Here is a 448,146-nt window from a genome sequence, read left to right as displayed (position 1 = left end):
ACACTGGTACGCCCTGCTGGGTGAGATCGCCCTGGAGCTGGCCATCGGCGCGGCCATGGGGATCGCGGTGGGCTGGGTCGGCTCCTGGGGACTCAAGCACGTCGCACTGCCCGCCTCCGGCCTCTACCCGATCGCCGTGATGGCCATCGCCGTCACGGCGTACGCCGCCGGCGCCCTGGGACACGGCAGCGGCTTCCTGGCCGTCTACCTGGCCTCGGTGGTGCTCGGCAACGCGAAACTCCCCCACTGGCCCGCCACGCGCGGCTTCGCCGAGGGGCTCGGCTGGATCGCCCAGATCGGCATGTTCGTCGTGCTCGGCCTGCTGGTCACCCCGCACGAGCTGGGCGACGACGTCTGGCCCGCCCTGGTCATCGGGCTGGTGCTGACCATGGTGGCCCGGCCGCTGAGCGTGGTGCTCAGCCTGGCACCGTTCCGGGTGCCGTGGCGCGAGCAGGCCCTCATGTCGTGGGCGGGGCTGCGCGGCGCCGTGCCCATCATCCTGGCGACCATCCCCATGGTGAGCGGCGTCGACGGCAACCGCCGGATCTTCAACATCGTCTTCGTCCTGGTCGTCGTCTACACCCTCGTCCAGGGGCCGACCCTGCCCTGGCTGGCCCGCACCCTGCACCTGGGCGAGCAGGGCGAGGCCTCCGACCTCGGCATCGAGTCGGCGCCCCTGGAGCGGCTGCGCGGACACCTGCTGTCCGTCTCCGTCCCCGAAGGCTCCCGGATGCACGGCGTCGAGGTCAGCGAGCTGCGGCTGCCGCCCGGTGCTGCCGTCACCCTCGTCGTACGCGAAGGAAAATCGTTCGTGCCGCTGCCGTCCACGGTGCTGCGGCGAGGCGACGAGCTGCTGGTCGTGGCCACCGATCCGGTCCGCGACGCGGCCGAACGGCGCCTGCGCGCGGTCGCCCACGGCGGCAAGCTGGCGGGCTGGCTGGGCACCGACGAGGCGGGCAACACGCGTTAAGAGGGCGTTTCGTAACGTTCACACCCCTCGAATTCCCAGGTGGCCCAGCTCACCGTGCTCGTTTTCACAGCCGTGCCGGCGATGATCCCTGTACGATTAAGGCGCACCCTGATCGAACCAACTCTGCCTGACGCAGAGCTGGCGCGACCGTATGGCGGCCGGGTCGCCCCCACACCCGCAGTGGGCGCCGGCATCTACCGCAGTCCGCGCAAGAGGACAGCTCTCGGCGCCCGGGCCCACACGGGGCCCCCGCGCTACCAGGCGGCAGAAAGGCACGGCCGTGGGATCCACGGTCACCACCACCACACCGGAGAAGACCTCACCGGCATCCTCCCGCCCGGGATACGGACAGCTGCTGCGCACCCGCGGCGCCTGGACCTTCCTGCTCCCCGGCTTCGCGGCGCGTCAGCCGTTCGCGATGCTCACGCTCTCCATCGTGCTGCTCGTCCAGCACACCACCGGCTCGTACGGCGCCGCAGGCGCCGCCGCGGCCGCCACCGGTGTCTCGATGGCGCTGTTCGCGCCGTACAGCGGCCGCCTCGCCGACCGCTACGGCCAGCGTGCCGTGCTGATCCCCGGCGTCCTGGTGCACACGCTCTCCGGCCTGTCCCTGACGGCGCTCGCGCTGGCGCACGCACCGCTGTGGGCGCTGTTCGTGGCGGCCGTCCCGACCGGCGCCTCGGTGCCGCAGGTCGGTCCGATGGTGCGGGCGCGCTGGGGTGTGAAGCTTCAGGGCTCGCCCCTGATGACCACCGCGGCGGCGTTCGAGTCGGTCACGGACGAGCTGACCTTCGTCGTCGGCCCCCTGCTGGCGACCGCCCTGTGCACCACCGTGACGCCGTCGGCGGGCCTGGTCACCGAGGCTGCGCTGACCCTCGTCGGCGGTCTGCTGTTCGCCGCGCAGAAGAGCACCCAGCCGCCGGTGACCGGTGCGAGCGGGCACGCGCGCGTGCAGCAGACCTCCGCGCTGCGCGTCCCGGGCGTGCGCGTGCTGATCGTGACCTTCCTGGGCATCGGTTCCGTCTTCGGCGGCATGCAGGTGTCGCTCGCGGCGTTCACGGAGTCGATCGGCGAGCCCGGTCTGAACGGCGTCCTGTACGGCGTCTTCGCCGCCGGGAACATGCTGTCCGGCGTCGCCTGCGGCGCCATCGCCTGGAAGGTGGCGCCCCAGAAGCGCCTGCTCGTCGGTTACACGGCGCTCGCGCTGGCCGCGTCCGCCCTCTGGACGGCGCACTCGGTGCTGCTGCTCGCCGCGCTCGGCCTGCTGGTCGGCATGTGCATCGCACCCGCGCTGATCACGGGCTACACGCTGGTGGAGAGCCTGGTCCCGGCCGGCGCCCGCACCGAGGCCTTCACCTGGCTGACCGGCGCCGTCGCGCTCGGCCAGGCCGCCGCCGTCACGGTCGCCGGACAACTGGAGGACCGGCTGTGGGACGGCGCGGGCTTCCTGGTGCCGATGGCCGGCACCGTGCTCGCCCTGGTGACCCTGGTGGCACTGCGCTCACTGCTGGTCGCACGCCAGCCGAACCGCACGGTCGCGCGTGGCGTCGGTCACCGCGTGCCGGTGACGGTGGACTGATCCCCGGGAATACGTCACTATGGATCGTCGTTAGCACTCATTGAGTGAGAGTGCCAGGAGGAAGACAGTGCCGACCTACCAGTACCAGTGCACCGAGTGCGGCGAGGGCCTCGAGGCGGTGCAGAAGTTCACCGATGACGCCCTGACCGAGTGCCCCAGCTGCCAGGGCCGCCTGAAGAAGGTGTTCTCGGCGGTCGGGATCGTCTTCAAGGGCTCCGGCTTCTACCGCAACGACTCCCGCGGCTCCACGTCGAGCAGCAGCCCGGCGTCGAAGTCGTCCGGCTCGTCGTCCGACTCGAAGTCGTCCTCGTCGACGTCCTCGACGTCCTCGTCGTCCTCGTCGGCGTCCAGCTCCACCAGCAGCCCCGCAGCCTGACATTCCTCACCCGGCCCCTGCCGTCGTGCGACGGCAGGGGCTTCGGCGTTCTCCGGCACCGGCTCCCCGGCCGTTTCACGGCCCGCTAGTGTGCTGGTCATGGCGAACGCAGAGATCGGCGTAATCGGCGGCTCGGGTTTCTACTCCTTCCTCGAGGACGTGACCGAGGTCCAGGTGGACACCCCCTACGGGGCGCCCAGCGACTCCCTCTTCCTCGGCGAGATCGCCGGCCGGCGGGTCGCCTTCCTGCCCCGGCACGGGCGCGGCCACCACCTGCCGCCGCACCGCATCAACTACCGCGCCAATCTGTGGGCCCTGCGCTCGGTCGGCGTCCGCCAGGTTCTCGGTCCCTGCGCGGTGGGCGGGCTGCGTCCCGAGTACGGCCCGGGCACCCTGCTCGTGCCGGACCAGTTCGTGGACCGTACGAAGACCAGGGCGCAGACGTACTTCGACGGGCTGCCGCTGCCCGACGGCACCGTGCCGAACGTCGTGCACGTGTCCATGGCCGACCCCTACTGCCCCACCGGGCGGGCCGCGGCGCTGAAGGCGGCCCACGGACGGGACTGGGAACCGGTGGACGGCGGCACGCTGGTCGTGGTCGAAGGGCCGCGCTTCTCGACGCGTGCGGAATCGTTGTGGCACCAGGCGCAGGGCTGGTCGGTGGTGGGCATGACCGGCCATCCCGAGGCGGCGCTCGCCCGCGAGCTGGAGCTCTGCTACACGTCTCTGACCCTGGTCACCGACCTCGACGCGGGCGCCGAGACCGGCGAGGGCGTCTCGCACGAGGAGGTGCTGCGGGTGTTCGCGGCCAACGTGGACCGGCTGCGGGGTGTGCTGTTCGACGCGGTGGCGGCACTGCCGGAGACCGGCGCGCGGGACTGCCTGTGCGTGAACGCCCTCGGCGGGATGGATCCGGGGTTCGAGCTGCCGTAGCGGGGGCGGGGAGAGCGGGGAGCGGAGAGAACAGGGAGCGAAGAGAACGGGGACAGCGGGCGGAGCCGCTCGTTCGGGGCGGGGGTGCCGCTCGGAGCTGCCGTTCGAGGCGGAGCTGCTCGTCGGGGGGTAGAGCTGCTCGCCGGGGAACGGAGCTGCTTGCCCGGGGAGCGGAGGTGCTCCTCGGGGGGCGGAGGTGCTCGTTCAGGTGAGCGAGTTGTCCACAATCCGTCGGTGATCCACCGGCCCCGGCGGGACTCGGCGCGAGGCCCCATCGTGGCATCGCACGCCGAAATTCCTCGTCGCAGGCGGTGATCCCCATGCCTTCGTCCCCGTCGTCCCTGTCGTTCCCGAGCTCCCCGACTCCGCTCTCGCTCTCTCCCCCGGGCCGCCCGCCCACTCGCTCCCCGTTCCCGCCGCCCCTCCGGCTTCCGCGCCCGCTGGGCACGGACGCCCCGCCGACCTGCGAGGTGCCCTCGTTCGATCCGGTGCGGGTGCGCGGCGGGCGGTATCGGCTGGAACGGCTCGTACGGCACCGCCGGCGGGCCATCGCGGCCGGCCTCGCGGTGACCGCGGTGGCGCTCGTGGCCGCCGGTCCCCGCACCGGCCCGGAACCGCACGGCGCGGAGCGGCCCCGCGGGCACCGGACCACGGAGCCCGTACCACGGCACGCGCCGGGGGACGCGGTGACGGCGCCGGTGGACGTGGTGACGGCGCCGGTGCGGATCGCCGACGCCGCCACGGTGCGGCTCCTGCGGCCCGGCGACCGCGTCGACGTCATCGCCGCACAGGACCCGTCGGCCGGGGGCGGTGCCCGGGTGCTCGCCCGCGGTGTACGGGTGACGAAGGTGCCGGAGCCGCTGGACGGAGCGGCCGAGAGCGGGGCGCTGGTCGTGCTGTCGGTGCCGCGGGCCTCGGCGGCACGGCTCGTCGGCGCGAGCGTCACCGCCCGCCTGGCGGTGACGCTGTGCTGAACCGAAGGGGACGTGTGCGCGGCGGCTCGCCGGCGAGCACCGCGATCGAGCCAGGGAACTGGACAGGACGGCCGCACCGTGCCGTAGGTTGCGGAGCGTTTCGTTCCACACCCTGTGCATGCGAGGAGAGTCCCCGAGGTGAGCGCGAAGAAGGAAGCGAGCGTCTGGCAGGGCTTCAAGGCCTTCCTGATGCGCGGCAACGTCATCGATCTGGCGGTCGCGGTGGTCATCGGCGCCGCCTTCACGAACATCGTCAACGCGGTGGTGAAGGGGCTCATCAACCCGCTGGTCGGAGCGATCGGCACGCAGAGTCTCGACAGCTACAGCTCCTGCCTGAAGGACCCCTGCCAGGTGACCGCGGACGGCACGATCAAGAGCGGTGTGCCGATCCTGTGGGGCTCCGTTCTGGGGGCCACGCTCACCTTCGTGATCACCGCGGCGGTGGTGTACTTCCTGATGGTGCTGCCCATGTCGAAGTACCTGGCCCGGCAGGCGGCCCGCAAGGCGGCGCGGGAAGGCACGAAGGAGGTCATGGAGGTGACCGAGCTGGAGGTGCTCAAGGAGATCCGCGACGCGCTGGTCGCGCAGCGCACGTCCGGGCACGACGAGCGCTAGCGGCGCTCCCCGCGGGCGGCTCAGAGGTGGTGGGGCGGCTTCTCGTCGAGGAAGCGCCTCAGGTCGGCGGCGCTGTCGCGGTCCGAGCGATCGCCCCACCCGCGGTCGGTGTCGTCCGAGGACTGCTGGTCCAGCGGGTCGTCGAAGACCAGCGCGGGCTTCGGGTCGCGCGACTCGGGCTCGGGGGCGGTGCTCATGCCCCAAGGGTACGGCTCTCGCCCCAGCGGCCCGTCCGGGAGCCGGGTGGCGCGTTCGGTAAACCCCGGCCGGGGCTCGTGAAGCCCCTGCCGAGCTGGGCGTTTCGCCGGAGCGACGGCCCGCCCAGCGCTTGTGAACCTGTTCACAAGATTTTGCGCCGGTTTTCTGCTGTGCTGGGAACCATGACGTCGAGTTCCGCTCCGGCGCCCGCCCCCTCGGGCGCACCGCAGCCCTCCGGCCCGCTGCGACGGCTCACCGCGCGCGGGCGCGACGAGGCGCATCGCGTCGCCTCCCCGCTGGAGCTCTTCTTCGACCTGTGCTTCGTCGTGGCGATCGCGCAGGCCGGCGTGCAACTGGTGCACTCCGTCGCCGAGGGGCACACCGGCGACGGGATCCTCAACTACGCGATGGCCTTCTTCGCCATCTGGTGGGCCTGGATGAACTTCAGCTGGTTCGCCTCGGCGTACGACAACGACGACGCGCTCTACCGGGTCGTCACCCTGGTGCAGATCGCCGGCGTCCTGGTCCTGGCCGCCGGCATCTCGCGGGCCTTCACCCACCATGACTTCCTGCTGGTCTGGCTCGGCTATGTGATCATGCGGCTGGCGATGGCCGCGCAGTGGCTGAGAGCCGCGAGATCGGCCACGGGCGCCGAGCGCACCACGGCGCTGCGGTACGCGGGCGGCGTGCTGCTGTGCCAGATCGGCTGGCTCGGCCTGGTGGTGCTGCCCGGGCCGGCCCGGCCCTGGGTGTTCCTGGTGATGGCGATCGCGGAACTGTGCGTGCCGCTGTATGCCGAGAAGGACCACGAGACGGCCTGGCATCCGCACCACATCGCCGAGCGGTACGGCCTGTTCACGATCATCGTGCTCGGCGAGACGATCGCCGCGGCCACGGTCGCCGTGAAGTCGGCCGTGGACGAGCACAGCGCGCTGACCGAGCTGCTGCCCATCGCGGCGGGCGGGCTGCTGATCGTCTTCTCCGCGTGGTGGATCTACTTCGTGGTGCCCATCCACGGTCACCTGCGCTCCAGCAGCCGGGCGTTCGTCTGGGGCTACGGCCACTACCTGGTGTTCGCCTCGGCGGCGGCCATCGGCGCGGGTCTGGAGGTGGCCGTGGAACAGGCGGTCGGCACGGCACACATCTCCACCCTGTCCGCCTCGGCGGCCGTCACCCTGCCGACGGCGCTGTACCTGCTGACCGTGTGGGCGCTGCACTCGCGTCACTTCAAGGTGGGCCTGGCCCAGCAGCTGGTGCTGCCGGTCACGGCGCTGCTGGTCATCTGCTGCACCTTCCTGGGCGACTGGGCGGTGCTCGCGGCGGGGCTCGTGTCCTCGGCCGCGGTGGCCACCGGGGTGACCCTGACACACCGCACGGCCGGCCGGCAGCGCGTAGCGGACGCCACCGCGGCGGCCGACTGAGTCCTGCCGAGCGGCGTGTCCGGCTGGGCCAGACTGGCGTCCATGACAGCTGACTCATTGACGGATGTCGCCGGGCTCCGGGTGGGGCACGCCACCCGCGCCGGCGAGGGCTGGCTCACCGGCACCACGGTCGTCCTCGCGCCCGAGGGCGGCGCCGTCGCCGCCGTGGACGTGCGCGGCGGCGGCCCCGGCACCAAGGAGACCGACGCGCTCGACCCGCGCAATGTGGTGCAGAAGGTCGACGCGGTCGTGCTGACCGGGGGCAGCGCCTACGGGCTCGATGCGGCGTCCGGGGTGATGGCCTGGCTCGAGGAGCAGAGTCGTGGCGTGCCGGTGGGGGTGGATCCGGCGCAGGTCGTGCCGGTGGTGCCCGCCGCGTGCGTCTTCGATCTGGGGCGCGGCGGCGACTTCCGCGCGCGGCCGGACGCGGCGACAGGACGCGCGGCGGTTGAGGCCGCGGCGGCGAGTGCACCGGGCGCGCCGGTGCCGGAGGGGTGTGTCGGCGCCGGCACGGGCGCCGTCGCCGGACGGCTCAAGGGCGGGGTGGGCACCGCGAGCACGGTGCTGGAGTCGGGGATCACCGTGGCGGCGCTGGTGGTCGCGAACGCGGCGGGATCGGTGATGGATCCGGAAACGGGGGTGCTGTACGGGGAGTTGTTCCAGGGGCGGGTGGAGTACCCGGAGGGGCGCGTGCACGAGGCCGCGCGGCGGCGCCTGGACGAGGCCGCCGCCGGGAACGCACCGGCACCGCTCAACACGACGCTGGCGGTGGTCGCGACGGACGCGGACCTCACCAAGGCACAGGCGCAGAAGCTGGCCGGTACCGCGCACGACGGCATCGCGCGCGCCGTGCGGCCGGTGCACCTCCTGCACGACGGGGACACGGTGTTCGCCCTGGCGACCGGCGCGCGCCCGCTGCGGGCGCACCCCTTGGCGCTCAACGACGTCCTGGAAGCCGGCGCGGATCTCGTGACCCGCGCGATCGTACGGGCCGTGCGCGCCGCCGAGTCGGTCGGCGGGCCGGGAGGGGTGTGGCCGTCGTACGGGGAGTTGTACGGGAGGGTGTAGGGGGCCGAGGGCAACCAGGGGCCGGGCGCGGGGTCTTGTGCGTGGGGATTGTCGCGGTTCTGTCACGTGATGGCGTTCACGGGAGCCGGAGGGAACCTTCCCCGGCGTCGGCGCCCTCTTTCTTCACGCACTGGAACGGATCACGCACATCACACCACCCTGGAGCAGCCCGTGACAACGCCGGACATTACAGCGCGGCGCGCACTCGGGGCCTGTGCCGCCCTGATGGTCGGCGCCCTCACCCTGACCGCCTGCGGCGGCAGCGCCAACGCGAACAACGACGACGGCAAGGGCGGCAAGGACTCCCCGAAGACGTCGACGGCGAAGATCGCGATATCGGCGAAGGACGGGTCGACCGGAGCGTCCATCAACGCCACCGGCGTGAAGGTCAGCAGCGGGAAGCTGACCGACGTGAAGATGACCGTGGCGGGGTCGGGTCAGGCCGTGCCAGGGGCGATATCGGCGGACGGCGGCAGCTGGAAGCCGAAGCAGCAGCTGGAGCGCGGGACGAAGTACGAGATAAACGCGACCGCCAAGGACTCCGAGGGGCGTACGGCGGCGGCCAACTCCATCTTCACCACCGTCACCTCATCCGACAGCTTCATCGGCACCTACACGCCGGACAACGGCGCGACGGTCGGGGTGGGCATGCCGGTGTCGTTCACCTTCGACAAGTCGATCACCGACAAGAAGGCCGTGCAGTCGCACATCACGGTCAACTCCAGCAGCGGCCAGCAGGTGGTCGGGCACTGGTTCGGGGACCGGCGGCTCGACTTCCGGCCGCAGGAGTACTGGAAGGCCGGATCCAAGGTCACGATGAACATCGCCCTGGACGGCGTCCAGGGCGCGAAGGGCGTCTACGGGGTGCAGAAGAAGACCGTCTCCTTCACCATCGGGCGGTCGCAGGTCTCCACGGTCGACGTCAACACGCAGACGATGACGGTCGTGCGGGACGGCAAGACCCTCAAGGCGGTGCCGATCTCGGCGGGCAGCGCGCAGCACACCACCTACAACGGGCAGATGGTGATCGCCGAGAAGTTCGTGCAGACTCGTATGAACGGCTCGACCGTCGGCTTCGGCGGGGAGTACGACATCCCGGACGTGCCGCACGCGATGCGGCTGACGACGTCGGGGACGTTCATCCACGGCAACTACTGGTACAACAAGGGCAACCCGCCCTTCGGCCGGGAGGGCACCAGCCACGGCTGTGTCGGGCTCGCGGACGCGCAGGGGGCGCAGGGCGCCACGTCGGCCAAGTGGTTCTACGACAACTCGCTCATCGGGGACGTCGTGATCGTGAAGAACTCCCCGGACACGACGGTCGCCCCGGACAACGGGCTCAACGGCTGGAACATGTCCTGGAGCGCCTGGACCGCGGGAAGTGCCGCCTGAGCGGCCGGTTTTGACGGTACGGCGGGCCGCGCGGGAACTTTTCGCGCGGCCCCCGTGTTTTCCCGGCGTACGTTTTCTCGGTTCCCGGACATGATGTCCGACCGAGGGGCTACGGTATGCACCCACAAGGTGACATGCAGCAACGCCGGGAGATGTCTTGAGCGTTCCGTACGAGACCGCAGCGTACGAACCAGCCGAGTCGCCCGAGTCTCCGGAGGAGCATCTCGCGCGACTCCTCGGCCGTGCCCTGAACTCCTTCGAGCTGCCCGACGAGGTGATAAGGCGGCTCGACTGCGCGCTGGCGGCCGACAGTTCGCTGCACTGCGCGTATCACAGCGCGGGGCTGCACCGTGAGACGTACCGGCACACCTGGCTGCTCGTCGACGGCTCGGCGGTCACGCTGTGGGAGCTCGTGCACAACCCCACGCCCGGCAGCGCCCCGGAGCACGAGGTGTACGCCGACGAGGAGGAGCTGCACGCCGCCACGGCACGGCTCGGGCTGCCGCCGGACACGCGGGAGTTCGAGCTGCCCGCGCTGATGCGGCTGTGGGCGGTGCCCGAGCCCCGGCACGTGTTCGCCTCCGAGGACTCGGCGGACCACGCGCGCCGGCTTCTGCGCCGTGCAGAGAACCCCGACCGGCCCGACGCGGAGACGGCCGCGCTGCTGGCGACGGCGACCGCGCACGAGATCACTCAGGCGTTCGGCCGGCCCGGGCGGGCCGGCCGGATGCGGCTGAGCTACGCGCTGTACGAGCACGCCTTCCTGCTGCCGGACGGCACCGAGGTCTCCCTGTGGGAGGTCGAGCACACGGCGACGCCCGACGGGCGGCACATGTGCGAGGTCTACATGTCGGAGAACGCCGCCCGGGACGCCATGGAGCGGCGCGCGGCACGACAGGGGTAGCAGGGGCAGCGGCGAAGGCGCGCCCAGGGGTGTACCTTCCGCCCGCACATCCGCCGTGTGCGGGCGGGGCGGGACGGGGTGACGCGGAGCGCACCTCCGGTCAGCGGCCGCCGAGCCGCCGTACCAGTCCGGCGAAGGCGTCCTGCTCCGCGGGGGTCAGTTCGACTCTCTCCAGCGCGGGTCCGGCCTGCGGCTGGGACGGAAACGCCGGGAGATGAGCAGCCGGGAGCTCTCGGAGGGACTGCGCGCGGAAGCGGCGCAGCAGGCGCAGGACGCCGATCGCCCAGGCCGCACCGGCCAGGGTGAGGACGACCGCACCGGCCCACTGGAGAGTCGAGACATGTCCAGGCATACACCCCAGTACACACCACGGTCCGGGACTTTGACCCCGGACCGTGATGTATCTCGCAGGTGCCGTGAACAACTCACAGCGAACTAAAGGGACAAGGCGCCGGCCCGCCCGAGTCGCGGCGGTCAGGCCGCTATCGGCTGCCTGGTCTCCTTCGGTGCGGTGGCCGGGTCCGTGGCGGGGGCCGTGGGCTCGGGGGTCTGCTTGCGCATGCCCTTGAGCAGGACCACCAGGGCGGTGGTGACGCAGACACCGGCCGCGATGGCCACCAGGTACAGGAACGGGTTGCCGATCAGCGGGACCACGAAGATGCCGCCGTGCGGGGCGCGCAGGGTGGCGCCGAAGCCCATCGACAGGGCGCCGGTGAGCGCGCCGCCCACCATGGAGGACGGGATGACCCGCAGCGGGTCGGCCGCCGCGAACGGGATCGCGCCCTCGGAGATGAAGGACGCGCCGAGAACCCAGGCGGCCTTGCCGTTCTCGCGCTCGGTCGGGGTGAAGAGCTTGCCGCGCACGGCGGTGGCCAGGGCCATCGCCAGCGGCGGGACCATGCCGGCCGCCATCACCGCGGCCATGATCTTCATTGCGGAGTCGCCGGGGTTGGCGACGGCGATGCCGGCGGTGGCGAAGGTGTAGGCGACCTTGTTGACCGGGCCGCCGAGGTCGAAGCACATCATCAGGCCGAGCAGGCCGCCGAGCAGGAGGGCGTTGGTGCCGGTGAGACCGTTCAGCCAGTCGGTCAGCCCCTTCTGGGCGGTGGCGATGGGCTTGCCGATCACGACGAACATCAGGAATCCGACGATCGCCGCGGAGATCAGCGGGATCACCACCACGGGCATGATGCCGCGCAAGGCCCCCGGGATGTCGACCTTCTGGATCGCCAACACCACGCCACCGGCGATCAGACCGGCCGCCAGACCGCCGAGGAAGCCGGCGTTGATGGTCACCGAGATCGCGCCGCCGACGAAGCCGGGGACGAGACCGGGCCGGTCGGCCATGCCGTAGGCGATGTAGCCGGCCAGGACCGGGACCAGGAAGCCGAAGGACACCACGCCGATCTGGAACAGCAGCGCGCCCCAACTGTCGGCCTGGGTCCACATGAAGTGGTCCATCACCGACGGCGCCTTGTTGATCTTGTAGCCCCCGATCGCGAAGCCCAGGGCGATGAGGAGACCGCCCGCGGCGACGAACGGGACCATGTAGCTGACGCCGGACATCAGCCACTTGCGGAGCTTGGTGCCGTAGCCCTCGGTGGAGTCGCCCGCGCGCTCGACCGGCGTGCCGTCCGAGGCGCGCGCCGGGGCGCTCGCCTCGCCGCGCGCCGCCTTCTCGCGGACTTCCGCGATGAGTTCGGCGGGGCGGTTGATGCCCGCCTTCACGCCCACGTCGACGGTCGGCTTGCCCGCGAAGCGGTCCTTGTCGCGTACGGCGATGTCGTGCGCGAAGATCACGCCGTCCGCCGCCGCGATCACCGCCGGGTCCAGCCGGGTGAAGCCGGCCGAGCCCTGCGTCTCGACGACCAGCTCGACGCCCGCGTCACGACCGGCGTTCTCCAGGGACTCGGCCGCCATGTAGGTGTGGGCGATGCCGGTCGGGCAGGAGGTGACGGCGACGATCCGGAAGGGGCGCTCACCGGAGTCGGGTGTGGCACCCGGCGCCGGGGCGGATCCGTCCGTGACGGTCGCGCCCGGGGCCGGGGCCGTGCTGCCCGCTGCGGCGCCGGCGGAGGCCGCCACCGGCGTCGCAGCGGTGTCGTCGGAGGCGCCCATGGCGCCCGAGTCGGTGCTCCCGGTACCCTGCGCGCCCCCGGCGCTCGGCGCACCGCCGGCGCCCGCACCGGAGCCCGCACCGCCGGCGCTCACGGAGCCATCGGCGCCCCGGGCGTCCGATGCGCCACCGGCGCCCGCGCCCGCGCCGGCACTCCCGTTTCCCGCACTCCCGACAGCCCCCCGCGCTTCCTCGCCGGACGGCGCCTCGTCGCCCCGGATCAGTGCCGCGGCCGTCTCCGCGTGGCTCACCGCCCGCAGGGCGGAGGTGAAGTCGGCGTTCATCAGCTGGCGGGCGAGAGAGGACAGGATCGTCAGGTGGGCGTCGTCGGCGCCGGCGGGGGCCGCGATCAGGAAGATCAGGTCGGCCGGACCGTCCGCCGCGCCGAAGTCGATGCCGGCGGCGCTGCGGCCGAAGGCGAGGGTCGGCTCGGTCACATGGGCGCTGCGACAGTGCGGAATGCCGATGCCGCCGTCGAGCCCGGTCGGCATCTGGGCCTCGCGGGCGGCCACGTCGGCCAGGAAGCCCTCCAGGTCGGTCACCCGGCCCTGGGCCACCATGCGCGCGGCGAGGGCACGGGCCGCCGCTTCCTTGGTGTCGGCGGACAGGTCGAGGTCGACCAGGTTCGCGGTGATCATGTCGCTCATCGCGGGCTCCTATGCACGCGTATCGCCCGGGGAGAGGGGTGGGCGGGGGTGGGGACGGGGGTGCGGTGGGGAGGGGAGCGGTGGGGGCGGGAGGCGGGGCCGGGGAAACCCCGCATCCCGGGGCGGTACGGCGGTTCAGCCGGCCGTGCCGCCGCTGGTCGCGGCGAGTAACGGGGAGCCTTGCCGCTTGGGGGCCGGTGGGATGGGTACGCCCGGGCGTGCGGGTACGGGCCGTGCGCCCAGATGTCGGGTTCCCGGGCGGGTGCCACGGAGTGCGAAAGAGTTCATGACACCGGCTCCGTCAGTTCGTGGTCGAGGGGGATGTCGTCCGTCACCGTCACCGCCGCCGGATCGAGGTCGGCGGGGGTCGGCATCAGGCTGCCGGGAAGCTGGACGGCGGCGGCGCCGTGGGCGACGGCGGAGGCCAGGGCCTCGGGGCCGGTGCCACCGGCGATGAGGAAGCCGGCGAGGGAGGCGTCGCCGGCGCCGACGTTGCTGCGGACGGCGGACACCCGCGCCCTGCCGAACCAGGCGCCGGTGTCCGACACCAGCAGCTGGCCGTCGGCGCCCAGGCTGGCGAGGACGGCGCGTGCGCCCATCGCGCGTACCTCCTCGGCCGCCTTGAGCGCGTCGCCCACGGTCGCCAGGGGGCGCGCGACGGCTTCCGCGAGTTCCTCGGCGTTCGGCTTCACCACGTCGGGTCGTGCGCGCAGCGCCTCCTGGAGCGCCCGCCCCGAGGTGTCCAGCGCGATGCGCGCGCCTCCGGCGTGCGCCCGCGTGACGACGTCGGCGTACCAGGACGGTGCGAGCCCCCGGGGCAGGCTGCCGCAGCACGCGATCCAGTCGGCCTCACGCGACTGTTCGCGGACCGTCTCCAGAAGCAGTTCCTGTTCCTCCGCGGACAGGTCCGGCCCCGGCGCGTTGATCTTGGTGAGCACCCCGTCGGACTCCGCGAGCGCGATGTTGGACCGGGTGGCGCCGGCCACCGGGACCGGCGCGACCTCGATGCCCTGCGCGTCGAGCAGTTCGGCGACGAGCGCCCCCGGCGCACCACCGAGGGGCAGGACCGCGACCGTGCGCCGGCCGGCGGCCGCCACGGCGCGCGAGACGTTCACGCCCTTGCCGCCGGGGTCCATGCGCTCGCCGGTGGCGCGGATGACCTCGCCGCGCTCCAGGGCGGGGACCTCGTAGGTGCGGTCGAGGGACGGGTTGGGGGTGACGGTGAGGATCATGCGCGCACCACTTCCGTGCCGCCGCGCTCGATGGCGGCGGCGTCTTCGGGGCTCAGCCCGCTGTCGGTGATCAGCAGGTCCACATCGCCCAGGTCGCCGAAGCGGGCGAAGTGCTCCTGGCCGTGCTTGGCGGAGTCGGCGAGGAGGATCACGCGGCGGGCGGCGGCGACGGCCGCGCGCTTGACCGCGGCCTCGGCGAGGTCGGGGGTGGTCAGCCCGTGCTCGGCGGAGAAGCCGTTGGCGGCGACGAACAGGACGTCGGCCCGGATCTCGCCGTACGCGCGGAGCGCCCAGGCGTCCACGGCGGCGCGCGTGCGGTGCCGTACGCGGCCGCCGACCAGGTGGAGCTGGATGCCCGGATGGTCGGCGAGACGGGCGGCTATGGGCAGGCTGTGCGTGACGACGGTGAGGGAGGTCTCCAGCGGGATCGCCGCCGCCACCCGCGCCACGGTCGTACCGGCGTCGAGGATCATCGTGCCCTCGGCCGGCAGCTCGGCGAGGGCGGCCTTGGCGATGCGGTCCTTCTCGTCGGCGGCGGTCGACTCGCGCTCGGCGAGGTCGGGTTCGAAATCGAGGCGGCCGACCGGGATGGCACCGCCGTGCACCCGCCGGACCAGGCCGGCGCGGTCGAGGGCCTTCAGATCACGGCGGATCGTCTCCGCGGTGACCTGGAACTCCTCGGCCAGCGACAGCACGTCCACCCGGCCGCCGTCACGCGCGAGCCGGAGGATCTCCTGCTGCCGCTCCGGTGCGTACATTCCGTTCGCCTCCGCCTCGATGTCCGACCGTTTCCGATGCCATGCCCGAACGTGTGGTTTCACAACGAGAGTACGTCCGGTTTTCCGGAAAGTAAACAGGTTCGGGCCGAGATCGGGCATGAACGGACTTCCGCCGCTGCCAGGACAACGGCCGCGCCCCGCTGCCGCCCGGACAACGGACCGGATGCCGCTGCCGCTGCCGCCAGGACATCGGCCGGCCCCCGCTGCCGTCCGGACAGCGACGAGGGCCCGGTACCAGGTCGGTACCGGGCCCTCGTCGTGCCTGGTCAGAGCGCCAGCTCGGGTTCCTTCCCCACCACCGTGGGCTCCGCTCCGGCCGCTCCCTCCACATGCTGCGCCGGCCGCTTCGGCAGCGCGGTCATCAGTAGGAGGATCACGCCCATGATCCCGGCGACCCACCACAGCGCGTGCTGAAAGGCGTGCACGAAGGCCGGGCCGACCTGCGCCGGGGTCAGCCGGTCACCGATCTCCCCGTAGAACACGACCGACACGAGGCCCAGTCCGAGCGCGTTGCCCATCTGCTGCACGGTGTTGATCAGTCCCGACGCGGAACCGGCGTGCTCGCGCGGCACCTCCGAGAGCACCGCGTCGGTCAGCGGGGCGACGATCAGCCCCATGCCGACGCCCATCACGACCAGCGGCAGGGCCATCTGCCAGGAGGCGATTCCGAGGCCGTAGCGGTGGGCCGCCCACAGGTAGAGCAGCACGCCGACGCCCATCACCAGCGCGCCCGCCTGGAGCACCTTCCGGCCGAACCGCGGGACCAGCTGCTGCACCGACAGTCCGGCCGCCGTGGACACCGCGATCGAGAACGGCACCCCGGTCAGCCCCGCCCGCAGCGGGCTCCAGCCCAGGCCGATCTGCATGTACAGCGTCCAGACCAGGAAGAAGATGCCGAGCGCGATGCCGAAGACGGTCTGTACGGCGATACCGGCGGCGAAACTCTTCACGCGGAACAGCGACAGCTCGACCAGCGGGGAGCCGTCCCGGGCCGCCTTGCGCCGCTCGTACGCCACCAGCGCCGCGAAGACGACGAGGGCGCCGCCCATCGAGACGTACCCCCACAGCGGCCAGCCCAGCTCGCGTCCGCGGGTGAGCGGGTAGAGCAGCATCAGCAGGCCGAGCGAGACCAGGGTGACGCCGACGAGGTCCAGCTTCAGCGCCTTGGGGGCCTTGGACTCGGTGATGAAGCGGTTGCCGAGCAGCCAGGCCGCGATCCCGACCGGCAGGTTGATGAGGAAGATCGGGCGCCATCCGAGGCCGAACAGGTTCCACTCCGTCAGCAGCGCGCCCAGCAGCGGGCCGGAGACCGCGCCGAGACCGACGATCGCGCCGAACAGGCCGAACACCTTGCCGCGTTCGTTCGCCGGGAAGGTGGCGTGCACGATCGACAGCACCTGCGGCACCATCAGCGCGGCCATGCCGCCCTGGAGGATGCGGGAGGCGACCAGCATCTCCGGGTTCACGGCGAAGCCGCACAGCGCGGAGGCGAGGGTGAAGCCGCCGATGCCGATGAGGAACAGCCGCTTACGGCCGTGGATGTCGCCGAGCCGGCCACCGGTGATCAGGCCGGCGGCGAAGGCGAGGGCGTAGCCGGCGGTTATCCACTGGATCTGGCTGACCGAGGCGTGCTCGCTCCGCTCGATGGACGGGATGGCGATGTTGACGATGGTCACGTCCACCAGGTCCATGAAGGCGGCGGCCATGACGATGGCCAGGGCCAGCCAGCGGGTCCGGTCGGCCGCCGGATCGGGGTTGCTGTCGTTCGGGGTCATGGAAGGACCGTAGAGCCCGATTAGGTCAGATCGTGTCCTATTGGTGCGGCATTCTCGTACGCATGACGACGGACACACCGGCTCGGCTGCTTCAGCTGCTCTCCCTGCTCCAGACCCCGCGCGAGTGGCCCGGCGGTGAGCTGGCCGGACGGCTCGGGGTCTCCCGGCGCACAGTGCGGCGGGACATCGACCGGCTGCGCGAGCTGGGCTATCCCGTGCAGGCCACGAAGGGTGCCGACGGCGGCTACCGGCTGGTGGCGGGCAAGGCGATGCCGCCGCTGGTCCTGGACGACGAGGAGGCGGTGGCGATCGCGGTCGGGCTGCGCGCCGGGGCCGGGCACGCGGTCGAAGGGGTGGAGGAGGCCTCCGTACGGGCCCTCGCGAAGCTGGAGCAGGTACTGCCGGCCCGGCTGCGCCACCGCGTCTCCGCTCTCCAGGCCGCGACGACCCCTCTGACCAGCGGGGACGGGCCGAGCATCGCGCCGGAGACGCTGACCGTGATGGCGTCGACGGTGGCCGGGCAGGAGCGGCTGCGGTTCGCCTACCGGGACAAGGAGGGCGGCGAGTCCCGGCGGCTGACCGAGCCGCACCGGCTGGTGTCCACCGGGCGACGCTGGTACCTGGTCGCGTACGACCTCGACCGGGCGGACTGGCGCACCTTCCGGGTGGACCGGGTGAGCGAGCCGTTCGCGACCGGAGTGCGGTTCACCCCGCGGGAGTTGCCGACGGGCAGCGCGGCGGAGTATCTGCGCCGGTCGATCCAACGGCGTCAGGAGACCTACGCGTTCGCGGTGCGCTTCACCGCGCCGGCAGCATCGGTGGCCGCGCGCATCCCGGCGTGGCTCGCGACGCCCGAGGACGACGGCGAGGGCGGCTGTGTGCTGCGCGGGACCACCGGGGATCCCATGGAGTGGCTGGCGGCGCGGCTGGCGATGGTGGGGTACGACTTCGCGGTGCACGAGCCGGATGAGCTGGCAGCGTGCGTACGGGAGTTGGGGGCGCGCTTGAGCCGGGCGGGCGACAGCGCCTGAGCGGTCGGTCGAGGCCGACGGAGCGCGGGAAGCCGTATGCCGGTCGGCGTCCTGAAGGGTGCGCCTGCGGACGGCCGGTTAGCGCCTTTCCCCCCAGTCGAAGCCGCGCAATGCCTCCAGGTTGCGCAGGGCCAGGGCCGCCGGCCCCTCCGCACCGGCGGGCGGGGAGGCCGTGGACGCCCAGGACTCCACGGCCACGCGGACGGCGGCACCGGCCACGGCGGCGGCGAAGCGGAGCCGAGGGGTGATCGGCGCCGCGACCGTGCCGTCGGCCGTCGGCTCGGGGCCGGCCAGTCGCCCCGCCAGGATCTCCCCGAGCGCCCCCTCCGACGCCTGGCACACCTCCGCCCAGACCTTGCGCAGGGCCGGGCTGCTGTCGGCCAGGCGGATGAGGGTGCGCAGCCATTCCCAGGACGCGGCCGAGACGCCCATGCCGGGCGTGAGGGTGTGCTGGACGGCGTGCTCCAGGGCCTGCGGGAGGGACAGCTCGGCCGGGGCCGTGCGGACCGCCTCGGTCCAGCGTTGGGCACCGGCCGCGTAGAGGGGGGCCACCGCCTCCTCCTTGGTGGCGAAGTAGCGGTAGAAGGTGCGGGGGGCGATGCCCGCGGCCTGGGCGATGTCCTCGGCGCGTGTCGCCCGCAGGCCCTGCTGGACGAAGAGGGCCGCCGCCGCCCGGGCGATCTCCATCCGGGTCTCGGCCTTGCGGCGCTCGGTGAGGGAGACCGGCGCGGAGGCGGAAAACGGCTGGTGGGCGGGGCCGGGGGTGGTGCTCATCCCGGCAGGCTATGCCCGTATGGCAGAATCTGCCATCCGGCGGTCCACCCCGGGGTTCAGGTACGGGGTGGGCCGCCGCTCCAGCATGTTCCGCCACTGGCGCCCACCGCCGGGCCCGACGTGCACGGCTCCGGAAACGCGCAAGAACCGGCCCGGCGTGCATGCCGCGGGAAACGCACAAGAAGAGGCCGGGCTCCGGCGCCCGGGGGGGGTAGGCGCCGAAGCCCGGCTCGGAAGGTCCCGGCGCCGGGGGGGGATTGCGTCGGGACGTGGCTCGCGTGGGGTCGGCCCGCGTGGGCCGGGGTGCGGTGGGGGTGGGGAGTGCGGTCCGGAGTGCGGTTCGCGGGGCCCTTTCCCGGGCCCGCAAGGGTTTTTCCCGCGGGCCTCGGGGTTGAAGCGACGGGACCACGCCATCTTTGCGCCGTCTTTCGCCACCGGGCGTGCGCGCCGCGCGGGGGGCGCCGTAGACCCGGCACGCCGTGGCACCGCGAGCGCGGCACCCACCGCAGCGCACACCCTCACTTCACCCTGCCGTAGCAGGGCCGCCCTTCCGGCCGTACACCCGGCACCCGGCGCCGCCGCAGGAGCGGGCGGCCGCCTGCCGTACGGCCGCTACGGCACTCCGCCGTGCCCGTTACGCCGCCGCGTCGAAGCCGGTGTCGCGGGCCAGCTTCTTCAGTTCGAGCAGGGCGTGCTTCTCGATCTGGCGGATGCGCTCGCGGGTCAGACCGTGCTCCTTGCCCACCTCGGTCAGGGTGCGCTCGCGGCCGTCGTCGATGCCGTAGCGCATCTTGATGATGGAGGCCGTGCGCTGGTCCAGGCGGCCGATCAGGTCGTCCAGTTCCTCGCTGCGCAGCAGGGTGAGCACGGACTGCTCGGGGGAGACCGCCGAGGTGTCCTCCAGCAGGTCGCCGAACTGCGTCTCGCCCTCGTCGTCCACCGACATGTTCAGCGAGACCGGGTCGCGGGCCCAGTCGAGGACGTCGATGACGCGCTCCGGCGTGGAGCCCAGCTCCGCGGCGATCTCCGCGGGCTCCGGGTCCCGGCCGTTCTCGCGGTTGAACTCGCGCTGGACGCGGCGGATACGGCCCAGCTCCTCCACCAGGTGGACGGGGAGCCGGATCGTGCGGGACTGGTCGGCGATGGAGCGGGTGATGGCCTGCCGGATCCACCAGGTGGCGTACGTCGAGAACTTGAAGCCCTTGCGGTAGTCGAACTTCTCGACGGCGCGCACCAGGCCGGCGTTGCCCTCCTGGATCAGGTCGAGCAGCGGCAGGCCGCTGCGCGGGTAGCGCCGGGCGACCGCGACGACCAGGCGGAGATTGGAGCGGATGAAGACGTCCTTGGCCCGCTCCCCCTCGGCGACCAGCGCTTCGAGTTCCTCACGGGTGGCGTCCGCGTGAGTCTCCTCGTAGCCGTCGAGGACCTGCCTCGCGAACACACCCGCCTCGATGGTCTGGGACAGCTCGACCTCCTTTGCGGCGTCGAGCAGCGGCGTACGCGCGATCTCGTCGAGGTACATGCCGACCAGGTCGCGGTCTGCGATCTCGCCGCCATGAGCGCGAACACTGCTTGCCGAGTCGGCCGTCTCGCCGGTGGCGGACTGACGACGGGCGACGGCACGGGTTGCCATGCGTGCTCCCTTGCGATGGTGGGCTGGCGGGTGGTCCTGGCGAACGCTCGGCACTGAGGGGACCTGTCACTGGGACTCTCTCCGAGTGCCCTGCATCCGTGGGGAACAACGACTGGAATCCGGACAGAATTCCCACCCACCCCCCGAATTTTCTGATCATGCAGTACCCTGTTCCGCCACGCGGGGAGGCGAGATGCTGCCGGAACGTAATGAGGTGCAGGTCAGGCCGGGAATCGAGGGGGACCTCGAAGCCCTCACCGCGATCTACAACCACTATGTACGTGAGACGGCCATCACATTCGATACCGCGATCTTCTCTCCGGAAGAGCGCCGCCCTTGGCTGCTCTCCCACCCGGAAGACGGCCCGCACCGGCTGATGGTTGCCACGGACGCGGAGTCACAGGAGATTCTCGGGTACGCCACATCCAGCCCTTACCGGCCGAAGCCCGCGTACGTGACGTCCGTGGAGACCTCGGTGTACGTCGCCCCGGACGCCGGCCGGCGCGGGATCGGCACACTGCTCTACGGCGCCCTGTTCGACGCCTTGACCGAGGAGGACGTACACCGCGCCTACGCGGGCATCGCCCAGCCCAACGAGGCGTCCGAGCGGCTGCACGCGCGCTTCGGCTTCCGTCACGTCGGCACGTACCGCGAAGTGGGCCGCAAGTTCGGCCGCTACTGGGACGTGGCCTGGTACGAGAAGCGGCTCTAGCTCAGCCGAACTGCACCGACCGCTTCGCCATCCCCATCCAGAACCCGTCGATCACCGACTTCTGCGCATCCAGCTCACCGCCGGCCTCCGCCGCGCCCATGGTGACGAAGAGCGGGGCGAAGTGTTCGGTGCGCGGGTGGGCGTAGCGGCCGGCCGGGGCCTTGTCCAGGAAGTCGAGGAGGGCGTCCCAGTCGCGGGCCTCCAGGGCCCGCCGGCCCCAGTCGTCGAACTCGGACGACCAGCTCGGCACCCCCCGGCCGGCGTACCGCAGTGCGGCGAGGTTGTGGGTGAAGAAACCGGAGCCGACGATCAGCACGCCCTCGTCGCGCAAGGGGGCGAGCTTGCGGCCGACGTCCATCAGGCGGACCGGGTCCAGGGTGGGCAGGGAGATCTGGAGGACGGGGATGTCGGCGGCCGGGTACATCTCGACCAGGGGGACGTAGGCGCCGTGATCGAGGCCCCGGACGGGGATGTCCTGGACCGGGATGCCGGGGGCGCGCAGCAGCTTGCGCACGGAGTCGGCGAGCGCCGGGGCGCCGGGGGCGGCGTACCGGACCCGGTAGTAGTGCTCCGGGAAGCCCCAGAAGTCGTACACGAGAGGCACGGTCTCGACCGCGCCGAGGGCGAGCGGAGCCTCCTCCCAGTGGGCGGAGACCATGAGGACCGCCCGGGGGCGGGGCAGCTGGGCGGACCAGGCGGCGAGCTGACCGGGCCAGACCGGGTCGTCGGCGAGCGGCGGGGCGCCGTGGCTGAGATACAGGGCGGGCATGCGCTCCTGGGAGGTGGCGGACATCGCGGCGGCTCCGGTTGATCGAGCAGATCCTTTAACTCTCAAGCTCTATCCGACACCCTACGCCATAGCGCCACATTTGTTCAAGTTTCAAGAAGGTGCCTCGTACAGTGGACACATGAACACGGCACCGGATTCCGCCGCACGGCACCGCTGGCTCACCGACGAGGAACAGCGCATCTGGCGCGCCTATCTGCACGCCACCACCCTGCTGGAGGACCACCTCGACCGGCAGCTTCAGCGCGACGCGGGCATGCCGCACATCTACTACGGCCTCCTGGTCGGCCTCGCCGAGGCGCCGCGCCGCCGGCTGCGGATGACCGAGCTGGCGATGCAGGCGAAGATCACCCGCTCCCGGCTCTCGCACGCGATCGCCCGGCTGGAGAAGAACGGCTGGGTGCGCCGGGAGGACTGCCCCTCCGACAAGCGCGGCCAGTTCGCCGTGCTCACCGATGAGGGCCACGAGGTGCTGCGGCGCACCGCGCCCGGTCATGTGACCGCCGTGCGGCAGGCGCTGTTCGAGCGGCTGAGTCCGGAACAGCAGAAGGCCCTCGGCGAGATCATGGAGATCGTCACCGAGGGCCTCCAGCCCAACGAAGCGGGTGCGGACCTGCCTTGGCTCCGCTAACGGCTCACGGTCAGTGGGCCACCACCGGCACCGGCACCTCGTCCTCGATGCCCTCACCGGAGATCACCGCGGTGGAATCGGGACGGCCGGCGTTGACGAAGGTGAAGGCGATCAGGGCGGCGGCCGTCAGAATGCCGACGGCGAACCAGATCGCGATGCTGTAGCCGTGCACCATGCCCTGGAGCTTCACCAGCTCCTGCTGCGGCTTGGCAGCGGCGGAGGCGATGTGGTCCTTGACGTACGAGGTGGTCGCCGAGGCGGCGATGGTGTTCAGCAGGGCGGTGCCGATCGCGCCACCCACCTGCTGGGAGGTGTTGACCATGGCGGAGGCGACACCGGCGTCCCGGGGCTCGACGCCCTGAGTGGCCAGCGACATCGCCGGCATGAACGCCGTACCCATGCCGAGGCCGAGCAGCACCATCGCGGGCAGCAGCAGGGCGAGGTACGAGGAGTCGATCTCCAGCTGGGTCAGCAGCAGCATGCCGACGGCTGCGGCCAGGAAGCCGGGGCCCATCAGCAGGCGGGCCGGGACGCGGTTCATCAGCCGGGTGCCGATCTGGGTGGAGCCGGTGATCATGCCGGCCACCATCGGCAGGAACGCGAAGCCGGTCTTGACCGGCGAGTAGCCCTTGACGATCTGCAGGTAGTAGGTCAGGAAGAGGAACAGGCCGAACATGCCGATGATCGCGAGACCCAGCGAGAGGTAGATGCCGCCGCGGTTGCGGTCGGTCACCACGCGCAGCGGCAGCAGCGGGGCCTTGACATTCGCCTCCACGACCACGAACGCGACCAGCAGCACCACGGACGCGACGAACATCGACACGGTCACCGTGTCGCCCCAGCCGTCGGACTCGGCGCGGGTGAAGCCGTACACGAGGGCGACGAGGCCGAGGGTGGACAGCAGGACGCCCGGGATGTCGAGCGGGTTGCGGTTGCGGCCGCCCTCCGGCTCGCGGATGACGAAGTAGGCGCCGGCCGCGGCGACCACGGCGAACGGGACGTTCACGAAGAAGGTCCAGCGCCAGTCCAGGTACTCGGTGAGGAAACCGCCGAGGATCAGGCCGACGGCACCGCCGCCGCCCGCGATCGCGCCGTAGATGCCGAACGCCTTGGCACGCTCCTTGGCGTCGGTGAACATCACCGCGAGCAGGGACAGGGCGGCCGGGGCGAGCAGCGCGCCGAACACGCCCTGGAGGGCGCGGGCGCCGAACATCATCGCGCCGGTGGTGGCGGCACCGCCGAGCGCGGAAGCGGCGGCGAAGCCGGCCAGACCGAGCACGAAGGTGCGCTTGCGGCCCCACAGGTCGGCGATCCGGCCGCCGAAGAGGAGCAGACCGCCGAAGGCGAGGGCGTAGGCCGTGATCACCCACTGCTTGTTGCCGTCGGATATGCCCAGGTCCTGCTGGGCGGCGGGCAGGGCGATGTTCACGATGGTGGCGTCGAGGACGACCATCAGCTGGGCGAGCGCGATGAAGACGAGCGCCTTCCAGCGGTTGGCGTCACCGCTCGGGGCGGCGGCGCCGGGAGCCTTGAGGGCTGTTTCGGACATGGGGATACCCACTTCGGGACTTCGTGACGGAAAAATGGCGAGAAAGCGGTGTTAAGGCGTTAAGGCGGTGCCAAGCGAGAAAGCGGTACTGCTGAGCGCGAAGCGGCGACCGGGAGGGCTGCCGTGCTGGCGGTGGACTTGCCGGTGACGGTCTGGCTGGTGGTGGTCTGGCTGGTGGTGGACTGAGGTCGGGGGCCGAACTAATCGGTGGGCCGAACGGATCGGTGGGCCGAACTGCTACGGCTCGGCGGAGCCTGGGTACCGGCGGGGGCGGAGAGCCGGCGGGGCCGGCTACTCGGTCAGGAGTCGCGCAGTTCCTCCATGCTCATGGCCTGGCCGGGCAGGACGGAGCGGGCCGGGGCCCGCAGGCCGTCGAGGAACAGCTGAAGGTGGCGGTGGACGAAACGGTCGCCGTGCAGGCAGTCCGTGCCGGCCGGGGGCCGGCTCAACTGGGCCACGACGATGAGCAGATCACCGACGCCGATGTCCGGCCGGAGCTGCCCGGCCGCCTTGGCCCGGCCCATGACCTCCTCCACCAGCTGCTCGACGCGCTCGCGGGAGGCCACCAGGTCGGGGTGGTTCTTGTCGAAGGTGCTGGACACCATGGGGCACAGCGCGCTGATCCGCTCGTCGGCAGCGGTGTGCGCGAAGCGCTCCAGGGCGGCGAAGGCGTCCCCGGTCTCCGCGAGAGCCAGCTCGGCCGCCTCGGCCGTGCGGTCCATGACGGAGCAGACGACCTCACGGACGAGGGCGTCGCGGTCGGGGAAGTTGCGGTACACCGTGGCGTTGCCGACGCCGGCCCGGCGGGCGATCTCGTCCAGCGGCACGTCCGGGCCGTGCTCGACGAACATCTCCCGGGCGGCGGTGACGATCCGCTCCCGGTTGCGCACGGCGTCGGCGCGTGGCCGGGGCACCTTGCGCGCTGCGGGGGCGGTCGTGGTCGGCACGGCGTACTCCTTGAGATGAGGGAGGGCGATCCGGGGACCCAGTCCCCGTTTCGCTCGGACACAGGGCTAAACGGGGAAAGCATCCCCGGTTATTTCCCGCCCTCCGAAAGAACCGCTGTGACCTGAGACACAATCAGCACCCGCCGGAATTCACCCCTGCGCTGACCCGCTTTCCCACGATCGGTCTCCCCAGCGCGCGCCCGCCGCCCCGCCGACACAGGGTGAGCGCAAGGGTGCAGCCGGAGACGGCGGCTGCCGTGGCGCGAAAGGTCCCTGCATGCAGCCGCAGCCGCAGCCCCGCCGCCGCATACGCCCGCGCCGGGTGGCCGCTCTCGCCGTGGTGACCGCACTGACCCTCGCGGTCAGCACCTCGGCCGGGACCGGACATCTGACGGCGCCCACCACCGCCGGGCCCATCAACCTGGCCCGCTCCTCCGCACTCGTACCCTGCATGATCCGTGGCGGCCTGGACGTGCAGATGACCGAGGGCCTGCCCACCCCGCCCGGCTACTCCCGCTCCACGGGCACGGTCCGGGCCCTGACCCTGATGGTCGACTTCCCCGACGCGCCCGGCAAGGGCGACGCGATGGACCGCTTCCACGAGTTCTTCCCGCAGACCCAGGAGTGGTTCCGCACCGCGTCGTACGGCCGTCTCGACTACCGCCCCGAGACCCCCGTCCCCCACTGGCTGCGCATGCCGAAACCCTTCCGGGCCTACGGCATAGAGCGCGGTGCCCCCTTCGATCCCGGCTACCGGCACCTGGTGCAGGACATCGTGGCCGCCGCCGACCCGACGGTGGACTTCCGCGACTACGACCTGCTGAACGTGCTCATCACCCCGAACGCCGGCCCCTCCGCCCTGGACACCGTGCTGTCCGTGACCTTCGCCGGCAACGACGACGCCCCGGTCGCCGACGGCATCCGCATCGCCAACGCGTCCTTCGTCTACTCCCGCCAGGACGACGGCTCCGGGTCGTACTCCCGCACCGGCTACCGGGTGCTGCCGCACGAGAACGGCCACACCTTCGGTCTGCCCGACCTCTACACGCAGGAGGGCGGGGGTGCGGTCGGGCACTGGGACATCATGAGCGAGGACTGGGGCGCCAACAACGACCTGCTCGGCTGGCACAAGTGGAAGCTGGGCTGGCTGGACGGCGGCCAGGTCGGCTGCGCGGCGGCACCGGGCAGCGTCGAGTACACCCTGTCGCCGCTGTACAAGGAGGGCGGCGGGAAGCTGATCCTGGTGCCGGTCGCCGCGCGCACCGCCTACGCGCTGGAGGTGCGCGCGCAGGGCGGCAACGACGAGGCGGTGTGCCGGCCGGGCCTGCTCATCTACAAGATCGACGCCATGGTGGACACCGGCCGCGGCCCGGTCACCGTCTACGACAGTCACCGCGGCAGCGGCGGCTGCACCCGCACCCCCAACGTCCACGCGGAACTCTCCGACGCCCCCTTCTCCCCCGGCGAGACCTTCAAGGACCCCGGGCACGGCATCAGCGTGCGGGTGATGAGCACGGACGAGGACGGGAATTACCGGATACGGATTACGCGGAAGTGAGGTGCGGGGGTGGGGGCCGGGGTGGGGTGCCGGCGTGGGGAAGGCCCCCGCGCACCGAGCCCCATCTGCGGGCCCTGGCGGACCGGTTGGACGAGCCGGCGGCGCCGGCGGTGCTGATGCCGGGTGCATATCCGGAGAGCCGGTACACGGCCCGGGCGGGCGCGCGGCGGGTGCTGGCCGCGGGCATCGCCGTGGGCGCACGGCTGCCCGCGGAGGCGACGTCCTGCCGGCCCTGCGCGAAACGGCCGATCGCATCCAGGCGGACCTGCACACCGCCTCCCGCTTCACCCGGGTGCCACCGTCCTGACCAGGACCCACCCCCGCCGGAATCCTGATCCGGTACCCTGTGGACCGAGCGCTCCGGTCCTCACCACCGGATCACTCAGGGCTCGACCGAGCCCCGCCTTCGTAGCTCAGGGGATAGAGCACCGCTCTCCTAAAGCGGGTGTCGCAGGTTCGAATCCTGCCGGGGGCACCAGGCAAAAGGCCACCTAGGAACGTTCCTAGGTGGCCTTTGACGGCAGCAATTGACGGCACTCCTCTCAGGCCGCGGGCCGTTGGCGCTTGAGCAGCCGGTCCATGTGACTGATCGCCTCACGTTGAGTGTCGTGCACGACGTGCGTGTACACGTCCATCGTGATGCTGATCTGGCTGTGCCCGAGGATCTCCATGATGACCCGCGGAGCGACGCCGGCAGCAGTCAGAAGGGTCGCGCAGCCGTGCCGGGCGTCATGCAGTCGGACCACTCTCAGCCCGGCGCTGGTCGCGACGCGCGTGAAGGACCGGTAGACGTTGCGCGGCTCCACCGGCCGGCCGTTCCTCGTCGCGAAGACGTAGCCAGACTCGGACCACTCGATGCCCGAGCCCGCGAACATATCCCGCTGCCGTAGCCGGTGCCAGCGCAACGGTGCGATGCACAGGGCGGGCATGGGGACGACCCTGCGACGTCGGCTCTTGGGGTCATCGTCGTAGAGCGTGCCCCGGCGGCGCTGGGTCTGTTGACGGACGTGCAGCACCCGGTTCTCCAGGTCAAGATCCGACCAGCGCAGTCCCACCAGTTCACCGCGCCGCAGACCCATGGCGACGGCGAGCACGAACGCCGCGTACAGGGGATCCCGGCGTGCGGCCTCCAGGAACGAGAGCGTCTCGTTCAGGGTCCACGGGTTGATCTCGCGCTGTTTCACGCGCGGCGGCTCGACTAGAGACGCGACGTTCCGGGTGATCAGTTCCTCGCGCACGGCCGCCGTGAGCGCGGTACGCAGCACCCGGTGCGCTTCCTTCGCAGTCGCTGCCGTGTGGTCGTTCTGCACGCGTGTGATGAACCGGCGCACGTCGGCGACGCTCAGCGACTCCAAACGCTTGGTGCCGAGCAGAGGGACCAGGTAGAGCCGCACGTGCGCCTCGTACTTGTCGTACGTGCTGAGCTTGCGGCGCGGCTCGACGTGCTGCTCCAGCCAGTACGGCAGCCACTCGGAAAGCTTGGCGGAACGAGTCGGCGTCGGGATGCCCTGGCGGTCGCGGCGCACCAATTCCTGACGCTTGGTGTCGCACTCCTCCCATGTGCTGCCGTAGACGGTTTTGCGTTTGCGGGTCCCATCGGGCTGGGGGACGTACACACGGGCCTCGTACCGGCCGTCCTTGCGGCGCCAGATGCTCCCGGCGCCGTTCGGGTTCCTCTTCTTGGGTGCCATCAGGCGGCTTCCTCCAGCTTGGCTTCCATAAAGGCGCGAAGAGACTCGGCGGGTACGCGGCGGCACCGGCCGATCTTGATGCTCTTGAGCTGCCGAGAGCGGATGAGGTCGTAGACCATGAAGCGGCTCAACTGCAACGCCTCCATGACCTCGGGGACGGTGAGCGCGGTGTGGGTTGTGGGCAGGGCGGAACTCACTGCGGCCTCCATAGCGGGCGCGTCGCTTCACCTGAGGGATCCGCCACGTCCGCCACGCCGCCACATCCCAGGTCAGGCCTTGATCGTGTGGCGGATAGCGTTTTTGTGGCGGATAGGTGCCGCCACACCCGCGGGTGCGGCGGCACGAGGGGGCCGGTTTGGTCAGCCGGCGAAGGTGGGCTGTGTGGCGGTTTCCGCGGACGTGTGGCGGATGACCGTGGCGGTATCCGCCACGGATTCACCCCTGCTGACCTGCGGTGTGGCGGACGTGGCGGACGTGGCGGATTCTCCGGGGTGCGGAGGGCAGTACCGGGTCCAGGCGTCCGCGAGGTCGTCCGCGTAGTACCCCTTGGGGAAGCCCGACGCAGTGCGGATGCCGCGCGGTTTGATCGGCTTATTGTTTGGGGTGACGTACTGCCCGAGCAGTCGGGCGAGGGTGCGGGAGTTGATCGGCTTGTCGTCCAGGTCGCCCCACGGTGCGTCGTCCATGCGCAGCAGACACTCGATGATGGCGGCGGTGGGCATGCGATCGGATCCGCAGAACACCTTGTCGCGCAGGTCAGTGAGCAGCCGGACCCCGAGGGAGGCTTCGTCGTTGTCGTGGGCTGCGCTGATCAGTTCCACGCACGCGGCGCGGGCCCGTGTGGGCCAGTCGCCGCCGGCCGCGTCCGCTACGGCCAGCAGCGGTTCCCACACGTCGGCGGGCCGGTCCGTGATGCCCTCAGGCATCTCCGGCCAAGCACCTTCGACCCGCTCGCGCACGGTGTCGGCCCACTTGGCAAGCCGCTCGCGCAGGGCGTGCCCATGCTTCTCGTGGCTCCGCTGCCGGTAGGGCTCCACCTTTTCGTTTGGGGCACGCTTGCGCATGCGGATGATGACCGAGCGGGTCAGCACGGTGTCGGGCAAAGAGCCCAGACCGGCCATGGCAACGGCGCAGTAGGAGCCGAACACCTGCGCGTTCTGGTTAGATCCCTCGCCCACACACCGCAGGGCACCTCCGCTGCGCCGGTACCCGGCGTTCAGGAAGCCCCGCAGCGCCTCATCGGCGCCGGCTTTGGGCCCGAAGATGGTGTCCACCTCGTCGAACAGGACGGTGGGCAGCCCTTCTGCGGACTCCACCAGCCGATACAGGGCGTTCGCGGATGCCGAGACGGTGGTGACGGGGCGGGGGGTGAGGAGTTCCACGATCTCCAGCGCGCGGGACTTGCCCGATCCCGGCTCCGGGGACAGGAACGCGATCCGGGGCGTGGTCTCGAAGCAGTCGATGAGGTGGGCGTGCGCGTCCCACAAGGTCACAGCGACGTAGGCGGCTTCGGTGGGGAAGACGTTGAAGCGTCGGTGGAAGGCTTCCACCTTGTCGAGCAGCGCGGCCCCGTCGATGGTGGGGGTCATGCGGCGTTCCTCTCTTCGGAGAGTGCTGCGGGAGTTCCGGAACAGGCGGCTTGGTGGGCGGCGTACTCGGCTGCCAGGGCGGCCACCTTCGATACTCCGGTGGCGGTGCCGGTCTGCCCGCAGGCGCAGGCGTAGGCCGCGTTGGGGGTGTCGCCGGGGCGTTTGGACCAGCGGGCGCCGTCCCAGTGGTGCCGGTAGAGCGGTGGGGCGTAGATGCGGATACCGGGCTGATCCGGCGTCGGGTCGGGTGTGCCGTGGCGGGCCTGGTCGCTGCGGAACTTCTCAGGGCGAAGAGCAGAAGGGACGCCCTTACGGGCGGCGACCTTCGGCCCGCCCACGACCGACTCAGGTGTGGCCTGTTCTGCGTCCAGCGGGCCCGATGTGGCTGTCTGTTGGCCTTCCAAAGGGGGAGGGGGTGGGATGCTCATGCCGCATCCCGGGGTCGGGCTTTGCGGATGGAGCTGTCCAGGGCGCTGCGGATCGTGGCGCGGCACTCGGCAGCGGTGAGTCCCCGCTGCTCTCCCGCCGCTTGGAAGGCTTCCTCCACCACGTGCCGGGGGAGGTCGCCCCATGCGACGAAGCGCCCCACCTTGAAGGCGGACCGGTTGAGGGTGATGTTGCCGACCCCTTCCGGGGCTGCCATCACGGTCCGGCATTCGCGCTCCAGAGCGGCGGTGGCTGCACGGCTGCCGCTGATCATGGGCCACGCGAACGGCACGATCGGTCGCGGTTCTGGCTCCTCCAGCAGGCGCACAATCCACGCGGGCAGCTCCGCGGGAGCCAAGTCGTCGATGACGGCGTACGAGCCGGCCAGGGTGGTGCTGCCGGCGCCGACGACGTAGCCGCCCCAGCCGCGGGTGTCCACCAGCGGGGCGAGACTGCCCGCCGTGTTGGTCAGCCGGATGCCGGCCGGGGCGGCGAAGTACAGATGCCCTCCTCCGCTCGCAGTCCGGGTCCGATGGGTGGCAGGGATGGGCTGGCCGGTGCGCTCGCAGAGCGCTCCAAAGGTCGCCGCGCCGCAAGGCGCGTCCGAACTGCCCTTGTGCTTCGGCAAGTCAAGGTCAACGACCAGCAGACCGGAGGGACCGGTAGCGATTCCGACGTTGAACGGCGCCCGTGCCCACGTGCCGCGGATCAGGTCCGGGTCGGTAGTGGCGCGCTGCTCCCACTTCCGGTGCCCGGCCGCACACACCCCGGTACGCGTGCAGGCGGCTTCTCCGTGCAGCGCGGGCCGCTTCGTTCCGGGGAACAGGGGGAAAACGTGCCAGCCGCGCTCAGCGGCCGAGAGGGCAGCAGGGAGTAGGACCTCTCGCCTGTCATGGGTCGGATGGGTCATTCTGGAGGTCTCCAGTTCCTTCGATGGATGCTGGCTGGCAGGGGCGGCCCCGCTTCTTTGGCGAGAGTGGGGGGCCGCCCTTGGCGTAGCTATCGGTCTGCGCTGCGGTGCCAGGGCTCGCGCTGGCGAGAGCCGACGGTGAGGCCTGCCGCGTGTAGCTCCTCGTAGTCGAGGCCGGTGCAGGGGCGCCGCTGCTCGCTGCCGTCGGGTAGCAGCCACAGCGCCATGCCGTCTTCGAGGCAGGCGGTGCATTCGTCGTGGCTGCCGCGCTGTTCGGCAGTGATGTACAGGCGCGTCTTGGCACGGTCGCGGGTGAGGAAGCGACGCACGGACACAGCGTCAATGGAGCCGAGGACGGCTTGGGCGACGCGCGGCAGTTCCTGGTTGTCGCAGATGATGCGGATCTCGAACACAGTTGCTCCTTCTCTGGGGTCAGCCCTTGGAGCGGGCGAGCTTCAACGTGATGCCGCCAACTCCGATGGGTCCGGCGGCGCCGCCGATGACGGTTGCGGTGTGGGCTGCGACGTCCAGTAGCCAGCACAGCGCCGCGACCACTCCCCACGTGCCGAGCGCGGCAGCGCCGGCGATCGCGAACGGGATCAGTAACCGCTGCCACGGGAAGGCGGGCGGGGTGTCGTTGACGACGAACACGACCGGCTGGCCGGTCGCCTGAGCGCGCTGGAAGACGTCGGCGGGGATGTGCGGGGCCATCTGGCCGGGCGGCGGGTGCTGGCTCATTTCAGGCTCCCTCGGGGTGTGCCGCGGGCCCGCGCCAACAGGTGGCGTGGGCCCGTGCGGGGTGGGTGTGTGCTTGTCGCGTTGCTTGTCGTCTCTCCTGTCGTGCGGCTTGTCGTCTGGCTTGTCGCTTGTCTTGTCTTGTCGCTTGTCGCCTCCCAGGTCACAAGCCGTTTCCGGGACTCACGGCCCCGGCAGACGTCATGCGGTGAGGCGGGGTCGACAAGCGACAAGTGATCAGTCGTCGGATGCGTGGGAACGGTGGATGTAGCGGGCTTTGGTGCCCTCACCGACGCGGACGGCGGTGCCGTCCTGCACCCACGTTTTCAGCCAGCCGACGACTGTCTGCCGGGTCGTGCCGTACGTGTCTGCGAGCGCGCGGGCGATCGCGGACGCCCCGGTTCCGGCGGGGCCGGCGGCGAGCAGCGCGGCGAGCGCGGCCTGTTGCGCGGGGCTGTCCTGCTCGCCCCGCAGCGCTGACAGGTTGAGTCCGGCCGCATGGTCCGGCCCGTCGCTCTCAGCGGTGGTGTGCGGGTCGGGTGCGGTGCCGAACTGCGCGTCGATCTCCTCCCGGAACCGCCGCGCCAACTCCTCCTCCGGCGACTCCGACTGCTGGTTCAGCGCGGACAGGCGCAGCGTCGCCCCCGGAACGCTCCGCACCGAGTCGCCGGCATCGTCGTCCGTCACGACCTGGTCGCGCATCCACGCGGTGCGGTCGGTATCCCAGCGGCGCGCGTAGGCGGGCCCGGCGGCCCTGGCCGACACGTCATCCAGCGTGGGGTGACGGTCGGAGGTGGCGGCGATGATCTCCCGGATCTGGTTCGGGAGGATCCGCCACGCCTTGAACAGCGCAGCCGGCGATTCCGGGGTGCCCATGAATCCGGCGCCCTTGTAGGGGGCTTGGTCCACGCGCAGGCCGCGGCTGCCGGGGAACATCTTGCTCAGGTCCATGCCCTCCGTCTCGCCACCCGTGAGAGCGACGCGGACCTTGGCTTCGCGGCGGATCATGAGGTTGCTGAGCACGCTGCCGGTCGCTCCGAGCGCGGTGAGGACGGTGCGCACGCCCATGGCGCGGGCGATCCGGATGACTTCGAGGATCTTTTCCCCGAGCTTGCGTACCTGCCGGTCGGGGCTGGCCAGGATCTCCGCGCCCTCATCGATGACGAGCATGATCTGAGGAATTCGCGGGCTGATCGGCAACAGGTCCGTGTTGGCCTTGGACAGCAGGTTCTGGTAGCCCATCTTGCGCTGCTTGGCCACGCGCACGGCCGTGTCCAGCATCGTCATGGCCTCGTCGAACGTGCCGGCGAGCCAGTCGATACCAGGCCGCACGGGCTTGCCGTCTTCCCGCACGATCTGTCCGTTCAGGGCGGGCAGCACCCAGGGCAGGCCGGCCGACCCGGCGTTCAGGTCGATCACCCACGTCAGGACGTCTTCGGCGCGGGCGAACCCGGCGAGGATCGCGTGCACCATGTTGGTCTTGCCCGATCCGGTCGGACCGACGATCAGGGCGCACTGCTCGCGCAGGTAGGCGAGGATCTGCGACGCGTTCGTGCGATACCCCCACGGGATGCCCGTGTGCAGAGACAGCGTGCTGTAGTCGGTGGGGTAGGTGCGCTCCTGCTCCAGGACGTTGACCGTGGTCACGTCGATGATGACCCGCCCCTGATCGATGCCGGGCGATGCGGTGGCGGTGCAGCCGTGCGGCAGACGCGCATCCGCCGACAGCCGCGCGGACTCACCCGCGATCTTGTTCCAGGTGGCGCCGCCGGGCGGGAGTTCCGCGTCGATGGAGTAGCCGGCGCCGGTCTCCCACATCTCCACCCCGAGCACGCGCACGGTGATGGAGCACACGCGCTGGATGCGGTCCACCCATTCCGCGGCGATCGCGCGGCGCTCCGCGGACAACTCGCGGGCGATCTGCCGCTGCTCCGCGGCGATGGTCTCCTCTTCCCGCGCTTCCTCGTACAGGGCGGATGAGCGGGCGGCGGCGCCGATCCCGACACCGATGGTGGCGAGGGATCCGAGGGCGGCCCAGGTCAGCGGCCCGCTGGTCATGGCCCATGTGGTCCACCCGGCACCGACCACCCAGGAGGCGGCGCGGGTGGCCAGGGTGCGGCCGGCGTTGCGCACGCGCAGCCCGACGACGGTGTGGCCGAGGGCGCCGGCCGCGCCGACGGCGAGCGCCCAGCCGGGCGGCATGGCGGTTGCGGCGCCGGTGGCGGCGACGGCGAAGGCTCCGGTGGTGGCGGACAGGGCGCCGGTCACGGGTCCGTGACCGGCCGCCCAGTCCAGCACCGGGCCACTGCTCTGCTGTTTGGCGGTGGCGGTGCTCATCTCAGACGTTCCAGCCCTTCTCGGCCTCGGGGCCGTTGCGGGGGTCCTCGTGGCGGGCGATGTCCTGCTCGTGCTGCTGGCGGAAGATCGGGCCCATTTCCTCGGCCACGGAGACGGCGGCCATGACCGCGCCGAAGCAGTCCCGGAAGGTCTCCGCTACGGCCTTCTCCAGCGGGAACTCGTTGTCGGAGCGCTCGCCGAGGATCTTCATCACGTTCGCCACGCTGGTCAGCGCCTCCGGGAGGCCCTCGATCATGGCGAGGATCTCCATGGCGTTCTCGGGGTCGTAGGAGTTGGCGGCCTGCTCCATCTCGGCGGCGGCCTCTTCGAACCGGAAACCAGACACGTGCTCTCCTTCGCTTACCTCGGGTGTGGTGTGGGTGGGGATCGTGGCCGCGGGCCGTTGCACGCTGTCCGCGATGCCGTCCGTGCCGTCCTGCTTGGCCTGCTCGTCTGCGGCGGCTTCCTGCTCGCGCAGGGTCTTGCGGGTCGTTTCGTCCCGCCCCGCGCGCTGCTCGCCTGCGGTGAGGACGATCCGCCGGTACAGGCGCCGACCCGGATACATCAGTGACGGGATACCGAACTTGCGTCCGATTGGTGTGGTCAGGCAGCCCAGCAGCCCGACAGGCAAGGCGAGCAGGGCAGCCAGCAGGCGACGGCCCTGGAAGCGGGCCGCGGACCTGCGCAGCGCCTGGCGGGCCGTCTTCCGGGCCGGGGCCTTACGGACCGCGGCACGCTGTGCTGCGACCGTGCCGCCTGCCTTGGCGTCGCGCTTGGCGCGGTTCTTGGCGATCGCCGCATCCCGCACGGCGCGGGCCTTGCGGACGGTGCCACCCAGCAGGCGGCCCCCGCCGTTGCCGTGCTTGCCCGATGCGGCCTTGCCGGCGGCGGCTTTGGCGTTGCGGCGGGCATCGGCGACCGCGCGGCGGGCCGCGGTGGTCTGCGCCCGCCTGTCCGCGCGGGATCCGCCGGCGGACTTCTGTGAGGCTCGCAGGGCTTTGACCTGCCCCACCCGCCCGGCGGCCTGCTTGGTGGCGCTGGCCGCGTGCTTGGCTGCACCGCTACCGGCCTTGCTGTGTGCCTTCTGGCCGGTGGCGCTGCCGGTGCGGTGGGTGGCTGTGCTCGTGCCGCGGCGGTGCTGGCCGGGGACGCTGCCCGACCGGCCACCGGAGCGACCGGCGCGCGAGGTGGCCGAACGGTTCCCGCCCTTGCCTGTGCCGGCGCCTGCCCCTGTCTTCCCGGCACGGCGCAGGCTCGCGCTGCGGGCAGCACTCCGTCCGGCGGTGCGGGCTGCAGCGCGGCGGGTGTCGCGGCGCGGGTTGGGCTTGCGGGAACGAGTGGCGGCGACCGTGCCCAGCACGACCATCCCGGTAGCGGCAACGGCCGCGGCGATCGGACCACCCGCCAGGGAAGCGGCGGCGACCGTGCCCACCGTGCTGTTCGCGGCCGACAGGGCGAGCGGGACGACGGGCCACCCGCCGGGCGTGTGCTCCACCTCGGCAGCAGCCGGGGCCGTCTCGGGCGGCACAGGGGCAGGCGGGGGCGGTGCGGGCGGGGCAGCCTCGACGGCTACCGGCTCAGTGCTGAGTTCCGTCATGCTGTGAGCACTCCTTCACGGGAGTAGGGCCCGGCCGGTTGCTGTAGGAGGCGGGTGGCCGGGCCCGCCGGATTTGCGGAACGGTGCAGCTCAGTGGCTGCGATGGGGTGTTCAGGCGGCGCGCTGTTCGTCGTCGGGGTAGGCGCAGGGCACGCACATGCCGAGTGAGGTGGGGATGACGTAGCCCGCGTCCGTGCGGCACTGCGGGCAGACGCGTCGGGTGGCATTCGCCTTGGCCAGCGCCGCCCATTTGGCCGGTGTCATGGGCCGGACGGGCTTGGCGGCGTCGACGCGGTAGAGGTAGGCGACCAGCGGCGGGCGCTGGTAACGGGGCCGCTCGATCTGCGCGACCACGTCCTGACCACCCGGGCGCAACCCTGCGGCTCGCAACTGCCTGCGCGTGGCCAGACCTTCCGGAGCCAGGCGCCAGGGGTAGACCGGTAGGGAGCCCATCACCGGCTCGCGATGGCCAGCTCAGCCCCGCCCGTGCCGGGGTCGCGGTGCTCGGCATAGCGGGCGGACACCCACCCGACCGACCAACCACACAGCTCCGCCGCGGCACGCACCGGGAGCTCCGCGCCGTAGGCGGCGGACACGATCGCGCGGGCTTCGTCCTCGGGCAGCTTGCCCGCGGCCGGCCCCCGCTCCAACAGCGCGTGGCGTTCACGCGCGGCCCGCTCCTGACGCTCACGCTGTTCACGCGCGAGGTCTTCCTCACGCTCGCGGCGCTCGCGTGCGGCCCGCTCGGCTGCCTCCCGTTCAGCGCGTTCACGCTCCCGCTCACGCTGTTCACGCGCGCGTTCACGGCGTTCACGCTCCTCGCGTTCGACCGCCTCCCGGGCGGCCTGCGCCGCGCGCTCTTCAGCGCGGCGGCGCTCCTCCCGCTCGGCTGCCTCGCGCGCCAGGCGGGCTTCGTGCTCACGCTGTTCACGCGCCAACATCGCGGCGTGCTCGCGCTCCTCACGCGCCGCCCGCCGGGCCGCTTCCTCCCGCTCCCGGGCAGCTTGCTCGGCTGCCTCGTGCTCCGCACGCTGCCGCTCCTCCAGCGCCGTTACGGCGGCGGTGATGGCGCGGCGGTAGGCCAGCCCGGTTTCCGCGGTGACGATCAACAGCAGTGGCGCGACCGCATGCACAGCCACGCCCACCAGGTCTTTCGCCAGCGCGGAATCCGCAGTGTTCAGCGCGAGCGTCATCGCGCCGGTCATCCACCGCAGCGTGATCGGCCACCGGCCGCCGTGCCCGCCCAAGCGAGCAAGTACGGAGTCCAGACGGACGACGATGACCACCGCAGCATCGACGACCAGCGGCAGGATGGGCGCCGTCCACGCCCACTCGTCGGGGGTGTGCGCCGCCATGAGCGGCGTGACGGTGAGGATCGAGTACAGCATGGCGCCGGACACGATCAGCCACGTACCGACTGACAATGCGCGCTCCGCTGAACGGATTTGAACGGCGTTCATGCCGCGCCTCCCGTCCATGAACGCACCCGCGTAGCGGCGATCAGGCACACCGGTGAGGCAGGGTCGTCGGGGTCGTCGCTGTCCTCGGTCCACGTCCACTCAGCGCCTGGCGCCGGCTCGAAGCCGAGCACGCTGAGCGCTTCCACGCGCTCCGTGAACGTCGGCACGGGAGCGGGCCGGTCGAAGCTGTGCTCCGGCCACCGCTCCGTGGTGTTCAGCAGCACCACGTACAAGCGCCAACGGCCCCTGTGCATGGACATCTGCGCCGTGAACTCCCGCACTATCAGGCCGCCTCCCCCGAGGCGACACGGTTGGCCAGCGCCGCCCGCTCAGCGAGCACCCGGCGCCGGCCGCGGCGCGCGCGCCGCTGGTCCAGCTCGGTCGGCGTCCGCTCCAAAAGAGTGATGCGAGCGTCCAGGTCCTCGATGTCGGCCAGGATGAGCGGCATCTCCGCCTCGATGGCGTCCAGCTCCGCGTCCGTCGGCTCTATCCAGTCGGCAAACGCGGTAACAGCGTCCTGAACAGTGACGATGTGGTCCATTGGGTCGTGGTCCTCTCACGGGTGGAACGGCCCGAACAGCGGCCCCGGAGTTGCACCTCCGGGGCCGCGCGCCGTTGAAGTCGGAACATCCGGCTCCCCGCACCCCCGCCCGTACGTCCTCACGCAGCGCGCGGAACGGACGGGCGGGAGAGGCAGCCGACCGCGGCATCAGCGCCGCGAACCAGTACGGACCGAACTACCGATGGCGCCGCCGGCCGGTCCGTACGGGCGGCGCCTTGATATGTCGTCGGTACACACCGACCTCCCGCGTTGGCAGGGACATGGGGGCGCGGCTTCCTGCCGCGCGGTCCGCCTTTTCGACTCGGGGAGACGGGGCCCACCTATGCAGTTCTCAAGCGACCACCAGCGCGGGGCCCCAACTGCACGAGCCATCCCGATCCGGAACCGCTCCTCGCAGAGGAGGAACGGCGTCGCATCTAACAGACTGGACCGGTGGACCGGTCCAGTCAACCGATGAAATCAGAGTTGGATGACACTAGTCAGGGTTTTTGCAGGTCAGAGACCATGACGATGCATCAAAAAAGCTGGACCGGCGGACCGGTCCAGCTCCGTTCGAGTGGCTTCGCTACATGGCGTAGGTGTCCACCTGCTCGAAAAGTGAGGACGGCGTGACGCCTTCCTCGCAGACCAACGGACGACCGTCCTCGTCGTATGCCGTGTGGAGTAGCACGGCGACCGCAGTAGCCGGCGCTACCTGCAAGCGGTCCGCTTCCGTGTCCGTAGCTAGGCGGACTGTGGTGATGTCCACTCCCTCGACCGGGAACCGGCCGGTCTGCCGACGCACGTAGCGTGTCGTGCCCTCGGCGATGGGGGCAGTGTCGGCGAGGCGAGGTGCTGCCTCCGCAATTTCTGGGGGGAACCACGCCTCCACGCAGCTGTTCGGGGTTCCGTCCGGGAGCTGGAGGACGCGGATGCGTCGCAGCGCCTGCACTCCGGAGGAGATCCCAAGCGCATTGGCGACGCGGGTAGGAGGTTCCGCCCAGTCGGGCGTACCGATCCGCAGGAACGGCATTCCGCCCAAGATGCGAGCCGACCCGGCTCGGCGGGCGCCGGCGGGGCGGGCTACGGGTGTCTCCGTGACGACGAAACCGGTGCCCTGCTTGGCCACCACCACGCCATCGTTGCGGAGCACGTCCACGGCCTTGATGGCGGTGGCCCGTGACACGCCCCACTGCTCAGCCAGGTCACGGCCGGACGGGATGGTGGCGCCAGGGGCGTACTCGCCAGCGGCGATACGCGCGCGCAGTGACTCGGCGATCTCTTCGTACTTCAGAACGGCCATGGCTTCCCCTACTCCGCGCGCTGGACTGGTCCACCGGTACACAGGATACTTCGACCATGTCGAATCTCGAATTGGCTCCCTCCGTGATGCGGTTCTACGGCGAGACAGTGAACGAGGACAGCCGTCTGCGCAGCTCGGCAGACGGACGTATGGAGTTGCTCAGGACTCAAGAGCTTCTCCGACGCTTCTTGCCCCCCGCGCCGGCGCGCGTGCTCGACGTGGGAGGGGGAACCGGGATTCACGCTGAATGGCTTGTGAAGGACGGCTATGACGTCACGCTCGTGGACCCCGTGCCCCGTCATGTCGAGAGCGCGGCGGCCGTGTGCTCGGCGATCGTGGGAGACGCTCGCGATCTGCGTGAGTCGGACGACAGCTTCGACGTTGTGCAACTTCTTGGCCCGCTGTACCACTTGCCCGACCCCGCTGATAGGCGCAGGGCACTGGCGGAAGCCCGCCGCGTGGTGAAGCCGGGCGGACTAGTCGCTGCGGCTGCCATCAACCGTTACGCGTCGCTCTTTGAGCACGTCACGTATGCCCACCTGCACACCGAACGTATTCGCGACTCTGTCTCCAAGATCCTTGAGACGGCCGTCTATGACGGTGTACGAGGGTTCACGTTGTCCTACTTTCACCGTGCTGAAGAGCTTGTGGCGGAGTTGGTAGCCTCCGGGCTGACGGACGTGCAGGTCTTCGGCATCGAGGGGCCGGCATGGTCGCTCGTAAAGGCGGCCGAGCAGCAGCCCGGCGAGGGGCCCACAGACGAGCTGATTGCCTCCGCAATGGAAGCGGCGCGCATGGCAGAGGCGTACCCGGAATTGCTTGCTGCCAGTTCACACCTCCTGGCCGTGGGCAAGGCCCCATGAGCAATCTGCGGGACTGAGCCCCGATGATGACGTCTCGACGGCGCTACCGCGCAGCTCAGAAGGGGATTCGGATCTGATGCCGTATCGGTCTTGAGAACCGTCGCGACGTAGGCGCGGCATAACTTTCCCTACTCTCGTCAAGTGCCCGCGCACGGCGCGGGCGCGCGCCGCCTCTGCGGCGCGGCCTGCCTCCTGTCTGCGCCCCGGCTGGCCGCGCCCGGCGGCGCGCTCGGCGGCTGCGGGCATGAAGTGGGAGACACCCTCTGTGGCTGGGACGGTCAGCTCCACGGCTTTAGGCAGCCACTTTGGGGCGAGCCTCTAAGATCATGGCCCCAACGTCGTGCTTTAACGGGCAGGTCCACAGACTGCCCGACTCGCCGGAAGCTTACGGGGCCATGATCACTCGCCCCAAAGCAGCTCCAGCCCAAAGCCGCTCCACCGACCTCGTCTCGAATGGCGCAACGGCACAAGTGGGAGACCTTACAATTCCGACGCGCAACTCTGACCCCCTGTACTGTGATGTTGCCCAGTCCGTCCGCGAGTAGATGCGATACACCGAACCAACGCATCTTGGCCGGACCGCCACCTTCCAGGAAATCATCATCAAGAGGTGAAGAATGGGATCTTCCGTCGGGTTCTTGAGCACCATTTTCGGCGGAGTCGTGGTAGTGCTGACTACTTATTTGACCACAAGACAAAAAGCGCACGCAGAGGTTCGTAAGCTCGATGCGGAGGCCGAAAGGACACGGGCCGAAACCTCTCGCATCCTGGCAGAGGCTGGCGTGGACAGAACACCGCCCCGGCCGCCCGACAACCTACCAAAAGGCTGGATCGCCGACGGCTCTGCTGTCGAAGACTACGATTTCGGTGTTGACGTCGAGGTGTTCCATTCAGGTCATGCAAGCAGCTTCATCAGATCGCATCCAAACCCTAAAGGCTTTGCCACGCTTGCTCAGAGCTTCAGAGCGGACGACTACCGTGGGACACGCCTAAGGGTGTCCGCGATGATCAGAGCGAAAGACGTTCTTGGCTGGTCCGGCCTCTGGATGCGAGTTGATGGCGAGAGTGACAGAACCCTGACCTTTGACAATATGTACGACCGCAGAATTACGGGAACCATCGGATGGAACTGGTACAGCGTCGTTCTAAACGTTCCTCCGCAAAGCGAAAATATCACGTTCGGTGTACTTCTTGATGGGGTTGGTCGAGTTTGGATCGATAGCATTAAGTTCGATGTTGTTAGCGATGAGGTGGAAGTGACCGAACGGCAACTTCCCCTTAATCCAGTGAATCTCGACTTCTCAGAAGGCGTTGAGTAATTCGCAATCCATTCCTTTCGATCCTGACTCAGGTACCGTACGGGTCAGGTACCACAACCTCCCGTCCACACGCGCTGAGTGTGCTTCGGACCAAGATTTCAGGACAGGTGTCCCTCAGCACGAGCGCCCTCCCGGGCCGTCCTCGGGCCGTGGAAGGGCGCTCAATGGTGACCAACGTCGACAACTGCCGACAGCTCAACAGCAGGTCAAACGGTTGATCGATAAGGCGGCCGCAGGTCACGGCCGCCAGTGATCAGTTGTGGCTGTACAGCAACGGCGAGCGCTGCTCCTACGCTTCCTTCTGAGCCAGGCCGGCGTTGACGGCCTCCGGCGATCCAGCCCAGCCTTTCTCGGTAGGCCAGACGGACGCGATGCCTTGATGACTGAGCAGGCGCACGTACACGTCGCCGATGGCTTCTGTGAACAGCGCCATCCGGCGCGGCTGAGTCTTCACGGGGTAGAGCAGGAAAGCGTAGGTGGCGAGCTGACCGATTGCCTCACGGACGGCGTGGCTGACGTTGCCACGTCGAACTACCTTGGCCTCGATAAGCCAGTCATCACCATCACGCCTGGCGACAAGGTCCCGAGGGTGAACGTTCGTCCCGGCGGTGAACCCGGCATCAGCTAGGAACGCTCCGTATCGCTTAACCAGCGTCTCGTGCTTGCGGCTCTTCTTGATCTCGCGGGCTGTGATCTTTTGGACGTACTCGGCATCGTTCTTCGGAGCGAAGTAGAGGAGTGGGTCCTGTTCGCCAGTGCCCTTCGGCTTTATCGTGGTGATCAATTCTCTCGTCGTGCTTCGCAGGTCCTCACGCAAGACCAATGCGTCCTGGTAGAGCTGGAGCATCCGGCGCAGATCAGCCTTCAGGGCATCCTCGGTAGGTAGAGAGTCGATGGCGTACACGCGGGCAAGGATGTTCCCCGCCTCGTAGGCCCGTGGGAGGCCAGACCTCCCGCCAAGGTCGATGACTTCATTGAGTCCCACCGCCATGTCCTCCGGGAACGCGTCTCGGATGGCCGCGGCCTCGCCTCGAAGCCGCTTCTCTGCCTCCCGGGCTCCGAATGTCTCACGTAGCTCCGTTACTCCTTGGTTCAAGCTGAGTGAGACTGTCTTCATGTCCTCCGCGAAGAGGTAGACGAGGTACATGCCGCGCGTTGCAGTGGTCGTCTCGTCAGGGTCGAAGAACGACACCCAAGGGCAGAACGCCCCCGCACCGTTTCCAGCGCTGCCCTTGATGATGTAACTCGCGGGGATGTAAGGCTCAAAGACCGTGGGGGCCGACCTCAGCAGCTTGCCGGCCGGGGAGCCGGTGCCGGCCTTCCGATCGTAAGTAGAGGCGACCGTCTGCAAGTACTCCCGAAGCGTCATGGCGAGGATGGTAGGCGGCCGCACTGACACTGGGGCCAGTGCCAGGGAGCGGTGACGAGGTGGATCCGGCCCGGCCGGGCGTGGGTTAAGCGGGGAGGGGCCACGTCGAGCAGGTTTCTTGCCCGGTCAGCTCGCATCAAGCGTGAGGACATGCCAGTAACTGACATGACTGCGAAACGGTTCTGGCGCGTGAGCGCTCGAACGAGGGCCATGGCCATCCTCTGGCCAACAAGTTGTCTCCGGCGTAGCCGCGTTGGCCTGCCGTGCAGGTCAGAGACCCTTTCGCTGTGAGGCACGGGATGGTCTTGAAAACCGTTGTGGGAGCGTCGGTGCCTCGTGCCAGGCAATGATCCGTGACGTCCCCAACGTTGAAGCGGGCCAGGGGAAGCAGTGGAGTGACGGCAGTCTTTGACGGCAACACCAACGCACGTTGCCGCACTGGGAGGACCGACCGCACACCACTCACAGGAGACGGGCAAGCCTCAGCGCTGACCAGCGGAACGCCCGGATGATCTCCTAAAGCGGGTGTCGCAGGTTCGAATCCTGCCGGGGGCACAGAGAGAAGGGCCAGCTCAGGAGGGATTCCTTCCCGGGCTGGCCTTTCGTCGTTCCGGGCGCCGTGCCACAGACGTGCCACTACGGGCCCGCAGGGTCCTTCTCGGAAGGCTCGGAGGCCACTCCCCCACCGCCCCGGATCATGGCACCGAGCCGGTTCGCGATGGCGCGGTCCCGGTCGCTGGTCATGTGCTGGTAGATCAGCGCGGCGCGAGAGCTGCTGTGGCCCATGCGGGTCATCAGCTCTCGGGTGCTGGCCCCCGCCGTGGAGGCGAGCGTGTTGCCCGTGTGTCGAAGGTCGTGAAAGTGCAGCTCTGCGGTGACGCCAGCAGCCTTCCGGGCCTTGACCCTGTCGTCGCGGAAGTTGCTCCGCCGCAGCTGCCCACCCTGTGGACCGACGAAGACGTGCCCGTCGCGGCCGGGAGCGGCGAGCCTACTCGGCGCCACAGGCCGACCGATGGGTGGCGGTCGCACTCCGCACGATCTCACCGGCGTTGGACCCGGACGCCTCGGACGAGGCATGGGCGTGGCTGCACGACGGCCGTGCGGAGACCAGACGAGCCCTACTGCGGGCGGAGCCCTGCACGGTGTCAGTCACACACGCCGGTACCCGCGTCACTTGGACCATCCGACCCGTGACCTACCTACCCCTAGGGGGTTTCGTTTGGATCAGGTCGGATCAGGCCGCGGCGCATGGTGCGGTGCATCGCAAGGCGGAGGATCACCCGCGTACTGGGCGTACTCGGGTGGTCCGACAACGCGGCGAGGTGCCGTGCCGGGCGTCGCGGACCCGGGCTGATCCAAACGAAGCCCCCTAGCTCACCGGACAGAGCTCCCGTCCTGCGCCTATGAGTTCAGCCCCAGACCCAGGGTGTCCCCTCTTATCTGACGCCGAAGGCCCGGCCTCGTACCTGAGTACGCGTGCGCGAAGCAATCGCACGGCACGGCGGGCGAGTTGAAGAAGGCGGGCTCGGGCGCGTACAACAACGACAACAGGGCCTCCGGGAACCGCTCGGAAATGGGGTCGCACCCCCGAGCTACCAGGAGGCCCTGCCTTCATGCGCGTACGGCCGGAAGATCACCCGACCAGGTACTCCGTCCGACTTGCAGGTTCCAAGATCGGTTGAGACACGGCTTCTAACGTCCGACGGTGATTGCCCACCGGATGTTCGAGGGTGCGGTCACACTCACCGTTCCCTGCTGACGCGTGCGCTTCAGATCCAGTTGGTTATAGGTGCTGCTGACTTCCCCGGCAACGCATTCGAGCGGGAAGCTCAATCCGACCGGTTTGACCTCGACAGTCAGCTTACCGTTGCCCTTGCAATTCACAAGGACTGCCAGTGGGCCGCCCTTGAGGCCGCCCTTGACGTCCATCTCCCGGTTGCCGCTGGCGTTCACCGCCTGAGCGACAACATCTCCGTCCGGTAGGGCAGGTGCCTTGGTCACGGATTCACCGGGGATGTGTTCGGCGCGATCAGGCGTTGGTGTCCGCGTCGAAGAGGACGACGAGTGAGGCGAGGCTTTCGGGCCAGCGTCCGACGCCTTGCCATCGTCGCTGCTGCAGCCGACGGCAAGAACCGTGACAGCGGTCAACGTGGCTGCGGTTACCAGAGGGCTCAGCTTTCCCACAGGTACCACCCTATGCGGAAGGGCGAGTAACTGACGGCGGTGCGCTCCGGTGTGGTGGTGCAGTTCTGGTGCAGCCAGTAGCTCTTGCCGGTGTGCTTGAGTCGCCAGACACCGTACGTCGCGTGGGTGGTCTTGTGGGACGGTGTGTCCACCGCGATGGAGTCCCCCAGTTTGGCCGTCAGCTTGGCGGACACGGTTACCTGGTATTTGGCCTTGACCTTGGCAAGCAGCGTGCCCACCGATGTCTCCAGCTCGCCGGTGACGGCCACGCCTACCTCGCCGGTGACCTCCGACGTGAAGGTCGACTTGGCGGTCCTTGACGTTCCGTTGTAGTTCGAGTTGGTGGGGCCTACCGCCCGGTGGTACTTGCGGCCCTGCTTGGTGGGAATGTAGACGCCGTGAGCCGGGGCGCAGTCGGCAGCAGCCGGCACATCCCCGGGAAGTGGCGGCTTGGCCTCAGACGCAGGTACTTCGGGCTGCATGTCTACCTCATCGGCAGGGACCTCGCTGACATCTTCCGCAGGCTGATCGGGCGGGGACGTGTTGATGAGGGAGTCATCGGCTTGTGTAGATGTCGAAGACGCAGTCGATGGCGCCTCATCCTCGGCCAGCGCAGGCCCAGCCACGGCCGTGCACAACAGGAGCGCGGTCGCGGGAACAAGATGGTGCGACGTGCTGAGATTTTTCACAGGAACGCCCATCCGGCGGGGACCGCTCTGGAGGCGATCGGATGGCCTGACCGTATGGCAGGGACATGCCGGAGGCGAAGGCTCCGTGGATCTTCTGAGGAAGAGCTGAGGTCGACGGGCGGGGGTTTCCTCGTTGGGAGTCAGGCATGCTCAGCTACATGAGCGCCTACAGCAGCGACCTGGACCTGAAGGTCACCGACGCCACCGGCAACGGCGTCGAGGTGGACGTGGCAACGAACCTGTTGAACGGCACTGTGCGCCTGTCGGTGCTGTGGACCCAGGAGATCTACCTTCACCCCGACGACGCTGAACGGGTGGCCCAGTCACTGCTACAAGCTGCTGAACACGGCCGCCACATCGCGGAAGCCCGCAGGCCGGAGATCAATCCAACCACCAGCTCCAGCAACTGAACTACGCGGTCACCGCGTTCGGCGAGCGCCTGGACCGACACGGCACCGAGCCGGGGGTCACGGCCGTCCTCGCGTATGCGGACGGGTATCCGGTCGGCTACGCCTACGGCGACACCATCGAGCACGGCGACCGCTACTGGCAGCGCACCAGCCCGACGCCGGCCGAGACGTACACCGCGCGTCCGGCCGTGGCCTTGAAGGAGATCGGCGTGCGGCCGACTTGGCGGAAAACTGGCACCGCCCGGCGTATCCATGACGCCCTCCTCGCCACACGCGATGAGCCCTTCGTCACCCTCGTGGTCAACACTGCCGTCGGCGACGGAAAGGTCTACGAGCTCTACAAGGCGTGGGGATACGAGGACATCGGGCAGAGCCAGCCGTCACCGGCCTCGCCGGTTCTCACCGTGATGGTTCCGCGCCATCCACTGACCGCCACCGAGCAGCGCGGGCGATCCGATCCCGCCACCGAATCGAGCCGCCCGGTGCGCGCTTCCCGGATCTTGCCGTGGTGACCCAACACTTCCTTGGCCGCGGCCGCGTCACCCACCAACGCTGCGATCGCCTTGGAGGAAGGCTGAGATCACCTGCTCAGCCCAACATGCGCTCGGTTCTCGCGGCTCCTACCGTGGATGAGTGAACGGCCGACGCGTGAGGGTCCCGTGGTCATTGCGGTGGCCCGTGTCGGCTCCGCACAGCACCGGAAGGGACCGGACATGGCCACACGGTCAGACACCCCCGTTCTCGACACGCTCGCCGCCATGACGGTCGACTCGATCGAGCGCTGCGGCCTGGACGAAAGAACGTTCATTCTCACCCGCCTGGCCGCGCTCGCGGCCATGGACGCACCGGCGATCTCCTACCTCGCGCATGTCGATCCTGCCATCAGGGCCGACCTGACTGCCGAGCAACTGCAGGACGTTCTCGTCGCCATCGCCCCGGTTGTCGGCACGGCACGCGTCATGTCGGCCGCAACTCACATCACCGAGGCACTCGGCATCACCATCGCATTGGCCGAGGCCGAGGCCGAGGCAATGGTCGAGGCGGAAGCCCAGAGCCGGAGCAAACCCTGAGCGAGCTGTCTCGCCCTGTCTCGGGTCGGTACCCAACCGCAGTGACGGCGAGCGGACTTCATGAACGGTCACCAGCCGCCTGCCCAGGTTCGCGGACCTCCGCGACAACACGGCTCTCGGTACCTCCCCATACAAGAAACGGGGGACCAAGATGTGCCGCTGGATCGCCTACTCGGGTACGCCCGTCCTTCTCAGCCAGGTCCTGTTCCAGCCGCAACACTCCTTGATCGACCAGAGCCTGCACTCCCGCATGGGGGTGGAGACGACCAACGGCGACGGTTTCGGTGTCGGCTGGTACACGCAGGACGCGGACTCTCCGGCGGTGCTGCGGGATGTCGGTCCTGCCTGGAACAACCGCAATCTGCTGGAGGTCGCTCACCACGTTCGCTCGGGTCTGTTCTTTGCGCACATCAGGGCCTCGACCGGGACTGCCGTGCAGCAGACCAACTGTCACCCCTTCGTGCGCGGTCGCTGGATGTGGATGCACAATGGGGCGATCAGCGGGTTCCACCGGCTCCGTCGGGACCTCGCACTGGCCGTCGATCCGGCCCTGTATCCCGACATCGAGGGTTCCACCGACTCCGAGCTCATGTTCTTCCTGGCCCTTACGTTCGGCTTGTCGGACGATCCTCCAAGTGCCGTGGCGCGCATGGCCGGCCTGGTTGAGAAAGCGGGGCACGCGCACGACATCCCCCACCCGCTGCAGATGACCCTCGCGGTTGCCGACGGCGCACGCGTATGGGCCTTCCGCTACTCCAGCGAGGGCCGCTCACGGTCGTTGTACTTCAGCACCAAGGTGGACACCCTGCGCGCGCTCCACCCGGACGCCGCTTTCCTGCGGGACATCTCCGACGAGACCCGCCTCGTCGTGTCCGAACCGCTGGGCACCCTCCCCGGCGCATGGAACGAGGTGCCGGAGAGCAGTTACGGCATCATCCAGCCGGGCCATGACGCGCTCCACGCCTTCCGGCCCGACCTCCAAGAAGGCCCAAAGCTGACCAGCGCGCACAAGGCTGGTAAATAGGCCGATGGCTCGGTGTGGCGCGCGCCGGGGCAGGAAGACTGGGATGCTGGGTGAGGGCGTGCCGCCCATGACATGACCCCGACGGACAGGGGTGGTGAGTGCCGTGGCCGAGACCTACGAGGACCCTGAAGGACCGGCCGTTCCTTGCGCCATCCCCCCGGGAGACCCGTTTCTGCGCACCAGGTTCGCCCTCCCCGCGAGACCCGCCACGTTCATGCGGCGGCAACGGCTCGTCGATCACCTCGACCAGGCTCAGCGGACACCGTTGACGCTGCTCAACGGCGCGGCCGGGGCCGGCAAGACGCTGCTGGCCGCCGACTGGGCCGCCAGCCTGCAGCAGCCGGTCGCCTGGCTCAGCGTTGAAGTGGGGGACCGGCGCCCAGGGGTCTTCTGGGCGTACGTCATTCAGGCCCTGCATGCCTGCGGTGCGCTGGCGCCCGGCCCGGTCAGGTTCCCGGCGGACGCGACGCGGGTGGATGACCGACTCCTGGCAGCACTCGCGGCCGAACTGAACGATCATGGCCGGCCCGTTGTCGTCGTGCTCGACGAGTACGACCGCGTGACCGCTCCGGAAGTCGCGGAGCAGCTCGAGTTCGTCCTGCACCACGCCGGGCGGGGGCTGCACCTGGTCCTCGTCACCCGCACCGAACCGCTGCTTCCGCTGCACCGTTATCGGGCGGCCGGCGAGCTGACGGAGGTCCGCGCCGCCGAGCTGGCCTTCACCACGGAGGAGGCCGTCGCACTGCTGGAGCTGCACGGTCTGAGCCTTCCGGTCCACGCCGCACACGCGCTGGTGGCCCGTACCCGGGGCTGGGCCGCCGGCTTGCGCCTGTCCGCCCTGGCCGCTCGGGAGAGCGCCGACCCGGAGCGCTATCTGAAGGAGTTCGAGGCGGACCGGAGTACGATCGCGGATTTTTTGCTGGCCGAAGTCCTCAAGGGGCAGACGGAGGAGACACAGGACCTCCTGCTGCGTGTCAGCGTCCTGGAGCGTTTCAGTCCTGATCTGGCCGACGCGCTGACCGGCCGGACCGATGCCGAGCCCCTTCTCGTCGGGCTGCACCGCGCGAACGCGTTCGTCGAGCACCTCGGGCGCTCGTGGTACCGGCTCCACCCGCTGTTCGGGGAGATACTCCGGGCGCATCAGCGCGTGCGCCTGCCCGGGCTGGAGCCGGAACTCCACCGGCGGGCCGCGTGGTGGCTGCGTCGGCACGGATTCCTGCCGGAGACACTCGCCCACGGCGCCGCCGCGGGCGAATGGGACTTCGCCGCCGGAGCCCTCATAGACGACCTGGCGATCGGCCAGCTCTTCACCGGCCTGCGCTCGGGCGACCTGATCCAATTGTTCTCCCACATGGGACCCGAGGCCAGGAGCCCCGCGACGGACCTCGTGCGTGCGGCCCGCGACCTGGCCCAGTGCGACCTGGGCCGTGGTATGGCGCGCCTGCGCCACGCCGAGGAGCGGCTGGCTCCCGAGACATCAGAACCGGCGCCTGACGTGGTGACCGACCGAGCGGCCGCGCAGCTGAGCTGTGCGCTGCTGGAGGCGCTGGCCGCCCGGCTGACCGGATGTCCCCCGCAGGCCGAGAAGGCCGCCCGGACGGCCGATGAGCTGCGGCGGGAAGTCCCGGCGCACCTCCTGGAGGAACATCCCGAACTTCCCGCTCTGCTGCTGACCCATCTGGGATCGGCCCGCCTGTGGGCGGGGCGTTTCGAGGAGGCGCGCGCTGCCCTGACCGCCGTGGCCGGCACTCCCGGCGGGGTCTCCACCGTGCTGCCCCGGGAGGAGTCGATGGGGCACCTTGCCCTGCTCGACTATCTGAACGGCTGGCCCGGCCGGGCGGAGCGCAGGGCCCTGGCGGCGGTGGCCGAGGCGGAGCGGGCCGGCCTGCCCCAGCCGTCCGGCTCCGGCCTCGGACGGCTGGTCTCGGCCGCCGTGGCCGTCGACCGTCATGAACTGAGCCGGGCCCAAGCCCTCCTCGACGAGGTGGCCCTCCCCTCGGGAGCGCGTGACCCTGTGATGGCGGCGGGTCGAGCCCTCGCCACAGCCCGCCTCCTGCTGGTCAGGGGCAATGCACGAGCCGCCGTCGAGGCGGCGGACCCGGCCGTCGCCACCGCCGTGGCCTCACCCTGGGCGGCAGGCCATGAAGCGCTCGTCGTCTCCGCCGCATGCATGGCCGAAGGACGGCCCGACGAAGCCACCGAGATACTCCAGTGCGTGTCCGGCGACCAGCCCACGTGTGCCGTGGAGGCCGCAGCGATCCAGGTCGCCGCAGGCCGTACCGGGGCGGCCATCGACCTGCTGGACAGTATCCGCACCGAGGGCCGGGCCGGGCCCGGGGTGACCGTGAGGGCAGCGCTGGTGAGGGCTCAGGCCGCTCAGAGGGCAGGAGACACCGCCACCGCCCGCAGGCTCGTGGCGCATGCGCTCCTCGATGCCAGGCGGGAGCGGCTGCGACGTCCGTTCCTCGATGCGGGAGCCTGGATCCGGCCTCTCCTGGCCATGACTCCGCTCCACGAGCTGGCAGCGGGCTGGCTCAGGCCCGGCCCACCGCGACACGGTGAGCAGCCCAGGGCGGGGCCGCCGCCCTCGCCGCTCGTCGCGGTGGAGCTGAGCGGGCGCGAACGCGACGTCCTGGAGCGGGTGGCCCGGATGATGTCGACGGAGGAGGTCGCCGCTGACCTCTACGTGTCCGTGAACACGGTGAAGACGCACCTCAAGAGCGTCTATCGAAAGCTGGCGGTGAACCGGCGAGGCGACGCGGTGCGCCGCGCACGCGACCTCCGGCTGCTGTGAACGCAGTCGGTGAGAGCGTCCGGCGCACGCGCCCCACCGGCGGGACATACAGGGGAGATGCCCTTCCCCTCGGCAGCTCGGGCTGGTCGTACCGTCGCAGGGTCAGTGGCTGCCGGTGTTCGCCTTCGCCCACACGACCTGATATCCCAAGGTCGCCGTCCACTGCTGGAGGACAGTCAAAGGCGCCGGTGGCGGCGCCGGTACCAGAGCGCGCCGACCCCGGCGGACCCCGTGGCCAGGGTGATGCCGAGGACCGGCCAGCGGCTCTCGGCGATGCGCAGGCCGGTCAGGAAAATCACGGCGGTCAGGACGAGCGGTACGAGGAGGGAGAGGAGCGCACGGAGTACGGCCGCCATTACTTCCGGTTCGAGGCGGGAGGTCCGACGGCGCGGGGCGGGTGCGGTGTCGGCGAAGTAGTAGGCGAGGACACGGTCCGCCAGGCGGGCGTCGGCACGCCGGTAGACCACCGCCATGTACGGGAGCCAGACGAGGGGCGCGACCAGTCCGACCAGGAAGACCACGCCGAGGAGCAGCCACCGCCAAGCCTGGACGGCGACCCGGCGTACACGCCGGCCCGCGTCCTGGCTCTCGTCGGCCGGCGCGAGAATGCCGAGGAGGTGGGCCATGCGCAGGGTGACGTTCCACAGGATCACCCATCGCTTCCAGCGGGCGGGTGCGTCGGCTGCGCGTCCGGTGCGGGTAAGCGCGTCCTGGGCCTGTCGGGTGTCCTCGTACACGCCTTGGAGGACGAGGAGTTCGCCGGCGCGGGCGCTCGCCGTGGGGTCGCGGCCGTCGAGAGCGGCCAGCTCCAGGACCGTACGTGCCTGGCGGAGCAGCGCCGCGCAGAACGCGAGGGGAGTGAGCACGAGGAACGGGCCGCCCACGATGGATCCCTCCGATACGACGGTCCGTCGGCCGCGAGCGACCACCCGGGCCCGGAGCTCGGCGTCGGTGGCGTCGGGGTGCCTCCGCCGAAGCGAGGCGATTGCTTCGGGCACGGCCGGCCCGACGCGGCGGACGGCGAAGTCGGCGAGGAGTTCGGGGAGGTGCCCGGGATCGGTGACGACCGACGCCAGCAGCGAGCGTTGAGGTGAGGGCTCCTTGCGGGAGCCCTCAGTTGTCGGATTCTCCCGGTGCGGCACATGTCGTATTTACCACGAATGACCTTGATCACCGCCTGGCTCACCGTCGAAGTCGGCGCCCGCTCTCCCCACCAGCACGCACCACTGGGGCGCGGCCCTTCCCCCGTGACGGGTGAGGTACGGCGCCCGTGCCTGGGATGCGATGGGAGGAGCAGCGGAGGCGTGCGCCGGCCTGCTGCCCCGCCTGCTCCGGCGGCGTACCCGAGCTGGACGACTCTGCGAGGTGGACAGTGTGAAGCACTGGCGGGCTCTGATCGTCCTCGGTACGGCCCAGTTCCTGATGGTCCTGGACACCTCCGTCATGAACGTGTCCATCAGTCAGCTGGTCGAGGACTTCGACACGGAGGTCACCGCCATCCAGGCCGTCATCACGCTGTACGCGCTCGTCATGGCCGCTTTCATGATCATCGGCGGCAGGTTCGGGGACATCCTGGGGCGTCGCCGTATGTTCCTTCTGGGGCTGGTCGTCTACGGCGTGGGGTCCGCCCTGACCGCTGTGGCACCCACGCTGGGGGTCCTCACGCTGGGCTGGTCCGTCATCGAGGGGCTCGGGGCCGCCATGGTGCTGCCGGCCATGGCCGCCCTCGTCGCGGAGTCGTACCGCGGGAAGGACCGGGCCATCGCCTACGCGGTCATCGGCGGGCTCGCCGGCGCCGGGATCGCGGTCGGCCCGCTGCTGGGCGGCTGGGTGACGACGTACCTCACCTGGCGGCTGGTCTTCGCCGGCGAGGTCGTGGTCGTCGCGGCCGTCCTGCTGTGCCGTCGCGTGATCGCGACGCCCGCCCCGACCGGCCCGCGCCCCCGGCTGGACGGGGTCGGCGCGGTGCTCTCGGCGGCCGGACTGGGGCTGGGCGTGCTCGGGGTGCTGCAGAGCAGCACCTGGGGATGGGTGCAGCCCCGCAACCCCCCTTTCACCGTCTTCGGCTTCGCCCCGACGCTGTTCGTCGTCGGCGCAGGGGTGGCCGTCCTGGCCGGCTTCCGGTGGTGGGAGCGGCGGCGGGACCACAAGGGGGCCGACCCACTCGTACACCTGTCCCTGCTGGGCAGGCCCGTGCTGCGGTCCGGCCTGATGACGCTGCTGAGCCAGAACCTCATCCTGCTGGGGCTGTTCTTCACCATCCCGCTGTACTTGCAGGTGGTTCAGGGCTTCGACGCCTTCGAGACGGGGCTGCGCCTGCTCCCGGTGTCCGTCGCCATGCTCGTGACCTCCCTGTGCGGGACCCTGCTGGGCCGGGTGATGGCGCCGCGCCGGGTGGTCCGGCTGGCCCTGCTGACCCTGACGGCGGCCATCGTGTGGCTGCTGGCCACCATCGACCCGGTCATCGACGACGCGCAGTTCGCCGGAGCCATGGCCCTGCTGGGCGTGGGTGTCGGCCTGCTCGCCTCGCAGCTGGGCAACGTCGTCCAGTCCAGCGTCGGCGAGGAGGAACGCAGTGAGGCCGGAGGGCTCCAGTTCACGTCACAGAACCTGGGCTCCGCGCTGGGCACCGCGCTCATCGGGTCCATTCTGATCGGTGCGCTGGCCCACGCCTTCACCACGCAGGTGGACGACAATCCGCAGCTGTCCGAACAGATCCGCGAACAGGTCGGTGTCGCTCTCCAGGCCGGGATCACCTTCGTCCCCACCGATCAGGTGCGCTCGGCGGCCGAGCGTGCCGGGCTGCCGCCGTCCGAGGTCGACGCTGTCGCGGACTCCTACGCCTCCGCGCAGCTGGCCGGCCTGAAAGCGGCGATCCTGGCCACCGGCGGCATCGCCCTCGCCAGCTTCCTGGTCACGCCGCACCTGCCGACCGCCCGGGAAGGCCGTCGCCGGCGGCCGGACGCCGAGGCTCCGGCCGGGGTGACGGGATCGAAGCGCTGAGCTCGGGGGAGTCACCGGTGCCCAGAACCAGAACCAGAGCCACGACCGGCCCGGCCGCGGCCCGCGCGGAGCGCCGAGCCGAGCGCCGGGCCCACGCGGACTACACGGGCGGCGTCTACGGATCCATGCTCGCGGCCTCCGTGGTGATCGGCGCGGGCTCCCTGGGCTCGTTCCCCCGCACCGAGCTGGTGCTGCTGCTGTTGCTCACCGGCGTGGTCTTCTGGGTCGCGCACGTGCACGCCCAGCTGTTCGGGGCGCGCCTGGCGCAACAGGCTCCGGACCGCCCGGTCGTGCTGCACGTGTGCCGCGACGAGTGGCCGATCGTCGAGGCCGCCGTTCCGCCGGCCGCCGCGGTGGCCGTCAGCCCGCTCCTGGGCCTGGACGTGCGAGGCGCTCTCTGGCTGGCTCTCTGCGTCGCCGTGGCCGGCCAGGTGGGCTGGTCCGTGGCCGCGGCCCGCCGCGCCGGTGCTTCGCCGCGGCTCATGGCCGCCACCGCATCGGTCAACCTGGTGCTCGGGCTGCTGATCATCTCCTTCAAGATCGTTCTGAAGCACTGATCCTCGGCGTCCGGTCGCCGGGCGGCGGTCACCTGTACCGGGTGAGGTCCGACGGGGCACGGAGGTGGACGATCGCGGGTAAGGGCGCCGTCCGCCGGACCGAAGCAGTCCATGGAGGGACAGCTCGTGCGCTACGAGATCCGCATCGAGGGACACCTGTCGGAAACGCTGGCCAAGGCGTTTCCGGAGCTGGGCCACGTGGTGATGTCCGGCCAGACCATCCTGTTCGGCCCTGTCGTGGACGAAGCGCACTTCTATGGGCTGCTGGCACGCTGCCAGTCACTGGGACTTCGGGTCGTGGAGATGCGCCAGCTGCCGGACTGACGGGAGCCTGGTGAGGGTGCCCCTGTCCGGCCCCCTTGTGCGGCAGTGTCACTCAGAGCCGCTCCGCCCTGATCCGGCCGGAGCGGCAGGCGTCCTCCAACGCCGCGAAGTCCCGTTCGTTCTGGTCGGCGTACGACTGGGCGAACTCCGTGAGCACGCGGTCGAAGCGGTCGCCGGCGCCCAGATAGGCGGCGAGGGCGATGGGATCGCCCGAGCGGGCGTGGGCCCGCGCCAGGGACGCCCCGCACAGCCGGCCGAAGAGGGCGAGCAGGCCCGGCCCCATGGTCTCCGGCTGTGCGATGCCCTTCCAGTCCCACAGCTGGCGCACGTAGAAGTCCCGGTCCTGCCCGTCGAGGCCCACGACGTGCGTCCAGCCCAGGAAGATGTCACTGGTCGTCTGCATCAGGCGCTGTCCGGTCACCACCCGGCGCCCCTGGTTGTCGTAGCGGTCGCCACCCGTGTGGGCGGACAGCACGGACTCCTGGGCTTCCTTGGCCTGAAGCAGAAGCGGATCGTCGTCGTCCCTGCCGAGCAGGAGCAGGATCCAGCAGCGCGTACCGACACTGCCGACGCCCACCACCTTCCGGGCCATGTCCACCAGACGGTAGTGGCGCAACAGGTGGCGGCATTCGGACGGCAGGGTCCGCGCGTACCCGTCCACCAGGATCCGAAGCTCCCTCTCGCGCCCCTCTTCGGAGGGGTCGTCGAGCAGGTGGTCGATCGGAGTGATCAGTGGCGGGTCGGGAGTGATACGACGGCCCTGGGCCGTGACCCTGGTGAGCTTGGCGAAGGCCCGCAGATGGGTGCGCGTGCGGGCCCGCTCCGCCGCCCGGGCGGTACGGCGTGCTGCCTCCTCGTCCCTCGACGAGGTCATCAGCTCCCGCATCCGGTCGGCGTCGTCCTGGGCGTACCAGACGTCCAGGGTGCGCATGCCGGCGAACTCGTGCATCCGCTCCCGGTACGCCTTCACACAGGCTCGCACGGTGCTGTTCTGCTCCTTGAGCGAGAAGCCGTTCGCCCGGGCCGCCGTCACGAAACCGGCCGCCAGCCGTTTGACGTCCCACTCGAACGGTCCGGGCAGGGTCTCGTCGAAGTCGTTGATGTCGAAGACCAGGCGGCGCTCCGGCGAGGCGAGCAGCCGGAAGTTCAGGGGGTGGGCGTCCCCGCAGAGCTGCACCTGGAGCCCGGTGCTGGGGAGGGGTGCCAGGTCGGCTGCCATGATCGCGGCAGCGCCGCGGTAGAAGCGGAACGGCGACTCCAGCATGCGGCCGTAGCGGATCGGCACCAACTCCGCCACCCGCTCGGCCGACTGCCGCTCCACCACCTCGATGGGATCGGGTCGCTGCTGTGCGGTCTCGTACCAGCCGTGCGACGAACGCGGCGCCCGCCGGCGTGCGTTCCTGCCGTACGCCGCTCGCTCGTCCGGGGACAGGGAGGCGGTGAAAGCGCTCGGCACGGTCATGGTTCCGCCTCCTCGTCCAGCGTCCCGGCGTCGGCGCCGGGACGCGCTTTTGCCGACGGCGCGCGGCGCTGCCGGCGCAGCCCGGCCTGGACCGCGCTCGCCAGCACCCGGGCGGCGACGCCGACGAGCAGCAGCCCTCCCGCCATCTGCAGCATCGTCAGCACGCGTCCGGTCTGGGTGTGGGCGGTGATGTCCCCGTAGCCGACCGTGCTGAAGGTGGTCAGGGTGAAGTACAAGGCGTCCGTCCTGGTCAGCGGCTCGCTGAAGGAGTCCGGGGCGGAGCGGTCCAGCAGGTAGTAGGCGCCGGCGAAGAGGACCAGGAACAGCACCAGCGTGGCGGCCAGGGCCTCGACGGCTCTCAGTCGCGGGTGCGGCGAGCGCGCGATGACCCGCACCTCCCATCCGAACACCAGCAGCACCGCCAGCAGGCCGCACACGAGCAGGGCCGAAGCACCGGCCGTACCGCGCTCGTCCAGGGGCAGCAGGTAGTAGGCAGTGACGAGGCCGACCGTGATGAGCACGGTGCGGGCGCCGGCGACGACCGTCGCCCACCGGCGGGGGCGGCGCCGCCGACGCGGCCGGTCCGCGTCCGGCCCTGGCCGGGCCCGGTCCGTCCGGGCGGTGTTCGGATCGCTCATCTCGTGTCTTCTCGCTCCGTCCGACCCCGGAAGGTCGCTCCGTCCGACCCCGGAAGGCGGGTGGGCCGGGCGCCGGGAGACTTCCAGCTCACCGCCACGGCGGAGCCGATGGATCACCCGTGGTGGGTGAGCCGGTCACCGAGCGGCAGGCATGACCCTGGAGCGGTCAGGTGCTCGCGCACCGCCCCCTCACCCCACCCCGTCGGCTTCCGGAGGCGACGGCTGATCACGCGAGGAGGAGACATGACCATGTCGCGTGGTCCGGCATCGCGTCCCGGGCAGGACCCCGAACCCGGCGGGGTGGCCCCGGCTCCGATGGGAGACTCCGCAGACGTGCTCGCGCGGCTCGGCCGTTCATGGACCTGGCTCCTGGGATCCGCCGTCATGACGCTGGTGCCGGGCGTCCTGGTGCTGGTGTGGCCAGAGGCGACCCTGCACGTCCTGGCGGTCCTCATCGGCCTGTACCTGCTGGTGAGCGGGGGGTTCCGATCCGTGGCCGTCTTCGCGCGGGAGGGGCACGAGCGGCTGCCGGGGCTGCTCCTGGCCGTGCTGTACGTCCTGGCCGGGGTGCTGTGCCTGAGGAACCCGCTGCAGACGATCGCCGCGCTCTCGCTGATCACCGGGGTCGTGTGGCTCGTGTCCGGCATCCTCACCCTCTACACGGCCATCTCCGTCGAGGACCTGCCGCACCGCGGCGTCGTCACGGTCGCCGCCGTACTCGGCATCGTCGCGGGGATCGTGGTGCTCGCCCTGCCTGCCGAGTCGGCCCGTGCCCTGACCAGGCTGCTCGGCCTGTGGCTCGTCCTGCTCGGCCTGGCCGAGGCGGTGGTCGCCCTCGCTTGGCGGGCCGCGCTCCGAAAGACGCACCCCCCGGAGCCGGACGCCCCCGCCGCGACGGCCTGACACCGCACGAGAGCTTCGTTTCGGCTGCCTCCCCGACCGTCATCCCGATCAGCGACCGTCGCCACCGGCGCGGCGCACGCGGAAAGGAGCCCCATGAACCCCGCCGCGCCCCCGGATCCGCCGGACTCCGGCGGAGACGCCACCCGGCACCACGTCATGACCGCCGAGGAACGGGCGGAATACGAGCGACTGCGCCGTCACGCGTCGGTGAGCCACCGGCGGCTGCGCCGGGCCGGCTCCTCGGTCCTCCTCCTGCTGGCCCTGCTGCTCGCGCCCCTGGCCGTCGTCGCGGCCTGGGTCCAGGACACGGTCTCCGACACCGACCGGTACGTGGAGACCGTCGCGCCGCTGGCGTCCGAGCCTGCCGTGCAGGAGGTCGTGATCAACCGGCTCACGGACCGGGTGGTGGACAACGTCGACGTCTCGGCGGTGACGGACTCGCTCGTCAAGGCTCTCCAGGACGCCGGGGCTCCACCCCGCGTCGTGGCGGGGGCCGAGTCCCTCGAGGGTCCGCTGCGCAACGCGGTCAGGACCGTCGTGGACCGCACCGTCACCCGCGTGATCACCAGCGACGCCTTCCAGCAGGTGTGGGAGGGCGCCAACCGGCGCTCGCACGCCGCGGTGGTGAACATGCTCACCGGAGAGCGCGAGGGTGCCGTACGCGCCGAGGGCGACACCGTCCAACTGGACGTCGGAGCGGTCGTCGACCAGGTACGGGAGCGGCTCGTCGACGCGGGTTTCGACAAGGCCGCCGCCATCCCGGACACCGACCGGACGATCACCCTGTTCCAGACGGAGGAACTGGGCAAGGCGCAGGACGCGATGCGGCTGCTGGACATCCTCGGCACCTGGCTGCCCGTCCTGACCGTCGTACTCGCCGCGCTCGCCGTGTGGACCAATCCGGCACACCGGGTGATGCTGATGATCACCGCGACGGGTGTCGGCCTGATGATGGTGGTGTTGCTCGTCGCGCTGGCCGTCGCCAGACGGGTATATCTGGACTCGGTCCCGCCTGACGTGCTGCCCACCGACGCCGCCACCGCCATCTACGACACGTTCGTCCGCTTCCTGCGCGACAGCACGCGCACCCTGCTGGTCGTGGCGGTGATCACGGCACTGGTCGCCTATCTGTACGGTCCCGGACGCCCCGCCCGCGCCGTCCGCACGGCGGCGGACCGGGGCACGACGGCCGCCGGCCGAGGGCTGCACCGCGCCGGACTGCGCACCGGGGCCACCGGACGCTGGCTGACGGACCACCGGGCATGGATCACCGGTGGCGTCATCGCGGCGGGAGCGCTGGCGCTGGTCCTCTGGAACCACCCCACGGTCGGAGCGGTGGCCCTCGTTGTCGGCATCGCCGTGGCCGTGCTGATCATCCTGGCGATCCTCGCGGCGGCAGCCGGACCGGCCGACCGGGCTGCGGACCCGGCGACGGAAGGGGCGGCCCCATGAGGCGTGGTGGAGAACCCGGCCTCGGGCACGCGCCCTGGCCGCCGGAGCGGCGCGTCAACCCGGGCTACTCGGCTGCCGCACGCTCACCCGCATCGGGTGAGGCCGCCCGGCCCTTAACGTGCCCACGCTGAGAACAGCACACGACGGCGGCCGTTCGGGCGCCTGGGACGGAGGAGAGACATGAGCGAGACCTACCTGGCCTACGACTATCCCCTGCTGAGCGTCTTCTGGAGCATGCTCCTGTTCTTCCTGTGGATCACGTGGTTGATCCTGCTCTTCCGCGTCGTCGTCGACATCTTCCGCGACGACGAGATGAGCGGGTGGGCGAAAGCCGGCTGGCTGGCGTTCACCGTCCTGCTGCCCTTCCTGGGCGTGTTCGTCTACGTGATCGCCCGCGGCAAGAACATGGGCCGCCGGGAAATAGCGCAGGCACGGGCACAGCAGGAAGCGTTCGACGCCCACATCAGGGAGGCCGCGAGCGGCGTAGGCCGGACCAGCAGCGTCGACGAACTCGCCAGGCTGTCCGAGATCCGCTCCCGCGGCGACATCACGGACGAGGAGTTCCGCAGGGCGAAGGACCTGGTCCTGACCGGCCATGGTCCGGCGGGGGACCCGGGATCCACCTTCCACACCTCTGGTCGCTGACCAGCCGGATCACATGAAACGAGGCCCAAGATGACCACGACACACACCCAGCCGGCACACACGGCCAAGGGAGAGTGGGCAACCGGCCTGACGGCCTTCGCGGCGGTGATGCTCTTCCTTGTCGGCCTGCTCGACACCTTCCGGGGCATCATGGCCATCGCCGAGGACGACATCTTCGTCACGACGCGCAACTACGTGTTCGAGTTCGACCTGACCAGCTGGGGCTGGATCCACCTCGCTCTGGGTGTGGTCGCCATGATCGTCAGCTTCGGGCTGCTCAAGACCGCGACCTGGGCACGCGTCGCCGGCGTGGCCATCGCCGGACTCGTCATCATCGCCAACTTCCTCTCTCTGCCGTACTACCCGGTGTGGTCGGTCGTGATGATCACTATCTCGGGCTTCATCATCTGGGCCCTGTGCGTGGTCCAGCGTGGCAACCTCTTCGACCTGTCCGAGGAACGTCCCATGTCCGAGGCGCGCCCGCCGGACAGGACCTCGTATCCGCACGGGCCCGCCTGAGTACACAGCGGTCAGGGCGTGAGGCGGAGGAGAAGGGCCGACAGGGTGCAACCCGACGGTGGCACGAGGAGATCGAGGAAGACAGGACCCTCGACCGGAGTCGAGGGCCGTGCCGCACGGGCCCGCCTCGCCGTACTCGCCCTGCTGGGCAGCATTCTGGTGGCGCTCGTCGCCGCTGGTCTGCGGAGCGTGCTGTGGGCGCTGGCGGGCGTCGCCGGACTGGCGCTGGCCGCCGTGGGGGTGTGGTGGGCCCTGGCGCACACCGGAGCGCTCCGTGCTCTCGGCGCGGTCCTGTCGGTGGTGGCGCCGGTCGCTGTCCTGGCCCTCTATGCCACGTTCGGCATGCTGGGGCCGGCCTTGCTGTCCCTGGCTCTGTGGGTCCTGGCCGTCACGGCGGCGCGTACGGCCCTGAGCCCCGGGCACACCACCTCCGAGCAGTCCGGGCAGGCGGTCGCCAAGGCGCCCCACAGCCCCTGGATCCTCATGAATCCGCGCTCCGGCGGCGGCAAGGTAGGCCGCTTCCACCTGGTCGACAAGGCCCGGGCGGCTGGCTGCCGGGTGGTCCTGCTCGAACGCGGCCAGGATGTCGCCGAACTGGCCCGGCAGGCCGTCGCCGAGGGGGCCGATCTGCTGGCGGTGGCGGGCGGCGACGGCACCCAGGCGCTGGTGGCCGAGGTCGCGGCGGGTCACGACCTGCCGTTCGTGGTGATTCCCGCCGGCACCCGCAACCACTTCGCCCTGGACCTCGGCCTCGACCGCGACGATCCGGCGGCGGCCCTGGACGCCCTGACCGACGGCGTCGAACTCCGCATCGACCTCGGGTACGCTGCGGACCGGGTCTTCGTCAACAACGCCTCGTTCGGCACGTACGCGTCCGTCGTCACCGACCCCGCGTACCGGGACGCCAAGGCCCGCACGACCCTGCGCACCCTCCCCGGCCTCCTCACGGGCGAGGACGCGCCCACACTGCGGTCGCGGGCCGACGCCACGTACGTCGACGGACTTCAGGCGCTCCTCGTCAGCAACAACCCCTACGGACGTGCCGTCGACGCGGCCCATCCGGGGCGCAGGGAACGGCTGGACTCGGGCCTGCTCGGTGTGGTGTGCGTGCGGGTCGGCAACACCGCTCAGGCGGCCCGACTGGTGCGCGGCCCGCGCTCGGGGGGACTTGTCCGGCTGAGCGCCGGGGAAGTCGTCGTCGAAGCCGGCACGGACACCCTCCCGGTCGGCATCGACGGAGAGCACGTCCTTCTGCCCTCACCCGTCGTGTGCCGCAGCGCGCCCGGGGCGCTCCGGGTGCGTGTGCCGCACCGTCGCCCCCACGCACCGCGTGTCAGCGGCGGGGCGGCCGACTGGCCGCGCGTGGCACGGTTGGCGCTGGGGCGCCTTCCCCTTGGCCGGGGACAGAACGAGCCTTGAAAGAGCGGCCCAGTAAGTGCCACGCGTGAGCGATGCGTGAGCGGACGGCCGAGGACAGGCCACCACAGTCCGGTCCGCCGATCACGCCGAGGTGCTGCTGACCTGCAAGAACAGCACCAGTTGGCACGAATGAGCACCCCCCGGCAAGGATTCGATCCCACTCCCAAAGCGGGTGTCGCAGGTTCGAAACCTGCCGGGCACCAGGGAAAACGGCCCGGACCGATCATGGTCCGGGCCGTTTTGGCACTCGCTTCGACGGCCTCAGGTACAAAGCCGTGGGATCAGTCGGTGTCGAGTCCGTCGATCAAGCGGTTGAGGAACCGGATGAAGGTGGCTTCAGGGGTGAGGGTGCGTCCGGGGGCGGAAAGGGCTTCGGCGAGTTCGGGGTGGCAGCCGTCGGCGGCGACAGCGGCGAGGTAGCGGGCTTCGGCTGCGGCCCGGTCCGGGGATCGTGAGGCTGCTGCCTGCGCGATCTCGTGGGCGACGTGTCCGGCCACGAATGCGGTGAGCTGGGCGAAGACCTCCAGTTTCGCCGCACCGTCCAGTCCGGTGGGCCGCAGGACGGCGAGCGCGTGTTCCAGGAAGGCCAGCGTGTTGGGGCCCGGTACGCGACGGGTGGACAAGGCGGCGGGCAGCCAGGGGTGGCGAAGCATGTGGGCGCGCTGCAGGTGGGCAATGGTCTTCAGATCGGCCCGCCAGTCGCCACTGGGCGGGTCGGTGACCGTCAGTTCGCCGCTGACGTGATCGACCATCAGTTCAAGCAGTGTCTCCTTGTCGGGGGCGTAGCTGTAGAGCGACATGACGCCGGCTCCGACCTGGGCGGCCACCCGCCGCATGGTGACCGCTTCGAGTCCTTCGGCGTCCGCCAGGGTGACGGCCGCCACGGTGATCGCCTCCCGGCTGAAGGAAGGCCTGCGGCCCCTGCGGGGCTCGGTGGGGCGCAGCCAGAGCTGTTCGGGGTCGACGCCCGCGGCGCCGGACCCTCCGTCACGGGACACGGTCTCGTGCTCCTTCCCCTGATTCCTGAGGCGGCTCTTGCGAAGGTCATCCAAGCATCCTCTATTCTCGTACACCGTACGAAATCAAGGAGGGGAACGATGCCACGTCGCACGCCCGACGCCGTGACCGGACCGGCATGGGTGCCACCTACCGGGAAGCCGCCACTGTCCTCGCGGTTGATGAGGGCGACCTGGCGAGGCCTGCCGGCGAAACGGCACGAGGTCGGATGGGAACCGGGGCTGAGGGTGCCGGCCGCCGACGGAAGCCTGCTGATCACGGACCATTACTTTCCGCGTACGGATGGTGACTTCCCGACCCTCCTGGTCCGCTCCCCTTATGGCCGCGGCCTGCCATGGTCTCCCCAGTACGGTCTGCTCTTCGCCGAACAGGGCTTTCACGTGGTCCTGCAGAGCTGCCGCGGCACCGGCGGTTCGACAGGCGCGTTCGACCTGTGGCGCAACGAGGCCGCCGATGGCCAGGCCACCGTGTCCTGGCTGCGCGAACAACCCTGGTTCAGCGGAACACTGGGGACCGTAGGCCCCAGTTACCTGGGCTACGTGCAATGGGCCCTCGCTCTGGACCCGCCGCCAGAACTCAAGGCAATGGTGGTGCAAGTAGGACTGCACGATCCCTACGCCCTCTTCCACACGGACGGTGCGCTGCGCCTGGAGAACGCCCTCGCCGTCGGCGCGGGCATGACCTATCAGCACCAGGGCATGGCACCGTTCCTGAAGGCGACGCTGCGCCTCCAGCGTCACCTGCGCGCCGTCACCACCGCGCAGCCCCTGCGTGGTGCGTACGTGTCCGCCCTCGGGGGCGAAGTGCCTTGGCTGGACGACGTGATGACACACCCGGATGCCAAGGACGCCTACTGGCGAGGCGCGTCGTTGGCGGAGTCGGCGGAGCGGCTCCGCGTGCCCACAGCTCTGATCACCGGATGGCACGACGCACTGGTCGACCAGACCTTCGAGCAGTACGACCGGCTGCGTCAGGCAGGATGCGAGACCGCCCTGCTCGTCGGTCCCTGGACCCACACCTCCGCCCTGCAGCAGGGATGGCCCGAGGTGTTCGCCGAAAGCCTCGCCTGGCTGCGCGCCCACCTGTACGCCGATCCCTCCGGCCTGCGCCCCACCGCGGTGCGCGTGCACATCGGCGGCGAGAACGCCTGGCGGGACCTCGCCGACTGGCCGCCGGCCCCCACGGCCACCTCGTGGTACCCGGCTCCGGGCGGGCATCTCATCCAGCAGACCCCCACGGACTCCGCGCCACTGACGACGTTCCTCTACGACCCGGCCGACCCCACCCCGTCCCTCGGTGGCCCGCTGCTCTCCCGCACCGCCGGCCCACGCGACAACAACACCCTGGAAGCCCGAGACGACGTCCTGACGTTCACCAGCCCACCACTGACCGAGCCCGTGGACATCCTGGGCCCGGTCTCCGCACGGCTGAGCATCTCCACAGACACCGGGCACGCCGACGTCTTCACCCGCTTGTGCGACGTGGACGCACAAGGCCGCTCCATCAACGTCTGTGACGGGCTGAGCCGACTTCGGACAACTGGAGCTGCGCCCTCGCAGGTCACCGTGCCGATGAGCTCCACCGCCCATCGCTTCGCCGTCGGGCACCGCATACGCTGGCAGATCAGCGGAGGCGCCCATCCGCGCTACGCCCGCAACCCCGGCACCGGTGACTCGTCGGTGGAGGCCACCGCCTTCGCACCGGTGCGCATCACACTCCACACGAACTCGGCATTGACGCTCCCCCGCAGCCCTGGGCCCGGGTGATTCCCCAGCCCTCCGGGGAACGGCCGACGAGCCGGGCCGTGCGGCCCGGCTCGCTCCTCCACGCCGCCGGAAGCTGCAGCCGCGCGCTCGAGCCGGGCAGCGCGAGGCCGCACGGTCGTCGGTCCTCACCGTGGTGATCCGCGGCGCGGCCAAGGCGATGACGTCGGGGAATGGAAAAGGAAGATAAGCGCTCGACGTGCGGGTAAGCGGCACGTGGAGATCACCCGCTGCGTTTTCCACAGGGTCATCAGCCGCGCGGCCGGCTGGCTACGCTGTGCCCCATGGCAGCAGAGGCAACGGCAGCGGCGGCGGATCTTGTGGCCCGGACGGAAGCGCGGAGGCAGGAGTCGTCTTCGGCTCTCGATCCGAAGGAGCGCGCGAAGCGCGGCCAGTATTTCACTCCGGCTCCCGCTGCTGATTTCATCGCCTCGCTTGCTCGGCTGGAGGGTGAGGAGCCGATCCGTGTGCTGGACCCCGGGGCCGGGGCCGGCTCGCTGACGGCCTCCTTCGTCTCGCGGATTCTCCGAGAGCGGCCCGGCGCCCGCGTCAGCGTCACGGCCTGCGAGAACGACCCGCGACTCCATGCCACTCTGTCCGCGACGCTGGAGGACTGCGCGCGTACGGTCCGTGCTGCTGGTGGGCATCTTGAGGCGACTCTGGTGAAAGAGGATTTCATCAGCTGGGCGACCCAGGGCCAGGACTTGTTCGGTGAGGACCGTGGACCGTTCGACGTCGTGGTCATGAACCCGCCGTACAAGAAGCTGGCCGCCACCTCGCGGGAGCGGAGGGCAGTTGCGGAAACCTGCACGGAGACCTCGAATCTGTACTCGGCGTTCATGGCCCTCGGGGTTCATCTCCTCGCCCCCGGCGGCCAGCTCGTTGCCATCACCCCGCGCAGCTTCGCGAACGGCCCGTACTTCCGGCCCTTCCGAAAGTACTTGCTGGATCGGGTGCATATCGATCGCGTGCACGTCTTCGAGGCGAGAAACAAAGTGTTCGCCGACACGGACGTCCTCCAGGAGAACGTGATCTTCTCGGCAACGCGCACCGATTCACCGAACAGGGGCAAGGTGATCATTTCTTCCAGTCACAGCTACGGTGGAGACATCCGGAGCCGTACGGTGGAATACCGGGAGATGGTGCAGCCGGAAGACAGCGAGCATTTCATCCACATCAGCGCGGACGAGGAAGACGCCCAACTCGCCGCCGCGCACGCGAACCTGGCCGCCACCCTCCAGGAGATCGACTGCCAGGTCTCGACAGGCCGTGTGGTGGACTTCCGCTCCAAGGAAAATCTCAGGCCGAATCCGGAAGCAGGAGCGGTTCCGCTCATCTATCCGCTTCACATGCGGGACGGCGGAATCTCCTGGCCTGTTCCCGGTGCCAAAAAGAACAACGCCATCATGCTCAACGGCGAGACCGAGAAGATGACCTTCCCTGCCGGGTATTACGTCGTGGTGAAGCGCTTGTCCTCCAAGGAGGAGAAGCGTCGCGTGGTTGCGGTGGTGTTCGATCCCGAGGTGACGCCGTGCAGCCGTATCGGCTTCGAGAACCACGTGAACGTCTTCCACCACGCCGGCGAAGGACTCCCGAAGGACGTCGCACGGGGGCTGTGTCTCTGGCTGAACTCCACGCTGCTGGACCGATTCGTTCGACGCTTCAGTGGCCACACCCAGGTCAACGCCACCGACCTGAGGAATCTCCGCTACCCCAGCAGGGAGCAGCTCCGGGCCATCGGCCGCGAGTGGATAGAAGGCGGATGGCCCGATCAGGAGAAGCTCGACGACCTGGTCGAACGCCACCTGGAGCCGGCCGAGCCCAGCGCACTCGGCGAGGCGTCACTCGGCGAGGCGTAGCAGCACACCGGTTCCAGGAAAAGCGAGGGCCGCCTCGCGAAGCGAAGCGGCCCTCAATAAGAGATCGGCGACGACCTACTCTCCCACGAGGTCCCCCTCGCAGTACCATCGGCGCTGGTCGGCTTAGCTTCCGGGTTCGGAATGTTGCCGGGCGTTTCCCCACCGCTATGGTCACCGAAAAACTTGGCGCAAACCCTGAGGCCCACGCCTTTATGTGATGAGTATACAGGGGAACAAGAGCGCGACCTCGCCGCGAGAGGCTGCCGTACCGCTCCGTCCGCTGCCACAGCAGTGCGGGCCATCCCCTGGAGATGGTCGCCGGCCGGGTACGTCGAGCACCGGGAGCTGTGGGGTGAGGACGTCACCGTACAGGGAGCCCCACGCCGTCGAACGGATCAGGCCGGCAGCCACTTCACCACCGCGTCACCGCTCTCGGCCGTCCGCGCGTAGAACGCCCTCAGTTCCTGGTGCACCGCGGCGAAGGCGCCCCAGGTCTCGGGCTCCGCGGTCACGCCGCCGTAGCGCGGCAGCAGTGCGTCGCGGGCGAAGACCCACAGCGCGTCGAAGTCCGCTGCAGCCAGGAATCCGGCCACCCGGCGGGTCTGGGCCGCCGTCAGCACCCGCAGCTGCGGCCTGTCCCGGCCGGGGCGCAGCAGCGGCCGGCCGCCCAGCACCACCTGGGTCTGGGGCCGGTCCTCGGCCCGGTGGGGGAAGGTGCCGGCGTAGATCCGCGCCTGGTCCGGATACCGCTCGTCCAGCACCTCCTCGCGGTGCGGACCACCCCGGTACCGGGCGGCCTCTCCGTTGTCCTCGAACTGTCGTTCCAGCCAGGTCGCGCTGTTCCGCAGTGCCGGGGGCGGCACCGCTCGCAGCCGAAGGTAGGCGCTCATGCCAGAAGGAGCGCACGGCGGCGGTGAAGCATTACGCGGCCGGAAACCCGTGCAGTGGACGGGTTTCCGGCCGCGCTGCCCGCTCCGCGCCGCTCACGGGGGGAGTGGGCGGCGGCGCGGAGGGGTGTGGCGGTGCCAGTCTCCGGCGGGCGTTCGCACCCGTCCGGTCACCGACCCCGGTACTCAGCCAGCGCACGACCGGCGGGAAACGTCACCGAGGCGGGGCCGCACCGGCCGGACACCCGCAGAGACGCACCCGGTTTCGCCCGCTTCCGCGGCCGGATCACCGGGGGCTGCATGAAGGACCGCTGATGCGTTGTGACACTTCTGTGACGGCCGACGCTGTTCATCACAGGGCCGTCGCTGCGACCGGAGCACGGCGGACGACATGGACTCCCTATGAACCCGGTACAAACGAGGACGGTCTTGGGCCAGGTACGGCAACCCCGGCGCGTGCAGGCGCGCGACGGGGAATTGGGCGCTGCGGTCAGGCGGGCCCAGGACGGTGACGAGGCCGCTTTCTCGGTGGCCTACCGGATCGTGCAGCCCGGCCTGCTCGGCTATCTGCACGGGCTGGTCGGCGAGGACGCGGAGGACGTGGCCTCCGACGCCTGGCTGGAGATAGCCCGTGACCTCGGACGCTTCAAGGGGGACGGCGCCGGGTTCCGCGGCTGGACCGCGACCATCGCCCGGCACCGGGCGCTGGACCATCTGCGCCGCCAGCGCGTCCGGCCCCGGGCCGGCGGGACCGAACAGGACCTCCTGCACCTGCCCGCCCCGCACAACACCCATGACCAGGCCCTGGAGTCCCTCTCCACCGAGCAGGCCCTGGAACTGGTCCGCGGACTGCCCCCCGACCAGGCCGAGGCCGTGTTGCTGCGGGTCGTCGTAGGCCTGGACGGCCCCGCCGCCGCACGCGTCCTCGGCAAGCGCCCGGGAGCGGTACGCACAGCCGCCCACCGCGGCCTGAAACGCCTCGCCCGCCAGCTGGGCGTCGGCAGCGAGGCGGACGAGGGTGTGACGGATGAGGCTTCCGGAACGCTGGGGAAGTCGAAGTGAACGACGAGGGCGACAGGAACGGCCAGACAGCGCCAGGCCCCCCACCTCGAACGAAGCAAAGCGGTCGGACAGGAACGGAAGCGAACATGGGTGAACGACTGAGCGGCGACGGAATTCCGGTCCGTCACCGCCATGGGCACCCTGACGGCCCCTTGTCCGGCCCCCGGGACGCGCAGGACGCGGTCACGCTGGAGACGGCGCTGGCCGCCGCGATACGCGCGGACCGCCTCGACCCCGAGGCCGAGCAGCGGGCCCTGGCGGCCTTCCGGGCCGCCGCCCACGGCGCGGGCGCACGCCTGCCGCGCACCCGGCGCCGGGACGACTGGCGCACGTCCGGGGAACGGCGGGTCCGGCGTCCGGTGCGGATGACGTTCGGCGTGGTGTTCGCCAGCCTCACCCTCGGCGGTGTCGCCGTCGCGGCCATCGGCTCCGTCGGCTCCTCGACGGACGATGCCGGTACCGGCCGGCAGACCGCGAGCCCTTCGGCGGACCGGCCCGGCGGTACGACCTCGTCGGCGCCCTCCGACCGCCACGGACCGACGGACCGCCCCTCCTCCGCCCAGGACACCGAGGCGCAGTGCCGGGCCTACGAGCAGACCGACAACCGCGGCAAGGCACTCGACGCGACGGCCTGGCAGCGGCTCGTGGCGGCCGCAGGCGGCAAGGACAAGGTCGCCGGGTACTGCTCCGCGCAGCTGACGCGGACGACGGACACGCCGGGCAAACCGGGCGGCACGGGCCGGCCCGGCAAGCCCGCCGCGGATTCCGGCAACGGCACGGCGGCGAACACCGGCGCACCGGTCAACGGCGGAACCGGCACGTCCGGCGCGAACCCCGGCAGCACGCACGACGCGGACGGCAACGGCCAGGGAAGCGGCGGGGACGGCCAGGGAAGCGGCGGGGACGGGGCGAGCGGCGGGGACGGCCAGGCGGGCGGCGGGGACGGCCAGGCGGGCGGCGGCGGGAAGCACCCGTAACTCCCGTAGCCCCGCGCCGCGCCCGATGGGTGCCCAGGTGCTCGGGCGGCCGGAGGCCGGAACGGGTCGGGCACATCCGGCGCGGGGAAAGACGGGAGATCGCCGGTCTGGGGCGAAGATCCGCGGCCCGGTGGTTCAGTCGGGCGGGGGGACCGTGATGGCCGCGGTCAGTACGGCGCGTTCCAGCTGCCAGTGACCGTGGAGGGTCTGGAGGCGGGTCGGGCCCAGGAGGGGGCCGGGGAGCTGGAGTGCGACGGTGAACGTGGGGGTCGCGGGGTCGAAGGTGACCAGGGCGTCCTCGAAGCCCAGCCAGGTGCCGGCCAGCGGGTACCAGGTCTTGTACACCGCCTCCTTGACGCAGAACAGCAGGCGGTCCCAGTGGACGGCGGGGTGCGCGGCGTGCAGGCCGGGCAGTTGCTCCCGCTCCGGGGGGAGGCCGATGACGTCCAGGACGCCGGGGGCCAGAGGCTCGTTGGGCTCGGCGTCCAGGCCGAGGCCCGCCACCTCGGTGCGGCGGGCCAGCGCGGCGGCCCGGTATCCCGCGCAGTGGGTCATCGTCCCGACCAGCCCTGCCGGCCACAGGGGTTCGCGTCGCGGGCCGGGCAGGACGGGGGCCTCCGGGCAGCCGAGGTCGCGCATGGCCGCCCGGGCGAGATGGCGTACCGTGCCGAACTCCCGGCGGCGGCCCTCGGACGACGTCTCGACCAGCGCCTGCTCGGCGGGGAACAACCGGACGTCGCCGATGTCGCCGAAGCATTCGTGCGCCGCCACCGGGGCGGGGAGCAGCCGGTCGATCAACCTCGTCGTCCTCGTCGTTCTCGTCGTCCGCGTCGTCCGCGTCGTCTCAGCGCCGTCCGCGTCGTCTCAGCGCCGGTGCCGGCCGCTCACGGGCAGCGGACGACCTGGCCGGCGTACGCCAGTCCGCCGCCGAAGCCGAACAGGAGCGCGAAGTCGCCGCTGTTCAGCTCGCCCCGGTCGAGGAGCTTGGCGAAGCCCAGGGCCACGCTCGCCGCCCCGGTGTTGCCCGACTCCACCACGTCACGGCTCACCACCCTGTCGGTGAAGCCGAGTTGCCGGGCCAGCGGCTCGACGATGCGCAGGTTCGCCTGGTGCGGCACGAAGCCCGCGATCCGGTCGAGCTCCACGCCGGCCACGGCGCACGTCTCCCGGGCGCACTCGGCCAGCTGGGTCGTGGCCCAGCGGTAGACGGCCTGGCCCTCCTGGCTGAAGCGCAGCGGAGCGCCCTCGATGAGCACGGCCCCCGACTTCTCCGGCACCGAGCCCCAGTGCACCGGCCCGACGCCCCACTCCTCGTCGGGGCAGGCCTCAAGCACCACCGCTCCGGCACCGTCCCCGACCAGGACGCAGATGCTGCGGTCGGTCCAGTCGGCGATCTGGGACATGGCGTCGGCGGCCACCACCAGCGCGCGGCGCGCCCGGTGGGTGCGGATCGCCTGGTCGGCCACGGCAAGGGCGTGGTTGAAGCCGGAACAGGCCGTGCTGACCTCCAGCGCGGCCGGCCGGTTGCCGAGGCCCAGTTCACGGGCCACCCGGTTGGCGAGGTTGGGGCTGCGGTCGGGCACGGTCGAGGTCGCCGCCACCACGAGGTCGATGCCGTCGGGGCCGGTGCCCGCGGACGCCAGTGCCTTGCCGGCGGCGGTCACCGCCAGGTCGGGCACGGTCTCGTTCTCGATGATGTGGCGCGTCTCGATGCCGACCCGGCTGCGGATCCAGTCGACGGAGGTGTCGACCATGGTCTCCAGCTCCTCGTTGGTCAGCAGCTTCGGCGGCTGGTGGAAACCGGTCGCGATGATCCGGGAGGCGGTCATGATGCACCTTTCTCGCTGTACGCAGGTGCCACGGCCCCGCGGCACCTGTCGATCTCCCGTACGATCTGGCCGATCACCTGCGCCGGCCGTTGCCTGAGGTAGAAGTGGCCCCCGTCGTGCAGGTGGAAGCCGGTGAAGGTACCGCTGTGCCGCTGCCAGTCCGCCAGCTCCCGCGGCGCCACCAGCACATCGCCGGTGCCGCCGAACACCGTCAGCGCGGCGTCCAGCGCAGGCCGGCCGGCCGCCGGCCGCCAGGACTCGATCACCCGCAGGTCGCCGCGGAGCGCCGGCTCGAGCATCCGCCACACCAGCGGATGCCGGGCCACGTCCGGGTCCGTCCCGCCCGCCGTGACCAGCCAGTCCTGAAGCTGCTCGGCGGTGTAGCGGGACCGGGCCTCGGGCACGTGGCCGGGGCGCGGCGCGGCGCACGCGGACAGCCCGAGCCAGAACGGCGCCGGCTCGCCGGCCCGCTCCAGCCGGAGGGCCAGTTCATAGGCGACGAACGCGCCCATGCTGTGCCCGAAGAAGGCGAACGGCACGTCCGTCACCGGCGCCAGCTCCTCGTGGAAGTGGGCGACCAGTGCCTCGACGTCGTCCCGCGGCGGCACCCGGAGCTTGCCCCCGCGGCCCGGGGCATCGCAGCGCACGATGTCCCAGTCCGCGGGAAGGCGTTCCGCCCAGCCGTCGTACAGGGCGGCCGACCCCCCGGCGTGGTGGAAGAGGAACAGCCGCAGCGCGGGCCGGTCGGCCGCGGCCGTCGTTCCGTTCACCGGCCGGGCTCCTACTGGGCCGTGTTGGCCACGTCGGTGGACCGGCGGATCCGCAGCCTCGGCTCGAGCTCCAGGTAGAGGCCGCCCACGGCGCTGCGCGCGTCGGTGGGCATCGAGTTCAGGGCCTCGTTGTGCCCGGCGGTCATCTTCTGCTGGGTGGCCAGGTTCTCCTGGACCTCCTCGAGGGCTTCCTCGCCGCTGGTGGAGTCCTCGATGTCCTCCATGCCCGTGACGATGTGCAGGAAGGACTCGTACAGGTGCAGCATGTGCCGCTCGCGGCGGGTGAGCTTGTTCGCCTCGAAGAACTGCGACTGGCGGTTGTAGCTCTTGTAGAAGAACGAGACGACGACGAGAAGGCGCTCGTAGGCCTGGTGGTAGGCCTTCTCGTAGAAGTTCATGGCCTCGTCCTCGGACAGCTCGCCGTCGATGATCGCGGAGATCGCGGCGGCGCCGAGCAGCGCGGAGAACGTGGACAGGTGGACACCGGTGGACAGCAGCGGGTCGAGGAACGCGGCCGCGTCGCCGACCATGACGTACCCGGGGCCGCACTTGCGCTCCGAGATGTAGGAGTAGTCCTGCTCGGTCTTGAAGTCGGTGAGCCGGGTGGCGCCCTTGGTCATCTCGGCGATCCGCGGGGCCTGCGTCATCGCGTCCTCGTAGACCTCCTGGATGCCGCCGAGCCGCTCGCGCTCCTCGTTGAACGTCGAGCGCTTGGCGACCAGGCCGACCGAGTAGGTCCCGTCGTGCAGCGGGATCGCCCACCACCAGCCGTAGGGCACCGAGCAGACGGCGATGGCGCCCTTCGGGCCCACCTCCAGCGGCTTGATGTCCTTCCAGTACGCCCAGGTGGCGACGTTCTTGAACGCCTCGTGGTAGCGGCGGTTCTTGAGGTACTTGGTCGCCATCACGCCGGCCCGGCCGGAGGCGTCGACGAGGAAGTCGAAGTCGATACGGCCTTCCGCGTCGTCCGTGGCCCACTGCGCGCCGACCGGACGCTCGCCGTCGAAGAAGATCTCCTTGACCTTGGTGCCCTCGAAGACCTGGACACCCTTGTCCTTGGCGTTCTCCAGCAGCAGTTGGTCGAACTCGGACCGGATCACCTGGTAGCTGTGCCGGTTGGCGCCGCTGAGGTGGTCGAAGTTCAGGTCCCAGTTCTCCGGGCCCCACTCGAAGTAGGCACCGTCCTTGCGGACGAATCCGTACTCCTCCACCTTCTCGCGGATGCCGAGCAGGTCCAGGACCGGCAGTACGGACGGGAGGATGGATTCCCCGATGTGGTAGCGCGGGAAGACCGCGCTCTCCAGCAGCGTCACCTCGACGCCCTGCTGGGCGAGCAGGGTGGCGGCGGTGGAGCCGCCGGGGCCGCCGCCGATGACCAGCACCCGCGTCCGGGACGGAGGAGCTTCAGACATGTTTCGGGCCTTTCCTTGTGGTTGCCGTGCGGCCGTGATTGCGGTGCGGCGCCGCCGGGCGGCGCCGAGGAGGTCACCAGTCGGCTGCGGCCCGGATCCGCTCGGGCAGATCGGGGGCGTCGCCGAAGCGGTCGTGCAGGGCGTGCAGCCAGCGCTCCAGGCCGAAGGCGAAACAGCCGGTGAAGGCCGGGCTGCCGTCGGGCAGTTGGATGTCGCAGCGCTCGCCGAAGAAGTTCCGGTGGAAGTTGGAGGACCCGATCGCGAGGCCGTCGCCGTAGATGAACTCCTCCTTGACCGGGAAGAGCTGCTGCATGAGGGTGCGGGCCGCGTCCTTCTGGAAGAAGGGGTCGGTCGCCGGCTCGAAGCTCAGCGGCAGGTCGAGGCGCTCGGCGAACGTGCGCAGCCGGTCCTTGTAGCTGGTGAGGTGCTCCAGTACGGAGTCACGGTCGCCGATGCAGACGATCTCCCGCATGGAGAAGCCCATCAGGCGGCGCAGGCCGTCGTAGTGGTCCTCGCGCCGGAAGCAGGTGCCGACCGCGGTGATGCGCGCCGGGGTCTGAAGCCTGCTGCCCGCCAGGTGCAGATAGATGGCGTAGCAGGTCGCGGACGGCAGCGCGAAGCGGGCCGGGGCGAGCAGGTCGGTGGCGATCTCCTCGTACGGCCCCTTGGACAGGTCCTCGGCGCGCTCCGGGCGGGCACCGGTGGCCACCAGACCCAGGTGCGGGAAGTTCGTCCAGTAGTCGAACTTGGCCAGGTCGTCGGTGTTCAGCAGGGGCGGGAAGGACATCTTGTCCGCGCCGCCCGAGACCCCCCAGCCGCTGAAGACGGCGTCGAGGGTCTCGCGCAGTGCCAGGTCGGCCGGGCCGAGGGTGGCGAGACCCCCGGCCGGGCGGGCGGCCGGCTCAGTCGGCATCGAAGAACCTCTCCCGGATCCGTCGCAGCGTCCGAAAGTCCTCGGGCGACACGGTGTCGAGGGTGATCTCGCGGCCGGTCTGCTCCTCCAGGACGTAGAGGAAGTTGACGAAGCCCAGTGAGTCGAGCACCCGGTTGTCGATCAGGTCGTAGTCCGGGTCGATGGTTCCGAGTTCCGGCCGGCGCGCCAGCAGGAAGTCGAGCACCAGGTCGCCGGTCCCACCCGGAGCGGCCGCGGCCGATTCGGTCGTCATAGCGGGGGGATCCTTCCGTTGGAGAATATGTTTTCGCTGGTCATGAAGGTGAGGGAACGCTTGAGGGTGCGGTGCACGAAGTCGTCGAAGGCGGGGTCGGCGACCACGGACCGGCGCAGCGCGTACGGCTCCGGCAGGCCCGCGTCACGGAACGCCGACGGGTTGCACAGCTTTTCGACGGAGGCGCGCATGTACCGCTTGACGTAGGCCTCCAGGTCGGCGAGCTGACCGCTGTCGAGGCGCTCGCGCAGGTCCCGGTGGAGCAGGGCGACGATCTGCCGTCCGAAGGCGATGTGCCGGGACTCGTCCTGGTGGTGGACCTTGTTGATCTGCCGGATGGTGGGGTCGAGCCGCTCGTCGTCACCCATCTTCTGGTTGAAGACGTCGACGAGCTCCTCGAAGATCAGCAGGCGGGCGAAGAGCAGGAAGGTGTCGGCCTCCGGAACGCCCGGCGCGGCGAACACCATGCCGCGGTCGGGGTAGAGCCGGCCCGCGTAGTTGAGGCAGAACTTGGCGAAGAACCACATGTGGTCGTTCTCTTCGCCGATGATGTGGTGGAAGTACTCCGACGCCACCTCGTAGCCGGGCATGTGGATGCGGGCCACGATCGAGGTCAGCAGCTCGCGGATGCCGTGCACGTTGAGGCTGTAGAAGTTGACGGACTCCCACTTGCTCAGGGCGCGCAGCTGGGCGTCGTCCAGCTTGGCCCCGACCTCGGTGCCGTGGACGGTCATGAGCTCGGGGCTCATCCAGTACCCGTCCTCGTTGATCGACTCCGGCCACTGGAAGAGCTTGTACGGGTCGTAGTAGTCCCGCTCCGACATCGCGGTGAGCCGGCCCAGGATGTCGATGAAACGCTGGTCACTGCCGAGGATGTCCGGCAGCTCGGCCAGATAGCCGGCGGCGCGCGCGGCGGTGTCCGCCGTTGCCTGGGTCATACCGCTCCTTTCTGGGTTGAGCTGGTTCTGCGGATGATCGTCGCGCGCTTGGGTTCGCTGTCCCGGTGCCCGCAACGGTGGGTGGCCATCAGCCCGTCGGCCGCGAGCGCGGCGGGGAGCTGACGGTTGAGCCAGGAGCCGATGGCCGCCTTCGCGAACTCCGGATCCGGTCGGTCGGCGTACTCGGAGAGCCACCCGGCGATCGGGTCGACGGGCTTGACGACGCCGTCGTCGTCCTCCACCTCGACCCAGGAGTGGGCGAGGTCGAGGATGCCGAGCAGCCAGCCGCGCCGGGCGAATGCCTTGTAGCCGGCCTTCTCGAACTCGTCGGCCAGGAACAGGCTGGCCGAGATGCACGGGGCGACTCCGGCCGTCAGCATCCGCTTGTGGTCCCACTGGAGCCGTTCGGGCACCCGCACCCAGCGGTATCCGGCGGCGAGGAAGTCGTCCACGATGCGGCGCAGCGCGGGCGACTTCAGTTCGGACACCCGGCCGCGGGTGGCGAGCTGCGCGGAGAAGCTCATCGGCCCCGGCCCGTCCAGGGTCAGCCGGCCGTCGACGTCACGGACGCCGTCCGGTTCGACGCTCCAGGACAGCAGCTCGCCGCCGACGAGGTCGGGCAGCATGCGGGCGTGGCTGAAGGACGGATCCGCGCCGCACTCGTCGTGCGGGCATTCCATGCTGACCGAGAAGGTCCACTCCAGGGGGGACGTCCAGGACGCGGGGCCCTGGTTCATCCAGCGCAGCGCGTAGCCGATGGCCTTCTCGGGCACGGAGGCCTTCGAGCCGGAGGCGAGCGCCAGGTTGAACAGGTCGTACCTGTCGTAGCGTTCCTCGCCCGGCTCGCCGGTGTGCCGCAGGCCGGCCGCGACGAGTTCGTCGAAGACGTCCTCGCCGCAGCGCAGCAGGTCCACGGCGCCCGCCCGGTCGAAGTAGCCGACGCGGAAGTCGTCGGGCACCTGGTACAGCCCCTCCAGCGCGGCGAGCCAGCGCTGGGCGGTCGCCGTGGTTGCCGTCATGCGATCACTGCTCCTTGGCGGCGGCCGTGGCCTGGGTCGGCTGTCCCTGGACGGCGGCCGCCGGCTTGGGCGCGAAGTGCACCGCCAGTCCGGTCAGCGCCGCCACGACCGCGGTCGCGGCACAGAAGCCGAAGACCGTCAGCATCGGGTCCAGCGGGTCGTCGCGGTGGATGCTCAGCAGGATGGCCATGGCCGCGACGCCGATGGAGCCGCCGAGCTGGCGCGCGGTCATCGTCAGGGCCGTGCCGGAGGAGAACCGCAGCGGCGGTACGGCCGCCGCCGACAGCGCGGTCAGACCGGTCAGCGCGGCGCCGACACCGAGGCCACCGAAGATGGAGACCCACAGCCAGATCTTGACGAACTCCGGCTCGGTGCCCAGCGTGAACGCCATGGCCGCACACACGGCGGCGAAGATCAGGGCGCCGATGAGCACGGCCATGCCCTGGTGCTGCGGCTTGACCTTGCGGCCGACCACGATGGAGCTGATCGCCGAGGTGAGGGCACCCGGGGTGACCGCGAGACCGACCTCCAGGACGTCGTAGTGCCAGAACGCCGCCAGGAAGATCGGGCCGGACAGCAGCCAGGTGTACAGCGAGGCGCCGAGGAACGCCGAGCCGAGGCCGGACAGGGCGTACCGCGAGTTGCGGTACAGGTCCAGCTCCAGAGCGGGCGGGCGCTTGCGGTTCTCGCCGGCTCTGGCCGAGCTGGCGATCGCGAACACGGTGAGCACACCGCCGCCGATCAGCAGGGCGAGGATACGGCCGCTGTCCCAGCCCCAGGTCTCGCCCTCGGACAGGCCGAGGACGACGGACGCGATGCCCACGGTGAAGGCAGCCGTGCCCAGCGGGTCCGGCAGCGGACGGCCGGACGGCTCGTCCGCGTTCACCGAACGCACCGTTCCGACCAGCATGAGGATGCCGAACGGGATGTTGATCGCGAAGATCGCGCGCCAGCCCGTCGCCTCGATCAGCCCGGCACCGAGCGACGGGGCGACCGCCGCGGCCAGTGAGCCCGCGGCGCCCCAGGTGCCGATCGCGGCGGCACGCCGCTCGGCGGGCGTGTTGAACAGGATGAGCCCGAGCGCCGCGGGGATCATGCCCGCCGCCGCCGTGCCCTGGATGGCACGCGCGGCGATCAGGGTCGCGAAGTTCGGCGCCGCCGCCGCGAGGGCGGAGGACACCGTGAACATCCCCACCGACAGCAGGAACAGCTTCCGGCGCCCGATGACGTCGGCGAGCCGTCCCGCCATCGTGAGCAGCGCCGCGAAGAACACCCCGTACGCCGTCACCAACCAGGTCATGTTGGCGATCGACTCACTGGGGAAGCTGCTCTGGATCTCGTTGAACCCGACGTTGACGACGGTCGTGTCGAGAAATGCGACGAAGGTCGCACCCGAGGCGATCAGCAGGATCGCCCCGGGGTTCACCGGCCGGGCGGTGCCCGCCGCTGAGGTAGTCATGACTCTCCCTATTCAGCCTGAGCGGGCTTGACCGCCACGCCGCCGAGGTAGTGCACGGGGCCGAGGAGGTGGGCGTAGCGGCTGCTGAACGGGGACGGGTCCGGCCGCCACTCCGGCAGCTTCACCACGCCCGGCTCGACGAGCTCGAAGTCACCGAACAGCTCGGTGAGCTCCTGCTCGTTGCGCATGGTCGCGAAGCCGAAGGCGCGGGCGTAGACCTCGTAGGCCTCGCCGGCGCTGGCGTCCGAACCGGCGCCGTGGCTGACGCCGATCATGCTGCCGGGGGCGAGCGCGTCGCGGTAGACACGCATCGCGGGCAGCAGCACGTCCGACGGGATGAAGTGCAGCACGCCGAGGAACATCATGGCGATCGGCTTGGTGAAGTCCAGCTGCTGCACCTCGGGAGTGGCGAGCAGCTCCTCCGGCTTGGTCAGGTCGGCCTTGACCACCCAGGCGTTCGGGACGTCCTCGAGCATCTCCTGGTACCGCGCGATGGCGACGTCGTTGATGTCGGCGTAGACGACCTTGATGTCCGGGTTGATCGCGTGGGCGAGCTCGTGCACGCGGCCCCGGGACGGGATGCCGGCGCCGATGTCCAGGATCTGGGTGATGCCCTGGCGGGCGTAGAACCGGACCAGCCGCTTGATGAACTTGCGGTCCTCCCAGACCAGCACCTTGATGCCGGGCACGGAGGCCAGGGCGCGCTCGGCGACCTTCCGCTCGTCCTCGGAGTGGTCCTTGCCGCCGAGGAGGTAGTCGTACACGCCGGAGATGGCCGACTCGTCGCCGAGCGCCTCGGGCTCCGCCGCGGCCTCGCCCCAGTTCTCGGGCAGGGCGGCCTCGTTGCCGAGGTGCCGGCCGAGCGCGGCGAGCGTCTCGGAGGCGATGATCGCGTGGCCGCGTGCCGACATGTGCAGCATGTCGGAGCTGTAGGCGTTGCGGTCGCGGGCGGCGGGGTGCTCCCAGCACGGCACCCAGATGGCGCCGTACTTCTCGGCGACGGCCTGGGTGGCGGCGTTGAGCTGCTCCATCCGCGGGCGCATCTTGGTCAGCTCGGGGATCGCCCGGGTGATGTCGATCAGGCTGTACAGGAAGACCGTCGTGCCCGCCTCCGCCAGGGGGGCGACGATGGCCTCCAGGTTGTCCTGGTAGACGGTGACGTCGAACTCCGGGGCGAGGAAGTCGTTGCCGCCGCAGATGACGCCCGCGAGGTCGGGCTTGAAATCGAGGGCCTTGGGCAGCTGGTCAGCACGCACCTGGGCGGAGACGACTCCGCGCCAGCCGGTGTTGAGGAACTCCAGCTCGGGGTTGGCCCGCTTGAGCGCCGCGTGGACCCGCTCGGCCCAGGGGGCGTTCTCGTAGCCGGAGGTGGCCTCCATGATGCCCTCGGCCATGGAGTCACCGAGGACGGCGAACCGGCTCCACGTCGCTCCGCGCAGCAGCTCGTCGGCCTGCTGCGCGGTCAGGACGTGCTGGTCGGCCAGTTCCGCCTCGTAGGGGGGTGGCGTCGTCATAGTGTGATCGCCCCTCAGGCCGTGGTGGCCAGCGTGGCGATGGCGTTCTCGATGTCGCCAACGGTCACCAGGTCGACGGTGTCGCCGCCGGCGATGTCCTGGAGGTCGAACTCGACCTCCAGCACCAGGGCGAGCTCGATCATGGTGACCGAGTTGTAGCCGAGGTCCTCGATCAGACGGTCGGTGGAGCTCACCTCCCGGGCACCTGCGGGGACCATCTCTCCGACCAGCTGACGGACGCGGCTTGCCACATCGTTAGTCATGGTGTTCTCCAGCTCCTTAAGCGGTTTCGGCAACGAGGGCAACGGGGTGCTTGACACCCCAGTTGTTGGCGTATTCGTCCATGGCTCGGTCGATGGCCTCTTCCCAGGCGACGGCGATGGCGTCGTGCCGGTCGGGGAGGCCGATGAGGCGCAGCTGGCGCAGCGCGCGGTCCTTGGAGGCGTTCCACTGGCCGCGCACCAGGGCGGCGCGCTGGACCAGGGCCGCCCGCAGCGCGGGGGCGACGGCCTTGTGGGTCGGGTTCACCAGCACCTTGGCGGCGAGGCGGATGCCGTCGAGGTACACGTCGTAGACGGCCTCGGCGTGGCCCTCGTCGACGAAGCGGCGGATGGCGGCGAGCCCGTAGGTCAGGTGGCGCGACTCGTCGCGGGCCACGTTCCCGAGGCCCTCTTCGAGGGCGGCGAGTTCGAAGCGGCGGGCCAGCTGGCGGGTGCTGTGCAGCGCGGCCGCGGCGAGCACGCCCTCGGTGACGAGGTGGTACTCGATGACGGCGGTGCACCAGGCGAGGCGGTCGCCGCCGAGGTCGTAGACCTTGTCGATGCTGGCGCGCAGCCGGGGCTCGAAGAACTGGCCGTAGGCCGACTCGGAGTCCTGCTGCTCGGCCTCGGTGATGGTCTGCTCCTCGCCGACGGCGAAGTGCAGGTAGTCCTGGAAGAACTGGACGTGCCGGGCCTCGTCCGCGACCTGGGTGCTCAGGTAGATGCGGTCCTCGTCGGAGGGCGCGTGCGTCACCAGTCCGCTCAGCGTGCGGGAGACGCAGACCTCACCGACCTCCAGCTCGGCCAGCGCCTCGAAGAGCTGACCGCGGGCGTAGGGCCGCATGGTCTCCCACTTCTCGCGGTCGCGCTCCACCTTGACGTCCGCGATGGCCCACTGCTGCTTCTCCCAGCGGTCGTAGAGCCGCCGGGGGGTGGGCAGGCGGCCGGCCCGGGCGGGCTCCGCGGTGTACGACTCCTCCTCGAGGATGTCGACTATGTGCTCGGCTGTCACGGTCATGCTGCGTCTCCCTTACCGGTCCTGGCATCTGCGTGCGGCGCGTCGGCCGTTGACGTGCTCGGCGGCGTCCCGTGCACCGGCGTCCAGCCGGTGGCGTCGCCGCGCAGCAGGCGCTGCCACAGGACGCGGCGGCGCGGCTTGCCGCTGGAGGTGCGTTCGATCGCCCCGCGGCGGCCGAGCAGGACGGTCAGGCTGATCTCCGGGCCGGTCGCGGCGCGCAGCGTGTTGACCGCCGGCTCCAGCCAGTCGTCCGCGGACGACGCTTCCACCAGCAGGACCGCGTGATCGGTGCCGTCGACGCTGCCCAGCAGCGTCACCAGGCGGCCGCCGTCCAGGCCGTCCAGGCGCGCGAGTTCGGCCTCCAGGTCCTCGGCGAACAGCGCGGCGCCGCGGACCTTGAGAGAGTCGGCGACCCGGCCGATCACATAGAGCTGGCCCTCCCAGAGGAAGCCGCCGTCGCCGGTGTGCAGTCCGGCCGGGTCGAACGTGGTGAGCTGCCCGTCGCTGAGCAGGTAGCCGTCGGCCAGGGAGGAGCCGGTCACCGAGATCTGGCCGAAGTGGCCCTCGGGAAGCGGGTTTCCGTCGTCGTCCACGATCTCCACGTGCAGGTCGCCGACCGGACGGCCGCAGCCGACCAGCCAGTTGGCCGCTACCCGGTCCCGGCCGAGCACGCCCTGCTCGGCCGCCTCGACCGGGGTGCCGAACTCGGACGCGGCGTTGGATATCCGCAGCAGCGGCGAGCCGTCGCCCGGGTTCACGCCGGTGACCGCGAGCGTGGATTCGGCCAGGCCGTAGGCGCCGATCAGCGAGCGGTCGTCGAAGCCGTGCGGCTTGACCAGCGTGGTGAAGTCGGCGACGCCCTGCGGGTCGATGCGCTCGGCACCGAGGATGGCCACGCGCCAGGCGGAGAAGTCGGTGCCCTCGAGCTGGGCCGGCTTCACGCGGCGGGCGCAGTAGGAGTAGCCGAAGCTGGGGGCGGTGGTCACGGTGGCGCCGTGCCGGCCGAAGCAGTCGAGCCAGCGCTCGGGCGAGCGGATGAACTGCTCCGGGGTCATCAGCCACAGGTCGATGCCGCTGGTCACCGGCATGATCATGGCGCCGACCAGGCCCATGTCGTGGAAGAGCGGGAGCCAGCTGGCGAAAATGTCCTCCGGGACCATGCGCAGCCAGCTGCGGATGGCGCTGACGTTGGCGGTGAGCGCGCCCCAGCTGACCCGGACGCCCTTGGGGTTGCCGCTCGATCCGGAGGTGAACTGGAGCAGCGCCAGGTCCTCGGCGGCGCGCTCGACGGGCGCCGGGCCGGGTTCGGCGAGCCGCTGCGGCGCGTCGGCCGTGGGCGCCGGAACCAGGACGGCCTTGGCGCCGATCTCCTGGCAGACGGTCTCGGCGGCGGCGTGCGTGTCCTCCTGCGTGACCACGATGGACGGGCGGGCCGCGTCGATGATCCGGGCGAGGTGGGCGCGGTAGCGCTCGGTCGTCCGGTACGAACGGGGCGGAGCGACCGGGGACGGGGTCAGGCCGGCGGCCAGGGTGCCCATGAACGCCACGACGAAGCTCTTGACCTCGGTGGCGAGGAGCGTGACCACGGCGCCCGGCGCGGCATCGGTCGCGCGCAGTGTCGCCGCGAAGTGGCGTACCTCTTCGGCCAGGTCGGAGTAGGGCGTGTAGGACCAGCCGCCGCCCGGCTCGGCAACATGCAATCCCTTTTCCGTGCTCGGTGATTGCAGCCAGGACAGAAGACGGAAATTCTCTGCTGCGGATACGTCGCTCACTGAACCGGTTGTCCGTTCTCTTGCTGGCCGTGCTTGCGGCGTTCGAAACGGATTCCAGACGTTACGCGGCAGTAGCCCTCCGAGCGACCACAACCATGTTTTCTCATGACGGGATCGAAGTTGCTCATACACATTGACAAGGAGAACATCGCTGCTCAGGCTGGTTGTTCGCTAGCGCCGGAAAGGCAGACAGGGGTGGGGAATCACATGAAAGCCGCGGTCGTCAGGACACCGGACGGCGAATGCGAGATCACCGATATCAGCATTCCTGATCCTGCCCCGGATCAGGTAAGGGTACGCATTTCCGCGGCCGGTGTGTGCCGTTCGGATCTTTCGATCGCCAATGGCACGATTCCGCACCGGCTGCCGGCCGTGCTCGGACACGAGGGCGCGGGGACGGTGGTCGCGGCCGGTTCCGAGGTGACCGGCGTGAGCGTCGGTGACACCGTGGTCCTGAACTGGATGCCGGCGTGCGGCACCTGCGGCTACTGCGTGCGGCAGCAGCCGTACCTGTGCACTGTCGCCTCGGCCGCGGGCAACGCCGACTACGCCCGGACCGGCGACGGCACGGTGCTCGCGGCGGCCCTGGGCACCGGCGCGTTCGCCGAGGAGGTCGTGCTTCCGGCGCGGGCCGTGGTGCCCGTCGGGGCCGGCATTCCGCCCGAGCAGGCCGCGCTGCTCGGCTGCACGGTGCTGACCGGGTACGGGGCCGTCCAGCACACGGCGGCGGTCCGGCCCGGCGAGTCCGTGGTGGTGCTGGGCACCGGCGGCGTCGGCCAGGCCGTCCTCCAGGCGGCCCGACTGGCCGGGGCCGGCGCGGTGTTCGCCGTCGACACCGACCCCGCCAAGGAGGAGTCGGCGCTGGCGCACGGCGCCACCCACTTCCACGCCGACCGCACCGGGGCGCTGCGCACGGTGCTGAAGGAGACCGGCGGCATGGGCGCCGACCACGTCCTCGACTGCGTCGGCGCGCCCGAAACCCTGCGTCTTGCCTGGAAGTTCACCCGTCGCGGCGGCGTCACCACGGTCGTGGGCATCGGCAGCCGGTCGCAGAGCGTGGAGTTCAACGTCCAGGACCTGTGCACCTCCGGCCGGACCCTGCGCGGCTGTGTGTACGGCAACAGCGACCCGGCCCGGGACATCCCGCTGCTGGCCGAGCACGTGCGCGCCGGCCGGCTGGACCTGGGCTCCCTGGTCGGAGCGCGCATTCAACTGGACGACCTGCCGGACGTGTTCCGCGCGGGAGGTTTCGCGGGCCCCGGGCGCGCGGTGGTGACGATGGAGGCGGCGGCATGATCCAGTCGACGGAACAGCAGACGGCGACCGTGGCACCGGACGCGGAGGGGGTCGACCCGTACGGCCCGGAGGAGGTGGCACCCGCCGAGGTCTTCACGCGGATCAAGCAGCACTTCTCCCCGCGCACCTCGGTGAGCCTGCGGCTGTTCGGCCGCAACGCGGTGGAGACCTCCGCCAGCGGCTGCCGGGTCGAACTGTCCGACGGGCGCACCCCGCTGGACTTCGGCGCCTACGCGGTGGGCCTGCTCGGGCACCGGCCGCCGGAGGTCGTCGAGGCGGTACGCCGTCAGCTCGACGTGATGACCATCAGCACCCGTGTCCTGGGCAACCCGGTCACCGCGCGCGCCGCCTCCACCCTCACCGGATTCTTCGGCGGCCTGCCGGGCGGTGCCGACCTGCACCGCGTCTACTTCGGCCTCAACGGCTGCGACGCCGTGGAGGCGGCGGTGAAGCTGGCCAGGCTGGTCACCGGCCGGCCGCGCGTGCTGGCCGTGACCGGCGCCTACCACGGCAAGTCCCTGGGCGCGTTGGCCCTGACACACCACACCGGGTTCCGGGCCGGGCTGGACGAGAGTCTGGCCCCCACGACCCATGTCTCCCCGGCGGATGCCGATGTAGTGGCGCGGGAGTGCCGCCGGGGAGACGTGGCAGCTCTGATCTTCGAGCCCGTGCAGGGCGAGAACGGTGTCCGGCCACTGCCCGCCGACGTCCTCGCCGCCTGGTGCGAGGCCGCGCGCGACAGCGGGGCCATGGTCATCGCGGACGAGATCCAGACCGGTCTGCGGCGCTGCGGCGAACCGTCGGTCGCGCTCGCCCAGGGCCTGCCCATCGACGCCCTGCTGCTGGGCAAGGCGCTCGGCGGCGGTGTCATGCCGATGTCGGCCATGCTCTGCACCGAGGCCCTCTACGAGCCGATCGCCGAGAACCCCTCGGTGCACACCGCCACCTTCAGCGGCCACCCCCTGTCCTGTGCCACCGTGCCGGCGACGCTCGGCCTGGTGGACCGGTACGCCGAGCGCGGCCGGGTCATCTCGGCCACCGTGGAGCGCGGGCTGACCGAACTCGCCGAACGGCACAGCGCGCTGGTGAGCGAGGTGCGCGGCCGCGGACTGCTGTGGGCGCTCGAACTGCGCTCCGAGTCACTGCTCGGCCCGGTCACGACCGGACTGGCCCGCCAGGGCCTGCTGGTCTCGCCGTGCGTGAGCAACCCCACGACGCTGCGGCTGCTGCCGCCGATCGTGGCCACGGACGACGAGGTCGCCGAGGCGCTCTCCGTCGTCGACACGGTGCTCGGCGCGACGAAGCCCGCCGCCTGAGCAGAGATCCACCCGAGCAACTGGAAGGCCCCGTCCCGTGTCGAAGGTGTTCCCGGAGATATCCGACGAACTGCGCCGTTTCATCGAGGCCCAGCCGATGTTCTTCGTGGGCACGGCACCGTCCGGCGACGACGGACGGGTCAACGTCTCCCCCAAGGGTTACAAAGACACGTTCGCCGTGGTGGACGAGCACACCGTCGCCTACCTCGATCTGCACGGGTCTGGGGCGGAGACGATCGCCCACCTGCGGCAGAACGGGCGGATCGTGGTGATGTTCTGCTCCTTCGACCGCCGGTCGCGCATCCTGCGCCTGCACGGCCACGGCAGGGTGCTGCGCCCGGACGCGCCGGAGTACGCCGAGTACGCCGTCCGTTTCGGGTCCGGCCACCCCGGGGAGCGGGCCGTCATCGTGATCGACGTGTCCCGGATCTCCGACTCCTGCGGCTGGTCGGTCCCCTACATGGAGCTGAAGGGCGAACGGCCGGTGCTCGACAAGGTGCAGGCCACCCATTCCGTCGACGACTGGGAGCACCGGGTGGCCGAGGTGAACGCCGCGAGCATCGACGGTCTGCCCGCCCTCGACCCCGACCACCCGCGGCCGGAGCCGGCCGAGGCGTACGGACCGATGGCAGCCCTGCTGCGCCGCGGGCACAAGAGCTGAGGCCGCGGGGATGGCGGGGGACACACGCGGGCGCGGACGCGTGACCGAGGGCGCGTCATGCGGGTGACCGAGGTCACCGTGGCCGACGGCGAGCCGCCGGTGCTGCTCGCCGTGGAACCGGCCGGTGCCCGCGACCCGGACGACGACCGGGCGCAGCTGTCCGAGACCGAGCGGGCGGCGACGGCGGCGATGGACGCCGTGCGCACCGAGGAGTTCGTGCGCGGCCGGTCGCTGCTGCGCCGGCTGGCCGGGTCCGTGCTGGACCTGCCGGGCCCCCGGGTGCCCCTCGCGCTCGAACCGGGCGGGCGGCCGTACCTGGCGGGGCTTCGGGCCGGTGTCTCCCTGTCGCACACCGAGGGGTGCACCGCCGCGGCCGTACGGCTGTCCGGTGCCGTCGGCGTCGATGTCCAGGCGCCGCCGCAGAGCGTCGACGACCGGCTCGTGCGGCGCTGTTGCGGTGACTGGGCCGAGCAGGTGCTGAGCCTGCCCGGCCCTTCGCGCGCCGCCGCCTTCGCGCGTGTCTGGGCGGTCCAGGAAGCCTGCGTGAAATCACTCGGCCAGGGCATCTTCGCCGAGCCCTGGCGTATCGCCGTAGCGCCCGACGCCGGGCGCGGACGCTGGGGCGAGGTGTCCTGGCGGTCCCTCCCCGAGGTGGCCTCCGCGGCCGTGGCCGTCGCGGCACCCTGCCCGATCTCGCCGATTCCCCACACATCCCCTGGAGTTGACGATGTCCGCACCTGATCCGTTGCCCGACGTGCTGCTGGCCATACCCGCGGTGATCCTCGCCTGTGGCGCGGGCGCGCGGCTGGCGCGCCGGGTGGGACAGCCGCCCGTCGTCGGTGAGATCGCGGCCGGTATCGCGCTCGGGCCGTCGCTGCTCGGCTGGCTCGCGCCGGACGCCCAGCACTGGCTGTTCCCCGCCTCGGCGATGCCGTACCTGTCGGTCCTGGGCAATCTGGGCCTGCTGGCCTTCATGTTCCTGATCGGCCTGGAGCTCGACCTCGGCACGCTGCGCCGGGCCCGGGGCGTGGCCGTCGCGGTGAGCGTGTCCAGCCTGGTCGTGCCCTTCGTCCTCGGCTCGCTGACCGCACTCGCCATGTACGAACGGCTCGCCGACGCACACCAGGACCGGCTCGCCTTCCTGCTGTTCATCGCGATCGCCATGAGCATCACGGCGTTCCCGGTGCTGGCCCGCATCCTGATCGACCGCGGCATGTACACGACTCCGCTCGGGACGGTCGCGATGGCCTCCGCGGCGGTCAACGACGTGTGCGCGTGGTGCCTGCTCGCGGTGGTGGCCGCCGTCAGCACCAGCAGCTCCCCGGACCAGGCGCTGACGACGGTGGCCGAGGCCGTGGGCTTCGCCCTGGCGATGGCCTACGTCGTCCGGCCGGTGCTGACGCGGCTGGCCGCCCGGGCCGGCCGGATCTCGGAGTCCATGGTGCTGGTGCTGGTGTTCAGCGGCGTGCTGCTGTCCGCGCTGGCGACCGACCGCATCGGCGTGCACGCCGTGTTCGGCGCGTTCCTGTTCGGCGCCATCACCCCGCGCGGCTCCGTGCCGATCGAGCGGGCCGCCGGCCGTATGCAGACCTTCGCGGTGCCCGTGCTGCTGCCGCTGTTCTTCGTCGGCACCGGCATGAACACCGACCTCACCCGGCTCGCCGGGAACGCGGAACTGTGGGGCTGGACCGCGCTGCTGCTCGCCGTGGCGATGCTCGGCAAGTGGGGCGGCAGCACCGGTGCCGCACGGCTCGCCGGACAGTCCTGGCGCAACGCGATGTCCATCGGCGCGCTGATGAACTGCCGGGGTCTGACCGAGCTGGTCGTCCTCAACGTCGGGCTCCAGCTGAAGGTGATCAGCATCGAGGTGTTCTCGATGCTCGTCGTCGTGGCCCTGGTCACCACGGCCGCCACCACGCCGGCCCTGGAGTGGTTCCGCGGGGACGGGCACGACGGGGAGAGCGCCGCGCCCGAGGCCGGCGGGAAGTCCGCCGAAAGCACCGAGGCGGACGGCGAACCCGCGGAGAGCACCGCGCAGGGCCGCCGGCTGCCGTGACACCCGCGGCACCGGCCCGCGGCAGACTCCCGGACAGCACCCGCCGGCTCCCGCCGGCCCCGCGGCCGTACCGCCGGGGTGCTGCGGGAACGACACGACGGCGGTGAACTCCCCCCGGGCGCAGGGCGGCGGCAGCCGGCGTGCATGCTGTCCACACTGTGGCAGGGGGCGTTCCCGTGGTCGCGGGCGGAGGTTTCACCCGTCGTCCGCCGGCACGCCGTGGACGGCGTGCCGTCCCTTGTCGCGGCGACGGCTTCCGGCCGTCCCGCCCTGCCGTGACGGCGGGCGATGCGGCAGGATCGATCAGGGGGCGGCCGGCCGGCCGCCCGACCCATCACCAGGGGAGACGAATCAGTGGCGGAGATCCCAGACCACACACCGATGATCCAGCTGCTCACCCCCGAGGGTGAGCGCGTCTCGCACCCCGACTACCCACTGGACATAACGGCCGAGGAACTGCGCGGCCTGTACCGCGACATGGCGCTCACAAGGCGCTTCGACGCGGAGGCCACGGCGCTACAGCGCCAGGGCGAACTGGGTCTGTGGGCCTCGTGCCTCGGCCAGGAGGCGGCACAGATCGGCTCGGGCCGGGCGACCCGGCCCGAGGACTACGTCTTTCCCTGCTACCGGGAACACGGCACGGCCTGGACGCGCGGGGTCGACCCGCTGCGGCTGATGGGCCTGTACCGCGGGGTGAACAACGGCGGCTGGGACCCGAACGAGAACAACTTCCACCTGTACACGCTGGTGATCGGCCCGCCGCTGCTGCACGCGGTCGGCTACGCGATGGGCGTGCTGCGGGACGGCGCCGACATGGCGGTGCTCTCCTACTTCGGCGACGGCGCCTCCAGCCAGGGCGACGTCGCGGAGGCGTTCACCTTCGCCACGGTCAACAACGCGCCGGTGGTGTTCTTCTGCCAGAACAACCAGTGGGCGATCTCCACGCCCACCTCGGTGCAGACCAGGCACCCGATCTACCGCCGCTCGGCCGGCTGGGGCTTCCCCGGGGTGCGGGTGGACGGCAACGACGTGCTGGCCTGTCTGGCGGTGACCCGGCACGCGCTCGACCGGGCGCGCGGCGGCGAGGGCCCCATGCTGATCGAGGCCTTCACCTACCGCATGGCCCCGCACGCCACGTCCGACGACCCGACGCGCTACCGCACCGACGCCGAACGGGCCGAGTGGGAGCGCCGGGACCCGATCGAGCGGCTGCGGCTGTACCTGGTCGAGTCGGGTCAGGCCGACGCGTCGTTCTTCGACGAGGTCGCCGAGGAGGGTGAGAAGCTCGCCCGCCGCGTCCGCGAGGGCGTCCGCTCCATGCCGGACCCGGCCCCGACGGATCTCTTCGACCACGTCTACGCCGAGGAGCACGCCGTGGTGGCGGAGGAGCGGGCCGAGTTCCTGGCCTTCCAGGAGTCCCTGGCGGCGGAGAACTGAGTCCCCCGGCCGCCGGCGCCCGTCACATCCGGCTCTTGACCGTGTCCGCGTACGTGTCGACGTACTCCTGACCGGACTGGGCCGCGATCGCGTCCGTGATCTCCCGGGTCACGGCGCGGCGGGCGCGGCGGTCGTCCTCCTGGCCGCGCCGGTCCGGGAACGAGAGCGGGGCGCCGAAGCGGGCGTCGAACGAGGCGACGTAGAGCCGCTTGGCGCCGACCGGGTGCACCCGCTCCGTGCCGGTCAGGCCGCACGGGATCACCGGCACCCCACTGCGCATCGCCAGCCATGCCGTGCCGGTGGTGCCCTTGTAGAGGCGGCCGTCCGGCGAGCGGGTGCCCTCGATGTGCACACCGACCCCCTTGCCCTCCGCCAGCAGCTTCAGGGACAGCTCCAGCCCGGCCATGGTGCCGGTGCCGCTGGTCTTGTCCACCGAGATCATGCCGACGCTGCGGAAGAACAGCCGCTGGAGCCGTCCCTTGAGGCCGGGCGACTCCAGCCAGCCCTGCTTGCCGATGAAATACAGAGGGCGCGGCACCAGCAGCGCGATGAAGATGGAGTCGAAGAAGGAGAGGTGATTGGCCGCCACGATGAACGGCCCACTCCGCGGTATGTTGCGCAGGCCCGTCACCCGGGGGCGGAGGATGAGTTTCAAGGGGACCAGGAGGACACGCCTCACCAGCATCCGAAACATGCACATGTCCTGTCTGCGTCAGGGCCATTCAGCGGTTTCCGATTTTAACCCGGCCCGCTTAAGGAATACTTAGCGACCGCTTTCGGGGCCGGGACCTCGACGCTTTCTCCAGTTTTCCGGCTAAACTCCGCTCATTCTCTGGCAGTTCTTTCTTACCCGACGTGAGAGACGAGGAAAGCCGTGTCCGAGGTCGTGACCCCTGATTCCGTACGTGCCTTCATAGAGCAGGAACTCGTCGATATCGGCGCCGAGCCGGAGGCCGTTTCGGACGACGTCTCGCTGGACGAGCTCGACATCGACTCACTGGCCGTCGTCGAGCTCGTCGCCTCGGTCAAGCGGCGGTTCGCCGTGGACATCCCCTTCGAGGACATCCCGCGCTCCAGCACGGTGGCGGAGGTGTGCGACCTGATCCGCGCCCGGGCCGCGGCGGCCTGAGCCCGGCGGTGCGCACCGCCGCCGTCCGTCACGGGCGTGCGTCGGGCGGCGCCGGCGCGCAGCGGCGGCGCTCCCACGGATACGCGGGCAACGCGAGGACGCGGCGCGGCAGTTCGGGGAAGCCGGGCGGCGCCGCCGCGTCCACGGCGGTGACCTCCGGACAGTCCCGGTCCTCGGCGAGGGCCAGCAGCGCCGCCCGCGCCTCGGCCCGGTCGGCGGCCGCGACCCGCACCCGGGTGGCCAGCGCCGCCCGCGCGTGGGTGAGGGTGTAGGCGAAGGCCGGGTAGTCCTCGTCCCCGACCGTGGCCAGCCGGTCCGCGAGCAGGGCCGCGTAGGCGCGCAGCGCGGCCGGCGTCCGGGCGGACACCTCGAACCCGGCGACCGTGACCGCCTCCGGGACGGCAGCGGCGTCGGCGGGGCCCAGGATCACATGGGTGTTGGTGCCGCTCATCCCGAACGAGCTCACCCCGGCGTACGCGCCCGCCCCGGCCGGCCAGGGCTCCAGCTTCTCCGGGATCCGGAAACCGGTGCCGCCGAAGTCGATCCGCGGATTGAGCGTGGTGAAGTGCGCCACGGGCGGTACGGCCCGGTGCCTGAGGCTCAGCACCGCCTTGAGCAGGCCGAGCACACCGGCGGCCGACTCGGCGTGGCCGAGGTTGGCCTTGGCCGAGCCGAGCAGCACGGGGGCCGCGCCCGCCGGCCGGCCCAGCGCCTCGGCGAGCGCCTCCACCTCGATGGGGTCGCCGAGCGAGGTGCCGGTGCCGTGTGCCTCCACGTACCCGATGTCCCCCGGGGACAGCGCGGCGTCGGCGAGCGCCCGCTCGATCAGCCGGGTCTGCGCCAGCACGTTGGGGGCGGTGAACCCGGAGGCGGCACCATCGTGGTTGACGGCCGATCCGTGGATCACCGCGAGCACCCGGTCGCCGTCGCGCACCGCGTCGGCCAGCCGCTTCAGGACGACGACACCGCAGCCCTCGGCGCGGGTGAACCCGTTGGCCGCCGCGTCGAAGGGGCGGCACACCCCGTCCGGGGAGAGCGCCCCGGTGCGGGCCACGAACTCGGTGCCCCGCGGGGACAGCATCAGGTTGACACCGCCGGCCAGCGCGATGTCGCACTCCCCCGCGGCCAGCGCCTGCCGGGCCATGTGCACCGCCAGCAGCGACGACGAGCACGACGTGTCGAGCGCGGCCACCGGCCCGGTCAGTCCGAGGGTGTGCGCGAGCCGGCCGGCCGCGAAGCAGTGGCCGTTGCCGGTGGCCCAGTACGCGTCGGGCTCGCCGGGCATCCACTCGCGGTAGTCCTGCCCGGTGACGCCCACGTACAGCCCGCAGGTCTGCTCCGCCGCGCGGGCCGCGGGGATGCCCGCGTCCTCCAGCGCCTCCCAGGCCACCTCCAGCAGCAGCCGGTGCTGCGGGTCGAGGGAGCGGGCCTCGCGCGGTGCGATGCCGAAGAACGGGGCGTCGAACTCCAGCACCTCGTCCAGGAACCCGCCCCGGTGCGGCACCTCGTCCCAGGCCGCGCCGAAGGGGTGCCGGCGCTGCTCGGGGATGGGCCGTACCGCGTCCGTCCCGTCGGCCAGCAGCCGCCAGTAGCCGTCCAGGTCAGCGACGCCGCCCGGGGCGCGCAGGCCCGCCCCGACCACCGCCACGGTCCGCCCGCCGCGCAGCGCGGCCAGTTCCTCGCGCAGCCCGCGGATGGTCTCCATGGCCCGGCTGATCGGCGTCGCCCGGCGTCCGGTGTCCCCGGCCGCGGCGGCGGTGTCCGGCACGGTCATCGCTCTTCTCCTTCCGCGGCTTGTGCGAGCCGCTCCGTGAGCACCTGGGCCAGGGGCCGCAGGCTGGCGTACGTCCACAGCAGCGTCGGCGACAGCCTCAGCCCGAACTCGGCCTCGAGGCGGTTGCGCAGTTCCAGGCTCATCAGCGAGTCCAGGCCCAGGGACTTGAAGGGGGTCTCCCGGTCCATGGAGTCCGCCGCGATGCGCAGCACCCGGCCGGCCAGTTCCCGTACCCGCTGTTCGACGAGTTCGGCGCGGTTGTCGGGCGGGCAGGCGGCGAACCGTTCCCGGAAGCCGCCGCCGGTGACACCGGTGTGCCGGCCGGTCGTCAGCAGCCCGCTCCAGCTGGGCAGGCCCGCCACCGCCGGGTAGGTCTCGACCCACCGCCGGGCGTCGAGCGACAGATGGCCCACGACCGTCTCCCCGTCCCGCAGGAAGCCCTCCAGGGCCTGCCAGGCGTCCGCCGCGGAGAAGGCGGCCATGCCGCGGTCCGCGAGGCGCGCGCCCCGGGCCTCGCTGCGGGCGGCCAGGCCGATCGCGTCGAAGGTGCCCCACTGCACGCTCAGCGCCGGGCGGCCCGCGTGCCGGCGGGCGGCCGCGAGGGCGTCGAGGTAGGTGTTGGCCGCCGCGTAGGCCGCCTGGCCGACGTTGCCGACCAGGCCGGCGGCCGAGGAGAACAGCACGAACAGGTCCAGCGGATCGTCCGCCGTCAGCCGGTCCAGGTGCCGGGCGCCGTCCGCCTTGGGCGCCAGCACCCGTTCGACCTGTGCGGCCGTCAGGTTCTCCACCACACCGTCGTCGAGGAGCCCGGCCGCGTGGAACACCCCGCGCAGCGGCGGGAGTTCGGCGCGCACCCGGTCCAGGGCGCGCTCCAGCGCGGCCGCGTCGGACACGTCCGCCCGCTGCACGCACACCGTGGTTCCGGCCGCGCGCAGCGCCTCGATGCGCGCGGCGGCGTCCGGGCCCGGCTCCGAACGGCCCAGCAGGGCGAGGGCGGTGGCCCCGCGCCCGGCCAGGTGCTCGGCGAGCGAGAGACCGAGGTCGCCCAGGCCGCCGGTGATCAGGTAGCCGCCGTCGGCGCGGAACCGGCCGTCCGGCAGTGGGTCCGCGACCACGCGGCGCACCCGGTGCGGCTCGTGCAGCACGAACTTGCCGATGTGGTCGCCGTGCGACATGGCGCGCAGCGCCTCGGCCGCCCGGTCGAAGCCGTACGACGTGACGGGCAGCGGCCGGATGCGGCCCGCGGCGACCTCGTCCCACACGGCGTGGAAGATCCGCGCGAACCGCTCCGGGCGGCGCATGACCAGTCCCTCCAGGTCGACGGCTGCGAAGCCGATGCCCTTGCGGAAGGTGCCCAGCTCCAGCCGGCGGCCGCTGTGGATGTCCTTCTTGCCGACCTCCACGAACCGGCCGTCCTCGGCGAGGACGTCGAGGCCGCGGGTCAGGGCGGCGCCGGTCAGGGAGTTGAGGACGACGTCGACGCCCCGGCCACCGGTGACCTCCAGTACGGCGTCGGCCCAGGCCAGGTCGCGGGAGTCGAAGACATGCTGCACACCGAGGTCGCGCAGGTGGGCGCGCTTCTCGGGGCTGCCCGCGGTGGCGATGACCTCGGCGCCGAGCAGCCGGGCGACCTGGACGGCGGCGAGGCCGAGGCCGCCGGCCGCCGAGTGGATCAGGACGTGTTCGCCGCGCTCCACCCGGGCCAGGTCGTGCAGTGCGTACCAGGCGGTGGCGGCGACCAGCGGCAGGGCGGCCGCGTCCGGCTCGGCCATCCCGTCGGGGATGTGCCGGGCGTGCGCCGCGCTGACGGTCAGGTGCGAGACCATCGCGCCGAACTTGCACGCCACGACCCGGTCGCCGACGCGGAAGCCGTCGGTGTCCGGGCCGACGGCGACGACCCGGCCGGCGCAGTCCCCGCCCAGCAGCTCCTTGCCGCCGGAGTCGTCGGGGTAGGTGCCCATCGCCTTCATCACGTCGATGAAGTTGAGGGAGGCGGCGTCCACCTCGATCTCGATCTCGCCGAGGCCGGGCGTGCGGCGCACGAGCGGCAGGAAGCGCAGCGAATCCCACTGGCCCGGCCGGGGGCCGGGGTGGAGCCGGAACGGCTGGCCGGCCGTGTACGCCACCGGGCCGCCGGCCTCGGCGGCCGGGGCCGCGACGCGCTCCAGCCGGCCCGCGAGCCGTCGGCCGCCGCGCAGCAGGACCTGGTCCTCGCGGCGTTCCAGGCGCAGTTCGCCGGCCACGGACGACGCCCAGCCGTCCTCCTCCGTCCGGTCGACGAGGGTGGCGGCGAGGCCGGGGTGCTCGCTGCGCAGGACCCGGGTGAAGCCCCAGTACAGGGCGGCGCCGGGGTCGGACGGCTCGTCGGTGTCCGCCGCCTGGGCCCGGGTGGTCAGCACGGTCAGGCGCGGTGCCGCCGGCCGGTCCAGGCTCGCGCCGACCAGCGCGGACAGCGCCGTCAGCCCGGCCCGCTGCGCGGGCTCGCCCGCGGCGGCCTCGGGGACGGCGAACACCACGTCGGTGACGGCTTTGGCCCGGCGCAGCACCTCGGCCCAGGCCCGGCGCTCGGCGGCGTCCGCGGCCGGCAGGGTGACCGCGTCGGCGCCCAGCGCCTCGGCGAGTTCGGTGACCAGGGCGGCGGCGGGCTCGGTCCCGCACACCAGCCACTGTCCCGGGGTGCCGGCCGGCTCGACCGGCCCGGTCTCGTGGAAGCTGAACCGGTGCACCCGCTCCAGGGCGGGGTCGGCTTCGCCGTCCAGGACCAGCGGGCGCAGCCGCAGCCCGGTCACCCGGACCAGCGGGCGCCGCTCGATGTCGTACAGCCACAGGTCGTAGCGGCCGTCGGGGCGGCGGCGGGCGTGCGCCCACAGCTCGGTGACCGCCTCCGGCAGGCCGGGCAGCAGGTCCACCCGGTCGACGGCGACCGGGACGACCGTGCCGGTGTCGCCGCACAGCGGGAGCGTCAGCTGAAGCGCGCCGTCCCACAGCGCCGGGTGGAGCGTGTAGCGACGGGCGCCGGGCCGGCTGCGCTCGTCGAGCCGGAGCAGACCGAGGACCTCGTCGCCGGTGGTGTACAGCTCCCGCACGGTCTGGAACGCGGGCCCGTAGTGCAGGTTCCGGCCGGCGCAGGCGGCGTAGAAGGCGTCCGGGTCCGAGGCGGCGGCGTCCAGCAAGGGCTCCGGGAACCCGGCGGCGGCCGGGGCCTCGTGCGCGTACGAGACGCGGACCGCGCTGTGCCGGGTCCAGGTGTCGGCGCCGGACGGCAGCGACAGCAGGTCGAGGCCGGCGCCGTCGGCGGCGTCCTCGCGCCAGACGGCGCCGAGGCGCAGCGCGTCGTCGGCGAGCGTCATGTCCCGCTCCAGGGCGAGACCGCGCAGCGCGGCCGGCAGGCCGCCGGTGCGTCCGGCGGCGGTGCCCAGGCAGAGTTCGATGGCGGCCGCGGCGGGCACGACGACGGCGTCGTGCACCCGGTGGTCGGTGAGCCAGGGGTGGGCGACGGTGTCCAGGTCGAGCGTGCCGTGCCAGGTGTCGGCCTCGGCCGGCGCCGGCGCGAGCGGGAAGGCGAAGGCCGCCGTGCGGCCCGTGGGGCGGCGGGCGGAGTCCACCCAGTGCCGCTGCCGCTGCCACGGATACGGCGGTACGTCCGCCTCCCGGTCCCGGGGCGGCTGACCGAAGGGGGCGAGCCCCGACACGTAGGCCCGGGCGAACGACTCGGCGAGGTCGGCGGGGGCGCCCCGGTCGCGGTGCAGGGTGCCCTGGACGGCGGGCGGTTCGGGGCGCGCGGCGACGAGCTGCTCCAGCGCCGGCACCAGCACCGGGTGGGCGCTGATCTCCACGACGTGGGTGACGCCCTGGTCGAGCAGCGTGCCGATGGCGTCGGCGAACAGCACCGGCCGGCACAGGTTCTCCACCCAGTACGCGGCGTCCATCTCCGGTCCGCGCAGCAGCTGGGTGCGCACCGTCGACATCAGCGGCGTCTCGGCCCGGTGCGGGCGGACGGGGGCCAGGACGCGGTGGAGTTCGCCGGTCAGGTCGGCCATGAGCGGGCTGTGGGAGGCGTAGTCCACGTCGACCAGGCGGCAGAACGTGCCGTCGGCCTCCAGGAGTTCCTTCAGCAGCAGCACCGAGTCGGTGTCGCCGGACAGCACGCAGGAGCGGGGCCCGTTGTGCACGGCCAGCGCCACGCTGTCCTCGAAGCCCTCCAGCGCGGCCCGCGCCGCCTCGGCGTCCAGGTCGACGGCGAGCATGCGGCCGGTGCCCGCGCTGGTGCGCAGCAGGACGGCGCTGCGCAGGGCCACGACGAGCGCGGCGTCCTCCAGGGAGAGGATCCCGGCGACGGTCGCGGCGGCGATCTCGCCCTGGCTGTGGCCGACGACGACGTCCGGTTCGACGCCCGCGGCCCGCCAGGTCGCGGCGAGCGCCACGGAGACGGCCCACAGGACCGGCTGCACGATGTCGACGCGCTTCATCCACGCGTCTCCGGCGCCCCCGGCGACGACATCGGTCAGATCCCAGTCGACGTGCGGGGCCAGCGCCGCGGCGCAGCGGTCCAGGGTGGCGGCGAAGACCGCGTCGGCGGCGTACAGCCGGCGGCCCATCGCCGCCCACTGCGAGCCCTGTCCGGGGAAGACGAACGCGGTACGGCCGTGCGCCCGGGCCCGGCCGGTGACGACACCGGGCACGTCGCCGTCGGGGTCGGCGGCGAACTTCTCCAGCAGGGCTGCCAGCTCACCGGCGTCGGTGGCCACCGCGCCGGCCCGGAACGGGAAGTGGTCACGCTGGTGGCCGAGGGCCCCGGCCAGGCGGCGCGGGTCGGCGCCGGGCCGCTGGAGCACCTCGCCCAGCTCGCGGGCCCGCTGCACGAGCGCGGCCTGGGTGTGGCCGCTGAGCGGCAGGACGAACGGCGCCGCCGGGTCCACGGACGGCTCCGGGCCGGCGGCCCGGGCGGGCGGTGGGCCGGTGATCACGGCATGGGCGTTGGTGCCGCCCCAGCCGAAGGAGCTGACGCCCAGGTAGACCGGGCCGTCCTCGGGCAGCGGCAGGGGTTCCCGGACGACGTGCAGGCCGAGTTCGTCGAAGGGGATGTCCGGGTTGAGCTCGGCGGAGTGCAGTCCGGGCGGGATCACGCCGTGCCGCAGGGCGAGGACCGCCTTGAACAGTCCGGCGAGCGCGGCGACGGGCTCCAGGTGGCCGATGTTGGACTTCACGGAGCCGACGGCGAGCGGGCGGCCGGCGCGCTCCGGGGCCTGTCCGAGCACCTTGCCGAGGGCCGCCGCCTCGGTCGGGTCGCCGCGCCGGGTGCCGGTGCCGTGGGCCTCGACGTAGGCGACGCGGTCCAGCGGGATGCCGGAGCCCTCCTCGTAGACCCGGCGCAGCAGGTCCTCCTGGCCCTGCGGGCTGGGCGTCACCAGGCTCTCGCCGCCGCCGTCGTTGTTGGCGGCGGTGCGGACGATGACGGCGTGCACCCGGTCGCCGTCCCGCCGGGCCTGGTCGAGCCGCTTGAGGTAGACGGCGGCCACGCCCTCGCCGCGGACGAACCCGTCGGCGGTGGCGCCGAAGGCGCTGCACCGGCCGTTCGCGCCCAGCCCGCCGAAGTGGGTCAGCCCGATCGTCACGTCCGGGGTGAGCATGAGGTTGGCGGCGCCGACCAGGGCGCCGTCCACGTCACCGGACCGGATCGCCTGGCAGGCCAGGTGCAGCGCGACCAGCGAGGAGGAGCAGCCGGTCTCCAGGGTGAGGCTGGGGCCGGTCAGGCCGAGGAAGTAGGAGATGCGGGCCGAGAGCATGTCCAGGGCGTTGCCGGCCGTGGAGTGCTGGGTGGGGGCCGCGCCGCGCTGGGTGCGCAGCAGCTCGTAGTCGTGCCAGAGTCCGCCGAAGTAGACGCCGGTGCGGGAGCCGCGCAGCGCCGAGGCCGGGATGCCCGCGTCCTCCAGGGTGCGCCAGGTGGTCTCCAGCATCAGCCGCTGCTGGGGGTCCATCACCTCGGCCTCGCGCGGCGAGATGCCGAAGAACGCGGGGTCGAACTGGTCGACGTCCTCCAGGAATCCGCCGACGTCCTGGATCTTCTTCTCCGGGTCCAGGACGTCCTGGGCGTTCCAGCGGTCGGCCGGGACGGGGCGTATCGCGTCGACGCCGTCCATCAGCAGACGCCAGAACCGGTCCACGTCCGGGGCTTCGGGGAAACGCCCGGCCATCCCCACGATGGCGATCGGCTCTGCCGGATCCTGCTTCATTTCCTACCTCTCGTCACCCGGCGGCCGGTGCCCGGTCCGGGACGTTCGTCAGTTCCCCGCGGCCGCGGCACGGGTGTCGGGCCGGCGCAGCAGCACGGCGGCCGCGGCGGGCCGCCGGTCCGTGGTCAGGACCAGGGCGGCCGTGGTGCCGGGGCGCCGCTCGGGTACGGCGGTCACCGCGAGCCGGGGCAGCGCTGGGTCCCGGTCGGCGGCCCCCGGGGTGGGCGGTGTCAGGTCGGCGTCCAGCGCCCGTGCGGTCAGGGCGACCTGGAGCAGTGTGGTGGCGCCGGCGCAGTCGCCCAGGGCGCCGCCGGCCGCGAAGGCGGGGGTGTCCGCGCCGAACACCTGGTGCAGGGCGTGCGCCTCGACCCGGTCGACATCCGCGCAGCCGACCGCCGAGGAGCTGAGGAGCCCGATGTCACCCGGGGTGAGACCGGCCTCGGCCAGGACGGTGTCGACGGCGCGGACCGCCGCCCGGCCGTCCGTGTCGTCCGGGTGGCCGAGCCCGGTGCGCACGGCGGCGACCTCGGCGTGGACGCGGGCACCGCGCGCGCGGGCCCGTCCGGCGTCCTCCAGGACGAGGACCACGACGGCCTCGCCGGGCAGCGGACCGGTGCGGCCGGCGGCGAACGGGGCCGCCGCGTCGGCGCTCCGGCCGGCCTGGGCGTCCAGGGCGAGCGGATCCAGTACGTCCACCACCGCGGCCAGCACCGCCTCGGCCTGGCCGGTGCGCAGCAGGTCGGCCGCCACCGTCAGGGCCTCCGCGCCGGAACACCGGCCGGCCGTGACGGTGACGACGGGGCCCTGGGCGTCCGCGGCGATGGCGAGGTCGGAGACGGCGGCGTTCAGGCTGCCCTGCGGGCCGGCGTAGGGGCTGACCAGGTCCACGCCGAGGGTGAGTCCGTCGTGCAGGACCTGGAGATAGCCGGTCAGGCCGGCGCCCGCGGTGCCGAGGACGACGCCCACGTCCTCGGGGGCGGGTCCGTCGCCCGCCGTCCGGGCGGCGTCGAGGCCCGCGTCCCGCCAGGCCAGCAGGCCCGCCCGGGACACCAGCAGCGACTCGCGGCTGAGCGCGCGCAGCCGCCGCCGGGCGAAGGCGGGCACGTCGGACAGGTCGTCCTCGAGCGCGGCGGCCGGCGCCGGCTCCGGCCCGGGGTACAGCCCGGCCGCCGGGACCGCGGTGGTGCGGGCCGTACGGCCCGCCAGCAGCGCCTCCCAGGTGGCGTCCAGGCCCGCGCCGAGCGCGCTCGCCAGCCCGATGCCGGTGATGGCGACCGGTGTGCTCATGCCGTGCTCCTTCCGGTGCCCGGACGGGTGAACACGGTGCAGGCCGTGTTGCCCCCGAAGCCGAAGGCGTTGTTGACGACGACGTCCAGTGCCGCTTCCCGGGCCGATCCGTGGACGAGGTCGACGGCGCACTCGGGGTCCGGCTCGACGAGGTTGGCGGTGGGCGGGACGACGCCGTCGCGCAGCGCCAGCACACAGGCCACCGCCTCGATCGCGCTGGCCGCGCCCTGGGTGTGGCCGAGCGCCCCCTTCAGGGAGGAGACGGCGGGGCCGTGCTCCCCGAAGACGCTGCGTACGGCCGCCGCCTCGACGCTGTCGTTGGAGGGGGTGCCGGTGCCGTGCGCGCTGATGTAGCCGACCCGGTCGAGCGGGGTGCCGGCCAGGGCCAGGGCCCGTTCCATGGAGCGGCGGGCGCCGCGGCCGTCCGGGTGCGGGGCCGTCATGTGGTGGGCGTCGCAGGCGGACGCCCACCCGGCGAGTTCCGCGTAGATGCGGGCCCCGCGCCGGCGGGCGTGCGCGTAGGACTCCAGGACCAGCGCGGCGGAGCCCTCGGAGACGATCAGTCCGGACCGGTTGCGGTCGAACGGCCGCAGGGCGTCGTCGGTGAGGGAGCGGAGGCTGGCGAACATCATCATGATGCCGGCGGACAGCTCGTCCGCGCCGCCCGCGATCATCACGTCGGCCCGGCCGGCGCGGATCGCCTCGGCGCCGTAGGCGAGGGCGCTGTTGCCCGACGCGCAGGCGGTCGCCACGACCGCGCTCGGCCCGAGGAAGCCGTGCTGCCGGGCCACGGCGTCTGCGAGCCCCACGACCGGCCGGGGCCGTGCGGCCCGGGGGCCGGTCGTGCCGGGGCCGGCCGGTGCCGCGCCGCGGTGGAACCGCGTGACGTCCGGCTCCAGTCCGGCGCGGTTGCCGAGGAGCGTGCCGAAGCAGACGCCGGAGCGGGCCGGGTCGGACGGGAACGGGTCGAGTCCGGCGTCGGTGGCCGCCGCCGAGGCGGCGGCCATGGCCAGCCGGGTGACGCGGTCGCCGTCGCCGCGCGGGGCGACGACGTCCCGTACCTCGCCGGCCAGCCGGCCGGGGAAGTCGGCGGCGTCCGGCCGCGTCAGCGCAAGGGTGCCCACGTCGCCCCGTACCGCGGCGTCCCAGAAACCCTCCAGCGTCGACCCGATCGGGGTGAGAACGCCGAGGCCGGTCACCACCACGCGGGTGGGGCGGTCCACCACTGCCATCACCTGTGCTCCGTACTTCCTCAGATGCCGATTCCGCCGTCGATCCGGATGACCTGGCCGGTGATGTAGGCGGCGCGGTCCGAGGCGAGGAAGGCGACCGCGTCGGCCACCTCCTCGGCCGTGCCGGTCCGGCGCAGCGGGATGTCGGCGAGGACCTTCCGGCGTGTCTTGTCGTCCAGTCCGGCGGTCATGTCCGTCTCGATCAGGCCCGGCGCGACCACGTTGACGCGGATGCCGAACCGGGCCACCTCCTTCGCCAGCGACTTGGCGAAGCCGACGATCCCGGCCTTGGAGGCGGCGTAGTTGGTCTGCGAGGCGTTGCCCCGCAGGCCGGCCACGGAGGACACGTTGACGATCGAGCCGCCGCGGTTGCGCATCAGGGACATGATCGCCGCCTGGCACACGGTGTACGTCCCCGTCAGGTTGGTGCCGACGACCGCGTCCCAGTGCTCCTGGCCCATCACGGCCAGCGGCATGTCCCGGACGATGCCGGCGTTGGTGACCAGCGTGTCGATGCCGCCGAGGAGTTCCTCGGTCCGCTCCAGCCACGCGCGCACCGCCGCGCCGTCCGTCACGTCCACCGCGGCGCCGTGCACTCGCACGCCGTGCTTCTCCGCGAGCCGCTCCAGGTCGGCTGCGTCGGCGGGCTCGGTGCGGCAGCAGTAGCCGACGTCGTATCCGTCGGTCAGGAGACGCTCGACCACCGCGCGGCCGATGCCGCGCGAGCCGCCGGTGACCAGGGCCGTGCGAGTGCCGGCGGACATCAGGCGGCCTCGAGCTGCTCGGCGAGCAGGTCGTAGGTCTCCTTGAGCGAGCGCACCTTCTGGAGGTTCGACTCGGCCAGCTTCACCTGGTACTTGCGCTCCAGGCGGACCAGGATCTCCAGCGCCAGCAGCGAGTCGACGTCGAGGTCCTCCTTGAAGTCCGCGGTGTCGGTGACCTCCTCGACGTCGACGTCCACGATCTCGGCGATGGTGGCGCGCAGGTCTTCCAGGTCCAGGGTGGTGGGCTCGGGCATGGTGGTTCCTCCGTCGTGCTGATAAGGCGGGGTGGTGCGAGGCCGGGGGCCGGCCGGTCAGACGAGGCCTTCGCCGCCGTCGACGTCGATGACGTTGCCGGTGATCCAGGAGGAGTCACTGGCGGAGAACATGACGACGGCCTCGGCGACGTCCTCGGGGGTGGTGATCCGGCCGTGCGGGTTGGCCTCCCGGGCCCGCTGGGCGAGCGCGTCGCTGCCGGGGATGCGGATCAGGGCCGGGGTCATGGTGAGTCCGGCGCGCAGCGCGTTGACCGCGATGCCGGACGGCGCCAGCTCGACGGCCAGCTGCCGGACGTGGGAGGCGAGCGCGGACTTGGCCGCGGACACGGCGCCGTAGCTGGGCATGACCCGGCCGTCGCCGCGGCTGGTCAGCGCGAACACCTTGGCGCCGCGGCCCAGCAGGCCCGCGGTGTACAGGTCGCGCACCCAGTAGACGAGGCTGTGGCCCATGACGTCGACCGTCATGTCCATCTGCCGGGGCGTGATGACGTCCGGCTGTCCCTCGGTGGGGATGAACGGGAGCAGGCTGCCGAAGGCGAGCGAGTGCAGCACCACGCGCACCCCGTCCGGCCCGGTCAGCTCGGCGAGCCGCGCGGTCACCTCGGCGCGGGACTCGGCCTTCGCGGCGTTGACGTTGTGGAACGACGCCTGGACGCCGAGGGCGCGCACCTCCTCGGCGAGCGCGTCGGCCTCCTCCTGCTGGGCGGCGGTGCCGAAGTAGACGCCGCAGACGTGGGCGCCCTCACGGGCCATGGCGAGCGCGGTGGCCCGGCCCATGCCGCTGGAGGCGCCGAGTATCAGGCACCACGAACCCTTGACGGATGACAGCATGCTCTTCCTCTTGCTCTGGGTTGCTCTGTGGGTGGTTCGGTACGGCTCAGCGGGCGTCGACGGCGGCGAAGGCGAGGTTGCCCTCCCCGGAGGCGACCACCACCGCCTCGGGTGCCGGCCGGTCCGGGCGCAGCGCGTGTGCCAGCAGCCGCAGGGGGGCCAGCGCGCCCGCGTGCACCGCGGTGACCGCGTCCGTGACCCGGGTCGTACCGCCGCACCAGTCCCGCACCGCGTCCGCGGCCGTGCGGGCCGTGGGCGAGCCGTCGGTGACGAGGTGGACGGCCGCCGGGGGCGCCGGGCACACCCCGTCCAGCGCGGCCCGCACCATGCGTCCGGCCCGGTCCCGGCCGGCCGGGGTGCCGGCGGCGCGGGGCGGCAGGAAGCGCAGCGCGGTCCTGACCACCGTGTCGCCCGCGGCGCCGGCGGGCCGCAGGAGCAGCAGCACGGCGCCGGTCTCGGGCACGGCGTCGCCGGCCCGCGGGTCGGGTGCCTCGGCGCCGCCCGCGAGGACCACGTCGCCCCGTCCGGCGGACAGTGCGCGGGCGGCCAGGTGCACGGCCTCCAGACCGGCCACCCGCGGTGACGTCACGGTCAGGTTGAAGCCCTTGAAACGGTGCTCGGTGGACAGCTTCGCCGCGACGAGGTTCACCGAGAAGAACGGCACGGTCATGGGGCTGAGCCCGTCGATGCCGTCGCCGCCCACGGCGCGCACGATGTCGTCGTGCAGACCGGCCACGGCGCTGTTGGTGCCGACCACGACCCCGCGCCGCTCCTCGGCGTGCCGCTCCGGCTCGTCGCCGGACGCGGCCAGCGCGTCCCGGGCGGCCGCCAGCAGGTAGTGGCAGGACTCGGGCAGATACCGGTAGCCGCGCCGCCCGAGCCGGACCTTGGGGTCGAACCACCGTCCGTCCGGCGGAAGCGGGTCGGGCGGTACGACGATCCCGGCGGCGGCGACGACCGCCTCGGCCACCGTGTCACGAGCCGTCACGGTTCTCACCCCCGAACACCAGCGACACGTTGCTGCCGCCGAAGGCATAGGCGTTGACCAGCACCTGAGGCTGTTCGAGGGGCACGGGCGCGGCGGTGGGCAGCCACACCGGGCACTCCGGGTCCTGCCGGTCGGGTGCGATGTTCGCGGGGACGACGCCGTGCCGGGTCATGAGCGCGGCGGCGACGACGGCGAACGCGGCGGCGGCGCCCGCGGTGTGCCCGATGAACGCCTTCAGGCTGAACAGCGGCACCCGGTCCAGGTGGGCGCCGAGCACCTCCCGCAGCACCCGGGTCTCCACGACGTCGTTGTGTGCGGTCCCGGTCCCGTGCGGCACCACGCAGCCGACGGCCGCGGGATCGGCCGCGGCCTCCGCGAGGGCCTCGCGGGCGGCGCGGACCAGCTGGCCGCCCTCCGGGTCCGGGGCGGTGAGGTGGTGGGCGTCACAGCTCCACGCCGTGCCGCGCAGCCGGCCGTACGACGCCCGGCCCGCGGCCGCCCGCGCCGACTGCACCACGAGCATCGCGGCGCCCTCCCCGAACACGGTGCCCCGGCGCTCGGCGTCGAACGGCCGGCACCGCTCGGGGTCGTTGGCCCCGAGCCGGCTGAAGCTCGCCAGCGGTGCCCAGGCCAGTGCCTCGGCGCCGCCGACCAGCACGGTGTCGGCCTCGCCCCGGCTCACCAGGTCCATGGCGACCGACAGGGCGTAGCCGCTGGCGGCGCAGGCGTTGCCGATGGTCATGTTGGTGCCGAAGGCGCCGAGTTCCCCGCCGACCGCGGAGGCGAGGCGGAACACCGGCGTCCAGTGGCCGGCCCGTTCGGTCAGCGCGTCGCGTTCCCCGCTCTCGCCGGCCGCGGTGCCGATCACCACCGCCATGTCCGCGATCTCGTCGTCGGTCAGTCCGGCGTCGGCCACGGCCTGCCGGGCCGCGTGCAGCGCGAACCGGCTCGCGCGGCCGTCCGGTTCACCGGACCGCGCGGACCACTGCGGCCCGTCCGGCACCTGGTAGGCGAGGACGTCGGGGACCAGCTCGGTCAGTCCGGCCACCGGTGCCGGGCGCGGGACGGCCGAGGTCAGGCCGTGCCAGAACGCGTCGACGCCGGTGCCGAGGCAGCTGACCGCGCCGAGCCCGGTGACCAGCACCTCGGGCGTGCGAGTGGCCGTCATGCTCCGCTCACCTCCGTGGTCGTGGCGGGCCGCGGGAGGCAGTCGGCGGCGAATCCGTCGACGGCGTCGGCGAAGGGACGCGGCTGTTCGGTCATCGGGAAGTGGCCGCAGTCGTCGAACAGGCGCAGCCGTCCCTGCGGCAGGGCGCCGGCCAGGGCGACGGCGTCCTCGGGCGGCGCGAACCGGTCGGCCCGGCCGGCCGTCACCAGGACGGGCAGGTCCAGCGCCGCCGTGTCGAGGAACGGGCTGCGCAGATAGCTGTCGTAGAAGCGGAGCCAGCCGTAGGGGCCGACCTGGTCGCGGATCAGCAGTGCCATGTCACGGCGCAGTTCCGCGTCCAGCGGCCGGGTCGAGCCGAGGCTCAGCGCCTCGTCGAAGACGTCCTGGAAAATGCCCAGATAATGCTGGGCGGTGTCCCAGTGGAAGTGTGCGGGATCGCGCCGGTGGAAGGGCGAGACCACGACGAGCGCGCCGGGGCGTGCGTCGCGGGGAGCGGCGGCCAGGTGTTCCAGCGCCAGGAGCGCGGAATAGGAGTGGGCGATCAGCAGGTCGACACCGCCGGGCACCTGCTCCAGGGCGGTGCCGATCCAGTCGGCCGGATTCCCCCGCCGGCTCCACTCCGGCCCGCCGGCCTGCCCCCAGGGGAGGTCCGCGGTCCACACCTCGGTGCCGCAGGCGGCGAGTTGCGCATAGGCGCGCCAGGTCGTCGCGGTGGCCGCCAGCCCGTGCAGGGCCAGGGCGCGCACGGGGCGGCCGGAGGCCGCGTCCCGGGCCTTCCGGACGACGACATGACTGGCGCTCATGGGTACCCCGCTCACGATTCATAGGCGAGCCGGGGCCTTTGTCGTACGACCGCTGAGCGCCCGGCCGTTGGAGCATAAGGAATTACGGTTAACCCTCACTTAACGACGGATTGGGATGGCCCGGCGCGGCCTTGCGGGCAAGTCTCCGTTGCCCTCGAAAGGAATTCGTAAGCCAGTCTTAAGAGCCCCGAATTACGGTTCCGGAAGAACCGAGGAGGAGCCCCGATGCTCGACAGAGTGATAGACCGGCTACACGATCCCGCGGTGTACGCGCTCCCAGCCATGGCACTGCTGATCGTCATCGAACTGCTGGCGATCAAGTACGGCGACGACCCGGACGACCGGCAGGGCTACGATCTGCGCGACCACCGGGCGAGCATCCTCACCGGCATCGGGGCGCTGGTCTCGTCCACGCTCCTGCGGACCGTGGCGCTCGCGCTGTACCTGCTGGTCTACGAGTACGTGGCGCCCTGGCACCTGTCGTCGACGGCGTGGACGACCTGGTTCGTCGTCTTCTGGGGCGTGGAGTTCCTGCTGTACTGGTACCACCGCGCCGCCCACGCGATCCGGCTCATCTGGGCCGGTCACCAGGTGCACCACTCCAGCCAGTACCTGAACCTGTCGACGGCGCTGCGCCGCAAGTGGGCGCAGTGGTTCGAGAAGATGGTCTGGCTGCCGCTGCCGCTGCTCGGCGTCCACCCCGCCCTGGTGTTCACGATGCACTCCGTGCACCTGCTGTGGGGCCTGTTCGCGCACACCGAGAAGATCGGCAAGCTGCCCCGCCCCATCGAGTACGTCTTCGTGACGCCCTCGCACCACCGGGTGCACCACGGCAGCGACCCGGAGTACCTGGACAAGAACTTCGGCAGCATCCTGATCATCTGGGACCGCATCTTCGGTACCTTCCAGCCCGAGCTGCACCGGCCGACGTATGGCCTGACCAAGCAGATCAACACGTACAGCATCTGGAAGATCCAGCTGCACGAGTTCGCGAACATGGTGCGCGACGTGCGCGGCGCCAGGACGTTCCGGCACAAGCTCGGCTACGTCTTCGGTCCGCCCGGCTGGCAGCCGGCCGAGGACACCGGTTCCGCCCCGAGCGGACGCACCGAGCCGAACGCCGCCCCGATGGAAGTGCCCGGAGTCGCCACGTGACAGGCTCACCCGCCGCGCCGGACGCTCCGGCCGGGCCGGCGACGGCGCCGGCCGTCCGGCGCGGCCTGCGCGGCCACCCCTGGCTGACCGTGGTCACGCTGTCGGTGGGCGCGATGATGGTCTCGCTGGACGGGACCATCGTCACGGTCGCGCAGCCGGCCATGCAGGCGGACCTGCACACGGACCTCACCGGGGTCCAGTGGGTCACCGACGGCTATCTGCTGGCCGTCGCCGCCCTGCTGATCGCCGCGGGCCGGCTCGGCGACCGCTTCGGGCACCGCACGGTGTTCCTGGCGGGCGCCGCCGGTTTCACCGCGTCGTCGGTGGCCATCGGCATGGCCTCGGACCTCGGCTGGGTGGTCGGACTGCGGGTGGTGCAGGGCGTCTTCGGGGCGCTGATGCAGCCCGCCACGCTGGGGCTGCTGCGCAGCGCGTTCCCGCCCGACCGGCTCAACCTGCCGATCGCGGTGCGCAGCGCCGTCATCGCCGCGTCCACCGCGGCCGGCCCGGTGGTCGGCGGCCTGCTCGTCGAACACGCCCACTGGGGCTGGGTGTTCTTCCTCAACGTCCCGCTGGGCGCCGTCGCCCTGGTGCTGGGCGTCACCGTCCTCGGCGACGTGCGCGACGAGGCCGCGGGCGGCCGCCTGGATGTGGCCGGCATGCTGCTGGTGGCCGGTGCCCTCGGCTCCCTGGTGTGGGGCCTGGCCGTGGTGGCCGACGCCGGCGGTACGGCCCCCCGGGCGCTGCCGTTCCTCGCGGTGGGCGCCCTGCTGGGCGGCGGCTTCGTCTGGTGGGAGCGGCGCGCCGGGGATCCCCTGGTGCCGCCGCGGATGTTCCGCTCGGCGCCGTTCACCTCGGGTGTCGTCACGATGGCCGTGATGGGCTTCGTGATGGTCGGCGCGCCGTTCGTACTGGTCTTCTACCTCCAGCACGTGCTCGGCCTGTCCCCCGCCGACTCCGGGATCCGTGTCCTCGCCCTGACCCTGCTGATGATCGTGGGCGCGCCGCCCGCGGCGATCTGGATCGGCAAGGCGGGCCCGCGGATCCCGGTGGCACTGGGTCTGGCCGTGATCACCGCGGCCATGTGCGCGCTGGCCGGACTCGACGCGGATTCCGGCACGCTGCACACGACCCTGTGCTTCCTGCTGCTGGGTGCCGGCTTCAGCCCGGTCATGGTGGGCGGCACCAAGCTGGTCATGGCCAACGCCCCGAAGGAGCTGTCGGGGGTGGCCGGCGGACTCCAGCAGACGGCCATGCAGATCGGCGGCAGCCTCGGCATCGCGGTCGTGAGCGCCGTCGTCATGACGGTCACGGCGGACCGGCTGCCGTCCCGGCTGTCGGCCGCGGGGTTCCCGCTGCCGGCCGGCCGGACCGACGAGGCCGTGCGGTCCGTGGCCGTCGGGCTGTCGCCCGACCTCGGCACCGGCTCGGCAGCCGGCACGGCCGTGGAGCGCGTCGCGCAGTCGGTCTTCCTCGACGGAATGCACTACGCGCTCTGGGCCACAGCCGTGGTGGCGGCGCTCGGGGCCGTCGTCGTGATGCGGGCCAGGCGGGACTGAGTCCGCGTTCCACACCCTGTTCCGGACGGCATTCCCGTTCGGAATTCCCTTTCGCCAACCACTGTATTCAGGGCTGCCCCAATGGTGCTGCGCCGCCCTGTCCCCCGCTAGGAGAATTCGGCATGGGTGCCGCTACGACAGAAAACCATCGGGCGCCGGAGGTCTCGGCCGCGCGCCGGCTCCGCGAGCTGTTCGCCCGGCCCGGGGCGGTCCGGCTGGCCGGCGCCCACAATCCGCTGGGCGCCCGGCTCGCCGAGCGCGCCGGATTCGACGGCGTCTGGTCGAGCGGCCTGGAGGTCTCGGCCTCGCAGGGCGTGCCCGACACCGACATCCTGACGATGAGCGAACTGCTCGGCGTGGCCTCCTCACTGGCCGCCGCGGTGAACGTCCCGGTGGTGGCCGACTGCGACGCCGGGTACGGCAACGCGCACAACGTGATGCACATGATCCGGCGCTACGAGGCGGCCGGCATCGCCGCGGTCTCCATCGAGGACAAGCGGTTCCCGAAGGTCAACAGCTTCATCCCGGGCCGTCAGGAGCTGGCCCCGGTCGGCGAGTTCTGCGGCAAGCTGGCCGCGGCCAAGGAGGCGCAGCGCACCGAGGACCTCGTGGTCATCGCCCGGATCGAGGCACTGATCGCGGGCTGGGGCATGGACGAGGCGCTCTCCCGCGGCGAGGCGTACGTCCGCGCGGGCGCCGACGCCGTGCTGATCCACGCCAAGGGCTCCTCGCCGGAGCCGATCCTGGAGTTCCTCTCCCACTGGAGCCTGCCGGTCCCGGTGGTCGTGGTCCCGACGACCTACCACACCATCACGGCCACCGAACTCGCCGAGGCGGGCGCCAAGATGGTCATCTACGCCAACCACGGGCTGCGGGCCGGCATCACGGCCATGACCGACACGTTCGCGCAGATCCTGCGGGACGACCGGACCACCGGCCTGGAGGACCGCATCGCGCCTCTGGCCACCGTCTTCGACCTCCAGGGCATGGCCGTGCAGAAGCGGCACGAGGCGGAGTTCATCACCTCCTACGAGAGCCGCCCGCGCGCCGTCGTGCTGTCCGGCCCCGCCGAGACCGCCGTGCCGTCACTGCGCGAGCACCAGGCCGCGGCGCTGCGCCGGTGCGGCGCCGAGGACGTCACCGTGGCGGGCGCGCCGGACGGGCCGTCCGCCGTGGAGGCCCTCCTCACCCTGCCCGAGATCCACCACGGGCCCACCCTGGTCGTCTCCGGTGACGTGCTCGTGGAGAGCGAGCCGCTGCGGCTGCTGGCGGCGTCCGGCGCCGACGTCGCCGTCCTCGCGGACGTGTCCGCGGCGCCCCGGCGCGCGGACGCGGTGCCGCTGACGCTGGGCTCGGTCGCGCACGGCGGCCGCCGGCTCGTCGGCGGCGGGTCCGGCGACGTCGTGGCGGTCGGGGGTGCGCAGGCGGACGCGGAGTTCGCGGGTGCGGCCGTCTTTTCCGCGCGGGGTCTGGCCGCCCTGCGCGAGGCGGCCGAGAAGCGGCGTGCCGACGCCGCGCCGGCCACCCTGGGCGAGCTGATCGCCGACCTGCTCGACGCCGGGGTGCGGGTCCGCGCGGTCGAGATCGCCAGCGGCTGGCTGGAGCTGCGCACCGCGGACGACGTGCGCCACGCCACCGCGCTGCTGCCGGAGACGGAGGCGGGACGGTGAGCTCTTCCGCCCCGGGTCCCCTCCCGGCGCACGGTGTCGTCGCCCTGCTCAAGGAGCGCGGCCTCGGACCGTTCACCGGTGTGCCCTGTTCCTTCCTCGGCCCGGTCATCAGCTGCCTGGAACAGCAGCATCCGCAGGACTACGTCATCTGCGCCAACGAGGGCGAGGCGGTGGCCATCGCGGCCGGCGCGCGGCTGGCCGGCCGTACCCCGGTGGTCATCCTCCAGAACTCCGGGCTCGGCAACGCTGTCAACCCGCTGACCTCGCTGTGCCACACCCTGCGGGTGCCGGTCCTGCTGCTGGTCACCTGGCGCGGCCGCCCCGGGCAGCCGGACGAGCCGCAGCACGAGCTGATGGGCTCGATCACCCCGGAGATGCTCACGTCGATGGGCATCCGCAACGAGGTGCTGCCCGGGACCCTCCCGGAGCTGGCGGACCGGCTGGACGCGGCGCTCGCGCACATGGCCGACACCCGGCTGCCGTTCGCCTTCGTCGTGCCCAAGGGCGCCATCGCCCCCCACCCGGCCGCCGCGCCCGCCGGGCCGGACCCGCGCGCCGACCTCATGCTGCGCGCCGAGGCCATCGCCCAGGTGGTCGAGGCCATGGACCCGGCGACCCTGCTGATCGCCACCACCGGCAAGACCGCGCGCGAGCTCGAGCGCGACTTCGACCGGCCGGAGAACCTGTACGTCGTCGGGTCCATGGGCTGCGCCTCCAGCGTGGCCCTGGGCGTGGCGCTGCACACGCAGGACCGGCCGGTCGCGGTCCTCGACGGCGACGGGGCCGCACTGATGCGCCTGGAGGCCATGGCGGCGATCGGCCGCGAGACCCGGACCGCTCTCGCCCACATCCTCCTCGACAACGAGGCGTACGAATCCACCGGCGGCCAGCCCACCGCCTCGGCGGGCGTGGACTTCTGCGCCGTCGCCGCCGCGAGCGGCTACCGCGCCACCCACGACGTGGCGGACGCGGAGCAGCTGCGTGCCGCGGTACGCCGCGCCCAGGCGGAGGGCGGCGCCCAGCTCATCCGGGTGCGGATCAGGCCGGGTTCGGACCCCGGTCTGGGCCGGCCCGCGCTCCGGCCGCCGCAGTCGGCGGCCCGTTTCATGGAGGTACTCGCGTCATGACCGCTTCCGTACCCCCGCTCGCGGCCACGGCCGCCGGGCAGCCGGTGCTGATGAACCCCGGTCCCGTCGTCCTGGACGACCGGGTCCGCGCCGCGCTCGCCGGGCCCGACCTGTGCCACCGGGAGCCGGAGTTCTCCGACCTGCTCACCCGCATCCGGCACAAGACGACCCTGGTGGCGGGCGGCACTTCCGCGCACACCTCGGTGCTGTTGACCGGGTCGGGCACCTCGGCCGTGGAGGCCGCGATCAGCTCGGCCGTCCCCGAGGGTGGCGGGCTGCTCGTCCTCGACAACGGCCACTACGGCGAGCGGTTCGCGCACATCGCCGCCGCGCACGGCATCCGCGCCCACCGGCTGGAGCTGGGCTGGGGCACGCCGCTGGACCCGGAGCCGATCGAGCGGGCGCTGGCCGCGGACCCCGGGCTCACGCACATCGGCGTGGTCCACCACGAGACCAGCACCGGCATGCTCAACGACGTCGCCGCGGTGGCCCGGATCGCCCACGCCCACGGTTGTGAGGTGATCGTCGACGCGGTCAGCAGCGTCGGAGCCGAGCGGATCTCGCTGGCCGAGGACGGCGTCGACTGGCTGGCCGGTTCGGCGAACAAGTGCCTGGAGGGCGCCCCGGGTCTGGCGTTCGTCAGCGCCACGAGGGCGGCGTTCGAGGCGCTGGCCGGCCGGCCGCGCCGCACCTACTACCTGGACCTGCACCGGCACTACGCGGCCCAGGAGAACGGTCTGCCGGCGTTCACGCCCGGCATCCCGGCCTGCTACGCCTTCGAGGCGGCGCTCGACCTCGCGCTCGCCGAAGGGCGGGAGGCCCGGCACGCCCGGTACGCGGCGCTCGCCGAGCAGCTGCGTGCGGGCCTGCAGGCGCTCGGTCTGGAGCTGCTGCTGCCGCCCGGGCAGCGGGCGGTGGGGCTGACCGCGCTGCGGCTGCCCGCCACGACCGGCTACGAGGAGCTGCACCGGCGGCTGCGCGCCGCCGGGTTCGTCATCTATCGCGCGCAGGAGCGGCTGGCCGCGGACCACTGGCGGCTGTCGACCATGGGCCGGATGACCTCGGCCGACATCGACCGCTTCCTGGCCGCGCTGGCGGACATCCTGCGAGACAGCTGAAAAGGGGTATGAGGTGACCACCGCACAGGCCGGCCCGACGCACCCGACCACGGCCGGGGCGCGCCCCTACCGGCTCGCCCTGATCGGCGGCGGCCCCCGGGCGACGTACGCCGTCGAACGGCTGTCGGCGACGCTCGAGCGGCTCGGGGGACGTGGGCTCGAGGTGCATGTCTTCGAACGCACCGGGGACTTCGGTGCGGGCCAGGCGCACAGCCCCGGGCAGACCCGCACCAGTTACCTCAACCGCATCGGCTGTCAGGTCAGCTTCGCCGCCGACGAGACCGTGTCGGGCGCGGGGCCGCTGCGCCCGCGGGAGGAGCGGCCGACCCTGCACGAGTGGTGCCGCCGCCGGTTCGCCGAGACCGGGGACCCGGACTTCGACCTCAGGCCGGAGGACTGGCCGCGCCGGTACGTGCACGGCCTGGCGCTGAGCGACATGTTCCGGGCCTTCGCGGAGGATTTGCGCCGGCACCCCGGTGCGGAGCTGCATCTGCACCGGGAGGAGGTCGTGGACATCGAGCCCTGCGGTGACGGGCTGCGGGTGGTCACGGCACAGGGCACCGGTTGTCCGGTCGACGAGGTGCTGCTGCTCACCGGGCACTCGCACCACGATCCGCGGCTGTCACCGGAGGGAGCCCGGCTGGCCGAGGCGGCGGCCCTGGGCGGCGCCGTGCACCTGCCGCACCCGTACCCGCTGGACCAGGTGCTCGGTGCGGACGTGGCCGGACCGGGGACCGTGGTGGGGCTGGCCGGCATGGGGCTGACCGCGATGGACGCCGTCCTGCATCTGACGGAGGGCCGGGGCGGCTCGTTCCACGAGGTGCCCGGGCGGGGCCTTCAGTACCGGGCGAGCGGCACCGAGCCCGCCGCGATCGTCGCCTTCAGCGGCTCCGGCCTGTTCACCTTCGCGCGGCCCGACAACCGCAAGCCGGGCGACGGTTCCGGCGACCACCCCGGCACCTTCCTCACGAAGGAGGCGGTGGACCTCCTCCGGGCGACCGGCGGCCGGCCGTACCCCACCGCGGACCGGGTCCGGGCGCAGCTCGACTTCGACCGGGACGTACTGCCGCTGGTGGTGCTGGAGATGGCCCACCTGCACTACACGACGCTGTTCGGGCCGGGTGCCGCACTGCTGCTGACCCAGCGGGCGATGCCCTCGTACGTGGCCTTCCTGGCCGGTGCGCGGCCCGGCGGCGAGGACGGTCTGCTGCCCGCGCTGGAGGCCGCGGTGGCGGAGCTGGCGCGCACTCTGGGGCCGGTGCTGCGGGGCGAACAGGCCCTGTTCGAGGCCCAGAAGACGGTCGTGTGGCCGGTGCGCGAGGTGCTGCTGCACTGGGTGCGGACGGTGTACGGGGCGCCGGCGCAGTACGAGGTGCGCAGCTGCCTGGACCGCTCGCTGCCGCCGGTCTGCGTCCTGGACGGGCGTACCTCTCCGTGGTCCCTGGACACCTCCCTGGAGGGGAACCAGTTCGACTGGCACACGGCCGTGCGCCCGGTCGGCCCGGCGGGCTCCCCCGAGAAGTACCGGGAGGAACTGCTGCGGTTCATGGCCCGCGACCAGGCCTGGGCCCGGCAGGGCAATCTGGACAACCCACACAAGGCGGCGTCCGACGGGGTCTGGCGCGACCTGCGGTCGGTGATCTCGTACGCGGTGGACGACGCCGGGGTGACCGCGGATTCACAGCGGACGTTCCTGCGCCGGCACACCGGCCACCACAACCGGCTGGCCAACGGGGCGGCGCCGGAGGTGATGGCGAAGATCGTCGCGCTGATCGAGCACGGCCTGCTGGACGCGGGGACCGGCCCGGACGCCCGGGTGCGCTACGACGCGAGCAGCGGCCGTACGGTCGTGGAGGGGCCGCACACCGGTGCGTGCCGCGCCCTGGACGTGGTGGTCGAGGCGCGGATGCACGCCTTCGATCCGCGTGCCGACGTCCGGCCCCTGTACCGCAATCTGCTGGACCGCGGGCTGGTGCGGATGTGGCGCAATCACGCCGCCGGGGACGCCGCCGACTTCGTGCCCGGCGGCCTGGAGCTGACCGCGGACTTCTCCCCGCTGCGCGCCGACGGCACGGTCGAGTCCCGCCTCACGGTCCTGGGGGCCCCGGCCGAGGGGGCGCGCTCGTTCCTGCTGTCGGCGCTGCGCCCGGACGCCGACCACTACGTCATGCGGGATGTGCTGGTGTGGCTCGAAGGATTTTGGGCGAGACTTGCGTGTGGCGGTGAAATTGGCCGATTCCACCCTTCCCTCTCTGAAAGTCCTGTCATAGAATCCGCACAGGTTGAATCATGAAGTACGAGTGAGACAAAGCCGTGCACGCCCCCCGTTGTCTCGACTTGTCGCGCTTACTCTCCGGTAACATCAAGTCATGCTCAAGTGCCTTGACGTCCAGGCACCGTTTCGTTGATCATGAAACGGTCACGGCGCTTCAGTATGCAGTTTTCACCGCGACAAACCAAAATGGGGGGAAACCATGGGCATGCTTTTTCGTATTCTAGGTCCACTCGAAATAGAGAAGACCAGCGGGGAAAGCGTGAGCCCCTGGGCGCCGAAAATCCGGGCTCTACTGAGCTATCTGTGCTGTCACAACACCGCGGTGGTCTCCCCGGAAAGGCTCATCAACGCCATCTGGGCGGGCACGCCACCGCAGAGCGCGTCCACCGCACTCCACGTCTATATCTGCAACCTGCGCAGCCGCTTTCGCGAACTCGGCCTGGACGCCGCCGTCCTGACCACCCGGCCGACCGGTTACGAACTGCGGCTCGACCACTCCAGCCTCGACCTCAACCTCTTCGAGGCGCACCTCGCCAACGCCTGTGACCTGCAAAAGCGTGGCGAACTCGAAGCAGCCTCCGACGCACTGAGCGCCGCCGTGAGTCTCTGGCGCGGACCGGCGCTGGAAGGCTTCCGCGACCTGCCCGCCTTCGAGGGCATCGGCCGCCTGCTCGACGAGAAGCGCGTCTACGCGCACGAGCGCCGCCTCCAGCTCGAACTGGACCTGGGCCGTCACCAGGCGCTGATCAGCGAGCTCTACTCGCTGATCGAATCCCACCCCACCTGGGAATCGCTCTACGGCTACCTCATGATCGCGCTCTACCGCAGCGGCCGCACGGCCGACGCCCTGCGGGCGTTCGACCAGATTCGCACCCTTCTGGTCGAGGAGCTGGGGATCGAGCCGGCCCGGCGCCTTCAGCAGATTCAGCGGTCCATTCTCGTGCGTGACTCCTGGCTGGAACCGCAGGCCGACAAGGCTGTCGCCTACGCCTTTTAATTCTGCACAACCACGACCGTCCCTCGCAGTGCCTCCAAGCAAGACACTAAGAGTCCGTCTCAGTGACGGATGCGACGCATGAGGCGCACAGCCCAGTAGCGCCGGAGTGGAAAACACAGAATGAAACTCTCCCAATGCCGAGCTTTCGTGTCGGTGGCCGACGCCGGCACGTTCACCGGCGCCGCAAAGCTCATCGGCGTCAGCCAGTCCGCCGTCAGTCACGCCATCGCTGCCCTGGAGAAGGAGCTCGGGACCGAGCTCCTCAACCGTGAGCATGGCCGGATCACCCTCACCCCGGCCGGCCGCCGTGTCCTGCAGAGTGCCCGGATCATGCTCAAACATGCGCAGGAGATCGCCTCGGTCAGCGCCCGCGTGGTGAGCATCGCCAAGCCTCGGCTGCGCGTCGGTGTCGGCCGCAGCTTCGGCAAACGCGCGCTGCCCCGGCTGCTGAGCGATCTGCGCATCCGCTACCCCGACATGGCCCTGGACGTCCGCGTGGGCCCCTGCACCGACGTCGAGGACTGGCTGCGGCGCGGCCTCGTGGACGTCGGCATCGGCACGCTCGCCGGCAGCGGGCTCCCCGCGGAAACGATCTTGCGCGACACCATGCACGTCATCCTGCCCGCCGGCCATCCGCTGAACGCCGGCACGACCGTCCATGTACGGCAACTGGCGGGCGAGTCGCTGCTGATGCCGGGCGAGGCACCGGAGCGCGAGCTGGTCTCCTTCCTGCAAAGCCACGGGGTGACCGCGCGCATCGGTTTCCGCGTGGACGACCTGGGGACCTTGATGACGCTGTCGGCCAACGGCCACGGCCTGACCGTGCTGCCCGGCATCGCCATGCCGGTCAAGGCCCCCCGGCTGCGCGCGCTTCCCCTGATCCCGGTCATGCCCGCCGACCAGCTCGTGTCGGTGAGCAAGGCGGGCGAGGCCAACCCGTACGCGGAGGAGTTCATCGAACTGCTCAAGAGCTCCCTCCATCAGTGCGAATGGCAGGCCCCGGTGCCCCGGCCCTCGGCGGTGCCCCTCACCGTCATGCCGGGCGGGCTGGCGGCGCCATCGCGCCGGCCACCGCGGCCTGCGGTTCTGGCCGAGGCCGAGTGAGCGGCAGCCGCCCCCGGCGGCGCCGCTCGTAGGCGGCGATCTCGTCCTCGTAGCGCAGGGTCGCGGCGATGGGGTCCAGGCCGAGCAGCAGCCGGGTGCGGATGTCGTCGTCCAGGTCGAACGGTGCCACCAGGCCGGCGCACCGGACTTCCTTGCGTTCCAGGTCCACCACGACGGGGACGGCCGGGTCGCTCTCGGTCGCCTCCCACAGCTGCGTCACCACCGACGCGGGCAGGGTGATGGTCAGCAGGCCGTTCATCAGGGAGTTGCCACGGAAGATGTCGCCGAACCGCGGGGCGATCACCACCCGGAACCCGTAGTCCTGCAGCGCCCAGACCGCGTACTCCCGGGACGAGCCGGTCCCGAAGTCGTTCCCCGCGATCAGCACCGTCGCGCCCGCCCGCTCCGGCTGGTTGAGGACGAAACCGGGGTCGTCGCGCCAGTCGGCGAAGAGCGCGTCGGCGTGGCCGTCCCGGGTGGTGCTGGCGCAGAAGCGGACCGGGATGATCTGGTCGGTGTCGACGTCGGTACGGCGCAGGGGTACGGCCGTACCGGTGTGGACGGTGAACTTCCTTGTGTCGGTCACGTCGGGTACCTCACAGATCGGCGGGGGCGGCGAGGCGGCCGGCCACGGCGGTGGCCGCGGCGACGGGCGGGGAGACGATGTGCGTCCTGGATCCCTTGCCCTGGCGTCCCTCGAAGTTGCGGTTGTTGGTGGACGCGGCGCGCTGCCCCGGCCGCAGCCGGTCCTCGTTGAGCGCGGCGCACATCGAGCAGCCCGCCCCGGCCCGGAAGTCGGCGCCGGCCGCGGCGAACACCGCGTCCAGCCCCTCCTCGACCGCCTGCCGGCGCACCGCGGCCGACCCCGGCACGATGATCATGTGGACGCCGTCGGCGACGCGCCGCCCGGCCAGCACCTCGGCCGCCGCGCGCAGGTCCTCGATGCGGCTGTTGGTGCAGGAACCGAGGAACACCGTGTCGACGGCGATGTCGCGCATCGCCGTACCGGGCTTGAGGTCCATGTAGTCCAGCGCCCGGGTCGCCGCGGCGCGTTCCTCGGCGGTGTCGAAGTCGGCGGCGGCGGGCACGTGCTGGTCGAGCGCGACGCTCTGCGCCGGGTTCGTGCCCCAGGAGACGTACGGGGTCAGCGCGCTGCCGTCGAGGGTCACCTCCTTGTCGAACACCGCGTCCGCGTCCGTGCGCAGCGAGGTCCAGTACGCGACCTCCTCGTCCCAGTCGGCGCCGGTGGGCATGCCGGGACGGTCGCGCAGGTAGGCGAAGGTGGTGGCGTCCGGGGCGACGAGCCCGGCACGCGATCCCGCCTCCACCGACATGTTGCACAGCGTCATCCGGGCTTCCATGGACAGGGCCTCGACGGCCTCGCCCCGGTACTCGATGGCGTGCCCCTGGCCGCCGGAGGTCCCGATCCGCGCGATGAGCGCCAGCACCAGGTCCTTGGCGGTCACGCCGGCGGGCAGCGTCCCGCGCACCGTGACGGACAGGTCCTTCAGCGGGCGCATCGGCAGCGTCTGGGTGGCCAGGACGTGCTCGACCTGGCTGGCCCCGATACCGAAGGCCAGGGCCCCGAAGGCGCCCAGCGTGGTGGTGTGGGAGTCGCAGCACACGACGGTCATGCCGGGCCGCACCAGGCCCTGTTCCGGCGCGATCACATGGACGATGCCCTGCCCGGGGTCGCCGAGGCGGTGCAGCGGAATGCCGAACTCGCCGCAGTTGGCGCGCATCAGCTCGGACTGGCGGCGGCCGGACGGGTCCGCGATCCGGCGCCGGATGTCGATCGTCGGGGTGTTGTGGTCCTCCGTGCCCAGCGTCAGCTCCGGCCTGCGGACCGTACGGCCGGCCGCTCGCAGCCGGTCGAAGGCCTGCGGGGTGTTGACCTCGTGCAGCAGCTGGAGGTCGACGTAGAGGAGGTCCTCGCCCGAACTGCTGGTGCGCACGGTGTGCTCGCGCCAGATCTTGCGGGCCATGGTCGAGGGCATGTGGGTGTCTTTCACGAGGGGCGGGATCAGGCCGAGGCGGCGGCCGGCAGGAGGGCGGCGCGGGTGGCCTCGGCCACCGGCTCCAGCGCGTCCCCGGCGATCGCGTCGGCGTCCCGGATGAAGTCGGTCCAGAATCCGGGGCGGCTGCTGCCGCCCTGCATGAACCAGCGGGTGTGCTCGGTCGGGATGCCCAGCACGTACAGCCCGTCGTCCGGCCGGCCGGTGCTGCCCACGGGGTGGTAGGGGCTGTGCGTCACGGCGACACCGCCGGTGTCGAAGGCGTCCGGGCCGCTGTCGTTGACGTAACTGGTCAGCACGCCGCGCGCGATGAGCGCACGGGTCAGCGGAGCGGGGTCGCGGTGCAGCGCCGGGGTCGGGATGCGGGCGTCGACCACCGCGGTGGCGGCCGTCTTCGAACCCCGCACCCACGGCGAGGAGACGGCGAACGTGCCCTGCTCCGGATCGATCTCGTAGCGGGTCTCCGGGCCCGCCAGCCGGAGCACGCCGGCCTCGATCAGCGCGATCACCTGGCGCAGCCTGATCCGCGGCGGCCCCGCGGCCAGGAACGAGGTGCGCGGCACGAACCACTCGAGGAACTCGCCCCGGTGGGAGTCCGGGGCGAGCCCGCCGAAGTCGACCAGATCGCGGATGACGGCGCGGGTGTCGCGCAGCACGTCCAGGGCCGCCTTGAGCGGCGAGTCGACGTTGCCCTCCTCCGCGTGCTCCAGGTCGGCGCGGACGGCGTCGAGGACCTCGGCCGTGAAGGCCGCCGGGTCGGGGTAGTCACGGCCGGCGAACGGCCGGGCCAGGGCGTCGATGTCCAGCGGCGGCAGGGTGTCGCCGCCGTGCCGCGCGGCCAGGGCGCGCACGTCCGGCACGCCGGCCTCCGCGGCGGCGACGACGTCCGCGGTGAACGCCTCGGCCGCGGCCTCGCCCGCGTCACGGCGCAACCCGGTCGCGTAGTAGACCAGATCCATCTCGGCGCGCAGCCAGGGCCACGCCTCGGTCTTGAAGCGCACCGGAGCGCCGGAGCGGCGTATTCGCTCGGTCGTGAACAGCCGGGTGATGTAACGGAAGTTGATGTCCTTCTGGTGGCGGCCGCGACCGGGCAGCGGCATGGAGCTGCGCGAGCCCGCCACCAGCAGCGGTTCGCGTCCGCTCGGCACGTACCGCAGCGCGCCGTCCGGGCCGGGCTCGTAGCGTCCGCCGCGGCCTTCCGTCAGCGCCGCCATCACGTCGTAGAAGGACAGGCCGAGGCCCAGGATCCCCACCGTGGAGCCGGCCGGGATGTCGTCCAGCGCCATGTCGGCGGCGGAGTCGCCGCGGTAGTAGCGCAGGCCCGGGTGGGCGGCGGCGAAGTCGGCGAGGCGCTGCTGGTCCGGGGAGAGCTCCGGCCGGGTGTGGCCGGTGGTGATGACCACCCGGTCGGCGGTCAGCGTGCGGCCGTCGGCGAAGGTGAGGCGGTAGCCGTCGGAGCCGGGCTCCAGGTCCGTCACCTCGGCCTGCGTGCGGTGCAGCCGCACCCGCTCGGGCAGATGGGCCTCGACCGTGCTCAGGACGTACTGCATGTAGTGGCCGTACACGGCACGCGGCGCGTAGCCGAGCGGGTCCGCCCGCTCGGGGTCGACCGTCTGCCACCACTCGGCGAGCGACGGTCCGGCACCGGGCCGCATCGGGCCGCCGTCCGGCCGGCCGGAGAAAGCGGACACCTCACCGGCGATCGTGTTCATCAGGAACCACATCGGCTGATCGGTGCGCCACACACGGCCGGTGCCGACCTCCACCGGGTCGATGAGGTGGATGTCCACCGGCACCACCGGCGGGTCGTCCAGCAGGCGAGCGGCGAGACGTTCGACGACGCTCAGGCCGCGTGGCCCGCTGCCGATCACGGCGATGCGGTGAGGGAACCGGCCGGAAGGCCTGCGGTCGTGCACCTGGCGTCCGTCCTTTCGGAAGTGCCGACGTACCGGATGTGCGGCAATCGCGGTCAATTTATGGGCACGGAGCCGAAAAAGCGGCAGTCGAACAAAAGCGCTCATGGCGAGATGAACAGCTCTCATCGCGGTTGACCGGCCCTTCGGCGCCATGGTCGGGTGAATTGGCCGTCTGGGTGCGGCACATGGAGCCAAGGAGCTGAGGAGCTGTGGTGGGAAAGCCGGCACTGCTGATGCTGGATCTCATTAACGACATTGTTCACCCCGACGGCAGATACGGCCGTGAGGGCTATGCCCGTCAGGTCGCCGAGCGCGGCGTCCTGGAACGCGCGGCAGTCGCGCTGGAGACGGCGCGGGCCCGAGACATTCCGGTGATTCACGTCGTCGTGGGATTCAGCGCGGGATACCCGGAGTGGCCGGCCTCGTCCGATGTCTTCCGCAGCGCCAAGGAGGACGGCCGGATCCTGCTCGGCACCTGGGCCACCGAGCCGCACGACGCGGTCAAGCCGGTCGACGGCGAGCCCGTCATCGCCAAGCACCGCATCAGCCCCTTCTACGGCACCGGTCTCGACCTGACGCTGCGCGCGCTCGGCGTCGACACACTGCTGCTCACCGGCGTCTCCACCGACATGGTGATCCTCGCGACCGCGCGTGACGGCCACGACCGGGACTACACGGTCGAGGTGCTGGAGGACGCCACCGCGGCCGACGGCGACGAGATGCACGCGGCGGCGCTGAAGGTGATCGGCCGCACCGCCCGGATCACCTCGGTCACCGAGGCGTTCGGACTGGAGAGCACCGGATGAGGACGCGCGCCGCGAGCCGTTTCTCCCGCATTCAGCCGTCCGCCACCTTCGCCGTTCTGGAACGCGTGCACGCGATGCGCGCCGAGGGAATCGACGTTCTCGATCTCGGCGGCGGCGAACCGGACTTCGACACCCCGGCCCATGTCGTCGAGGCCGCGTCCGACGCGCTGCGTGAAGGGCACACCCACTACGCGCCCAGCCGGGGCCTTCCCGAACTGCTCACCGCCATTTCGGAGAAGCTGGAGCGGGAGAACGGGATCGTCGCCCGGCGGGACAAGGAAATCATCGTCACGCCGTCGGCGAAGCACGCCCTGTTCATTTCGCTGATGGCGCTGCTCGAACCGGGTGACGAAGTCATCATTCCCACTCCGAGCTGGGTCAGCTACGCCTCCATGGCCCATCTGATCGGTGCCGAGCCCGTCTCCGCACCGCTCGATCCGGGCACCGGCTTCCGCATCACCCGCGAGGCGCTGGAGCGGCACGTCACACCGCGTTCCAGGGTGCTGCTCCTCAACACGCCCAACAACCCGACCGGGCGCGCGCTGAGCCACGAGGAGGCCGAGGCCGTCTCCGCCTTCGTGCAGGAGCACGACCTGCTGGTGATCGCGGACGAGATCTACGAGAAGATCATCTACGACGGTGCCCGGCACGTCAGCCTGGCCTCGCTCCCGGGCTGCGCCGAGCGGACGCTGACGGTCAACGGGTTCTCCAAGGCCCACGCCATGACGGGCTGGCGGCTCGGCTACGTCGCCGGGCCCGACGACCTCGTCCGCGAGGTCCTCAAGGCGCAGCAGCACTCGGTGGGCTGCGCGGGCACCTTCATCCAGCACGGCGGCCTCGCGGCCCTGACCGGTCCGCAGGACGAGGTCGCGGCGATGACGCGCGAGTACGCCGCCCGCCGGGATCTCATCGTGGCCGGCCTGAACCGACTGCCCGGCGTGGAGTGCGCCCGGCCCGAGGGCAGTTTCTACGTCTTCCCCGACATCCGCGGCACCGGCTTCGCCACCTCGGCGGAGTTCGCCGCATGGCTGCTGGACGAGGCCCGCGTCGCGGTGACCCCGGGCAGCGCGTTCGGTCCCGGCGGCGAGGGGCATGTCCGGCTCTCCTATGCCACGTCCCGGGACGTCATCGACCAGGCGCTCGACAGGATGGGTGACGCGCTCGCCCGGCGTGCCAACGGGTACGCCGGCGCGGCAGTCACGGCCACCGCCGAACCGGTCGCCCCATTCATCACCTGCTGCCGTAGAAAGCCGAGCTGACATGCGCCGTGTTTCCTTCTTCGACACCTCGCTCCGCGACGGTGAACAGGCCCCGGCCAACGCCATGGGCCCCAAGGACAAACTCGAACTCGCGCTGGGTATCGAGTCCCTGGGCGTGGACCGTATCGAGACCGGGTTCCCGGCCTCCTCGCCCAGCGACTTCGAGGCGACCCGGCTGATCTCCCAGCACCTCACCACGGCCGGCTTCACCACGTTCTGCCGGGCCGTCCCGAAGGACATCGAGACGGCCGTGGAGGCCGGCGGCACCGCCCGTCACCAGGTGCAGATCGCCGCGACCGGCAGCGACATCCACCTGGAGCACAAGCGGCGCATCACCCGCGCCCAGGGTCTGGCCGAGGTACTGGAGGCGATCGCCTTCGCCCGCTCGCTCGGCGTCGAGGACGTCTCCGTCGGCATCGAGGACGCCAGCCGCGGCGAGGAGGACCTGCTGCGCGAGCTGACGGAGCGCTCCGTCGAGGCCGGCGCGAACTGCTTCGTGGTCGCCGACACCTCCGGCGCGCTGACCCCGGAGGAGTACGCCGGTCTCATCACCAAGTTCCGCGCCTGGGCCCCGTCCCCGGTGCGCATCGCCACCCACTGCCACGAGGACTTCGGCCTGTCCACCGCGAACGCGCTGGCCGGGCTCGTGGCCGGCGCCGACGAGGTGCAGGCCACGCTCGGCGGCATCGGCGAACGCGCCGGGAACACGGCGCTGGAGGAGATCGCCGCGCTGCTGGCGTACAAGCAGGACGTCACCGGCCTGTACAGCGAGATCCGTCTGGACCGCATGTACGAGGTCTACACCGGCCTGCGCCGGATCATCCGGCTGGAGGAGCCGCGCAACAAGGCGATCTTCGGCACGTACGCCTTCGGCACGGCCGCCGGCATCCACCAGCAGGGCATCCTGCGCAACCCCGCCACCTACGAGTACGTCGAGCCCGCGCGGTTCGGCCGGGAGCGCAGCGTGCTCGTCGGCCGCCACTCGGGGCGCACCGTCCTGCGCCATCTGCTGGACGAGCTGGGCGTCACCGTCACCGACGCCGAGCTGAACGAGCTGTACCGCGTACACATCGCGGAGCGGACCGGCGGCGACTGCGAAGACCTCGCGGTCGTCAAGGCCCGGCTCGCCGCCGAACTCGTCCCCGGGTCCGCCGTCGCCGCGGCCTGAGGGCCCGACCGAAGCACCAGATTGAGGACCACCACCGTGGAACCTGTTTACACCTTCACCGACACCGAGCGGGACGCGCTGCGCGAGCTGCTGCGCGGCGTCACGAAGAACCCTTACGAGGACCACTCCGCGTTCAGCGCCGCGATAGCCGACCTGGCCGACAGCGGCGAGGTGCCCGCGTACTTCGTGGAGCTGTGCCGGCGCATCCGCGACGAGCGCGCGGCGGGCGGCGTTCAGGCCCACGTGCTGCGCAACTGCCCGCTGGACGAGGACATCCCGCTGCTCGACCTGGACGACCCGATCGCGGACAAGCACGCCAAGAAGCACACCTTCATCGGTGAGGCGTTCCTGGCCCTGTTCGGCCGGCTCGTCGAGACCCCGCTGCTGTCCTACGGCACCCGGTTCAACGGGGCGTTCTTCGTGGACGTCATCGCGATCAACAAGTACAGCGGGATGCAGACCGGCTTCAGCGACAGCGAGCTGGTCTACCACAACGACCGGACGGCGCACCCGGTGCGGGCCGACTTCATCTGCCTGCTCGGCATGCGGTGCCCCGACGGCGCCGACTACATCTACACCGGTTTCGTGGACGGCCGGGACCTGCTGGCGCACCTCACCGAGGAGCAGCAGGCGGTGCTGCGCAAGCCGTACTTCATCACGCCGTACGACGTGTTCTCCCGCGACAACAACGGCGCGCTCAGCGTCTCCGAGGACCACGCGATCCTGGAGAACGAGCACAGCTTCCGCTACCTCGACACCACCACCACGGTGACCGAGACGGCCCCGCCCGAGGCCAAGGACGCGCTGCTCGCCCTGAAGAACGCGCTGGTGCGGGCCAACAAGACCCGGCACCGGATCCAGACCGGCGACCTGTTCACCTTCGCCAACCAGGACGGTCTGCACAGCCGGGACAAGATGGAGATCAACGACCCGGAGCGGGCCCGGCAGCGCTGGCTGCTGAAGACCTACGCCTTCCGGGACCAGGCCGCCGCCGACCGGTACGCGGACCGGTGGATCAACGGCGTGCCGGGCCGGGTCGGCGACGGCACCTGACGCTCCGCCCGCCTTCCCCCCCACTCTTCCTCAGTCACCCCTGCCTCCGGCTGCGGCCGGACCCCTGAGAGGCGCCGACATGTCTGCTGTCCAGTCCGAAAACCTGCCCCTGCTCTTCGCCAAGCTGGCGTCCGGTGAGTTCGGGGTTGCGGACCTCGACTTCCAGCCGCTGACCGCGGACGGGCGTACCAACGCCGAGATCCACCGGCTCTACGGCCCGGAGCAGACCGGCGAGGGCGGTCCGGCCGCCGCCGTGGTCCGCTACCTGCCCGGGGCCGCGGCCAAGACGCACCGCCACCCCGGCTACGAGCTCATCTACGTGCTCGACGGCGAACTGGAGACGGAGGCCGGGGTGCACCCGGCCGGCAGCCTGCTGAGCATGGAGCCGGACAGCGTGCACACCCCGCGCAGCCCCAAGGGCTGCCTGGCGCTGGTCGTCTGGGAGCAGCCGGTCCAGCCGATCTGACCCACGCCTGCGTTCCCCCTTCTTCCCCCCAACGCTTCGTAGGAACACCTGTGTCGACCTCGCCCTCGTCCACTCTCCCCCCTCAACAGGCGGTCCGTTCGTACGGCCCGCGTCACCGGTGGACCATCCTGGGGATCGGGGTGGCCGCGCAGGCCAGCTTCTCCGCTGCCTTCGCCGGCATCCCGGTCACCGGTACGGTCATGCGCTCCGAGTACCACCTGAGCACGAGTGAACTCGGTTTCGTGCTCGGCGCGGTGCTGCTGGGCGTCGCGATGTCCGAGATCGTCTGGGGTCTGCTGACGGACCGGTACGGAGACCGCAAGATCCTCCTGACCGGGCTGCTGTCGACCGGCTCGGTCCTGGCCCTGATGGCTGCGCTCGTCGTGCCGTCCGGGGGCACGGTGCCGTCGGCCGTCCTGCTCGCCGTCTGCATGCTGTTCGTCGGCCTGCTGGGCGGCAGCGTGAACGGCTCGTCGGGCCGGGCCGTGATGCTGTGGTTCCACGACCGGGAACGCGGTTTCGCCATGAGCATCCGGCAGACCGCGATCCCGGCGGGCGGCGCCATCGGCGCGGCCCTGCTGCCCTGGCTGGCCACCTCGGTGGGCTTCCGCGCGGTGTTCGCCACGCTCACCGCGTTCTGCTTCGTGACGGCCGCCGCGGCCTGGCGCTGGCTGCACGAGCCGGAGGCCACGGTGAAGCCGGCCGCCGCCGGGGCGGCGAGCGCGGACGCGGCTCAGACCGTCTCGCCGCTGAAGCGGTGGGACTGCTGGCGGCTGGCGCTGGCCAGCGCGCTGCTGACCATGCCGCAGATCGCGGTGCTCTCCTTCGCGGGCATCTTCTTGCACGACGCGAAGGACGCGGGCCTGGTCGTCGGCAGTGTGACGATCCTGGCGGTCCAGATCGGCGGCGCGGCCATCCGTGTCTGGTCCGGCCGCTACACCGACCGCAACGGCAACCGCCGTGCCTACGTCCGCGCGGTCGGCGCCGTCTCCGGTGTCGCCATGGCCGGTGCGGCCGCGCTCAGCCACGGGCCCGTCTTCCTGGTGGCCGCGGCCCTCGCGGTCGGCGGCATGCTCGCGAACGCCTGGCACGGGGTCGCGTACACGGAGATCGCCTCGATGGCCGGGGCGCAGCGCGCCGGTGCCGCGCTCGGCATGGAGAACACGACCGCCTTCGCCGGCGCGTTCGTCACGCCGCTGATCATCCCCGCCGTCCTCTCGGCCACCTCCTGGACCGTGGTGTGGTCCCTGGTCGCCGCGGCGTCGCTGCTCGCGGTGCCCCTCGCCCCGGGCGGTGGCAAGCCGAACCGGGCGTCCTGACCGAGGCGGAGAGGAGACGGCATGGAGCGCGAGGACACCTGGCTTCTGCACACGCTGGAAGACGCCGTCACCGCGGAGATCAACCGCCATCTGGCAACGGCACAGGAATGGATGCCGCACGAGTACGTGCCCTGGGGCCGGGGCCGCGACTTCAACGGCGTACTCGGCGGCGAGGAATGGGCACCGGAGCAGTCGCAGCTCTCGGAGATCGCCCGCACCTCGCTGGTCGTCAACCTGCTGACCGAGGACAACCTGCCCAGCTACCACCACTCCCGGGCCGAGCTGTTCGGTCTGGAGGGCACCTGGGGCGAGTGGCTGCACCGGTGGACCGCCGAGGAGGGCCGGCACTCCATCGCCATCCGCGACTACCTGCTCACCAGCCGGGCGGTGGACCCGGTCGAGCTGGAACGCCTGCGGATGACGCAGGTGTCCAAGGGGCACGTCACCGACGCGAGCGCGAGCATCCTGCACTCCATGGTCTTCCTGACCGTGCAGGAGCTGGCCACGCGGATCTCGCACCGCAACACCGGCAAGCTCGCCGGTGACCCGGTGTGCGAACAGATGATGGCGCGCATCGCCAAGGACGAGAACCTGCACATGCTCTTCTACCGGAACCTGCTGGGCGCCTCGCTGGAGGTGTCCGCGGACCGGACCGTGGTGGCGTTCAGGGACGTCGTCACCTCCTTCCGGATGCCGGGCCACACCATTCCCGGCTTCGCCCAGGCGTCCCGGAAGATGGCGCTGGCGGGTGTCTACAACCCGCGGATCCATCGTGACGACGTTGTCATGCCGGTCCTGCGCACGCTGGGCGTTCTCGACGTCGGCGGGCTGGGCCCCGAGGGCGCCGAGGCCCAGGACGAGCTGGGCCGTCACCTGGCGGAACTGGACGCCGCCGCCTCCCGCTTCGACGAGGTCGCGGCCGCCTGGCAGGCCCGGAGGCGGGCCGGCGGGCAACCGGTTCCCTAGGGCGGTTCCCCAGGACGGCGACGACACGGCGACACGAGCGGACCCCGGCCGTCGGCCGGGGTCCGCTCGTGTGTGCGCCGGGTTCCGTCAGGACGGTGCCGGTCCGAGCAGCCGCTGCAGGGCCCGGCGGGTGCGCTGGGGCGCTCCGGGCGCGGCGAAGAGCTGGATCTCCTGGTTCAGGGCCATGTAGAGACCGACGAGTTCGTAGGCCACCTGCTCCGGTTCCGTGTCGGCCGGCAGCTCGCCCGCGGCCACGGCGATGCTCACGTCACGGGCGAGCCGGCGCCGCCACACCCGGAAGAGCTGGGCCACCCGGTCGTGCAGGAGGCCGCCGCGGGCGTCGAACTCGACGGAGGCGGTCGTGAAGAGGCAGCCGCCGGGGAACGTGTCGCGTTCCGTGACGAGATAGGCGATCCAGGCTTCGCAGACGGCCCACAGCCGGGGCAGGCCCGGCTTCTCGCTCTGTGCGGGCTCCCACACCGCCCGGGAGAAGACCTCCGAGGCGCGCTCCAGGGTGGCCAGCTGAAGCCCCTCCTTGGTGCCGAAGTGACCGAGCACCCCGGCCTTGCTCATCCCCAGGTCAGTGGCGAGACGCCCGATGCTCAGCCCTTGGAGGCCGTCGACCGAAGCGATCACCATGCCGCGTTCCACGATGCGGTGGCGGGTCCTGCGGGCTTCGGCGACGGAGTTGCGTGGGCTCATGGCGCCATCCTAGCGAGCCACCCGCGCATTTAACTTCCGATCGGTCGGTTGCTATATTCCGGGCACTGCTGCCAAGCCAAGGAGATCAGCCGTGCAGGGAAGCCACATCGCAGCCCTGGGCCACTACCAGCCGGCCCGGATCCTCACCAATGACGACCTGGCCTCCATGGTCGAGACCAGCGACGAGTGGATCCGCCGCCGCACCGGAATCGCCACGCGCCACATCGCCGCCGACGACGAGTCGGTGACCGACATGGCGGCGACCGCCGCGAGCAAGGCCCTGGCCTCCTCCGGCCTCGAGCCCGCCGACATCGGCCTGGTCACCGTGGCGACCTGCACCTCGATCGACCGCAGCCCCTCGACGGCGGCCCAGGTCGCGGCCCGGCTCGGCATCCCCTCCCCGGTCGCCTTCGACCTGAACAACGCCTGCGCCGGCTTCTGCACCGCCCTCGCCTGCGCGGACCACGCGCTGCGCGCCGGGGCTGCCCGCCACGCGCTGGTCATCGGCGCCGAGAAGATGTCCGACGTCACCGACTGGAGCGACCGCAGCACCTGCGTCCTGCTCGGCGACGGCGCCGGCGCCGCCGTGCTCAGCGCGTCCGACGGCGAGGGCATCGGGCCGGTCGCCTGGGGTTCCGACCCGACCCGCAGCGACGCCGTCCGGCTGGTCGACGACTGGCACCCGCACTTCGAGCAGGAGGGCCAGGCCGTCTTCCGCTGGGCGACGAGCCAGCTCCCCGCCATCGCCAGGGAAGCCTGCGAGCGCGCCGGCCTGACCCCGGCCGATCTCGCCGCCGTCGTCACGCACCAGGCCAACCTGCGCATCATCGAGGCCGTGATCCGCCAGCTCGAACTGCGCGAGGACGTCGTGATCGCCCAGGACGTCACCGACTCCGGCAACACCTCCGCCGCCTCCGTCCCGCTCGCCCTGTCCAAGCTGACCGAGCGGAACGCCATCCCCTCGGGCGCGCCGGTCCTCCTCCTCGCCTTCGGCGGCGGCCTGTCCTGGGCCGGCCAGGTCGTCACCTGCCCCTGACCCCGGCCGACCCCGGCGTTTTCTTTACGCTTCCCTGACGCCGGGGCCGGATCCGCCGGGCCTGCGCGCGGTGTCCTCCCCGTTGTCCGGAACGCGTCGGAGAGGGGAGTGCCATGGAAGGCACCGTCGTCGCAGTGGTGGCTGTGATCGTTCTTCTGCTGCTCGTGCTGAAGAGCGGTATGCGGGTCGTCAACCAGGTGGAGCGCGGGGTCGTCTTCCGGTGGGGGAAGGCGCTGCCCAGCTACCGGCAGCCGGGCATCACCTTCCTCATCCCGTTCGCCGACCGGATGCGCAAGGTGAACGTGCAGGTCGTGACCATGCCGGTGCCCACCCAGGAGGGCATCACCCGGGACAACGTGTCGGTGAAGGTCGACGCCGTCGTCTACTTCCGGGTCACCGACCCGGTGCGCGCGGCCATCGAGGTGCAGGACTACGTCTTCGCCGTCGGCCAGGTCGCCCAGTCCTCCCTGCGCTCCATCATCGGCAAGAGCGACCTGGACGACCTGCTGAGCGACCGGGAGCGGCTGCACGAGGGGCTCGCGCTGATGATCGACAGCCCGGCCGCCGGCTGGGGCGTCCACATCGACCGGGTCGAGATCAAGGACGTACAGCTCCCCGAGTCGCTGAAGCGGTCCATGTCGCGCCAGGCCGAGGCCGAGCGGGAGCGGCGGGCCCGGGTCATCACCGCCGACGGCGAGTTCCAGGCCGCCCAGCAGCTCGCCAACGCGTCGCGGATCATGTCCGACACCCCGGAAGCCATGCAGCTCCGCCTCCTCCAGACCGTCGTGGAGGTGGCCGCCGAGAAGAACTCGACCCTGGTGATGCCGTTCCCCGTCGAGCTGCTCCGCTACTTCGACCGGGCCGCGCAGAAGATCGGCGCCGACCTGGACGTGCCTCGGCAGACCCCGGCTCCCGCACCCGAGAGCGAAGACCGGAGCGCATAGCATCCGCTCATGACCAACGTGCTGAATGTCGAGATCAACGCCCTCACCGGCGGCCCCGCCGACCTGGCCCGGTACGCCGGCAAGGCGGTCCTCATCGTGAACGTGGCCTCCAAGTGCGGCCTGACCCCGCAGTACTCGGGGCTCGAAAAGCTCCAGGAGCGGTACGCCGAGCAGGGCTTCACCGTGCTCGGCGTGCCCTGCAACCAGTTCCTCGGGCAGGAGCCCGGCACCGCCGAGGAGATCGCCGAGTTCTGCTCGGCGACGTACGGCGTGACCTTCCCGCTCACCGAGAAGGTGGAGGTGAACGGCGCGGGACGGCACCCGCTGTACGAGCGGCTGGTCGGCTTCGCCGATGCCGAGGGGCACACCGGGGACATCCGCTGGAACTTCGAGAAGTTCCTGATCGGCCGGGACGGGCGGATCGTCGCGCGGTTCTCGCCGCAGACCGAGCCGGAGTCGGCCGAGGTCGTCGCCGCGATCGAGGCCCAGCTCGGCTGAGCCCGGCTTGACCTTGCCCCTGGGGCAGGCAGGAGCGTCCTTCGTGCCGGGCGGGACGGACCGCCCGGTGACGGAGGGGCGAGTGAGCCGGAGGCGAGCCGCCGTTGAAAGGGGCCGGCATCGTGAACGAGGAGTTGCTCACCATCGGCGCCTTCGCCGCGCGGTGCCGGCTGTCGGCCAAGGCCCTGCGGCTGTACGACCGGCTCGGCCTGCTGACACCGGCCCGTGTCGACGCGCCCAGCGGCTACCGCTACTACCGCGTCGACCAGGTCGAACGGGCCCGGCTTGTGGCCATGCTGCGGCAGTTGGACATGCCGCTCGCCCGGATCGCCGAGGTGGTGGAGGCCGACGGGGCCGAGGCCGCCGACCGGCTCGACGCCTACTGGGCGGACGTGGAGGCCCGGGTTGCCGGGCAGCGCACCCTCGCCGAGTACCTCCGTGGACGACTGTCGGGGAGGAGCTCCGAGATGTACGAGAAGTTCGTGGTCGAGACCGTGGAGGTGCCGGCGCAGGTGGTGATCACCGAGTCGCGGCACACACTGGCGGACGAACTGCCCACCTGGATCGGCGCGTCCCTGGACCGTCTCGAGGCGGCCGCCCGGGAGTGCGGGGGCATCACGGGCGCGCCGTTCGTGGTGTACCACTCCGAGGTCTCGACGGAGAGCGACGGGCCCGCCGAGTCGTGCGTGCCGGTCGCGGACGAGGCGGCGGCGCGGGCCTGGGCCCAGGAGCACGGGCGGGCCCGGGAGACCCGGGTACGGGTGGAGCCGGCGACCCGGCTGGCCCGTACCCGGATCACCAAGGCGCAGGTGGCGCACCCGCAGATCCTGGCCGCGTTCGAGGCGGTGGAGCAGTGGCTGGCCCGCGAGGGGCTGGAGCCGGCGGGGCCCTGCCGGGAGATCTACTTCGCGGACTGGGACGCGGCGGGAGCCGAGGACCCGGTGTGCGATGTGGCGTTCCCGGTGCGGTAGCCGGACACGGGCGAGCCCTCTCGGCAAGGACGGCGACTGGACGAGAGGGCTCTCCTGGTGGTGCTGTGCAGTTGTGCGGTCAGCGTCAGGGAGAACCCCTCACGCCTTGACCGAGGCCACGAAGGCGTTCCACGCGTCGGCGGGGAAGGCCAGGATCGGGCCCTCGACGACCTTGGAGTCGCGGACGGCGAGTTCGGCGGCGGTGGGCGACTTGACCTCGACGCAGGCGCCGTTGCCAGCGGAATAGGAGGACTTCATCCACGTCTCCGAAGCGCCCTGAATCAGTGCCATGTCCACTCCTGTTGCGAGTTGCAGTAGTGCGGTTCACGCCAACCATGTCGTCTGATTGGCGTGATCGACGCTACCGGGCAACTGCGCTTGCTGGAGTAGTCGTTCACTCAACCGGATGGCATATTCCAGGTGAGCCTTCCACGGAAGCGGACCGACGGTGTACGATCCCGCGCCCTCTGTGGGTCCGCCTCAGTCGGCGTACCTTTTCGCCGCATCGGCGATGAATTGCCGGGATGCTTCCACATTGAGGGACTGTGCCCGCAGATGCTCGTACATCACGGCGTACTTCTGCACGTCCTGCGCCTTCTCCAGGTACAGGTCGCTGGTGACGCCCTCCAGGTACACCACGCTGGAGTCGGCCGCGTCGGCGAACTCCAGGATCGCGTACTGGCCGTTGAGCCCCGGATGCGCGCCCACCTCGAAGGGCAGCACCTGCACGGTGACATGCGGCAGCTGGGACATCTCGATCAGATGCTCCAGCTGCTCGCGCATCACCAGCTTGCTGCCGACCACCCGGCGCAGGGCGGCCTCGTCCAGCACCACCCACAGCCGGAGCGGGTTGTGCTCGGCGGTGATACGTTCCTGTCGGCGCAGCCGCACCTGGACGCGCTTCTCGATCTCGGCCGTCGACGTCTCCGGCAGCGCGCCCTGCACCAGGGCCTCGGCGTACGCGCGGGTCTGCAACAGGCCGGTCACCAGCTGGGGTTCGTACACCCGCAGCGACTCGGCGTCGGTCTCCAGCCCGATGTAGACGCTGTACGGGATGTCCCCGAAGGTGTGCCACCACCCCTGCTGCCGGGAATCCCGGGCCATCTCCATCAACGAGTCGACGATCCGCTGGTCCTCGACCTCGTACACCCCGCACAGGTCACGCACATCGCGCTGGCTGATGCTTCTGCGGCCGTTCTCCAGCCGGCTGATCTTCGACTGCGACACGAGCAGCCGCTCCGCCACCTCTTCGGCCGTCATGCCCTTGAGCTCGCGGAGCCTGCGCAGCTCCTGGCCGAGCCGGCGCCGCCTGACGGTGGGATTGACATTGGACGCCACGGGACGTGCACCTCCGGCTGCCTGCCTGTTACTTGACACTTTCCGTATCTGCTGTTGAGCAGACTGCCACCAAGGTGCTTTCTACCGCTGGGAAACGAGGGATATGCGGCGCCCCCTTGAACTGTTGTTCCCTGGATTTGCCGCCCTGTGGACGCAGTCGAGCGGGGCGGCGAGACACAGGGTCTCACCGCCCCGCTCGGACCGGCGGCTCCCGAACCGGTTCTGTGGGGACCGGGCTTGCTCAGTGGGCCACGACGCGTGCCATGGAGCCGCGGTGCGGCTGCATCGGAACCCCGCGTGCGGGTTCCGCCGCGGGCCTGGCTCCGGCCGCGCCCTGCCGGCCGGCTGCGGCCGGTCCGCGGCGCGGCTGGGCGACGGCACCGTTCTGCACGTCCATCACGGCGTGCGCGACGAGCCCGCCCATCGGGTCATGCCGGATCAGATCCCGCAACCGGGACCGCGAGGACCGGCCCTCGTTCCCCGGGTACAGGTGCTTGCCGAGCCCGACGGCGTGCGCCAGGGCGGCGAGCGCCGCGGTCCGCGGGTCCGGCGGCACGCCGGTGCGGATCGCGGAATCCAGCCGGGCACGGATCTCCCGGCTGATCTCGTTGTCCGTCGCCTGATAGCGCGTCGTCGGCAACACCCCGCACATCTGACCGGCCACGGCATGCACCATGCCGCACCGCTCCAGATGCGAGAGGTACGTCTGACGGAGCCCCAGCCGGGGTCCGCCGATCCAGTGGACGGCACGCACGGGAGCGCCACGCCTTCGCAGCAACTCCAACGCGCAGTCCAGAGTCGGATCTCCTGTCGGCCGTGGTACCACCACGGCGATACGATCCCCGTCTGGGGCTATCCGTCCGGCCAGCGCCAGCTCTACTAGCTGTGCACCGGCCAGACCGAGGTCGAGCGACTGCGGCTGTGCAGTGGTACCCGTGGCCGGGTCCAATGCCAGCAGCAGAAGCTCCTCCGGAAGTGTTCTGCGGCTCCTGCCCATCCATGCCTCCCCGCGTGGATGAATGACAGGGTGACCCCTCTCACATTGGTCTGTCGAGGGTGCGTGACCGGTTCGTGAGGGAACCGGCAGGTATGTCGTTCTCGTCTACCGCAGGGGCCAAGCCCTCACACAGGACACTGGTACATGGTTCGGACAGGGCGCACACGTGAGCGTGCGACGCATGAGGAGGCATCGGTGGCGGGCGAGTCCCCCGACAGGTCGAAGCAGCGCGAGTCGTCGGCGGAACCGACGTCGGGGAGCGCGGGTTCGGTTCCCGAGGCGCGCGATCCGCGTCTCGCCGTGGCCCGCGAAAAGGATTCCTCGGACGGCGGCGCCACGGACACGGCGACGAAGGTCCTGACGGTACGACCGGCCGACTCCCACTCCGAGGACACCGCCCTGCGCGCGGCGGTCTCGGCATGGGTGCGCGACCCACACCCCGACACAACCGCAAACCCTTCGGAAGAGCCGAAGCCCGAGAACACCGAGGACGACGGCAAAGCCCCCGAAGCAACGACGCCTCCCAGCACCGAGGCCCGGCCGAAGGCCCCCTCGAAGGCCGACGCCGACGCCGAGGACAGCGCTGAGGACAAGGCCGACGCGAAGTCCGAGACCGACACGAACGCAAAGGCGAACGTGGAGTCCGAGACCGACGCGAAGGCAGAGGCTGACGCGAAGGCGAACGCGGAGTCTGTGGCCGACGCGAGCACGAAGGCGGACGCGGACGTGAAGGCGGACGCGGGCGTGAAGGCGGGCGCGGAGTCCGAGACCGACGCAGACGCGGACGCGAACGCGGAGGCCAAGTCGCAGGCGGACGCGAAGGCGGACGCGGAGTCCGAGACCGACGCGGACACGAAGGCTGACACCAAGTCCGAGGCGGACGCGGACGCGACGGCGGGCGCGGAGTCCGAGACCGACGCAGACGCGAAGGCGGACACGAGCACGAAGGCTGACGCGAAGTCCGAAACCGGCTCGAAGGCGAAGGCCGGCGCGGACGCGAAGGCGGATGCGGACGTGACGTCCGGGGCCGACGCGGACGCGAAGGCCGGTGAAGGCGAAGCCGAGGCGGAGGAGGGCGGCGACGAGCCGGAGGCCACCGACGGCGAGGACGCCCCACAGGGGCCAACCGCAGCCGACGACGGGACCCGCACGGGTGGTGCGGGCGGGAAGCCGGACGCCGAAGGCGAAGCCGAGGCGGACTCGGAGGCGGAGGCGCCGCAGGCAACCGGCGGAGCCGAGGCGGGTGGGGTCGACCAGGCGACCACCGTCTTCAAGGCCGTACGGCCCAAGAAGCCCGCCGTCGACCAGCCGACGACCATGCTCAAGCTCGGCGGCAAGCCCAAGCCTGCCGAGACCGACTCCGAGCGCACCAGCAAGTTCGTCGCGCTGAAGGACGACATGCGCCCGGCCGACAAGTCGGCCGACAAGGCAACGACCCCGGCCCCCGCAAAGGCCCCGGCCTCCGACGCCACCACCCCCGTCCCCCACATCGGCCCCGAACGCACCACCCAGCAGCCGCTCCCGCCCAAGCCCCCGCTGGACCTGCTGGCGGAGCTGACGAACACGCCCCCGCCCCCGGAGACCCCGGTCCGCACGCTCGTGCGCCGGATCAAGATCTGGACCCCTCTGGTCCTGCTCCTGGCGATCGTCTTCGCGGTCGTACAGACGTTCCGCCCGCTGCCGACCCCCACCCTCGCGCTGACCGCGAAGGACAGCTACACCTTCGACGGCAGGACGAACCTGCCCTGGCCGGGCGAGGGCCAGGGCTGGATGGACGGCGACGGCATCGGCACGATGGGCGGCTTCGGCAAGCAGACCCCCGTGGCCATCGGCTCGGTCGCCAAGACCATGACCGCGTACATCATTCTCCGGGAGCACCCGCTGAAGCCGGGCCAGGAAGGCCCGAACATCGAGATCGACGCCAAGGCGGAGAAGGAGGGCGGCTACGACAAGGACGGCGAGTCGACGCTCAACACCGTCAAGGCCGGTGGCCACCTCACCGAGAAGCAGGCCCTGTCGGCCGTCCTCATCCCCTCCGCCAACAACATCGCGCGGCTCCTCGCGCGCTGGGACGTGGGCTCGGAGGCGGCGTTCGTCAAGAAGATGAACGCCACCGCCAGGGAACTGGGGATGACCCACACCACGTACACCGATCCCTCGGGCCTGAAGGAGACCACCGTCTCCACCGCCGAGGACCAGGTGAAGCTCGGCCGAGCGTTCGTCAAGGTGCCGGCGCTGGTCGCCATCAGCAGCGCGGCCAGCTGGACCGACCCCTCCGGCAAGTTCTGGCCCAACTACAACACGCTGCCGTACCACATCGGGGCGATCGGCATCAAAACCGGCAGCACCACCGCGGCCGGCGGCAACCTGCTCTTCGCCTCCCGCAAGAAGGTGGGCGGGCAGACGGTGACGATCGTCGGCGCGATCCTCGGCCAGCACAAGCCGAAGATCCTCGAAACGGTCAACGCGGTCAGCCAGACCGCGCTGCTCGCCGCCCAGGACGCGCTGACCTCCCAGAAGATCGTGAAGAAGGGCGACGTGGTCGGCTACGTGGACGACGGGCTCGGCGGCCACACCCCGGTCGTGGTCACCAAGGACGTCACCGCCGTCGGCTGGGCCGGCCTGAAGGTGAAGCTGTCCTTCGCCTCCGGCACCGTGCCGCACACGGCGAAGGCCGGTACCACGGTCGGTACGCTCACCGTGGGTGACGGTTCGGCCGGTGCGGTGAAGGTTCCGGTCGCCCTCCAGAAGGATCTGGCCGAGCCCGGTTTCGGCGCCAAGCTGACCCGTCTGGCCTGACCACCCCGGCCGCCGGCCCACCGCGCACCCCGCTGACGGAGCCCCCACCCGGGAGCCCCGCGGCGGGGTGCGTGCTAGCGTCACGAAACGGGGCAGGTCGCCGGTCACGGGACGCGGCCGCGAACTGGACGGGAAGCGGCCGGGAACACCGAGACAAGCGGCCGAGAACAGAAGACGGGATACGGGGAGTGCCTTCAGGTGGCCACAGCGGAGCCGACACGTGCCGACGACGCAGATCCGGGCCCGGGATCCGGCCCGCGAATACGCCTGTCCACGACTGACACGGCGACGACCAAGCCCGCGGCCGCGACCGGCGCAGCGGCGGGCCCGGCGGCTCGTACGGCGAGCGATGCCGCGGCCGGCACGGACCGGCACGGCACCGGGGCGGGCCGCCCCGGCGGACGTGCCCGTCTGCTCGCCGCCGCCGAACCGCTCCGGCAGCGGCTGCTGCGGCACCCCGTGCTGTCCGTGACCGCGCTCGCGGGCGTGCTGCACATCATCTGGTTCTTCACGTTCGCCAACAGCGGCGGCGATCTCGCGGCGCAGGACGCGTGGGCGGAGTTCGTCGGCCGGCACCCGGACTCGGCGTACAACCTCGCCTGGTACGGGGGCATGCACCCGGTGTCGTACAGCGTGGTGTCGCCGTATCTGATGTCGGTCCTCGGCGTCCGTACGACGATGATGATCGCCGGGACGGTGTCGGCGGGCCTGCTGACGCTGGTCCTGATCCGCAGCCGGTCGGTGAAGAACCCACTGTGGGCCTCGCTCGCCGGGGTCGTGGCGTTCCTGTGCAACGCGATCTCCGGCCGGGTCACCTTCGGTCTCGGCACGATGTTCGCGCTCGGCGCGGTCGCGGCGGTGTTCTGCTGGCCGTACCGGTGGCGGTACAAACGCTGGGCGAAGGCGCTGGTCGCCGCCCCGCTGGCCGCGCTCGCCACGATGGCCTCGCCGGTGGCGGGGCTGTTCACGGGCCTGATCGCGGCCGCGCTGTTCCTGCAGAAGCGGCGGCCGGGGGCGTGGGCGCTCGGCCTCGCGCCGTCGGCGGTGGTCGCGGTGTCCGCCTGGCTGTTCCCCTTCTCCGGCACCCAGCCGATGGTGTTCGGCTCGGTGGTCATGCCGCTGCTGTACGGCCTGCTGTGCCTGTTCCTGGCGCCGAAGGAATGGGTGACGGTCCGGCTGACGGCCGCCGTCTACAGCGTCGGCGTGGTTCTGGTCTGGCTGATCAGCTCGCAGATCGGATCCAACATCTCGCGGCTGCCGATGCTCTTCGCGGGCGCGACCCTGGTCGCCATCCTGCCGTACACCGTGCCGAAGTCCCGCAAGTGGTATCTGACCGTGCTGGCTCTCCTGGGCTTCGCCGGCTGGATCGGCTTCAAGTCGGTGGACGACATCATCCACACCACTCCGGCCGCCTCCTGGGCCCGGGAACTCGCCCCGCTCGTCAACGAGCTGCAGAAGGCCGGCGCCGAGAAGGGCCGTGTCGAGGTGGTACCGGCCCGCTCGCACCGCGAGGCATCGGCCCTCGCCCCGTACGTCAACCTGGCCCGCGGCTGGAACCGGCAGGCCGACATGGAGCGCAACCCGCTCTTCTACGACGACACGCTGAACTCGGCGAACTACCACGAGTGGCTCCAGCGGTGGGCCGTGCACTTCGTGGTGCTGCCCAAGGACAATCTGGACGGGGACGGCGGACAGCGCGAGCGGGCGCTGCTGCAGCGCGGGATGCCGTATCTGAAGCAGATCTGGGGCGACGCCAACTGGCAGCTGTTCCAGGTGACCGATCCGGCCCCGCTCGCCGAGCCGAACGCGGTGGTGGACCGGGCCGAGCAGGGCGAGATGACCCTGGAGGTGCGCAAGGCGGGGCGGATCCTGATCCGTGTCCCGTACTCGCCGTGGCTGAGCATCGTCGACGAGCACGGCAAGAGCCAGCCGTACGACAAGATCAAGGCGTGCCTGATGGCGACATCGGAGGACAGCGAGGGGGACAAGTGGACCGTGCTGCTCGCGCCGAAGGCCGGGACGTACCGGCTGGCGGCGCCGTACCAGCTGCCCCGCGGTACGCCGTGCCCCGACTCGCTGAAGTGAGTTCTACCGGGTTCCGCGCAGCTCGGCCACGTACGTGTCCGTGCCCGGCACCGTCGGGATGAACGGCGCCACCAGTTCCACCCGGCCCAGGCCGGATTCGGTCACCTGGTCCTCCAACCCGCCGAAGTGCTGCTCCCAGCACTCCCGGGGGTCCGTCTCCAGGAACCACAGCAGCGTGAGCCGGGTGTCCACGCCCTCGACCTGCCTGACGTAGGTCATGCGGTCGCCGGGCAGGGGCGTGGGCCGGAAGACCGTCACGAGCGCGGCCGGCGAGCCCGCCACCCGCTTCGGCAGGTGGCGGGTGCGCAGCCACTCCAGCAACCGCGCCCGCTGCTCGGCCGACTCGGCGTCGATCACCTCCAGCACCAGCCCGGCGTAGGGGTGGTCGAGGGCGTGGAAGTCCCGCGGGCCGGCCGCGCCGTCCCGGTACACCGTCGTCTCGTGGTCCTGGAAGGCGGTGAAGACGTGGGTGCGCTCGTGGTAGACGCGGGCGTCCCGGTTGAGGCGCTTGTTGATGGCGACCGTCCACTTCATGTGGTCGTCGTAGCGGCCGGCGGTGATCCAGTAGGTGGAGAGATAGCAGCCGGCGGTGACCGGCTGGGCGATCGCCGACTTCTCGGGGCGGCGCAGGAGCTGGAGCTCCCGGGTCGCCACCCAGCGGCGGCCCGCGTACATCCAGGGCATGGCCATCGCGCCGGCGTAGTAGTGGTCGTCCTCGTACCAGCGGTTGTACGCGTACTCGTGTCCGGGGTGCGGCTCGACCATGGTGATCAGGGCGTGCCCGGGGCGGACGCCGTACGGGCCGACGGCGGCCAGTTCGGCGTACCGCTCGCTGCGGGTGTCGTCGCTCATGCGGTTCCCCTTTTCTGCGGTCGCCCATACTCTGACGCTCCGTCAGATGAAGCGCCAGGGTCCGGGAGGCTGTCATGTCACTGCTCGCCGGCAAGACCGTCGTCGTCTCCGGCGTCGGCGCCGGGCTCGGCCACCAGGTCGCCGCCGCCGTCGTACGGGACCGGGGGAACGCCGTCCTGGGCGCCCGCACGGAGGCGAACCTCGCCAAGAGCGCGGCCGGGATCGATCCGGACGGCACGCGCACGGCGTACCGGGCGACCGACATCACCGACGAGCGGCAGTGCGAGGCGCTGGCGGCGCTGGCGCGGGAGCGGTTCGGCGGGATCGACGCCGTGGTGCATGTGGCCGCCTGGGACTCGCACTTCGGCGGGATCGAGGACGCCGACTTCACGACCTGGCAGTCGGTGATCGACGTGAACCTGCTGGGGACGCTGCGGATGACCCGGGCCTGCCTGCCGGCACTGAAGGCCGCCGGGGGCGGGTCGGTGGTGTTCATCGGGACGCAGTCGGCCGTGGCCGCGCCCTCGCAGGTGAAGCAGGCCGCGTACGCCGCCTCGAAGGGGGCGCTGACCAGCGCGATGTACTCACTGGCGCGGGAGCTGGGGCCGTACCGGATCCGGGTCAACACCGTGCTGCCGGGCTGGATGTGGGGGCCGCCGGTGCAGGCGTACGTGCGGTTCACCGCGCAGACGCAGGGGGTGGCGGAGGACGAGGTGCTGGCGCGCCTGACCGAGCGGATGGCGCTGCCGGAGCCGGCCACCGACGGGGATGCGGCGGACGCGGCGGTGTTCCTCGCCTCGGACCGGGCGCGGGCGATCACGGGCCAGTCGCTGCTCGTGAACGCCGGGGAGCTCATGCGGTAGGGCGCCCCGCGGCGTGTTCATACACATGAACAGAAGTCACCACAACGAACAATTTTACCGTGACTTGACCTTCATCTTGCTTGTCGTGTTCATGTGAGCGGACCCACGATCGGGCACATGAACAGTCTCGACTGGGCCGTGCTCATCGGCTACTTCGGTGTGATGGTCGCGATCGGCGTCTGGTCGCACAAGCGCGTGGACAACGTCTCCGACTTCTTCACGGCCGGCGGCAGGATGCCCTGGTGGCTGTCCGGCATCTCGCACCACATGTCGGGCTACAGCGCCGTGATGTTCACCGGCTATGCCGGCATCGCCTACACCTACGGCGTCACCTCCTTCATCACCTGGTCCTTCCCCATCGCGCTCGGCATCGCCATCGGCTCGAAGCTGTTCGCGCCGCGCATCAACCGGCTGCGCTCGCGGCTCCATGTGGCCTCCCCTTTGGAGTATCTGAAGAACCGTTACAACCTGCCGACCCAGCAGGCGCTCGCCTGGTCCGGCATGCTGCTGAAGATCGTGGACGTGGGCGCCAAGTGGGCGGCGATCGCCACCCTGCTGTCGGTGTTCACGGGCGTCTCCCTGAACCAGGGCATCCTCATCACCGGCGCGATCACCGCGATCTACTGCACGATCGGCGGCCTGTGGGCGGACGCGCTGACCGAACTCGGCCAGTTCGTCATCCAGTTGCTCGCCGGCATATCGATGTTCGTCGCGGTCGTGGTCAAGCTGAACGACAAGAACATCGGCTTCCTCGGCGCCTGGGACGAGCCCGCGCTGCACGGCCACGGCAAGCCGCTGGTCGGCCCGTACGGCACGGTGTTCCTGCTGGCGTTCCTGTTCATCAAGCTCTTCGAGTACAACGGCGGCATGCTCAACCAGGCCCAGCGCTACATGGCGACGGGCAGCGCGTACGAGGCCGAGCGCTCGGCCCGGCTGTCGGCGATCCTCTGGCTGGTCTGGCCGGTGGTCCTGTTCTTCCCCATGTGGATGTCCCCGCTCCTCGTCCACGCGCAGAAGCCGGACGGCTCCGACTCCTACGCCCTGATGACCGAACAGCTGCTGCCGCACGGCCTGTTGGGACTCGTCATCGTCGGCTTCTTCTCGCACACCATGGCCATGTGCTCCTCCGACGCGAACGCGATCGCGGCCGTCTTCACCCGCGACGTCGCACCGGTGCTGTCGGCCAAGGCGCGCTCCTGGGGCGAGCGTTCGGGGCTGATCGCGGCCCGGGTCACCACCGTCGTCTTCCTCGGTCTGTCCATGGCCGTCGCGACCCAGGTCAACTCCCCCGCCTTCAAGGACATCATCACGGTCGTCATCAAGTGGGTGGCCGGTCTGATGGGCCCGATCGCGATCCCGATGATGCTCGGCCTGCTCCGCCCGTTCCGCCGCTCCGGCCCGACGGCGGCGCTCACCAGCTGGGCGGCGGGCCTGCTGGCCTTCTGGCTGGTCAACTACCCCATCAACTGGAACGTCGACGGCGGAGTCCCGCTCCAGTACCAGGTCTCGGTGCCGCTCGCGGTCTCGCTCGTCCTCTACATCCTGATCGGCTACCTGAAGCCGGAGGACACCCCGGAACGGCTGGCCGTCATCGAGCGGCTGAACACGGACGGGGACGGGAGCGCTGCGCGGGCTGTGCCGGTGCCCACGGGTGCGGGGGACGACGTGGTCGGAGCGCCCCACCAGCCCCGGTAGCCGACCGGTCGACCGCCGTCGCGGCGGTCGACCGGCCCCGTCCGTCAACCGCCGCAGGCCGAGCGGATCTTGTAGAACGTGCTCAGATACTTCGCGTGGTAGGACGCGCTGGCGATCCGCACCACCGCCTCGTCCGCCGAGCGCAGCGACGATCCGATCAGGTTGGCGCTGCCGGTGTAGACGCGCGGTGTGGTGTCGCCGCCGAAGGAGCCGTCGATCAGGATCTCCTTGTTGTGCGGGCGGACGTCGATGCCCGGACCGTTCGGGATGCGGCACCTGCGGTGCTGGATGCCGGCGGCGTCCAGCTTGGCGGTGATCGTGCTGTCGCTCTCGGCGTAGAGGATGTCGACCCAGCAGCCCCTGCCGCGCAGCTGGGCCAGCTTGTCGGCGACCTGGCGGCGTGAGCCGTAGAAGCTGTGCATCACGATGCGGATGTCGCTCGCGTGCCGCTTGCCGTCCGTGCCGGTGTACGTGCAGGCGACCTGGTCCAGCGCACTGACGACGTTGTCGGTGGCCGGGTTGTAGTAGGAGCTGTCGCCGCGGGGGAAGAAGTAGCCCCGGTACGTCGAGCCGGCCGGCGTGGCGAAGTACGCGTGGTTGTTGCCGCCCGCGAGGGCGCGCCCGTACTGGAGCATCTGGTGGTAGGCGACGTAGCCGTCGTACACGGCACTGTCCGTGAAGGTGACGGCGTCGTTGAAGGTCTCGACCTTGTACCAGTCGGAGAGGTTCGAGGAGGTCTGGAAGACGACCTTCGAGTAGCTGGTGCCGTCGCTGAACGGCCCGACCTTCGAGAAGACGAAGAACTTGTTGTGGTTGTACGCCGGTTGGGGCGGGGCGACGCTCAGACAGCCGCGTTTGACGTCGTCCACGCCGTCGGCGTCCTCGAACCTGTCGTCGCACACGACGATCCAGGAGCGGGCCGCGTCATTGGTTCCCAGCCCGGCCCGCAACGCCTGGAAGGCCGGGTTGGCGAACTCGGCGCCGTTGGCTCCCACATAGGACGAGTCGTCGACGATGAGCCTGACGTCGACGCCGCGCCGGTGGGCGGCGAGCAGCGCGGAGGCGACCTCCTGGTCCCTGAATTCGTACATCGAACCGCGGATCTGCGCGCCCCTGGGCGTCGCGTCGATGAGCCGGACGAGCTGCGTGAAGATGGCCTTCTGCTGCGCCGTCGTCCCGAGCGGGTCGTTGAACACGGGCCCGTTGACGATCGGCTTGTCCAGTGCGGCGGCGGGTGTCGCGCCGCCGAGGAGGAGTGCGGTCACCAGCGCGAGCACGGCGGTGACGGCGGACGGCACGCTACGGAGGTACCGGTTCGGATGCGGGGGCACAGGCGAAGAGGGCATTGTTCGCTTTCCTTGGGCGATCAAGTGGCCTGATCACTGTGCGGTGAAGGATGTTCAGTGAGCCACCGGACGCCGGGCATTCGGGGTATTCGGCGGGTGGTGTTCCGCCGACTGGCCGAGGCGTGACGCCGGGATCACGCGCGCGGATACTTCGCCAGCCATCCCGGTGACGCACCCGCCGGGCCGTGCAGCGCGGGCCCCTGGGTCATCTCCATCGCGAAGTCGTCGGCCAGTTCCAGGATCGTCGGGCGGCCCTCCAGTTCGGCCAGCCAGGCCGGCGGGAGGGCCGTCTCGCCGTGCAGGGCGCCCAGGAGGCCGCCGGTGAGGGCGCCCGCCGCCGCGGAGGGGCCGCTCTGGTTCACCGCCAGGCAGAGTCCGTGCCGTACGTCCTCCCCCACCAGCGCGCAGTACACGGACGCGGCCAGCAGCCCGTCCGCCGTGCCGTCGCCGGCCAGCTCCTCCACCCTGGCGGGGGTGGGTATGCCCTGCCGTACGGCGCCGAGGGCGTGCTGGAGGGCGTCGGAGACCGGCTGGTGGCCGGGGCGGACGGCGAGCAGGGCGAGGGCCCGCTGTACGGCGCCGTCCAGGCTGTCGCCCCGGGCCAGCGCGTGCACGATCACGGCGTAGGCGCCCGCCGACAGATGGGCGATCGGGTGGCCGTGGGTCTGGGCCGCGCACTCCACGGCCAGCTGGACGACCAGTTGGGGCTCCCAGCCGACCAGGAGGCCGAAGGGCGCCGAGCGGGCGACGGCCTCCGGCCCCAGCTCTCCGGGGTTCTTCGGGGACTCCAGCGTGCCCATGGTCGCGTCGCCGAAGCCGATGAGCAGGGCGCGGGTCGGGTCCCGGCGGGCGTACAGCCACTCCTCGCGGGCCAGCCAGCCGTCGTCCTTGCGGCGCTCGTCGGGCCCCCAGTCCCGCTGGGTGGCCGCCCAGCGCAGATACGCCCGGTGCAGATCGGTCGGCGGGTGCCAGGCGCCGGTGTCGCGGCGCACCTGGGCCCGTATCAGCCCGTCCACGGTGAACAGGGTGAGCTGGGTGTGGTGGGTGATCGTGCCGCGCCGGCCGTGCCCGAAGGCCAGGTCCAGCAGCCCCTCGCCGCCGTACGCGGCCCGGATCTCCTCCAGGGACAGCGGGTCGGCCGGGCCGCCCAGCGCGTCGCCGACCGCGACCCCGAGCAGCGTCCCGCGCACCCGGCTGCGGAAGTCCTGCTGCTCGGCACGGCCCCAGACGGCACCGGATGTCGCAACCACGAGACCTCCCGACGACACCGTCCGTCTGTACGACGCTAGGCACTGTAATCGACCGAGGACCCTCCGTTCAGCGGGGCGAAACAGCCGTTGACCGGCATGTGCCGACCAGCTCCGCCCTCGCCGTACCGGCCGCCCTACGCCCCGGGGGCAACGAGTGCTTCGGCTCGAAGGCGCCCTCGGCGACGGCCTTGGTGAGAGCGGGTGACCTGCGGTGCGAGTGGCTCGGCCCTCGTACGGTGCCGGGGGCTCGCCGGTGCAGGCGGGAGTCCTGAGCCCGCAGGCCGGCGAGCAGCTCGATGGCCGCGCGGGGTGCTGCGGGAGCCTTCGGTGCGGCCGGTCGCTCCGGTTCGAGGACCGGAGCTGCCGCGGCCACGGCGAGCCTCGGCTTGTTGTACGAGATCGTCCGGGTCGTCACCTGTCCGGATTGAAGACGCTCCCTGGGGCGCGAGAGGTATCCGTGTTCCTCCAGCTCGCGCAGGGCCGCCGCGATCCGGATCTCCCCCTCCGGGAACTTCGCCGCCAGCGCCTTGATGCCGATCGGCGTCCCCTCCGGCAACGACTGGATGTGCAGCGCCAGCCCGACGGCCACCAGTGACAGGTCGGGATGCTGGGCCAAGTGGTTCCCGAAAAGAGCTTTCCTTCCTCGGTGATCAGGCCCTCGCACTGGGATGGCAGTCCCGGCGGGGGCCGATGCATGTGTGGACTTGTCGTCGTGGCCGACGCTGCACCACAACCACCCTGCCGCGCCAGTTGCGTCGGGCATATTCACTCCGGCGAGTGAGCAGCGGGGGCGGTGGGGGCGGGTTCGGTTCTTTCCCCGGTTCTTTGGTCTTTGGGGTCGGGCGCCGCCGGGTCGCGAGGAACCGCGCCGCGGTGCGACGCACAAGCCCAAGTCGCCTTCAGCGCCCTCCGGTCACCGGGTTGTGGATAAGCGGGACCCGGTCCCTCGGCGCTCCCTACTCTGTGGAGTCACGGCTGCGACACGGAGGGTGATGATGAAGGATGAGGAGGCCGAGGCCGTACTCAAGGCCGTCGGGCGGCAGGTCAAGCTGTGGCGGGAGGCCGCCGGGCTGAAGCAGGGGGAGTTGGGAGCGCGGATCGGGTACGGCGCGGACCTGGTCTCGGCGGTGGAGCGCGCGGTGCGTGTTCCGCAGCCAGAGTTCCTGGACGCGGCCGACGAGGTACTGGGCGCGGGCGGGAAGTTGTCCGCGATGAAGGAGGACGTCGAGAAGGCCCGGTACCCGAAGAACGTGCGGGACCTGGCCAAGCTGGAGGACGAATCCGTCGAGATGGGGGCCTACGTCTGCAATCACATTCATGGCTTGCTTCAGACCCCCGAATACGCACAGGCGGTGTACACGCTGCGGCGGCCGGCGTACACAGAGGAGGAGGTCGAGCGACTCGTCGCCGCGCGCATGGCACGAAAGGCCGTCTTCGACCGAGTGCCCCGGCCGCAGATCACGTTCGTCCAGGAGGAGGTGACCCTGCGACGTCCTGTCGGTGGCCGGGCGGTTCTGTGCAAGCAACTCGAACACCTTCTGGAGATCGGCAGGTTGCCCCACGTCGAGATCCAGGTGATGCCCACCGACCGGGAGGACCACGCGGGTCTCAGCGGGCCCATCCGGCTGCTGAAACTGCGAGGAGGAAAGACACTTGGGCACTTGGAGGTCCAGTTGCACAGCCGTGTGATCAGTGATCCCCGAGAAGTGCAGATCCTCGAAATGCGCTATGGGATGATCCGAGCGCAGGCGCTCTCGCCCCGGGAGTCGCTTGCCTTCATCGAGAAAGTGCTGGGAGCAGAGACATGACCCTCACGTCGCTGAAGTGGTTCAAGAGCAGCTACAGCAGCGCCGACGGCCCCGACTGCGTCGAGATAGCCATAACCCCCACCACCATCCACATCCGCGACTCCAAGGACAAGGACCGCGCTCACCTGGTCGTCGCCGGTACCCCGTGGGCGGACTTCGTGGCCTTCGCGGCCGAAACCGGCTGATGCCTGGAGGGGATCGGGAAGAATCCCCGGCATGACCATGACCACCCCCACACCCCGCACCGGCCTCAGCCTTGCCGCCGGTGTGCTCACCGGCATACTCGCCCTCTACATCGCGCTCGTCGCGCTCGGGAACATCACCGACTTCGAGACCAACCAGCAGTTCGTACGGCATGTGCTGGCGATGGACACGACGTTCAAGGACGACGACCTGATGTGGCGGGCGATCACCAGCACCGCGCTCCAGGACACCGCCTACGTCCTGATCATCGCGTGGGAGACGGTGGCGGCCCTCGTCCTGGTCCTGGGCACCTGGCTGTGGGCGCGACGGGATCACGACCGTGCCCGGCGGTTCTCCACCTACGGGCTGCTGATGCTGCTGCTGCTCTTCGGCGCCGGGTTCATCGCGATCGGCGGTGAGTGGTTCGCGATGTGGCAGTCCAAGACGTGGAACGGGCTGGACGCGGCGACCCGGATCTTCCTGCTCGCCGGAGTGGCCCTGATCGTCAACCAGCTTCCCACCGGCCGCCGGGACGCTAGTTGACGACCGTCACCCTCGTGCCCTGATCGCCGAAGGCCCACAGTGCGGCTCCGTCCTCCTTGTGGAGGCGGATGCCACCCAGCTTCTGGCCGTTCGCCGGGGGCGGGGACGCGCCGTCCAGCGCGTTGGAGAAGGCCACGTTCACGCCGTCCACCTTGGTGAAGTACATCACGTGCTCGATCTCCACGCCGTCCGAGCCCTTGAGGGACTGGGTGCGCAGGGTGACCGAGTAGCGGCCGGGCTGCGGACTCACCGTGCCCGGCCACACCGGGAAGGTGCGGGTCGCCTTGCCGGTCGCGTCGACCAGCCAGAGCCGCTTCTCGCCGAGCGAGTACACGATCCGGCGGCCCTCGCCGGAGGCGTCCGGCAGGGCGGGCACGGCCGGCGTCCCCGGGGTCACGGACGCGTGCGGGCTCGCCGACGCCGACGCGCTGGGCCTGGCCACGGCGGCCGTGGGATGCGGCCCGTGGTCCGCCTGCACGCCGAGGGCGACGACGGCCGCGGTCGCCCCCGCCGTCAGACCGGTGACCCAGGCCCACGAGGGCAGTCGGGCAGCCACGGGACGCATCTCCTCCGCTACGGGTCCCCTTCTCAGCACAGGGGTCGGATCATCGTACTCAGTCCTCGGACACGACTCAGTCCAGGACCGGCAGCAGCTCCGGCAGGTGCCCGTCGGACGCCTCGGCCGCCCGCTGCCGCTCCTCGGGGACCTCGCCGTACAGCGTGGTGCGCGGCTTCGCGGGGCGGCCGGCCGCCTCCGCCACCGCGACCAGGTCACGGACCGACTTGTACGAGCCGTAGGAGGAGCCCGCCATGCGGGAGATGGTCTCCTCCATGAGCGTGCCGCCCACGTCGTTCGCACCGGAGCGCAGCATCTCCGCCGCACCCTCCGTACCCAGTTTGACCCAGCTCGTCTGGATATTGGGGATCCAGGGGTGCAGGAGGAGCCTGGCCATCGCCGTCACCGCCCTGTTGTCCCGCGTGGTCGGCCCCGGGCGCGCGATCCCCGCCAGGTACACCGGCGCGTTGGTGTGGATGAAGGGCAGGGTCACGAACTCCGTGAAGCCGCCCGTCCGCCGCTGGATGCGGGCCAGCGTGCGCAGGTGGCCGAGCCAGTGGCGGGGCTGGTCGACATGGCCGTACATCATCGTCGACGACGAGCGGATGCCCAGCTCGTGCGCGGTGGTGATCACCTCGATCCAGGTGGCCGTGGGCAGCTTGCCCTTGGTCAGCACCCAGCGCACCTCGTCGTCCAGGATCTCCGCCGCCGTACCGGGGATCGAGTCGAGGCCCGCCTCCTTGGCGGCCGTCAGCCACTCCCGGATCGACATGCCCGTCCGCGTCGCGCCGTTCACCACCTCCATCGGCGAGAAGGCGTGCACGTGCATGCCCGGGACGCGCTCCTTCACCGCCCTGGCGATGTCGAAGTACGCCGTGCCCGGCAGGTCCGGGTGGATCCCGCCCTGCATGCACACCTCGACCGCGCCCACGTCCCACGCCTGCTGGGCGCGGTCCGCCACCTGCCCCAGCGAGAGGGTGTAGGCGTCCGCGTCCGTACGGCGCTGCGCGAAGGCGCAGAACCGGCAGCCGGTGTAGCAGACGTTGGTGAAGTTGATGTTGCGGGTGACGATGTAGGTGACGTCGTCGCCGACCGCCGACCTGCGCACGTCGTCGGCCACCCGGCACAGCGCGTCCAGTGCGGGACCGTCCGCGTGCAACAGGGCGAGGGCCTCGGCGTCGGTCAGCCGGGTCGGGTCGTCGGCCGCCGTGCGCAGCGCCTCACGGACGTCGGCGTCGATGCGCTCGGGGGCCATGCCGGGGGCGGCGGCCTCGCGCAGCGCCTCCCAGTCGCCGTACACCTCGTCGAAGTCGGCGCGCCGGTCTCCGGTGCGGCCCTCGGTGTCGACGGCCGTGTGCAGATCCGTGCGGCCGCTGGCGGTGAACACCTCCTCCGGCTCCTGCCAGGGCCGGCCCTGCACGACCGCGTCCGCACGGGCGAGGCCCGTCTCCGGGTCGGCGAGGGCGGACACGTGCGGGCGCAGCCGCGGGTCCAGCCAGGGCTCGCCGCGGCGGACGAACTCCGGGTAGACGCAGAGGCGTTCACGCAAGGAGAAGCCGGCGGCGCGGGAGCGCTCGGTGAGTTCCTCGATCTGCGGCCAGGGGCGTTCGGGGTTGACGTGGTCGATGGTCAGGGGCGACACCCCGCCCCAGTCGTCGATGCCGGCGCCGATCAGCCGCTCGTACTCGCTGTCGACCAGGTTCGGCGGGGCCTGGAGGCAGGCGGACGGGCCCATGAGGTGCCGGGCGACGGCCACCGTGGCGACCAGGTCGTCCAGTTCGGCGTCCGGCATGCCGCGCATCGCCGTGTCCGGCTTGGCGCGGAAGTTCTGGATGATCAGCTCCTGGATGCCGTGGTAGGCGCGGGCGATCCGGCGGAGCGCGAACAGCGATTCCGCGCGCTCCTCGTACGTCTCGCCGATGCCGATGAGCAGGCCGGAGGTGAAGGGCACGGAGGAGCGGCCGGCGTCCTCCAGGACGCGCAGCCGGACCGCCGGCTCCTTGTCCGGGGAGCCGTGGTGCGGGCCGCCGGGCTCGGACCAGAGCCGGGTGGCGGTCGTCTCCAGCATCATGCCCATGCTCGGCGCGACCGGCTTCAGCCGCTGGAAGTCCGTCCACGTCATGACGCCCGGGTTGAGGTGGGGCAGCAGGCCCGTCTCCTCCAGGATGCGGACGGAGATGGCGCGGACGTAGGCGATGGTGTCGTCGTAGCCGTGCGCGTCGAGCCACTCGCGCGCCTCCGGCCAGCGGTCCTCCGGCTTGTCGCCGAGGGTGATCAGGGCTTCCTTGCAGCCGAGGGCGGCACCCTTGCGGGCGATGTCCAGCACCTCGTCGGGGGACATGAACATCCCGTGCCCGGCTCGGCGCAGCTTGCCGGGCACGGTGGCGAAGGTGCAGTAGTGGCACTTGTCCCGGCACAGCCGGGTGAGGGGGATGAAGACGCTTTTCGAGTACGTGATGACGCCGGGCCTGCCCGCCGCTTCCAGGCCCGCGTCCCGCACCCGGGCCGCGGAGGCGGCGAGGTCGGTCAGATCCGCACCGCGCGCCTGGAGGAGCACCGTCGCCTCGGCGACGTCCAGGGCGACGCCGTCCCGGGCGCGTTTGAGGGCGCGACGCATGGAGTTCTCGGTCGGGCCGGTTCCGGAGGTCGCGGAAGTCGTCATCTCTTGAGCATACGTAGGGGCTGCGCCGGTTCGGCGAGGTCAGGGGTCCGGCAGGACACGCCGCCCGAGCCGGTGCCCTCACGCACTGTTCGCCCGCAGGAAGTTGCCGTACGCGTCCAGCGTCTTCAGCACCTCCGCCTCCCCCGCCGGCGGCAGTTGCAGGACGACTTCCTGCACGCCGAGTTCGGCGTAGTGCGCGAGTTTGCCGGGGCTGGGCAGGACGGCGTACGGGACCACCTGGAGGGACGCCGGGTCGCGGCCCGCGTCTGCCCAGACCGAGCGCAGCACCGGCAGGGACTCGGCGAGACCGCGCCCGCCGATCGGCATCCAGCCGTCCGCGTACTCGGCGATGTGCGCGAACAGCTTGGGCCCCGCGGCCCCGCCGACGAGCGTCCGCGGGCCCACCACCGGACCCCGCGGCTTCTGCACCGGCTTGGGGAACGCGAAGCTCGGCCGGACGCCGCCGAAACGCCCTTCGTGACCCGCCGGTTCCTCGGACCACAGGGCGCGCATGAGGCCCATCCGGTCCCGGACCAGTTCTCGGCGTTCGCGCCACTCGACGCCGTGGTCGGCGGCCTCCTCGACGTTCCAGCCGAAGCCGAGGCCGAGGGTGAAGCGACCGCCGCAGAGGTGGTCGAGGGTGGCGATCTGTTTGGCCAGGGCGATCGGGTCGTGCTGGGCGACGAGTGTGATCCCGGTGCCGAGCGCCAGCCGCTCGGTGACGGCCGCGGCCTGGGCGAGGGCGACGAAGGGGTCGAGGGTGCGGCCGTACTCGCGGGGCAGGTCGCCGCCGGCCGGGTACGGGGTGGTGCGTTCGACGGGGATGTGGGTGTGTTCGGGGAGGTAGAGGCCGGCGAAGCCGCGCGTTTCCAGCTCATGCGCGAGCCGGACGGGGGTGATGGTCTCGTCCGTGAGGAAGATCGTGACGGCGATACGCATGGGCCATCTGTACCGGGTGCGATGCGAAGTGTCCATACCGACTGGTTGGTTGTCCGCAGCCGGCGTGACCGGCCGATCGTCCACCGGCGGGGGCGGGCACCCTGTGGCCGATCGGGCCCGTGCGGCGAAGCCGGCGTTGATCCAGGCGCAGCCGCGGAAGCACCACGACCGGTTCGCGGCGTTCTGCCGCGAGCTGGCGGTACTGTCCCGCGCCCCTGTGGTGCCTTACGTTGAGGGAGTGACGACGATGCGCGGCACCCTTCCCGCGGGCTCCCCCGACTACGTCTACCTCCCGGTCGAAGTCCCCCCCGGCACGGCCGAGTTGAAGGTCTCCTACACCTACGACAAGCCCTCCGTCCCGCCCGGCACACCCGGCAACGCCCTCGACATCGGGCTCTTCGACGAGCGCGGCCACGAACTGGGCGGCCGGGGCTTCCGGGGCTGGTCGGGCGGCGCCCGGACGGAGTTCTTCGTGCGGGCCGACGAGGCGACACCCGGCTATCTCCCCGGACCGCTGCGTCCCGGCACCTGGCACATCGTGCTCGGGCCCTACACGGTGGCGCCGCAGGGGCTGTCGTACGAGGTCACGGTCACGCTGACCGCCGGGGAGAGCGGGAAGGCGCCCGCGCCGGTGTATCCGCCCTCCCGGGCGCCGGGCCGGGGCCGCGCATGGTACCGGGGCGACTGCCATCTGCACTCCTGGCACTCCGACGGCCGCCGCACCCCGGCCGAGATCGCGGACCTGGCCCGGGCGGCCGGGCTGGACTTCATCAACAGCTCCGACCACAACACGAACGCCTCGCACGCCCACTGGGCCGACGCCGCGGGCGACGACCTGCTGGTGCTGCTCGGCGAGGAGGTCACGACCAGGAACGGTCACGTCCTGGCGCTCGGCATCGAGCCGGGCACCTTCGTCGACTGGCGCTACCGGGCCCGGGACAACCGCTGGGCCCACTTCGCGCGGGCGGTCCGCCGGGCCGGCGGTCTGGTCGTACCGGCCCATCCGCACGCCACCTGTGTCGGCTGCGGCTGGAAGTTCGGGTTCGCCGAGGCGGACGCCGTCGAGGTGTGGAACGGAGCCTGGACGCCCGACGACGAGGTGACCCTGGCCGCGTGGGACGCGCAGCTCGTCGCGTCGGTGCGGGACGGGCGGGCGTGGCTGCCGACGATGGGCGACAGCGACGCGCACCGCGATCCGGACGTGGTCGGGATGCCGCAGACGGTCGTCCTAGCCGACGAGCTGACCAGGGAAGCCATCCTGGAGGGGCTGCGGGCGGGCCGCTCCTACGTGGCCGAGTCGAAGAGTGTCTCGCTGTCCTTCTCGGTGACGGCCGAGGGCGGCGAACAGGCGGGCATCGGCGAGCGGTTGGCGGTCGCCCCCGGCACCACGGTGACCGCCCGGCTGGAGGTGTCCGGCGCGCCGCGCTGCTCGGTCCGGTTCGTCACCGACCAGGGCGTCCTGTTCACCGGCGAGCCGCTGCCCGTGTCCGGCACGGGCACGGTGGAGTGGCGGACGACCCCTGCGTACGCGGCCTACGTCCGGGCGGAGCTGCGGCACGAGACGGCGGCCGGACCGGTGCCGGGGGTGATGGCGGCCTTCACCAACCCGGTGTTCCTGGGCCGGTGAGGCGGTCACCCCCACCGGGCCGCACGCCGGCCGCCGGACCGCGCCCTGATCCTCGCCACCGACCCCTTATGGTCCGGCGCCTCGCGCCGCCCGGCCGCTACCCGATCTGCTCCACGGCCCACTCGGCCCACTCCTGCCGCATCGCGTTGAAGCGCAGGCCGTACTCGAGGGCGATCCGGCCGTGGACCGAGAGGTTGTCGTCGTCCCAGTCGATGGAGTCGGCGAGCTGCCGCAACTGCTCCTGTTCCGTACGGGACATCTCGATCAGGCCGGTCAAGTAGGCGCGTGCCTGGGCGGGTTCGAGCACGCCGAGGAAGAAGACCCGCAGCAGGATGTCGCTGCGGGTGTTGCGCTGCGGCCGGGTCTCGGTCAGCCACTGGCGCAGTTCGGCCATGCCCGCGTCGGTGAGGGCGTACTCCTTGCGGCCGCGGGGGCCCTCGGCGGCCACGGTGATCAGCCCGGAGCCCGCCAGCTTGGTCAGCTCGGTGTAGATCTGGCTCTGGGTCGCCGGCCAGACGTTGACCAGTGACGTGTCGAACGTCTTCAGCAGGTCGTAGCCGCTGGCCGGACGCTCCGACAGCAGGCCGAGCAGTGCGTGTCTGAGGCTCATACCGCCACCTTACCTTCCAGTATTGACATGTCGAGGGTTGACCTTCTACTTTTGACATGTCGAAACAGGAACCATCCTGTGGACCGGACCGATCGGGGGATCCCATGTCGTACCTGCGCACCTTCCTGCCGTGGATCGTCTTCGCCGTCTTCCCCTCGGGGGACTGGCAGTGGGGCGCCCTGGCAGCCCTGGCGGTCTCCGCCGTACTCATCGCCCGGGAGAAGCGGTCGGGCTCCGGGTTCGACGCCCTCGTCATCGAGACGGGCTCCGCCGTCTTCTTCGCCGTCCTCGCGGCCGTCGCCTTCGCCGATCCGCACTCGGGCGTGCACGACTACTCCGCCGCCCTCTCCTCCGGCACCCTCGCCGTCATCGCCGGCCTCTCGCTCGCGGCCGGCCGGCCGTTCACCCTGGGGATCGCCAAGCGCACCACCCCGCGCGAACTCTGGTCCCTCAAGCCGTTCGTCCGGACCAACGTGATCATCACCGGTGCATGGACCGCCGCGTTCGCCCTGACGGCCGGCGCCCTCGCCCTGGTCGCCCACGCCGGACAGGGCCACTCGACGCCCGCCACCCTGATCCAGGTCGCCGGCTTCGTCCTGCCGATGGTCTTCACCGTCCGCTACGTCGCCCACGTCCAGGCGAAGGCCGCGCAGGTGACCCGCTGACCACCGTCCCGGCCCCCCGTTGCCAACATCACGCAGGCGCGGGAGGCTGCACGCGTCCGCACACGACCGTGGACGCGTCGCACACCCCGCACGGGCCGCCACAGCATCCCCGCAGCGCGCAGTCCGTGCCGCGGGAGAGCAGGAGAACCGGAGACATGTCAGGCCGCGCCGACCGCAAACACCGCATCGTGACCCGCTTCCAGCGGCACCTCGCCAACCCGCTCAACCGGCGGCTGCCGTTCCAGACCCTGCTGGAGACCACCGGCCGCAAGTCCGGCCTGCCCCGGCAGACCCCGGTCGGCGGGCGCCGGGTCGGGGACTCCTTCTGGCTGGTGTCGGAGTTCGGCCTCAGGTCACAGTACGTACGCAACATCCAGGCCCGTCCCGAGGTACGCGTCCGCATCGCCGGCCGCTGGTACCACGGCACCGCCCACCTGCTCCCCGACGACGACGCCCTGGCCCGGCTGCGCGCCCTGCCCCGCTTCAACAGCGCGGCCGTACGCGCGTTCGGCACGGACCTGCTGACGGTCCGGGTGGACCTGACGGACTGAGGGGCCGGCCCGGCGGCTCTGCGACACTGCGCGCGTGACCCTCACCACCGCACCCTCCGCCGTCGACCCGGCCGTCGACTTCCCGGAGCTGGCACCCCACGCCCGCACCACCGTCCGGCTGCATCCGCGGCGCGGCACACCCGGTCCGCGCGACAGCCACATCGGGGGTCCGCTGTGGTGGCCGGCGGCCGAGCCCTGGCCTGAGTGCACCGGGCACAAAGACGTCAACGGCCGCCCGAAAGGTCCGTACCCGCTGGTCGCGGTGGCCCAGTTCACGGCGGTGGACTTCCCCGGGATCCGGTTCCCGGCGGGCACCGACCTCGTCCAGCTGCTGTGGTGCCCCGACTGGCACGACCAGCCGCACCCGGAGGGCTGGGGCCAGGGCTGCCGGCTGGTCTGGCGCCGGGCCGCCGACGTGACCGATCCGCTCACCCGGCAGCCGGATCCGGAAGAACACTGGGCCTACGACAGGGACATGGTCCCGCGCGCGTGTGTGCTGCACCCGGAGCGGCTGACCGAATACCCGTGGCACGAGGAACTGCCGGCGGGCCTGGCGGAGCGGTTCGAGGCCTGGCTGGACGAACGGGAGCTGCCCGACGACGTCTCGGTGATCCCCGGCTGGAAGCTGGGCGGCAGCATGGGCTGGGGCGTCACGGACATGCCCCGGCGGCTCGACTGCGGTGCGTGCGGGGCGCCGCTGGAACTGTTCCTGCAGTGCGACACGTGCGAGTACGAGCCTGGCCCCTTCGGTCCCGACGGCATGCCGCACCGCTTCCGGCCCCTCGAGGAACGCCACCTGGAGCCGCGCACCGAGCAGGAGAACGCGGCCCGCGAACCGACCGGCATGATGGTCGGCCGGGGCGGTCACGCGGGCCTGTACACCTGCTCGGCGGATCCCCGGCACCCGGCGTCGCTCTTCACCCAGTGACCCAGCGCGGCCGGTGCCCGGGGTCAGCCGGTCCGCTCACGGCGGCGGACTCAGCCCGGCCAGACGAGGGCCTGGACCTCGCTGTAGGCGTGCAGGGCGTACACGCCCACGTCCCGGCCGACCCCGCTCCGCTTGAAGCCGCCGAACGGGGCCTCCATGTTGCGGCCGACGGTGTTGATGCCGACGCCCCCGGCCCGCAGCCGCCGCGCCACCCGGAAGGCGCGGGCCACGTCCCCGGACCAGACGTAGTCGATGAGCCCGTACTCGGAGTCGTTGGCGAGGGCCACCCCCTCGTCCTCGTCGTCGAACGGGATCACCACCACGACCGGCCCGAAGATCTCCTCCCTGGCCACCCGCATGTCGTTCGCGCAGCCGGCGAGCAGGGTGGGCGCGACGAAGAACCCCGCTTCCCGAGGCGGCCGTTCGCCGCCCGCCACCACGGTCGCGCCTTCCTTCCGGCCGAGTTCGACGTACGCCTCCACGCGCGCCCGGTGCTCGGCCGAGATCACGGGCCCCACGACCGTCCCGGGGTCCCGTGGGTCGCCGACCGGCAACCGCTCCGCATGAGCGGCGAGTTGTGCGACCAGCCGCTCGTACACCCCGCGCTGGGCCAGCACCCGGGTCGGCGCCGTGCAGATCTGGCCGCTGTAGAAGGAGAAGGTGGTGCCGATGCCGGCGACGGCCGAGGCGAGGTCGGCGTCGTCGAAGACGAGCGCGGCCCCCTTCCCGCCCAGCTCCATCAGCTGCCGTTTCATGTCCCGCCCGCACACCTCGGCGATGCGCCGCCCGACGGCCGTGGACCCGGTGAAGCTCACCATGTCGACGTCACCGGAGGCCACCACGGCCTCGCCCACCGAGACGTCCCGCCCGGAGACGACGTTCACCACGCCCGGCGGCACGCCGGCCGCCGCCAGCGCCTCGGCCATGCGGTACACGGACAGCGGGTCCTGCGGAGCCGGCTTCACCACCACGGTGTTGCCCATGGCCAGGGCCGGGGCGATCTTTCCGGCCGGGTTGGCCCACGGGTTGTTGTACGAGGTGATGCAGGTGACGACGCCGACGGGCTGGCGTACCGCGAGCGCCCCCGTCACGCCGGCCTCGCCCATCGGCCCGGCCTCGTTGATCTGCGGGGTGATGGCCCACTCGGCGGGCTCCACGCGCGCGTACCGGCGGAAGCGGGCGGCGGCCACCCCGACCTGGAGGGCGCGGGCGGTCCGGGTGGTCGCCCCGGTCTCCGCCCGGGCGAGGTCGGCGTACGGCACCAGCCGGTCCCGGATGATCCCGGCGGCCCGCTCCAGCACCGCCGCCCGCTCCTCCGGCCGGGTCCGCGACCACGCCCCGAACGCCTCCCGGGCCGCCGCGCAGGCCGCCCGCGCCTGCTCCGGCGTGGCCTCCGGCGCCCAGCCGACGGTCTCCTCGGTGGCCGGGTCGGTCACCGGGTAGTGCCCGCCGCCCGGCGCCACCCACTCGCCGCCGACGAACAGCGGCTGTTCCTCGCTCACCGGGTGCTCACCGTCCGCGTGTCCCGCCCCGAGCGCAGCACCCGGCCCGGTACGGCCCCCGTCACCACGTCGTCGCGGATGGCCTCCACCCCGTTGACCCAGACGGCCCGCACCCCGAGCGCCTTCGAGTCCAGCCGGGGGCTGTCGCCGGGCAGGTCGTGCACCAGACGGGCCTGGCCGGCGTCGATCCGCTCCGGGTCGAACAGCACCAGGTCGGCATGCCAGCCCTGCGCCACCCGCCCCCGCTCCCGCAGCCCGAAGAGCCGCGCGGGATCGTCGGTGAGCATCTTCACCGCCTGCTCCAGGCCGGCCAGTTTCCGGCCGCGCAGACAGTCCCCGAGGAACCGGGTGGTGTACGGCGCCCCGCACATCCGGTCCAGATGGGCGCCCGCGTCGGAGCCGCCGAGCAGGACGTCCTCGTGCTGCCAGGTCTCGGCGCGCAGCGCCCAGGAGTCGGGGTCGTTGTCGCTCGGCATGGGCCACAGGACCGTGCGCAGCTCGTCGGCGGCGCAGATCTCCACCAGGCAGGCGAAGGGGTCCTGCCCGCGCTCCCGTGCGATGTCCCGCACCACCCGTCCGGTCAGGCCCCGGTTGGCCTCGCTGTAGGTGTCCCCGATGACGTACCGCCCGAAGTCCGCGAGCCGCCGGAAGACCCCGGCCTCCTTGGACCGGGCCCGCCGCAGCAGCTCCGCCCGGACGTCCGGGTCCCGGAGCCTGGCGATCCGCTCGGGCACGGGCAGCCCCAGGACCGGCCCCCACCCCGGGATCAGATTGAGCGCGCAGAAGGTGCCCAGGGACATGTTCATCGGCGTGAGGATCGGCATGGTGAGCGCGACGACCCGCCCACCGGCCTTCCGGGCCCGCTCGCTCGCGCTCAGCTGCCGGGGGACCCGCTCCGGGACGGCCGCGTCGACGGTGAGCACGTTCCAGTTCAGCGGCCGCCCGGCGACCGCGCTCAGCTCCACCAGGAGATCGATCTCGGCGTCGCTGAACTGGTCCAGGCACCCGGCGACGATCGCCTCGATCTGCGTGCCCTCGTGCTCCCCGACGGCCCGCGCCAGCGCCACCAGCTCCTCGGGCCGCGCGTGCCGGGAGGCGACCGGCTGCCCGTCCCCGTCCGAGTGCGTACCGGACTGCGTGGTGGACAGTCCCCAGGCACCGGCGTCCATGGCCGCGTGCAGCAGCCGGAGCATGGCCCCGAGTTGATCGCCGGTGGGCCGGCCGCCGACGGCCTCCGGTCCCATCACATACCGCCGCAGCGCGCAGTGCCCCACCATGAACCCGGCGTTGACCGCGATCCGCCCCTCCAGGGCGTCCAGATACTCCCCGAAGGAGTGCCAGTTCCACGGCGCCCCCTGCTCCAGGGAGACCAGGGACATGCCCTCGACCTTGGACATCATCCGCCGCGTGTAGTCGGCGTCCTCGGGGCGGTCCGGGTGCAGGGGGGCGAGGGTGAAACCGCAGTTGCCGGCGACGACGGTCGTCACGCCGTGGTTGAGGGACGGGGTGGCGTAGGGGTCCCAGAAGAGCTGGGCGTCGTAGTGGGTGTGGGGGTCGACGAAGCCGGGGGTGAGGACGAGACCGTGGGCGTCCTCGGTGGTGCGGGCCTCTTCGGTGACGGTGCCGATGACGGTGATACGGCCGTCGCGGATGCCGACGTCGGCGGTGTAGGCGGGCGCACCGGTGCCGTCCACAACGGACGCGCCTATGATGACGTGATCAAGCATGGTTCGGCCTCCTTGGCTCCGGGGCGCGGTCCGACCCGGGGGGCGCGGGGAACTGCGCGAGCAACCACCACGCACCCGCACCCCGCAACGGCGATTACGAGGCAGCCCGGAACCGGGACGTCCGGTGAACCGGATCCGTGTCGATCTTCGGGATCACGTGCTCACCGATGAGCCGGATCGTCTGCAGCGTCTCCTCCTTCGGCACCCCCACCGGCAGCCCGAAGCTCAGCTGGTCGGCGCCGGCCTGCTCCCACCGCTTGCACTGCCGCAGCACCTCGTCCGGATCCCCGCAGATCAGCAGCTCCTCCTCGATCAGCAGCTCCACGAACTCCGGCGTGTACGGGGGCAGGGTCTCCGGCCACACCGGGAACCCCTCCGGCCGGGGAAACGTGTCGTGGTAGCGGAAGACCAGCGACGGCAGATAGTGCAGACCGCCGTTCACCGCGATCTCGATGGCCTCGGCGTGCGTCGGCGCGCAGATCGCGGTCGTCGTCACCATCACGTTGTCGTTGACGAAGTCCCCCACGGGCTCGGCGTCCACGATCGCCGTCTTGTACTGCTCCAGCACCCACTCCATGTCGGAGACCTTCTGGATGCTGAAGCCGAGCACCCCGAGCCCCTTCTTCGCGGCCATGGCGTACGAGGGCGGGGACCCGGCCGCATACCACATCGCCGGGTGCGACTTCCCGTACGGCTTCGGCAGGACCTTGCGGGGCGGCAACTGCCAGTGCTTGCCCTGGAAGCCGGCGTACTCGTCCTGGAGCCACATCTTCGGGAACTCGGCGATGGTCTCCTCCCAGATCTCCTTCGTGTGGTTCATGTCGGTGATGCCGGGCAGGAAGCCGAGGATCTCGTGGCTGCCGGCTCCCCGCCCGCTGCCGAACTCGAAGCGCCCCTCGCTGAGGTGGTCCAGCATGGCGACCTTCTCGGCGACCTTCACGGGGTGGTTGACCTGGGCGAGCGGGTTGAAGATCCCGGAGCCCAGATGGATCCGCTCGGTCGCGTGGGCGAGGTAGCCGAGGAAGACGTCGTTGGCGGACAGGTGCGAGTACTCCTCCAGGAAGTGGTGCTCGGAGGCCCAGGCGTACTTGAAGCCGGACTTGTCCGCCTGGATGACGTACTCGGTCTCCTCCATCAGCGCCTTGTGCTCGGCCAGCGGGTCGGTCGCGGCGCGCTTGCCCACGTATCCCTGTACAAAGAGCCCGAATTCCACGGCGGTTCACCGTCCTCAGAGTTTCTGACGCTCCGTCAGCTTCGCCTGTCGGCCGACTGTCGCACCGGCCGCCGCGACCGTCAATAGCTGACGGTCAGTCAGACAACGGCTCTCAGATCACGCTGACCCCGGCCAGCCAGCCGCCGTCGATCACGAACGGCTGGCCGGTGATGTACGAGGAGTCGTCCGAGGTGAGGAAGAGGGCCAGCCGGGCCACCTCCTCCGGCTGCCCGACCCGGCCGAGCGGCACGAGCCGCCGGTACAGCTCGTCCAGGGCCCGGCTCATCTCCTCCGGGTCGGCGTCCGGATCCAGCCGGGCCGGGTTCGACATCGCGGTGTCGATGGCACCCGGGCAGATGGCGTTGACCCGGATCCGCCGGCCCGCCAGCTCCAGCGCGGCCACCCGGGTCAGCCCGAGCACGGCGTGCTTGGTGGCGGCGTACGTCCCCACGGCCGCCATGCCCGTCAGCGCCGTGTAGGAGGCGGTGTTCACGATCGTGCCCCCGTCCGTCAGCTCCGGCGCGACGGTCTTCATGCCCAGGAAGCAACCGACCTGGTTGACCTGCACGACCCGCATGAACTCGTCCAGCGGAGTGTCCACCAGGGCGTTGAAGCGCAGGATGCCCGCGTTGTTGACCAGCCCGTCGATGCGCCCGTACGCCTGCTTGACGACCCCGACGGCCTCCCGCCACCCGTCCTCGGTGCCCACGTCGAGATGGACGTACAGCGCGCCGATCTCCTTCGCGAGCGCCTCCCCCTGGTCGTCCAGCACATCGGCGACGACCACCCGGGCGCCCTCCGCCCGGAACAGCCGCGCCTCCTGCTCGCCCTGCCCGCGCGCCGCCCCGGTGACGAGGACGACCCGCCCGTCCAGCTTGCCCATACCGCCTCCTCAGTCCAGCCGGGGCGCGACCTCTGCCCCGAAGGTGCCGATCTGCTCGATGAGTTCGGCCCGGCTCCGGCTGCGGAACCGCACCTGGATCTGGTCCACGCCCAGCGCCCGGTACGCGCGCAGCGACGCGGCGATCTCCTCCGGCGCCCCGGCGAGCGTGCGCCGCCCGACGTCCCAGCCGGGCCGGCCGACGTACAGCGGCTCGGCGATGGCGCCGACGGTGTACTCCCCGTCGAGGCCGGCGTCCGCGCGCAGGCGCCGGATGCGGGCGATCTGCCCGGGCAGCCGCTCGCGCGGGTCCCCCTGCGGCAGCCAGCCGTCGCCTTTGAGCGCCGCCCGGCGGACGGCGGCCGGCGAGGAGCCGCCGACCCACAGGGGCACGTGCGGCTGGGCCGGGCGGGGCCGCTGCCCGAGCCCCTCGAAGTCGTAGTGCTTCCCGTGGTGCTCGGGGAACTCGTCGGGCCCCAGCGCGGCCCGCAGCGCGTCGATCGTCTCGTCGAGGACGGCCCCGCGCCGCTCGAAGTCCGCCTGGAGCGCCTCGAACTCCTCGCGCACATGCCCGGCGCCCACCCCGAGGAGCAGCCGGCCGCCGGAGAGATGGTCGAGGGTGGCGTACTGCTTGGCGGTGAGCAGCGGGTGCCGGAGCCCGACGACGGCCACATGGCTGAGCAGCCGTACCCGCTCGGTCACGGCGGCGAGGTGGGCGAGGGTGGCCACGGGGTCGTACCAGACCGTGCTCATGGCCGGGGCCAGCCGGCGCGGAATGGCGACGTGGTCGCAGCAGGCGACGTAGTCGAACCCCGCACGGTCGGCGGTACGGGCGATCTCTACGAGGTCCGCGGGGCCGGCGGAGGCCTCCCAGGGCTCGGCGTAGATGGCGCTCTGGGACTGGACGGGGAGCTGGATGCCATAGGCGAGGCGTTCCTGGAGGCGTTTCTCGGACGAAACGGGCACGACGACCCCCTCCCTGACTGACGGTCCGTCAGATCTGACATGACTCGCACATGGTCATGGCTGGCGCCTCGTCAGACAAGGGGCAGCCCCGACGGAACATGTCCGCCGGGGCTGTTGCTCGAAAGAGGCCCGTGGGTGCGTCAGCGAGCGAAGCCTTCGCCGAAGCGGGCGTCGGTGACGGGCGCGCCGAGGGTGGCGGGCCCGAAGGAGACCGAGCCGGAGGCGGTCGGGCCGCTGCTGGTGGAGCGGAAGGCCCAGACGGCGCCGTCGAAGGTGTTCTCGCCGTGCGCGGCGACGTACAAGTCGGCGCGGCCGTCGTGGTTGGTGTCGGCCAGCGCGGTGTGCCCGCCGAAGAGGTCGTTCTTCTCGGCGGTACCGGGCACGCCCGTGGTGTTCTGGTTGAAGGACACGGCGCCGCTGCCGGTGAGGCCGGACGCGCCGCCGCGCAGCACGGCCACGGCGCCCGCCGAGGCGACCGAGCCCACGTCCTCACCCGGGGAGCCGACGGCGACGTCCGCGTACCCGTCGCCGTTGGCGTCCCCGACGGAGATGCCCAGGCCGAAATCGTCGCCGTACTCGGACACTCCGGGCACGCCCGCCGTGTCCTGGTTGATCACCGTCGTACGGGAGGTGTCGGGCCCGCTCGCCGAGCCGTACACCACGCCGACCTGCCCGCCGAGGAGTGCCGGGTCGAGGGATGGCTCACCGCGACCGTCGACGGGGCGCCCGATGACGAGGTCGGCGTACCCGTCCTTGTTCACGTCGCCGATACCGAGACTGGAGCCGCCGGGCACGTTGGTGCCGTCGGTCTGCTTCAGGACGACCGGGGCACTCAGCCCCTGCCCGGTGCCGTGGAGGTAGGCGATGCGGTAGCCGACGCCCGGCCCCTCCTCGTCGTAGGTGTGAATGAGTCCGACGAGGTCGGTGATGCCGTCGTGGTCGACGTCTCCGGCGGCGACGTCGTCGATGATGAAGCCGGCGTCTTCGTTGCCGAGGTCGAAGGCGATGTCCGCGGACGCCGCGGCACCGGCGGTGCGGGTGAACGGACCGGTCAGCAGATGGTTGTCCGTGGCCACGTCGAGCCGGCCGTCGCCGTCGAAGTCGCCGACGGTGGCGTGCCGGGGCTTGACCTGGTCGAGCATGGAGCCGCTCGCCACGACCCTGCCGCCGGACAGCCCCGCCTTCCCGCCCCAGACGACGGTCAGGCTGCCCGCCTCCTGCACGGACCCCACGTCCTCGCTCGGGGCGCCGACGACCAGGTCCGTGTACCCGTCGCCGTCCAGGTCGCCGAGGGACAGGCCCCAGCCGAACCAGTCGCCGGTCTCGGCGGCGCCGGGTATGCCTGCCGTGTCCTGGCTGATGACCTGCCGGTGCGTGGTGTCCAGCCCCTTGGAGGAGCCGTACACGACGCTCACGTACCCCGCATTGCCGTACCCGCCGACCTTGCCCCAGGGGGCGGCGACGGCGAGGTCCGTGTACCCGTCGCCGTTGAAGTCGGCACGCACGCTCTGCGCCCCGGCACTCACCGTACCTGCCGCGTGCGCACTCACCGGGCCGACGACGGCTCCGGCGACGGCCACGGCGGCCACGAGTCCGAGGCGGGAACGAAACCTGCGCTTGCTCATGTGGAACCCAACTCCTGCGGTGGAAGCACTTGCCCAACGGAGGAGTCGAGATCCTCCCGCCGTCGCCCGGGTACGACTCCCCTGGTGGCGGCAGGGTTGCCCTGGAAGACGGCGGGTGTTTCCAGATCGTTAACCGGCGCCGCCCCCGGGCCACAGCCCGTCCTGCGTCAGCCCCAGCAACTCGATGGCGTTGCCCCGGACGATCCGCTCGACCACGTCGTCCGCCAGGTGCCCCATCTGGGCCTCACCGACCTCGCGGGACGTGGGCCAGGTGGAGTCGGAGTGCGGGTAGTCGGTCTCGTACAGGACGTTTCCCACGCCGATGGCGTCCAGGTTCCGCAGCCCGAAGGCGTCGTCGAAGAAGCAGCCGTGGACGTGCTCGGCGAACAGCTCGGACGGCGGCCGGCGCACCTTGTCGGCGACCCCGCCCCACCCCCGGTTCTCCTCCCACACCACGTCCGCGCGCTCCAGGATGTACGGGATCCACCCGATCTGCCCCTCCGCGTACATCACCTTCAGGTTCGGGAAGCGCTCGAACTTGCCGCTCATCAGCCAGTCGACCATCGAGAAGCAGCAGTTGGCGAAGGTGATGGTGGAGCCCACGGCGGGCGGGGCGTCGGCGGAGGTGGAGGGCATCCGGCTGCTGGAGCCGATGTGCATGGCCACGACCGTGCCGGTCTCGTCGCAGGCCGCGAGGAAGGGGTCCCAGTCGTCGGTGTGCACGGACGGCAGCCCGAGGTGCGGGGGTATCTCGGAGAAGGCGACGGCCCGCACCCCGCGCGCGGCGTTCCGCCGCACTTCCGCCGCGGCCAGCCCGGCGTCCCACAGGGGTATGAGCGTGAGCGGTATCAGCCGGCCGTGCGCCTCCGGCCCGCACCACTCCTCCACCATCCAGTCGTTGTAGGCGCGCACGCACAGCAGCGCGAGGTCCTTGTCCCGTGCTTCGGTGAAGGTCTGCCCGCAGAAGCGGGGGAAGGTCGGGAAGCACAGGGCCGACTGGACGTGGTTGACGTCCATGTCGGCGAGCCGGGCGGACACGTCGTACGACCCGGCCCGCATCTGCGCGTAGGTGATGACCTCGAGCTTCACCTCGTCCCTGGGGTATCCGACGGCGGTGTCCAGGCGGGTGAGCGGCCGGTGCAGGTCCTCGTAGACCCACCAGTCGCCCAGCGGGCCGTCCGTGCCGCCGGGTTCGCCCATGACGGGCTTGAAGCGCCCGCCCAGGAAGGTCATCTCCCTCAGCGGCGCGCGCACGATCCGGGGTCCGGCCTCCCGGTACTTCCCCGGCAGCCGGTCCTGCCACACTCCGGCGGGCTCAACGGTGTGGTCGTCGACGGAGATGATCAGCGGGAACTGTGTGGTCTCCATGCCGCTCACGGTAGCGCTGATCTGACGGTCCGTCAGCTACTGTTCCCGGGCGACAGCGATGCGAAGACCGTGTGAGGGCCTTGTGGACCGCGGCCCCCGCCTTGTGATCGGCGTCTCCCACGGCTGACGCAACCGCCCGGAACAAGGCAAACTGACGGGGTTGTTCGTGATGCCGAGGGGGACGAACGCATGGACCGTGGGCCGCGAGTACCCGAGCAGCGGCGGGCCGGCTCCGAGGCCACCGCGGAGACCGGCCCGCTGCGCTTCGGCGTGCTCGGTCCGGTGCGGGCCTGGCGCGGCGTGCAGCCGCTCAGCACGGGCTCCCCCCAGCAGCGCGCCCTGCTGGCCGCCCTGCTCCTGCGGGAAGGCCGTACGGCCACCGCGGCGGAGCTGATCGACGCGCTGTGGGGGTCCGAGCCGCCGTCCCAGGCGCTGGCGGCGGTCCGCACGTACGCGTCCCGGCTGCGGAAGGTCCTCGACCCCGGGGTCCTGGTCAGCGAGTCCGGCGGCTACGCCGTCCGCGGGCTCGGCGAGGGCGCCCTGGACGTCGTGGCCGCGCAGGACCTGGCGGCGGAGGCGGAGAAGGCCCGGGGCGCCGGTGACCTGACCCATGCCCGCACCCTCCTGAACAAGGCCCTGGCCCTCTGGGACGGCGAACCGCTCGCGGGCGTCCCCGGCCCCTACGCCGAGGCCCAGCGGGCCCGGCTGGAGGAGTGGCGCCTCGGCCTCCTGGAATCCCGCCTCGACCTGGACCTGGAACAGGGCTGCCACGCCGAGGCGGTCTCGGAACTGACCGCCCTGACGGCGGCGCACCCCCTGCGGGAGCGCCTGCGCGAACTGCTGATGCTGGCGCTGTACCGCAGCGGCCGGCAGGCGGAAGCCCTGGCCGTGTACGCCGACACGCGCCGCCTCCTGGCCGAGGAACTGGGCGTGGACCCCCGCCCCGGCCTCCGGGAACTCCAGCAGCGCATCCTCCAGGCCGACCCGGCCCTGGCGGAGCCCGCGGCCCCGGTGTCCGAGCCCGCGGCCGTCCCGGTCCGCCCGGCGCAGCTCCCGGCGACCGTGCCCGACTTCACGGGCCGTAGCGCCTTCGTGTCGGAACTGAGCGAGGTGCTGTCCTCCGCCTCGGAGACGGAGGGCCGGGTCATGGCGGTGTCGGCGCTGGCCGGCATCGGAGGCGTCGGCAAGACGACCCTGGCGGTGCACGTGGCCCACCGCGCCCGGACCGCCTTCCCCGACGGCCAGCTGTACGTGGACCTCCAGGGCGCGGGCCCGCGCCCGGCGGAACCGGAGACGGTCCTGGGCTCCTTCCTGCGCGCCCTGGGCACCGCGGACTCCGCGATCCCGGACTCCCTGGAGGAACGGGCGGCCCTCTACCGCTCGGTCCTGGACGGCCGACGGGTCCTGGTCCTGCTGGACAACGCCAAGGACGCGGCGCAGGTACGCCCCCTGCTGCCCGGCACCGAGGGCTGCGCGGCCCTGGTCACCTCCCGGGTCCGCATGCTCGACCTCGCCGGCGCACACCTGGTCGACCTGGACGTCATGTCACCCGACGAGGCCCTCGCCCTGTTCACGAAGATCGTGGGCGAGGAGCGGGTGGCGGCGGAGCGCGAGGCCGCTCTGGACGTGGTGGCGGCCTGCGGCTTCCTTCCCCTGGCCATCCGCATCGCCGCCTCCCGCCTGGCGGCCCGCCGCACCTGGACGGTCTCGGTCCTGGCGGCCAAGCTCGCGGACGAACGCCGCCGGCTGGACGAGCTCCAGGCCGGGGACCTGGCGGTGAAGGCCACGTTCGAACTGGGCTACGGCCAGCTGGAACCGGCCCAGGCCCGCGCGTTCCGCCTGCTGGGGCTGGCGGACGGGCCGGACATCTCCCTCGCGGCGGCGGCCGCGGTCCTGGACCTGCCGCCCGAGGACACGGAGGACCTGCTCGAGTCCCTGGTCGACACGTCCCTCCTGGAGTCCGCGGCACCCGGCCGGTACCGCTTCCATGACCTGGTACGCCTGTACGCCCGCTCCTGCGCGGAGAGGGACGAACAGCCGCCCACTGAGCGGGAGGCGGCGATGTCGCGGTTGCTGGACTTTTATCTGGCGACGGCGGGTGACGCCTACTTGATCGAACGGCCGGGGGACCGGCTTGTGGACCATCTGGAGCCGACGGAACATCCGGGACTGTCGTTCGACGATCGCCACCGGGCCCAGGACTGGCTCTATGCGGAGGCAAGCTGCTTGCTGGCCTGTGTGCGCCAGTCGACCGCCCCTCGCTACCTACGCCGTGCCGTGGATCTGCTGTGGGCGGCCATCGACCTCGCCGAGTCGGGCGCCAACGCGAAGGAATACGAGGCCACGGGAATCGCCGTGCGCGATGCGGCGCAGGCCGCCGGTGACCGGCGCGCCGAGGCTCGCGCCCGAGTCACCCTGGCCAACGGCCACCATGTGTCCGGCCGTTTCGAGCTGGCGGACGAAGAGGCCGTAGACGCGGTACGACTGGCGGAGGCCGCGGGCGACCCTCTCCCCCAGTGCTGGGCTTCCAACATGCTGGGGGTCATCGCGCTGTACCAGAACCGGTACGACGCCTGCGAGGACCATCTCGTGAGGGCCATGGAGAGCTTCCGCGCATGCGGCGACCGGCCCGGTGAGGCGAGCGCCCTGTGCAACCTCTCCCGCATCCACGCGGCGACGGGCCGGACGGACAGCGCCGTGACCCTGGCCCGGCAGGGGACGGAGATGTACGACGCCATGGGCCACGCCCTCCGAGGAGCCAACGGGCGCTATGCCCTCGGGCTCGCGCTCACTCAGAGCGGCCGACTCGAAGCGGCCACCGAGAGCCTCGAAGAAGCCCTCGGTGTGTTCCGCGACAGCCGGCAACGGCTGTGGGAGGGCATGACGCTCTTTCGCCTGGCGGAGGCCGACCTCGCCGCGCACCGGCCGGCTCAGGCCGCGACGAACGCCGAGTCGGCTCTGGCACTGCTGCGCGGCATCGGCGGTGAGTGGCGGCGGGGCAACGTACTCACCGCACTCGGCCGGGCCCTGAACGGCATCGGGCAGAGCGGCCGCGCCCAGGTGTGCTTCCAGGAGGCGCTGGCCATATTCGAAGCGCTGAGCGCGCCGGAAGCCGGTGAGGTACGGGGGCTCCTCCAGACGCAGCCAGCCACCTGAGGGCTCGCTCTGCACGTTCATCGTTCGTTTATCGCCGCACGGCACCCTCAGTCGTGTCGTTCCGTCGCATCGGGGGGCAGACGGGACGTCGCACGGCCGCACCTTAAGGTGTACCGGCCCGGAGGCACCGTCCGGCGGCCCTCGGGGGAGCTGCCGGACGGGTCTTCCAGCCAACCGCAACACGTACTTTCAGGGGAGCAGTCATGAGCGACGTCAAGAACACCACCGAGGCGGAGACGTCGGCCGCCGAGGTGATCACGCTGAACACGCACGCCACCAGTGAGCCGCTGAAGACGAGCACTCTGGCCACCGGTGAGGACGATGTCGTCGCCACTCCGGACAACACTCACGCCACCGACGAAACGGCCTGACAAGACCTTTCACCGGACGGGGATCGGCCGCGGCGGCGCGGAGGGGGAGCCGTCGCGGCCGAGGTGTGTGGGGAGTCGGGGGTCAGTTCCGCGCCCGCAGCTCCCCCTTCACCACCTTCCCGCCCGCGTTCCGCGGCAGCCGGTCCACGAAGCGGACCGTTCGCGGCACCTTGTAGTTCGCCATCTCACGGCGGGCCCAGGCGATCAGATCGTCCGAGGTCAGCAGCGAGCCGGGCCTGCGGACGACGTACGCCGTACCGACCTCGCCCAGGCGGGCGTCCGGGACGCCGACGACGGCCACGTCCGTCACGTCCGGGTGCACGCCGAGCAGTTGCTCTATCTCCGCCGGGTAGGCGTTGAAGCCGCCCACGATGAACATGTCCTTGAGGCGGTCCGTGATCCGCAGGTTGCCGGACGCGTCCAGGACGCCCACGTCGCCCGTGCGCAGCCAGCCGTCCGCGGAGATCACCTCGGCGCTCGCCCCGGCGTCCTCGTAGTAGCCGCGCATGACGTTGAAGCCGCGGACCAGGACCTCCCCCGGCGAGCCGGCCGGCAGCGGGACGCCCGAGGCGTCCACCACCCGCACCTCCGTGCCGGGGATCGGGCGGCCGGAGGTCGAGGCGATCACCGCGGGGTCGTCGCAGCGCCGGCACATCGTGACGATCCCGGACGCCTCCGAGAGGCCGTACGCCGTCAGCACCGTCTCCACGCCCAGTTCGCCGCGCAGGCGTTCCACCAGGCGCAACGGCACGACCGCCGCTCCCGTCACCACCAGCCGCAGGGCCGACAGGTCGTACGCGTCCCGCGCCGGATGGTCCAGCAGCGACTGGTGCAGGGTCGGCGGGCCCGGCAGGACCGACACCCGTTCCGCCGCGATGTTCGCGAGGGCCGTGTCGACGTTGAACACCGGCTGGGGGATCATCGTCGCCCCGCGCATGAGGCAGGCGATCACCCCGGCCTTGTAGCCGAAGGTGTGGAAGAAGGGGTTGACGATCAGGTAGCGGTCCGAGGCACGCAGACCGGCCAGGTCCGCCCAGGTCTCGTACGCCCGCACGGTCTGCCCGTGCGTGACCATCACCCCCTTGGGGCGGCCCGTCGTACCCGAGGTGAAGACGAGGTCCGAGAGGCTGTCGCCGGTCAACTCGGCGGCCCTGCGGGAGACGTCGGCGGCCGGCACCGGATCGCCTGCGGCGAGGAAGTCCTTCCAGGTCCCGAAGTCGGCGGGGGCGTCGTCCGAGAGGACCACCACGCGCTCCAGATCGGGCAGGCCGGCGAGGGGGCGTCCCTGGGCCGGGCCCTCCGCTGCCGCCCGGCGCAGGGACGCCACGTAGGACGCGCCGAGGAAGGTCCCCGTCACGAACAGCAGCCGGGCCCCGCTCCTGCGCAGGACGTCCGCCGCCTCCGCACCCTTGAAGCGGGTGTTCAGCGGGACGAGGACCGCGCCCGCCGTCACCGCGCCGAGGGCCGCGACGATCCAGTCCGGGGAGTTGGGGGCCCAGACGGCCACCCGGTCGCCCACCCGCACACCGCTCGCGAGGCAGGCCGCCGCCGCGCGTTCGACCCGGGCGCCCAGTCCGGCGTACGTGATCCGGATCCGGCCGTCGGCCACGGCCTCGGCGTCCGGGTACCGCCGAGCCGCCGACCGCACCAGCTCCGGGATGGTTTCCCATGACGTCACGGCAGCCTCCCCGCGCAGAGACACTCAGAGCTGACTGTTCGTCAGATTAGCGGTAACCTGACGACCTGTCAGGAGAGGGGGAGGTATGGCAGGACCAGGGCTCAAGGACGCCACCGCCATCGTCGGGATCGGGCAGACCGCCTTCGCCAGGCACCTGGAGGAGGACGAGAGGACGCTCGCCTGCCGGGCCGTGCTCGCGGCGCTTCAGGACGCCGGCATCTCGCCCGGCGAGGTCGACGCGCTCGCCTCCTACACCATGGAGGAGACCGACGAGGTGGAGCTGGCGAAGGCCGTCGGCTTCGGGGATCTGACCTTCTTCAGCAAGGTGGGGTACGGCGGGGGCGGCTCCTGTGCCACCGTGGCGCATCTCGCCGCGGCCATCGCCGCCGGGCAGGCCACGGTGGGGGTCGCGTGGCGGTCCCGGAAGCGGGGCAGCGGGCCTCGCCCGTGGACGAGCACCGCTGTACAGCTGCCCACTCCGGCCCAGTGGACCCGGCCCTTCGGACTGCTGCGGCCGGCCGACGAGATCGCCATGCTGGCCCGGCGGTACATGCACGAGTACGGCGTCACCCGGGACCACCTGTTCAACGTCGCGCTGGCCTGCCGGAACCGCGCCAACCAGAACCCCGCCGCCGTGATGTACGAACGGCCGCTGACCCGCGAGATGTACATGACCTCCCGGTGGATCAGCGAGCCGCTGTGCCTCTACGACAACTGCCTGGAGACGGACGGCGCGCTCGCCTGCGTGATCGTCGGCAGGGAGCGGGCGCGGGACTGCCCGCACACGCCCGTGTACGTCCACGCCGCCGCACAGGGGCTGCCCGCCCAGCACCACGGCATGGTCAACTACTGGACCGACGACCCGCTCACCGGCCCCGCCTGGACCGCCGCCCGGCACCTGTGGAAGCACGCCGACCTCACCCCGGACGACGTGGACGTGGCGCAGATCTACGACGCCTTCACGGCGCTGATCCCGCTCTCCCTGGAGGGCTACGGCTTCTGCGCGCGGGGCGAGGGGGGCGCCTTCACCGAGCAGGGCGCCCTGGAGACCGGCGGTCGGCTGCCCCTCAACACCGGCGGGGGCGGGCTCAGCGAGGCGTACGTGCACGGCTTCAACCTCGTCACCGAGGGCGTCAAGCAGTTGCGCGGGACCAGTACCGCCCAGGTTCCCGGCGCCGCCACCTGCCTGGTCACGGCCGGTGAAGGCGTGCCCACCTCCGCCCTCCTCCTCAGGAGCTGATCATGCTGACCCCCGTCACCGACACCGCCGGCGCCCCCTTCTGGGAGTACGCGGCCCGCGGCGAGCTGCGCGTCCAGGCCTGCGCCGACTGCGGTGAACTCCGTTTCCCGCCCCGGCCCTGCTGCCCGCACTGCCGGTCCTTCGCAGCCGAGTGGCGGCCGGTGTCGGGGTGCGGGCGGGTGTGGTCGTACGTCGTCCCGCATCCGCCGCTGCTTCCCGGCTACGCGGAGCAGGCCCCGTACAACGTGGTCGTCGTGGAGCTGGCGGAGGCGCCGCGGATACGGCTGGTGGGGAACGTGGTCGCGCACGCCGGGGCGCCGCTCGGCTCCGTGGATCCGGCGCGCCTCAGGATCGGCGCCCGGGTGCGGGCGGTGTTCTCCGACGGGCTGCCGCAGTGGGTGCTCGCGTGAACACCGTGCGCCTCGCCGCCGACAAGGACACCGGCGTCGCCGTCGTCACCCTGGACCGGCCCGCGCGGCTCAACGCCGTCGATCTGGAGATGGCGGGCGAACTGGCCGAGGTGTGGCGCACGTTGCGGTTCGACGACTCGGTACGAGCCGTCGTGCTCACCGGGGCCGGGGAGCGGGCGTTCTGTACGGGCATCGACCGGGACGCCGTCGTACCGCAGCCCTCGTCGCCGTACATGCAGGACGATCCGCTGCTGGGGGTCGGACCGAAGGGCAACGATCTGTGGAAGCCGGTCGTCGCGGCGGTGGAGGGGATGGCCTGCGGGGGCGCCTTCTATCTGCTCGCGGAGTGCGACTTCCTCGTCGCCGGAGCCGACGCCGCCTTCTTCGATCCGCACACCACCTACGGCATGGTCAGCGCCTACGAGTCGATGCTCATGGCGCAGCGCATGCCGTACGGCGAGGTCGCGCGGATGGTCCTCATGGGCAGCGCCGAGCGGCTCTCGGCGCGGCGGGCGTACGAGGTCGGCCTGGTCAGCGAACTCACCGAGCGCGGCGGGGCCTCGGCGGCGGCGACGGACTGCGCCGCGGTGATCGCCGGGTATCCGACGGAGGCCGTGCAGGGGACGGTGCGGGCGCTGTGGGCGGCCCGGGAGGCCGGTCTCGCGCAGGCGTTCGCGCAGGCCCCGCACCTGATCTCGCTGGGGAACCTGCCGGGCGCGCGGCAGGCGGAGCTGTTCGCCGCCCGCCGTGCGCAGTTCAGGACGCGGTGAGATCACCAGTGGTAGGAGGCGACCGGATCCAGGTCGCAGTGGTCGACCTGCGGGGCACTCTCCTCGGCGTTGTCCACCGGCACCCGGATGGTCTTCGTGCCGCTCGCGGGCACGGTGACCTCCTCGATGGTGCCGTTGACCGTCAGGTCGTCCGCGTCCTCGAAGGTGATGTGGACGTCGAAGCGGCTCTCGGCGGCGTTCGGGTTGGTGACCTCGATGGTCGCGTAGGGGGCCTTCACCGTCGCGCAGCTCACCAGCCGTGCCGTGCCGTCCCGGTAACCGGAAGAGGACGATCCGCCGGACGAGCCGCCGGAGGTGTCGTCGCCGTAGTAGTCGTCGTCATCGTCATAGTCGTGGTGCGTGCCCGAGCCGTAGCCGCCACCCGACGACGTGGACGAGGAACCGTCGTGGTCCTGGCTGGAGCTGCTGCACCCGCCGCCGCCACTGCCGTGACCGCTGCTGTGACCGTGCCCGCGGCCCTTGAATCCGGTCAGCGCCAGGACGACCAGGACCGATACCGCCGTCAGTTTGAGCATGTGTCCCCGTCGATGCATGCCAGCACCCTAGGACATGCCTGTCACGGTCATGTCACTGTGTGGCGACCGCCGGGTACCCGGCGTAGCGTCTGCCGTGGAAGCGGTGCACAGCACCGCTCCCCCGCGACGACGGCCGCCGTCCGGAGCCCTTCCGTGCAACCCGGTACGACGGCCGTCACGCCCCTCACGCGGTCCGTGAGGTCCCCGTGCCCTTCTCCGCGTCCAGCGCGTACACGCAGCGGTCCTTGCTGCACGCGTACACCACGCCGTCCTTGACCACAGGGGAGCCGGTGATCTCGCCGCCGGTGGCGAGCTTCCAGCGCAGCCGGCCGTCGTCGGCCTTCAGGGTGTAGAGCAGGTGGTCGGTGGAGCCGAAGTGGATGCGGCCCTCCGCCACGGCGGGCGCGCCCACGACGTCGCCGCCCGCCTGGAAGCGCCACTTGGGGGTGCCGGTGACCGCGTCCAGGGTGTACAGGCCGTTGCCGCTGCCGACGTGCACGTGCCCGGCGGCGACCAGGACCGGCTCGACGGAGGAGCGGGCCTCGGTGGCGATGCGCCAGCGGTCGCGGCCGTCGGCGGCGTCCAGGGCGTAGACCGTGCCGAGGTAGTCCGCGAGGTAGATGCCGCCGCCGGTGACGGCCGGGCCCGGCGCGAAGGCCGGCGGGCACAGGAAGACCGCCGGGGCCTCGAAGTGCCAGCGGACCATGCCGCTCACCGCCTCGACGGCGAGGACGCGGGTGCCGGCGGAGACATAGACGTACCCGTCGGGGGCGGGGGCCAGCCGCACCGGCACGCCGCCGCAGGAGGCCGCGTCACCGATGGGGTACGACCAGCGCTCCTCGCCGGTGCGGGCCTCCAGGGCGCGCAGCCGGGCGTCCTGCCAGACGTAGACCGTGCCGTCGTGCACGACCGGCCCCGCCTCGGGCGACTCGAAGTCGGTCTGGCAGCCGGTGATCTCCCACAGCTTCTGCCCGTTCGCCGCCTCCCATGCCTGGACCCCGCCGCCGCGGGTGCCGGTGACGACCGTGCCGCGGTCGGCCTTGAGGGAGTACACCCAGGCGTCGGTGGACAGCCGCCACAGGTCGGTGCCCTCGCGGGCGTCCAGCGCGAACAGGGTGGGGCCGTCGGAGGCGTGGATACGGCCGTCCGCCACCGCCATGGACCAGGCGACGTCCCGGGTCTTGAACCGGCGCCGGCCGGTGGCGACGTCCAGGGCGTGCACCTCGAAGGAGGTGACGTAGACGAGGTCGCCGTCGACGGACGGCGTGCCCCAGACGTCGTTGGACATGCGGAACCGCCAGGGACGCCAGCCGGCCGCGGTCTCCGGGGGCGCGGGCGGGGCGGGCGGCGCGGCGGGGTCGGCGCCGGCCACGCCGGGCCGGGGCCGGGACCAGCTGGCCACCAGGCCCGCCTCGGGCGGGGGCGCCTTGACGGCGGCGGCGCGGGCGTCGGCGACCCGGGGGCCGGGGCCGATGGGCACCTGGGCGCCGGCCAGCCGGACCGGGCCGGTGTCGGGGGCGCCGGCCGGGGCGGGGACCGGCGCCGGGACCGGCGGGTCGTAGGGGGGCGGCGGCGGCACGGCCTGCCGGCCGCCGCTGCGCGGGCCACCGGTCGGGGCCGGGGCGGGCTTGGCGGCGGGGCGTCCGCCGCGGCGGGCCTCGATGAGGGCGACCGCCTTCTCCGGCAGCCAGGCGGAGGCGGTGCCGCTGTCGTCGGAGCCGGAGCCGAACAGGTGCGGGGCGAGCTGGGCCTGGAGGTCGGCCGGGCTGGGGCGGCCGGCGGCCTCCATCTGCATGCACGCCTCGATCAGCGGGCGCAGCTCGTCCGGCAGGCCGGTGAGGTCCGGGCCCTCGCGCAGCAGCATGAAGACGGTCTCGACCGGGTTGGCGCCGTGGAAGGGCGGGTGGCCGGTGGCCGCGAAGACGAGGGTGGAGCCGAGGGAGAAGACGTCGCTGGCGCCGGTGACGCTGCGGGAGTCCTTGGCCTGCTCGGGGGACATGTAGGCGGGGGTGCCGACGGCGACGTTCGTCATCGTCAGACGGGTGTTGGAGACGCCGGAGGCGATGCCGAAGTCGATCACCCGGGGGCCGTCCTCGACCACGAGCACGTTGGACGGCTTGAGGTCACGGTGGACCAGCCCGGCGCCGTGGATGGACTGGAGGGCCTCCGCGACGCCCGCCGCGAGCCAGCGCACGGCCTGGGCCGGGAGCGGCCCGCACTCGTTCACTATCTCTTCCAGCGAGGGCGCGGGGACGTAGGCGGTGGCCAGCCAGGGCACGGCGGCCCGCGGGTCGGCGTCGACCACGGCCGCGGTGTAGAACCCGGAGACCGCGCGGGCCGCCTCCACCTCACGGGTGAAGCGGACCCGGAAGAGCTGGTCCTCGGCCAGCTCGGTGCGCACCGTCTTGATCGCCACGCGCCGGCCGGACGCCGAGCGCGCGAGATAGACCAGCCCCATGCCGCCGGCGCCCAGCCGGCCCAGCACCTCGAACGGCCCGATCCGCCGCGGATCGTGCTGCGTCAGCTGATCCACCACTTGCCTGCCACCTCCCCGTACGAGCCGCGCCACTCTCCATATGTACGCGACCGGAGTGCAGCGTCTCACCACCGCACCGCCATGACGGCACGCACCCTGATTCTTCCTGGCCGGACGGCTGGTTGCGAACCCGGTGACAAACCGGGGTGTCTTCCGTCAAAGCGGACGAATCAGCGCCGCAGCAGCGCGAACGACGCCCCCTGATTGTCGGTGACGACGGCCACTCGCCCGTACGACGTCTCGAAGGGTGGCGCCTGCACCCGCCCGCCGAGCCGCTGCACGGCCCCGACGGCCTCGTCCAGGTCCGTGACCCGGAAGTGGGCGAGGAAGTGCGGAGGCATCTCCGCGGGGAACACGTCGGTGACGTCCGCGCGGCCGAAGTCGGGCTCGGCCTCGGTGCCGAACAGGGCGTCGTGGAAGAGGTCGCCGTAGAAGGTGTTGGCCGCGGCGGTGTCCCGGGTGTAGAGCTGGGCCCAGACGAAGGTGTTCGGCGCGCGCCGCCGGCCGAAGCCGGGGTGGGTGCCGGGCTGCCACAGGCCGAACACCGCGCCCTCGGGGTCGGTGGCCAGGGCCGCGGTGCCGAGATCGCCGACCGGGAACGGCGCCATGACCACCCGGCCGCCGGCCGCCGTGATCCGCCGGCCGAGGGCCTCGGCGTCCGAGGTCGCGAAGGAGACCGTCCAGACCGTGGGCATGCGTCCGTCCGTCTTGGGCGCCAGCGAGGCGACGCGGTCGCCGTCCAGCAGGGCCCACACGGAGGAGCCGTACGCCTCCTCGAAGGCCCACCCGAAAAGCTCACCGTAGAACCGCTTGCCCGCCTCGACATCGGGCAGCTGGGCGTCCACCCAGCAGGGGACGCCCTCCCCGTACACCTCTTCGTTGGCGGATGCCCTGTTTTCGGCCATGCCGTCAAAGTAACCGGGACGCGCGTACCCCGCAGACCAGGCACACCACCCCCGCTGGCCCCGCGCACCCCATTTGCAGTCGGCCGAATCGCGCTCCGATCACCCCTCGGTAAGCTGACGACATGACAGGACAAGTGCGTACCGTCGACGGCCGCGTGGCCGGCCGGCGTGGGCAGGCGACCCGGCAGAAGCTGCTCGACTGCCTCAGCGAGATGCTCAGCTCCTCCCCGTACCGGGACGTCAAGGTCATCGATGTCGCCCGGAAGGCGGGCACTTCGCCCGCGACCTTCTACCAGTACTTCCCGGACGTCGAAGGCGCCGTCCTGGAGATCGCCGAGCAGATGGCGGCCGAGGGCGCGGGACTGACCGAACTCCTCGAAGGACGCACCTGGACCGGCAAGTCGGGCTGGCAGACGGCCCAGGAACTCGTGGACGGGTTCCTGGAGTTCTGGCGCAAGAACGACGCCATCCTGCGGGTGGTCGACCTCGGGGCGGCCGAGGGGGACAAACGGTTCTACAAGATCCGTATGAAGATCCTGAACTCGGTCAACAACTCCCTCGCGGACGCCATCGCGCAACTCCAGTCCAAGGGCCGGGTCGACAAGGACGTGAACCCGGCGGCGGTGGCCGGTTCGCTGGTCGCGATGCTCGCGGCGGTGGCGGCCCACCAGAAGGGTTTCTCCTCCTGGGGCGTGAAGCAGGCCGAACTCAAGCCGAACCTGGCGCTGTTGGTGCATATGGGCGTGACCGGCAAGAAGCCGTCCAAGTAAGGACCCCCCTTACCGGAGTCCAAGTCCTGTCTGGCGGGCGGTGGTTCACGCGGTGAGCCCCCGCCCGCCGCTTCAAGCGGGCAGCGGCCGGTCCCGCACCACGTGCTTCATCACCAGCGTCGACGTCAGCCGCTGCACCCCCGGCAGTGCCGCCAGCCGCTCGTCGTACAGGCGCTGGAAGGCGGCCAGGTCGGCGGTGGCCACCCGGAGCAGATAGTCCGGCTCACCGAACAGCCGCTGGGCGTCCAGCACGTGCTCCAGCTCGCTGACCGCCCGCTCGAACTCGGCGACCGTGTCCCGGTCCTCCTGCCGCATGGACACGAAGACCAGCGCCTCGAAGTTCAGCCCGAGCGCCGCCGGGTCCACCACCGCCCGGTAGCCCTGGATGGCGCCGGCCCGCTCCAGCTCCCGCAGCCGCCGGTGGCAGGGCGAGACGCTGAGCCGCACCCGGGCGGCCAGCTCCGTCACGGTCAGCCGCCCGTCCTGCTGGAGCTCGGCAAGGATTTTTCGGTCTACGTCGTCCATGAAGAAGATATTTGCGCAGACCATGCGATCATGGGCAAACTTCGGGAACACTTTCGGGCCATTCGCGCCTAATGTCCCCAGCATGGACTCGGGACTGCTCTTCTCCTTCCTCCTCGTGGACCTGCTGCTGGTGTGTGTGCCGGGAGCCGACTGGGCGTACGTCATCGCGACCGCCCTGCGCGGCCGCTCGGCGCCGCGCGCGGTGGCGGGCCTGGTCAGCGGTTACGCCCTGCACACCGTCCTGGCCACGGCGGGTCTGGCGGTCGTGGTGGCGGGCTCGCCCCGGCTGCTGACGGCGCTGACGGTGGCGGGCGCGGGCTACCTGCTGTGGCTCGGCTGGGGCGTACTGCGCCGCCCGGCGGTCCCGGACGCGAACGGCACACCGGCGGTCGACGGCCGGCTCTTCCTGAGGGGCGCCACGATCAGCGGCCTGAACCCCAAGGGCCTGCTCCTCTACCTCTCCGTCCTCCCCCAGTTCCTCACCCTCCGCGGCCACCATCTCCCGGTCCCCGCCCAGACGGCGGCCCTCGGCCTGCTCCACATGGCCTGCTGCGCGGCCGTCTACCTCACCGTCGGCACCCTCACCCGCACCCTCCTCACAGCCCGCCCGTCAGCAGCCCGCGCGGTCACCCGCACCTCGGGCGCGGCCATGCTGGGAATCGGCGCATTCTTGCTGGCAGAACGGCTGGCTACGCTCTAGGGTCCCGGCGCCTCAGGGCTCTCTCCGGCTGAGCCGGAACACCCTGATCTCCCGCTCCACCCGTGCCTGATACACGGCGTACGGCGGCCAGAAGGCGAGGAGTGCCGTCCAGGCGGCCACCCGTTCCCGACCCGTGAGCAGGCGGGCGGTGACGGGGATGTCCTGGCCCCGCCGGCTGATCGTGGCCTCGGGGTGGGCGAGGAGGTTGTGGGTCCAGGCCGGATGGCCGGTCCGGCCGAAGTTGGAGCCGACCAGGATCCAGCTCCTGCCGTCCTGCTCCGGCATGCAGGCCAGCGGGGTGCGGCGGGGCAGGCCGCTGCGGGCGCCGGTGGAGGTGAGGAGCACGCCCGGCAGCAGCTGGGCGCTGAGCAGGACCCTGCCCCGGGTGAGCCGGTGGACGGTCCGGTCGAGGGCCGGGATCACGTGCGGCGCCAGCCGGGCGAACGCGCGGGTGGACGACACCTTCTGGACGAGCCGGACACCGCCGCCGCCCATCAGAGCGCCGCCTCCCCGCCCGCGAACAGCCCCGTCGTCTCGGCGGCCCGGTCCCGCAGCCGGTGCACGGGCCCGAACAGCAGCTCGTCCCCGGCCGCCCGTTTCACGTACAGGTGGGCGTCGTGCTCCCAGGTGAACCCGATCCCGCCGTGCAGCTGGACGCCCTCGGCGGCGGCACACCGCAGCGCCTCCAGCGCCTGGGCGAGCGCGAGAGCGCCGGCCCGCTCCCCCTCCCGTGCCGCCGCCCATGCGGCGTAGTACGCGGCCGACCGCGCCGCCTGCACGGCCACGTACACGTCCGCCAGCCGGTGCTTCACGGCCTGGAAGGACCCGATCGGCCGCCCGAACTGCACCCGCTGCCCGGTGTACTCCACGGTCCGCTCCAGCACCCGGTCGGCCGCCCCCACGGCCTCGGCGGCGAGCACGGCGGCGACGGAGTCGCCGAGTGCGGCGAGGGCGGGCAGGACGTCCGCGTCCTCGGCCCCGAGCAACTCCGCCGGCACGTCACGCAGTTGGATCCGCGCCTGCGGCCGCGTGGCGTCCAGGGAGGTCCGCCGGGCCCGTACCACCCCCGCCGCGTCCCCCGCCACCAGGAACAGCAGTGTCCGCGACCGGGCGAACCCCCCGGTGTGCGCGGCGACGAGCAGCAGCCCGGCGCTGTGCCCGTCCAGCACCTGCTCCGCCTCCCCGTACAGCCGCCACTCCCCCGCCACCCGCCGCGCCTGCATCCCGCCGGCCCGCCCGCCCCCGGCGCTGTACCCGCCGTTTCCGCCGGTCAGGGCGAGGGCGGTGGTCAGGTCGGGCCCGGCGACGGCGAGGGCGGCGGTGAGGGTGCCGGCGGCGATGCGCGGCAGCAGCCCGGCGCGCTGGGCGCCGGTGCCGAGGGCGAGGATCAGCGGGGCGGCGAGGACGGAGGTGGCGAGCAGCGGCGAGGGCGCGAGACAGCGGCCCGTCTCCTCGCAGGCGAGGGCCAGCTCGGTGACCGAGCAGCCGATCCCGCCGTACCGCTCGGGGAGGGCGAGTCCCGGCAGGCCGAGCTGGTCGGCGAGGGCCGACCACAGGAGGGGGTCGTGGCCGGCGGGCGTGTCGACGGCCGCCCGCAGCTCGGCCGGTCCGCAGCGTTTGTGCAGCAGCTCACGCAGGGTGCGGCGGATCTCGTCCTGTTCGGGGGTGAGGCGCGTGTCCATGGCCTTCCTCCATATCTGACGGTGCGTCATATTAGGAGGGCCGAAACGAGATGCACAGAGGGAGGAGCCCTCTCATGAGTCGCGGGAGCAGGAAGGTCGCCGTGGTCGGCGTGGCCCTTTCCGACTGCGGGCGGGTGGACGACGCGACGGCGTACGCGCTGCACGCCCAGGCGGCCCGCCGGGCCCTCGCCGACGCGGGTCTGGACCGCACGGTGGTCGACGGTTTCGCCTCCGCCGGCCTCGGCACGCTGGCCCCCGTGGAGGTCGCCGAGTACCTGGGCCTGCGGCCCACCTGGGTGGACTCCACCTCGGTCGGGGGCGCCACCTGGGAGGTGATGGCGGCGCACGCGGCGGACGCGATAGCGGCGGGCCACGCGAACGCCGTGCTGCTGGTGTACGGCTCGACGGCCCGGTCCGACATCAGGGCGGGCCGCCGCACGGGCACCCTGTCCTTCGGCGCCCGCGGCCCGCTCCAGTTCGAGGTGCCGTACGGCCACACGCTGATCGCCAAGTACGCCATGGCGGCCCGCCGGCACATGATCGAGTACGGCACGACGCTCGAGCAGCTGGCGGAGGTGGCGGTCCAGGCGCGGGCGAACGCGGCCCTGAACCCGGAGGCGATGTTCCGCGACCCGATCACCGTCGACGACGTGCTGTCCGGCCCGATGATCGCCGACCCGTTCACCCGCCTGCACTGCTGCCTGCGCTCGGACGGCGGCGCGGCCATCCTGCTGGCGGCCGAGGGGTACGTACGGGACTGCCGGACGGCCCCCGTCTGGATCCTCGGCACCGGCGAACACGTCTCGCACGCCGCGATGTCCTCGTGGGAGGACTTCACGGTCTCCCCGGCGGCGGTCAGCGGCCGGCTGGCCTTCCGGCGGGCGGGGGTGACCCCCGCGGACATCGACTTCGCCGAGATCTACGACGCCTTCACCTACATGACCCTGGTGACCCTGGAGGACCTGGGCTTCTGCGCGAAGGGCGAGGGCGGGGCGTTCGTGGCGAAGGGGCGGCTGCTGGTGCGGGGCGGGGAGCTGCCGGTGAACACGGACGGGGGCGGCCTGTCGGCCCAGCATCCGGGGATGCGGGGGCTGTTCCTGATGGTGGAGGCGGTGCGGCAGCTGCGGGGCGAGGCCGGCGAGCGGCAGGTGCGGGCCCGGGGCGGCGAGCCGCCCCGGCTGGGGGTGGCGTCGGGAACCGGCGGCTGGTTCTGCTCCTCGGGAACGGTGGTGTTGGGGCGGGACTGATCGGCGGACCACCGGTGATACTCGCCCCATGGCACAAAAGGATCTCCACGAACTCCTCCGGTCGCTGCGGGTCTGGGACTCCGAGGTGACGGAGCTGCGGCCCTTCGACCCGGACACGGCCCCGCCCACTCCGCTGCCCCTGTTCACCGGCTGGTTCGCGGAAGCGGTGGCGGCGGGGCAGCCGGAGCCGCACACCATGTCCCTGGCGACCGTGGACGCGGAGGGCAGGCCGGACGTACGGATCGTGATGCTGCACGGCGCCGACGCGGACGGCTGGTCCTTCGCCAGCCACTCCACGAGCCGCAAGGGCCGTGCGCTGAGCGCCCGGCCGTACGCGGCCCTGTCCTTCTACTGGCCGGTGCTGGGGCGCCAGGTGCGGGTACGGGGGCCGGTCACGCAGGCCCCGGCCGAGGAGAGCCAGGCCGATCTGCACGCGCGGTCCACGGGCGCGCTGGCCGCCGCACTGACCGGCCGGCAGAGCGAGGAGCTGTCCTCTCCGGCCGAGTTGCGGCAGGCGTCGGAGGCGGCCTGGCAGCGGGCCCGGAAGAACCCCGACGAGCCGTCGCCGACCTGGACCCTGTACCGGCTGCGCCCGGAGACGGTGGAGTTCTTCCAGGGGGACGCGGAGCGGCGGCACGTACGACTGGAGTACCGGAGCACGGAGTTCGGCTGGAGCAGGGTGCTGCTGTGGCCGTGAGGGCCGGCCGCGTCCTTCTGCATCTTTCTGCCGGGGCCGGTCACACATGCCTTCCGCGATCCGTCAGGGCGGTGGAAGCACCACGCAGACCCTGAGGAGAAGACGATGGAAACGCGTTCGATCACGGCGGAGATCCCGATGACCCCGCGGATGCCGGAGGACCCCGCCCAGCTCGTCCCGGAGCTGGCGGAGGTGTCGGCGGCGCTGTTCAAGGTCACCGGCAACGGTTCGGTGCCGCGCTCCACGATCAGCCTGGTCCAGCTGCGGGCGGGACAGATCGTCGGCAGCACCTATCTGACCGTGCTGCACACCGGGTTCCTGCGCAAGGCCGGTGAGTCGGAGGAGCGGATCACCTCGGTGGCGTCCTGGCAGGACTCGCCGTACTTCACCGCCGCCGAGCGGGCCGCGCTGGCCCTCGTGGAGGCCGTGCTCCAGCCGTCCGCGGACGGCGAGCGGGTGTCCGACGAGCTGTACGCGCAGGCGGCCGAGCACTACGAGGGCAAGGCGCTCGCCACGCTGATGTTCGCGATCGGACAGGTCAACTTCTTCATCCCCGTCGCGCTCATCGCCAAGCCGGTGCCCGGCCGGTCGTTCACCGACCCGTGGAAGTGAACACCGGGATCCCCGCCCGGAACGTCACCTCAAGCGGCATCCCGGCCCGCAGGGTGTCCTCCGGGCAGCCGACCAGTTCCGTGATCATGCGCGGGCCCTCGGCCAGGTCGACCACCGCGGCCACGTAAGGGGTGCGGTCGCCGAACGGGGGGAGGTCGTTGTGGTGGACCGTGGACCACGTGTAGAGCGTGGCCCGGCCGCCGGCCTCCTCCCAGGTCACCCGCTCGCTCCAGCAGTACGGGCAGAACTCGCGGGGGTAGTGGTGGGCCCGGCCGCAGGCCCCGCAGCGGCGGATCAGCAGGCGGTCCCGCGCGGCCGCCTCCCAGTACGGGCGGGTGAAGGCGTCGGTCTCCGGGAGGTCGTGGCGCTGCCCGCTCATCGGAACCATCCGATCCACGCGTCCAGCGACCACGCCTGCCAGGACATGCCGAAGAGGCCGACCAGGCAGATGAGGGCCATCATCGAGTTCTGGCCCTGTTCCGCCCAGTCGTGGATCATGAGGACGAAGTAGACCGCGTTCAGGAGCAGGCCGCCGACCAGGGCGACCGGGGTCAGGAAGCCGAGGATCAGGCCGAGACCCAGCGAGAGTTCGGCGTAGGCGACCACGTACGCCATGAGCTTCGGGCGGGGTTTCACCACCGTGTCGAAGCCCGCCCGCACCGGGGTCCAGCGGTGCTTCGCCGCCACGTCCGCCGCCCAGGCGATGCCGCTGCCCCGCTCGAACCACGCCTTCTTGTCCTTGTGCCGCCAGCTCTCCAGCCACCACAGGCCGAGGCCGATGCGCAGCACCGCCAGCCACTGAGCGCCGTCCAGCCATATCGCGTCCATGCATCTGACGGTACGTCAGATCAGGTGGGAAGCCCACCTGTGAGTCACCCGGAATCGCCCCACGCGCCGCCGGGCCGCCGCGCCCCGGGGCCCGGCGGCGCGTTCCTTCACGCCCCGAACGCCGTTCCCGTACATGCGTGATCAATCCGCAACCAATTCCGGTCTTGACCGAGACCCATCAACCGGGTGTGTGATTACGCTCCCGCTCATGGCCGTCTCCCGTCCCTCTCCGGTACACCTCTCGCCCACTCCCGCGGACCGCCCGGTCTACGTGATCGGCGCCGGTCCGGGCGGCCTCGCCGCCGCCCACGCGCTGCGGGCGCGGGGCGTACGGGCGGTGGTGCTGGAGAAGTCCAGCCAGGTGGGCGCCTCCTGGCGCGCCCACTACGACCGGCTGCACCTGCACACCACCCGGCGGCTGTCCGCGCTGCCCGGCCTCGCCATACCCCGGAAGTTCGGGCGCTGGGTGTCCCGGGACAACGTGGTGCGGTACCTGGAGAAGTACGCCGAACACCACGAGCTGGAGATCGTCACCGGGGTGGAGGTGCACCGCGTCGAGCGGACCGAGGACGGCACCGGCTGGCTGCTGCGCGCCTCCGGCGGACGGGAGCTGACCGGCAGCGCGGTGGTCGTCGCCACCGGCTACAACCACAGCCCGCACCTGCCCGACTGGCCCGGCCGCGACCGGTACGAAGGTGAGCTGCTGCACGCCGGCACCTACCGCAACGCCGAGCCGTACCGCGGTCGTGACGTGCTCGTCGTCGGGATCGGCAACACGGGCGCGGAGATCGCCGTGGACCTGGCGGAGGGCGGGGCCGCGCGGGTGCGGCTGGCGGTGCGCACGGCGCCGCACATCCTGCGCCGGTCGACCCTCGGCTGGGCCGCCCAGTACTCGGGCGTGCTGGTCCGGCGGCTGCCGGTCCGGCTCGTGGACCGGCTCGCCGGGCCGGTGGGGCGGCTGAGCACCCCGGACCTGTCCGCGTACGGTCTTCCGCGCCCGGACGCCGGCCTGTACAGCAGGGTGCGGGAGGGTGCGATCCCGGTCCAGGACGTCGGCCTGATCGACGCCGTCCGCACGGGCAGGGTGGAGATCGTGGCCGCCGTGGAGGGGTTCGAGGACGGGAAGGTGGTCCTCGCCGACGGCGGCCGGATCTCGCCCGACGCGGTCATCGCCGCGACCGGGTACGTGCGGGCACTGGAGGGGCTGGTCGGGCATCTCGGGGTGCTTGACGGGCGAGGCGGACCGGTGGTGCACGGCGGCCGTACGTCCGCGCAGGCGCCCGGCCTGTACTTCACCGGGTTCACCAACCCGATCAGCGGGATGCTCCGGGAACTGGCGCTCGACGCGGGGAGGATCGCGCGGGCGGTGGCCGCGGGCCTGCGCGCGCGGTAGCCACGGCGTTTTCCCACCGAGCGGTAACTTTGCCGTGCCGAACCATTCCTGACGTTCCGTCAGTTCAGTAACCTGACAAAGCGTCATCTTGAGTGGCTTCTCACGGGAGGCGGGCGGAACGATGCTCGGTTCGACCCACGGCACCCTCACCACCGACGCCCGCCGGGCCCGGGTCATCGCCTGCGGCGAGCAGCGGCCCGGACCCGTCGTGCACGATCAGGTGGACGACCTCGACGTCAGCGGGCGTCCGCTCTACGCGGACGTACCGGACCTGACCCGGTTCTTCCGGCCCGAGTCCGTCGCCGTGATCGGCGCCTCCGACACCGCGGGCCGGCCGAACACCGGGATCACCCGGCAGCTGCTGGACTGGGCCGGTCGGGTCGGGGCGCGGGTGCACCCGGTGCATCCGACCCGGCCGACGGTCTTCGGCATCCCGTGCTCCGCCTCGGTCGCCGCCCTGCCCGGACCGGTCGACCTGGCCGTGCTGCTGGTCGCCGACCCGTTGCCGGTGATCGAGGAACTCGCCGCGGCCAAGGTGAAGTTCGCGGTCGCCTTCGCCTCCGGGTTCGCCGAGACCGGTCAGGCGGGCGCCGAGGCCCAGGAGCGGCTCGCCGAGGCCGTACGGGGCTCGGGGCTCCGGCTGCTCGGCCCGAACACCAACCTCAACGCCTTCGAACGCTTCCGGGACGACCTGTCCGGGCCGGCCATCGCGCTGATCACCCAGTCCGGGCACCAGGGCCGGCCCGTCTTCGCGCTGCAGGAACTGGGCATCCGGCTCTCGCACTGGGCGCCCACCGGCAACGAGGCCGACCTGGAGACCGCCGACTTCCTCTCCTGGTTCGCCGAGCGGCCCGAGGTCGGCGCCATCGCCTGTTACGTGGAGGGGCTCAAGGACGGCCGCTCCTTCCTGCTGGCCGCCGACCGCGCCGCCCGCCGCAAGGTGCCGGTGGTCGCCGTGAAGGTGGGCCGCACCGAGGCCGGCGCCCGTACGGCCGCCTCGCACACCGGCAAGCTCACCGGCGCCGACGACGTGGTGGACGCGGCCATGCGGCAGTACGGCGTGATCCGCGTCGACGCCCTGGACGAACTCCAGGACACGGCGGCGCTGCTGGCGCGCGCGAAGCCGCCCCAGGCCGAGGGCGTGGTCGTCTACTCCATCTCGGGCGGCACCGGCGCACATGTCGCCGACCTGGCCGCCGGGGCGGGGCTCCGGCTGCCGCGGCTGTCCCCGGACAAGCAGGCCGAGCTGCACCAGTGGATACCGGAGTACCTGAGCGTGGCCAACCCGGTGGACAACGGCGGCCACCCGGTCGGCGACGAACGCGGCCGGAAGATCATCGACGCGCTCCTCGCCGACCCCGCGGTCGGCGTGCTGATCTGCCCGGTCACCGGCCCCTTCCCGCCGCTCAGCGACAAGCTCGTGCGCGACCTGGTGGACGCCGCCGAGGAGACGGACAAACTGGTGTGCGTGGTGTGGGGCTCGCCGGCCGGCACCGAGCCGGCGTACCGGGAGGTGCTGCTCGGCTCCTCCCGCGTGGCCACCTTCCGGACCGTCGGAAACTGCCTGACCGCCGTCCGCGCCTGGCTCGACCACCACCGCTTCGTGACCGGCTACCGCTCCCCCTTCGACGCGGCCCCGCGCACCCCGTCCCCTTCCTTCCGCAAGGCCGAGGCGCTGATGCAGCCCGGCCGGCAGCTCAGCGAGCACGCGGCCAAGCAGCTGCTGCGCGCGTACGGCGTCCGGGTGCCGCGCGAGCAGCTGGTGACCAGCGCGGCGGCGGCCGTACGGGCGGCCGGGCAGGTCGGCTACCCGGTGGTGATGAAGGCGTCCGGCGCGCAGATCGCCCACAAGACCGAACTGGGCCTGGTGAAGATCGGCCTGACCTCGGCGAGCCAGGTCCGGGACGCGTACCGGGAGCTGACCGACATCGCCCGGTACGAGGGCGTCGGGCTGGACGGCGTCCTGGTGTGCCAGATGGTGGAGCCGGGCGTGGAGATGATGGTCGGCGTCACCCACGACGACCTCTTCGGGCCGACGGTGACGGTGGGGCTCGGCGGGATCCTGGTGGAGGTGCTGCACGACGCGACGGTCCGCGTCCCGCCCTTCGGCGAGGACCAGGCCCGCGCCATGCTCACCGAGCTGCGCGGCCGCGCCCTGCTGGCCGGCGTCCGGGGCCGCCCGCCGGCCGACGTGGACGCGCTGGTGGAGGTCGTGCTGCGGGTGCAGCGCATGGCGCTGGAACTGGGCGAGCACATCGCCGAGCTGGACATCAACCCCCTGTTGGTGCTGCCCCGGGGACAGGGCGCGGTGGCGCTGGACGCGCTGGTGGTGTGCCGGTGACCGGCATCCGGCACGAGGTGCGCGACCGGGTCTCGTACGTCACCCTCGACCGCCCCGAGACCCTGAACGCCCTCACGCCGGCCATGCGCGACCGCCTCGTCGAGCTGCTGACGGAGGCGTCCGCCGCCTCGGACGTCCGGGCGGTGGTCCTCACCGGCACCGGCCGCGGCTTCTGCGCGGGCGCGGACCTGCGCGCCGCCGCTCCCGCCGCGGCCGAGCGGACCGCCGGGGACGTGGCCCGCACCCTCCGCCTCGGCGCCCAGCGCCTGATCGCGACCGTACTGGACTGCGAGAAACCGGTCCTGGCCGCCGTGAACGGCACGGCGGCCGGCCTGGGCGCCCATCTCGCGCTCGCCTGCGACCTGGTCCTGGCCGCCGAGTCGGCCCGCTTCATCGAGGTGTTCGTCCGCCGCGGCCTGGTCCCGGACGCCGGTGGCGCCTACCTCCTCCCCCGCCTGATCGGCCTCCAGCGGGCGAAGGAACTGATGTTCTTCGGCGACCCGCTCCCGGCACCGGAGGCGGAACGCCTGGGCCTGGTCAACCGGGTGGTCCCGGACACCGACCTGGAGAAGACGACCCGCGCCTGGGCCACCCGCCTGGCCTGCGCCCCCACGAGAGCCCTCGCCCTGACCAAGCACCTCCTCAACACCTCCCTCGACACCGACCGCACCTCCGCCTTCGCCACGGAGTCCTGGGCCCAGGAGATCAACATGACGACGGAGGACGCCCGGGAGGGACTGCGGGCGTTCGGGGAGCGCCGGGAGCCGGGGTTCCGGGGGCGGTGAGGACCGGATGAACCCGGCGCCGGGTCTTGTCATCTGACGGCCCGTCAGGCTCAATGAAACGATGATGGGACACGCAGGAGCGGCGGCGGCAGCCGTTCGGTATCTGGGGCCGGGGTCCGGGGAGGCGTTGCCGCGGCCCGCGTTGCGGTGTGTGCGGGAAGGGGAGCGGGCGCCGGTCGCGGCGGGGGAGTTCCGGCGGGTGCTGGGGTGCTTCGCGAGTGGCGTGACGGTCGTCACCGCGCCGGCCGGCGCGGGTGAGCCGGGTCCCGCGGGGTTCGCCTGCCAGTCCTTCTCGTCGCTCTCCCTCGAACCGCCCCTGGTCTGCTTCATGGTGGGCCGTACCTCCACCACCTGGCCGCGCATCGCCCGCGCCGGCGTCTTCTGCGTCAACGTGCTCAGCGCCGGCCAGGACGAGCTGTGCCGGGCCTTCGCGGTGAGCGGCGCGGACAAGTTCGCGGGGGTGGCGTACGACGCGGCGCCCGCGTCCGGGGCGCCGCGGCTCGCCGGGGCCGCCGCCTGGATCGACTGCGTCGTCCACGCCGTGCACACCGGAGGCGACCACCTCATCGTCGTGGGACGGGTGGCCGCCCTCGGTGCGGACGGGCCCGAGGAGCCACTGGTCTTCCACCGAGGGCGCTTCCGGCGGCTCGACCCGTGACAGTGCCCCGGCGGTGCGGTCAGGATGCGGCGGGTGCCAGGGCGGCCGGGGTGGTCCGCCGGATGACCAGGGACATCAGGGCCGCCGCCGCGCACAGGGTGCCGGAGGCGTACCAGACGACGTTGTAGGAGCCGAAGACGTCCCGGGCGAGGCCGCCGAGGTAGGCGACGAGGGCGGCGCCGACCTGGTGCGAGGCCAGCACCCAGCCGAAGACGATGGCGCTGTCCTCGCCGTACTGCTCGCGGCACAGGGCCAGCGTGGGCGGGACGGTGGCCACCCAGTCGAGGCCGTAGAAGACGATGAAGAAGATCATCGGCGGGTGGACGGCGGGGCCCAGCAGCATCGGCAGGAAGAGCAGGGACAGGCCGCGCAGGGCGTAGTAGACGGCGAGCAGCCGGCGCGGTTCGAAGCGGTCGGTGAACCAGCCGGAGGCGATCGTGCCGACGACGTCGAACACGCCGATGACCGCGAGCAGCGAGGCCGCCGTCGTCACGGGCATGCCGTGGTCGTGCTCGGCGGGCACGAAGTGCGTCTGGATCAGGCCGTTGGTGGAGGCCCCGCAGATCGCGAAGGTGCCGGCGAGCAGCCAGAAGGTGCCGGTGCGGACGGAGGAGGACAGGACGGCGAGCGTGCGGCGGGCGGCGCCGGTGACGGGCGGCGGCTTCGGTACGAACTCCCGCGCGCCGTACGGCTTCACGCCCACGTCGGCCGGGTGGTCGCGCAGCAGGATCCAGACGAAGGGGACCACGGCGAGCGCGGCCAGGGCGACGGTGACCGCGGCGGGACGCCAGTGGTGGCGCTCGACGATCCACGACAGCAGCGGCAGGAAGATCAGCTGCCCGGAGGCGGAGGCGGCGGTGAGGATGCCGCTGACCAGGCCGCGCCGCTCGGTGAACCAGCGGTTGGTGACCGTCGCGGCGAAGGCCAGCGCCATGGAACCGGAGCCGAGCCCCACCAGTAGGCCCCAGCACAGCCACAGCTGCCAGGCCGCCGTCATCCATACGGTCAGCCCGGAGCCGAGCGCGATCACGGTGAGCGCGGCGGCGACCACCCGGCGGATGCCGAAGCGGTCCATCAGCGCGGCGGCGAAGGGCGCGGTGAGGCCGTAGAGCGCGAGGTTGAGGGAGACGGCCGCGCCGATCGTGCCGCGCGACCAGCCGAACTCCTGGTGCAGCGGGTCGATGAGCAGGCCGGGCAGGGAGCGGAAGGCTGCTGCGCCGATGATCGTGACGAAGGTGACGGCGGCGACGAACCAGGCGCGGTGCACACGGTGGCGCCGGGCGGGCGGGGCCTTGACGGGGGCTGCGGCGGGGCTTGTCTGAGTCACGTCACCCAGCCTCCGCTACGCATGCCCACGCATCGAGTGGCCCGGTGGACAGCATTCGCTACGATCGGGCCATGACGAGCACTGGGGCATTCCGGCCGCACCGGGTCGCCGTCCTCGCCCTGGACGGCCTGTTGCCCTTCGAACTGGGCATCCCGCACCGGATCTTCGGCCGCCCCCGGGACGCGCAGGGCCGGTGTCTGTACGAGGTCGTGACCTGCTCGGTCCGGCCGCCCGGCCCGGTCGAGACGGACGCCGACTTCGCCGTGCACATCGCCCACGGCCCCGAGGCGCTGGCCACGGCCGACACGGTGATCGTCCCCGCGTCGTACGAACTCGGCCCGCTCTACGACGAGGGCCGGCTCACCGACGAGCTGGCCGCCGCCCTCGCCCACATCCGCCCCGGCACCCGGCTCGCCTCCATCTGCACCGGCGTCTACGTCCTCGCCGCCGCCGGTTACCTGGACGGCCGCCCGGCGACCACGCACTGGGCGGACGCCGAGCGGTTCCAGCGGATGTTCCCGAAGATCGAGGTGGACGCGGACGTGCTGTTCATCGACGACGGGGACGTGCTGACCTCGGCCGGCGTGGCCGCCGGGATCGACCTGTGCCTGCACATGGTCCGCCGGGACTTCGGTACGGCGGTCGCCAACGACGTGGCCCGCCGCACGGTCGTACCGCCCCACCGCGACGGCGGCCAGGCCCAGTACATCCATCGCCCGCTCCCCGACCCCCAGCTCGCCACCACGACCGCCGCCCGCGCCTGGGCGCTGGGCCGGCTGCACGAGCCGATCCAGCTGCGCGACATGGCCGCGCAGGAGGCGATGTCGGTGCGCACCTTCACCCGACGCTTCCGCGAAGAGGTCGGCATCAGCCCGGGCCAGTGGCTCACCCAGCAGCGCGTGGAGCGCGCCCGGCACCTGCTGGAGTCCACCGACCTGTCGATGGACCAGGTGGCCCGGGAGTCGGGTTTCGGCACCGCCCAGTCGATGCGCCAACACCTACAGGCGGCGCTCGGGGTCACGCCCACCGCGTACCGGCGGACCTTCCGGACCGGCGGTGGTGGTGGCGGTGGCGGTGGCGGTGGAGAGCACCGTGGTCGGGTCGGCACCCTGCACTGACCGGCCGGCGCGTATCTCACCCCACCAGCCGACCGCCGTCAGCAGCACGGTCAGGGCCACGCCCGCCAGGATCGCCGTCGAGGGCGCGGCGAGCGGCAGCAGGGCGCCCGCGAGGGAGCCGGTCGCGGCGTAACCGGCGCCGACGGCGGCGTACATGACCGAGTAGCCGGCGGCCAGGGCACCCGGCGGGAGCACCTCGCGCAGGGACAGGTTGCGGGTGAGCATCGCGCCCGCCTGGAGCAGCCCCGCCACGGCCAGCGCCACCGCCATGCCCCAAGCGGCGGGTATCAGGGCGACCAGGGTCACCGCGGCCGCCGTCCCCGCCATCAGGACCACGCTGCGGGTGCTGAGCCGGCCCGGCCAGGACCGCAGGCCGTACAGGAAGGCGCCGACGGCCGAGGCCACGGACATCGCCGTGAGCAGCGGGCCCGCCCAGCCCACGGCGATGCCGCGCTGTTCGAGCAGGGCGGGCAGGACCAGTTCGGCGAGGGCCAGCAGGGACAGGCTGGCCGCGCCCGTGACGTACACCGGCCAGGCGCGGGCGAGCACGCGCATCCGTGACGCGCCCTGCGCCCCCAGCCCGTCCCGCTCGCCCTGCCCGCCCGCCGCCCAGCCGGCCGGCAGCAGCCACAGGCCGGCGGCGGACGACGCCATCAGGGCGGCTTCGAGCAGCAGGGGAACGTGCGGTCCTGCGCCGAGGGCGAGGCCGGCGACGGCGGCCGGGGAGACGGCCCACACGCCGAAGGTGAGCATCGACTCGACGGACAGCGCCTGGGCCGCCGCGCGCCCCGGAACCAGCGAGGTGAGCAGGGCGCGCAGCCCGCCGGGCGCCGCGGCGGGACCGGCCCCGGCGAGGAAGGCGAACGCGGCGAGTATCGCGTCCGGCGCGCCGGGGAAGGCGCCGAGGCCCGTGAAGCCGGCGGCACCGGCGAGGAGACCGGCGGCCAGGTGCGGGCGGGCCCGCCGGGGGTCCAGGCGCATGCCGAGCACGGGGGCACCGACGATCTCGCCGATGACGTAGGCGGCGGCGAGGGCCGCGCCCAGCGCGTAGCCGCCGGGGCGCTCGCGGACCAGGAAGACCAGGGCCAGCGGGGCCATGGCCACCGGCATACGGGCGCCGACGGCCACCAGGGCCCAGGTCAGGACCTGCCGGGAAGCGACATCGCGGTAGCTCATGCGTCGACGGTAGGGGGCACCGCCGACAATCGCCGACCCGGTTTCCGCTGCCTGTGGACAACTTCCCGCCACCCCGGCCGACGGGGGCTCAGAACGTGAGCACCGCCCGCGCCACCCGGCCCGACTCCGCCGCCGCCCGGGCCTGCTCGAAGTCCTCCACCGGGTGGACCGCCGTCACCAACTCGTCGAGCAGCAGACGCCCTTGCCGGTACAGCTCGGCGTACAGGGCGATGTCCCGCTGGGGGCGCGAGGAGCCGTAGCGGCAGCCGAGGATCGACTTGTCCAGGTAGAGGGAGGAGACCAGGAAGGACGCCTCGGCCGTGGCCGGGGGCACGCCGAGCAGGATCGCCTGGCCCCGCCGGTCGAGCAGGTCGACGGCCTGGCGGATCAGCTCCACCCGGCCGACGCACTCGAAGACGTGGCCGGCGCCCGTCGGCAGCAGATCCCGCACCGCCTCGGCCGACGTCAGGAAGTCGGTCGCGCCGAACTGCCGCGCCACGCTCTCCTTGGCCGGGTTGGCGTCCACGGCCACGATCCTGAGGGCGCCCGCGAGCCGCGCGCCCTGGAGGACGTTCAGCCCTATCCCGCCCGTGCCGATGACGACCACGCTGTCCCCGCGGTCCACCCGCGCCCGGTTCAGCACGGCGCCGACCCCGGTGAGCACCCCGCATCCGATCAGCGCGGCGCAGGGCAGTGGGATGTCCCCGGGGATCCGCACCGCCTGCACGGCCTTGACGACCGTACGTTCCGCGAAGGCCGAGTTGGCGGCGAACTGGTACACCGGGTCCGCGCCCCGTGTGAACGGCCGCCCCGGCCGCCCGATCGCCTGCCGGCACATGGTGGGCCGGCCCCGGTCGCACTCGGCGCAGGTCCCGCAGTTGGCGAGCGTGGACAGGGCCACATGGTCACCGGGGGCGACATGGGTGACGCCGGCACCGACCGCCTCCACGACCCCGGCGCCCTCATGACCCAGCACCACCGGTACCGGGAACGGGATGGTGCCGTCCACCACCGACAGATCGCTGTGGCACAGCCCGGCCGCCGCGATCGCGACGAGCACCTCGCCCGGCCCCGGCTCCCGGACGGCCAGGTCGTCGACGACCCGGACCTGCTCGCCGTCGAACAGCACACCTCGCATCACACGGCCCCCTTCGGCTCCGCCGGCAGACCGAGCACGCGCTCGGCGATGATCGTGCGCTGGATCTGGTCCGAGCCGCCGTAGACGGTGTCGGCCCGGGAGAACAGGAACAGGTGCTGAGCCGCGTCGATCGAGTACGGCGAGGAGGGCGACCAGTCCGCCGGTCCCACGGCCGCCGCCGCTCCCCTGACCTGCACGGCCAGCTCGCCCAGCCGCTGGTGCCAGCCGGCCCACAGCAGCTTGGCCACGCTCGGCGCGCCCGGGTCGCCGGTGCCGCCGAGGGTGCGCAGGGCGTTCCAGCGCATGGCGCGCAACTCGGCCCACTGCCGCACGAGCCGGGCCCGGACGACGGGATCACGCACGGCTCCGCTCTCCCGTGCCGCCGCGAGGACCCCGGCCAGTTCCTCGGCGAACCCGATCTGCTGGGCCAGCGTCGACACCCCGCGCTCGAACCCGAGCAGGCTCATCGCCACCCGCCAGCCCTGGCCCTCTCCGCCGATCACGTGCTCCGCACGCGCGCGTGCCCCGTCGAAGAAGACCTCGTTGAAGTCGCTCGTCCCCGTCATCTGCCGGATCGGCCGGACCTCGATGCGCCCCGGCTGGTCCATCGGGACGAGCAGGAAGCTCAGGCCGTGGTGGCGCCGGGAGCCGGGGTCGGTCCGGGCCAGCACGAAGCACCAGTCGGCCTCGTGGGCGAGCGAGGTCCAGATCTTCTGCCCGCTGATCCGGTAGTACGCGCCCTCCCGGACGGCCGCCGTCCGCACCCCGGCCAGGTCCGACCCGGCACCCTGTTCGCTGTACCCCTGGCACCACAGCTCCTCACCGGCCGCGACGGGCGGCAGGAAGCGGCTCTTCTGCGCCGCGTCGCCGTGGGCGACGAGGGTGGGCGCGAGCAGGTTCTCCCCGATGTGCCCGCAGCGCGGGGGCGCCTTCGACCGGGCGTACTCCTCGGCCCAGACGACCTGTTGGGTGAGGGTGGCGGTGCGGTTGCCGTAGCCCCCTTCACCCCAGCCGAGCCCGATCCACCCGGCCCGGCCGAGGGATCTTTCCCATGTGCGCCGGTCCGCCGAGGGGTTGGCGTGCTCGGCAAGCCAACGGCGCGCCTCCACGCGGAACGCCTCGTCCTCGGCGGTGAATCCAAAGTCCACACCGGTCTCCTCTCGACGCCGGGATGTGCAGGAGACCGGGGGGCGCGGGGAAGTGCGCGAGAAGCCACGACCGGCCCGCACCCGCCAGACCACAGCACACCCCGGGCTAATGGGTGTTCGGCCGGAAGCCACCCCGCGCGGCCTCTTCCATCGCCGCCAGCTCGGAGAGCATCGGCATCGGATCCACCCCGACCGACCCGGGCAGGAACTCCGCGATCCGCCCCGGAGTCCAGGAGCCGCCCTCGGCATAGGCGCAGCGCAGCTCCCTCGGCTGCGCCCACACCGCGATCTTCGGCCCGGCCACCGTGTACACCTGCCCGGTGATGCCCTCGGCGGCGGCCCGCTCGGACAGCAGGTACACCACCAGCGCGGCCACGTCCTCCGGTTCGCCGATCTCCGTCAGCGTCATGGGCACGTTGGCCGACATCCGTGTCCGCGCCACCGGCGCCACCGCGTTCGCGGTCACCCCGTACTTGTGCAGGCCGAGCGCGGCGCTGCGCACGAGCGAGATGATCCCGCCCTTCGCCGCGCTGTAGTTGGCCTGCGAGACCGAGCCCTGGTGGTTGCCGCTGGTGAAGCCGATCAGGGTGCCGGACCGCTGCCTGCGCATGACGGCGGAGGCGGCCCGGAAGACGGTGAACGTCCCTTTCAGATGCGTGGCGACGACCGGGTCCCACTCCTCCTCGGTCATGTTGAACAGCATCCGCTCCCGCAGGATGCCGGCCACGCACACGACCCCGTCGATACGGCCGTACGCCTCGACGGCCGTGTCCACGACCCGCCGGCCGCCCGCCATCGTGGAGATGTCGTCGGCGACCGCGACGGCTTCGCCGCCCGCCGCCCCGATCTCCTTGGCGACGGCCTCGGCGACCTCGCTCGTGGGCGAGGCGCCGTCCACGGCCACCCCGTAGTCGTTGACGACGACCTGCGCGCCCTCGGCCGCCGCCGCCAGCGCCACCGCCCGTCCGATCCCGCGTCCGGCACCCGTCACGGCGACGACCTTGCCTGCCAAGAAGTTCCCCACGCCCGGCCCCTTCCCGCGGTTTCTGACGGCCCGTTAGATTTTATGGCCCGTCGGATGCACGGACACAAGCCCCGGGGAGGCACCGGATGGCACTGCCGGAGGAGTTCCACAAGATCGCGGGGCGCGTGAACAACTGGGGACGCTGGGGCGCCGACGACGAGATCGGCACCCTGAACCTGATCACGGACGACGTCGTGCGCGCGGCCGCCGCCGAGGTGCGCACCGGCCGCCGCGTCCCCCTCGCCCTCCCCCTGCGGCAGGACGGCGTGCAGACGGGGGTGATCCCGGGCCGGGTCAATCCGCTGCACACGATGGTGCAGCTCAACCAGGAACTGTTCGGTCCGGGCACGGTGGCGTGCAGCGACGACGCGGTGACCATGGGCCTCCAGGCCGGCACCCACTGGGACGCGCTGACCCATGTCTCGCACTCCGGGAAGCTCTACAACGGCCGCCCGGCACACACGGTCACCGCGCACGGCGGCGCCGAGTTCAGCGGCATCGAGAAGGTGCGCCACCTCGTCTCGCGCGGGGTGCTGCTGGACGTGGCACGCGCGCGTGGCGTGGACCGGCTGGCGGGCGGGCACGCGGTCACGCCGGAGGATCTGGAGACGGCGGAGGAGTTCGGCGGCGTCCGCGTCCGCGCCGGTGACATCGTGCTGGTCCGGACCGGGCAGGTGCGGGTGTATCTGGCCGGGGACAGGCACGGGTACGGCTATCCGTCACCCGGGCTCTCGGTGCGCTGCCCGGAGTGGCTCCACGCGCGCGATGTGGCGGCGATCGCGAACGACACGCTCACTTTTGAGATATTTCCGCCCGAGATCGAGAATCTGTGGCTGCCGGTGCACGCGCTGCACCTGGTCGAGATGGGGATGATGCAGGGCCAGAACTGGAATCTCGAAAAGTTGTCCACAGCCTGTGGAGAAACTGGACGGTACGCGTTCCTGCTGTCGGCGATGCCCGAACCGTTCGTCGGCGCGACGGGGACACCGGTGGCGCCGGTGGCGATCCTCTGAAGGCCCTGGACCGGACGGGAGGTGCGGCCGGCGGCGCGCCGCCCCACCGCCACGCGCACGCGCCGCCCTCCGAAGCGACCCACACTCGGCGAGGGCCGCCGTCACCCGGGCCCTCGCCGTCCCCTCGCGGCGAATCGTCGCTCACCAGACTGATCAGCCGCCCAGGGGACGTCAACGCCGGGGCGGGCATGGATGGTGACACCGCGTTTGCGGCACCCGCGCACGGATGCACCGCCCGGCGCACCGGCGGGGCGGGCTGCTACACCGCTTCGAAGGCGAGATCCTGGTACGCGGACAGTCCGCCCCCGTACGCCGTCGCCGCGCTCTCCCGGGTCTGTGAACAGCGGTCCAGCTCGCACCAGATGCTCTTGCCTGCGCCCTCCGGACTCCAGCCCCAGCGGTCGGCGAGACAGTTCACGAGGGCCAGACCCCGGCCGCCGGTGGCGTCACTGCCGACGCAACGGGGCACGGGCGCACGGGAGCTGGTGTCGGCCACCTCCACCCGCACCGGGGCCGACGCGCCGCTCCCGTCCACCGGGCCCGGCAGACAGAGCCGCAGCACCGCCGGCCGGCCCGTGTGCACCACGGCGTTGGTCACCAGCTCGGAGACGAGCAGGATCAGTGTCTCGGCCAACGGCTCGTCGGCCGTTATCCCGGACCCCGCGAGCCGCGAGCGGGCCCATCTCCTCGCCCGCCCCACCTCCGCGGGGTCGGGCCGGATCTCCAGCTGCACTTGAAGCACCTGCACCGCTCACACCATCCGAACCGGCGGACCCATGGCCCCGCACCGTCCGCGCACCACGGCGCCAGCCGCGGCGACGATCACGACGAGGGCCACGATCGTAGCCATTCTCTGCATGGCCAGGACAACGGCCAGAGCAAGGGTCACGGAACGTGACTCCCTTGCGACACAGCATGGTTGACGTACAGTCACCCCAACAAGCGCTTCGGGCATATTCCCGCGCGAAGGAGTACGCGTGAGGCATACTGTGCGATGCGCGTGCCGGGGAGTCGAACAGGCGAGGGCAACGGCCCCGATCGCCCCGCGAGCTGCGGCGCGCACCGCACGGCCCGGCATCGCCCCAGGGGCACCGCCGGCCCTGCTCGTACGCGCAGCCACTCGCATCCCACACAAGGTACCGGAGCGGACACCCGACTCCAGGCCGTGACGAGTCTCGTGAAGGACACAACCCGGTATCGACGCTCCGTGATTCCGGTACGCCACGATCCGCGACATCGTGGGCCATGGCTTTCCGGGCATCACAGCCCAGAACACCTCCGGCGGCTCAGCCCGCCAGTGCGGCGGCGAGCAGTTCCTCACTCTGTGTGCTCCCCCCGGCACGCTGGGCGCGCACCCAGGCGCGTTTGAGGTGCAGATGCACGTCCGCCTCCCAGGTGAAGCCCATGCCGCCGTGCACCTGGAGGCAGTCGCGCGCCCCCCGCACGGCGGCCTCGTCGGCGAGCAGCCGGGCGGCGGCGATGTCGGCGGGGTCGGCCGTGACGGCGCCGGCGTAGACGGCGGCGCGTGCGGTCTCGGCCCGCACCAGCAGGTCCGCGCACAGATGCTGGACGGCCTGAAAGCCGCCGATCGGCCGTCCGAACTGCTCGCGGGTCCGGGCGTGTTGCACGGCCAGCTCGCACACCCGTCCGGCCGTGCCCAGTTGCTCGGCGGCGGTGAGGAGCACGGCCTCCGGTCCCGGATCGCCGGCGCGGGGCACCCGGTGCAGCGGGGTGAGCGGGTCCACCGAGCGCAGCGGCACGGCGGCGGAGGCGTCCCCGTGGACGGCGTCCGCCGCGTCCAGCCACTCCACCAGCTCCCCGTCGACGGCCGCCACGACACGCTCCCCGCTCGCCGCGCCTGGCACGTCACCGGCCGCGAGATGCGTGGCCACCAGCGGCCCGGGCAGCAGGGCCCGCCCCGCCTCCTCGAAGACCAGCACCGCCTCGGGCAGCCCGAGGCCGATCCCGCCGTCCGCCTCGGGCAGCCGCAGCGCGAAGAACCCCGCCTCCCCGAGGGTCCGCCACAGGGCCCGGTCGAGCCGGCCCGGCGCGTCGACGGCCGCGCGCAGCGCCGCCCGCCCGAAGCACCGCGCCAGCAGCTCCCGTACCCCTTGCCGCAAGGCGCGCTGCTCGTCGGTGAGTTGGAACCGCACGGTCACCTCCCCCTGGGCAGGCCGAGGATCCGCTCGGCCACGATGGTGCGCTGGATCTGCGAGGTGCCGGCGGCGATCGTGTACGACAGCGCGGACAGCCGGTCGAGCACCCAGGGGCGGTCCAGGTCGAGGGCGTCGGGGCCGAGCACCTCGGCGGCGGCGTCATACAGCTCCTGCCGGGCGTGTGAGTAGCGGAGCTTGAAGACCGAACCGCCGACGCCCGGCACCCCGCCGTTCGCCTCCGCCTCGCTCACGTTCCACTGGGTCAGCCGCCACAGCGCGCGGAACTCCGCGTCGAGCCGGCCGAGCCGGCGGCGCAGTGCGGGGTCGTCCCACCGCCCGTTCTCCCGTGCCGCACCGGCGAGTTGCCCGAGCGTCCGACGGCAGGCGACCACCTCGCCGACGAAGGCGGTGCCGCGTTCGAAGGAGAGGGTGACCATGGTGACGCGCCAGCCGTCGTTCTCCCTGCCCACCCGGTTGGCGACCGGCACCCGCACCTCGTCCAGGAACACCTCGGCGAACTCCGCCGACCCGGCGAGCGTGCGCAGCGGCCGTACGGTGATGCCCTCGGCATCCATGGGCAGGGCCAGCCAGGTGATGCCCCGGTGCCGGGGGGCCGCCGGGTCGGTGCGCACCAGCAGCTCGCACCAGTCGGCGACTACGGCATGGGAGGTCCAGATCTTGGATCCGCTCACCACGTAGTCGTCGCCGTCCCTGCGCGCGCGTGTGCGCAGTGCAGCGAGGTCGGAGCCGGCGTCCGGCTCGCTGAAGCCCTGGCACCAGACCTCCTCGCCGCGCAGGATCGGCGGCAGCCAGCGCGCCCGCTGTTCGGGCGTGCCCTCGGCGGCGATCGTCGGCCCGGCGTGCAGCAGTCCGACGAAACCCGCGCCCACGTAGGGCGCGCCCGCCTTCTCGGTCTCCTCCAGGAAGATCAGCCGCAGGGTCGGGGAGGCGTCCCAGTGGACGTCGGCGTACCCGGCGTCGTACAGCATCCGCTGCCAGCCGAGGTCGTAGGCGCGGCGGCCCGGCCAGTCGTCCGGGGACGGCTTCGCGGGCAGGGTGGGCAGCACCTTGGCGAGCCACTCCCGCAGCCGGGCCCGGAACCCCTCCTCCTCAGGCGTGTACGAGAGGTCCATCACTTCTCGAGGTCCAGGTCCAGCATGCGGATGGCGTTGCCCCGCATCAGCTTGTGGACGGTCTCGTCGTCCAGGCCCTTGACGTGGTCGAGGGCGACCTCCTTGGTGTGCGGGAAGGTCGAGTCGACGTGTGGGTAGTCGGTCTCGAAGGTGGCGTTGTCGCGGCCGACCACGTCGAGCGAGGCGATGCCGTGCTTGTCGCGGAAGAAGCAGCAGAAGATCTGCCGGTAGTAGTACGTCGACGGCGGCTCGGGGATCAGGTCCCGGACCCCGCCCCAGGCGCGGTGCTCCTCCCACACGTCGTCGGCGCGTTCCAGCGCGTACGGGATCCAGCCCATCTGGCCTTCGGAGTAGGCGAGTTTGAGCCGCGGGTAGCGCACCAGGACCCCGCTGAAGAGGTAGTCCATCATCGAGGCCATCGCGTTGTTGAAGCTCAGGGACGCCTGGACGGCGGGCGGTGCGTCCGGGGAGGCGGCGGGCATCTGGGAGCTGCTGCCGATGTGCATGTTGACGACCGTGCCCGTCTCCTGGCAGGCCGCGAAGAACGGGTCCCAGTAACCGGAGTGGATGGAGGGCAGCCCGAGATGGGTGGGGATCTCGGAGAAGGTCACGGCCCGCACCCCGCGCTCGGCGTTCCGCCGGATCTCCGCGACGGCCAGCTCGATGTCCCACAGCGGGATCAGGCACAGCGGGATCAGCCGCCCGCCGCTGTCCCCGCACCACTCCTCCACCATCCAGTCGTTGTAGGCGCGCACGCAGGCGAGGGCGACCTCCTTGTCGTGTGCCTCGGCGAAGGTCTGCCCGCAGAAGCGGGGGAAGGTCGGGAAGCAGAGGCTCGCCTCGACGTGATTGAGGTCCATGTCCGCCAGCCGGGCCTCGGGGTCCCAGCAGCCGCGCCGCATCTGCTCCCGGGTGATGCCCTCCAGGGTCATCTCGTCCCGGTCGAAGCCGACGGCGGCGATGTTCCGTTTGTACGGGAACTTCAGGTCCTCGTAGATCCACCAGTCGGTCGGCGGGCCGTCCGGGTCCATGGTGATCTGGTACTTCCCGCCGACGTACGCCAGCTCCCCGATGCCGGCGGTCAGCGGCTTGGGCCCGCGGTCCCGGTACTTCGCCGGCAGCCAGGTCTCGAAGAGGTGCGCGGGCTCGATCACGTGGTCGTCGACGCTGATGATGCGGGGCAGTTCGGTCGCCATGGGTCCCCTTTGCCGGACGGTGTTCGACTGGGCACTGCTTATCTGATGAACCGTCAGTTAGCATGTCATCTGACTGACCGTCAGCCAAGCAGGGGGCAGCCGTGACCGAGACCCCGCACACCCTGGGTTCCGCCCGCACACTGTGGGAGCTGGCCGCCCGCCGTGCCGCCCTCACCCCCGACCGCCCGGTCCTCCTCCAGGGCGACCGCCGGCTCACCTTCGGCGCCCTGCGCGACCGGGCCGAGCGGGTCGCGGCCGGCCTGTACGGCATGGGGGTGCGCCCCGGCACCGTGGTCGCCTGGCAGCTGCCCACCCGGATCGAGACCGCCGTACTGTCCTTCGCACTGGCCCGCCTGGGCGCCGTACAGTCCCCGGTCATCCCCTTCTACCGGGACCGGGAGGTCGGCTTCGCGCTGCGCGCGTCGAAGGCGGAGTTCTTCGCCGTACCGGGCGTCTGGCGCGGCCACGACCACACGGAGACGGCCCGCCGGCTCGGCGCCAGGGGCGTCTTCGAGGCGTACGACTCCCTCCCCGACGGCGACCCGGCGGTACTGCCCGCCCCGCCCGCCGACGGCACCTCGGTCCGCTGGATCTACTGGACCTCGGGCACCACCTCCGACCCCAAGGGCGTCCTGCACACCGACCGCTCCCTGATCGCGGGCGGCTCCTGCCTGGCGCACGCGCTCCGGCTGTCGGCGTCCGACGTGGGCTCCATGGCCTTCCCGTACGCCCACATAGCCGGCCCCGACTACACGGTGATGCTCCTGTTGTACGGCTTCCCTGCGGTGATGTTCGAGCACTTCGCACTGCCGGACGCGCTGGCGGAGTACCGGCGGCACGGGGTGACGGTGGCCGGCGGCTCCACGGCGTTCTACTCGATGTTCCTGGCCGAGCAGCGCAGACGGCCCGGGGAGAAGGTGATCCCCTCGCTCCGGCTCCTCGCGGGCGGCGGCGCCCCGAAGCCACCCGAGCTGTATCACGCGGTCGTCCGCGAGATGGACGTCCAGCTCACCCACGGCTACGGCATGACCGAAGTCCCGATGATCACCATGGGCGACCCGGAGGACACCGCGGAGAACCTGGCGACGACCGAGGGCCGCCCGCCCGAGGGCATGGAGGTCCGCATCGTCGACGGCGAGGTGCGGCTGCGCGGCGAGGCCGTCTGCCAGGGTTATCTGGACCCGGTCCAGACAGCGGCGGCCTTCGACGCCGACGGCTTCCTGCGCACCGGCGACCTCGGCCACGTCACCGGCTCGGGGCACCTGGTGCTCACCGGACGCCTCAAGGACGTGATCATCCGCAAGGGGGAGAACATCTCCGCCAAGGAGATCGAGGACCTGCTGGCCGCACATCCGGCCGTGGCGGACGTGGCCGTGATCGGCCTGCCGGACGCGGAGCGCGGCGAACTGGTCTGCGCGGTCGTCGAACAACGGCCTGAGACGGGCAGCCTGACCCTGCCGGAGGTCGTGTCCCACCTGCGGGCGGCGGGCCTGTCCGTGCACAAGTTGCCGGAGCGCCTGGAGGTGGTGGACGCCCTGCCGCGCAACGACACCCTGCGGAAGGTGCTGAAGTACAGGCTGCGCGAGCGGTTCTCGACAACGGCCGCCTGAGACCGCTCTGGAACAAGACGGCGCGGAGCCGGTCTTGGTTGTCCGACTCCGGGACCATTTGCCGTGCCGTGTATCCCCCCAAGGTCCAAGAAATCCTGTCTGGTTGATGGATTCGCCGAACTCCTTCGTTCGCAAGGGTGGATGCGTCCCATACCACCGACCCAAGGACCTTGCCTCCGTGCGAAGCAGTCGAACAGCCCCCTTGCTGGCGGTCAGCGCCGTCGCTCTTCTGGTTCCCGCGCTCGCCCCGGCCACGGCATCCGCCGCCGAGGACCCAGTGAGCCAGTACCTTCGGCAGAAGCCGGCGTGGCACCGCTGCGACAGAGATGCGCCGGCCACCTTCCAGTGCGCCACGATCAAGGTGCCGCTCAATTACAGCCGCCCGGACGGCAAGAAGATCGACCTCGCGATATCGAGGATCAAGGCGAGCAGCAAGACGGAGCGCCGCGGTGTGCTCCTGATCAACCCGGGCGGCCCGGGCGGCAGTGGCGTCGACATGCCGCTCTACATGGCGGACGAGCTGCCGAAGTCCGTGAAGGCCCGGTACGACCTCGTCGGCTTCGACCCGCGGGGCGTCGGCCGGAGCTCCCCCGTCGGCTGCGGTCTGACGTCCGAGCAGCAGAACTGGGAACGGCCCTACAAGCCGCAGACGTTCGCCAAGGACGTGAAGTGGGCCCGGACCGTCGCCGACAAGTGCAACGCCAAGCAGGGCGCCACCCTCCGCCACATCACCACCCGCAACACCGCCCGGGACATGGACGCGATCCGCACCGTGCTCGGCGAGAAGAAGATCTCCTACCTCGGCTACTCGTACGGCACCTACCTCGGCGCGGTCTACACGCAGATGTTCCCCGCGCGCGCCGACCGTTTCGTGCTGGACAGCGCCGTCGACCCCGCCCGCATCTGGCGCGGCATGATCCAGGTCTGGGCCGAGGGCAGCGAGCCCGCCTTCACCCGGTGGACCGAGTGGACCGCCAAGCGGAACACCAAGTACCGGCTGGGCGCCACACCCGAGGCGGTCCGCAAGACCTTCTACGACCTGGTCGCCCAGGCCGACCGCAAGCCGATCGACCCGGACGGCATGCGGCTGACCGGTGACGACATCCGCTCCAGCAGCCGGGCCGTCTTCTTCAGCGTGCGCGACGCCGCCGAGTGGGTCGTCGAGCTGAAGAAGGCCGCCGCGGGCAGGCCCTCCTCCCTCACCCAGCAGCCCAAGGCGCCCACGCCGGTTCCGCCTTCGTTCAGCCGTGCCACGCCCGAGGACAACGGCGACGCCGCCTTCTGGTCCGTCCTGTGCGCCGACACGCGCAACTGGCCGCGCGACCCCGAGCAGTACCGCAGCGACGCGATCCGCGACAAGGCCAGGTACCCGCTGTACGGCGACTTCGCCTCCAACATCAAGCCGTGCGCCTTCTGGAAGCAGAGCGGCGGCGAGCCCGCCACCACGATCGACAACACGGTCGGCGCGCTGATCCTCCAGAACGAGTGGGACTCCCAGACGCCGCTGACCAGCGGCCAGGGTCTGCGCCGTGTCATGAAGGGGGCGAAGATGGTCACGGTGGCCGGGGGTGTCGGCCACGGCGTCTACGGCACCAAGTCGTGCGCCGACAAGACGGCCACGGCCTACCTGACCACCGGCAAGCTGCCGACGACGGACACCACCTGCCAGGCCGCGCCGGCGGCACGGGAGCGCAGCAGCGTCAGCCCGCTGCCGCTCCCGACGCGTCCGGGTCTCCCGGGGCTGGGCAGCCGCTTCTGAACAGGTGAACCCCCCGTGGGACCTTCCGCCCCGGGAGGTCCCACGGCCGGGGAGACCGGCCACGGGACCGGCACCGCGCTCACATCCGGCTCAGGCTCGCCGCCGCGTAGAGCACGTCCCTGATCGCCTGCCGGTCGCCGTCCTGGCCCGCCGCCGCGTCCTCCGGGGACACATGACCCGCGGTCAGCCGACAGAACTCCACGCCGTCCAGGGCCACATGGGCCACCTCGAAGTCCGCGGAGCCCACCGCGGCCGGTGAGTCCAGCGGGATCAGCCACTCCCCGCCGGCCGCGCCCTCGATCTCCAGGCGCAGGCTGCGGCCGGGCGCGCCGGCCGGGACCAGGTGCCGGGTCCGGCGGCCCGGCTCGGACAGGCCCGCGCGGCGGCGCTCGGCGAGGGCCGCCGGCAGCAGCCTGGCCGCGAGGTCGATCATCCGGTTGAGGTGACGCGGCGCCGGCGGCTCGTACGGGTAGTCCACCGCCTCCGCGATGTCCTCGGCGTGCGCCCAGCACTCGAAGGCGCGGTCCAGCATCGCGTCGTGCAGCGGCAGCGCGAAGTCGCCGTAGGACACCTCCAGTCCGCCCGTGTGGCTGCCGGTGAAGGACGCCGTCCGCACCAGGCCGTGGCTCTGCTCCCGCCAGGGGCCGCGCACCGAGCCGAGCGAGACGGGGGTGTCCCCGCCCGCGGGGTGGGGGAGGGCCGGCGGGACGTGCGAGGCCCGCCAGAACGCCTCGGTGCGGCCGGCCGGGCCCACGGCGTCCTGCTCCGCGTCGGCCACGCCGGCCAGCGGGTCCTCCAGGCCGAGCGCCACGGCCACCAGTCCGTCCACCGACAGCAGGTGCGCGATCACCCCGGCGACGGTCGTACGCCGGCTCGTCGCGGTGTCGCCCTCGAACCACCGCAGCGGGACCGGCGCGTGCCACTCCGCGTCCCCGAAGTCCTGGAGCAGCGCGTCCAGCCGCGCGGTCTCGGCGTCGTACGGCGCCGCCCAGTCGGGCACCGGGATGCGCGGCGGCCGGCGGGTCAGGCAGCTGGTGAGGACGCGGGTGCGCAGCCCGGGGTCCAGGTCCAGGCTCTCCGGCTGGTGCAGCAGGCCGACCGCCTCGCGCAGCCGGCGGGCCTCGTCGGCACAGCTGCCGCAGCCGCCCAGGTGTTCCTCCACGGCCGCCGCCTCCGCCGCCGAGCAGGCGGCCAGCGCCCAGGCGCCGAGCAGCGACTTCAGGACATCGTGCGACAGGTCGAGCGGCACGGGTGCGAGGTCCCCCAGGTCGGCGAGGTCGGGCAGCGCACGCCCGCTGTCCTCCACGGAGGCGCGGGGCGTCGGGATGCGCGGCGAGGGCGCGGGACCGGATGCGCCGGGACCGCACGGAACGTCTCCCGCACCACCGTCCCACCCGGAACCGGCTGTCCCCCCGGAACCGGCGGTCCCCCCGGCCTCGTTCGGCCCGTCGCGCCCCTCGTGGCCCTCGTGGCCCTCGTGGCCGCCGTGGCCGTCGTGGCCGTCGTGCTCGTCGTGTGCCTCGAACCGGCTCGCCCCGCTCACACCGCACCCCGGTATCCCGACGGTGTCCCCGTGTCGTGGGCGGTGGACAGGAGCTGGAGGCCGAGGCGGAGCCGGCGGCGGGCCTCTTCCTCGGTGACGCCGAGGTCGGCCGCGGTCTGGCGGTAGTCCCGGCGCTGGACGTAGGCGAGGTCCAGGGCGGCGCGCAGCGGGGCCGGCATGGAGTGGACGATGTAGTCGGCGCGGGCGGCGACCGAGGCGCGGCGCACCGTGCTCTCCCGTTCCTCGCGCCGCGGCTGCTCCCGTTCCTCCCGGTCGCGCAGCCGCTGCACGGCGAGCCGGTGGGTGACGGCGGCGATCCAGGAGCGCAGCGGGCCCTGCTTGGGGTCATACCTCTCGGGGTGTTCCCAGACGTGGGCGAAGACCTCGCGGGTGACGCCGTCGGCGGCCTGCTCGTCGCCCAGGACCCGGTGGGCGAGGCTGTGCACCAGGGAGGCGAACCGGTCGTACAGCTCGCCGAGAGCGGCCGCCTCACCGCGGGCGAGCCGCTGCTGCATCTTGCGGTCCCAGCGGGGCGGTACGTCCGTCCTGGCCATGCGGTCCCCTCCCCTCACCGTGTACGGCCCGTCCAGCCTGTCGGTCCTGCCCACTCGAATGTAGTCGGCACGTCTGACAACGCACGCCCCTTTAGGGCAAAGTGCGCCCCCCGTGGCGTCGCAGGTGATAGTGCCCCCTTCACACAATCTCCACACGAGGCGCGTACACCTCTGATCGAACACGATCGATAGTGACCGAAACAAGCCCCTTGGTGATCAACAGCCGTTTGCGGGGTCACGTTTCAGGGAACGGCCGCTGGGCAGCCGCGCGGAAAGAAATGCAGGAACTGCTTCCGTTTCCGGGCGGTTCCGGGAAATCCGGCGAGCGGAGGGGCAAGGCCGTGGCATTCAACGTGACCGGCGTCGAACAGGGCGAGTGGGCCGTGCTCCGGGTGTCCGGGGAACTGGATCTGATGACCTCGCCGGTGCTGCGCCAGCGAGTGCACGACGTCGTCGCCGAGGGGCATCACAGCCTCGTCGTGGACCTCTCCGACGTGTTCTTCTGCGACTCCAGCGGGGTCGGCGTCCTCATCGCCGCCCGCCGGCTGATCCGGTCCTGCCAGGGCCGGCTGCGGCTGATCCTGCCGGACCGGGGCGCCGACGACGGCTCGCACGTCAACCGGGTCCTCGGCGCGCTCGGCGTCCGCCGGCTCTTCGACGTCCGCCCCGACCTCGACTCGGCGACCGCGGACGAGGCGGGTCCGCTCTCCGCCTGAGCGGCCGTCACGGTCTCGCGACTCGGCCACACAGTTGTCGCAGAATTCCCCCGGTCTTGGCACAATCGTCGGTTTTCCGCCGGCCGACGGCCCCCCGCGTCGTACGCTCCCTGCCAGGTCGACCCCACGGACAGGCAAGACCCTCACGTACGACCCTCACGTAAGGCGGCCCCAACAGACATGGTCAGCACCGAGTACGAGCGCAGGATCGCCGCCCGGTTCGCCACCTTCGACCAGGACGGCAACGGCTATATCGACCGCGCGGACTTCAGCGCCGCGGCCAAGGCGCTGCTCGCCGAGTTCGCCGTCCCCGCCCGCTCCGCCGCGGGACAAGCCCTGTACGCCGGCGCCGAGGCGTTCTGGCAGGGCATGGCCGGCATCGCCGACCGGGACGGCGACCAGCGCATCACCCGCGAGGAGTTCGTCACCGGCGCGGTCAAGCGGCTGCGCGACAACCCCGACCGCTTCGCCGAGATCGCGCGCCCGTTCCTGCACGCGGCCCTGGCGGTGGCGGACACGGACGGGGACGGCCGGCTCAGCGTCACCGACACCGCGCGCGTGCTCCGGGTCCTGCACGTGCCGGAGACCGTCGCCGAGGCGAGCGCGGCGGCCCTCGACACCGACGGCGACGGCAGCATCGCGGAACCGGACATCATCCCGGCCTTCGCCCGCTACTTCACGGTGCCCGAGCAGCCGTAACCGCCCCTCGGACCAGTCCCTTCACGGGGCGGCCCACCCGAAGGAACCGGCTCCCGAGGGACCGGCTCCCTCAGTTGAAGACGACCGTCCGTCGGCCGTTCAGCAGAATGCGGCGCTCCGCGTGCCACTTCACCGCCCGCGCCAGCGCCTGGCACTCCACGTCCCGGCCGATGGCAACGAGCTGGTCCGGCGTCACGTAGTGGCCGACCCGCTCGACCTCCTGCTCGATGATCGGCCCCTCGTCCAGGTCCGCGGTGACGTAGTGCGCCGTCGCCCCGATCAGCTTCACACCCCGGGCGTGCGCCTGGTGGTACGGCTTCGCGCCCTTGAAGCTCGGCAGGAAGGAGTGGTGGATGTTGATGATCCGGCCGCTGAGCCGCTTGCACAGCTCGTCCGAGAGGACCTGCATGTAGCGGGCGAGGACGACCAGTTCGACCCGCTCCTCGCGGACGATCTCCAGCAGCTTCGCCTCGGCCTCCGACTTGGTCTCCCTCGTCACCGGAATGTGGTGGAAGGGGATGTTGTAGGAGCCCACCAGCTCCTCGAAGTCGGTGTGATTCGACACCACGCCCACGATCTCCACCGGCAGCGCCCCGATCCGCGCCCGGAACAGCAGGTCGTTCAGGCAGTGTCCGAACTTGCTGACCATGAGCAGGATGCGCATCTTCTGGTCGGCCCGGTTGATCTGCCAGTCCATGTGGAAGGAATCGCCGATCGCGGCGAAGCTCGCCCGCAGCTTCTCCACCGTCACCGGCGCCTCGGCCGAGAAGTGGACGCGCATGAAGAACAGTCCCGTGTCGTGGTCGCCGAACTGCTGGCTGTCCTCGATGTTGCAGCCGGTCATGAACAGGTAGCTGGACACGGCGTGCACGATGCCCTGCTTGTCCGGGCAGGAGAGGGTGAGGACGTACTGGTCGGCCGGTGCGGCGGCGGAAGAGACGGACTGATCGGTCATGCACTGCATGGTCCCATACCGGCCACCCGGTGGGGGCCGCCGTCCGCTACGCGGACCTCGTCAGGATCCGCAGCACGTCCAGGCTCTTCGGCGGCGTGTCCGGGTCCTCCCCGTCGCTCGCCGCCATCCGCACGTGCGCGTCCCGGGCCGCCCGCACCGCGTCCGGCCAGCCCGGGTGCTCCAGGTACGTCGCGACGGGCGCGTCCGGGCCGACCTGGTGCATGATCCGCAGCACCCGCAGCACCGCGGTGTCGACGAGCGCCGCCTCCTGCGAGTCCCGGAATATGGTGCCGACGTACTTCTCGGCCGACCAGTTGTCCAGCCAGGTGTCCTCCACCAGCCGGTACACGGCGTCCGTGACGTCGCCGTAGCCGTCCGTGCCGGCCAGCCAGACGTCCCGCTGGAACACCGGGTCGGAGAGCATGTGCAGCGCCGAGCGCACATGGCTGCGCCACCGCCACCACGGCATGTCGTTCAGGGGCATGCCGCCCATGGTGGAGGAGCGACGGCCGCGACGGGAAGAGTTCTCCGAACCTTGCACGGTCATCGATCGTACGTTCCTCGTCCCACCGGTCTCACTGGCCCCTGCAATTCACCTCGGTGTCACCTTTCCTCTACCGAGGGTCACTCCCAGGTTAGCGGTGTGAGGGAATCGTGCGTGTCCATGACCGGCAGGCGACGCATCCCTACCCCCGCCCTTCCCCCACTTCCCCGCCCCGTCAGGGCCACCGCCCTCGCGACGGGCGCCCTGGTCCTCTGTGCGTCGCTCACCGCCGCATGCGGGGTCATCCCCGGTGCCACGGGGGGCTCCGGGGATGACCCGGTCACAGTGATGACCTGGGCGCCGCAGGACACCGACGCGACCAACAAGCCGGGCATGCCCGCGATGGCCCTCGCCTACGCGAAGTGGATCAACGCCCACGGCGGTATCGACGGCCGCAGGCTCGAGGTGCTGACCTGCAACGACCACAACGACAGCGTGGGAGCCGCGAAGTGCGCCCGGCGCGCGGCGGCCGAGAACGTGGTCGCGGTCGTCGGCTCCTACAGCCAGTTCGGCGACTCCTACCTCGCCCCGCTGGAGGGCGCCGGCATCCCCTACATAGGCGGCTACGGCGTCACCAACGACGAGTTCACCGGCGCCATGTCCTACCCGGTCAACGGCGGTCAGCCCGCCCTCCTGGCCGGCCTCGGCAAGGCCCTCGCGGCCAGCTGCGGCAACGTCACCCTGGTCCGCCCGGACAGCATCGCCGGCGACCAGCTGCCCGCGATGCTCGACTCCGGCCTGAAGGCGGGCGGCCACGCGGACGCCCGTGACCAGCTCGCGGCCGAGGACGCCACCGAGTACGGCAGCCAGGCCGAGCAGGCGCTGCGCCACGCGACCAAGGACGTGACCAGGAAGGGCTGTGTGGTGCCCGCGCTCGGGGACCGCACGGACACCTTCATGGACTCCTTCCGGCGGACCCGCGAGAGCTTCCCGGAGGTGCGCACGGCGACCGTGCTCGGCAGCGTCGACCAGACCGTGATCAACACCACGGGTGGGGCGTCCGGGCCGTACGAGGGGGCGTACATCACCGGCTGGTACCCGGTCGCCACCGACTCCCGCTGGGGCCCGATGAAGAAGGTGATCAACGAGGCGGCCTTCGGCGACAACCGCATCGACCCCGCGGACGCCGGTGTGCAGACCACGTGGATCGCCTACACCGTGCTGAGGGCCGTCCTGGAGAAGATCGGTGCCGGCGAGGTGAGCGCCGACACCGTGCGGCACGCCCTCGACGACGGCCTGCGGGTCTCCACCGGCGGCCTCACCCCGACCCTGCACTGGCCCTACGAGAGCAAGCTCGCCGCGGTCGGCTTCCCGCGGCTGGTCAACGCCGACGTCACGCTCCAGGTGGTCGAGGACGGCAGGCTGGTCGCGGCACGCAAGGGCATCGGCGGCAGCAACGGGATCGCCGACATGACCTCGACCCTGGAGAAGGCCGAGGTGCCGTGACGGGTCCCGGCGCCGGGACCCGCCCACGCGGTCACAGCTGGGTGGGCTGGCGCTGGGTCAGGCCGTACTGCTTCGCGATCGCGTTCCACAGCGCCGCCGCCTTCGCCTTCTGCGCGCTGGCGGTGCCGCTCTCCCGGTTGCCCGCCTGGGTCTCGCCGGTGGGCCGGGCGTGGCCCTTGTGGCAGCCCTTGCGTCCCTTGACCTGGTCGGCCCAGGCCGCGTAGTGGTTGTCGGCCGCGGCGGACGCCTGCCATGCCTTCGTCAGGGCGTCCCGCAGCTGGCCCTGGGCGTGCAGCTTGTCCGTGGACAGCTTGCCGAGCCGGGTGACCAGCTGGGCGCGCTGCTTGGCCGCGTCGCGCAGGTTGGAGGCGGCCTGGTCGAGGTTGTCGCACCCCCTGACGTCGGCCACCGCCTGGATCACCGACGCCCGGCTGCTGCCGCTGTCCGCGAGCAGCTTGTCCAGATCGACGGCCTGCTGCCGGGCGGGGTCGGCGCTGGGCGAGGCGGAGTCCTCGGTGGCCGGGGACGTGGCGGCGACCGTCTTGCCCTTGTCGTCACCGCCCTGCTCCTTGCCGCCGCCACCGCTGAGCAGCGCGCCGGCGCCGACACCGATCACGACGAGGCCCACGCCGACGGCGGCGATCAGCGGCACCCGCGACCGGCCCGAGCGCCGCCCGCCGTGCTCCGGCTCCGGGGCGTACGACGGCTGCGCCGAGCGGTACGACGACGGGGCCGGGCCGGGGTAGGCGTCCGGCTCCTGGACGCGCGGGAGCTGCTGGGTGGACCCGGCCGGGCCGTCGTCGCCCGCCGGGCCGCCGCGGAAGAGGTTGTCGAACTCGGCGGGCGGCTGCCGGTCCGCGCCCTGCGCCTGGGCGGCGTAGGGCGGGATGTACTGGGTGGCCTCCGCGTCGGAGGGCGCGGGCGCGCCGCCCTCCCGGGGCACCTGGCCGAGGTAGCGCGTCTCCTCGCTCCCGGACTCCGGGGGCAGCACCCCGGGAGTCACCGGCGCGATGTACTGCGTGGCGGCCTCGTTCCCGGCGCCCGCCTGAACCGGCGGTATGTACTGGGTGGCGCCGTCGGCCGGGCCGGCCTGCACGGGCGGCAGGTACTGGGTGGCGCCCTCGTCCGCGGGACCGGCGGGGACCGGCGGGATGTACTGGGTCGCGCCGTCGGCCGTCGGGGGCAGCGGGGCGGCAGCGGCCGGGTACGCGGGCGGCAGCGGCGCGGCGGGTGCCGGGGCGGACTGCGCCGGGTACGGCTGCTGGTACGGCTGCTGCTGCGGGGGCTGCTGGTACTGCTGATAGGGGTCCGGGGCACCGTACCCGGGCTGCGGGGCCGCGCCGTACGCACCGGCACCGGGCTGAGCGCCGTACTGCGCCCCCTGGCCGGGCGCCTGGCCTCCGTACGACGGGGCCGGGGCGCCCTCCGGCGGCAAGGGGCCCGGGTTCGCGGCGGCCGGGGCCTGCCCGGGGGCGGTCCACTGCGGGGCCGCGGACCAGCCCTGGCCCGCCTCCGGGGCCTGCTGCTCGGGGCCCCAGGAGCCGCCCCAGGCCTGCCCGCCGGCCGGGGCCGCGGGGGCGGGCGTCGCGGTCATGCCCGGCAGCAGGGGCTCGCCTCCGTCGGAGGGCAGCACGATGCCTTCGCGCGCGGGCCGCGCCGAGGGCTCCTCGCCCTGTCCACTCTGCGTCACCGGGACTCCTACCAATGGGGGACCTTGTGAATCGTCGGCTCACGCTACCGGGTCCCCCGAGCCGTGTGCCACGCAGCTCAGGACGCAACTTCCTTCCCTGTGACAGCGGTAACAAAACCGCCGGCACCGCGCTGTTCATGGCACCCGGCGCGCCCCGGGTGCCGTTCGCCGCCCGTTCACGCCCCCGCGGGACAGGTGTTCACGCGGCCTGCTGAAGATCGAGGCGCGCCCCGAACTCCCGCACCACCGCCTCGTCCCGGAAGGGGTCCAGGCGCTGCTGGAGATCGTCCAGATACTCGGCGCCCCGGTTGGAGCGGAGCGTCTCCAGCAGTTCCACCGCCTTCAGACCGGTGCTGCATGCCTGTTCGATCTCGCGCTGCTGCACCTGGGCCGTGGCGAGCAGCACATAGCCGATGGCGCGCCGGCGGGCCCGGGACTCGGGGTGCCCGGCCAGCGACTGCTCGGCGTACCGCGCCGCCTGCTCGGGCTGCCCGAGGTCACGGTGGCAGTGCGCCAATTCGTCGGCGAGATAGGCCTCGTCGAAGTGCGCGATCCACACCGGGTCGTCCGCCGAGGAGCCGTCCGCCCGCTCCATCGCCGTGACCGCCCGTCCGCCGGCCGCCTGCGCCGCGCGGACATCGCCGAGCAGGGCGTGCCCGCGTGCCTCGGCCGCGTGGAACATCGCCTCCACGCGCGGGGTCACCTGCCCGCGCGCCCCCTCCTGCGCCGCCCGCGCCAACTGGGCGATCTCGCGCGGGTTACCGAGCTGCGCGGCGAGGTGGCTCATGGACGCGGCGAGGACGTACCCGCCGTATCCGCGGTCCCCGGCGGCCTGCGCCAGCCGCAGCGACTGGATGTAGTACCGCTGCGCCAGGCCCGGTTGGCCGGTGTCGACGGCCATGTACCCGGCCAGCTCGGTCAACCGGGCCACGGCGGCGAAGAGTTCCCGCCCGACCGCGTCCCGGTAGGAGCCCGCGAGCAGCCCGGAGACGACACTGTTGAGGTAGTGCACGACGACCGGGCGCACATGCCCGCTGCCGTACTGGTGGTCGAGATCCACCAGCGCCTGGGTCATGGACCGTACGGCCGCCACGTCGGCCTGCCCCACCCGCGGGCCCGCCTGCCGGGCCACCTGGGCGTCCGGTGCCGAGATCAGCCAGTCGCGGCTGGGCTCGACCAGCGCGGAGGCGGCGACGGAGGAGCCGGAGAGGAAGTCCCGCCGGCCCACGTCGCTGCGCCACAGCTCGCATACCTGCTCGATGGCTCCCAGTACCGTCGGCGAGAACTGGAGGCCGACCCCCGAGGCGAGGTTCTTGCCGTTGGCCATGCCGATCTCGTCGATCGTGACCGTACGGCCGAGCTTGCGCCCGAGCGCCTCGGCGATGATCGCCGGGGCCCGGCCCCGCGGCTGCTGGCCGCGCAGCCAGCGGGCCACGGACGTCTTGTCGTAGCGCAGGTCGAGGCCGTGCTCGGCGCCGCACATGTTGACGCGCCGGGCCAGCCCGGCGTTCGAGCACCCCGCTTCCTGGATGAGTGCTTGCAGCCGTTCGTTCGGCTGCCTCGCCACGAGAGGCCTTGCGGCCATGAGCTACCCCCTGCGTCGCGATCCCCTGGAGCATGAGTTCCGGTGGAGCATGAAGTTCCGGCCGGGAAGATCACTGCCCAGCTGACATACCGTCAATGCGTGACATGTGCGGTTTGCCGGGGTAAAGACGGTTGCCCCCACCCCTGGCTACCCACCTCACGCCCCGTCTCCTCCCGCGCGCCCCCGCCCGTGCACCCATGCGCCCCAAGTGCGGAATCGATGCTCCTCCCCCGCGCGCTACGGCCGTAACTCCAGGTGGGTGCGGGAGTTGAGTGGAGCGTGGAAGAGACGATCGCGGGCGCCCAGGACACTCAGATTGCCGGTCACATTCCGCAGCAGCGCGGGGAATCGCTGCTGGAGACCGCCGTACGCTACGCCGAGGAGCGGCACTGGGACGTGTTCCCGGGCACCTGGCTGGAAGCGGTCGACGGGATGCAGCGCTGCTCGTGCGGGGATGCCTCCTGCCCTGCGCCGGGTGCGCACCCCGCGCGCCCCGACTGGGCGACCCAGGCGACCGGCAGTGCGACCGTCGCGCGCCGGATGTGGCAGAAGCAGCCGACGGCGTCGATCCTGCTGCCGACCGGACGGACCTTCGACGCGCTGTCCGTCCCGGAGAGCGCCGGTTTCCTGGCCCTGGCCCGGATGGAGCGGATGGAGCTGACGCTCGGCCCGGTGACGCTGGCCCCGGACCGGCGGATGCAGTTCTTCGTGCTGCCGGGGGCGTCCGCGAAAGTGCCCGACCTGGTGCGGAAGCTCGGGTGGTCGCTGTCCTCGTTGGATCTCGTGGCGCTGGGCGAGGGTGCGTACGTGGCCGCGCCGCCGACGCGGTTCGGGTCCCGTGGTGCGGCGCAGTGGGCCTGCCGGCCGACTCCGGCGAACCGGTGGCTGCCGGATGCGGAGGAGCTGATCTCGCCGCTCGCCTATGCGTGCGGGCGGGATCGCTGACGCGGGACGCCCCCGAAGGAGCGCGAGGAGAGGCGCGAAAGGGGCGCGGGGAACTGCGCGACCAGCCACGACGCGCCCGCGGCCGCCGGGGCACGGCACCGGGCAGACGCGAGCGCGTACGTCAGTCCCCCGTACGTCGGTCCCGCAGCGCGGTGAGCACGCGCAGGCGGAAGTGGCAGCCGAGGACGCCACCCGGGCCGGCCATGTCGGCGGCACGGGTGAGGAAAGCCGCCCGGAAAGCGGCCAGCGCCGTGGCGTCCAGCGCCGCGAGGTCGTAGAGACCGGACAGCGCCGTCCAGACCCGCTCGGGCGGACCGCTCAGGTCGACGGTCACCGTCTCCCGCTCCTGCCCGGTGCCCAAACCGGCGGCGACGAGCAGGGCGCTCAGCGCCTCGGGGTCACGGGTACGGCGATCCCCCAGCGGCGGCATGCGACGGTCGTCCGGCGCGGCGCGCAGCGCCTCCGGCAGCAGCTCGCCGAGCAGCTCGTACGCCGCCCCGCCCCCGCCGGCGCCGATCACACAGGCCAGCAGGCCGCCGGGCGCCAGCACCCGGGACAGCTCGGCGAGGACCTGGTCGATGTCGGCCATCAGCATCAGCGCCATGTGCGAGACACAAGCGTCGAAGGCGCCGGTACGGAACGGCAGCCGCTGGGCCCGGCCCTCCACCAGGGCCGCCGCGGACAGCGCCGGACGACGGCGGGCCAGGGCGAGCGAGTGCGCGGAGAGATCGATGCCGGCGAGCTGCCGGCCCGGGGTGCGGGCGAGCAGCTCCAGCAGCAGGCCGTCGCCGCAGCCGAGGTCCAGGACGCGGCGACGGCCCGTGACACGGTCGCGGAGGATGTCGTACCCGGTGCGTCCGTCCGCGGCGCGGGCCGCGTCGAACGCCTCCGCGGTCACCGCCGGGCGGGCGGCGTGGAACGCCTTCAGAAAGTCCTCTTGGGCCTGGCTGGTCATGCGATGTCGGGTCCTTCGGCTGCCGGGAGGGATGGGCTTCGGCGTCAGTCGGCGAGGACCCGGGTGAGGAAGGGTTCGACGGCCGCGCGCCAGGATTCCGGATGGTCGTAGTGGGCGAGGTGGCCGGCGTCGGGGACCTCGGCGTAGACGCCGTGGGGCAGGACCCGGACCATCTCCTGGGCCTCGGCGCGGCCCAGTTCGCCGTCGAGGCCGCGGACGACGAGCGTGGGGCACCGCACCTGGGCCAGCTCGTCCCAGTGGGCGTCGTAGACCCATGTCTCGCGGGAGCTGAGCATCTGCTCCGGTTCGAAGACGGGGCGCCAGCCGTCCTCGCGCTCGTGCATCACCTCGGCGTAGAACGCGCCGCGCGCGGGGTTGGGCCGTTCCACCCAGGGGTCGTGCTCGCCGAACCACGTGCGGACGTCGGCGAGGCTGGCGAAGGGGACGGGCCAGGAGCGGAACCAGGCGGCCCACTCGCGCTGCGAGGCCGCGCCGAGCGCGGAGGCCCGCATATCGCAGATGATCAGGCCGCGTACCAGGTCGGGGCGTTTGGCGGCGAGCTGCCAGGCGGTCAGCGCACCCATGGCATGGCCGATGAGCAGGGCGGGGGCGAGGCCGAGCTGTTCGACGGCCGCCTCGGCGTCCTCGACGTACGCCTCACGGGTGTAGGCGGCCTGCGGGGGTTTGTCGCTCCGGCCGTGACCGCGCTGGTCGAGCGCCACGGCGCGGTGGCGTCCGGCGAGCCAGCGGGCGGTGGCCGCCCAGTGGGAGGCGCGGCCCATCAGGCCGTGCAATAACAACACCCCCGGAGCGCTGGGCTCCGCCCCCGCTCGCGCCCCGCCGGGCCGGGCGTCCGGCGGGGCCGGATCCACCTCCGGTTTCGGAGGGTCGGCGAACTCCCAGGCGGCCAGGCGCAGGCCGCCCGCTCCCGTCACATCGATACGCCGTGCCATCGGCCAGGAACCCCCCAGCTCCGCCTGCCTCGTCGTCCATCTGCTTCAGGCTATCGAATACCTATTCGAAAATTCTGTCTCCGCGGACAACACCCCTCATTTGAGTGACACCTCTCAAGGCATGATCGCCTCAGCCGAGGGGATCTTTTCTGCGGGAGGGCGGACCGCTCGGGGAAAACGGTCCGAGGGGATGACCCTGAGAGCTCGGGGCTCCGGGTCAGCACAGGGGAGGACAGGCCCCGGCGCCAACGGCGCCGGGGCCCTCTCACATCTCAGCGCTTGGCCACGAACACATGCGAGGCGACGTCCGCCTCCAGCTCGGCCGCCTCACCGCCGCTGCCCACCAGCACGCCGCCCGGCGACTCCGTCACGCTCACCACCGAGCCGGGCTGCACACCCGCCCGCCGCAGCGTGTACATCAGCTGCGCGTCCGTCTGGATCGGCTCGCCGATGCGGCGCACGACGACCGTCTTGCCGTCCGTGCCCGCGTCCAGGTCGGCCAGCGAGACCATGCTCTCGTCCAGGAACGGGTCGGCCCCGTCCTTCTCGCCCAGCTCCTCCAGGCCCGGGATCGGGTTGCCGTACGGCGACTCGGTGGGGTGCCGCAGCAGCTCCAGCACACGCCGCTCGACGGCCTCGCTCATCACGTGCTCCCAGCGGCACGCCTCCGCGTGCACCTGCTCCCACTCCAGCCCGATCACGTCCACGAGCAGACACTCGGCCAGGCGGTGCTTGCGCATCACGCGCGTCGCCAGCCGCCGCCCCTCGTCGGTGAGCTCCAGGTGCCGGTCGCTGGCCACGGAGACCAGACCGTCGCGCTCCATCCGCGCCACCGTCTGGCTCACCGTCGGCCCGCTCTGGTCCAGCCGCTCCGCGATCCGGGCGCGCATGGGGACGACGCCTTCCTCTTCGAGCTCGAGGATGGTGCGGAGGTACATCTCCGTCGTGTCGATCAGTCCGGACATACGTGCCCCTCGGTTACCTCTGCCGGCAAGCCCGGCCGCGTGCGCTGGCCCTGCCCTCAATTCTGCCGGATCCCACCGACAAGCGGGCGGTACCGGGGAAACGGGGGCCGTCTCGCGCAGCACCGGCACCGGGCGCCTGCGGTCGACACCGGTGGCCGGGAACCCCCGGCCGTATTGACACCGTACTGGTCCAGACCGCACGGTGATCCGCGACACAGACGCTGCGAAGGGGCACCGCATGAGCGACGGCACGCCTGCCGACCTGTTCTTCGACGCCGCCATCGGCCTGCTCCAGCGGGTCCGCGACGAGGAGGCCGAGGCGATCGGCGCGGCCGGCGCCCTGCTCGCCGACACCGTCGCGGCCGGCGGCCGCCTGTTCGCCTTCGGCGCCGGGCACTCCTCGCTGGCCGCCCAGGACGTCGTCTACCGCGCGGGCGGCCTGGCCCTGATGAACCTGCTCACCGTCCCCGGCGTCGTCGGCGTCGACGTCACCCCGGCCACCCTCGGCTCCGCCCTCGAACGCGTGGACGGCCTCGCGAGCGCCGTCCTCGACACCTCCCCGCTCCGCGCCGGCGACGCCCTCGTGATCATCTCCCTCTCCGGCCGCAACGCACTGCCCGTGGAGATGGCCCAGGGCGCCCGTGCCCTCGGGGTGAAGGTCATCGGCGTGACCTCGGTGGCCTACGCCGCCGAGACGACGTCCCGGCACGCCTCCGGCACCTTCCTCAAGGACCACTGCGACATCGTCCTCGACTCGAAGATCGCCGTCGGCGACGCGGAACTGAGCCTCGACACCATCCCGGCCCCCTTCGCCCCCGCCTCCACCGTGGTCACCGCCGCCCTGATGCAGGCCGTGATGGCGACCACCGCCGCCGCCCTCGCCGACCGCGGCATCGAGCCCCCGCTCCTGCGCTCCGGCAACGTCGACGGCGGACACGAGTGGAACGGCCGGGTGATGAGGGAGTACGGCGACCGGATCTTCTACCGCCGCTGAAGCCGGCGCCGACACCAGCGCCCGAAGCGCCGCACAACCGGCGCCGGCACGCCGCCCGTACTGGCGCCCAGACCGCCGCGCACACCGGCGCTGGTACCGGCGCCCGCACCCGCCCCGGCGTCTCCGCCCGCCCGAGGGGCTACTCTTCCGGCCGCTCCCGGACCGCCTCCGCCAGATCCAGGGCCACCGCGATCCGTACGGCCACGTCCTCCGCGTACGCCGTGTCGGAGCGTTCGAAGCGGCTGCGGCCGGCGGTGCGCAGAAAGGTCACCACGCCCAGCGTCCGCCCCCGGCTGCGCAGCACCACGCACAGCGCGTGCACCGTGTCGCCGGGCCACTGCCGCTCCCGCGCCCACTCCCGCGCCCGCTCCGCCGGGACCGACCCGGCGTCCGCGCGCACGGTGCCGGCCCGCTGCACGCACTGGAGCGCCGGATGCCCCTCCTCGTAACGCACGGGCAGTCCGGCCGCGCCCGTGAGCAGGCTCGGTCCCGGCGCGCCGGCGGGTGTGGCGGCGCGCCGTACCAGCCGGACCGGGTCCGCGGCCTCCTCGCCACCCGCGCGCGGGGCACCCGCCACCCGGTCGATGAGCGCGTGGTCGGCGAAGCCGGCCAGGGCGAAGTCCAGATGGACGGTGGCCGCCTCCGCCGGGTCCTCGCACTCGGCGGCGGCGCGGGCCGCGCGGTGCAGCTGGTTGGTGCGGAACCGCAGCAGGGCCGCCTCCTGCTCGGTCTGCTTGGCCTCGGTGACGTCCTGGAACAGCCAGCCGACGCCGAGCGGCACCGGTTCCTCCGCGAGCGGCGAGGCCAGCCGCAGGAACCCGCTGCGCCAGCAGCGCCGTTTCTCGCCTTCCGGGACGCGCAGGGTCACCCACATCTCGGCGGGCGCGGGCGGCGCGCCCTCGGCCAGGACGTGGGTCAGCGCGGCCTCCAGCTCCTCCACGCCCTGCGCGAGCAGCTCGCCCAGCGGCCGGCCCAGGACCGACGTACGCCCCACGCCCAGCGCCCGCGCCGCGTGCGCGTTCACGACGGCGGGCCGCAGATCCGCGTCGACGAGGACGACTCCCCAGGACGCGTCCTCGAACAGCGCCTCGCTCAGCGCGATCGAGCGCTCCAGGTCGATCTGCGCGTGCACCTCGCTGAACGCGCAGTACACCCCCGCCGGCTTCCCCTCGGGCCCGCGCACCGCGGCGGACTGCGTGCGGACGAGGACCCGCCCGCCGTCCTTCGTGACGAGTGCGAACTCGTGCACCTGGCGCCCCGGCGCGTGCATCGCCGACATCAGCCGGGCCTGCACCTCCTCGGCGTCGGCGCTGCGCACCGCCCACCCCGCGAACCCGTGCCGCCCCACGGCCTCGGCGGCCGTCCAGCCGAGGATCCGCTCGGCCTCCCGGTTCCAGTGGGTCACGACCCCGTCGGCGTCGAAGGCGCACAGAGCCGCGTCCATGCCGTCCAGCAGCGCGGCGAGCAGATCGGAGCCGCCGGGCTCACCGGGCTCGTCCGGCCCCAGCTCGTCGGTGGCCCCACTCCGCCGCGAAGCACTCACCTGGACCCCCTGGAAGCTGCGTCCGCGCACGTAGGCGCTCGGTTCGCTCACTGGCCTTCATTCAACTGGAACGTGACGCAGCACACATCCTGTTCCCACAAGATTGCGCGAATCAATGCCCGGGGCCGTGCGGCCGGAGCCGCAGGTCCACCCACTCGTCCCGCTCCCCCTCCAGCACGTACCGCTCGACCTCGACGAACCCCTGCCGCCCGGCGAACCGCAGCCCGTCCTCGTTCGCGGCGAGCACACACGTCTCGATCAGCCGCGCCCCCAGCACGCGCGCGTGCGCGAGCCCCTTCTCGTAGATCGCCGTGCCGAACCCGCGCCCGCGGTATTCGGGCAGCACCCGCGCGATGACGGTGGCCGCGCCCTCGTCGCCCGCGGGCGGCCGCACGGTGGAGCACCCCACCAGCACGTCCCCGAGATACGCGTTCTCCAGCCGGTACCGCCCCAGCCGCTCACGGGCGTCCGTCAGGGCCATGGCGGCGGGCGGCACGATCACGTTGTGGACGTACCGCCACTGTTCCAGCATCAGGTCGCCGTCGACGGGCGTGATCCGCAGTTCTGTCATGCGCAGGACGGTAGTGCGGGGCGCACGGAAAGGTGTCGGAAAAACAGTTGAGCCCTGCCCGGATGCTTCCTAGGGTGGTCGGTACTTCGGAGAGGAGGTGGTTCGGCGAATGTATGGATACCGGACGGAAGAGGTGGCTGCGGGCTAGCGGCCTGCCACCACACTTAGTGCGGTGCCGGACCAGCGTGTGTGCGAAACGCGCAGCCGGCCCAATCCCAAGCAGTCACCCGACCCGCGGGCTGCCGGTACGTCCGGCCGGCTCCTCTTCGAGGAACCCAGCCCGCGGGTCGTCTGCGTTCTCCGGGCCCGTGGGTCAGGGGCTGAGGCGTTCGACCTGCCAGGTGCCGTCCGGCTGGGCCACATAGCGCAGGCGGTCGTGGAGGCGGTTGTGCCGGCCCTGCCAGAACTCGATCGCCTCGGGGGCGATGCGGAAGCCGCCCCAGTGCGGGGGCACCGGGACCTGTTCGTCCTCGGGGTAGCGGGTCTCCAGTTCGGCGTAGGCCGCGTCCAGTTCGGAGCGTGAGGCGATCACCGTGGACTGGGCGCTGACCCAGGCGCCCAGCTGGGAGCCGTGCGGGCGGGTGCGGAAGTAGGCGGCGGTCTCGTCACGGCCGGTGCGGCGCGCGGTGCCGGTGACGATGACCTGGCGGGCCAGCGGGTGCCAGGGGAAGAGCAGCGAGACGTGCGGGTTCTCCGCCAGGTCACGGGCCTTGCGGGAGCCGTAGTTGGTGTAGAAGACGAAGCCGTCGGTGTCGAACTGCTTCATCAGTACCGTGCGCGAGCTGGGACGGCCCGTCGCGTCCGCCGTGGAGACGACCATCGCGTTGGGCTCGTAGAGGGTGCCGTGCAGGGCCGCCCGGGCGGCGTCCTCGAACCAGCGGGCGAACTGGTCCATGGGGTGCGTGGCGAGGTCCTCCGCGGCGAGGCCGTCGGCCCGGTACTGCTTGCGCATGGCGGCGGGATCGAGGACGGGATCCAGAAGAGGGTCGCGGTCGGTCACGCGGTCATCTTGCCGTATCGAACGGGTATGGCACTCAGTGTCGAGTGCTCTCCCCAACTCTGGCACCGGAGGCTATCGTGCTGCTTCCCCTGCGGTTGGGTTGACCACGGGTGACCACCGGCCGATCGGGGCATCACCGGGGTGACCGCCGCCCACACATCACGAGGAGCCGCCTGATGTCCGATTTCGTACCCGGACTCGAGGGAGTCGTCGCGTTCGAGACGGAGATCGCCGAACCGGACAAGGAGGGCGGCGCCCTGCGCTACCGGGGCGTCGACATCGAGGACCTGGTCGGGCACGTCTCGTTCGGGAACGTGTGGGGGCTGCTGGTCGACGGCGCCTTCAACCCCGGTCTGCCGCCCGCCGAGCCGTTCCCGATCCCGGTGCACTCGGGTGACATCCGGGTGGACGTGCAGTCGGCGCTCGCCATGCTCGCCCCCGTGTGGGGGCTGCGGCCGCTGCTCGACATCGACGAGCGGCAGGCGCGCGCGGACCTGGCCCGGGCCGCCGTCATGGCCCTGTCCTACGTCGCCCAGTCCGCGCGCGGCCAGGGTCTGCCGATGGTGCCGCAGCGGGAGATCGACAAGGCGAACTCCGTGGTGGAGCGGTTCATGATCCGCTGGCGTGGGGAGCCCGACCCCAAGCACGTGGCGGCCGTGGACGCCTACTGGACGTCCGCCGCCGAGCACGGCATGAACGCGTCGACGTTCACGGCGCGGGTCATCGCCTCCACCGGTGCGGATGTCGCCGCCGCGCTGTCCGGTGCGGTCGGTGCGATGTCCGGGCCGCTGCACGGTGGTGCGCCGTCCCGGGTGCTCGGGATGATCGAGGAGATCGAGCGTACGGGGGACGCGGAGGCCTACGTGCGGCAGGCGCTGGACCGCGGTGAGCGGCTGATGGGCTTCGGGCACCGGGTGTACCGGGCCGAGGACCCGCGGGCGCGGGTGCTGAGGCGCACCGCGCGGGAGCTGGGCGCGCCGCGGTTCGAGGTCGCGGAGGCGTTGGAGAAGGCCGCGCTGGAGGAGCTGCACAACCGGCGGCCCGATCGGGTGCTGGCGACCAACGTCGAGTTCTGGGCCGCGATCGTGCTGGACTTCGCCGAGGTGCCGGCGCACATGTTCACGTCGATGTTCACGTGTGCGCGGACTGCCGGGTGGTCCGCGCACATCCTTGAGCAGAAGCGGACGGGGCGGCTGGTGCGGCCTTCTGCCCGGTATGTGGGTCCGGGGGCTCGGCGGCCCCAGGACATCGAGGGGTATGTGGATATCGCCCACTAGAGAGGGCTGTGCGGAGCGCGGGCGACTGCGGGTCGAGTGTGGTTGCTCGCGCAGTTCCCCGCGCCCCCGAAGAGCTGATCACGCCGGTGTCAGCAGGTTCCCGTGGTGCCGTTCCGCCACCAGCGGGTGTGCCCTCAGTTTGCCCTTCAGTTCGTTGTAGCCGTACTCGGCGTACAGGGGGTTGGCCGGGTCGGTGGTGACGCCGGGGGCTTTGGAGGCGTGCGGGAAGGGCAGTGGCTCGACCCTCGCGTCCAGGCGCGGGTTGTAGAAGAACGGCACCGAGAAGCGTTCGGTGGCACCGGACGGGCTCACGACCCGGTGGTTCGTGGCCAGCAGGTAGCCGTCGGTCGCGACTTCCAGGAGTTCGCCGAGGTTGACCACGAACGCCCCCTCGATCGGCGGTACGTCGTGGAAGCGGCCGTCCTCGCGCTGGACCTGGAGGCCGCCCACGGTGTCCTGGAGGAGCAGGGTGAGGAAGCCGTAGTCCTTGTGGGCGCCGACGCCCTGGTCGGCGCCGTCGTCCGCGCTCCCGGGGTAGCGGACGAGCTTGAGGTGCGGGTGGGCGTGGGCGCCGAAGATCCGGTCGTAGAAGTCGGCCGGGGCGCCGATGGCGGTCAGCAGTTCGTGCAGCAGGCGGTGGGCGACCGTGCTGAGCCTGTCGATCCAGGTGAGGGCCGCCGTGCGGAGTTCGGGGAGGGCGGCCGGCCACTGGTTGGGGCCCTGGAGCCACCAGTACGGGGGTTCGCCGGGGCCGGGGATCCGGGCGGGGCGTTCGGCGCCGATGTCGAGCTGGTCGCGCCAGTCGCGTGCGCCGCCGGTGCGTTCGTCGCCGGTGCGGGTGTAGCCGCGGAAGTGCGGGGAGCCCACGTTGTCCAGGGCGAGCCGGTCGGCTTCGGGGAGGGCGAAGAAGGCGCGCATGGCGGTGAGCAGCGCGTCGGTCTCGGCCGGGGTCACGCCGTGCCCGACGAGCTGGAAGAAGCCGACGTCGTGGGCGGCACTGTGCAGCTGGGCGTGGAGGAGGGCGCGGGCCTGGGGGCCGCGGTCGGCGGCCGACAGGTCGATGATCGGGAGCTGGTGGTACGACGTCGCTGTATGCGTGGTCATGGTGCGTCCGCGGGATGTACGGGGCACGGGTGGCCGCCGGGGGGTAGGGGCGGCCCCCGGTGCCGGAAAAAAAGGGAGAGTGGGGGCTGGGTCAGGCGGTCAGACGCCGACAGCCCATGCTCGTGACGCGCACGTAGTCCACGTGGCGGCGGCGAACGAGCATCGGAAGCATGCGGCAAGGGTAACGCGCCCCCGCGGTGGCTCCCTCAGCCCAGTGCGTCCTCCAGCAGCGCCGCCCACTGGGCGACGACCCGTTCGCGGCGGGCGGTGTCGTCGGTGAGGAGGTTGGCCAGGCCCAGGCCGCGGGCCATGTCCAGCAGGCCCTGGACGGTTTCCCGGACGCCGGGGCGGGACTCGTCGGCGCCGAGGAGTTCGACGGCGATGCGGTGGGTCTCGCGGCCGACGCGGGCCTCCAGCTCGGTCACGCGCGGGCGCAGCGGCTCCTCGTCACAGGCGGCGACCCACAGGTGCAGGGCGGCCCGGAAGAGGGGGCCGGTGTAGAGGTCGACCAGGGCGGCGACGACGGCCCGGCGGTCGGCGGCGCCGTCCGGGAACAGGGCCCGCAGCGCGAGGGAGCGTTCTTCGGAGACGTACTCGACGGCCGCGGTGAAGAGGTCCTCGCGGGTCGGGAAGTGGTGCTGGGCGGCGCCCCGGGAGACGCCGGCGCGTTCGGCGACGACGGCGACCGTGGAGCCTGCCCAGCCGTGCTCGGCGAGGCAGGCCACGGCGGCCTCCAGGAGCCGCTGCCGGGTGGCCCGGCTGCGGTCCTGCTTGGGGCTGCGGTCCGGCTTGGCGCCGCGGTCCGGCCGCGGCGCGCGGTCGGGTTCCGCCGTCGTGCTCATGTGGTCACACCACCCATGCCGCGTCCCGTCTTTCCAGGAAGGCCGACATCCCCTCCCGGGCCTGGTCGGAGGAGAACAGCCGGGCCGACAGTGCCGTCAGGTCCGCCGCGTCCCGGTCGAATGTCTCCAGCACCCTAGTCGTGAGCAGCCGTTTCGTCTCGGCCAGGGCTTGTGGGGCGGAGCGGCGCAGGCCGTCGAGGACGGGGGCGAGGGCGTCGTCCACGTCGTCCGCCGTCGCCGTCAGCAGACCGAGGCGCACGGCCTCCGCCGGGCCGAAGCGTTCGCCGGTGAGGTAGTAGCGGGCCAGGGCGCGGGGGTCGGCGCGCGGGATCACCGGCAGGGAGATCACGGCGGGGGCCACGCCGATGCGTACCTCGGTGAAGGCGAAGGTGGCGTCGGGGCCGGCCACCGCCAGGTCGCAGGCGGCGAGCAGGCCGAGGCCGCCGGCGCGGACATGGCCGGTGACCCGGGCGACGGCCGGTTTGGGCAGTTCCACGATCTGCCGGAGCAGGGCCACCAGCGCTGTGGGGTCGGGAAGGTCGCGCAGGTCGGCGCCGGCGCAGAAGGTGCCGCCGGTGTGGGTGAGGACGACGGCTCGTACGTCGGGGTCCTTGCCGCACGCGGTCAGGGCCTCGGCGAGGGCGGACACCAGGGCCGCCGAGAGGGCGTTGCGGCTGGCGGTGGCGTCCAGGCTGAGGGTTTCGACGCCGCGCGTGCGCGTACGCCCGATGAGTTCCGTCATGTGTGCTCCCTGAGCTGTCGGCGCAGGATCTTGCCGGAGGCGGCGCGGGGGACGGTGTCGAGGAAGGTGACCTGGCGGACACGTTTGTAGGGGGCGACGCGTTCGGCGACGTACAGCAGGACGTCGTTCTCGGTGAGGCCGTCGGCGGTCGCGTGGCGGACGACGAAGGCGTGCGGGACCTCGTTGCCGTCCTCGTTGTAGGCGCCGATGACGGCGGCGTCGGCTATGCCGGGGTGGGTGAGCAGCAGGGCCTCGAGTTCGGCGGGGGCCACCTGGAAGCCCTTGTACTTGATGAGTTCCTTGACCCGGTCGACCATGAACAGCCAGCCGTCGGCGTCGACGTACCCGACGTCCCCGGTGTGCAGCCAGCCCTCGGCGTCGATCATGGCGGCGGTGGCGTCGGGACGGCCCAGGTAGCCCTTCATCACCTGGGGGCCCCGGATCAGGATCTCGCCCGTCTCGCCGGTGCCCAGGTCCTTGTCGGGGTCGTCCAGGGAGACGATCCGCATCCGGGTGCCGGCGATGAGTCTGCCGACCGTGCCGGCGGGGGCCTGGTGCAGGCGGTCGATGGGGACGACATGGGTGCCGGGGGACAGTTCCGTCATGCCGTAGGCCTGGCCGATCGGGGGCAGGCCGAGGCGGTCGGCGCAGGCGAGGGAGAGCTGGGCGTCCAGCGGGGCGGCGGCGCTGAGGACGTACTCCAGCGAGGAGAGGTCGTAGCGGCTGACCGCCGGGTGCTTGGCCAGGGCCAGGATGATCGGCGGGGCGACGTACAGGCCGGTGATGCGGTGCTTCTCGATCGCGGCGAGGAAGGTCTCCAGCTCGAAGCGCGGCAGGACGACGACCGTGGCGCCCTTGCGCAGCGGAGCGTTCATCAGGGCGGTGAGGCCGTAGATGTGGAAGAACGGCAGGACGGCGAGGATGCGGTCGCCGGGGCCCATCGGGACGGCGGGCTCCAGCTGGGCGAGGTTGGTGGCGATCTGCCGGTGGGTGAGCATGACGCCCTTGGGGACTCCGGTGGTGCCGGAGGAGTAGGGCAGCGCGGCGATGTCCTCGGCCGGGTCGATCTCGACGTGTGGTTCGGGGGCGGTGGTGCCGAGCAGGTCGATCAGCGAGCGGTGCCCGGGTGCGCTGTCGCACAGGAAGATCTCCCGTACGCCGCCCGCGAGTTCGGCGGCCCGGCGGGCGGTCTCCAGCAGCGGGGAGACGGTGACGATCCAGCGGGCCGCGCTGTCGCCGAGCTGCTTGGCGAACTCCTCGGCGGTGGCGAGCGGGTGCACGGTGGTGACGGCGGCACCCGCGCGCGTGGCCGCGTAGAAGGCGGTCGGGAAGGCGATCGTGTTGGGGCTGTGCAGGGCGAGGATGTCGCCCTTGCGGACGCCCGCGTCGGCGAAGGCGGCGGCGAGGCGCCGGTGGAACCGGTCCACCTGCTCGTACGTGAGGGTGGTGCCGTCCGTGCCGTCGATCAGGGCCGGCTGGTCGCCGAAGGCGGTGGCCCGGCCGAGGACGGCTTCGTGGATGGGGAGTTCTACGGGCGGAACGTCTGCGTACTCGCTGTGGAACACGGTTCCTCCTCGCGCAGGGCCGTCAGTACGACTTGGGCAGGCCCAAGGTCTGATGGGAGACGTAGTTGAGAATCATCTCCCGGCTCACCGGCGCAATACGAGCCACGCGCGCGGCCGTTATCAGCGAGGCGAGCCCGAACTCGCGGGTGAGGCCGTTGCCGCCGAGGGTGTGTACGGCCTGGTCGACGGCCTTCACGCAGGCTTCACCGGCCGCGTACTTGGCCATGTTGGCGGCCTCGCCGGCGCCGATGTCGTCGCCGCAGTCGTAGAGGTGGGCCGCCTTCTGCATCATCAGCCGGGCCAGTTCGAGGTCGATGTGGGCCTGTGCGAGGGGGTGCGCGATGGCCTGGTGGGCGCCGATGGGGGTCTTCCAGACCGTGCGGTCGCGGGCGTACTCGACGGCCTTGGCGAGGGCGTGGCGGCCCATGCCGATCGCGAAGGCGGCCGTCATGATCCGCTCCGGGTTCAGCCCGGCGAACAGCTGGAGCAGGCCGGCGTCCTCGTCGCCGACGAGCGCGTCGGCGGGCAGCCGTACATCGTCCAGGGTCAGCTCGAACTGCTTCTCGGCCGCGTTGAGTTCCATGTCGATGGGCCGCTTCTGGAAGCCCTCGGCGTCGGTCGGGACGATGAACAGGCAGGGCTTGAGGCTGCCGGTACGGGCGTCTTCGGTGCGGCCGACGATCAGGACGGCGTCGGCGATGTCGACACCGGAGATGAACACCTTGCGGCCGGTGAGGAGCCAGTCGGTGCCGTCCCGGCGGGCCGTGGTGGTGATGCGGTGGGAGTTGGAGCCGGCGTCGGGTTCGGTGATGCCGAAGGCCATGAGGCGGGTTCCGTCGGCGATCCCGGGGAGCCACTGCCGTTTCTGCTTCTCGGTGCCGAAGCGTGAGATCACCGTGCCGCAGATGGCCGGGGAGACGACCAGCATGAGCAGGGGCGATCCCGCGGCCCCCAGTTCTTCGAGCACGAGGGAGAGTTCGGCTATGCCTCGGCCGCCGCCTCCGTACTCCTCGGGGATGTTGACGCCGAGGTAGCCGAGTTTGCCGGCCTCGGACCAGAGCTCGGTGGGGGATTTGCCTTCGGCGACGGTACGGGTGAGGTAGTCGCGGCCGTAACGCTTGCCGAGGGCGGCCACTGCGGAGCGCAGGGCTTTGTGTTCTTCGGATTCGATGACGGCGGTCATGGGGCTCCTAAGAAGAGGTTTCCTGCACTACTGCCAGCACCGTGCCCGGCTCCACCTGCCGGCCCGGCTCGGCGTGCAAGGCGATGAGCGTTCCTGTGGCCGGTGCCGTGATCTGGTGCTGCATCTTCATCGCCTCCAGCCATATGAGGCCCTGACCGGCCTGAACCGTTGCCCCTTCCGCCAGGCCCTCGGCGACGCGGACGACCGTGCCCGGCATCGGCGCGAGCAGTGAGCCCGGCGCGAGTTGTGTCCTCGGGTCGGGGAAGCGGGGCAGGGCGGTGAGCCGGGTGGCGCCCACGTGGACCTGGTCGCCGTAGCGGGCCACCTCGAACGTGCGCCGGACGCCGTCGATGTCGAGTACGACGAGACGCGCGTCGGCGTGCACGACCCGCACCCCGTCGGCCGCGAGGCCCTCCCTCGTGTGCCGGTACCGGACCTCGTGCTCCTGCCCCGCCATCGCGTACCGCTTCACCTGCGGCTGCGAGGGAACGTTGCGCCAGCCGCCGAAGCGGGAGCGGCCCTGGGCGTCGGCGAGGGCGGCGGCCAGGGGGGCGTACGGGTCGGGGGCCGGGGCGGTCAGGCCGGGCAGGTGGCGGTCGTAGAAGCCGGTGTCCATGCGGCCGGCCGTGAACTCCTCGTGGCGCAGGGAGCGCACGAGCAGGTCCCGGTTGGTGACCGGGCCGTGGATCGCGGCGGACTCCAGCGCGCCGGCGAGCCTGCGGATCGCCTCCGCGCGCGTGGGCGCGTGGGCGACGACCTTGGCGAGCATCGGGTCGTAGTGGACGCCGATGGTGTCGCCGTCGGTGTAGCCGGTGTCCAGGCGGACGCCGGACGGGACGGCGAGGCGGTGCAGGGTGCCGGTCTGCGGGGCCCAGCCGTGGGCGGGGTCCTCGGCGTAGAGGCGGGCCTCGACCGCGTGGCCACGCGCGCGCGGCGGGTCGCTCGCCAGGGCGTGGCCCTCGGCGATCCGGATCTGTTCCGCGACCAGGTCGAGGCCGAACACCGCTTCCGTGACGGGGTGTTCCACCTGGAGGCGGGTGTTCATCTCCAGGAAGTGGGCGCGGCCGTCGGCGACCAGGAACTCGGCCGTGCCGGCGCCGGTGTACGAGACGGCGCGGGCCGCGCGTACGGCCAGGGTGCGCAGTTCCTCCGCGAGCCCCTGGGTGATTCCGGGCGCCGGGGCCTCCTCGACGACCTTCTGGTGGCGGCGCTGGAGGGAGCAGTCGCGGGTGCCGAGCGCCCAGACGGTGCCGTGGGTGTCGGCGAGGATCTGCACCTCCACGTGGCGGCCGTGCTCCAGGTACGGCTCCACGAAGACCTCGCCGTCGCCGAAGGCGCTCGCCGCCTCGGCGCGCGCGCCCTCCAGCGCGGCCTTCAGCTCGTCCAGGCGGCGCACGATCCGCATCCCTCGTCCCCCGCCGCCGGCGGCCGCCTTCACCAGGACCGGCAGGTCGGCCTCGGTGATCGCGTCCGGGTCGAGGGGGTCGAGGCCCATCAGCCGCTTGGCGCGGGTCTTGGACGCCATGGCCTCGATGGCCTTTGGCGGCGGACCGATCCAGACCAGGCCGGCGTCCAGGACCGCGCGGGCGAAGCCGGGGTTCTCGGAGAGGAAGCCGTAGCCGGGGTGCACGGCGTCCGCGCCGGCCGCCAGGGCCGCCTTCACGATCAGGTCGCCGCGCAGATACGTCTCGGCGGGCGCCGCGCCCGGCAGCCGTACCGCCGTGTCCGCCACGCGCGTGTGGAGCGCGTTCTCGTCGGCGTCCGAGTGCACGGCGACCGTGCGGATGCCGAGGTCGGCGCAGGTACGGACGATGCGGCAGGCGATCTCGCCCCGATTGGCGACGAGCACACTGGAAATCACGTGATCCCTCACATCCGGAAGACGCCGAAGCCGCCGCGTGCGCCCTCGTAGGGCGCCGTGTGGAGGGCGGAGAGGCACAGGCCGAGGACGGTGCGGGTGTCGCGCGGGTCGATGACGCCGTCGTCGTACAGCCGACCGGACAGGAACATGGGCAGCGACTCGGACTCGATCTGCTGCTCCACCATCGCGCGCAGGGCCGCGTCCGCGTCCTCGTCGTAGGGCTGCCCCTTCGCCGCCGCCGACTGCCGGGCGACGATCGACAGCACGCCGGCGAGCTGCTGCGGGCCCATGACGGCGGACTTGGCGCTGGGCCAGGCGAACAGGAAGCGCGGGTCGTAGGCCCTGCCGCACATGCCGTAGTGCCCGGCGCCGTACGAGGCACCCATGAGGACCGACAGATGGGGCACGCGGCTGTTGCTCACCGCGTTGATCATCATCGCGCCGTGCTTGATGATCCCGCCCTGCTCGTACTCCTTGCCGACCATGTAGCCGGTGGTGTTGTGCAGGAAGAGCAGCGGGATGTCGCGCTGGTTGGCGAGCTGGATGAACTGGGCGGCCTTCTGGGACTCCGGGCTGAAGAGGACACCCTGCGCATTGGCCAGGATGCCGACCGGATACCCGTGCAGGGCGGCCCAGCCGGTCACGAGACTCGTGCCGTACAGCGGTTTGAACTCGTCGAAGTCGGAGCCGTCCACGATCCGGGCGATGACCTCGCGCGGGTCGAAGGGGGTCTTCAGGTCGCCCGGGACGACGCCCAGCAGCTCTTCGGGGTCGTACTTGGGCGGCTCGGCCGGGCCGGGGTCCGGGTGGGCCTTGCGGTGGTTCAGCCGGGCGACCACCCGGCGGGCCTGGCGCAGCGCGTCCTGCTCGTCCACGGCGAAGTAGTCGGCGAGGCCGGACACGCGCGCGTGCATCTCGGCGCCGCCCAGCGACTCGTCGTCGCTCTCCTCGCCGGTGGCCATCTTCACCAGCGGCGGCCCGCCGAGGAACACCTTCGCCCGCTCCTTGACCATGATCACGTGGTCGGACATGCCGGGGATGTAGGCGCCGCCCGCGGTGGAGTTGCCGAAGACGACCGCGATGGTCGGGATGCCGGCGGCGGAGAGCCTCGTCAGGTCGCGGAAGATGGCGCCGCCGGGGATGAAGATCTCCTTCTGGGAGGGCAGGTCGGCGCCGCCCGACTCGACCAGGCTGATGCAGGGCAGCCGGTTGGCGAGCGCGATGTCGTTGGCGCGCAGGGCCTTCTTCAGGCTCCAGGGGTTGCTGGCGCCGCCGCGTACGGTCGGGTCGTTGGCGGTGATCAGGCACTCCACGCCCGCGACCACGCCGATGCCGGTGACGAGGGACGCGCCGACGGGGTAGTCGCTGCCCCAGGCGGCCAGCGGGGACAGTTCGAGGAACGGGGTGTCGGGGTCCAGCAGCAGCTCGATGCGCTCGCGGGCGAGCAGCTTGCCGCGTTCGCGATGGCGCTGGACGTACTTCTCGCCGCCGCCCGCGAGCGCCTTGGCGTGCTCGGCCTCCAGGTCGGCGAGCTTGGCGAGCATGGCCTCGCGGTGGGCCTGGTAGTCGGGTCCGGCGGGGTCGAGAGCGGTGTGCAGAACCGTCACAGCAGGGTCTCCGGGATGTCCAGGTGGCGGGAGCGCAGCCATTCGCCGAGGGCCTTGGCCTGCGGGTCGAAGCGGGCTTGCGCAGCGACGCCGGCGCCGAGGATGCCCGCCACGACGAAGTTCAGGGCGCGCAGGTTCGGGAGCACGTGCCGGGTGACGGGCAGGTCCCGGCTCTCCGGGATCAGCTGCCGGAACCGTTCGGCGGTCAGCGTGTGCGCGAGCCACCGCCAGGCGTCGTCCGTCCGCGCCCACACGCCGACGTTGGCGTTCCCGCCCTTGTCCCCGCTGCGCGCCCCGGCGACGAGTCCGAGGGGCACCCGACGGGTCGGGCCGGGCGGCAGCGGCTCCGGGAGCTGTGGGGGCGGTACGGCGTCCAGGGGCCGCGTCTCCTGGGGCGGCGGCACAGGGACACGGCGTCCGCCCTGGAGAACCGCCACATGGTCCACGGCCCCATGGGGCACGTACACATCCTCGAACACCCCATAAGGGGCGCCCTTCCCGGGTGGGGCCAACACATGGAAACCCGGGTAGCTGGCGAGCGCCAGTTCCACGGCGGCCCCGCTCAGCGCCCGCCCGACGACCTGCTGGTCCGGGTCCCGTACGACGAGCCGGAGCAGCGCGCTGGCCGTCTCCTCGGTGTCCGCGTCCGCGCGGTCGGTGCGCACCAGCTCCCACCGCACCTCCTGCGGCGGCGACTTGGCCAGCGCACCGGCGAGCTGCTCGCGCACCAGGTCCGCCTTGGCCTCGATATCGAGTCCGGTGAGAACGAAGACGACCTCGTTGCGGAAGCCGCCGAGCCGGTTGAGTCCGACCTTGAGGTCCGGTGGCGGCGCCTCCCCGCGCACCCCCTCGATCCGCACCCGGTCCGGCCCCTCCTGGCGCAGCCGTACGGTGTCCAGCCGGGCGGTGACGTCGGGTCCGGCGTACCGGGCGCCGCCGGTCTCGTACAGCAGCTGGGCGGTGACTGTGCCCACGTCCACGAAGCCGCCGGTGCCGGGGTGCTTGGTGACGACGCTGCTGCCGTCGGCGTGGATCTCGGCGAGCGGGAAGCCGGGCCGGCGTACGTCCCCGTCGCCGAAGAACGCGTAGTTTCCGCCGGTCGCCTGGGTTCCGCACTCCAGCACGTGCCCGGCGACGACGGCGCCGGCGAGGCGGTGGTGGTCCGATGGTCCCCATCCGAAGTGGGCGGCGGCGGGCCCGGTGACGAGGGCCGCGTCGGTCACGCGGCCGGTGATCACCACGTCGGCCCCGGCCCGCAGGCACTCGGCGATGCCGAAGCCGCCGAGGTAGGCGTGGGCGGCGAGGGTGCCGGGGTGTCGTGCCGTGAGGTCGTCCCCCTCGACGTGCGCGACCCGCACCGGAACCCCGAGCCGGTCGGCCGACTCGCGTATCTTTCCGGCGAGCCCGGCGGGACTCAGGCCGCCCGCGTTGGTGACGATCCGCACCCCGCGTTCGTGGGCCAGGCCGAGGCAATCCTCCAGCTGACGCAGGAAGGTGCGGGCGTACCCGGCGGCCGGGTCCTTCAGCCGGTCGCGGCCGAGGATGAGCATGGTGAGTTCGGCGAGGTAGTCACCGGTGAGGACGTCCACCTCGCCGCCGGTGAGCATCTCGCGCAGGGCGTCGGAGCGGTCGCCGTAGAAGCCGGAGAAGTTACCGATGCGCAACGGCTTCACGGGCCGTCCTCCTTCGGCGGGCGGCCGGTGCCGGGCGGCCCCGCGAACGCCTGGGCGATGTCCAGCCAGCGGTCCGCGTCCGGGCCCGTGGCCCTCAGGGCGAGGCCGGCGCGGTGGGCGCGCTGGGTGACCAGGAGGCAGAAGTCGAGGGCGGGGCCGGTGACGCGCTGGCGGGCCTCGGGCGGGCCGTAGCTCCACACCTCGCCGGAGGGCGCGATCACCTCGACCCGGAACTCCTCGTCCGGCACCGGCAGGCCGCGCAGCCCGAAGGCGAAGTCCCGCGCCCGCACCCCGATGCGGACCACATGCCGGAGCCGGTCGGTGGGGGTGCGCACCACACCGAGGGCGTCCGCCACATCCTGGCCATGGGCCCAGGTCTCCATAAGACGGCCGGTGGCCATGGAGGCGGCCGACATGGGCGGCCCGAACCAGGGGAACCGGGCGCCGCTCGGGGCCCGGCGCAGCGCCTCGTCCAGCGCGGCACGGCCCTCCCGCCACCGGGAGAGCAGCTCGGCGGGAGTCAGGCGGGCGCCCTCCTCGGCGCCCTCGTCCACGAAGGAGTCGGGAGCCGCGAGCGCCTTCTCGACGGTCTCCCGGAAGCCGGCCTCGTCCGTGACGGCGAGCAGCGCGGCTTTGTCGGTCCAGTGCAGGTGGGCGATCTGGTGGGCGACGGTCCAGCGCGGCGCGGGGGTCGCGACCGCCCACCGCTCCTCGCTCAACTCGGCCACCAGGCGGTCGAGTTCTTCGCTTTCCTCACGCAGATCGCCGAAGACGGGCGTCGGATCGGGCATGGGGGGAGCATGGCAGCGCACCCAGAAACAATCAAGCATGCTTGCATGAATTTAGCGGCCACAGTTTTCCACGGACACAACTCCGGTGCGCACACAGTTAGCCGCACTCGGTGACGGGAGGTGGCGGTGATGAACATCCGCGAACTCGACCCCGGCGCGTCACCCTTGAGCTACTACGGCTCGGAACTGCGGCGGATACGGGAAACCGCAGGGCTCACCCTGGCGCAGCCCGGCTCGATCATCTCCTGTACCTCCGTGGACGACTCGGCGACCCTGATCGCCCGTGTGACGGAGGATCGGCAGGGGAACGAACCTGGACCTGACGGGCACGACGTGGCGTAAGTCGTCCTGCAGCGGCGGCACCGGCGGCCAATGCGTCGAATGCGCACCCCTCAACGGCGCCACCTGGCACAGCGTTCCAGCGGGCCCTCAGTCGGCTCCGACCGGTGCCGGGAGCCGTCGCCGAGCGGGGTTCATCAGCCGTCGCCGAGCGGGGTTCACCGGCCCTCGACCGGCAGGGGCGGGAGCTTGTTCCGGCCCACCTGCGTGCGTACCGCGCCGATGCTCGCCACGATGACCAGGGCGATCGCGGCGGCCTCGGTGGCGGAGAGGGACTGGCCGAGGATCAGGAAGCCGGCCGTGGCGGCGATGGCTGGTTCCAGGCTCATGAGGATGGCGAAGGTGGAGGCCGGCAGCCGGCGCAGGGCCAGCAGTTCGAGGGTGTAGGGCAGGACCGAGGAGAGCAGGGCCACCGCCGAGCCGAGGGCGATGGTGGTGGGGTTCAGCAGCCGGGTGCCCGCGTCGGCGATGCCGATCGGCAGGAAGAGCAGGGCCGCCACCGCCATGGCCAGGGCCAGGCCGTCCGCCTGCGGGAAGCGGCGGCCCGTACGGGCGCTGAAGATGATGTAGGCCGCCCACATGGCGCCGGCCCCTAGGGCAAAGGCGACACCTGTGGGGTCCAAATCGCTGAAGCCTCCGCCGCCGAGCAGGAACACGCCCGCCAAGGCCAGGGCCGCCCACAGCGCGTTGATCGCGCGGCGGGAGGCGAGTACGGACAGGGCGAGGGGGCCGAGGACTTCCAGGGTGACCGCCGGGCCCAGCGGGATGCGGGCGACCGCCTCGTAGAACAGGCCGTTCATCGCGCCCATGGCGATACCGAAGACGATCACCGTGCCCCAGTCGGTGCGCGAGTGGCCGCGCAGCCGGGGGCGGCAGACCAGGAGCAGGACGACGGCCGCCGCGAGGAGCCGCAGCGTGACGATGCCCAGCGCGCCGGCCCGGGGCATCAGGGTGACCGCCAGCGCGCCGCCGAACTGCACCGAGATACCGCCGGCCAGGACCAGCCCGACCGGTCCCAGCGAGCCGAGGCGGCCGGGAGTGGGCGGGGACGGCGACGGCGACGGTGCTGACGTCGAGTGCGCGGCGCTGGGGCTGTTGACGGTGCTCACGGCGGTCCTGATGACTGGCTCGGATCAGATCATGTACATCTCCATGTACTCCAGAGTCCAGGGTAATAGACCTCGTCAGGAGTGTGAACTCCTTATGGAACTGTCCTGGATGGTGAGATCGGTCCTCTCAGATGCCGGGCCAGGGTTCCTCGTACACCGGCTGGGGCCAGGCTGCGGCCTGCGCGGTGTGAGGGTCGCGGTCGTATGCGTCCACCTGCTGCCGACCCGTCCCGTACCCGTACGCCGGTGCCGGGTTCGGCTGCTCCTCCCACAGCGGCATGCGCAGCTCGCCGGTGTCCAGCAGGGCGTTGTTCTGCGAGCGGTGCAGCCGGGAGTAGGCGCCGCCCCGGGCGAGGAGTTCGTCGTGGCGGCCGGCCTCCACGATGCGGCCCCGGTCCACGACGAGGATGCGGTCGGTGTCGGGGGCGAGGTTGAGATCGTGCGTGATCATGATCGTCGTACGGCCCGCCAGGCCGCCGGACAGCCGGGCGGAGTTCGGGTCGACCCGGGTGCCGTAGCCGTCGGGCAGCCGCAGGATGAAGTCGTGGGCGTCGGCCGCCCGCGCCGCCTCCTCGATCGCCTGCTCGCTCGCGCCGGGCCGGCCGCAGGCTATGTTGGCGCGCACCTGGGAAAAGCTGGGTGTTTGTGGGCGAAGCTGAGAATGTCCTCAGCGCCGGGACATGTAGACGTCGAGTGCCTTGTGCAGCAGCCGGTTCAGCGGGAAGTCCCACTCCCCCACGTACTCCACGGCCTCGCCGCCCGCGCCCACCTTGAAGCGGAGCAGGCCGAGCAGATGGTTGGACTCCTCCAGGGTGTCGGTGATGCCCCGGAAGTCGTAGACGTGCGCGCCGAGTTCATGGGCGTCGCACATCATCCGCCACTGCATGGCGTTGTTGGGCTGCACTTCGCGCTTGCGGCTGGTGGAGGCGCCGTAGGAGTACCAGACATGGCCGCCGACGATCAGCATGGTGGCCGCGGCGAGGAGGTCCCCGTCGTGGTGGGCGAGGTAGAGCCGCATCCGGTCGGGGTGTTCGGCGGCGAGCGCGGTCCACATGCGCTGGAAGTACGGCAGCGGGCGCGGGATGAACCGGTCGCGTTCGGCGGTCTCGGTGTAGAGGTCGTAGAAGGCCGGCAGGTCCTCCGGGCCGCCCCGGACGACCTTCACGCCCGCCTTCTCGGCCTTCTTGATGTTGCGCCGCCACTGCTGGTTGAGCCCGCGGTGGATGTCCTCCAGGGGCCGTCCGGCGAAGGGAACCTGGCACACGTACCGGGGCTGTCCGGCGGCGAAGCCGTCCTCCCCGCCGGGCTCGGTCTGCTGCCAGCCCATGCCGCGCAGCCGGTCGGCCAGGTCCAGGCCCGGCTCGTACGACGTCGCCGGCACATCGCGCAGCCGGTGCGCGTCGGGGTCGGCGATCGCTGCCTTGACCGCCTCGGGGCTCCATCGCCGGGCCACCACGGGCGGTCCCATCTTCACCGAGAAGGCGCCCCGGGCCTTCAGATGGGCCAGCATCGGATCCAGCCAGCGCTCCAGGTCGCTGGTGTGCCAGTCGATGACCGGCCCCTCCGGGAGATAGGCCAGGTACCGCTTCACCCTGGGCAGCGGCCGCAGCAGCACCAGCCCCGCCCCCACCAGCCGCCCGTCCGCCTCGAACCACCCCAGGCTCTCGGCCCGCCAGTCGGATTTCACGTCCCCCCACGACGGCACCTGCATATGGCTGACCGAGGGCCGCTCCGCCACGAAGGCGAGGTGCTCGGCACGGCTGATCGGGCGGAGGGTGAGGGACATGGACGGGGCTCCTTCGATCGCGAGGCCGGTTCGTCGGTGGGCCGGCCGGGCTGTCGGTGAAGATCGCGCTTCATGTCACCCTACGAAGCGTCCCGCCCGTCCTTCGGTCCCCACGCCTCCAGCACCTCCGTGTCCGTCGCCCGGGCGTGCAGGAAGTAGTCGGCCCACTCGGCGATGTCCGGGTAACCGCACTCCCGTGTCAGCCGGGCCACCGCCGCCGGTATGTCGTACGGCGTCACCCGCAGGTCGGTGCCGGGTCCGAGGAGGCACCAGTGGGCGCCGGGGCGGCCGTAGGGCATGCCGACGCTGCCGGGGTTGACCACCAGGCGGCCGTGGGCCAGACGGACGTAGGGCATGTGGGTGTGGCCGCAGACCACCGTGCCGATGCCGGGCGCCAGGCCGGCGAGGACCTCCGCCCAGCGGGCCGGGCGGGAGTCGACCAGGACCAGCTCCTCGTCGTCGCGCGGGGTGGCGTGGCAGAACAGCACCTTCCCGAGGCCGCGCACGCGCAGGGTACGGGTCCTGGGCAGGCCGGCCAGGAAGTCGACCTGGTCCGCGCGCAGCGCCCGGGCGGCGTACGGGCCGATGGGGTCGGGGATCTCCGTACGCTCGCCCCGCCGGTACTCCACCAGCTCCCGGTCGGCGTTCCCGCCGATCCACAGCACCCGGTCGCCCTGCTCCCGCAGCAGGTCCAGCACCTCGGCCGGCTGCGGGCCCGCCGTGATGTCCCCGGTGAGGACGATCCGGTCGGCGGCGGCCACCTCGGGCTCCGCCAGGACGGCCTCCAGGGCGGGCAGCACGCCGTGGATGTCGGAGAGCACGGCCAGGCGCGTGTACTCCTCGCTCACTCGGCGCCCCCCGTGCCGGCACCTTCTACGTCCGCACCCCCGGCGTCGGCGCCCTCCGTACCGGCACCCTCTACGTCCGCACCCCCGGTGTCGGCGCCCTCCGCACCGGCACCCCCAGCGGACGCATCCAGCGCCTCCGCCAGCACCTCCGCCAGATGCCGGCCCCGGACCCCGGCGAGCTGCTCCAGCTGCGTACGGCAGGAGAAGCCGTCCGCGAGGATCAGCGTGCCCTGCGGCGACTGCCGCACCGACGGCAGCAGCTGTTCCTCGGCGCAAGCCCGGGACACCTCGAAGTGGCCTTTTTCGAAGCCGAAGTTGCCCGCGAGTCCGCAGCAGCCTCCGCTCAGCTCGCCGGTGAGGCCCGCGGCGGCGCGCAGCCGGCGCTCGGGGCTGTCGCCGAGAACCGCGTGCTGGTGGCAGTGGGTCTGGCCGGCGACCGGGCGGCCGACGGCGGGCGGGGTCCAGTGCGGGGCGTGCCGCTCCAGGGCCTCGGCGAAGGTGCGGACCGCGGCGGCCAGCCGGGCCGCGCGGGGGTCGTCGGGCAACAGCTCCGGCAGGTCGGTGCGGAGGGCGGCGGCGCAGCTCGGTTCCAGGACGACGACCGGAACGCCGGCCCGCAGCACCGGTTCCATGAGGTCCAGCGTGCGGCGCAGGACCGCGCGGGCGCGGTCGAGCTGGCCGGTGGAGAAGTAGGTCAGGCCGCAGCAGACCCGGCCCCGGCGGGCCGTGAGCAGCGCGGTCGCCGCCCGGGTCCGGCCGTCGCCGATCGCTCCCCGTCCCGGCCGCAGCGTCGGCGGAAGGGCCACCCGCAGCCCGGCGGCCTCCAGCACCCGCACGGCGGCCCGGCCGACGGACGGGGACAGATACTCGGTGAAGGTGTCCGGCCAGAGGACGACCAGGTCCCCGGTACCCGGGCCGGGCCGCCGCGCGCGCCACCAGGCCGTGAACGTCCGCGTCGCCAGCCGCGGGATCTCCCGTTCCGGCGCGATCCCGGCGAGCCGTTTCCCGAGGCGGGCCGGCGGCCGCATCGCCGCGAGCGCGTTGAGCAGCGCGGCCGTGCGGGTGCGGGCGGTCCAGCGCAGCCACTCCGGCAGCCGGCCCATGCTGTGGTGGGCGGCGGGGCGACGGCGGCCGGCGTAGTGGTGGTGCAGGAACTCCGCCTTGTAGGTGGCCATGTCGACGCCGACCGGACAGTCCGAGCGGCAGCCCTTGCACGACAGGCAGAGATCGAGGGCGTCGCGGACCTCGGTGGAGCGCCAGCCGTCCGTGACCACCTCGCCGGCGAGCATCTCGTGCAGCAGCCGGGCCCGGCCCCGGGTGGAGTGCCGCTCCTCGCCGGTGACCCGGAAGGACGGGCACATCACGGTGGGGCCGGCCGCCGTGGCCGTACGGCACTTGGCGACGCCGACGCAGCGGCGGACGGCCGCGCCGAAGTCGCCGCCGTCGGCCCGGTAGCCGAAGGCCACATCGACCGGGCGGCTGGGCAGGACGGAGAAGCGGAGGCCCGCATCGAGCGGGGCCGGACGGACCAGCACGCCGGGATTGAGCAGATCATCCGGATCCCAGACCGCCTTGGCCCGCTCGAAGAGCCGTACCGTCTCCGCGCCGTACATGCGGGGCAGCAGTTCCGCGCGGGCCTGGCCGTCGCCGTGCTCCCCGGACAGCGAGCCGCCGTGGGCCACCACCAGGTCGGCCAGTTCCTCGGAGAAGCGGCGGAAGCGGCCGACGCCGGCCTCGGTGAGCAGGTCGAAGTCGATGCGGACGTGGATGCAGCCGTCGCCGAAGTGGCCGTACGGCGTGCCGCGCAGGCCGTGGGCGGACAGCAGGGCCCGGAAGTCACGCAGGTAGGCGCCGAGCCGGGCGGGTGGTACCGCGCAGTCCTCCCAGCCGGGCCAGGCCTCCGTGCCGTCGGGCATCCGGGTGGCCGTGCCGGCCGCGTCCTCGCGGATCCGCCACAGGGTGCGCTGGGCGGCCGGGTCCGTCACCACCAGGGAGCCCAGCACGTCGGCGGCGCGCACGAGCTGCGCCGCACGCGCGCTCGCCTCCGCCGCCGTCTCCCCGCCGGTCTCCACGAACAGCCACGCGCCTCCCGCGGGCAGCCCGGCCCCGGCCGGCACCAGGTCGGCGGCCATGCCCTCCACCGTCAGCGGCCGCAGCGGCAGCAGGCCCGCGGCGGCTTCGGCGGCCGCGCTCTCGTCGGCGTACGCCAGCACGGCCAGGGCACGCGCGCGGGGCGCCTCGACCAGGCGGACGACCGCCTCGGTGAGGATGCCGAGGGTGCCCTCCGAGCCGCAGAAGGAGCGGGCGACGTCCGCGCCCTTCTCGGGCAGCAGCGCGTCCAGCGCGTAACCGGAGATGCGGCGGGGCAGGTCCGGGAAGCCCGTGCGCAGCCGGGCCAGTTCGCCCTCGGCCAGCTCGCGCAGCCCGTCCGGGGCGCCCGCCCACCCCTGCCCGAGCCGCAGCCGCTGCCCGCGCGCGGTGACCACGGACAGTTCCCGCACGCTGTCCGCGGTCGTGCCCCAGGCGACCGAGTGGGAGCCGCACGCGTTGTTGCCGATCATCCCGCCGAGCGTGCATCTGCTGTGGGTGGACGGGTCGGGGCCGAACCGCAGCCCGTGCGGGGCGGCGGCCTCCTGCAGCCGGTCCAGGACGAGCCCCGGCTGCACCACGGCCGTACGGCTGCCCGGGTCCAGCTCCAGCAGGGCGGTCATGTGCCGGGTGAAGTCCAGCACCACGCCGGTGCCGGTCGCCTGCCCGGCGATCGACGTGCCCCCGCCGCGCGCCACCACCGGCACTCCGCGCGCCCGGCACACCTCCAGCGCGGCTGCGACGTCATCGGCGTCTCTGGGGGCCACCACGCCGAGCGGGACACGCCGGTAGTTGGACGCGTCCATGGTGACCAGCGCCCGGGCGGTGGCATCGAAGCCGACCTCGCCCCGCACGGCCCTGCGCAGCGCCCCCGCGAGACCAGCGACCTCGGCACCGCCGGCAACATCCGCAGCATCCGCTCGATCCGTCATGCATCCAGGATGCATCCGATCACGGACAGTCACCGAGAGTTTTCCACAGGTGCGGCATTATCGTCGTACAACCTCACAACTCCCCGTCCCGGTGATCTCGTCTCATCGAACGGACACGTCTCCACGTCGCTTTCCGCCACCGGTTAACCTCCTCACGTGGCCGACATCCAGATTCCCGCTGACATCAAGCCCGCCGACGGACGCTTCGGCGCGGGCCCCTCCAAGGTGCGGACCGAGGCGCTGGACGCCCTCGCCGCCACCGGTACCTCCCTGCTGGGCACCTCCCACCGTCAGGCGCCGGTCAAGAACCTGGTCGGCAAGGTCCGTGAGGGCATCTCCGAGCTGTTCTCCCTGCCCGAGGGCTACGAGGTCGTCCTCGGCAACGGCGGCTCCACCGCCTTCTGGGACATCGCCACGCACGGCCTGATCGAGAACAAGTCGCAGCACCTGAACTTCGGCGAGTTCTCCTCCAAGTTCGCCAAGGCGGCCAAGCTCGCCCCCTGGCTGGCCGAGCCCACCGTCATCGCCTCCGACCCCGGCACCCACCCGGAGCCCCGGGCCGAGGCCGGCGTCGACGTCTACGCCTTCACCCACAACGAGACCTCCACCGGTGTCGCCGCCCCGATCAAGCGGGTCGCGGGCGCCGACGAGGGCGCGCTCGTCCTGGTGGACGCCACCTCCGGTGCGGGCGGCCTCCCGGTCGACATCGCCGAGACCGACGTCTACTACTTCGCCCCGCAGAAGTCCTTCGCCTCCGACGGCGGCCTGTGGATCGGCGTCTTCTCCCCGGCCGCCATCGAGCGCGCCGAGCGCGTCCACGCCTCCGGCCGGCACGTCCCGGAGTTCTTCTCGCTCCCCACGGCGATCGACAACTCCCGCAAGAACCAGACGTACAACACCCCGGCCCTCGCCACGCTCTTCCTGCTCAACGAGCAGCTGGAGTGGATCAACGGCCAGGGCGGCCTCGCCTGGTCCACGGCCCGCACCAAGGACTCCTCGACCCGCCTGTACGGCTGGGCGGAGGAGTCGAAGTACGCGACGCCGTTCGTCTCCGACCCGGCCAAGCGCTCGCAGGTCATCGGCACGATCGACTTCTCCGACGAGATCGACGCGGCGGCCGTGGCCAAGGTGCTGCGCGCCAACGGCATCGTGGACACCGAGCCGTACCGCAAGCTCGGCCGCAACCAGCTGCGCATCGCGATGTTCCCGGCGATCGACCCGGCGGACGTCGAGGCGCTGACGAAGTGCATCGACTTCGTGATCGAGAAGCTCTGACTTTTTCGAGTACGTTGGCCGCGAAAGGCCAGTGACGGAAAGCCAGTGAGCACAGACTTTCAGGCGGCAGTACGACGGTGAGGACGCCCGGCGAACCCGGGCGCCCCCTCTCTCATGCCGCCGTGCGGTCTAAGCTCACGTCGCCGTGCAGGTCAGTGACGGTGCCGAGCCGTCGCCCGGTGTGGCGCCGAAGCCGAAGCTCGTCGAGGCGCCGGCCGCCACGCTGCCGTTGTGTGCCGCGTTCGCGGTTGTCACGGTCGCGCCGCTCTGCGTGTAACTCGCGTTCCACATGGACGTGATCTTCTGTGAACCGCTCCACGTCCACGTCACCTTCCAGGACTTGAGCGCCGTCGTCCCGGTGTTGGTGACCTTCACATCGGCGTTGAAGCCGCTCCCCCAGTCGCTGCTGACGGCGTAGGAGGCGCTGCACGCGACCGTGCTGCCGCCACCGCCACCCCCGCCACCGCTGCCGCCGCCGCTGCTCGGGAACAGCGGCGCCTTGACGCTCGCCAGGTAGCCGTCCTTCACGGTGTCGACGGTCGTCCAGTCGTCCTTGAGGATGCCGCCGGTGTCACCGGAGTTGGGGTTCAGGGACCAGTAGGTCCAGTGGAAGGAGTCGGCGCCGTACGTCGACGTCGGCCGCAGGTAGTTCGCCAGCGCCGCGAGCCACTTCTGGTCGACGGCCGACTGGAGCGTCGTACCGAACTCCCCGACCCACACGGGGGCGATGTTCTGCTTGAAGATGTAGCCCCAGTACTTGTCCCAGATGCCCGGCATGTTGTCCGGGAAGGACGGGTCGCTGAACCAGCTCTGCTGGGCGACGCTCGTGGCGTAGTCGTGGGCGGAGTACACGACCCGGTTGGGCACGCTCAGCTGCACCGGGTACTGGGCGACGCCCATCAGGTTGCCGCCCCACCAGCCGGACACACCGTTGACGGTCTGCACGCCCTCGACGAAGACGAGCAGATTCGGGTTGACCGACAGCACCGCGTTCCCGGCGCGCTGGGCCGCGAGGCGCCAGTCGGTGGCCTGGTCACCGCAGCCCCAGCAGGCCGGGTCGTGCGGCTCGTTGTGCAGGTCGATACCGATGACCGTGTCCTGGCCCTGGTAGCGCGTGGCCAGCGCCTTGAGGTTGGCGATCCAGGTCGACTCGGGCACGGAGGCCGTGTACCAGAGCGCCGACTGGCCGGCGGAGTCGGGCCGGTGCCGGTCCAGGATGACCTTCAGCCCGTCCTGGCCGGCGTAGGCGACGATCCTGTCCAGCACCTGGAGGGAGGTGAGCCCCTGGAGGTCGGCGTTCTTTCCGGCGGAGAAGTCGATGCCGCTGGGGGCGGCGCCCGGCTTGAGGATGTCGTCGCTCCAGGGCAGCCGGAGCGTGTTGTAGCCCAGCGACTTCACCTGGTCGATCATGCTCTTGTAGTCGCGGGACCACAGGCCGTGGACCACCTGGTTGCTGGTCTCGAAGCCGAACCAGTTGATCCCGGCGATACGCACCGGCTGCCCGGCGGCGTCCAGGATCTGCCGGCCGCCGGTGTGCCAGTAACCGGCGCCGGGGGCGGCGGCAGCCGTGGGTGCGTCGGCCGCCTGCGCCGAGTACGCCCCGGCCAGGGGCAGGAGGAGCGCCGCGGCAGCGGCGCACAGCGCTCTTCGTAAACTGCGGAACATGCGTCTGGTTCCTCTCGGGAGGCGCGGCCGCGCCAGGATGGGAGCGCTCCCATCGCCGCGCACCCGACAGGTAACGGGTGACACCATGACTCCGTCAAGACGTGCGGCACACCTTGATACGTACCGCGCCTCGTCCGGTCAGCCGCGCCGCAGCCGCCGCAGGCCGAACAGGACCGCCACGCCGACCGCGACGATCACGGCGCCGACCTTGAGGCTCGTGCCGCCGCCCTTGTCCGCCGACTCCCCCGAACTCCCGCTCGCCGACGGCGACTCGGCGGCGGGCCGGTCCGGGGCGTCGACCGCCTGCACGGCACTGTCCGCGCCCTCGCTGCCGTACATCAGCTTCGTCCCGTCGGCGGAGTACGACAGGGACTCCCCCTGTCCCTGCAAGGGCACGTCCAGGCGCCCCCTGCGCTTGATCCGGCCGCCGTTCCAGTCGTAGGAGATGCCGCCGAAGTAGCCGCGCACGGCCAGCTGCCCGCCGCCCGGGGAGAACGCGGCGTCGGTGGCCCACAGGTCGACGGCGGCGACGGGCTTGAAGACGTTCGCACCGGAGGTGGAGAGGGTGGCCGGGCCTTCGTACAGATGCCCGCCGTCCTCCTTCTTGTCCACGATGTAGACGCGCCCGGTCTTCGGGTGGACGAGCAGCGACTCGGCGTCGCGCGGGCCGTCCGCGTACTTCACGATGTACTGCGTGGCCGTCACCGTCTGGTCGGTCAGGTTCTTCGGCTCGGGCAGCCGGTAGATCCACACGTACGGCCACTTGCCGCCGAAGTTGTCCCCGATGTCGCCGACGTAGATCTCGTTGTGCGGCCCGATCGAGACGGCCTCGACGTCACGCGGGGAGCCGATGCCGCGCAGGGTGATCCGGGCCACGGTCTTGCCGGTGGCGCTGTCCACCGCGTAGAGGTACGGCCCGTCGTCGCTGTCGTTGTGCGTCCAGTAGACGCCGGGGTGCAGCCGGGAGGCGGCGAGTCCGCTGGACTCGGTGATCCGCGGGTCCTTCATGGTGAACCCCTGGTCACCGGCTCCGTCGGCGGCCGAGCCGGCGGCGGAGGCGGGCAGCGCGCAGGCGCCGGCGAGCAGCAACCCGGCGAGAACGGCGAACGATCGACGCATGCCCCCAAGCCTGCCATTCCCGCGAGGGGTTCAGGGGAAGGTGACCGCCCGGAGGCGGGGGACGTGGTCGGCTTCACAAGAACCCCCGGTCCCACCGGTGCCCGCCTTCCTTCATCATGAGCGGATGCTTAGGTTCCTGTTCGTGGGCGACTCGATGACGATCGGCAGCGCGGGCGAACACACATGGCGTTACCGGCTGTGGCAACACCTGTGCGCGTCGTACGCAGGCCCGTTCACCGTCGTCGGCCCGCGCGAGACGCTCTACGACAAGCAGACCGAGGCTCCGACGTCCCTCGCCTACGCAGACCCCGGCTTCCCGCGCGCCCACCTGGCGGGCTGGGGCGAGGGCTGGCTGCACATGGCCCCGCTGATCGGCGACGCGGTACGGAACCACCGCCCCGACATCCTCCTGGTCTCCCTGGGCCTGATCGACCTGGGCTTCTACACGAACGCCGAGCAGACGGCCGAGAACGTGCGCGCCTTCGTCGCGGCCGCGCGGGAGGCGAGCCCACGCATCCGCATGGTCCTCCTCCCGGTGATCCCGAACATCCGGGCCGAGGCGGACGAGCCCTTCGCCGCGGAGGTGGACCTCTTCAACGTCCTGCTGGCGAAGTGCGTGGCCGACCTGGACGAGCCCCGCTCCCCGATCCTTCTGGCGTCGCCGCCGGAGGGGTACGACATCCACACCGACACCTACGACGGCACGCATCCCAACACGCGCGGGGAGCACCGGATCGCGGCGGCGTTCGCGGGGGCGATGTGGGAGGCGTGGGAAGTCGGACAGGCGTACGCGGCTGGAACAAGTTGACCGAAATCCGGCGTCTCCCGGTCGCGGTGCCTATTCGTTGAACCACGCGGCTGCACCGGTCCGCGGGCAGCCGTGGAGGAGCGCCACGATGACCGTCCTTGAAGACAGGATCGAGATGGCCGACGCCGATGCCAACACCGAGCGTTTGGACGAGTGGTTCGAGCGCATGCCCGTCCCCGAGGGATACAGGGTCGAGATCGTCGGGGGCAACGTTTTCATGACGCCGCAGCGGGACACTCGCTGGGAAATCATCTTCGAGATCGCCAGCGCCCTCAGGGACAAGTTCGGGCGGAAGGTCAGGGTGTTCTCGGACGTCCGGATCGACTTCCCGGGCCACGAGAACGGCTTCTGCCCGGACGTTGTCATGCTCTCCGAGTCGGCGAAAAAGGACGACAAGGGCCACTGGAGGTACCAGGACGTCCAATTCGTCGCCGAAGTCATCTCCCAGGGCACGACCCCCAACGACTACGGCCCGAAGAAGCTCGCCTACGCGGAAGCCGAGGTCCCCCTCTACCTCGTCGCCGACCCCTACCAGGGACGGTGCTACGTCTACACCCACCCCAAGGACGGCGACTACGCCATGAGGACGTCGGTGGACTTCGGCACCGACATCGACCTGACCGGCACCGTGGTCGACCTCGTCCTCAAGACCGACGAATTCCCCCACGACTAGCCGGCCCTCTCACCTGGACAGCAGTGTCTCCCGCTCCACCCGCGTCAGCTTCTCCGGGTTGCGCACGGCGTAGAGGCCGGTGACGCGGCCGTCGTCGACGCGCACCGCCACCACCGTGTCGACCTCCCCGTCGAGCCGCACGATCAGCGCCGGGCAGCCGTTGACGTGGGCCGGCTCCACGGACACCGTGCCGGCGATCCTGCTCACCACCTGGGCCACCCGATCGGCCCCCACGACCGGCACCAGCGAGGCCGGTACGACCCCGCCGCCGTCCCCCAGGAGCACCACATCCGGTGCGAGGACGTCGAGCAGGCGCCGCACATCGCCCGTCTCGACCGCCTGCCGGAACGCCTCCAGCGCGCCCCGGGCCTCGGCCGGGGAGGCGATCCCGCGCGGCCGGCGGGCGGCGACGTGGGCCCGCGCCCGGTGGGCGATCTGCCGGACCGCGGCCGGACTCTTCCCGACGGCCTGCGCGATCTCGGCATAGTCCGACTCGAACACCTCGCGCAGCACGAACACCGCCCGCTCGGCCGGGGTGAGCGTCTCCAGCACCAGCATCATCGCCATCGAGACGCTGTCGGCCAGCTCCACGTCGTCGGCGACGTCCGGCGCGGTCAGCAGTGGCTCGGGCAGCCACGGGCCGACGTAGGACTCCTTGCGGCGAGCGAGCGAGCGCAGCCGGTTCAGCGCCTGCCGGGTGGCGATCCGGACCAGGTACGCGCGCTGCTCCCGTACGGTGGCGAGATCCACCCCCGCCCACCGCAGCCAGGTCTCCTGCAGGACGTCCTCCGCGTCGGCGGCCGAGCCGAGCATCTCGTAGGCCACGGTGAACAGCAGATTGCGGTGGGCCACGAACACCTCGGTGGCGCGGTCCGTACGGCCGTCCGGGGCCTGTGACTTTGCTGTGTCCCGTGCCTGCTCGCAGCGCTCGCTCATCGCCGGCTCCACCCCTTCACGCTCGACCGTCGTCCCACGCACCAGACCCCGGTCACCGCCGCCGTGTGACATCGCCGGCGGGTGGCGGAGGTCACATGGCGGCGACGTCACACCGGCGGGCCGGCCGGCATCTCGTGGTCGTCACGACACCGCGCCGACGCATCGGCACGGTCACCACATCGACGTACGAGGACCACGCCATGGAACCCCGTTTCAACCTGATGACCAACGAGCTGAGCGCCAGGCTCGGCAAGCGGTTCGCCGGTGTCGGCCAGCCGATCGCCCAGTCCACGCTGCCCAGGGCCACGCAGGAGCTGGTGATGCTGCGCGCCAGCCAGATCAACGGCTGCGGCTGGTGCGCCGACATGCACACCAAGGAGGCCGCGGCGGCCGGTGAGACCGCGGTCCGGCTCCACCTGGTGGCCACCTGGCGCCACTCCACCGTGTTCACCGAGGCCGAGCGGGCCGCGCTGGCGCTCACCGAGGAGGGCACCCGGATCGCCGACGCCCACCCGGGCGTGTCCGACGAGACCTGGGCGCAGGTCCGCAAGCACTACGACGACGACCAGACCGCCGCGCTGATCTACCTGGTCGCCCTGATCAACGCGGCCAACCGGCTCAGCGTGATCGTGAACAACCAGGGAGGCTCCTACGAGCCCGGCATGTTCGGCGACCCGGCGAGCTGACCGGCCGCTCCCGCGCGCGCCCGCCCGGCCGCACCTCCACCGGACCGGGCGCGCGCCCCAACGCCCTTGCATAGAGCGCACTCCAAGCCGTTGGCTGGTGAACCATGAAGTACACGCAGCTTGGACGCACGGGACTCAAGGTCAGCCGACTCGTCCTCGGGACGATGAACTTCGGTCCGCAGACCGATGAAGCCGACAGCCACACGATCATGGACGCGGCGCTGGACGCAGGCATCAACTTCTTCGACACCGCCAACGTGTACGGCTGGGGGGAGAACAAGGGGCGGACCGAGTCCATCGTCGGCAACTGGTTCGCCAAGGGCGGCGAGCGGCGCGACAAGACCGTCATCGCCACCAAGGTGTACGGCAACATGGCCGCCGACGGCGAGGCCGCCTGGCCCAACCACGACAAGCTCTCCGCGCTGAACATCCGGCGCGCGGTGGACGCCAGCCTGAAGCGGCTGCAAACGGACTACATCGACGTCTACCAGTTCCACCACATCGACCGGAACACCCCGTTCGAGGAGATCTGGCAGGCGATCGACGTCCTGGTGCAGCAGGGCAAGATCCTCTACGCCGGCTCCAGCAACTTCCCCGGCTACAAGATCGCCCAGGCCAACGAGGCCGCCGCCCGCCGCGGCGGCACCATCGGCCTGGTCAGCGAGCAGTGCCTGTACAACCTCGCCGAGCGGCGCGCCGAGATGGAGGTCATCCCGGCCGCGCAGGAGTACGGCCTCGGTGTCATCCCGTGGTCGCCGCTGCACGGCGGTCTGCTGGGCGGGATCATCAAGAAGGAGGTCCAGGGCGGCCGCCGCGCCTCCGGCCGGGCCGCCGACACCCTGGGCGATCCGGCGGCCCGCGCCCGGATCCAGGCGTACGAGGACCTGCTCGACAAACACGGTCTGGAGCCCGGCGAGGTGGCGCTGGCCTGGCTGCTGACCCGGCCCGGCGTGACCGGCCCCATCGTCGGCCCGCGCACCGCCGAGCAGCTCGGGTCGGCGCTCAGGGCCGTGGAGCTGGAGCTGAGCGAGGAACTGCTGAGCGCCCTGGACGAGATCTTCCCGGGTCCGGGCCCGTCCCCGGAAGCCTTCGCCTGGTAAGCGCCCCGAAGGGGCGCGGGACTGCGTCTGATGTGCGGCTGCGCCGCGTGGGCGCGACCGGCCACGGACGGCTCGCAGCCGCCGAAGCAGCCGCGGTTCCCCGCCCCCGGGTGCACAGAACCCGCACCGCTATCTGACGGCCGAAGCCACAGCCACCACGACGAACATCAGCACAAGCGCACCGGCCATGATCCGGTTACGGGTTTTCGGTTCCACGTAAGTGAGACTAACCGGCCGCGCCCAGTGCCCAGCGGGCGACCGTCTCGTACCGGGGCTGCTCGCCGGGCACGCCGGTCTTCGGCAGGTTGCTGCGCACCAGCGCCAGGTCGGTCACGGTCCAGGTCCGGCCGGCGAACTCCCGGAGCAGGTCCACCTGCGGGCGTACGTCGGCCGGGCCCCGGCTGCGGGCCAGCGTGAGATGGGCCTTGTAGCGCCGGTGCTCCCCCATCGGCACCCCGGCCTTGCGTGCCGCCGCCTCCGCCCGGTCGGCCAGCAGCCGCAGCGCCTCCACGTCTCCCCGGGCGCCCGCCCACAGCGCGCGGCCCTGGCCGAACTGGCCGCCGCCCGCGACGGCGAGGGAGAAGGGGCCCGCCCGGTGGGCCGCGCGGGCCAGACGGTCCGACAGGCCGGGTACCACGTCGTCGGCGACCTCGCCGTAGAAGGCGAGGGTGAAGTGCCAGCCGGGACGGCCTGTCCAGCGCAGCCGGTCGGCGCCCGGCAGCCGCCTCAAGCGGGCCACTTCCGCGGCGATCTCGTCCGCGATGTCCTCCGGAGGCAGTACGGCGGCGAAGAGTCTCATGGACCTCACGATCCCAGAACCCGGCGGGCGGGACGGGCCCATGGCCGCCGGCGTTCCGGAGGGTCCGGGAGCGGACCCTCCGGAACGCTCACGCGGCCGTCGCCAGCTGCTCGCGATCGCGCGGGACGAAGCGGACCCGCGGGTGGCCGTGGTGCCAGCCGACCGAGAGCCGCAGGCCGCCGATGCGGGCCAGGACCAGGCCGACCACGCCGGCCGCGGCGGCCGACACCACACCGCCGGCCAGGAAGCCGATCCGGGCGCCGTAGGTGTCGGTGATCCAGCCGACGACCGGCGCGCCCAGCGGCGTACCGCCCATGAACACCATCATGAACAGGGCCATCACGCGGCCGCGCATGGCCGGGTCGGTGGCCATCTGCACGGCCGTGTTCGCGGTGACGTTCACCGTGAGGCCGAAGACGCCGATCGGGACCATCAGCAGGGCGAACAGCCAGTACTGCGGGGCCGCCGCGGCCACCATCTCCAGCACGCCGAAGGCCAGCGCGGCGGCGATCAGGACGCGCAGCCGGGCCGTGCCGCGCCGGGCCGCCAGCAGGGCGCCGACCAGGGAGCCGACGGCTATCAGGGTGTTGAAGAGGCTGTAGGCGCCGGCTCCGGCGTCGAAGACGTCGTCCGCGTAGGCGGACAGCCACACCGGGAAGTTGAAGCCGAAGGTGCCGATGAAGCCGACCAGGACGATCGGCCAGATCAGCTCCGGCCGCTTCGCGACGTAGCGGAGGCCCTCGCGCAGCTGGCCCTTGCCGCGCGGCGCGCGCTCGACCACGTGCAGTTCGCGGGCGCGCATCAGCAGCAGTCCGGCGATGGGCGCGGCGAAGGACAGGCCGTTGGCGAGGAACGCCCAGCCGGTGCCCACTCCGGTGATCATGAGGCCGGCGACGGCGGGGCCGACCAGCCGGGCGGACTGGAAGTTCGCCGAGTTCAGGCTGACCGCGTTCTGCAGCTGGTCGGGGCCGACCATCTCGGAGACGAAGGACTGGCGGGCCGGGTTGTCGACCACCGTGGCGAGGCCGACGGCGAAGGCGGCGACGTAGACGTGCCAGACCTGGACATGGCCGGAGAGGGTCAGCGCGGCGAGTGCGAGACCGGTGACGGCCATCGCGGACTGGGTGACCAGCAGCGTGGGCCGCTTGGGCAGGCGGTCCACCAGGACACCGCCGTACAGCCCGAACAGCAGCATCGGCAGGAACTGGAGGGCCGTCGTGATGCCGACGGCCGCGGAAGAGCCGGTGAGGCCGAGGACCAGCCAGTCCTGGGCGATGCGCTGCATCCAGGTGCCGGTGTTGGAGACGACCTGGCCGGCGAAGAAGAGGCGGTAGTTCCGGATCTTCAGCGAGCTGAACATCGAGGACTTACGGGAAACGGGGGTGGTGTGGCTCGGTGCGGGGGCGGAAGGTGTTCCGGATCCCGTACTCAAAAGACGTCGCCTCCTTCGGTGGTGCGCTTACAGGTGTGCGAGCTTCTCCAGCACGGGGGCGGCGGCGCGCAGGGCGGCCCACTCGTCCTCGTCGAGGCCCTCGACCAGGCCGGCCAGGAAGGCGTTGCGCTTGCGGCGGCTCTCCTCGAGCATGGCCTCGGCCTGCTCGGTCTGGGTGACGACCTTCTGGCGCCGGTCCTCGGGGTGCGGCTCCAGCCGGACCAGTCCCTTGGCTTCGAGCAGCGCGACGATGCGGGTCATCGACGGCGGCTGGACGTGCTCCTTGCGGGCGAGCTCGCCCGGGGTGGCACTGCCGCAGCGGGCGAGGGTGCCGAGCACCGACATCTCGGTGGGGCTCAGCGATTCGTCGACCCGCTGGTGCTTGAGCCGACGGGACAGCCGCATCACGGCGGAGCGGAGGGCGTTCACGGCGGCAGCGTCGTCGCCATGCGTAAGGTCCGGCATGTTCTTTAGCGTAACTCATTACTCTCGCTAAATACCACTCGGACACGCCGCCGCTGCCCGTGACGCCCGCCACTGAACCCTTCGGTCACCCATATGAGTGAGCCGGTTCTGGAAAGTGACGCACACGGCGGCCGGATGTGGCGACCCTCGTACGCATGGGGACCAGTGTGCTCAGCCTGCGGATGGACGGGGAGCTGCTCGAAAGGCTCCGGCGCCACGCGGCCAGAAGAGGAATGAGCGTCCAGGACTATGTCGTCCGGACGCTCATTCGGGATGACTTCGACGAGCGGTTCCAGACCGCCGTCGAGGAGACGGAGAGGTTCTACGGGGTCACCTGACGGCCCCCGCGCGGGCTCAGGTGAGGCCCAGGGCCGGCATCAGGTAGTAGAAGGCGAAGACCGCCGAGACGACGTACATCGGCGCCGGGATCTCCCGGGCCCGGCCGGCGGCCAGGCGCAGCACCACGAAGGTGATGAAGCCCATGCCGATGCCGTTCGTGATCGAGTAGGTGAACGGCATCATGAGCATCGTCACGAAGGCCGGGATCGCGATGGTGTAGTCCGCCCAGTCGATCTCCTTGACGGAGTTCGACAGGATCAGGAAGCCCACCGCGATCAGCGCCGGGGTGGCCGCCTGGGACGGGACCATCGTGGCGATCGGCGTGAGGAAGAGCGCCACGGCGAAGAGACCGCCCGTGACGACGTTCGCGAGACCGGTCCGGGCACCCTCGCCGACGCCCGCCGTGGACTCCACGAAGGCGGTGGTGGCCGAGGAGGAGGTGCCGCCGCCCGCCGCGACCGCGAGGCCGTCGACGAGCAGGACCTTGTTGATGCCGGGCATGTAGCCCTGGGCGTCGGTCAGCTTGGCCTCGTCACTGATGCCCATGATCGTGCCCATCGCGTCGAAGAAGCACGACAGCAGGACCGTGAACACGAAGAGGATGCCGGTCAGCACACCGACCTTGGAGAAGCCGCCGAACAGGCTGACCTGGCCGACCAGGCCGAAGTCGGGCGTGGCGACCGGGTTGCCGGGCCACTTCGGGACCGTCAGACCCCAGGAAGGGATCGTGGCGACCGCGTTGACGATCACCGCGAGGACGGTCATGCCGACGATGGAGATGAGGATCGCGCCGGGCACCTTGCGGACGATCAGCGCGAAGGTGAGCAGCGCACCCAGGATGAAGACCAGCACCGGCCAGCCGGTGAGGTGACCGCCCGTGCCGAGCTGCACCGGGACGGTGGTCTGGGCCGCGTCCGGCATCCGGGTGACGAAGCCGGAGTCGACCAGGCCGATCAGCATGATGAACAGGCCGATACCGATCGAGATCGCCTTGCGCAGGCCGAACGGCACGGCGTTCATCACGCGCTCGCGCAGACCGGTGGCGACCAGCAGCATCACCACGAAACCGGCCAGTACGACCATGCCCATCGCGTCCGGCCAGGACATGCGCGGGGCGAGCTGGAGCGCGACGACCGAGTTCACGCCGAGGCCGGCGGCGAGGGCGATCGGCACGTTGCCGATGACGCCCATCAGCAGGGTGGCGAACGCGGCCGTCAGCGCGGTGGCCGTCACCAGCTGGCCGTTGTCCAGGTGGTGTCCGTACATGTCCTTCGCGCTGCCCAAGATGATCGGGTTCAGCACGATGATGTACGCCATCGCGAAGAAGGTGGCGAAACCGCCGCGGACCTCGCGGGCGACGGTGCTGCCGCGCTCGGAGATCCGGAAGTAGCGGTCGAGGGGGCCGTAAGCGGCCGAACCGCCCGGCTTCTCGGGGGTGGGGACCTTGGCGGGTGCCGAGGTGGACATGGAAGACCTCATCCCCAGCGGGGTTCCCCCGAGCCCCGTTGGAGTTTCATACGATCAGAAGCGGTCAAAGACAAACGGTTTCAGTATGAACGTATGAGTGCCAGATCGCTATCTCCGCGCGTAGACACGGGCGGCGCTTAAGCTGTGCGCATGGCTAAGTGGACCCCCAAGCACGAGGCGCCGGAGCCCCTGGAGGGGCCCGTGGTCGCCACGATCACCGGCGGCACGATCGTGTGGTTCGTCCTCTTCCTGGTCCAGCTCCCCTTCTACGGCTGGTACGACGACCACGGTCACCTCTGGTGGCTGTGGACCTGCCTGGCCGGGGGCGGACTGGGGCTGATCGGGGTCTGGTACGTGCGCAGGAGGGACGCGGCGCTCAAGAGGGCGGCGGCGCCGGAGTCGGCGGCGACCGAGTAGCTCCGTCGGCCTGCCCGCTCTCCGGCCGAACGAGTCGGGTGGGCGGGTGGGCCGGGCCGCACGTACCGTCGAATGCATGAGCCACATGGACGCGGGCGCCGAAGTCGACCCCGTGCACCCCGTGGCCCTGCCGAAGAGGCCGGCCGGGCTGACCGGTGCCGAAGTCGCGGACCGCGTCCAGCGCGGTCTCGTCAACGACGTCCCGGTGCGCAGCAGCCGGTCGCTGGCCCAGATCGTCCGGGCGAACGTCCTGACCCGGTTCAACGCGATCATCGGCGTGCTCTGGGTGATCATGCTGTTCGTCGCGCCGATCCAGGACAGCCTCTTCGGCTTCGTCATCCTCGCCAACACCGGCATCGGCATCGTCCAGGAGTGGCGGGCCAAGCAGACCCTGGACTCGCTCGCGCTGATCGGGGAGGCCCGGCCGACGGTGCGGCGGGACGGGGTGGCCACCGAGGTGGCCACCGATGAGATCGTCCTGGACGACCTCATCGAGATCGGCCCGGGCGACAAGATCGTGGTCGACGGGGTGTGCGCGGAGGCGGACGGTCTGGAGATCGACGAGTCGCTGCTCACCGGCGAGGCCGACCCCGTCGTCAAACGCCCCGGCGCCCCGGTCATGTCCGGCAGCTTCGTGGTCGCGGGCGGCGGCGCCTTCCAGGCCACCAGGGTCGGCCGCGAGGCCTACGCCGCCCAGCTCGCCGAGGAGGCGTCCCGCTTCACGCTCGTCCACTCCGAGCTGCGCACCGGCATCTCCACGATCCTCAAGTACGTCACCTGGATGATGGTCCCGGCGGCGCTCGGACTCGTCGTCACCCAGCTCGCCGTCAAGGACTACGGGCTCAAGGACGCCATCGCCCGCACGGTCGGCGGGATCGTCCCGATGGTCCCCGAGGGGCTGGTGCTGCTCACCTCCGTGGCCTTCGCGATCGGCGTCATCCGGCTCGGCCGTCAGCAGTGCCTGGTGCAGGAGCTGCCGGCCATCGAGGGCCTGGCCCGCGTCGACACCGTCTGCCTGGACAAGACCGGCACGCTCACCGAGGGCGGCATGGACGTCACCGGGCTACGGCCGCTGGACGGGGCGGACGAGACGTACGTGTGCAAGGTGCTCGGCGCGCTCGGCGAGTCCGACCCGCGCCCGAACGCCTCCCTCCAGGCGATCATCGACGCCTACCCGGACAGCGAGGACTGGCGCTGCGTGGAGTCGCTGCCGTTCTCCTCCGCCCGCAAGTACAGCGGGGCCGCGTTCAGCGAGGGCGACGGCGAGACCAGCACCTGGCTGCTGGGCGCCCCCGACGTCCTGCTCGCCGCCGAGGATCCGGCCCTGGCCGAGACCGAGCGCCTCAACGAGCAGGGTCTGCGCGTCCTGCTGCTGGCCCGTGCCCACCGCGACCTGGACGACGCCGAACCGGCCCGGGGCGCCCGCCCCACCGCGCTGGTCGTCCTGGAACAGCGGCTGCGGCCCGACGCCTCCGACACCCTGCGCTACTTCGCGGAGCAGAACGTCCGCGCCAAGGTCGTCTCCGGTGACAACGCGGTGTCGGTCGGCGCGGTCGCCGCGAAGCTGGGGCTGGCGGGGTCGGCGGTGGACGCGCGGCAGCTGCCCGCCGACCGGCCGGCGATGGCGCAGGCCCTCGACGCGGGCACCGTCTTCGGACGGGTCAGCCCGCGGCAGAAGCGGGACATGGTCGGCGCGCTCCAGTCGCACGGGCACACGGTCGCGATGACCGGGGACGGCGTGAACGACGTGCTCGCGCTGAAGGACGCGGACATCGGCGTGGCCATGGGCTCCGGCTCGGAGGCGACCCGTGCGGTGGCGCAGATCGTGCTGCTGAACAACAGCTTCGCGAGCCTGCCCTCGGTGGTCGCGGAGGGGCGCCGGGTGATCGGCAACATCACGCGGGTGGCGACGCTGTTCCTGGTGAAGACGGTCTACTCGGTGCTGCTCGCGGTGCTGGTGGTGTGCTGGCAGGTGGAGTACCCCTTCCTGCCCCGGCACCTGACCCTGCTCTCCACGCTCACCATCGGTGTCCCGGCCTTCTTCCTGGCCCTCGCCCCCAACACGGAGCGGGCCAGACCGCACTTCGTGCGCCGGGTGATGCGCTACGCGGTCCCCGGCGGCCTGATGGCCGGGGCGGCGACCTTCGTGACGTACCTGCTCGCCCGGCACCACTACGCCGGACCCGGTGCTCTGGACGCGGAGACGAGTGCGGCCACCCTGACCCTGTTCCTGATCTCCCTGTGGGTGCTGGCGATCATCGCCCGCCCCTACACCTGGTGGCGGGTGGTCCTGGTGGCCGCGATGGCCGTGGCCTTCCTGCTCGTCCTCGCGATCCCCGCGTTCCAGGACTTCTTCGCGCTCAAGCTGGTCGGCGTGACACTGCCGTGGACGGCGGTCGGCGTGGCGGTGCTGGCGGCGGCCGCCCTGGAATACCTGTGGAGATGGGTCGACCGCCGCTTCCCGGCCTGAGACGGGTGTTACTGCACGTCGACGTAGTCGCCCGTGGCGCTGACCGCCGGGGTGGTCGAGGTGCCCGCGAAGCTGTACCGCCAGTAGCCGTCGTAGTTCGCGGTGGTGGTGGTCTTCAGGTTGCCGTACGAGTCCGTGTACACGGTCTTGACGGTGGTGTACGTGGTCGTGCCCGCCTTGCGGAACTGGAGCTTGACCGGCTGGCCGGAGTAGCCGTGGTACTGGTGGTCCTCCCAGTTGGCCCGGGTCAGCTTGCCCGTCACCGTGAGCGTCTTGCCCTTGCCGACCGGCTCGGGGCCCGCGTTCACCGTGAGCTTGGAGTAGCGCTGCACCAGGGTGCTGCCGAGGCCGCTCTGGTCCTTGTAGCCGACCTTGCTCAGGTCCGGGTTCTCCGGGTCCTGGCCGTTGAAGGCGATCGCCTCGGCGGCCACGCCCCAGGAACCGGCCCAGGCATTCTGCAGATCGCCGTCGCCGGGGTAGATGTCGACCGTGCCCTTGCACGTGGCCGTCGTCGCCGAGGTGGCGGTGCAGGTCGCCGGATTGTCGCCGTACAGCTCGGCGGTCGGGTCGTCGTACGAACCCTTGTAGAGGAAGGCGTCGGTGTAGAAGTCGTCCGCGGCGATGTTCACGTCGGAGCCGTACGTCAGCGTGTACGAGTAGGTGGTGCTCACCTTGCTGGTGGTGCCGACCTTGATCGCCCCCGCGAGGGTGACGTCGGAGAAGCTGACGTTCAGCGTGTACGGCGTGCCCGCGTCACCGGTGGCGTGCGCGGCCGGGACGGCGAGGGCGGAGAGGGCCAGGGCGCCGGAGACGGCGGCCACGGTGGCACGTATGCGCATGTGCGTTCCCCTGGAGGGAGAAGTGATCGTGGAGTCGGTCGACTCGGACGGTTTGATCCACGACGCATGCGGCAGGTTGTACGGCAAGACTGTTTTCCGGCCAGATTTTCCGCGCGGCTTACCCGCGCATGACACAACTGAGAGAAAACGTTCCGGTCCCGGGAGCGGCATCCGCTCCCGGGACCGGACCGGGGGTGCCGCTTACTGCACGTCGACGAAGTCACCCGCGGCGCTGACCGCCGGGGTGGTCGTGGTGCCCGCGAAGGAGAAGCGGTAGTAGCCGTCGGCCGTGGCGGTGCTGGTGGTCTTCAGGCTGCCCGTGGAGTCCGTCTTGAGGGTCTTCAGCGTGGTGTAGGTGCTGGAGCCCTTCTGGCGGAACTGGAGCTTCACGGACTGGCCGGTGTAGCCGTGGTACGTGTGGTCCTCCCAGTTGGCGCGGGAGAGCTTGCCCGTCACGGTGAGGGTCTTGCCCTTCTTCACCGGCTCCGGGGAGGCGTTGACCGTCAGCGTGGAGTTGCGCTGCAGCAGGGTGGTGCCGAGGTCGAACTGGACGGCGGTCTTCTCGTTCTCGAAGTCGAGGGCGAGGCCCGCGCCGTGCCAGGTGCCGGCCTGGGAGTTGCGCAGCTTCAGGTCGGCGTCGGTCTCGCGCGGGTTGATGTCGATCGGGCCCTTGCAGGTGGCCGTCGTCGACGTGACGTCGACGCAGGTGGCCGGGTCCTCGCCGCCCTGGACGTTCTCCGGGTTCTCGGAGGAGCCGCGGTAGATCAGCGGACCGGTCAGGACACTGCCGTCGGTGACGTCGATGTCGGCGGCGTGGGTCAGCTTGTAGGTGACCCAGGTGGTGACCTTGTTGGTCGTACCGACCTTGATCGCCTTGGTGATCTTGAAGTCGGAGAACGACACGTCCAGGTCGCCGATCGGCGCCGAGGTGGCGGTGAAGCCCGCCTTGCCCGAGGCGTGCTGCGCGACGGCCTTGAGGGCGTCGGCGCGGTAGGACGAGCCGCCGTCCGCCGCGTGCGCGGCCGGGAGGGCGAGGGCGGAGAGGGCCAGGGCGCCGGAGACGGCGGCCACGGTGGCACGAAAACGCATGTGTGGTCCCTGAGTGGTGGTGATGCTGTGGGTCCGGCCGCTTACTGCACGGCCGCTTACTGCACGTCGACGAAGTCACCCGCGGCGCTGACCGCCGAGGTGCTCGCGTTGCCCGCGAAGGAGAAGCGGTAGTAGCCGTCGGCCGTGGCGGTGGTGGTGGTCTTCAGGTTGCCCTTGGAGTCCGCCTTGACGGTCTTCAGCGTGGTGTAGCTGCTGGCGCCCTTCTTCTTGAACTGGAGCTTCACGGACTGCGAGCCGTAGCCGCCGTACTTCAGCGACTCCCAGTTGGCGCGGGTGAGAGCACCGGTGACGGTGAGGGTCTTGCCCTTCTTCACCGGCTCCGGGGCGGCGTTGACGGTGAGCTTGGCGGCGCGCTGGAAGGAGAAGGAGCCGGCCTTGTCCTGCGAGACGAAGTCGTCGTCCTCGGCGTCGATCCAGGCACCGACGTACCAGGTGCCGGCGTTGCTGTTGCTCAGATAGTCGACCTTCGGGTCGAGCTTCACCGAGGCGGTGCAGGTGGACGTGGTGGCGTTGACGACGGTGCAGCTCGGCGTGCCGGTCATCTCCCAGCCGTAGCCGGGGCCCTTCAGGTCGAACGGCTGGGCGCCCTTGATACCCGAGTTGTCCGTCGCCGTGACGCTGACCTTGATGGTCACGGGGCTGGAGGTGCCGATCTGCACCTTGTTGTCGCCGTCCACGACCACCTTGGTGATCTTCGTGTCGCCGTAGCCGCCGTCGGCCTGCGCGGCCGGCACGGCGAGAGCGGACATGGCCAGAGCGCCGCCGACGACGGCGACAGAGGCTCGGATGCGCATGTGTTGTCCCCACGTTCAGATCTGGGGAGTCAGGCGACTCCGCAGATGTGACGTGGGGACAATGTGAAAGGTTGTACTACCGGTGAAATTTTCGTAAGGAGATGTTCGAGCGGCGACTGGCCGAGATCAGTCGAACCAGCGGTCCCGCGCCAACTCCTCCGTCCGCGACGGGTCCTCCAGCAGCGCGGCCACCTCGAACCGCCGCGGCCACTGCCCCGCCGCCCACGCCAGCCCCGCGGCGACCCCCTCCAGGGTGGCCGCGTGCAACACACCGTCGTCGGTCAGCCGCCAGTCGATCTCCACGCCGTCCACGACGAGTTCCTCGTGCTCGACGTAGGTCCGAGGCGTCCGCGGCCCGAGCAGCACCCGCACCGGGTCGGGTACGTCGTGCTCGGTCCCCTCGGAGTGCACCTCGCCGGTGACGGACTCGCTCAGCCGCCGCACCTGGAACAGCTCGGCCAGCTCGGCGGCCCGCGCCGGCCGGACCGGCAGCAGCGGCACCCCGGAGGTGAACGGCAGCAGGTCCGGCGAGTCGACCACGACGGCCCGGCCGGCGTCCACCACCTCCACGCGTCCGTCCACGACGGCCCGCAGCTCGTCCGGCAGGGTCACCTGATCGGGGTCCAGCTCCGCCAACGCACCGTACAGCCCGTGCAGTTGGGCGGCCGTGACCGGCCGCTCCGGGTCGGCGAGCCGGTCCAGCAGCTCGGCGGCACCGCCGGGCTCGTCCAGCAGCGCGCCGACGGAGGTGCGCACGCCGAGCGCCCGCAGCACCTGCTCGTCCTCGAACCCGGTGGCGTCGGCCTCGTCGTACAGGCCCCGCAGGAGCGGGTCACCGCCGGCGGCGAGCAGCCCCGCCGGGCGCCGCCCGTCGAGCACCGGGTGCCCGCGCAGCCACCAGGCGGTGTACGGCCGTACGACCTCGTGGGTGCCGTCGGGCAGCAGGATCCGCACGGGCTGGGTCAGCGCGTCCCGCAGCGGCGGGCGGGCCAGCAGGGCGAGCGCCTCGGGCCAGTGGTCGTCGTCCACCAGGTCCAGGTCGCGTACGGCGACGAGTTCGGTGGCGACCGGCGGCACCGGGCTGTCCGGGAACCGGTCGAGGATGTCCTCGCACCACACGTCCACGGCGTCCAGCAGACCCGCGTCGTCGGGCTCGGCGTAGTCGCCCTCGCGGGGCTCCAGTTCGTCCGGGTCGAGGACCACGTCGGTGGCGCGGACGAGCGCGAAGTCGGCGAGCACCCCGCACGCGGCGAGCGGCTGCTCGCCCCACTTCTCCGCCAACTCCGCGTCCACGGCGGCCAGTTCGCCCTCCCGGATGACCCGGGCGAAGGGGCTGCCGGGGAACACCAGCTCGCCGGCGGGCGCCGGTTCCCCGTCCTCGTCCGGCAGCGCGAGAGCACCCAGCCAGGGCTCGTCCCCCGGCTCCAGGCCGGCGTCCCGGACGAGAGCGAGCACGGTGTCGGCCAGCTCCTCGGGGTCCGGCGCGTCCTCCTCCCAGCCGAGGCCGCCGTCCTCCTCCAGGGAGCCCGCCACGGCGGCCCGCACCTGAGGGGTGGTCAGCACCGCGCGCGGGGTCGCGGGCAGCGCGCCCAGCTTCTCCAGCAGCGGATGCGCGGCATCCTCGTGGGCGACCTTCAGGCCGAGCCGTCCGAGGACGTCCGCGTCGATCCGGGCGGCTTCGGGCGTGGGCAGCAGCACCTGCCGGGGCCCGATGGTCGTACGGCCGTCCGCCAGGGGCACCGGCAGCCCGGACAGCCGGTCCGGGTCGACGCCGGCGAGGCTGTCGTACAGCCGCCACCACCACTCGGGGTCCTTCTCCAGCCCGGCGAGCCGGTCGATGGCATCGGCGAGCGGCAGCCGGGCGACGCCGAGGGTCCGCAGCTCGACGCGCCGCTCAAGACCGGCCGGGAGCAGGGTGGGCAGCACCTCGGCGAGCACCCGCACGGTGTCGGCCCCGGCCCCCTCCACGACCTCGGCGTCCCGGGGCCGCAGCGCCTCCGGCAGCTCGTCGTCCCTCTTCGCCTCGACGGCCGGGGGGAGGAAGGCGGTCCGGGGCAGCCGTTCGAGGACGGCCTGCCGCAGTGCCCCGTCCAGCTCGCCCTTGCCGAGCGGTCCGGGCACGAGGTCGATGAGCCCCTCCGTCACCGGCCGCCACTCGGCGAGCAGCTCGGCGTAGGCGTCGGCCGCGCGCTGCACCAGGAAGTCGGTGAGGGGGCCGGGGGCGGTGTGCCGGCGGGTGGTGTCGAGGGGGAGGGAGGCGATGAGCAGCGCGGGCACGCCCAGGGGCTCGTCGCTGGGGGTCGGAGCGTGCACGACCGGGCTGGTGCGGGGGCGGACCGGGGCGCCGTAGGCGTCGACGGGAACGGCCCAGGTCACCGACCAGTGGGGGCGCAGCCGCTCCTCCACGGGCCGGTCGGCGAGCAGGTCGGGAGTCAGCGCCCCGTGCGCGGAGGCGGTACGCCAGTTCGTGATGCCGTCGCGGGAGTCCTCGACGACCGTGAAGGGGCCGTCGGTGCGCCGGCTGAGCGTGCGGGGGGCCTCGCCGTTGATCTCCACGACGACCTCCGCCAGCCCCGGCAGGGCGAGGAGCAGGGCGTCGTCGATCGCGGCGAGCAGCCGCTCGGCGAGATCGGCGGCGGCGGCGTCCCGCAGGGGCAGGATGACGGCGGTGTCGTACGGCTCCGGAGCGGTGCCCTCGGCGGCGAAGGGCAGCCGGAGCAGCGGCACGTGCCCGTCCCGGCGCCGTACTTCGTCGCCCAGGCCGGGGCTGTGCCGGGCGGTGTCGGCGGCCAGCTCCCGGGCCTCGGCGAGGGACCAGCGGACCCCGCCGTGCCGTCCGACGATCGCCGGCTCGTCCGTCACCGCGAGGACGGCGGCGAAACCGACGCCGAACCGGCCGACGGCACCGTGCGTCGCCTCGACGTCCCGCTTCGCGGAGGCCCGCAGCGTGGACAGCGACTCGACACCGGTCGCGTCCAGCGGGGCGCCGGTGTTCGCGGCCACGAGGACCCCGTCGCGGAGGGTGAGCCGCAACCGGCCCGGCACCTTCCCCCGGGCGGCGGCATCGGCGGCGTTCTGGGCCAGCTCGACCACGAGCCGGTCCCGGTAGCCGCCCAGGACGAGGTCCTCCTCGGCGTTGGCGTCCTCCCGGAACCGGGCGGGGCTGGTCGCCCAGGCGTCGAGGACACCGCGACGCAGACGGGCCGTCCCGAAGGGATCCGCGCCCTCGGCCGCGGGCCGCACGAACTTGCTCACGTTCACTCTCCTCCTCCGCGTGATGACGAAGGTACAGCGCGGAGCCGCAAGGCAATCAACGCGGACAGTGAGGGTAGGCGGTAGGGACCCGTCCGTTGGCACGGAAGTGCCGTTCGCCCGAAGGTGGTGCCTCTCCCATGGCCGAGACACAGGACGTCGTCGAGCTCATCCTCCAGGACCACCGGCGCATGGAGGACCTGTTCCGCCTGATGCGCAGCGTCGAAGCCGACCGGTCGGCCGCGCTCCGCGAGTTCGCGGACCTGCTGATCGCCCACGCGCTGGCCGAGGAGGCCAAGGTCTACCCCGCCCTGAAGCGGTACAAGAACATCGACGACGAAGAGGTCGAGCACGGCGAGCACGAGCACGACGAGGGCAACCAGGCCCTGCTGGCCCTCCTGGAGGTCGACGAGGTCGGCTCCGAGGAGTGGGACGAGAAGCTGGAGGAACTGGTGCAGGCCGTCACCCACCACGCCGACGAGGAGGAACGCACCATCCTCAACGGCGCGCGGGAGAACGTGGCCATGGAACGGCGCGAGGAGCTGGGCGCGGCGTTCGGGGAGGAGCGTGAGCGACAGCTGAAGGCCGGCTGCGGCTCGGTCGACAACGTGCGCCGCATCGTCGGGTCCTGACCACGTGCGGGCGCGGGAGGGCCGGCGGACCGCGCCGGCGTCAGGGTCCCGGCCCCGGGTCCGGCTTCACGGCCCGGCCCAGGCCGGCACGGGCCGCTTCCAGCTGGGCGGCGAACGCGATGCCCAGGAACAGGGCGACACCCGTCAGGTTGGCCCACAGCAGCAGGGCCACGAAGGCCGTGAGAGGGCCGTACACGGCGCCGAAGGAGCCACTGCGGGAGACGTAGAGCGTCAGCAGCCAGGTCGTGGCGACCCACAGCACCAGGTGGACGGCCGAACCGAACGCCAGCCAGGTGTAGCCGGGCTGGTTGCGGCGCGGCGACCAGCGGAAGACGACGGCGGAGGCCACCCAGGCGAGGGCCGTGCCCACGGGCACGTCGAGGGCGCCCCACCACGCCGGGGGCCCGGGCCGGCCCCACGCCTCCGCCGTCGCGGCGCCGACGGCCTCGCCCGCGACCAGGACGAGGAAACCCAGGACCATCGGGACGCCGGCGGCGAAGGCGAGGAGCACGGCCCGGCCGTACTTCCGGGGGAAGGGCCGGTCCCGCTCGATGCCGTAGATGCGGTTGGCGCCCCGCTCGACCTGGCCCATGGCCGAGGCGAGGTTGAGGACGGAGAAGACCAGGCCCAGCCAGAGCGCGACCGTGCTCCACACGTCGGAGCCGGCGGTGCGGCGGGTGCCGCGCAGCGCCTCCCGGATCACGTCGGCGCTGGCGCCCGGCACGATTCTGCCCAGGGTCAGCTCGATGATCCGCCCCACGCTCTCCGTGTGCGCGGCCGTGGCGAGGCCGACGAGCGCGATGGTGAACGGCACCATGCCCAGCACGATCTGGAAGCCCAGGGCCCGCGCGTTGGTGAAGCCGTCGGCGTAGCGGAACCGGGAGAAGGCGTCGATCAGCAGCCGAGCGCCCCCGTACCGCCGCAGCGCGGTGAACGCCTCGTCGCCGGAGAGCTCGTCCCCGATCATGTCCCGCGTCTGCGGGACGTGTACCACGGTCCCCATGGTCTGCGTCTCCCCTCCTCCGTGGCAGTGACCGGCGCGCCCCGGGCGGTCACCCTCCGCGTGCCCGCACGGGACGAACCCAGACGCACGACGTGGCCGGCGGAGGACGTCCGCCGCCGGGCCCCGGTACGGTCTCTGCGATCGTTCCGATCCGTACGGTGTCCGTTCCGCGTGAGACAGGAGGGCGATCAGTGGCCGAACTGCGCCTGGGACCGCTGCTGAGGTACACCGAAGGCACGTGCGCGACCGTGTGGTTCGAGACGAGCCGGCCCTGCACGGCGCAGGTGCGCTGCTCCAACGGCGCGAGCGGCACGGCCCCCACTTTCCAGGTGGCCGGGCACCACTACGCGCTCGTGACGGTGACCGGACTGCAACCGGGCACCTCCCCCTCCTACGAGGTGTTCCTGGACGACACCCCGGTGTGGCCCCTGCCCGGCTCCCGCTTCCCGCCCTCCGTCATCCGCACGCCCGGCGCCGGCGACACCGTCCGGGTCACCTTCGGGTCGTGCCGCTGGGCCGCGCCCCCGGCGGACGGCGAGGACCCGGTCGGCCCCGACGCCCTCGACACCCTGGCCCGCCGGCTGTCGGCCGACCCCCACGCGGAGCGCCCCGACGTCCTGCTGCTGCTGGGCGACCAGGTCTACGCGGACGAGACCTCCGAGGAGACCCGGCGCTGGCTGGCCGGCCGCCGTGACCTCGACGAGCCGCCCGGCAGCCAGGTGACCGACTACGAGGAGTACTGCCACCTGTACTACGAGTCCTGGCTCGACCCCCAGGTCCGCTGGCTGCTGTCCACCGTGCCCAGTTTCATGATCTTCGACGACCACGACATCGTGGACGACTGGAACACCTCCGCCGCCTGGCTCGCCGACATGCGCACCACCGACTGGTGGCAGGAACGACTGCTGAGCGGCCTGATGTCCTACTGGGTCCACCAGCACCTGGGCAACCTCTCCCCCGCCGAACTGGCCGACGACCCGACCTGGGCCGCCGTACGCGCCGCGCCCGACGGCACACCCGCGCTGCGCGCCCTCGCCGAGCGGGCCGACGCCGACCTCTCCTCGGTCCGCTTCAGCTACCGGCGCGACTTCGGCCGGGTCCGGGTGGTGATGGTGGACTCCCGGGCCGCGCGGGTCCTCGCCGAGGACCGCCGCGCCATGCTCGACCCGGGCGAGGCCGCCTGGCTGCGCGAACAGGTGCTGTCCGGCGAGGGCTCCTACGACCATCTCCTGATCGGCACCTCCCTGCCCTGGCTCCTGCCGCACCTGGTGCACGACGCCGAGGCGTGGGACGCGGCCCTGTGCGCCGGGGTGCGCGGGGACCGCTGGGCCCGCTTCGGCGAGTGGCTGCGCCGCGGGGCCGACCTGGAGCACTGGGCCGCCTTCCCGCGCTCCTTCGCCGACCTCGCCGGTCTCATCGCCGAGGCCGGGTCCGCGACGGCCGCCCCGGCAAGCGTGTGCGTGCTGTCCGGGGACGTCCACCACGGCTACCTCGCCCAGGCGTCCTGGCGGTCCGACGGCCCGTCCGTCCCCGTCGTCCAGCTCACCTGCTCACCCGTGCACAACTCCGTGCCCCTGACCATGCGGATCGGCTTCCGCTTCGGCTGGAGCGCACCGGCCCGCTGGCTGGGGCGGCTCCTCTCCCGGCACGGCCGCTGCGCCCGGCCTCCGGTGCGCTGGCGCAAGCGGGGCGGGCCGTGGTTCGGCAACCAGCTCATGACCCTGACGTTGCGCGGCCGCGCGGCCCGCCTGCGCCTTGAACTCACCGGCGAGGACGGGACGCTGCACACCGCGCACGAAGCGGAGCTGACCGCCGGGCGGTTCAGCGCCGGGCGGCGTACGAGACGAAGTCCGTCCAGGTGGAGGGGGCGACGGTGAGGATGGCTCCGTCGGTCTGCTTGGAGTCTCGGATGTGGATGGTGGTGGGGGCCGTCGCGATTTCTATGCAGGAGTCGCCCTCGGAGTCACTGCTGTAGCTGCTCTTGAACCAGTCCAGGGCCACTTCGACGCAGGAGTCGGGGTCTGCACTACTGCTGTAGCTGCTCTTGAACCAGCGGATCATGTCTCTCCCAGCAGTTCTTCGATGAAGGCCAGCGACTCCCGGGGGGAGAGCGCCTGCGCCCGGATGATCCCATACCTCAGTTCGAGGATGCGGAGATGCCTGGGCTCGGAAACGGGTCGACCGTTGGCCACGCCCGGGGAGCGGCCAACCGCTGAACCGTCCTCGAACTTCAGGACCTCGATACCGCCTTCTGTTCCGGCATGCTCCGGTCGGTCCATTGGCATCACCTGGATCTCGACGCCCCGCAGCTGCCCTAGCTCAAGGGTGTGTTGCAACTGCTGTCGCAGCAAGGCCCTCCCGCCCAAAGGGCGTCGTAGCACCCACTCTTCTAGGACAAAGCTGACTTCGGGTGCCGGATCACGCTCGAAGACCGACTTCCGGGACACCCGCGCCCTCACGCCACGCTCAATGACATCCTGCGTGATAGCGGGCCGCCGCATCCTGAACAGTGCCTGCGCGTACTCGGGCGTCTGCAACAGCCCGTGGATGTTCAGCGGATCGTAGAGCGCGAATTCCACGGCCTTGGCCTCCATCTCGGCCAGCGCCCGCACCTTCTTCGGATACCGGACCCTCTCCACGTCCGCCTTCATCGCCGCGAGCAACCCACCCGCGCCCAACACCTCGTCGGCCTTGTCCAGATATTCCGGCCTCGGGATCCGCTTCCCGGACTCCACTTTGTAGACCATGTCCTCGCCGTAGCCGATGGCCTTGCCGAAGTCACCGGCCTTCATCCCGACCGCTTCCCGGCGGAGCTTCAACTGGCGCCCGACGGTCGCGATGACCGCGAGCCCCCACTCGTCGTCCGGCTCGACCTCCCACCCCGGCTCCTCTTCCTCACTCACGCCACCGCACCCCCTTCTCGACAGCGCGGACACCCCCGGACAGCCGCCGGACAGTGGCCGTACGCAACCGCTTCGTCACTATCCACAGGTAGCAGTCACGGCCACTCTGAGTGACGTGAACCAGGAAATCTCCACCCCCGTCCCCAACTTCACGGCGCGGCTCTCCCCCACGCCCCGAGGGGCCCGTCTCGCCCGGCTCCTCGCGGCGGAGCAACTCCGCTCCTGGGGCCTTCCGTTGGACCCGGCGGAGCTGATCGTGGCGGAACTCGCCGCCAACGCGGCCACGCACGGCAGGGTCGCGGGACGGAACTTCCGGCTGACGCTGTACGCCGTCGGTGACACCCTGCGGATCGAGGTGACCGACACGCGCGGTGACCGGTTGCCCGAGCCCGGCCGGCCCGGACCGGACGCCGACGGCGGGCGGGGCCTGCTGCTCGTGGACGCGCTCGCCGACCGCTGGGGCACCACGCCGGGACTACGGCCGCGCAAGACCGTGTGGGCGGAGGTCCGGCTCAAGGCCGCTCCGGCTGAGGCATGACAGGGGCACTCGCCTGCCGCCACGGTGGGTGCCCCGACGACGACACGCTGTACTGGGCCGCCCGGGTGAACCAACCCTTTCGAGCCGGCCGGGATCACATCCGGCCGGCGGGACGGGGAGGCCGCTACGAGTGCCCCAGCTCCGCCGTCTCGTCGTCGCCCGTCTCCGGGACCGAGCCCGAGTCGCGGGCCGGGCGGAGCGGGAAGGGGTCGACCCGGGTCTCGTCGATGACCGGCGCGGCGGGCTGCGGGGGCTTCGGCATGACCGCCGCCTCCGAGTGGCCGCCGCAGCCGTAGGCCAGCGACACCACGCGGCCGTCCGCCGGGGAGAACTCGTTGGCGCAGACACCGAAGGCCTGGCCGAGGGAACCACCGATGCGGGCCAGGAAGCCGCAGCTCACGCAGGTGGCCGGGGCCGCCTGGGCCATGGCGGTCTTGGGGCCGAAGGCCTCTTCCCAGCGGTCGGCGGCGACGTGCAGGCCGTAGCGGGAAAGCACCCGGGCACGGCGCAGACCGAGTTCCTCGGCCACGGACGCGATCGTGCCGCGGGCCGGGGTCGCCGGCTGGACGGCGGGGGTGCCCGGAGTGACGTCGGCGTCCTCCGCCTCCGCCAGTTCCCGCATCTCCTCGGACACCACCGAGTTCGGCGGCGGCTCCTCCTCGCCCGTGTAGCCGGGCTCCAGGCGCAGGTCGTCCTGGTCGGTGGGGAGCAGGTCGCCGGGGCCGAGGTCGCCGGGGCGCAGGCGCTCGCTCCACGGGACCCACTCGGGAGCGAGAAGGGCGTCGGGGCCGGGCAGCAGGACGACCTCGTCGAGGGTGACGACCTTGGCGCGGGAGGCGCGGGCCACCGTCACGGCCCAGCGCCAGCCGCGGTAGCCCAGTTCCTTGCACTCGAAGAAGTGCGTGACAACGCGGTCGCCCTCGGACACCAGGCCGGTGTGCTCGCCGACCACGCCGGGCGCGGCGGCCTCCTCGGCGGCGGCGCGGGCGAGGTCGACGGCCTCGGCGCACAGACGGTCAGGGGTGCGGCTTCGCGTTGTCGCTGCGCTCACAGGTATCGCTTCTCTCCTACGCCGTCTCGTCGAGTGCGGCTGCCTCCGGCGGTTCAGCCGACGGAGCGGACCAGGGGACCGCATCGACGTCTGCATCCGCGCGCCCGGGCGCACCTCTGCCATCCATTCTGCGTTATGGCTGAGACAGGCACGCTACACCGGACGGGATTCGTGCATATTCCCACCCGCCCACCTAGTGCGCCCGGCGGGACCGCGCGGGCCCGGTTCCCGGCTCCGTACGCCGCCATACGCGCCGCGTCGGCACTATCCGGCCGCTTCTCGGGGCACTATGAACGTCGTGGCAGCCGCGGACAAGGTGAGTGGTCGGGGCGGCGGTTCGGGCCGGGTGGGTGGTGCCGTCCGCGCGGTCGGCCGTGCCCTGCACTTTCCCGTCACGGGCACGGCACGGGGCATCCGCAAGGCCACGCACGCGCACGGCGCCGGCGAGTCGGGGCTCGGCAAGCTGATCGAGCTGCACGCGGTGAACGGTGCCGGGGACGTCATGGTCACCGTGGCGCTCGCGTCCACGGTGTTCTTCTCCGTGCCGACCGACGAGGCACGGGGGCGGGTCGCGCTCTATCTGGCCATCACCATGGCGCCGTTCACCGTCCTCGCCCCCGTCATCGGCCCGCTGCTGGACCGGCTGCCGCACGGGCGGCGGGCCGCGATGGCCGGGGCGATGCTGGCGCGGGCGCTGCTCGCGCTGATCATCTCGGGGGCGGTGGCGAGCGGCAGTCTGGAGCTGTATCCGGCCGCGCTGGGGGTGCTGGTGGCGTCCAAGGCGTACGGCGTGGTCCGCAGCGCCGTCGTACCGCGGCTGCTGCCGCCCCGGTTCTCACTGGTGAAGGCCAACTCCCGGGTCACCCTCGCCGGGCTGCTGGCCACCGGTGCCGCCGCGCCGGTGGGGGCGGGACTGCACGCCCTCGGCGACCCGTGGCCGCTGTACGGGGCCTTCGCGATCTTCGTTGCCGGTACGTTTCTCTCGTTCTCCCTGCCGCCCAAGGTGGACTCGGCCAAGGGCGAGGACGTGGCGCTGCTCGCGGCCGACGAACAGCATCTGCGCGGGCTGTGCCGCCGCCGGGCGAAACGGCCGGGGCTGCGCACCGTGGGGCCCGCCGTCACCCACGCGCTGGGCGCCAACGCCGCCCTGCGCTGCCTGTCCGGCTTTCTGATCTTCTTCCTCGCCTTCCTGCTGCGCGAGCACCCGCTGACCGGGGAGAGCGCGGCGGTCTCGCTGGGGATCGTGGGCGTCGCGGCCGGGGCGGGCAACGCCCTGGGTACGGCGGTGGGGGCATGGCTCAGGTCACGCGCTCCGGAGATCATCATCGTGACGGTCGTGGCGGTGGTGCTCGGTACCGCGGTCGTCGCCGCCGTGTTCTTCGGGGCGTTCCTGGTGGCCTGCCTGGCGGCGGTCGCCGGGTTCGCGCAGGCGCTGGCCAAACTGGCGCTGGACGCGCTGATCCAGCGGGACGTGCCGGAGCTGGTGCGCACCTCGGCGTTCGCCCGCTCCGAGACGCTGCTCCAGATGGCGTGGGTGTTCGGCGGCGCGGTCGGCATCGTGATGCCGCTCAACGGCACGGTCGGGCTGCTGGTCGGCGCCGCGTTCGTGGCCGTCGGCTGGCTGACCACGCTGAAGGGGCTGCTCGCCGCGGCCCGGCACGGCGGCCGGACCCGGCCCCGGGTGGCGTGACACCGTACGCGTCGCGGGCGGCACGCCGGACCGGCGTAACGATCCGGGCACGACCGTGCCGCCTGCGGGCACGCCTGGCGTAACGAACCGGGCACGCCGCACCCCACGTAAGCGGACGCCTCCGGGCGCCCGATAGCCTTCGGCCATGACCACGCTGCACTCCGCATCGCGACGCCGCCGCGCTGTCGCCGTCGCCGGCGCCGTTTCCGCCGGACTGCTCGTCCTGTCGGCATGCGACAAGCCGACTCCCGTCGCGACGCTCACCGTCGGCGGGGACTCGGTCAACTCCGAGGCCGTCTGCTACAACGACGGCAAGGCGCTGACCGACAAGTCGCTCGAGGACTGCCTCAAGAACGCCGACGACGCGAAGTCGATCAAGGTGGGCCAGGACGAGACCGTCCGCATCGGCGTCGACCCGAAGATCGCGGACGAGGGCTGGGTCGTGCTCGTCAACGGCCGCCAGTTCAGCGACCTCAGCAAGGAGACGTACCGCACGATCCCGAGCAGTGCGTTCTTCAACGTCCAGTACGGCACGCAGGGCGAGACCAACACGCTCGTGATCCAGATGGGCGAGAAGTCGAAGCAGGGCTTCTGGTCGTTCAAGCTGAAGAAGGCCAAGGCCTGATCACGGCCTCTGTACGGATCCTGGTCGCCACCGCGGTCCCCGTCGAGCGGGACGCGGTGGCCCGGGCGCTGCCCGCGGCGGCCGAGGAGGTACGACTCCCGGGCGGGGCCCTGTTCCGTACGGCCGCGGGCTGGGACCTGCTCGCCGCCGGCGTCGGCCCGGCGCTCGCCGCCGCCGGCACCGCCGGCGCCCTCACCGCCGCCGCGCTGGCCGGCCGCCCCTACGGCCTGGTCGTCTCGGCCGGGATCGGCGGTGGCTTCACGCCCGAGGCGCCGCTCGGCTCACTCGTCGTCGCCGACGAGATCACCGTGGCCGACCTGGGCGCGGAGACCGCCGACGGCTTTCTCCCGGTCACCGAACTTGGCTTCGGGACCGTCACGCACCGCCCGCCGGAATCAGTCGTACGAGTCGTGGCCGAGGCCACCGGCGCCCGCACCGGCACGATCCTGACCGTCTCCACCGTGACCGGCACCGCCGACCGCGCCGCCGCCCTGCGCGCCCGGCACCCCGGCGCGCTCGCCGAGGGCATGGAGGGGTTCGGCGTGGCGGAGGCGGCCGCCGCGCACGGCGTACCCGTGCTGGAGATCCGCGCGGTCTCCAATCCGGTCGGGCCCCGCGACCGCGCAGCCTGGCGCATCGGCGACGCCCTCGAAGCGCTCACCGAGGGCTTCGGGAAGCTCGCGCCCGCATTGGAGAGTTGGAACGCACATGACCACTGAGCCGCTGCAGATCGCGTACTCCCCCTGCCCGAACGACACCTTCGTCTTCGACGCCCTCGCCCACGGCCGCGTCCCCGGCGCACCCGCGCTGGATGTGACCTTCGCCGACATCGACCTCACCAACGGCATGGCCGAGCGTGGTGAGTTCGACGTGCTGAAGGTGTCGTACGCGGTCCTGCCGTACGTCCTCGACACATACGCGCTGCTGCCGTGCGGCGGCGCGCTCGGGCGGGGCTGCGGGCCGCTGGTGCTGACGCGGGAGGCCGGCACGGACCTGACGGGCCGTACGGTCGCGGTGCCCAGCGAGAAGTCGACCGCCTATCTGCTGTTCCGCCTCTGGGCCGCGGACACGCTGCCCGGCGGGGTCGGCGAGATCGTGGTCATGCCGTTCCACGAGATCATGCCGGCCGTGCGGGACGGCAAGGTGGACGCCGGACTGGTCATCCACGAGGCCCGGTTCACCTACCAGAACTACGGGCTGCACAAGCTCGCCGACATGGGCGAGCACTGGGAGCGGACCACCGGGCTGCCGATCCCGCTGGGCGCGATCATCGCCAAGCGCTCGCTGGGCGCCGAGACGCTTCTCCGGCTCGCCGACTCCATCCGCAGCTCCGTGCGGGCCGCCTGGGACGACCCGGAGGCCTCCCGGCCGTACGTCATGGCGCACGCCCAGGAGATGGACCCGGCCGTCGCCGACCAGCACATCGGGCTGTACGTCAACGAGTTCACCGCCGACCTCGGCGAGGACGGCTATGCGGCGGTCCGGGGGCTGCTCACACGCGCGGCGGCCGAGGGGCTGCTACCGCCCCTCGGCCCTGACGCGCTCACGTTTCCCTGACGGATTTTCGGATTCCGGTATCCGCCCGGGACAGACTCAGACGTCCAGCTGGTCGGCGACCGCGCGGAGCAGACCGGCGATCTTCTTGCCGGATGCCTTGTCCGGGTAGCGGCCCTTCTCCAGCATCGGCGTGATGTTCTCGAGAAGGGTCGTCAAATCCTGCACGATCGACGCCAGCTCGTCCGGCTTCTTGCGCTGGGCGGCGGCGACCGACGGCGTCGGGTCGAGCACGATCACCGACAATGCCTGGTCACCGCGCTGACCGGCGACCACCCCGAACTCCACGCGTTGTCCCGGCTTGAGCGAATCGACTCCGTCGGGGAGAACCGAGGAATGGACGAAGACGTCACCGCCGTCGTCGCGGGAGAGAAAGCCGAAGCCCTTCTCACTGTTGAACCACTTGACCTTGCCGGTAGGCACGTCTGTCCTCGTCCTCGTACTCGTTGGGAAAACTACTTCGGAAACGGCTCTTGATAGCACTAGAGCGGGTCGACCATGACCCGCCGATACCAAGCGCTACAAGGCTAATGGTCTTCGGGCGGGTGACAAGACGTCCCCCGGTTGTTCTCTCGCGCAGGGAACTACCCTGGTCCGGTGCGTGACAAAACCCAAACGAATTCCGCCGCGCCCGGTGACCGACTGATCCGCGCCGGTGCCGTCGTCTTCTTCCTCGGGGCCGTGGCCACCCTCGTCACGGTGGCCCCGCTGCTCCTGGGAGCGAAGCCTTTTCCGACCTACATGTTCGGTCTGAGCATGCTCATGGCCGTCGGATTCCTCGTCGCCGGCGCCGGTGTCCTGCGGTCCGTGGCCGCCGGACGGCGTCAGACGCGGGGAGCGGCCCCGGGCGCCTCGCGGTAGCCGGAGAGCCACGCCGGGAAGGCGGACAGGTCGGTCAGGACGACGTCCGCGCCGGCCGCGCTCAGCTCGTCGGCCGGGCACGGGCCGGTCGCCACGGCGACCGAAAACGCACCCGCCGCACGGGCCCCGCGCACGTCCCCGATGTGATCGCCGACGTACACCCCGGCGCCGTGCCCGCGCAGCGCCGCCGCCTTCTGCTCGGCCCACAGGTCACCGACGACCACGTCCGGCTCGATACCGAGGTGGGCCAGGTGCAGCTTGGCGTTCGGCTCGTACTTCGCCGTCACCACCATCGTCCGCCCACCGGCCGCCCGTACCGCGTCGATCGCCTCCCGGGCGCCGTCCATGGCGGGCGTCGCGGCGATGGCTATCGAGGGATACATCTCCCGGTACAGATCGGCCATCGCCGGCACCCGCTCGGCCGGGAACCAGTGGATCAGCTCCTCCACGAGCGGCGGCCCGAGCCGGGTGACCGCCAGATCGGCGTCGATGAACGTCCCCGTCCGCTCCGCCAGGGCCAGGTAACAGGCATGGATGCCCGGCCGCGAGTCGATGAGGGTCATGTCGAGGTCGAACCCGACGGTCAGGGTGGAGGCCATGGGGGACATTGTGCCGGTTGCCGACGGCAGCGGGTCCGGGCGGATGCACGCCGTGGGGCTGACTGTTGTCCGCCGGGTGCGGAGCGGTGGTGGGCTGGTCGCGCAGTTCCCCGCGCCCCTTCGGGTCGGCGAGCCGCAACCTGCCTGAGGGGCACGGGGAACTGCGCGAGCGGCCACAGCGGGCCCGCGGCCGGGGTACGACGGGAAGGCCAACGGCGCTACCCCTTCCGTTGCGAGCGCCACACCAGATACGCGGCCGAGGCCACCGCCGCTCCCCTGACCACCCACGGCCAGGTCTCGCTCACCGCGTCGTTCATGTGCCCCTGGGCGATCGGCTCGCCCCAGCGGCCGTCGGTGCGTCCCCACAGCCACACCACTCCGGCCGCCACCGCGGTTCCCGGCAGGACCATCACCGCCCACTTGGTCTCCGCGGGCGTCAGCCGCCGGGAGCCGTAGGCGATCGCCCAGCCCAGAAGCAGCGCGAACCAGTTGCCGAGCACGGCCCCGGCGACCAGCGCGGCGGCGGCGAGCAGCAGCAGGGGGTTGGACCAGCCGGGCAGGAGCCCGCGGGCGGGGGCGTCGGCCGGCACGGCCTCGCGGGCCGGAAGCAGGCCGCGCAGGCGCCGGCGTCGGGCGGGGGCGGGTTCCGGTGCCGTCTCGGCGGGCTCGGGCGCAGGCTCGGCGGCCTTCTCGGCGGGCGCCTCCCGCGGGGGCCGCTTGAGCAGTTCCGGGATCTCCACACCGCCGACGAACCCCGGCACCGGGTCGACGTCCCCCAGGGGGCTGCCGGTGCCGGTGCGCCACCAGTCGGGCGATACCGCACTGTCCCCGAGTTCGTGCGCGGGGGCGAGATGCGGCGGGGACGGCGTGTCCCGCCGGGCGGGCGGCTCGGACTCGGCGGGGCGCGGGCGCGGTACGACCCGGCGCAGCCCCTTCGGCCGCTCCTGCTCCGCCGGCTCCGGCGCCCGCTCCCGCGGCGCGGGCTGTGCCGGTACGGCGGCGGTGGGCGGCTGAGGGAGCCCGCCGGTGCCGCCGGCCGCCTGGACCACCTCGTCCGGGGTGCCCAGGCGGTCCAGGATGCGGCGGACGGCGGCGGGCGAGTCCACCGTCGTCTTCGCCCGGCACCGGTCGATCTCGTTCCGCAGTTCCGACACGAGCCGCATCCGGGTGGCCGACGGCAGCTGCCGTTGCTGAGCGATGTCACCGACCCGGCTCAGATACTCGTAGACGACCTGGTCGCTCTCAATCCCCACGGAACCCCTCCGGGGCGACGCCGACGGAAAACCCCGGTGAGGACGGTACCGCTTCTCCCCGAACGCCCGGGTCGGCGTGGCGCGAACGCCGGACGGGCCGCCGTGATGTCCGCTCCGGTCCGGGTGGCTGGCCCCTCCGGTCCGGCCGGGATGTCCGCTACCGTTGGCCGGATGAGCCCCGAGGCCCACTCAGCCCCTCGGTCCCTCGCGGAGGCGCTCCGCACGCGGGACGACTCCTCCCTGGCCGCGCTGCTGCGCAGCCGCCCCGACCTCATCACCCCCGTCCCCACCGACCTCACCCAGCTCGCCACCCGCGCCGGCACCCGCGCCTCGGTACTGCGCGCCCTGGAACGGCTGGACCGGTTCGCGCTCCAGACGGCGGAGGCGCTGGCCGTGGCCCCGGACCCGGCGTCGTACGACACCCTGCTCGGGCTGATGGCCGGGGACGCCGGTGACGAGACCGTGGCGGCTGCGCTGCCGCGGGCCGTCGGCACCCTGCGCGAGCAGGCGCTGGTGTGGGGCGACGACGACCGGCTGCGGCTGGTGCGGACCGCCCGCGAACTGCTCGCCCCGTCCCCGCAGCATCCGTCGCCGACCGGGCTCGGGCCGACCGTGCAGGAGGCCACCTCGGGCATGTCGCCGGGGCGGATCCAGGAGATCGTGACGACGGCCGGGCTGCCGTCGACCCATGACGCGGTGTCCGCCGTGGCCGCGCTGACCGCGCTGTTCAGCCACCGCAAGAAGATGGCGAAGCTGCTCGCCGGTGCCCCGGAGGCCGCCCGCGAGGTGCTGTCCCGGCTGGTGTGGGGGCCGCCGTACGGGCAGGTCACCGCCGATCCGGCCGCGCATCTGCGCTGGCTGCTGGACCGCGGCCTGCTGCTGCCGACCACCCCGGGCACGGTCGTCCTGCCCCGCGAGGTGGCCCTGCATCTGCGCGAGGGCCGCGCCCACCGGACGCCCGAGCCGCTGCCGCCCGCCGTGGCGCCGGCCGCGGCCCACGGTGCCCAGGTGGTGGACGCCACCGCGGCCGGGCAGGCGTTCACCGCCCTGGCCACGGTGGAGGAGCTGCTGAAGGACTGGCACGAGGGCGGACCGGCCGTACTGCGGGCGGGCGGGCTCAGCGTCCGGGACCTGAAGCGGACCGCCGTGGCGCTGGACGTTTCCGAGCCGGTCGCCGCCTTCTGGATCGAGCTGGCCTACGCGGCCGGCCTGATCGCCTCCGACGGCGAGGCCGACGAGCGGTACGCGGCCACCCCGGCCTACGACGAGTGGCTGGAGCTGCCCCCGGCCGAGCGCTGGGCCCGGCTCGCCCAGGCGTGGCTGACGGCCACCCGGACCGCGGGGCTGGTCGGCGGCCGGGACGCGAAGGACCGGACCCTGTCGGCGCTCGGGCCGGGGCTCGACCGGTCCGCCGCGCCCGAGCTACGGCACCGGGTGCTGTCGCTGCTGGCCGGGCTGCCGCAGGGCGCTGCCCCGGACGCCGAGTCGCTGCTGGCCCGGCTGCGCTGGGAGCGGCCGCTGCGGGGTGCCCAGCGCGACGGCGAGGACGATCTGCGCTCCCGGCTGGCCCGCTGGGCGGTGTCGGAGGCGGAGCTGCTGGGTGTGACCGGGCGGGGTGCCCTGTCGGCGCACGGGCGCGCGCTGCTCGGGGCACCGGCTGCCGCCGGGTCCCCCTCCGCGACGCCCGGCGCGACCACGACCGGAGCCCCGGCCGGCTCCGCGGCGGAGGCCGCAGTGCCCTCCGGTCCCGGCGACAAGCTGCCGGTGCACCACCACCGCCCGTCCGACCGGCTCGCGCCGCTCCCGGCCGCCGAGCAGGCCGTCGCGGCCGCCGCCGCGGCCCGGCTGCTCGCCCCGCTGCTGCCCGAGCCGCTGGACCACGTCCTGCTCCAGGCCGACCTGACGGCCGTCGCGCCCGGTCCGCTGCGGCGCCCGCTCGCGGACACGCTGGGGGTCCTCGCGGACGTGGAGTCCAAGGGCGGGGCGACCGTGTACCGATTCACACCGGCATCCGTCCGCCGTGCCCTGGACGCCGGCCGGACCGCCGCCGATCTGCACGCCTTCCTCGCCGAGCACTCCCGCACCCCGGTCCCGCAGCCGCTCGCCTATCTGATCGACGACGTGGCCCGCAGACACGGCCATCTGCGGGTGGGCGCGGCCTCGGCGTACGTGCGCTGCGACGACGACACCCTGCTCAACGAGATCCTCGCCGACCGGCGGGGCGCCGCCCTGCGGCTGCGCCGGCTGGCCCCCACCGTGCTGGCCGCCCAGAGCGACCCGGCGACGCTGCTGGAGGGGCTGCGCGCGATGGGGTACGCGCCCGCCGCCGAGTCGGCCGAGGGCGACGTCCTGATCACCCGGGCGCACGCCCACCGCACCCCGCCGCGCACCGCCCCCGAGCCGGTGCCGGACGGGCCGCCGCCGCCCGACGACACGCTCCTCGGGGCGGCGATCCGCGCGATCCGGGCCGGTGACATGGCCGCCACCACTCCGCGCAAGCCCGTCGGCGAGGGCGCCGGGCAGCGGCCGGCGGGCGGAGAGCTGCCCCGCACGTCCTCCGCCGAGACCTTGGCCACCATGCAGGCCGCCGTCCTGACCGGCGACTCGGTGTGGATCGGCTACGTCAACGCCGAGGGCGGCGCCAGCCAGCGGGTCATCGCCCCGATCCGGGTGGAGGGCGGCTTCGTCACGGCGTACGACCACACGGCGGACGAGGTGCGGACGTATCCGCTGCACCGGATCACCGGGGTCGCGGAGCTGGCGGACGACTGAGGCGGCCTCAGCAGTCCGCGACCGGCGCGTTCGCGGGCAGCCCGAAGTGGGCGCGGGCGGCGGCCGCCAGCTCGGTGGACGGCACCTGGTCCGCGGGGCCGGGTTCGGCGAAGAGACCGAAGTGGTCCTCCACCCACCGCTCGGACCCCTCGCCGTCCGGCGCCTGCTCCCGCGCCACCACGCGGTAGCCGCCGTCCGCGTCCGCGTCCCGCCGCAACCGCACCACCTGCGGGACGTCGGCGCCGGAGCACTCCACGAGCGTGCCCTTGCGCACCCCGTACTCCCGGCACGACGTGGTCACGCCCGCCCGTACGACGCCGTCGTGCTCGTCGATCTCCTGTGCGCTGGCGCGGCAGAACCACTGCGCCCGCAGGGCCGGCTCCGTCTCGCCGTACCCGCTGCCCTTCGAGTCGGCCGCCAGCCGGGCCTCGATGACCGGCCGTACCTCGCCCCACAGCCGCGCGTCGACGTGCCCCGGCCACATCGCCCAGGTGCCGGTGGCCACCAGCACCACCACGGCCCCGCCGCCGATTCCCCATCTGCCTGCCGACATCACGTGCCCTCCTCAACCCCCCGCCGCCTGTCGCACTGCTCGGCGATAAGACACACGGACCCGTTGTGTGGTTGCCCCCCGCGCGGTGGCCCGGCCGGAGACAGGGCGCTGACCAGGCCGGACACTGCCCGCGGCACCTCCGGCCACGTTGACCGGAAAGGGTTTTGTTCCATGACGGGCCCGCAACAACCATGGGGGTCATGGATCACAGGGCGCTCGCGCTGCGGGAGGTACGGACCATGGCGGACCTGACCGCCGCGCTGCGCGAGCTGAAGGCGCGCTCCGGGCTGACCTACCGGCAGCTCGAGGAACGCGCCGCCCGGCACGGCGAGCTGCTGCCGCGCAGCACGCTGGCCGACGTCCTGCGCAACGGCACCCTGCCCCGGCAGGACCTGCTGGCGGCGTTCGTCCGCGCCTGCGGAGAGGGCGACCACATGGACGCCTGGCTGGCCGCCCGCGAGCGCGCGGCCCGGGCCCGGGCCGCGGCTCCGGGAGAGGAAGCGGGGGACGCGGGGGGAGCGGCGGAGGAAGGGGAGACGGGGCCATCCGGGGCCGCCAGGGAGCGGACGGAGGCGCGAGGGGCGGGGGACGCGGGGAGAGCGGCGGAGGCAGGGGGGCCAGGAGCATCGGGGGGCTCGGGGGGCTTCGGTGAGGGCGGTCGGGCGGGTGCGCGGGCGCTGGGCTCGTCGGGGCGGCTCCTGCCGGGCAGGCGTAGCCGCGTGCTGGCCGGGTCCTTCCTCGCCGCCACCCTGCTCGCGGCCGGCGCGTGGGCGCTGTGGGGCCCGGGCGGCTCGGGGCGGAGCGGGGGCCCGGCCTCGTCCCGGTCGGCGGGCGGGGCCGCGCCGCTGCCGCGCGGGCCGGTCCTGCTGCGGCCGCTCGGCGCCCCCGGCCTGTGCGTGACGGACGGCAGGGTCTCGGACGGGCGCTACGGCTCCCTCGTCGCCGTACAGCGCCCCTGCGACGAGACGGCGCCGCAGACCACGACGCTGCACCCCGTGGGCCAGGGCGCCTACCGCATCGCCTGGTACCGGCCCGACCAGGGCACAGGGTGCCTGAAGGCGCTCACCGCGGGACCCGGCAGGGGGCTGCTCGAACCGTGGGAGGCATGCGAGCAGACCACCGTCTTCCACTTCCTCCCCACGAGGCCCGCGAAGGCGGCGAAGGCCGGGAGGTCCGAGAAGTCCGCCGGCCGGAGCTATCTGATCAAGGTCCGGGACGGGCAGTGCGTGGGCGTCAGGGCCGCGAGCACCGTCCCCGGCGCGGAAGCCGTCGTGGAACCCTGCACGGGTGCGGACGCCCAGCTCTTCCTGGTCGAGGCCGCGCCGTGAGCCCGCTCCCCCGGCCGGGAGCACCGCCGGGCCCGGCGACCCCTGCGGGCAACACCGCGAGATGAGGCACACTGGACGTTTGGCCGTTGTGGAAAGGGTGTGTGCCACGCGTGAATGGTCCACTGATCGTCCAGTCCGACAAGACCCTGCTCCTGGAGGTCGACCACGAGCGGGCCGACGACTGCCGGCGCGCCATCGCGCCCTTCGCCGAGTTGGAGCGGGCACCCGAGCACATCCACACCTACCGGGTCACCCCGCTCGGCCTGTGGAACGCGCGAGCCGCCGGGCACGACGCCGAGCAGGTCGTGGACGCCCTCGTGCAGTACAGCCGCTACCCGGTGCCGCACGCGCTGCTCGTGGACATCGCCGAGACGATGGACCGCTACGGCCGCCTCACCCTGAGCAAGCACCCCGCGCACGGCCTCGTCCTCACCACCACCGACCGCCCGGTGCTGGAGGAGGTGCTGAAGTCCAAGCGGATCGCCCCGCTGGTCGGCGCCCGCATCGACCCGGACACCGTGGCCGTGCACCCCTCCGAGCGCGGCCAGATCAAGCAGATGCTGCTGAAGCTGGGCTGGCCGGCCGAGGACCTCGCCGGGTACGTCGACGGTGAGGCGCACCCGATCGAGCTGCTGGAGGACGGCTGGGCGCTGCGTCCCTACCAGAAGCAGGCCGTGGAGAACTTCTGGCACGGCGGCAGCGGTGTCGTCGTGCTGCCCTGCGGTGCCGGGAAGACGCTGGTCGGCGCCGGGTCCATGGCCCAGGCGAAGTCGACCACGCTGATCCTCGTCACCAACACCGTCTCCGCCCGGCAGTGGAAGCACGAGCTGGTGAAGCGGACCTCGCTGACCGAGGACGAGATCGGCGAGTACAGCGGGACGAAGAAGGAGATCCGCCCCGTCACCATCGCCACCTACCAGGTCCTCACGACCAAGCGGAAGGGCGTCTACCCGCACCTGGAGCTGTTCGACTCCCGGGACTGGGGCCTGATCGTCTACGACGAGGTGCACCTGCTGCCCGCGCCGGTCTTCAAGTTCACCGCCGACCTCCAGGCGCGCCGCCGGCTGGGGCTCACGGCCACCCTGGTCCGCGAGGACGGCCGCGAGTCGGACGTGTTCTCCCTGATCGGTCCCAAGCGGTTCGACGCGCCGTGGAAGGAGATCGAGGCGCAGGGCTACATCGCGCCCGCCGACTGCGTCGAGGTCCGCGTCAACCTCACCGACTCCGAGCGGCTGGCGTACGCCACCGCCGAGACGGAGGAGAAGTACCGCTTCTGTGCCACCACCGAGACCAAGCGGAAGGTCACGGAGGCGATCGTCCGCCGGTTCGCCGGACAGCAGATCCTCGTCATCGGGCAGTACATCGACCAGCTGGACGAGCTGGGCGAGCATCTGAACGCCCCGGTGATCAAGGGCGAGACGTCCAACGCCCAGCGCGAGAAGCTCTTCGACGCCTTCCGCGAGGGCGAGATCAGCGTGCTGGTGGTGTCGAAGGTCGCCAACTTCTCCATCGACCTGCCCGAGGCCACGGTCGCCGTCCAGGTGTCCGGCACCTTCGGCTCCCGGCAGGAGGAGGCCCAGCGGCTCGGCCGGGTGCTGCGCCCCAAGGCCGACGGCCACCAGGCCCACTTCTACTCGGTCGTCGCCCGCGACACCATCGACCAGGACTTCGCCGCCCACCGCCAGCGCTTCCTGGCCGAGCAGGGCTACGCCTACCGCATCGTGGACGCGGACGAGATCCTGGCCGAGGGCTAGAGCCGAGGGCTGGAGCCGAGGGCTGGAGCCAGGACGGCCTAGAAGAAGGCGTGGTACTCCATCCAGCCCTTCGTCTTGCCGGACTTGCCGTAGTACCAGTCGCCGTGCTTCGCGGTGCAGTACACACGCACGTTGCTGCCCGCGAAGACGGACTTCTTCACCTTGGACTCGAAGCTGGGGCTCGTGTACATGTCGGCGTGGTCCCACTGGACGACCTGGAGGGTCCGGTCCTTGATGTTCTTGGTGCACGCGGAGGAGCCGACGGCCGAGGCGCCGGGAGCGGCCACGAGGGTGGTGCCGAGGGCGAGCGCGGTGGCGGCGGTCAGACCGCTCACCGCCTTGCGGAACGAAAGCTTCGAGAATGGCATGTGAATTCCCCGTTTGCTCGGTCGAAAGGGTCGGACAACGGCTGATCATGCTGTCATACGAGATGAGCAGCCCGAGCACCAGGACGGGGTAAGCGGCTGCCAACGGCTGCTGCCACCAGGCGAGTTCCAGGTCCAGGGCACCCTCGTGGGGCACCAGCCACATCGTGCGGGCGGTGAAGACGAGGGCCACCAGCACCGCCGTACGCGTGCGCCCCTCCGCGAGCAGCACCGCGAGCAGCGGCACGCACCACACCCAGTGGTGGGTCCAGCTGATCGGGCAGATCAGCAGGGCCGTGAACGCGGTCAGCAGGACGCCGTGGCCGTCCCGGCGGGCGCGCGCCGCCAGCGCCATGCCCGCCACCGCGACCGCCGCCGCCGGGAGCGCCCAGACGAGGCCCGGCTCCGGGGCGCCCAGGACGCGTGCCACCAGCCCCTGCAGGGACTGGTTGTCCACGATCCACGCCTTGCCCACCCGGCCGGTCTCGAACAGGCGCCGGGTCCAGAAGTCCGCGCTCGCGGAAGGGAGCAGGAGGGCACCGAGCGCGACCGTCCCCGCGAAGCCCGCCACCGCCGTCGCCGCCTCCCGCGCCCGGCCCCGCAGCAGCAGGTAGGCCACGAACACCGCCGGGGTGAGCTTGACGCCGGCCGCGATGCCCAGGGTCAGCCCCTTGGCGCGGGCGGCGGGCGGCCGGGTCAGGTCCCACAGGGTCAGGCAGGTGACGGCCAGGTTGATCTGGCCGAACAGGAGCGTCTGGAAGACCGGCTCCAGCCAGAGGGCGAGGGCCGTGGCCGTGCAGAGCAGGGGCGGTGCGAGGGGGCGTGCGGCCAGGCGGGCGGAGAGGGTGACCAGGGCGGCGAGCAGGAGCGTGTTGCCCGCGAGGAAGGCCGCCTTCAGGACCGGCAGGGGCAGCCAGGCCGCCGGGACGAACAGGATCGCCGCGAAGGGCGGGTAGGTCGCCGGGAGCCGCCAGTCGGTGACGGTGAAGCCGTACAGGTCGGTGCCGTGGGCCACGGCCGCGCCCTCGGCCCGGTAGACGAGGAGATCGGTCATGGGCGCGCCGTGCAGGGCGCACAGGGTGACGAACGAGGCCAGGGAGAGGGCGAGGAGGAGCAGGGCAGGCAGGGAGGGCGGCACCGTCCGTTTGCGCACGGACGCGACCCTATGCCGCTACCGAGGGCGTTTGCCCGCTTCCTCGCCGTACTCGCCGAGGATCACGACGTCGAAGGCCGCCTCCAGGAACACCTTCACCGCGCGGAGGGCGTTGCCCAGAAGGTGGTGGTGGATGCCGTCGAGGGCCGTGGCGCCGGACGGTGGCCGGGCGCGGGCCGGTGTGATGGCTGCTGCGCTCATAGTCCCAGGATCGCTCTGCGCGGCACGGTCCCGCGACATCGCTTCCCGAAGCACGCTCCGGCGACGCACAACACCCGGCGGCGCCCCCCACCACGCCCCGTGTCACGCCGCGCACCCGCTCGTTCACCATTCGAACGAAGACCCAACCTCACCTTTTTGCAGACAATACGACTGCTCTCCTTGCCCTTGCCGGACCGACCCGATCCCCGGCTCCCTGGTGTCAGCCGCCCTCGACGGGCGGCCGACACCCCCGTAAGGAGACAGGTCATGAAGAAGGCATACGAAGCGCCGACCCTGGTCCGTCTGGGTTCCTTCCGGAAGGAGACCGGGCTCCTGCAGAGCTCGGGCAACGACCGGCTCATCCTGAGCAAGAACTGAACAGGCCGACAGACCGAGGTCACTGACGCGACGTCATGACTGATCTGCACAGGAGTGCGGGAACGGGCCCCGGCACCGCGCAGTTCGCGGTCTTCACCGACCGCGCGGACGCGGCCGCCGTGGCCCGCTCCTTCGCCCGCCCCGGCACGCGCACCCTCGATCACGCCTCGGGCCGGCCGTGGCTCGTCGGCACCTGGGACGACCAGGAGATCGTCAGCGCGCGGGCCGGCACCGCCGCCCTCGCCCTCGTCGGCTGCGTCCCGGTCGGGGCCGCGGAACTGGAGCGGGTGGCCCGCTCCCTGCGCGACCTCGCAACCCTGGACGCCTGGGCGCGCTCGCTGCCCGGCAGCTTCCACCTGGTCGCCGCCCTCGACGGACGGGTCCGGGTGCAGGGCACCGCCTCCGGACTCCGGCTGGTCTTCCACGCCGAGCTCGACGGCACCCGGGTGGCCGCCACCCGCGCCGACGTGATCGCCGCCGCCCTCGGTGCCGAACCCGCGCCCGAACGGCTGGCGGTGCGCCTGCTGTGGCCGGTCCCGCACCCCCTGCTCGACGAGCCGCTGTGGCCCGGCGTCACCGCCGTGGCCCCGCACGACGCGCTGATCCTCCAACCGGACGGACACGGCGTACGGCACAGCCGGTGGTGGTCGCCCCCCGAACCGGTCGTCCCGCTGCGCACCGCCGCTCCCCGGGTCCAGGAGGCCCTCGCCGAGGCCGTCGGCGCCCGCACGCGGCACGGCGGCGCGGTGAGCTGCGACCTCTCCGGGGGCCTGGACTCCACCTCGATCTGCTTCCTCGCCGACCGCTCACCGGCCCGGGTCATCGCCTCCACCTGGCCGGGACGCGACCCGGCCGACACCGACCTGGAGTGGGCGAAGCGGGCCGCCGCCGCACTGCCCGAGGTCGAACACGTCGTCTGGGACGCCGAGGAGTCCCCCCTCGTCTACGACGGGCTGCTCGGGATCGACGACGTACTGGACGAGCCCACCATCGGCGTCATGGACCGCGCCCGGGTCCTGCACCACCTGCCCGCCATGGCCGAGCGCGGCAGCCGGGTGCATCTGACGGGCATCGGCGGCGACCACGTGGCCTGGTGCTCGGAGGCGTACTACCACCGGCTGGCCCGGCGGCGCCCGCTGTTCGCCCTGCGGCAGCTGCGCGGCTTCAAGGCGCTGTGGCAGTGGCCGCTGCTGCCCATGCTGGGTGCCCTGGCGGACTCCCGGCCCTACGGCACCTGGCTCGCGGAAACCGGGCACCGGCTGCGCGACCCGCTGCCCCCGACGGTGACCACCAGCCTCGGCTGGGGCATGAGCCCCCGCCTGTTCGAGTGGACGACCCCGCAGGCCGAGCACATGGCCCGCACGGCGCTGCGCACGGCCGGCCGGCAGGCGCGGCCCCTGCACCCCGACCGGGGCCTGCACGCCGACCTGGAGCAGATCCGCGGCTGCACCCGCATCATCCGGCAGTGGGACCACATGGCCGCCCGCCGGGGACTGCCCATGGCGTCGCCGTTCCTCGACGACCGGGTCATCGAGACCTGCCTCGCCGTCCGCCCCGAGGAACGCGTCTCCCCGTGGCGGTACAAGCCGCTGCTGACCGCGGCCATGCGCGGCATCGTGCCCGAGGAGTGCCTGCGGCGGGCCAACAAGGCCGCCGCCTCCATGGACGCGGCCGACGGACTGCGCCGGCACCGCGGCGACCTCATGGCGCTGTGGGAGGACTCGCGGCTGGAGCGGCTGGGGCTGGTCGACGGCGACGTCCTGCGCCGCCTGGCGGAGCGGCCCGCCACCCGCCACCTGCGGGAGGCCGTCCTGTACTCGACGATCGCCGTGGAGGTGTGGCTGCGCGCGCTCGACCGTCCGCGGCACGAAAGTCCGCACGTGAACACGTGAAGCCGAAGGAAAGGAAAGCCGCCATGCCCCTGCGGTTCGGAGCCGACGTCAGCACCGCGAAGACCGAATACGGCACGGTCCTTCTCGACCAGCGCTCCGGTGCGTACTGGGAACTGAACCCCACCGCGACCCTGGTCATCGACACGCTCATGGCGGGCGGCGACGAGGAGGCCGCGGCAGCCGCGATCACCGAGGTGTTCGACGTCACCGCCGAGCGGGCGCGGGCCGACGTCAGCGCCCTGGTCGAGCAGCTGCGCGCCGGCGGGCTGGCCGTATGACCACGCCCAGCGCCCTGGAACGGCCGGCCGGTGTCCCGCTCGGCCGGCGGCTCGCCGCCCGCCTGGTCCTCCTGCCGGCCGTCCTGCTCTCCCTGCTGCCACCGCACCGCATCCGCACCGTCCTGCGGCTGCTCCGCCGGGGCGCCGCCCCCGCCACCGCGGCACAGGCCCGGCTGGCCCGGGACGCTCTGTGCGCGGTGAGTCTGCGCTGCGCGGGCCCCAAGGGCTGCCTGCCCCGCTCCCTCGGGGCCGCGCTGCTCTGCCGACTGGGCGGCAGCTGGCCGACCTGGTGCGCGGGAGCGAGCGTCGTACCGCCCTTCACCGCCCACGCCTGGGTGGAGGCGGAGGGCCGCCCGGTGGGCGAGGACCTGCCCGACGGCTACTTCGCCCCGCTGATCTCCATCGGCCCGGTCGCCCGATGACGACGAGCGCCCAGGGCACCGGCGGCACCGACCGGTCCGCGCGTGCCACGGTGCTCGCCGTCTGGCGGCTCACCGCCCGGCACCGCGGCGCGATGGCCCTGGCCACCGTGCTGGCCCTGGCCGCCGCCGCACTGGGGCTCGCGCAGCCGCTGCTGGCCCGGCGTGTGGTGGAGGCCAGCGGTGGTCAGCAGGCCCTGTGGCCACCGCTGTTGCTGCTCACCGCCCTGTTCGTCGCGGAGGCGGCCACCGGCGCCGTCGGCCGTTTCCTGCTGGAGCGGGCGGGCGAAGGTGTCGTACGGCACCTGCGCCACGACCTGGTGGGGCGGCTGCTGCGCCTGGAGATGCGGGAGTACGACCGGCAGAGCGTCGGCGACCTGATCGCGCGCGTCACCGCCGACACCACGCTGCTGCGCGAGATGGTCGCCCAGGCGCTCGTGGACCTGATCACCGGGTCCCTGGTCTCCGTCGGCGCGCTGGCCCTGATGGCATGGCTCGACCCGCTGCTGCTCCTGCTCGTCATGGCGACCGTGGCCAGCGCGGCGGCCGTGGTGACCCTCCTGCTCCGGGGCATCCGCACCGCAGCCGAACGCACGCAGGCATCCGTCGGCGCCGTCGCCGCCGACCTGGAGCGGGCCCTCGGTGCCCTGCCGATCGTCCGGGTGTACCGCGGCGAGCGGCGGGAGGCGGCCCGGATCGGGACCCGGGTGGACGGCGCCTGTGCCGCCGGGGTGCGCACCGCGGCCTTCGCCGCGGGCATGAGCAGCGCGGTCGAACTGGCCGTGCAGGGCTCCTTTCTGCTGGTCCTCGTCGTCGGCGGCCTGCGCGTGCACGGCCCGGGCCACTCCCTGGGCGACCTGGTCGCCTTCCTCCTGTACGCCTCCTACCTCGTCGTCCCGCTGTCCTCGGTGTTCCGGGCGGCCGGCCTGATCCAGCGGGGCATGGGGGCCCACCTGCGGGTCGAACAGACCCTGGGCCTGCCGGTGGAGCCGAGCGGCCCGCCCGCGGGGCCCGCGGAACCCGGCGCCCCACCGGCCCCCGCCGCCGACGCACCCGCGCTGGCGCTGCACGACGTCCACTTCGCCTACCGGCCCGGCCGCCCGGTGCTGCGCGGAGTCACCTTCAGCGTGCCGCGGCGGGGACAGGTCGCCCTCGTCGGCCTCTCCGGCGCGGGCAAGAGCACGGTGTTCGCGCTGGTCTCCCGGTTCTACGAACCCGATGCCGGACTCCTGCGCTTCCATGGGCGCCCGGCCACGGAACTCGGCCGCGACGCCTGCCGGGCGCGGCTCGCGCTCGTGGACCAGAGCAGCCATGTGGTGGCGGGCACGCTGCGCGACAACATCGCCTACGCCCGCCCGGAGGCCACCGACGACGAGGTGCGCCGGGCCGTCCGGCTGGCCCGCCTGGAGCAGGTGGCCGAGCGGCTGCCCGGCGGCCTGCACGGCGTCGTCGGCGAGCACGGCGGCCTGCTGTCGGGCGGTGAACGCCAGCGGGTCGCCCTGGCCCGGGCCCTGCTCGCCCGCCCCGCGCTGTTGCTGCTGGACGAACCCACCTCCCACCTCGACGCCCTGAACGAGGCCGCGCTCACGGCCGCCCTGCGGGACATCGCCCGGGAGTGCGCGGTCCTCGTCATCGCCCACCGGCTGTCCACGGTCCAGCACGCCGACCGGATCGTCGTCCTGGACGAGGGCCGGGTCACCGGGCACGGACGCCACGAGGACCTGCTCGTCACCAGCTCGGTGTACCGGCGGCTGGCGACGGCACAGATGCTGCGGCCGGCGGGTGCGCCGGCGGGCGACGCCGATAATTCGCTGGCCCGCCCCTGAGCGCCTCCTCTAAACTCTCCGCCCTTGCCCGCCTTCCTGGGCCCTGTCGTCAAACTCACGCCTGCCCGCGACGCCAGGCACGCACTCTCGCCGCACCCGACGCCGCGCGGCCCGCCCTTCGGGCGGACGACGGGAGTTTGACGACAGGACCCAGGGGAGTGCCGTCGTCCGGCCGGTACCGGACGGCATCGTCGTAGCCCACGCAGCAGGCCCACCGGAGGCACCCCCTTGTCCACGCCCACCGACGACCCCCTGGCCCGAGAGCGCTCCCACCTCGCCGCCTCCCGTGCCGCTCTGCGTGCCATGCGGGAGGACGTGGAGGCCCTGGACATCAGGGATGTCACCGCGAACTGGGTCAACGCCGAGGTGCTCGCCCGCCAGATCGACGAGCGCATCAAGGCGCTGGCCGACCTCAGCGACACCCCGCTGTTCTTCGGCCGGCTCGACTACCTGCACGCCCCGGGGGCGGAGCAGGCGGAGGGCGCCGAGGGGGAGCAGTTCTACATCGGGCGGCGGCATGTACACGACGCCGACGGCGACCCGATGGTCATCGACTGGCGTGCACCGGTCTCGCAGCCGTTCTACCGGGCGTCCAAGAAGGACCCCATGGACGTCGGGCTGCGCCGCCGCTTCGGTTACACCGGCGGCGAGCTGACCGCGTACGAGGACGAGCACCTCTCCGACCCGGCCGAAACGTCCACCACCAGCAAGCTGCTCCAGCAGGAGATCGAACGGCCGCGTGTCGGCCCGATGCGGGACATCGTCGCCACCATCCAGCCCGAGCAGGACGAGATCGTGCGCAGTGGGCTGGGCGGCACCGTGTGTGTGCAGGGCGGGCCGGGGACCGGGAAGACGGCCGTCGGCCTGCACCGGGTCGCGTATCTCCTCTACGCCCACCGCGAGCGGCTCGCCCGCACCGGCACCCTGGTGATCGGACCGAACCGGTCCTTCCTGCACTACATCGAGCAGGTCCTGCCCGCGCTCGGCGAGTTGACCGTGCAGCAGGCCACCGTGGACGACCTGGTCGCGCAGGTGGAGGTGCGCGGTACGGACGAGGCCGCCGCCGCGATCGTCAAGGGCGACGCCCGGATGGCCGAGGTCCTCAAGCGCGCCCTGTACTCCCACGTGACCATGCCCACCGAGCCGGTCGTGGTGGTGCGCGGCTCCCGGCGCTGGCGGGTACCGGCGTACGAACTGGAGGAGATCGTCGCCGAGTTGCGGGCGCGGGACATCCGCTACGGCGCCGCCCGCGAGGCCCTGCCGCAGCGCATCGCGCACGCGGTGCTGGTGCAGATGGAGCGGGCCGGGGAGGCCCCGGACGACCGGGTGCAGGACGCGGTGGCCCGGGGCAGCGCGGTGAAGGCGGCCGTGAAGGCGCTCTGGCCGGCCGTGGACCCGGCCAAGCTCGTGCTGCGGCTGCTGACCGACGCCGAGTTCCTCGCCGAGCACGCCGAGGGGATCCTGGACGAGGACGAGCAGAAGACGATCCTGTGGGCCAAGCCGGTGCGCAGCGTGAAGTCGGCGAAGTGGTCGCCGGCGGACGCGGTGCTGATCGACGAGGCCGCCGACCTGATCCAGCGCACCCACTCGCTCGGGCATGTCGTCCTGGACGAGGCGCAGGACCTGTCACCGATGCAGTACCGGGCCGTCGGCCGCCGCTGCACCACCGGCAGCGCGACCGTGCTGGGCGACCTGGCGCAGGGCACGACCCCGTGGGCGACCCGGAGCTGGGCGGAGGCGCTGGGGCATCTCGGCAAGGCGGACGGGGTGATCGAGGAGCTGACGGCCGGTTTCCGCGTGCCGACCGACGTCATCGGGTACGCGTCCCGGCTGCTGCCGCACATCGCGCCCGGGCTGACACCGGTGGCCTCGGTCCGGGAGAACCCCGGGTTCTTCGAGGTCCGTACGGCGACGGAGACGGCCGACGTCGTCGCCGCGTGCGCGGAGTTGCTGCGCAACGAGGGCTCGACCGGTCTGATCGCCGCCGACGCCCGCGTCCCCGCCCTCGCCGAGGCCCTGACGCGGGCCGGCATCTCCTGCCTGGCCCCCGGTGAGGAGACGACCCGCGAGACCCGGCTGACCCTGGTCCCGGCCTCGCTGGCCAAGGGCCTGGAGTACGACTACGTGGTGCTGGACGAGCCGCAGGCCGTGGTGGACGGCGAGCCGGACGAGCGGACGGGCCTGCGCCGGCTGTACGTGGCACTGACCCGAGCGGTGTCGGGCCTGATCGTGACGCACTCGGCGCCGCTGCCCGCGCAGCTCGCCGAGTAGGGTGCTGTGCCGTTCCGGCATGTCCCCCTGGAGAGGCCACCGTTGAGCACGCCATATCAGCACTCCCCGTACTCGGGGTACCCGCACCAGCAGCCCCCCGCGCCGTACCCACCGGCTTCCGGGCCCGGGTGCGAGGTGTGCGGGGCGATGCCCGCCGCGCCGGTGACGGTGCGCGGGCATCAGGGCATGGTGGTGTTCATGCGGTTCCTGCGGCGGCGGGGTGTGCTGTGCCGCACCTGCGGGCTGGCCGTCTTCCGGCAGATGCAGGCGGACACCCTGGTGCGGGGCTGGTGGGGTCCGCTGTCGATGCTGATCACTCCGGTCACCCTGCTGGTCAACCTCGGTGCGCTGGCCCGCCTGCGCAGGATCCCGGCGCCGGCCACGGCCGCGTGGCACCCGCCGCTGGACCCCGGCCGCCCGGTGCTGCGGCGGCCGGCCGGTCTTCTCGCACTGGTCCCGCTGGGCTCGCTCGCCGCGCTGGTGATCGCCGTTCCCGTGCTCATGCTGATCGGCGGGTCGACCGAGGGGAGCGGCGTCCACTACCACCACAGGAAGAATTTCGACCCCCTCGCGGTCGGGGCGTGCGCGCACAACGACGGCGACTGGACCAACCAGGACCTCCGGAACGTGCCCTGTGACTCCCCGGGCGCCCAGTTCCTCGTCACCGAGCCGAAGAACGGCTACTGCGCGACCGGGGACTACCTGGCCCGCCTCGAGTACAGCGTGAACGGCAGGACCCCGCTGTGCCTGCACCCGGTGAAGAACTAGCCGGCGTCGCCGTCCAGCGCCGTACGCCACCGGGCGACCGCCTCGGCCGAGACCGGCCCCTCCCAGCCGTCGGGGCGGGCCGCCCCGCCGATGTGGAACGCCTCGATCCCGCCGGCCCGGAGCCGCGGCACATGGTCCAGGCGCAGTCCGCCGCCGACCAGGATCTGCTGCTCGTACCCAGGCTCGCCGCCGTGCGCCGCCTCGGCGAGCAGCGTGGGCAGGCCGTCGTCCACGCCGGCCGCGGAGCCGGCGGTGAGATAGGTGTCCAGGCCGGGCAGGTCGGCGAGTTGCTTGCGCAGGGCGTCCCGGTCGGCGGCCCGGTCGATCGCCCGGTGGAAGGTCCACCGGCAGCCGCCGAGCGCGCCGACGACCCGTTCCACCGCGGCCAGGTCGACGCCGCCGTCCGCGGCGAGGAAGCCGAGCACGAACTGGTCGGCGCCGGCCTGCCGCAGCTCGGCGGCCACGCCGACCAGCCGGTCCACCGCACCGGCCGCGAACCCGTCCGCGAGGCGGAGCATCACGCGCAGGTCGACGTCGACGGCGGCACGGATCGCGGCGACGGTGGCGGGCGAGGGGGTGAGCCCGTCGGCCGCCATCTCGGTGACCAGCTCCAGCCGGTCCGCGCCTCCGGCCTGGGCGGCGACCGCGTCCTCGACGTCGAGCGCGATCACCTCCAGGACTGCACGCTTGCTCATGGCACCCCATTCCTCGCCGACTACAGGTCTAGTCCAATTCAAGAGTACGCCGGTCCGGGAGCCACCGAGCCCCCTCACCCGAAGATGTTCAGCTCCTCCTCCTTCGCCCCCGCCAGCTCGTAGGCCGCACCGGTCACCGGCCGCCCCGTGTACAGCCGTACGAGCGTGGCGGCGTCGCCGAGGTACCGGGCGGGCGGGGCGTCCGCGGCCGGCACCCCGAACCGCAGCGGCTCGTCCACGTCGTCGAGGTCGGCGTGCAGCGGCAGATGCGCCTTCCGCCGGGTGATCCACGCCAGCAGGTCCAGCGCGTGCGGCAGTCCGGGCCCCGCGTACGCCGCAGGCTCCCCCAGACACTCCCGTACGTCCCCGGCGTGCACCCACTCCCCCAGCGCGAGCATGTCCAGCACGCCACCCGCCCGGGCGATCACCGGCCCGGCCTCGGTCAGCCCGCACTCCAGCTCGTCCACGACCTGGGCGTGCGTCCACTCGGCCCGTTCGGCGATGTCCCGCTCGTTCGACTCCGGCGTGAACGCGCCGCGCCCGAGCCGGTTCTCCACCACCCGCCGCAACGCCGCGGAACAGTGCGCCAGGACGTCCCGCACCGTCCACCCCGGGCACGCGGCCGTCGGCAGCGCGAAGTCTGCGTCGGGGCGGGACCTCAGCAGCGGGACGAAGGCGTCGCGCTCGACGGCCAGCAGCCGTCCGGGGAGTTCGGGGTCGCGCACGTCGTGCTTGTCAGTCATGGTCGTCACGCTAGGGGCGCGGCGGGCACGGAACGGGCCGGCGGGCCGCCGTCGGGGAAGAATGGCCGCCATGGCCGACCTCGACGCCCTGCGCCTCCGCTTCGCCCGCGCCCTGGAAGCCGCCCGCGCCCCCGGCGGCGGCCCCGACCCGGCGCCCTACGCCGACAACCTGCTGGCCCGCTGGCAGGAGCCGCAGCGCCGGTACCACACGGTGGCCCATCTCACCGCCGTCCTCGACCACGTCGACGTCCTGCAGGCGTTCGCGGCCGACCCCGACGTGGTCCGCCTGGCCGCCTGGTTCCACGACGCCGTCTACCTCCCGGAGCGCAGCGAGAACGAGGAGCGGTCGGCGCGGCTGGCCGAGCGCGCGCTGCCGGAGGCCGGCGTGCCCGACGCGAGGACCGCCGAGGTGGCCCGGCTGGTCCGGCTCACCGTCACGCACGACCCGGCCGACGACGACCGCGACGGCCAGGTGCTGTGCGACGCCGACCTCGCGATCCTGGCCGCGCCCCCGTCGGCGTACGCCGCCTACACCGCCGAGGTCCGCGAGGAGTACCACTTCGTCCCCAGCGACGCCTTCCGCGCGGGCCGTTCGGCGGTGCTGCGCCAACTCCTCGGTCTGCCACGGCTGTTCCGGACCCCCTACGGCCGGGAACACTGGGAGGCCACCGCGCGCTACAACCTCGCGGGCGAGCTGGAAATGCTGTCGACCTGAGGACGGCACCCCCGTACTGTGCGCGCATGCGAACGATGAGCGGGGACCAGGTGGAGGCGGCTGTCGCGGGCTGCACGGCGGCACTGCGCACGGCCCTCGACCGGGACTGGGACGCGGTCGACGCCCATGGCCTGGAGTGGAGTTGCCGCACCACGGCGTTCCACATCGCCGAGGACTTCGCCGCGTACGCGAGCCGCCTCGCCGCCCGCTCCCAGGACGGCCTGCCGCTGCGCATCGCGCTCCCCGAGGGCACCGACAACGCCGGTCTGCTCCGGATCGTCGAGGCCACCGGCGCCCTGCTGGCCGCCGCCGTCCGCACCGCACCGCCCGGCGTGCGCGCCTTCCACCCCGCCCCCTTCCGCAGCGCCGACCGCGAGGGCTTCGCCGCGATGGGCGTCGCCGAGGCGCTGCTGCACACCCATGACATCGCCCGGGGCCTCGGCATCGCCTACGAGCCGCCCGCCGACCTCGCGGAATCCGTCCTGGCCTGGCTCTTCCCGCACGTCCAGCCCGGCCCCGCGCCCTGGCCGACCCTGCTGTGGGCGACCGGCCGCGGCGAGCTGCCCGGCCGCGCCCCGGTCACCGACTGGACCTGGTACAACAACCTGGTCATCCCGGCCACCCGCCTCGACCTCGTCGGCATCCGCCCGGCCGCCGCCCGTGACCTGTCCCTCGGCGGCGACGGCGGCATCGAGTGGATCGAGGGCGGCCCGTACGAGGGCACACGCGAGGCCTCCGGCTTCCTGCTGAAGGCGTACGAAACGGGCGTGCACCGGCCGGAGTTCGGCGTCTTCGCACTGGTCCGCCACGAGGACGGCCGCGCGATCGGCGGCATGGGCTTCCACTCCGCCCCGGACGAGGAGGGCCGGGTGGAGATCGGCTACGACCTGGCGGAGCCCGCCCGCGGCCACGGCTACGTCACGGAGGCGCTGCGCGCGCTGGCGGACTGGGCGCTGGCCCGCGACGACGTACGGGCGCTGTTCGCGACCATCGACACCGCCAACACCGCCTCCCGGGCGGTCGTCTCCCGCGCCGGCTTCACCAAGGTGAGCGAGGACGCGGAGGAGGTGGCCTACGAGCTGCGCCGCTGAGCCGCGCCCTTCGGCCGGCGCAGTCCGGAGGACCGCAGCAGCCGCACCACCTCGCGGCTGCTGACCTGCACCGCCCCGGCGGCCACCGCGTCCGCGTACCGGTGGGACGGAAGGTCGTAATGGTCGCGTTCGAAGGCGCGCCGCGGCACGCCCAGCTTCTCGGCGAACCCGTGGAGTTCGTCGTACGACACGTCGCTGACCAGGTGCGACCACATACGGCCGTGTCCGGGCCAGGTGGGCGGGTCGATGTACAGCGTCACGACGAGGCCATTCCGCCCGTGGCCGGGCCCAGCGAGCCCACCGACGCGACCTTCACCCCCGCCTTGTGGCACACCCAGTGCGGGTCGGGGCCCAGTTCCGGCTCCACGTCCAGCGCGTGCGGGTCGCCCGAACCGCACACCGGGCACAGCGGCCAGCGGCCGTACCGGTCCAGCAGCGCGTCCTGCACGTCCTGGGCGACCAGCCCCGGGAGATAGGCGACGCCGTCCGGCCACTGCTCGACCCACCAGCGCCGCTGCGCGATGGAGTCCTCCACCAGCGAGACCACGTCCGCCTCCGCGACCTCGCCCGCGACCAGATCGGCGAGCACCAGGGCGCGGGCCGCGTGCAACGCCTGCTCCAGGGGGCTGATGGGGTCCATGCACACCATTGTGCGCACTCTTGACCGCGACACCGAACCGAAAATATCTTTCATGGGTGACCCAGGACGTGAAGGAAAGTTTCGGCAGTCCGGGCGGCTCGCTCGCCGCCAAGGTGCGCACACTCGCCCCGTCCATGACCCGGTCGATGCAGCGCGTCGCCGAGGCCGTCGCGGGCGACCCGGCCGGCTGCGCCGCCCTCACGGTCACCGGACTCGCCGAACTCACCGGCACCAGCGAGGCCACCGTCGTCCGCACCGCCCGGCTGCTCGGCTATCCGGGCTACCGCGATCTGCGCCTCGCCCTCGCCGGTCTCGCCGCCCAGCAGCAGTCCGGGCGGGCGCCCGCGATCACCACCGACATCGCGGTGGACGACCCCATCGCCGACGTCGTCGCCAAGCTGGCCTACGAGGAGCAGCAGACCCTCGCCGACACGGCCGCCGGACTCGACACCGTCCAGCTGGACGCGGCCGTCACCGCGCTGGCCGCCGCCCGGCGCACCGACGTGTACGGCATAGGAGCGTCCGGGCTCGTCGCCCAGGACCTCACCCAGAAGCTGCTGCGGATAGGGCTCATAGCCCACGCGCACAGCGACCCGCACCTAGCGGTGACCAACGCGGTACAGCTCCGCTCGGGTGACGTGGCGATCGCGATCACGCACTCCGGGTCGACGGGGGACGTCATCGAACCGCTCCGGGTCGCCTTCGAGCACGGGGCGACCACCGTCGCGATCACCGGACGGCCAGACTCGCCGGTGACGCAGTACGCCGACCATGTGCTGACCACGTCCACCTCGCGGGAGACGGAGCTGCGGCCGGCCGCGATGTCCTCCCGGACGAGTCAGCTGCTGGTGGTGGACTGTCTGTTCGTGGGGGTGGCGCAGCGGACGTACGAGACCGCGGCGCCGGCGCTCGCCGCGTCCTACGAGGCGCTGGCGCACCGTCACCGCAGCGGGTCGCGTTAGACACATCAGGGAACAGCACAGCCCCCCACCGGAAAGAGCCACCCCCCGATGACCTCTCATGACCTCCGCAGCCAGTTGGCTTCGCTGACCACCGAAGCCTTCCGGCCCGAACTCGCCGACATCGACCGGCTGCCCACCCTCGACCTCGCCCGGCTGATGAACGGGGAGGACGCGGGCGTGCCCGCGGCCGTGGCCGGTCAGCTGCCCCGGATCGCCGCCGCCATCGACGCCGTCGCCGCGCGCATGGCCCGCGGTGGGCGGCTCGTCTACGCCGGTGCCGGTACCGCCGGACGGCTGGGCGTGCTGGACGCCTCCGAGTGCCCGCCCACCTTCAACACCGACCCCGACCAGGTCGTCGGCCTGATCGCGGGCGGCCCCGCCGCCATGGTCACCTCCGTGGAGGGCGCGGAGGACTCCGAGGAACTGGCCCGCCGGGACCTCGACGCGCTGAAACTCGGCCCCGAGGACAGCGTTGTCGGCATCTCCGCCTCCGGCCGCACCCCCTACGCCGTCGGCGCCGTGGCGCACGCCCGCGCGCTCGGCGCCCTGACCGTCGGCCTGGCCTGCAACGCGCACAGCGCGCTCGGGGCCGCCGCCGAGCACGGCATCGAGGTCGTCGTGGGCCCGGAGCTGATCACCGGCTCCACCCGGCTGAAGGCGGGCACGGCGCAGAAGCTGGTGCTGAACATGCTGTCGACGATCACGATGATCCGGCTCGGCAAGACGTACGGGAACCTGATGGTCGACGTGCGCGCCTCCAACGACAAGCTCCGGGCCCGCTCCCACCGGATCGTCGCGCAGGCCACGGGCGCGGGCGACGACGAGATCGAGAAGGCCCTCACGGAGACCGGCGGCGAGGTGAAGCACGCGATCCTGGTCCTGCTCGCCGGTGTCGACGGCCCGACGGCCGCCCGCCTTCTGGAGGAGTCCGGCGGCCATCTGCGTGCCGCGCTGGCGCACACGCCCCGCTGACCCGCAGGCTCGGGGCGTGCGCAACCACCCCGCCGCCACCGCGGCCGCCGTCCTCGCCCGGGTCGGCGGCCCGGCCAACGTCACTTCCGTGGCCCACTGCATGACCCGGCTCCGGCTGAGCCTCGCCGACCCGACGGCCGGGGACGAGGAGGCCCTGCGGGCCGTACCCGGGGTGCTGGGCGTGGTGACCGCCGGCACCGACTGGCAGATCGTGCTCGGCCCCGGAGTGGTGGACGAGATCACGGCAGCGGTGGAGACCCTGCTGCCCCGACCGGCACCCGACGACACCCCCGCCCCGAAGAACCGGCGGCCCCACACCGACGCCGGCAAGAACCAGCCGCGCACCGGGCAACCGGCGCACCCGGACACCCGCCCGAAGGGGCAACCGCCCCACGCCGGCACCCCCCAGGCCGGGCAACCGCCCACCGGGCGACCGGCCCCCGCCGACACCCACCCGAACGCGGAACCGCTCACCGGTGCCGACGCGGGTGCTCTGCTGAAGGAGCGGCTGGGAAAGCGCAACGCCACCCCTCTCAAGACCGCTCTGCGCCGGGTCGCGAACGTCTTCGTTCCGCTCATCCCGGCGCTGATCGGCTGCGGGATCCTGGCCGGCCTCAACGGACTGCTGGTGAACGCCGGCTGGCTGCCCGGCCTGACCCCGGCCCTCTCCGCGATCGCCTCCGCCTTCATGGCGCTGATCGCGGTGTTCGTCGGTTACACCACGGCGAAGGAGTTCGGCGGCACGCCCGTGCTGGGCGGCGCGGTCGCGGCGGTCGTCGTCTACCCGGGCGTGGCGAAGGTGACGGCGTTCGGCGTGCACCTGGCCCCCGGGCAGGGCGGGGTGCTCGGCGCCCTCGCGGCGGCGCTGCTGGCGACCCGGGTGGAGAAGTGGTGCCGGGGCCGGGTGCCCGGGGCGCTGGACGTCCTGCTCACTCCCACGGTCACCGTGCTCGTCCCCGGCCTGGTGACGCTGTACGGCCTGATGTACGCGGCCGGCGCGGTGGCGACGGCGATCGGCACGGCGGCGAACTGGCTCCTCGCGACCACCGGGGCCGTGGCCGGACTCGTCCTCGGCGGCCTCTTCCTCCCGCTGGTCATGCTCGGCCTGCACCAGGCCCTGATCCCGCTGCACGCCACCCTGATCGACCAGCAGGGCTACACCGTCCTGCTCCCGCTGCTGGCCATGGCGGGCGCCGGCCAGGTCGGTGCGGCCCTCGCGGTCTACGTCCGACTCCGCCACGACCTCGCGCTGCGTACGACGATCCGCTCGGCCCTCCCGGCCGGCCTGCTGGGTGTCGGCGAACCCCTGATCTACGGCGTCTCGCTCCCCCTCGGCCGCCCGTTCCTGACCGCCTGCGCGGGCGGCGCGGCGGGCGGGGCGTTCGTCGGCTTCTTCGCCATGCTCGGCACCAAGGTGGGCGCCACGGCCATCGGCCCGTCGGGCTGGGCGCTGTTCCCGCTGCTGACGGGAGACCGGGGCCCCGGGCCGGCGGCGGCCGTGTACGGGGGCGGACTGCTCACGGGGTATGCGGTGGGGTTCGCGGCGACGTACCTGTTCGGCTTCGCCCGCCGCCCCCGGTGACGGTGGCCGCGCACCCGCGCCCGGCCGCACAGGGCACCATGGAGGGGAGGAGGGACCGACCGATATGAATCATGCCCAGCTCACCGCCCTGGGACGGGCTCTTCGGCTGCTCGGGGAGCACGGGGAGGCACTGACCGCCGACACGCCGGACGCCCGGCTGTACGAGGTCAGGGACGATCTCCGGCGGGCCCTCGACCTGCTGGACGACAGCGTCACCACCGGTGCGCCCGCCACCCGGTGTCCCGAGCATCCGCAGGGCCCCGTGGACGAGAGCGCGCCCGACCTGTGTCTGCTGTGCGAGACCCGGCGCCGGGCCGCCCGGCGGTCGGAGTTCCAGGGCAGCAGGCCCCGGCCGGTCGAGCCGGCCCCCTCGGCCCCCTCCCGGTACGGCGTGCGCGGTGACCGGCCGCAGCCCCAGCAGCGGTGGCTGCCGGAGCTGTGGAACGGGCAGGAGTGGCAGCTGTGCGGGACGCCGAGGAGGGACCGGCACGAGGCCGAGGCCTATCTCGCCGCACAGCGGCGCGGATCCCGGCCCGCCATGGCCTACCGGCTCGTGCACGAGTTCACCGACTACGAGGTGCTGCGGGTGTGGGGGACGCCGGTACGGGTCGACATCGAGCCGCTGGGCAACCTCTAGGCCGACAGGACCTGGGGGAGCAGCGGCAGGGGCGGGATCTCGTGGCCCTCCCACAGGCGTCTGCTGCGCTCCTCCGGGTAGGCCGTGACCGTCGGCTCCGCGTCGAGTATCCGCACCGGGCGCGCCTCAATGTCGTACGCCGGCCAGCCCGGGTCTCCCGTCCGGGCGAACGACGTCCAGGAGCGGCGGAAGCGGGCCGCCAGCTCCTCCGCCTCGGCCGGGATGTCCGCCCCCGCGAAGAGCAGACCGCCCAGGACGGCGCGGTACGTGCCGAAGAGCAGGGCGACGTCCAGGACATGGCAGGCGCCCAGGACGCCGCCGTTGCCCGGGGCCGGCCAGGTCAGTTCGTAGACGTGGGCGCTGCCGCCGCCCCTCAGCTGGGCCTCGGCGAGACGCAGGGTCGGTATCGCGATCAGCCAGTCCGTCTGGACCCGTTCGAACAGCGCGGACGGGGAGGCGTCCGGGAAGGCCGCGCGGTAGGCGCGCTCGCCCGCCTCGCCGCCCGGGGCCAGCAGGCGCAGGGTCCCCGTCAGCTGCTCGTCCGTGACCGTGCCGAGCATGCCGCCCATGGCCATGAAGAGACGGAACTCGTCGCGGTTGTGGCCGACCAGGAGGTCCACCTCGCGGGCCGCCCCCGCCGCGAGCGCCTGCCAGGGGGTGGTGGGCAGGACGTCGCCGTCGACGACCGGGGCGAACGGGCTGGCCGTCGGTGCCGCCTGGCCCCAGCTGCCGGTGTACTGGTGCATCTTGGCGCTCAGCGCCTGTCCGGCGTCCGTCAGCCGGCGCGGGTCGACGGCGGCCAGGTCCGCCGCCGTGGGCTTTTGGCCCGCCTCCGCCGCCAGCGCCACCGCGATGTCGCGCGCCAGCTCGGCGGAGAAGAACGTGCCGGGCACGCTCTGGGCCACCGCCCGGCGGAACAGGCCGCGGGCCCTCGGCATGGCCAGCAGCGAGGCCACCGAGCCCGCTCCGGCCGACTCGCCGAAGACGGTGACCCGGCCGGGATCGCCGCCGAACGCCGCGATGTTCGCCTGCACCCACTCCAGGGCCGCCACCTGGTCCAGCAGGCCCCGGTTCGCGGGGGCGCCGTCGAGGAGGGTGAACCCCTCCATGCCGAGCCGGTAATTGAGGGTGACCACGACGACGTCGCCGTCCCGGGCGATGCGCTGCGCGTCATAGGCGGGCAGGCCGGCGTGGCCCATCCGGTACGAGCCGCCGTGGATCCACACCATGACCGGACGGCCGGCGGCCGGGTCCGGCTCGGGCGTCCACACGTTCACCGTCAGCCAGTCGTCACCGGTGGGGCCGGGCGGCGCGGCCGCACCGCCCTGGGTGCCCACGTCCTGCGGGGGCGGGGGCCCGAAGGCGCACGCCTCCCGCGTGCCGTCCCAGGGCCGGACCGGGCGCGGGGCCCGGAACCGGGCCTCGCCCACCGGCGGTTCGGCGTAGGGGATGCCCCGGAAGACCGCCAGGCCGTCCTCGTGGCGACCGCGCACGGCGCCGGAGGCGGTGCGCACCACGGGTCCGGCGGTCCACGCCGCCCGGCCCCCGGACTCGCTCGTCGTCATGCTCGCTCCTCACTGGTCATCAGAGGAACGCACGACGGCGATCACGAGTGCCCGGTCAGCTGAGGGTCTTCACCGCGGCCGCGTCGTACGGCTTCAGCTCGTCGAAGCGGTCGGCGAGCACCTTGGCGGCCCACTCGGGGTCCTGGAGCAGCGCGCGGCCGACGGCCACCATGTCGAACTCGTCCGCCTCCAGGCGGTCCAGGAGGTTGTCGATGCCCTTGACCGGGGAGCCCTCGCCCTGGAAGGCGTTGACGAAGTCGCCGTCGAGGCCGACCGAGCCGACGGTGATGACCTGCTTGCCGGTGAGCTTCTTCGTCCAGCCGGCCAGGTTCAGGTCGGAGCCGTCGAACTCGGGCAGCCAGTAGCGGCGGGTGGAGGCGTGGAAGACGTCGACGCCGGCCGCGGCGAGCGGGGTCAGGATGGCCTCCAGCTCCTCGGGGGTCTCGGCGAGCCGGGCGGTGTAGTCCTGCTGCTTCCACTGCGAGTAGCGGAAGAGGATGGGGAACTCGGGCGAAACCGCCTCGCGGACCGCGGCGACGATCTCCGCGGCGAACTTGGTGCGGGCCACCGGGTCCCCGCCGTAGGCGTCCGTGCGCCGGTTGGTGCCCTCCCACAGGAACTGGTCGACGAGGTAGCCGTGGGCGCCGTGGATCTCCACGCCGTCGAAGCCGATGCGCTCCGCGTCGGCCGCGGCCTCGGCGAACGCGCCGATGACGGCGTCCAGGTCCGCCTGCGTCATGGCCTTGCCGGTGGGCTCGGCGCCCGCGGTGGTGATGCCGGAGGGGCCGACGGCGGGAGCGTCCGGGAAGGGAGCGTCACCTTCCTTGCGGACCATGCCGATGTGCCACAGCTGCGGCACGATGGTGCCGCCGGCCGCGTGCACGTCCTCGGCGACCTTCGCCCAGCCCGCCAGTTGCTCCTCCCCGTGGAACCGCGGCACCCGGTCGCTCTGCCCGGCCGACTCGTGGCCCACGTAGGTGCCCTCGGTGACGATGAGACCCACGCCGGCGGCGGCTCGGCGCGCGTAGTAGGAGCGCACGTCCTCGCCCGGTATGCCGCCCGGGGAGAACATGCGGGTCATCGGCGCCATCACGATCCGGTTCGGGACGGTGAGGCCGCCCAGGGCGATCGGGCGGGAGAGGATCTGTGCCGCGCGGGAGGCGGGGGGCGTGGTGGTCACGTGCGGGGCTCCTCGGGAGAGGTTCGGTCGACCGGCTGGTATGTGCATGCGCATTGTTGCACTCACTCAAGCAACCGCCTATGCGGTGCGGCACATTCCAGAACCCGGACGAGCGGTCACGTGATCCCGGCCACACGGCCGTCGGTCCGTACGAAGGAGGGAACGGTGGGGCGCCCCGAGGGGATGACGGCCCGAAACGCCCGAGGGCGGCACCCCCTGCCACAGACAGGGAGTGCCGCCCTCGGAAAAGGACAGGTGATCCGGGAAGGATCAGAAGTCCATGTCACCGCCCGGCATGCCGCCGCCGGCCGGCGCGGCGGCCTTCTCCGGCTTGTCGGCGATGACGGCCTCGGTGGTGAGGAACAGCGCGGCGATGGAGGCGGCGTTCTGCAGGGCGGAACGGGTCACCTTCGCCGGGTCGATGATGCCCTCGGCGACCAGGTCGACGTACTCGCCGGTCGCGGCGTTCAGGCCGTGGCCCGGGGTCAGGTTGCGCACCTTCTCCACCACGACACCGCCCTCGAGGCCGGCGTTGACGGCGATCTGCTTCAGCGGGGCCTCCAGGGCGATGCGCACGGCGTTGGCGCCGGTCGCCTCGTCACCCTCCAGCTCCAGCTTCTCGAAGACCTGGGAGGCCTGGAGCAGGGCCACGCCACCGCCGGCGACGATGCCCTCCTCGACGGCCGCCTTCGCGTTGCGGACGGCGTCCTCGATGCGGTGCTTGCGCTCCTTGAGCTCCACCTCGGTGGCGGCACCGGCCTTGATGACGGCCACGCCGCCCGCGAGCTTCGCCAGGCGCTCCTGGAGCTTCTCGCGGTCGTAGTCCGAGTCGCTGTTCTCGATCTCGGCGCGGATCTGGTTCACGCGGCCGTTGACCTGCTCGGAGGAGCCGGCACCGTCGACGATGGTGGTCTCGTCCTTGGTGATGACGACCTTGCGGGCGCGGCCCAGGAGGTCCAGGGTCGCGTTCTCCAGCTTGAGGCCGACCTCCTCGGAGATGACCTCGCCGCCCGTGAGGATGGCGATGTCGCCGAGCATGGCCTTGCGGCGGTCGCCGAAGCCCGGGGCCTTGACGGCGACGGACTTGAAGGTGCCGCGGATCTTGTTGACGACCAGGGTCGACAGGGCCTCGCCCTCGACGTCCTCGGCGATGATCAGCAGCGGCTTGCCCGACTGCATGACCTTCTCCAGGAGCGGGAGCAGGTCCTTGACCGAGGAGATCTTGGAGTTGGCGATGAGGATGTACGGGTCCTCGAGCACCGCCTCCATGCGCTCCATGTCGGTCGCGAAGTAGGCGGAGATGTAGCCCTTGTCGAAGCGCATACCCTCGGTGAGCTCGAGCTCCAGGCCGAAGGTGTTGCTCTCCTCGACGGTGATGACGCCTTCCTTGCCGACCTTGTCCATGGCCTCGGCGATCAGCTCGCCGATCTGGGTGTCGGCGGCGGAGATGGAGGCCGTGGAGGCGATCTGCTCCTTGGTCTCGACGTCCTTCGCCTGCTCCAGCAGGGCGGCGGAGACGGCCTCGACGGCCTTCTCGATACCGCGCTTCAGGGCCATCGGGTTGGCACCGGCGGCGACGTTGCGCAGACCCTCCTTGACCAGGGCCTGGGCGAGCACGGTCGCGGTGGTCGTACCGTCACCGGCGACGTCGTCCGTCTTCTTGGCGACTTCCTTGACCAGCTCGGCGCCGATCTTCTCGTACGGGTCCTCGAGCTCGATCTCCTTGGCGATGGAGACACCATCGTTGGTGATCGTGGGGGCGCCCCACTTCTTCTCGAGGACGACGTTGCGGCCCTTGGGGCCGAGCGTCACCTTCACGGCGTCCGCGAGCTGGTTCATGCCGCGCTCGAGGCCGCGCCGCGCCTCCTCGTCGAACGCGATGATCTTGGCCATGTGAAGTGGTCCCTCCAGGACTGGGGGTGATTCCTTCGGACCGCGCCCGCGCCCGCGACGGACGGCTCGCCGGCCTCGTGGTTCCTTGCCCCACCCGGCCTGCGGGCCTCACCGACCCGGTCCTTCACTGTCACTCTCACCTTCAGAGTGCTAACGCAATGATTAGCACTCGGCATGGTCGAGTGCAAGCGCCCGAGGGGGGTACGGCACCGCGTCAGCCGCCCGCGAACAGAGGAACCCCGGGCACGGCGAAGGGCCCGCACCCTCTGCGAGGTGCGGGCCCTTCGTACAAGAAACGTTCAGGCGCTGAGGCGAACCATGTCGGCCTGCGGGCCCTTCTGGCCCTGCGAGATCTCGAACTCCACCCGCTGGCCCTCTTCCAGGGTGCGGTAGCCGTCCATCTGAATGGCGCTGTAGTGGACGAAGACGTCCGCACCACCGTCGACCGCGATGAAGCCGTACCCCTTCTCCGCGTTGAACCACTTGACGGTGCCCTGAGCCATGCCTAACTCCCCTATTACTGGCCCTTGCACAGATCCGCACTTCGCGGACCCGGGTCAGACCTCACCCCCCATTGGTCGGGGGCGTGCGCCGGAACGCGTCGACCGCGGCTGAATGTATCTGTCCAACTGCCGTCTGCAACAGGTCAATCGGACGAGAATTCTGGACGCGAGCGGTCCGGAATGTGCCGAGAATTCATCCGAATTCAGGGCAAGTCGGGCCTCATAAAAGGCGCAAAAGCCGCATAAAACCCGCACACTTTGGCTACTTCTTGTCGGGCGTGCGGCATGAATCCAGGGCCTGCGACCCGAAGGCCGCGACCGCGTTCCCCAACTCTACCGCGCTCAATCACGCAGAATTGCCCCCTCCGTTTCTCTCACGGAGGGGGCAATCCGATGAACAGCCGGTAACCGGGGTTACCGAGGGTAATAATCAGCCGCCGGCGACGGCCGGGATGATGGAGACACCGGCGCCTTCGGGCGTCGCCGTCTCCAGGCCCTGCTCGAAGCGGACGTCGTCGTCGTTGACGTACACGTTGACGAACCGGCGCAGCTTGCCCTGGTCGTCCAGGACGCGCGCGGCGATGCCGGTGTGGTTCTTCTCCAGGTCGGCGATGACCTCGGCGAGGGTCGCGCCCTCGGCGGCGACCTCGGCCCGGCCGCCGGTGTAGGTGCGCAGGATGGTGGGGATGCGAACGGTCACGCTCATGCGAGGCCAGCCTCTCGGAAGGAGTCCAGGGTCGGGCGGATGGTGGCGGTGAGGCCGGTCCCGGCCACCGCGTCCAGGGTCTTCAGGCCGTCGCCGGTGTTGAGGACGACCGTGGTCTTCGCCGGGTCCAGCAGGCCCTCCTTGAGCAGCTTGCGGGTGACGCCGACAGTCACCCCGCCCGCCGTCTCCGCGAAGATGCCCTCCGTACGCGCCAGCAGCTTGATCGCGTCCACGACCTCCTCGTCCGTCACGTCCTCCACCGCGCCGCCGGTACGGCGGGCGATGTCCAGGACGTAGGGACCGTCGGCCGGGTTGCCGATGGCGAGGGACTTGGCGATGGTGTTCGGCTTCTGGGGGCGGACCACGTCGTGCCCGGCCTTGAAGGCGGTGGACACCGGGGAGCAGCCCTCGGCCTGGGCACCGAAGATCTTGTACGGCTTGTCCTCGACCAGCCCGAGCTTGATCAGCTCCTGCAGACCCTTGTCGATCTTCGTGAGCTGGGAGCCGGAGGCGATCGGGACGACGATCTGGTCGGGCAGCTGCCAGCCGAGCTGCTCGCAGATCTCGTACGCCAGGGTCTTGGAGCCCTCCGCGTAGTACGGCCGCAGGTTGACGTTGACGAAGCCCCAGCCCTCGCCGGCCGGGTCGCCGATCAGCTCGGAGCAGAAGCGGTTCACATCGTCGTAGTTGCCCTCGATGCCCACCAGCTCGCCGCCGTAGACCGCGGCCATGACGACCTTGCCCTGCTCCAGGTCGTGCGGGATGAACACGCACGAGCGGAGGCCGGCCCGGGCGGCGGCGGCGCCGACGGCGCCGGCCAGGTTGCCGGTGGAGGAGCAGGAGAGGGTGGTGAAGCCGAAGGCGCGGGCGGCCTCCAGGGCCTGGGCGACCACGCGGTCCTTGAAGGAGTGTGTCGGGTTGCCGGAGTCGTCCTTCACGTACAGACCGCCGGTCACGCCCAGCTCGCGGGCGAGGTTGTCGGCCTTGACGAGCTTGGTCCAGCCCGGGTTGAGGTTGGGCTTGTCGGTGACGTCCGCCGGGACCGGCAGCAGCGGCGCGTAGCGCCAGATGTTCGCGGGGCCGGCCTCGATACGGCGGCGCAGCTCCTCGGTGTCGTACGCGGAGAAGTCGTAGGCGATCTCCAGCGGGCCGAAGCACTCCTCGCAGGCGAAGACCGGGCCGAGCGGCACGCGGTGACCGCACTCGCGACAGCTCAGAGCGGCGGCGGGACCGAGGTCGACGGTGGAATCGCTGGTGGTTGCAACTGTCTGCACAGCCATGGAGGCGAGGCCCTTTCTCCTCATCTTCCTCACGACGCATCTCGCCGTGAGACGGATTTGGCACCTTCCCTAGCCGGGAGCCTCGCGGAAACGATCAGAACTGATCTACGAGAACCGACTGGAGGGTTGCCGGGGCTTCATCGGGCCGTGTCCCTCTGCCCCTCTGGATGAGCTGTATGCGGTTGTGGACGCTCGTGACCCCCGACATGCGATGGTCATCGGCGTTGTTCAAGACTGTAACCGACGGCCAGGACAGTTGAGATAGTCGTCCGAACCGCGAGACAAGAGTGAGGAGCCGCAGACTGTGCTGGAAGAAGTCGAGCGCTGGCTGACCACCCGGTCCTGGTCCGTGGCCGACCGCCCCCTCCACCGCATACTCGCCGCCAAGCAGCGCACGGGCCAGACGGTCAGCGTCGTGCTGCCCGCGCTCAACGAGGAGAAGACGGTCGGCGACATCGTCACCGTCATCCGCCGCGACCTCGTCGAGCAGGTACCGCTCGTCGACGAGGTCGTGGTCGTGGACTCCGGCTCCACCGACCGCACCTCCGAGGTCGCCGCGCGCGCCGGCGCCCGGGTCGTCCACCGCGACGAGATCCTGCCCCGCATCCCCGCCGTCCCCGGCAAGGGCGAGGTGCTGTGGCGTTCGCTGCTGGTGACCGGCGGGGACATCCTCTGCTTCATCGACGCCGACCTGCGGGAGTTCTCCTCGGACTTCGTCTCCGGGATCGTCGGCCCGCTGCTCACCGACCCGGAGGTCGACCTGGTCAAGGCGATGTACGACCGCCCGCTCACCACCGAGTCCGATGCGCCGGCCTCCGGCAGGGCCGCCGGGCAGGGCGGCCGGGTCACCGAGCTGATGGCCCGCCCGCTGCTGAACATGCACTGGCCGCAGCTCGCCGGCTTCGTGCAGCCGCTGGGCGGCGAGTACGCGGCCCGCCGCTCGCTGCTGGAGCAGCTGCCGTTCCCCGTCGGCTACGGCGTGGAGCTGGGCATGCTGGTGGACGCGCTGCACCTGGTGGGCCTGGACGCGCTGGCCCAGGTGGACGTGGGGGTGCGCAAGCACCGGCACCAGGACGGGCAGGCGCTGGGCCGGATGGCGGCCGCCATCTACCGCACGGCCCAGCTCCGGCTGGCCCGCGGCCATCTGATCCGGCCCACGCTGACCCAGTTCGAGCGGGGCGAGGACGGGTTCGAGCCCCGCACCTACTCGGTCGACACCGAGGAACGGCCGCCCATGCTGGAGATCGCGGAGTACGCGGAGCGAAGGGTGGCGTGAACGCGCCGTATACGGCCGCTCGCTCGCGTCTTCCCGGACGGACCGTACGTTTGAGCGTTTCCGGACCGGGCTAGGTTGAGGCGTATGGCTTCCACGCGCGGTGCTGCTGAAAAGGCTCGGGTGCTGGTCGCGTCGAATCGCGGCCCGGTCTCCTATCAGGTACGCGAAGACGGTTCGCTGCATGCCAGGCGAGGCGGCGGCGGGGTGGTCTCCGGGCTCTCCGCCATCGGGTCGGACGCGGAGTCCGTGTGGGTGTGCGCCGCCCTGGGCGACGGTGACCGGGCGGCCGTCCGGCGCGCGGACGGCGGGCTGCTGCCGGCCGAGGAGACCGGCGGGCAGCGGGTGCGGATGCTCGACATCGACGCGACCGTGCACGCCGAGGCGTACAACGGCATCGCCAACTCGGTGCTCTGGTTCGTCCACCACATGCTGTACCAGACCCCGCTGGAGCCGGTCTTCGACGCCGGGTTCCGGCGGCAGTGGGCGTCGTACGAGGCGTACAACCGGGCGTTCGCCGAGGCGCTGGCCCAGGAGGCGGCCGAGGGCGCGGCCGTGGTGATCCAGGACTACCACCTGGCCCTCGCCCCCCGCATGCTCCGCCGGCTCCGCCCCGACCTGCGCATCGGCCACTTCTCGCACACCCCCTGGGCCCCGCCGGACTACTTCCGCCTCCTTCCCGACGACATCGCCACCGAGCTGCTCAGCGGCATCCTGGGCGCGGACCGGGCGGCGTTCCTCACCCAGCGGTGGGCGGACGCGTTCACGGACTGCTGTCACACGGTGCTCGGGCCCGGCATCCCGTCCGGCACCCGGATCGGGGTGCACGGACTGGGTGCGGACGCGGACTTCCTGCGCAAGCGGGCGCACGAGGAGGACGTGGCCGAGCGGATGGCGGCGCTGCGCGAGGAGATCGGACCGGACCGGAAGACGATCGTCCGGGTGGACCGCACCGAGCTGTCCAAGAACATCGTGCGCGGGCTGCTGGCCTACGAGCAGCTGCTGGAGGACCACCCGGAGTGGCGGGAGAAGGTCGTCCACGTGGCGTTCGCCTACCCCTCCCGGCAGGATCTCGCCGTCTACCGCGACTACACCGCCGAGGTGCAGCGGGTCGCGGACGAGATCAACGGGCGGTACGGCACCGAGGGCTGGACCCCGGTGGTGCTGCACGTGAAGGACGACTTCGCGCGCTCCCTGGCCGCCTACCGGCTGGCCGACGTGGCGCTGGTGAACCCCATCCGGGACGGCATGAACCTGGTCGCCAAGGAGGTCCCGGTCGTCTCCGACGAGGGCTGCGCGCTGGTGCTGTCGCGGGAGGCCGGGGCGTACGAGGAGCTGGGCGAGGACGCGTTCGGGATCAATCCGTACGACATCCAGGGCACGGCGAAGGCCCTGCACGAGGCGCTGAGCCTGCCGGCGGCGGAGCGGGCGGAGCGGTCCAAGAGGCTGGCCGCGGCCGCCACCGCGCTGCCGCCGGCCCGGTGGTTCCTGGATCAGCTCGACGCGCTCCGGCGTGACTGAGCGACGCCCCGCACCGAGGCCCGTACGACCGCTCGGCGTGACGGAGCGGCGCCGGCCGTACGGTCCCGCGCGGGCGGCCGGTCAGGCCGTCAGCCGAGCTGAGCCGCCAGCCCCCGCAGCAGTTCCACGACGCCTTCCGGGCCGGCCACCACCAGGTCGGCCCGCTCGGCCAGTTCGGTGACCTCGGTGCTGCCGCTGCAGATCAACAGGCCGGGGGTGCCGTCGGCGCGGAGCTTGTCGACAGCGGCGAAGGCGGGGAGATCGCCCAGGTCGTCGCCTGCGTAAACGACGCATCCGGCCTTGGTGGTGCGGGCGTGGTCGAGGAGAGCCACGCCCTTGTCCATGCCCGGCGGGCGGAGCTCCAGGACCATCCGGCCGGGCTCGACGATCAGGCCGTGCCGGTTGGCGAGGTCGGCGAGGGGAGCGCGCAGCGCCTCGAACGTTGCCCACGGGTCGGCGGCACGGCGGGTGTGGACGGCGAGGGCCCGGCCCTTCTCTTCGACCCAGGTGCCCGGTCCGGCGCCGGCCCGCTCCAGCAGGCGCGGCAGCTCGGCGCGGACGGCGGCCACGCCGGGGTGCGGGGGCGGCGCGGTGACCGTGCCGGTGGCCGCGTCCCAGCGTTCGGCGCCGTAGTGCCCGAGGACGGTGAGGTGCTCCAGGCCGGGGACGTCGGCGAAGCCGCCGTACCGGACCGCCACCTCGGGCGGGCGGCCGGTGATCACGGCGACCGAGGCGATCTTCGGGGCGAGCGCGGCCAGCGCGGGCACCGCCTCGGGGTGGGCGCGGGCCTGCTCGGGGTCGGCCACGATCGGGGCCAGCGTGCCGTCGAAGTCCAGGCCGATCAGCGCGGAGCCGGGGCGGGCCAGGAGCGCGGCCAAGCCGTCCCGGCCGGCCTGGGTGCTCGGGATCGGCAGCGGGTGCAGGGAGTCCGTCGTCTGGGTGCCCATACCGCGACCCTATCCACGAGGGCCCCGGTCCACTCCTCAGCGCTCCGCGCGCCGTGCCTCCCGGACCCGCCGCAGCCGGTTCACCGTCACCGGGTCGTGGGCCAGTGCCCCCTCGTCGTCCAGCAGGGCGTTGAGGAGCTGGTAGTAGCGAACGGGGGCCAGGCCCAGCTCCTCGCGGATCGCCCGCTCCTTCGCGCCGGCGCCCGGAAAGCCCCGGCGCTCCAGCGCGAGGATGGCCTTTTCGCGGCTGCCCAGTTCCATGGGAGCCACGGTAGCGCCGGGCACCGACAGCCGGCCTAGCTCGCGTTGCTGCTGTCGGCCGCCGTGGCCGTCGACTGGAGGCGGGCCAGGACGCCGGCGGGGCTGCCGCCGGGGGCGACCGCCTGGCCGATGTTCTGCTTCACGGCCGCGCTGACCGCCGCCCAGGAGGTCTTGCCGACGGGGTACAGCTCGGAGGTGGGCAGCTGGTCGAGGAAGGCGTGCAGCGGCTTGTCGGTGGCCGCGCCCGACGCGCTCATGGCGGTGGAGGCGGAGCTGGTGACCGGCAGCAGCCCGTACTTCCGCGAGAAGGACAGGACGTTCTTCTTGGCGTAGACGAAGTCGAGGAAGTCGCCGATCTGTTCGGCGTGTCCGTTCTGCCGGAAGCCCATCATCCAGTCGGCGACGCCCATCGAGGCCCTGGACTTGCCGGTGCGGCCCGGCATCGGGACCATGCCGAACTTCACGCCCTTCCGCTCAGCCTGCTGGATCAGCGTGGGGTGCCCGTTGAGCATGCCGACCTGTCCGTCGGCGAAGGCGGCGAAGGCGGCGGCGCGGTTGAGCTTGCCGGGGGCGACCGGTCCGGTCAGGTCCTCGCCGACCAGCTCGTCCTTGAGCCAGGTGAAGGTCGCGATGTTCTGCGCGGAGTCGATCGTGTAGGTGCCGATGTCGTCGGTGTAGCCGCTGCCGCCGTTGCCGCCGCTGAGCAGCCACTGCATGGTCTCGGCCTGGGCCTCCTCGGGGCCGAGGGGCAGCGCGTAGGGGTACTTGACCCCCTTGCCCTTGAGCGCCTCGGCGTCGGCGGCCAGCTGGTCCCAGGTGGTGGGCGGGGTGATGCCGGCCTTGGCGAACAGCGTCTTGTTGTAGAAGAGCACGCGGGTGGAGGCGGCGAACGGGATGCCGTACTGCGTGTGCTTCCACTCGCCGGCGTCCGAGAGCTGGGAGAGGAAGTCGGCCTGGGTGCGGATGGAGAGCAGGTCCGAGGCCGGGTAGAGCTTGCCCGCGGCGGCGTAGTCGGCGTAGGCGCCGATCTGGGCCAGGTCGGGGGCGTGGCCGGCGTCGACCATCTCCTTGACCTTGCGGTCGACGTCGTTCCAGGAGTAGACGCTGACCTCGACCTTCACATCGGGGTGCTGCTTCTCGTACTCCTCGGCCAGGCCGTCCCAGTACTTCTTGGAGCTGTTGGCGGCGGAGTCGCCGTAGTCGGCGGCGACCAGTCTGAGGGTCACGTCGGAGGAGCCCGTACTCCCGCAGCCGCCGAGAACCGCCGTCATGCCCAGTGCGGACAGCACCGCGATCGTTCCTGCCGTACCCCGACGCACCCTCAAAGCCCCAACCCTGCCGTCTGACCGTTCAACATATGGACACATAAGGTCTACACCACGCGAGTGGACTAGACCTCTCCCGGGTGCGAGGGTCACACTAGGCCCCGTGGTGAGACATGTCATCGCCCTGGACGTGGGCGGTACCGGGATGAAGGCCGCTCTCGTCGGCGAGGACGGCGCGCTGCTCCACCGCGCCCGCCGCGCCACCGGCCGCGAGCGCGGCCCCGACGCGGTGGTCGCGGGCATCCTCGACTTCGCCGCCGAGCTGCGCGCCCACGGCCTGGAGCACTACGGCGAACCCGCCGCAGCGGCCGGCATCGCGGTCCCCGGCATCGTCGACGAGGAGCACGGCACCGCCGTCTACGCGGCCAACCTCGGCTGGCGGGACGTACCCCTGCGGGCCCTGCTCGCCGACCGGCTCGGGGTGCCCGTCGCCCTCGGCCACGACGTCCGCACCGGCGGCCTCGCCGAGGGCCGGATCGGCGCGGGCCGGGGCACGGACCGGTTCCTGTTCGTGCCGCTGGGCACCGGGATCGCCGGCGCCATCGGCCTGAACGGACGGGTCGAGGCCGGCGCGCACGGCTTCGCCGGCGAGATCGGGCACATCGTCGTACGGCCCGGCGGCTCGGCCTGCCCCTGCGGGCAGCACGGCTGCCTGGAGCGGTACGCCTCCGCCTCCGCCGTCAGCGAGGCATGGGCCGCGGCCTGCGGGGACCCGGACGCGGACGCGGCCGACTGCGCCAAGGCCGTCGCGTCCGGCGACCCGAACGCCGTCCGGGTCTGGCAGGAGGCGGTGGACGCGCTCGCCGACGGGCTGGTCACCGCGGTCACCCTGCTGGACCCCCGCACGCTGATCATCGGTGGCGGGCTGGCCGAGGCGGGGGAAGTGTTGTTCCGACCGCTGCGGGACGCCGTCCGGCGGCGCGTCACCTTCCAGAAACCGCCCACCATCGTCCCCGCCGCGCTCGGCGACACGGCCGGCTGCCTCGGCGCGGGCCTGATCGCACGGGATCTGTTGACGACGGACACTTCTACGACTCCGGAGGTAAGCACCTGATGGCAACCGAGCGGGACGATCAGGCTCCGGGCGGGAGCAGCGCCCCGAAGGGGGCGCGGGGCGGTACGGACATGCGGCTCCGCAGCGGGGCACGACAAGCCCCCACCGGCCCGCAGGTGCTCACCGGCGCGAACGTGGTGCTCCCCACCGGCACGGTCATCGACGGACAGCTGGCCGTCGACGGCAAGCACATCGCCGGCACAGCCCCGGCCGACGCCCGGATCATCGACGTCACCGGCCACTGGCTGGTCCCCGGCTTCGTCGACATCCACAACCACGGCGGCGGCGGAGCCTCCTTCTCCGGCACCCCCGAGCAGATCCTCACCGCCGTCCACACTCACCGCCTGCACGGCACCACCACCCTCGTCGCCTCCACCGTCACCGACGAGATGGATCTGCTGGTCCGCCAGGCCGGGCTGCTGAGCGAGCTGGTCGAGCAGGGCGACATCGCGGGCATCCACTTCGAGGGGCCGTTCATCTCACCGTGCCGCAAGGGCGCGCACTCCGAGGAGCTGCTGCGCGACCCGGACCCGGCCGAGGTCCGCAAGCTGATCGACGCGGCGCGCGGCAGGGCGACGATGGTCACCCTCGCGGCCGAGCTGCCGGGCGGCATCGACTCCGTCCGGCTGCTCGCCGAGCACGGCGTGATCGCGGCGATCGGGCACACGGACGCCAGCTACGAGCAGACGGTGGAGGCGATCGACGCGGGCGCCACCGTCGCCACCCACCTCTTCAACGCCATGCCCGCCCTGAACCACCGCGCGCCCGGCCCGATCGCCGCCCTGCTGGAGGACGAGCGGGTCACGGTCGAGCTGATCAACGACGGCACCCACCTGCACCCCGCCGCGCTGGAGCTGGCCTTCCACCACGCGGGCCCGGACCGGGTCGCGTTCATCACCGACGCGATGGACGCGGCCGGCATCGGCGACGGCCGCTACATGCTCGGCCCGCTGGAGGTCGAGGTCAGCCAGGGCGTGGCCCGGCTGGTGGAGGGCGGTTCGATCGCAGGCTCCACGCTCACCCTGGACCGCGCGTTCCGGCGGGCGGTGACCGTCGACAAGCTGTCGGTGGAGGACGCCGTGACCGCCCTGTCCGCCAACCCGGCCCGGCTGCTGGGGCTGTCCGACCGCATCGGTTCCCTGGAGCCCGGCAAGGACGCCGACCTGGTCCTGCTGGACGCGGACTTCGAGGTGCGGGGCGTGATGCGGCACGGCGCATGGGTGGTCGCGCCCCAACTGGCCTGATCCGTCCGGCTTTTCCCCGCACGGCGGCCGACCCACGACTGGGCCGGCCGCCGTCTCTTTGGCATGATCGGGGCCCCGGACACGATGACAGGCGCACGGACTTCGAGGGAGGTCGGCCCGGGTGATCCTCACGGTCACGCTGAACACCGCTCTCGACATCACGTATCGCGTGCGGTCGCTGCGGCCGCACACCTCGCACCGCGTCTCGGGGGTCGTCGAGCGGCCCGGCGGCAAGGGCGTGAACGTGGCCCGGGTGCTGGCCGCCCTCGGGCACCGGGTGGCCGTCACCGGGTTCGCGGGCGGTCCGACCGGCCAGGTGCTGCGCGAGCGGCTCACGGCCGGGGGCGGACCGGTGGACGCGCTGGTGCCGGTCTCCGGGGCGACCCGGCGCACCATCGCGATCGTGGACGAGCTGACCGGTGACACCACCCAGCTGAACGAGCCGGGCCCGCAGATCGCCCCGGCCGAGTGGGCGGCCTTCCTGGACCGGTACGAGGAGCTGCTGGCCGGCGCCTCGGCGGTGGCCCTGTGCGGCAGCCTGCCGCCGGGGGTGCCGGTGGGGGCGTACGCGAACCTGGTCCGCGCGGCCCGGTCCGCCGGCGTGCCGGTCCTGCTGGACACCAGCGGTGAGCCGCTGCGCCGCGGGGTCGCCGCCCGCCCGGACGTCATCAAGCCGAACGCCGACGAGCTGGCCGAACTCACCGGCTCCCACGAGCCGTCGCGCGCCACCCAGGACGCCCGCCGGCGCGGGGCCCACGCGGTGGTCGCCTCCCTCGGCGCCGACGGCCTGCTCGCGGTGACCCCCGAGGGCCGCTGGCGGGCCGTACCGCCCGCCCGCCTCCACGGCAACCCGACCGGCGCGGGCGACTCGGCGGTCGCGGGCCTGCTGTCGGGCCTGGTCGAACGCCTCCCCTGGCCGGACCGCCTGACCCGCGCTGTCGCCCTGTCGGCGGCGACGGTACGCGCCACCGCCGCAGGCGAGTTCGACCCCGCCGCCTACGCGGAACTACTGGACCGGGTGGCGGTGTCGGGGGAGTTCAGCGCGGCCTAGCTGTCCCGCTTGACGCGGCCCTTCTTGATCCACATCTGGTCGATGAGGACGTTGCACTTGTCGCCGGGCTGGCAGGAGATCGAGATGGTGTTGGAGCCCTTGTTCAAGTTCGGCCACACGTAGGAGTTGGTCCACCCCTTGGCGAAGTCGCCCTCGGCTGCGTGCCTCCAGTTCTCCAGGCCCAGCTTGCTGCCGAACGGCTTGCCGTTGACAGTGACCGACATCGACTGGTCGTCGCCGGCGGCGCTGTAGTTGACGAAGAGGGTGTACGGGCCCTCCTCGGGAATGTCGTCGACCGTCCAGGTCACCGAGGCACCGACCTGGTTGAGCCCGCCCACGTAGCTGCCGTCGGCCGACCGCGCACCGGTGACGTCCGAAGCCCCCGCGGCACCGCCGACCAGCTGAAGGCTCTTGTCCGCGCCGTCGACCTTGGGCAGCTCGCCCGGCGTTGCCGAGCTGCTCCCCGACGGGCTCGGCTTGCCGCTCTGGGACTGGGTCGGGGCCGGGCCGGCGTCGTCGCCGGACTTGTCGTCGTCCGTGTTGCCGTTGATCATCGCGACGCCGATGCCGATGACGACCGCGGCGACGACCGCGACCGCGCCGATCAGCAGGCCCTTGGTGTTCGGGCCGCGCCGGCCGGGCGCGGGGGGCGCGGGCCGGCGGCCGGCCGGGGCGCCGCCGGGCACCGTCTCCGGTGCCTGGTAGTGGGCGCTCGGCCGGCCGTAGCCACCCTGCTGCTGGGGCCCGCCCTGGCCGTAGGCGGCCTGCGGCTGGCCGTACTGGCGCTCACCGACCGCGCGCACCCTGCTGACCGAGTTCGGGTAGCCGTAACCACCGGACGGCGGCTGGGCTCCCCGGGCCTGGCCGTCTGCGTACAGGTAGCCGAACGGGTCGTCGTCCTCGGGCGTGCTCGCGCCGTTGTCGCCGGGCGTCATCCCTTGGTACTCCTCAACAGGTGCGGGCGGATGCGGTACGGGTTTGGAATGGCGAGCCTACCCGCTCTCACTCGTCCAAACGGGTGAGTCGAACCGCATCAACACGCTGACCTGCGACTCATCCGGCGCGGCGGTGCTGTTTGGGACGAGATCGTTTCTCTACGTACATCCGTTCGTCAGCGGATTTCAGCACCTCGTCCGCCGTCATGCCGCAGTGCGCCCAGCCGATGCCGAAGCTCGCACCCACCCGGACGGCCCGGCCCTCGGCGCGGATCGGCTGGATGATCTCGTTGCGCAGCCGTACGGCGAGGTCCTGGGCGTCGGCCCGGCCCAGGCCGTCGGCGAGGATGACGAACTCGTCGCCGCCGAGCCGGGCGACCGTGTCCCCGTCCCGCACGCCGTTGCTCAGCCGGCGCGCGACCTCGATGAGGACCGCGTCGCCCGCGTTGTGCCCGAAACGGTCGTTGATCGACTTGAAGCCGTCGAGGTCGCAGAAGAGGACCGCGAGGCCCTTGGTGCCGTCGTCGCGGCCGTCCTCCGGGGCGACGGTGTGCACATGGTGGTCGAAGGCGTCGTACGCCTCCGGGGCGGGCGCGAAGTCGAAGCCGTGACCGGCGGAGCCGAGGGCCTGGGGGTGGCCGTAGGCCGCGTCCAGGGAGTCCAGGGCGTCGGCGTGGGCGGGGCGCTGGCAGAGCCGGGCCGACAGGCGGGAGCGCAGCTCGGCGGAGTTGGGCAGGCCGGTCAGCGAGTCGTGCGAGGCGCGATGGGCGAGCTGGAGCTCGCGCCGCTTGCGCTCCTCTATGTCCTCGACGTGGGTGAGCAGGAAGCGGGGGCCGTCGGCGGCGTCGGCCACGACGCTGTTGCGCAGGCTGACCCAGACATAGGTGCCGTCCCGGCGGCCCAGGCGGAGCTCCGCGCGGCCGCCCTCGGCGGAGGTGCGCAGCAGGGTGCCGATGTCCTCGGGGTGGACCAGGTCGGAGAAGGAGTAGCGGCGCATCGCGGAGGCGGGGCGGCCGAGCAGCCGGCACAGGGCGTCGTTGGTGCGCAGGATGCGGCCGTGCTGGTCGCCGCCCATCTCGGCGATGGCCATGCCGGAGGGGGCGTACTCGAAGGCCTGCCGGAAGGATTCCTCGCTGGCGCGCAGGGCCTGCTGCTCGCGTTCCAGGCGGACCAGGGCGCGCTGCATGTTGGCCCGCAGTCGGGCATTGCTGATCGCGATGGCGGCCTGGAAGGCGTACATCTGGAGCGCCTCTCGGCCCCAGGCGCCGGGGCGCCGGCCGTTGCGCGGCCGGTCGACGGAGATGACCCCGAGCAGCTCGCCGCAGGCGCCGCCCTGCACGCCCGGGGTGTACATGGGCGCGAAGAGCCGGTCGGAGGGGTGCCACTCGTCCTCGAAGCGCGGCGCGGGCCCGTCGGTGTACCACTGGGGGACGTCGTCGTCGTCCAGGACCCAGCCCTCGGTGTGCGGTATGAAGATCAGGTCGCCCCAGCGCTCACCCATGTTCAGCCGTCGGTCCCAGGACTCGCGGGAGCCGACCCGGCCGGTGATCAGGGCCTCGGCGGCGGAGTTGCCGGAGAAGGCGGCGACGACGAGGTCACCGTCGGGCCGTACGAGGTTGACGGCCGCCATCTCGTACCCGAGCGCGCCCACGGCGCCGTCGGCGACGGTCTGCAGTGTGTCCGCCAGGCTGCGTGCCGTGTTCATGTCGGCCATGACCTGGTGCAGCTGTCGCAGGGACGCAAGACGGACATACGGCTCCGACTCGGTCTCCATGCTCGCCCTCCCCCCGAGACCTCGCAGCGAATCAAGGGTTGTCTTCGGCGCTTCTCCCGCGTCTTTCGCGGCGGCTCTTTGCGTTCTTCTTGCGGCTTCCCCGCCACTGAATCACAGCGCGCTGCTCACTCGGTACACAGGGTCAACAATTCCTGCCCCTTGTGACTCAAGTCACAGGGGAACGTGAACAATTGAGGTGGAGTTTCCGCGTTTCGCCTGTGCGTTTACCGAAGGCAAGGAGTGCGGGTTCGCACACATGATGCACACAGCCGGTGCACCGTTGGTCCTAGGACCCGGCTCGTGCGAAGGGCCGATGCGGTCCGCTCGGGGCGAAGGCTAGCGTTTCCGGCGTGCTGAACTCTCCCTCCTCCACCACCCCCCTGCCTTCCGGGCATGCTGAGGGGGTGAGCAACGACGAGTTCCGGGCCGCGATGTCCCGGCTGGCCGCGGGCGTGGTCCTGGTCACGGCGCAGGAGCCGCCGCTGGACCCGGACGACCCGGGGGCGCCGGACGTGGAGGACGTCGGCATGACCGCCACCGCCTTCATGTCGGTCTCCCTCGACCCGCCGCTGGTGCTGGTCAGCCTGCGCGAGGGCGCCCGCATGGACGACCTGCTGGCCGAGCAGCCGCTGTGGGCGGTGTCCGTCCTCGCCGAGAGCCAGCGGCACATCGCGGGCCGGTTCGCCATGAAGGGCAGGATCAGCGACCGGCTGCTCTTCGAGGACATCCCCTACGTCCGCGGCGAGGCCACCGGCGCCCCGCTGGTGGGCGGCGCGCTGGCCACCCTGGAGTGCCGGACCGAGCAGCGGGTGGCCGCGGGCGACCACACCCTGGTCGTCGGCCGCGTCCTGACCGCGCACGTGCCCAGCGCGGAGGGCGGCCCCCTGCTCTATTTCCGCGGCAGATACCGGCAGTTGGGCTGAGCACGGGAATTCCGCGGACCCGAAATTCCGTGGCTGCCGGGAAACACGCGTGCCTAAGGTGCCGGGATGACAGTTCGTCTGGAAGAAGTCACGCGCGACAACTTCGACACCGCCGTGGGCATCCGCGTCCGTGCCGACCAGGAACAGAACGTCGACCCGGTCGTGAAGTCCCTCGCCGAGGCGTACGTGTATCCCGCGGGCGTCGCCTGGCCGCGCCTGATCGTCGACGACGGGCGTGCGGTCGGCTTCCTGATGGCTTTCCTCGACATCGACTGGCACGGCGACGGCAGCGTGCGCCGCTCCGGACTGTGGCGGCTGAACATCGCCGCCGGCGAACAGGGCCGGGGCTACGGCGGCTTCGCCGTCGACGCCGTGGCCGAGGAGATCCGCCGCCGCGGCGGCAAGGAGCTGTACGTCACCTGGCACCCCGGCCCGGCCGGCCCCGAGAACTTCTACCTCCGCCTGGGCTTCCACAAGAACGGCGAGACGAGCGGGGGCCAGACGGTGGGCGTGCTGCCCCTCTGACCACCCGGCCCCACCGCCCGCCGCCGCGCTCCGCTGGACCTCCCGAGGCCCCGTCCGCCAAACCCCCGCCTGCCCCGCCCTTCGACCGGACGACGGGAGTTCGACGGCAGGACCTAGACCTCCTCCACGGTGAGCTCCGCCAGACGGGCCGGGTCGGCGATGATGTCGATCACCGAGATGCGGTCGGCCACGAAGGTGAAGGCCAGCACGCGCTCCGGACGCCCGTCGGCGTACACGGCCAGGCCGGTCGCGCCGTCGACCAGCACCGGACGCGCGATGCGCGCCAGGTGGGCGAAGCTCGCCGCACCGGCGGCCACCCGGGCCGCGCCGCTGCTGACCCCGGCCTCACTGCGGGCCACCACGTCCGGGTCGAGCACCGCGAGCAGCCCGTCGAAGTCGCCGCCCCGGGCGGCGGCCAGGAAGGCGTCCACCACCTCCCGCTGCCGGGCCAGGTCGGCCTCCGGCGCCTCCACTCCCCGCACCCGGCGCCGGGCCCGGCTGGCGAGCTGCCGTGCCGCGGCCGGGTTGCGCCCGATGATGCCGCCGATCTCCTCGAAGGGCACCCCGAACAGATCGTGCAGCACGAACGCCAGCCGCTCGGCCGGCGACAGCGTGTCCAGGACGACGAGCAGGGCCGGCCCGACCGAGTCGGCGAGCAGGGCGTCGTGCGCGGGGTCCGGTTCGGCGGACGGCGCCGGCTGCCAGCTCTCCAAAGGCTCCTCACCCCGGGACCGGCGGGAGCGGAGCATGTCGAGGCAGACCCGGCCGACGACGGTCGTCAGCCAGCCGCCGAGGTTCGCCACCTCCCGGGTGTCGGACCGGCTCAGCCGGAACCACGCCTCCTGTACGGCGTCCTCGGCCTCGGCGACGGAGCCCAGCATCCGGTAGGCGACGGCCCGCAGGTGCCCCCGGTACGCCTCGAACCGCTCGGCGAGAAAGTCGTTGTCGGTCATGAGTGGGGCCGGCCTCTCCGTAGTCGTCCTGGGTGCTCCCGCACTCCGTCTGACGACGGGGAAGCCGAGGATGTGACAGAGCGGCCCCGCTCGGGTCGGCCAGGGGGCACGGTCCGTTGCCGGCCGGCACGCCCCGGAAGCAATGCCCTAGCCCCAGTCCCGGCCCGTGCGCCCGCGCTTCGTCTCGGCGCGCTGCTTCTTCTCCCGCAGCCGGCGTTCGTTGATGCCGCGCGGGATGCGGGTCGGCTTGCGGGGCTTCGGCGGCGGTGCGGTCACCTCCGCGAGGAGCGCGGCGAGGCGTACGGCGGCGGCTTCGCGGTTGCGCCACTGGGAGCGGTGCTCGGAGGCCCGTACGGACACCACCCCGTCGACGAGGCGGCCGGCCAGCCGCTCCAGCGCCCGCGCCTTCCACACCGGAGGGAGCGCCTCGGTGCGGGCCAGGTCGAAGCGCAGCTCCACCTGCGAGTCGCTGGTGTTGACGTGCTGTCCGCCGGGCCCGGACGACCTGGAGAAACGCCACATCAGCTCGGCCTCGGGAAGCGAGACCGAACCACGGATGAGATAGGGCCCGGACATGCGTCCCATGTTCCCGGTCCGGACCGGTGCACGTCACCTGGATTTCGGCTCGGTAAAAAAGGTAAAGAGCTCAGGAACCACCGGGACGCGCTGGACGTTCTTCCCGATGACGGTAGCTTCGTCGGCACAGCCGTGCACGGACGGATGTGCACGGATATGCACGGGTAACTAGGGAAGGGACTCCCAACATGGCTGTAAGCCTGTCCAAGGGTGGCAACGTCTCGCTCACCAAGGAGGCTCCGGGCCTGACCGCCGTCACCGTGGGCCTCGGCTGGGACGTCCGCACCACCACCGGCACGGACTTCGACCTGGACGCCTCCGCCATCGCGGTGAACGGCCAGGGCAAGGTCTACTCGGACGCGCACTTCGTCTTCTTCAACAACAAGCAGACCCCGGACAACTCCATCGTCCACACGGGCGACAACCGTACGGGCGAGGGTTCCGGCGACGACGAGGCGATCAACGTCAACCTGGCCGCGCTCCCGGCCGACGTCGACAAGATCGTCTTCCCGGTCTCCATCTACGACGCCGAGAACCGCGGCCAGAACTTCGGCCAGGTCCGCAACGCCTACATCCGCATCGTCAACCAGGCCGGCGGCGCCGAGATCGCGCGCTACGACCTCTCCGAGGACGCGGCCACCGAGACGGCCATGGTCTTCGGCGAGCTGTACCGCAACGGCGCGGAGTGGAAGTTCCGCGCCGTGGGCCAGGGCTACGCCTCGGGCCTGGTGGGCATCGCCCAGGACTTCGGCGTGAACGTCTGACCGGCGTGACGCATGTGAGAAGCCCCTGGTCGCGGTGGTCCGCGGCCGGGGGCTTCCGGTCTTCGGGGACCGGGGCGTCCGCTCCGGCACAGGGCGCTTGCGGTGTCCCGCGCGCTCCGTTGACCGGACGATCCTCGAGCCCCCGGCCCTCGTGATCGCGCTGGCCCAGCACCCCGGCCCGGCCGACCCGGACCCGTGGATCGGGCTGCTGATGGTCGACGCGTCCGAGCAGCGCAAGGGATACGGCCGACGGGTCGCCGCGCTGGTCGAGGAGCGCTTCCGAGCCGCCGGGCGCCTGGGCGTACGGCTCGCCGTCCTCGACAACAACCCGCGGGGCCTGCCCTTCTGGACCGCCCTCGGCTACGAGACGTTCGACCACCGCCCCGACCGCGCCCTCGGCCGCCCGTGCGCGGTCCTGCGCAAGGTGCTGCCCCGGGTGTGACGTTTCACGGCTCAACTGCGCTGTACACAGCGGGTGTTGGGCGCACTGATCGCGTCCGGATAACGGATTCCGCAGCTCGGCTTTCGGATACGAACACGTAAAGTCTTGACGGCACCCTGTCAAACAGAGGGGTTGCGGTGTCACCCTCTCCTTCACCCGCCGCAACTCTGTGCATCCCCTGTGACCCACCTGTGTCTCCCCCCACGAGACCAGTCAGAAGGAGATCGAGTGAGACAGCAGTCCCACGACACCGGCGCCGCCACCCGTACTCCCCGCAAGACAGCCGTGCGCGCCGCCGCCCTGGTCGGCTCGGCGGCCATGGTCGTCCTCGCTCTGCAGAACGGTCCCGCGACCGCCGCACCCGCGCCGCACCCGGCCGGCGCCAAGTCCGTCGCGCTCAGCGCCCCGGCCCGCGCCGCCGCTCTGCGGTCGGCCCAGGAGCACGCCGGTGCGGCGGCCCGTGAACTCGGCCTCGGTGCCAAGGAGAAGCTGGTCGTCCGGGACGTCGTCAAGGACGCCGACGGCACCGTGCACACCCGCTACGAGCGCACCTACGCCGGTCTGCCGGTGCTCGGCGGCGACCTGGTCACCCACGTGGCCGAGAACGGTGCGCTCAAGGGCGTCAACAAGGCGGTCAAGGCCCGGATATCCGTGCCGACGACCACCGCCGCCGTCCCGGCGGCGAGCGCGGAGAAGACCGCTCTCAAGGCCGCCGGCACCGCGAAGGCCACCGCCGCCGGCGCCCGCAAGGTCGTGTGGGCGGCCGGCGGCACGCCGGTCCTCGCCTACGAGTCCGTCGTCAAGGGCCTCCAGCACGACGGCACCCCGAGCGAACTGCACGTCATCACGGACGCCCGGACCGGCAAGAAGATCTACTCCTACGAGGGGATCGACACCGGCACGGGCACCAGCCAGTACAGCGGCACCGTCCCGCTCGGCACCACCGCCGCCTCCTCCGGCGGCTACGACCTGGTCGACGGCGGCCGCGGCGGTCACAAGACGTACGACCTGAACAGCGGCACCAGCGGCACCGGCACGCTCTTCCACGACGCCGACGACGCCTGGGGCGACGGCACCGTCAACAACCGCCAGACCGCCGCCGTCGACGCCGCCTACGGCGCCGCCGTCACCTGGGACTTCTACAAGTCCGCGTTCAACCGCAGCGGCATCGCGGGCGACGGCAAGGCCGCCTACTCCCGCGTCCACTACGGCAACGCCTACGTCAACGCCTTCTGGTCCGACAGCTGCTTCTGCATGACGTACGGCGACGGCACCAACAACGCCGACCCGCTGACCTCGCTCGACGTGGCCGGCCACGAGATGAGCCACGGCCTGACCGCGGCCACCGCGAAGCTCAACTACAACCGTGAGTCCGGCGGTCTGAACGAGGCCACCTCCGACATCTTCGGCACCTCGGTGGAGTTCTTCGCGAACAACTCCACCGACGCCGGTGACTACCTCATCGGCGAGAAGATCGACATCAACGGCGACGGCACCCCGCTGCGCTACATGGACAAGCCCAGCAAGGACGGCGCCTCCGCCGACTACTGGTCGAAGACGGTCGGCCGCCTCGACGTGCACTACTCGTCCGGTGTCGCCAACCACTTCTTCTACCTGCTGTCCGAGGGCAGCGGCGCGAAGACGATCAACGGGGTCTCCTACAACTCCCCGACCTACGACGGCTCCGCGGTCACCGGCATCGGCCGGGCCAAGGCGGCCCAGATCTGGTACAAGGCCCTGACCACGTACTTCACCTCGACCACCACCTACGCGGGTGCCCGCACCGGCACCCTGCAGGCCGCGGCCGACCTGTACGGCTCGGGCAGCGCGGAGTACAACGCGGTGGCGGCGGCCTGGAAGGCCGTCAACGTCAAGTAGTCCCGCACGCGCGGAACACCACAGGCCGGGCCGCCCGTCACGGGTGGTCCGGCTTGCCGTCTCCGTACAGCCAGTCCTTCCAGATCTGGCCGAAGTCCTCGTCCGGGGCCTTCTTCTCCACGAAGGCGGTGAAGTCGGCGGTGTTCGCGGTGCCGTGGCGGTGGGCCGCGGCCCAGCCCTGGAGGATGTCGTAGAAGGTGTCGTCGCCCACCTTCTGGCGGATCTTCTCCAGGACCATCGCACCGCGCTGGTAGACGGGGCTGTCGGAGATGTGCGCGGCACTGGAGGGTTTCGCCGGCGGAAAGGCCCAGATCGCCTCGTCGTCGTCCTCGTACAGCTCGGTGAACGTCTCCTCGGTGCTCTTGTCGCCGAAGTCCTCCTCGTACAGCCACTCCGCGTAGGTCGCGAAGCCCTCGTTCAGCCACATGTCCCGCCAGCTCTCGGGGGTGACCGAGTCGCCGTACCACTGGTGGGCGAGTTCGTGCACGAGCGTGCTGGTGTCGAACTGGTCGCCGGGGAAGAGGGGCCGGTTCTGGGTCTCCAGGGCGTAGCCGACGTCGTGCGGCCGGTCGACGATCGCGCCGGTGGAGGAGAAGGGGTAGGGCCCGAAGTTGGTCTCCGCCCAGTCGATGATCTCGGGTATCTCCGCGAGGACGTCCTTGCTCGCCTTGGCCTGGGTGGGGTCGACGGCGGTGAGGATCGGCAGGCCGTGCGGGCCCGTGGTGCGCGAGATGTCGTAGTGGCCTATCGCGACGGTGGCGACATAGCTCGCCATGGGCTGGGTGGTGTGCCAGTGGTAGGCCGTACGGCCGCCCTGGTCGCGCCGTTCCGTCAACTCACCGTTGGAGACGGCCTGGAGGCCCTTCGGCACGGTGACCGTGATGTCGTAGGCCGCCTTGTCGGAGGGGTGGTGGTTGCCGGGGAACCAGGCCATGGAGCCGACGGGTTCGCCGACGGCGAGGGCGCCGTCGGCGGTGGGCAGCCAGCCCTCCTCGGAGTCATCGGGGTCGGTGAGGGTGCGCGGGCTGCCCGAGTAGTGCACGGTCGCGCGGAAGGTCTCCCCCTTGCGGAGGTCGTCGTGCGGGCGGACGGTGAGTTCCCGGCCGGCGCGGCTCCAGCGGGCGTCCTTGCCCTCGACGCGGACCGAGTCGACGTGCAGCCCGGCGAGGTCCAGGTCGAAGGCCGACAGGTCCTTGGTGGCCCGGGCGGTGATCACGGCCGTGCCGGTGAGACGGCGGGTGGCCGGGGTGTAGTCCAGGGTGAGGGCGTAGTGGCCGACGTCGTAACCGCCGTTGCCGGCCTTCGGGAAGTACGGGTCGCGTACGCCGGAGCCGCCCGGGGTGCCCCGCACACCGCCGTCGCACGCGGTGCCGGTGAGAGCGAGGGCGAGCAGGGCGGCGACGGCCGGGACAAGGCGTACGGATCTGGACATGCCAGTGATCTTAGGCGGCCGGGTCGCACCGGGGGCGGGATCCGGCGGACCGGCGTGACACCATCTCCCCGTGCTCGACATCGGCTACGCCCTCTCCAACCGGTTCCCGGACCCGCCGCAGACCGACTACCGCCGCGCGGACGTGCACGCGCTGCGGCACGACCTGTTCTGCGGAGACGTCTATCTCGCGGACACCGAGACCGACCGGGAGCTGTCCACAGCCTGGGGATGGGTGCCCGTGCTGGACTTCGCATGGGCGCTGTGCGACATCGTGGAGCGGCTGGACCGGGATCCGATGGGCTCCCGCGCCGCCCGGCCGCAGCGGGCGGAGCTGGACTTCACCGAGTCCACCGACCGGATGCTCTTCGAGCGCCGCTTCGGCTGGGTGGACATCACCGCCGACTGGATGCCGGCCGAGGAGTCCCCGCTGACCTTCTCCCACACCGAACTCCGCCGCGAGGCCCGGGACTTCCTGCACGACCTGATCGCGGACCTGACCGACCTCCATGACGACCTCGCGGAGAACCCGGCGATCTGGACCCTCCAGGCCCGCTTCCCCCGGCTGCCCTGACTCACCCCTCCACCCGGATCCCCAGCTCCGCCGCCAGCACCGGGGCCAGATCCAGCAGCTGGCCCGGGCTGATCACCGCGCCGGAGAGCCGGTCCAGGCCGCGGCCGATCTCCAGCGGGTCGGCACCGCGGAGGTCCACGTCCTTCAGGGTCGCCCCGCCGAAGTCGGCCCCCTTCAGGGCGCAGCCGGTGAACTCCACGCGCTCCAGGTGCGCGCCCGCGAAGTCCGGCTCCACCAGGACGCAGGAGTCGAAGACGACGTCCGTGAGGCGGGCCTCGCGGAGGTTCAGGCAGTCGATCTTGCCGCCGCGGACCAGGACCCGCTCCAGCACCGCGCCGTGCAGCTGGGTGCCGCCCAGCCGCGGGTCGACCAGCTCCACGTCCCGGAAGGTGGCCTCGGCCAGCTGCGTGCCGACCCCGCGCAGCCCGGTCAGCACCGAGTCCAGCACCCGGGCCCGCCCGAGTGCCGTGTCGTCCACCGCGCAGCCCGTCAGTGCGCAGTCCATGAAGCGGGCGCCCACGCCGTCCTGCCCGGCCAGGTCCAGCTCCCTGAACTCCAGCCCGTCATAGTCACCGTCCGGCTCCAACTCCTCTGCCGGCCACGGCTCCAGGGGCGGCAGCCGCAGCTCCGGCCGTCGCGCGCCCTTCACCCCTGCCCGGCCCGCCGGCCGGCTTCCCGTCGCTCGCCTCACCATGCGCCCATGCTGCACCCCGCCACTGACAATCCGCCCGGAGCTGCGAAGACGCCCCGGAGCGGCCGGTGATGTCACATTCCCGAGGGCCTGGGCCGTCGTACTCCCCGAGCAGGTGAACCGACCCCAGGGAGACCCCCATGCACCGCATCACCGTCATCGGCGGCGGCTTCGCCGGACTCACCGCCGCGATCACCGCCGCCGAGGCCGGCGCGAAGGTCACCGTGTACGAGGCCCACCACACCCTGGGCGGACGCGCCCGGACGGCGGAGGGGCCGTACCGGACCAACGAAGGGCCGCACGCGCTCTACGCCGGCGGACCGCACTGGACCTGGCTGCGGCAGCGAGACCTGATCGGCCCGCTCGCCGCGCTGCCGCCCCTGGAGGCCGCCCGGCTGCGGCTGCGCCACCACGGCGTGCTGCGCCGCACCCCGCCCTTCGCCATGCTCAAGCTGGTGCGGCGCCGGATCGGCCCGGCCCCCGTCGACGCCGACTTCCTCGGCTGGGCCACCGGGCTCGCCGGCGAGGAAGGCGCCCGCGCGGCGGCGAACTACGCGGCCGTGGCCCTCTTCCACCACGACCCGGGCAGCCTGTCCGCGGCCTTCGTGCAGGAGCGCCTGCGCCGGGCCACCAAGCTGCCGCCGGAGGCGCACTATCCGCGCGGCGGCTGGGCGTCGGTCGTCGAGCGGATGGCCGCGCGGGCCTGGAACATGGGCGTGCGGATCGAGACGGGGTCCCGGGTGGCGGAGCTGCCGGAGGACACCCCGGTCGTCGTCGCCACCCCCCTGCCCGCCGCCCGCAGCCTGCTCCGCGACTCCTCGCTGACCTGGCCCGGCGGCCGTACCGTCCTCCTCGACCTCGCCGTCCGCGCCCGGCGCGGGGACCCCTTCGCCGTCTCCGACCTGGACGCGCCCGGCTGGATCGAGCGGTTCACCGCGCAGGACCCGTCCCTCGCGCCGGCCGGGGAGCAGCTGCTCCAGGGGCAGTTCCCGGTCGGGCCCGGCGAGACCCGGGCCGACGGTCTCGCCCGCGCCGAACAGCTGCTCGACCTGGGGTTCCGGGGCTGGCGGGAGCGGGTGACCTGGCGCCGGGAAGCCGTGGCGGACGACCGTACCGGGGCCGTGGACCTGCCGGGCCGCAGCTGGCGGGACCGGCCCGCGGTGGACCGCGGCGACGGGGTCTACCTCGCGGGCGACCAGGTGGCGGCCCCGGGCGTACTTGCGGAGGTGTCCTTCAACAGCGCGGTGACGGCGGTGTCCCTGATCCTCGGCCGGTCCGCCCTTGACCTCAAGCGCGCTTGAGGTCGGAGGCTGAGCGTCACACAGCATCGTCTCCCTGGGGGTCCCGTGCACGCCGTCCGTCTGTACACCTTCGGCCCGGCCGAGAACCTGACCTACGAGGAGGTCGCGGACCCGGTCCCGGGCCCCGGCCAGGTGCGGATCACGGTCGCCGCGGCCGGCGTGCACCTGCTCGACGCGGCCCTGCGAGAGGGACACCGGGGCCCGGCGCCCGAGCTGCCCGCCCTGCCGACCGTGCCCGGCCGGGAGGTCGCCGGGGTCGTCGACGCGCTCGGCGACGGTGTGGACGGCCTGTGGCTCGGCCGGCGGGTGGTGGCCCACCTCGGCTTCGCGCCCGGCGGGTACGCCGAACTCGCCGTCACCGAGGTCGAACGCCTCCACGACATCCCGGAGCACCTGGACTTCGCCGCGGCCGTCGCCATGATCGGAACCGGCCGTACGGCGCTGGGCATCGCCCAGTTCGCCGAGCCGGGACCGGACGACGTGGTGGTCGTACCGGCCGCGGCGGGCGGCATCGGCACCCTGCTCGTGCAGTACGCCAAGAACGCCGGGGCGAGCGTGGTCGGCCTCGCGGGCGGCCCGGAGAAGACCACCCGGGCACGGGCGAACGGCGCCGACCTCGCCGTCGACTACACCGACCCCGACTGGCCGGCCAAGGTCCGCGCCCACCTCGGCGCGCAGGGAAAGGGGCCCGCCACGATCGTCTACGACGGCGTCGGCGGCCAAGTCGCCCGGGAGGCCGTCGCCCTGCTCGGCCCCGGCGGCCGGCACCTGGTCTTCGGCTGGTCGGCGGAGGGCATCGCGCAGGGCCAGGGGTACCTCGTCGGGGGCGTCTCCCAGTCCGTGCTCGGCCCGGCGATGCTCCGGAAGGCGGGCGGCCTGCGCGCGCTGGAGCTGCGGGCCCTCGCCGAGGCCGCCCGAGGCCGGCTGCGCCCGGCCGTCACCCGCTTCCCGCTCGCGCAGGCCGCCGCCGCGCACCGGGCGCTGGAGCAGCGCGGCACGATCGGCAAGGTGGTGCTGGAACCATGACCGGAGTCAGTGACCTGAGCCCAGCGCGGCCAGCGGCCCGTCCGTGAGCCGGTACACCGTCCACTCGTCCTGCGGGCGGGCGCCCAGCGCCTCGTAGAAGCCGATCGCCGGCCGGTTCCAGTCCAGCACCGACCACTCCAGCCGCTCGTACCCCCGCTCCACGCAGATCCGCGCCAGCTCGGTCAACAGCGCCCGCCCGTGCCCGCCGCCGCGCGCGCCGGGACGGACGTACAGGTCCTCCAGGTAGATCCCGTGCACCCCGCGCCAGGTGGAGAAGTTCAGGAACCACAGCGCGAAACCGACCGGCTCGCCGCTGTCCTCGTCCACCGCCAGGTGCGCGAAGGCGGCCGGCCGCTCCCCGAACAGCGCCTCCCGCAACTGCTCCTGGCTCGCCCGCGCCTCGTCCGGAGCCTTCTCGTACGCGGCCAGCTCGCGGATCAGGGCGTGGATGACGGGGATGTCGGCGGGGGTCGCGGTGCGAATCATGCGGCGAGGGTAACCGCCCCGCCTCCCGGGTCTCAGTGCCGTCCCGCCACCCGGTCCGCCACCTTCGCCAGCCGCGAGGACTGCGTGCCGGGGCGGAGGCGTTCGCGCTGGTCGGCGGCGCGGTAGGTGGCGTACATGCCCTGGACTCCCAGCCAGCGGAAGGGTTCCGGCTCCCACTTGCGGACCTTGTGGTTCACCCACGGCAGGTCCGTCAGCTCGGTCCGGCCGCCCTGGCCGGAGTCCTGCTGGACCAGGTCGCGCAGGGTGCGGGCGGCCAGGTTGGTGGTGGCGACGCCGGAGCCGACGTAACCGCCCGCCCAGCCGAGGCCGGTGGAGCGGTCCAGGGTGACGGTCGCGCACCAGTCGCGCGGCACGCCGAGGACGCCCGACCAGGCGTGCTCGACGCGGACGCCCGCGAGAGCGGGGAAGAAGCGGGTCAGGATCTCCCGCAGGGCCTCGACGGTCGCCTCCTGCGTGCGGCCGTCGTTGTCGGTGCGCGAGCCGAAGCGGTACGGCACCCCGCGCCCGCCGAGCGCGATCCGGCCGTCGGCCGTGCGCTGGGCGTACATGTAGGCGTGCGCCATGTCGCCCAGGGTCTCCCGGCCCGCCCAGCCGATCGCCGCCCACTGCTCCTCGGTCAGCGGCTCGGTGGCGATCATCGAGGAGTTCATCGGCAGCCAGGTCCGCCGCTGCCCCTTCAGGGACGCGGTGAAGCCCTCGGTGCAGCGCAGGACGTACGGGGCGCGGACCGTGCCGTACGGGGTCACCGCGTGTTTGGGGCGGATCTCCGTCACCGGCGTCGACTCGTGGATCGTCACCCCGAGCGCCTCCACGACCGCCGCGAGGCCCTTGACCAGCTTCACCGGGTGCAGCCGGGCCCCGTGCGGGGTCCAGGCCGAGCCGACCGCGTCCGCGACCCGGATCCGCTCGGCGGTCTCCCGGGCCCCGTACAGCTCCCGGTCCTTCTCGCCGTAGGCCAGCTCGTGCTCGTGGAACGCCCGCAGCCGGGCCAGCTGGGCCGGGGTCGTCGCGACTTCCAGGACCCCGCCCTTGTGCACGTCGGCGTCGATGCCCTCCGCCTCGGCGACCGCGATCACCTCGGCCACGGTGTCGTTCATCGCCTTCTGGAGCCGTACGGCGGCCTCGTGGCCGTGCAGTTTCGCGTACCGGTCCCGGCCCGCGATCCCGTTGTACAGCCAGCCTCCGTTGCGGCCGGAAGCGCCGTACCCGCAGAACTTCTGCTCCAGCACCGTGATCCGCAGGAAGGGGGCCGCCTTCTTCAGGTAGTACGCCGTCCACAGGCCCGTGTACCCGCCGCCGACGATGACGACGTCGGCCGTCGCGTCCCCGGACAGCGGCTCCCGCACCGCCGGAAGACCGTCGTCCGCGAACCAGAACGAGATGCCACCGTTGACGACACTGCTTGCCCAGCTGCTCATGGCCGGGACGTTAACCCCTGAGCGCGGCCAGTGTCTCCTTCGGATTCCATGCTTTTCCGCGCCCTCTGACCAGCGGATAGCAGGCCAGGCCGATCAGCACGGAGACGAAGTGCCCGACGTCGGTGAAGGCCGGCGACTCGGTCAGCGGCAGCCCGGAGACGGCCAGCACCACCGCCAGATAGCCGTACCGCCAGGGCGCCGTGATCCGGTAGCCGAGCACCGCGATCACCCCGGCCAGTGCGTAACTCACCCCGATGTCGAGGGTGTCGACCGCCGTGGGCGGGGCCATGCCGTCCCGGATCGCCTTCAGCAGCAGCCCCTCGCTGATCAGCGAGGCCAGCACGTGCGCGAGCGCGCACACCGCCAGCCAGCGGGCGGTGCCCAGCCGGCGCTCGGCCGGCGCGTGGAACACCGTGTACAGGAAGGCGTACGGCACCCAGTGCCCGTCCTCGATCCACATCGCGCTGGTCACCAGCACCCGCACCGGGCTGCGGGACAGCTCGTGGATGTTCGTGGACCGGTGCCGCAGGAAGTGCTGCTCGAACTCCGGCGACATGTGGTGCACGGCGACCGTCGTGACGAACAGGATCCCCAGCCACACATACGTGCCGGGGGCGCTGCGGACGTACGTCCACACCCCGCTCAGGCCCCGGATGATTCCCATGAGCCGATTGACGCACGCCGGTATCGTCCGATTCGTGATCGACATCCCCGGCGAACCGGCAAAGGAGTTCGTCGCGCTCGGCCCGTCCTCCGCCACCTGCTTGACCCGTTGTTCTTCGAGTTCGTCCCGTTCCGCGGAAGGCAGGTGCCGTCGGCCGTGCAACCGACGACTTCACATCAACCTGACCAGTGCTATCGAGCACCCGTGCGAGCCCATGCGAAGATCCCGACGTGACCGATCTGCGCTTCCGCCTCGCCGAGGAGACCGACCTCGCCACTCTCGTCCGTCTGCGTGACGACGCTGCCCGCTGGATGCTCACCCAAGGCATCACCGACCAGTGGCAGCCCGGTCAGCTCGACGAGGACCACTTCCGCAGGACCATGGCCGGTGGTGAGGTCTGGCTCGCCGAGGCCGACGGCCACGTGGCCGGGGCATGGGAGCTGTGGTGGGAGGACGAGGACGCCTGGGGACCCCAGCCGCCGGTGGCCGGCTACGTGCATCGGCTGATGGTGGACCGCAGCCACGCCCAGCCGGGGACGGGACGGTTCCTGCTGCGCGCCGCGGAGCGCCGCATCGCCGCGACGGGGCGGGCGTTCGTGCGTCTGGACTGCTTGGCCGGCAACGCGCGCCTGAACTCCTACTACCTGGACGCCGGCTACCGGGTCGTCGGCCACAAGGCAGGCAAACCGCAGCCGGGCGGTGCACCCAAGTCTTTCACCCTCCTGGAGAAGGCCTGCGGACCGGCCGCGGGGTCCCAGCGACTGTAACGGCCGCCATGACGTCGGCCCGGCTTCCGTTGGGCCTCGGGGCGCTTCCAGCAGGTCCGCCGGGAGGGCTCATGCACCGCAGCTCCGCAGGACTCATGGTCACCGGTCACGTCCACCGGTGGCTGCGGCATGCCGCTGGGCACGGACGCGGGCATGCCTGAGCGGTGCTCCGGCCTGATGGAGGCTGGTGAGGGCCAGCCGGTAGGAGGTGATCAGCCCGGTCTCCACGTAGTCCAGACCCAGTTCCTGGCAGTATCGCCGGACGATGGTCCGGGCCTTGCGCAGGTTGGGGCTGGGCATGCTGGGAAACAGGTGGTGCTCGATCTGATGGTTCAGCCCGCCCAGCGCGATGTCGGTGAACCAGCCGCCGCGCACGTTGCGTGAGGTGAGCACCTGGCGGCGCAGGAAGTCCGGGCGGTCTTCGCCTGTCAGGATCGGCATGCCCTTGTGGTTGGGGGCGAAGACGGAGCCGAGATAGACGCCGAACAGGCACTGGTGGACGGCGAGGAAGACGATCGCCATGCCGGGCGGCAGCAGCCACAGCAGGACGGCCAAGTAGGCCGCGAAGTGCGCGAACAGCAGGACGCCGTCGAGCGTTCGGTGCCTGAGCGAGCGATTGGCCAGCGCCTTCACGCTCGAAACGTGCAGGTTGAAGCCTTCCAGCGTGAGGAGCGGAAAGAACAGGAACGCCTGCCAGCGGCCGATCAGGCGGGGGAGCCCCCTGGCGGCCCGGGCCTGATCCTGGGACCAGACCAGCAGGTCGGGGTCGAGGTCGGGGTCGAGTTCCTCGTGGTTGGGGTTGGCGTGATGGCGGGTGTGTTTGTCCTGCCACCACCCGTAGCCCATCCCGATACCGGCACCGGCGATCCGTCCGGACACCTCGCTGGCCCGGCGCCGCCGGAACACCTGGCGGTGGGCCGCGTCATGGGCGAGTAGGGCGACCTGGCCGAAGACGACGGCAAGGAAGGCGGCGACCGCCAATGTCCACCAACTGTCGCCGATGAGCGCGACGGCGGCCCACCCTCCGGCGTAGAGCCCGGCGACCACTGTGGTCCGCACTGCGTAATAGGCGGGACGGCGTTCCAGCAGGCCGGCCTCAGCGATCTTTCTCGACAACCGGGCGAAGTCGCTGCCGGATGTCTCCGAGAGCGGGGGACGGACCGTGGTGCTTCTGCTCATGATGGTGAAGCTCTCTCCGAAGGAGGCAGATGGCTCGGCACCGCCTTGGGAGCTGCTGACACCGGGCCGCAGGTAGGGATGCGCTTCCGCCACTGCGGGATGCGCATCGCACGACCGCGGAGCAAGGAAGACGTCTGCTTCGTCTGCCGGCGGCAGCGCAGGCCCTTCGTCCGAATGCGGGTTCCCCGCGTAGCAGGTCTCACGCCGTGACAGGACGGGCAGGGCTTTTCCGGAGCGATCCGCGCTTCACGGCAGAACCGAGGCCGGCCCGTGAAACGTGAGGCGACCGTGACCGTTCTCGCGACCCTTTTTCTCCATGGCGGCGGTTCCGCAACGCCCTTCGGCGTTGCGGATGGTCAGGTCGGCAGCGCGCCGGGCACCGCCTACGCGTCGTCGGCGCCGCGCAGCGAACTGGTCAGTGTTTGAAGGCGTCCTTGATCTTTGCCGCAGCCTGCTTGAGGTTGCCCTTGACCTGGTCTCCACGGCCTTCCGCCTGCAGGCGCCGATTGCCGGTGACGCGGCCGGTCGTCTTCTTGGCACCGCCCTTCATCGCTTCGGCTCCGTGCGCGATCTTCTTCGCGATACTCATGGGTGGCCACCCTGGGTGAGTTGTCTTGTGGGGTGTGGCAGGAGGACTGTCCCGTGGCGCTGACGTCAGCGTTCGTGTGTGCGGTGGCGACCTGCCGAGGGCGGGCCGGTGCGCAGACACGTGCGGTCCGCTCCGGCGACCGCCATCCGGGGCCGGGGGCAGATCACCGTGGGATGGGTTCCCCCGCGCGTTCGCGTTCTCCGCGCGGGCGGGATCGCGTGGGTCGACCAGGTCGTCGCGGTCCCTCCTGGTGGAGGCCGTATCGCGAGGATCTACCTGATCCCACAGTAGAACCACACCGCCCCCGAGGCCACGGGGAAGCGGGACGCAGGGGTGGGGGCTTCGCCGCTGGGATGCCTGTTCCCGTCGCCGTGGGTACCTGGATGCCTGTTCCCGTCGCCGTAGGTACGCTGAGAGCGGGTGTTCTTCATGGAACCACTGACATGGAACCACTGACGAGGCTGCCTCTGATCGCACGGCTGAGGGGTACGCACGTGTGGCGGGCGTTCGCGCGGCTGGGTGCGGTCCACTGGTCCCGGCTCGCCGCCGCCATCACCTTCACCAGTTTCGTCGCCCTCTTTCCACTGATCACCGTCGGCGCGGCGATCGGCGCTGCGCTGCTGAGCAAGGACCAGCTCGGGAAGCTCCAGGACAAGATCGCCGCCCAGGCTCCGGGCCTTTCCGATCTGCTGAACCTGAACAGCCTGGTCGCGCACGCCGGAAGCGTCGGACTCATCGCGGGCGCGCTGCTGCTCGTGATCGGCGTCAACTGGGTAGGCGCCCTGCGCGGGTGTCTGCGTGCGGTGTGGGAGAAGGAGCAGGACCCCGGAAACCCGATCCTGCTCAGGCTCAAGGACGCCGGTGTGCTGGTCGGTCTCGGCGTGGTCGGGCTGGTCGCCATGGGCAGTTCCGTGTTCGCGAACAGTGCGGTCGGCTGGACCGCCGACAAGGTCGGGATCGAGGGTGGGGCGGGACGGGCACTGCTGTTCTTCGCCGGCCTGGTCATCGCCCTGCTCGTCGACTTCCTGTTGCTGGTCTACGTGCTCACCCGGCTACCGCAGGTGCATCCCGGCCGCCGAGCGGTCGTGGTCGCCGGCCTGATCGGTGCGGTCGGCTTCGAGCTGCTGAAGCTGCTGCTGACCGGCTATCTGCAGGGCGTCGCGGGGAAGAGCATGTACGGCGCCTTCGCCGTGCCGGTCGCTGTCGTGCTGTGGATCAACTTCATGGCCAGGTTGCTGCTGTTCTGCGCCGCTTGGACGGCGACGGCGGTGCGGTCCGGTGAAACAGCCGAGGGTGCGGGCCCGGATCCCGGGATCAGCCCCGCGGCGGGCGAGTCATCGCGGGGCGCGGCGGCCCACGGCGGACCAGCACCGCGCCGTACTGCGGCTCCACCGCGCGGTTCCTCCGGCCTCGGACGCGAGGCGAACCGAGACCGCATTTCGTCTTGGCCGGTTCGCCGACGCCCCGAGGCCCGCACGACGGCGCACACCACCTTGGGCGAATGCCTTATCGGGACTGCTCGTGCCGGGTGAACGCGGCGATCAGGCCATGGGCTGTGGTGTCGTCGGAATCGGTCCCGTCGGCCTCGGCGCCTTCGAAGGTGGCAGCCTCGGCGCTGCGGGGGAACATGGCCTGCTCGTATTCGATGAGGGCGGCTCGAGGGCGAGTTGTCCGTTGTAGTCGTGGATGTCGAGCATTCCGCCTGCGAACGCGCAGTCGGGGAGGGCTCCGCCTCGTAGACCGTGGCCGGTATTCCGTGGACGTGCAGGACGCGGGCGAGCGTGAGGGCCGACGGCGTGCGATCCGGCGCCGAGGAGATGCCGGCGGATGCCGGGGAATCCGCAGCCGAGCCCGGCCCGGTGACGCATCCGCTCACGCACCGCTCACGCAAACGGCCCCGGACGAGGAGTCCGAGGCCGCGTAAAACGCCTTCCCGGGGAGAAACCCCAGGTCAGCACGGTATAAGGAGAGCCCCCTGTCGGATTCGAACCGACGACCTTCGCTTTACAAGAGCGGCGCTCTGACCAGCTGAGCTAAGGAGGCGTGCACCAGGGTGCTCGTGCAGTGTACCCAGCTCCACGGCATGTCCCGTCGAAAATTTCCGCGAAGTTCACAGGGGTCCGGGTACTGACAGAGCGAGTGAACGCCAGGTACTGTCCTGACCCAGTTCACTCCGGTGGACTACACCAACCACCTTCCTACAACGGATCGTCCGGCACGTTCCTGCCGGTAGAAGGGGGCCCATTCACCATGGCCACTGTCACGTTCGACAAGGCGACCCGGATCTACCCGGGTTCGACCAAGCCCGCCGTCGACCAGCTCGACATCGCGATCGAGGACGGCGAGTTCCTCGTCCTGGTCGGCCCGTCCGGTTGCGGAAAGTCCACCTCCCTGCGGATGCTCGCGGGCCTGGAGGACGTCAACGGCGGCGCCATCCGCATCGGTGACCGCGACGTCACCCACCTGCCGCCCAAGGACCGGGACATCGCCATGGTGTTCCAGAACTACGCCCTCTACCCGCACATGACGGTCGCCGACAACATGGGCTTCGCGCTCAAGATCGCCGGCGTCAACAAGGCGGAGATCCGGCAGAAGGTCGAGGAGGCCGCGAAGATCCTCGACCTCACGGAGTACCTGGACCGCAAGCCGAAGGCGCTCTCCGGCGGTCAGCGCCAGCGTGTCGCCATGGGCCGCGCGATCGTCCGCGAGCCGCAGGTCTTCCTCATGGACGAGCCGCTGTCCAACCTGGACGCCAAGCTCCGCGTCTCCACCCGTACGCAGATCGCGTCCCTCCAGCGCCGCCTCGGCATCACCACCGTCTACGTCACCCACGACCAGGTCGAGGCCATGACGATGGGCGACCGGGTGGCGGTCCTCAAGGACGGCCTGCTCCAGCAGGTCGACTCGCCGCGGAACATGTACGACAAGCCCGCGAACCTCTTCGTCGCCGGCTTCATCGGCTCCCCCGCCATGAACCTGGTCGAGGTGCCGATCACCGACGGCGGCGTGAAGTTCGGCAACAGCGTCGTCCCGGTGAACCGGGACGCCCTGACGGCCGCCGCCGACAGGGGCGACCGCACGGTGACCGTCGGCGTCCGTCCCGAGCACTTCGACGTGGTCGAGCTGGGCGGCGGTGCCGCCGCGTCCCTGACGAAGGACAGCGCGGACGCGCCGGCCGGTCTCGCCGTCTCGGTCAACGTGGTCGAGGAGCTGGGCGCCGACGGCTACGTCTACGGCACCGCCGAGGTCAGCGGCGAGGTCAAGGACCTGGTCGTCCGCGTCAACGGACGCCAGGTCCCGGAGAAGGGCTCCACGCTGCACGTCGTGCCGCGGCCGGGCGAGATCCACGTGTTCTCCACGTCCACGGGCGAGCGGCTCTCCGACTGACACGGCTTCGACGAGAGGGCCCCGCGGTCTGACCGCGGGGCCCTTCCCGTTGAGGTGCGGATACCCCGGCACAGCGATCATTCCGGGCGTCGGGCGTCAACCCGTTACCCACAAAGCGGTGCGATCTCATCCCCCATAAGGGTGACTCAATGTCTCCAAATCATCACTGCACGCTACCCTCACACGCGTGAAGCACTCCACCACCCCGCAGACGCGACGCGGCCACCGGGGCGGCCCTGCCCGCCGGATCGGCCGTTCTCTCGCCCTCGTCCTGCCCGTCGTCCTGGTGCTCTCCGGGACCCTCGCGGTCACCCGGGTCGACTGGACCGGCAGCCCGTCCAGCTCGGTGCTGGCCGCCTCCGACATCTCGCCGGCGGAGGTCCCCGCCAAGACGGTCACCCGCGCCCCGCAGGACGTGCTCCGCGACCAGCTGATGACCGAGCTCCAGGAGAAGAACCCGGGGGTCGTCCTCACGCACCTCCAGCAGGCCGTCAACGGACACCCCTCGCTGGCCCGGCACTGCTCCTCCATCGCCCGCGCCCTCGGCAAGGCCGCGGTGCGCATCTACGGCGCCCCGCGCGCCCAGTCGTACGCCCGCCCGGTGTGCGACACGGCCTTCGCCTCGGGCATCCTGGCCGCCCACAGCTGAGCACCGGGAGCCGGCCGCCCGGCGGAGCGCACGGCCGGCTCCCGGTGGCAAGCGGGTAACGGCTCACCGAGGAGCACGTTGCCGCCGGCGCACCGCGGTGGGGCGCCACGTACAGTGCGGTCATGACCCATCCGAACGCCGCGTCGCGCCCCACTCAAGCCGTGATCCTGGCCGGTGGCCAGGGCTCCCGGCTGCGTCCGTACACCGACGACCGGCCCAAGCCGATGGTCGAGATCCCCGGTACGGGCACTCCGATCATCGGCCACCAGCTCGCCTGGCTCGCCGAGGAAGGTGTGACGGACGTGGTGGTCTCCTGTGGCCACCTCGCCGAGGTCCTCCAGAAGTGGCTGGACTCGGCCGACCTGCCCGTCTCCGTCACCACGGTCGTGGAGACCGAGCCGCTGGGCCGCGGCGGCGGCCTGCGGTACGCGGCGGCGCATCTGCCGCACCCCGACCGGGCCTGGTACGCCACGAACGGGGACATCTGGACGCGGTTCTCCCTGCGGGACATGGCCGACTTCCACACCGAGCGGGGTGCCGTGGCCACGCTGGCGCTGGCCCGCCCGCGCATCCCCTGGGGAGCGGTACGGACCGACGGGTTCGGGCACATCACCGACTTCATCGAGGCGCCGCCCTCCACGTTCGAGATCAACGCGGGTGTGTACGTCTTCTCGCCGGAGTTCGCCGCGCTGCTTCCCGAGCGGGGGGATCACGAGCGGACCACGTTCCCGCGGCTGGCCCGGGAGAAGAAGCTCGCCGGGTTCCCCCTGCCGCAGGGGGCCTATTGGCGGGCCATCGACACCGCGAAGGATCTGACCGAGGCGGCCAAGGAATTGGCGGCTTTGGGTCGGTAGCCGGCTGCGGGTGCGCATGGGCCGGTCGCGCGGTTCCCCGCGCCCCTCGGGCCGGTTCACTTCTCGTCACTCGAAAGGGCCCCGTACCTTCCCTCGGTACGGGGCCCCTTGTCGTCGGGTCACTGTCAGCCCAGCAGGCCGCCCACCAGGTCCGTCTGGCCGGAGGAGGAGCTGCCGCCGCCGGAGCTGGTCGTGCCGCCCGTCGAGGACGTACCGCCCGTGGTGGTGCCGCCGCCCGTGGTGGTGGGGCCCGCCGTCGTGCTCGGGGCGCCACCCGTCGGGGGCGACTGGCGGGGCGGGACCTGGCCCGTGGTGCCCTGGGTCTGGCTGGGCGTCGTGGTGGTGGCGCCGGCGGTGCTGCGGCTGGCACCCGGGGTCGTGGCCGCCCCGGAGGGGCTCGCGCCGGCCGTGGCGCCGCCCGTCGGCGAGGCGGAGGCCGCCGGGGTGCTCTTGTGCCGCTTGCCGGGCTCCTGTGGGAGCGGGGAGCCAGGGAGCTGGTTGCGGGGGGCCTCGCCGGGGCCGGGGACGACCACCCGGCTGGAGTCGCGGACCGCGCCGCCCAGCAGGGAGCCGATGAGCAGGGTCAGGCCGACCGTGATGAACGTGATCAGCGCGCCGCGGCGCAGCACGTAGTGGCGCAGCTCCCAGATGTCGGCGCGGGGGCCGAGCCGGCGCCAGGCGCCGCCCGCGAGGCGGCCGTCGATGGAGTAGACGGGGGCGCCGGCGATGATCAGCGGAGACCAGGCGGCGAGGTAGATGATGTCCGGGGCGTCGTAGACGGGGACGGTCTTCCAGCTGACCGTGACGATCAGGGCGGCGGAGAGCAGGGCGCCGACCACCGCGGCCACGCGCTGCCAGCAGCCCAGGATGGTCAGCACGCCGACGACGACCTGGAGGAAGGCGATGACCAGGCCGGAGCCGACCGGATGCTGCAGGGCGAACTGGCGCAGCGGCTCGGCCACGTCCCAGGGATGCAGGGTGTTGAGCCACTTGACCATGGAGCCGCGCTTGCCGCCGTCGAAGTAGACGGGGTCGCACAGCTTGCCCATGCCGGCGTAGATGGAGATGAAGCCGAGGAAGATGCGCAGGGGCAGCAGGACGACGCCGAGGTTCAGCCGGCGGCCGGGGTAGTAGGCGTGCCGGGCCAGGTCGTCGCCCTGGCGCCTGACGGGGCGCGCGTGGTCCTCGTCCAGGTCGCTGTCGGTGTCGGTGTCGGTGTCGGCCGGGTACGAGTCGTACGGCGCGTAGTCGGTGTCCGGGTAGGCGGGGTCGTCGTAGGCCCCGGTGGCCGTGCGCATGTGCGGCAGGAGACGGGTGCCGTCGGCGTAGGCGGGGGTGCGCTGGTGGCCGACGACGGGGGCCTCGACGGTCTGGTCGAGGTCGTCGTAGGTGTCGGCGTAGCCCGTCTGGACGCGCGGGATGACCTGGGTGGCGCCGGCCTCGGCCTCGTCGGCGTGGCGGACGCTGCTGCCCCGCACGGCTTGGAGGAGCCGGTGGGCGCCGGTGTCGTCGGGGGCGGACCTGCCGCTCCACACGACGGGGCGGCGGCGGCCGGTGGCGCCGGCCCGGCTCGCCGTGCCCACGACGGGCATCCGGGGAGCGGCGTCCTGGCCGGCGCTCAGGTGCCGGGCGATACGCGGGGATTGGGTCCGACTCGCCGCCGCGCCCAGCTGCACGCGGAAGCTGGCGTGGTTGACGATGACCTGCGCCGGATCGCTCGGCACCTTCACCATGCTCAGCGCGGGAGCGTCGTCGTAACCCGACGAGCGGTCCCCCGTGGGTGTGCGGGGTGTTCTGGTGTCCACACTCATCTAACCGAGTGACGTGGCGTTAGGACACTGCTTTGACCGGCCGGATGTGTCCGGACCCCGTCAAAGCCGCCCGGAACGCCATATGGACGCCCGAATTACCCCGCAGGGGTGAAGTTCCGGACGGGTGTTCAGCTCCGCCGGCGCGCCGCCTCGTACAGCACGATCCCCGCGGCCACACCCGCGTTCAGCGACTCCGCGCCACCCGGCATCGGGATCCGGACCCGGAAGTCGCAGGTCTCGCCGACCAGGCGGGACAGGCCCTTACCCTCGCTGCCCACGACGATGGCGACCGGGCCCGCCAGGGCCTCCAGGTCGCCGAGTTCGACCTCGCCGTCCGCGGCCAGGCCGACCACCGTGACCCCGGCCTTCTTGTACAGCTCCAGGGTCCGGGTCAGGTTGGTGGCGCGGGCGACCGGGGTGCGGGCGGCCGTACCGGCGGAGGTCTTCCAGGCGCCGGCGGTCATGCCGGCCGAGCGGCGCTCGGGGACGACCACGCCGTGGCCGCCGAAGGCGGAGACGGAGCGGACGACCGCGCCGAGGTTGCGCGGGTCGGTGACCCCGTCCAGGGCGACGACCAGCGGGTCCTCGCCCTCGTCGGCCGCGGCGTCGAGCAGGTCCTCCGGGTGCGCGTACTCGTACGGCGGGACCTGCAGGACCAGGCCCTGGTGGTTCAGGCCGTTCGTCATGCGGTCCAGCTCGGGACGCGGGGCCTCCATCAGGTTGATGTTGCCGCGCTCGGCGGCGAGCTGGAGGGCCTCGCGGACGCGCTCGTCGTTGTCGATGAACTGCTGGACGTACAGGGTCGAGGCGGGCACGCCCTCGCGGAGCGCCTCGAACACCGGGTTACGGCCGACGACGAGCTCGGAGGCGGACCTGCCGCCCCCGCGGCGCTGCTGCGTGCGGCCCTGGGCGCGGCGGGCCTTGGCAGCGGCGGCACGCTGCTTGGCGTGGCCCTTGCGCATCTCGGCGGGCGGGGTCGGACCCTTGCCCTCCAGGCCCCGGCGCCGCTTGCCGCCGCTGCCGACCTGCGCGCCCTTCTTGCCGGACATGCGGCGGTTGTTCGCGGCCATGACCTACCTGTTCTCTGCGAAAGTGTGCGTACGTCTATGCAGTGTGCCGCCCGGAGGGCCGGGCGGCACAATCGATCAAGGGCCGGCGCTCAGCGCGACCCGAGGCTCCAGCGCGGACCCTGCGGGCTGTCCTCGATGACCAGCCCGGACTGCTTGAGCTGATCACGGATGGCGTCGGCGGTGGCCCAGTCCTTGCGGACACGGGCGGACTCGCGCTGGTCGAGGACGAGGCGTACGAGGCTGTCGACCACGCCGTGCAGGTCCTCGCCGCGGTCGCCGCTCTCGTCGGCCCAGTGCGGGTCGAGCGGGTCGAGACCGAGGACGCCGAGCATGGCCCGCACCTCGGCGAGCCGGGCCACGGCGGCCTCCTTGTCGTCGGCGGCCAGCGCGCTGTTGCCCTGCCGGACGGTGGTGTGCACGACGGCGAGGGCCTGCGGGACGCCCAGGTCGTCGTCCATCGCCTCGGCGAAAGCGGGCGGGACCTCGGCGGACGGTTCGACGGTCTTCCCGGCCAGCTCGGTGACCCGCTGGACGAAGCCCTCGATCCGCGCGAACGCGGACTCGGCCTCGCGCAGCGCGTCCTCGCTGTACTCGATCATCGAGCGGTAGTGCGGGGTGCCCAGGTAGTAGCGCAGCACGATCGGGCGCCACTGCTTGACCATGTGGCCGACCAGGACGCTGTTGCCGAGCGACTTGGACATCTTGTCGCCGGCCATGGTGACCCAGGCGTTGTGTACCCAGTACTGGGCGAAGTCGTCGCCGTACGCCTTGGCCTGGGCGATCTCGTTCTCGTGGTGCGGGAAGATCAGGTCCAGGCCGCCGCCGTGGATGTCGAAGGCGCTGCCCAGGTACTTGTGGGCCATCGCCGAGCACTCCAGGTGCCAGCCGGGGCGGCCCGGGCCCCACGGGGTCGGCCAGGTCGGCTCCCCCGGCTTGGCGGACTTCCACAGGGCGAAGTCGCGCGGGTCCCGCTTGCCGGTCTCGCCGGTGCCCGAGGGCTGCTGGAGGTTGTCGAGCTCCTGCCGCGACAGCTGGAGGTAGCCGGGGAAGGAGCGCACGTCGAAATAGACGTTGCCGTCGGCCTCGTAGGCGTGCCCGCGCTCGATCAGGCCCTGCATCATCTCGACCATCTCGGTGACATGGCCGGTGGCGCGCGGCTCGTACGTCGGCGGCAGGCAGCCGAGGGCGTCGTAACCGTCGTTGAAGGCGCGCTCGTTCTCGTACCCGATCGACCACCACGGCCGGTTCTGTTCGCGGCTCTTGCTGATGATCTTGTCGTCGATGTCGGTGACGTTGCGGACGAACGTCACCTCGTAGCCGCGGTACTCGAACCAGCGGCGCATGATGTCGAAGTTGAGGCCCGAGCGGATGTGGCCGATGTGCGGGGCCGCCTGCACGGTGGCGCCACACAGGTAGATCGAGACACAGCCCGGCTTGACCGGGGTGAAGTCACGGATCTGCCGGGCGCTGGTGTCGTACAGGCGAATAGTCACCACTCCAGGGTAGTGGGCGCCGGACAGTGCCATGCGCCTTTCCTGGGAGGAAGCCGCCTCACAGCCGCCCGACGACCTTCCGCGGCCGGATCCGTACGACCACCCGCTGGGCGTCCTGGGCGGACGCGGGGTTGAAGTCGGCGTAGTCCTTGCCGGTGTACTTGCGGCTGAGTTGGTCGATGAGCTCCCGGCCGCCCTCCGTCGTCATCTCGGCGGTGCCGCGGATCTCGGCGTACTCGTACGGTTCGTCGGGGTTGATGACGACGACCGTCACCCGGGGCTCGCGGTCCAGGTTCCGGTACTTGCGCCGGTCGATCGTCGTGGAGACGAGAAGGTCGTCGCCGTCGCGTTTCACCCATACCGGGGACATCTGCGGGCTGCCGTCGGGCTGGACGGTGCCGAGGACGATGAACACCCTGCCGTCGAGCACGGACTTCAGACGGTCGGACAGTACGGCGGACATGGGCACCCTCCGGAGTCCAGGGATCACTGGTGGTCGTGTGGGTACCCTCGCACGCCCTCAGCTCACCCGCACCACGAGTGCCGTGGCCACCGCCATCAGCCCCTCCTCGCGGCCCGGGAAGCCGAGCCCGTCGGTCGTCGCGCCGGAGACCGACACGGGGGCGCCGGCCGCCTCGGAGAGGATCTTCTGGGCCTCGTCCCGCCGCTTGCCGATCTTAGGGCGGGGGCCGACGACCTGGACCGCGATGTTGCCGACGGTGAAGCCGGCCGCGCGCACGATCCGCGCGGCCTCGGTGAGCAGGGTGACCCCGGAGGCGCCGGACCACTCGGGGCGCCCGGTGCCGAAGTGCTGCCCCAGGTCACCCAGGCCGGCGGCGGAGAACAGGGCGTTGCAGGCCGCGTGCGCGACGACGTCCGCGTCGGAGTGGCCGGCCAGTCCGGGCCCTTCCCCCTCCCATCTCAGGCCCGCGCACCACAGCTCGCGGCCCTCCTCGAAGGCGTGGATGTCGGTGCCGATGCCGACCTGCGGGAGCACGAAGCCGGCCTCAGAACCCATCGTTCAGCCTCCTGCGGGCCAGGACCGCCTCGGCCAGGACCAGGTCCAGGGGGCGGGTGACCTTGAACGCCTCCTCGTGCCCGGGTACGGCCACGACCGTCAGGCCCAGCTGCTCCACCATGCTGGCGTCGTCGGTGACGTTCTCGGTGACGGTCTCGTGGGCGCGGACCAGGGTCGCGCGGTCGAAGCCCTGCGGGGTCTGGACGGCACGCAGCCGGGCCCGCTCGGGCGTGGCGACGACCGGCTCCGGGTCGCCGGCCACGGCGGCGGGCTCCACCTCCTTGACCGTGTCGGCCAGCGGGAGCACCGGGACCACGGCGGGAGCGCCGTCGCGTACGGCCTCGACGACCGCGTCGACCGTGTCGACCGGTACGAGCGGGCGGGCCGCGTCATGGACGAGGACGATGTCGTACGCCGGCGGCAGGGCGTCCAGGCCGAGCCGGACCGACTCCTGGCGGGACTCGCCGCCGGGCACGACCAGGAAGTCGGTGCGGTCGGGGAGCGCGTGCGCGTCGAGCAGGGACTTGACCTCGGCGGCGCCGTCGGGCGGGGCCACGACGATCACCAGCGAGACATGGCGGGACGCGGCGAGGGCGCGGACCGCGTGGATGAGCATGGGCGTGCCGTTCAGCGCGCGGAGCGCCTTGGGGGCGCCCGGACCGAGGCGGACGCCCCGGCCGGCGGCGGGAATCACGGCGGCGACGGGGGTCTGCGCGGGCGTAGGGCGCGATTCGTCAGACATCGGTTCCTGTCAGGTTTGTGTGCTCGACCTACGTGGGTATGGCCTGGAGGAGTGCCGGGCGCGACGCCTTGACCGGACCCTTTCCGTGACCCTGGTCGAGCCATCCGCCCGGGCCCGGCACGTCGAGTATCGGGGGGGCTGTGTCACCGGTTCCCCGAAGAGGACCCCGCTGCGGGGACGAACATGCCGCAGCGCCCGGCGACAGGGTGAGTGTCATCGGGCACCGCGGCATTTCACTGTGCTGAGCGTGCTGGAAGCGATCGTTCGCTGCCGCTGCGCGTCAGGAGGCGAGCACCTCGTCGAGCAGGGCCTCGGCCTTGTCCTCGTTCGTGTTCTCCGCGAGAGCCAGCTCGCTCACCAGGATCTGGCGGGCCTTGGCGAGCATGCGCTTCTCGCCGGCGGAGAGTCCACGCTCGCGCTCGCGACGCCACAGGTCACGCACGACTTCCGCGACCTTGATGACATCGCCGGAGGCGAGCTTCTCCAGGTTTGCCTTGTAGCGGCGAGACCAGTTCGTGGGCTCCTCGGCGTACGGCGCGCGCAGCACCTCGAAGACCCGGTCCAGCCCATCCTGACCGACCACATCACGCACGCCGACGAACTCCGCATTGTCCGCTGGCACACGTACCGTCAGGTCACCCTGGGCGACCTTCAGCACCAAGTAGGTCTTGTCCACGCCTTTGATCTGGCGAGTTTCGATGGCCTCGATCAGCGCGGCCCCGTGATGGGGATAGACCACGGTGTCGCCAACCTTGAACGTCATGTGACAGGTACCCCTTCCGTGGCTATCCAGGGTAACACGGAAACGGCGGGTTCTGAATGGCGTTTTCGCAGGTCAGGGCATATCTCGGGGCTTGACAACAGCAACCGGAACGTGCTGCGGAGCGTCCCGGGAAGCGGGTATTCGCAGGTCGGAGGGGCTCTTCGGGCGGGGTGAAACAGGTACGTTACACACCTCGGGAGGCCGCTCCAAGTGGCGTAACGTCCGGATTTGTCCGGCCCCGCGCGTGCGACTTCCGCTACTCCGTTCGGTGACCGGAGGCGGATGTGAGACGAATCCGGAATTGATCAACGGCGACCGGACGGGTGCCCCGTGATCAATTTTAGGGAGGGCCGCACATTCCTTCACGGAAATTTCGCGGGTGGCGTCGAGAGGGCTCACCGGCGCGTTATGTGAATGACGGACGAGGCTCCGCAATGTGACCGCGGAGTCACTTCCGGGCCGGGCCCGGTACCCCCACCTGGAGGGAAGACCGGGGCTCGGGGGAGGGTCGGGTGCGGGCGCGCGGGAACGGCTCGGTAACCTGAGGCCGCTGACAGACACTTAGGGTGGCTTTATAAGGGGAGCCGCCCGCGCGTTCAAGGAGTTGCCGCCGCCGTGAGCAGCAGCCTTCGACGCGGCGCCCTCGCCGCCTCCGCCATCGTCTTCTCGATCGCCTCGCTCGCCGCCTGTGGCGCCGGCAACAACTCGCAGACCCTGGAGATCAAGCCGGACAACGCGGCGACCAGCGTCGGAGACATCAAGATCCAGAACGCCGTGGTCATCACCCAGCCCGACCTGAAGTCGACGGGTCCCGCGGCGATCTCCGCGACCCTGTTCAACACCGGCCGCAGCGACCAGACCCTCCAGTCGGTCACCGTGGAGGGCAGTGGCGACTCCGCCGAGCTGAAGCCCGCCAAGGGGCAGAAGCTGACCGTTCCGGCCGGCGGCTCGCTGGTCATCGGCGGCAAGGACAACGCCTCCGCGGTGCTGCCCAGCGGCCGTGAGGCCGTCCAGGACGGCAACGCCCAGAAGATCACCTTCACCTTCAGCAAGACCGGCAAGGTGAGCCTGCGCGCCTTCGTGGTCCCGGCCACCAGCTACTTCGACAAGTGGGGCCCGACCGAGATCCCGTCCGCCTCCGCCTCGGCCTCGGCGTCCGCCTCCGGCGCCCCGGGCGCCGACGCGTCCAGCAGCGGCAAGCCGGCGCAGGGCGACAAGGCGAGCCCGTCGTCCTCGGCCACCGGGACGGCCGTCACCCCGAGCGACTCGGCCTCCCAGTCGGCCGCCGGCCACTGACCAGCCGTACGCACGAGGGCGGCACCCCGCACGGGGTGCCGCCCTTCGTCGTGAACCCGGCCCACGGAACCGGCGGCGCGGCCTACGGCGGCCGAGACCGGCCCCGGCCTACGGCTCGAACTTGTAACCCAGCCCCCGCACCGTCACCAGGTACCGCGGCGCTCCCGGGTCAGGCTCGAGCACCATCCTCGACGCACCCCTCGCACCGCTGCGCAGGCTTCGGAGTGCTGCGCCGGACTCCGTCCGGCGGCCGAGACCGGCCCCGGCCTACGGCTCGAACTTGTAACCCAGCCCCCGCACCGTCACCAGGTACCGCGGCGCTCCCGGGTCAGGCTCGATCTTGGCGCGCAGGCGCTTGACGTGGACGTCGAGGGTCTTGGTGTCGCCCACGTAGTCGGCGCCCCAGACGCGGTCGATGAGCTGCATGCGGGTCAGGACGCGGCCGGCGTTGCGCAGGAGCATCTCCAGGAGGTCGAACTCCTTGAGGGGGAGGTCGACCTTCGAGCCCGACACCGTCACCACGTGGCGGTCGACGTCCATGCGGACCGGGCCCGCCTCCAGAGCGGCCGGGGTGACCTCCTCCGGCTCACCGCGGCGGCGCAGGACGGCACGGATACGGGCCACCAGCTCGCGGGACGAGAACGGCTTGGTGACGTAGTCGTCGGCTCCTATTTCGAGCCCGACGACCTTGTCGATCTCGCTGTCCTTCGCGGTCACCATGATCACGGGGACGTTCGAACGGCCGCGCAGCTGGCGGCACACCTCGGTGCCGGGCAGACCCGGCAGCATCAGGTCGAGCAGGACGAGGTCGGCGCCGTTGCGCTCGAACTCGTCGAGGCCGTCGGGGCCGGTGGCCGCCACGGCCACCTCGAAGCCCTCCTTGCGGAGCATGTACGACAGGGCGTCGGAGAAGGACTCCTCGTCCTCGACGACGAGCACTCGGGTCACGGAAGGACCTCCGGGGCGGGAAGCGGTTCGTACGGGGATGAGTCGGAGTGCCCGGCCTCGTCGTCGAGGTCGGGGTGCTGTTGCGCGCGGTCGCGGGCCGCGCCCGCCTCCGGCAGCCTGAGGGTGAACGTGGAGCCCTGGCCTTCGGCGCTCCAGACCGTGACCTCCCCGCCGTGCGAGGCGACCACGTGCTTGACGATCGCGAGACCCAGACCGGTGCCTCCGGTCTGCCGGGAGCGCGCCGGATCGACACGGTAGAAGCGCTCGAAGATGCGCTCCTTGTCCTTGTCGGAGATGCCGATGCCCTGGTCCGTCACGGCCAGCTCGATCATGTCGCCGCCGGGCGCGGAGACCCGGCGGGCGGCGATGCCGACGCGGGTGCGGGCCGGGGAGTAGTTCACGGCGTTCTCGACCAGGTTGCCGAGGGCGGCGGCCAGCTGGCCCCGGTTGCCCCTCACGTGCAGGTCCGCCGTACCACCCGCGGCGATCGTGATCTGCTTGGTGCCCGCCTGGTGGCGGCACCGGTCGATGGCCTCGGCGACGAGCTCGTCCACCCGGACGGGTTCGGCGTCCTCCAGCGGGTCGTCGTTCTGCACCCGGGAGAGGTCGATCAGCTCCTGGACCAGGTTGGTCAGCCGGGTCGCCTCGATCTGCATCCGGCCGGCGAAGCGCTGCACGGCCTCCGGGTCGTCGGAGGCGTCCATGACAGCCTCGGAGAGCAGGGAGAGCGCGCCGACGGGCGTCTTCAGCTCGTGGCTCACATTGGCCACGAAGTCGCGTCGTACCGCCTCGATCCTGCGGGCCTCCGTCAGGTCCTCGACCAGCAGCAGGACCAGGCGGGAGCCGAGCGGGGCCACGCGTGCGGAGACGGCGAGAGCCTCGCCGCGTCCGGTGCCGCGCCGGGGCAGATCCAGCTCGACCTGGCGTATCTCCCCGTCCCGTCTGGTGTCACGGGCCATCTGGAGCATCGGCTCGACGGCGAGCTTGCCGCCGCGGACCAGCCCGAGGGCGTAGGCGGCGGAGCTGGCCTTGACCACGCCGTCGGCCTCGTCGAGGACGACGGCGGAGGAGCGCAGCACCGAGAGCACGGTGTCCACGCCGGGCGGGAGTACGGGATCAGTGTGCAAGGAAGTCCTGGTCGGTCGCTTCTGGTCGCGTTCGCTCCAGCGGAACGCCAGCATGGCGATGACACCGGTGAGCACCCCGGCGATCGCTGCCGCTGCGGCGACCGCCGCGTTCACGTCCATGCCTCCAGGTTAGGCATGGGGTACGACATACCCACAGCCGTCAAGGTGCGACCTCGAACACTCGTCGCCCAGAGTTCACCTTGGAGCCAGTACCGGTTCATTTGGGGTGGCGGAAACAGACGCGTACAGGGCACACGTTGAGAGCGTGGGGTTCGTACCGCCGGTTTCGCCAGGGGCGCACGCCTGCCGTGACGGCCCCGGAACCCCCCGAACGACGACGCACGAGAGGGAACCGAAGATGCGGGACGCGTACCACGAGGAACTGGACTCGATCGGCGACGGACTGGTGGAGATGGCCCGGCTGGTCGGGTCGGCGATCGGGCGCGCCACGACCGCCATGCTCGACGCCGATCTCAAGCTGGCCGAGAACGTGATCGAGGCCGACCAGAAGGTCGACGAACTCCAGCACGACCTGGAGGCCCGGGCGATAGCCCTGCTCGCCCGGCAGCAGCCGGTGGCGACCGACCTGCGGATAGTCGTCACCTCCCTGCGCATGTCCGCCGACCTGGAGCGCTCCGGCGACCTCGCCCAGCACGTGGCGAAGCTGGCCCGGCTGCGCTTCCCCCAGCGCGCGGTCCCCAACGACCTGCACGCCACCATCCTGGAGATGGGCCAGCTCGCGCAGCGCCTGATGGCCAAGGCCGCCGAGGTGATCATCACCAAGGACGTCGACCTGGCCCTCCAGCTGGAGCAGGACGACGACGAGATGGACCTGCTCCACCGCACCCTCTTCCAGCACCTGATCGACGAGCGCTGGAAGCACGGCATCGAGACGGCCGTCGACGTCACCCTGCTCGGCCGCTACTACGAGCGGTACGCCGACCACGCCGTGGCCGTCGCCAAGCGCGTCGTCTACCTGGTCACCGGCGAGCACGCCGACGAGCTCCAGTCGGACATCCAGCCGGTGACGGGCGTCGAGGGCGCGTAACGCGTCCGGGGCGCCCGGGGCTTGCCGGCCCGGCGCCTCCGTGCGCCGTTGATGCGCCCGGCGAAGCGGGCATGGAATGGGCGAGGGCACCCCTGCCCCAGCGTCTAGGAGGGACCCATGGCCGAATCCCCCAGCACCACGCCGGACCCCACGCAGGAGCGCGAGACCGACCAGCCCGCCGAGATCAGGAGCCTCCCGTTGTTCGGCGCGTGCGGCTGCGGCTCGGGCTGCGGCTGCGGGTGCCAGTCGGGCAACCCCTGCCAGTGCGGCTGAACGACAGCCCGGGGCCGGAGTGAACAAGGTTCACGCCGGCCCTTCGCCGTACCGGATGCCCATCCCGCCGACCGGGCGCAGCATGGACGTGACAGGTGGGAAAGGAGGTGTGGCCATGGCCAAGTTCATGGACATACACCGCGGAATGCAGGGCATCACGGCCGATCAGCTGATGGAGGCGCACCGGGCCGACCTCGCCATCGAGGCGGACGAGGCCGTGCACTTCGAGCGCGCCTGGGCGGACCCGGAGTCCGGCATCGTCTACTGCCTCTCCGAGGCCCCTTCTGCCGACGCCGTCCAGCGCATCCACGAGCGCGCCGGACACCGCGCCGACGAGGTGCATCCGGTACCGCTGCAGGTCTGACCGGAGGGGACGCCGGCAGCGCCGCAGGACGAGGGGCGCCGTCCGGGTCCACGGTCGGTACCGGGTCGGCCGGGCCCAGCCATGGTCGGTGCCGAGTCGGCCCAGCCACAGTCGGTGCCGAGTCGCCCGTCCCAGCCACGGTCGGTGCCGAGTCGGCCGGCCCGGAGAGCGCCTCGGCGCGTCGCCGTGCACACCCCGTCACCGGTCACCGCCCCTGCCCTCGTCACCGGCGTCCCGTCCGTCCTCACCGGCGAGACCTTCGAGGCCGCCGCCGTACGACTCCGACCGGAAGCTCAGCTTGCGGGCCAGGACCTCCCGGGCCGCCTGACTGACCGTGCGCCCGTCGGCGTAGGCGCGGGCCCGCAGCCGGTCCAGGGCCTGTTCGGGGTCGACGTCCAGCTGCACCATCACCATGCCGACCGCCTGGTAGACCTCGGTGTGGTCGGCCTCGGACGCCGCCACCCAGGACGCCAGTTCGTTCTCCGTGTCCGCACCGGAGTCCGCGGCGCCCCGGCCGACGCCGGTGACGGCGGCCTGGAGGTTCATCAGCGAGTACGTGACCGCGTCCCGCACCCACAGCGCGGTCCGCAGATCCGGCTCGGCGAGCCCGCCCGCCTGGTCGCTGTACAGGTCGAGCGTGCCGATCGCGGCACCGCCGACGCCGAGCGGCAGCGAGAACACCGCGCGGACGCCGAGGCCCACCGCCTCGTGCGCGAAGATCGGCCAGCGGCGGACGTCGGGACCCCGGGTCAGATCGGCCGCGATGACGGGGGCGCCCTGGTCGAGGGCGGTCTGGCAGGGGCCGTCGCCGACGGTGTACTGGAGCTCGGCCAGCCGGGCGGCGACCCGGTCGCTGGCACACCACGTGACGCGCACGCCCTTGCCACCGGAGATCGACACCGAGGAACCGGTGACCGGCAGCAGCCGTACGCACGCCGCGCACAGCGCGCCGGGCACCGCCTGCGCGTCGTCGGCGCCGCGCGCGGCAGCAGCCAGCGTCTCTCTCACGCGCAGCCGGACCTCGACGTCGGGCGGCACACCACCGCCGGCCGGCGATCCGGACTCCTCGGGCGGCATTTCATCACCCCCGCCACGGGACACGGCTCAGTCGACATGATCCACCAGCATTCCGTCCGGCCCCCGCTCCAGCCGGACCTCATGGATCCGATCCGGCTACCGAGTTCCCAGGCTGGGGGAAGTAACGGTGCGTTTTCCCGGGGATCGGCGCCGGGACCGGGGCGCCGGTTGGGGACGGGACTTTCCGTTCACGGTCCCGTCGCCTGCCGGCGGGCGTGGGCGAGGCTGTGGCGGGTGACCAGGGTGTCGGGGTGCGTGCTGCCCAGGGTCTCCAGCTGCTGGGTGAGCGTGGCCTCGTACAGCGCGATCGCCTGCTCCAGGTCCCCCGCGTCCTGGTAGGCGGAGGCGAGGTTGTGCCGGGTGATCAGGGTGTGCGGGTGCGTGCCGCCCAGGGCCCGCACCTGCTGGCCGAGGGTCGTCCGGTACAGCGAGATCGCCCGGCCCACATCGCCCGCGTCCTGGTGGGTGTAGGCGAGGTTGTGCCGGGTGATCAGCGTGTCGGGATGGGTGTCGCCCAGTACCCGCACCTGCTGCGCGAGGGTGGCCTCGAACAGCGAGACCGCCCGCTCCAGCTGCCCCGCCTCCTGGTAGGTGAGGGCGAGTTGGTTGCAGGTGACCAGGGTGGACGGATGGGTGTCGCCCACCACCTGCACGCGCTGGCCGAGGGTGGCCTCGAACAGCGAGATCGCCCGCTCCAGGTCCCCCGCCTCCCGGCAGGCGTAGGCGAGGTTGTGGCGCGTGACCAGCGTGTCGGGATGGGTGTCGCCCAGTACCCGCACCTGCTGGGCGACGGTGGTCTCGTACAGCGGGATGGCCCGCCGGAGATCCCCGGCCACCCGGTAGGAGCGGGCGAGTTCGTTCCGGGTGCTCAGCGTGTGCGGGTGGTCGTCGCCGAACACCCGCACGCTTTGGTCGAGGGTGGCCTCGAACAGCGAGATCGCCCCGTCCAGATCTCCCGCCTCCCGGCAGGCGACGGCGAGGTTGTGCCGGGTGATCAGGGTGTCGGGATGGACGTCGCCGAGGTCCCGCACCAGCTGGGCGAGGACGGCCCTGCGGAGGCCGGTGGTCTGCGCATCGCGTCCCTGGCGGGCGAGATGCCGTGCGGCGGCGTCGTACGTCTCGGTCATGCCGGACGAGGTGACGTGGCCGGAGGGCGTGGACTCCATGAGCGCCAGGACATGGGGCAGCAGCCATTCCCACAGCCCCGAGGGCGCGGCCTGCGCCTTCTCTTCCTGGCCGAGCGCGTGCTGGACGGCCTGCTCCGCCTCCCGCCGGCCCCTTGGCGCGCCGTCCTGGCTGGTGCCGCGGCGGGTGCGCAGGACGCTCTGGACCAGGCGGTGGACGCCGATGCCCTGCGGGCCGGTGAAGGCGACCATGTTGTAGGCGTGCAGCACCCCCAGCGCCCTGTTCAACGTGATGTGGTCCGGGGCGAGGGGGGCGAGCAGGGCCCTGGGGATGTCGTCGGGGGCCAGCCACGCCATCGCGTACAGCAGCTGCGCCGCGAGCGGGTCCCGGTCCTCGACGGCCGTGAGGGTGTGGTCCCAGATGCGGGCGATCGTGCGTTCCGGATCGGTGCCGGTCGCTGTCGCGTCCAGCATCAGCCCCAGGGACCGCCGGTACGTGCCGAGGTCGGTCCCCGTCTCGTAGGCATACGCCCCTGCCTGTTCGAGCGCCAGCGGCAGGAAGCCCAGCTCCCGCGCGAGCGCTTCCGCCTGCCCGTACTCCTCGGCGGTCGGTTCCCGGCCGTTGAACGCCAGCCGGCACAACAGGTTCGCCGCCGCCCGGGGCTCCAGCAGGCCCAGCGGCATCGCCGGGCCGATCTTGTGCCAGCCGGTGGCCCGGCGACTGGTGGCCAGGACGTGCCCGCCGGTCAGTGCGCCGAGGTACGGGTGCAGGTGGGCGGGGTCCTCGACGTTGTCGAAGATCAGCAGCCAGCCCGAGTGCCACCCCAGCCACGTGACCGCCCACGCGGCCTGCTCGTCCACTCCGGCCGTGCCCGCCCACTGCGGGCACAGCCGCAACGCGAGGGCGGCCAGCCCGGACACGATCGCTTCCGGTGTGTCCGCGGTGACCCACCACACCAGGCCGTACTCCGCGCGGAACCGGTGCGCGTAGTGCATGGCCAGCGTGGACTTGCCCACCCCGCCCAGTCCGTGCACCGCGCCGGCCTGGGTGACCACCACTCCACCACCGGCGTCCCGACGGGACACTGCGGTGCTCAGCAGGGCATGCACCTGGTCCAGGTCCTGGTCCCGGCCGACGAACACCCCGGACGCCGATCCCGGCAGACTCCCGGCCCAGGGCGGCGCGTCGACCTCCTGCGCCCAGCGCACCGCCTCGGCCGGCAGGGTCACCACCCGGGCGGCGTCCCCGGTGACGGCCACCCCGACATTGCCGCCGATCGCCATCGTCCGGGAACCCTCGGCCTGCGGGCCGCCGCCCGCGGTTCGGGCCTGCTCGGTCATGGGTGGATCGTCGGGTCGTCCCCGGTGCCGGCGACGCGGATGCTTCTCGCGGCGACGGCTCTCGCACGGGAGGCGCTCCCGCGCACCGCCGCCCCGCACGCGCCGACCGCCGCCGTCGGGCACGGGCCCGCTTCCCGGGCCAACCGCACGATCTCAGCGCTCATGTGATCCCCCCGACCTACGCTGCTGGGTCGCACCCAGCGTAGAAAACCACCCCGCCGACGCGCAGCCGGTCCGGCTCAGCCGCTTTCGGCCGATGGGGCCGGGTCGTGTGTTTCAGTGGTCGCCGTGGTTGCCGTACTCGGTTGCTGTACGGCTTCCACGGCGGTGCGGGCGTAAGCAACCACGCTGCGGGAGGCGAGGGTGTCGGGGTGGTCCGGGCCGAGCACGCGCTCGCGGGCGGCCAGCACCCGCTCATGCAGGTCGAGGGCCTCCTGGGAGCGTCCGGCAATGCCATAGGAAACCGCCAGGTTGTTACGGGCCGTGAGCGTGTCGGGATGGTCCGGGCCGAGCAGCCGCTCATAGTTGGCCAGCACCCGTTCCTCCAGTTCGAGAGCATCTTCGATGCGCCCGGCGTCGCCGTAGGAGATGGCCAGGTTGCCGCGGGCGCTGAGAGTGTCGGGATGGTCAGGGCCGAACAGCCGCTCAGAGTCGGCCAGCACCCGCTCCTCCAGTTCGAGAGCATCCTCGATGCGCCCGGCGTGACTGTAGGAGAGGGCCAGGTTGCCGCGGGCGCTGAGAGTGTCGGGATGGTCAGGGCCGAACAGCCGCTCATAGTCGGCCAGCACCCGCTCACGAAGTTCGAGGGCCTCCCGGGGACGTCCGTCATCACCGTAGGAAATGGCCAGGTTGCTACGGGCCTTCAGGGTGTCGGGGTGGTCCGGGCCCAGCAGCCGTTCCCGGTCGGCCAGCACCCGCTCCTGGAGTTCGAGGGCATCCTCGATGCGCCCGGCGACTCGGTAGGAGACGGCGAGGTTGTTACGGGCGGTCAGGGTGTCGGGATGCTCCGGGCCGAACAGCCGCTCATAGTCGGCCAGCACCCGCTCACGAAGTTCGAGGGCCTCCTGGGGACGTCCAGCGGCTCGGTAGGAGACGGCGAGGTTGTTACGCGTGGTGAGGGTGTCGGGGTGGTCCGGGCCCAGCAGCCGTTCCCGGTCGGCCAGCACCCGCTCCTCCAGCTCGAGAGCATCCTGGATGCGCCCGGCGTCGCTGTAGGAGACGGCGAGATTGTTACGGGCGGTCAGGGTGTCGGGATGCTCCGGGCCCAGCAGCCGTTCCCGGTCGGCCAGCACCCGCTCCTCCAGCTCGAGAGCATCCTGGATGCGCCCGGCGTCGCCGTAGGAGACGGCCAGAACGCTGCGGGCGGTCAGGGTGTCGGGATGCTCCGGGCCCAGCAGACGCTCGCGGTCGGCCAGCACCCACTCGTGCAGTCCGAGGGCCTCATGGGTACGCCCGGCGTCGCTGTAGGAGATGGCCAGGTTGTGGCGGGCGCTGAGGGTGTCGGGATGCTCCGGGCCCAGCAGACGCTCGCGGTCGGCCAGCACCCGCTCCTGGAGTTCGAGAGCCTCCTGGGAGCGTCCGGCGGCTCGGTAGGAGACGGCCACGTTGTTGCGGGCGCTGAGGGTGTCGGGGTGGTCCGGGCCCAGCAGACGCTCGCAGTCGGCCAGCACCCGTTCATGCAGTTCTCGGGCCTCCGAGGTGCGTCCGGCGGCTCGGTAGGAGTTGGCCAGGTCGTTGCGGACACTGAGGGTGTGGGGGTGGTCCGGGCCCTTGCTGTCGGTGCTGTGCTGGACAAGCCTCTGGTTGTATTCGACGGCCTGTTCGTACAGGCCCACCGCTGTCAGACTGCTGCTGACCCGGTACAGGCACTCATGCGTGGTGGGCTGCCACAGCAGGGGGTAGGTGTGCTGCTCCAGCGCCATGGTGTTCGAGCGCAGGGCCGCCGACAGGTCGCGGTCCTCGTGGTCGAGGTCGGGCCACAGGCTGAGGACCGCATCGCCGGCGGTGCGGGCGATCGCGGGCAGCGCTTGGGGTGGGATCGTCTCGCGTATGGCCCGTGCGGTCAGGGCGTGCATGCGCATCGGTGCGTGCATGCTGTCCTGCGCGATGAGCGCGTAGGTGCGCAGGCAGTCGAGCGCGGAGTGGATGTCCTGCTCGGTGATGGTCCGCTGCCGTCGGCGCAGCCAGCGGCGGCGGGGTTGGCGTGAGGTGCGCAGGTGCTCTCGCACCGGTGGGGTCGTCCACAGGTCCGCGGGGTGGCCGAGCGGGTCCATCAGCGCGATGAACTGCAGCAGGAGCCGGGCCAGTTGAGTGGCGTCGGCGGCCTGGACGGCATCGAGGGAGAGCAACAGCGCGGTGGTGACGGGCCGGCCGTAGCCCTCGGTGTCCGCCTCGGGCGGGAGCAGGTCGGCGAGTCTACTGCCGGTGGCGCGGAAGCGGCTGAGGTACGTACCGGTGTCGCACCGCTTGTTGATCACGTAGGCGGCGGCATGGCCGAGCGCGAGCGGCAACAGGCCCAGCGCTTGGCACAGTTCGCCTGCCGCACCGTCCTCGAACAGCTGGGCACAGCCGGCGTCGGACAGGCGGCGGTGCAGGTAGGCCGTGGCCTCGGCGGGGGTGTAGAGGTCGAGATGGACCAGGCGGCGGCCCTGACCGCTCAGCAGGGCGTCCCTGCGTCTGGTGGTGGCCAGGACCCGGCCGTTACGGGGATGACCGTCCGGCCACCACGGATCGACGGTCACCGGGTCGGTGATGTCGTCGAGCACCACCAGCCAGCGCCGATCGGTGACCGAAAGCCAGGCCAGGAAGGCACGCGCGGCGCTGGTGTCGTCTCCGCTGCCGCCGACCGGGAGACGCAACTGCTCGGCGGCCCTGGCGTAACCGGTGATGATCTGGTCGGGGTCCGTGGCGCTGATCCACACGAGCAGGTCCAGCCCGCCGCCCGGCCCGCGGTCCCGGTCGCGCAGTTCCCGCGCCAGTGCGGCGACGAGCTGGCTCTTGCCGACTCCGCCGTCCCCCGACAGGACCTGGGACAGCACCGGCCCGCCCGCCCCCTGCTCGTCGCGGGCGTGCTGAAGGGCCGCCTGGGCAGCCGCACGCGGTTGGAACGCGGCCGCGAGTTTGGGGACGTTGCCCACCCACACCGGCCAGGACACCTCCGGCTCCCGTGCGGGTGGCGCCTGAATGTGCACGTCGGCCGCTATCTGCGTGACGTCTCTGCCCGCACGGGCGCTCTGCTGGGTCTGCCGCCGTCCCGATGTCACCGGATCCCCCCTGGCGCCGTCAGGAGCGGTCGCCGGCGACCTGGTCGACGTCTCCCCCGCCGCGCGCCTTCTGCCGGATGCTCTCCCGCAGCGTGCGCCGCCCCGGCCACGCGGGCATGCCGTGACTGCCGGCGGTCTGCCGCACATTGCGCTTCGCACGCGCCGCCTGCCGCACCCGGCGCGTCGGCTGCCCGCCGCTGCCGGACGCACCGGCCTGCGAGGCCCACCACCCCAGAGCGGCCAGCACACCGGCCGCGACCACTCCCGCGACCGGGCCGATGACGTCCCAGGGATCATCCCCGCCCTTGGACAGCACCGCCCATGGCACCGCGACGACGACGAACGCCACCACCGAGGCCACCACCGCCACGACCCACCGCACCGCCGCCATGCCGCCCCCCATGTCCACATCCACGACACGCTCAGAACAGCAGGGTTGCACGCGCCGGGCAACCAGAACACGCCTGCGAGCGGGCCGACACCACCACTCCCCGCCCACCGCACCCACCACGAAGGCCCCACCAGCGGCTGCACCGCAGGCAGGGGCCTTGCGCGGGACGGCTTGCTTCTTCGCCCCGGGTCGGGCTTGTGCTCCGCGTTAAGCTTCTGGCGCTGCTGAGTGACGGGCGTTTCGGGGGATCGATGAACGGTGCAGGCAGATCTGCTCAAGGGGTCTTTCAACCACTGGGGGTTGACGATCCGCTGAGTGTTGGCGGGTATCGGCTGACTGCCCGGCTCGGTGCGGGCGGCATGGGCAAGGTGTATCTCTCGCATACCCCGGGCGGACGACCCGTGGCGCTCAAGGTGATCCGGCCCGAGCTCGCCGAGGACCCGGAGTTCCGGCGGCGGTTCGCGCAGGAAGTACGGGCGGCCGAGCGGGTGCAGGGCCTGTACACGGCACCGGTGATCGACAGTGACACGGAGGGGCCGCAGCCCTGGCTGGCGACCGCCTACGTGTCCGGGCCCACGCTGGCCTCCGCCGTCGCCGAGCACGGGCCGCTGCCCGCCCCCACCGTGTTGCTGCTCACCGCCGGTGTCGCCGAGGCACTGCAAGTGGTGCATGGTGCCGGCATCGTGCACCGCGACCTGAAGCCGTCCAACGTGCTGCTCGCCGCCGACGGCCCCCGCGTCATCGACTTCGGCATCGCCCGCGCCGCCGACACCACCGCGCTGACCGGCAGCGGCGTCACCATCGGTACCCCTGCCTTCATGTCGCCGGAGCAGGCGGCGGGCCGCACTGTGGGGCCGCAGTCCGATGTGTTCGCCCTCGGGCAGGTCGCCGCCTTCGCCGCGCTGGGCAGGTCCGCCCACGGGGACGGGCCGTCCCACGCGGTCCTCTACCGGATCGTCCACGAGGATCCGGAACTCGCCGGACTGCCCGCCGAACTGGACGAACTCGTCCGCCGCTGTCTGGCGAAGGATCCGGGCGCGCGTCCTTCGCTCAGTGAAGTCCTCGCCCTGTGCAGTGCGGCGTCCGACGCCACTCAGCTGCGCCGTCCCGAGGACTGGCTGCCCGGCGCCCTCACCACGGCCATCGCCCAGCAGTACGCCGCTCCGTCGCCGGGACCGGCGGCACCCGAGCAGTCTTCGGTGCTCGGGCCTGCGGCACCGCAGCAGCCTCCGGCGACCGCGCCCGGCGGGATGCACCACCCTCCGACGGCCGTGTCAGCCGGAGCACCGGCCCCGCAGGCGTCGATGCCCCAGCACCCTCCGCAAGCCCCGGCGCAGGCGGCCCCGGCGTATGCGCCGACGCAGACGGCAGCGGCGTACGGGCCGACGCAGACGGGCGGGTCCGCTTGGCCTGCTCAGCCTGTCGCGCCGGGCGTACCCGGCCCCCCGCCTGGGCGGCGCCGGAAGATCGGCATCGTCCTCGGCTGTGCTGCCGGAGCCGTCGTGGTCCTCGTTGCCGCTCTCGTCGGTCATCTCGGGCGGGACGGTGGATCCGGTACCGGCGACGACGCGAAGCGGACCGGCCCCGTCGCCACCGCCTCCCGCGGGGCGAACGCTCCCGCACACCCCTCGGGCGAGTCGTCCACGGGCAGCGCCCCTGAGCCGGAAATCCACAAGAACGTCAACCTGCCCGAGGGTTACTACCTGAAATTCAGCGACCAGCCACTGGTGCCACACGATTCGAACTACGACGACCTGTACTTCACGTGTGACGGCAACGCAGACTGCGACTTCGGCCACTACAACACCAAGCTCGTCCTGCTCGACCAGGGCGCACAGGGCTCCCTGGACACCTGCAAGCAGGACACCCGCTATCTCCCCCAGGAGATCTCCGTGAGTCGGCTTTCCAAGGGCAGGCAGCTCTGCGCGACCACCCAGGACGGCCTCATCGCCCTCGTGACGTTCGAGGGCCAGTCACCCAGCACCAGTGCCAGCCAGTACGTCACCCTGAACATCACCATCTGGCGGGATGCCGTGCCGGTGCAGAACAGCTAGGGCCCCAGCCACGGCGGTGACCTGTGCTGCAGCCTGATCAAGGAGTGCCGTGGCAGGGCTGGGCCAGGGGGGGCGCCACGCTGAGCGATCTCCCTCAACGGTGAAGAGCAAGACGCGAGTGCGAGCGACTGTCGGAGACACCGGCTTGGGAAGCCAAGGGCATCTGGGGACTTGCTCCGGACCTGACTTGGGCAAAGGCACGCAGACGCCTGGTGGGCGGTTCAGTGGGTTCCCCGCTGTTCCCCGTGCCTCCCCGCCCGATCCGACACGCGTCTGGCACGAGTCATTCGTCCTCGCACCTCTCCAAGACCAGGCTTACGGAGCCCGCTTCGAGTCCATTGCTCTCCTCCAGATGGAGATGAGCGCCATCAGGTGTGCCGTCCTGGGCCAGTGTGAGGAGGTGGCCGGCCAGGGTCTTAAGCCCGGCCGCGTTGGCCTGAATGACGATCTCTCCACCTAGGTTGCGGACCTCGATACGCGCGTCCTCCTCCCACGTGAAGGTACTGGTGGTGCCGTCGGTCACCGCGCTTACGTGAGTGGTCATCGACGGAGTATCGCTAGGTTCAGGGGCCATACCAAATCATCGCGTACTCAAGGACCATCAGGCGTTGAGGGCGCCCGCTTTCCAAGTGTGGTGGTGGGCTGCGGAGCGGTGTGCAGGGGCGTTCACCTGCGTTCATGGGCGGTTCGCCGGTGAGACGGGCCTGGCGCGTGGCCCGCTCTGAACGGCCGTGAACGGGGCTGAATCGATGTCAACTCGACGATGCCAGGGTCCACCCAGGGCACGACTGACATACGCACTGCAGAAAACAGTCGGCCGGTGACCATCGTGTGGTGGTCACCGGCCAGTGCGAGTCATCCGGCGGGGCTTCGGCGCAGGTATTGCCCTGCACGGGATCCGGAGAGTCGGTTCGTTCTCAGACCGCTGTGATCTTGCCGAGCGGCTTGTTGGCGGTCCAGCAGGGGGAGTCGAACCTGAGGACGCCGGTGCCGCCGGCACCGCCGTCGCAGTAGGCCGCCGGGTCCGTGGAGTTTTGGAATACGGCGTCCGGGTCGACGTCGATGCCCTGGTACGGCGCGCCGGGGAAAGTCTGCGCTCCGACGTTCAGGCTGTCGTAGGGGCAGCCGGTCGGGGTGCTGTAGCAGGGTGCATCGGTGCCGATGGGGTTCGCTCCGGCGTTCGTCGTGTTGAACGCCACCGTCCAGATGACCCTCTCGGGCAGGGTGGTGCCGGCGGGGAAGTCGAACTTCAGCCGGAAGGCGAAGCCGTTGTAGCAGGTGCTGTTGGCGGTGTTGAACCACCTGCCGCCGGTGCAGTTGGTGTTGTCGGCCGACGGGCGGAACGGGATGCTGCTGTTCTCGGTCCTGGAGGCCAGCAGGGCACCCGGCGCCGGGGTGGTTCCGGAGTCGTCCACCGCGTAGATGTTCATCGTGATGGGGTGGGTGAACGTGGCACCCGGCGTGGTCGTGCAGGTGGTCATGCTGCCGCTCTCGCAGGCCCAGCTCGACATCACGACTTCCATGGAAGCCAGCTCGCGCTCGGTGCCGCCGAACTGAACTTCATCACCGAACTCGCTCGTGCGCTGCGCCTGAAAACCCTGGGACGACACATTCCCTGGCAGCACATCTGGAATCGAATTGTAGATCGGCACGGCGGTCGGCGTCGGAGGCGGAGTTGTCGGAGGCGGAGTTGTCGGAGGCGGAGTTGTCGGAGGCGGAGTTGTCGGAGGCGGGGTTGTCGGAGGCGGAGTCGGCCTGGGCGTCGGCCCGGGCGTGTGTGTCGAGTTCTGGTGGCAGTGGTTTTTCTGGTCGCCCTGGACCGTGTTGGCGGCACCTACCTGCCCGGGAACACAATACTGCGGAGAAAGAATGGGGCCTACGAGCCCCCCGCTCGCCGAGGTCTGATGGCAGTCGTTCTCCTGGGTGCCCTGCACCGTGTTCGCGGCACCGACCTGGCCGACGGCGCAGTACTGAGGGGAAAGGACGCCTCCCAGGAGCCCCGCGATGGGGTCCGGGTCCTGGGCCGCGGCGGCCCCGGCCCCGGCGAACACGACCACTGCCGAGGCGAGCAGGGCAGCGGTACGACTTTTCCTTTTCGCCATTCCAGCACGCCTGCATCTATCAAAAACCCCGCGCACTTGCCCTCCTGAGGAAAATCATCCGAACTGGCCGGAACGGATGCTACTTCCGGCCCGAATAAACCCATCCAATCAACTCGCCGCTCGTCGACAGCTTCATACGGCAGACGAGTGAATTCCTACCAAGGTGACCGCAAAAACGAGGCCCTTTTCGGAAGTCGAGAGTCGAGATTTCCTGATTGTCGCGGGTGCCTGGTGAGGCGATGCGCCGAAGTCGACCTCAGGGCTGGCTCGGAACTCGCAGCCGCTCCAGATGCCTGCGGCAGCTGAGACCCTCACTGCCGACCCGTTGAGCAGCAGGCCGGCCCGTTCAAGCCCAGCCAGGTGGGCTGATAGCCGCTGAGCCGTCCGAGGCGCTGTTGGGAAGTGGGCGCGGCGGGAAGTGGGCAGCCGGACAGGCAGTTCGATGTTCCGGGCCTGCTTCAGAGCCTCGTCGTACTGGCACATCTCGACGGCGGCGGACATCTGGTGGAGGGCGACGTTGGCGGGACCGAAGCTGAACCAGTGCACCTCGGAGGAGTCGCCGATGCACTGTGCGATCCGGCGGGCCTCGCTGATGTGCTGTTCGACCGCCGGTTGTTCCTCGGCGCGTGCGGCGATGACGGAGCCGCCGAGGTGCAGCTGTCCGGTGACGGCGAGCGCCTCACGGGAGTGATCGTCCTGCGGGATGACGTCGTGCCCGGCGGCGACGAGGCGTTGGCCGATCCGGTACTCGCCCTCGCGGAAGTAGACCAGGGCCCGCATGTACCGACGTACGGCCGCCAGGCAGGGGTCGGAAGCACGTTGCGCCGCCCAGTCCACGGCCCCCAGGACGCAAAAGAGCCCCCTGCCTGCGTAAAACACGCAGGTGGGGGGCTCAAAGGGTAAGCGTTACTTCTTCTTGCCCTGGTTCTTGACCGCCTCGATCGCCGCCGCTGCCGCCTCGGGGTCGAGGTACTTGCCGCCCGGCGTCACCGGCTTGAAGTCGGCGTCGAGCTCGTAGTACAGCGGGATGCCCGTCGGGATGTTCAGGCCCGCGATGTCCGCGTCGGAGATGCCGTCCAGGTGCTTGACCAGGGCGCGCAGGCTGTTGCCGTGGGCGGCGACCAGGACCGTGCGGCCGGCCAGCAGGTCGGGGACGATGCCGTCGTACCAGTACGGGAGCATGCGGACGACGACGTCCTTGAGGCACTCGGTGTTCGGGCGCAGCTCCGGCGGGATCGTCGCGTAGCGCGCGTCGTGCGCCTGGGAGAACTCGGAGTCGTCCGACAGCGGCGGGGGCGGGGTGTCGTACGAGCGGCGCCAGAGCATGAACTGCTCCTCGCCGTACTCGGCGAGCGTCGCCGCCTTGTCCTTGCCCTGCAGGGCGCCGTAGTGGCGCTCGTTCAGGCGCCACGAACGGTGGACGGGGATCCAGTGGCGGTCCGCGGCCTCCAGGGCCAGCTGGGCCGTGCGGATCGCGCGCTTCTGGAGGGACGTGTGGACCACGTCGGGGAGAAGATCGGCGTCCTTCAGAAGCTCGCCACCGCGGACTGCCTCCTTCTCGCCCTTCTCGTTCAGGTTCACGTCCACCCAGCCGGTGAACAGGTTCTTCGCGTTCCACTCGCTCTCGCCGTGGCGGAGGAGGATCAGCTTGTACGGTGCGTCGGCCATGGCCTTGAGCCTACCTAAGGGCCCTGGGGGCCGCGCCGCGCGCGGGGGCCGTAGCACGCCGGGCCGTGCGACGGCTGTGGCGCCGCCCTGCCCTTGGCCAAGTGCGGGTTAACTCTTCTACAACCTTTCGCCACATTCATCTGTCTGGTTATCGCCAGGAAGCTTGGGGCGTCAGGAAGAGGAGCACAGAACGTGACCGTGCGTTCCTTTGCGCGGCGGATACGACCGCGGGTCGAGCGGAAGGCCGCCGAGCGGGTGTGGCAGCTGCGTACCATGCGGCGGCGCCGCAGGGCGGCGGTCACGGATCCGGTGCTGCGCCCGGTGACGGTGCGCGGCCAGCAGTTCTACGGCCGGGTGGTGGACCGGTTCAGCGCCGCCGAGGCGGCTGCCGCCAACCTGGACCTCGTGGTCGGCGCGCTGGAGCAGGAGGGCATCGCCTACTTCCTGGTCTCCTCCCGGACGCGCTACACGCTCGGTGTGAACGCCGTCGACCGGGAGCGGTTCCTCACCGCGCTGGAGGCGCGGCACGCGGGCACGGCGGTGTTCATCGGCCGGCCGCTGCCCGGCGGCCAGCTCAAGCACCCCGCGCTGTTCCTGGACGGCGTGCTGCCGGCCGCTCTGCGTACGGCCCCCGTGCTGCGCGTCGGCGAGAACCACCTCGGCCCCGCCGGCCAGCTGCTCGCCGGCCCGGAGCTGGCCTGTGACGTCGAGTTCTGGGAGGACGGGGCGGAGCTGCTCGCCTCCGCCGACGGACCACGGCGGCTGGCCAAGGTGCAGCCGCAGGCGTCCGCCGACATCTTCGCCGAGTCGCTCGTCACGCCCCGCAACAACGGGATCACGGACGTGCTGCCGGCGAGCGAGCAGAAGCCGGTCACCGTGCGGGTCGGCGAGCGGGAGCTGCCGAGCTTCGCCCCGCTCACCCTGCCGACGGTGAACCAGGTGACCTTCCCGGTCGACGTCGTCTACACCTGGGTGGACGGCGAGGAGCCGGCGATGCGGGCCAAGCGGGCCCGCCACCAGGAGAACGGCATCGCCGAGATCCTGGACAAGGAGACCAACGCCTCCCGCTACACCAGCCACGACGAGCTGAAGTACTCGCTGCGCTCGCTCGCGATGTACGCCGACTTCGTCCGGCACATCTACATCGTGACCGACGGCCAGAAGCCGCACTGGCTCGACGACACCGCCCCCGGGATCACCGTCGTCGACCACCGCGATATCTTCCCGGCGGACGCGCTGCCCGTCTTCAACTCGCACGCGATCGAGACCCGGCTGCACCACATCCCGGGCCTGTCCGAGCACTACCTCTACTTCAACGACGACGTCTTCGTCGGCCGCCGGGTCACCCCGGAGCACTTCTTCTTCGGCAGCGGCCTGATGAAGATCCCGGTGTCCCCGCTCAAGATCGGCATCGGCAAGCCGCACGCCGAGGAGACGGCGACCAACTCCGCCAGCAAGAACGTGCGCCGGCTGCTGCTGGAGAGGTTCGGGCGGATGACGACGAACAACTTCATGCACACCCCGCTGCCGCAGCAGCGCGGCACGCTGGAGACGCTGGAGGCGCTGTTCCCGGAGGACATCCGGCGCACCACCGCGTCCCGGTTCCGCTCGCCGCAGGACATCGCCATGACGGCACCGCTGCTGTACCAGTACGCGCTGATGACCGGCCGCGGTGTGCCCGGCAAGTTCAGCTTCCGGTACGTGAACATCAGCCGGCCGGACGCCGAGCGCCGCCTGGCCGACCTGCGCCGCAACCGCCGCTTCGACTTCTTCTGCCTCAACGACGTCGACGTGCCGCCGGAGGAGCGGGAGCAGGTCAGCGTGCGGATGCACGGGTTCCTGGAGCACTACTTCCCCTTCCCGAGCCCCTTCGAGAAGCAGAGCTGACGGGCCGCGGCCATGGCCATCGACCTCCGCCACCGCATCGCGGCGCCGCCGCGGGGGCTGCGGGCCGCCCGGGAGCTCCTGGTACGCCTGCGGCTGTGGCTCGCGGCCCGGTTCTGGGCGCTGCGCGCGGCCCCGGCCCGCCGGCGGCTGCGCGCCGCCGTACCGGGGCTGCGCCGGGTCGCCTGCGGACCGGTGCGGCTGTACGGGCGGACGGTCGCCGGTTACACCGCCGCGGACGCCGCCGCCGCCGACCTGGAGCAGGTGTGCGCGCTGCTGGAGGCGGCCGGGGTGCCGTACTTCCTGGTCCCGGCCGAGCCGGGGCCCGGGGTGCCGCGGCCGGTGGTCGGGGTGGCGGAGTCGTACCGGGCCGCGGTCCTCGCCCGGGCCCGGCAGCACTTCGCCCACAGCGCCGGGTACGTCGGCGCGGTGAGCCCGGACGGTGCCGTGACCAGCGCGGTGCTGTGGGCCGACGGGAAGCTGCCGCGGGCGCTGCGCGGGGCGCCGGTGCTGCGGGCGGGCTTGGTGCGGCTGGGGCCCGGCGGGCAGGTGCTCGGCGGGCTGGAGACGGGCTGCGACATCGAGTTCTGGCGGTACGGCCGCGACCTGGGCACCGACCCCGCACACCTCACCGTGCCCGGCACCCGGCTCCAGGACGACTTCCCCCCGGCCCTGGTCGCCCCACGCCGCAACGCCGTCTCCGAGGTCCTGCCGGCGACGGCCTGGCAGCCGGCCTCGCCGACGGGGCCGCAGCGGGGGGTGGCGGCGGCACCCCGGTCTGCCACGGTGATCGGATATCAGCCGGCCCCGGTGACCGGACACGCGCCAGGGGTACCGGCCGGGCAGCCGTCGGCCGCGGTGGCCGGGCAGCAAACGGCCGCGGTGACCGGACAGCCCGCCTCCATCGCCGGGCACCAGGCAGCCACGGCGGCCTCGCAGCAGCCGCCCGCCATCGCCGGGCAGCAGTCGGCCGTGGTCGCCGAGCGGCGGCGGGCCCTGCCGACCTTCGCGGCCTTCGCCGAGCCCGGCATCGACCAGGTCTGCTTCCCGGTCGACGCCGTGTACACGTGGGTGGACGGGGACGATCCGGTGCTGGCCGCCAAGCGCCGGGCCCATCAGGCGGTCTCCGACAACGTCATCGCCGCGCGCGAGACCGGTGCCTCCCGCTACACCAGCCATGACGAGCTGAAGTACGCGCTGCGGTCGCTGGAGATGTACGCCGGTTTCGTCCGGCACGTCTATCTCGTGACCGACTCCCAGACGCCGGTCTGGCTGGACCCGGAGGCGCCGGGCCTGACCGTGGTCGACCACCGGGACATCCTCCCGGCGGACGCGCTGCCGGTGTTCAACTCGCACGCGATCGAGAGCCGGCTGCACCACATCCCGGGCCTGTCCGAGCACTACCTGTACTTCAACGACGACGTCTTCATCAACCGCCCGGTGCGGGCCGAGCACTTCTTCCACGGCAACGGCATCGCCCGTATCCCGCTGTCCCCGCTCAAGCTCGGGGTCGGCGCCCCGCACCCGCTGGAGCCGGCGCCGAACTCCGCCGGGAAGAACGCCCGCGAGGTGATCCGGCGCTTCCACGGCCGGTACGTCACGCACAAGTCGCTGCACACCCCGCACCCCCAACTGCTGTCCGTCATGCGGGAGATGGAGAGCCTCGGCATCGAGGAGCTGGAGCGGACGGCGTACTCCCGCTTCCGGTCCACCGCCGACGTCGCTCCGGCGTCCACGCTCCATCACCACTGGGCGATCGCGACGGGCCGGGCCGTGCCGGCGGACTATCGCTTCCGGTACGTACAGCTGGGCACCCCGGACATGCGGCGGCGGCTGGCCCGGCTCGCGGCCGGCGAGGACGTGGACTTCTTCTGCCTCAACGACGTGGACACCGACCCGGCGGACCGGGCGGCGGCACAGGCGGCCATCCGCGACTTCCTGGAGCGGAGGTTCCCGTTCCCGAGCCGCTTCGAACGGGCGGCCCGGACCGCCCCGTACCCGGCCGCGGCGCACGAGGTGCCCCGGTGCCGCCCGGCCCCGCGCCGCGCGGGCCGGCCCCGGCGGCAGGCGCGGGGGGCGGGCCGGGAGGAGGCCCAGCGGCTCGATTGACAGGTCCCGTTAATCGAGTGGCATCGGCACGTGCCGCGTCGGTAAGTTCTGATCTCGATCAGGGCCACTTACACCTGCGGGGGATCCTCGATGTCACCAGCCACCGTGAGACGTGCTGTCCGGGAGTCCGTCTCCGGGCTCCCCCGCGAGTTCTGGTGGCTGTGGACAAGCACCCTCGTGAACCGGCTGGGCGCGTTCGTGGCCACGTTCATGGCCCTCTACCTCACGCTCGACCGCGGCTACTCCGCCACCTACGCCGGTCTCGTCGCCTCCCTGCACGGGCTCGGCGGGGTCGTCTCCGCGCTGGGCGGCGGGGTGATGGCCGACCGGCTCGGCCGGCGGCCCACCCTGCTGATCGCCCAGACCGCCACCGCCGCCTCCGTGGCCCTGCTCGGCTTCATGACCGACCCGGCCGCCATCGCCGCCGTCGCCTTCCTCGTCGGCATGGCCTCCAACGCCTCCCGGCCGGCCGTGCAGGCGATGATGGCGGACCTCGTCCGCCCCGAGGACCGGGTGCGGGCCTTCTCCCTCAACTACTGGGCCATCAACCTCGGCTTCGCCGTCTCCTCCATGGGCGCCGGTTTCATCGCGGAGTTCAGCTATCGCGCCGGATTCCTGATCGAGGCCGGGATGACGCTGGCCTGCGCGGTCGTCGTCTTCGCCAAGCTGCCGGAGTCGCGGCCCACGGTCACGGCCAGGCAGGCGGAGGCGGGCGTCAGCCTCGGCACGGTGCTGCGGGACGGGCGGTACATGGCGGTCGTCGGGCTGTCCTTCCTGGTGGCCCTGGTCTTCCAGCAGGGCTCGGTCGGACTGCCGGTGGCGATGGGGCGGGCCGGGTTCTCGCCCGCCGACTACGGCCTGGCCATCGCCGTCAACGGCATCCTGATCGTCGCACTCCAGATCCCCGTGACCCGGTTCATCGAGCACCGCGACCCGCGCAGCCTGCTGATCGCTTCCTCGGTCCTCGCCGGGTACGGCTTCGGGCTCACCGCCTTCGCCGGGTCGGTCGGCGCCTTCACGCTGACGGTGTGCGTGTGGACCCTCGCCGAGATCGTCAACGCCCCGACCCAGACCAGCCTGGTCGTCCGCCTCTCCCCCGTGCACGGGCGCGGTCGCTACCAGGGCATGTACACCCTGTCCTGGTCCCTCGCCGCCCTGATCGCCCCCCTGATGTCGGGCGCGGTCATCGACCGCCTCGGCGCGGGGTGGCTGTGGGCGATGTGCGCGGTGGTGGGGACGGTGGCGGGGGCCGGGTACGGGCTGCTCATGCGGCGCCTGCCGCCCGAGCGGCCGGACCCCGCCCCGGCCCGGAGCGAGGCGGGCACCGAGGTCCGTACCGCCTAGGGCACGCCTCCTCGCCGGGCGGTGGGAACCGGCACCAAGGACGTCCCGCTGCGGGTCTCCGACATCGCCGGTGACTACGTGCCCTACCTGCCGGCGAGGGACGAGCTCCCGGCGGAGTCGGCGGACTTCTTCCTCCGCTTTCTCGCCGGTGCCACCGACGACGAGCGGGAGCGGGGGCCGGTGCTGGCCCGCGGGACCGGCACGAGCTGGTCGTCACGCACAACTTCCTGGTCGCCTGGCTCGTCCGGGACGCCATGCACGCGCCGAAGTGGCGCTGGCTCGGCCTGAACCACGGCAACGCGGCGCTCACGGTGATCCGGTACGCCCCGGGTCGGCCGGCCTCCGTCCTCCTCTCCAACGACATGCGGCATCTGCCCGCCGAACTGCGCTGGACCGGCTTCCTCCCCGAGCTGCACATCTGACCGCGCCCCGCCAGGCGGGGTGACCCCGGCCAGGCGATGTGATACAGGTCACATCCGATGCTGTCACATCCCGCCGCTCCCTCCCGTCAATGACGTGAAAGCAGCAGCGACCACACAGGAGCGGATCATGGAAGCTCGACTCGACCTCTTCGCCAGCCCCCTCGCCGGGAAGGTCCTGAAGCACGTCAACGCGGCGGGCAAGGTGCTCGCGGACTCCACGTTGCCGGCCGCCACCCAGGAGCTGGTGAAGATCCGCGCCAGCCAGATCAACGGCTGCGGTTTCTGCACCGACATGCACACCAAGGACGCCACCGCGGCCGGCGAGACCGCCACCCGGCTGCACCTGATCGCGGCCTGGCGCGAGGCCACCGTGTTCACCGAGGCCGAGCGGGCCGCCCTGGAGCTGACGGAAGAGGGCACCCGGATCGCCGACGCGGCCGGCGGCGTCAGCGACGAGGTCTGGGCGAACGCGGCCAAGCACTACGACGAGGAGCAGCTCGCCGCCCTGGTGGGGCTCATCGCCGTCATCAACGTCTACAACCGCGTGAACGTCATGGTCCGGCAGCCCGCCGGCGACTACCGGCCCGGCATGTTCGGCTGACGGCGGGCAGCGGCCGGTTTCCCCCGGGGGAGCCGTCGCGGCAAGGCGTGCTGCGCCGCGTGGAGGTGCGCGTCACCGCAAGGGAACGGGCGTCAGTCCGTCGGGCGCTCGATCAGGTGCATGAACGCCGCCAGGTTCCGTGTGGACTCGCCGCGCGCCACCCGCCAGGCGTACTCCTTGCGGATCGAGGAGGCGAAGCCCAGCTCCAGGAGCGTGTTGAAGGCACCGTCGGCCGCTTCCAGGACCTGGCCGAGCAGGCGGTCGATGTCGTCCGGGGTGACGGAGGCGAGGGGCAGGCGGGCGGTGACGTAGATGTCGCCGAGCCGGTCGACGGCGTAACTCACGCCGTAGAGCTTGAGGTTGCGCTCCAGGAGCCAGCGGTGGACGCCCGTCTCGTTCTCGTCGGGGTGGCGGATGACGAAGGCGTTGAGAGAGAGGGAGTGACGGCCGACGAGGAAGGAGACCGTCGTGGACAGCTTCCGCGTACCGGGCAGCTTGACCACGTAGGTGCCGGGTTCGGGGCTCTCCCACTCCAGTTCGGCGTCCTCGAAGACGCCCTCCAGGACCTGCCCGACCTTCTCCACATCACCCATGGTGGGAGCGTACGCGACGGCGGTGGGACTGGGTCGCGGCCGTGTAGACGTCGGCGGTGGCGGCGGCCGCCGTGTCCCAGCCGAAGGACTGCGCGTGCCGGGCGGCCGCCTCGCCCATGGACGCCGAGAGGGCCGGCTCGTCGGCGAACCGGCCGAGCACGCGCGCGTAGTCGGCCGGGTTGTGCCCCGTGACCAGGAAACCGGTCTCGCCGTCGCGCACGGCCACCGGCAGCCCGCCGACCGAGGCCGCGAGCACCGGGGTCCCGGCCGCCTGCGCCTCTATGGCGACCAGGCCGAAGGACTCGCTGTAGGACGGCATGACGAGGACGGAGGCGGCCCGGAACCAGTCCGCCAGCTGCTCCTGGCCGACCGGCGGGCGGAACCGTACGACGTCCGCGACACCCAGCCGGGCCGCGAGCTTCTGCAGTCCCTCCGGCTTGGCGAGCCCGCTGCCGCTGGGCCCGCCGACGACCGGGACGACGATGCGGGAGCGCAGCTCGGGGCGCTCGTCCAGCAGGACGGCCACGGACCGCAGCAGGATGTCGGGGGCCTTCAGGGGCTGGATGCGGCCCGCGAAGAGCGGGATCAGGGCGTCCTGCGGGAGGCCGAGGCGGGCGCGGGCGGCGGCGCGGCCGTCGGCGGTGCGGAACCGCTCCAGGTTCACACCGGGGTGGACGACGGCGACCTTCGCCGGGTCGGCCGCGTAGTGCCGGACCAGCTCGCCGGCCTCCTCGGTGGTGTTGGCGATCAGGCGGTCGGCGGCGGCCACGATCTGGGTCTCGCCGATGACCCGGGCGGCGGGTTCGGGGGTGTCGCCGTCGGCCAGGTTGGCGTTCTTGACCTTGGCCATGGTGTGCATGGCGTGCACCAGGGGGACGCCCCAGCGCTGGGCGGCGAGCCAGCCGACATGGCCGGAGAGCCAGTAGTGGGAGTGGACGAGGTCGTAGTAACCGGGGCGGTGGCCGGCCCACGCCTGCATCACGCCGTGCGTGAAGGCGCACAGCTGGGCCGGCAGCTCCTCCTTGGCGAGGCCCTCGTACGGGCCCGCGTCGACGTGCCGGACGAGGACGCCGGGGGCGAGCTCGACGGAGGGCGGCAGGCCGCCGGCCGTGGCCCGGGTGAAGATCTCGACCTCGATGCCCAGCGCGGCGAGCCGCTGGGCCAGCTCCACGATGTAGACGTTCATGCCTCCGGCGTCGCCGGTGCCGGGCTGGTGGAGCGGGGAGGTGTGCACGGAGAGCATGGCGACCCGGCGGGGTCTGCGGTACAGCCGGAGGCGCGCGGCGGCCGACGGGGAGCGGCGCCCGAGCCTGCTGATGTACTGGCTCACGTGGCGGTCCTCCTTATGCGGGCATGCCTCTGGAGGGCCCGTTCGCCCTCCAAGGGGGTCCAACAGTGAGCGGGTGTCCCGCCATTTCCCACTCGGGTGGCTTTGCCGAATCATTACCCGGAATCGATCACAGTTCGAACCTGGACCGCGTCGGCGGGAGCGTGCCCCGAAGGCACGCGGGCACTGCACGACCAGCCCCGATCGCACCCGCGGCAGGCAGACGACCTGGGGGCCCGGCGGCGCACGCTTACCCTCGTACCCATGACAGCCCGCGCCGCATCCCTCCTCCGCTCTCGGCTTCGCTCGAGCGGGGGGACCCCCATCGTGGGAACGGTGACGCGCGGGACGACCAACCCCAACCGGCTGCGCCGCATGGACCGCTGGATCGCGGCCGTGCACGGCGCCGAGCTGCGCCGCGCGAGCGACCCGGTGGCGATCGACCTGGGATACGGCGCCGCCCCCTGGACCGCCGTGGAGCTGCTGACCAGGCTGCGCACCGCCGCGCCCCGGGCGCGCGTGGTCGGCATCGAGATCGAGCCGGACCGGGTCGCGGCGGCCCGGCCGTACGAGCGCGACGGGCTCACCTTCCGGCACGGCGGCTTCGAGGTCCCGGTCTCCGGGCGCCCGGTGCTCATCCGGGCCGCCAACGTGCTGCGGCAGTACGACGAGGCCGAGGTCGCCGCGGTGTGGGAGCGGCTGTGCGCGCGGCTCGCCCCGGCGGGCGGCGGCTCGCGCGGCGGGCTGCTGGTGGAGGGCACCTGCGACGAGATCGGCCGCCGGCACGTGTGGGTGGCGCTGGGCCCCGAGGGCCCCCGCACGGTCACCTTCGCCACCCGGCTGGGCTCCCTGGACCGCCCCTCCGACCTCGCCGAACGGCTGCCGAAGGCACTGATCCACCGCAATGTCCCGGGCGAGCCGGTGCACGCCTTCCTCCGCGACTTCGACCGCGCCTGGGCCGCCGCCGCGCCCTACGCCTCCTACGGCGCCCGCCAGCGCTGGCTGCGCGCGGTACGGGACCTGACGGCGGACTGGCCGGTGACGGACTCGCCGGCCCGCTGGCGGCAGGGCGAAGTCTCCGTGGCGTGGGCGGCGTTGGCGCCGGTGCGCTGATCACCCGCCGCCGGCGCGCCGCCCCGCGTACGCGCCGACGCCGCACATCCGCCGGCGCCGCACATCCGCCGACGGACGGCGGAACGATCTCCGCTCCTCGTTCGTCACATCGCCGCGGGGATCGCCGTTTCCGGCGCTCGACGGGGGACATCCGCTTTCCGACGGCCTCTGTCGCTTTGCGCCCGGCCGTGGCACGATCCCTCAGACGACCGTAAGTTACTGACGGTAAATCAGCTTGGGGGAAGAGGTATGGGTTCGGGCAAGCGCGGCCTGCTCACAACCGCCCTGACCGTGATCTGCGCGGTGACCGCCCTCGCGGCGCCGGGCACGGCGTTCGCGGCCCCCGCGCCCACACCCACCCCCACACCGACGGCCGGCGGCTCGCCGACTCCCGCGCCGGGCAAGGACCTTGAAGAGGTCCGCGCGAAGCTCGACAAGCTCTACCACGACGCGGCCGTGGCCACCGACGCCTACAACGCGGCCGAGGAGAAGGCGAAGAAGCAGTCCGCCGAGATCGTGGCGCTGGCCAAGAAGATCGTCCAGGGGCAGCAGAAGCTGGACAAGCTCAAGAACCAGGCGGGCGCGGCGGCCCGGGACCAGTACCGCACCGGCGGCCTGTCCTCCACCGCCCAGTTCCTGCTCAGCGACGACCCGGGCCAGTTCCTGGACAGCGCCGGCCGAGTGCTCCAGGGCCAGCAGGCGGCGACGAAGCTGATGAGCGAAATGGCCCGCACCCAGAAGGAGTTGCGGAAGTACGCCGACGACGCCTCCGACCGGTGGGAGAAGCTGGACGCCAACCGCAAGGCCAAGGCCGCCGCCAAGAAGAAGATCCAGAAGCAGATCGACGCGGCCGAGAAGCTCGAATCCCGGCTGGAGAAGAAGGAGAAGGAGCGGCTCGCCCAGCTCGAACGGGAGGCCGCGGACAAGGCGCAGACCGCCTGGCTGGACACCGGCGTCCTCAAGGACATCGACGGCAAGGCCACCGCGCAGGGCAAGAAGGCCGTGAAGTACGCCACGGCGCAGCTCGGCAAGCCGTATGTGTGGGGTGCCGAGGGCCCGGACTCCTTCGACTGCTCGGGCCTGACCTCCCAGGCCTGGGCGACGGCCGGCCACCCCGTTCCGCGCACCTCGCAGGAGCAGTGGAAGCAGCTCGAACACGTCGACATCAAGGACATGCGCCCCGGCGACCTCATCATCTACTTCGGCGACGCCAGCCATGTCGCGATGTACATCGGCGACGGCGCGATCATCCACGCCCCGCGCCCCGGGCGCACGGTGACGATCGCGGGCGCCGGCTCGATGCCCATCCTCGGGGTCGTACGACCGGACGCGTGAGGCAGGTCACGTGACCCACCGCACGCCCAACACCCGCCCAAACCCCCGCAGGACGTGAGCTTCGTCATCCCCTCCGGGCCGCCGCCGTGTCCAACTGCGATACGGAACGCGGCATATGACAGTGGCGGACGCCGGAGCGACGCGGCTCACACCATTCCATCGGGGTGGCCCGAGCCGCTATGGTCCCGGTCGGTGGGTCGAGACCCCTCGACGCCGCCCCGTGCCCTCGGGGGGAGGGAAGGAACTCAAGACAATGCCCGTACCCGTACCGCGGCAGAGAGCGATCCCGGCCGTGGAGAGTGGTCAGGCGCAGGCCGCCCGCGCAGTCGGCGGCCCCCTCAAGGAAGAGGCCCACCGCGACGCCGCGCCCACGAACGGCACCGGCGCCACTCTCACCCTGCTGCTGATCGAGGACGATCCGGCCGGTTCGCCGATCGTGCCCGACCTGCTGGACTCGGCCGGCAAGCCGATCCGCGTCCGCACCGCCCGCAACCTCACCGAGGCCGAGCGGCTGCTCACCGACGACGTCCACTGCATCCTGCTCGACCTGGCGCTCCCGGCGCCGGCCGGCAGCGACCCCGACGACGAGCTGGCCGTGCTCAAGCACGTGCTCCGGCTCGCGCCCCGGCACGCCGTGCTCGCGCTGACCGCCTCCGGCGACGCCGAGCGCGGCGCCGAGGCCGTACGCGTGGGCGCCCAGGACTACCTCTTCCGGGACGAGCTGGACGGCCGGCTGCTCAGCCGGGCGATTCGCTACGCCGTGGAGCGGAAGCGTTCCGACACGGCCGAGCGGCGCCTGGCCGAGGGCAAGCTGCGCGCACAGGAGAACCGCCGCCTCGAACGCGGCCTCCTGCCCACGCCCCTGCTGGAGGGCTCCTCGCTGCGCTTCGCCGCCCGCTACCGGCCGGGCCGCTCCCGGGCGCTGCTCGGCGGCGACTTCTACGACGCCGTCCGCACCCCGGACGGCACCGTGCACGCCATGATCGGCGACGTCTGCGGGCACGGCCCGGACGAGGCCGCGCTCGGCGTGGAGCTGCGCATCGCCTGGCGGGCGCTGACCCTGGCCGGGCTGTGCGGGGACGAACTGCTGAACACCATGCAGCAGGTGCTGGAGCACGAGCGCGCCGACGAGGAGATCTTCGCGACGCTGTGCACGGTGGACATCGCGCCCGACGGCCGCCGCGCGGGCCTGTGCCTGGCCGGCCACCCGGCCCCGCTGATCGCCCGCCCGGGCCGGCCGGCGCGGCTGCTGCCGTACGAGAACAACGGCCCCGCCCTCGGCCTGCTGCCGGGCGCCCGCTGGCCCCGGATGCAGGTGGAGCTGGGCGCCGAGTGGAGCCTGATGCTCTACACCGACGGCCTGATCGAGGGCCGGGTCGGCGCGGACGGGGAGCGGCTGGGGCAGGACGGCATGGTGGAGATGATCCGCCGGCAGCTCTCCGAGGGGCTGCGGGGGGAGGACCTGCTGCGGGCCGCGGTGCATGAGGTGCGCGACCTCAACGGGGGCGAGCTGACCGATGACGTGGCTGTGGTTCTGCTGGACCGGACGGCGTGAGCGGCGACCTGCCGTAGGGGTACCTCGCCGTCGCCGGGTGCGGCGTGAGTGGGGCCCGTTCGCGCCCACGCGGCGGAGCCGCACATCGACACAGCCCCGCGCCCCTCGGGTGGGCGAGCTGCAGCCCACCCGAGGGGCGCGGGGAACTGCGCGACAAGCCACGAACGACCCGCGCCCGGCAGCCGAGCAGCGGCGCCACGGCGGGATGCCGCTAGCGGCCCCCGTTATACGGCCCGTACGGACCGTCGCTGCTGCTTCCGCGGCGGCGGCCCCAGCCGCGGCCGCCGCCCATCTGCTGGAGGGCGGGGCGTACGTCCACGATGTACACGATGCTCGCGACCGCGCCGGCGATCGGCAGGATGGACAGAAGCGTGAACAGGTAGCTGACCACGAGCGCGATGCCGAGGATGATCAGCCAGAAGACCTTGTTCTGCTTGTCGGCCGCGCGGAAGGCGTCCTCGCGCCGGAAGGCGGCGTCGAACAGCCCGAACGCGGCCAGGGCCATCAGGACGATCTTCAAGATGCCCATGAAACCCGCGAAGCCCAACATCAGCATGCTGTCCACCGCCCGTTGAAATCCCGATCCCTGCTACGCCGCCACCGTACCCATAGAACGGGCCGGACACCCCAAAGGTGCCCGGCCCGGACGCATCCGAACGGCCACGCTCACTTGGCCGGCGGGGTGGTCTTCTTCGTCGTGGTGCTCTTGCGGGGCGCCGGCGTCTTCTTCGCCGCGGGCTTCTTCTCCGCGGCCGGCTCGGCCGCCGCCCCGGCCGGCTTCGGCTCGTCGTCCTTGACCTCGACCGGATCGGGCTTGCCCTCGACGGCGATGGCCAAGTCCTCGATCTCCTCGGCGGCCTCGCCGCGCCAGGTCTTCACGGCCTGCTCGCCGTGCTCGGCGACCTTCTCGTAGGTCTCGCGGGCCTTGACGGCGTACTCGGCGGCGATGCCGACACCGCGCAGGGCGAAGTCCTGGGCGGTCTCGCCGAACTTGCGCAGGTCGACGTCGAGGCCGCCGATGATCTCGGTGACCTTGGTCTGGAGGGTCTCCTGCGCCTCCTTGGCGCGGGCGGCGGCCTTCTCCTGCACCACCTTCGGGTCGGTGTTGCGCACGGCGTCGATGCGAGCCGGTGCCTCGGCACGCAGCTGCTCGACCAGGGCCGGCACCTTCTTGGCCTGCTGAAACGCCAGGTCGGCGGTGCCGGCGGCGAAGTAGAGCGGGGTCGGGTCGCTGAGGGTCTTGCGCAGGTCGTCGGTGATGGCCATGGTGAGGGTCCTCCCGGATCGGATTCGCGTTCGGCTGGGTTGGTGTGGTCCGCGGTGGGCGCCCGGTGCCCTGGTCCGGCGTCAGCCGGCCGTCCGCCGCGGACCGGCGTCCGTGTCACTTCCGGCGGCATCGCTTCCGGCGGCCGTACGGCCGCCGCCGTTTTCCTGGTCCAGGGGGCCGTCCCCGGTCTCCTCGTCCGGGGCGGGCTCGCCGACCCCGAATCCGTTCTCCTTGCGGAAGGACTCGTAGATCTGGAGCAGCACCTGCTTCTGCCGCTCGTTGAGCGAGGGATCGGCGAGGATGACGGCGCGCGTCTCCACCTCGTCGCGGTCCCGCTCGGCGTCGAGGATGCCGGCGCGGACGTACAGCGTCTCGGCGGAGATGCGCAGGGCCTTGGCGACCTGCTGGAGCACCTCCGCGCTGGGCTTGCGCAGCCCGCGCTCGATCTGGCTCAGGTACGGATTGGACACCCCGGCGGCGTCGGCGAGCTGCCGCAACGACAGCTGGGCGTTCCGCCGCTGCTCGCGCAGGTACTCACCGAGATTGCCGACGTTCAGCGATGCCATGCCTCCACCTTGCCCCACTTCCGCTAACTATTGCAAGCATCCGCTTGCAAGAGTGTGTCGCGTGTCGGCCAAGTGACGGGGGTCACATGCGCGTGGAGCACACGCTACGGGAGCCGTCCGCCTCAAGGGCGCAGGCACCGGCCACGACACAGGAGTCCGGGCCACCGAACCGGTCAGGAATCGAGAAGCGGTGGCCGGGCCGTCGCCGCTAGCGTGGCGGAGGCGGCCCCACGGACGGAGAGACGATGAGCATGACCATGAGGACCGGCGCGCCGGCGGAGGCACCGCACGTCGCCGACAGCCACGAGCTGATCCGCGTGCACGGCGCACGCGAGAACAACCTCAGGGACGTCAGCGTCGAGATCCCCAAGCGCCGGCTGACGGTGTTCACGGGCGTCTCCGGCTCGGGCAAGAGCTCCCTGGTGTTCGACACCATCGCCGCGGAGTCGCAGCGGCTGATCAACGAGACGTACAGCGCGTTCGTCCAGGGCTTCATGCCCACGCTGGCGCGGCCCGACGTCGACGTACTGGACGGGCTGACCACCGCGATCATCGTGGACCAGCAGCGAATGGGCGCCGACCCGCGCTCCACGGTCGGCACGGCCACCGACGCCCACGCGATGCTGCGCATCCTCTTCAGCCGGCTCGGCACCCCGCACATCGGCTCGCCCAAGGCGTTCTCCTTCAACGTCGCCTCGATCAGCGGAGCGGGCGCGGTCACCGTGGAGCGCGGCGGGAAGACCGTGAAGGAGCGCCGCGAGTTCACCGTCACCGGCGGCATGTGCCCGCGCTGCGAGGGCCGGGGCACGGTCACCGACATCGACCTGACCCAGCTCTACGACGAGGACAAGACGCTCAACGAGGGTGCGCTCACCGTCCCCGGCTACAAGACCGGCGGCTGGAACTACCGCCTCTACACCGAGTCGGGCCTCTTCGACCCGGACAAGCCGATCCGCACCTTCACCAAGCGGCAGCTGGACGACTTCCTGTACCGCGAGCCGACCCGGATGAAGATCGCGGGCATCAACATGACCTACGAGGGTCTGGTCCCGCGGCTCCGCAAGTCGATGCTCGCCAAGGACCGGGAGGCGATGCAGCCGCACATCCGGGAGTTCGTGGACCGCGCGGTCACCTTCACCACCTGTCCCGACTGCGACGGCACCCGGCTGAGCGCCCTGGCCCGGTCCTCGAAGATCAAGGGGATCAGCATCGCCGACGCCTGCGCCATGCAGATCAGCGACCTGGCCGAGTGGGTGCGCGACCTGACCGAGCCTTCGGTGGCGCCGCTGCTCACCGCGCTGGGCGGGACCCTGGACTCGTTCGTGGAGATCGGCCTCGGCTATCTCTCCCTGGACCGGCCCGCGGGCACGCTCTCGGGCGGCGAGGCCCAGCGGACCAAGATGATCCGCCATCTCGGCTCCTCGCTGACCGATGTCACGTACGTCTTCGACGAGCCGACCGCCGGCCTGCACCCGCACGACATCCGGCGGATGAACGACCTGCTGCTGCGGCTGCGGGACAAGGGCAACACGGTGCTCGTCGTGGAGCACAAGCCGGAGGTCATCACGGTCGCCGACCACGTGGTGGACCTCGGCCCGGGCGCCGGTACGGCGGGCGGCACCGTCTGCTTCGAGGGCACCGTCGCCGGGCTGCGGGCGAGCGGCACGCTCACCGGGCGGCATCTGGACGACCGGGCGGCGCTGAAGAAGACGGTCCGCAAGCCGACCGGGGCCCTTGCGATCCGCGGTGCCACGACGCACAACCTCCAAGGCGTCGACGTCGACATCCCGCTCGGGACACTGGTCGTCGTCACCGGGGTGGCCGGCTCCGGCAAGAGCTCGCTGGTGCACGGGTCGATCCCGGCCCGCGAGGGTGTCGTGTCGGTCGACCAGACGCCGATCCGCGGCTCACGGCGCAGCAACCCGGCGACGTACACGGGGCTGCTGGAGCCCATCCGCAAGGCGTTCGCCAAGGCCAACGGCGTGAAGCCGGCCCTGTTCAGCGCCAACTCGGAAGGCGCCTGCCCGGCGTGCGGCGGCGCCGGCGTCGTCTACACCGACCTGGCGATGATGGCCGGGGTGGCCACCACCTGTGAGGAGTGCGAGGGCAAGCGGTTCGACGCCTCGGTGCTGGAGTACCACCTCGGCGGCCGGGACATCAGCGAGGTGCTGGCGATGCCGGTGACGGAGGCCGAGGAGTTCTTCGGCAGCGGCGAGGCCCGCACCCCGGCGGCCCACCGGATCCTGCGGAACATGGCCGACGTGGGCCTCGGCTACCTCACCCTCGGCCAGCCGCTCACCACGCTGTCCGGCGGCGAACGGCAGCGGCTGAAGCTGGCCACGCACATGGCAGAGAAGGGCGGTGTCTACGTCCTGGACGAGCCGACCACCGGTCTGCATCTCGCCGATGTCGAGCAGCTGCTCGGCCTGCTCGACCGGCTGGTCGACGCCGGCAAGTCGGTGATCGTCGTCGAGCACCACCAGGCGGTCATGGCGCACGCGGACTGGATCATCGACCTCGGCCCGGGCGCCGGCCACGACGGCGGCCGGATCGTCTTCGAGGGCACCCCGGCCGACCTGGTCGCGGCCCGCTCCACCGTCACCGGCCGGCACCTGGCGGAGTACGTCGGCGCCTGACGCGTTGCGTATCGGGGCGGGATGAGCGGACCGCCGACGCCGGGGAAGAACGGCATCACCGTCCGGATCCGGCGGCATCACCGTGCCGCGCCAGCAGCTCGTCGACCCGGGCGCGGTGGGCCTTCTCCCAGTCGTCCAGGGTCTCGGCGGCCTCCCGGGCCAGCTCCGCCCGGGAGGCCGCGAGGATCTCCTGCCGGCGGGCGGCGGGTACGGCGACCACACCCTCCTCGTCGGCCACGACCACGTCCCCGGCCTCGATCCGTACGCCCCCGCAGCGCACGGGCCGGTTGACGGGCCGTACGGCCTGCTTGACGCCGGGGACGGGGATGACCCCGCGGGCGAAGACCGGGAAGCCCAGCTCCCGGACCTCGGCGAGATCGCGGATCACCCCGTCGGCGACGAACGCGGCGATGCCCCGCCGCCGGGCCACGGCGCAGACGTTGCCGCCGGCCAGCGCGTAGTCCAGGTCCCCCGACTCCACGACGATCACCGAGCCGGGGGCGGCACGGTAGATGGCCGCGTGCAGCATGAGGTTGTCGCCGGGCGGGCAGCTCACCGTGTACGCCGGTCCGGCCACGCGGGGCACCGGGTCCCACAACGGCCGTATCCCGATGTCCATGACCTGCTCCCGGCCGAGCAGGACGGCGAGGGTGGTGGTGGGCACGTCCCGGAAGACGCCGGCATCGCCCAAGTCGGCGTCCCGGGTGGCGTTTTGGCTGGTGTCGGTCATGGCGGCACGCTATCGCGCAGGGCCGGGGTCCGGTCAGAACGGCAGGGGCCGGGCGTGCACCACGTCCAGCCGGGACACCGCCCGGGTCAGCACCACGTACAGCCGGTGGGCGCCCCGCTCCTCGGCCTCCACGACGGCGGCCGGTTCCACGGCGACGACATGGTCGTACTCCAGGCCCTTGACCATGCTCGCGGGGACCAGGGTCACCCGGGCGCCGAGCGCGTCGGGGCCGGCCGCCTCGATGCCGGCCCGGGTGAGCGCCTCCCGCACCCGGTCCGCGTCCGCGTCGGCCGTGATCACTCCGACCGACCCCTCCCGGGCGAGGGCGTCGCGTACCGCGGCCACGGTGGCGCCCGGCACGTCCTCGGCCGGCCGGAGGGTCAGCTCCCCGTCGGTGCGCAGGGAGGTGGCGGGGGGTACGGCGACACCGAGCCGGGCGAGCAGCCGGTTGGCCAGCTCCACGACGGCCGCCGGCACCCGGAACCCGGTGGTCAGCGGCACCAGGGCGGCGTCCGGCCGGCCCAGGTGGCGCAGGTGCACGGACCAGTCCCGGGCGGCCCAAGGGGTGGTGCCCTGGGCGAGGTCGCCGAGGACGGTCAGCGAGCCGAACGCGGCCCGGCGGGCGATGGCCCGGCACTCCATGGGCGAGAGGTCCTGCGCCTCGTCCACGACGATGTGCCCGTAGCCCTCGGGGTGTTCGATCAGCCCGGCGAGTTCGTCCAGCAGGACCAGGTCGGCGGCCGACCAGCGGGCCGACTTGTACGAGCGCGGCGGGCGGGGCCACAGCAGCGCCGCCTGCTCCCCGGGGTCCAGCAGGCCGTCGGCGGCGCGGGCCAACGCCGTGCCGTCGGTGAGGAGTTCGGTGAGGACCTCCTCGGGGCGGACCTTCGGCCACACGGTGTCGAGCTGCTCGGTCAGCGGCCGGGCCCGCTCGATGCGGCGCACCCAGGAGGCGGGCAGCACTCCGGAGCGCCGCTCGGCCCGGTCGCGCAGCCGCCGGACCACCCGGGTGCGCACCCGCTCCCGCCCGACGGCGTACGGCGGCTCCTCGGCGCGCACCTCCGCCACGATGGCCGCGAGTTCACCGGCGGGCACCCGCCAGCGGTAGGAGCCGTCGGGTACGGCGAGGTCGGTCACGCCGTCGGCGCTCACGCGCGCGTACAGCGCCCGGCGCAGCACCTCGGCCATGCGCGGGTCGTGTTTGACCGTCGCGGTCCGCACCGGATCGGTCCCGGTGGCCGGGTGGCGGGCGATCTCGTCGAGCAGCGTGGACTGCCGATAGCCCCCATCAGTCGCTCCGCGACGGGCCGTCTCGCCGAGGGAGGGCAGCACCTCGGCGATGTAGTGCAGGAAGGTGCGGTTGGGGCCGAGGATGAGCAGCCCGGAGCGCTGGAGCCGCTTGGGGTGGGTGTAGAGCAGATAGGCGGCGCGGTGCAGGCCGACGGCGGTCTTGCCGGTGCCCGGGGCGCCCTGCACGCACACCGAGTCGGCGAGGGCGGCGCGCACGAGGTCGTCCTGCTCGGGCTGGATGGTCGCGACGATGTCCCGCATGGGTCCGACGCGGGGCCGCTCGATCTCGCGGGCCACGATGGCGCTGGTCCGCGACTCGCCCCGGCCGAGGTGCTCGTCCTCCAGGCCGGTGAGGTCGGCGGAGTCGCCCCGGCTGCCGGGCGCCCAGCCGAACCGGCGCCGTACCGCCACACCCTGCGGGTCGTGGGCGCTCGCCTGGTAGAAGGCACGGGCGACGGGGGCCCGCCAGTCGACCACGAGCGGCGGGGCGGCCGGGTCCTCGGTGATCCGCAGCCGGCCGACGTGCAGTGCTTGCTGAGCGGCCTCCGGCCGCGGGCTCTGCCCGCCGTGTTCCGGATCCTGCGTGCCGAAGTCGAGCCGGCCGAAGAACAGCGGCCCCGGCGGGACTTCGCGCATGGCCACGGCCTGGCTGCGCAGCCGGCGGCCGAGGACCTCGGCGTCGGCGCCGGAGGCGGAGACGTCCGCACCGATGACGACCTGTTCGGCGGCGCCCTCGACCATCGCGGCGAGGACCGCACGGCAGGTGTCGTGGTAGGCGCGCTCGGTGTGCAGGGTGTCCGTGAGGGCGGGTTCGAGTGACGTCATGACGCCAGCCTACCGCCAAAATGTTACCGAGTTACATTTTTAACCGAGTCTCATTGGTCGCGCCTCAGCTCCGGCAGCCCCGCCGCCAGCCGCCGGAACGCCCGCTCGGCCGCCTCCACCGCGTCCGGCGCCACGTCCGCGACCGCCTCGCCCGCAGCGACCCGCCGCCAGTTCTCCTGGGCGAGGATCCGCTGTACGGCGATGAGCTGCCCGGCGGCCAGCCGCGCCTCCAACCCCCCGCCGAGCGCCTCGGCGAGCGCCGCCTCCGAGCGCTCCAGGTGCGCGTACGCCCGCGCCACCAGAGCCGGGGTGCCGTAGAGCAGGGTGTGGAAGGCGAGCACCGCGGGATGGTCGTTCAGCCCAGTGACCGGATCGCGCCGCTCCAGGCCGGCGAGGAAGTTCCGGCGCAGCGCGTCCACCGGGTCGGCGGCCCCGGCGACCACCCGCGCGGCCTCCGTCTCGTGGTCCGCGATCCGGTGCAGGACCAGGTCCTCCTTGGCCGGGAAGTACCGGAACAGGGTCGGCTTGGAGATCCCGGCCGCTGCGGCGACCTCCGCCACGGACACCGCGTCGAAGCCCCGCTCCAGGAACAGCCGTACGGCGATGTCCGACACGTCCTGGTACATCCGCTGCTTCTTGCGTTCACGCAGACCCATCTCACCCATGGTGGGAGCCTACGCAGCCCCGCCCGGGCCGGTCGGCCAGGCCGGGTGCGGGCTGCCGCGCCGCCGGGACGACAGCCCCAGGGAGGCGGTGGCCGCGGCCAGGGTCATCGCGTAGGAGTCCACCGCGCGCCGCACGTTCGGTGCGTCCAGGCCGGCCCCGGTGACCAGGCGGTCGAGGTCGACGTAGGCCGAGCGGACGATCTCGATCCACCGGTACACCCGCCAGTCCTCCCGCCAGCCCTTGGTGAACCGCGCGTCCAGCCGGGCCTCCCAGCGGCGGAACATGCGGTCCCGGATCTCCGGGCGGGTCGGGGTCAGGTGCATGTGCCGGACCAGCTCGTACAGCGGGTCGCCGACCAGCGCCATCTCCCAGTCGATCAGGGTGAGCGGCGGGCCGTCGGCGCGCCGGACCAGGTTCCAGGGGTTGAGGTCGCCGTGGAGCAGGGCGGGGTCCCGCTCGGTGACCCGGTGCCGGGCGAGGATCTCGCGCAGCCGGGGCGCGTCCGGCAGGCCGAGGAAGCGGGCCAGCTGCTGGGACTCCCGCGGCAGGCCGGCGACCAGCGCCACCAGCTGGTCGCTGAGCCAGTCGTGGAAGCCGGGCCCGCCGGCCACCGGGTCGGTCGGGGTGTAGTCGACCTCGGTCAGCGCGGCCAGCTGGTCCACCAGACAGTCGGCCTCGTGCGGCCGGAGCCCGTGCACCGGGTGCTCGGGGCGAAGGTCGAGGTCGCCCTCGTAGGTGTGGACGGTGAAGACGTCACCGCCGTAGCGGTGGGCCTCGTCCGTCGCGTGGCTCGTGCCCAGCGCCAGCACCCGGGGCGCGGCCACCGGCACCCCGGACCGCTCGATCGCCCGCAGGACGGCGTGCTCGCTGAGGAAGCCCGTCTCGCGCCGCACGACGACGGCCGCCTCCCGGCGGACGACGACGGGGAAAGCGGTGCCGGGCACCCGGAGCACCGTGTTGAGGTGCGTGGCCCCCTTGAACACCCGGCCGGCCGGGGCGGCGCCCTCCAGGAACAGCGCGTCGGCGACCGCTGCGTGCGGGAAGTCGGGGTGCTCGGCTACCCGCCGGTCCGGGGTCCAGCCGATGGCCCGGGCCGCCGCGGCCCGCCGGGGCACGGCACCGGACGCCGCCCGCCGGAACAGGATCCGCTCGATCTCCCGCCGCTCGGGCACCCGGCCCAGCCGCAGGGAGCCGGCGGCCGCGCGCAGGGCGGCGCGAACGGTTGCCGTCGCCTCGTCCAGGCGCTGCGGGTCGAAGCCGTCCTCCAGCGAGCGCGCGGCCCGGACCACGTCGGCGTACAGGGAGAGGGCGTGCTCGAACGCGAGGTAGTGCCCGAGGTCCCGGGAGAGGCCGGCCGTGGCGGCGGGCCGTACCCGGTGCACGGCCTCGGCCCAGGCGGTGACGGCCTCGCGGCGCTGGTGGTCCGGGTAGCGCATCCGCACCAGGTGGACGGCGAGGTCGTGCAACGGGTCGCCGTAGCTCGCCAGTTCCCAGTCCACGCAGTGCAGCGGCACGTCACCGGCGGCCGGCCGCACCAGGTTGCCGCGGTGCAGGTCGCCGTGGAGCAGGCCGTACGGCCGCCGGGCCAGGGCCGGCACCCGGTCGGCGAACCGCAGCAGGGCGTCCTCGGGCACGCCGAGGGCCGTGAACAGCCCCCCGTACCGGTGCCGGTTGGGCCGCCGGACCTGCTGGTCGGCCAGGTGGGCCAGGGTGCGCAGGAAGCCCTGGGAGTCGGTGTGGTTGCGCGGCCAGTGGGCCGGCAGGGGCGGCAGGGCGCCGCCGCGGACCTGGACGACGGCGGCGAACAGCTCCGCCAGGTCCTTCAGCAGCGGTCCGTCGACCGGTTCGCCGGGGGGGCAGACGTCGGCCAGCACAGAGCCGTCCACAAAGCTGTGGACGGCGTACCCGGGGCCCTCGGCCAGGCACTCCGGCGCCTGCGGCAGCACCCTGCGCACCGCCCGCAGGATCTCCGGCTCGCTCCGCCAGGTCCGGATCACCACCGGCACCGCGTCCGGACGCGGCACCCGTACGGTCACCAGGGTGCCCGGCGCCCGGCCGAGCAGCCCGGCCGCCGGCTCGGTCAGCGCGACGACGTGATTGCGGTGCTGGAAGCCGCGGCCCGTCCGGCCGGCCGCGACGGCACGGGCCACGAACTCCCGGACGACGGCATCCGTCCGAACGGCACGGGGAAGAGGCGGTGCGCCCACTGGCCGCTCCGGGTAGATCGTGCGAATGGAGATGAGGGCGTGAAGAAAGAAGGGCCGGGACGAGCGGCCCGACGGGTGGCCGGTCACTCACCTGCACCGGGCGCGACGACGCGGGACCGGCTCGTCGCCGTCCCGTACGCGCGCATCCGAGCGGTGGCCCGGAGGGCCGCATCGTAACGCACCGAAAGCCACAGCCGTCCGAGGCGGCGCACCGGTGCGGGTGGCGCACGCGGTGGCGTTCGCTAGCGCGCGGCCGGCCCGTTCCTGAGCAACAGCAGCAAGGGCTCCAGCGACCGTACGACGTGTACGGCGCCCGCCGCGCGCAGGAGTTTCTCCTTGGCCTCTTTGCGCGCGTAGCCCAGGAACGGCACCCCGGCCCCCCGGGCCGCGGTCAGGTCCGAGGGGGAGTCGCCGATCATCAGGGCGGCGGCGGGGGCGGCGCCCATCGCGTTCAGGGCGCGGTTGAGGCAGTGCGGGTGCGGCTTGAGATGGTGCAGGTGCTCGGTGCGGCCGTACAGGTGCGGGGCGAAGCAGCCGGCGAGGCCGCGGGATTCGAGGTAGGTGCGGGCGGCGCGGGGCGAGTTGTTCGTGGTGACGGCCAGCCGGGCGCCGACGGCCGTCCAGGTGCGGATCAGCGGGTCGGCGTAGGCGGTGGGCAGTGCGGACGCGGCGGCCCGCAGCTCCTCCTGGGTGAGCCGTTCCTCCAGCCCGGCCACGAGGTCGCTGCCCGGCCGGCGGCGGCCGACGGCGCGCAGGACCACCTGCGGGTCCAGCGTCTCGCGCTCGGTCTCGCTGAGCAGCCCGCGCAGCCCCTGCCGCTCCAGCCAGTCGACCAGGTCCGCGGCCACCCGCTCGGCCCGGTGTCTGGCGAACAGCCGGCAGATCGGCCCGTCGAAGTCCCACAGCACGAACCGGGCCGATGTGATCAGTTCCCGAAGCTTCTCAGTCTCGCTCGCAACAGAAGTCGCACCAGATGTCGCATCAGAAGTCACTAGGAGAGTGTCAGGTCCGTGGTGATGGTTTCCCAGAGGGCGTCGAACCACTTCTGTGACTGCTCCACGAACGCCGCGTCCCGCTGCCCGGCCCGCTGCTCGAAGGAGAACAGCAGGGATTCGGAGCCGAGGGTGTCGTACATCTCCAGCGTTCTGCCGCTCTCGATGGGCTCCTCGCGGCGCGTGACCATGTAGTACGCGTACAGCGCCTCCGTGCCGTTGAGCAGGTACAGCTTCGCCGGCGGGGTGAACGGCAGGGCCCGGAAGGTGACGTGGACCTCGATGTCGTGGGTACCGCGCAGGGCCTGGAGGTTGTACTGGAGCACCTGGCCCTGGGCGTTGCGCATCGCCAGCCAGCGCTGGTGGACGGCGTCGTCGTCGCTGCCGGCGTCGACCGAGACCGGGAAGGCGAGGTTGATGTCCCGGGACGGCAGCAGGATGCGGGCGTCGATCCGCTCCGGGCGGATGCGTCCCTCGTGGATCAGGCGCAGCGGCTCGCCGAGGGCGGGAATCAGGCTCTGCGCGGTCAGGCACACGGCGTCGATGCGCACGTGCGGTGCCGAGAACGCCTCGGTCAGCCGGGGGGCGAGGGCGACCATGGTCGGCTGCGGCTCCTCGCCCGCGGGCGCCGGCCCGGCGACGCGGGGCGGGCTGCCCTTGCTGACGCCGCTGAGCAGACCGTCGTCCTGCAGCGCCCGCAGGGCCTGGCGTACGGCGCCCCGCTCCACGCCGAACTCCTCGGCGAGCTCGGCCTGGGTGGGCAGCCGCTCGCCGGAACGCAGGGCTCCGGTCCGGATGCGCTCGCGCAGGATGTCGGCGATCTCCCGGGCCGAGCGCCTTCTGCTGCCGTTCACTGCCACGTTCTCCTGGGTCACGGCCAAACGCTACAACCCTGTTCTATCTATGGGGAGTTGTTCTGAAGTTGTTTGTGTAGGGCGACCAAGTGGGGACAACTCAAGGAGAGTTGGCTGCCAACTAGGTTGAGTTGGCAGACCGAAAGGGGGAACGTCCATGCCTGTCCCCGCGCTCCTCTCCGCCCTCCTCGTCTTCGGCTTCGAGCAGCTCGTGCAGTCACGGTTCGGCGCCACCGGCATCGCCGGCCTGCTGCTGCTCACCGTCGGCATCAAGGCCAAGAGCCCGGCCGTCAGCTCCGCCGGCGCCGTCCTGCTCGCGCTGCTCCTGGCCGGCCCCGCGCTATAGCGTCAGCACCAGTTCCGAGCTGATCGTCTCCCACAGGGCGTCGAACCACAGCCGCGACTGCTCCACGAACGCCGCGTCCCGCCGCCCGGCCCGCCGCTCGAAGGCGAACAGCATGGACCGGGTGCCGTCGGCGTCGTACAGCTCCATGTGCTCGTGCCCGATCTCCCGCTCACGGCGGCCCAGCGTGTAGTACGCGAACAGCGCCTCGGCGCCGTTGAGCAGATACAGCTTCACCGGCGGGGTGAAGGGCAGCGCCCGGAAGGAGACCCGCACGTCGATCCCGTGCGTGGTGCGCAGCGCCAGCAGGTTCTGCCGCAGCACCAGGCCCTGGGCGTTGCGCTGGGCCAGCCAGCGCCGGTGGAGCAGGCCGCCGTCGTCGGCGTCCACCGGGGTCGGGAAGGCGAGGTCGATGTCCCGGCTGGGCAGCAGCAGCCGAACGTCGATCTTGGCCGGTTTCAGCCGTCCTGCGTGGATCTGCCGCAGCGGGTCGCCGATCGCCAGCGTGAGCGAGACCGAGGTCAGGCACAGCGCGTCGATCCGCACGTGCGGGGCGGCGAAGGCGGCGGCGACACGCGGGGTGAGGCCCACCATGGTGGGCTGTGGCGGTGCCGCCGGGCCGGCCTGAGGGCGCGCGGGCCCCGGCACCCCCGCCACGATGGCGGGGCTGCCCTTGGAGGCACCGGTCAGCAGGTGCTCCGACTGGAGGATCCGCAGCGCCTGCCGTACCGCACCGCGCTCGACACCGAACTCGTCGGCCAGCTTGGCCTGCGTGGGCATGCGTTCACCCGGCCGCAGCATCCCGGACCTGATCCGGCTGCGCAGTTCGTCGGCGATCTCGCGGTGGGACGAGCGGGGCCGCTGGGGCCTCGTCCGCCCACTGGCGGAGGCGTGCTCCGGGTCCACAAAAAAACCCTACAACTTCCCGCCAACTTGCGGCAGTTCCCCGGCAGGTGGTTATGCGCCGCGTTCCGACGGAGATAAGTACAGTGAGTTGGCAGCCAACTCGCATGACATGGTCGAGCTTCCCAGTGGTTGGCCGACCGGGCTCCCTTCCGGAGGGGAGCCGGGAGCCCGGACAGGGGACGGTCACCGGAACGCACAGTCACAACTGAACATCCCGCACAGCCACAACCGAACAGCGACATCTGAATACCGACATCGCACAGCCACAACTGAACAGCTCGCTACGGATGAACAGTCAGCACGTCCTCGGAAGACGGGAGCGACCGCGCAGGTCCGGGCAGCACGACCACCCGGACGAGCACTCACCAGGGCGTCGGCCTCACGGGGGCGGCGCCCTCTCGTGCGCCCCCGCCGCTCACGTCAGCAGGTCGTCGACCTGCGCCTCGCCCACCCGGTACCGGCGCGCGATCTCCCCGCTGCAGTCGTCGGCCGTGCGCTGCAGCAGCTGGCGGCGGCGCGAGACCTCCTGCTCGTAGCGGACCAGGCGCCCCATGGCGGCGGTCAGTTCCAGATCGGTGCGCGCCGTCAGGTCGGACAGCTCGACCTCCGCGAGCATGTCGGCGGCCAGCTGCCGGTACTCCTCGTTGTGCGGGGTGCCGAGCGTGACATGGCGGGCCGAAGAGCGCTGCCGGGCCGGGGCGTCCTTGAGGATCTCCGGGAGCCGGTCGACCACGGAGCCGTCCACCGGCGCCGGCACCGATGCCCGGCCCCGCCGGCCCAGCTCCGCGCGCAGGATGTCGATCCGGCCCTGGAGCAGCCGCCGCACATAGCTGAGGTCCGCCTCGTCACGCTGGGCGTCACGGCGCACGGCGCGCAGCTCGGGCAGGCTCAGCCGGGCCAGATCGGGCGGCTGGAGATACCCCGAAAAGGCCGGGTGAGGATCCCCCGGCAGCCCCGGGCCCGCCGGAGCGTCGGCGCGCTGCGCGGGCGGCCGGTGCGTCCCCTGCGTCCCCAGCCGCCCGCTGGTACTCGGTGTGCTCATCTGCTTCTGACCGTCCCCTCGACCGGCGTGTGCAAGCATCGTGCCACCCCAACTGGCCGCTATGTGACCGAGTGCCCCCGAACGGCCCTAGATGGGGGGTAACGGATCCATATTGGGCCCCCCGCGGGCGAGCGCGGGGCACCGGGCATGATGGTCCGCATGCGTGCGGTGGTGCAGAGGGTGGACGGCGCGAGCGTCGTCGTGGACGGCGAGACGGTCGGCGCGATCGAGGGCGAGGGGCTGTGCGTCCTGGTCGGGGTGACCCACGAGGACACCAAGGAGAAGGCGGCCCAGCTGGCCCGCAAGCTGTGGACCGTGCGGATGCTGCACGACGAGAAGTCGTGCAGCGACATCGCCGCCCCGCTCCTGGTGATCAGCCAGTTCACCCTGTACGGCGACGCCCGCAAGGGCCGCCGCCCGACCTGGAACGCGGCGGCCCCGGGAGACGTGGCCGAGCCCCTGGTCGACGAGGTCGTCGCCCAGCTGCGCGCCCTGGGCGCGACGGTGGCGACGGGCCGCTTCGGCGCCCGGATGAGGGTGTCGCTGACGAACGACGGGCCGTTCACGGTGTTGCTGGAGATCTAGCGCTTGACTCCGTTGACGAAGGCCGCCCACGCCTCGGCCTGGAAGACGAGGGCTCCGCGGGAAGGGGCCTTGCTGTCGCGGACGGGGATGACGGAGGTGATGTTGTCGGCGACCTCGACGCACTCACCGCCGTCCGAGTTGCTGTAGCTGCTCTTGCGCCAGGTCACACCGCTCAGGTCGATGGCTCGCACGGCACTTCCTCCAACATCCGCAGGATGAACGTTCGCGATTCGGCCGGAGACAGGGCCATGTCGCGCACCGCATCATAAGTGCGCTGGAAACGCTCAACCCGGCTTGGTTCCTCGATCAGTTCACCGTGTACGTCGTTCTCGGCGTAAGCCACGGTACGGCTGTCCAGCAGCCGGAGGAACATCATCGCGGTGCTCGCCAGGCCGTGAGAGCCGGCACTGAACGGCAGCACCTGGATCGTGATGTTCGGACGCTCCGACGCCTCCGCCAGGTACGCCAGTTGCTTCCGCCACTCCCGCGGGTCTCGCAACGGAGTCCGCAATACCGACTCGGAGAGGATGCTGCGGAACGTCGGTGCGTCGACGCCTCTCAGCAACTCCCTCCGGCCCACTCGCGCTTCGACCTGCTGGTCCAGCTCCCGGCCCTCGATGCCGCCCGCGGCGAGCGCCTCGCGTGCGTACGCCTCGGTCTGAAGAAGCCCCGGCGGCCTGCTGACGGCGTAGTGCCACAGGTTCATCGCCTCGGCCTCCAACACCATGTACCGCCGATACTGCTCCTTGAACTGCGTAGGATCCGCCACCGCCAGTTCCCACAGCGTGACCAGCAGACCCGGTGTTCCATAGAACTGATCCAGCGCCTGCACGACCTCGGGCCCGCCCAGGGTCTGCCCGCTCTCCAGCTTGCTGAACTGGGAGGAATCCCAGCCCACCTCCTTGGCCAGGTCCCGCAGGCTCAGGCCGCGTTCGCCTCTCAGGCGCCTCAGTTCCTCGGTGAACCGCCCCCTTGGCTCCTGACTCCGTCCCGTGATCACCAACCGCTGTGGCATCGCGCTCCTGTTGAATTTGTTGAATTTGGCAGCCCACCGTTGAATTTGGGCCCCTCAACAGCCCAGACGCCCATTCCGTGCGGCATGCTCTTGAGCACCGCCCGAACACGCAGAGTAGCCGCAGCTTTGCGCTGCGCACCTGCGTTCATGGAAAGGAGCTGGTCGTGATGACGACGAAGGTCGGCGAGTACCGGGCCCTGGAGATGCGCGGCCCGCGCGACGCCCCCCACCCTCGGCCAGACCCTCACCGCGCCCCTCGCCCGCGCCCCGCCCGCCGGTACACGCGTCGCCGGATGGCCGACGGTGCCGGCGTCAGTGGCGTACTCGCCGCCCTCTGTGTCGCCGCGCTGTTCGCGGCGGTCGCCCTCGTGGTCGTTCGGGGGCGGTGCTGACAGGAGGAACTCCCGGACAGCCGAAGGGCCGCACCCCCACTGGCGTCCAACCCAGGGGTGCGGCCCTTCAGCTCGTCACTGAGCCCACATGGACCGTTCGGTCCGCTCAGACCGCGATGGCGACCTCGGCCAGCCCGCCCTTCTCGGCGACGACCGTGCGGTCGGCGGTGGCACCCGGCACCAGCGCCCGGACGGTCCACGTGCCCTCGGCCGCGTAGAAACGGAACTGGCCGGTCGCGGAGGTGGGGACCTCCGCGGTGAACTCGCCGGTCGAGTCGAGGAGACGGACGTAGCCCGTCACCGGCTCGCCGTCGCGGGTCACCTGACCCTGGATCGTGGTCTCACCGGGCTTGATCGTCGAGGCGTCCGGGCCGCCGGCCTTCGCTCCACACATGCTGTCTCTCCGTAAGGGGTCTGACCGGAAGGTCGGTCGGGATGGGTTACTTGCCGGCGCCGAGCTCGATCGGCACGCCGACGAGGGAGCCGTACTCGGTCCAGGAGCCGTCGTAGTTCTTGACGTTCTCCACGCCGAGCAGCTCGTGCAGCACGAACCAGGTCAGGGCCGAGCGCTCACCGATGCGGCAGTAGGCGATCGTGTCCTTGGCGAGGTCGACGTTCTCCTCGACGTAGAGGGCCTTCAGGTCCTCGTCCGACTTGAAGGTGCCGTCGTCGTTGGCGTTCTTCGACCACGGGATGTTCTTCGCGGTCGGCACGTGGCCCGGACGCTGCGACTGCTCCTGCGGCAGGTGGGCCGGGGCGAGCAGCTTGCCGGAGAACTCGTCGGGCGAACGGACGTCGACCAGGTTCTGGGAGTCGATCGCGGCCACGACGTCGTCGCGGAAGGCGCGGATCGAGGTGTTCTGCGGCTTGGCCTTGTAGTCGGTCTTCGGGCGCTCCGGGACCTCGTCGCCGGCGACCAGCTCGCGGGCGTCCAGCTCCCACTTCTTGCGGCCGCCGTCGAGGAGCTTGACGTTCTCGTGGCCGTAGAGCTTGAAGTACCAGTAGGCGTACGACGCGAACCAGTTGTTGTTGCCGCCGTAGAGGATCACCGTGTGGTCGTTGGCGATGCCCTTCTCCGACAGGAGCTTCTCGAAGCCGGCCTGGTCGACGAAGTCACGGCGGACCGGGTCCTGGAGGTCCTTGGTCCAGTCGATGCGGATCGCGTTCTTGATGTGGTTCTTCTCGTAGGCGGACGTGTCCTCGTCCACCTCGACGATCGCGATGGTCGGGTCGTCCAGGTGCTCCTGAAGCCAGTCGGCGTCGACCAGGACGTCGCTGCGGCTCATGCTCTTTCTCCTCCGGGGCAGTTGCGGCGGGGTGTGCGAATGGCTACGGGGGCGCGCTCGAGGCCCGAGCGGCGCACGGGGGCCCTGACGGCAGGGCGGGGTGGAACGCGGAAGCCGGGGCGTTCCGGTCAGAAGGGGCGACAGAGCATGGCGGCAACGCGGCACAGGTCGACTGCCCGCCGCTTCGTGAGATCCGCCTGTCGCTTCATGGGCTCGATCGTAGGGACGTCCGGGCGGGCGTGTCACCGGTGTGTCATATTGCGAGACACGATCGTCCGGATGGCGGGATGAGAAAAGCGCCCGGGTACCCCTCTCGGGGCCTCCGGGCGCTCGGGTGCGTCAGGACATCTGCGCTGCGGACGGGGGCGTCTCGCCAGTCGGACACCCTGCGTCCATGGGGGTGTTCCGGGTCCCTACCCCGCGAGCCTGACGTCCGAACCCTTCACGCTGATCTCCACGCCGTCCGGCGCGGCCTCCACCTTGTCCAGCTTGATGCCGCCGGGCAGCTGGTCGATGGCCTGCTGGAAGTCGGTGATCGTACGGATGCGGTTCTCGGCGATCGCGGCCGCGCCCAGCTTGGGCAGGGAGTCCGCGTGCACCTGCACCTTGTCGTTCTCCACGGTCACCGTGCTGAGCACGGACACCGTCTGCTTGATCCCGAGGGACGAGACGGTGCCCTCCACCGCCACCTTGATCTTCCCGTTGCCGCCGTCGGAGAGGCCGACGACCCGGGCGGTCACCCCGGGGGCCACCTCGGTGGGCTCGGACTTGGCGGTCTTCAGCAGCTCGGCGTACGAGACCGTCGCCGTACCGGTCGCGGTCGCCGCGGTGGCCGAGCTGTAGTCGCCGGAGAACTCGACGCCCTTCATGTCGGCCTTCAGGTCGTCGATCCGGATGGTCTGGCCGGGCTTGCCGGTGGCCGCCTCGTAGTCCTTGATGCCGACCTCGACGTCGTCCAGCGAGCCGCCCGCGACCTGGGTGAGGAACGGGAAGCCCTTGATGTTCACGTCCGGGGTCGAGGCCAGGTTCTCCGTCGCCTTCAGCTTGTCCGCGGCCTCCCCCTCCGCGAAGTGCACGGCGACCCGGTCCGCGATCACGAAGAGTCCCCCCAGGATCACGACGATGATCAGGAGTATTCGCAGGACGCGCATGTGGTGTTTCCCCCGGGTCGGCTGTGGTGTGCGAAGTGGGTACCGATACGCCACGGTAACTCTGCACGGCCCGGCCGGACGGGATTTGTGGATCAGTTGTGACAGGGCCCGCCGGTCCTACCCTGTACCTATGTACGCCCGGCGACGGCACATCTACTTCGCCATGATGGGGACCTGCATCGGCCTCTTCGTCCTGGCCTGGGGGGTCGTACGCCTGTGGTCGGTGCCGGCGGCCGTCGGCATGTGCGTCGTGGCCATGGTCATCCCGCCCGTCGCCGCGATGATCGCCAACCGCCGGGGCCCGGAGGACCGCTGGTGGGACGACCCCTCCGGCGACCCGCAGTCCGACGAGTGGTGGGACGAGCTGGACGGCAAGAAGCGCCCGCGCCCCTAGAAACAATCAGTAGACGAGCGCCTGGGCGTCGTCCGCCAGGGCCTCCTGGACGAAGACCTGCGCGCCCGCGATCCGTACGCCGTCGATGACGTCCTTCTCCGTGATCTCCCGGCGGGCGGCACACTGCGTGCACAGCGTGATGCGCCCCGCCGCGAGGACCGACTCGATCAGGTCCGGGAGCGGAGCCGCGTGCGGCAGCTCGAACTCGGCGGCCCGGCCCGGCAGCGCGAACCAGGACGACTCCCCGGTCAGCCACAGCGAGACCTCGACCCCGCTGGCCACCGCCACCGCCGCCACCGTGAACGCCTGCGAGCAGCGCTCCGGGGCGTCCGCCCCGGCCGTCACCTTGATCACGAGCTTCTTCGCCATGCGGGAAGCGTAGCCCTCGCGGGCCCCGCCCCTCGCAAAGAGCGCGTGGCCCCGGCCGCGTAAGCTGGGCTCCGGCTCTGTCGTCCGCCCACCCTCGCTCAAGGAGCACCCGTGGAGATCTTCTTCGAAACCCTGCTGGTCCTGGTCTGCGTCGGCGTGCTCGCCTTCGCCGGTCTGACGGTGAAGAAGCTGTACCAGGGCCAGCGCTGACCCACCCTTCAGGAAAGCTGCAGCTCATGATCGAGATCCCGTCCGACCTCCACAAGGACCTTGTCCCGCTCGCCTTCCTGCTCGGCAACTGGGCCGGCGCGGGCGTGCACGACTTCCCCGGCTCGGAGAAGTGCAACTTCGGGCAGGAGGTCAGCTTCACCCACGACGGCCGGGACTTCCTGGAGTACCGCTCCTACACCTGGGTGCTGGACAACGACGGCAACAAGGTGCGCCCCCTGGAGTCGGAGTCCGGCTTCTGGCGGATCGACGCCGACCGCAAGGTCGAGGTCACGATGACCCGCGACGACGGCACGGTGGAGATCTGGTACGGCGAGATGGCCGACAAGAAGCCGCAGATCGACCTGGTGACGGACGCCGTCGCCCGGACGGCCGCCTCCCAGCCGTACAGCGGCGGCAAGCGGCTGTACGGCTACGTGAAGAGCGACCTCATGTGGGTCGGCGAGAAGCAGACCCCCGAGGTCCCGCTGCGCCCCTACATGTCGGCCCAGCTGAAGAAGGTCGTCACCCCCGAGGACGTCGAGCGCTGGGCCAAGGCCCTCCCGGACGACATGCCGGACGACGGCATCGCCTTCTTCAAGTAGTCCTAGACTTTCCGGTGTGGTGAGCACCGACTGGAAGAGCGACCTCAGGCAGCGCGGCTACCGGCTGACGCCGCAGCGGCAACTCGTGCTCGAAGCCGTGGACACCCTGGAGCACGCGACCCCCGACGACATCCTCAGCGAGGTGAGGAAGACGGCGTCGGGGGTCAACATTTCCACCGTCTACCGGACGCTGGAGCTGCTGGAGGAGCTGGGCCTGGTCAGCCACGCCCACCTCGGCCACGGTGCGCCCACGTACCACCTCGCCGACCGCCACCACCATCTGCACCTGGTGTGCCGGGACTGCGAGAACGTGATCGAGGCGGATGTCGAGGTCGCCTCCGAGTTCACGGCCAAGCTGCGGCAGCAGTTCGGGTTCGACACCGACATGAAGCATTTCGCGATCTTCGGCCGATGCGCGGACTGTTCTCTGAAGGGTTCAAATACCACGTCGTAGGCTTGCCATATGAAGAGCCCCCTGTTGTCCCTGCCCGGCGCCGTCCCAGCCGAGGGTGTGGACGAAGGTGTCGCCGCCCACTACGGCGACCTGTTCCGCGAGCAGCGCGCCCTCGCCGACGGCACCGGTTTCGTCGACCTGTCGCACCGCGGTGTCGTCACCGTCAGCGGTGAGGACCGGCTGAGCTGGCTGCACCTGCTGCTCACCCAGCACGTCAGCGACCTGCCCGTGGGCGAGGCCACCGAGGCCCTGATCCTGTCCGCGCACGGGCACATCGAGCACGCGCTGTATCTGGTGGACGACGGCAGCACCGTCTGGGCACATGTGGAGCCCGGCACCCAGGACGCGCTGATCGCGTACCTGGAATCGATGAAGTTCTTCTACCGGGTCGAGGTCGCCGACCGGACCGGTGACACCGCCGTGGTGCACCTGCCCGCCGGCTCGATCGCCGAGGTGCCGGACGGCGTCGTCGTACGCGAGACGGCGCACGGGCGTGACCTGTTCCTGCCGCGCGCCGGGCTGGAGGAGTTCGCCGCCGGGCACGGGCCCGCCGCCGGGCTCCTCGCCTACGAGGCGCTGCGCGTCGAGCACCACCGCCCCCGCCTGGGCTTCGAGACCGACCACCGCACCATCCCGCACGAGCTGGGCTGGATCGGCACGGCGGTCCACCTCCAGAAGGGCTGCTACCGCGGCCAGGAGACGGTCGCCCGCGTCCAGAACCTGGGCAAGCCGCCGCGCCGGCTGGTCTTCCTGCACCTGGACGGCAGCGAGGTCCATCTGCCGGTGCCGGGTACCGAGCTCCGGCTCGCGGACGAGGGCCCCGAGGGCCGCAAGATCGGCTTCGTGACGACGTCCGTACGCCATCACGAGCTGGGGCCGGTGGCCCTGGCCCTGGTGAAGCGGAATGTCCCGCTCGACGCCAGGCTCCTGGCCGGGGAGACGGCGGCCGCGCAGGAGGTCGTGGTCGAGCCGTAGGCGAGCGGCACGAGCCTGACGAGGTCGCCGTCCTGGAACCCAGCCGAGGTGGGGCGGTCGATCGACTTCGTCTGAACCGGGGATCTCGCAGCGCCGGACGGGCCGCCGACAGCCTGTCCGGCGCAGAGGTCATGACTGCGGACGACAGGCGCTAGCCCAGCGCCCGCCCCAGCACCCACACCACCGGTGCCGCCGCGGACAGCGGCAGCGCCACGCCCGCCGTGAAGTGCACGAACCGGGACGGGTAGTCGTAGCTCGCCACCCGGTGGCCGATCAGTGCGCACGCTCCGGCGGCGGCGCCCAGCAGCGCTCCGCTCGCTCCGAAGTCCGTCATGCCGCCCAGGGCGATGCCCGCGCCCGCGGCGGCCAGCAGGGAGATCACGACCGACGCCGGGGTGGGCAGGGGCAGGGCGCGGGCCAGGACGGCCACCGCCACGCCCGCCGCACCCACCGACACCGCGTGCGGATCGGCGGCCAGGAAGCCCGTCGCCAGTACCGCGAGCGCCGCCGAGGCGACCGTCGCCATCAGGCCGTACATCCGCTCGTCCGCCGAGGCGTGGGAACGCAGCTGGAGGACGAGGGACAGCAGGACCCACAGGCCGAGCGAGCCGAGGATGGCGATCAGGGCGTGCTCGCGGCCGGCCGCGAGGACCGCCACGTCGGCCGTCAGCGCGCCCGCGAAGGCCAGCGCGATGCCCTGCCGGGCCGGCCACATGCCGTTCAGCCGGAACCAGCCCGCGGCCGTCACCGCCTGGAGCAGCACCAGCGGCACGACGAGGGCGTACGAGGCGACGGGCGCCGTCGCGGCGAGCAGCAGGCCCAGCAGCGCGGTGAGCGCCGCCGGCTGCATGCCGGGCTCGATGATCGGGGACCGCCCCTCCAGGCGGGCCCGCTGGGCGTCCGTGATCCGCGCGTTGCCGGCGAGGGTGGCGGGGCCGTAGGCCGGGTCGGGCTCGGCAGCGGAGGCGGAGGCCGACGCGGGGGCCGACGCGGGGGCGGCGGCCACCGGTGCCGGGTCGGGCTCGGGGGCGGGCGCGTACGGCTCAGGAGCATGTGTGTACGGCTCCGCGAACTGCTGGGGATGCTGGTACTGCTGGTACTGCGCCTGCTGGTACTGCGGCTCCTGATACGCGTACTGCTGATGCCCAGGCTGCCGGTGGTCCGGCTGCTGATACCCCGGCTGCCGGTGGTCCGGCTGCTGTTCCTGCCGGGGCAGGTACGCCGTCTCCGCCGCCTGTACCGGCGCGTGCGTCTGCGTATCCCAGGTGTGGCCCTGCCACTGCTGGGTGAGCTCCGGGTCCTGGCCGGGCTGCTGGGCGTACTCCTCGTGCCCGGTCCATCCGTGCTGCTGGTACGGGTCGTAGCCCTCGTACGGGCCGCCCTGGTACGGCTGGTCGGTCATCGCTCACCCTCCTGCGAACGGCGGGAGCACCTCGACCGTGCCGCCCTCGGCCAGCCGTACCGTCTCATGCGCGCGGGTCCCGACGGGGTCGCCGTCGATGAGGAAGGAGCATCGCTGGAGCACGCGCGTGAGTTCACCGGGGTGTCGCGCACGCACGGCGGCCAGTGCGTCGGCCAGCGTGTCCGCCTCGTACGGCTCCTCGGCGACCTGGGCCGCGGCCTTGGCGGCGGCCCAGTAGCGCACCGTGACCTTGGGCATCTGATTCCTCAATCGACGGCAAGACAGAGACAAAGACTGTGTGGAGTCAGGCTAGCCCGCCGCCGAGACCGCCCAGTCCCCGATCCGGGCCACCAGGGCGTCGTCCGCCGCGTGCTCCGCGTGGCCCATGCCCGGCTCGACCCAGAGTTCGGCGTGGCCGCCGGCCGCCTCGGCGAGCATCAGGGGGTGGTCGAGCGGGAAGTAGCCGTCGCGGTCGCCGTGGACGATGAGGAGCGGGGTGGGGGCCACCCGCGGGACGGCCTCCACCGGTGACAGCGGCACCGGGTTCCACTCGCGGTGGTGGATGCGGGTGCGCAGGCCGTAGCGGCCCACCAGGCGGCCCTCGGGGCGGGTGACGAGCCAGTGCAGGCGGCGCATGGGGGCCGTGCCCCGGTAGTACCAGCGGGCCGGCGCGCTCACCGACACCACCGCGTCGACCGCGCCGGGGTGCAGGGCCGCGTGCCGCAGGACGACCGAGCCGCCCATGGAGAAGCCGACGGTCACCACGCGCGCGTGCCCGAAGCCGCGGGCCCACCCGACGGCGGCGGCGAGGTCCAGCACCTCCTTGTCGCCGACGGTGGACCGGCCGCCGGAGCGTCCGTGGCCGCGGAAGGAGAAGGTGACGACCGCGCCGTAAGCGCGCAGGACGGCGGCCACCCGTCGTACGTGTGGCCGGTCCACGTCCCCGGTGAAGCCGTGCGCGATCACGAACACCAGGTCACGGGAGGGGGAACGAGAGGCGTCCGGAGCCTCGGGAAATGCTTTGTATACGACCGGGCCCGGATCGTATACGGAATCGACCGGAATTCCGTCGGCCGTGCGCAGAAACGTCCGGATAGGGCCCCGTCTGCCTGTCTCGGAATTCGGACGAACGGTGGAACGCGCCACATGACCTGCCGGACGGTTGCTCATGTGGGCTATTCTGCTGGGCAGAGGACTCGGGCAGCGTAGCCCCCGGGTCCTTTTGTGCTTTCGGACGCGTTGTATACACAGCGGGAAACCTCAGGTGACCGCCGGTGTACGGGGCCTTCGGGATCGCAGAGCAGTGCCCGTCCGTACACGTCCTCGCAGGGACCGAGGAGGAACCAGACGTATGAGTTCTCTGCTGCTGCTGACCAACGCCCTCCAGCCGTCGACGGAGGTGCTTCCGGCCCTCGGCCTGCTCCTGCACAACGTGCGGGTGGCCCCGGCGGAGGGGCCCGCCCTGGTCGACACCCCGGGCGCCGACGTCATCCTGGTCGACGGCCGGCGTGACCTGCCCCAGGTCCGCAGCCTGTGCCAGCTGCTCCGCTCCACCGGCCCCGGCTGTCCACTGCTCCTCGTCGTCACCGAGGGCGGCCTCGCCGCCGTCACCGCGGACTGGGGCGTCGACGACGTGCTCCTCGACACCGCCGGTCCCGCGGAGGTGGAGGCGCGGCTGCGGCTCGCCATGGGCCGGCAGCAGATCGTCAACGACGACTCGCCGATGGAGATCCGCAACGGCGATCTCTCCGTGGACGAGGCGACGTACAGCGCGAAACTCAAGGGGCGGGTGCTGGACCTGACCTTCAAGGAGTTCGAGCTGCTCAAATACCTCGCGCAGCACCCGGGCCGGGTCTTCACCCGCGCCCAGCTGCTCCAGGAGGTGTGGGGATACGACTACTTCGGCGGCACCCGGACGGTCGACGTTCACGTACGGCGGCTGCGCGCCAAGCTCGGCCCCGAGCACGAGTCGCTGATCGGAACCGTCCGGAACGTCGGTTATCGATTCGTTACCCCCGAGAAGGCCGAGCGGCCCGCCGAGGACACCAAGGCCAAGGGCGGCCGGGCAAAGCCGGAAGATGCGGACGCTTCCGCGGTCCTGGGCGGCGCCGAGGCGCACGCCGAGGCATAGCCGGCGCGGGGGCGGCGCTCGGGCGGGGCGGCGACATCGCCCGGCCGCCATGTGATACGCCCTGCCCAGAGCGGGTCAATCCGCGTAGACTCCGCGCGTGGCCAAGGTGACTCGGGATGACGTGGCACGGCTGGCGGGAACCTCCACCGCCGTCGTCAGTTATGTCATCAACAACGGACCCCGGCCGGTCGCCCCGGCCACGCGCGAGCGTGTCCTCGCCGCGATCAAGGAACTGGGGTACCGGCCCGACCGGGTCGCCCAGGCGATGGCCTCCCGGCGCACCGACCTGATAGGTCTGATCATCCCGGACGCCCGCCAGCCGTTCTTCGGCGAGATGGCGCACGCGGTCGAGCAGGCCGCCTCCGAGCGCGGAAAGATGGTCCTCGTCGGCAACACCGACTACATCGGCGAACGCGAGGTCCACTATCTGCGCGCGTTCCTCGGTATGCGCGTCTCCGGCCTGATCCTGGTCTCCCACGCCCTGAACGACCTCGCCGCCGCCGAGATCGACGCCTGGGACGCCCGGGTGGTGCTGCTGCACGAGCGCCCGGAGGCCATCGACGACGTGGCCGTGGTGACGGACGACCTGGGCGGCGCCCAGCTCGCCGTGCGCCACCTGCTGGAGCACGGCTACGAGTACGTCGCCTGCATGGGCGGTACGGCCGAGACGCCGGCCGTCGGCGACCCGGTCTCGGACCACGTCGAGGGCTGGAAGCGGGCCATGGCCGAGGCGGGCCTGCCCACCGAGGGCCGGCTGTTCGAGGCGCCGTACAACCGCTACGACGCCTACCGCGTGGCCCTGGACGTGCTGTCCGGACCCCACCGGCCGCCCGCGATCTTCTGCTCCACCGACGACCAGGCGATCGGCCTGCTGCGGGCCGCGCGCGAGTTGCGCATCGACGTGCCCGGGCAGCTGGCGGTGGCCGGCTTCGACGACATCAAGGAGGCCGCGCTCGCCGACCCGCCGCTGACCACGGTCGCCTCCGACCGCTCGGCGATGGCCCGGGCGGCGGTCGACCTGGTGCTGGACGACGGGCTGCGGATCGCCGGGTCCCGGCGCGAGCGGCTGAAGACGTTCCCGTCGCGCCTGGTGGTGCGCACGAGCTGCGGCTGCGCCTGATCCCGGGCCGCGTCTTCATATCGGGCAAACGAGGTTCTGGCGGGCTTCTCAGGGAGCACTCAGGAAGCTCTCATGGTCGCGGGGGACTCTTTTGTCATGACCGAGAGCCAGGGCACTTACGAGCAGCCGCACTCCTTCTCCGCTCCCGTGAACGCGGAGTGGCCGCCCCCGCCGCCGTACCAGCCGACCATGGAGTCCGCTCCGCACCAGAAGAAGCGGACCCGGGGTCCGGGGGCCCTGCTCGCGGCGGTCGCGATCGTCGCGGCGGCGGTCGGCGGCGGCACGGCCTACGCCTTCCAGGAGCTGGCCGGCAAGGACACGGTCGCCACCGCCGGCAGCAGCACCACCGTGGTGCCCTCCAGCAAGAAGGGCGACGTCGCCGCGATCGCCGCCGCACTCACCCCGAGCGTGGTCGAGATCAACGCGACGCTCGCGGGCGGATCCTCCACCGGCTCCGGCGTGATCATCACCTCCGACGGCGAGATCGCCACCAACAACCACGTCGTCTCCGGCGCCACCTCGATCAAGGTGCGCACCAGCGACGGCACGAGCTACACCGCCCGGGTCGTCGGCACCGACAGCTCCAAGGACCTCGCGCTGATCAAGCTGGAGGGCGCCTCCGGGCTGAAGGCGGCGGCGCTCGGTGACTCCAGCGGCGTCCAGGTCGGCGACACGGTCGTCGCGATCGGCTCCCCCGAGGGCCTGACCGGCACGGTCACCAGCGGCATCGTCTCCGCCCTGAACCGGGACGTCACCGTCTCCACCGACGAGAACCAGGGCCAGGGCCAGGGCGGCGAAGGACAGTGGCCGTTCCAGTTCGGCGGCCGTGAGTTCAACGGCGACACCGGCTCGTCCACGACCACCTACAAGGCCATCCAGACCGACGCGTCCCTGAACCCCGGCAACTCCGGCGGCGCGCTGATCGACGCGAGCGGCCACATCATCGGCATCAACTCCGCGATGTACTCGTCGAGTTCCCAGTCGTCCTCGTCCTCGGACGCGGGCAGCATCGGCCTCGGCTTCGCCATCCCCGTCAACACCGTCAAGTCCGACCTGGCCAAGCTCCGGGCGGGCTCCGACAGCTAGCGACACCCCGCGCGCACCCCGCGCGCCAGACAGCAAGGAGCAGGTCATGATCAAGCACGTTCCCCACCACATGGCCGAGCGCGGTCCGGCCGGGATCACCCTGGCCCTGTCCATCGCGTCCCAGCTGCACGTGCCGATCCCGGCGCCCCGCGCCCCGGAGGTTGCTGCCGTGACCCCGGTCCCCCAGCTGATGGGCCTGCGCACCTCCGCCGCCCGCCCGCACCGCCGCAAGGTGCCGCTGCACCGCCTGAGCGCGGTCCGGGCCTGACCGGCACGCGTGCCCCTCGCCGGGCCGCGGGACGTGGCACGCTGAGAGACACCCCCATCACCCGACCACCGCACCCCGAGGAATCGCGAGCGATGAGCCCCGCCGAAGGCGACCGTGACCCCCAGCGCATCCTGATCGTCGACGACGAGCCGGCCGTACGCGAGGCGCTCCGGCGCAGCCTCGTCTTCGAGGGGTACGACACCGAGGTCGCCTTCGACGGCGCGGACGCCCTGGAGAAGGCCACGGCCTACCAGCCGGACCTGGTCGTGCTGGACATCCAGATGCCGCGCATGGACGGCCTGACGGCGGCTCGCCGGATCCGGGGTGCGGGCGAGACCACACCGATCCTGATGCTCACCGCCCGCGACACGGTCGGCGACCGGGTGACCGGCCTGGACGCGGGCGCCGACGACTACCTCGTCAAGCCCTTCGAACTGGACGAACTCTTCGCCCGTATCCGCGCGCTGCTGCGCCGCAGTTCGTACGCGGCGCAGGTGTCCGCCGAGGCCCAGGAGGACGAGGCGCTCACCTTCGCCGATCTGCGGATGGACCTCGCGACCCGGGAGGTCACCCGCGGCGGCCGGCAGGTCGAGCTGACCCGCACGGAGTTCACCCTGCTGGAGATGTTCATGGCACACCCGCGCCAGGTGCTCACCCGTGAGCAGATCCTCAAGGCCGTCTGGGGCTTCGACTTCGAGCCGTCCTCAAACTCGCTCGACGTCTACGTCATGTACCTGCGCCGCAAGACCGAGGCCGGCGGCGAGCCGCGCCTGGTGCACACCGTGCGCGGCGTGGGGTATGTCCTCAGGCAGGGCGGCGCCGAGTGAAGCATCTGGTGCGCCGGTACCGGGCGCTGCCGATCCGGGCCCGCCTCGCCGTGCTGGTGGCGGCGGCGGTGGCGTTCGCGGTGGCGGCGGTGTCGGTGACGTGCTGGTTCATCGTGGAGAAGAAGCTGTACGACCTGGTCGACAAGGATCTCCAGAACTCGTCGCCGCGCGCGGTGCCGTCCGCGCAGGTGTTCGACCTGCTGACCACGTGTCCGCAGAAGCCGGCGGACTCCTCGTACAACAGCCTGCGCGCCCATGACACCGCCTACTCCCAGCTGATCAAGCCCGACGGCACGGCGTGCGTCTCGGCGGGTTCCGCGGGCGTGCTGAAGACCACGTCGGCGGATGTGGCGGTGGTCGGACGGGACAGCAGCCAGGGCGGCATCCTCCGCAACGGCACGGACACCGAGGGCAATACCGTCCGGGTGCTGACCATGCCGCTCGTGGTCATCACGGACGACGGGCCGCATGTGTATCCCGGGGCCGCCTGGATGACCGCCGTTCCGCTGAAGAACACCGACAAGGCCCTCAAGGACCTCGCGCTGATCCTGCTCCTCGTCTCCGGCGTGGGAGTCCTCGGCGCGGGCGCCGCGGGGCTCGCCGTGGCCCGTGCGGGGCTGCGTCCCGTGGACAAGCTCACCGAGGCCGTGGAGCACGTGGCCCGGACCGAGGATCTGGCCGTGCGCATCCCGGTGGAGGACGACAGCGAGGACGAGGTCGCCCGGCTCTCGCGGTCCTTCAACTCGATGACCGCCTCCCTGGCCAGCTCCCGCGACCTCCAGCAGCAGCTGATCGCGGACGCCGGCCATGAGCTGCGGACGCCCCTGACGTCGTTGCGGACCAACATCGAACTGCTCACCCGCAGCGAGGAGACGGGCCGGCCGATCCCGCCGGAGGACCGCAAGGCGCTGCTCGGCTCGGTGAAGGCGCAGATGACCGAACTGGGCTCGCTGATCGGGGATCTGCAGGAGCTGTCCCGTTCGGAGGGGCAGCGCGGCGAGCGCGTCCAGGTGGTGGCCTTCCAGGACACCGTGGAGGCGGCCCTGCGCCGGGCGCGGCTGCGCGGTCCGGAGCTGTCGCTCACCGCGGACCTGGAGCCCTGGTTCGTCCGGGCGGAGCCCTCGGCCCTGGAGCGGGCGGTCGTCAACATCCTCGACAACGCGGTGAAGTTCAGCCCCGAGGGCGGCACGATCGAGGTGCGGCTGAGCGACGGTGTCCTGACGGTCCGCGACCACGGTCCCGGCATCCCGGAGGACGAACTCCCGCACGTCTTCGACCGCTTCTGGCGCTCCCCCAGTGCCCGCGCCCTGCCCGGCTCCGGGCTCGGCCTGTCCATCGTCGCCCGTACGGTGAAGCAGGCGGGCGGGGAGGTCACACTGGCCCGCGCGGAGGGCGGCGGCACGGTGGCGACAGTACGGCTGCCGGGGGCGCCGACGCCTCCGCCGAAGACACCGGAGACGTCGGAGGCGCTGGTGACACCGGAGGCGCTGGAGAAGCCGGAGACGCCGGCCGGCTGATGTGGCCCTAGTCCGGCTTCGGCATGGCGCGCAGGCGCTGGATCTGGGTGTGGCTGAGGTCGTTCGCCCGGCGCATGTGCCGGGTGATCGCCCGCAGCTCGTCCGCGCTGTGGTCGTCGAGGATCGTCTGCCAGGTCGCTCCGAGGTCGTCCCAGAGCGCGGTCACGCGGGCGACGCGCTCGGGGACCGGGGTGACCAGCACCCGGCGGCGGTCCTGCCGGTCGGGGGTGCGGGCGACGTAGCCGCCGCGTTCCAGCCGGTCCACGAGGCGGGTGGCGGAGCCGGTGGTGAGACCGGTCCGGTCGGCGATCTGCCGGACGGTGAGCGGTGCCGGCTCGGCGGTGAGCAGGCTCAGGGCCTGCACGTCGGTCGGGTGCAGCCCGAGGTGGTCGGCGACGGCCTGGTTGAACAGCACGTACGCGGCCAGATAGCGCCGGGACTCCAGGGCCAGTTCCTCGTAGAGGCGGGCGCGGTCGGGGTCTGTCACGGCGGGCTCCTTCCCAAAAGTTGCTGCGCGACGCAGCGAAGTATGGGTAATCTGCTGCATGGCGCAGCAAGTGCGTCACGCAGCAATGCTATCCATCAGGGGGACACCCATGCTCACCATCGCCGTCACCGGCGCCACCGGCGCCCAGGGCGGGGCCACCGCCCGCGCCCTGCTCGCCGCCGGTCACCGCGTCCGCGCCCTGACCCGCCGCCCGGACACGCCCGCAGCCGACGCCCTCCGTGCGGCGGGCGCCGAGGTCCGGCACGCCGACTTCGACGACCGCGCCTCCCTCGACGCGGCCCTCGCCGGCGCCGACGCGCTCTTCGCGGTCACCACCCCGTTCGGCACCGACACCGGCACCGAGATCCGGCAGGGCACGGCCCTCGTGGACGCCGCGGCGGCGGCCCGGCTCGGCCATGTCGTCCTCACCTCCGCCGCCCACGCCGACCGCGGCACCGGCGTCCCGCACTACGAGAGCAAGTGGGCCGTCGAGCAGCACCTGCGCGCGTCCGGCCTGCCCTGGACGGTGATCGCCCCGGCGGCGTTCATGGACAACTACACGAGCGGCTGGACCCTCGACGGGCTGCGCACCGGAACCTTCGCCTGGCCCATGCCGGCCGGCCGGCCGCTCACCCTCATCCCCGCCGCCGACATCGGGGCCTTCGCCGCGCTCGCCCTCCGGCGCCGTGCCGATTTCACCGGCCGGCGCATCGACATCGCCTCCGACACGTGCACCCCCGCGCAGCTCGCGGCCGCCCTCACCACCGCCCTGGGCCGCCCGGTCACCCATCAGGAGGTCCCGCTCGCCCACGTCCGCACCCACTCCGCCGACCTGGCGGCGATGTTCGCCTACTTCACCGAGATCGGCCTCGACGTCGACGTCACCGGCCTGCGCCGCGCCTACCCCGAGGTCGGCTGGCACAGCTTCGCCGACTGGGCCGCGGGCCAGGACTGGGCGACCCTGCTGGACCGGCGGTAGCCCGGCGGCAACCTTCCCCCGCCCCACGGCGACTCCAGGTCAGCACCCTGCCCGGACCACCGACTGGAGTCGCCCATGAGTCCCCGCACCCCCCACGCCCGCCACCGCAAGAGCCGTACGGCGCTCGCCTTCGGGCTGCCGCTCGCGCTCGCCGCCGCCGGCGCCCTCGGCTACGGCTTCCTCGGCCCCGGCGCCCAGCAGCACGCCTCCGCCGCCACCGCCGTACCGGCCTGGGCCACCGCCACCGCCGACGGCTTCGCCTCGGTGAACGCCCTCGGGCAGAACGGCACCTACGGCGGGCGCGGCGGCGAGATCGTCACCGTGAAGACGCTCGCCGACCTGGAGAAGTACGCCACCGCCGACAAGCCGTACATCATCGTCGTCGCCGCGGCGATCACGATGGACCCGGTCGGCAAGGAGATCAAGGTCGGCTCCGACAAGTCCATCATCGGGTCCGGCACCTCGGGCCAGATCGTCGGCGGCGGCTTCTTCCTCGGCCCGGGCGTCCACAACGTGATCATCCGCAACCTCACCATCCGGGACGCGTACCAGGGCGTCTGGAACGACAAGGAGCACGACTACGACGGCATCCAGATGGACGGCGCCCACCACGTCTGGATCGACCACAACGACATCCGGCACATGGCCGACGGCCTCATCGACAGCCGCAAGGACACCACGTACCTGACCGTCTCCTGGAACCGGCTCGGCCAGGAGAACAAGGCGTTCGGCATCGGCTGGACGCAGAACACCACCGCCGACATCACGATCCACCACAACTGGATCCGCGAGACCGAGCAGCGCAACCCGTCCACGGACAACGTCGCCCACGCGCACCTGTACAACAACTACCTCCAGGACGAGCCGGGCACGACGATCACGTCCTCGTACGGCAACTACGCCCGCGGCAGGACCAACATGCTGCTGGAGAACTCCTACTTCCAGGGCCTGAACAACCCGGTGATCAGGGACAGCACCGCCACCCTCGTCCAGCGCGGCAACGTCTTCTCCGGCACCGCCGGCCGCAACGAGAGCGGGGGCTCCGGTCCCGCCTGGAACCCGAAGAGCTACTACGGCTACACCCTCGACAAGACCGCCGACGTGCCGTCGGTCGTCAAGTCCGGTGCCGGGCCGCGTGGTTCACTCGGTACGACGGCCACCACCACGGCCAAGGCCGCCGTCACCACCCTCACCGTCGCCAAGGACGGCTCGGGGCAGTACACGACCGTGCAGGCCGCCGTGAACGCCGTACCCGCGAACAACCCCTCCCGGGTCGTCATCGCCGTGAAGCCGGGCACGTACCGGGAAACCGTCAAGGTCCCCGCGAACAAGCCGCACGTCACCCTCCAGGGCACCGGCTCCAGCCGCAAGGACACGCTGATCGTCTACAACAACGCGGCCGGCACCAAGAAGCCCGACGGATCGGGCACCTACGGCACCGGGGGCAGCGCGACCGTCGCCGTGGAGGCCGACGACTTCCAGGCCCGCAACCTCAGCATCTCCAACGACTTCGACGAGGGCGCCCACCAGGACATCGCCCAGCAGGCCGTCGCCCTGCGCACGGCCGCCGACAAGGTGTTCCTGGACGGGGTCATCGTCAGCGGGGACCAGGACACACTGCTCCTCGACACCGCCGCCAAGGACCGGCTCGGCCGGGTCTACATGACCAACTCCTACGTCGTCGGGAACGTCGACTTCGTCTTCGGGCGGGCCACCGCCGTGCTCGACAAGTCGGTCATCACCCTGAAGAAGCGGTGGAACGGCAGCTCCGCCGGCTATGTCACCGCCCCCAGCACCGCGGCCGGCCGCAAGGGCATCCTGATCGCCAACTCGACGGTGACCGGGGACGTCTCCGACCGCACCTTCTACCTCGGCCGGCCCTGGCACGCGGGCGGCGACGCCACCCTCGACCCGCAGACCACCGTCCGCAACACCGCCCTCAGCGCGGCGATCAAGACCACGCCCTGGACCGACATGAGCGGCTTCTCCTGGAAGGACGACCGCTTCGCCGAGTACAAGAACACCGGGGCGGGCTCGGGCACGGCCACTGCCGACCGGCCCCAACTGACCGACGCCCAGGCCGCGGGGCAGGAGGTCGCGGACTGGCTGGCGGGCTGGACGCCTGCCGCCTCCTGACGCGGGGCGGTTTCGTAGGGTGGGCGTCATGCCGGAAGACTCCCCCCTGATACAGAGCCTGCGTACGGCGGTTGCCGCCGCGCCTGCCGACGTGCCGCTCCGACTGCATTTGGCCGAGCTGCTGCTGAACGCCGGTCAGAGCGAGGCGGCGGTCGCCGAGGCGGCCGTCGCCCTTCAGCACGCGCCCGGTGACGCGCAGGCGCGGCAGCTCATGGCACGGGCCATGGGAGTACCCCAGCAGGCACCGGTCCAGGAGCAGCCGCCGGTTCAGGAACAGGCACCGGTCCAGGAACAGGCACCGGTCCAAGAGCAGGCACCGGTCCCGGAACAGCCGCCGGTCGAGCGTCGGGGGACGGCACCCGCCGCCGGACGCCCCCGCTTCGACTGGCAGGCCGCCCAGGAGCAGGTCGGGGACGTCGTACCGCCCCGGTTCGTCGAGGCGCCGGTGCGGGCGGACGGGGCCGGCGATCCCGGGGACGCCGACGCCTGGGACGTCGAGCGGCCCGGTGGTGTGCGGCTCGCCGACGTCGGTGGGATGCAGGAGGTCAAGGACCGGCTGGAGGCCGCCTTCCTCGCGCCGTTGCGCAACCCAGAGCTGCGCAGGCTGTACGGCAAGAGCCTGCGCGGCGGGCTGCTGCTGTACGGCCCGCCGGGGTGCGGCAAGACGTTCATCGCGCGGGCCGTCGCCGGGGAACTCGGCGCCTCCTTCCTGTCGGTGTCGGTCAACGACGTCCTCGACATGTGGATCGGCAACTCCGAGCGCAACATGCACGAGATCTTCCAGACCGCCCGCCGGCAGGCGCCCTGCGTGGTCTTCCTGGACGAGCTGGACGCACTCGGCGCCAAGCGCAGCCGCAGCGCGCACAGCGGGATGCGCAACACCGTCAACCAGCTGCTCACCGAGCTGGACGGGATCGACTCGGCGGCCAACGACGGCGTGTTCGTCCTCGCCGCCACCAATGTGCCCTGGGACGTCGACAACGCGCTGCGGCGGCCGGGCCGGCTGGACCGCACCCTGCTCGTGCTGCCGCCCGACGCGCCGGCCCGCGAGGCGATCCTCCGCTACCACCTGCGCGAGCGGCCCATCGAGAACATCGACCTGGGCAGGCTGGCCAAGGTCACCGACGGGCTGTCCGGGGCCGACCTGGCGCACCTGTGCGAGAGCGCCGCCGAACGCGCGCTGCTCGACTCGGCCCGCACGGGCACCGTACGCCTGATCGGGATGAAGGATCTGCTGGCGGCGGCCAAAGAGGTCGTCCCCTCCACCGAGTCGTGGTTCGCCGCCGCCCGGAACGTGGCGATGTTCGCCAACGAGGGCGGGATGTACGACGACCTGATCGCCTATCTGAAGAAGCGGCGGAAGCTGTGAGCACCGGACTGCACCCGGCCCTGGAGCGGGCGGACGCGCTCTTCGAACTGGGCCGCTACGACGAGGTGAAGACGCTGCTCGGGCAGCGGCTCGCCGAGGACCCCGAGGACGTCCGCGCCTGGGTCCGGCTGGCCCGCTGTCATCGGGAGGTGGAGGGCGAGGAGGACCGGGCGCTGGAGGCCGCCGAGCGAGCGCTGGCGCTCGCTCCCGAGGACGTCGCCGCGCTCATCCAGCGCGCCCGGGCCCTGCAGGGCCTCGGCCGCCTCGTGGACACCGAGGCCGACCTGCGCGAGGTCATCCGGCTGGATCCCGGCTACTGGTACGGGTATGCGCTGCTCGGCCACTGGCTGTACCGCATCCGTTCCATCCAGCTCGTCCGCGCGAGCGGTGACCTGACCCGCGAGGCCTTCCTCTCCTTCCTCCAGGAGTCGGACGGACTGGCCCGGGAAGCCGTCCGGCTGGCGCCCGAGGAGGTCTTCCCGTACGAGGTGCGGTGGACGATCGCCGACCTGGGCGGCGACCGGGCTGTGGCCGACCAGATGGACCAGGCCATCCTCCGGCTCGATCCGCAGCACCCGCAGGCCCTGGCCCGGCGGACCGAGAAGGCCGCCGGCACCCCCGGCGTGAAGGCCGCCGAGGCCGCCGCCCTCTACGCCGACGCCCTCGCTGCCACCCCGGATTCCCCCGCCCTTCAGCGGGGCCTGGATCACGCCTCCTACCGGCTGCTGCGCGGGGTGCGCTGGATCGCGCTGCTCTCGCTGCTGTTCGCCGCCGTGATGCTCGATCTGTGGCCCAGGGAAGGGGAGGTCCCGCGTCCGCTGCCCGTCTCTCTCGGGCAACGGCTGTGGTATTTCGTGCCCATCGGCGCCCTGTGGGCCGTCGGCGCCCTGCTGCGCTACCGCCGGCTGCGCAAGGGCGTCCAGTACAACCTCCACTCCCTGATCCGGCGCCGCCGCTGGCCCCGGATCGTGCTCGGCCAGGCCGCCTGGGCCATGCTGTGCGCGCTGCTGCTGACCCAGGTGCCGTGGACCGAGCGGACCGTGCCCCAGCTCATCTTCTGGGCGGGGCTGGCCCCGACGGCGGCGACCATCTGGTTCGACCGCCAGAAGCAGAGCTGAGGCCCGGGTCCGCCCGCCGGTCTCAGCTCACGACCGTGATCCGGTCGGCCTTCGGCGGGGCGATCGGGTTCGTGGCCGACGAGTTCGCCGTCAGGTACTTCTCCAGGGCGCTCAGGTCGTCCGCGCCGACCAGGTCGCCGGTGCCCTGGCCCAGCGTCGGGAAGCCGTCGCCGCCGCCCGCGAGGAAGCTGTTGGTGGCCACGCGGTAGGTGGCCGCCGGGTCGATCGGGGCGCCGTTCAGCCGGATGGAGTCGGTGACCACACGGTCCGCGCCGGACTTGGTGAGGTCCAGCGTGTAGGTGAGCCCGGCGGACGGCTGGAGGATCTTCGGGGCCGCCGCGTTGGCGCCGCTCACCTGCTCCTTGAGCACCTGGATCAGCTGGGCGCCGGTGAAGTCCTGGAGGTTCACGGTGTTGGCGAACGGCTGGACCGTGAAGCCCTCGGCGTAGGTGACCACGCCGTCGCCCTCGGCGCCCTTGGCCGCGTAGGTCAGGCCGGCCCGGACCCCGCCCGGGTTCATCAGGGCCAGGCTGGTCTTCGGGTCCAGCTCACGGCCGTGGGCGAGCTGCGCGTCGGCGATCAGGTCGCCCATCGGGGACTCGGTGCCGGTGTTGTTGATGTCGGCGGAGATGTAGCCGATGGCGCGGTTGCCGATCGGGGCGGCCAGGGTGTTCCACCGGGCGATCAGGTCCGTCATGTCCGGCGCCTTGGGGACGTCCCGGGTGACCACGTGGTTGGCGGACTTCACCGCCGTACGCACGATGTCGCCGGTGTGGCGGTCGTACGTCAGCGTGGTGTCGGTGTACAGGCGGCCGAAGGAGGCCGCCGAGGTGACCATGCGGGGACGGCCCGACGGGTCGGGGACCGTGCAGACGTACGCCTGGTGGGTGTGGCCGGTGACCAGGGCGTCCACGGCGGGCGTGACGTTCTTGGCGATGTCCACGATCGGGCCGGAGATGCCGTCGCCCGCGCCCGGGGAGTCGCAGTCGTAGTTGTAGGAGCCGGAGGCCGGGTAGCCGCCCTCGTGTATCAGGGCGACGATCGACTTGACGCCCTGGCGCTGGAGGACCTTGGCGTACTTGTTGATGGTCTCGGCCTCGTCCTTGAAGGACAGGCCCTTGACGCCGTCGGCGGAGACGATGCCCGGGGTGCCTTCGAGCGTGACACCGATGAAGCCGATCTCGACGTCCTTCTTCTTCCAGACCCAGTACGGCTTCAGGATCGGCTTGCCGGTCTTCTCGTCCTGGACGTTCGCGGCCAGGTACGGGAAGTCCGCGCCCGCGAACTCCTCGTCGGTGTAGCAGCCGGCCGTGGGGTGGCAACCGCCGTTCTGCAGGCGGGCCAGCTCCCGCGCGCCCTCGTCGAACTCGTGGTTGCCGACCGAGGTGACGTCCAGGTCCAGCTCGTTGAGCGCCTCGATGGTGGGCTCGTCGTGGAACAGGCCCGACAGCAGCGGGGAGGCGCCGACCATGTCGCCGCCGGCCGCGGTGATCGAGTAAGGATGGCCGGTGCGGGCCTGGCGCAGGTGCGTGGCGAGGTACTCGACACCGCCCGCGTCGATGGTCTTCGTCGTGCCGTCCGGCTGGAGTTCGCTGACCCGGCCGGAAGAGCCCGACGGAGGCTCCAGATTGCCGTGCAGGTCGTTGAAGGAGAGCAGCTGGACGTCCTGATAGCGGCCCGGACGGGGGTGGCTCTCGTGGGCGTCCGCCGGGAGGGCGGCGGTCAGCGCCGCCGCCGTGGCGAGACCGGCTGCGCTCGCGAGTAGGGCGTACGTACGACGTCTGGTGCGCCGGGGCACGGCTGGCATGGGGCCCCCTGTGGGTCGGCTGTGGTGGCTCGGCGCAGCCTAAGGTCAACGCGCGTAGCTCGACAGGGGGTTCAGGGTTACATCCTGGTTTCCCTTTGCCGATGCCTTCCGGCCGGTGTACCGGGATTTCGCCCGGGCCGCCCCGTACCCTCGTACGCATGAGCAGCGACGACACCGTACGGGGCTTCCCCGCCCGCTCCATCGAGACCCAATCCGCGCTCACCCCGGACCGGGCCGGGGCCGTGCTGAGCCTGATCGGCGAGGCCGCCGCGGTCGACGGCCAGCAGCCGGTGTCCGAGCAGGGCCGGCTTCAGCTGCGCGGGGGCACCCGCGAGGGCGTCTCGCATCTGCTGCTGACCGTCGACGGCGAACTCGTGGGCTACGCCCAGCTGGAGGACACCGACCCGGTGGAGGCACCGGCCGCCGAACTGGTCGTGCATCCCGCGCACCGCGGGCACGGACACGGCCGGGCGCTCGGCGCGGCCCTGCTCGCCGCCTCCGGCAAGCGGCTGCGGGTGTGGGCGCACGGCGGACACCCCGCCGCCCGGCACCTCGCCCAGGTGCTCGGCCTGACCCTGTTCCGCGAACTGCGCCAGATGCGGCGGCCGTTGGCCGGCCTGGAGCCGGCCGAGCCGGCGCTGCCGGAGGGCGTGACCGTGCGCGCCTTCGTGCCGGGCAAGGACGACGCGGCCTGGCTCACGGTGAACGCGGCCGCCTTCGCCCACCACCCGGAGCAGGGCTCGCTGACCCAGCGGGACCTGGACGACCGCAAGGCCGAGCCGTGGTTCGACCCGGCCGGGTTCTTCCTCGCCGAGCGGCGCGGGGAGCTGATCGGCTTCCACTGGACCAAGGTGCACGCCGAGGAGGGGCTCGGCGAGGTGTACGTGCTCGGGGTGCGGCCCGGCGAGCAGGGCGGCGGGCTCGGCAAGGCGCTGACCATGATCGGGCTGCGCCATCTGGCCGCCCAGCAGCTGCCGACCGCGATGCTCTACGTCGACGCGGACAACAAGGCGGCGGTGTCGGTGTACGAGCGGCTGGGCTTCACGGTCCACGAGACGGACCTGATGTACCGCACCGAAACCTGACATTCCCCTCACCAGGGGCGGTCGCATTTGACGGCCGCCCCTCTTTTGCACCACCCTTTCACTACTCAATTAGTGAAAGGGTGGTTGTACCGATGGTCGAGTACCGCATCGACCGGCACAGCGGCGTGGCCACCTATGTGCAGATCGTCCAGCAGACCAAGCAGGCCCTCCGGCTGGGCCTGCTGGAGCCGGGGGACCGGCTGCCCACGGCACGCGAGGTGGTGGAGGCGACCGCCATCAACCCCAACACCGTCCTGAAGGCGTACCGCGAACTGGAACGCGAGGGCCTGGTGGAGGCGCGGCGCGGGCTCGGCACCTTCGTCCGGCGGTCCCTGGGGGCCGCCCCCGCCGACTCCCCGCTGCGCACGGAGCTGGAGGAGTGGGCGGACCGCGCCCGCGCCGCCGGTCTGGAGCGGGACGACGTGGCCGCACTCTTCACTGCCGTACTCGACCAGCACTTCCAGGGAGACCCGACATGAGCAGCGACACGGCGTTGAGGGCCGACGCTCTGGGGAAACGGTTCGGCCGACGCTGGGGACTCCCCCGGCCCGAGCGGAGCCGGCAGCTCGGGGCAGGCTGGGCCCTGCGGGACTGCTCGTTCCGGCTGCCCGCCGGCCGGGTGTGCGCGGTCGTCGGCCCCAACGGCGCCGGCAAGTCGACCCTGCTGGCCCTGGCCGCCGGGCTCACCGCCCCCACCGAGGGCAGCGTGACCGTCCTCGGCACCACGCCCGCCCAGGCCCGCCCCCGGGTCGGCTTCGTCGCCCAGGACAAGCCGCTGTACCCGCAGCTCAGCATCGCCGAGACACTGCTCATGGGCGCCGACCTCAACCCGGAGCGCTGGGACGCGGCCGTCGCCGAGCGGGTCGTCGCGCGCGGCGACCTGGACCCGAAGGCCCGCATCCGCTCCCTCTCCGGCGGCCAGCGCACCCGGGTCGCGCTCGCCCTCGCCCTCGGCAAACGGCCCGAGCTGCTGCTCCTGGACGAGCCGATGGCCGACCTCGACCCGCTGGCCCGGCACGAGCTGATGGGCACGCTGATGGCCGAGGCCGCCCAGTACGGCACCACCATCGTGATGTCCTCGCACGTCGTCGCCGAACTGGAGGACTCCTGCGACCATCTGCTGCTGGTCGGCGACGGCCGGATCCGGCTGGCCGGGGAGATCGACGAGCTGCTCGCCGCCCACCTGCGGGTGACCGGCGCCGCCGACGCCGCCCGCCTCGGCCCGCACACCGTGGTGGAGTCCCGGGTCACCGGCCGCCAGCTGACCGCGCTGATCCGCCCGGCCGGACGGCTCACCGGCGACTGGCGCACCTCGCCACCCTCCCTGGAGGAACTGGTCCTCGCCCATCTGCGCAACCCCGGCGCCCCGAGCATGGAGAGTGCCGCGTGATCACCGCCCCGACCCACCCGACGCCCGCCCGGCCGCGCACCGTCCGCTGGCTGCTGCGCCTGCACCGCCCCGCGCTGTACGGCTGGGCCGCCTTCGTCGTCGTCCTGGCCGGCGCGCTGCTGTGGCTGTGGGGCCCGCTCGCCGACGCCGCCGCGGCGGCCTGGCAGCAGTACCAGGCCACCTGCAGAGCCGCCGGCACGTGCCGGTACGACCAGGACGCGCTCCTGCGCTACTCGGACGTCTACGACTACACGACCCTCGGCATCCTGGCCATCCCGTTCCTGGCCGCCGGCTGGGCGGCGGCCGCCCTGACCGGCCGGGAGCTGGAGACCGGCACGGCGCGGCTCGCCTGGACCCAGGGCGTCTCCCCGCTGCGCCGGCTGGCCGCCCAGCTCACCGTCCCGGCCGCCCTGCTCTGCGCAGGTACCGGCCTGCTGGTGGTCCTGCACCGCCTGGCGCGGTCGGCGGGCGGGGGCAGCCCCGACACCGCCAAGCCCTGGTACGAGCCGGTCACCTTCTACTCCAACGGCCCGCTGCCCATCGGTCTCGCGCTGGCCGGCCTGGTCCTCGGCGCCCTCGTCGGGCTGCTCCTCGGCCGCTCGCTGCTGGCGCTGTGCACCGCCCCGCTCACCATGGCCGCGCTGTGGATCGCCGTCCACATGACCCTGCCGTACCTGTGGCCCGTCGCCACCAGCGTCAGCGGCCGCGGCGGCTTCCCCCACTACACGGGCATCAAGGTGGAGGAGGGCGTCATCACCTCGACCGGCGCCCATCTGCCCAGCGTCTGTGTGAGCGACGCCGGCAGTTTCTGCCGGGCCTTCAACGACAAACACGGCGTCGAAGGCTTCTACATCGACCATCACCCCCTCTCCCACTACTGGCCGCTCCAGCTGACCGCGACCGGCGTCCTCCTCGCCCTCGCCGTCCTGCTGGCCGCACCGGCCTTCTGGCTGGTACGGCGCCGGACCACCGGCGCCGCCGTCCGCACGGAAGCCGCCGGCACCCCGTCGTCCACGGCCCGCACCGGAGCCGCCGCATGACCACCACCCTCGCCCCCGCCCGCCCGGCCACCGGCCGCACCCTGCTGCGGCTGCACCGCCCGGCCCTGCTCGCCTGGACCGCCTTCGTGCTCCTCGCCGTCGGCCAACTGCTCCGCATCCACTACTGGGCGGCCCCCCGGGACCGGTCCTGCGCGCGGTCCGGCCACTGGTGCACGTACACCGCCTTCACCGACACCGACAACGTCATGAACGCCCTCGGCGAGGCCCTTTCCTACGCCCCCTGCGCCGTGGCCGCCTGGGCCGGGGCCGCACTGATCGGCCGCGAGCTGGAGTCCGGTACCGCGCGGCTGGCCTGGACCCAGGCCGTCACCCCGGTCCGCTGGCTGACCGCGAAACTGACCACGGCCGCGCTGCCGCTGCTCGCCGGCACCACGGTGCTCGCCCTGGCCTTCGGCCGGGTCTGGTCCGCCGACCGGGACGTCCTGGTCACGCACTGGACCTGGGACCGCGTCTTCGTGCCGCGCGGCCCGCTGCTGCCCGCCCTGGCGCTGTTCGCACTGGCCGCGGGCGCCCTCGCCGGGCTGGCCCTGCGCCGTACGCTCCCGGCGCTCGCCGCCGCAGGGGCCGCGACCCTCGCGCTGCGGCTGTGTCTGCGCGACCTGTGGCAGCCTCTGCGCGGCCCGCTCACCGGTTTCTGGCCGCTGCACCTGGCCGCCACCGGCATGGTCCTCGCCCTCACCGCGGCCGCCACCGTCGCCGCGTACACCGTCCTGCGCCACCGGGTCTCCTGAGCCCGGGGCGCGCGCCGGTCCGGTACGCCCCTCCACGGGGGGAGGGACGTGCCGGACCGGTGTTTTCGCATCCGGCGATCCCTTCGGGCCGCTCCGCGCTATCCCGCACGTCATGTCGCCGTAACCATTGATTCAGCCGGACTTGCGACGCTCGGCCAATGAAGCCCGCCGTGCCAGAGCCTTCGCCACCCCCCGAGGGGCCCGCGGGGAACGGGGCTGTGACGCTCCCGCCCGCACGTTCCGACGCGCTTGTGTCACCCGTTGCGCGGAAGAATGGGTTCATGAGTCAGCAAGACACCCAGGCCGAGGTCCAGCACCCGCAGCCCCCCGTGGGCTCCATCGCCGCGCGCCGGCAGCGTGCCGTCGCCGCCGCGGTCTCCGATCTGGCACCCGACCTCGACGCGGATCTCGACGGGTACGAGGAGTCCGAGGCCGACGGCACCCCCTTGCCCCAGGGTCGCTTCCTCGACCGTGAGCGCAGCTGGCTCGCCTTCAACGAGCGTGTCCTGGAACTGGCCGAGGACCCGAACACCCCCCTGCTCGAGCGCGCGAACTTCCTCGCGATCTTCGCCAGCAACCTGGACGAGTTCTTCATGGTCCGGGTCGCCGGCCTGAAGCGCCGTATCGCCACCGGCGTCGCCACCCGCTCCGCCTCCGGCCTCCAGCCGCGCGAGGTGCTGGAGATGATCTGGGCCCGTTCCCGCGAGCTGATGGCCCGGCACGCCGCCTGCTACCACGAGGACGTCGCCCCCGCGCTCGCCGAGGAGGGCATCCACCTGGTCCGCTGGTCCGAGCTGACCGAGAAGGAGCAGGCCCGCCTCTTCACGCTCTTCCGGCACCAGATCTTCCCGGTCCTCACCCCGCTGGCCGTCGACCCCGCGCACCCCTTCCCGTACATCTCCGGCCTCTCCCTGAACCTGGCCGTCGTCGTACGCAACCCGGTCAGCGGCCACAAGCACTTCGCGCGCGTGAAGGTGCCGCCGCTGCTCTCCCGCTTCCTGGAGGCCTCCCCGGGCCGCTACGTCCCCATCGAGGACGTCATCGCGGCCCCCAACCACCTGGAAGAGCTGTTCCCCGGCATGGAGATCCTGGAGCACCACGCCTTCCGGATCACCCGCAACGAGGACCTGGAGGTCGAGGAGGACGACGCCGAGAACCTCCTCCAGGCCCTGGAGAAGGAACTGATGCGGCGCCGCTTCGGCCCGCCGGTGCGCCTGGAGGTCGAGGAGTCCATCGACCGCGAGGTGCTGGACCTGCTGGTCCGCGAGCTGAAGATCTCCGAGGCCGAGGTCTATCCGCTGCCCGGCCCGCTCGACCTCACCGGCCTGTTCCGCATCCACAGCCTCGACCGGCCGGAGCTGAAGTACCCCAAGTTCGTCGCCGGCACCCACCGCGACCTCGCCGAGGTGGAGTCGGCGTCCGCGCCCGACATCTTCGCGGCCCTGCGCGCCCGGGACGTGCTCCTGCACCACCCGTACGACAGCTTCTCCACCTCCGTGCAGGCGTTCCTGGAGCAGGCGGCGGCCGACCCGGACGTCCTCGCCATCAAGCAGACCCTGTACCGCACCTCCGGCGACTCCCCGATCGTCGACGCGCTCATCGACGCCGCCGAGTCCGGCAAGCAGGTCCTCGTCCTGGTCGAGATCAAGGCCCGCTTCGACGAGCACGCCAACATCAAGTGGGCGCGCAAGCTGGAGGAGGCCGGCTGTCACGTCGTCTACGGCCTGGTCGGCCTGAAGACGCACTGCAAGCTGTCCCTGGTGGTCCGCCAGGAGGGCGAGACCCTGCGCCGCTACAGCCACGTCGGCACCGGCAACTACCACCCGAAGACCGCCCGCCTGTACGAGGACCTCGGCCTGCTCACCGCCGATCCGCAGGTCGGCGCCGACCTCTCCGACCTCTTCAACCGGCTGTCCGGCTACTCGCGCCGCGAGACCTACCGCCGCCTGCTGGTGGCCCCCAAGTCCCTGCGCGACGGCCTGGTCTCCCGAATAGACAAGGAGATCCAGCACCACCGCGCGGGCCGTCCGGCCTTCGTCCGCATCAAGGTCAACTCGATGGTCGACGAAGTGGTCATCGACGCCCTGTACCGGGCGTCCGAGGCGGGCGTGCCGGTCGACATCTGGGTGCGGGGCATCTGCGCCGTCCGTCCGGGCGTCGCGGGCCTCTCGGAGAACATCCGGGTCCGCTCCATCCTCGGCCGCTTCCTCGAACACTCCCGGGTGTTCGCCTTCGGCAACGGCGGCGAGCCCGAGGTGTGGATCGGCAGCGCCGACATGATGCACCGCAACCTCGACCGCCGGATAGAGGCCCTGGTCCGGGTCGTCGACCCCGGCCACCGCGCAGCCCTCAACCGGCTGCTGGACACCGGCATGTCCGACGGCACCGCGTCCTGGCACCTCGGCCCGGACGGCGAGTGGACCCGGCACGCGACCGACACGGACGGCCAACCCCTGCGCAACGTCCAGGAGATGCTCATAGACGCCCGGAGGCGCCGGCGTGGCACAGCAACACCTTGACCCGACGGACCCCACGGCCGGGGCGACGACCGGGGACGCCCTCGCGGGCTACCTGCGCGCCCAGGCCACGGAGTTCCTCCGCGCCCTGCGCCTGCACCGGGAGACCGGCGGCAACGGCGCGGGCGCCGCCGCGCGCGGACACGCGAGCGCGCGGGACGGCGGCGCGCAGGAGTCCGTCGACGCGGCCCGCGCCCTGCGCCGCGCGGCCCGCCGCATCAGCGGCAGCCTGCACACCTTCCGCCCCCTCCTCGACCCCGGCTGGTCCGAGGAGATGCGTCCCGAACTGGCCTGGCTGTCGGGCACGCTGGGCCTGGAGCACGCGTACGAGGGCCGCCTGGAAAGGCTGCTGCTGGCGCTGCACAGGCTGTCGGGCTTTACGGCGTTTCCGGCACAGGCGGTCACCACTGCGGCGGCCGGCGCAGCGGCGGGCCGAGCGGGCGACGCGGCAGCCGCCGTGGCCGTGGGCAGCCGTGCCGCCGGGACGGCACCCAGGCCGCTGCAAGCGGCACCCGTCAACACCGGTGGCCCGGCCGGCGCGACGGCGACTGCGGAACGCGGCAGCCTCACGGTCGGCGCGGCCAAAGCCGGCGCACTACTGGAACGCCAGCTCACCCTCGCCCGGACAAGGGCTCACTCCACCGCGCTCCAGGCCCTCGGCTCCTCCCGCTTTCACGCCGTCGCCGACAAGGTCGCCGTCCTGGCCAGCGAAGTCCCCCTCACCCCCACCGCCGCCACCACCGACCTCCGTCCCCTCGCCGCCGCGGCGGAGGAACGCCTCACCGACGCCATCGCCGCACTCCCCCTGCTCACCGCCGGCCACCCCTACAACGCGGAGGCCCTGGTCCACGGCCTGTCCCCGGACCCGTCCCCGCACCCGCAGGACGGCCCCTGGCACCAGGTCCGCCTGCTGCTGCGCCTGCACCGGTACGCCCGCGAAGTGCTCCACGGGGCCGCGCACACGGACGTACGGCTGCTGAGCGCGGGCCAGGCGCTGAACCGGCACCGGGACGCCTCGGAGGCGGCAGCGGCGGCGGCGCAGGCGGCCCGCACCCCGCGGATCACCCCGGCGACCGCGTACGCGCTCGGCGTGCTCCACGCCGACCAGCGGCACGAGGTGGAGGCGGCCCGGTTCGCCTTCCAGCAGGCGTGGCAGAAGGAGACCGTCAACGCGCCCTGAACCCCGAAAGGAGGCGCTGTGAAGGACACCGTGGTCCGGGCGGCCGGCTGCGTGCTGTGGCGCCGCCCTTCCTCGGGCGGCGTCGAGCTGGCCCTGGTCTTCAGGCCCAAGTGGTCCGACTGGTCCTGGCCGAAGGGCAAGCTCAAGAAGGGCGAGGCGGCTCACGCGGCTGCTCTGCGCGAAGTGCAGGAGGAGACCGGCCACACGTGTCGGCTCGGATCGGGCCTGCCGACTCTCCGCTACATCGATCAGTCGGGACGAGAGAAGGAAGTCCGGTACTGGGCCGCAGAGTCGACTGGCGGCGACTTCGCACCCAACGACGAAGTGTCCGAGTTGGTTTGGCTGTCTCCGGCGAAGGCCCGCGAGCGCCTGACCCACCAAAAAGACAGGGAACTGATCTCCGCTGCACTCGCGGCCATCGACGCCGACCGGTCCAGGGGGACCTGACATGCCGGAGCACGGACAGGCAGCGGAAGTGCGGGCAGTGATCCGCAGCACGCGACGGGAACAGCGCGTCAGGCCAGGGGGAACTCGGCGACGTACTCGTCGAAGGGCTCGATGCCGACTTCTGCGCGGAGTTCGTTCATGCGCTCGGGCTCTTCACAAGGCCACGGAATCGGTGCCCCGTCCTTCACGCCGGCGATTTGAGTGCCTACCCCCGAAGCCGGAGCCGGATCGCCATGACGGGGACGAGCTGCGGGGCACCGCCCCACTGGCGGCTGGGGAAGGCGGGCCTGATGGCTGTGCAGTTCCCGCCCGGCGCGCCGCAGGCGCGCCCTTGCCCTCGATGAGGATGCCGGTCCCGTTCACCACCAACGCGTCCCGCAGGGCGATGACGTCACGAGGCAGCCGGTACGCCGAACACCGAGGTGGACCGCGTGCTGTGGATCTCCCCGGCCACGGCCCGGTCCCGTCTCACCCAGCCCCGCGACCGGGACCTGGTGGACGCGCCGGGCCGCCCGCCCGGCCGCATGGAACGGCGGGGCGGAACGGCTGGGTCGAACGGCTGGGCCAAGCGGCGGGGCTGAGGGGCGGAGCTGAGCGGCGAGCGGCGAGGCCAGGCCCCGTCACAGACCCGCCGTGTGCCCCTCTGCGTCCGTGCGGGCCTGGCTGCGGGCCCGGCGGGCGGGGCCGCGCCAGCCGCAGCTGCACCGGGCCACACAGAAGCGGCCCTGCTCCATCGTCGTCGTGAGGTGTTCCTGCCCGGACGGGGCACGCTCCGGCCCGTCCTGCGGTGCCGCGGTGACTGCCACGCCGACAACGTTACCCAGCCCTTCGCCGACGAGTCGTTGCGGCTCCCGCCGGCCCCCGGCGGCGCGTGACGGCACCCCCTACCCGTCGTTAACCGATCGACAGGGGGCCCGTGACGGACACACCGGCTGGGGGTAACAGGCGATGGAGCGGCGGCAGCACAGGCGCGCGGGCGGAACGGTCGTCGCGGTGGGCATCCTCCTCGGCCTCGGTGCCGGCACCACGGGCTGTTCCGGCAGCGGGGCCGCCGCCGAGGACGTCAAGGGTCCGGGAGACCCCGTCGCCGCCCTGCACCGGGCCGCCGAGGCGCTGCGCGACGCGGGCAGCTCCAAGGCGAGCACCTCGATGGAGATGGCCACGGGCGGCACCCGGGTCACCATCCGCGGCAGGGGCGTCTACGACTACCGGCGCCGCCTCGGCCGGCTCACCGTGATGCTGCCCGAGGACCCCACGGGCGCCTCCGAACACCGGCCCATCACCGAACTCCTCGCCCCGGGCGCCCTGTACATGAAGAACCGGGGCGCGGGCGTGCCCGCCGACAAGTGGGTGCGGGTGGAGACCGCGACGCTGTCCGACGGCAATCTGGTCACCGGCGGCGCGACCGACCCGTACGCGGCCGCCGAGGTGCTGCGCGGGACGCGGGAGGCCACCTTCGTGGGCCGGACCGAGGTCGCCGGGACGGCGGTGCGGCACTATCGGGGCACCGCCGATCTGAGCCGTGCGGCGCGCTACGCCGCCGCCGGCGACAGGGCGTCCCTGGCAGCGGCGGCGAAAGGGTTCGCCACGGCCGAGGTGCCGTTCGACGCCTATCTGGACGACCAGGGGCGCATCCGCAAGCTCCGGCAGCGCTTCAGCTTCGTCAACGGCCGCGCGAAGACCGGGGTGGCGGTCGCCTCGACACTGCTGCTGTACGACTTCGGTGCGCCCACCGACGTACGGCTGCCGGCCCCGACGGACATCTACGCGGGCCGGATCGCCGAGGAGGAGAGCCCGGATGGCGCTTGAATCCGGCCATGGCACTAGTCCGGGACGCCCTCCCGTAAGTAGCCCGTCCGTGCCATGCGCGGCGTGTAGACCGCTGCCTACTCTAGGAAGTCGGTGACGGCAGGGAAGAGGTGAGGCGGGTGGCTCCGGTCGGCGGTACGGCGGTTCAGGACCACGTGGCCCTCGCCGAGATCGAGCTGTGCGGGGAGTTGATCATCGCGGCTTCGGCCGCCGAGGACCGGCTCAGCCTGGAGAGCATCGACGAGGTGCTGCGGGTGGCCAAGGAGCGGGATCCGGACAGCGCCGCGGACTGAGCGCGAGCCGGGCGGGTCAGCTGCGCAGCAGGCGGCCGATCGCCTTCGTCGCCTCGTCCACCTTCGCGTCGATCTCGTCGCCGCCCTTGAGGGCCGCGTCCGCCACGCAGTGCCGCAGGTGCTCCTCGAGCAGCTGGAGCGCGAAGGACTGGAGGGCCTTGGTGGAGGCGGAGACCTGCGTGAGTATGTCGATGCAGTACGTGTCCTCCTCCACCATGCGCTGGAGGCCGCGGATCTGCCCCTCGATGCGGCGCAGCCGCTTGAGGTGTTCGTCCTTCTGCTTGTGGTAGCCGTGCGTGGCGCCGGCCTCGGTCGTCGTCATCGCGGGCCTCCATCTCGGGACGAGCTGCGGACACGAAAAGGGATATATACCCCTGGAGGGTATATGGTACCGAACTTTCCGGGGTAGGGGGCCCTTGGTACGCCCCCGTGCTGATCACTCTGCCCGATGGGCGACACTGGGATGCGGCCCGATAGCCGTGGCCGGATGATGCGCCTAGCATCAGCCTGACCGAAACCGAAGCACCCCGAGGACCCCACGTGCGCTTTCGTCTGACCCCCAGGGAGACGAGCTTCTACGACATGTTCGCCGCGTCCGCGGACAACATCGTCACCGGCTCGAAGCTCCTGATGGAACTGCTCGGGGCGGACTCCTCCGCCCGGGCCGAGATCGCAGAGCGTATGCGGGCAGCCGAACACGCCGGTGACGACGCCACGCACGCGATCTTCCACCAGTTGAACTCCTCGTTCATCACGCCGTTCGACCGGGAGGACATCTACACCCTCGCCGGCTCTTTGGACGACATCATGGACTTCATGGAGGAGGCCGTCGACCTGGTCGTTCTCTACAACGTCGAGGAACTGCCCAAGGGCGTGGAGCAGCAGATCGAGGTGCTGGCGCGCGCGGCCGAGCTGACGGCCGAAGCGATGCCGAACCTGCGCACCATGGACAACCTCACCGAGTACTGGATCGAGGTCAACCGCCTCGAGAACCAGGCCGACCAGATCCACCGCAAGCTGCTCGCCCACCTCTTCAACGGCAAGTACGACGCGATCGAGGTGCTCAAGCTCAAGCAGATCGTGGACGTCCTGGAAGAGGCGGCGGACGCGTTCGAGCACGTGGCGAACACGGTGGAGACCATCGCCGTCAAGGAGTCCTGAGGCGTCGATGGACACCTTCGCCCTGGTCGCGACCATCGCGGTCGCGCTCTTCTTCACGTACACCAACGGCTTCCACGACTCGGCGAACGCGATCGCGACGTCGGTGTCGACGCGGGCGCTGACCCCGCGGGCGGCTCTCGCCATGGCCGCGGTGATGAACCTCGCGGGTGCCTTCCTCGGCTCCGGCGTCGCCAAGACGGTCAGCGAGGGGCTGATCGAGACGCCCAAGGGCTCCACCGGGATGGGCATCCTCTTCGCGGCGCTTACCGGCGCGATCGTCTGGAACCTGGTCACCTGGTACTTCGGCCTGCCGTCCTCGTCCTCGCACGCCCTGTTCGGCGGGATGGTGGGCGCGGCGCTCGCGGGCGGCACGGACGTGCTCTGGGACGGGGTCATCGACAAGATCATCATTCCGATGTTCCTGTCCCCGCTCGTCGGTCTGCTCGTCGGTTACCTGGTCATGACGGCCATCATGTGGCTGTTCCGCCGGTCGAACCCGCACAAGGCCAAGCGGGGCTTCCGTATCGCCCAGACCGTCTCGGCCGCCGGCATGGCCCTCGGCCACGGCCTCCAGGACGCCCAGAAGACGATGGGCGTCGTGGTGCTGGCACTGGTCATTTCCGGCCACGAGACGTTCGGCGACCCGATCCCGGTCTGGGTCAAGATCGTCTGCGCGGTGATGCTGTCCCTGGGTACGTACGCCGGTGGCTGGCGGATCATGCGCACGCTGGGCCGCAAGATCATCGAATTGGACCCGCCGCAGGGATTCGCGGCGGAGGCGACCGGCGCGTCGATCATGTTCACGACCGCGTTCATCTTCAAGGCACCGATCTCCACCACCCATGTCATCACCTCGGCGATCATGGGCGTCGGCGCGACCAAGCGCCTCAACGCCGTCCGCTGGGGCGTGGCCAAGAACATCGTCCTGGGCTGGTTCATCACCATGCCGGCAGCCGCGCTGGTCGCTGCCCTGGCTTTCGGCGTGGTGAAGCTGGTGGCCCTGTAACCCCTTCTCCCACTCGCCCACCCGACTCGGCCGGCTGCCAGGCCACCGGAGCGGGTGGGCGTCCTGCTGCTTGACGAGCGCCCCCTCTCGCTCGCCCACCCTCCAGCCGGCCGAGCCGGATGGGTGGGTGGGCAGAGGCCGGGGGGAGGGGCCGAGCCCCGGCGGGGTTGGGGGCGGAACCCCCGGAACGGCGCTGAAGCCGAGCGCGGCGGCAACGCAAGGTGCCCGCCCCCGGAAAACCGGGGGCGGGCCCTTTTGCGTCCTCGCGGTGGCACCGCCATGCAGCACCGCGAGGGGTCTGTGCCGGCCGGTCTAGCCGAAGCGGCCGGAGATGTAGTCCTCCGTGGCCTGGACCGAGGGGTTGGAGAAGATCCGCTCGGTGTCGTCGATCTCGATCAGGCGCCCGGGCTGGCCGACGGCCGCCAGGTTGAAGAACGCCGTACGGTCGGAGACACGCGCCGCCTGCTGCATGTTGTGCGTCACGATGACGATCGTGAACCGTTCCTTCAGCTCACCGATCAGGTCCTCGATGGCGAGCGTGGAGATCGGGTCCAGGGCCGAGCACGGCTCGTCCATGAGCAGGACCTTCGGCTCGACCGCGATGGCTCGGGCGATGCAGAGACGCTGCTGCTGACCGCCGGAGAGACCGGAGCCCGGCTTGTTCAGGCGGTCCTTCACCTCGTTCCAGAGGTTCGCGCCCTTCAGCGACCTCTCGACGATGTCGTTCAGTTCCGACTTCTTGTAGTTGCCGTTCAGGCGCAGGCCCGCCGCCACGTTCTCGAAGATCGACATCGTGGGGAACGGGTTCGGGCGCTGGAAGACCATGCCCACCTCGCGGCGGACGGACACCGGGTCGACCCCGGCGCCGTACAGGTCCTCGTCGTCCAGGAGCACCTTGCCCTCGACGCGGCCACCGGGCGTGACCTCGTGCATACGGTTCAGCGTGCGCAGAAACGTCGACTTGCCGCAGCCGGAGGGGCCGATGAACGCCGTCACCGACCGCGGCTCGACGGTCATCGAGATGTCCTCGATCGCCTTGTGGGAGCCGTAGTAGGCGGTCAGTCCGCTTACGTCGATTCGCTTGGCCATGTCTACTTCACTTCCAGAAATTCAAGCTCGGTCGCTGTGTGGCTCCGCCCGGCGGAGCCGGAATCAGTCGCCTCAGCGACCGGACTTCGGGGCCTTCCAGCGGGCGATGCCGCGGGCCACGAGGTTGAGGATCATCACGAAGGCGATCAGCGCGAGGGACGCCGCCCAGGCCCGGTCGTACGCCGCACCGGAGCCCGCGCTGTTGGCGAACTGCTGGTAGATGTACAGCGGCAGCGAGGCCTGCGCGCCCTCGAACGGGTTGTTGTTGATGAACGGGTTGCCGAACACCAGCAGCAGCACCGGCGCGGTCTCACCGGCGATACGGGCCACCGCCAGCATCACACCGGTGGTGATACCGCCGATGGAGGTCGGCAGGACCACCTTCAGGATGGTGCGCCACTTCGGCACACCGAGCGCCAGGGACGCCTCACGCAGCTCGTTCGGGACGAGCTTGAGCATCTCCTCGGTGGAGCGGACGACGACGGGCATCATCAGGATGGCCAGGGCCAGCGAACCGGCGAAGCCGAACGGCTGCATCTCGAAGATGAGCATCAGGCTGAGGATGAACAGACCCGCGACGATCGACGGGATACCCGTCATGACGTCGACGAAGAAGGTGACCGCCTTGGCGAGCCGGCCACGGCCGTACTCGACCAGGTAGATCGCGGTGAGCACGCCGATCGGGGCACCGATGGCAGTGGCCAGACCGACCTGTTCCAGGCTGCCGATGATGGCGTGGTAGATGCCGCCGCCGGGCTCGGTGTCGGCGACGACACCCATGGAGTGCGTCAGGAAGTAGACGTCGAGAACCTTCACACCGCGGGCGACGGTCACCCAGATCAGGGAGACCAGCGGGATCACGGCGACCACGAAGGCGACCCAGACGAGGCTGGTCGCGACGCGGTCCTTGGCCTGGCGGCGGCCCTCGACGCGGGCGGCGATGCCGTACGTGCCGAGGACGAACAGGACCGCGGCGATCAGACCCCACTGAATCTTGCTGTCCAGGCCGGCGGCGGCGCTGATGCCGATCCCCAGGGCGAGGGAGCCCGCGGCGATCGCCCAGGGCGTCCACTTGGGCAGGCTGGCGGCGCGCAGGGTGCTGGGGCGCTTGTCGGTGAGGCTTGCGGTGCTCATGCGTTGGCCCCCGAGTACTCCGCGCGGCGGGCGATGATCAGCCGGGCCGCGCCGTTGACCAGCAGCGTGATGACGAACAGGACCAGACCGGAGGCGATCAGCGCGTCCCGGCCGAACTCGTTCGCCTCGCTGAACTTGCTGGCGATGTTCTGGGCGAAGGTGCCGCCGCCCGGGTTGAGCAGGCTGGCCTGGATGTCGAAGGACGGGGAGAGGACGGTGGCGACGGCCATCGTCTCGCCGAGCGCGCGGCCGAGGCCGAGCATGGAGGCGGAGATCACGCCGGAGCGGCCGAAGGGCAGCACGGCCATGCGGACGACCTCCCAGCGCGTGGCGCCGAGGGCCAGGGCCGCCTCCTCGTGCGTCTGCGGGACCTGGCGGAAGACCTCGCGGCTCACGTTGGTGATGATCGGCAGGATCATGATCGCGAGCAGGATGCCGACGGTGAGCATCGAGCGCGGCGCGCCCTCCTCCCAGGAGAAGACGCCGGTCCAGCCGAAGAAGTCGTCGAGCCAGCCGTACAGGCCGTTCATGTGCGGGACCAGCACGAGGGCGCCCCACAGGCCGTAGACGATGGACGGCACGGCGGCGAGCAGGTCGATCACGTACGCGACCGGGCCCGACATGCGGCGCGGGGCGTAGTGGGTGATGAACAGCGCGATCGCGACCGCGACCGGGACCGCGATGAGCATGGCGATGATCGAGGAGACGACCGTGCCGAACGCCAGCACCGCGATGCCGAACTTCTGCTCCAGGATGTTGGTGTTCCACTCGAAGGTGGTCAGGAAGTTGCCGTGGTCCTTGCTGATGGCGAGGGCCGCACGGTAGGTGAGGAAGGCCGCGATCGCGGCCATGATCCCCAGCAGCAGGATGCCCGAGCCGCGGGACAGACCGAGGAAGATCCGGTCACCGGGTCGGGTGGCACCACGGGCCGCGCGCTTCTGCTCGGCGACCTTGGCCTGGGGCATGGGGGGAGGTGCGTCGGTTGTCGTCGATATGTCCATCGGGTTCTCCGGTCTGCGGAGCCGTGCGCCCGCTGGGGGCCGCGGCTCATGGCGGCGGTGCACCGGACGGTGCGGCCCGGCCCCGTCGGGAACCGGGCCGCACTCTCGGATCAGGTCAGCTCAGGCTGTCGATGGTCGTGCGGACCTTGGTGATGATCTCGTCGGGCACGGGCGCGTAGCCGATGCTCGGGAGGACCTTCTGACCGTCCTCGCTCGCGACATAGCGCAGGAAGGCCTTGGTGGCGGGCAGGGTGTCCGCCTTGTTGCCCTTGTCGCAGACGATCTCGTAGGTGACCAGGGTGATCGGGTAGGCGCCCTCGGCCTTGGTCTTGTAGTCCAGCTGGAGAGCCAGGTCCTTGCCGGTGCCGACGACCTTCGCGGCGGCGATGTCGGCGGTGGCGCTCTCGGAGCTGGGCGCGACCGGCTTGCTGGCGCCGGTGTTGATGGACACGGACTTCAGGCCGTCCTTGACGTAGGACAGCTCGAAGTAGCCGATGGCGCCGGAGGTCTGCTTGACCTGCTGGGCCACACCGGCGGACTGCGGAGCGGACTGGCCGCCCTTGGCCTGCCAGGCCTTGCCGCCGGAGTACTTCCAGTTGTCCGGGGTGGTGGCGATCAGGTACTTGGTGAAGTTGTCCGTGGTGCCGGACTCGTCCGAGCGGTGGAACGCCTGGATCTTCAGGTCGGGAAGCTTCACGCCCTTGTTCAGGGCGGCGATCGCCGGGTCGTTCCACTTGGTGATCTTGCTGTCGAAGATCTTGGCGATCGTCGGGGCGTCCAGGACCAGGTTGTCGACACCCGGGACGTTGTAGCCGAGGGCGATCGGGCCGCCGACCATCGGCAGGTCGATGCCCTGGCCGCCGGAGCAGACCTTCTTGGAAGCGGTGACCTCTTCGGGCTTCAGCGCCGAGTCGGAACCGGCGAACGCGACCTGGCCCTGGGTGAACGCGGTGACACCGGCGCCGGAGCCGCCGCCCTTGTAGTTGATCTGCACGCCACAGGCCTGGGAGAACGCCTTGACCCAGGCGTCGATCGCGTTCTTCTGCGCGGAGGAGCCGTCTGCGAGGAGCTGACCCTTGGCGTCGTCACACTTGATCGAGCCGGCGGCGGACGACGACGGGTTGCCCGACTCCTTGCCGCCGTTGTCGTCGGAGCCGCACGCCGTCAGGGCCAGGGCGCCGGAGACGGCGACAGCACCGAGGGAGAGGGCGCGCAGCCGGTTCTTGCGCTGAAGGTTCACTTTCGGGGTCCTTCCAGGAGCCGCCGCTGTCGGCGGCGCGCGAGGTCGTAGAGGTGCGTGAGGGCGTGGCCGCGTTCATGGCCGCACTCGGCACCCGGTACGGCCGAAATTAGGCAGAACAGGTGAAGCCACCGATGGCCGGAAGTGAACGCGGAGTGAACCCCTGCCGTCAGCCCGGTGAGGTCACGGAATGCTTACGGGGAGAGCACATGGAGGTTCCGGCGGCCGGGTTGCCCGGACGTGTGTCCGATGTTCTTCACCCGTCAGGGGGAACCCCGGGGAGCGGCGTGTCGTCTGGTTCCACGAGAGCCGAGGAAAGGCGACGGACATGGAACGGCGTACGTTCATCTCGGGCGGCGCGGCCGCCCTGGCGACGACCGCACTGACCGCATGCGGTGCGGGCGGAGGCACGTCCGCCCCCGCGGCGGCGCACACCGGTACGCCGTCGCGATCATCGTCTCTCACGTCCCTGAGGACCACCAGCGCGGGCGCGGCCGCGAACTGGGCGGCCCTCGCCCGTGACCTGGACGGCAGCCTGGTGCGGCCCGGCGACGCGACCTGGAGGACCGCCCACCAGCTGTACAACACCCGCTTCGACGGCCTGAAGCCGGCCGCGGTCGCCTACGTCGCGCACGCCGCCGACATCCGCACGACGCTGGCGTACGCCCACGCGCACCGCATCAAGGTCTCCATACGCAACGGCGGCCACTCCTACGCCGGCTACTCCTCCGGCGACAACCGCCTGATCCTCGACGTCTCCAAGCTGAACCGGGTGCGGGCGAGCGGCGGGCAGGCGGTGGTGGGCGCCGGCGCCAAGCTGATCGACGTCTACCGCGCGCTGGCCGCGAAGGGCGTGACCATACCGGCCGGCTCCTGTCCCACCGTCGGCGTCTCCGGCCTGGTGCTCGGCGGCGGTCACGGCGTGGCCTCCCGCGCCTACGGGCTGACCTGCGACAGCCTCACCCAGGCCACCCTGATCACGGCGGACGGCACCCAGGTGACCGCCGACGCCACCCACCACTCCGACCTCTTCTGGGCCCTGCGCGGCGCCGGGAACGGCAACTTCGGCGTCGTCACCGAGCTGCACTTCAAGACCCACGCCGCGCCGCAGGCCGTCACCGCCTACCTGACCTGGCCGTGGTCCAAGGCCGCCAAGGTGCTCAAGGCCTGGCAGGAGTGGGGCCCGAGCCAGCCCGACGAGATCTGGTCCTCCCTGCACCTGTCCTGCTCCCCGGGCCGCACCCCGTCCATCTCCGTCGCCTGCTTCTCCCTCGGCACCTACGGCGAGCTCCAGAACGCCGTGGACCGCCTGGCCCACCAGGCCGGCGCGAACGCCGCCTCGGTCACCCTGCGCCGCCGTGGCTACGAGGAGGCGATGGAGATCTACGCCGGCTGCTCCTCCTTCTCCACCGACGCCCAGTGCCACCTGCCCGGCTCCACCCCGGGCCGCTCTCCGCAGGGCAAGCTGGGCCGCGAGACGTACGCGGCCCGCTCCGACTTCTTCGACCGCTCGCTGTCCGCGGCCGGTATCCAGACCGTGCTGAAGCAGATCGCCGGGGTGCGGGGCGGCGGGGGCAGCATCGCCTTCACCGCCCTCGGCGGCGCGGTCAACCGGGTCTCGCCGACCGCGACCGCGTTCGTCCACCGCCGGTCCCGGATGCTGGCCCAGTACATCGCCTCCTGGGGCGCGGGGTCCTCCGGCGCCACCGCGCAGTCCTGGCTGACCTCGGCGCACACCGCGATGAAGCCGTACGCCTCCGGCGCGGCGTACCAGAACTACACGGACTCCACGTTGAAGGACTGGAAGAAGGCGTACTACGGGGACGCGGCGACCCGGCTGGGCAAGGTGAAGAAGCAGTACGACCCGGGCCGGTTCTTCTCGTACGCGCAAGGTCTCTAGGCGGGGTCCGGGCGTGGTGCCTCGGCCGCGGGCGCGTGGGGGCCGGTCGCGCAGTTCCCCGCGCCCCTGACGGGGCGCTACGCCGCCAGGTCCCTCTCCTCGGACTCCGCCGAGCGGCGGGTGCCGGAGAGGAGGGGGACGTCCGCGGGCGATCGCTTACGGATGATCCAGCCCGCCCGCCGCGACCGCTCCACGGCCCGCATCAGCGGGGTGAGCAGGGCCGTGGCCGCCGGGGACAGCAGCAGGACGACCGCCGTACCGAGGGCGAAGCCGCCGACGACGTCCGTCGGGTAGTGCACGCCCATGTAGACCCGGCAGAAGCCCTCCAGCAGGGCCAGGCCGATGCCCGCGAGGCCGAAGCGGCGGTTGGCGACGAAGAGCCCCACGCCGAGCGCCATGGTGATCGTCGCGTGGTCGCTGACGAAGGAGAAGTCGTTCTTGCCGGTGACGAGGACGTCCAGGCCCTGGTGATCCAGGAAGGGGCGGGGGCGCCGCACGAAACCGCGTATCGGGACGTTCACCAGCACCGCGAGGCCGGCCGCGAGCGGCGCCCAGACCAGCGCGGCCACCGAGGGTGCCGCGTCCTCGCCGCCCCGGCGCCGCACCGACCACCAGCACCACAGGATCAGCAGCGCCATGGCGAGCAGCAGACCGTACTCGCCGACGAACTCCATGACCCGGTCGAACCAGCCGGGGGCGTCCTTGGCCAGGCCGTTGATGTCGTAGAGCAGGTCGACGTCGGGGTTCGCCCCGGATTCGGCGAGTAGTGCCATGGTGCTGCGGCCCCTTCGTCGTCTTCCCGGACGCACCTCGTGTGCGCCGCTCCTGCCCCCCGTGATGTGTAGATCCGCTTCCGCTGCACTGCCGCACTGACGTCCGCTCGGCTACGTCAACAGGAACGCACAGCCACCATCAATACGTTCCACTCTCCACTGAATGATCACGCAGACGTTATCGAAGAGAGACTCGTCGCCGCAGCTCAGGGGGTGGGGTCCCGGTCGGTTCACACGGTCGTGGGGAGCGCTTTTGCGCCATCTTCGGTCACCCGGGTCGCGCCGAAGTAGTCGGGGGTGTCGATCGGGTCGAAGCGGATCACGGCGCCGGTGCGCGGGGCGTCGATCATGTACCCGCCGCCGACGTAGATGCCGACGTGCCGGATCGCCCGGGAGTCGGTGTGGTCGTCGGAGAAGAAGACCAGGTCACCGGGGAGCAGTTGGTCCCGTGAGGGGTGTGGTCCGGCGTTGTACTGGTCGTTGGCGACCCGGGGCAGGGTGATGTCGACCTTCTCGTACGCGGCCTTGGTCAGGCCCGAGCAGTCGAAGCGGCCGCCCTGGTCGGCGGTGCCGTTGCCGCCCCACAGGTAGGGCGTGCCGAGCCGGCTCTGCGCGAAGGCGATGGCGCCGGCGGCCTGCCGGGTGGGGTCGATCCGGGTGACGGGCGCGGCGAAGCTCTTCTCCAGGCTGCGGATCCGCTGGACGTAGTTCCGGGTCTCGCTGATGGCGGGCACCCCGCCCGACCGGATGACGCGGTAGGCGCCCGCGTTGTAGGCCGCGAGCATGTTGTCGGAGGTGTTGCCGGGCACGTCCTTGACGTACTTCGCGAGTTCGCAGTCGTACGAGGCGGCCGACGGGATCGCGTCGTTCGGGTCCCAGATGTCGCGCTTGCCGTCGCCGTTGCCGTCGATGCCGTGGGTCGCCCAGGTGCTGGGGATGAACTGGGCGATGCCGCGGGCGTCGGCCGGGCTGACGACCGTCGGGTTCCAGCCGCTCTCCTGGTAGAGCTGGGCGGCGAGCAGTGCCGGGCTGAGCGCCGGGCACAGGTTGCCCCACTTCTGCACCAGCTCCTTGTAGGCGGCCGGTACGGCGCCCTTGGCGAGCCCCCGGCTGCCCGACGTCACCCCGTTGACCAGGTTTCCGGCCACGATGTACACCCCGACGACGAGCAGCATGACGAAGCCCATGCCGAGCGCGACGGCCGCCCCACCGATCACCCATACCTTCCGCACGGTTCAACTTTCCCCCATGCCGACCCCGTTCGAAGCCATTTGGGCACGAAGTGGCGCCATTTCACAGGCGGGCAGGCCGGAGTGACGTCCACTCAGCCCGTGCGGGAGCCGGTCGTCGCCTTCCGGTACAGCGCGGCCGCCTCGCCGCCGAGGACCACGCTGTACGAGGTGTCGGCCGTGGCACCGCCCTGCTCGTGGCCGCCGAGGACGCCGACGACCTGACTGTCGCCGTTGACCCAGGGGCTGCCGCTGGTGCCGCCGGTGAAGCCGGGGCAGTCGATGCGCTGCTGCGTACTGCTGTGCAGGGCAGGCTTGTTGGTGCAGGTGATGGGCGTCTCACGGAAGTCGGGGTAGCCGGTGACGGTGACCGCGGTGGCGCCGGTGGCCACCCCGGGGGTGAACCGGTTGCCCCCGACCACGTCCTCCAGCCGTCTGCCGTCCCGTTCGGCGACGGCGGCGAAGGCGAGGTCGCTGTCCTCGTCCTGGTCCTGGTCCTCGGCCCAGCCGTCGGGCAGGAACCGCTCGGTCACCTTCCACACCCCGTAGGGCGCCTGCCCGTTCCGGTAGCCCGGCACGAACACCAGGTCGTCGTCGGTCCCGGCCACGCAGTGCGCGGCGGTGACGATGAGGTCGCCTTGGGAGCTGTGCACCACGGAGGCGGTGCAATAGTGGCCGCCGGCCAGCCGGTCCGCCCGGTCGGCGCCGAACAGCGCGCCGACCCGCAGGCTCTGCCGGGTCGCGACGGTGTCGGCGGTGACCCCGAGGGGCCCCGGCCCGTCGTCGGCGGCGGCCACGGAGGCCGAGGTCAGCGCGAGCAGCACCACAGCGCCGAGCAACGCGGGCCGCGAGGTGACCGAGATGCGTGAGATGCGCTTCATCAGCCCCCACCCTGTCCCACGGAGGTGAGAAACCCGCTCGGACTTCCCTCAGATTTTCCTGTGAATCCCGGCCCGCCCGCCACCGCAGCGACACAGGCCCCAGGTGAGGGGGGTGACGCCGGCCCGGTGCCGCCGAGTCCGGCGGCCGTTGCCGTCACCGCACCGTCGCCGTGAGCGGCCACCGCACGCCCGTCAGCTCCTCCGACAGGGTCCACAGCCGCCGGGCCGCCGCCGGGTCGCTCGCGGCCGTGCTGCGGCCGACCAGGGTCGGGGCGCCGCGCATCTCGGCCGGGCCGTCGGGGCCGACGTAGGCCGCGCCGGGCAGGTCCTGGGTCGCCGCGTACAGGGTCGGCAGCGCGCCGGCCTTGTCGTCCTGGGCCAGGAACCTGTTGCCGACCTGCATGAACAGGCGGGCGAACGGGTTGGCGGCGTGGCTCTGGAGGTTGGTCGCGGACCAGCCGGGGTGGGCCGCCAGGGCGCGCACGGCGGACCCGGCCTCGGTCAGGCGCCGCTGGAGTTCCAGGGTGAACAGCAGGTTGGCCAGCTTGGACTGGGCGTAGGCACGGGTGGGGGTGTAGTTCCCGCGCAGGTTCACGTCCTCGAAGTGGATCACCTTGTCGCCCATGCGGTGCGCTCCGGACGAGACCGTCACCACACGGTCCGTCACATACGGCAGGAGCAGGTTGGTCAGCGCGAAGTGCCCGAGGTGGTTGGTGCCGAACTGCATCTCGAAGCCCTGCCGGGTGCGCTGCTCCGGCAGCATCATCACGCCCGCGTTGTTGATCAGCAGGTCCAGCGGGCGGTCCCAGGCCGCGGCGAACTCCCGTACGGAGTCCAGGTCCGCCAGGTCCAGCCGGCGCACCTCGGTGCTGCCCGCGACCCGCGCCGCGGCGGCGCCGCCCCGCGCGAGGTCCCGTACGGCGAACACCACATGGGCCCCGGCCCGGGCCAGCGCCTCGGCGGCGGCCAGGCCGATGCCGCTGTTGGCGCCGGTGATCACGGCCGTACGGCCGGTCAGGTCGGGGAGTCGGGTCGCGTTCCACTTGCGCGCGGTGCGCGCTTCGGTCGTCTCAGCCATACCCCCAAAGTAGGCACCGACAACAATGCTGTCAATGACAACAATGGTGGCGGCGCCAACAAAGCTGACATCGACAACATCGGGATACGATGGTGCGCATGCCCACCAGCCGCCCCTACCACCATGGAGACCTGCGCGCCGCCCTGCTGAGGAGCGCCGAGCGCACCCTGCGTGAGAAGGGGGTCGGCGCGCTCTCCCTGCGCGAACTGGCACGCGAGACCGGCGTCAGCCACGCCGCCCCGGGCCGGCACTTCAAGGACAAGCAGGCCCTGCTCGACGCCCTGGCGCTGGACGGGTACGAGCGGCTGAACCAGGCCCTGGCCACCGCGGCCGACCGCCCGGTCCCGTCCTTCGAGGAGCGGATGACGGCACTCGCCCGCGCCTACCTCGGGTTCGCCGTCGAGCACCCGGAACTGCTGGAGCTGATGTTCGCGCGCAAGCACGACCCCGACAGCTCCGCGCAGCTCGCGGCGGCCGTCGACCAGTCCTTCGGCTCCTTCACCAGGATGATCGCGGACGCCCAGGAGCGGGGCGAGATCGTCGAGGGCGACCCCGAGCGCATCACCCTGGCCGCCGCCGCGGGCCTGCACGGCCTCGCCGCCCTCATCGCCAGCTGCGCCCTGGAGGCGGACGAGGCGCTGGCGGGCCTGGACCAGCACGTCCACCTGCTGCTGCACGGCCTGCGTCCGCGCTGAGCCGCCTTTCGGACGGCTGTGCGTGCCCTGTCCGCCCGGTCAAGCACCGCCCAGCACACAGCCGTCCCACCGCCATCGAGCGGTAAGCCCGGAACCCGCTCCGGTAACGCGGAAGTCAGGGCTCCGAAAGCCTCGCCGGCGCCTACGTCCTGGCCGGCACCCCGTCAACCGGCAGCCACCTGGCCGAGTTCGTACCGGGCCGCCGGCACCTCCGCCCTGAACGACGTCACCAGCGGCAGCAACGGCACGTGACGGAAGACGGGCCACGGCACCCAGCCGTGGCCCGTTCTCCCGTTTCCCGGCCGGAACCCTGTCCGCTTTCCGCCCCCGCCCGTGAGAACATCGACGCGACTCCTCACCCGACCGGCCGTCAGAAACCCTGCCGGGCCGTAAAGGAGGTCAACGAGAGAACCACACGACAGGTTCCGCACCGACCTCGTTGCCCGGCGTGACCTGCCGTGATACACAGAGTGACCGGGCGGGCCATGTGTACGAAACCCGCCGGCCAATGACGTCAAGTCGACATACGTCGGCGACGTTGTCGGCGACAATGGGGCCTGACCTCTGCACACCGCAGGGGCGCTCGCGGAACTACCCACCAGGGGCGGTGACTTACATGCTCTTTGCGGCCGACAAGGGAGACATCAACACCATCATCGGCGGGATCGCTCCGGACTGGGGCCCCTTCGGCAGCCTGGGCAACGAGGCCAAGGTGATGATCGAGGTGGTCATGGCCGTGGCCATCCTCCTCTGCCTCGGCATCGCGGTCTGGGGTGCGGCCAAGCAGCGCATCGGCGCCACGGCCCTCCGGGACACCTTCAGCGCGGAACAGGGCAAGGGCCTGATCATCGCCGGCCTCACCGGAGTCTTCATCATCGGCTCCCTCGGCACCCTGTTCACCATCGTGTACGGCATGGCGGTGTAGCCCCAGGCCTCCCGGGCACGCCCGACTGCGGCTGTCCCCTCCACCCCACCCGTCCGTCGTGCCCACCGGCTGAGGTTGCGTTTCCCTGATGTCGAGTCACCACACCGCGCCCGCGCGGGAACCAGCACGGCTACCGTCGTATGTCTACGAGGGTGAGGGAGCGCACACGGCATGAGTCCCGGAGACGACCAGGCCTACACCGACTACCCCGAGACGGGCCGCACCCGAACCCGCCTCCCGGAATCCGACCCCTACGGCGGCGCCCCCCGCCGCCCCCACCGCTCCTCCTCCAGAAGCCTGGTCACGGTGGTCGGCGTAGCAGTCCTCCTCATCGCCGCAATCGCCTTCGCGAACCGGGGGGACGACTCGGGGTCCGACGACACCGTCACCAAGGGCTCCCGCCCCCAAACGTCCACCACAGCCCCCTCAGGCACCCACCCGGTACAAACCAAAACCGGCACCATCCCCTCGGGCTACGCCCACACGGACCAGGGGGCCCAGAGCGCTGCGGCGAATTATGCGGTGGCGTTGGGGTCGGCGGACATGTTCAACAAGCCCAGGCGTGACGCGGTCCTCCAGGCCGTCATCTCGCCCTCGCGCGTGGTGAGCTCCGAGGCAGACTTCGACAAGGCGTACACCCCCGCCTTCAGCAAGAGCTTCGGCTTGAACGATGACGGTACCGCTCCCCAGGGCTACACGTTCGTCTCACGTACGAGTCCCATCGGCACGAAGGTCACCGAGGCCACCAGCGACACGACCACGGTTGAGGTCTGGTGCAGCGGCCTGCTCGGTCTCGCGGGCGAGAAGTCCACGAACCCGGTCACCAACAGCTGGTTCACCATCACGATGAAACTCGAGTGGGCTGCGGGCGACTGGAAGATCGTCACGCATTCCCAGAAGGAAGGCCCGGCGCCCGTTCCCGGCGACGACAAGGCCTCCAGTGCCGATGAGATGTCGAAGGCTGTCGACGAGTACGGAGGGTTCACTTATGCCCGCTAACCGCCGCGTACTCACGCTGGCCGGCGCAGTCACCGCCATGCAGACGGCCGCAGTCCTCATGGGCGCACGCGCCTTCGCCGCGCCCACCCCTCCGTCCTCGCCCTCATCCACGCCCACGCCCACGAAGAGCAGTGACAACTGTGACCTGATCCACGGCGCGGCCCGGGAATTCTGTGAGAAGGACAGCGGCTCCTCCAAAGGCTCCTCCGGCCTACCCAACACCCCCCTGACCGACACCCTCGACCCCCTCGCCTCCCTCGCCAAGGGATGTGCCGACGCTGCCTCGTGGACCATCGGGAAGCTCAGTGACGCCGTGAAGGAGACCGCCACGGTCGACTTCACCAATCAGGCCTTTCTCAAGCAGTACGCCATCGTCTTCGCCGCCTCCACGGTGCTGACCGTCCTGCTGTGGCTGCTGGCCGTAGCCAAGCGCGCAGTGCGCGGCGTGCCGCTGACCACCGCCATCTCCGAGGCCGTCGGCTTCCTCTGGCTCACCGTGCTGGCCTCCGCCTTCACCCCGCTGATCCTGTACACCGTCGTATCGGCGACAGACGGCGTCACGGACGTCCTCGCCAAGGCCACCGGCGACCAGGCCGACACGTTCTTCGGCACCTTCTCCGGCGCCCTGAAGAAGGGCAACGACATCGGCGGCGGACCGATCATGCTGATCGTCGTGTCCCTGGTTAGCATCCTCGCCGCCGGCGTCCTCTGGCTGGAGCTGGTCATCCGCGCCGCCCTGCTCTACGTCGGCGCCCTCCTCGGCACCGTCGTCTACGCCGGCCTGGTCGACAAGAACCTCTGGGGCCACGTCCGCCGCTGGGCCGGCATCATGATCGCCGTCATTCTCGTGAAGCCGGTCATCGTCATCGTGCTCGGACTCGCCGGAGCACTGTCCGGCGACAACGGCCCCGACGCCTTCTCCGCCGTCGTCTCCGGCCTCGCCATCATCCTGCTCGCCATCTTCGCCAGCGCGATGATCTACCGCTTCGTCCCCGGCTTCGGCGACGAGATCGCCGGCTCCCGCAGCAACCGCATCATGCAGGGCGCCGAGAGCAAGGCCGCTGCCGTCATCAGCTCCCCCGCCACCCTCGTCGCCCAGGGCATCAAGACCCACAGCTCCCGCGCCGACAACAACGGCGGCGGCCAGAGCAGCACCCCCCGCGCGGCCAACCCCGCCACCGGCGGCGTCGCCGCCCACAGCAGCCGTACCCCGACCGGGGGCACCGGCGGAGCCGTCCCCTCCGCCGCGCCCGCGCCCCGCGCGTCCAGTCCGGTCAACACTCCGCACGCCAGCAACACCCGCAACAACCGCACGGGAGGTGAAGGGCGTTGACGACCGAGTCCCACCTGTCCCATCCGGTCACGCCCCGCCGTACGTATCTCATCGGCCGCGCCCGGCCCAACGCGATCGTCGGCCGGAACCGCGAGTCCGGCGAGATCGCGCTGATCATCGTCGGCGCGTTCCTCGGCATGATGTGCGGCCTCCTCGTCCCGGTGCTGTCCCTGCGGATCGTGCTGCTGATGGGCTTCCCGCTGCTCGCGCTCGCCGCCGTCTACGTGCCGTACAAGCGCCGCACCTTCTACAAGTGGTTCGAGATCAACCGCTCGTACAAGCGGACCCTCAAGCGCGGAGCCGCCTACCGGTCCGGCGCCATGGAGGCCGGGATCCGGCTCGACGGACGGGAGATCGAGGTCGGACCCCCGCCCGGCATCGGCCACATCAACTGGCTCGCCGCGCCCTTCGGACCCGACGAGATCGCCGTACTGCTGCACGCCGACCGCAGGACGGTCACGGCCGCCATCGAGATCGAGGGCCCCGGCGTCGGCCTGCGCGACTCCGAGGACCAGGAGGCCCTGGTCGACCGCTTCGGCACGCTGCTCAAGCACGTCGCCAACGGCGACGGATTCGTCACGCGGCTCCAGATGCTCGCCCGCACCCTGCCCGCCGACCCGGACGCGCACGCCAAGGACGTCACCCTGCGCGGCGACGAGCGCTCCCCGGACTGGCTCCAGCGGTCCTACGACCAGCTGCAGTCCATGGTGTCCACCAGCAGTGAGCAGCACCGCGCCTACCTCGTCGCCTGTATGCACTACACCCGCGACCTTGCCGCCGAGGCACACGCCATGGCCCGGGCCGTCCGCGCCCACGGCGGCAAGGTCGACCGGGACGCCGGACTCGCGGTCGTCATGGCCCGCGAGCTGACCGACATCTGCTCGCGGCTCCAGGAGGCCGACATCCGGGTACGGCAGCCGCTCGGCCAGGGCCGGCTCGCCTCCCTCATCCACTCCATGTACGACCCGGACCACCCCATCGACCACATCCAGGCGATGACCAAGCGCAACGCCTGGCCGGCCGAGCTGGACGCCATGGAGCCCACCTACCTCCAGGCCAAGACCCGGGAGTCCAGCACCCGCGCCCCCTGGTGCCATGCGACGGCGTGGGTGAAGGAGTGGCCCATGACCCCGGTCGGGGTGAACTTCCTCGCCCCGCTCCTCGTCCACACACCGGACGTCATCCGAACGGTCGCAGTCACGATGGATCTCGAGCCCACCGAGGTGGCCATCGAACGCATGCTGACCGAGAAGACCAACGACGAGGCCGAAGCGTCCCGCGCCGCCAAGATGAACCGGACCGTCGACCCCCGTGACATCGCCGCGCACAACCGCCTCGACCAGCGAGGCGAGGATCTCGCCAGCGGCGCCGCCGGGGTCAATCTCGTCGGCTACATCACCGTCTCCGCCCGCTCCCCGGAGGCCCTCGCCCGCGACAAGCGCACGATAAGGGCCTCCGCCGGCAAGTCGTACCTCAAGCTGGAGTGGTGCGACCGAGAGCACCACCGCGCCTTCGTGAACACACTTCCGTTCGCCACCGGCATCCGAAGGTAGGGGCTGATTCGCCGATGCGGGATCCGCTGTCCGTCCTCACCGAGGCCTTCACCTCCTTCCTGTTCGGGAAGGTCGAGACGACCCGGCTGCCGGTACGCACCTCCACGGGCCAGGCCCAGGCCGTCTACCTGCCCACCGCCGCGCCCGGCCTCGGCGACTCCGGTGTCATCATCGGCCGCGAGGTCTACTCCGGGAAGGGCTACATCTACGACCCGTTCCAGCTGTACGGCCAGCAGCTGCCGGCCCCGCACTGGCTGGTCCTCGGCGAGTCCGGCAACGGCAAGTCGGCGCTGGAGAAGACGTACGTCCTGCGCCAGCTCCGCTTCAAGGACCGCCAGGTCGTCGTCCTGGACGCGCAGGGCGAGGACGGCGTGGGCGAGTGGAACCTCATCGCGCAGGAGCTGGGGATAACGCCTATCCGGCTCGACCCCATGGCCGCCCTGGACCACGGGATCCGGCTCAACCCCCTGGACCCGGCCATCACCACGACCGGGCAGCTCGCACTGCTCAGGACGATCATCGAGGTGGCGATGGGCCACGGCCTGGACGAACGGTCCGGCTTCGCCCTGAAGGTCGCCCACTCCTACGTCAACGAGACGATCGTCGACCGCCAGCCGGTCCTCACCGACATCGTGGAGCAGCTACGGCACCCCGAGCCGGAGTCGGCGGAGGCGATGAACGTCGCCGTTGACGACGTACGGGCCTGGGGTCTGGACGTCGCCCTGGTCCTCGACCGGCTCGTCGACGGTGACCTGCGCGGCATGTTCGACGGCCCGACGACGGTCGGCATCGACCTCGACGCGCCCCTCATCGTCTTCGACCTGTCCCACATCGACCGCAACTCCATCGCCATGCCGATCCTCATGGCGATCGTCGGCGTCTGGCTGGAGCACACCTGGATCCGCCCCGACCGGAAGAAGCGCATCTTCCTGGTCGAGGAGGCGTGGCACATCATCAACAGCCCGTTCGTGGCCCAGCTGTTCCAGCGGCTGCTGAAGTTCGGGCGCCGGCTCGGCCTGTCCTTCGTGGCGGTCGTCCACCACCTGTCCGACGTGGTCGACGGGGCCGCGGCGAAGGAGGCGGCGGCCATCCTGAAGATGGCGTCGACCCGGACGATCTACGCCCAGAAGGCCGACGAGGCACGGGCGACCGGCCGGGTGCTGGGTCTGCCCCGGTGGGCGGTCGAGATCATCCCGACCCTCACCCCCGGCATCGCCGTCTGGGACGTCAACGGCAACGTCCAGGTGGTCAAGCACCTGGTCACGGAGACGGAACGGCCGCTGGTCTTCACCGACCGCGCGATGACCGAGTCCTCCAGCGAGCTGGCGGCCGACGACGCCCTGCGCGCGGCCGAACGGGAGGCCGAGCAGCGGGCCGCGGCCTTCGTGGAGCAGCACCTGGGCGACTCCGAGTCCACAGTGGCGTAGAGGGAGTGCAAGGTGAGACCGGACGACCGCCGTGACAGCCGCCGGGAAGGCCAGGGCGGCATCCCCGACGGCCTGCTGCTCGGCGTACTCGCGTTCCTCCTCGGCATGACCGTGCTGGTGTGGACGGCCACGGGCCTGGCCGCCTGGTTCGCCCAGGGCGGCTGGCCCGACGGCGTCACGTTCACCCGCACTCCCCTGGCCATGCGCCACCTCATCGGCCGGCCGCACGATCTCACCGGCGCCTGGCCGGAGACCCCGCCGGGCCAGCTGTCCGGCTGGGGCCTCTTCTGGGGCCTCCTCCTCGGCCAGCTGATGATCCTTTTCGTCCTCACCGTGTTCGTGATGGGCACGGTGGCCCGGTGGCGGGCGGGGAAGGCCCTGCAGCGGGCGGACCGGGCCGCAGGGAAGCCGGTGCCGGGCCCCGCCCCGCAGGCGGCGCCTGCCGAACCGGTGCACGAGGTGCCTGCACCGCGCAGCGAACCGCAGCCACGTCCGCAGCCGCAGCCCCAGCCGCAGCCGCAGCCGCAGCCGACTGAGCGTCTTCACGAGGCGGCGGCACCGGACCCCTCGGGCGCGTTGCCCGCCGACGGCGACCGGGTGGGCGGATGGGAAAGGCTCCTCATCGCCCCCAGGGAAACCCGCCAAGCGGCCGCGACCCAGGCCGTACGCGACGCGGAAGGGCCCCTCCTCCTCGTCACCTCGAATCCGGCCCTCTGGGTCGAAACCAAGGACACCCGGGCCAAACTCGGCCCCACCCTCCTCTACGACCCCACGCACCTCTGCGACACCCCGGCCCGCCTCCACTGGTCTCCCACCGCGGGCTGCGAGGACAAGCAGACGGCGGTGCGCACAGCCACCGCACTCCTCGCCCCCGTACGCCCCAGCGCCAAGATCGACCAGGCGCTCGCGGACACGGCGACCATCCTCCTGCGCAGCTATCTGCACGCCGCGGCCCTGGAGAACCGCACCATCCGGCATGTCCACCGCTGGTCCCAGGGCACCCAGGTCCAGGACGCCGTCCGTACCCTCCGCACCCATCCCAGGGCAGCCCCCGGCGCCGCGGGCGAGCTGGAAGCGGCGCTCACCGCGCACCCGGAACGCCGGGACATCGCGCAGGAGCTGACCAGCCGGGCGCTGTCCGCCCTCTTCACGGTCAACGTCCGCGAGGCCTGCACCCCAAACCGAACTGATGCGCTCGCCTTGGATTCCTTCGTCCACGAAGGGGGCACGCTTTATGTGGTCGGTGAATCCATCGAGGACCCCAGGAGCAATCCGGGCGCGATGCCGCTCCTGACGGCCCTCGTCTCCAGCGTGGTCGAGCACGGCCGGCGCATGGCCGAACGGTCATCCTCCGGTCGGCTCGACCCACCACTCACCCTGGTCCTGGACGACATCGCGGCCGTGGCCCCCTTCCCCGAGCTGCCGGACCTGCTCGACGCCGGAACAGACCAGGGCCTGCCGACGCTCACCCTGCTCCGCTCCCGCGAACAGGCCCGCTCCCGCTGGCCGCACCGGGAACTGCCGGTCTGAGAAACAGAGCCGGTTCGGGAACGCAACCAGTCCGGGAACCGAGCCGGCCCCAGCACGAAGCGGTCCGCGGACCGGGGTTCACCGCTCCAGCACGAACTCCAGCTCGTTCTGCGCCTCGTTCTTCGAGAACGGCACCTCCACACCGCTCGGCTGGAAGCCGATCCTGCGGTACGCCGCCTGCGCCCGCGTGTTCTCCGCGTGGACATACAGCCGTATCCGCTCGGCCGCGCGCTCCCACGCCCAGGCCACACCGGCCTCGAACAACGCCTCGACCAGGCTGTTCCCCCGGTGCTCGGGCCGGACGAACACCCCCACTACGTGCCCCTGCCGCCGCTCGACCGGAAACCCGGCCCAGTCCTTCGTCCCGGCCTCCTCGATGAGCACGGTCACCGAGCCCGCCCAGCTCCCGTCGGGCGCCTCGGCGATGAACTGGAGGGCTGACGCGGATCCTTCGCCGGACCCGACGGCCCGGTCCTGCCAGAAGGAGTCCGGCCGGGCCGCGGCCTCCTCGTAGCTCTCCAAGAAGGCGAGGTGCGCGACCGGGTCCCGCAGCGCGTCCAAGCGCAGCTGCTTCACCCGCTCCCAGTCGTCGGGACGTATTGCGCGAATGACGTAGTCGTTCCTGGTCAGGAGGGTCATAGGGCAACCGTAGACCAGGGGTTGACGGCGGCACCGCGTATTTGGCGGCATGACCGAGCTTCGTGATCGGCCGCACGCCGCAACCAACCTGTACTGGAAGGGGCGGGAGGTACCCGGCCGCCGAGGCGGGACCGTGGACACGGCCGGCGTGACGTGCTGGCAGCCGTCAGTCGTCTGTAAACGCAGAAAACCCCCGCACCGGAAGGTGCGGGGGTTTTCCCAAAAATTGTTCGGCGGCGTCCTACTCTCCCACAGGGTCCCCCCTGCAGTAC

The 448,146-nt window shown here is 71.9% G+C and carries 418 protein-coding genes, 2 tRNA genes, 1 rRNA gene, 7 pseudogenes and 1 riboswitch (1 of these 429 only partly in view); of the genes and pseudogenes, 201 read left to right on the top strand and 227 right to left on the bottom strand.

From position 1 onward, the window contains the following. The 6 genes from ACZ7DL_RS06055 to mscL form a co-directional block, all read left to right on the top strand. A protein-coding gene (locus tag ACZ7DL_RS06055) for a potassium/proton antiporter (protein ID WP_470771991.1) crosses the window boundary here: on the top strand, positions 1–970 show its 3' portion. 557 nt of this gene lie to the left of the window's left edge; the window shows 970 of its 1,527 coding nt (coding positions 558–1,527); the start codon falls outside the window, past its left edge; its stop codon occupies positions 968–970. Between the two features lie 280 nt (positions 971–1,250). Continuing rightward, on the top strand, positions 1,251–2,549 hold the full coding sequence (locus tag ACZ7DL_RS06050; protein WP_470771738.1) for an MFS transporter: 1,299 nt from the start codon (positions 1,251–1,253) through the stop codon (positions 2,547–2,549). A gap of 67 nt (positions 2,550–2,616) precedes the next feature. Then, on the top strand, positions 2,617–2,925 hold the full coding sequence (locus tag ACZ7DL_RS06045) for an FmdB family zinc ribbon protein (RefSeq protein WP_470771737.1): 309 nt from the start codon (positions 2,617–2,619) through the stop codon (positions 2,923–2,925). Positions 2,926–3,024: 99 nt separating this feature from the next. Continuing rightward, positions 3,025–3,858, top strand: coding sequence for an S-methyl-5'-thioadenosine phosphorylase (locus ACZ7DL_RS06040; protein WP_470771736.1), 834 nt, complete (start codon positions 3,025–3,027; stop codon positions 3,856–3,858). 320 nt (positions 3,859–4,178) lie between these two features. After that, positions 4,179–4,832: a hypothetical protein gene (locus ACZ7DL_RS06035; protein WP_470771735.1), complete on the top strand. Its 654-nt coding sequence runs from the start codon at positions 4,179–4,181 to the stop codon at positions 4,830–4,832. A 138-nt stretch (positions 4,833–4,970) separates the two neighbouring features. Further along, entirely contained in the window at positions 4,971–5,447 is a 477-nt protein-coding gene (mscL, locus tag ACZ7DL_RS06030; protein WP_470771734.1) for a large conductance mechanosensitive channel protein MscL, read from the top strand. Between the two features lie 20 nt (positions 5,448–5,467). On the opposite strand, the gene ACZ7DL_RS06025 is transcribed toward mscL, so the two are convergent. Further along, on the bottom strand, positions 5,468–5,644 hold the full coding sequence (locus tag ACZ7DL_RS06025) for a hypothetical protein (protein WP_470771732.1): 177 nt from the start codon (positions 5,642–5,644) through the stop codon (positions 5,468–5,470). A gap of 183 nt (positions 5,645–5,827) precedes the next feature. Between ACZ7DL_RS06025 and ACZ7DL_RS06020 the strand changes: the two genes are divergently transcribed. The 4 genes from ACZ7DL_RS06020 to ACZ7DL_RS06005 all read left to right on the top strand — a co-directional run bounded on the left by ACZ7DL_RS06020 (position 5,828) and on the right by ACZ7DL_RS06005 (position 10,430). After that, positions 5,828–7,066, top strand: coding sequence for a low temperature requirement protein A (locus ACZ7DL_RS06020; protein WP_470771730.1), 1,239 nt, complete (start codon positions 5,828–5,830; stop codon positions 7,064–7,066). Positions 7,067–7,108: 42 nt separating this feature from the next. Beyond that, a complete protein-coding gene (locus ACZ7DL_RS06015) occupies positions 7,109–8,134 on the top strand; it encodes a P1 family peptidase (protein WP_470771729.1) in 1,026 nt (341 codons plus the stop codon). Between the two features lie 171 nt (positions 8,135–8,305). Then, positions 8,306–9,526, top strand: a complete 1,221-nt coding sequence (locus ACZ7DL_RS06010) for a L,D-transpeptidase (RefSeq protein ID WP_470771728.1) — start codon at positions 8,306–8,308, stop codon at positions 9,524–9,526. Between the two features lie 157 nt (positions 9,527–9,683). Beyond that, positions 9,684–10,430 carry a DUF6227 family protein gene (locus ACZ7DL_RS06005; RefSeq protein ID WP_470771726.1) on the top strand — a complete coding sequence of 249 codons (747 nt, stop codon included), beginning with the start codon at positions 9,684–9,686 and terminating at the stop codon, positions 10,428–10,430. A gap of 100 nt (positions 10,431–10,530) precedes the next feature. On the opposite strand, the gene ACZ7DL_RS06000 is transcribed toward ACZ7DL_RS06005, so the two are convergent. The 5 genes from ACZ7DL_RS06000 to ACZ7DL_RS05980 form a co-directional block, all read right to left on the bottom strand. Next, positions 10,531–10,782, bottom strand: a complete 252-nt coding sequence (locus tag ACZ7DL_RS06000; protein WP_470771725.1) for a hypothetical protein — start codon at positions 10,780–10,782, stop codon at positions 10,531–10,533. A gap of 122 nt (positions 10,783–10,904) precedes the next feature. Further along, positions 10,905–13,193 carry a PTS fructose transporter subunit IIABC gene (locus ACZ7DL_RS05995; RefSeq protein WP_470771724.1) on the bottom strand — a complete coding sequence of 763 codons (2,289 nt, stop codon included), beginning with the start codon at positions 13,191–13,193 and terminating at the stop codon, positions 10,905–10,907. Between the two features lie 284 nt (positions 13,194–13,477). Further along, a complete protein-coding gene (gene pfkB / locus ACZ7DL_RS05990; protein ID WP_470771722.1) occupies positions 13,478–14,425 on the bottom strand; it encodes a 1-phosphofructokinase in 948 nt (315 codons plus the stop codon). Further along, a complete protein-coding gene (locus tag ACZ7DL_RS05985; protein WP_470771721.1) occupies positions 14,422–15,183 on the bottom strand; it encodes a DeoR/GlpR family DNA-binding transcription regulator in 762 nt (253 codons plus the stop codon). The genes pfkB and ACZ7DL_RS05985 overlap by 4 nt, the downstream gene beginning before the upstream one ends. A 287-nt stretch (positions 15,184–15,470) precedes the next feature. Then, complete coding sequence (locus tag ACZ7DL_RS05980; protein ID WP_470771720.1) at positions 15,471–16,979, bottom strand: MFS transporter; 1,509 nt, start codon at positions 16,977–16,979, stop codon at positions 15,471–15,473. A gap of 62 nt (positions 16,980–17,041) precedes the next feature. On the opposite strand from ACZ7DL_RS05980, the gene ACZ7DL_RS05975 reads away from it, so the two are divergent. Then, the gene (locus ACZ7DL_RS05975) at positions 17,042–18,010 is read left to right on the top strand and encodes a helix-turn-helix transcriptional regulator (RefSeq protein ID WP_470771718.1); all 969 of its coding nucleotides are present in this window, start codon (positions 17,042–17,044) and stop codon (positions 18,008–18,010) included. A 78-nt stretch (positions 18,011–18,088) separates the two neighbouring features. Here ACZ7DL_RS05975 and ACZ7DL_RS05970 read toward each other — a convergent pair whose 3' ends face one another. Both ACZ7DL_RS05970 and ACZ7DL_RS05965 read right to left on the bottom strand, forming a co-directional pair. Beyond that, positions 18,089–18,784, bottom strand: a complete 696-nt coding sequence (locus ACZ7DL_RS05970; RefSeq protein WP_470771716.1) for a TetR/AcrR family transcriptional regulator — start codon at positions 18,782–18,784, stop codon at positions 18,089–18,091. Positions 18,785–19,418: 634 nt separating this feature from the next. Next, on the bottom strand, positions 19,419–20,417 hold the full coding sequence (locus tag ACZ7DL_RS05965) for a sigma-70 family RNA polymerase sigma factor (protein WP_470771715.1): 999 nt from the start codon (positions 20,415–20,417) through the stop codon (positions 19,419–19,421). Positions 20,418–20,613: 196 nt separating this feature from the next. Here ACZ7DL_RS05965 and ACZ7DL_RS05960 point away from each other — a divergent pair, with 196 nt between their 5' ends. Further along, positions 20,614–21,129 carry a GNAT family N-acetyltransferase gene (locus tag ACZ7DL_RS05960; RefSeq protein ID WP_470771989.1) on the top strand — a complete coding sequence of 172 codons (516 nt, stop codon included), beginning with the start codon at positions 20,614–20,616 and terminating at the stop codon, positions 21,127–21,129. Between the two features lies 1 nt (position 21,130). Here the strand turns inward: ACZ7DL_RS05960 and ACZ7DL_RS05955 are convergent, their stop codons facing one another. Then, positions 21,131–21,922 carry a dioxygenase family protein gene (locus ACZ7DL_RS05955; RefSeq protein ID WP_470771714.1) on the bottom strand — a complete coding sequence of 264 codons (792 nt, stop codon included), beginning with the start codon at positions 21,920–21,922 and terminating at the stop codon, positions 21,131–21,133. 115 nt (positions 21,923–22,037) lie between these two features. Here ACZ7DL_RS05955 and ACZ7DL_RS05950 point away from each other — a divergent pair, with 115 nt between their 5' ends. Then, positions 22,038–22,547: a MarR family winged helix-turn-helix transcriptional regulator gene (locus ACZ7DL_RS05950; protein ID WP_470771712.1), complete on the top strand. Its 510-nt coding sequence runs from the start codon at positions 22,038–22,040 to the stop codon at positions 22,545–22,547. Positions 22,548–22,557: 10 nt separating this feature from the next. On the opposite strand, the gene ACZ7DL_RS05945 is transcribed toward ACZ7DL_RS05950, so the two are convergent. Then, a complete protein-coding gene (locus ACZ7DL_RS05945) occupies positions 22,558–24,096 on the bottom strand; it encodes an MFS transporter (protein WP_470771710.1) in 1,539 nt (512 codons plus the stop codon). A 299-nt stretch (positions 24,097–24,395) separates the two neighbouring features. After that, on the bottom strand, positions 24,396–25,043 hold the full coding sequence (locus ACZ7DL_RS05940; RefSeq protein WP_470771709.1) for a TetR/AcrR family transcriptional regulator: 648 nt from the start codon (positions 25,041–25,043) through the stop codon (positions 24,396–24,398). A gap of 277 nt (positions 25,044–25,320) precedes the next feature. Between ACZ7DL_RS05940 and ACZ7DL_RS05935 the strand changes: the two genes are divergently transcribed. Both ACZ7DL_RS05935 and ACZ7DL_RS05930 read left to right on the top strand, forming a co-directional pair. Further along, a complete protein-coding gene (locus tag ACZ7DL_RS05935) occupies positions 25,321–26,601 on the top strand; it encodes a M6 family metalloprotease domain-containing protein (protein ID WP_470771707.1) in 1,281 nt (426 codons plus the stop codon). 402 nt (positions 26,602–27,003) lie between these two features. Next, positions 27,004–27,079 (top strand) — tRNA-Arg (locus tag ACZ7DL_RS05930). A 64-nt stretch (positions 27,080–27,143) separates the two neighbouring features. Here the strand turns inward: ACZ7DL_RS05930 and ACZ7DL_RS05925 are convergent. From ACZ7DL_RS05925 to ACZ7DL_RS05860, 14 genes are all read right to left on the bottom strand, one after another. Next, entirely contained in the window at positions 27,144–28,292 is a 1,149-nt protein-coding gene (locus ACZ7DL_RS05925) for a tyrosine-type recombinase/integrase (RefSeq protein ID WP_470771705.1), read from the bottom strand. Then, positions 28,292–28,489, bottom strand: coding sequence for a helix-turn-helix domain-containing protein (locus ACZ7DL_RS05920; protein ID WP_470771703.1), 198 nt, complete (start codon positions 28,487–28,489; stop codon positions 28,292–28,294). The genes ACZ7DL_RS05925 and ACZ7DL_RS05920 overlap by 1 nt, the downstream gene beginning before the upstream one ends. A 162-nt stretch (positions 28,490–28,651) precedes the next feature. Then, positions 28,652–29,881 (bottom strand): DUF3631 domain-containing protein, encoded by a 1,230-nt coding sequence (locus ACZ7DL_RS05915; protein ID WP_470771702.1) that lies wholly within the window; start codon positions 29,879–29,881, stop codon positions 28,652–28,654. Continuing rightward, entirely contained in the window at positions 29,878–30,219 is a 342-nt protein-coding gene (locus tag ACZ7DL_RS05910) for a hypothetical protein (RefSeq protein WP_470771700.1), read from the bottom strand. The genes ACZ7DL_RS05915 and ACZ7DL_RS05910 overlap by 4 nt, the downstream gene beginning before the upstream one ends. A gap of 86 nt (positions 30,220–30,305) precedes the next feature. Continuing rightward, positions 30,306–31,217 carry a bifunctional DNA primase/polymerase gene (locus ACZ7DL_RS05905; protein ID WP_470771698.1) on the bottom strand — a complete coding sequence of 304 codons (912 nt, stop codon included), beginning with the start codon at positions 31,215–31,217 and terminating at the stop codon, positions 30,306–30,308. An 89-nt stretch (positions 31,218–31,306) separates the two neighbouring features. After that, the gene (locus tag ACZ7DL_RS05900; protein WP_470771696.1) at positions 31,307–31,630 is read right to left on the bottom strand and encodes a hypothetical protein; all 324 of its coding nucleotides are present in this window, start codon (positions 31,628–31,630) and stop codon (positions 31,307–31,309) included. A 19-nt stretch (positions 31,631–31,649) separates the two neighbouring features. Beyond that, on the bottom strand, positions 31,650–31,955 hold the full coding sequence (locus ACZ7DL_RS05895; protein WP_470771694.1) for a hypothetical protein: 306 nt from the start codon (positions 31,953–31,955) through the stop codon (positions 31,650–31,652). Positions 31,956–32,189: 234 nt separating this feature from the next. Next, positions 32,190–34,289: a hypothetical protein gene (locus ACZ7DL_RS05890; protein WP_470771692.1), complete on the bottom strand. Its 2,100-nt coding sequence runs from the start codon at positions 34,287–34,289 to the stop codon at positions 32,190–32,192. 1 nt (position 34,290) lies between these two features. Further along, entirely contained in the window at positions 34,291–35,886 is a 1,596-nt protein-coding gene (locus tag ACZ7DL_RS05885) for a hypothetical protein (protein ID WP_470771691.1), read from the bottom strand. Positions 35,887–35,997: 111 nt separating this feature from the next. Beyond that, positions 35,998–36,339, bottom strand: coding sequence for an RRQRL motif-containing zinc-binding protein (locus tag ACZ7DL_RS05880; protein WP_470771690.1), 342 nt, complete (start codon positions 36,337–36,339; stop codon positions 35,998–36,000). Beyond that, positions 36,339–37,346, bottom strand: coding sequence for a DUF2637 domain-containing protein (locus ACZ7DL_RS05875; protein ID WP_470771688.1), 1,008 nt, complete (start codon positions 37,344–37,346; stop codon positions 36,339–36,341). The genes ACZ7DL_RS05880 and ACZ7DL_RS05875 overlap by 1 nt, the downstream gene beginning before the upstream one ends. Further along, a complete protein-coding gene (locus ACZ7DL_RS05870) occupies positions 37,343–37,606 on the bottom strand; it encodes a DUF6303 family protein (protein WP_470771687.1) in 264 nt (87 codons plus the stop codon). Before ACZ7DL_RS05870 ends, ACZ7DL_RS05875 begins: the two co-directional genes overlap by 4 nt. Before the next feature lie 23 nt (positions 37,607–37,629). Further along, positions 37,630–37,887 carry a DUF6284 family protein gene (locus ACZ7DL_RS05865; protein ID WP_470771685.1) on the bottom strand — a complete coding sequence of 86 codons (258 nt, stop codon included), beginning with the start codon at positions 37,885–37,887 and terminating at the stop codon, positions 37,630–37,632. A 586-nt stretch (positions 37,888–38,473) separates the two neighbouring features. After that, positions 38,474–39,190, bottom strand: a complete 717-nt coding sequence (locus ACZ7DL_RS05860) for a GntR family transcriptional regulator (protein ID WP_470771683.1) — start codon at positions 39,188–39,190, stop codon at positions 38,474–38,476. 56 nt (positions 39,191–39,246) lie between these two features. Between ACZ7DL_RS05860 and ACZ7DL_RS05855 the strand changes: the two genes are divergently transcribed. Then, positions 39,247–40,053, top strand: a complete 807-nt coding sequence (locus ACZ7DL_RS05855; RefSeq protein ID WP_470771680.1) for a class I SAM-dependent methyltransferase — start codon at positions 39,247–39,249, stop codon at positions 40,051–40,053. A 638-nt stretch (positions 40,054–40,691) separates the two neighbouring features. Next, the gene (locus tag ACZ7DL_RS05850) at positions 40,692–41,372 is read left to right on the top strand and encodes a hypothetical protein (protein WP_470771678.1); all 681 of its coding nucleotides are present in this window, start codon (positions 40,692–40,694) and stop codon (positions 41,370–41,372) included. Positions 41,373–41,661: 289 nt separating this feature from the next. Here ACZ7DL_RS05850 and ACZ7DL_RS05845 read toward each other — a convergent pair whose 3' ends face one another. Together ACZ7DL_RS05845 and ACZ7DL_RS05840 are read right to left on the bottom strand one after the other, a co-directional pair. Beyond that, complete coding sequence (locus ACZ7DL_RS05845) at positions 41,662–42,741, bottom strand: MrcB family domain-containing protein (protein WP_470771676.1); 1,080 nt, start codon at positions 42,739–42,741, stop codon at positions 41,662–41,664. A 636-nt stretch (positions 42,742–43,377) separates the two neighbouring features. Beyond that, positions 43,378–43,725, bottom strand: a pseudogene (locus ACZ7DL_RS05840) (tyrosine-type recombinase/integrase); the annotation flags it as partial. Between the two features lie 2 nt (positions 43,726–43,727). Here ACZ7DL_RS05840 and ACZ7DL_RS05835 point away from each other — a divergent pair. After that, a pseudogene (locus tag ACZ7DL_RS05835) lies at positions 43,728–43,949 on the top strand (hypothetical protein); the annotation flags it as partial. A gap of 484 nt (positions 43,950–44,433) precedes the next feature. Here the strand turns inward: ACZ7DL_RS05835 and ACZ7DL_RS05830 are convergent. Next, positions 44,434–44,925 carry a hypothetical protein gene (locus ACZ7DL_RS05830; protein WP_470771674.1) on the bottom strand — a complete coding sequence of 164 codons (492 nt, stop codon included), beginning with the start codon at positions 44,923–44,925 and terminating at the stop codon, positions 44,434–44,436. Next, entirely contained in the window at positions 44,913–45,407 is a 495-nt protein-coding gene (locus tag ACZ7DL_RS05825; RefSeq protein ID WP_470771672.1) for a hypothetical protein, read from the bottom strand. Before ACZ7DL_RS05825 ends, ACZ7DL_RS05830 begins: the two co-directional genes overlap by 13 nt. 365 nt (positions 45,408–45,772) lie before the next feature. Here ACZ7DL_RS05825 and ACZ7DL_RS05820 point away from each other — a divergent pair, with 365 nt between their 5' ends. From ACZ7DL_RS05820 to ACZ7DL_RS05800, 5 genes and pseudogenes are all read left to right on the top strand, one after another. Then, on the top strand, positions 45,773–46,024 hold the full coding sequence (locus ACZ7DL_RS05820) for a hypothetical protein (RefSeq protein WP_470771671.1): 252 nt from the start codon (positions 45,773–45,775) through the stop codon (positions 46,022–46,024). After that, positions 46,021–46,437: pseudogene (locus tag ACZ7DL_RS05815) on the top strand (GNAT family N-acetyltransferase); the annotation flags it as partial. The gene ACZ7DL_RS05820 and the pseudogene ACZ7DL_RS05815, both read left to right, overlap by 4 nt. 300 nt (positions 46,438–46,737) lie before the next feature. Then, on the top strand, positions 46,738–47,094 hold the full coding sequence (locus tag ACZ7DL_RS05810) for a carboxymuconolactone decarboxylase family protein (protein WP_470771669.1): 357 nt from the start codon (positions 46,738–46,740) through the stop codon (positions 47,092–47,094). Positions 47,095–47,245: 151 nt separating this feature from the next. Next, positions 47,246–48,118, top strand: a complete 873-nt coding sequence (locus tag ACZ7DL_RS05805) for a class II glutamine amidotransferase (RefSeq protein WP_470771667.1) — start codon at positions 47,246–47,248, stop codon at positions 48,116–48,118. A 214-nt stretch (positions 48,119–48,332) separates the two neighbouring features. Then, entirely contained in the window at positions 48,333–50,912 is a 2,580-nt protein-coding gene (locus tag ACZ7DL_RS05800; protein ID WP_470771665.1) for a winged helix-turn-helix domain-containing protein, read from the top strand. Between the two features lie 176 nt (positions 50,913–51,088). On the opposite strand, the gene ACZ7DL_RS05795 is transcribed toward ACZ7DL_RS05800, so the two are convergent. Then, positions 51,089–52,054, bottom strand: a complete 966-nt coding sequence (locus ACZ7DL_RS05795) for a hypothetical protein (protein WP_470771663.1) — start codon at positions 52,052–52,054, stop codon at positions 51,089–51,091. 232 nt (positions 52,055–52,286) lie between these two features. On the opposite strand from ACZ7DL_RS05795, the gene ACZ7DL_RS05790 reads away from it, so the two are divergent. The 3 genes from ACZ7DL_RS05790 to ACZ7DL_RS05780 all read left to right on the top strand — a co-directional run bounded on the left by ACZ7DL_RS05790 (position 52,287) and on the right by ACZ7DL_RS05780 (position 54,796). Continuing rightward, positions 52,287–53,915 (top strand): MFS transporter, encoded by a 1,629-nt coding sequence (locus ACZ7DL_RS05790; RefSeq protein ID WP_470771662.1) that lies wholly within the window; start codon positions 52,287–52,289, stop codon positions 53,913–53,915. Positions 53,916–53,932: 17 nt separating this feature from the next. After that, positions 53,933–54,472, top strand: a complete 540-nt coding sequence (locus tag ACZ7DL_RS05785) for a hypothetical protein (protein WP_470771660.1) — start codon at positions 53,933–53,935, stop codon at positions 54,470–54,472. A gap of 126 nt (positions 54,473–54,598) precedes the next feature. Further along, complete coding sequence (locus ACZ7DL_RS05780; RefSeq protein WP_470771658.1) at positions 54,599–54,796, top strand: hypothetical protein; 198 nt, start codon at positions 54,599–54,601, stop codon at positions 54,794–54,796. A 52-nt stretch (positions 54,797–54,848) separates the two neighbouring features. Here the strand turns inward: ACZ7DL_RS05780 and ACZ7DL_RS05775 are convergent, their stop codons facing one another. Then, positions 54,849–56,258 carry a DUF2252 domain-containing protein gene (locus ACZ7DL_RS05775; RefSeq protein WP_470771657.1) on the bottom strand — a complete coding sequence of 470 codons (1,410 nt, stop codon included), beginning with the start codon at positions 56,256–56,258 and terminating at the stop codon, positions 54,849–54,851. After that, entirely contained in the window at positions 56,255–56,896 is a 642-nt protein-coding gene (locus tag ACZ7DL_RS05770) for a potassium channel family protein (protein ID WP_470771656.1), read from the bottom strand. The genes ACZ7DL_RS05775 and ACZ7DL_RS05770 overlap by 4 nt, the downstream gene beginning before the upstream one ends. Positions 56,897–57,139: 243 nt before the next feature. On the opposite strand from ACZ7DL_RS05770, the gene ACZ7DL_RS05765 reads away from it, so the two are divergent. From ACZ7DL_RS05765 to ACZ7DL_RS05745, 5 genes are all read left to right on the top strand, one after another. Continuing rightward, positions 57,140–57,799 carry an HdeD family acid-resistance protein gene (locus tag ACZ7DL_RS05765; protein WP_470771655.1) on the top strand — a complete coding sequence of 220 codons (660 nt, stop codon included), beginning with the start codon at positions 57,140–57,142 and terminating at the stop codon, positions 57,797–57,799. A 93-nt stretch (positions 57,800–57,892) separates the two neighbouring features. Continuing rightward, a complete protein-coding gene (locus ACZ7DL_RS05760) occupies positions 57,893–59,251 on the top strand; it encodes a hypothetical protein (RefSeq protein WP_470771653.1) in 1,359 nt (452 codons plus the stop codon). Positions 59,252–59,431: 180 nt separating this feature from the next. After that, positions 59,432–59,896, top strand: coding sequence for an SHOCT domain-containing protein (locus ACZ7DL_RS05755; protein ID WP_470771652.1), 465 nt, complete (start codon positions 59,432–59,434; stop codon positions 59,894–59,896). Between the two features lie 30 nt (positions 59,897–59,926). Further along, positions 59,927–60,415, top strand: a complete 489-nt coding sequence (locus tag ACZ7DL_RS05750; RefSeq protein WP_470771650.1) for a DUF7144 family membrane protein — start codon at positions 59,927–59,929, stop codon at positions 60,413–60,415. A 45-nt stretch (positions 60,416–60,460) separates the two neighbouring features. Further along, positions 60,461–61,834 (top strand): diacylglycerol/lipid kinase family protein, encoded by a 1,374-nt coding sequence (locus ACZ7DL_RS05745; RefSeq protein WP_470771649.1) that lies wholly within the window; start codon positions 60,461–60,463, stop codon positions 61,832–61,834. A 281-nt stretch (positions 61,835–62,115) separates the two neighbouring features. On the opposite strand, the gene ACZ7DL_RS05740 is transcribed toward ACZ7DL_RS05745, so the two are convergent. Continuing rightward, a complete protein-coding gene (locus ACZ7DL_RS05740) occupies positions 62,116–62,832 on the bottom strand; it encodes a TetR/AcrR family transcriptional regulator (RefSeq protein WP_470771648.1) in 717 nt (238 codons plus the stop codon). 180 nt (positions 62,833–63,012) lie between these two features. Between ACZ7DL_RS05740 and ACZ7DL_RS05735 the strand changes: the two genes are divergently transcribed. Both ACZ7DL_RS05735 and ACZ7DL_RS05730 read left to right on the top strand, forming a co-directional pair. Beyond that, a complete protein-coding gene (locus ACZ7DL_RS05735) occupies positions 63,013–64,617 on the top strand; it encodes a CocE/NonD family hydrolase (RefSeq protein ID WP_470771987.1) in 1,605 nt (534 codons plus the stop codon). A 281-nt stretch (positions 64,618–64,898) separates the two neighbouring features. Next, positions 64,899–66,473 carry an Eco57I restriction-modification methylase domain-containing protein gene (locus ACZ7DL_RS05730; protein ID WP_470771646.1) on the top strand — a complete coding sequence of 525 codons (1,575 nt, stop codon included), beginning with the start codon at positions 64,899–64,901 and terminating at the stop codon, positions 66,471–66,473. Between the two features lie 62 nt (positions 66,474–66,535). On the opposite strand, the gene rrf is transcribed toward ACZ7DL_RS05730, so the two are convergent. Continuing rightward, positions 66,536–66,652 (bottom strand): 5S ribosomal RNA (rrf, locus tag ACZ7DL_RS05725). 216 nt (positions 66,653–66,868) lie between these two features. Beyond that, entirely contained in the window at positions 66,869–67,363 is a 495-nt protein-coding gene (locus ACZ7DL_RS05720; protein ID WP_470771644.1) for a DUF1877 family protein, read from the bottom strand. Positions 67,364–67,789: 426 nt separating this feature from the next. On the opposite strand from ACZ7DL_RS05720, the gene ACZ7DL_RS05715 reads away from it, so the two are divergent. Next, positions 67,790–68,422, top strand: a complete 633-nt coding sequence (locus ACZ7DL_RS05715) for an RNA polymerase sigma factor (RefSeq protein WP_470771985.1) — start codon at positions 67,790–67,792, stop codon at positions 68,420–68,422. An 86-nt stretch (positions 68,423–68,508) separates the two neighbouring features. Beyond that, positions 68,509–69,399: a hypothetical protein gene (locus ACZ7DL_RS05710; protein WP_470771643.1), complete on the top strand. Its 891-nt coding sequence runs from the start codon at positions 68,509–68,511 to the stop codon at positions 69,397–69,399. A 135-nt stretch (positions 69,400–69,534) separates the two neighbouring features. Here the strand turns inward: ACZ7DL_RS05710 and ACZ7DL_RS05705 are convergent, their stop codons facing one another. The 13 genes from ACZ7DL_RS05705 to ACZ7DL_RS05645 all read right to left on the bottom strand — a co-directional run bounded on the left by ACZ7DL_RS05705 (position 69,535) and on the right by ACZ7DL_RS05645 (position 82,484). Further along, the gene (locus tag ACZ7DL_RS05705) at positions 69,535–70,197 is read right to left on the bottom strand and encodes a 4'-phosphopantetheinyl transferase family protein (protein WP_470771642.1); all 663 of its coding nucleotides are present in this window, start codon (positions 70,195–70,197) and stop codon (positions 69,535–69,537) included. A gap of 86 nt (positions 70,198–70,283) precedes the next feature. After that, the gene (locus ACZ7DL_RS05700; RefSeq protein WP_470771641.1) at positions 70,284–71,228 is read right to left on the bottom strand and encodes a beta-ketoacyl-ACP synthase III; all 945 of its coding nucleotides are present in this window, start codon (positions 71,226–71,228) and stop codon (positions 70,284–70,286) included. Continuing rightward, complete coding sequence (locus ACZ7DL_RS05695) at positions 71,225–71,998, bottom strand: thioesterase II family protein (protein WP_470771640.1); 774 nt, start codon at positions 71,996–71,998, stop codon at positions 71,225–71,227. Before ACZ7DL_RS05695 ends, ACZ7DL_RS05700 begins: the two co-directional genes overlap by 4 nt. A gap of 11 nt (positions 71,999–72,009) precedes the next feature. Then, positions 72,010–73,410: an NAD(P)/FAD-dependent oxidoreductase gene (locus ACZ7DL_RS05690; protein WP_470771638.1), complete on the bottom strand. Its 1,401-nt coding sequence runs from the start codon at positions 73,408–73,410 to the stop codon at positions 72,010–72,012. A 73-nt stretch (positions 73,411–73,483) separates the two neighbouring features. After that, positions 73,484–74,323 (bottom strand): class-II aminoacyl-tRNA synthetase family protein, encoded by an 840-nt coding sequence (locus ACZ7DL_RS05685; RefSeq protein WP_470771637.1) that lies wholly within the window; start codon positions 74,321–74,323, stop codon positions 73,484–73,486. Continuing rightward, positions 74,313–74,576, bottom strand: coding sequence for an acyl carrier protein (locus ACZ7DL_RS05680; RefSeq protein ID WP_470771635.1), 264 nt, complete (start codon positions 74,574–74,576; stop codon positions 74,313–74,315). The genes ACZ7DL_RS05685 and ACZ7DL_RS05680 overlap by 11 nt, the downstream gene beginning before the upstream one ends. Then, a complete protein-coding gene (locus ACZ7DL_RS05675) occupies positions 74,573–75,514 on the bottom strand; it encodes a diiron oxygenase (RefSeq protein WP_470771633.1) in 942 nt (313 codons plus the stop codon). The genes ACZ7DL_RS05680 and ACZ7DL_RS05675 overlap by 4 nt, the downstream gene beginning before the upstream one ends. After that, complete coding sequence (locus ACZ7DL_RS05670; RefSeq protein WP_470771632.1) at positions 75,511–76,533, bottom strand: hypothetical protein; 1,023 nt, start codon at positions 76,531–76,533, stop codon at positions 75,511–75,513. The genes ACZ7DL_RS05675 and ACZ7DL_RS05670 overlap by 4 nt, the downstream gene beginning before the upstream one ends. Before the next feature lie 4 nt (positions 76,534–76,537). Then, positions 76,538–77,992 (bottom strand): DHA2 family efflux MFS transporter permease subunit, encoded by a 1,455-nt coding sequence (locus tag ACZ7DL_RS05665; protein WP_470771631.1) that lies wholly within the window; start codon positions 77,990–77,992, stop codon positions 76,538–76,540. An 8-nt stretch (positions 77,993–78,000) separates the two neighbouring features. Then, complete coding sequence (locus tag ACZ7DL_RS05660) at positions 78,001–79,506, bottom strand: SAM-dependent methyltransferase (RefSeq protein WP_470771630.1); 1,506 nt, start codon at positions 79,504–79,506, stop codon at positions 78,001–78,003. A gap of 14 nt (positions 79,507–79,520) precedes the next feature. Next, on the bottom strand, positions 79,521–79,769 hold the full coding sequence (locus ACZ7DL_RS05655) for a phosphopantetheine-binding protein (RefSeq protein WP_470771629.1): 249 nt from the start codon (positions 79,767–79,769) through the stop codon (positions 79,521–79,523). Between the two features lie 16 nt (positions 79,770–79,785). After that, positions 79,786–80,784 (bottom strand): ribonucleotide-diphosphate reductase subunit beta, encoded by a 999-nt coding sequence (locus ACZ7DL_RS05650; RefSeq protein ID WP_470771628.1) that lies wholly within the window; start codon positions 80,782–80,784, stop codon positions 79,786–79,788. Beyond that, the gene (locus tag ACZ7DL_RS05645) at positions 80,781–82,484 is read right to left on the bottom strand and encodes an AMP-binding protein (protein ID WP_470771627.1); all 1,704 of its coding nucleotides are present in this window, start codon (positions 82,482–82,484) and stop codon (positions 80,781–80,783) included. Before ACZ7DL_RS05645 ends, ACZ7DL_RS05650 begins: the two co-directional genes overlap by 4 nt. A gap of 279 nt (positions 82,485–82,763) precedes the next feature. Here ACZ7DL_RS05645 and ACZ7DL_RS05640 point away from each other — a divergent pair, with 279 nt between their 5' ends. From ACZ7DL_RS05640 to pdhA, 6 genes are all read left to right on the top strand, one after another. Then, positions 82,764–83,852: an alcohol dehydrogenase catalytic domain-containing protein gene (locus ACZ7DL_RS05640; protein WP_470771626.1), complete on the top strand. Its 1,089-nt coding sequence runs from the start codon at positions 82,764–82,766 to the stop codon at positions 83,850–83,852. Next, complete coding sequence (locus ACZ7DL_RS05635) at positions 83,849–85,168, top strand: aspartate aminotransferase family protein (protein WP_470771625.1); 1,320 nt, start codon at positions 83,849–83,851, stop codon at positions 85,166–85,168. Before ACZ7DL_RS05640 ends, ACZ7DL_RS05635 begins: the two co-directional genes overlap by 4 nt. 37 nt (positions 85,169–85,205) lie before the next feature. Beyond that, complete coding sequence (locus ACZ7DL_RS05630; RefSeq protein ID WP_470771623.1) at positions 85,206–85,829, top strand: pyridoxamine 5'-phosphate oxidase family protein; 624 nt, start codon at positions 85,206–85,208, stop codon at positions 85,827–85,829. Positions 85,830–85,886: 57 nt separating this feature from the next. Beyond that, the gene (locus ACZ7DL_RS05625) at positions 85,887–86,570 is read left to right on the top strand and encodes a 4'-phosphopantetheinyl transferase family protein (protein ID WP_470771621.1); all 684 of its coding nucleotides are present in this window, start codon (positions 85,887–85,889) and stop codon (positions 86,568–86,570) included. Beyond that, on the top strand, positions 86,557–87,885 hold the full coding sequence (locus ACZ7DL_RS05620; protein WP_470771620.1) for a cation:proton antiporter domain-containing protein: 1,329 nt from the start codon (positions 86,557–86,559) through the stop codon (positions 87,883–87,885). Before ACZ7DL_RS05625 ends, ACZ7DL_RS05620 begins: the two co-directional genes overlap by 14 nt. 288 nt (positions 87,886–88,173) lie before the next feature. Beyond that, positions 88,174–89,322 carry a pyruvate dehydrogenase (acetyl-transferring) E1 component subunit alpha gene (gene pdhA / locus ACZ7DL_RS05615; RefSeq protein WP_470771619.1) on the top strand — a complete coding sequence of 383 codons (1,149 nt, stop codon included), beginning with the start codon at positions 88,174–88,176 and terminating at the stop codon, positions 89,320–89,322. Positions 89,323–89,344: 22 nt separating this feature from the next. Here the strand turns inward: pdhA and ACZ7DL_RS05610 are convergent, their stop codons facing one another. Further along, positions 89,345–89,977, bottom strand: a complete 633-nt coding sequence (locus tag ACZ7DL_RS05610) for a lysophospholipid acyltransferase family protein (RefSeq protein ID WP_470771618.1) — start codon at positions 89,975–89,977, stop codon at positions 89,345–89,347. 219 nt (positions 89,978–90,196) lie between these two features. Here ACZ7DL_RS05610 and ACZ7DL_RS05605 point away from each other — a divergent pair, with 219 nt between their 5' ends. Further along, the gene (locus ACZ7DL_RS05605; protein ID WP_470771616.1) at positions 90,197–90,451 is read left to right on the top strand and encodes an acyl carrier protein; all 255 of its coding nucleotides are present in this window, start codon (positions 90,197–90,199) and stop codon (positions 90,449–90,451) included. A gap of 28 nt (positions 90,452–90,479) precedes the next feature. Here ACZ7DL_RS05605 and ACZ7DL_RS05600 read toward each other — a convergent pair whose 3' ends face one another. From ACZ7DL_RS05600 to ACZ7DL_RS05555, 10 genes are read right to left on the bottom strand one after another with little or no spacing between them, the layout of a single operon-like run. Then, on the bottom strand, positions 90,480–92,225 hold the full coding sequence (locus ACZ7DL_RS05600; protein ID WP_470771615.1) for a beta-ketoacyl [acyl carrier protein] synthase domain-containing protein: 1,746 nt from the start codon (positions 92,223–92,225) through the stop codon (positions 90,480–90,482). Continuing rightward, positions 92,222–98,458, bottom strand: a complete 6,237-nt coding sequence (locus ACZ7DL_RS05595; RefSeq protein ID WP_470771613.1) for a type I polyketide synthase — start codon at positions 98,456–98,458, stop codon at positions 92,222–92,224. Before ACZ7DL_RS05595 ends, ACZ7DL_RS05600 begins: the two co-directional genes overlap by 4 nt. 48 nt (positions 98,459–98,506) lie before the next feature. After that, positions 98,507–99,745 carry a beta-ketoacyl synthase N-terminal-like domain-containing protein gene (locus ACZ7DL_RS05590; RefSeq protein ID WP_470771611.1) on the bottom strand — a complete coding sequence of 413 codons (1,239 nt, stop codon included), beginning with the start codon at positions 99,743–99,745 and terminating at the stop codon, positions 98,507–98,509. Beyond that, positions 99,742–100,977 carry a beta-ketoacyl-[acyl-carrier-protein] synthase family protein gene (locus ACZ7DL_RS05585; RefSeq protein ID WP_470771610.1) on the bottom strand — a complete coding sequence of 412 codons (1,236 nt, stop codon included), beginning with the start codon at positions 100,975–100,977 and terminating at the stop codon, positions 99,742–99,744. Before ACZ7DL_RS05585 ends, ACZ7DL_RS05590 begins: the two co-directional genes overlap by 4 nt. A 20-nt stretch (positions 100,978–100,997) precedes the next feature. After that, a complete protein-coding gene (fabG, locus tag ACZ7DL_RS05580) occupies positions 100,998–101,741 on the bottom strand; it encodes a 3-oxoacyl-ACP reductase FabG (RefSeq protein ID WP_470771609.1) in 744 nt (247 codons plus the stop codon). Then, on the bottom strand, positions 101,741–101,995 hold the full coding sequence (locus tag ACZ7DL_RS05575) for an acyl carrier protein (protein ID WP_470771608.1): 255 nt from the start codon (positions 101,993–101,995) through the stop codon (positions 101,741–101,743). The genes fabG and ACZ7DL_RS05575 overlap by 1 nt, the downstream gene beginning before the upstream one ends. 57 nt (positions 101,996–102,052) lie before the next feature. After that, positions 102,053–102,847 carry an SDR family oxidoreductase gene (locus ACZ7DL_RS05570; protein WP_470771607.1) on the bottom strand — a complete coding sequence of 265 codons (795 nt, stop codon included), beginning with the start codon at positions 102,845–102,847 and terminating at the stop codon, positions 102,053–102,055. 46 nt (positions 102,848–102,893) lie between these two features. Then, on the bottom strand, positions 102,894–103,835 hold the full coding sequence (locus ACZ7DL_RS05565) for a beta-ketoacyl synthase N-terminal-like domain-containing protein (RefSeq protein WP_470771606.1): 942 nt from the start codon (positions 103,833–103,835) through the stop codon (positions 102,894–102,896). After that, positions 103,822–105,003, bottom strand: coding sequence for a beta-ketoacyl-[acyl-carrier-protein] synthase family protein (locus tag ACZ7DL_RS05560; protein ID WP_470771605.1), 1,182 nt, complete (start codon positions 105,001–105,003; stop codon positions 103,822–103,824). Before ACZ7DL_RS05560 ends, ACZ7DL_RS05565 begins: the two co-directional genes overlap by 14 nt. Then, complete coding sequence (locus ACZ7DL_RS05555; protein WP_470771604.1) at positions 105,000–105,806, bottom strand: alpha/beta fold hydrolase; 807 nt, start codon at positions 105,804–105,806, stop codon at positions 105,000–105,002. Before ACZ7DL_RS05555 ends, ACZ7DL_RS05560 begins: the two co-directional genes overlap by 4 nt. A gap of 225 nt (positions 105,807–106,031) precedes the next feature. Here ACZ7DL_RS05555 and ACZ7DL_RS05550 point away from each other — a divergent pair, with 225 nt between their 5' ends. The 8 genes from ACZ7DL_RS05550 (at position 106,032) to ACZ7DL_RS05515 (ending at position 116,811) form a co-directional block, all read left to right on the top strand. Beyond that, complete coding sequence (locus tag ACZ7DL_RS05550) at positions 106,032–106,961, top strand: sterol desaturase family protein (RefSeq protein WP_470771602.1); 930 nt, start codon at positions 106,032–106,034, stop codon at positions 106,959–106,961. Further along, on the top strand, positions 106,958–108,520 hold the full coding sequence (locus ACZ7DL_RS05545; protein WP_470771601.1) for a DHA2 family efflux MFS transporter permease subunit: 1,563 nt from the start codon (positions 106,958–106,960) through the stop codon (positions 108,518–108,520). Before ACZ7DL_RS05550 ends, ACZ7DL_RS05545 begins: the two co-directional genes overlap by 4 nt. Before the next feature lie 122 nt (positions 108,521–108,642). After that, positions 108,643–110,190, top strand: a complete 1,548-nt coding sequence (locus ACZ7DL_RS05540; protein WP_470771599.1) for an isocitrate lyase/phosphoenolpyruvate mutase family protein — start codon at positions 108,643–108,645, stop codon at positions 110,188–110,190. Then, a complete protein-coding gene (gene aepY, locus ACZ7DL_RS05535; RefSeq protein ID WP_470771598.1) occupies positions 110,187–111,317 on the top strand; it encodes a phosphonopyruvate decarboxylase in 1,131 nt (376 codons plus the stop codon). Before ACZ7DL_RS05540 ends, aepY begins: the two co-directional genes overlap by 4 nt. Then, positions 111,314–112,435 carry a 2-aminoethylphosphonate aminotransferase gene (locus tag ACZ7DL_RS05530; protein ID WP_470771597.1) on the top strand — a complete coding sequence of 374 codons (1,122 nt, stop codon included), beginning with the start codon at positions 111,314–111,316 and terminating at the stop codon, positions 112,433–112,435. Before aepY ends, ACZ7DL_RS05530 begins: the two co-directional genes overlap by 4 nt. A gap of 13 nt (positions 112,436–112,448) precedes the next feature. Next, entirely contained in the window at positions 112,449–114,728 is a 2,280-nt protein-coding gene (locus tag ACZ7DL_RS05525; RefSeq protein ID WP_470771596.1) for an FAD/NAD(P)-binding protein, read from the top strand. 241 nt (positions 114,729–114,969) lie between these two features. Next, positions 114,970–115,707 (top strand): AfsR/SARP family transcriptional regulator, encoded by a 738-nt coding sequence (locus ACZ7DL_RS05520; protein ID WP_470771594.1) that lies wholly within the window; start codon positions 114,970–114,972, stop codon positions 115,705–115,707. A 120-nt stretch (positions 115,708–115,827) separates the two neighbouring features. Continuing rightward, the gene (locus ACZ7DL_RS05515) at positions 115,828–116,811 is read left to right on the top strand and encodes a LysR family transcriptional regulator (RefSeq protein ID WP_470771592.1); all 984 of its coding nucleotides are present in this window, start codon (positions 115,828–115,830) and stop codon (positions 116,809–116,811) included. Here the strand turns inward: ACZ7DL_RS05515 and leuD are convergent. The 3 genes from leuD to ACZ7DL_RS05500 are packed head-to-tail and all read right to left on the bottom strand — an operon-like array spanning position 116,741 to position 120,742. Next, complete coding sequence (gene leuD / locus ACZ7DL_RS05510; protein WP_470771591.1) at positions 116,741–117,397, bottom strand: 3-isopropylmalate dehydratase small subunit; 657 nt, start codon at positions 117,395–117,397, stop codon at positions 116,741–116,743. The two genes, ACZ7DL_RS05515 and leuD, sit on opposite strands and share 71 nt — an antisense overlap. Positions 117,398–117,407: 10 nt before the next feature. Beyond that, entirely contained in the window at positions 117,408–118,808 is a 1,401-nt protein-coding gene (gene leuC, locus ACZ7DL_RS05505) for a 3-isopropylmalate dehydratase large subunit (protein WP_470771590.1), read from the bottom strand. 26 nt (positions 118,809–118,834) lie between these two features. After that, entirely contained in the window at positions 118,835–120,742 is a 1,908-nt protein-coding gene (locus tag ACZ7DL_RS05500) for an FAD/NAD(P)-binding protein (protein WP_470771589.1), read from the bottom strand. A 212-nt stretch (positions 120,743–120,954) separates the two neighbouring features. On the opposite strand from ACZ7DL_RS05500, the gene ACZ7DL_RS05495 reads away from it, so the two are divergent. The 7 genes from ACZ7DL_RS05495 to ACZ7DL_RS05465 all read left to right on the top strand — a co-directional run bounded on the left by ACZ7DL_RS05495 (position 120,955) and on the right by ACZ7DL_RS05465 (position 127,779). After that, a complete protein-coding gene (locus ACZ7DL_RS05495) occupies positions 120,955–121,548 on the top strand; it encodes a cysteine hydrolase family protein (RefSeq protein WP_470771588.1) in 594 nt (197 codons plus the stop codon). Beyond that, positions 121,545–122,807, top strand: a complete 1,263-nt coding sequence (locus ACZ7DL_RS05490) for a pyridoxal phosphate-dependent aminotransferase (protein ID WP_470771587.1) — start codon at positions 121,545–121,547, stop codon at positions 122,805–122,807. Before ACZ7DL_RS05495 ends, ACZ7DL_RS05490 begins: the two co-directional genes overlap by 4 nt. A 1-nt stretch (position 122,808) precedes the next feature. Next, positions 122,809–123,975 (top strand): LeuA family protein, encoded by a 1,167-nt coding sequence (locus tag ACZ7DL_RS05485; RefSeq protein ID WP_470771586.1) that lies wholly within the window; start codon positions 122,809–122,811, stop codon positions 123,973–123,975. A 36-nt stretch (positions 123,976–124,011) separates the two neighbouring features. After that, positions 124,012–125,028 carry a TauD/TfdA family dioxygenase gene (locus tag ACZ7DL_RS05480; RefSeq protein ID WP_470771585.1) on the top strand — a complete coding sequence of 339 codons (1,017 nt, stop codon included), beginning with the start codon at positions 124,012–124,014 and terminating at the stop codon, positions 125,026–125,028. Positions 125,029–125,107: 79 nt separating this feature from the next. Beyond that, entirely contained in the window at positions 125,108–125,494 is a 387-nt protein-coding gene (locus ACZ7DL_RS05475) for a cupin domain-containing protein (protein WP_470771584.1), read from the top strand. A 140-nt stretch (positions 125,495–125,634) separates the two neighbouring features. Continuing rightward, on the top strand, positions 125,635–126,813 hold the full coding sequence (locus ACZ7DL_RS05470) for an MFS transporter (RefSeq protein WP_470771583.1): 1,179 nt from the start codon (positions 125,635–125,637) through the stop codon (positions 126,811–126,813). Between the two features lie 21 nt (positions 126,814–126,834). Further along, complete coding sequence (locus tag ACZ7DL_RS05465) at positions 126,835–127,779, top strand: acyl-ACP desaturase (protein WP_470771582.1); 945 nt, start codon at positions 126,835–126,837, stop codon at positions 127,777–127,779. 87 nt (positions 127,780–127,866) lie between these two features. Here the strand turns inward: ACZ7DL_RS05465 and ACZ7DL_RS05460 are convergent, their stop codons facing one another. After that, positions 127,867–128,481 carry a TetR/AcrR family transcriptional regulator gene (locus ACZ7DL_RS05460; RefSeq protein ID WP_470771581.1) on the bottom strand — a complete coding sequence of 205 codons (615 nt, stop codon included), beginning with the start codon at positions 128,479–128,481 and terminating at the stop codon, positions 127,867–127,869. A gap of 91 nt (positions 128,482–128,572) precedes the next feature. On the opposite strand from ACZ7DL_RS05460, the gene ACZ7DL_RS05455 reads away from it, so the two are divergent. The 4 genes from ACZ7DL_RS05455 (at position 128,573) to ACZ7DL_RS05440 (ending at position 131,930) form a co-directional block, all read left to right on the top strand. After that, on the top strand, positions 128,573–129,517 hold the full coding sequence (locus ACZ7DL_RS05455; protein ID WP_470771580.1) for a beta-ketoacyl-ACP synthase III: 945 nt from the start codon (positions 128,573–128,575) through the stop codon (positions 129,515–129,517). A 113-nt stretch (positions 129,518–129,630) separates the two neighbouring features. Further along, positions 129,631–130,461, top strand: coding sequence for a slipin family protein (locus ACZ7DL_RS05450; RefSeq protein ID WP_470771579.1), 831 nt, complete (start codon positions 129,631–129,633; stop codon positions 130,459–130,461). 9 nt (positions 130,462–130,470) lie between these two features. Then, positions 130,471–130,959, top strand: coding sequence for a glutathione peroxidase (locus tag ACZ7DL_RS05445; protein ID WP_470771578.1), 489 nt, complete (start codon positions 130,471–130,473; stop codon positions 130,957–130,959). A gap of 122 nt (positions 130,960–131,081) precedes the next feature. Then, positions 131,082–131,930 (top strand): MerR family transcriptional regulator, encoded by an 849-nt coding sequence (locus ACZ7DL_RS05440; RefSeq protein ID WP_470771576.1) that lies wholly within the window; start codon positions 131,082–131,084, stop codon positions 131,928–131,930. A 99-nt stretch (positions 131,931–132,029) separates the two neighbouring features. Here the strand turns inward: ACZ7DL_RS05440 and ACZ7DL_RS05435 are convergent, their stop codons facing one another. The 3 genes from ACZ7DL_RS05435 to ACZ7DL_RS05425 all read right to left on the bottom strand — a co-directional run bounded on the left by ACZ7DL_RS05435 (position 132,030) and on the right by ACZ7DL_RS05425 (position 134,265). Next, positions 132,030–132,221 (bottom strand): DUF397 domain-containing protein, encoded by a 192-nt coding sequence (locus ACZ7DL_RS05435; RefSeq protein ID WP_470771574.1) that lies wholly within the window; start codon positions 132,219–132,221, stop codon positions 132,030–132,032. A gap of 189 nt (positions 132,222–132,410) precedes the next feature. Further along, positions 132,411–133,268, bottom strand: coding sequence for a helix-turn-helix domain-containing protein (locus tag ACZ7DL_RS05430; RefSeq protein ID WP_470771573.1), 858 nt, complete (start codon positions 133,266–133,268; stop codon positions 132,411–132,413). 241 nt (positions 133,269–133,509) lie between these two features. Beyond that, positions 133,510–134,265: a GOLPH3/VPS74 family protein gene (locus ACZ7DL_RS05425; protein ID WP_470771572.1), complete on the bottom strand. Its 756-nt coding sequence runs from the start codon at positions 134,263–134,265 to the stop codon at positions 133,510–133,512. Between the two features lie 195 nt (positions 134,266–134,460). Between ACZ7DL_RS05425 and ACZ7DL_RS05420 the strand changes: the two genes are divergently transcribed. Beyond that, positions 134,461–137,064, top strand: coding sequence for a D-alanyl-D-alanine carboxypeptidase (locus ACZ7DL_RS05420; RefSeq protein ID WP_470771571.1), 2,604 nt, complete (start codon positions 134,461–134,463; stop codon positions 137,062–137,064). A gap of 198 nt (positions 137,065–137,262) precedes the next feature. Next, positions 137,263–139,149 carry an MFS transporter gene (locus tag ACZ7DL_RS05415; RefSeq protein WP_470771570.1) on the top strand — a complete coding sequence of 629 codons (1,887 nt, stop codon included), beginning with the start codon at positions 137,263–137,265 and terminating at the stop codon, positions 139,147–139,149. Positions 139,150–139,152: 3 nt separating this feature from the next. Here the strand turns inward: ACZ7DL_RS05415 and ACZ7DL_RS05410 are convergent, their stop codons facing one another. Next, positions 139,153–140,001, bottom strand: coding sequence for a hypothetical protein (locus tag ACZ7DL_RS05410; RefSeq protein WP_470771569.1), 849 nt, complete (start codon positions 139,999–140,001; stop codon positions 139,153–139,155). A gap of 74 nt (positions 140,002–140,075) precedes the next feature. Between ACZ7DL_RS05410 and ACZ7DL_RS05405 the strand changes: the two genes are divergently transcribed. Then, entirely contained in the window at positions 140,076–140,864 is a 789-nt protein-coding gene (locus ACZ7DL_RS05405; RefSeq protein WP_470771568.1) for an SDR family oxidoreductase, read from the top strand. A 117-nt stretch (positions 140,865–140,981) separates the two neighbouring features. Then, positions 140,982–142,559 (top strand): sodium:solute symporter family protein, encoded by a 1,578-nt coding sequence (locus ACZ7DL_RS05400; protein ID WP_470771567.1) that lies wholly within the window; start codon positions 140,982–140,984, stop codon positions 142,557–142,559. Positions 142,560–142,603: 44 nt separating this feature from the next. Here ACZ7DL_RS05400 and ACZ7DL_RS05395 read toward each other — a convergent pair whose 3' ends face one another. From ACZ7DL_RS05395 to ACZ7DL_RS05385, 3 genes are all read right to left on the bottom strand, one after another. Continuing rightward, the gene (locus tag ACZ7DL_RS05395) at positions 142,604–143,857 is read right to left on the bottom strand and encodes a phospholipase D-like domain-containing protein (RefSeq protein WP_470771565.1); all 1,254 of its coding nucleotides are present in this window, start codon (positions 143,855–143,857) and stop codon (positions 142,604–142,606) included. A 182-nt stretch (positions 143,858–144,039) separates the two neighbouring features. Further along, positions 144,040–145,155 (bottom strand): ADP-ribosylglycohydrolase family protein, encoded by a 1,116-nt coding sequence (locus ACZ7DL_RS05390; protein WP_470771563.1) that lies wholly within the window; start codon positions 145,153–145,155, stop codon positions 144,040–144,042. 67 nt (positions 145,156–145,222) lie between these two features. Then, the gene (locus tag ACZ7DL_RS05385) at positions 145,223–145,771 is read right to left on the bottom strand and encodes a hypothetical protein (RefSeq protein ID WP_470771562.1); all 549 of its coding nucleotides are present in this window, start codon (positions 145,769–145,771) and stop codon (positions 145,223–145,225) included. A 379-nt stretch (positions 145,772–146,150) separates the two neighbouring features. Here ACZ7DL_RS05385 and ACZ7DL_RS05380 point away from each other — a divergent pair, with 379 nt between their 5' ends. Genes ACZ7DL_RS05380 through ACZ7DL_RS05370 form a run of 3 tightly spaced genes read left to right on the top strand, consistent with a single transcriptional unit; the run spans position 146,151 to position 147,689 of the window. Beyond that, the gene (locus ACZ7DL_RS05380) at positions 146,151–146,963 is read left to right on the top strand and encodes a helix-turn-helix domain-containing protein (protein WP_470771560.1); all 813 of its coding nucleotides are present in this window, start codon (positions 146,151–146,153) and stop codon (positions 146,961–146,963) included. After that, on the top strand, positions 146,960–147,148 hold the full coding sequence (locus ACZ7DL_RS05375; RefSeq protein WP_470771559.1) for a DUF397 domain-containing protein: 189 nt from the start codon (positions 146,960–146,962) through the stop codon (positions 147,146–147,148). The genes ACZ7DL_RS05380 and ACZ7DL_RS05375 overlap by 4 nt, the downstream gene beginning before the upstream one ends. Positions 147,149–147,185: 37 nt before the next feature. After that, the gene (locus tag ACZ7DL_RS05370; protein ID WP_470771983.1) at positions 147,186–147,689 is read left to right on the top strand and encodes a DUF2165 domain-containing protein; all 504 of its coding nucleotides are present in this window, start codon (positions 147,186–147,188) and stop codon (positions 147,687–147,689) included. On the opposite strand, the gene ACZ7DL_RS05365 is transcribed toward ACZ7DL_RS05370, so the two are convergent. The 3 genes from ACZ7DL_RS05365 to ACZ7DL_RS05355 form a co-directional block, all read right to left on the bottom strand. Next, positions 147,682–148,245: a L,D-transpeptidase gene (locus ACZ7DL_RS05365; RefSeq protein ID WP_470771557.1), complete on the bottom strand. Its 564-nt coding sequence runs from the start codon at positions 148,243–148,245 to the stop codon at positions 147,682–147,684. The genes ACZ7DL_RS05370 and ACZ7DL_RS05365 overlap by 8 nt on opposite strands. Before the next feature lie 76 nt (positions 148,246–148,321). After that, on the bottom strand, positions 148,322–150,907 hold the full coding sequence (locus ACZ7DL_RS05360) for a bifunctional FO biosynthesis protein CofGH (RefSeq protein WP_470771555.1): 2,586 nt from the start codon (positions 150,905–150,907) through the stop codon (positions 148,322–148,324). A 78-nt stretch (positions 150,908–150,985) separates the two neighbouring features. Further along, positions 150,986–151,846, bottom strand: a complete 861-nt coding sequence (locus tag ACZ7DL_RS05355) for an LLM class F420-dependent oxidoreductase (protein ID WP_470771554.1) — start codon at positions 151,844–151,846, stop codon at positions 150,986–150,988. Positions 151,847–151,982: 136 nt separating this feature from the next. Between ACZ7DL_RS05355 and ACZ7DL_RS05350 the strand changes: the two genes are divergently transcribed. Beyond that, positions 151,983–153,473 carry a CehA/McbA family metallohydrolase gene (locus ACZ7DL_RS05350; RefSeq protein ID WP_470771553.1) on the top strand — a complete coding sequence of 497 codons (1,491 nt, stop codon included), beginning with the start codon at positions 151,983–151,985 and terminating at the stop codon, positions 153,471–153,473. Positions 153,474–153,570: 97 nt separating this feature from the next. Here the strand turns inward: ACZ7DL_RS05350 and ACZ7DL_RS05345 are convergent, their stop codons facing one another. Continuing rightward, a complete protein-coding gene (locus ACZ7DL_RS05345; RefSeq protein ID WP_470771551.1) occupies positions 153,571–154,083 on the bottom strand; it encodes a PadR family transcriptional regulator in 513 nt (170 codons plus the stop codon). Positions 154,084–154,187: 104 nt separating this feature from the next. Here ACZ7DL_RS05345 and ACZ7DL_RS05340 point away from each other — a divergent pair, with 104 nt between their 5' ends. From ACZ7DL_RS05340 to ACZ7DL_RS05330, 3 genes are all read left to right on the top strand, one after another. Then, positions 154,188–154,748, top strand: coding sequence for a hypothetical protein (locus tag ACZ7DL_RS05340; protein ID WP_470771549.1), 561 nt, complete (start codon positions 154,188–154,190; stop codon positions 154,746–154,748). A 155-nt stretch (positions 154,749–154,903) separates the two neighbouring features. Then, positions 154,904–155,299 carry a nitroreductase/quinone reductase family protein gene (locus tag ACZ7DL_RS05335; protein WP_470771548.1) on the top strand — a complete coding sequence of 132 codons (396 nt, stop codon included), beginning with the start codon at positions 154,904–154,906 and terminating at the stop codon, positions 155,297–155,299. Between the two features lie 34 nt (positions 155,300–155,333). Then, positions 155,334–156,227 carry a YwqG family protein gene (locus ACZ7DL_RS05330; RefSeq protein WP_468385515.1) on the top strand — a complete coding sequence of 298 codons (894 nt, stop codon included), beginning with the start codon at positions 155,334–155,336 and terminating at the stop codon, positions 156,225–156,227. A gap of 50 nt (positions 156,228–156,277) precedes the next feature. On the opposite strand, the gene ACZ7DL_RS05325 is transcribed toward ACZ7DL_RS05330, so the two are convergent. The 7 genes from ACZ7DL_RS05325 to ACZ7DL_RS05295 form a co-directional block, all read right to left on the bottom strand. Beyond that, positions 156,278–157,729 (bottom strand): aldehyde dehydrogenase family protein, encoded by a 1,452-nt coding sequence (locus tag ACZ7DL_RS05325; protein WP_470771547.1) that lies wholly within the window; start codon positions 157,727–157,729, stop codon positions 156,278–156,280. Further along, positions 157,726–159,456, bottom strand: coding sequence for an N-acyl-D-amino-acid deacylase family protein (locus tag ACZ7DL_RS05320; protein WP_470771545.1), 1,731 nt, complete (start codon positions 159,454–159,456; stop codon positions 157,726–157,728). Before ACZ7DL_RS05320 ends, ACZ7DL_RS05325 begins: the two co-directional genes overlap by 4 nt. A 94-nt stretch (positions 159,457–159,550) precedes the next feature. Beyond that, positions 159,551–160,669, bottom strand: coding sequence for an LLM class flavin-dependent oxidoreductase (locus ACZ7DL_RS05315; RefSeq protein WP_470771543.1), 1,119 nt, complete (start codon positions 160,667–160,669; stop codon positions 159,551–159,553). A gap of 112 nt (positions 160,670–160,781) precedes the next feature. Further along, positions 160,782–161,552, bottom strand: a complete 771-nt coding sequence (locus ACZ7DL_RS05310; protein WP_470771542.1) for an SDR family NAD(P)-dependent oxidoreductase — start codon at positions 161,550–161,552, stop codon at positions 160,782–160,784. Between the two features lie 9 nt (positions 161,553–161,561). Next, positions 161,562–162,515, bottom strand: coding sequence for an LLM class F420-dependent oxidoreductase (locus ACZ7DL_RS05305; protein WP_470771541.1), 954 nt, complete (start codon positions 162,513–162,515; stop codon positions 161,562–161,564). A 140-nt stretch (positions 162,516–162,655) separates the two neighbouring features. Further along, positions 162,656–164,140, bottom strand: a complete 1,485-nt coding sequence (locus tag ACZ7DL_RS05300; protein WP_470771540.1) for a VCBS repeat-containing protein — start codon at positions 164,138–164,140, stop codon at positions 162,656–162,658. Between the two features lie 129 nt (positions 164,141–164,269). After that, positions 164,270–165,508 carry an amidohydrolase family protein gene (locus ACZ7DL_RS05295; RefSeq protein WP_470771539.1) on the bottom strand — a complete coding sequence of 413 codons (1,239 nt, stop codon included), beginning with the start codon at positions 165,506–165,508 and terminating at the stop codon, positions 164,270–164,272. Positions 165,509–165,697: 189 nt separating this feature from the next. On the opposite strand from ACZ7DL_RS05295, the gene afsR reads away from it, so the two are divergent. Next, positions 165,698–168,664 carry an SARP-family global regulator AfsR gene (gene afsR / locus ACZ7DL_RS05290; RefSeq protein ID WP_470771538.1) on the top strand — a complete coding sequence of 989 codons (2,967 nt, stop codon included), beginning with the start codon at positions 165,698–165,700 and terminating at the stop codon, positions 168,662–168,664. 203 nt (positions 168,665–168,867) lie between these two features. Then, complete coding sequence (locus tag ACZ7DL_RS05285) at positions 168,868–169,035, top strand: hypothetical protein (protein WP_470771537.1); 168 nt, start codon at positions 168,868–168,870, stop codon at positions 169,033–169,035. 82 nt (positions 169,036–169,117) lie between these two features. Here the strand turns inward: ACZ7DL_RS05285 and ACZ7DL_RS05280 are convergent, their stop codons facing one another. Continuing rightward, positions 169,118–170,713 carry a FadD3 family acyl-CoA ligase gene (locus ACZ7DL_RS05280; protein ID WP_470771536.1) on the bottom strand — a complete coding sequence of 532 codons (1,596 nt, stop codon included), beginning with the start codon at positions 170,711–170,713 and terminating at the stop codon, positions 169,118–169,120. A gap of 85 nt (positions 170,714–170,798) precedes the next feature. Here ACZ7DL_RS05280 and ACZ7DL_RS05275 point away from each other — a divergent pair, with 85 nt between their 5' ends. From ACZ7DL_RS05275 to ACZ7DL_RS05265, 3 genes are read left to right on the top strand one after another with little or no spacing between them, the layout of a single operon-like run. Continuing rightward, the gene (locus tag ACZ7DL_RS05275) at positions 170,799–171,953 is read left to right on the top strand and encodes a lipid-transfer protein (RefSeq protein WP_470771535.1); all 1,155 of its coding nucleotides are present in this window, start codon (positions 170,799–170,801) and stop codon (positions 171,951–171,953) included. 2 nt (positions 171,954–171,955) lie between these two features. Beyond that, a complete protein-coding gene (locus ACZ7DL_RS05270) occupies positions 171,956–172,363 on the top strand; it encodes a Zn-ribbon domain-containing OB-fold protein (RefSeq protein ID WP_470771534.1) in 408 nt (135 codons plus the stop codon). Next, entirely contained in the window at positions 172,360–173,133 is a 774-nt protein-coding gene (locus ACZ7DL_RS05265; RefSeq protein WP_470771533.1) for an enoyl-CoA hydratase/isomerase family protein, read from the top strand. The genes ACZ7DL_RS05270 and ACZ7DL_RS05265 overlap by 4 nt, the downstream gene beginning before the upstream one ends. Before the next feature lie 2 nt (positions 173,134–173,135). On the opposite strand, the gene ACZ7DL_RS05260 is transcribed toward ACZ7DL_RS05265, so the two are convergent. The 3 genes from ACZ7DL_RS05260 to kbpA form a co-directional block, all read right to left on the bottom strand. Continuing rightward, positions 173,136–173,687: a hypothetical protein gene (locus ACZ7DL_RS05260; protein WP_470771532.1), complete on the bottom strand. Its 552-nt coding sequence runs from the start codon at positions 173,685–173,687 to the stop codon at positions 173,136–173,138. 166 nt (positions 173,688–173,853) lie between these two features. Continuing rightward, positions 173,854–176,205, bottom strand: coding sequence for a protein serine/threonine kinase AfsK (gene afsK / locus ACZ7DL_RS05255; protein WP_470771530.1), 2,352 nt, complete (start codon positions 176,203–176,205; stop codon positions 173,854–173,856). A gap of 170 nt (positions 176,206–176,375) precedes the next feature. After that, complete coding sequence (gene kbpA, locus ACZ7DL_RS05250; protein ID WP_470771529.1) at positions 176,376–177,110, bottom strand: AfsK-binding protein KbpA; 735 nt, start codon at positions 177,108–177,110, stop codon at positions 176,376–176,378. 134 nt (positions 177,111–177,244) lie between these two features. Between kbpA and ACZ7DL_RS05245 the strand changes: the two genes are divergently transcribed. After that, positions 177,245–177,880: a TetR family transcriptional regulator gene (locus tag ACZ7DL_RS05245; RefSeq protein WP_470771982.1), complete on the top strand. Its 636-nt coding sequence runs from the start codon at positions 177,245–177,247 to the stop codon at positions 177,878–177,880. A 72-nt stretch (positions 177,881–177,952) separates the two neighbouring features. On the opposite strand, the gene ACZ7DL_RS05240 is transcribed toward ACZ7DL_RS05245, so the two are convergent. Beyond that, complete coding sequence (locus ACZ7DL_RS05240; protein WP_470771527.1) at positions 177,953–178,405, bottom strand: Lrp/AsnC family transcriptional regulator; 453 nt, start codon at positions 178,403–178,405, stop codon at positions 177,953–177,955. 82 nt (positions 178,406–178,487) lie between these two features. Here ACZ7DL_RS05240 and ACZ7DL_RS05235 point away from each other — a divergent pair, with 82 nt between their 5' ends. Then, positions 178,488–179,105, top strand: a complete 618-nt coding sequence (locus ACZ7DL_RS05235; protein ID WP_470771525.1) for a LysE family translocator — start codon at positions 178,488–178,490, stop codon at positions 179,103–179,105. A 12-nt stretch (positions 179,106–179,117) separates the two neighbouring features. On the opposite strand, the gene ACZ7DL_RS05230 is transcribed toward ACZ7DL_RS05235, so the two are convergent. Continuing rightward, the gene (locus ACZ7DL_RS05230) at positions 179,118–179,600 is read right to left on the bottom strand and encodes a nitroreductase family deazaflavin-dependent oxidoreductase (protein ID WP_470771524.1); all 483 of its coding nucleotides are present in this window, start codon (positions 179,598–179,600) and stop codon (positions 179,118–179,120) included. Further along, positions 179,600–180,787 (bottom strand): acyl-CoA dehydrogenase family protein, encoded by a 1,188-nt coding sequence (locus ACZ7DL_RS05225; protein ID WP_470771523.1) that lies wholly within the window; start codon positions 180,785–180,787, stop codon positions 179,600–179,602. The genes ACZ7DL_RS05230 and ACZ7DL_RS05225 overlap by 1 nt, the downstream gene beginning before the upstream one ends. Positions 180,788–180,861: 74 nt before the next feature. On the opposite strand from ACZ7DL_RS05225, the gene ACZ7DL_RS05220 reads away from it, so the two are divergent. From ACZ7DL_RS05220 to ACZ7DL_RS05210, 3 genes are all read left to right on the top strand, one after another. Then, positions 180,862–182,034: a thiolase C-terminal domain-containing protein gene (locus ACZ7DL_RS05220; RefSeq protein WP_470771522.1), complete on the top strand. Its 1,173-nt coding sequence runs from the start codon at positions 180,862–180,864 to the stop codon at positions 182,032–182,034. Positions 182,035–182,062: 28 nt separating this feature from the next. Beyond that, positions 182,063–182,731, top strand: a complete 669-nt coding sequence (locus tag ACZ7DL_RS05215; RefSeq protein WP_470771521.1) for a pyridoxine/pyridoxamine 5'-phosphate oxidase — start codon at positions 182,063–182,065, stop codon at positions 182,729–182,731. A gap of 105 nt (positions 182,732–182,836) precedes the next feature. Next, the gene (locus ACZ7DL_RS05210) at positions 182,837–183,343 is read left to right on the top strand and encodes a carboxymuconolactone decarboxylase family protein (protein WP_470771519.1); all 507 of its coding nucleotides are present in this window, start codon (positions 182,837–182,839) and stop codon (positions 183,341–183,343) included. Here ACZ7DL_RS05210 and ACZ7DL_RS05205 read toward each other — a convergent pair. Both ACZ7DL_RS05205 and ACZ7DL_RS05200 read right to left on the bottom strand, forming a co-directional pair. Further along, a complete protein-coding gene (locus ACZ7DL_RS05205; RefSeq protein ID WP_470771518.1) occupies positions 183,324–183,722 on the bottom strand; it encodes a Zn-ribbon domain-containing OB-fold protein in 399 nt (132 codons plus the stop codon). The two genes, ACZ7DL_RS05210 and ACZ7DL_RS05205, sit on opposite strands and share 20 nt — an antisense overlap. After that, positions 183,719–184,171, bottom strand: coding sequence for a DoxX family membrane protein (locus ACZ7DL_RS05200; protein WP_470771517.1), 453 nt, complete (start codon positions 184,169–184,171; stop codon positions 183,719–183,721). The genes ACZ7DL_RS05205 and ACZ7DL_RS05200 overlap by 4 nt, the downstream gene beginning before the upstream one ends. A 208-nt stretch (positions 184,172–184,379) precedes the next feature. Between ACZ7DL_RS05200 and ACZ7DL_RS05195 the strand changes: the two genes are divergently transcribed. The 4 genes from ACZ7DL_RS05195 to ACZ7DL_RS05180 all read left to right on the top strand — a co-directional run bounded on the left by ACZ7DL_RS05195 (position 184,380) and on the right by ACZ7DL_RS05180 (position 189,348). Beyond that, positions 184,380–185,564, top strand: a complete 1,185-nt coding sequence (locus tag ACZ7DL_RS05195) for a flavin-containing monooxygenase (protein ID WP_470771516.1) — start codon at positions 184,380–184,382, stop codon at positions 185,562–185,564. 121 nt (positions 185,565–185,685) lie between these two features. Beyond that, positions 185,686–187,905 (top strand): acetate--CoA ligase family protein, encoded by a 2,220-nt coding sequence (locus tag ACZ7DL_RS05190; protein ID WP_470771515.1) that lies wholly within the window; start codon positions 185,686–185,688, stop codon positions 187,903–187,905. After that, entirely contained in the window at positions 187,896–188,690 is a 795-nt protein-coding gene (locus tag ACZ7DL_RS05185; protein ID WP_470771514.1) for an enoyl-CoA hydratase/isomerase family protein, read from the top strand. Before ACZ7DL_RS05190 ends, ACZ7DL_RS05185 begins: the two co-directional genes overlap by 10 nt. Positions 188,691–188,754: 64 nt before the next feature. Beyond that, positions 188,755–189,348, top strand: a complete 594-nt coding sequence (locus ACZ7DL_RS05180) for a flavin reductase family protein (protein WP_470771513.1) — start codon at positions 188,755–188,757, stop codon at positions 189,346–189,348. Positions 189,349–189,367: 19 nt separating this feature from the next. Here the strand turns inward: ACZ7DL_RS05180 and ACZ7DL_RS05175 are convergent, their stop codons facing one another. Continuing rightward, positions 189,368–190,675, bottom strand: a complete 1,308-nt coding sequence (locus ACZ7DL_RS05175; protein ID WP_470771512.1) for an MFS transporter — start codon at positions 190,673–190,675, stop codon at positions 189,368–189,370. A gap of 71 nt (positions 190,676–190,746) precedes the next feature. On the opposite strand from ACZ7DL_RS05175, the gene ACZ7DL_RS05170 reads away from it, so the two are divergent. Beyond that, on the top strand, positions 190,747–191,793 hold the full coding sequence (locus tag ACZ7DL_RS05170; RefSeq protein WP_470771510.1) for a GlxA family transcriptional regulator: 1,047 nt from the start codon (positions 190,747–190,749) through the stop codon (positions 191,791–191,793). Here the strand turns inward: ACZ7DL_RS05170 and ACZ7DL_RS05165 are convergent. The 4 genes from ACZ7DL_RS05165 to ACZ7DL_RS05150 all read right to left on the bottom strand — a co-directional run bounded on the left by ACZ7DL_RS05165 (position 191,674) and on the right by ACZ7DL_RS05150 (position 196,279). Beyond that, positions 191,674–192,969, bottom strand: a complete 1,296-nt coding sequence (locus ACZ7DL_RS05165; RefSeq protein WP_470771508.1) for an MFS transporter — start codon at positions 192,967–192,969, stop codon at positions 191,674–191,676. The two genes, ACZ7DL_RS05170 and ACZ7DL_RS05165, sit on opposite strands and share 120 nt — an antisense overlap. 88 nt (positions 192,970–193,057) lie before the next feature. Beyond that, positions 193,058–194,107: a Zn-dependent alcohol dehydrogenase gene (locus ACZ7DL_RS05160; RefSeq protein WP_470771506.1), complete on the bottom strand. Its 1,050-nt coding sequence runs from the start codon at positions 194,105–194,107 to the stop codon at positions 193,058–193,060. Next, positions 194,107–195,255, bottom strand: coding sequence for an acyl-CoA dehydrogenase family protein (locus tag ACZ7DL_RS05155; protein WP_470771505.1), 1,149 nt, complete (start codon positions 195,253–195,255; stop codon positions 194,107–194,109). The genes ACZ7DL_RS05160 and ACZ7DL_RS05155 overlap by 1 nt, the downstream gene beginning before the upstream one ends. 106 nt (positions 195,256–195,361) lie before the next feature. Beyond that, positions 195,362–196,279, bottom strand: a complete 918-nt coding sequence (locus tag ACZ7DL_RS05150; RefSeq protein WP_470771503.1) for an SDR family NAD(P)-dependent oxidoreductase — start codon at positions 196,277–196,279, stop codon at positions 195,362–195,364. Between the two features lie 86 nt (positions 196,280–196,365). Here ACZ7DL_RS05150 and ACZ7DL_RS05145 point away from each other — a divergent pair, with 86 nt between their 5' ends. Then, positions 196,366–197,292 (top strand): cyclase family protein, encoded by a 927-nt coding sequence (locus tag ACZ7DL_RS05145; RefSeq protein WP_470771501.1) that lies wholly within the window; start codon positions 196,366–196,368, stop codon positions 197,290–197,292. A 259-nt stretch (positions 197,293–197,551) separates the two neighbouring features. Here ACZ7DL_RS05145 and ACZ7DL_RS05140 read toward each other — a convergent pair whose 3' ends face one another. From ACZ7DL_RS05140 to ACZ7DL_RS05125, 4 genes are all read right to left on the bottom strand, one after another. Next, positions 197,552–198,025 carry an ATP-binding protein gene (locus ACZ7DL_RS05140; RefSeq protein WP_470771981.1) on the bottom strand — a complete coding sequence of 158 codons (474 nt, stop codon included), beginning with the start codon at positions 198,023–198,025 and terminating at the stop codon, positions 197,552–197,554. Between the two features lie 553 nt (positions 198,026–198,578). Next, positions 198,579–199,445 (bottom strand): acyl-CoA dehydrogenase family protein, encoded by an 867-nt coding sequence (locus ACZ7DL_RS05135; protein ID WP_470771499.1) that lies wholly within the window; start codon positions 199,443–199,445, stop codon positions 198,579–198,581. A gap of 2 nt (positions 199,446–199,447) precedes the next feature. Continuing rightward, positions 199,448–200,581, bottom strand: coding sequence for an acyl-CoA dehydrogenase family protein (locus ACZ7DL_RS05130; protein ID WP_470771498.1), 1,134 nt, complete (start codon positions 200,579–200,581; stop codon positions 199,448–199,450). Then, the gene (locus tag ACZ7DL_RS05125; RefSeq protein ID WP_470771497.1) at positions 200,581–201,777 is read right to left on the bottom strand and encodes an amidohydrolase family protein; all 1,197 of its coding nucleotides are present in this window, start codon (positions 201,775–201,777) and stop codon (positions 200,581–200,583) included. Before ACZ7DL_RS05125 ends, ACZ7DL_RS05130 begins: the two co-directional genes overlap by 1 nt. A gap of 101 nt (positions 201,778–201,878) precedes the next feature. Between ACZ7DL_RS05125 and ACZ7DL_RS05120 the strand changes: the two genes are divergently transcribed. Next, on the top strand, positions 201,879–203,387 hold the full coding sequence (locus ACZ7DL_RS05120; RefSeq protein WP_470771495.1) for a class I adenylate-forming enzyme family protein: 1,509 nt from the start codon (positions 201,879–201,881) through the stop codon (positions 203,385–203,387). Positions 203,388–203,565: 178 nt separating this feature from the next. Continuing rightward, positions 203,566–205,146 (top strand): alpha/beta fold hydrolase, encoded by a 1,581-nt coding sequence (locus tag ACZ7DL_RS05115; protein ID WP_470771493.1) that lies wholly within the window; start codon positions 203,566–203,568, stop codon positions 205,144–205,146. A gap of 79 nt (positions 205,147–205,225) precedes the next feature. Here the strand turns inward: ACZ7DL_RS05115 and ACZ7DL_RS05110 are convergent, their stop codons facing one another. Together ACZ7DL_RS05110 and ACZ7DL_RS05105 are read right to left on the bottom strand one after the other, a co-directional pair. Beyond that, positions 205,226–206,689: a zf-HC2 domain-containing protein gene (locus tag ACZ7DL_RS05110; RefSeq protein WP_470771492.1), complete on the bottom strand. Its 1,464-nt coding sequence runs from the start codon at positions 206,687–206,689 to the stop codon at positions 205,226–205,228. Beyond that, the gene (locus ACZ7DL_RS05105) at positions 206,686–207,243 is read right to left on the bottom strand and encodes a sigma-70 family RNA polymerase sigma factor (protein WP_470771491.1); all 558 of its coding nucleotides are present in this window, start codon (positions 207,241–207,243) and stop codon (positions 206,686–206,688) included. Before ACZ7DL_RS05105 ends, ACZ7DL_RS05110 begins: the two co-directional genes overlap by 4 nt. A 341-nt stretch (positions 207,244–207,584) precedes the next feature. On the opposite strand from ACZ7DL_RS05105, the gene ACZ7DL_RS05100 reads away from it, so the two are divergent. Both ACZ7DL_RS05100 and ACZ7DL_RS05095 read left to right on the top strand, forming a co-directional pair. Further along, positions 207,585–207,959, top strand: a complete 375-nt coding sequence (locus ACZ7DL_RS05100; RefSeq protein WP_470771489.1) for an STAS domain-containing protein — start codon at positions 207,585–207,587, stop codon at positions 207,957–207,959. A 180-nt stretch (positions 207,960–208,139) separates the two neighbouring features. Then, positions 208,140–208,658 carry an EF-hand domain-containing protein gene (locus ACZ7DL_RS05095; protein ID WP_470771488.1) on the top strand — a complete coding sequence of 173 codons (519 nt, stop codon included), beginning with the start codon at positions 208,140–208,142 and terminating at the stop codon, positions 208,656–208,658. Between the two features lie 70 nt (positions 208,659–208,728). Here the strand turns inward: ACZ7DL_RS05095 and purU are convergent, their stop codons facing one another. Together purU and ACZ7DL_RS05085 are read right to left on the bottom strand one after the other, a co-directional pair. Beyond that, positions 208,729–209,613: a formyltetrahydrofolate deformylase gene (gene purU, locus ACZ7DL_RS05090; protein WP_470771487.1), complete on the bottom strand. Its 885-nt coding sequence runs from the start codon at positions 209,611–209,613 to the stop codon at positions 208,729–208,731. A 46-nt stretch (positions 209,614–209,659) separates the two neighbouring features. Further along, complete coding sequence (locus ACZ7DL_RS05085; protein ID WP_470771486.1) at positions 209,660–210,160, bottom strand: SCO4402 family protein; 501 nt, start codon at positions 210,158–210,160, stop codon at positions 209,660–209,662. 117 nt (positions 210,161–210,277) lie between these two features. On the opposite strand from ACZ7DL_RS05085, the gene ACZ7DL_RS05080 reads away from it, so the two are divergent. After that, the gene (locus tag ACZ7DL_RS05080; RefSeq protein ID WP_470771485.1) at positions 210,278–211,603 is read left to right on the top strand and encodes an ABC transporter substrate-binding protein; all 1,326 of its coding nucleotides are present in this window, start codon (positions 210,278–210,280) and stop codon (positions 211,601–211,603) included. A gap of 31 nt (positions 211,604–211,634) precedes the next feature. Here ACZ7DL_RS05080 and ACZ7DL_RS05075 read toward each other — a convergent pair whose 3' ends face one another. Both ACZ7DL_RS05075 and ACZ7DL_RS05070 read right to left on the bottom strand, forming a co-directional pair. Continuing rightward, the gene (locus tag ACZ7DL_RS05075) at positions 211,635–213,293 is read right to left on the bottom strand and encodes a hypothetical protein (RefSeq protein WP_470771484.1); all 1,659 of its coding nucleotides are present in this window, start codon (positions 213,291–213,293) and stop codon (positions 211,635–211,637) included. A gap of 199 nt (positions 213,294–213,492) precedes the next feature. Next, positions 213,493–214,878: a transcriptional regulator gene (locus ACZ7DL_RS05070; RefSeq protein WP_470771483.1), complete on the bottom strand. Its 1,386-nt coding sequence runs from the start codon at positions 214,876–214,878 to the stop codon at positions 213,493–213,495. 279 nt (positions 214,879–215,157) lie between these two features. Here ACZ7DL_RS05070 and ACZ7DL_RS05065 point away from each other — a divergent pair, with 279 nt between their 5' ends. After that, entirely contained in the window at positions 215,158–215,823 is a 666-nt protein-coding gene (locus ACZ7DL_RS05065; protein WP_470771482.1) for a bifunctional DNA primase/polymerase, read from the top strand. Between the two features lie 121 nt (positions 215,824–215,944). Here ACZ7DL_RS05065 and ACZ7DL_RS05060 read toward each other — a convergent pair whose 3' ends face one another. The 3 genes from ACZ7DL_RS05060 to ACZ7DL_RS05050 form a co-directional block, all read right to left on the bottom strand. Continuing rightward, positions 215,945–216,778 (bottom strand): class I SAM-dependent methyltransferase, encoded by an 834-nt coding sequence (locus tag ACZ7DL_RS05060; RefSeq protein ID WP_470771481.1) that lies wholly within the window; start codon positions 216,776–216,778, stop codon positions 215,945–215,947. Between the two features lie 44 nt (positions 216,779–216,822). Next, entirely contained in the window at positions 216,823–217,731 is a 909-nt protein-coding gene (locus tag ACZ7DL_RS05055; protein ID WP_470771480.1) for an alpha/beta fold hydrolase, read from the bottom strand. A 272-nt stretch (positions 217,732–218,003) separates the two neighbouring features. Beyond that, positions 218,004–218,696 (bottom strand): metal-dependent transcriptional regulator, encoded by a 693-nt coding sequence (locus tag ACZ7DL_RS05050; protein WP_470771479.1) that lies wholly within the window; start codon positions 218,694–218,696, stop codon positions 218,004–218,006. Positions 218,697–218,934: 238 nt separating this feature from the next. Between ACZ7DL_RS05050 and ACZ7DL_RS05045 the strand changes: the two genes are divergently transcribed. Continuing rightward, entirely contained in the window at positions 218,935–219,690 is a 756-nt protein-coding gene (locus ACZ7DL_RS05045; RefSeq protein ID WP_470771478.1) for an SIS domain-containing protein, read from the top strand. Positions 219,691–219,829: 139 nt separating this feature from the next. Here ACZ7DL_RS05045 and ACZ7DL_RS05040 read toward each other — a convergent pair whose 3' ends face one another. The 3 genes from ACZ7DL_RS05040 to pdxH all read right to left on the bottom strand — a co-directional run bounded on the left by ACZ7DL_RS05040 (position 219,830) and on the right by pdxH (position 222,804). Next, positions 219,830–221,233: a PAS domain-containing protein gene (locus tag ACZ7DL_RS05040; RefSeq protein ID WP_470771980.1), complete on the bottom strand. Its 1,404-nt coding sequence runs from the start codon at positions 221,231–221,233 to the stop codon at positions 219,830–219,832. 112 nt (positions 221,234–221,345) lie between these two features. Further along, positions 221,346–221,804 (bottom strand): GNAT family N-acetyltransferase, encoded by a 459-nt coding sequence (locus tag ACZ7DL_RS05035; RefSeq protein ID WP_470771477.1) that lies wholly within the window; start codon positions 221,802–221,804, stop codon positions 221,346–221,348. Positions 221,805–222,117: 313 nt separating this feature from the next. Then, positions 222,118–222,804 (bottom strand): pyridoxamine 5'-phosphate oxidase, encoded by a 687-nt coding sequence (pdxH, locus tag ACZ7DL_RS05030; RefSeq protein ID WP_470771476.1) that lies wholly within the window; start codon positions 222,802–222,804, stop codon positions 222,118–222,120. 176 nt (positions 222,805–222,980) lie between these two features. Between pdxH and ACZ7DL_RS05025 the strand changes: the two genes are divergently transcribed. Then, entirely contained in the window at positions 222,981–224,081 is a 1,101-nt protein-coding gene (locus ACZ7DL_RS05025; RefSeq protein WP_470771475.1) for a citrate synthase 2, read from the top strand. Between the two features lie 78 nt (positions 224,082–224,159). Here ACZ7DL_RS05025 and ACZ7DL_RS05020 read toward each other — a convergent pair whose 3' ends face one another. From ACZ7DL_RS05020 to ACZ7DL_RS04980, 9 genes are all read right to left on the bottom strand, one after another. Beyond that, the gene (locus ACZ7DL_RS05020) at positions 224,160–225,185 is read right to left on the bottom strand and encodes an isopenicillin N synthase family dioxygenase (protein WP_470771474.1); all 1,026 of its coding nucleotides are present in this window, start codon (positions 225,183–225,185) and stop codon (positions 224,160–224,162) included. Positions 225,186–225,391: 206 nt separating this feature from the next. Further along, positions 225,392–226,027, bottom strand: a complete 636-nt coding sequence (locus tag ACZ7DL_RS05015) for a TetR/AcrR family transcriptional regulator (protein WP_470771473.1) — start codon at positions 226,025–226,027, stop codon at positions 225,392–225,394. 4 nt (positions 226,028–226,031) lie between these two features. Further along, positions 226,032–226,769, bottom strand: coding sequence for an enoyl-CoA hydratase family protein (locus tag ACZ7DL_RS05010; RefSeq protein WP_470771472.1), 738 nt, complete (start codon positions 226,767–226,769; stop codon positions 226,032–226,034). Further along, positions 226,766–228,334 (bottom strand): 4-coumarate--CoA ligase family protein, encoded by a 1,569-nt coding sequence (locus ACZ7DL_RS05005; protein ID WP_470771471.1) that lies wholly within the window; start codon positions 228,332–228,334, stop codon positions 226,766–226,768. The genes ACZ7DL_RS05010 and ACZ7DL_RS05005 overlap by 4 nt, the downstream gene beginning before the upstream one ends. Before the next feature lie 22 nt (positions 228,335–228,356). Then, positions 228,357–229,517 (bottom strand): acyl-CoA dehydrogenase family protein, encoded by a 1,161-nt coding sequence (locus tag ACZ7DL_RS05000; RefSeq protein WP_470771470.1) that lies wholly within the window; start codon positions 229,515–229,517, stop codon positions 228,357–228,359. 7 nt (positions 229,518–229,524) lie between these two features. After that, positions 229,525–231,378, bottom strand: a complete 1,854-nt coding sequence (locus tag ACZ7DL_RS04995) for an acetyl/propionyl/methylcrotonyl-CoA carboxylase subunit alpha (protein ID WP_470771468.1) — start codon at positions 231,376–231,378, stop codon at positions 229,525–229,527. A gap of 8 nt (positions 231,379–231,386) precedes the next feature. Then, complete coding sequence (locus tag ACZ7DL_RS04990; RefSeq protein ID WP_470771467.1) at positions 231,387–232,985, bottom strand: acyl-CoA carboxylase subunit beta; 1,599 nt, start codon at positions 232,983–232,985, stop codon at positions 231,387–231,389. After that, on the bottom strand, positions 232,982–234,658 hold the full coding sequence (locus tag ACZ7DL_RS04985) for an acyclic terpene utilization AtuA family protein (RefSeq protein WP_470771465.1): 1,677 nt from the start codon (positions 234,656–234,658) through the stop codon (positions 232,982–232,984). The genes ACZ7DL_RS04990 and ACZ7DL_RS04985 overlap by 4 nt, the downstream gene beginning before the upstream one ends. After that, positions 234,655–235,449, bottom strand: coding sequence for a TIGR03084 family metal-binding protein (locus ACZ7DL_RS04980; RefSeq protein WP_470771464.1), 795 nt, complete (start codon positions 235,447–235,449; stop codon positions 234,655–234,657). The genes ACZ7DL_RS04985 and ACZ7DL_RS04980 overlap by 4 nt, the downstream gene beginning before the upstream one ends. 129 nt (positions 235,450–235,578) lie before the next feature. Here ACZ7DL_RS04980 and ACZ7DL_RS04975 point away from each other — a divergent pair, with 129 nt between their 5' ends. Both ACZ7DL_RS04975 and ACZ7DL_RS04970 read left to right on the top strand, forming a co-directional pair. Next, positions 235,579–235,791: a hypothetical protein gene (locus ACZ7DL_RS04975; RefSeq protein WP_470771462.1), complete on the top strand. Its 213-nt coding sequence runs from the start codon at positions 235,579–235,581 to the stop codon at positions 235,789–235,791. Next, on the top strand, positions 235,745–236,026 hold the full coding sequence (locus tag ACZ7DL_RS04970) for a DUF397 domain-containing protein (RefSeq protein ID WP_470771979.1): 282 nt from the start codon (positions 235,745–235,747) through the stop codon (positions 236,024–236,026). The genes ACZ7DL_RS04975 and ACZ7DL_RS04970 overlap by 47 nt, the downstream gene beginning before the upstream one ends. On the opposite strand, the gene ACZ7DL_RS04965 is transcribed toward ACZ7DL_RS04970, so the two are convergent. The 5 genes and pseudogenes from ACZ7DL_RS04965 to ACZ7DL_RS04945 form a co-directional block, all read right to left on the bottom strand. Further along, positions 235,947–236,897 (bottom strand): EamA family transporter, encoded by a 951-nt coding sequence (locus ACZ7DL_RS04965; RefSeq protein ID WP_470771461.1) that lies wholly within the window; start codon positions 236,895–236,897, stop codon positions 235,947–235,949. The two genes, ACZ7DL_RS04970 and ACZ7DL_RS04965, sit on opposite strands and share 80 nt — an antisense overlap. Before the next feature lie 127 nt (positions 236,898–237,024). Next, positions 237,025–237,522, bottom strand: a pseudogene (locus ACZ7DL_RS04960) (ABC transporter ATP-binding protein); the annotation flags it as partial. Between the two features lie 42 nt (positions 237,523–237,564). Next, positions 237,565–238,683, bottom strand: a complete 1,119-nt coding sequence (locus ACZ7DL_RS04955; RefSeq protein ID WP_470771459.1) for a lipid II:glycine glycyltransferase FemX — start codon at positions 238,681–238,683, stop codon at positions 237,565–237,567. 80 nt (positions 238,684–238,763) lie between these two features. Further along, positions 238,764–239,531 carry a metallophosphoesterase family protein gene (locus tag ACZ7DL_RS04950; protein WP_470771457.1) on the bottom strand — a complete coding sequence of 256 codons (768 nt, stop codon included), beginning with the start codon at positions 239,529–239,531 and terminating at the stop codon, positions 238,764–238,766. Then, on the bottom strand, positions 239,528–242,551 hold the full coding sequence (locus ACZ7DL_RS04945; protein ID WP_470771455.1) for an FAD-binding and (Fe-S)-binding domain-containing protein: 3,024 nt from the start codon (positions 242,549–242,551) through the stop codon (positions 239,528–239,530). The genes ACZ7DL_RS04950 and ACZ7DL_RS04945 overlap by 4 nt, the downstream gene beginning before the upstream one ends. A 156-nt stretch (positions 242,552–242,707) precedes the next feature. Between ACZ7DL_RS04945 and serC the strand changes: the two genes are divergently transcribed. After that, positions 242,708–243,826, top strand: a complete 1,119-nt coding sequence (serC, locus tag ACZ7DL_RS04940) for a phosphoserine transaminase (protein WP_470771454.1) — start codon at positions 242,708–242,710, stop codon at positions 243,824–243,826. A gap of 135 nt (positions 243,827–243,961) precedes the next feature. On the opposite strand, the gene ACZ7DL_RS04935 is transcribed toward serC, so the two are convergent. After that, the gene (locus ACZ7DL_RS04935) at positions 243,962–245,491 is read right to left on the bottom strand and encodes a cellulase family glycosylhydrolase (protein WP_470771452.1); all 1,530 of its coding nucleotides are present in this window, start codon (positions 245,489–245,491) and stop codon (positions 243,962–243,964) included. Between the two features lie 138 nt (positions 245,492–245,629). Then, complete coding sequence (locus ACZ7DL_RS04930; RefSeq protein WP_470771450.1) at positions 245,630–246,610, bottom strand: WD40 repeat domain-containing protein; 981 nt, start codon at positions 246,608–246,610, stop codon at positions 245,630–245,632. Positions 246,611–246,734: 124 nt separating this feature from the next. Here ACZ7DL_RS04930 and ACZ7DL_RS04925 point away from each other — a divergent pair, with 124 nt between their 5' ends. After that, the gene (locus ACZ7DL_RS04925; protein ID WP_470771449.1) at positions 246,735–247,418 is read left to right on the top strand and encodes a GDSL-type esterase/lipase family protein; all 684 of its coding nucleotides are present in this window, start codon (positions 246,735–246,737) and stop codon (positions 247,416–247,418) included. Between the two features lie 88 nt (positions 247,419–247,506). Further along, entirely contained in the window at positions 247,507–248,091 is a 585-nt protein-coding gene (locus ACZ7DL_RS04920) for a Uma2 family endonuclease (RefSeq protein ID WP_470771447.1), read from the top strand. 9 nt (positions 248,092–248,100) lie between these two features. Here the strand turns inward: ACZ7DL_RS04920 and ACZ7DL_RS04915 are convergent, their stop codons facing one another. Continuing rightward, positions 248,101–249,027, bottom strand: a complete 927-nt coding sequence (locus ACZ7DL_RS04915) for an RNA polymerase sigma-70 factor (RefSeq protein WP_470771445.1) — start codon at positions 249,025–249,027, stop codon at positions 248,101–248,103. 200 nt (positions 249,028–249,227) lie between these two features. On the opposite strand from ACZ7DL_RS04915, the gene ACZ7DL_RS04910 reads away from it, so the two are divergent. Both ACZ7DL_RS04910 and ACZ7DL_RS04905 read left to right on the top strand, forming a co-directional pair. After that, positions 249,228–249,713: a carboxymuconolactone decarboxylase family protein gene (locus ACZ7DL_RS04910; RefSeq protein ID WP_470771978.1), complete on the top strand. Its 486-nt coding sequence runs from the start codon at positions 249,228–249,230 to the stop codon at positions 249,711–249,713. Positions 249,714–249,817: 104 nt separating this feature from the next. After that, positions 249,818–250,813, top strand: coding sequence for an aldo/keto reductase (locus ACZ7DL_RS04905; RefSeq protein WP_470771443.1), 996 nt, complete (start codon positions 249,818–249,820; stop codon positions 250,811–250,813). 226 nt (positions 250,814–251,039) lie between these two features. On the opposite strand, the gene thpR is transcribed toward ACZ7DL_RS04905, so the two are convergent. The 3 genes from thpR to ACZ7DL_RS04890 form a co-directional block, all read right to left on the bottom strand. After that, positions 251,040–251,612: an RNA 2',3'-cyclic phosphodiesterase gene (gene thpR, locus ACZ7DL_RS04900; protein WP_470771441.1), complete on the bottom strand. Its 573-nt coding sequence runs from the start codon at positions 251,610–251,612 to the stop codon at positions 251,040–251,042. 88 nt (positions 251,613–251,700) lie between these two features. Beyond that, positions 251,701–253,044 carry an MFS transporter gene (locus tag ACZ7DL_RS04895; RefSeq protein ID WP_470771439.1) on the bottom strand — a complete coding sequence of 448 codons (1,344 nt, stop codon included), beginning with the start codon at positions 253,042–253,044 and terminating at the stop codon, positions 251,701–251,703. 27 nt (positions 253,045–253,071) lie between these two features. Further along, positions 253,072–253,509: a MarR family winged helix-turn-helix transcriptional regulator gene (locus ACZ7DL_RS04890; protein ID WP_030642980.1), complete on the bottom strand. Its 438-nt coding sequence runs from the start codon at positions 253,507–253,509 to the stop codon at positions 253,072–253,074. A gap of 155 nt (positions 253,510–253,664) precedes the next feature. On the opposite strand from ACZ7DL_RS04890, the gene ACZ7DL_RS04885 reads away from it, so the two are divergent. Then, entirely contained in the window at positions 253,665–253,847 is a 183-nt protein-coding gene (locus tag ACZ7DL_RS04885) for a ribbon-helix-helix protein, CopG family (protein WP_470771438.1), read from the top strand. A gap of 16 nt (positions 253,848–253,863) precedes the next feature. On the opposite strand, the gene ACZ7DL_RS04880 is transcribed toward ACZ7DL_RS04885, so the two are convergent. Continuing rightward, positions 253,864–255,315 (bottom strand): NCS2 family permease, encoded by a 1,452-nt coding sequence (locus ACZ7DL_RS04880; RefSeq protein ID WP_470771437.1) that lies wholly within the window; start codon positions 255,313–255,315, stop codon positions 253,864–253,866. A 150-nt stretch (positions 255,316–255,465) separates the two neighbouring features. Between ACZ7DL_RS04880 and ACZ7DL_RS04875 the strand changes: the two genes are divergently transcribed. Together ACZ7DL_RS04875 and ACZ7DL_RS04870 are read left to right on the top strand one after the other, a co-directional pair. Next, complete coding sequence (locus ACZ7DL_RS04875) at positions 255,466–255,732, top strand: DUF2530 domain-containing protein (RefSeq protein WP_470771436.1); 267 nt, start codon at positions 255,466–255,468, stop codon at positions 255,730–255,732. Positions 255,733–255,808: 76 nt separating this feature from the next. Next, the gene (locus ACZ7DL_RS04870) at positions 255,809–258,202 is read left to right on the top strand and encodes an HAD-IC family P-type ATPase (protein ID WP_470771434.1); all 2,394 of its coding nucleotides are present in this window, start codon (positions 255,809–255,811) and stop codon (positions 258,200–258,202) included. 8 nt (positions 258,203–258,210) lie between these two features. Here the strand turns inward: ACZ7DL_RS04870 and ACZ7DL_RS04865 are convergent, their stop codons facing one another. The 4 genes from ACZ7DL_RS04865 to ACZ7DL_RS04850 form a co-directional block, all read right to left on the bottom strand. After that, on the bottom strand, positions 258,211–259,041 hold the full coding sequence (locus ACZ7DL_RS04865; protein ID WP_470771433.1) for a hypothetical protein: 831 nt from the start codon (positions 259,039–259,041) through the stop codon (positions 258,211–258,213). 201 nt (positions 259,042–259,242) lie between these two features. Continuing rightward, positions 259,243–260,130, bottom strand: a complete 888-nt coding sequence (locus ACZ7DL_RS04860) for a hypothetical protein (protein ID WP_470771432.1) — start codon at positions 260,128–260,130, stop codon at positions 259,243–259,245. Between the two features lie 56 nt (positions 260,131–260,186). Then, positions 260,187–260,945, bottom strand: coding sequence for a calcium-binding protein (locus ACZ7DL_RS04855; protein WP_470771431.1), 759 nt, complete (start codon positions 260,943–260,945; stop codon positions 260,187–260,189). Between the two features lie 126 nt (positions 260,946–261,071). Continuing rightward, a complete protein-coding gene (locus ACZ7DL_RS04850) occupies positions 261,072–264,200 on the bottom strand; it encodes a sacsin N-terminal ATP-binding-like domain-containing protein (RefSeq protein ID WP_470771430.1) in 3,129 nt (1,042 codons plus the stop codon). A 137-nt stretch (positions 264,201–264,337) separates the two neighbouring features. On the opposite strand from ACZ7DL_RS04850, the gene ACZ7DL_RS04845 reads away from it, so the two are divergent. Further along, on the top strand, positions 264,338–264,829 hold the full coding sequence (locus ACZ7DL_RS04845; protein ID WP_470771429.1) for a hemerythrin domain-containing protein: 492 nt from the start codon (positions 264,338–264,340) through the stop codon (positions 264,827–264,829). Between the two features lie 40 nt (positions 264,830–264,869). Here ACZ7DL_RS04845 and ACZ7DL_RS04840 read toward each other — a convergent pair whose 3' ends face one another. Next, the gene (locus tag ACZ7DL_RS04840; RefSeq protein WP_470771428.1) at positions 264,870–265,832 is read right to left on the bottom strand and encodes a YihY/virulence factor BrkB family protein; all 963 of its coding nucleotides are present in this window, start codon (positions 265,830–265,832) and stop codon (positions 264,870–264,872) included. Between the two features lie 191 nt (positions 265,833–266,023). Here ACZ7DL_RS04840 and ACZ7DL_RS04835 point away from each other — a divergent pair, with 191 nt between their 5' ends. Then, positions 266,024–267,709: an alkaline phosphatase D family protein gene (locus ACZ7DL_RS04835; protein WP_470771427.1), complete on the top strand. Its 1,686-nt coding sequence runs from the start codon at positions 266,024–266,026 to the stop codon at positions 267,707–267,709. Here ACZ7DL_RS04835 and ACZ7DL_RS04830 read toward each other — a convergent pair. Together ACZ7DL_RS04830 and ACZ7DL_RS04825 are read right to left on the bottom strand one after the other, a co-directional pair. After that, complete coding sequence (locus ACZ7DL_RS04830; protein WP_470771426.1) at positions 267,654–267,893, bottom strand: DUF397 domain-containing protein; 240 nt, start codon at positions 267,891–267,893, stop codon at positions 267,654–267,656. The two genes, ACZ7DL_RS04835 and ACZ7DL_RS04830, sit on opposite strands and share 56 nt — an antisense overlap. After that, positions 267,890–268,735 carry a helix-turn-helix domain-containing protein gene (locus tag ACZ7DL_RS04825; protein WP_470771425.1) on the bottom strand — a complete coding sequence of 282 codons (846 nt, stop codon included), beginning with the start codon at positions 268,733–268,735 and terminating at the stop codon, positions 267,890–267,892. Before ACZ7DL_RS04825 ends, ACZ7DL_RS04830 begins: the two co-directional genes overlap by 4 nt. A 115-nt stretch (positions 268,736–268,850) precedes the next feature. Here ACZ7DL_RS04825 and ACZ7DL_RS04820 point away from each other — a divergent pair, with 115 nt between their 5' ends. Then, entirely contained in the window at positions 268,851–269,273 is a 423-nt protein-coding gene (locus ACZ7DL_RS04820; protein WP_470771424.1) for an ATP-binding protein, read from the top strand. A gap of 124 nt (positions 269,274–269,397) precedes the next feature. Here the strand turns inward: ACZ7DL_RS04820 and ACZ7DL_RS04815 are convergent, their stop codons facing one another. Then, positions 269,398–270,324: a DUF3027 domain-containing protein gene (locus tag ACZ7DL_RS04815; protein WP_470771423.1), complete on the bottom strand. Its 927-nt coding sequence runs from the start codon at positions 270,322–270,324 to the stop codon at positions 269,398–269,400. Positions 270,325–270,613: 289 nt separating this feature from the next. Between ACZ7DL_RS04815 and ACZ7DL_RS04810 the strand changes: the two genes are divergently transcribed. The 4 genes from ACZ7DL_RS04810 to ACZ7DL_RS04795 all read left to right on the top strand — a co-directional run bounded on the left by ACZ7DL_RS04810 (position 270,614) and on the right by ACZ7DL_RS04795 (position 274,196). Beyond that, positions 270,614–272,014 (top strand): MFS transporter, encoded by a 1,401-nt coding sequence (locus ACZ7DL_RS04810; RefSeq protein ID WP_470771422.1) that lies wholly within the window; start codon positions 270,614–270,616, stop codon positions 272,012–272,014. 145 nt (positions 272,015–272,159) lie between these two features. Continuing rightward, complete coding sequence (locus ACZ7DL_RS04805; protein ID WP_470771421.1) at positions 272,160–272,639, top strand: DUF2771 domain-containing protein; 480 nt, start codon at positions 272,160–272,162, stop codon at positions 272,637–272,639. After that, complete coding sequence (locus ACZ7DL_RS04800) at positions 272,606–273,358, top strand: futalosine hydrolase (RefSeq protein ID WP_470771977.1); 753 nt, start codon at positions 272,606–272,608, stop codon at positions 273,356–273,358. Before ACZ7DL_RS04805 ends, ACZ7DL_RS04800 begins: the two co-directional genes overlap by 34 nt. Next, on the top strand, positions 273,348–274,196 hold the full coding sequence (locus ACZ7DL_RS04795) for a 1,4-dihydroxy-6-naphthoate synthase (protein WP_470771420.1): 849 nt from the start codon (positions 273,348–273,350) through the stop codon (positions 274,194–274,196). The genes ACZ7DL_RS04800 and ACZ7DL_RS04795 overlap by 11 nt, the downstream gene beginning before the upstream one ends. Before the next feature lie 36 nt (positions 274,197–274,232). Here the strand turns inward: ACZ7DL_RS04795 and ACZ7DL_RS04790 are convergent, their stop codons facing one another. Next, positions 274,233–274,616 carry a cold-shock protein gene (locus tag ACZ7DL_RS04790; protein WP_467901705.1) on the bottom strand — a complete coding sequence of 128 codons (384 nt, stop codon included), beginning with the start codon at positions 274,614–274,616 and terminating at the stop codon, positions 274,233–274,235. Between the two features lie 174 nt (positions 274,617–274,790). Here ACZ7DL_RS04790 and ACZ7DL_RS04785 point away from each other — a divergent pair, with 174 nt between their 5' ends. Continuing rightward, positions 274,791–275,054: a hypothetical protein gene (locus ACZ7DL_RS04785; protein WP_470771419.1), complete on the top strand. Its 264-nt coding sequence runs from the start codon at positions 274,791–274,793 to the stop codon at positions 275,052–275,054. Here the strand turns inward: ACZ7DL_RS04785 and ACZ7DL_RS04780 are convergent. Together ACZ7DL_RS04780 and ACZ7DL_RS04775 are read right to left on the bottom strand one after the other, a co-directional pair. Continuing rightward, on the bottom strand, positions 275,018–275,662 hold the full coding sequence (locus tag ACZ7DL_RS04780; protein ID WP_470771418.1) for an HAD family hydrolase: 645 nt from the start codon (positions 275,660–275,662) through the stop codon (positions 275,018–275,020). The genes ACZ7DL_RS04785 and ACZ7DL_RS04780 overlap by 37 nt on opposite strands. Before the next feature lie 209 nt (positions 275,663–275,871). After that, entirely contained in the window at positions 275,872–276,906 is a 1,035-nt protein-coding gene (locus ACZ7DL_RS04775; protein WP_470771417.1) for a serine/threonine-protein kinase, read from the bottom strand. Between the two features lie 171 nt (positions 276,907–277,077). On the opposite strand from ACZ7DL_RS04775, the gene ACZ7DL_RS04770 reads away from it, so the two are divergent. Beyond that, positions 277,078–279,678, top strand: coding sequence for a helicase-associated domain-containing protein (locus ACZ7DL_RS04770; protein WP_470771415.1), 2,601 nt, complete (start codon positions 277,078–277,080; stop codon positions 279,676–279,678). 7 nt (positions 279,679–279,685) lie between these two features. Here ACZ7DL_RS04770 and ACZ7DL_RS04765 read toward each other — a convergent pair whose 3' ends face one another. Further along, positions 279,686–280,231: a hypothetical protein gene (locus ACZ7DL_RS04765; RefSeq protein ID WP_470771414.1), complete on the bottom strand. Its 546-nt coding sequence runs from the start codon at positions 280,229–280,231 to the stop codon at positions 279,686–279,688. A gap of 200 nt (positions 280,232–280,431) precedes the next feature. Between ACZ7DL_RS04765 and ACZ7DL_RS04760 the strand changes: the two genes are divergently transcribed. Further along, on the top strand, positions 280,432–281,559 hold the full coding sequence (locus ACZ7DL_RS04760) for an RICIN domain-containing protein (protein WP_470771413.1): 1,128 nt from the start codon (positions 280,432–280,434) through the stop codon (positions 281,557–281,559). A 110-nt stretch (positions 281,560–281,669) separates the two neighbouring features. Continuing rightward, positions 281,670–283,313, top strand: a complete 1,644-nt coding sequence (locus ACZ7DL_RS04755) for a DNA repair helicase XPB (RefSeq protein ID WP_470771412.1) — start codon at positions 281,670–281,672, stop codon at positions 283,311–283,313. A 38-nt stretch (positions 283,314–283,351) separates the two neighbouring features. Here ACZ7DL_RS04755 and ACZ7DL_RS04750 read toward each other — a convergent pair whose 3' ends face one another. The 3 genes and pseudogenes from ACZ7DL_RS04750 to ACZ7DL_RS04740 all read right to left on the bottom strand — a co-directional run bounded on the left by ACZ7DL_RS04750 (position 283,352) and on the right by ACZ7DL_RS04740 (position 285,032). After that, positions 283,352–283,681, bottom strand: coding sequence for a hypothetical protein (locus tag ACZ7DL_RS04750; protein WP_470771411.1), 330 nt, complete (start codon positions 283,679–283,681; stop codon positions 283,352–283,354). Between the two features lie 64 nt (positions 283,682–283,745). Continuing rightward, positions 283,746–284,816 (bottom strand): annotated as a pseudogene (locus tag ACZ7DL_RS04745) (glycosyltransferase 87 family protein); the annotation flags it as partial. A 33-nt stretch (positions 284,817–284,849) separates the two neighbouring features. Then, entirely contained in the window at positions 284,850–285,032 is a 183-nt protein-coding gene (locus ACZ7DL_RS04740) for a hypothetical protein (RefSeq protein ID WP_470771410.1), read from the bottom strand. A 267-nt stretch (positions 285,033–285,299) separates the two neighbouring features. Between ACZ7DL_RS04740 and ACZ7DL_RS04735 the strand changes: the two genes are divergently transcribed. The 7 genes from ACZ7DL_RS04735 to ACZ7DL_RS04705 all read left to right on the top strand — a co-directional run bounded on the left by ACZ7DL_RS04735 (position 285,300) and on the right by ACZ7DL_RS04705 (position 292,864). Then, positions 285,300–285,410 (top strand): keywimysin-related RiPP, encoded by a 111-nt coding sequence (locus ACZ7DL_RS04735; protein WP_356146250.1) that lies wholly within the window; start codon positions 285,300–285,302, stop codon positions 285,408–285,410. Between the two features lie 35 nt (positions 285,411–285,445). Then, positions 285,446–287,302, top strand: a complete 1,857-nt coding sequence (locus ACZ7DL_RS04730; protein WP_470771409.1) for a lasso peptide isopeptide bond-forming cyclase — start codon at positions 285,446–285,448, stop codon at positions 287,300–287,302. 23 nt (positions 287,303–287,325) lie between these two features. Beyond that, on the top strand, positions 287,326–287,580 hold the full coding sequence (locus tag ACZ7DL_RS04725) for a lasso peptide biosynthesis PqqD family chaperone (RefSeq protein ID WP_470771408.1): 255 nt from the start codon (positions 287,326–287,328) through the stop codon (positions 287,578–287,580). Beyond that, positions 287,577–288,002, top strand: a complete 426-nt coding sequence (locus ACZ7DL_RS04720) for a lasso peptide biosynthesis B2 protein (RefSeq protein WP_470771407.1) — start codon at positions 287,577–287,579, stop codon at positions 288,000–288,002. Before ACZ7DL_RS04725 ends, ACZ7DL_RS04720 begins: the two co-directional genes overlap by 4 nt. Continuing rightward, on the top strand, positions 287,999–289,825 hold the full coding sequence (locus tag ACZ7DL_RS04715) for an ABC transporter ATP-binding protein (protein ID WP_470771406.1): 1,827 nt from the start codon (positions 287,999–288,001) through the stop codon (positions 289,823–289,825). Before ACZ7DL_RS04720 ends, ACZ7DL_RS04715 begins: the two co-directional genes overlap by 4 nt. Before the next feature lie 303 nt (positions 289,826–290,128). Next, positions 290,129–292,096, top strand: a complete 1,968-nt coding sequence (locus ACZ7DL_RS04710) for a HelD family protein (protein ID WP_470771976.1) — start codon at positions 290,129–290,131, stop codon at positions 292,094–292,096. Positions 292,097–292,243: 147 nt separating this feature from the next. Next, complete coding sequence (locus ACZ7DL_RS04705) at positions 292,244–292,864, top strand: LppU/SCO3897 family protein (RefSeq protein ID WP_470771405.1); 621 nt, start codon at positions 292,244–292,246, stop codon at positions 292,862–292,864. On the opposite strand, the gene ACZ7DL_RS04700 is transcribed toward ACZ7DL_RS04705, so the two are convergent. Then, positions 292,861–293,559, bottom strand: coding sequence for a copper homeostasis protein CutC (locus ACZ7DL_RS04700; RefSeq protein ID WP_470771404.1), 699 nt, complete (start codon positions 293,557–293,559; stop codon positions 292,861–292,863). The genes ACZ7DL_RS04705 and ACZ7DL_RS04700 overlap by 4 nt on opposite strands. 74 nt (positions 293,560–293,633) lie before the next feature. Further along, positions 293,634–294,302, bottom strand: coding sequence for a maleylpyruvate isomerase family mycothiol-dependent enzyme (locus ACZ7DL_RS04695; RefSeq protein WP_470771403.1), 669 nt, complete (start codon positions 294,300–294,302; stop codon positions 293,634–293,636). A 70-nt stretch (positions 294,303–294,372) separates the two neighbouring features. On the opposite strand from ACZ7DL_RS04695, the gene ACZ7DL_RS04690 reads away from it, so the two are divergent. Further along, positions 294,373–295,017, top strand: a complete 645-nt coding sequence (locus ACZ7DL_RS04690; RefSeq protein WP_470771402.1) for an HD domain-containing protein — start codon at positions 294,373–294,375, stop codon at positions 295,015–295,017. Positions 295,018–295,067: 50 nt separating this feature from the next. Then, a complete protein-coding gene (locus tag ACZ7DL_RS04685) occupies positions 295,068–296,108 on the top strand; it encodes a GNAT family N-acetyltransferase (protein WP_470771974.1) in 1,041 nt (346 codons plus the stop codon). On the opposite strand, the gene ACZ7DL_RS04680 is transcribed toward ACZ7DL_RS04685, so the two are convergent. Both ACZ7DL_RS04680 and ACZ7DL_RS04675 read right to left on the bottom strand, forming a co-directional pair. Beyond that, on the bottom strand, positions 296,090–296,368 hold the full coding sequence (locus tag ACZ7DL_RS04680) for a DUF4031 domain-containing protein (protein WP_470771401.1): 279 nt from the start codon (positions 296,366–296,368) through the stop codon (positions 296,090–296,092). The genes ACZ7DL_RS04685 and ACZ7DL_RS04680 overlap by 19 nt on opposite strands. Continuing rightward, complete coding sequence (locus tag ACZ7DL_RS04675; protein WP_470771400.1) at positions 296,365–296,748, bottom strand: hypothetical protein; 384 nt, start codon at positions 296,746–296,748, stop codon at positions 296,365–296,367. The genes ACZ7DL_RS04680 and ACZ7DL_RS04675 overlap by 4 nt, the downstream gene beginning before the upstream one ends. Before the next feature lie 56 nt (positions 296,749–296,804). On the opposite strand from ACZ7DL_RS04675, the gene ACZ7DL_RS04670 reads away from it, so the two are divergent. From ACZ7DL_RS04670 to ACZ7DL_RS04655, 4 genes are all read left to right on the top strand, one after another. Next, positions 296,805–297,710, top strand: a complete 906-nt coding sequence (locus tag ACZ7DL_RS04670; RefSeq protein WP_470771399.1) for a MurR/RpiR family transcriptional regulator — start codon at positions 296,805–296,807, stop codon at positions 297,708–297,710. Positions 297,711–297,758: 48 nt separating this feature from the next. Continuing rightward, on the top strand, positions 297,759–298,682 hold the full coding sequence (gene murQ / locus ACZ7DL_RS04665; RefSeq protein ID WP_470771398.1) for an N-acetylmuramic acid 6-phosphate etherase: 924 nt from the start codon (positions 297,759–297,761) through the stop codon (positions 298,680–298,682). 16 nt (positions 298,683–298,698) lie between these two features. Beyond that, on the top strand, positions 298,699–300,264 hold the full coding sequence (locus ACZ7DL_RS04660; protein ID WP_470771397.1) for a PTS transporter subunit EIIC: 1,566 nt from the start codon (positions 298,699–298,701) through the stop codon (positions 300,262–300,264). 64 nt (positions 300,265–300,328) lie between these two features. After that, positions 300,329–300,901, top strand: a complete 573-nt coding sequence (locus ACZ7DL_RS04655; protein WP_470771396.1) for a hypothetical protein — start codon at positions 300,329–300,331, stop codon at positions 300,899–300,901. Here the strand turns inward: ACZ7DL_RS04655 and ACZ7DL_RS04650 are convergent. From ACZ7DL_RS04650 to thrC, 6 genes are all read right to left on the bottom strand, one after another. After that, positions 300,898–302,466: a carboxylesterase/lipase family protein gene (locus ACZ7DL_RS04650; protein ID WP_470771395.1), complete on the bottom strand. Its 1,569-nt coding sequence runs from the start codon at positions 302,464–302,466 to the stop codon at positions 300,898–300,900. The genes ACZ7DL_RS04655 and ACZ7DL_RS04650 overlap by 4 nt on opposite strands. 55 nt (positions 302,467–302,521) lie before the next feature. Beyond that, entirely contained in the window at positions 302,522–303,694 is a 1,173-nt protein-coding gene (locus tag ACZ7DL_RS04645; RefSeq protein WP_470771394.1) for an NADH:flavin oxidoreductase, read from the bottom strand. 222 nt (positions 303,695–303,916) lie between these two features. Further along, positions 303,917–305,539 carry a chaperonin GroEL gene (gene groL / locus ACZ7DL_RS04640; protein ID WP_014673417.1) on the bottom strand — a complete coding sequence of 541 codons (1,623 nt, stop codon included), beginning with the start codon at positions 305,537–305,539 and terminating at the stop codon, positions 303,917–303,919. A 299-nt stretch (positions 305,540–305,838) separates the two neighbouring features. Then, entirely contained in the window at positions 305,839–306,042 is a 204-nt protein-coding gene (locus ACZ7DL_RS04635; protein WP_004929928.1) for a cold-shock protein, read from the bottom strand. A 430-nt stretch (positions 306,043–306,472) separates the two neighbouring features. Continuing rightward, a complete protein-coding gene (locus ACZ7DL_RS04630) occupies positions 306,473–306,748 on the bottom strand; it encodes a MoaD/ThiS family protein (RefSeq protein ID WP_470771393.1) in 276 nt (91 codons plus the stop codon). After that, positions 306,745–308,028 carry a threonine synthase gene (gene thrC, locus ACZ7DL_RS04625; protein ID WP_470771392.1) on the bottom strand — a complete coding sequence of 428 codons (1,284 nt, stop codon included), beginning with the start codon at positions 308,026–308,028 and terminating at the stop codon, positions 306,745–306,747. The genes ACZ7DL_RS04630 and thrC overlap by 4 nt, the downstream gene beginning before the upstream one ends. A 17-nt stretch (positions 308,029–308,045) precedes the next feature. After that, a riboswitch (SAM riboswitch) is annotated at positions 308,046–308,202 on the bottom strand. 130 nt (positions 308,203–308,332) lie between these two features. Here thrC and ACZ7DL_RS04620 point away from each other — a divergent pair. Further along, the gene (locus ACZ7DL_RS04620; RefSeq protein WP_470771391.1) at positions 308,333–309,304 is read left to right on the top strand and encodes a glucosyl-3-phosphoglycerate synthase; all 972 of its coding nucleotides are present in this window, start codon (positions 308,333–308,335) and stop codon (positions 309,302–309,304) included. Positions 309,305–309,388: 84 nt separating this feature from the next. Beyond that, positions 309,389–310,822: an alpha,alpha-trehalose-phosphate synthase (UDP-forming) gene (locus ACZ7DL_RS04615; RefSeq protein ID WP_470771390.1), complete on the top strand. Its 1,434-nt coding sequence runs from the start codon at positions 309,389–309,391 to the stop codon at positions 310,820–310,822. 89 nt (positions 310,823–310,911) lie between these two features. Here ACZ7DL_RS04615 and otsB read toward each other — a convergent pair whose 3' ends face one another. From otsB to ACZ7DL_RS04600, 3 genes are read right to left on the bottom strand one after another with little or no spacing between them, the layout of a single operon-like run. Beyond that, positions 310,912–311,769 carry a trehalose-phosphatase gene (gene otsB / locus ACZ7DL_RS04610; RefSeq protein WP_470771389.1) on the bottom strand — a complete coding sequence of 286 codons (858 nt, stop codon included), beginning with the start codon at positions 311,767–311,769 and terminating at the stop codon, positions 310,912–310,914. 36 nt (positions 311,770–311,805) lie between these two features. Continuing rightward, on the bottom strand, positions 311,806–312,030 hold the full coding sequence (locus ACZ7DL_RS04605) for a DUF3263 domain-containing protein (RefSeq protein ID WP_470771388.1): 225 nt from the start codon (positions 312,028–312,030) through the stop codon (positions 311,806–311,808). 35 nt (positions 312,031–312,065) lie between these two features. Further along, on the bottom strand, positions 312,066–313,397 hold the full coding sequence (locus ACZ7DL_RS04600; protein WP_470771387.1) for an ABC transporter substrate-binding protein: 1,332 nt from the start codon (positions 313,395–313,397) through the stop codon (positions 312,066–312,068). A gap of 64 nt (positions 313,398–313,461) precedes the next feature. On the opposite strand from ACZ7DL_RS04600, the gene ACZ7DL_RS04595 reads away from it, so the two are divergent. The 3 genes from ACZ7DL_RS04595 to ACZ7DL_RS04585 all read left to right on the top strand — a co-directional run bounded on the left by ACZ7DL_RS04595 (position 313,462) and on the right by ACZ7DL_RS04585 (position 316,704). Then, positions 313,462–314,409 (top strand): ROK family protein, encoded by a 948-nt coding sequence (locus ACZ7DL_RS04595; RefSeq protein ID WP_470771972.1) that lies wholly within the window; start codon positions 313,462–313,464, stop codon positions 314,407–314,409. Positions 314,410–314,480: 71 nt separating this feature from the next. Further along, a complete protein-coding gene (gene nagA / locus ACZ7DL_RS04590; RefSeq protein ID WP_470771970.1) occupies positions 314,481–315,653 on the top strand; it encodes an N-acetylglucosamine-6-phosphate deacetylase in 1,173 nt (390 codons plus the stop codon). Between the two features lie 121 nt (positions 315,654–315,774). Then, on the top strand, positions 315,775–316,704 hold the full coding sequence (locus ACZ7DL_RS04585) for a 1-phosphofructokinase family hexose kinase (protein WP_470771386.1): 930 nt from the start codon (positions 315,775–315,777) through the stop codon (positions 316,702–316,704). Here ACZ7DL_RS04585 and ACZ7DL_RS04580 read toward each other — a convergent pair. Both ACZ7DL_RS04580 and cdgB read right to left on the bottom strand, forming a co-directional pair. Then, positions 316,701–317,639 (bottom strand): carbohydrate-binding protein, encoded by a 939-nt coding sequence (locus ACZ7DL_RS04580; RefSeq protein ID WP_470771385.1) that lies wholly within the window; start codon positions 317,637–317,639, stop codon positions 316,701–316,703. The genes ACZ7DL_RS04585 and ACZ7DL_RS04580 overlap by 4 nt on opposite strands. A gap of 118 nt (positions 317,640–317,757) precedes the next feature. Further along, positions 317,758–319,413, bottom strand: a complete 1,656-nt coding sequence (gene cdgB, locus ACZ7DL_RS04575; protein WP_470771384.1) for a diguanylate cyclase CdgB — start codon at positions 319,411–319,413, stop codon at positions 317,758–317,760. Between the two features lie 431 nt (positions 319,414–319,844). Between cdgB and ACZ7DL_RS04570 the strand changes: the two genes are divergently transcribed. Then, positions 319,845–320,336, top strand: a complete 492-nt coding sequence (locus ACZ7DL_RS04570; RefSeq protein WP_470771969.1) for a flavin reductase family protein — start codon at positions 319,845–319,847, stop codon at positions 320,334–320,336. A 66-nt stretch (positions 320,337–320,402) separates the two neighbouring features. Then, positions 320,403–320,861, top strand: a complete 459-nt coding sequence (locus tag ACZ7DL_RS04565) for a GNAT family N-acetyltransferase (protein ID WP_470771383.1) — start codon at positions 320,403–320,405, stop codon at positions 320,859–320,861. Between the two features lie 113 nt (positions 320,862–320,974). Here the strand turns inward: ACZ7DL_RS04565 and ACZ7DL_RS04560 are convergent, their stop codons facing one another. Both ACZ7DL_RS04560 and arfB read right to left on the bottom strand, forming a co-directional pair. Then, positions 320,975–321,814, bottom strand: a complete 840-nt coding sequence (locus tag ACZ7DL_RS04560; protein ID WP_470771382.1) for a sigma-70 family RNA polymerase sigma factor — start codon at positions 321,812–321,814, stop codon at positions 320,975–320,977. 147 nt (positions 321,815–321,961) lie between these two features. After that, positions 321,962–322,399: an alternative ribosome rescue aminoacyl-tRNA hydrolase ArfB gene (gene arfB / locus ACZ7DL_RS04555; protein WP_470771381.1), complete on the bottom strand. Its 438-nt coding sequence runs from the start codon at positions 322,397–322,399 to the stop codon at positions 321,962–321,964. Between the two features lie 179 nt (positions 322,400–322,578). On the opposite strand from arfB, the gene ACZ7DL_RS04550 reads away from it, so the two are divergent. The 3 genes from ACZ7DL_RS04550 to ACZ7DL_RS04540 all read left to right on the top strand — a co-directional run bounded on the left by ACZ7DL_RS04550 (position 322,579) and on the right by ACZ7DL_RS04540 (position 325,474). Then, positions 322,579–323,154 carry a TerD family protein gene (locus ACZ7DL_RS04550; RefSeq protein WP_470771380.1) on the top strand — a complete coding sequence of 192 codons (576 nt, stop codon included), beginning with the start codon at positions 322,579–322,581 and terminating at the stop codon, positions 323,152–323,154. Between the two features lie 151 nt (positions 323,155–323,305). Then, complete coding sequence (locus tag ACZ7DL_RS04545; protein ID WP_470771379.1) at positions 323,306–323,596, top strand: GNAT family N-acetyltransferase; 291 nt, start codon at positions 323,306–323,308, stop codon at positions 323,594–323,596. A gap of 318 nt (positions 323,597–323,914) precedes the next feature. Continuing rightward, positions 323,915–325,474, top strand: a complete 1,560-nt coding sequence (locus ACZ7DL_RS04540) for a M4 family metallopeptidase (RefSeq protein ID WP_470771968.1) — start codon at positions 323,915–323,917, stop codon at positions 325,472–325,474. 37 nt (positions 325,475–325,511) lie between these two features. Here the strand turns inward: ACZ7DL_RS04540 and ACZ7DL_RS04535 are convergent, their stop codons facing one another. Next, positions 325,512–326,906: a M1 family metallopeptidase gene (locus ACZ7DL_RS04535; protein WP_470771377.1), complete on the bottom strand. Its 1,395-nt coding sequence runs from the start codon at positions 326,904–326,906 to the stop codon at positions 325,512–325,514. 70 nt (positions 326,907–326,976) lie between these two features. Between ACZ7DL_RS04535 and ACZ7DL_RS04530 the strand changes: the two genes are divergently transcribed. After that, complete coding sequence (locus ACZ7DL_RS04530) at positions 326,977–327,477, top strand: hypothetical protein (RefSeq protein WP_470771376.1); 501 nt, start codon at positions 326,977–326,979, stop codon at positions 327,475–327,477. Between the two features lies 1 nt (position 327,478). Here the strand turns inward: ACZ7DL_RS04530 and ACZ7DL_RS04525 are convergent, their stop codons facing one another. Continuing rightward, positions 327,479–328,171 (bottom strand): pentapeptide repeat-containing protein, encoded by a 693-nt coding sequence (locus ACZ7DL_RS04525; protein WP_470771375.1) that lies wholly within the window; start codon positions 328,169–328,171, stop codon positions 327,479–327,481. 137 nt (positions 328,172–328,308) lie between these two features. On the opposite strand from ACZ7DL_RS04525, the gene ACZ7DL_RS04520 reads away from it, so the two are divergent. Then, entirely contained in the window at positions 328,309–329,469 is a 1,161-nt protein-coding gene (locus ACZ7DL_RS04520) for an FAD-dependent oxidoreductase (protein ID WP_470771374.1), read from the top strand. A gap of 45 nt (positions 329,470–329,514) precedes the next feature. After that, a complete protein-coding gene (locus tag ACZ7DL_RS04515) occupies positions 329,515–330,495 on the top strand; it encodes a zinc-binding dehydrogenase (RefSeq protein ID WP_470771373.1) in 981 nt (326 codons plus the stop codon). A gap of 6 nt (positions 330,496–330,501) precedes the next feature. On the opposite strand, the gene ACZ7DL_RS04510 is transcribed toward ACZ7DL_RS04515, so the two are convergent. Genes ACZ7DL_RS04510 through ACZ7DL_RS04500 form a run of 3 tightly spaced genes read right to left on the bottom strand, consistent with a single transcriptional unit; the run spans position 330,502 to position 333,084 of the window. Further along, a complete protein-coding gene (locus ACZ7DL_RS04510) occupies positions 330,502–330,981 on the bottom strand; it encodes a GNAT family N-acetyltransferase (protein WP_470771372.1) in 480 nt (159 codons plus the stop codon). Between the two features lie 32 nt (positions 330,982–331,013). After that, a complete protein-coding gene (locus ACZ7DL_RS04505; protein ID WP_470771371.1) occupies positions 331,014–332,420 on the bottom strand; it encodes an NAD(P)/FAD-dependent oxidoreductase in 1,407 nt (468 codons plus the stop codon). A 10-nt stretch (positions 332,421–332,430) separates the two neighbouring features. Then, positions 332,431–333,084, bottom strand: coding sequence for a rhomboid-like protein (locus ACZ7DL_RS04500; RefSeq protein ID WP_470771370.1), 654 nt, complete (start codon positions 333,082–333,084; stop codon positions 332,431–332,433). Between the two features lie 230 nt (positions 333,085–333,314). On the opposite strand from ACZ7DL_RS04500, the gene ACZ7DL_RS04495 reads away from it, so the two are divergent. Continuing rightward, positions 333,315–333,851 carry a GNAT family N-acetyltransferase gene (locus ACZ7DL_RS04495; RefSeq protein WP_470771369.1) on the top strand — a complete coding sequence of 179 codons (537 nt, stop codon included), beginning with the start codon at positions 333,315–333,317 and terminating at the stop codon, positions 333,849–333,851. A 99-nt stretch (positions 333,852–333,950) separates the two neighbouring features. On the opposite strand, the gene ACZ7DL_RS04490 is transcribed toward ACZ7DL_RS04495, so the two are convergent. Continuing rightward, positions 333,951–335,030, bottom strand: coding sequence for a fatty acid desaturase family protein (locus tag ACZ7DL_RS04490; protein ID WP_470771368.1), 1,080 nt, complete (start codon positions 335,028–335,030; stop codon positions 333,951–333,953). 288 nt (positions 335,031–335,318) lie between these two features. Between ACZ7DL_RS04490 and ACZ7DL_RS04485 the strand changes: the two genes are divergently transcribed. Then, positions 335,319–335,456, top strand: a complete 138-nt coding sequence (locus tag ACZ7DL_RS04485; RefSeq protein WP_470771367.1) for a hypothetical protein — start codon at positions 335,319–335,321, stop codon at positions 335,454–335,456. Here ACZ7DL_RS04485 and ACZ7DL_RS04480 read toward each other — a convergent pair. Beyond that, a complete protein-coding gene (locus ACZ7DL_RS04480; RefSeq protein WP_470771366.1) occupies positions 335,446–335,619 on the bottom strand; it encodes a CsbD family protein in 174 nt (57 codons plus the stop codon). The two genes, ACZ7DL_RS04485 and ACZ7DL_RS04480, sit on opposite strands and share 11 nt — an antisense overlap. Positions 335,620–336,062: 443 nt before the next feature. On the opposite strand from ACZ7DL_RS04480, the gene ACZ7DL_RS04475 reads away from it, so the two are divergent. Continuing rightward, positions 336,063–337,151 (top strand): YihY/virulence factor BrkB family protein, encoded by a 1,089-nt coding sequence (locus ACZ7DL_RS04475; protein ID WP_470771967.1) that lies wholly within the window; start codon positions 336,063–336,065, stop codon positions 337,149–337,151. Here the strand turns inward: ACZ7DL_RS04475 and ACZ7DL_RS04470 are convergent. Next, positions 337,126–337,248, bottom strand: a complete 123-nt coding sequence (locus ACZ7DL_RS04470; RefSeq protein WP_470772009.1) for a hypothetical protein — start codon at positions 337,246–337,248, stop codon at positions 337,126–337,128. The genes ACZ7DL_RS04475 and ACZ7DL_RS04470 overlap by 26 nt on opposite strands. A gap of 340 nt (positions 337,249–337,588) precedes the next feature. Next, positions 337,589–337,662, bottom strand: a tRNA-Thr gene (locus ACZ7DL_RS04465). A 207-nt stretch (positions 337,663–337,869) separates the two neighbouring features. On the opposite strand from ACZ7DL_RS04465, the gene ACZ7DL_RS04460 reads away from it, so the two are divergent. The 3 genes from ACZ7DL_RS04460 (at position 337,870) to ACZ7DL_RS04450 (ending at position 340,509) form a co-directional block, all read left to right on the top strand. Further along, complete coding sequence (locus ACZ7DL_RS04460) at positions 337,870–339,006, top strand: ABC transporter ATP-binding protein (protein WP_470771365.1); 1,137 nt, start codon at positions 337,870–337,872, stop codon at positions 339,004–339,006. Positions 339,007–339,193: 187 nt separating this feature from the next. Further along, positions 339,194–339,655 (top strand): hypothetical protein, encoded by a 462-nt coding sequence (locus ACZ7DL_RS04455; RefSeq protein WP_470771363.1) that lies wholly within the window; start codon positions 339,194–339,196, stop codon positions 339,653–339,655. A gap of 122 nt (positions 339,656–339,777) precedes the next feature. Continuing rightward, on the top strand, positions 339,778–340,509 hold the full coding sequence (locus tag ACZ7DL_RS04450) for a nucleotidyltransferase family protein (RefSeq protein ID WP_470771362.1): 732 nt from the start codon (positions 339,778–339,780) through the stop codon (positions 340,507–340,509). Positions 340,510–340,634: 125 nt separating this feature from the next. Here the strand turns inward: ACZ7DL_RS04450 and ACZ7DL_RS04445 are convergent, their stop codons facing one another. From ACZ7DL_RS04445 to ACZ7DL_RS04415, 7 genes are all read right to left on the bottom strand, one after another. Continuing rightward, a complete protein-coding gene (locus ACZ7DL_RS04445; protein ID WP_470771361.1) occupies positions 340,635–342,320 on the bottom strand; it encodes a DoxX family protein in 1,686 nt (561 codons plus the stop codon). Positions 342,321–342,448: 128 nt separating this feature from the next. Continuing rightward, complete coding sequence (gene rlmB, locus ACZ7DL_RS04440; protein WP_470771360.1) at positions 342,449–343,390, bottom strand: 23S rRNA (guanosine(2251)-2'-O)-methyltransferase RlmB; 942 nt, start codon at positions 343,388–343,390, stop codon at positions 342,449–342,451. An 89-nt stretch (positions 343,391–343,479) separates the two neighbouring features. Beyond that, on the bottom strand, positions 343,480–344,883 hold the full coding sequence (gene cysS, locus ACZ7DL_RS04435) for a cysteine--tRNA ligase (RefSeq protein ID WP_470771359.1): 1,404 nt from the start codon (positions 344,881–344,883) through the stop codon (positions 343,480–343,482). Positions 344,884–344,941: 58 nt separating this feature from the next. Then, on the bottom strand, positions 344,942–345,346 hold the full coding sequence (locus ACZ7DL_RS04430; protein WP_470771358.1) for a PPOX class F420-dependent oxidoreductase: 405 nt from the start codon (positions 345,344–345,346) through the stop codon (positions 344,942–344,944). A gap of 57 nt (positions 345,347–345,403) precedes the next feature. Beyond that, a complete protein-coding gene (gene ispF / locus ACZ7DL_RS04425) occupies positions 345,404–345,901 on the bottom strand; it encodes a 2-C-methyl-D-erythritol 2,4-cyclodiphosphate synthase (protein ID WP_470771357.1) in 498 nt (165 codons plus the stop codon). Next, positions 345,891–346,643, bottom strand: a complete 753-nt coding sequence (gene ispD, locus ACZ7DL_RS04420) for a 2-C-methyl-D-erythritol 4-phosphate cytidylyltransferase (protein ID WP_470771355.1) — start codon at positions 346,641–346,643, stop codon at positions 345,891–345,893. The genes ispF and ispD overlap by 11 nt, the downstream gene beginning before the upstream one ends. A gap of 280 nt (positions 346,644–346,923) precedes the next feature. Then, positions 346,924–347,406 (bottom strand): CarD family transcriptional regulator, encoded by a 483-nt coding sequence (locus tag ACZ7DL_RS04415; RefSeq protein ID WP_003953493.1) that lies wholly within the window; start codon positions 347,404–347,406, stop codon positions 346,924–346,926. Positions 347,407–348,021: 615 nt separating this feature from the next. Between ACZ7DL_RS04415 and ACZ7DL_RS04410 the strand changes: the two genes are divergently transcribed. Further along, positions 348,022–348,702: a copper chaperone PCu(A)C domain-containing protein gene (locus ACZ7DL_RS04410; RefSeq protein ID WP_470771354.1), complete on the top strand. Its 681-nt coding sequence runs from the start codon at positions 348,022–348,024 to the stop codon at positions 348,700–348,702. A 267-nt stretch (positions 348,703–348,969) separates the two neighbouring features. Here the strand turns inward: ACZ7DL_RS04410 and phoP are convergent, their stop codons facing one another. Next, positions 348,970–349,641 carry a two-component system response regulator PhoP gene (gene phoP, locus ACZ7DL_RS04405; RefSeq protein ID WP_018568744.1) on the bottom strand — a complete coding sequence of 224 codons (672 nt, stop codon included), beginning with the start codon at positions 349,639–349,641 and terminating at the stop codon, positions 348,970–348,972. Between the two features lie 5 nt (positions 349,642–349,646). Next, positions 349,647–350,897, bottom strand: a complete 1,251-nt coding sequence (phoR, locus tag ACZ7DL_RS04400; protein ID WP_470771352.1) for a two-component system sensor histidine kinase PhoR — start codon at positions 350,895–350,897, stop codon at positions 349,647–349,649. Positions 350,898–351,135: 238 nt separating this feature from the next. On the opposite strand from phoR, the gene phoU reads away from it, so the two are divergent. The 3 genes from phoU (at position 351,136) to ACZ7DL_RS04385 (ending at position 352,462) form a co-directional block, all read left to right on the top strand. Beyond that, positions 351,136–351,825, top strand: a complete 690-nt coding sequence (gene phoU / locus ACZ7DL_RS04395) for a phosphate signaling complex protein PhoU (protein WP_470771351.1) — start codon at positions 351,136–351,138, stop codon at positions 351,823–351,825. A 117-nt stretch (positions 351,826–351,942) separates the two neighbouring features. After that, the gene (locus ACZ7DL_RS04390; RefSeq protein WP_470771349.1) at positions 351,943–352,098 is read left to right on the top strand and encodes a hypothetical protein; all 156 of its coding nucleotides are present in this window, start codon (positions 351,943–351,945) and stop codon (positions 352,096–352,098) included. Positions 352,099–352,213: 115 nt separating this feature from the next. After that, entirely contained in the window at positions 352,214–352,462 is a 249-nt protein-coding gene (locus ACZ7DL_RS04385; protein ID WP_470771347.1) for an SCO4226 family nickel-binding protein, read from the top strand. Between the two features lie 198 nt (positions 352,463–352,660). On the opposite strand, the gene ACZ7DL_RS04380 is transcribed toward ACZ7DL_RS04385, so the two are convergent. The 4 genes from ACZ7DL_RS04380 to ACZ7DL_RS04365 form a co-directional block, all read right to left on the bottom strand. Then, positions 352,661–353,539 carry a GAF and ANTAR domain-containing protein gene (locus ACZ7DL_RS04380; RefSeq protein WP_470771345.1) on the bottom strand — a complete coding sequence of 293 codons (879 nt, stop codon included), beginning with the start codon at positions 353,537–353,539 and terminating at the stop codon, positions 352,661–352,663. A 188-nt stretch (positions 353,540–353,727) separates the two neighbouring features. Beyond that, a complete protein-coding gene (locus tag ACZ7DL_RS04375; RefSeq protein ID WP_470771344.1) occupies positions 353,728–356,004 on the bottom strand; it encodes a tetratricopeptide repeat protein in 2,277 nt (758 codons plus the stop codon). 239 nt (positions 356,005–356,243) lie between these two features. Beyond that, positions 356,244–359,267, bottom strand: a complete 3,024-nt coding sequence (fxsT, locus tag ACZ7DL_RS04370; protein ID WP_470771342.1) for an FxSxx-COOH system tetratricopeptide repeat protein — start codon at positions 359,265–359,267, stop codon at positions 356,244–356,246. Positions 359,268–359,286: 19 nt separating this feature from the next. Next, positions 359,287–359,670, bottom strand: coding sequence for a hypothetical protein (locus tag ACZ7DL_RS04365; protein ID WP_470771341.1), 384 nt, complete (start codon positions 359,668–359,670; stop codon positions 359,287–359,289). A gap of 239 nt (positions 359,671–359,909) precedes the next feature. Between ACZ7DL_RS04365 and ACZ7DL_RS04360 the strand changes: the two genes are divergently transcribed. Continuing rightward, on the top strand, positions 359,910–361,712 hold the full coding sequence (locus tag ACZ7DL_RS04360; protein ID WP_470771339.1) for a serine/threonine-protein kinase: 1,803 nt from the start codon (positions 359,910–359,912) through the stop codon (positions 361,710–361,712). A 283-nt stretch (positions 361,713–361,995) separates the two neighbouring features. Here the strand turns inward: ACZ7DL_RS04360 and ACZ7DL_RS04355 are convergent, their stop codons facing one another. The 4 genes from ACZ7DL_RS04355 to ACZ7DL_RS04340 form a co-directional block, all read right to left on the bottom strand. Then, positions 361,996–362,256: an Imm32 family immunity protein gene (locus ACZ7DL_RS04355; protein ID WP_470771338.1), complete on the bottom strand. Its 261-nt coding sequence runs from the start codon at positions 362,254–362,256 to the stop codon at positions 361,996–361,998. Between the two features lie 373 nt (positions 362,257–362,629). Further along, a complete protein-coding gene (locus ACZ7DL_RS04350) occupies positions 362,630–363,223 on the bottom strand; it encodes a hypothetical protein (RefSeq protein WP_470771337.1) in 594 nt (197 codons plus the stop codon). 723 nt (positions 363,224–363,946) lie between these two features. Beyond that, on the bottom strand, positions 363,947–364,594 hold the full coding sequence (locus tag ACZ7DL_RS04345) for a hypothetical protein (RefSeq protein WP_470771336.1): 648 nt from the start codon (positions 364,592–364,594) through the stop codon (positions 363,947–363,949). Between the two features lie 126 nt (positions 364,595–364,720). Beyond that, the gene (locus tag ACZ7DL_RS04340) at positions 364,721–365,482 is read right to left on the bottom strand and encodes a phosphoglyceromutase (RefSeq protein WP_470771335.1); all 762 of its coding nucleotides are present in this window, start codon (positions 365,480–365,482) and stop codon (positions 364,721–364,723) included. Between the two features lie 192 nt (positions 365,483–365,674). Here ACZ7DL_RS04340 and ACZ7DL_RS04335 point away from each other — a divergent pair, with 192 nt between their 5' ends. From ACZ7DL_RS04335 to ACZ7DL_RS04315, 5 genes and pseudogenes are all read left to right on the top strand, one after another. Continuing rightward, a complete protein-coding gene (locus ACZ7DL_RS04335; RefSeq protein WP_470771334.1) occupies positions 365,675–367,369 on the top strand; it encodes a stealth family protein in 1,695 nt (564 codons plus the stop codon). Positions 367,370–367,387: 18 nt separating this feature from the next. After that, positions 367,388–369,475, top strand: a complete 2,088-nt coding sequence (locus tag ACZ7DL_RS04330) for a stealth family protein (RefSeq protein WP_470771964.1) — start codon at positions 367,388–367,390, stop codon at positions 369,473–369,475. 90 nt (positions 369,476–369,565) lie between these two features. Then, entirely contained in the window at positions 369,566–370,819 is a 1,254-nt protein-coding gene (locus tag ACZ7DL_RS04325; protein ID WP_470771333.1) for an MDR family MFS transporter, read from the top strand. A gap of 15 nt (positions 370,820–370,834) precedes the next feature. After that, a pseudogene (locus tag ACZ7DL_RS04320) lies at positions 370,835–371,241 on the top strand (histidine phosphatase family protein); the annotation flags it as partial. Between the two features lie 127 nt (positions 371,242–371,368). Continuing rightward, positions 371,369–371,842, top strand: coding sequence for a carboxymuconolactone decarboxylase family protein (locus ACZ7DL_RS04315; RefSeq protein ID WP_470771330.1), 474 nt, complete (start codon positions 371,369–371,371; stop codon positions 371,840–371,842). A gap of 92 nt (positions 371,843–371,934) precedes the next feature. Here the strand turns inward: ACZ7DL_RS04315 and ACZ7DL_RS04310 are convergent, their stop codons facing one another. Together ACZ7DL_RS04310 and mshA are read right to left on the bottom strand one after the other, a co-directional pair. Beyond that, a complete protein-coding gene (locus ACZ7DL_RS04310; RefSeq protein ID WP_470771329.1) occupies positions 371,935–372,435 on the bottom strand; it encodes a type III secretion system chaperone family protein in 501 nt (166 codons plus the stop codon). Continuing rightward, the gene (gene mshA, locus ACZ7DL_RS04305; RefSeq protein WP_470771328.1) at positions 372,428–373,765 is read right to left on the bottom strand and encodes a D-inositol-3-phosphate glycosyltransferase; all 1,338 of its coding nucleotides are present in this window, start codon (positions 373,763–373,765) and stop codon (positions 372,428–372,430) included. Before mshA ends, ACZ7DL_RS04310 begins: the two co-directional genes overlap by 8 nt. 324 nt (positions 373,766–374,089) lie before the next feature. Here mshA and ACZ7DL_RS04300 point away from each other — a divergent pair, with 324 nt between their 5' ends. The 3 genes from ACZ7DL_RS04300 to ACZ7DL_RS04290 all read left to right on the top strand — a co-directional run bounded on the left by ACZ7DL_RS04300 (position 374,090) and on the right by ACZ7DL_RS04290 (position 377,765). Then, the gene (locus ACZ7DL_RS04300; protein ID WP_470771326.1) at positions 374,090–374,875 is read left to right on the top strand and encodes a class I SAM-dependent methyltransferase; all 786 of its coding nucleotides are present in this window, start codon (positions 374,090–374,092) and stop codon (positions 374,873–374,875) included. A gap of 249 nt (positions 374,876–375,124) precedes the next feature. After that, positions 375,125–376,210: a C40 family peptidase gene (locus ACZ7DL_RS04295; protein ID WP_470771325.1), complete on the top strand. Its 1,086-nt coding sequence runs from the start codon at positions 375,125–375,127 to the stop codon at positions 376,208–376,210. A 253-nt stretch (positions 376,211–376,463) separates the two neighbouring features. Continuing rightward, entirely contained in the window at positions 376,464–377,765 is a 1,302-nt protein-coding gene (locus ACZ7DL_RS04290; protein ID WP_470771323.1) for a PP2C family protein-serine/threonine phosphatase, read from the top strand. Between the two features lie 211 nt (positions 377,766–377,976). On the opposite strand, the gene ACZ7DL_RS04285 is transcribed toward ACZ7DL_RS04290, so the two are convergent. The 3 genes from ACZ7DL_RS04285 to ACZ7DL_RS04275 form a co-directional block, all read right to left on the bottom strand. Continuing rightward, entirely contained in the window at positions 377,977–378,321 is a 345-nt protein-coding gene (locus ACZ7DL_RS04285) for a DUF2516 family protein (protein WP_470771320.1), read from the bottom strand. Positions 378,322–378,431: 110 nt separating this feature from the next. Further along, the gene (locus tag ACZ7DL_RS04280; protein ID WP_470771319.1) at positions 378,432–379,031 is read right to left on the bottom strand and encodes a hypothetical protein; all 600 of its coding nucleotides are present in this window, start codon (positions 379,029–379,031) and stop codon (positions 378,432–378,434) included. An 81-nt stretch (positions 379,032–379,112) separates the two neighbouring features. After that, the gene (locus ACZ7DL_RS04275) at positions 379,113–379,598 is read right to left on the bottom strand and encodes a helix-turn-helix domain-containing protein (protein WP_470771318.1); all 486 of its coding nucleotides are present in this window, start codon (positions 379,596–379,598) and stop codon (positions 379,113–379,115) included. Between the two features lie 245 nt (positions 379,599–379,843). Here ACZ7DL_RS04275 and ACZ7DL_RS04270 point away from each other — a divergent pair, with 245 nt between their 5' ends. Continuing rightward, the gene (locus tag ACZ7DL_RS04270; protein ID WP_470771317.1) at positions 379,844–382,234 is read left to right on the top strand and encodes an ATP-binding cassette domain-containing protein; all 2,391 of its coding nucleotides are present in this window, start codon (positions 379,844–379,846) and stop codon (positions 382,232–382,234) included. Positions 382,235–382,289: 55 nt separating this feature from the next. Here ACZ7DL_RS04270 and ACZ7DL_RS04265 read toward each other — a convergent pair whose 3' ends face one another. From ACZ7DL_RS04265 to ACZ7DL_RS04240, 6 genes are all read right to left on the bottom strand, one after another. Continuing rightward, positions 382,290–382,964, bottom strand: a complete 675-nt coding sequence (locus ACZ7DL_RS04265; protein WP_470771316.1) for an RraA family protein — start codon at positions 382,962–382,964, stop codon at positions 382,290–382,292. Between the two features lie 33 nt (positions 382,965–382,997). Then, positions 382,998–385,079 carry a HelD family protein gene (locus tag ACZ7DL_RS04260; RefSeq protein WP_470771314.1) on the bottom strand — a complete coding sequence of 694 codons (2,082 nt, stop codon included), beginning with the start codon at positions 385,077–385,079 and terminating at the stop codon, positions 382,998–383,000. A gap of 50 nt (positions 385,080–385,129) precedes the next feature. Next, on the bottom strand, positions 385,130–385,744 hold the full coding sequence (locus tag ACZ7DL_RS04255; protein WP_470771313.1) for a TetR family transcriptional regulator: 615 nt from the start codon (positions 385,742–385,744) through the stop codon (positions 385,130–385,132). 9 nt (positions 385,745–385,753) lie between these two features. Beyond that, positions 385,754–387,895, bottom strand: a complete 2,142-nt coding sequence (locus tag ACZ7DL_RS04250; protein ID WP_470771312.1) for a phosphotransferase — start codon at positions 387,893–387,895, stop codon at positions 385,754–385,756. 299 nt (positions 387,896–388,194) lie between these two features. Further along, positions 388,195–388,860, bottom strand: a complete 666-nt coding sequence (locus ACZ7DL_RS04245; RefSeq protein WP_470771311.1) for an HAD family hydrolase — start codon at positions 388,858–388,860, stop codon at positions 388,195–388,197. A gap of 83 nt (positions 388,861–388,943) precedes the next feature. Beyond that, positions 388,944–389,825 carry a winged helix-turn-helix domain-containing protein gene (locus ACZ7DL_RS04240; protein WP_470771309.1) on the bottom strand — a complete coding sequence of 294 codons (882 nt, stop codon included), beginning with the start codon at positions 389,823–389,825 and terminating at the stop codon, positions 388,944–388,946. 130 nt (positions 389,826–389,955) lie between these two features. Between ACZ7DL_RS04240 and ACZ7DL_RS04235 the strand changes: the two genes are divergently transcribed. Beyond that, positions 389,956–390,144, top strand: a complete 189-nt coding sequence (locus ACZ7DL_RS04235; RefSeq protein WP_470771307.1) for a hypothetical protein — start codon at positions 389,956–389,958, stop codon at positions 390,142–390,144. Here the strand turns inward: ACZ7DL_RS04235 and ACZ7DL_RS04230 are convergent. Both ACZ7DL_RS04230 and ACZ7DL_RS04225 read right to left on the bottom strand, forming a co-directional pair. After that, positions 390,139–391,047 carry a winged helix-turn-helix domain-containing protein gene (locus ACZ7DL_RS04230; protein WP_470771306.1) on the bottom strand — a complete coding sequence of 303 codons (909 nt, stop codon included), beginning with the start codon at positions 391,045–391,047 and terminating at the stop codon, positions 390,139–390,141. The two genes, ACZ7DL_RS04235 and ACZ7DL_RS04230, sit on opposite strands and share 6 nt — an antisense overlap. A gap of 415 nt (positions 391,048–391,462) precedes the next feature. After that, entirely contained in the window at positions 391,463–392,089 is a 627-nt protein-coding gene (locus tag ACZ7DL_RS04225; RefSeq protein WP_470771305.1) for an RsiG family protein, read from the bottom strand. Positions 392,090–392,248: 159 nt separating this feature from the next. On the opposite strand from ACZ7DL_RS04225, the gene dtd reads away from it, so the two are divergent. Further along, positions 392,249–392,674 carry a D-aminoacyl-tRNA deacylase gene (dtd, locus tag ACZ7DL_RS04220; RefSeq protein WP_468653452.1) on the top strand — a complete coding sequence of 142 codons (426 nt, stop codon included), beginning with the start codon at positions 392,249–392,251 and terminating at the stop codon, positions 392,672–392,674. Here the strand turns inward: dtd and ACZ7DL_RS04215 are convergent. After that, positions 392,671–392,865: a DUF397 domain-containing protein gene (locus ACZ7DL_RS04215; RefSeq protein WP_470771303.1), complete on the bottom strand. Its 195-nt coding sequence runs from the start codon at positions 392,863–392,865 to the stop codon at positions 392,671–392,673. The two genes, dtd and ACZ7DL_RS04215, sit on opposite strands and share 4 nt — an antisense overlap. Continuing rightward, a complete protein-coding gene (locus ACZ7DL_RS04210; protein WP_470771302.1) occupies positions 392,847–393,689 on the bottom strand; it encodes a helix-turn-helix domain-containing protein in 843 nt (280 codons plus the stop codon). The genes ACZ7DL_RS04215 and ACZ7DL_RS04210 overlap by 19 nt, the downstream gene beginning before the upstream one ends. 167 nt (positions 393,690–393,856) lie before the next feature. Between ACZ7DL_RS04210 and ACZ7DL_RS04205 the strand changes: the two genes are divergently transcribed. Continuing rightward, a complete protein-coding gene (locus ACZ7DL_RS04205; protein WP_470771300.1) occupies positions 393,857–394,081 on the top strand; it encodes a hypothetical protein in 225 nt (74 codons plus the stop codon). Positions 394,082–394,187: 106 nt separating this feature from the next. Here ACZ7DL_RS04205 and ACZ7DL_RS04200 read toward each other — a convergent pair whose 3' ends face one another. The 4 genes from ACZ7DL_RS04200 to ACZ7DL_RS04185 all read right to left on the bottom strand — a co-directional run bounded on the left by ACZ7DL_RS04200 (position 394,188) and on the right by ACZ7DL_RS04185 (position 396,518). Further along, on the bottom strand, positions 394,188–394,475 hold the full coding sequence (locus tag ACZ7DL_RS04200) for a DUF1416 domain-containing protein (RefSeq protein ID WP_470771298.1): 288 nt from the start codon (positions 394,473–394,475) through the stop codon (positions 394,188–394,190). A 46-nt stretch (positions 394,476–394,521) separates the two neighbouring features. After that, on the bottom strand, positions 394,522–395,367 hold the full coding sequence (locus ACZ7DL_RS04195; protein ID WP_470771296.1) for a sulfurtransferase: 846 nt from the start codon (positions 395,365–395,367) through the stop codon (positions 394,522–394,524). Positions 395,368–395,495: 128 nt separating this feature from the next. After that, complete coding sequence (locus ACZ7DL_RS04190) at positions 395,496–395,576, bottom strand: Ms5788A family Cys-rich leader peptide (RefSeq protein ID WP_350751515.1); 81 nt, start codon at positions 395,574–395,576, stop codon at positions 395,496–395,498. 204 nt (positions 395,577–395,780) lie between these two features. Beyond that, positions 395,781–396,518, bottom strand: coding sequence for an LmeA family phospholipid-binding protein (locus tag ACZ7DL_RS04185; protein ID WP_470771294.1), 738 nt, complete (start codon positions 396,516–396,518; stop codon positions 395,781–395,783). A 130-nt stretch (positions 396,519–396,648) separates the two neighbouring features. Between ACZ7DL_RS04185 and ACZ7DL_RS04180 the strand changes: the two genes are divergently transcribed. Next, the gene (locus ACZ7DL_RS04180) at positions 396,649–396,912 is read left to right on the top strand and encodes a DUF3099 domain-containing protein (protein ID WP_470771292.1); all 264 of its coding nucleotides are present in this window, start codon (positions 396,649–396,651) and stop codon (positions 396,910–396,912) included. A gap of 6 nt (positions 396,913–396,918) precedes the next feature. Here ACZ7DL_RS04180 and ACZ7DL_RS04175 read toward each other — a convergent pair whose 3' ends face one another. After that, positions 396,919–397,281, bottom strand: a complete 363-nt coding sequence (locus ACZ7DL_RS04175; RefSeq protein WP_470771291.1) for a DsrE family protein — start codon at positions 397,279–397,281, stop codon at positions 396,919–396,921. Positions 397,282–397,517: 236 nt separating this feature from the next. Here ACZ7DL_RS04175 and ACZ7DL_RS04170 point away from each other — a divergent pair, with 236 nt between their 5' ends. The 3 genes from ACZ7DL_RS04170 to ygfZ are packed head-to-tail and all read left to right on the top strand — an operon-like array spanning position 397,518 to position 399,522. Further along, positions 397,518–398,093 (top strand): heme-binding beta-barrel domain-containing protein, encoded by a 576-nt coding sequence (locus ACZ7DL_RS04170; protein WP_470771290.1) that lies wholly within the window; start codon positions 397,518–397,520, stop codon positions 398,091–398,093. A gap of 16 nt (positions 398,094–398,109) precedes the next feature. Continuing rightward, on the top strand, positions 398,110–398,547 hold the full coding sequence (locus ACZ7DL_RS04165) for a Fur family transcriptional regulator (RefSeq protein ID WP_470771289.1): 438 nt from the start codon (positions 398,110–398,112) through the stop codon (positions 398,545–398,547). Positions 398,548–398,556: 9 nt separating this feature from the next. After that, entirely contained in the window at positions 398,557–399,522 is a 966-nt protein-coding gene (gene ygfZ, locus ACZ7DL_RS04160) for a CAF17-like 4Fe-4S cluster assembly/insertion protein YgfZ (protein ID WP_470771287.1), read from the top strand. Positions 399,523–399,673: 151 nt separating this feature from the next. On the opposite strand, the gene ACZ7DL_RS04155 is transcribed toward ygfZ, so the two are convergent. The 3 genes from ACZ7DL_RS04155 to ACZ7DL_RS04145 are packed head-to-tail and all read right to left on the bottom strand — an operon-like array spanning position 399,674 to position 402,094. Beyond that, a complete protein-coding gene (locus tag ACZ7DL_RS04155) occupies positions 399,674–400,924 on the bottom strand; it encodes a hypothetical protein (protein ID WP_470771285.1) in 1,251 nt (416 codons plus the stop codon). Between the two features lie 3 nt (positions 400,925–400,927). Next, positions 400,928–401,182: a MoaD/ThiS family protein gene (locus ACZ7DL_RS04150; RefSeq protein ID WP_361689278.1), complete on the bottom strand. Its 255-nt coding sequence runs from the start codon at positions 401,180–401,182 to the stop codon at positions 400,928–400,930. A 51-nt stretch (positions 401,183–401,233) separates the two neighbouring features. Then, on the bottom strand, positions 401,234–402,094 hold the full coding sequence (locus tag ACZ7DL_RS04145; RefSeq protein WP_470771283.1) for an alpha/beta hydrolase: 861 nt from the start codon (positions 402,092–402,094) through the stop codon (positions 401,234–401,236). Positions 402,095–402,275: 181 nt separating this feature from the next. On the opposite strand from ACZ7DL_RS04145, the gene ACZ7DL_RS04140 reads away from it, so the two are divergent. The 6 genes from ACZ7DL_RS04140 (at position 402,276) to ACZ7DL_RS04115 (ending at position 407,873) form a co-directional block, all read left to right on the top strand. Further along, a complete protein-coding gene (locus tag ACZ7DL_RS04140) occupies positions 402,276–403,055 on the top strand; it encodes a winged helix-turn-helix domain-containing protein (RefSeq protein WP_470771281.1) in 780 nt (259 codons plus the stop codon). A gap of 97 nt (positions 403,056–403,152) precedes the next feature. After that, on the top strand, positions 403,153–404,175 hold the full coding sequence (locus ACZ7DL_RS04135; RefSeq protein ID WP_470771279.1) for a LacI family DNA-binding transcriptional regulator: 1,023 nt from the start codon (positions 403,153–403,155) through the stop codon (positions 404,173–404,175). A 96-nt stretch (positions 404,176–404,271) separates the two neighbouring features. Further along, positions 404,272–405,261, top strand: coding sequence for a S1C family serine protease (locus ACZ7DL_RS04130; RefSeq protein WP_470771278.1), 990 nt, complete (start codon positions 404,272–404,274; stop codon positions 405,259–405,261). A 46-nt stretch (positions 405,262–405,307) separates the two neighbouring features. Continuing rightward, positions 405,308–405,529 carry a hypothetical protein gene (locus ACZ7DL_RS04125; protein ID WP_470771276.1) on the top strand — a complete coding sequence of 74 codons (222 nt, stop codon included), beginning with the start codon at positions 405,308–405,310 and terminating at the stop codon, positions 405,527–405,529. Positions 405,530–405,621: 92 nt separating this feature from the next. Further along, positions 405,622–406,356, top strand: a complete 735-nt coding sequence (locus tag ACZ7DL_RS04120; RefSeq protein ID WP_470771275.1) for a response regulator transcription factor — start codon at positions 405,622–405,624, stop codon at positions 406,354–406,356. Then, positions 406,353–407,873 carry a sensor histidine kinase gene (locus ACZ7DL_RS04115; RefSeq protein ID WP_470771274.1) on the top strand — a complete coding sequence of 507 codons (1,521 nt, stop codon included), beginning with the start codon at positions 406,353–406,355 and terminating at the stop codon, positions 407,871–407,873. Before ACZ7DL_RS04120 ends, ACZ7DL_RS04115 begins: the two co-directional genes overlap by 4 nt. A gap of 7 nt (positions 407,874–407,880) precedes the next feature. Here ACZ7DL_RS04115 and ACZ7DL_RS04110 read toward each other — a convergent pair whose 3' ends face one another. Then, a complete protein-coding gene (locus ACZ7DL_RS04110; protein ID WP_470771273.1) occupies positions 407,881–408,420 on the bottom strand; it encodes a MarR family winged helix-turn-helix transcriptional regulator in 540 nt (179 codons plus the stop codon). Between the two features lie 49 nt (positions 408,421–408,469). Here ACZ7DL_RS04110 and ACZ7DL_RS04105 point away from each other — a divergent pair, with 49 nt between their 5' ends. From ACZ7DL_RS04105 to ACZ7DL_RS04090, 4 genes are all read left to right on the top strand, one after another. Then, on the top strand, positions 408,470–409,339 hold the full coding sequence (locus tag ACZ7DL_RS04105) for an NmrA family NAD(P)-binding protein (protein ID WP_470771272.1): 870 nt from the start codon (positions 408,470–408,472) through the stop codon (positions 409,337–409,339). 75 nt (positions 409,340–409,414) lie between these two features. Further along, a complete protein-coding gene (locus ACZ7DL_RS04100; protein ID WP_470771271.1) occupies positions 409,415–411,475 on the top strand; it encodes a pectinesterase family protein in 2,061 nt (686 codons plus the stop codon). 28 nt (positions 411,476–411,503) lie between these two features. Further along, positions 411,504–412,844, top strand: a complete 1,341-nt coding sequence (locus ACZ7DL_RS04095) for an ATP-binding protein (protein ID WP_470771270.1) — start codon at positions 411,504–411,506, stop codon at positions 412,842–412,844. Continuing rightward, complete coding sequence (locus ACZ7DL_RS04090; RefSeq protein ID WP_470771268.1) at positions 412,841–413,962, top strand: tetratricopeptide repeat protein; 1,122 nt, start codon at positions 412,841–412,843, stop codon at positions 413,960–413,962. The genes ACZ7DL_RS04095 and ACZ7DL_RS04090 overlap by 4 nt, the downstream gene beginning before the upstream one ends. Before the next feature lie 22 nt (positions 413,963–413,984). Here ACZ7DL_RS04090 and ACZ7DL_RS04085 read toward each other — a convergent pair whose 3' ends face one another. Next, positions 413,985–415,769, bottom strand: a complete 1,785-nt coding sequence (locus ACZ7DL_RS04085) for a bifunctional metallophosphatase/5'-nucleotidase (RefSeq protein WP_470771267.1) — start codon at positions 415,767–415,769, stop codon at positions 413,985–413,987. Positions 415,770–415,927: 158 nt separating this feature from the next. Here ACZ7DL_RS04085 and mshD point away from each other — a divergent pair, with 158 nt between their 5' ends. The 8 genes from mshD (at position 415,928) to ACZ7DL_RS04045 (ending at position 424,179) form a co-directional block, all read left to right on the top strand. Next, positions 415,928–416,854 carry a mycothiol synthase gene (gene mshD / locus ACZ7DL_RS04080; RefSeq protein ID WP_470771265.1) on the top strand — a complete coding sequence of 309 codons (927 nt, stop codon included), beginning with the start codon at positions 415,928–415,930 and terminating at the stop codon, positions 416,852–416,854. A gap of 92 nt (positions 416,855–416,946) precedes the next feature. Further along, positions 416,947–417,333, top strand: coding sequence for a GntR family transcriptional regulator (locus ACZ7DL_RS04075; protein ID WP_470771263.1), 387 nt, complete (start codon positions 416,947–416,949; stop codon positions 417,331–417,333). Further along, complete coding sequence (locus ACZ7DL_RS04070; RefSeq protein WP_470771261.1) at positions 417,330–418,244, top strand: ABC transporter ATP-binding protein; 915 nt, start codon at positions 417,330–417,332, stop codon at positions 418,242–418,244. Before ACZ7DL_RS04075 ends, ACZ7DL_RS04070 begins: the two co-directional genes overlap by 4 nt. Continuing rightward, on the top strand, positions 418,241–419,284 hold the full coding sequence (locus tag ACZ7DL_RS04065) for an ABC transporter permease (protein WP_470771259.1): 1,044 nt from the start codon (positions 418,241–418,243) through the stop codon (positions 419,282–419,284). The genes ACZ7DL_RS04070 and ACZ7DL_RS04065 overlap by 4 nt, the downstream gene beginning before the upstream one ends. Beyond that, the gene (locus ACZ7DL_RS04060) at positions 419,281–420,036 is read left to right on the top strand and encodes a hypothetical protein (RefSeq protein WP_470771257.1); all 756 of its coding nucleotides are present in this window, start codon (positions 419,281–419,283) and stop codon (positions 420,034–420,036) included. The genes ACZ7DL_RS04065 and ACZ7DL_RS04060 overlap by 4 nt, the downstream gene beginning before the upstream one ends. Before the next feature lie 158 nt (positions 420,037–420,194). Then, the gene (locus ACZ7DL_RS04055) at positions 420,195–422,555 is read left to right on the top strand and encodes an RNA degradosome polyphosphate kinase (RefSeq protein ID WP_470771256.1); all 2,361 of its coding nucleotides are present in this window, start codon (positions 420,195–420,197) and stop codon (positions 422,553–422,555) included. Continuing rightward, positions 422,536–423,732 carry a CHAD domain-containing protein gene (locus ACZ7DL_RS04050; RefSeq protein WP_470771254.1) on the top strand — a complete coding sequence of 399 codons (1,197 nt, stop codon included), beginning with the start codon at positions 422,536–422,538 and terminating at the stop codon, positions 423,730–423,732. The genes ACZ7DL_RS04055 and ACZ7DL_RS04050 overlap by 20 nt, the downstream gene beginning before the upstream one ends. Positions 423,733–423,750: 18 nt before the next feature. Next, a complete protein-coding gene (locus tag ACZ7DL_RS04045; protein ID WP_470771253.1) occupies positions 423,751–424,179 on the top strand; it encodes an NUDIX hydrolase in 429 nt (142 codons plus the stop codon). Between the two features lie 68 nt (positions 424,180–424,247). Here ACZ7DL_RS04045 and ACZ7DL_RS04040 read toward each other — a convergent pair. After that, positions 424,248–424,385: pseudogene (locus ACZ7DL_RS04040) on the bottom strand (DUF6624 domain-containing protein); the annotation flags it as partial. Positions 424,386–424,610: 225 nt separating this feature from the next. On the opposite strand from ACZ7DL_RS04040, the gene ACZ7DL_RS04035 reads away from it, so the two are divergent. Continuing rightward, positions 424,611–424,760 carry a hypothetical protein gene (locus tag ACZ7DL_RS04035; RefSeq protein ID WP_470771251.1) on the top strand — a complete coding sequence of 50 codons (150 nt, stop codon included), beginning with the start codon at positions 424,611–424,613 and terminating at the stop codon, positions 424,758–424,760. A gap of 39 nt (positions 424,761–424,799) precedes the next feature. On the opposite strand, the gene ACZ7DL_RS04030 is transcribed toward ACZ7DL_RS04035, so the two are convergent. Further along, entirely contained in the window at positions 424,800–424,985 is a 186-nt protein-coding gene (locus tag ACZ7DL_RS04030; RefSeq protein ID WP_470771250.1) for a hypothetical protein, read from the bottom strand. A 142-nt stretch (positions 424,986–425,127) separates the two neighbouring features. Here ACZ7DL_RS04030 and ACZ7DL_RS04025 point away from each other — a divergent pair, with 142 nt between their 5' ends. Next, positions 425,128–425,988 carry an SCO4651 family lipoprotein gene (locus tag ACZ7DL_RS04025; RefSeq protein ID WP_470771249.1) on the top strand — a complete coding sequence of 287 codons (861 nt, stop codon included), beginning with the start codon at positions 425,128–425,130 and terminating at the stop codon, positions 425,986–425,988. A gap of 110 nt (positions 425,989–426,098) precedes the next feature. Then, positions 426,099–426,281: a hypothetical protein gene (locus ACZ7DL_RS04020; RefSeq protein WP_470771247.1), complete on the top strand. Its 183-nt coding sequence runs from the start codon at positions 426,099–426,101 to the stop codon at positions 426,279–426,281. A 16-nt stretch (positions 426,282–426,297) separates the two neighbouring features. Here ACZ7DL_RS04020 and ACZ7DL_RS04015 read toward each other — a convergent pair whose 3' ends face one another. After that, complete coding sequence (locus ACZ7DL_RS04015; RefSeq protein WP_470771245.1) at positions 426,298–426,603, bottom strand: metal-sensitive transcriptional regulator; 306 nt, start codon at positions 426,601–426,603, stop codon at positions 426,298–426,300. Positions 426,604–426,821: 218 nt separating this feature from the next. Between ACZ7DL_RS04015 and ACZ7DL_RS04010 the strand changes: the two genes are divergently transcribed. Both ACZ7DL_RS04010 and ACZ7DL_RS04005 read left to right on the top strand, forming a co-directional pair. Continuing rightward, positions 426,822–427,442, top strand: coding sequence for a DUF47 domain-containing protein (locus ACZ7DL_RS04010; protein WP_073901268.1), 621 nt, complete (start codon positions 426,822–426,824; stop codon positions 427,440–427,442). A gap of 7 nt (positions 427,443–427,449) precedes the next feature. Next, the gene (locus ACZ7DL_RS04005; RefSeq protein ID WP_470771244.1) at positions 427,450–428,448 is read left to right on the top strand and encodes an inorganic phosphate transporter; all 999 of its coding nucleotides are present in this window, start codon (positions 427,450–427,452) and stop codon (positions 428,446–428,448) included. Positions 428,449–428,760: 312 nt separating this feature from the next. Here ACZ7DL_RS04005 and pstB read toward each other — a convergent pair whose 3' ends face one another. The 4 genes from pstB to pstS form a co-directional block, all read right to left on the bottom strand. Then, positions 428,761–429,537: a phosphate ABC transporter ATP-binding protein PstB gene (gene pstB / locus ACZ7DL_RS04000; RefSeq protein ID WP_470771243.1), complete on the bottom strand. Its 777-nt coding sequence runs from the start codon at positions 429,535–429,537 to the stop codon at positions 428,761–428,763. A gap of 72 nt (positions 429,538–429,609) precedes the next feature. Further along, positions 429,610–430,671, bottom strand: a complete 1,062-nt coding sequence (pstA, locus tag ACZ7DL_RS03995) for a phosphate ABC transporter permease PstA (protein ID WP_470771242.1) — start codon at positions 430,669–430,671, stop codon at positions 429,610–429,612. After that, positions 430,668–431,672, bottom strand: coding sequence for a phosphate ABC transporter permease subunit PstC (gene pstC, locus ACZ7DL_RS03990; RefSeq protein WP_470771240.1), 1,005 nt, complete (start codon positions 431,670–431,672; stop codon positions 430,668–430,670). The genes pstA and pstC overlap by 4 nt, the downstream gene beginning before the upstream one ends. A gap of 115 nt (positions 431,673–431,787) precedes the next feature. Then, the gene (gene pstS / locus ACZ7DL_RS03985; protein ID WP_470771238.1) at positions 431,788–432,912 is read right to left on the bottom strand and encodes a phosphate ABC transporter substrate-binding protein PstS; all 1,125 of its coding nucleotides are present in this window, start codon (positions 432,910–432,912) and stop codon (positions 431,788–431,790) included. 328 nt (positions 432,913–433,240) lie between these two features. Between pstS and ACZ7DL_RS03980 the strand changes: the two genes are divergently transcribed. Then, positions 433,241–434,812, top strand: a complete 1,572-nt coding sequence (locus tag ACZ7DL_RS03980) for an FAD-binding oxidoreductase (RefSeq protein ID WP_470771236.1) — start codon at positions 433,241–433,243, stop codon at positions 434,810–434,812. 77 nt (positions 434,813–434,889) lie between these two features. On the opposite strand, the gene ACZ7DL_RS03975 is transcribed toward ACZ7DL_RS03980, so the two are convergent. From ACZ7DL_RS03975 to ACZ7DL_RS03960, 4 genes are all read right to left on the bottom strand, one after another. Then, positions 434,890–435,585, bottom strand: coding sequence for a phosphatase PAP2 family protein (locus ACZ7DL_RS03975; RefSeq protein WP_470771234.1), 696 nt, complete (start codon positions 435,583–435,585; stop codon positions 434,890–434,892). Positions 435,586–435,815: 230 nt separating this feature from the next. Continuing rightward, complete coding sequence (locus tag ACZ7DL_RS03970; RefSeq protein WP_470771233.1) at positions 435,816–436,817, bottom strand: C40 family peptidase; 1,002 nt, start codon at positions 436,815–436,817, stop codon at positions 435,816–435,818. Between the two features lie 92 nt (positions 436,818–436,909). Beyond that, positions 436,910–437,695 carry a trypsin-like serine peptidase gene (locus ACZ7DL_RS03965; RefSeq protein WP_470771231.1) on the bottom strand — a complete coding sequence of 262 codons (786 nt, stop codon included), beginning with the start codon at positions 437,693–437,695 and terminating at the stop codon, positions 436,910–436,912. Between the two features lie 154 nt (positions 437,696–437,849). After that, on the bottom strand, positions 437,850–438,773 hold the full coding sequence (locus ACZ7DL_RS03960; protein ID WP_470771230.1) for an oxidoreductase: 924 nt from the start codon (positions 438,771–438,773) through the stop codon (positions 437,850–437,852). 89 nt (positions 438,774–438,862) lie between these two features. Here ACZ7DL_RS03960 and ACZ7DL_RS03955 point away from each other — a divergent pair, with 89 nt between their 5' ends. The 7 genes from ACZ7DL_RS03955 (at position 438,863) to ACZ7DL_RS03925 (ending at position 447,235) form a co-directional block, all read left to right on the top strand. Beyond that, positions 438,863–439,468: a TetR/AcrR family transcriptional regulator gene (locus ACZ7DL_RS03955; RefSeq protein ID WP_470771228.1), complete on the top strand. Its 606-nt coding sequence runs from the start codon at positions 438,863–438,865 to the stop codon at positions 439,466–439,468. Positions 439,469–440,084: 616 nt separating this feature from the next. After that, positions 440,085–440,393: a hypothetical protein gene (locus ACZ7DL_RS03950; protein ID WP_014673544.1), complete on the top strand. Its 309-nt coding sequence runs from the start codon at positions 440,085–440,087 to the stop codon at positions 440,391–440,393. A gap of 171 nt (positions 440,394–440,564) precedes the next feature. Continuing rightward, positions 440,565–441,392 carry a DUF8175 domain-containg protein gene (locus tag ACZ7DL_RS03945; protein WP_470771227.1) on the top strand — a complete coding sequence of 276 codons (828 nt, stop codon included), beginning with the start codon at positions 440,565–440,567 and terminating at the stop codon, positions 441,390–441,392. After that, positions 441,382–442,725, top strand: a complete 1,344-nt coding sequence (locus ACZ7DL_RS03940) for a hypothetical protein (RefSeq protein ID WP_470771225.1) — start codon at positions 441,382–441,384, stop codon at positions 442,723–442,725. Before ACZ7DL_RS03945 ends, ACZ7DL_RS03940 begins: the two co-directional genes overlap by 11 nt. Further along, positions 442,722–444,278 (top strand): SCO6880 family protein, encoded by a 1,557-nt coding sequence (locus tag ACZ7DL_RS03935; RefSeq protein ID WP_470771224.1) that lies wholly within the window; start codon positions 442,722–442,724, stop codon positions 444,276–444,278. The genes ACZ7DL_RS03940 and ACZ7DL_RS03935 overlap by 4 nt, the downstream gene beginning before the upstream one ends. Positions 444,279–444,292: 14 nt before the next feature. Beyond that, positions 444,293–445,705, top strand: coding sequence for an ATP-binding protein (locus tag ACZ7DL_RS03930; protein WP_470771222.1), 1,413 nt, complete (start codon positions 444,293–444,295; stop codon positions 445,703–445,705). 12 nt (positions 445,706–445,717) lie between these two features. Continuing rightward, positions 445,718–447,235 (top strand): type VI secretion protein, encoded by a 1,518-nt coding sequence (locus ACZ7DL_RS03925; protein ID WP_470771220.1) that lies wholly within the window; start codon positions 445,718–445,720, stop codon positions 447,233–447,235. Between the two features lie 78 nt (positions 447,236–447,313). Here the strand turns inward: ACZ7DL_RS03925 and ACZ7DL_RS03920 are convergent, their stop codons facing one another. After that, positions 447,314–447,874: a GNAT family N-acetyltransferase gene (locus ACZ7DL_RS03920; RefSeq protein ID WP_470771219.1), complete on the bottom strand. Its 561-nt coding sequence runs from the start codon at positions 447,872–447,874 to the stop codon at positions 447,314–447,316. Between the last annotated feature and the right edge of the window lie 272 nt (positions 447,875–448,146).

The sequence above is a fragment of the Streptomyces sp. NPDC036984 genome (assembly GCF_055607665.1).
Note: the sequence above shows the minus strand (reverse complement) of the source record. Positions and strands in the feature narration are given on the sequence as shown.

Excerpts from the sequence above, each read along its gene's own strand:
- ACZ7DL_RS04185 (WP_470771294.1), bottom strand. The coding sequence starts at position 396,518 with ATGCGCGTCCTGCGAATACTCCTGATCATCGTCGTGATCCTGGGGGGA.
- ACZ7DL_RS05550 (WP_470771602.1), top strand. The coding sequence starts at position 106,032 with ATGCTCGACAGAGTGATAGACCGGCTACACGATCCCGCGGTGTACGCG.
- ACZ7DL_RS04925 (WP_470771449.1), top strand. The coding sequence starts at position 246,735 with ATGCTTAGGTTCCTGTTCGTGGGCGACTCGATGACGATCGGCAGCGCG.
- ACZ7DL_RS05405 (WP_470771568.1), top strand. The coding sequence starts at position 140,076 with ATGTCACTGCTCGCCGGCAAGACCGTCGTCGTCTCCGGCGTCGGCGCC.
- ACZ7DL_RS04885 (WP_470771438.1), top strand. The coding sequence starts at position 253,665 with ATGGGGACCAGTGTGCTCAGCCTGCGGATGGACGGGGAGCTGCTCGAA.
- ACZ7DL_RS05640 (WP_470771626.1), top strand. The coding sequence starts at position 82,764 with ATGAAAGCCGCGGTCGTCAGGACACCGGACGGCGAATGCGAGATCACC.
- ACZ7DL_RS05200 (WP_470771517.1), bottom strand. The coding sequence starts at position 184,171 with ATGGACGCGATATGGCTGGACGGCGCTCAGTGGCTGGCGGTGCTGCGC.
- ACZ7DL_RS04265 (WP_470771316.1), bottom strand. The coding sequence starts at position 382,964 with ATGACCGACACCAGCCAAAACGCCACCCGGGACGCCGACTTGGGCGAT.
- ACZ7DL_RS04635 (WP_004929928.1), bottom strand. The coding sequence starts at position 306,042 with ATGGCTCAGGGCACCGTCAAGTGGTTCAACGCGGAGAAGGGGTACGGC.
- ACZ7DL_RS05125 (WP_470771497.1), bottom strand. The coding sequence starts at position 201,777 with ATGGCGACCGAACTGCCCCGCATCATCAGCGTCGACGACCACGTGATC.
- ACZ7DL_RS04875 (WP_470771436.1), top strand. The coding sequence starts at position 255,466 with ATGGCTAAGTGGACCCCCAAGCACGAGGCGCCGGAGCCCCTGGAGGGG.
- ACZ7DL_RS04325 (WP_470771333.1), top strand. The coding sequence starts at position 369,566 with ATGTCACCAGCCACCGTGAGACGTGCTGTCCGGGAGTCCGTCTCCGGG.
- ACZ7DL_RS05690 (WP_470771638.1), bottom strand. The coding sequence starts at position 73,410 with ATGTCTGAAGCTCCTCCGTCCCGGACGCGGGTGCTGGTCATCGGCGGC.
- ACZ7DL_RS04760 (WP_470771413.1), top strand. The coding sequence starts at position 280,432 with ATGGATCACAGGGCGCTCGCGCTGCGGGAGGTACGGACCATGGCGGAC.
- ACZ7DL_RS04845 (WP_470771429.1), top strand. The coding sequence starts at position 264,338 with ATGGCCGAGACACAGGACGTCGTCGAGCTCATCCTCCAGGACCACCGG.
- leuC (WP_470771590.1), bottom strand. The coding sequence starts at position 118,808 with ATGCCCTCGACCATGGCCCGCAAGATCTGGCGCGAGCACACCGTGCGC.
- ACZ7DL_RS05240 (WP_470771527.1), bottom strand. The coding sequence starts at position 178,405 with ATGGACGACGTAGACCGAAAAATCCTTGCCGAGCTCCAGCAGGACGGG.
- ACZ7DL_RS05260 (WP_470771532.1), bottom strand. The coding sequence starts at position 173,687 with ATGCATCGACGGGGACACATGCTCAAACTGACGGCGGTATCGGTCCTG.
- ACZ7DL_RS05625 (WP_470771621.1), top strand. The coding sequence starts at position 85,887 with ATGCGGGTGACCGAGGTCACCGTGGCCGACGGCGAGCCGCCGGTGCTG.
- ACZ7DL_RS04295 (WP_470771325.1), top strand. The coding sequence starts at position 375,125 with ATGGGTTCGGGCAAGCGCGGCCTGCTCACAACCGCCCTGACCGTGATC.
- ACZ7DL_RS04540 (WP_470771968.1), top strand. The coding sequence starts at position 323,915 with ATGGTCGTCCTCGCTCTGCAGAACGGTCCCGCGACCGCCGCACCCGCG.
- ACZ7DL_RS04695 (WP_470771403.1), bottom strand. The coding sequence starts at position 294,302 with ATGACTGACAAGCACGACGTGCGCGACCCCGAACTCCCCGGACGGCTG.
- ACZ7DL_RS05170 (WP_470771510.1), top strand. The coding sequence starts at position 190,747 with ATGACGAGCACTGGGGCATTCCGGCCGCACCGGGTCGCCGTCCTCGCC.
- ACZ7DL_RS04105 (WP_470771272.1), top strand. The coding sequence starts at position 408,470 with ATGCTCACCATCGCCGTCACCGGCGCCACCGGCGCCCAGGGCGGGGCC.
- ACZ7DL_RS05950 (WP_470771712.1), top strand. The coding sequence starts at position 22,038 with ATGAACACGGCACCGGATTCCGCCGCACGGCACCGCTGGCTCACCGAC.
- ACZ7DL_RS05210 (WP_470771519.1), top strand. The coding sequence starts at position 182,837 with ATGGAAACGCGTTCGATCACGGCGGAGATCCCGATGACCCCGCGGATG.
- ACZ7DL_RS05570 (WP_470771607.1), bottom strand. The coding sequence starts at position 102,847 with ATGCTGTCATCCGTCAAGGGTTCGTGGTGCCTGATACTCGGCGCCTCC.
- ACZ7DL_RS05995 (WP_470771724.1), bottom strand. The coding sequence starts at position 13,193 with ATGAGCGACATGATCACCGCGAACCTGGTCGACCTCGACCTGTCCGCC.
- ACZ7DL_RS04285 (WP_470771320.1), bottom strand. The coding sequence starts at position 378,321 with ATGCTGATGTTGGGCTTCGCGGGTTTCATGGGCATCTTGAAGATCGTC.
- ACZ7DL_RS04235 (WP_470771307.1), top strand. The coding sequence starts at position 389,956 with ATGCCTGTCCCCGCGCTCCTCTCCGCCCTCCTCGTCTTCGGCTTCGAG.
- ACZ7DL_RS04905 (WP_470771443.1), top strand. The coding sequence starts at position 249,818 with ATGAAGTACACGCAGCTTGGACGCACGGGACTCAAGGTCAGCCGACTC.
- phoR (WP_470771352.1), bottom strand. The coding sequence starts at position 350,897 with ATGGACGTGAACGCGGCGGTCGCCGCAGCGGCAGCGATCGCCGGGGTG.
- ACZ7DL_RS05465 (WP_470771582.1), top strand. The coding sequence starts at position 126,835 with ATGGAGCGCGAGGACACCTGGCTTCTGCACACGCTGGAAGACGCCGTC.
- ACZ7DL_RS05825 (WP_470771672.1), bottom strand. The coding sequence starts at position 45,407 with ATGCAGCCCGAAGTACCTGCGTCTGAGGCCAAGCCGCCACTTCCCGGG.
- ACZ7DL_RS05860 (WP_470771683.1), bottom strand. The coding sequence starts at position 39,190 with ATGGCCGTTCTGAAGTACGAAGAGATCGCCGAGTCACTGCGCGCGCGT.
- ACZ7DL_RS04075 (WP_470771263.1), top strand. The coding sequence starts at position 416,947 with ATGGTCGAGTACCGCATCGACCGGCACAGCGGCGTGGCCACCTATGTG.
- ACZ7DL_RS04765 (WP_470771414.1), bottom strand. The coding sequence starts at position 280,231 with ATGTCGGCAGGCAGATGGGGAATCGGCGGCGGGGCCGTGGTGGTGCTG.
- ACZ7DL_RS03975 (WP_470771234.1), bottom strand. The coding sequence starts at position 435,585 with ATGGCACTACTCGCCGAATCCGGGGCGAACCCCGACGTCGACCTGCTC.
- ACZ7DL_RS05730 (WP_470771646.1), top strand. The coding sequence starts at position 64,899 with ATGGCAGCAGAGGCAACGGCAGCGGCGGCGGATCTTGTGGCCCGGACG.
- ACZ7DL_RS05050 (WP_470771479.1), bottom strand. The coding sequence starts at position 218,696 with ATGTCCGGACTGATCGACACGACGGAGATGTACCTCCGCACCATCCTC.
- ACZ7DL_RS04475 (WP_470771967.1), top strand. The coding sequence starts at position 336,063 with ATGGAACCACTGACGAGGCTGCCTCTGATCGCACGGCTGAGGGGTACG.
- ACZ7DL_RS04810 (WP_470771422.1), top strand. The coding sequence starts at position 270,614 with ATGAACGTCGTGGCAGCCGCGGACAAGGTGAGTGGTCGGGGCGGCGGT.
- ACZ7DL_RS04805 (WP_470771421.1), top strand. The coding sequence starts at position 272,160 with ATGACCACGCTGCACTCCGCATCGCGACGCCGCCGCGCTGTCGCCGTC.
- ACZ7DL_RS05575 (WP_470771608.1), bottom strand. The coding sequence starts at position 101,995 with ATGCCCGAGCCCACCACCCTGGACCTGGAAGACCTGCGCGCCACCATC.
- ACZ7DL_RS04280 (WP_470771319.1), bottom strand. The coding sequence starts at position 379,031 with ATGGCCATCACCGACGACCTGCGCAAGACCCTCAGCGACCCGACCCCG.
- ACZ7DL_RS05105 (WP_470771491.1), bottom strand. The coding sequence starts at position 207,243 with ATGGCCAGGACGGACGTACCGCCCCGCTGGGACCGCAAGATGCAGCAG.
- ACZ7DL_RS05295 (WP_470771539.1), bottom strand. The coding sequence starts at position 165,508 with ATGGAGACCACACAGTTCCCGCTGATCATCTCCGTCGACGACCACACC.
- ACZ7DL_RS04315 (WP_470771330.1), top strand. The coding sequence starts at position 371,369 with ATGGAAGCTCGACTCGACCTCTTCGCCAGCCCCCTCGCCGGGAAGGTC.
- ACZ7DL_RS04525 (WP_470771375.1), bottom strand. The coding sequence starts at position 328,171 with ATGGTGAGGCGAGCGACGGGAAGCCGGCCGGCGGGCCGGGCAGGGGTG.
- ACZ7DL_RS04205 (WP_470771300.1), top strand. The coding sequence starts at position 393,857 with ATGACGACGAAGGTCGGCGAGTACCGGGCCCTGGAGATGCGCGGCCCG.
- ACZ7DL_RS04350 (WP_470771337.1), bottom strand. The coding sequence starts at position 363,223 with ATGTCGAGCTGGGCCTGCGAGAGCGGCAGCATGACCACCTGCACGACC.
- ACZ7DL_RS05685 (WP_470771637.1), bottom strand. The coding sequence starts at position 74,323 with ATGCCGACTGAGCCGGCCGCCCGCCCGGCCGGGGGTCTCGCCACCCTC.
- ACZ7DL_RS04490 (WP_470771368.1), bottom strand. The coding sequence starts at position 335,030 with ATGAGCAGAAGCACCACGGTCCGTCCCCCGCTCTCGGAGACATCCGGC.
- cdgB (WP_470771384.1), bottom strand. The coding sequence starts at position 319,413 with ATGGAGACCGAGTCGGAGCCGTATGTCCGTCTTGCGTCCCTGCGACAG.
- ACZ7DL_RS05450 (WP_470771579.1), top strand. The coding sequence starts at position 129,631 with ATGGAAGGCACCGTCGTCGCAGTGGTGGCTGTGATCGTTCTTCTGCTG.
- ACZ7DL_RS05025 (WP_470771475.1), top strand. The coding sequence starts at position 222,981 with ATGTCCGATTTCGTACCCGGACTCGAGGGAGTCGTCGCGTTCGAGACG.
- groL (WP_014673417.1), bottom strand. The coding sequence starts at position 305,539 with ATGGCCAAGATCATCGCGTTCGACGAGGAGGCGCGGCGCGGCCTCGAG.
- ACZ7DL_RS04935 (WP_470771452.1), bottom strand. The coding sequence starts at position 245,491 with ATGTTCCGCAGTTTACGAAGAGCGCTGTGCGCCGCTGCCGCGGCGCTC.
- ACZ7DL_RS05965 (WP_470771715.1), bottom strand. The coding sequence starts at position 20,417 with ATGGCAACCCGTGCCGTCGCCCGTCGTCAGTCCGCCACCGGCGAGACG.
- phoU (WP_470771351.1), top strand. The coding sequence starts at position 351,136 with ATGCGGGACGCGTACCACGAGGAACTGGACTCGATCGGCGACGGACTG.
- ACZ7DL_RS04600 (WP_470771387.1), bottom strand. The coding sequence starts at position 313,397 with ATGTGTCCATATGTTGAACGGTCAGACGGCAGGGTTGGGGCTTTGAGG.
- ACZ7DL_RS05890 (WP_470771692.1), bottom strand. The coding sequence starts at position 34,289 with ATGAGCACCGCCACCGCCAAACAGCAGAGCAGTGGCCCGGTGCTGGAC.
- ACZ7DL_RS05095 (WP_470771488.1), top strand. The coding sequence starts at position 208,140 with ATGGTCAGCACCGAGTACGAGCGCAGGATCGCCGCCCGGTTCGCCACC.
- ACZ7DL_RS05770 (WP_470771656.1), bottom strand. The coding sequence starts at position 56,896 with ATGAGCGATCCGAACACCGCCCGGACGGACCGGGCCCGGCCAGGGCCG.
- nagA (WP_470771970.1), top strand. The coding sequence starts at position 314,481 with ATGCGGCTCCGCAGCGGGGCACGACAAGCCCCCACCGGCCCGCAGGTG.
- ACZ7DL_RS05195 (WP_470771516.1), top strand. The coding sequence starts at position 184,380 with ATGGCCGTCTCCCGTCCCTCTCCGGTACACCTCTCGCCCACTCCCGCG.
- ACZ7DL_RS04015 (WP_470771245.1), bottom strand. The coding sequence starts at position 426,603 with ATGACGACGACCGAGGCCGGCGCCACGCACGGCTACCACAAGCAGAAG.
- ACZ7DL_RS05070 (WP_470771483.1), bottom strand. The coding sequence starts at position 214,878 with ATGGCCGCAAGGCCTCTCGTGGCGAGGCAGCCGAACGAACGGCTGCAA.
- ACZ7DL_RS04175 (WP_470771291.1), bottom strand. The coding sequence starts at position 397,281 with ATGGCGAAGAAGCTCGTGATCAAGGTGACGGCCGGGGCGGACGCCCCG.
- ACZ7DL_RS05460 (WP_470771581.1), bottom strand. The coding sequence starts at position 128,481 with ATGAGCCCACGCAACTCCGTCGCCGAAGCCCGCAGGACCCGCCACCGC.
- ACZ7DL_RS04110 (WP_470771273.1), bottom strand. The coding sequence starts at position 408,420 with ATGCAGCAGATTACCCATACTTCGCTGCGTCGCGCAGCAACTTTTGGG.
- ACZ7DL_RS04385 (WP_470771347.1), top strand. The coding sequence starts at position 352,214 with ATGGCCAAGTTCATGGACATACACCGCGGAATGCAGGGCATCACGGCC.
- ACZ7DL_RS05165 (WP_470771508.1), bottom strand. The coding sequence starts at position 192,969 with ATGAGCTACCGCGATGTCGCTTCCCGGCAGGTCCTGACCTGGGCCCTG.
- ACZ7DL_RS05355 (WP_470771554.1), bottom strand. The coding sequence starts at position 151,846 with ATGCGTATCGCCGTCACGATCTTCCTCACGGACGAGACCATCACCCCC.
- ACZ7DL_RS04085 (WP_470771267.1), bottom strand. The coding sequence starts at position 415,769 with ATGCCAGCCGTGCCCCGGCGCACCAGACGTCGTACGTACGCCCTACTC.
- ACZ7DL_RS04130 (WP_470771278.1), top strand. The coding sequence starts at position 404,272 with ATGACCGAGAGCCAGGGCACTTACGAGCAGCCGCACTCCTTCTCCGCT.
- ACZ7DL_RS05080 (WP_470771485.1), top strand. The coding sequence starts at position 210,278 with ATGACCGGCAGGCGACGCATCCCTACCCCCGCCCTTCCCCCACTTCCC.
- ACZ7DL_RS04060 (WP_470771257.1), top strand. The coding sequence starts at position 419,281 with ATGACCACCACCCTCGCCCCCGCCCGCCCGGCCACCGGCCGCACCCTG.
- ACZ7DL_RS04675 (WP_470771400.1), bottom strand. The coding sequence starts at position 296,748 with ATGGACCCCATCAGCCCCCTGGAGCAGGCGTTGCACGCGGCCCGCGCC.
- ACZ7DL_RS04605 (WP_470771388.1), bottom strand. The coding sequence starts at position 312,030 with ATGGAACTGGGCAGCCGCGAAAAGGCCATCCTCGCGCTGGAGCGCCGG.
- ACZ7DL_RS04550 (WP_470771380.1), top strand. The coding sequence starts at position 322,579 with ATGGCTGTAAGCCTGTCCAAGGGTGGCAACGTCTCGCTCACCAAGGAG.
- ACZ7DL_RS05885 (WP_470771691.1), bottom strand. The coding sequence starts at position 35,886 with ATGACGGAACTCAGCACTGAGCCGGTAGCCGTCGAGGCTGCCCCGCCC.
- ACZ7DL_RS04725 (WP_470771408.1), top strand. The coding sequence starts at position 287,326 with ATGCCCCTGCGGTTCGGAGCCGACGTCAGCACCGCGAAGACCGAATAC.
- ACZ7DL_RS05230 (WP_470771524.1), bottom strand. The coding sequence starts at position 179,600 with ATGGGCGGCGGCGGTGTCCGGCTCGTCCAGAAGGTGTCGTCCACCCGC.
- rlmB (WP_470771360.1), bottom strand. The coding sequence starts at position 343,390 with ATGGCCGCGAACAACCGCCGCATGTCCGGCAAGAAGGGCGCGCAGGTC.
- ACZ7DL_RS05680 (WP_470771635.1), bottom strand. The coding sequence starts at position 74,576 with ATGACGACCGAATCGGCCGCGGCCGCTCCGGGTGGGACCGGCGACCTG.
- ACZ7DL_RS04055 (WP_470771256.1), top strand. The coding sequence starts at position 420,195 with ATGAAGCCCGCCGTGCCAGAGCCTTCGCCACCCCCCGAGGGGCCCGCG.
- ACZ7DL_RS04005 (WP_470771244.1), top strand. The coding sequence starts at position 427,450 with ATGGACACCTTCGCCCTGGTCGCGACCATCGCGGTCGCGCTCTTCTTC.
- ACZ7DL_RS04195 (WP_470771296.1), bottom strand. The coding sequence starts at position 395,367 with ATGAGCCGCAGCGACGTCCTGGTCGACGCCGACTGGCTTCAGGAGCAC.
- ACZ7DL_RS05220 (WP_470771522.1), top strand. The coding sequence starts at position 180,862 with ATGAGTCGCGGGAGCAGGAAGGTCGCCGTGGTCGGCGTGGCCCTTTCC.
- ACZ7DL_RS05670 (WP_470771632.1), bottom strand. The coding sequence starts at position 76,533 with ATGACGGCAACCACGGCGACCGCCCAGCGCTGGCTCGCCGCGCTGGAG.
- ACZ7DL_RS04710 (WP_470771976.1), top strand. The coding sequence starts at position 290,129 with ATGCGGGAGGACGTGGAGGCCCTGGACATCAGGGATGTCACCGCGAAC.
- ACZ7DL_RS03945 (WP_470771227.1), top strand. The coding sequence starts at position 440,565 with ATGAGTCCCGGAGACGACCAGGCCTACACCGACTACCCCGAGACGGGC.
- ACZ7DL_RS04690 (WP_470771402.1), top strand. The coding sequence starts at position 294,373 with ATGGCCGACCTCGACGCCCTGCGCCTCCGCTTCGCCCGCGCCCTGGAA.
- ACZ7DL_RS05215 (WP_470771521.1), top strand. The coding sequence starts at position 182,063 with ATGGCACAAAAGGATCTCCACGAACTCCTCCGGTCGCTGCGGGTCTGG.
- ACZ7DL_RS04510 (WP_470771372.1), bottom strand. The coding sequence starts at position 330,981 with ATGATTCGCACCGCGACCCCCGCCGACATCCCCGTCATCCACGCCCTG.
- ACZ7DL_RS04275 (WP_470771318.1), bottom strand. The coding sequence starts at position 379,598 with ATGGCATCGCTGAACGTCGGCAATCTCGGTGAGTACCTGCGCGAGCAG.
- ACZ7DL_RS04615 (WP_470771390.1), top strand. The coding sequence starts at position 309,389 with ATGGCTTCCACGCGCGGTGCTGCTGAAAAGGCTCGGGTGCTGGTCGCG.
- ACZ7DL_RS04360 (WP_470771339.1), top strand. The coding sequence starts at position 359,910 with ATGAACGGTGCAGGCAGATCTGCTCAAGGGGTCTTTCAACCACTGGGG.
- ACZ7DL_RS04750 (WP_470771411.1), bottom strand. The coding sequence starts at position 283,681 with ATGCCATTCTCGAAGCTTTCGTTCCGCAAGGCGGTGAGCGGTCTGACC.
- ACZ7DL_RS04070 (WP_470771261.1), top strand. The coding sequence starts at position 417,330 with ATGAGCAGCGACACGGCGTTGAGGGCCGACGCTCTGGGGAAACGGTTC.
- ACZ7DL_RS05985 (WP_470771721.1), bottom strand. The coding sequence starts at position 15,183 with ATGTACGCACCGGAGCGGCAGCAGGAGATCCTCCGGCTCGCGCGTGAC.
- ACZ7DL_RS05490 (WP_470771587.1), top strand. The coding sequence starts at position 121,545 with ATGAGGACGCGCGCCGCGAGCCGTTTCTCCCGCATTCAGCCGTCCGCC.
- ACZ7DL_RS06020 (WP_470771730.1), top strand. The coding sequence starts at position 5,828 with ATGACGTCGAGTTCCGCTCCGGCGCCCGCCCCCTCGGGCGCACCGCAG.
- ACZ7DL_RS05275 (WP_470771535.1), top strand. The coding sequence starts at position 170,799 with ATGGCAGGACCAGGGCTCAAGGACGCCACCGCCATCGTCGGGATCGGG.
- ACZ7DL_RS04945 (WP_470771455.1), bottom strand. The coding sequence starts at position 242,551 with ATGACGGATCGAGCGGATGCTGCGGATGTTGCCGGCGGTGCCGAGGTC.
- ACZ7DL_RS04580 (WP_470771385.1), bottom strand. The coding sequence starts at position 317,639 with ATGACGCCCGGCGACAACGGCGCGAGCACGCCCGAGGACGACGACCCG.
- ACZ7DL_RS04210 (WP_470771302.1), bottom strand. The coding sequence starts at position 393,689 with ATGCCACAGCGGTTGGTGATCACGGGACGGAGTCAGGAGCCAAGGGGG.
- ygfZ (WP_470771287.1), top strand. The coding sequence starts at position 398,557 with ATGAAGAGCCCCCTGTTGTCCCTGCCCGGCGCCGTCCCAGCCGAGGGT.
- ACZ7DL_RS05865 (WP_470771685.1), bottom strand. The coding sequence starts at position 37,887 with ATGGACCACATCGTCACTGTTCAGGACGCTGTTACCGCGTTTGCCGAC.
- ACZ7DL_RS05925 (WP_470771705.1), bottom strand. The coding sequence starts at position 28,292 with ATGGCACCCAAGAAGAGGAACCCGAACGGCGCCGGGAGCATCTGGCGC.
- ACZ7DL_RS05590 (WP_470771611.1), bottom strand. The coding sequence starts at position 99,745 with ATGAGCACACCGGTCGCCATCACCGGCATCGGGCTGGCGAGCGCGCTC.
- ACZ7DL_RS05975 (WP_470771718.1), top strand. The coding sequence starts at position 17,042 with ATGACGACGGACACACCGGCTCGGCTGCTTCAGCTGCTCTCCCTGCTC.
- ACZ7DL_RS05700 (WP_470771641.1), bottom strand. The coding sequence starts at position 71,228 with ATGACCGCCTCCCGGATCATCGCGACCGGTTTCCACCAGCCGCCGAAG.
- ACZ7DL_RS05320 (WP_470771545.1), bottom strand. The coding sequence starts at position 159,456 with ATGCTTGATCACGTCATCATAGGCGCGTCCGTTGTGGACGGCACCGGT.
- ACZ7DL_RS04915 (WP_470771445.1), bottom strand. The coding sequence starts at position 249,027 with ATGAGCGAGCGCTGCGAGCAGGCACGGGACACAGCAAAGTCACAGGCC.
- ACZ7DL_RS05760 (WP_470771653.1), top strand. The coding sequence starts at position 57,893 with ATGAACCCCGCCGCGCCCCCGGATCCGCCGGACTCCGGCGGAGACGCC.
- ACZ7DL_RS05800 (WP_470771665.1), top strand. The coding sequence starts at position 48,333 with ATGCGGCGGCAACGGCTCGTCGATCACCTCGACCAGGCTCAGCGGACA.
- ACZ7DL_RS05445 (WP_470771578.1), top strand. The coding sequence starts at position 130,471 with ATGACCAACGTGCTGAATGTCGAGATCAACGCCCTCACCGGCGGCCCC.
- ACZ7DL_RS05515 (WP_470771592.1), top strand. The coding sequence starts at position 115,828 with ATGAAACTCTCCCAATGCCGAGCTTTCGTGTCGGTGGCCGACGCCGGC.
- ACZ7DL_RS06040 (WP_470771736.1), top strand. The coding sequence starts at position 3,025 with ATGGCGAACGCAGAGATCGGCGTAATCGGCGGCTCGGGTTTCTACTCC.
- ACZ7DL_RS06025 (WP_470771732.1), bottom strand. The coding sequence starts at position 5,644 with ATGAGCACCGCCCCCGAGCCCGAGTCGCGCGACCCGAAGCCCGCGCTG.
- ACZ7DL_RS05750 (WP_470771650.1), top strand. The coding sequence starts at position 59,927 with ATGACCACGACACACACCCAGCCGGCACACACGGCCAAGGGAGAGTGG.
- ACZ7DL_RS05055 (WP_470771480.1), bottom strand. The coding sequence starts at position 217,731 with ATGGCACGGCGTATCGATGTGACGGGAGCGGGCGGCCTGCGCCTGGCC.
- pfkB (WP_470771722.1), bottom strand. The coding sequence starts at position 14,425 with ATGATCCTCACCGTCACCCCCAACCCGTCCCTCGACCGCACCTACGAG.
- ACZ7DL_RS04720 (WP_470771407.1), top strand. The coding sequence starts at position 287,577 with ATGACCACGCCCAGCGCCCTGGAACGGCCGGCCGGTGTCCCGCTCGGC.
- thpR (WP_470771441.1), bottom strand. The coding sequence starts at position 251,612 with ATGAGACTCTTCGCCGCCGTACTGCCTCCGGAGGACATCGCGGACGAG.
- ACZ7DL_RS04120 (WP_470771275.1), top strand. The coding sequence starts at position 405,622 with ATGAGCCCCGCCGAAGGCGACCGTGACCCCCAGCGCATCCTGATCGTC.
- ACZ7DL_RS03930 (WP_470771222.1), top strand. The coding sequence starts at position 444,293 with ATGCGGGATCCGCTGTCCGTCCTCACCGAGGCCTTCACCTCCTTCCTG.
- dtd (WP_468653452.1), top strand. The coding sequence starts at position 392,249 with ATGCGTGCGGTGGTGCAGAGGGTGGACGGCGCGAGCGTCGTCGTGGAC.
- ACZ7DL_RS04735 (WP_356146250.1), top strand. The coding sequence starts at position 285,300 with ATGAAGAAGGCATACGAAGCGCCGACCCTGGTCCGTCTGGGTTCCTTC.
- ACZ7DL_RS04470 (WP_470772009.1), bottom strand. The coding sequence starts at position 337,248 with ATGTTCCCCCGCAGCGCCGAGGCTGCCACCTTCGAAGGCGCCGAGGCC.
- ACZ7DL_RS05665 (WP_470771631.1), bottom strand. The coding sequence starts at position 77,992 with ATGACTACCTCAGCGGCGGGCACCGCCCGGCCGGTGAACCCCGGGGCG.
- ACZ7DL_RS04705 (WP_470771405.1), top strand. The coding sequence starts at position 292,244 with ATGCCCGCCGCGCCGGTGACGGTGCGCGGGCATCAGGGCATGGTGGTG.
- ACZ7DL_RS05915 (WP_470771702.1), bottom strand. The coding sequence starts at position 29,881 with ATGACCCCCACCATCGACGGGGCCGCGCTGCTCGACAAGGTGGAAGCC.
- ACZ7DL_RS05775 (WP_470771657.1), bottom strand. The coding sequence starts at position 56,258 with ATGACCGTGCCGAGCGCTTTCACCGCCTCCCTGTCCCCGGACGAGCGA.
- ACZ7DL_RS04855 (WP_470771431.1), bottom strand. The coding sequence starts at position 260,945 with ATGCGCATCCGAGCCTCTGTCGCCGTCGTCGGCGGCGCTCTGGCCATG.
- ACZ7DL_RS03940 (WP_470771225.1), top strand. The coding sequence starts at position 441,382 with ATGCCCGCTAACCGCCGCGTACTCACGCTGGCCGGCGCAGTCACCGCC.
- ACZ7DL_RS04880 (WP_470771437.1), bottom strand. The coding sequence starts at position 255,315 with ATGTCCACCTCGGCACCCGCCAAGGTCCCCACCCCCGAGAAGCCGGGC.
- ACZ7DL_RS05970 (WP_470771716.1), bottom strand. The coding sequence starts at position 18,784 with ATGAGCACCACCCCCGGCCCCGCCCACCAGCCGTTTTCCGCCTCCGCG.
- otsB (WP_470771389.1), bottom strand. The coding sequence starts at position 311,769 with ATGGGCACCCAGACGACGGACTCCCTGCACCCGCTGCCGATCCCGAGC.
- ispD (WP_470771355.1), bottom strand. The coding sequence starts at position 346,643 with ATGTCTGACGAATCGCGCCCTACGCCCGCGCAGACCCCCGTCGCCGCC.
- ACZ7DL_RS05235 (WP_470771525.1), top strand. The coding sequence starts at position 178,488 with ATGGACTCGGGACTGCTCTTCTCCTTCCTCCTCGTGGACCTGCTGCTG.
- ACZ7DL_RS04125 (WP_470771276.1), top strand. The coding sequence starts at position 405,308 with ATGATCAAGCACGTTCCCCACCACATGGCCGAGCGCGGTCCGGCCGGG.
- ACZ7DL_RS05870 (WP_470771687.1), bottom strand. The coding sequence starts at position 37,606 with ATGTCCATGCACAGGGGCCGTTGGCGCTTGTACGTGGTGCTGCTGAAC.
- ACZ7DL_RS05300 (WP_470771540.1), bottom strand. The coding sequence starts at position 164,140 with ATGAGCAAGCGCAGGTTTCGTTCCCGCCTCGGACTCGTGGCCGCCGTG.
- ACZ7DL_RS05310 (WP_470771542.1), bottom strand. The coding sequence starts at position 161,552 with ATGGGCAAGCTGGACGGGCGGGTCGTCCTCGTCACCGGGGCGGCGCGC.
- thrC (WP_470771392.1), bottom strand. The coding sequence starts at position 308,028 with ATGGCTGTGCAGACAGTTGCAACCACCAGCGATTCCACCGTCGACCTC.
- ACZ7DL_RS04260 (WP_470771314.1), bottom strand. The coding sequence starts at position 385,079 with ATGACGTCACTCGAACCCGCCCTCACGGACACCCTGCACACCGAGCGC.
- ACZ7DL_RS06015 (WP_470771729.1), top strand. The coding sequence starts at position 7,109 with ATGACAGCTGACTCATTGACGGATGTCGCCGGGCTCCGGGTGGGGCAC.
- ACZ7DL_RS04355 (WP_470771338.1), bottom strand. The coding sequence starts at position 362,256 with ATGACCACTCACGTAAGCGCGGTGACCGACGGCACCACCAGTACCTTC.
- ACZ7DL_RS05085 (WP_470771486.1), bottom strand. The coding sequence starts at position 210,160 with ATGACCGTGCAAGGTTCGGAGAACTCTTCCCGTCGCGGCCGTCGCTCC.
- ACZ7DL_RS05855 (WP_470771680.1), top strand. The coding sequence starts at position 39,247 with ATGTCGAATCTCGAATTGGCTCCCTCCGTGATGCGGTTCTACGGCGAG.
- fabG (WP_470771609.1), bottom strand. The coding sequence starts at position 101,741 with ATGTCCGCCGGCACTCGCACGGCCCTGGTCACCGGCGGCTCGCGCGGC.
- ACZ7DL_RS05345 (WP_470771551.1), bottom strand. The coding sequence starts at position 154,083 with ATGAGCCTCAGACACGCACTGCTCGGCCTGCTGTCGGAGCGTCCGGCC.
- ACZ7DL_RS05435 (WP_470771574.1), bottom strand. The coding sequence starts at position 132,221 with ATGGCACTGATTCAGGGCGCTTCGGAGACGTGGATGAAGTCCTCCTAT.
- ACZ7DL_RS05035 (WP_470771477.1), bottom strand. The coding sequence starts at position 221,804 with ATGACAGAACTGCGGATCACGCCCGTCGACGGCGACCTGATGCTGGAA.
- ACZ7DL_RS04975 (WP_470771462.1), top strand. The coding sequence starts at position 235,579 with ATGAACATCCGCGAACTCGACCCCGGCGCGTCACCCTTGAGCTACTAC.
- ACZ7DL_RS04655 (WP_470771396.1), top strand. The coding sequence starts at position 300,329 with ATGAATCATGCCCAGCTCACCGCCCTGGGACGGGCTCTTCGGCTGCTC.
- pstB (WP_470771243.1), bottom strand. The coding sequence starts at position 429,537 with ATGGCCAAGCGAATCGACGTAAGCGGACTGACCGCCTACTACGGCTCC.
- ACZ7DL_RS05735 (WP_470771987.1), top strand. The coding sequence starts at position 63,013 with ATGAGGGCGACCTGGCGAGGCCTGCCGGCGAAACGGCACGAGGTCGGA.
- ACZ7DL_RS04380 (WP_470771345.1), bottom strand. The coding sequence starts at position 353,539 with ATGCCGCCCGAGGAGTCCGGATCGCCGGCCGGCGGTGGTGTGCCGCCC.
- ACZ7DL_RS03960 (WP_470771230.1), bottom strand. The coding sequence starts at position 438,773 with ATGGCTGAGACGACCGAAGCGCGCACCGCGCGCAAGTGGAACGCGACC.
- pstA (WP_470771242.1), bottom strand. The coding sequence starts at position 430,671 with ATGAGCACCGCAAGCCTCACCGACAAGCGCCCCAGCACCCTGCGCGCC.
- ACZ7DL_RS05895 (WP_470771694.1), bottom strand. The coding sequence starts at position 31,955 with ATGAGCCAGCACCCGCCGCCCGGCCAGATGGCCCCGCACATCCCCGCC.
- ACZ7DL_RS05675 (WP_470771633.1), bottom strand. The coding sequence starts at position 75,514 with ATGACCCAGGCAACGGCGGACACCGCCGCGCGCGCCGCCGGCTATCTG.
- ACZ7DL_RS05190 (WP_470771515.1), top strand. The coding sequence starts at position 185,686 with ATGCTCGGTTCGACCCACGGCACCCTCACCACCGACGCCCGCCGGGCC.
- ACZ7DL_RS04225 (WP_470771305.1), bottom strand. The coding sequence starts at position 392,089 with ATGAGCACACCGAGTACCAGCGGGCGGCTGGGGACGCAGGGGACGCAC.
- ACZ7DL_RS05720 (WP_470771644.1), bottom strand. The coding sequence starts at position 67,363 with ATGAGCGCCTACCTTCGGCTGCGAGCGGTGCCGCCCCCGGCACTGCGG.
- ACZ7DL_RS04445 (WP_470771361.1), bottom strand. The coding sequence starts at position 342,320 with ATGAGTGTGGACACCAGAACACCCCGCACACCCACGGGGGACCGCTCG.
- ACZ7DL_RS04535 (WP_470771377.1), bottom strand. The coding sequence starts at position 326,906 with ATGTCCAGATCCGTACGCCTTGTCCCGGCCGTCGCCGCCCTGCTCGCC.
- ACZ7DL_RS04500 (WP_470771370.1), bottom strand. The coding sequence starts at position 333,084 with ATGGGAATCATCCGGGGCCTGAGCGGGGTGTGGACGTACGTCCGCAGC.
- ACZ7DL_RS04715 (WP_470771406.1), top strand. The coding sequence starts at position 287,999 with ATGACGACGAGCGCCCAGGGCACCGGCGGCACCGACCGGTCCGCGCGT.
- ACZ7DL_RS05945 (WP_470771710.1), bottom strand. The coding sequence starts at position 24,096 with ATGTCCGAAACAGCCCTCAAGGCTCCCGGCGCCGCCGCCCCGAGCGGT.
- ACZ7DL_RS05475 (WP_470771584.1), top strand. The coding sequence starts at position 125,108 with ATGTCTGCTGTCCAGTCCGAAAACCTGCCCCTGCTCTTCGCCAAGCTG.
- ACZ7DL_RS05425 (WP_470771572.1), bottom strand. The coding sequence starts at position 134,265 with ATGGGCAGGAGCCGCAGAACACTTCCGGAGGAGCTTCTGCTGCTGGCA.
- ACZ7DL_RS04865 (WP_470771433.1), bottom strand. The coding sequence starts at position 259,041 with ATGCGCATACGTGCCACCGTGGCCGCCGTCTCCGGCGCCCTGGCCCTC.
- ACZ7DL_RS04345 (WP_470771336.1), bottom strand. The coding sequence starts at position 364,594 with ATGCGGGCCCTGGTCTACTTCCGCGAGGGCGAGTACCGGATCGGCCAA.
- ACZ7DL_RS04780 (WP_470771418.1), bottom strand. The coding sequence starts at position 275,662 with ATGTCCCCCATGGCCTCCACCCTGACCGTCGGGTTCGACCTCGACATG.
- ACZ7DL_RS05145 (WP_470771501.1), top strand. The coding sequence starts at position 196,366 with ATGGCACTGCCGGAGGAGTTCCACAAGATCGCGGGGCGCGTGAACAAC.
- pstC (WP_470771240.1), bottom strand. The coding sequence starts at position 431,672 with ATGGACATATCGACGACAACCGACGCACCTCCCCCCATGCCCCAGGCC.
- ACZ7DL_RS04150 (WP_361689278.1), bottom strand. The coding sequence starts at position 401,182 with ATGCCCAAGGTCACGGTGCGCTACTGGGCCGCCGCCAAGGCCGCGGCC.
- ACZ7DL_RS05225 (WP_470771523.1), bottom strand. The coding sequence starts at position 180,787 with ATGGACACGCGCCTCACCCCCGAACAGGACGAGATCCGCCGCACCCTG.
- ACZ7DL_RS04310 (WP_470771329.1), bottom strand. The coding sequence starts at position 372,435 with ATGGGTGATGTGGAGAAGGTCGGGCAGGTCCTGGAGGGCGTCTTCGAG.
- arfB (WP_470771381.1), bottom strand. The coding sequence starts at position 322,399 with ATGGGACGCATGTCCGGGCCCTATCTCATCCGTGGTTCGGTCTCGCTT.
- ACZ7DL_RS04170 (WP_470771290.1), top strand. The coding sequence starts at position 397,518 with ATGATCGAGATCCCGTCCGACCTCCACAAGGACCTTGTCCCGCTCGCC.
- ACZ7DL_RS05560 (WP_470771605.1), bottom strand. The coding sequence starts at position 105,003 with ATGACGGCCACTCGCACGCCCGAGGTGCTGGTCACCGGGCTCGGCGCG.
- ACZ7DL_RS05410 (WP_470771569.1), bottom strand. The coding sequence starts at position 140,001 with ATGAGCGACGACACCCGCAGCGAGCGGTACGCCGAACTGGCCGCCGTC.
- ACZ7DL_RS04700 (WP_470771404.1), bottom strand. The coding sequence starts at position 293,559 with ATGAGCAAGCGTGCAGTCCTGGAGGTGATCGCGCTCGACGTCGAGGAC.
- ACZ7DL_RS04840 (WP_470771428.1), bottom strand. The coding sequence starts at position 265,832 with ATGGGGACCGTGGTACACGTCCCGCAGACGCGGGACATGATCGGGGAC.
- ACZ7DL_RS05335 (WP_470771548.1), top strand. The coding sequence starts at position 154,904 with ATGTCAGGCCGCGCCGACCGCAAACACCGCATCGTGACCCGCTTCCAG.
- ACZ7DL_RS06035 (WP_470771735.1), top strand. The coding sequence starts at position 4,179 with ATGCCTTCGTCCCCGTCGTCCCTGTCGTTCCCGAGCTCCCCGACTCCG.
- murQ (WP_470771398.1), top strand. The coding sequence starts at position 297,759 with ATGACCTCTCATGACCTCCGCAGCCAGTTGGCTTCGCTGACCACCGAA.
- ACZ7DL_RS04180 (WP_470771292.1), top strand. The coding sequence starts at position 396,649 with ATGTACGCCCGGCGACGGCACATCTACTTCGCCATGATGGGGACCTGC.
- purU (WP_470771487.1), bottom strand. The coding sequence starts at position 209,613 with ATGACCGATCAGTCCGTCTCTTCCGCCGCCGCACCGGCCGACCAGTAC.
- ACZ7DL_RS04100 (WP_470771271.1), top strand. The coding sequence starts at position 409,415 with ATGAGTCCCCGCACCCCCCACGCCCGCCACCGCAAGAGCCGTACGGCG.
- ACZ7DL_RS04140 (WP_470771281.1), top strand. The coding sequence starts at position 402,276 with ATGAGTTCTCTGCTGCTGCTGACCAACGCCCTCCAGCCGTCGACGGAG.
- ACZ7DL_RS05650 (WP_470771628.1), bottom strand. The coding sequence starts at position 80,784 with ATGACCGTGACAGCCGAGCACATAGTCGACATCCTCGAGGAGGAGTCG.
- ACZ7DL_RS05875 (WP_470771688.1), bottom strand. The coding sequence starts at position 37,346 with ATGAACGCCGTTCAAATCCGTTCAGCGGAGCGCGCATTGTCAGTCGGT.
- ACZ7DL_RS05955 (WP_470771714.1), bottom strand. The coding sequence starts at position 21,922 with ATGTCCGCCACCTCCCAGGAGCGCATGCCCGCCCTGTATCTCAGCCAC.
- ACZ7DL_RS04630 (WP_470771393.1), bottom strand. The coding sequence starts at position 306,748 with ATGAGCGTGACCGTTCGCATCCCCACCATCCTGCGCACCTACACCGGC.
- ACZ7DL_RS04460 (WP_470771365.1), top strand. The coding sequence starts at position 337,870 with ATGGCCACTGTCACGTTCGACAAGGCGACCCGGATCTACCCGGGTTCG.
- ACZ7DL_RS05160 (WP_470771506.1), bottom strand. The coding sequence starts at position 194,107 with ATGCGAGGTGTGCTGTTCGACGGCGAGCAGGTCCGGGTCGTCGACGAC.
- ACZ7DL_RS05845 (WP_470771676.1), bottom strand. The coding sequence starts at position 42,741 with ATGACGCTTCGGGAGTACTTGCAGACGGTCGCCTCTACTTACGATCGG.
- ACZ7DL_RS05360 (WP_470771555.1), bottom strand. The coding sequence starts at position 150,907 with ATGACGACTTCCGCGACCTCCGGAACCGGCCCGACCGAGAACTCCATG.
- afsR (WP_470771538.1), top strand. The coding sequence starts at position 165,698 with ATGGACCGTGGGCCGCGAGTACCCGAGCAGCGGCGGGCCGGCTCCGAG.
- ACZ7DL_RS05380 (WP_470771560.1), top strand. The coding sequence starts at position 146,151 with ATGAAGGATGAGGAGGCCGAGGCCGTACTCAAGGCCGTCGGGCGGCAG.
- ACZ7DL_RS04190 (WP_350751515.1), bottom strand. The coding sequence starts at position 395,576 with ATGAAGCGACAGGCGGATCTCACGAAGCGGCGGGCAGTCGACCTGTGC.
- ACZ7DL_RS04095 (WP_470771270.1), top strand. The coding sequence starts at position 411,504 with ATGCCGGAAGACTCCCCCCTGATACAGAGCCTGCGTACGGCGGTTGCC.
- ACZ7DL_RS05540 (WP_470771599.1), top strand. The coding sequence starts at position 108,643 with ATGGGTGCCGCTACGACAGAAAACCATCGGGCGCCGGAGGTCTCGGCC.
- ACZ7DL_RS04290 (WP_470771323.1), top strand. The coding sequence starts at position 376,464 with ATGCCCGTACCCGTACCGCGGCAGAGAGCGATCCCGGCCGTGGAGAGT.
- pdhA (WP_470771619.1), top strand. The coding sequence starts at position 88,174 with ATGCGGCAGGATCGATCAGGGGGCGGCCGGCCGGCCGCCCGACCCATC.
- ACZ7DL_RS04430 (WP_470771358.1), bottom strand. The coding sequence starts at position 345,346 with ATGTCCGCCGTACTGTCCGACCGTCTGAAGTCCGTGCTCGACGGCAGG.
- ACZ7DL_RS05130 (WP_470771498.1), bottom strand. The coding sequence starts at position 200,581 with ATGGACCTCTCGTACACGCCTGAGGAGGAGGGGTTCCGGGCCCGGCTG.
- ACZ7DL_RS03955 (WP_470771228.1), top strand. The coding sequence starts at position 438,863 with ATGGTGCGCATGCCCACCAGCCGCCCCTACCACCATGGAGACCTGCGC.
- ACZ7DL_RS05400 (WP_470771567.1), top strand. The coding sequence starts at position 140,982 with ATGAACAGTCTCGACTGGGCCGTGCTCATCGGCTACTTCGGTGTGATG.
- ACZ7DL_RS04860 (WP_470771432.1), bottom strand. The coding sequence starts at position 260,130 with ATGCGTTTTCGTGCCACCGTGGCCGCCGTCTCCGGCGCCCTGGCCCTC.
- ACZ7DL_RS05655 (WP_470771629.1), bottom strand. The coding sequence starts at position 79,769 with ATGACTAACGATGTGGCAAGCCGCGTCCGTCAGCTGGTCGGAGAGATG.
- ACZ7DL_RS04920 (WP_470771447.1), top strand. The coding sequence starts at position 247,507 with ATGACCGTCCTTGAAGACAGGATCGAGATGGCCGACGCCGATGCCAAC.
- ACZ7DL_RS05635 (WP_470771625.1), top strand. The coding sequence starts at position 83,849 with ATGATCCAGTCGACGGAACAGCAGACGGCGACCGTGGCACCGGACGCG.
- ACZ7DL_RS04870 (WP_470771434.1), top strand. The coding sequence starts at position 255,809 with ATGAGCCACATGGACGCGGGCGCCGAAGTCGACCCCGTGCACCCCGTG.
- ACZ7DL_RS05485 (WP_470771586.1), top strand. The coding sequence starts at position 122,809 with ATGCGCCGTGTTTCCTTCTTCGACACCTCGCTCCGCGACGGTGAACAG.
- ACZ7DL_RS04795 (WP_470771420.1), top strand. The coding sequence starts at position 273,348 with ATGACCACTGAGCCGCTGCAGATCGCGTACTCCCCCTGCCCGAACGAC.
- ACZ7DL_RS05765 (WP_470771655.1), top strand. The coding sequence starts at position 57,140 with ATGACCATGTCGCGTGGTCCGGCATCGCGTCCCGGGCAGGACCCCGAA.
- ACZ7DL_RS05060 (WP_470771481.1), bottom strand. The coding sequence starts at position 216,778 with ATGACCAGCCAGGCCCAAGAGGACTTTCTGAAGGCGTTCCACGCCGCC.
- ACZ7DL_RS04980 (WP_470771464.1), bottom strand. The coding sequence starts at position 235,449 with ATGCCCGATCCGACGCCCGTCTTCGGCGATCTGCGTGAGGAAAGCGAA.
- ACZ7DL_RS04645 (WP_470771394.1), bottom strand. The coding sequence starts at position 303,694 with ATGCACATACCAGCCGGTCGACCGAACCTCTCCCGAGGAGCCCCGCAC.
- ACZ7DL_RS05905 (WP_470771698.1), bottom strand. The coding sequence starts at position 31,217 with ATGACCCATCCGACCCATGACAGGCGAGAGGTCCTACTCCCTGCTGCC.
- ACZ7DL_RS03920 (WP_470771219.1), bottom strand. The coding sequence starts at position 447,874 with ATGACCCTCCTGACCAGGAACGACTACGTCATTCGCGCAATACGTCCC.
- ACZ7DL_RS04955 (WP_470771459.1), bottom strand. The coding sequence starts at position 238,683 with ATGTCCCTCACCCTCCGCCCGATCAGCCGTGCCGAGCACCTCGCCTTC.
- ACZ7DL_RS05820 (WP_470771671.1), top strand. The coding sequence starts at position 45,773 with ATGAGCGCCTACAGCAGCGACCTGGACCTGAAGGTCACCGACGCCACC.
- ACZ7DL_RS05880 (WP_470771690.1), bottom strand. The coding sequence starts at position 36,339 with ATGGGCTCCCTACCGGTCTACCCCTGGCGCCTGGCTCCGGAAGGTCTG.
- mshD (WP_470771265.1), top strand. The coding sequence starts at position 415,928 with ATGAGCAGCGACGACACCGTACGGGGCTTCCCCGCCCGCTCCATCGAG.
- ACZ7DL_RS04200 (WP_470771298.1), bottom strand. The coding sequence starts at position 394,475 with ATGTGTGGAGCGAAGGCCGGCGGCCCGGACGCCTCGACGATCAAGCCC.
- ACZ7DL_RS05980 (WP_470771720.1), bottom strand. The coding sequence starts at position 16,979 with ATGACCCCGAACGACAGCAACCCCGATCCGGCGGCCGACCGGACCCGC.
- ACZ7DL_RS04740 (WP_470771410.1), bottom strand. The coding sequence starts at position 285,032 with ATGAGCGCAGCAGCCATCACACCGGCCCGCGCCCGGCCACCGTCCGGC.
- ACZ7DL_RS05595 (WP_470771613.1), bottom strand. The coding sequence starts at position 98,458 with ATGAAGCAGGATCCGGCAGAGCCGATCGCCATCGTGGGGATGGCCGGG.
- ACZ7DL_RS04910 (WP_470771978.1), top strand. The coding sequence starts at position 249,228 with ATGGAACCCCGTTTCAACCTGATGACCAACGAGCTGAGCGCCAGGCTC.
- ACZ7DL_RS06000 (WP_470771725.1), bottom strand. The coding sequence starts at position 10,782 with ATGCCTGGACATGTCTCGACTCTCCAGTGGGCCGGTGCGGTCGTCCTC.
- ACZ7DL_RS04270 (WP_470771317.1), top strand. The coding sequence starts at position 379,844 with ATGAGCATGACCATGAGGACCGGCGCGCCGGCGGAGGCACCGCACGTC.
- ACZ7DL_RS05375 (WP_470771559.1), top strand. The coding sequence starts at position 146,960 with ATGACCCTCACGTCGCTGAAGTGGTTCAAGAGCAGCTACAGCAGCGCC.
- ACZ7DL_RS05370 (WP_470771983.1), top strand. The coding sequence starts at position 147,186 with ATGACCACCCCCACACCCCGCACCGGCCTCAGCCTTGCCGCCGGTGTG.
- ACZ7DL_RS05710 (WP_470771643.1), top strand. The coding sequence starts at position 68,509 with ATGGGTGAACGACTGAGCGGCGACGGAATTCCGGTCCGTCACCGCCAT.
- ACZ7DL_RS05000 (WP_470771470.1), bottom strand. The coding sequence starts at position 229,517 with ATGACCGCCGTCATCGAATCCGAAGAACACAAAGCCCTGCGCTCCGCA.
- ACZ7DL_RS05600 (WP_470771615.1), bottom strand. The coding sequence starts at position 92,225 with ATGACCGTGCCGGACACCGCCGCCGCGGCCGGGGACACCGGACGCCGG.
- ACZ7DL_RS05010 (WP_470771472.1), bottom strand. The coding sequence starts at position 226,769 with ATGACGGAACTCATCGGGCGTACGCGCACGCGCGGCGTCGAAACCCTC.
- ACZ7DL_RS04570 (WP_470771969.1), top strand. The coding sequence starts at position 319,845 with ATGTCCCGGCTGGCCGCGGGCGTGGTCCTGGTCACGGCGCAGGAGCCG.
- ACZ7DL_RS04560 (WP_470771382.1), bottom strand. The coding sequence starts at position 321,814 with ATGACCGACAACGACTTTCTCGCCGAGCGGTTCGAGGCGTACCGGGGG.
- ACZ7DL_RS05585 (WP_470771610.1), bottom strand. The coding sequence starts at position 100,977 with ATGGCAGTGGTGGACCGCCCCACCCGCGTGGTGGTGACCGGCCTCGGC.
- ACZ7DL_RS04650 (WP_470771395.1), bottom strand. The coding sequence starts at position 302,466 with ATGACGACGAGCGAGTCCGGGGGCCGGGCGGCGTGGACCGCCGGACCC.
- ACZ7DL_RS04340 (WP_470771335.1), bottom strand. The coding sequence starts at position 365,482 with ATGGCCGACGCACCGTACAAGCTGATCCTCCTCCGCCACGGCGAGAGC.
- ACZ7DL_RS05810 (WP_470771669.1), top strand. The coding sequence starts at position 46,738 with ATGGCCACACGGTCAGACACCCCCGTTCTCGACACGCTCGCCGCCATG.
- ACZ7DL_RS05340 (WP_470771549.1), top strand. The coding sequence starts at position 154,188 with ATGTCGTACCTGCGCACCTTCCTGCCGTGGATCGTCTTCGCCGTCTTC.
- ACZ7DL_RS03965 (WP_470771231.1), bottom strand. The coding sequence starts at position 437,695 with ATGAAGCGCATCTCACGCATCTCGGTCACCTCGCGGCCCGCGTTGCTC.
- ACZ7DL_RS04255 (WP_470771313.1), bottom strand. The coding sequence starts at position 385,744 with ATGGGTGAGATGGGTCTGCGTGAACGCAAGAAGCAGCGGATGTACCAG.
- ACZ7DL_RS05180 (WP_470771513.1), top strand. The coding sequence starts at position 188,755 with ATGGGACACGCAGGAGCGGCGGCGGCAGCCGTTCGGTATCTGGGGCCG.
- ACZ7DL_RS04730 (WP_470771409.1), top strand. The coding sequence starts at position 285,446 with ATGACTGATCTGCACAGGAGTGCGGGAACGGGCCCCGGCACCGCGCAG.
- ACZ7DL_RS05015 (WP_470771473.1), bottom strand. The coding sequence starts at position 226,027 with ATGAGCACGACGGCGGAACCCGACCGCGCGCCGCGGCCGGACCGCGGC.
- ACZ7DL_RS04505 (WP_470771371.1), bottom strand. The coding sequence starts at position 332,420 with ATGAGCAGCTGGGCAAGCAGTGTCGTCAACGGTGGCATCTCGTTCTGG.
- ACZ7DL_RS05020 (WP_470771474.1), bottom strand. The coding sequence starts at position 225,185 with ATGACCACGCATACAGCGACGTCGTACCACCAGCTCCCGATCATCGAC.
- ACZ7DL_RS04520 (WP_470771374.1), top strand. The coding sequence starts at position 328,309 with ATGCACCGCATCACCGTCATCGGCGGCGGCTTCGCCGGACTCACCGCC.
- ACZ7DL_RS04480 (WP_470771366.1), bottom strand. The coding sequence starts at position 335,619 with ATGAGTATCGCGAAGAAGATCGCGCACGGAGCCGAAGCGATGAAGGGC.
- ACZ7DL_RS04375 (WP_470771344.1), bottom strand. The coding sequence starts at position 356,004 with ATGACCGAGCAGGCCCGAACCGCGGGCGGCGGCCCGCAGGCCGAGGGT.
- ACZ7DL_RS05045 (WP_470771478.1), top strand. The coding sequence starts at position 218,935 with ATGAGCGACGGCACGCCTGCCGACCTGTTCTTCGACGCCGCCATCGGC.
- ACZ7DL_RS05530 (WP_470771597.1), top strand. The coding sequence starts at position 111,314 with ATGACCGCTTCCGTACCCCCGCTCGCGGCCACGGCCGCCGGGCAGCCG.
- ACZ7DL_RS05205 (WP_470771518.1), bottom strand. The coding sequence starts at position 183,722 with ATGAGCGGGCAGCGCCACGACCTCCCGGAGACCGACGCCTTCACCCGC.
- ACZ7DL_RS05555 (WP_470771604.1), bottom strand. The coding sequence starts at position 105,806 with ATGAGCGCCAGTCATGTCGTCGTCCGGAAGGCCCGGGACGCGGCCTCC.
- ACZ7DL_RS03950 (WP_014673544.1), top strand. The coding sequence starts at position 440,085 with ATGCTCTTTGCGGCCGACAAGGGAGACATCAACACCATCATCGGCGGG.
- ACZ7DL_RS05620 (WP_470771620.1), top strand. The coding sequence starts at position 86,557 with ATGTCCGCACCTGATCCGTTGCCCGACGTGCTGCTGGCCATACCCGCG.
- ACZ7DL_RS05805 (WP_470771667.1), top strand. The coding sequence starts at position 47,246 with ATGTGCCGCTGGATCGCCTACTCGGGTACGCCCGTCCTTCTCAGCCAG.
- ACZ7DL_RS04145 (WP_470771283.1), bottom strand. The coding sequence starts at position 402,094 with ATGAGCAACCGTCCGGCAGGTCATGTGGCGCGTTCCACCGTTCGTCCG.
- ACZ7DL_RS04025 (WP_470771249.1), top strand. The coding sequence starts at position 425,128 with ATGGAGCGGCGGCAGCACAGGCGCGCGGGCGGAACGGTCGTCGCGGTG.
- ACZ7DL_RS04365 (WP_470771341.1), bottom strand. The coding sequence starts at position 359,670 with ATGGGGGGCGGCATGGCGGCGGTGCGGTGGGTCGTGGCGGTGGTGGCC.
- ACZ7DL_RS04770 (WP_470771415.1), top strand. The coding sequence starts at position 277,078 with ATGAGCCCCGAGGCCCACTCAGCCCCTCGGTCCCTCGCGGAGGCGCTC.
- ACZ7DL_RS03980 (WP_470771236.1), top strand. The coding sequence starts at position 433,241 with ATGGAACGGCGTACGTTCATCTCGGGCGGCGCGGCCGCCCTGGCGACG.
- ACZ7DL_RS05270 (WP_470771534.1), top strand. The coding sequence starts at position 171,956 with ATGCTGACCCCCGTCACCGACACCGCCGGCGCCCCCTTCTGGGAGTAC.
- ACZ7DL_RS05285 (WP_470771537.1), top strand. The coding sequence starts at position 168,868 with ATGAGCGACGTCAAGAACACCACCGAGGCGGAGACGTCGGCCGCCGAG.
- ACZ7DL_RS04930 (WP_470771450.1), bottom strand. The coding sequence starts at position 246,610 with ATGCGTCGATCGTTCGCCGTTCTCGCCGGGTTGCTGCTCGCCGGCGCC.
- ACZ7DL_RS04415 (WP_003953493.1), bottom strand. The coding sequence starts at position 347,406 with ATGACGTTCAAGGTTGGCGACACCGTGGTCTATCCCCATCACGGGGCC.
- ACZ7DL_RS04830 (WP_470771426.1), bottom strand. The coding sequence starts at position 267,893 with ATGATCCGCTGGTTCAAGAGCAGCTACAGCAGTAGTGCAGACCCCGAC.
- ACZ7DL_RS04155 (WP_470771285.1), bottom strand. The coding sequence starts at position 400,924 with ATGACCGACCAGCCGTACCAGGGCGGCCCGTACGAGGGCTACGACCCG.
- ACZ7DL_RS05755 (WP_470771652.1), top strand. The coding sequence starts at position 59,432 with ATGAGCGAGACCTACCTGGCCTACGACTATCCCCTGCTGAGCGTCTTC.
- ACZ7DL_RS04565 (WP_470771383.1), top strand. The coding sequence starts at position 320,403 with ATGACAGTTCGTCTGGAAGAAGTCACGCGCGACAACTTCGACACCGCC.
- ACZ7DL_RS05935 (WP_470771707.1), top strand. The coding sequence starts at position 25,321 with ATGCAGCCGCAGCCGCAGCCCCGCCGCCGCATACGCCCGCGCCGGGTG.
- ACZ7DL_RS04450 (WP_470771362.1), top strand. The coding sequence starts at position 339,778 with ATGACCCATCCGAACGCCGCGTCGCGCCCCACTCAAGCCGTGATCCTG.
- ispF (WP_470771357.1), bottom strand. The coding sequence starts at position 345,901 with ATGGGTTCTGAGGCCGGCTTCGTGCTCCCGCAGGTCGGCATCGGCACC.
- ACZ7DL_RS05660 (WP_470771630.1), bottom strand. The coding sequence starts at position 79,506 with ATGACGACGCCACCCCCCTACGAGGCGGAACTGGCCGACCAGCACGTC.
- ACZ7DL_RS04390 (WP_470771349.1), top strand. The coding sequence starts at position 351,943 with ATGGCCGAATCCCCCAGCACCACGCCGGACCCCACGCAGGAGCGCGAG.
- ACZ7DL_RS04890 (WP_030642980.1), bottom strand. The coding sequence starts at position 253,509 with ATGCCGGACCTTACGCATGGCGACGACGCTGCCGCCGTGAACGCCCTC.
- kbpA (WP_470771529.1), bottom strand. The coding sequence starts at position 177,110 with ATGGCCGAAAACAGGGCATCCGCCAACGAAGAGGTGTACGGGGAGGGC.